391 protein-coding genes, 6 tRNA genes and 3 pseudogenes (1 of these 400 only partly in view) are annotated in these 408834 nt (G+C 64.5%); 224 read left to right on the top strand and 176 right to left on the bottom strand.

Annotated features, from left to right (window positions below):
• Nucleotides 1-222: 222 nt before the first annotated feature.
• From minC to JQ627_RS10255, 5 genes are all read left to right on the top strand, one after another.
• A complete protein-coding gene (gene minC / locus JQ627_RS10275) occupies nucleotides 223-921 on the top strand; it encodes a septum site-determining protein MinC (protein ID WP_212484050.1) in 699 nt (232 codons plus the stop codon).
• A gap of 21 nt (nucleotides 922-942) precedes the next feature.
• The gene (gene minD, locus JQ627_RS10270; RefSeq protein WP_212484049.1) at nucleotides 943-1758 is read left to right on the top strand and encodes a septum site-determining protein MinD; all 816 of its coding nucleotides are present in this window, start codon (nucleotides 943-945) and stop codon (nucleotides 1756-1758) included.
• Nucleotides 1755-2036: a cell division topological specificity factor MinE gene (gene minE, locus JQ627_RS10265; RefSeq protein WP_212484048.1), complete on the top strand. Its 282-nt coding sequence runs from the start codon at nucleotides 1755-1757 to the stop codon at nucleotides 2034-2036. The genes minD and minE overlap by 4 nt, the downstream gene beginning before the upstream one ends.
• A 177-nt stretch (nucleotides 2037-2213) precedes the next feature.
• A complete protein-coding gene (locus JQ627_RS10260; RefSeq protein WP_212484047.1) occupies nucleotides 2214-3287 on the top strand; it encodes a linear amide C-N hydrolase in 1074 nt (357 codons plus the stop codon).
• Nucleotides 3288-3383: 96 nt separating this feature from the next.
• Entirely contained in the window at nucleotides 3384-3569 is a 186-nt protein-coding gene (locus JQ627_RS10255) for a hypothetical protein (protein WP_212484046.1), read from the top strand.
• Between the two features lie 22 nt (nucleotides 3570-3591).
• Here JQ627_RS10255 and JQ627_RS10250 read toward each other — a convergent pair whose 3' ends face one another.
• Nucleotides 3592-3840, bottom strand: coding sequence for a hypothetical protein (locus JQ627_RS10250; protein ID WP_212484045.1), 249 nt, complete (start codon nucleotides 3838-3840; stop codon nucleotides 3592-3594).
• Nucleotides 3841-3952: 112 nt separating this feature from the next.
• The gene (locus tag JQ627_RS10245; RefSeq protein ID WP_212484044.1) at nucleotides 3953-4342 is read right to left on the bottom strand and encodes a hypothetical protein; all 390 of its coding nucleotides are present in this window, start codon (nucleotides 4340-4342) and stop codon (nucleotides 3953-3955) included.
• A gap of 129 nt (nucleotides 4343-4471) precedes the next feature.
• Between JQ627_RS10245 and JQ627_RS10240 the strand changes: the two genes are divergently transcribed.
• Nucleotides 4472-5257 (top strand): SDR family NAD(P)-dependent oxidoreductase, encoded by a 786-nt coding sequence (locus tag JQ627_RS10240; RefSeq protein WP_212484043.1) that lies wholly within the window; start codon nucleotides 4472-4474, stop codon nucleotides 5255-5257.
• A 98-nt stretch (nucleotides 5258-5355) separates the two neighbouring features.
• Here the strand turns inward: JQ627_RS10240 and JQ627_RS10235 are convergent, their stop codons facing one another.
• Together JQ627_RS10235 and JQ627_RS10230 are read right to left on the bottom strand one after the other, a co-directional pair.
• A complete protein-coding gene (locus JQ627_RS10235) occupies nucleotides 5356-5586 on the bottom strand; it encodes a DUF6894 family protein (RefSeq protein WP_212484042.1) in 231 nt (76 codons plus the stop codon).
• Nucleotides 5587-5964: 378 nt separating this feature from the next.
• Nucleotides 5965-7044 (bottom strand): hypothetical protein, encoded by a 1080-nt coding sequence (locus JQ627_RS10230; RefSeq protein ID WP_212484041.1) that lies wholly within the window; start codon nucleotides 7042-7044, stop codon nucleotides 5965-5967.
• Between the two features lie 355 nt (nucleotides 7045-7399).
• On the opposite strand from JQ627_RS10230, the gene JQ627_RS10225 reads away from it, so the two are divergent.
• Nucleotides 7400-7996, top strand: a complete 597-nt coding sequence (locus tag JQ627_RS10225) for a L,D-transpeptidase (RefSeq protein WP_212484110.1) — start codon at nucleotides 7400-7402, stop codon at nucleotides 7994-7996.
• Between the two features lie 67 nt (nucleotides 7997-8063).
• Here the strand turns inward: JQ627_RS10225 and JQ627_RS10220 are convergent, their stop codons facing one another.
• Together JQ627_RS10220 and JQ627_RS10215 are read right to left on the bottom strand one after the other, a co-directional pair.
• The gene (locus JQ627_RS10220) at nucleotides 8064-8498 is read right to left on the bottom strand and encodes a hypothetical protein (RefSeq protein ID WP_212484040.1); all 435 of its coding nucleotides are present in this window, start codon (nucleotides 8496-8498) and stop codon (nucleotides 8064-8066) included.
• Between the two features lie 121 nt (nucleotides 8499-8619).
• Entirely contained in the window at nucleotides 8620-9084 is a 465-nt protein-coding gene (locus JQ627_RS10215; RefSeq protein ID WP_212484039.1) for a MarR family winged helix-turn-helix transcriptional regulator, read from the bottom strand.
• Between the two features lie 103 nt (nucleotides 9085-9187).
• On the opposite strand from JQ627_RS10215, the gene JQ627_RS10210 reads away from it, so the two are divergent.
• The 3 genes from JQ627_RS10210 to JQ627_RS10200 all read left to right on the top strand — a co-directional run bounded on the left by JQ627_RS10210 (nucleotide 9188) and on the right by JQ627_RS10200 (nucleotide 12700).
• Complete coding sequence (locus JQ627_RS10210; RefSeq protein ID WP_212484038.1) at nucleotides 9188-11110, top strand: FAD-binding monooxygenase; 1923 nt, start codon at nucleotides 9188-9190, stop codon at nucleotides 11108-11110.
• A 154-nt stretch (nucleotides 11111-11264) separates the two neighbouring features.
• On the top strand, nucleotides 11265-12251 hold the full coding sequence (locus JQ627_RS10205; protein ID WP_212484037.1) for an SH3 domain-containing protein: 987 nt from the start codon (nucleotides 11265-11267) through the stop codon (nucleotides 12249-12251).
• A gap of 170 nt (nucleotides 12252-12421) precedes the next feature.
• Nucleotides 12422-12700, top strand: coding sequence for a hypothetical protein (locus tag JQ627_RS10200; protein WP_212484036.1), 279 nt, complete (start codon nucleotides 12422-12424; stop codon nucleotides 12698-12700).
• A gap of 15 nt (nucleotides 12701-12715) precedes the next feature.
• On the opposite strand, the gene JQ627_RS10195 is transcribed toward JQ627_RS10200, so the two are convergent.
• A complete protein-coding gene (locus tag JQ627_RS10195) occupies nucleotides 12716-12997 on the bottom strand; it encodes a DUF3551 domain-containing protein (RefSeq protein WP_212484035.1) in 282 nt (93 codons plus the stop codon).
• Between JQ627_RS10195 and JQ627_RS10190 the strand changes: the two genes are divergently transcribed.
• Complete coding sequence (locus JQ627_RS10190) at nucleotides 12984-13313, top strand: hypothetical protein (protein WP_212484114.1); 330 nt, start codon at nucleotides 12984-12986, stop codon at nucleotides 13311-13313. The two genes, JQ627_RS10195 and JQ627_RS10190, sit on opposite strands and share 14 nt — an antisense overlap.
• Before the next feature lie 118 nt (nucleotides 13314-13431).
• The gene (locus tag JQ627_RS10185; protein ID WP_312015752.1) at nucleotides 13432-13764 is read left to right on the top strand and encodes a hypothetical protein; all 333 of its coding nucleotides are present in this window, start codon (nucleotides 13432-13434) and stop codon (nucleotides 13762-13764) included.
• Between the two features lie 12 nt (nucleotides 13765-13776).
• On the opposite strand, the gene JQ627_RS10180 is transcribed toward JQ627_RS10185, so the two are convergent.
• From JQ627_RS10180 to JQ627_RS10170, 3 genes are all read right to left on the bottom strand, one after another.
• The gene (locus JQ627_RS10180) at nucleotides 13777-14343 is read right to left on the bottom strand and encodes a TetR/AcrR family transcriptional regulator (RefSeq protein WP_212484033.1); all 567 of its coding nucleotides are present in this window, start codon (nucleotides 14341-14343) and stop codon (nucleotides 13777-13779) included.
• Complete coding sequence (locus JQ627_RS10175; RefSeq protein WP_212484032.1) at nucleotides 14343-14687, bottom strand: multidrug efflux SMR transporter; 345 nt, start codon at nucleotides 14685-14687, stop codon at nucleotides 14343-14345. Before JQ627_RS10175 ends, JQ627_RS10180 begins: the two co-directional genes overlap by 1 nt.
• Nucleotides 14688-14909: 222 nt before the next feature.
• Nucleotides 14910-15575 (bottom strand): O-methyltransferase, encoded by a 666-nt coding sequence (locus tag JQ627_RS10170; protein ID WP_212484031.1) that lies wholly within the window; start codon nucleotides 15573-15575, stop codon nucleotides 14910-14912.
• A 97-nt stretch (nucleotides 15576-15672) separates the two neighbouring features.
• Here JQ627_RS10170 and JQ627_RS10165 point away from each other — a divergent pair, with 97 nt between their 5' ends.
• The 3 genes from JQ627_RS10165 (at nucleotide 15673) to pdxY (ending at nucleotide 17912) form a co-directional block, all read left to right on the top strand.
• Nucleotides 15673-16317: a TetR family transcriptional regulator gene (locus tag JQ627_RS10165; protein ID WP_212484030.1), complete on the top strand. Its 645-nt coding sequence runs from the start codon at nucleotides 15673-15675 to the stop codon at nucleotides 16315-16317.
• A gap of 92 nt (nucleotides 16318-16409) precedes the next feature.
• Nucleotides 16410-17051, top strand: coding sequence for an FMN-binding negative transcriptional regulator (locus tag JQ627_RS10160; RefSeq protein ID WP_212484029.1), 642 nt, complete (start codon nucleotides 16410-16412; stop codon nucleotides 17049-17051).
• Nucleotides 17052-17099: 48 nt separating this feature from the next.
• Complete coding sequence (pdxY, locus tag JQ627_RS10155) at nucleotides 17100-17912, top strand: pyridoxal kinase (protein WP_212484028.1); 813 nt, start codon at nucleotides 17100-17102, stop codon at nucleotides 17910-17912.
• Nucleotides 17913-17916: 4 nt separating this feature from the next.
• Here pdxY and JQ627_RS10150 read toward each other — a convergent pair whose 3' ends face one another.
• Nucleotides 17917-19233, bottom strand: coding sequence for a hypothetical protein (locus JQ627_RS10150; RefSeq protein ID WP_212484027.1), 1317 nt, complete (start codon nucleotides 19231-19233; stop codon nucleotides 17917-17919).
• A gap of 308 nt (nucleotides 19234-19541) precedes the next feature.
• On the opposite strand from JQ627_RS10150, the gene JQ627_RS10145 reads away from it, so the two are divergent.
• The 3 genes from JQ627_RS10145 (at nucleotide 19542) to JQ627_RS10135 (ending at nucleotide 20671) form a co-directional block, all read left to right on the top strand.
• Nucleotides 19542-19706: a Flp family type IVb pilin gene (locus tag JQ627_RS10145; RefSeq protein WP_212484026.1), complete on the top strand. Its 165-nt coding sequence runs from the start codon at nucleotides 19542-19544 to the stop codon at nucleotides 19704-19706.
• Between the two features lie 278 nt (nucleotides 19707-19984).
• The gene (locus JQ627_RS10140) at nucleotides 19985-20239 is read left to right on the top strand and encodes a hypothetical protein (RefSeq protein ID WP_212484025.1); all 255 of its coding nucleotides are present in this window, start codon (nucleotides 19985-19987) and stop codon (nucleotides 20237-20239) included.
• Nucleotides 20240-20524: 285 nt separating this feature from the next.
• Nucleotides 20525-20671 carry a hypothetical protein gene (locus JQ627_RS10135; protein ID WP_212484024.1) on the top strand — a complete coding sequence of 49 codons (147 nt, stop codon included), beginning with the start codon at nucleotides 20525-20527 and terminating at the stop codon, nucleotides 20669-20671.
• Nucleotides 20672-20679: 8 nt separating this feature from the next.
• On the opposite strand, the gene JQ627_RS10130 is transcribed toward JQ627_RS10135, so the two are convergent.
• Nucleotides 20680-21261: a bifunctional transcriptional activator/DNA repair enzyme AdaA gene (locus tag JQ627_RS10130; RefSeq protein ID WP_249142969.1), complete on the bottom strand. Its 582-nt coding sequence runs from the start codon at nucleotides 21259-21261 to the stop codon at nucleotides 20680-20682.
• Nucleotides 21262-21383: 122 nt separating this feature from the next.
• On the opposite strand from JQ627_RS10130, the gene JQ627_RS10125 reads away from it, so the two are divergent.
• From JQ627_RS10125 to JQ627_RS10115, 3 genes are all read left to right on the top strand, one after another.
• Nucleotides 21384-21800, top strand: a complete 417-nt coding sequence (locus JQ627_RS10125; protein ID WP_312015751.1) for a nuclear transport factor 2 family protein — start codon at nucleotides 21384-21386, stop codon at nucleotides 21798-21800.
• Between the two features lie 100 nt (nucleotides 21801-21900).
• Nucleotides 21901-22821 (top strand): DMT family transporter, encoded by a 921-nt coding sequence (locus JQ627_RS10120; RefSeq protein WP_212484022.1) that lies wholly within the window; start codon nucleotides 21901-21903, stop codon nucleotides 22819-22821.
• Nucleotides 22822-23230: 409 nt separating this feature from the next.
• Complete coding sequence (locus tag JQ627_RS10115; RefSeq protein ID WP_212484021.1) at nucleotides 23231-23632, top strand: VOC family protein; 402 nt, start codon at nucleotides 23231-23233, stop codon at nucleotides 23630-23632.
• Between the two features lie 13 nt (nucleotides 23633-23645).
• Here the strand turns inward: JQ627_RS10115 and JQ627_RS10110 are convergent, their stop codons facing one another.
• Nucleotides 23646-24602: a hypothetical protein gene (locus tag JQ627_RS10110; RefSeq protein WP_212484020.1), complete on the bottom strand. Its 957-nt coding sequence runs from the start codon at nucleotides 24600-24602 to the stop codon at nucleotides 23646-23648.
• Nucleotides 24603-24881: 279 nt separating this feature from the next.
• Here JQ627_RS10110 and JQ627_RS10105 point away from each other — a divergent pair, with 279 nt between their 5' ends.
• The 3 genes from JQ627_RS10105 (at nucleotide 24882) to JQ627_RS10095 (ending at nucleotide 27190) form a co-directional block, all read left to right on the top strand.
• Nucleotides 24882-25424, top strand: a complete 543-nt coding sequence (locus JQ627_RS10105) for a helix-turn-helix domain-containing protein (protein WP_212484019.1) — start codon at nucleotides 24882-24884, stop codon at nucleotides 25422-25424.
• Between the two features lie 243 nt (nucleotides 25425-25667).
• Nucleotides 25668-26339: a cell envelope biogenesis protein TolA gene (locus JQ627_RS10100; protein ID WP_212484018.1), complete on the top strand. Its 672-nt coding sequence runs from the start codon at nucleotides 25668-25670 to the stop codon at nucleotides 26337-26339.
• A gap of 563 nt (nucleotides 26340-26902) precedes the next feature.
• Nucleotides 26903-27190 carry a hypothetical protein gene (locus JQ627_RS10095; RefSeq protein WP_212484017.1) on the top strand — a complete coding sequence of 96 codons (288 nt, stop codon included), beginning with the start codon at nucleotides 26903-26905 and terminating at the stop codon, nucleotides 27188-27190.
• A 270-nt stretch (nucleotides 27191-27460) separates the two neighbouring features.
• On the opposite strand, the gene JQ627_RS10090 is transcribed toward JQ627_RS10095, so the two are convergent.
• The 5 genes from JQ627_RS10090 to JQ627_RS10070 form a co-directional block, all read right to left on the bottom strand.
• Nucleotides 27461-28066 carry a phasin family protein gene (locus JQ627_RS10090; protein WP_212484016.1) on the bottom strand — a complete coding sequence of 202 codons (606 nt, stop codon included), beginning with the start codon at nucleotides 28064-28066 and terminating at the stop codon, nucleotides 27461-27463.
• A 224-nt stretch (nucleotides 28067-28290) separates the two neighbouring features.
• Complete coding sequence (locus JQ627_RS10085; RefSeq protein WP_166816488.1) at nucleotides 28291-28464, bottom strand: hypothetical protein; 174 nt, start codon at nucleotides 28462-28464, stop codon at nucleotides 28291-28293.
• 731 nt (nucleotides 28465-29195) lie between these two features.
• Entirely contained in the window at nucleotides 29196-29990 is a 795-nt protein-coding gene (locus tag JQ627_RS10080; protein WP_212484015.1) for a transglycosylase SLT domain-containing protein, read from the bottom strand.
• Between the two features lie 663 nt (nucleotides 29991-30653).
• Nucleotides 30654-31340, bottom strand: coding sequence for a hypothetical protein (locus JQ627_RS10075; RefSeq protein WP_212484014.1), 687 nt, complete (start codon nucleotides 31338-31340; stop codon nucleotides 30654-30656).
• A gap of 83 nt (nucleotides 31341-31423) precedes the next feature.
• On the bottom strand, nucleotides 31424-35191 hold the full coding sequence (locus tag JQ627_RS10070; RefSeq protein WP_212484013.1) for a vitamin B12-dependent ribonucleotide reductase: 3768 nt from the start codon (nucleotides 35189-35191) through the stop codon (nucleotides 31424-31426).
• A gap of 761 nt (nucleotides 35192-35952) precedes the next feature.
• Between JQ627_RS10070 and JQ627_RS10065 the strand changes: the two are divergent.
• Nucleotides 35953-36849 (top strand): annotated as a pseudogene (locus JQ627_RS10065) (DMT family transporter).
• A gap of 22 nt (nucleotides 36850-36871) precedes the next feature.
• Here JQ627_RS10065 and JQ627_RS10060 read toward each other — a convergent pair.
• The 3 genes from JQ627_RS10060 to JQ627_RS10050 form a co-directional block, all read right to left on the bottom strand.
• Entirely contained in the window at nucleotides 36872-39130 is a 2259-nt protein-coding gene (locus tag JQ627_RS10060; protein WP_212484012.1) for a CHASE3 domain-containing protein, read from the bottom strand.
• A complete protein-coding gene (locus tag JQ627_RS10055) occupies nucleotides 39127-39540 on the bottom strand; it encodes a response regulator (RefSeq protein ID WP_212484011.1) in 414 nt (137 codons plus the stop codon). Before JQ627_RS10055 ends, JQ627_RS10060 begins: the two co-directional genes overlap by 4 nt.
• Before the next feature lie 269 nt (nucleotides 39541-39809).
• Nucleotides 39810-40436, bottom strand: coding sequence for a BA14K family protein (locus JQ627_RS10050; protein WP_212484010.1), 627 nt, complete (start codon nucleotides 40434-40436; stop codon nucleotides 39810-39812).
• A gap of 246 nt (nucleotides 40437-40682) precedes the next feature.
• Here JQ627_RS10050 and JQ627_RS10045 point away from each other — a divergent pair, with 246 nt between their 5' ends.
• Nucleotides 40683-41090: an NADH:ubiquinone oxidoreductase subunit NDUFA12 gene (locus tag JQ627_RS10045; RefSeq protein WP_212484009.1), complete on the top strand. Its 408-nt coding sequence runs from the start codon at nucleotides 40683-40685 to the stop codon at nucleotides 41088-41090.
• A gap of 388 nt (nucleotides 41091-41478) precedes the next feature.
• Here the strand turns inward: JQ627_RS10045 and JQ627_RS10040 are convergent, their stop codons facing one another.
• On the bottom strand, nucleotides 41479-42165 hold the full coding sequence (locus JQ627_RS10040; RefSeq protein ID WP_212484008.1) for a DJ-1/PfpI family protein: 687 nt from the start codon (nucleotides 42163-42165) through the stop codon (nucleotides 41479-41481).
• A gap of 94 nt (nucleotides 42166-42259) precedes the next feature.
• Here JQ627_RS10040 and JQ627_RS10035 point away from each other — a divergent pair, with 94 nt between their 5' ends.
• Entirely contained in the window at nucleotides 42260-43201 is a 942-nt protein-coding gene (locus JQ627_RS10035) for a GlxA family transcriptional regulator (RefSeq protein ID WP_212484007.1), read from the top strand.
• Nucleotides 43202-43236: 35 nt separating this feature from the next.
• A complete protein-coding gene (locus tag JQ627_RS10030) occupies nucleotides 43237-44031 on the top strand; it encodes a methyltransferase domain-containing protein (RefSeq protein WP_212484006.1) in 795 nt (264 codons plus the stop codon).
• An 85-nt stretch (nucleotides 44032-44116) separates the two neighbouring features.
• Here JQ627_RS10030 and JQ627_RS10025 read toward each other — a convergent pair whose 3' ends face one another.
• From JQ627_RS10025 to JQ627_RS10015, 3 genes are all read right to left on the bottom strand, one after another.
• Nucleotides 44117-45088: an MBL fold metallo-hydrolase gene (locus JQ627_RS10025; protein WP_212484108.1), complete on the bottom strand. Its 972-nt coding sequence runs from the start codon at nucleotides 45086-45088 to the stop codon at nucleotides 44117-44119.
• A gap of 256 nt (nucleotides 45089-45344) precedes the next feature.
• Nucleotides 45345-46367: a Na+-dependent transporter gene (locus JQ627_RS10020; RefSeq protein ID WP_212484107.1), complete on the bottom strand. Its 1023-nt coding sequence runs from the start codon at nucleotides 46365-46367 to the stop codon at nucleotides 45345-45347.
• A gap of 14 nt (nucleotides 46368-46381) precedes the next feature.
• Nucleotides 46382-47329 (bottom strand): alpha/beta hydrolase, encoded by a 948-nt coding sequence (locus JQ627_RS10015; protein WP_212484005.1) that lies wholly within the window; start codon nucleotides 47327-47329, stop codon nucleotides 46382-46384.
• 205 nt (nucleotides 47330-47534) lie between these two features.
• On the opposite strand from JQ627_RS10015, the gene JQ627_RS10010 reads away from it, so the two are divergent.
• A complete protein-coding gene (locus JQ627_RS10010) occupies nucleotides 47535-48596 on the top strand; it encodes a DUF2155 domain-containing protein (protein WP_212484004.1) in 1062 nt (353 codons plus the stop codon).
• Nucleotides 48597-48609: 13 nt separating this feature from the next.
• On the opposite strand, the gene aat is transcribed toward JQ627_RS10010, so the two are convergent.
• The 10 genes from aat to JQ627_RS09960 form a co-directional block, all read right to left on the bottom strand.
• Nucleotides 48610-49290, bottom strand: a complete 681-nt coding sequence (gene aat, locus JQ627_RS10005; RefSeq protein ID WP_212484003.1) for a leucyl/phenylalanyl-tRNA--protein transferase — start codon at nucleotides 49288-49290, stop codon at nucleotides 48610-48612.
• Nucleotides 49291-49336: 46 nt separating this feature from the next.
• Nucleotides 49337-50440 carry a sensor histidine kinase gene (locus tag JQ627_RS10000; protein WP_212484002.1) on the bottom strand — a complete coding sequence of 368 codons (1104 nt, stop codon included), beginning with the start codon at nucleotides 50438-50440 and terminating at the stop codon, nucleotides 49337-49339.
• Nucleotides 50437-50877 carry a response regulator gene (locus JQ627_RS09995; RefSeq protein WP_212484001.1) on the bottom strand — a complete coding sequence of 147 codons (441 nt, stop codon included), beginning with the start codon at nucleotides 50875-50877 and terminating at the stop codon, nucleotides 50437-50439. The genes JQ627_RS10000 and JQ627_RS09995 overlap by 4 nt, the downstream gene beginning before the upstream one ends.
• On the bottom strand, nucleotides 50874-52391 hold the full coding sequence (locus JQ627_RS09990; RefSeq protein ID WP_212484000.1) for a CHASE3 domain-containing protein: 1518 nt from the start codon (nucleotides 52389-52391) through the stop codon (nucleotides 50874-50876). Before JQ627_RS09990 ends, JQ627_RS09995 begins: the two co-directional genes overlap by 4 nt.
• 105 nt (nucleotides 52392-52496) lie before the next feature.
• A complete protein-coding gene (gene accC, locus JQ627_RS09985) occupies nucleotides 52497-53852 on the bottom strand; it encodes an acetyl-CoA carboxylase biotin carboxylase subunit (RefSeq protein WP_212483999.1) in 1356 nt (451 codons plus the stop codon).
• Nucleotides 53853-53952: 100 nt separating this feature from the next.
• On the bottom strand, nucleotides 53953-54444 hold the full coding sequence (accB, locus tag JQ627_RS09980) for an acetyl-CoA carboxylase biotin carboxyl carrier protein (RefSeq protein ID WP_212483998.1): 492 nt from the start codon (nucleotides 54442-54444) through the stop codon (nucleotides 53953-53955).
• A gap of 38 nt (nucleotides 54445-54482) precedes the next feature.
• Nucleotides 54483-54950 carry a type II 3-dehydroquinate dehydratase gene (gene aroQ, locus JQ627_RS09975; protein WP_212483997.1) on the bottom strand — a complete coding sequence of 156 codons (468 nt, stop codon included), beginning with the start codon at nucleotides 54948-54950 and terminating at the stop codon, nucleotides 54483-54485.
• 258 nt (nucleotides 54951-55208) lie between these two features.
• Nucleotides 55209-56009, bottom strand: a complete 801-nt coding sequence (locus JQ627_RS09970) for a DUF1236 domain-containing protein (RefSeq protein ID WP_212483996.1) — start codon at nucleotides 56007-56009, stop codon at nucleotides 55209-55211.
• 208 nt (nucleotides 56010-56217) lie between these two features.
• A complete protein-coding gene (locus tag JQ627_RS09965) occupies nucleotides 56218-56985 on the bottom strand; it encodes a DsbA family protein (protein WP_212483995.1) in 768 nt (255 codons plus the stop codon).
• 98 nt (nucleotides 56986-57083) lie between these two features.
• Nucleotides 57084-58487, bottom strand: a complete 1404-nt coding sequence (locus JQ627_RS09960; RefSeq protein ID WP_212483994.1) for a M48 family metalloprotease — start codon at nucleotides 58485-58487, stop codon at nucleotides 57084-57086.
• 178 nt (nucleotides 58488-58665) lie between these two features.
• Between JQ627_RS09960 and JQ627_RS09955 the strand changes: the two genes are divergently transcribed.
• The 3 genes from JQ627_RS09955 to JQ627_RS09945 all read left to right on the top strand — a co-directional run bounded on the left by JQ627_RS09955 (nucleotide 58666) and on the right by JQ627_RS09945 (nucleotide 61913).
• Nucleotides 58666-59853, top strand: a complete 1188-nt coding sequence (locus JQ627_RS09955; RefSeq protein WP_212483993.1) for a pyridoxal phosphate-dependent aminotransferase — start codon at nucleotides 58666-58668, stop codon at nucleotides 59851-59853.
• Between the two features lie 87 nt (nucleotides 59854-59940).
• On the top strand, nucleotides 59941-60498 hold the full coding sequence (locus tag JQ627_RS09950; RefSeq protein WP_212484106.1) for a biotin transporter BioY: 558 nt from the start codon (nucleotides 59941-59943) through the stop codon (nucleotides 60496-60498).
• 80 nt (nucleotides 60499-60578) lie between these two features.
• Complete coding sequence (locus tag JQ627_RS09945) at nucleotides 60579-61913, top strand: dicarboxylate/amino acid:cation symporter (RefSeq protein WP_212483992.1); 1335 nt, start codon at nucleotides 60579-60581, stop codon at nucleotides 61911-61913.
• Between the two features lie 33 nt (nucleotides 61914-61946).
• On the opposite strand, the gene JQ627_RS09940 is transcribed toward JQ627_RS09945, so the two are convergent.
• The gene (locus JQ627_RS09940) at nucleotides 61947-62831 is read right to left on the bottom strand and encodes an SDR family oxidoreductase (RefSeq protein WP_212483991.1); all 885 of its coding nucleotides are present in this window, start codon (nucleotides 62829-62831) and stop codon (nucleotides 61947-61949) included.
• 104 nt (nucleotides 62832-62935) lie between these two features.
• On the opposite strand from JQ627_RS09940, the gene JQ627_RS09935 reads away from it, so the two are divergent.
• Both JQ627_RS09935 and JQ627_RS09930 read left to right on the top strand, forming a co-directional pair.
• Nucleotides 62936-63772 (top strand): helix-turn-helix transcriptional regulator, encoded by an 837-nt coding sequence (locus JQ627_RS09935; protein ID WP_212483990.1) that lies wholly within the window; start codon nucleotides 62936-62938, stop codon nucleotides 63770-63772.
• Between the two features lie 74 nt (nucleotides 63773-63846).
• On the top strand, nucleotides 63847-65916 hold the full coding sequence (locus tag JQ627_RS09930; protein WP_312015750.1) for a tetratricopeptide repeat protein: 2070 nt from the start codon (nucleotides 63847-63849) through the stop codon (nucleotides 65914-65916).
• Here the strand turns inward: JQ627_RS09930 and JQ627_RS09925 are convergent.
• Both JQ627_RS09925 and JQ627_RS09920 read right to left on the bottom strand, forming a co-directional pair.
• Complete coding sequence (locus JQ627_RS09925; RefSeq protein WP_212483988.1) at nucleotides 65913-67145, bottom strand: FAD-binding oxidoreductase; 1233 nt, start codon at nucleotides 67143-67145, stop codon at nucleotides 65913-65915. The two genes, JQ627_RS09930 and JQ627_RS09925, sit on opposite strands and share 4 nt — an antisense overlap.
• Before the next feature lie 66 nt (nucleotides 67146-67211).
• A complete protein-coding gene (locus JQ627_RS09920; protein WP_312015749.1) occupies nucleotides 67212-69590 on the bottom strand; it encodes a ribonuclease E/G in 2379 nt (792 codons plus the stop codon).
• On the opposite strand from JQ627_RS09920, the gene JQ627_RS39620 reads away from it, so the two are divergent.
• The 8 genes from JQ627_RS39620 (at nucleotide 69534) to JQ627_RS09885 (ending at nucleotide 81982) form a co-directional block, all read left to right on the top strand.
• Nucleotides 69534-70409, top strand: coding sequence for a hypothetical protein (locus JQ627_RS39620; RefSeq protein ID WP_312015748.1), 876 nt, complete (start codon nucleotides 69534-69536; stop codon nucleotides 70407-70409). The genes JQ627_RS09920 and JQ627_RS39620 overlap by 57 nt on opposite strands.
• 615 nt (nucleotides 70410-71024) lie before the next feature.
• On the top strand, nucleotides 71025-72320 hold the full coding sequence (locus tag JQ627_RS09915) for an N-acetylmuramoyl-L-alanine amidase (RefSeq protein ID WP_212483986.1): 1296 nt from the start codon (nucleotides 71025-71027) through the stop codon (nucleotides 72318-72320).
• 226 nt (nucleotides 72321-72546) lie between these two features.
• Nucleotides 72547-75051 (top strand): penicillin-binding protein 1A, encoded by a 2505-nt coding sequence (locus tag JQ627_RS09910; RefSeq protein WP_212483985.1) that lies wholly within the window; start codon nucleotides 72547-72549, stop codon nucleotides 75049-75051.
• Nucleotides 75052-75159: 108 nt separating this feature from the next.
• Nucleotides 75160-76291, top strand: a protein-coding gene (gene prfB, locus JQ627_RS09905; RefSeq protein ID WP_212483984.1) for a peptide chain release factor 2 whose coding sequence is annotated in 2 segments (ribosomal slippage) — nucleotides 75160-75228 and nucleotides 75230-76291 — 1131 coding nt in all. Because the reading frame shifts where the segments join, the coding sequence is not laid out codon by codon here.
• Entirely contained in the window at nucleotides 76291-77172 is an 882-nt protein-coding gene (locus JQ627_RS09900) for an NAD(P)-dependent oxidoreductase (protein ID WP_212483983.1), read from the top strand. Before prfB ends, JQ627_RS09900 begins: the two co-directional genes overlap by 1 nt.
• Nucleotides 77173-77303: 131 nt before the next feature.
• On the top strand, nucleotides 77304-78215 hold the full coding sequence (locus tag JQ627_RS09895; RefSeq protein WP_212483982.1) for a DMT family transporter: 912 nt from the start codon (nucleotides 77304-77306) through the stop codon (nucleotides 78213-78215).
• A gap of 109 nt (nucleotides 78216-78324) precedes the next feature.
• On the top strand, nucleotides 78325-79560 hold the full coding sequence (locus JQ627_RS09890) for an ABC transporter substrate-binding protein (RefSeq protein WP_212483981.1): 1236 nt from the start codon (nucleotides 78325-78327) through the stop codon (nucleotides 79558-79560).
• A 238-nt stretch (nucleotides 79561-79798) separates the two neighbouring features.
• Entirely contained in the window at nucleotides 79799-81982 is a 2184-nt protein-coding gene (locus tag JQ627_RS09885; RefSeq protein ID WP_212483980.1) for a hypothetical protein, read from the top strand.
• Between the two features lie 5 nt (nucleotides 81983-81987).
• Here the strand turns inward: JQ627_RS09885 and JQ627_RS09880 are convergent, their stop codons facing one another.
• From JQ627_RS09880 to JQ627_RS09860, 5 genes are read right to left on the bottom strand one after another with little or no spacing between them, the layout of a single operon-like run.
• Nucleotides 81988-83346: an O-antigen ligase gene (locus tag JQ627_RS09880; protein WP_212483979.1), complete on the bottom strand. Its 1359-nt coding sequence runs from the start codon at nucleotides 83344-83346 to the stop codon at nucleotides 81988-81990.
• Nucleotides 83336-84736 carry a glycosyltransferase family 1 protein gene (locus tag JQ627_RS09875; protein ID WP_212483978.1) on the bottom strand — a complete coding sequence of 467 codons (1401 nt, stop codon included), beginning with the start codon at nucleotides 84734-84736 and terminating at the stop codon, nucleotides 83336-83338. Before JQ627_RS09875 ends, JQ627_RS09880 begins: the two co-directional genes overlap by 11 nt.
• Nucleotides 84733-85473 carry an ABC transporter ATP-binding protein gene (locus JQ627_RS09870; RefSeq protein ID WP_212483977.1) on the bottom strand — a complete coding sequence of 247 codons (741 nt, stop codon included), beginning with the start codon at nucleotides 85471-85473 and terminating at the stop codon, nucleotides 84733-84735. Before JQ627_RS09870 ends, JQ627_RS09875 begins: the two co-directional genes overlap by 4 nt.
• A gap of 3 nt (nucleotides 85474-85476) precedes the next feature.
• Complete coding sequence (locus tag JQ627_RS09865) at nucleotides 85477-87405, bottom strand: glycosyltransferase (protein WP_212483976.1); 1929 nt, start codon at nucleotides 87403-87405, stop codon at nucleotides 85477-85479.
• Between the two features lie 7 nt (nucleotides 87406-87412).
• A complete protein-coding gene (locus JQ627_RS09860) occupies nucleotides 87413-87574 on the bottom strand; it encodes a hypothetical protein (RefSeq protein ID WP_212483975.1) in 162 nt (53 codons plus the stop codon).
• A gap of 125 nt (nucleotides 87575-87699) precedes the next feature.
• Between JQ627_RS09860 and JQ627_RS09855 the strand changes: the two genes are divergently transcribed.
• The gene (locus tag JQ627_RS09855) at nucleotides 87700-88602 is read left to right on the top strand and encodes a DUF6502 family protein (protein ID WP_212483974.1); all 903 of its coding nucleotides are present in this window, start codon (nucleotides 87700-87702) and stop codon (nucleotides 88600-88602) included.
• Complete coding sequence (locus tag JQ627_RS09850) at nucleotides 88599-89789, top strand: DUF5666 domain-containing protein (protein WP_212483973.1); 1191 nt, start codon at nucleotides 88599-88601, stop codon at nucleotides 89787-89789. Before JQ627_RS09855 ends, JQ627_RS09850 begins: the two co-directional genes overlap by 4 nt.
• A 31-nt stretch (nucleotides 89790-89820) precedes the next feature.
• On the opposite strand, the gene JQ627_RS09845 is transcribed toward JQ627_RS09850, so the two are convergent.
• Both JQ627_RS09845 and JQ627_RS09840 read right to left on the bottom strand, forming a co-directional pair.
• Nucleotides 89821-91170 carry a M23 family metallopeptidase gene (locus tag JQ627_RS09845; RefSeq protein ID WP_212483972.1) on the bottom strand — a complete coding sequence of 450 codons (1350 nt, stop codon included), beginning with the start codon at nucleotides 91168-91170 and terminating at the stop codon, nucleotides 89821-89823.
• A gap of 110 nt (nucleotides 91171-91280) precedes the next feature.
• Nucleotides 91281-91976, bottom strand: a complete 696-nt coding sequence (locus JQ627_RS09840) for a peroxiredoxin (protein ID WP_212483971.1) — start codon at nucleotides 91974-91976, stop codon at nucleotides 91281-91283.
• A gap of 204 nt (nucleotides 91977-92180) precedes the next feature.
• Here JQ627_RS09840 and JQ627_RS09835 point away from each other — a divergent pair, with 204 nt between their 5' ends.
• Nucleotides 92181-95981, top strand: coding sequence for a DUF3971 domain-containing protein (locus JQ627_RS09835; RefSeq protein ID WP_212483970.1), 3801 nt, complete (start codon nucleotides 92181-92183; stop codon nucleotides 95979-95981).
• Between the two features lie 131 nt (nucleotides 95982-96112).
• On the opposite strand, the gene JQ627_RS09830 is transcribed toward JQ627_RS09835, so the two are convergent.
• The 4 genes from JQ627_RS09830 to tyrS form a co-directional block, all read right to left on the bottom strand.
• Nucleotides 96113-97804, bottom strand: a complete 1692-nt coding sequence (locus tag JQ627_RS09830; protein ID WP_212483969.1) for a methyl-accepting chemotaxis protein — start codon at nucleotides 97802-97804, stop codon at nucleotides 96113-96115.
• Nucleotides 97805-98161: 357 nt separating this feature from the next.
• Nucleotides 98162-98599: a DoxX family protein gene (locus JQ627_RS09825; protein WP_212483968.1), complete on the bottom strand. Its 438-nt coding sequence runs from the start codon at nucleotides 98597-98599 to the stop codon at nucleotides 98162-98164.
• A 219-nt stretch (nucleotides 98600-98818) separates the two neighbouring features.
• Entirely contained in the window at nucleotides 98819-100078 is a 1260-nt protein-coding gene (locus JQ627_RS09820) for an MFS transporter (protein ID WP_212483967.1), read from the bottom strand.
• 56 nt (nucleotides 100079-100134) lie between these two features.
• A complete protein-coding gene (tyrS, locus tag JQ627_RS09815; RefSeq protein ID WP_212483966.1) occupies nucleotides 100135-101388 on the bottom strand; it encodes a tyrosine--tRNA ligase in 1254 nt (417 codons plus the stop codon).
• A gap of 164 nt (nucleotides 101389-101552) precedes the next feature.
• Here tyrS and JQ627_RS09810 point away from each other — a divergent pair, with 164 nt between their 5' ends.
• From JQ627_RS09810 to JQ627_RS09800, 3 genes are all read left to right on the top strand, one after another.
• A complete protein-coding gene (locus tag JQ627_RS09810) occupies nucleotides 101553-102656 on the top strand; it encodes an anhydro-N-acetylmuramic acid kinase (protein WP_212483965.1) in 1104 nt (367 codons plus the stop codon).
• A 123-nt stretch (nucleotides 102657-102779) separates the two neighbouring features.
• Nucleotides 102780-103457 (top strand): glutathione S-transferase family protein, encoded by a 678-nt coding sequence (locus JQ627_RS09805; protein ID WP_212483964.1) that lies wholly within the window; start codon nucleotides 102780-102782, stop codon nucleotides 103455-103457.
• 10 nt (nucleotides 103458-103467) lie between these two features.
• Nucleotides 103468-103791, top strand: coding sequence for a multidrug efflux SMR transporter (locus JQ627_RS09800; RefSeq protein WP_212483963.1), 324 nt, complete (start codon nucleotides 103468-103470; stop codon nucleotides 103789-103791).
• On the opposite strand, the gene JQ627_RS09795 is transcribed toward JQ627_RS09800, so the two are convergent.
• Nucleotides 103788-104435: an alpha/beta hydrolase gene (locus JQ627_RS09795; protein ID WP_014495555.1), complete on the bottom strand. Its 648-nt coding sequence runs from the start codon at nucleotides 104433-104435 to the stop codon at nucleotides 103788-103790. The two genes, JQ627_RS09800 and JQ627_RS09795, sit on opposite strands and share 4 nt — an antisense overlap.
• Before the next feature lie 347 nt (nucleotides 104436-104782).
• Between JQ627_RS09795 and JQ627_RS09790 the strand changes: the two genes are divergently transcribed.
• From JQ627_RS09790 to JQ627_RS09755, 8 genes are all read left to right on the top strand, one after another.
• Nucleotides 104783-105922, top strand: coding sequence for a cysteine desulfurase family protein (locus JQ627_RS09790; protein WP_212483962.1), 1140 nt, complete (start codon nucleotides 104783-104785; stop codon nucleotides 105920-105922).
• 113 nt (nucleotides 105923-106035) lie between these two features.
• Nucleotides 106036-107532: a Fe-S cluster assembly protein SufB gene (gene sufB / locus JQ627_RS09785; RefSeq protein WP_014495553.1), complete on the top strand. Its 1497-nt coding sequence runs from the start codon at nucleotides 106036-106038 to the stop codon at nucleotides 107530-107532.
• 132 nt (nucleotides 107533-107664) lie between these two features.
• Complete coding sequence (gene sufC / locus JQ627_RS09780) at nucleotides 107665-108417, top strand: Fe-S cluster assembly ATPase SufC (protein ID WP_212483961.1); 753 nt, start codon at nucleotides 107665-107667, stop codon at nucleotides 108415-108417.
• A gap of 11 nt (nucleotides 108418-108428) precedes the next feature.
• A complete protein-coding gene (gene sufD / locus JQ627_RS09775) occupies nucleotides 108429-109733 on the top strand; it encodes a Fe-S cluster assembly protein SufD (protein ID WP_212483960.1) in 1305 nt (434 codons plus the stop codon).
• Nucleotides 109730-110977, top strand: a complete 1248-nt coding sequence (locus JQ627_RS09770) for a cysteine desulfurase (protein WP_212483959.1) — start codon at nucleotides 109730-109732, stop codon at nucleotides 110975-110977. The genes sufD and JQ627_RS09770 overlap by 4 nt, the downstream gene beginning before the upstream one ends.
• A complete protein-coding gene (locus JQ627_RS09765) occupies nucleotides 110974-111345 on the top strand; it encodes an SUF system Fe-S cluster assembly protein (RefSeq protein WP_212483958.1) in 372 nt (123 codons plus the stop codon). Before JQ627_RS09770 ends, JQ627_RS09765 begins: the two co-directional genes overlap by 4 nt.
• A 106-nt stretch (nucleotides 111346-111451) precedes the next feature.
• The gene (locus JQ627_RS09760; RefSeq protein WP_014495548.1) at nucleotides 111452-111793 is read left to right on the top strand and encodes an iron-sulfur cluster assembly accessory protein; all 342 of its coding nucleotides are present in this window, start codon (nucleotides 111452-111454) and stop codon (nucleotides 111791-111793) included.
• Nucleotides 111794-111997: 204 nt separating this feature from the next.
• Complete coding sequence (locus JQ627_RS09755; protein ID WP_212483957.1) at nucleotides 111998-112435, top strand: TfoX/Sxy family protein; 438 nt, start codon at nucleotides 111998-112000, stop codon at nucleotides 112433-112435.
• A 38-nt stretch (nucleotides 112436-112473) separates the two neighbouring features.
• Here the strand turns inward: JQ627_RS09755 and fabA are convergent.
• From fabA to JQ627_RS09735, 4 genes and pseudogenes are all read right to left on the bottom strand, one after another.
• Nucleotides 112474-113003, bottom strand: a pseudogene (gene fabA / locus JQ627_RS09750) (bifunctional 3-hydroxydecanoyl-ACP dehydratase/trans-2-decenoyl-ACP isomerase).
• Between the two features lie 103 nt (nucleotides 113004-113106).
• Nucleotides 113107-114174 carry a GGDEF domain-containing protein gene (locus JQ627_RS09745; RefSeq protein WP_212483956.1) on the bottom strand — a complete coding sequence of 356 codons (1068 nt, stop codon included), beginning with the start codon at nucleotides 114172-114174 and terminating at the stop codon, nucleotides 113107-113109.
• Between the two features lie 165 nt (nucleotides 114175-114339).
• Complete coding sequence (locus JQ627_RS09740; RefSeq protein ID WP_212483955.1) at nucleotides 114340-115857, bottom strand: DEAD/DEAH box helicase; 1518 nt, start codon at nucleotides 115855-115857, stop codon at nucleotides 114340-114342.
• Nucleotides 115858-116156: 299 nt separating this feature from the next.
• Nucleotides 116157-117122: a helix-turn-helix domain-containing protein gene (locus JQ627_RS09735; protein WP_212483954.1), complete on the bottom strand. Its 966-nt coding sequence runs from the start codon at nucleotides 117120-117122 to the stop codon at nucleotides 116157-116159.
• A gap of 200 nt (nucleotides 117123-117322) precedes the next feature.
• Between JQ627_RS09735 and JQ627_RS09730 the strand changes: the two genes are divergently transcribed.
• Nucleotides 117323-118843 carry a caspase family protein gene (locus JQ627_RS09730; RefSeq protein WP_212483953.1) on the top strand — a complete coding sequence of 507 codons (1521 nt, stop codon included), beginning with the start codon at nucleotides 117323-117325 and terminating at the stop codon, nucleotides 118841-118843.
• Between the two features lie 51 nt (nucleotides 118844-118894).
• Here the strand turns inward: JQ627_RS09730 and JQ627_RS09725 are convergent, their stop codons facing one another.
• Nucleotides 118895-119179 (bottom strand): hypothetical protein, encoded by a 285-nt coding sequence (locus JQ627_RS09725; RefSeq protein ID WP_212483952.1) that lies wholly within the window; start codon nucleotides 119177-119179, stop codon nucleotides 118895-118897.
• A 121-nt stretch (nucleotides 119180-119300) separates the two neighbouring features.
• Between JQ627_RS09725 and JQ627_RS09720 the strand changes: the two genes are divergently transcribed.
• Both JQ627_RS09720 and JQ627_RS09715 read left to right on the top strand, forming a co-directional pair.
• Nucleotides 119301-120560 carry an FAD-dependent oxidoreductase gene (locus tag JQ627_RS09720; protein ID WP_212483951.1) on the top strand — a complete coding sequence of 420 codons (1260 nt, stop codon included), beginning with the start codon at nucleotides 119301-119303 and terminating at the stop codon, nucleotides 120558-120560.
• Nucleotides 120561-120739: 179 nt separating this feature from the next.
• The gene (locus JQ627_RS09715; protein WP_212483950.1) at nucleotides 120740-121507 is read left to right on the top strand and encodes an outer membrane protein; all 768 of its coding nucleotides are present in this window, start codon (nucleotides 120740-120742) and stop codon (nucleotides 121505-121507) included.
• A gap of 109 nt (nucleotides 121508-121616) precedes the next feature.
• Here JQ627_RS09715 and JQ627_RS09710 read toward each other — a convergent pair whose 3' ends face one another.
• Together JQ627_RS09710 and JQ627_RS09705 are read right to left on the bottom strand one after the other, a co-directional pair.
• Nucleotides 121617-122387 carry an SDR family NAD(P)-dependent oxidoreductase gene (locus JQ627_RS09710; RefSeq protein ID WP_212483949.1) on the bottom strand — a complete coding sequence of 257 codons (771 nt, stop codon included), beginning with the start codon at nucleotides 122385-122387 and terminating at the stop codon, nucleotides 121617-121619.
• 21 nt (nucleotides 122388-122408) lie between these two features.
• On the bottom strand, nucleotides 122409-122594 hold the full coding sequence (locus tag JQ627_RS09705; protein WP_212483948.1) for a hypothetical protein: 186 nt from the start codon (nucleotides 122592-122594) through the stop codon (nucleotides 122409-122411).
• Between the two features lie 137 nt (nucleotides 122595-122731).
• Here JQ627_RS09705 and JQ627_RS09700 point away from each other — a divergent pair, with 137 nt between their 5' ends.
• Complete coding sequence (locus tag JQ627_RS09700) at nucleotides 122732-123430, top strand: hypothetical protein (RefSeq protein WP_212483947.1); 699 nt, start codon at nucleotides 122732-122734, stop codon at nucleotides 123428-123430.
• Nucleotides 123431-123443: 13 nt separating this feature from the next.
• Here the strand turns inward: JQ627_RS09700 and JQ627_RS09695 are convergent, their stop codons facing one another.
• Nucleotides 123444-124226, bottom strand: coding sequence for an outer membrane protein (locus tag JQ627_RS09695; RefSeq protein ID WP_212483946.1), 783 nt, complete (start codon nucleotides 124224-124226; stop codon nucleotides 123444-123446).
• A 434-nt stretch (nucleotides 124227-124660) separates the two neighbouring features.
• On the bottom strand, nucleotides 124661-126706 hold the full coding sequence (gene parE, locus JQ627_RS09690; protein ID WP_212483945.1) for a DNA topoisomerase IV subunit B: 2046 nt from the start codon (nucleotides 126704-126706) through the stop codon (nucleotides 124661-124663).
• Between the two features lie 271 nt (nucleotides 126707-126977).
• Here parE and JQ627_RS09685 point away from each other — a divergent pair, with 271 nt between their 5' ends.
• On the top strand, nucleotides 126978-127508 hold the full coding sequence (locus JQ627_RS09685) for a DedA family protein (protein WP_212483944.1): 531 nt from the start codon (nucleotides 126978-126980) through the stop codon (nucleotides 127506-127508).
• A gap of 41 nt (nucleotides 127509-127549) precedes the next feature.
• Here JQ627_RS09685 and JQ627_RS09680 read toward each other — a convergent pair whose 3' ends face one another.
• Nucleotides 127550-128551, bottom strand: coding sequence for an MBL fold metallo-hydrolase (locus JQ627_RS09680; protein ID WP_212483943.1), 1002 nt, complete (start codon nucleotides 128549-128551; stop codon nucleotides 127550-127552).
• A 392-nt stretch (nucleotides 128552-128943) separates the two neighbouring features.
• On the opposite strand from JQ627_RS09680, the gene JQ627_RS09675 reads away from it, so the two are divergent.
• On the top strand, nucleotides 128944-129612 hold the full coding sequence (locus JQ627_RS09675; protein WP_212483942.1) for an FMN-binding negative transcriptional regulator: 669 nt from the start codon (nucleotides 128944-128946) through the stop codon (nucleotides 129610-129612).
• A complete protein-coding gene (argC, locus tag JQ627_RS09670; protein ID WP_212483941.1) occupies nucleotides 129609-130592 on the top strand; it encodes an N-acetyl-gamma-glutamyl-phosphate reductase in 984 nt (327 codons plus the stop codon). Before JQ627_RS09675 ends, argC begins: the two co-directional genes overlap by 4 nt.
• Before the next feature lie 153 nt (nucleotides 130593-130745).
• Here argC and JQ627_RS09665 read toward each other — a convergent pair whose 3' ends face one another.
• The gene (locus JQ627_RS09665; RefSeq protein ID WP_039149072.1) at nucleotides 130746-131144 is read right to left on the bottom strand and encodes an MAPEG family protein; all 399 of its coding nucleotides are present in this window, start codon (nucleotides 131142-131144) and stop codon (nucleotides 130746-130748) included.
• 83 nt (nucleotides 131145-131227) lie between these two features.
• On the bottom strand, nucleotides 131228-133036 hold the full coding sequence (locus tag JQ627_RS09660; RefSeq protein ID WP_212483940.1) for an alpha/beta hydrolase: 1809 nt from the start codon (nucleotides 133034-133036) through the stop codon (nucleotides 131228-131230).
• A 254-nt stretch (nucleotides 133037-133290) separates the two neighbouring features.
• On the opposite strand from JQ627_RS09660, the gene JQ627_RS09655 reads away from it, so the two are divergent.
• The 7 genes from JQ627_RS09655 to JQ627_RS09625 all read left to right on the top strand — a co-directional run bounded on the left by JQ627_RS09655 (nucleotide 133291) and on the right by JQ627_RS09625 (nucleotide 140047).
• Nucleotides 133291-133566 (top strand): hypothetical protein, encoded by a 276-nt coding sequence (locus tag JQ627_RS09655; protein WP_409363802.1) that lies wholly within the window; start codon nucleotides 133291-133293, stop codon nucleotides 133564-133566.
• Between the two features lie 215 nt (nucleotides 133567-133781).
• On the top strand, nucleotides 133782-135002 hold the full coding sequence (locus JQ627_RS09650) for an LL-diaminopimelate aminotransferase (protein ID WP_212483939.1): 1221 nt from the start codon (nucleotides 133782-133784) through the stop codon (nucleotides 135000-135002).
• A 30-nt stretch (nucleotides 135003-135032) separates the two neighbouring features.
• A complete protein-coding gene (locus JQ627_RS09645; RefSeq protein WP_212483938.1) occupies nucleotides 135033-136349 on the top strand; it encodes a homoserine dehydrogenase in 1317 nt (438 codons plus the stop codon).
• An 88-nt stretch (nucleotides 136350-136437) separates the two neighbouring features.
• Nucleotides 136438-137439, top strand: coding sequence for a class II fructose-bisphosphatase (gene glpX / locus JQ627_RS09640; RefSeq protein WP_212483937.1), 1002 nt, complete (start codon nucleotides 136438-136440; stop codon nucleotides 137437-137439).
• 141 nt (nucleotides 137440-137580) lie between these two features.
• A complete protein-coding gene (locus tag JQ627_RS09635) occupies nucleotides 137581-138300 on the top strand; it encodes a haloacid dehalogenase type II (protein WP_212483936.1) in 720 nt (239 codons plus the stop codon).
• Nucleotides 138294-138884, top strand: coding sequence for a hypothetical protein (locus JQ627_RS09630; RefSeq protein WP_312015747.1), 591 nt, complete (start codon nucleotides 138294-138296; stop codon nucleotides 138882-138884). Before JQ627_RS09635 ends, JQ627_RS09630 begins: the two co-directional genes overlap by 7 nt.
• A gap of 404 nt (nucleotides 138885-139288) precedes the next feature.
• Nucleotides 139289-140047, top strand: coding sequence for a sulfite exporter TauE/SafE family protein (locus JQ627_RS09625; protein WP_212483935.1), 759 nt, complete (start codon nucleotides 139289-139291; stop codon nucleotides 140045-140047).
• Here the strand turns inward: JQ627_RS09625 and JQ627_RS09620 are convergent.
• Nucleotides 140035-140697, bottom strand: a complete 663-nt coding sequence (locus JQ627_RS09620; protein WP_212483934.1) for a TetR/AcrR family transcriptional regulator — start codon at nucleotides 140695-140697, stop codon at nucleotides 140035-140037. The two genes, JQ627_RS09625 and JQ627_RS09620, sit on opposite strands and share 13 nt — an antisense overlap.
• Nucleotides 140698-140880: 183 nt before the next feature.
• Here JQ627_RS09620 and JQ627_RS09615 point away from each other — a divergent pair, with 183 nt between their 5' ends.
• From JQ627_RS09615 to JQ627_RS09605, 3 genes are all read left to right on the top strand, one after another.
• Nucleotides 140881-142086, top strand: coding sequence for an efflux RND transporter periplasmic adaptor subunit (locus JQ627_RS09615; RefSeq protein ID WP_212483933.1), 1206 nt, complete (start codon nucleotides 140881-140883; stop codon nucleotides 142084-142086).
• 5 nt (nucleotides 142087-142091) lie between these two features.
• Complete coding sequence (locus JQ627_RS09610; protein WP_212483932.1) at nucleotides 142092-145238, top strand: efflux RND transporter permease subunit; 3147 nt, start codon at nucleotides 142092-142094, stop codon at nucleotides 145236-145238.
• Nucleotides 145239-145309: 71 nt separating this feature from the next.
• Nucleotides 145310-146203 carry a LysR family transcriptional regulator gene (locus JQ627_RS09605; protein ID WP_212483931.1) on the top strand — a complete coding sequence of 298 codons (894 nt, stop codon included), beginning with the start codon at nucleotides 145310-145312 and terminating at the stop codon, nucleotides 146201-146203.
• 3 nt (nucleotides 146204-146206) lie between these two features.
• Here JQ627_RS09605 and JQ627_RS09600 read toward each other — a convergent pair whose 3' ends face one another.
• The 4 genes from JQ627_RS09600 to JQ627_RS09585 form a co-directional block, all read right to left on the bottom strand.
• Nucleotides 146207-146365, bottom strand: coding sequence for a hypothetical protein (locus JQ627_RS09600; RefSeq protein WP_212483930.1), 159 nt, complete (start codon nucleotides 146363-146365; stop codon nucleotides 146207-146209).
• A 219-nt stretch (nucleotides 146366-146584) separates the two neighbouring features.
• Entirely contained in the window at nucleotides 146585-147559 is a 975-nt protein-coding gene (locus tag JQ627_RS09595; protein WP_212483929.1) for an MBL fold metallo-hydrolase, read from the bottom strand.
• Between the two features lie 123 nt (nucleotides 147560-147682).
• On the bottom strand, nucleotides 147683-148165 hold the full coding sequence (locus JQ627_RS09590) for a VOC family protein (RefSeq protein WP_212483928.1): 483 nt from the start codon (nucleotides 148163-148165) through the stop codon (nucleotides 147683-147685).
• A gap of 92 nt (nucleotides 148166-148257) precedes the next feature.
• On the bottom strand, nucleotides 148258-148923 hold the full coding sequence (locus JQ627_RS09585) for a GntR family transcriptional regulator (RefSeq protein ID WP_249142967.1): 666 nt from the start codon (nucleotides 148921-148923) through the stop codon (nucleotides 148258-148260).
• A gap of 113 nt (nucleotides 148924-149036) precedes the next feature.
• Here JQ627_RS09585 and JQ627_RS09580 point away from each other — a divergent pair, with 113 nt between their 5' ends.
• The 9 genes from JQ627_RS09580 to JQ627_RS09540 all read left to right on the top strand — a co-directional run bounded on the left by JQ627_RS09580 (nucleotide 149037) and on the right by JQ627_RS09540 (nucleotide 157803).
• Complete coding sequence (locus JQ627_RS09580) at nucleotides 149037-149831, top strand: enoyl-CoA hydratase/isomerase family protein (protein ID WP_212483926.1); 795 nt, start codon at nucleotides 149037-149039, stop codon at nucleotides 149829-149831.
• 9 nt (nucleotides 149832-149840) lie between these two features.
• Entirely contained in the window at nucleotides 149841-151100 is a 1260-nt protein-coding gene (locus tag JQ627_RS09575) for a CaiB/BaiF CoA-transferase family protein (RefSeq protein WP_212483925.1), read from the top strand.
• A gap of 47 nt (nucleotides 151101-151147) precedes the next feature.
• Nucleotides 151148-152140, top strand: a complete 993-nt coding sequence (locus tag JQ627_RS09570; RefSeq protein ID WP_212483924.1) for a tripartite tricarboxylate transporter substrate binding protein — start codon at nucleotides 151148-151150, stop codon at nucleotides 152138-152140.
• 71 nt (nucleotides 152141-152211) lie between these two features.
• Nucleotides 152212-152694 carry a tripartite tricarboxylate transporter TctB family protein gene (locus JQ627_RS09565; RefSeq protein WP_212483923.1) on the top strand — a complete coding sequence of 161 codons (483 nt, stop codon included), beginning with the start codon at nucleotides 152212-152214 and terminating at the stop codon, nucleotides 152692-152694.
• 12 nt (nucleotides 152695-152706) lie between these two features.
• Nucleotides 152707-154245 carry a tripartite tricarboxylate transporter permease gene (locus tag JQ627_RS09560; protein ID WP_212483922.1) on the top strand — a complete coding sequence of 513 codons (1539 nt, stop codon included), beginning with the start codon at nucleotides 152707-152709 and terminating at the stop codon, nucleotides 154243-154245.
• Nucleotides 154242-155246 (top strand): 4-hydroxythreonine-4-phosphate dehydrogenase PdxA, encoded by a 1005-nt coding sequence (locus tag JQ627_RS09555; RefSeq protein WP_212483921.1) that lies wholly within the window; start codon nucleotides 154242-154244, stop codon nucleotides 155244-155246. The genes JQ627_RS09560 and JQ627_RS09555 overlap by 4 nt, the downstream gene beginning before the upstream one ends.
• 137 nt (nucleotides 155247-155383) lie before the next feature.
• Nucleotides 155384-155599, top strand: coding sequence for a hypothetical protein (locus tag JQ627_RS09550; protein ID WP_212483920.1), 216 nt, complete (start codon nucleotides 155384-155386; stop codon nucleotides 155597-155599).
• A gap of 131 nt (nucleotides 155600-155730) precedes the next feature.
• Entirely contained in the window at nucleotides 155731-156792 is a 1062-nt protein-coding gene (locus tag JQ627_RS09545) for a glycosyltransferase family 4 protein (RefSeq protein WP_212483919.1), read from the top strand.
• A 12-nt stretch (nucleotides 156793-156804) separates the two neighbouring features.
• Nucleotides 156805-157803 carry a L,D-transpeptidase family protein gene (locus JQ627_RS09540; protein WP_212483918.1) on the top strand — a complete coding sequence of 333 codons (999 nt, stop codon included), beginning with the start codon at nucleotides 156805-156807 and terminating at the stop codon, nucleotides 157801-157803.
• Between the two features lie 42 nt (nucleotides 157804-157845).
• Here the strand turns inward: JQ627_RS09540 and JQ627_RS09535 are convergent, their stop codons facing one another.
• The 3 genes from JQ627_RS09535 to JQ627_RS09525 form a co-directional block, all read right to left on the bottom strand.
• On the bottom strand, nucleotides 157846-158262 hold the full coding sequence (locus tag JQ627_RS09535; RefSeq protein WP_212483917.1) for a cupin domain-containing protein: 417 nt from the start codon (nucleotides 158260-158262) through the stop codon (nucleotides 157846-157848).
• A 51-nt stretch (nucleotides 158263-158313) separates the two neighbouring features.
• Complete coding sequence (locus tag JQ627_RS09530) at nucleotides 158314-159057, bottom strand: SDR family oxidoreductase (protein ID WP_212451595.1); 744 nt, start codon at nucleotides 159055-159057, stop codon at nucleotides 158314-158316.
• Nucleotides 159058-159411: 354 nt separating this feature from the next.
• Nucleotides 159412-160488, bottom strand: a complete 1077-nt coding sequence (locus tag JQ627_RS09525) for a methyl-accepting chemotaxis protein (protein ID WP_212483916.1) — start codon at nucleotides 160486-160488, stop codon at nucleotides 159412-159414.
• A 283-nt stretch (nucleotides 160489-160771) separates the two neighbouring features.
• Between JQ627_RS09525 and recJ the strand changes: the two genes are divergently transcribed.
• The 3 genes from recJ to JQ627_RS09510 all read left to right on the top strand — a co-directional run bounded on the left by recJ (nucleotide 160772) and on the right by JQ627_RS09510 (nucleotide 164420).
• Nucleotides 160772-162613 carry a single-stranded-DNA-specific exonuclease RecJ gene (gene recJ / locus JQ627_RS09520; protein ID WP_212483915.1) on the top strand — a complete coding sequence of 614 codons (1842 nt, stop codon included), beginning with the start codon at nucleotides 160772-160774 and terminating at the stop codon, nucleotides 162611-162613.
• Between the two features lie 91 nt (nucleotides 162614-162704).
• Nucleotides 162705-163514, top strand: coding sequence for an SDR family NAD(P)-dependent oxidoreductase (locus JQ627_RS09515; protein ID WP_212483914.1), 810 nt, complete (start codon nucleotides 162705-162707; stop codon nucleotides 163512-163514).
• 108 nt (nucleotides 163515-163622) lie between these two features.
• Nucleotides 163623-164420, top strand: coding sequence for an aldolase (locus JQ627_RS09510; RefSeq protein WP_212483913.1), 798 nt, complete (start codon nucleotides 163623-163625; stop codon nucleotides 164418-164420).
• Between the two features lie 6 nt (nucleotides 164421-164426).
• Here JQ627_RS09510 and JQ627_RS09505 read toward each other — a convergent pair whose 3' ends face one another.
• A complete protein-coding gene (locus tag JQ627_RS09505) occupies nucleotides 164427-165656 on the bottom strand; it encodes a lytic murein transglycosylase (RefSeq protein WP_212483912.1) in 1230 nt (409 codons plus the stop codon).
• Nucleotides 165657-165790: 134 nt separating this feature from the next.
• Here JQ627_RS09505 and JQ627_RS09500 point away from each other — a divergent pair, with 134 nt between their 5' ends.
• From JQ627_RS09500 to JQ627_RS09490, 3 genes are all read left to right on the top strand, one after another.
• The gene (locus JQ627_RS09500; RefSeq protein ID WP_212483911.1) at nucleotides 165791-166051 is read left to right on the top strand and encodes a hypothetical protein; all 261 of its coding nucleotides are present in this window, start codon (nucleotides 165791-165793) and stop codon (nucleotides 166049-166051) included.
• Between the two features lie 74 nt (nucleotides 166052-166125).
• Entirely contained in the window at nucleotides 166126-166377 is a 252-nt protein-coding gene (locus JQ627_RS09495; RefSeq protein ID WP_212483910.1) for a hypothetical protein, read from the top strand.
• 84 nt (nucleotides 166378-166461) lie between these two features.
• Nucleotides 166462-166635 (top strand): hypothetical protein, encoded by a 174-nt coding sequence (locus JQ627_RS09490; RefSeq protein WP_212483909.1) that lies wholly within the window; start codon nucleotides 166462-166464, stop codon nucleotides 166633-166635.
• 7 nt (nucleotides 166636-166642) lie between these two features.
• Here the strand turns inward: JQ627_RS09490 and JQ627_RS09485 are convergent, their stop codons facing one another.
• Nucleotides 166643-167164: a MarR family winged helix-turn-helix transcriptional regulator gene (locus JQ627_RS09485; protein ID WP_212483908.1), complete on the bottom strand. Its 522-nt coding sequence runs from the start codon at nucleotides 167162-167164 to the stop codon at nucleotides 166643-166645.
• A 54-nt stretch (nucleotides 167165-167218) separates the two neighbouring features.
• Here JQ627_RS09485 and JQ627_RS09480 point away from each other — a divergent pair, with 54 nt between their 5' ends.
• Complete coding sequence (locus tag JQ627_RS09480) at nucleotides 167219-167698, top strand: carboxymuconolactone decarboxylase family protein (protein WP_212483907.1); 480 nt, start codon at nucleotides 167219-167221, stop codon at nucleotides 167696-167698.
• Between the two features lie 32 nt (nucleotides 167699-167730).
• Nucleotides 167731-168234 carry a cupin domain-containing protein gene (locus JQ627_RS09475; RefSeq protein ID WP_212094632.1) on the top strand — a complete coding sequence of 168 codons (504 nt, stop codon included), beginning with the start codon at nucleotides 167731-167733 and terminating at the stop codon, nucleotides 168232-168234.
• A gap of 26 nt (nucleotides 168235-168260) precedes the next feature.
• Here JQ627_RS09475 and JQ627_RS09470 read toward each other — a convergent pair whose 3' ends face one another.
• Complete coding sequence (locus JQ627_RS09470; RefSeq protein ID WP_212483906.1) at nucleotides 168261-169862, bottom strand: M23 family peptidase; 1602 nt, start codon at nucleotides 169860-169862, stop codon at nucleotides 168261-168263.
• Nucleotides 169863-169906: 44 nt separating this feature from the next.
• A complete protein-coding gene (gene efp, locus JQ627_RS09465; protein WP_028161298.1) occupies nucleotides 169907-170473 on the bottom strand; it encodes an elongation factor P in 567 nt (188 codons plus the stop codon).
• 162 nt (nucleotides 170474-170635) lie between these two features.
• Here efp and epmA point away from each other — a divergent pair, with 162 nt between their 5' ends.
• Genes epmA through JQ627_RS09450 form a run of 3 tightly spaced genes read left to right on the top strand, consistent with a single transcriptional unit; the run spans nucleotide 170636 to nucleotide 173088 of the window.
• Nucleotides 170636-171700 carry an EF-P lysine aminoacylase EpmA gene (gene epmA, locus JQ627_RS09460; protein WP_212483905.1) on the top strand — a complete coding sequence of 355 codons (1065 nt, stop codon included), beginning with the start codon at nucleotides 170636-170638 and terminating at the stop codon, nucleotides 171698-171700.
• Nucleotides 171697-172791 carry a lysine-2,3-aminomutase-like protein gene (locus tag JQ627_RS09455; RefSeq protein ID WP_212483904.1) on the top strand — a complete coding sequence of 365 codons (1095 nt, stop codon included), beginning with the start codon at nucleotides 171697-171699 and terminating at the stop codon, nucleotides 172789-172791. Before epmA ends, JQ627_RS09455 begins: the two co-directional genes overlap by 4 nt.
• 42 nt (nucleotides 172792-172833) lie before the next feature.
• Nucleotides 172834-173088: a hypothetical protein gene (locus JQ627_RS09450; protein ID WP_212483903.1), complete on the top strand. Its 255-nt coding sequence runs from the start codon at nucleotides 172834-172836 to the stop codon at nucleotides 173086-173088.
• A gap of 139 nt (nucleotides 173089-173227) precedes the next feature.
• Here the strand turns inward: JQ627_RS09450 and JQ627_RS09445 are convergent, their stop codons facing one another.
• From JQ627_RS09445 to JQ627_RS09410, 8 genes are all read right to left on the bottom strand, one after another.
• Nucleotides 173228-174313, bottom strand: a complete 1086-nt coding sequence (locus JQ627_RS09445) for a 3-deoxy-7-phosphoheptulonate synthase (protein ID WP_212483902.1) — start codon at nucleotides 174311-174313, stop codon at nucleotides 173228-173230.
• Between the two features lie 232 nt (nucleotides 174314-174545).
• On the bottom strand, nucleotides 174546-175124 hold the full coding sequence (locus JQ627_RS09440) for an HdeD family acid-resistance protein (protein ID WP_212483901.1): 579 nt from the start codon (nucleotides 175122-175124) through the stop codon (nucleotides 174546-174548).
• Nucleotides 175125-175193: 69 nt separating this feature from the next.
• The gene (locus JQ627_RS09435) at nucleotides 175194-176234 is read right to left on the bottom strand and encodes a PrsW family glutamic-type intramembrane protease (protein WP_014495490.1); all 1041 of its coding nucleotides are present in this window, start codon (nucleotides 176232-176234) and stop codon (nucleotides 175194-175196) included.
• 597 nt (nucleotides 176235-176831) lie between these two features.
• A complete protein-coding gene (locus JQ627_RS09430; RefSeq protein WP_212483900.1) occupies nucleotides 176832-177074 on the bottom strand; it encodes a hypothetical protein in 243 nt (80 codons plus the stop codon).
• 136 nt (nucleotides 177075-177210) lie between these two features.
• A complete protein-coding gene (locus tag JQ627_RS09425) occupies nucleotides 177211-178212 on the bottom strand; it encodes an acyl-CoA desaturase (protein WP_212483899.1) in 1002 nt (333 codons plus the stop codon).
• Between the two features lie 123 nt (nucleotides 178213-178335).
• Nucleotides 178336-178962, bottom strand: coding sequence for a PilZ domain-containing protein (locus JQ627_RS09420; RefSeq protein WP_212483898.1), 627 nt, complete (start codon nucleotides 178960-178962; stop codon nucleotides 178336-178338).
• Between the two features lie 178 nt (nucleotides 178963-179140).
• A complete protein-coding gene (locus JQ627_RS09415; protein ID WP_249142966.1) occupies nucleotides 179141-179635 on the bottom strand; it encodes a hypothetical protein in 495 nt (164 codons plus the stop codon).
• 259 nt (nucleotides 179636-179894) lie between these two features.
• Nucleotides 179895-179969, bottom strand: a tRNA-Glu gene (locus JQ627_RS09410).
• Nucleotides 179970-180193: 224 nt separating this feature from the next.
• On the opposite strand from JQ627_RS09410, the gene JQ627_RS09405 reads away from it, so the two are divergent.
• From JQ627_RS09405 to JQ627_RS09395, 3 genes are read left to right on the top strand one after another with little or no spacing between them, the layout of a single operon-like run.
• The gene (locus tag JQ627_RS09405; RefSeq protein WP_212483896.1) at nucleotides 180194-180448 is read left to right on the top strand and encodes a PilZ domain-containing protein; all 255 of its coding nucleotides are present in this window, start codon (nucleotides 180194-180196) and stop codon (nucleotides 180446-180448) included.
• Between the two features lie 56 nt (nucleotides 180449-180504).
• Nucleotides 180505-180750, top strand: a complete 246-nt coding sequence (locus tag JQ627_RS09400) for a hypothetical protein (protein WP_212483895.1) — start codon at nucleotides 180505-180507, stop codon at nucleotides 180748-180750.
• A 5-nt stretch (nucleotides 180751-180755) separates the two neighbouring features.
• Nucleotides 180756-180923 (top strand): hypothetical protein, encoded by a 168-nt coding sequence (locus JQ627_RS09395; protein ID WP_212483894.1) that lies wholly within the window; start codon nucleotides 180756-180758, stop codon nucleotides 180921-180923.
• A 186-nt stretch (nucleotides 180924-181109) separates the two neighbouring features.
• On the opposite strand, the gene JQ627_RS09390 is transcribed toward JQ627_RS09395, so the two are convergent.
• The 5 genes from JQ627_RS09390 to JQ627_RS09370 all read right to left on the bottom strand — a co-directional run bounded on the left by JQ627_RS09390 (nucleotide 181110) and on the right by JQ627_RS09370 (nucleotide 186502).
• A complete protein-coding gene (locus JQ627_RS09390; RefSeq protein WP_212483893.1) occupies nucleotides 181110-181748 on the bottom strand; it encodes a glutathione S-transferase family protein in 639 nt (212 codons plus the stop codon).
• A 341-nt stretch (nucleotides 181749-182089) separates the two neighbouring features.
• Nucleotides 182090-182542 (bottom strand): VOC family protein, encoded by a 453-nt coding sequence (locus JQ627_RS09385; protein ID WP_212483892.1) that lies wholly within the window; start codon nucleotides 182540-182542, stop codon nucleotides 182090-182092.
• Nucleotides 182543-182815: 273 nt separating this feature from the next.
• The gene (locus JQ627_RS09380; protein ID WP_212483891.1) at nucleotides 182816-184129 is read right to left on the bottom strand and encodes a serine hydrolase; all 1314 of its coding nucleotides are present in this window, start codon (nucleotides 184127-184129) and stop codon (nucleotides 182816-182818) included.
• Between the two features lie 86 nt (nucleotides 184130-184215).
• Complete coding sequence (locus JQ627_RS09375; protein WP_212483890.1) at nucleotides 184216-184887, bottom strand: cysteine hydrolase family protein; 672 nt, start codon at nucleotides 184885-184887, stop codon at nucleotides 184216-184218.
• A 175-nt stretch (nucleotides 184888-185062) separates the two neighbouring features.
• Nucleotides 185063-186502 (bottom strand): IS1182 family transposase, encoded by a 1440-nt coding sequence (locus tag JQ627_RS09370; RefSeq protein ID WP_212483889.1) that lies wholly within the window; start codon nucleotides 186500-186502, stop codon nucleotides 185063-185065.
• Between the two features lie 316 nt (nucleotides 186503-186818).
• Here JQ627_RS09370 and JQ627_RS09365 point away from each other — a divergent pair, with 316 nt between their 5' ends.
• The 4 genes from JQ627_RS09365 to JQ627_RS09350 all read left to right on the top strand — a co-directional run bounded on the left by JQ627_RS09365 (nucleotide 186819) and on the right by JQ627_RS09350 (nucleotide 188505).
• Nucleotides 186819-187025 (top strand): hypothetical protein, encoded by a 207-nt coding sequence (locus JQ627_RS09365; protein WP_212483888.1) that lies wholly within the window; start codon nucleotides 186819-186821, stop codon nucleotides 187023-187025.
• 113 nt (nucleotides 187026-187138) lie between these two features.
• On the top strand, nucleotides 187139-187744 hold the full coding sequence (locus JQ627_RS09360) for a hypothetical protein (RefSeq protein ID WP_212483887.1): 606 nt from the start codon (nucleotides 187139-187141) through the stop codon (nucleotides 187742-187744).
• A 291-nt stretch (nucleotides 187745-188035) separates the two neighbouring features.
• Nucleotides 188036-188236, top strand: a complete 201-nt coding sequence (locus tag JQ627_RS09355; RefSeq protein ID WP_212483886.1) for a hypothetical protein — start codon at nucleotides 188036-188038, stop codon at nucleotides 188234-188236.
• Nucleotides 188236-188505 carry a hypothetical protein gene (locus JQ627_RS09350; RefSeq protein WP_212483885.1) on the top strand — a complete coding sequence of 90 codons (270 nt, stop codon included), beginning with the start codon at nucleotides 188236-188238 and terminating at the stop codon, nucleotides 188503-188505. Before JQ627_RS09355 ends, JQ627_RS09350 begins: the two co-directional genes overlap by 1 nt.
• 370 nt (nucleotides 188506-188875) lie before the next feature.
• Here the strand turns inward: JQ627_RS09350 and JQ627_RS09345 are convergent, their stop codons facing one another.
• Nucleotides 188876-189370, bottom strand: coding sequence for a hypothetical protein (locus JQ627_RS09345; RefSeq protein ID WP_212483884.1), 495 nt, complete (start codon nucleotides 189368-189370; stop codon nucleotides 188876-188878).
• On the opposite strand from JQ627_RS09345, the gene JQ627_RS09340 reads away from it, so the two are divergent.
• On the top strand, nucleotides 189255-190139 hold the full coding sequence (locus tag JQ627_RS09340) for a hypothetical protein (protein ID WP_212484113.1): 885 nt from the start codon (nucleotides 189255-189257) through the stop codon (nucleotides 190137-190139). The genes JQ627_RS09345 and JQ627_RS09340 overlap by 116 nt on opposite strands.
• 136 nt (nucleotides 190140-190275) lie before the next feature.
• On the opposite strand, the gene JQ627_RS09335 is transcribed toward JQ627_RS09340, so the two are convergent.
• On the bottom strand, nucleotides 190276-190578 hold the full coding sequence (locus JQ627_RS09335) for a hypothetical protein (RefSeq protein WP_212483883.1): 303 nt from the start codon (nucleotides 190576-190578) through the stop codon (nucleotides 190276-190278).
• A gap of 402 nt (nucleotides 190579-190980) precedes the next feature.
• Here JQ627_RS09335 and JQ627_RS09330 point away from each other — a divergent pair, with 402 nt between their 5' ends.
• Together JQ627_RS09330 and JQ627_RS09325 are read left to right on the top strand one after the other, a co-directional pair.
• Nucleotides 190981-191277, top strand: a complete 297-nt coding sequence (locus JQ627_RS09330) for an HU family DNA-binding protein (RefSeq protein ID WP_007591377.1) — start codon at nucleotides 190981-190983, stop codon at nucleotides 191275-191277.
• A 137-nt stretch (nucleotides 191278-191414) separates the two neighbouring features.
• A complete protein-coding gene (locus JQ627_RS09325; protein ID WP_212483882.1) occupies nucleotides 191415-191591 on the top strand; it encodes a DUF2934 domain-containing protein in 177 nt (58 codons plus the stop codon).
• A 293-nt stretch (nucleotides 191592-191884) separates the two neighbouring features.
• Here the strand turns inward: JQ627_RS09325 and JQ627_RS09320 are convergent, their stop codons facing one another.
• Nucleotides 191885-192112, bottom strand: a complete 228-nt coding sequence (locus JQ627_RS09320; protein ID WP_212483881.1) for a hypothetical protein — start codon at nucleotides 192110-192112, stop codon at nucleotides 191885-191887.
• Nucleotides 192113-192458: 346 nt separating this feature from the next.
• Here JQ627_RS09320 and JQ627_RS09315 point away from each other — a divergent pair, with 346 nt between their 5' ends.
• The 3 genes from JQ627_RS09315 to JQ627_RS09310 all read left to right on the top strand — a co-directional run bounded on the left by JQ627_RS09315 (nucleotide 192459) and on the right by JQ627_RS09310 (nucleotide 193608).
• Entirely contained in the window at nucleotides 192459-192596 is a 138-nt protein-coding gene (locus JQ627_RS09315) for a hypothetical protein (protein WP_212483880.1), read from the top strand.
• Nucleotides 192597-192942: 346 nt separating this feature from the next.
• Complete coding sequence (locus tag JQ627_RS39525) at nucleotides 192943-193071, top strand: hypothetical protein (RefSeq protein ID WP_283817084.1); 129 nt, start codon at nucleotides 192943-192945, stop codon at nucleotides 193069-193071.
• Between the two features lie 339 nt (nucleotides 193072-193410).
• Entirely contained in the window at nucleotides 193411-193608 is a 198-nt protein-coding gene (locus tag JQ627_RS09310; protein ID WP_212483879.1) for a hypothetical protein, read from the top strand.
• Here the strand turns inward: JQ627_RS09310 and JQ627_RS39520 are convergent.
• Both JQ627_RS39520 and JQ627_RS39010 read right to left on the bottom strand, forming a co-directional pair.
• Nucleotides 193605-193730 carry a hypothetical protein gene (locus tag JQ627_RS39520; protein WP_283817083.1) on the bottom strand — a complete coding sequence of 42 codons (126 nt, stop codon included), beginning with the start codon at nucleotides 193728-193730 and terminating at the stop codon, nucleotides 193605-193607. The two genes, JQ627_RS09310 and JQ627_RS39520, sit on opposite strands and share 4 nt — an antisense overlap.
• Nucleotides 193731-193807: 77 nt before the next feature.
• The gene (locus JQ627_RS39010) at nucleotides 193808-194269 is read right to left on the bottom strand and encodes a hypothetical protein (protein ID WP_249142965.1); all 462 of its coding nucleotides are present in this window, start codon (nucleotides 194267-194269) and stop codon (nucleotides 193808-193810) included.
• 50 nt (nucleotides 194270-194319) lie between these two features.
• On the opposite strand from JQ627_RS39010, the gene JQ627_RS09300 reads away from it, so the two are divergent.
• Complete coding sequence (locus JQ627_RS09300) at nucleotides 194320-194607, top strand: hypothetical protein (RefSeq protein WP_212483878.1); 288 nt, start codon at nucleotides 194320-194322, stop codon at nucleotides 194605-194607.
• 68 nt (nucleotides 194608-194675) lie between these two features.
• Here JQ627_RS09300 and JQ627_RS09295 read toward each other — a convergent pair whose 3' ends face one another.
• Nucleotides 194676-194840: a hypothetical protein gene (locus tag JQ627_RS09295; RefSeq protein ID WP_015686271.1), complete on the bottom strand. Its 165-nt coding sequence runs from the start codon at nucleotides 194838-194840 to the stop codon at nucleotides 194676-194678.
• A 286-nt stretch (nucleotides 194841-195126) separates the two neighbouring features.
• Between JQ627_RS09295 and JQ627_RS09290 the strand changes: the two genes are divergently transcribed.
• The 4 genes from JQ627_RS09290 (at nucleotide 195127) to JQ627_RS09275 (ending at nucleotide 197519) form a co-directional block, all read left to right on the top strand.
• Entirely contained in the window at nucleotides 195127-195888 is a 762-nt protein-coding gene (locus JQ627_RS09290; RefSeq protein WP_212483877.1) for an NAD-dependent protein deacetylase, read from the top strand.
• 199 nt (nucleotides 195889-196087) lie between these two features.
• A complete protein-coding gene (locus JQ627_RS09285; RefSeq protein ID WP_212483876.1) occupies nucleotides 196088-196723 on the top strand; it encodes a cold-shock protein in 636 nt (211 codons plus the stop codon).
• Nucleotides 196724-196870: 147 nt separating this feature from the next.
• A complete protein-coding gene (locus JQ627_RS09280; RefSeq protein WP_212483875.1) occupies nucleotides 196871-197353 on the top strand; it encodes a DUF192 domain-containing protein in 483 nt (160 codons plus the stop codon).
• An 89-nt stretch (nucleotides 197354-197442) separates the two neighbouring features.
• A tRNA-Pro gene (locus JQ627_RS09275) sits at nucleotides 197443-197519 on the top strand.
• Nucleotides 197520-197675: 156 nt separating this feature from the next.
• On the opposite strand, the gene JQ627_RS09270 is transcribed toward JQ627_RS09275, so the two are convergent.
• Nucleotides 197676-197939 (bottom strand): AlpA family transcriptional regulator, encoded by a 264-nt coding sequence (locus tag JQ627_RS09270; RefSeq protein WP_212483874.1) that lies wholly within the window; start codon nucleotides 197937-197939, stop codon nucleotides 197676-197678.
• Between the two features lie 179 nt (nucleotides 197940-198118).
• Here JQ627_RS09270 and JQ627_RS09265 point away from each other — a divergent pair, with 179 nt between their 5' ends.
• The 3 genes from JQ627_RS09265 to JQ627_RS09255 all read left to right on the top strand — a co-directional run bounded on the left by JQ627_RS09265 (nucleotide 198119) and on the right by JQ627_RS09255 (nucleotide 201760).
• Complete coding sequence (locus JQ627_RS09265) at nucleotides 198119-198394, top strand: helix-turn-helix domain-containing protein (RefSeq protein ID WP_212483873.1); 276 nt, start codon at nucleotides 198119-198121, stop codon at nucleotides 198392-198394.
• A gap of 197 nt (nucleotides 198395-198591) precedes the next feature.
• On the top strand, nucleotides 198592-200886 hold the full coding sequence (locus JQ627_RS09260) for an AAA family ATPase (protein WP_249142964.1): 2295 nt from the start codon (nucleotides 198592-198594) through the stop codon (nucleotides 200884-200886).
• Nucleotides 200887-200908: 22 nt separating this feature from the next.
• Nucleotides 200909-201760, top strand: coding sequence for a DUF6615 family protein (locus tag JQ627_RS09255; protein WP_212483871.1), 852 nt, complete (start codon nucleotides 200909-200911; stop codon nucleotides 201758-201760).
• Between the two features lie 88 nt (nucleotides 201761-201848).
• Here JQ627_RS09255 and JQ627_RS09250 read toward each other — a convergent pair whose 3' ends face one another.
• Nucleotides 201849-202169, bottom strand: coding sequence for a hypothetical protein (locus JQ627_RS09250; protein WP_212483870.1), 321 nt, complete (start codon nucleotides 202167-202169; stop codon nucleotides 201849-201851).
• Nucleotides 202170-203028: 859 nt separating this feature from the next.
• Between JQ627_RS09250 and JQ627_RS09245 the strand changes: the two genes are divergently transcribed.
• Nucleotides 203029-203757, top strand: coding sequence for an outer membrane protein (locus JQ627_RS09245; RefSeq protein WP_212483869.1), 729 nt, complete (start codon nucleotides 203029-203031; stop codon nucleotides 203755-203757).
• A gap of 50 nt (nucleotides 203758-203807) precedes the next feature.
• Here JQ627_RS09245 and JQ627_RS09240 read toward each other — a convergent pair whose 3' ends face one another.
• The 3 genes from JQ627_RS09240 to JQ627_RS09230 form a co-directional block, all read right to left on the bottom strand.
• Nucleotides 203808-203969, bottom strand: a complete 162-nt coding sequence (locus tag JQ627_RS09240) for an RNA-binding protein (protein ID WP_249142963.1) — start codon at nucleotides 203967-203969, stop codon at nucleotides 203808-203810.
• Nucleotides 203970-203997: 28 nt separating this feature from the next.
• Nucleotides 203998-204561 (bottom strand): hypothetical protein, encoded by a 564-nt coding sequence (locus JQ627_RS09235; RefSeq protein WP_212483867.1) that lies wholly within the window; start codon nucleotides 204559-204561, stop codon nucleotides 203998-204000.
• 450 nt (nucleotides 204562-205011) lie between these two features.
• Nucleotides 205012-205170 carry a hypothetical protein gene (locus tag JQ627_RS09230; protein WP_212483866.1) on the bottom strand — a complete coding sequence of 53 codons (159 nt, stop codon included), beginning with the start codon at nucleotides 205168-205170 and terminating at the stop codon, nucleotides 205012-205014.
• A gap of 308 nt (nucleotides 205171-205478) precedes the next feature.
• Between JQ627_RS09230 and JQ627_RS09225 the strand changes: the two genes are divergently transcribed.
• A complete protein-coding gene (locus tag JQ627_RS09225) occupies nucleotides 205479-205670 on the top strand; it encodes a hypothetical protein (protein ID WP_028150987.1) in 192 nt (63 codons plus the stop codon).
• Between the two features lie 22 nt (nucleotides 205671-205692).
• On the opposite strand, the gene JQ627_RS09220 is transcribed toward JQ627_RS09225, so the two are convergent.
• The gene (locus JQ627_RS09220; protein ID WP_212483865.1) at nucleotides 205693-206871 is read right to left on the bottom strand and encodes an OpgC domain-containing protein; all 1179 of its coding nucleotides are present in this window, start codon (nucleotides 206869-206871) and stop codon (nucleotides 205693-205695) included.
• A 256-nt stretch (nucleotides 206872-207127) separates the two neighbouring features.
• On the opposite strand from JQ627_RS09220, the gene JQ627_RS09215 reads away from it, so the two are divergent.
• The 3 genes from JQ627_RS09215 to JQ627_RS09205 all read left to right on the top strand — a co-directional run bounded on the left by JQ627_RS09215 (nucleotide 207128) and on the right by JQ627_RS09205 (nucleotide 208971).
• Nucleotides 207128-207433: an ETC complex I subunit gene (locus JQ627_RS09215; RefSeq protein WP_018323123.1), complete on the top strand. Its 306-nt coding sequence runs from the start codon at nucleotides 207128-207130 to the stop codon at nucleotides 207431-207433.
• 365 nt (nucleotides 207434-207798) lie between these two features.
• The gene (locus JQ627_RS09210) at nucleotides 207799-208293 is read left to right on the top strand and encodes an Lrp/AsnC family transcriptional regulator (RefSeq protein ID WP_212483864.1); all 495 of its coding nucleotides are present in this window, start codon (nucleotides 207799-207801) and stop codon (nucleotides 208291-208293) included.
• A gap of 378 nt (nucleotides 208294-208671) precedes the next feature.
• The gene (locus JQ627_RS09205) at nucleotides 208672-208971 is read left to right on the top strand and encodes a DUF3551 domain-containing protein (protein ID WP_212483863.1); all 300 of its coding nucleotides are present in this window, start codon (nucleotides 208672-208674) and stop codon (nucleotides 208969-208971) included.
• Between the two features lie 101 nt (nucleotides 208972-209072).
• On the opposite strand, the gene JQ627_RS09200 is transcribed toward JQ627_RS09205, so the two are convergent.
• Nucleotides 209073-210101 carry an AraC family transcriptional regulator gene (locus tag JQ627_RS09200; RefSeq protein ID WP_212483862.1) on the bottom strand — a complete coding sequence of 343 codons (1029 nt, stop codon included), beginning with the start codon at nucleotides 210099-210101 and terminating at the stop codon, nucleotides 209073-209075.
• 102 nt (nucleotides 210102-210203) lie between these two features.
• Here JQ627_RS09200 and JQ627_RS09195 point away from each other — a divergent pair, with 102 nt between their 5' ends.
• Genes JQ627_RS09195 through JQ627_RS09180 form a run of 4 tightly spaced genes read left to right on the top strand, consistent with a single transcriptional unit; the run spans nucleotide 210204 to nucleotide 215926 of the window.
• Complete coding sequence (locus JQ627_RS09195; protein WP_212483861.1) at nucleotides 210204-211376, top strand: isovaleryl-CoA dehydrogenase; 1173 nt, start codon at nucleotides 210204-210206, stop codon at nucleotides 211374-211376.
• A 24-nt stretch (nucleotides 211377-211400) separates the two neighbouring features.
• On the top strand, nucleotides 211401-213005 hold the full coding sequence (locus tag JQ627_RS09190; protein WP_212483860.1) for a carboxyl transferase domain-containing protein: 1605 nt from the start codon (nucleotides 211401-211403) through the stop codon (nucleotides 213003-213005).
• A 4-nt stretch (nucleotides 213006-213009) separates the two neighbouring features.
• Nucleotides 213010-215013: an acetyl/propionyl/methylcrotonyl-CoA carboxylase subunit alpha gene (locus JQ627_RS09185; RefSeq protein ID WP_212483859.1), complete on the top strand. Its 2004-nt coding sequence runs from the start codon at nucleotides 213010-213012 to the stop codon at nucleotides 215011-215013.
• A 1-nt stretch (nucleotide 215014) separates the two neighbouring features.
• Complete coding sequence (locus tag JQ627_RS09180) at nucleotides 215015-215926, top strand: hydroxymethylglutaryl-CoA lyase (protein ID WP_212483858.1); 912 nt, start codon at nucleotides 215015-215017, stop codon at nucleotides 215924-215926.
• Nucleotides 215927-216070: 144 nt separating this feature from the next.
• Here JQ627_RS09180 and JQ627_RS09175 read toward each other — a convergent pair whose 3' ends face one another.
• From JQ627_RS09175 to dctP, 3 genes are read right to left on the bottom strand one after another with little or no spacing between them, the layout of a single operon-like run.
• A complete protein-coding gene (locus tag JQ627_RS09175) occupies nucleotides 216071-217429 on the bottom strand; it encodes a TRAP transporter large permease (RefSeq protein ID WP_212483857.1) in 1359 nt (452 codons plus the stop codon).
• Nucleotides 217426-217980, bottom strand: a complete 555-nt coding sequence (locus JQ627_RS09170; protein ID WP_212483856.1) for a TRAP transporter small permease — start codon at nucleotides 217978-217980, stop codon at nucleotides 217426-217428. Before JQ627_RS09170 ends, JQ627_RS09175 begins: the two co-directional genes overlap by 4 nt.
• Nucleotides 217977-218999, bottom strand: a complete 1023-nt coding sequence (gene dctP, locus JQ627_RS09165) for a TRAP transporter substrate-binding protein DctP (protein ID WP_212483855.1) — start codon at nucleotides 218997-218999, stop codon at nucleotides 217977-217979. The genes JQ627_RS09170 and dctP overlap by 4 nt, the downstream gene beginning before the upstream one ends.
• 296 nt (nucleotides 219000-219295) lie before the next feature.
• Here dctP and JQ627_RS09160 point away from each other — a divergent pair, with 296 nt between their 5' ends.
• Nucleotides 219296-219538, top strand: a complete 243-nt coding sequence (locus tag JQ627_RS09160) for a pentapeptide MXKDX repeat protein (RefSeq protein ID WP_212483854.1) — start codon at nucleotides 219296-219298, stop codon at nucleotides 219536-219538.
• Nucleotides 219539-219676: 138 nt separating this feature from the next.
• Here JQ627_RS09160 and JQ627_RS09155 read toward each other — a convergent pair whose 3' ends face one another.
• A complete protein-coding gene (locus JQ627_RS09155) occupies nucleotides 219677-220024 on the bottom strand; it encodes a DUF6481 family protein (RefSeq protein WP_212483853.1) in 348 nt (115 codons plus the stop codon).
• A 267-nt stretch (nucleotides 220025-220291) separates the two neighbouring features.
• Between JQ627_RS09155 and JQ627_RS09150 the strand changes: the two genes are divergently transcribed.
• The 3 genes from JQ627_RS09150 (at nucleotide 220292) to JQ627_RS09140 (ending at nucleotide 221788) form a co-directional block, all read left to right on the top strand.
• Complete coding sequence (locus JQ627_RS09150; RefSeq protein ID WP_212483852.1) at nucleotides 220292-220519, top strand: hypothetical protein; 228 nt, start codon at nucleotides 220292-220294, stop codon at nucleotides 220517-220519.
• Between the two features lie 76 nt (nucleotides 220520-220595).
• A complete protein-coding gene (locus JQ627_RS09145) occupies nucleotides 220596-220832 on the top strand; it encodes a hypothetical protein (protein ID WP_212483851.1) in 237 nt (78 codons plus the stop codon).
• A gap of 173 nt (nucleotides 220833-221005) precedes the next feature.
• Nucleotides 221006-221788: a hypothetical protein gene (locus JQ627_RS09140; RefSeq protein ID WP_212483850.1), complete on the top strand. Its 783-nt coding sequence runs from the start codon at nucleotides 221006-221008 to the stop codon at nucleotides 221786-221788.
• A 100-nt stretch (nucleotides 221789-221888) separates the two neighbouring features.
• Here JQ627_RS09140 and JQ627_RS09135 read toward each other — a convergent pair whose 3' ends face one another.
• Nucleotides 221889-222047: a hypothetical protein gene (locus JQ627_RS09135; RefSeq protein WP_212483849.1), complete on the bottom strand. Its 159-nt coding sequence runs from the start codon at nucleotides 222045-222047 to the stop codon at nucleotides 221889-221891.
• 189 nt (nucleotides 222048-222236) lie between these two features.
• Between JQ627_RS09135 and JQ627_RS09130 the strand changes: the two genes are divergently transcribed.
• The 3 genes from JQ627_RS09130 to JQ627_RS09120 all read left to right on the top strand — a co-directional run bounded on the left by JQ627_RS09130 (nucleotide 222237) and on the right by JQ627_RS09120 (nucleotide 224293).
• Complete coding sequence (locus JQ627_RS09130) at nucleotides 222237-222389, top strand: hypothetical protein (RefSeq protein WP_212483848.1); 153 nt, start codon at nucleotides 222237-222239, stop codon at nucleotides 222387-222389.
• A 255-nt stretch (nucleotides 222390-222644) separates the two neighbouring features.
• Nucleotides 222645-222863 (top strand): hypothetical protein, encoded by a 219-nt coding sequence (locus JQ627_RS09125; RefSeq protein ID WP_212483847.1) that lies wholly within the window; start codon nucleotides 222645-222647, stop codon nucleotides 222861-222863.
• Between the two features lie 158 nt (nucleotides 222864-223021).
• Nucleotides 223022-224293 (top strand): hypothetical protein, encoded by a 1272-nt coding sequence (locus JQ627_RS09120; protein ID WP_212483846.1) that lies wholly within the window; start codon nucleotides 223022-223024, stop codon nucleotides 224291-224293.
• Nucleotides 224294-224344: 51 nt separating this feature from the next.
• On the opposite strand, the gene JQ627_RS09115 is transcribed toward JQ627_RS09120, so the two are convergent.
• Nucleotides 224345-224647 (bottom strand): hypothetical protein, encoded by a 303-nt coding sequence (locus tag JQ627_RS09115; protein ID WP_249142962.1) that lies wholly within the window; start codon nucleotides 224645-224647, stop codon nucleotides 224345-224347.
• A gap of 157 nt (nucleotides 224648-224804) precedes the next feature.
• Nucleotides 224805-224881 (bottom strand) — tRNA-Arg (locus tag JQ627_RS09110).
• A 175-nt stretch (nucleotides 224882-225056) separates the two neighbouring features.
• On the opposite strand from JQ627_RS09110, the gene JQ627_RS09105 reads away from it, so the two are divergent.
• The 7 genes from JQ627_RS09105 (at nucleotide 225057) to JQ627_RS09075 (ending at nucleotide 236505) form a co-directional block, all read left to right on the top strand.
• Nucleotides 225057-225299, top strand: a complete 243-nt coding sequence (locus tag JQ627_RS09105) for a hypothetical protein (RefSeq protein ID WP_212483845.1) — start codon at nucleotides 225057-225059, stop codon at nucleotides 225297-225299.
• Nucleotides 225296-230500, top strand: a complete 5205-nt coding sequence (locus JQ627_RS09100; RefSeq protein ID WP_212483844.1) for an alpha-2-macroglobulin — start codon at nucleotides 225296-225298, stop codon at nucleotides 230498-230500. Before JQ627_RS09105 ends, JQ627_RS09100 begins: the two co-directional genes overlap by 4 nt.
• 77 nt (nucleotides 230501-230577) lie before the next feature.
• Nucleotides 230578-232728, top strand: coding sequence for a penicillin-binding protein 1C (gene pbpC / locus JQ627_RS09095; RefSeq protein ID WP_212483843.1), 2151 nt, complete (start codon nucleotides 230578-230580; stop codon nucleotides 232726-232728).
• A 50-nt stretch (nucleotides 232729-232778) separates the two neighbouring features.
• On the top strand, nucleotides 232779-234521 hold the full coding sequence (locus JQ627_RS09090; RefSeq protein ID WP_212483842.1) for a glycosyltransferase family 39 protein: 1743 nt from the start codon (nucleotides 232779-232781) through the stop codon (nucleotides 234519-234521).
• Between the two features lies 1 nt (nucleotide 234522).
• Nucleotides 234523-235368: a phosphatase PAP2 family protein gene (locus JQ627_RS09085; protein ID WP_212483841.1), complete on the top strand. Its 846-nt coding sequence runs from the start codon at nucleotides 234523-234525 to the stop codon at nucleotides 235366-235368.
• Nucleotides 235369-235432: 64 nt separating this feature from the next.
• Nucleotides 235433-236170: a glycosyltransferase family 2 protein gene (locus tag JQ627_RS09080; RefSeq protein WP_212483840.1), complete on the top strand. Its 738-nt coding sequence runs from the start codon at nucleotides 235433-235435 to the stop codon at nucleotides 236168-236170.
• A complete protein-coding gene (locus JQ627_RS09075; RefSeq protein WP_212483839.1) occupies nucleotides 236167-236505 on the top strand; it encodes a lipid-A-disaccharide synthase N-terminal domain-containing protein in 339 nt (112 codons plus the stop codon). The genes JQ627_RS09080 and JQ627_RS09075 overlap by 4 nt, the downstream gene beginning before the upstream one ends.
• A gap of 4 nt (nucleotides 236506-236509) precedes the next feature.
• On the opposite strand, the gene JQ627_RS09070 is transcribed toward JQ627_RS09075, so the two are convergent.
• Complete coding sequence (locus tag JQ627_RS09070) at nucleotides 236510-238201, bottom strand: Na/Pi cotransporter family protein (protein WP_212483838.1); 1692 nt, start codon at nucleotides 238199-238201, stop codon at nucleotides 236510-236512.
• Between the two features lie 133 nt (nucleotides 238202-238334).
• A complete protein-coding gene (gene metC, locus JQ627_RS09065) occupies nucleotides 238335-239519 on the bottom strand; it encodes a cystathionine beta-lyase (RefSeq protein ID WP_212483837.1) in 1185 nt (394 codons plus the stop codon).
• Between the two features lie 393 nt (nucleotides 239520-239912).
• Here metC and JQ627_RS09060 point away from each other — a divergent pair, with 393 nt between their 5' ends.
• Genes JQ627_RS09060 through JQ627_RS09045 form a run of 4 tightly spaced genes read left to right on the top strand, consistent with a single transcriptional unit; the run spans nucleotide 239913 to nucleotide 244419 of the window.
• Nucleotides 239913-240929, top strand: a complete 1017-nt coding sequence (locus tag JQ627_RS09060; RefSeq protein WP_212483836.1) for an amino acid ABC transporter substrate-binding protein — start codon at nucleotides 239913-239915, stop codon at nucleotides 240927-240929.
• 18 nt (nucleotides 240930-240947) lie between these two features.
• Nucleotides 240948-242153 carry an amino acid ABC transporter permease gene (locus tag JQ627_RS09055; RefSeq protein ID WP_212483835.1) on the top strand — a complete coding sequence of 402 codons (1206 nt, stop codon included), beginning with the start codon at nucleotides 240948-240950 and terminating at the stop codon, nucleotides 242151-242153.
• Nucleotides 242150-243670 (top strand): amino acid ABC transporter permease, encoded by a 1521-nt coding sequence (locus JQ627_RS09050; RefSeq protein ID WP_212483834.1) that lies wholly within the window; start codon nucleotides 242150-242152, stop codon nucleotides 243668-243670. Before JQ627_RS09055 ends, JQ627_RS09050 begins: the two co-directional genes overlap by 4 nt.
• Nucleotides 243671-243681: 11 nt before the next feature.
• The gene (locus JQ627_RS09045; RefSeq protein ID WP_249142961.1) at nucleotides 243682-244419 is read left to right on the top strand and encodes an amino acid ABC transporter ATP-binding protein; all 738 of its coding nucleotides are present in this window, start codon (nucleotides 243682-243684) and stop codon (nucleotides 244417-244419) included.
• Between the two features lie 108 nt (nucleotides 244420-244527).
• Here JQ627_RS09045 and JQ627_RS09040 read toward each other — a convergent pair whose 3' ends face one another.
• Both JQ627_RS09040 and JQ627_RS09035 read right to left on the bottom strand, forming a co-directional pair.
• Nucleotides 244528-245562, bottom strand: coding sequence for a cysteine synthase A (locus JQ627_RS09040; RefSeq protein ID WP_212483833.1), 1035 nt, complete (start codon nucleotides 245560-245562; stop codon nucleotides 244528-244530).
• Nucleotides 245563-245658: 96 nt separating this feature from the next.
• Nucleotides 245659-246888 (bottom strand): cyclopropane-fatty-acyl-phospholipid synthase family protein, encoded by a 1230-nt coding sequence (locus JQ627_RS09035; protein ID WP_212483832.1) that lies wholly within the window; start codon nucleotides 246886-246888, stop codon nucleotides 245659-245661.
• Between the two features lie 615 nt (nucleotides 246889-247503).
• Between JQ627_RS09035 and JQ627_RS09030 the strand changes: the two genes are divergently transcribed.
• The 8 genes and pseudogenes from JQ627_RS09030 (at nucleotide 247504) to JQ627_RS08995 (ending at nucleotide 258793) form a co-directional block, all read left to right on the top strand.
• Nucleotides 247504-248988, top strand: coding sequence for an efflux transporter outer membrane subunit (locus JQ627_RS09030; RefSeq protein WP_212483831.1), 1485 nt, complete (start codon nucleotides 247504-247506; stop codon nucleotides 248986-248988).
• Entirely contained in the window at nucleotides 248978-250378 is a 1401-nt protein-coding gene (locus tag JQ627_RS09025; protein WP_212483830.1) for an efflux RND transporter periplasmic adaptor subunit, read from the top strand. The genes JQ627_RS09030 and JQ627_RS09025 overlap by 11 nt, the downstream gene beginning before the upstream one ends.
• Nucleotides 250379-250414: 36 nt before the next feature.
• A complete protein-coding gene (locus tag JQ627_RS09020; protein ID WP_212483829.1) occupies nucleotides 250415-253564 on the top strand; it encodes an efflux RND transporter permease subunit in 3150 nt (1049 codons plus the stop codon).
• The gene (locus JQ627_RS09015; protein WP_212483828.1) at nucleotides 253564-256668 is read left to right on the top strand and encodes an efflux RND transporter permease subunit; all 3105 of its coding nucleotides are present in this window, start codon (nucleotides 253564-253566) and stop codon (nucleotides 256666-256668) included. The genes JQ627_RS09020 and JQ627_RS09015 overlap by 1 nt, the downstream gene beginning before the upstream one ends.
• Nucleotides 256669-256709: 41 nt before the next feature.
• The gene (locus tag JQ627_RS09010; protein ID WP_212483827.1) at nucleotides 256710-257444 is read left to right on the top strand and encodes a tRNA-uridine aminocarboxypropyltransferase; all 735 of its coding nucleotides are present in this window, start codon (nucleotides 256710-256712) and stop codon (nucleotides 257442-257444) included.
• A gap of 122 nt (nucleotides 257445-257566) precedes the next feature.
• Nucleotides 257567-258327, top strand: a pseudogene (locus tag JQ627_RS39770) (ABC transporter ATP-binding protein).
• Between the two features lie 56 nt (nucleotides 258328-258383).
• Nucleotides 258384-258457: transfer RNA gene (locus JQ627_RS09000), tRNA-Cys, on the top strand.
• A 189-nt stretch (nucleotides 258458-258646) separates the two neighbouring features.
• Nucleotides 258647-258793, top strand: a complete 147-nt coding sequence (locus tag JQ627_RS08995) for a hypothetical protein (RefSeq protein WP_008132040.1) — start codon at nucleotides 258647-258649, stop codon at nucleotides 258791-258793.
• A gap of 81 nt (nucleotides 258794-258874) precedes the next feature.
• On the opposite strand, the gene JQ627_RS08990 is transcribed toward JQ627_RS08995, so the two are convergent.
• Nucleotides 258875-259069 carry a hypothetical protein gene (locus tag JQ627_RS08990; protein ID WP_212483826.1) on the bottom strand — a complete coding sequence of 65 codons (195 nt, stop codon included), beginning with the start codon at nucleotides 259067-259069 and terminating at the stop codon, nucleotides 258875-258877.
• Nucleotides 259070-259327: 258 nt separating this feature from the next.
• Between JQ627_RS08990 and JQ627_RS08985 the strand changes: the two genes are divergently transcribed.
• The 6 genes from JQ627_RS08985 (at nucleotide 259328) to JQ627_RS08960 (ending at nucleotide 264478) form a co-directional block, all read left to right on the top strand.
• Nucleotides 259328-259591, top strand: coding sequence for a hypothetical protein (locus JQ627_RS08985; protein WP_212483825.1), 264 nt, complete (start codon nucleotides 259328-259330; stop codon nucleotides 259589-259591).
• Nucleotides 259592-260125: 534 nt separating this feature from the next.
• Complete coding sequence (locus tag JQ627_RS08980) at nucleotides 260126-261289, top strand: PspA/IM30 family protein (protein ID WP_212483824.1); 1164 nt, start codon at nucleotides 260126-260128, stop codon at nucleotides 261287-261289.
• A gap of 10 nt (nucleotides 261290-261299) precedes the next feature.
• Nucleotides 261300-261965, top strand: a complete 666-nt coding sequence (locus JQ627_RS08975) for an OB-fold-containig protein (RefSeq protein WP_212483823.1) — start codon at nucleotides 261300-261302, stop codon at nucleotides 261963-261965.
• A 31-nt stretch (nucleotides 261966-261996) separates the two neighbouring features.
• The gene (locus JQ627_RS08970; RefSeq protein ID WP_212483822.1) at nucleotides 261997-263691 is read left to right on the top strand and encodes a flotillin family protein; all 1695 of its coding nucleotides are present in this window, start codon (nucleotides 261997-261999) and stop codon (nucleotides 263689-263691) included.
• A gap of 209 nt (nucleotides 263692-263900) precedes the next feature.
• A complete protein-coding gene (locus tag JQ627_RS08965; protein ID WP_212483821.1) occupies nucleotides 263901-264269 on the top strand; it encodes a hypothetical protein in 369 nt (122 codons plus the stop codon).
• 134 nt (nucleotides 264270-264403) lie between these two features.
• Nucleotides 264404-264478, top strand: a tRNA-Asn gene (locus tag JQ627_RS08960).
• A gap of 155 nt (nucleotides 264479-264633) precedes the next feature.
• On the opposite strand, the gene JQ627_RS08955 is transcribed toward JQ627_RS08960, so the two are convergent.
• A complete protein-coding gene (locus JQ627_RS08955) occupies nucleotides 264634-265626 on the bottom strand; it encodes a helix-turn-helix domain-containing protein (RefSeq protein ID WP_212483820.1) in 993 nt (330 codons plus the stop codon).
• 508 nt (nucleotides 265627-266134) lie between these two features.
• On the opposite strand from JQ627_RS08955, the gene JQ627_RS08950 reads away from it, so the two are divergent.
• The 13 genes from JQ627_RS08950 (at nucleotide 266135) to JQ627_RS08890 (ending at nucleotide 281145) form a co-directional block, all read left to right on the top strand.
• Nucleotides 266135-267142, top strand: coding sequence for a formylglycine-generating enzyme family protein (locus JQ627_RS08950; protein WP_212483819.1), 1008 nt, complete (start codon nucleotides 266135-266137; stop codon nucleotides 267140-267142).
• 8 nt (nucleotides 267143-267150) lie between these two features.
• Nucleotides 267151-268788, top strand: a complete 1638-nt coding sequence (locus tag JQ627_RS08945; RefSeq protein WP_212483818.1) for an arylsulfatase — start codon at nucleotides 267151-267153, stop codon at nucleotides 268786-268788.
• A gap of 61 nt (nucleotides 268789-268849) precedes the next feature.
• Nucleotides 268850-269359 (top strand): hypothetical protein, encoded by a 510-nt coding sequence (locus JQ627_RS08940; protein ID WP_212483817.1) that lies wholly within the window; start codon nucleotides 268850-268852, stop codon nucleotides 269357-269359.
• A gap of 32 nt (nucleotides 269360-269391) precedes the next feature.
• On the top strand, nucleotides 269392-269631 hold the full coding sequence (locus JQ627_RS08935; protein WP_212483816.1) for a DUF3302 domain-containing protein: 240 nt from the start codon (nucleotides 269392-269394) through the stop codon (nucleotides 269629-269631).
• Entirely contained in the window at nucleotides 269631-270572 is a 942-nt protein-coding gene (locus tag JQ627_RS08930) for an HlyD family secretion protein (RefSeq protein WP_212483815.1), read from the top strand. Before JQ627_RS08935 ends, JQ627_RS08930 begins: the two co-directional genes overlap by 1 nt.
• Nucleotides 270573-270584: 12 nt before the next feature.
• Nucleotides 270585-271601 carry a DUF1214 domain-containing protein gene (locus JQ627_RS08925; RefSeq protein ID WP_212483814.1) on the top strand — a complete coding sequence of 339 codons (1017 nt, stop codon included), beginning with the start codon at nucleotides 270585-270587 and terminating at the stop codon, nucleotides 271599-271601.
• A 23-nt stretch (nucleotides 271602-271624) separates the two neighbouring features.
• Nucleotides 271625-273052, top strand: a complete 1428-nt coding sequence (locus tag JQ627_RS08920) for a DUF1254 domain-containing protein (RefSeq protein ID WP_249142957.1) — start codon at nucleotides 271625-271627, stop codon at nucleotides 273050-273052.
• 78 nt (nucleotides 273053-273130) lie between these two features.
• The gene (locus JQ627_RS08915; protein WP_212483813.1) at nucleotides 273131-274147 is read left to right on the top strand and encodes a transporter; all 1017 of its coding nucleotides are present in this window, start codon (nucleotides 273131-273133) and stop codon (nucleotides 274145-274147) included.
• A 307-nt stretch (nucleotides 274148-274454) separates the two neighbouring features.
• Nucleotides 274455-274634, top strand: a complete 180-nt coding sequence (locus JQ627_RS08910; RefSeq protein WP_212483812.1) for a hypothetical protein — start codon at nucleotides 274455-274457, stop codon at nucleotides 274632-274634.
• A gap of 139 nt (nucleotides 274635-274773) precedes the next feature.
• Nucleotides 274774-275430 carry a protein-L-isoaspartate O-methyltransferase gene (locus JQ627_RS08905; protein WP_212483811.1) on the top strand — a complete coding sequence of 219 codons (657 nt, stop codon included), beginning with the start codon at nucleotides 274774-274776 and terminating at the stop codon, nucleotides 275428-275430.
• Nucleotides 275431-275637: 207 nt separating this feature from the next.
• Nucleotides 275638-277029, top strand: coding sequence for a TolC family outer membrane protein (locus JQ627_RS08900; RefSeq protein ID WP_212483810.1), 1392 nt, complete (start codon nucleotides 275638-275640; stop codon nucleotides 277027-277029).
• 304 nt (nucleotides 277030-277333) lie between these two features.
• Entirely contained in the window at nucleotides 277334-278104 is a 771-nt protein-coding gene (locus JQ627_RS08895; protein WP_212483809.1) for a PopZ family protein, read from the top strand.
• A gap of 164 nt (nucleotides 278105-278268) precedes the next feature.
• Nucleotides 278269-281145, top strand: a complete 2877-nt coding sequence (locus JQ627_RS08890; protein WP_212483808.1) for a valine--tRNA ligase — start codon at nucleotides 278269-278271, stop codon at nucleotides 281143-281145.
• Between the two features lie 92 nt (nucleotides 281146-281237).
• Here the strand turns inward: JQ627_RS08890 and JQ627_RS08885 are convergent, their stop codons facing one another.
• Nucleotides 281238-281840 (bottom strand): DNA-3-methyladenine glycosylase, encoded by a 603-nt coding sequence (locus JQ627_RS08885; RefSeq protein WP_212483807.1) that lies wholly within the window; start codon nucleotides 281838-281840, stop codon nucleotides 281238-281240.
• Between the two features lie 130 nt (nucleotides 281841-281970).
• Here JQ627_RS08885 and lipA point away from each other — a divergent pair, with 130 nt between their 5' ends.
• Together lipA and JQ627_RS08875 are read left to right on the top strand one after the other, a co-directional pair.
• A complete protein-coding gene (gene lipA, locus JQ627_RS08880; RefSeq protein WP_212483806.1) occupies nucleotides 281971-282927 on the top strand; it encodes a lipoyl synthase in 957 nt (318 codons plus the stop codon).
• 6 nt (nucleotides 282928-282933) lie between these two features.
• The gene (locus tag JQ627_RS08875) at nucleotides 282934-283404 is read left to right on the top strand and encodes a type II toxin-antitoxin system RatA family toxin (protein ID WP_212483805.1); all 471 of its coding nucleotides are present in this window, start codon (nucleotides 282934-282936) and stop codon (nucleotides 283402-283404) included.
• Nucleotides 283405-283525: 121 nt separating this feature from the next.
• On the opposite strand, the gene JQ627_RS08870 is transcribed toward JQ627_RS08875, so the two are convergent.
• From JQ627_RS08870 to JQ627_RS08845, 6 genes are read right to left on the bottom strand one after another with little or no spacing between them, the layout of a single operon-like run.
• Nucleotides 283526-284341: a cytochrome c gene (locus tag JQ627_RS08870; protein ID WP_212483804.1), complete on the bottom strand. Its 816-nt coding sequence runs from the start codon at nucleotides 284339-284341 to the stop codon at nucleotides 283526-283528.
• Entirely contained in the window at nucleotides 284341-285963 is a 1623-nt protein-coding gene (locus tag JQ627_RS08865; RefSeq protein WP_212483803.1) for a b(o/a)3-type cytochrome-c oxidase subunit 1, read from the bottom strand. The genes JQ627_RS08870 and JQ627_RS08865 overlap by 1 nt, the downstream gene beginning before the upstream one ends.
• Entirely contained in the window at nucleotides 285950-286513 is a 564-nt protein-coding gene (locus JQ627_RS08860) for a cytochrome C oxidase subunit II (RefSeq protein WP_212483802.1), read from the bottom strand. The genes JQ627_RS08865 and JQ627_RS08860 overlap by 14 nt, the downstream gene beginning before the upstream one ends.
• Nucleotides 286510-286686 (bottom strand): hypothetical protein, encoded by a 177-nt coding sequence (locus tag JQ627_RS08855; RefSeq protein ID WP_028147568.1) that lies wholly within the window; start codon nucleotides 286684-286686, stop codon nucleotides 286510-286512. Before JQ627_RS08855 ends, JQ627_RS08860 begins: the two co-directional genes overlap by 4 nt.
• A 19-nt stretch (nucleotides 286687-286705) precedes the next feature.
• Nucleotides 286706-287974 (bottom strand): cytochrome c, encoded by a 1269-nt coding sequence (locus tag JQ627_RS08850; RefSeq protein ID WP_409363801.1) that lies wholly within the window; start codon nucleotides 287972-287974, stop codon nucleotides 286706-286708.
• A gap of 8 nt (nucleotides 287975-287982) precedes the next feature.
• Nucleotides 287983-288690, bottom strand: a complete 708-nt coding sequence (locus tag JQ627_RS08845; protein WP_212483800.1) for a c-type cytochrome — start codon at nucleotides 288688-288690, stop codon at nucleotides 287983-287985.
• 879 nt (nucleotides 288691-289569) lie between these two features.
• Between JQ627_RS08845 and JQ627_RS08840 the strand changes: the two genes are divergently transcribed.
• From JQ627_RS08840 to JQ627_RS08820, 5 genes are all read left to right on the top strand, one after another.
• Entirely contained in the window at nucleotides 289570-289749 is a 180-nt protein-coding gene (locus JQ627_RS08840; RefSeq protein ID WP_212483799.1) for a hypothetical protein, read from the top strand.
• An 18-nt stretch (nucleotides 289750-289767) separates the two neighbouring features.
• On the top strand, nucleotides 289768-291447 hold the full coding sequence (aspT, locus tag JQ627_RS08835) for an aspartate-alanine antiporter (RefSeq protein ID WP_212483798.1): 1680 nt from the start codon (nucleotides 289768-289770) through the stop codon (nucleotides 291445-291447).
• An 83-nt stretch (nucleotides 291448-291530) separates the two neighbouring features.
• Nucleotides 291531-293162, top strand: coding sequence for a bifunctional aspartate transaminase/aspartate 4-decarboxylase (locus JQ627_RS08830; RefSeq protein WP_212483797.1), 1632 nt, complete (start codon nucleotides 291531-291533; stop codon nucleotides 293160-293162).
• Entirely contained in the window at nucleotides 293152-294603 is a 1452-nt protein-coding gene (locus JQ627_RS08825; RefSeq protein WP_212483796.1) for an OprD family outer membrane porin, read from the top strand. Before JQ627_RS08830 ends, JQ627_RS08825 begins: the two co-directional genes overlap by 11 nt.
• 116 nt (nucleotides 294604-294719) lie before the next feature.
• Nucleotides 294720-295496, top strand: coding sequence for a mechanosensitive ion channel family protein (locus JQ627_RS08820; protein WP_212483795.1), 777 nt, complete (start codon nucleotides 294720-294722; stop codon nucleotides 295494-295496).
• 12 nt (nucleotides 295497-295508) lie between these two features.
• Here JQ627_RS08820 and JQ627_RS08815 read toward each other — a convergent pair whose 3' ends face one another.
• From JQ627_RS08815 to JQ627_RS08805, 3 genes are read right to left on the bottom strand one after another with little or no spacing between them, the layout of a single operon-like run.
• Entirely contained in the window at nucleotides 295509-295682 is a 174-nt protein-coding gene (locus JQ627_RS08815) for a hypothetical protein (protein WP_212483794.1), read from the bottom strand.
• A gap of 25 nt (nucleotides 295683-295707) precedes the next feature.
• Nucleotides 295708-296316 (bottom strand): CinA family protein, encoded by a 609-nt coding sequence (locus JQ627_RS08810; RefSeq protein WP_212483793.1) that lies wholly within the window; start codon nucleotides 296314-296316, stop codon nucleotides 295708-295710.
• Nucleotides 296317-296319: 3 nt separating this feature from the next.
• Entirely contained in the window at nucleotides 296320-297516 is a 1197-nt protein-coding gene (locus tag JQ627_RS08805; protein WP_212483792.1) for a bifunctional 2-C-methyl-D-erythritol 4-phosphate cytidylyltransferase/2-C-methyl-D-erythritol 2,4-cyclodiphosphate synthase, read from the bottom strand.
• Between the two features lie 282 nt (nucleotides 297517-297798).
• Between JQ627_RS08805 and dusB the strand changes: the two genes are divergently transcribed.
• From dusB to ntrC, 3 genes are read left to right on the top strand one after another with little or no spacing between them, the layout of a single operon-like run.
• On the top strand, nucleotides 297799-298800 hold the full coding sequence (gene dusB / locus JQ627_RS08800; protein ID WP_212483791.1) for a tRNA dihydrouridine synthase DusB: 1002 nt from the start codon (nucleotides 297799-297801) through the stop codon (nucleotides 298798-298800).
• Nucleotides 298797-299972 carry a nitrogen regulation protein NR(II) gene (locus tag JQ627_RS08795; RefSeq protein ID WP_212483790.1) on the top strand — a complete coding sequence of 392 codons (1176 nt, stop codon included), beginning with the start codon at nucleotides 298797-298799 and terminating at the stop codon, nucleotides 299970-299972. Before dusB ends, JQ627_RS08795 begins: the two co-directional genes overlap by 4 nt.
• Nucleotides 299973-299981: 9 nt before the next feature.
• Nucleotides 299982-301424, top strand: coding sequence for a nitrogen regulation protein NR(I) (gene ntrC, locus JQ627_RS08790; protein ID WP_212483789.1), 1443 nt, complete (start codon nucleotides 299982-299984; stop codon nucleotides 301422-301424).
• 170 nt (nucleotides 301425-301594) lie between these two features.
• On the opposite strand, the gene JQ627_RS08785 is transcribed toward ntrC, so the two are convergent.
• Nucleotides 301595-301876, bottom strand: coding sequence for a histidine kinase (locus JQ627_RS08785; protein ID WP_212484112.1), 282 nt, complete (start codon nucleotides 301874-301876; stop codon nucleotides 301595-301597).
• A gap of 45 nt (nucleotides 301877-301921) precedes the next feature.
• Between JQ627_RS08785 and JQ627_RS08780 the strand changes: the two genes are divergently transcribed.
• From JQ627_RS08780 to hflX, 4 genes are all read left to right on the top strand, one after another.
• Nucleotides 301922-304306, top strand: a complete 2385-nt coding sequence (locus JQ627_RS08780; protein WP_212483788.1) for a PAS domain-containing sensor histidine kinase — start codon at nucleotides 301922-301924, stop codon at nucleotides 304304-304306.
• Between the two features lie 17 nt (nucleotides 304307-304323).
• Nucleotides 304324-305694 carry a sigma-54 dependent transcriptional regulator gene (locus JQ627_RS08775; protein WP_212483787.1) on the top strand — a complete coding sequence of 457 codons (1371 nt, stop codon included), beginning with the start codon at nucleotides 304324-304326 and terminating at the stop codon, nucleotides 305692-305694.
• A gap of 248 nt (nucleotides 305695-305942) precedes the next feature.
• Nucleotides 305943-306191, top strand: a complete 249-nt coding sequence (gene hfq, locus JQ627_RS08770) for an RNA chaperone Hfq (protein WP_007591126.1) — start codon at nucleotides 305943-305945, stop codon at nucleotides 306189-306191.
• 11 nt (nucleotides 306192-306202) lie between these two features.
• Entirely contained in the window at nucleotides 306203-307597 is a 1395-nt protein-coding gene (hflX, locus tag JQ627_RS08765) for a GTPase HflX (protein ID WP_212483786.1), read from the top strand.
• A gap of 62 nt (nucleotides 307598-307659) precedes the next feature.
• Here the strand turns inward: hflX and JQ627_RS08760 are convergent, their stop codons facing one another.
• Together JQ627_RS08760 and mazG are read right to left on the bottom strand one after the other, a co-directional pair.
• Complete coding sequence (locus tag JQ627_RS08760) at nucleotides 307660-308688, bottom strand: DUF2278 family protein (protein WP_212483785.1); 1029 nt, start codon at nucleotides 308686-308688, stop codon at nucleotides 307660-307662.
• 153 nt (nucleotides 308689-308841) lie between these two features.
• Nucleotides 308842-309696, bottom strand: coding sequence for a nucleoside triphosphate pyrophosphohydrolase (gene mazG / locus JQ627_RS08755; protein ID WP_212483784.1), 855 nt, complete (start codon nucleotides 309694-309696; stop codon nucleotides 308842-308844).
• A 126-nt stretch (nucleotides 309697-309822) separates the two neighbouring features.
• On the opposite strand from mazG, the gene queC reads away from it, so the two are divergent.
• Entirely contained in the window at nucleotides 309823-310536 is a 714-nt protein-coding gene (queC, locus tag JQ627_RS08750; protein ID WP_212483783.1) for a 7-cyano-7-deazaguanine synthase QueC, read from the top strand.
• A 118-nt stretch (nucleotides 310537-310654) separates the two neighbouring features.
• Here queC and JQ627_RS08745 read toward each other — a convergent pair whose 3' ends face one another.
• Genes JQ627_RS08745 through nthA form a run of 3 tightly spaced genes read right to left on the bottom strand, consistent with a single transcriptional unit; the run spans nucleotide 310655 to nucleotide 312320 of the window.
• Complete coding sequence (locus JQ627_RS08745) at nucleotides 310655-311032, bottom strand: nitrile hydratase accessory protein (RefSeq protein WP_212483782.1); 378 nt, start codon at nucleotides 311030-311032, stop codon at nucleotides 310655-310657.
• Nucleotides 311032-311691 carry a nitrile hydratase subunit beta gene (nthB, locus tag JQ627_RS08740; RefSeq protein WP_212483781.1) on the bottom strand — a complete coding sequence of 220 codons (660 nt, stop codon included), beginning with the start codon at nucleotides 311689-311691 and terminating at the stop codon, nucleotides 311032-311034. Before nthB ends, JQ627_RS08745 begins: the two co-directional genes overlap by 1 nt.
• The gene (nthA, locus tag JQ627_RS08735) at nucleotides 311688-312320 is read right to left on the bottom strand and encodes a nitrile hydratase subunit alpha (RefSeq protein ID WP_212484099.1); all 633 of its coding nucleotides are present in this window, start codon (nucleotides 312318-312320) and stop codon (nucleotides 311688-311690) included. Before nthA ends, nthB begins: the two co-directional genes overlap by 4 nt.
• A 120-nt stretch (nucleotides 312321-312440) precedes the next feature.
• On the opposite strand from nthA, the gene JQ627_RS08730 reads away from it, so the two are divergent.
• The 4 genes from JQ627_RS08730 to JQ627_RS08715 all read left to right on the top strand — a co-directional run bounded on the left by JQ627_RS08730 (nucleotide 312441) and on the right by JQ627_RS08715 (nucleotide 316088).
• On the top strand, nucleotides 312441-313247 hold the full coding sequence (locus tag JQ627_RS08730; RefSeq protein WP_212483780.1) for an enoyl-CoA hydratase/isomerase family protein: 807 nt from the start codon (nucleotides 312441-312443) through the stop codon (nucleotides 313245-313247).
• A gap of 259 nt (nucleotides 313248-313506) precedes the next feature.
• Nucleotides 313507-314631: a methionine ABC transporter ATP-binding protein gene (locus JQ627_RS08725; protein WP_249142956.1), complete on the top strand. Its 1125-nt coding sequence runs from the start codon at nucleotides 313507-313509 to the stop codon at nucleotides 314629-314631.
• Entirely contained in the window at nucleotides 314621-315286 is a 666-nt protein-coding gene (locus JQ627_RS08720) for a methionine ABC transporter permease (RefSeq protein WP_212483778.1), read from the top strand. The genes JQ627_RS08725 and JQ627_RS08720 overlap by 11 nt, the downstream gene beginning before the upstream one ends.
• A gap of 28 nt (nucleotides 315287-315314) precedes the next feature.
• Nucleotides 315315-316088, top strand: a complete 774-nt coding sequence (locus JQ627_RS08715) for a MetQ/NlpA family ABC transporter substrate-binding protein (RefSeq protein ID WP_212483777.1) — start codon at nucleotides 315315-315317, stop codon at nucleotides 316086-316088.
• Between the two features lie 13 nt (nucleotides 316089-316101).
• Here the strand turns inward: JQ627_RS08715 and JQ627_RS08710 are convergent, their stop codons facing one another.
• Nucleotides 316102-317091: a helix-turn-helix domain-containing protein gene (locus JQ627_RS08710; protein ID WP_212483776.1), complete on the bottom strand. Its 990-nt coding sequence runs from the start codon at nucleotides 317089-317091 to the stop codon at nucleotides 316102-316104.
• Between the two features lie 170 nt (nucleotides 317092-317261).
• Here JQ627_RS08710 and JQ627_RS08705 point away from each other — a divergent pair, with 170 nt between their 5' ends.
• From JQ627_RS08705 to JQ627_RS08685, 5 genes are all read left to right on the top strand, one after another.
• Nucleotides 317262-318458 (top strand): serine hydrolase, encoded by a 1197-nt coding sequence (locus JQ627_RS08705; protein ID WP_212483775.1) that lies wholly within the window; start codon nucleotides 317262-317264, stop codon nucleotides 318456-318458.
• A 15-nt stretch (nucleotides 318459-318473) separates the two neighbouring features.
• Nucleotides 318474-320474 carry a primary-amine oxidase gene (locus tag JQ627_RS08700; protein WP_212483774.1) on the top strand — a complete coding sequence of 667 codons (2001 nt, stop codon included), beginning with the start codon at nucleotides 318474-318476 and terminating at the stop codon, nucleotides 320472-320474.
• Nucleotides 320475-321006: 532 nt separating this feature from the next.
• A complete protein-coding gene (locus JQ627_RS08695) occupies nucleotides 321007-323058 on the top strand; it encodes a TonB-dependent siderophore receptor (protein ID WP_249142955.1) in 2052 nt (683 codons plus the stop codon).
• A gap of 59 nt (nucleotides 323059-323117) precedes the next feature.
• Nucleotides 323118-324410, top strand: a complete 1293-nt coding sequence (fsrB, locus tag JQ627_RS08690; RefSeq protein WP_212483772.1) for a siderophore utilization protein FsrB — start codon at nucleotides 323118-323120, stop codon at nucleotides 324408-324410.
• A gap of 83 nt (nucleotides 324411-324493) precedes the next feature.
• Nucleotides 324494-325309 (top strand): hypothetical protein, encoded by an 816-nt coding sequence (locus JQ627_RS08685; protein WP_212483771.1) that lies wholly within the window; start codon nucleotides 324494-324496, stop codon nucleotides 325307-325309.
• A gap of 87 nt (nucleotides 325310-325396) precedes the next feature.
• Here the strand turns inward: JQ627_RS08685 and JQ627_RS08680 are convergent, their stop codons facing one another.
• From JQ627_RS08680 to JQ627_RS08660, 5 genes are all read right to left on the bottom strand, one after another.
• Nucleotides 325397-326848, bottom strand: a complete 1452-nt coding sequence (locus JQ627_RS08680; protein ID WP_212483770.1) for an aldehyde dehydrogenase — start codon at nucleotides 326846-326848, stop codon at nucleotides 325397-325399.
• 26 nt (nucleotides 326849-326874) lie between these two features.
• Complete coding sequence (locus tag JQ627_RS08675) at nucleotides 326875-327618, bottom strand: ABC transporter ATP-binding protein (RefSeq protein ID WP_212483769.1); 744 nt, start codon at nucleotides 327616-327618, stop codon at nucleotides 326875-326877.
• Nucleotides 327611-329281, bottom strand: a complete 1671-nt coding sequence (locus tag JQ627_RS08670; RefSeq protein WP_212483768.1) for an ABC transporter permease subunit — start codon at nucleotides 329279-329281, stop codon at nucleotides 327611-327613. Before JQ627_RS08670 ends, JQ627_RS08675 begins: the two co-directional genes overlap by 8 nt.
• A complete protein-coding gene (locus JQ627_RS08665; RefSeq protein ID WP_212483767.1) occupies nucleotides 329278-330153 on the bottom strand; it encodes a branched-chain amino acid ABC transporter permease in 876 nt (291 codons plus the stop codon). Before JQ627_RS08665 ends, JQ627_RS08670 begins: the two co-directional genes overlap by 4 nt.
• A gap of 63 nt (nucleotides 330154-330216) precedes the next feature.
• On the bottom strand, nucleotides 330217-331437 hold the full coding sequence (locus JQ627_RS08660) for an amino acid ABC transporter substrate-binding protein (protein WP_212483766.1): 1221 nt from the start codon (nucleotides 331435-331437) through the stop codon (nucleotides 330217-330219).
• Nucleotides 331438-331638: 201 nt separating this feature from the next.
• Between JQ627_RS08660 and JQ627_RS08655 the strand changes: the two genes are divergently transcribed.
• Nucleotides 331639-332571, top strand: a complete 933-nt coding sequence (locus JQ627_RS08655) for a helix-turn-helix domain-containing protein (protein ID WP_212483765.1) — start codon at nucleotides 331639-331641, stop codon at nucleotides 332569-332571.
• A gap of 57 nt (nucleotides 332572-332628) precedes the next feature.
• Here the strand turns inward: JQ627_RS08655 and JQ627_RS08650 are convergent, their stop codons facing one another.
• Both JQ627_RS08650 and JQ627_RS08645 read right to left on the bottom strand, forming a co-directional pair.
• Nucleotides 332629-333828, bottom strand: a complete 1200-nt coding sequence (locus JQ627_RS08650) for a Xaa-Pro peptidase family protein (RefSeq protein WP_212483764.1) — start codon at nucleotides 333826-333828, stop codon at nucleotides 332629-332631.
• Between the two features lie 147 nt (nucleotides 333829-333975).
• A complete protein-coding gene (locus JQ627_RS08645) occupies nucleotides 333976-334962 on the bottom strand; it encodes a LysR family transcriptional regulator (RefSeq protein WP_312015746.1) in 987 nt (328 codons plus the stop codon).
• Nucleotides 334963-335182: 220 nt separating this feature from the next.
• Here JQ627_RS08645 and JQ627_RS08640 point away from each other — a divergent pair, with 220 nt between their 5' ends.
• Genes JQ627_RS08640 through JQ627_RS08630 form a run of 3 tightly spaced genes read left to right on the top strand, consistent with a single transcriptional unit; the run spans nucleotide 335183 to nucleotide 337655 of the window.
• Entirely contained in the window at nucleotides 335183-336391 is a 1209-nt protein-coding gene (locus tag JQ627_RS08640; protein ID WP_212483763.1) for an ABC transporter substrate-binding protein, read from the top strand.
• On the top strand, nucleotides 336388-337137 hold the full coding sequence (locus tag JQ627_RS08635; RefSeq protein ID WP_249142953.1) for a nitroreductase: 750 nt from the start codon (nucleotides 336388-336390) through the stop codon (nucleotides 337135-337137). The genes JQ627_RS08640 and JQ627_RS08635 overlap by 4 nt, the downstream gene beginning before the upstream one ends.
• A complete protein-coding gene (locus tag JQ627_RS08630) occupies nucleotides 337116-337655 on the top strand; it encodes a DUF4863 family protein (protein WP_212483761.1) in 540 nt (179 codons plus the stop codon). The genes JQ627_RS08635 and JQ627_RS08630 overlap by 22 nt, the downstream gene beginning before the upstream one ends.
• Nucleotides 337656-337792: 137 nt before the next feature.
• On the opposite strand, the gene JQ627_RS08625 is transcribed toward JQ627_RS08630, so the two are convergent.
• From JQ627_RS08625 to JQ627_RS08615, 3 genes are read right to left on the bottom strand one after another with little or no spacing between them, the layout of a single operon-like run.
• Nucleotides 337793-338065, bottom strand: coding sequence for a hypothetical protein (locus JQ627_RS08625; protein WP_212483760.1), 273 nt, complete (start codon nucleotides 338063-338065; stop codon nucleotides 337793-337795).
• Between the two features lie 57 nt (nucleotides 338066-338122).
• Nucleotides 338123-339445 carry a hypothetical protein gene (locus tag JQ627_RS08620; protein ID WP_212483759.1) on the bottom strand — a complete coding sequence of 441 codons (1323 nt, stop codon included), beginning with the start codon at nucleotides 339443-339445 and terminating at the stop codon, nucleotides 338123-338125.
• A 31-nt stretch (nucleotides 339446-339476) separates the two neighbouring features.
• Nucleotides 339477-342581 (bottom strand): AAA family ATPase, encoded by a 3105-nt coding sequence (locus tag JQ627_RS08615; RefSeq protein WP_249142952.1) that lies wholly within the window; start codon nucleotides 342579-342581, stop codon nucleotides 339477-339479.
• A gap of 981 nt (nucleotides 342582-343562) precedes the next feature.
• Here JQ627_RS08615 and JQ627_RS08610 point away from each other — a divergent pair.
• The 4 genes from JQ627_RS08610 (at nucleotide 343563) to JQ627_RS39615 (ending at nucleotide 349951) form a co-directional block, all read left to right on the top strand.
• Nucleotides 343563-344582: a TRAP transporter substrate-binding protein gene (locus JQ627_RS08610; RefSeq protein WP_212483757.1), complete on the top strand. Its 1020-nt coding sequence runs from the start codon at nucleotides 343563-343565 to the stop codon at nucleotides 344580-344582.
• A gap of 15 nt (nucleotides 344583-344597) precedes the next feature.
• Entirely contained in the window at nucleotides 344598-346487 is a 1890-nt protein-coding gene (locus tag JQ627_RS08605; RefSeq protein WP_212483756.1) for a TRAP transporter large permease subunit, read from the top strand.
• A 23-nt stretch (nucleotides 346488-346510) separates the two neighbouring features.
• On the top strand, nucleotides 346511-348160 hold the full coding sequence (locus JQ627_RS08600; protein WP_212483755.1) for an acyl-CoA synthetase: 1650 nt from the start codon (nucleotides 346511-346513) through the stop codon (nucleotides 348158-348160).
• Between the two features lie 411 nt (nucleotides 348161-348571).
• Nucleotides 348572-349951 (top strand): autotransporter outer membrane beta-barrel domain-containing protein, encoded by a 1380-nt coding sequence (locus tag JQ627_RS39615; protein ID WP_212483754.1) that lies wholly within the window; start codon nucleotides 348572-348574, stop codon nucleotides 349949-349951.
• Nucleotides 349952-349983: 32 nt separating this feature from the next.
• Here the strand turns inward: JQ627_RS39615 and JQ627_RS08590 are convergent, their stop codons facing one another.
• From JQ627_RS08590 to JQ627_RS08565, 6 genes are all read right to left on the bottom strand, one after another.
• Nucleotides 349984-350781, bottom strand: coding sequence for an MBL fold metallo-hydrolase (locus JQ627_RS08590; RefSeq protein ID WP_212484097.1), 798 nt, complete (start codon nucleotides 350779-350781; stop codon nucleotides 349984-349986).
• Nucleotides 350782-350800: 19 nt separating this feature from the next.
• On the bottom strand, nucleotides 350801-351577 hold the full coding sequence (locus JQ627_RS08585; protein WP_212483753.1) for a TatD family hydrolase: 777 nt from the start codon (nucleotides 351575-351577) through the stop codon (nucleotides 350801-350803).
• Between the two features lie 12 nt (nucleotides 351578-351589).
• Nucleotides 351590-353590 carry a methionine--tRNA ligase gene (metG, locus tag JQ627_RS08580; protein WP_212483752.1) on the bottom strand — a complete coding sequence of 667 codons (2001 nt, stop codon included), beginning with the start codon at nucleotides 353588-353590 and terminating at the stop codon, nucleotides 351590-351592.
• A 109-nt stretch (nucleotides 353591-353699) separates the two neighbouring features.
• A complete protein-coding gene (locus JQ627_RS08575; RefSeq protein WP_212483751.1) occupies nucleotides 353700-354746 on the bottom strand; it encodes a DNA polymerase III subunit delta' in 1047 nt (348 codons plus the stop codon).
• The gene (tmk, locus tag JQ627_RS08570; RefSeq protein WP_212483750.1) at nucleotides 354743-355429 is read right to left on the bottom strand and encodes a dTMP kinase; all 687 of its coding nucleotides are present in this window, start codon (nucleotides 355427-355429) and stop codon (nucleotides 354743-354745) included. Before tmk ends, JQ627_RS08575 begins: the two co-directional genes overlap by 4 nt.
• Before the next feature lie 2 nt (nucleotides 355430-355431).
• Nucleotides 355432-356694 carry a D-alanyl-D-alanine carboxypeptidase family protein gene (locus JQ627_RS08565; protein WP_212483749.1) on the bottom strand — a complete coding sequence of 421 codons (1263 nt, stop codon included), beginning with the start codon at nucleotides 356692-356694 and terminating at the stop codon, nucleotides 355432-355434.
• Between the two features lie 153 nt (nucleotides 356695-356847).
• Here JQ627_RS08565 and JQ627_RS08560 point away from each other — a divergent pair, with 153 nt between their 5' ends.
• Entirely contained in the window at nucleotides 356848-357804 is a 957-nt protein-coding gene (locus JQ627_RS08560) for an alpha/beta fold hydrolase (RefSeq protein ID WP_212483748.1), read from the top strand.
• Between the two features lie 418 nt (nucleotides 357805-358222).
• On the opposite strand, the gene JQ627_RS08555 is transcribed toward JQ627_RS08560, so the two are convergent.
• Complete coding sequence (locus JQ627_RS08555; protein ID WP_212483747.1) at nucleotides 358223-359149, bottom strand: septal ring lytic transglycosylase RlpA family protein; 927 nt, start codon at nucleotides 359147-359149, stop codon at nucleotides 358223-358225.
• An 801-nt stretch (nucleotides 359150-359950) separates the two neighbouring features.
• On the opposite strand from JQ627_RS08555, the gene JQ627_RS39515 reads away from it, so the two are divergent.
• Nucleotides 359951-360079, top strand: coding sequence for a hypothetical protein (locus tag JQ627_RS39515; RefSeq protein ID WP_283812506.1), 129 nt, complete (start codon nucleotides 359951-359953; stop codon nucleotides 360077-360079).
• Between the two features lie 30 nt (nucleotides 360080-360109).
• Here the strand turns inward: JQ627_RS39515 and JQ627_RS08550 are convergent, their stop codons facing one another.
• Nucleotides 360110-360400, bottom strand: a complete 291-nt coding sequence (locus JQ627_RS08550; RefSeq protein WP_212483746.1) for a hypothetical protein — start codon at nucleotides 360398-360400, stop codon at nucleotides 360110-360112.
• Between the two features lie 162 nt (nucleotides 360401-360562).
• Here JQ627_RS08550 and JQ627_RS08545 point away from each other — a divergent pair, with 162 nt between their 5' ends.
• Entirely contained in the window at nucleotides 360563-361141 is a 579-nt protein-coding gene (locus JQ627_RS08545) for a TIGR00645 family protein (RefSeq protein ID WP_212483745.1), read from the top strand.
• Between the two features lie 16 nt (nucleotides 361142-361157).
• Here the strand turns inward: JQ627_RS08545 and JQ627_RS08540 are convergent, their stop codons facing one another.
• A complete protein-coding gene (locus JQ627_RS08540; RefSeq protein WP_014495282.1) occupies nucleotides 361158-361472 on the bottom strand; it encodes a DUF1476 domain-containing protein in 315 nt (104 codons plus the stop codon).
• Between the two features lie 258 nt (nucleotides 361473-361730).
• On the opposite strand from JQ627_RS08540, the gene JQ627_RS08535 reads away from it, so the two are divergent.
• The gene (locus JQ627_RS08535; RefSeq protein WP_212483744.1) at nucleotides 361731-361955 is read left to right on the top strand and encodes a hypothetical protein; all 225 of its coding nucleotides are present in this window, start codon (nucleotides 361731-361733) and stop codon (nucleotides 361953-361955) included.
• Between the two features lie 57 nt (nucleotides 361956-362012).
• Here the strand turns inward: JQ627_RS08535 and JQ627_RS08530 are convergent, their stop codons facing one another.
• Both JQ627_RS08530 and JQ627_RS38990 read right to left on the bottom strand, forming a co-directional pair.
• Complete coding sequence (locus JQ627_RS08530) at nucleotides 362013-362204, bottom strand: hypothetical protein (protein ID WP_212483743.1); 192 nt, start codon at nucleotides 362202-362204, stop codon at nucleotides 362013-362015.
• Between the two features lie 119 nt (nucleotides 362205-362323).
• Nucleotides 362324-362482 (bottom strand): hypothetical protein, encoded by a 159-nt coding sequence (locus JQ627_RS38990; RefSeq protein ID WP_249142950.1) that lies wholly within the window; start codon nucleotides 362480-362482, stop codon nucleotides 362324-362326.
• 592 nt (nucleotides 362483-363074) lie between these two features.
• Here JQ627_RS38990 and JQ627_RS08520 point away from each other — a divergent pair.
• Nucleotides 363075-363164 (top strand) — tRNA-Ser (locus tag JQ627_RS08520).
• Nucleotides 363165-363467: 303 nt separating this feature from the next.
• Here the strand turns inward: JQ627_RS08520 and JQ627_RS08515 are convergent.
• The 4 genes from JQ627_RS08515 to JQ627_RS39610 form a co-directional block, all read right to left on the bottom strand.
• Complete coding sequence (locus JQ627_RS08515; RefSeq protein ID WP_212483742.1) at nucleotides 363468-363794, bottom strand: hypothetical protein; 327 nt, start codon at nucleotides 363792-363794, stop codon at nucleotides 363468-363470.
• Between the two features lie 212 nt (nucleotides 363795-364006).
• Entirely contained in the window at nucleotides 364007-365857 is a 1851-nt protein-coding gene (ilvD, locus tag JQ627_RS08510; protein WP_212483741.1) for a dihydroxy-acid dehydratase, read from the bottom strand.
• A 203-nt stretch (nucleotides 365858-366060) separates the two neighbouring features.
• Nucleotides 366061-366930: a VOC family protein gene (locus JQ627_RS08505; RefSeq protein WP_312015745.1), complete on the bottom strand. Its 870-nt coding sequence runs from the start codon at nucleotides 366928-366930 to the stop codon at nucleotides 366061-366063.
• An 834-nt stretch (nucleotides 366931-367764) separates the two neighbouring features.
• On the bottom strand, nucleotides 367765-368220 hold the full coding sequence (locus JQ627_RS39610; protein ID WP_312015744.1) for a hypothetical protein: 456 nt from the start codon (nucleotides 368218-368220) through the stop codon (nucleotides 367765-367767).
• Between the two features lie 36 nt (nucleotides 368221-368256).
• Here JQ627_RS39610 and JQ627_RS08500 point away from each other — a divergent pair, with 36 nt between their 5' ends.
• Nucleotides 368257-370014 carry a TOMM precursor leader peptide-binding protein gene (locus JQ627_RS08500; protein WP_312015743.1) on the top strand — a complete coding sequence of 586 codons (1758 nt, stop codon included), beginning with the start codon at nucleotides 368257-368259 and terminating at the stop codon, nucleotides 370012-370014.
• 95 nt (nucleotides 370015-370109) lie between these two features.
• Nucleotides 370110-371486: a SagB family peptide dehydrogenase gene (locus tag JQ627_RS08495; protein WP_212484096.1), complete on the top strand. Its 1377-nt coding sequence runs from the start codon at nucleotides 370110-370112 to the stop codon at nucleotides 371484-371486.
• A 47-nt stretch (nucleotides 371487-371533) separates the two neighbouring features.
• Here the strand turns inward: JQ627_RS08495 and JQ627_RS08490 are convergent, their stop codons facing one another.
• The 9 genes from JQ627_RS08490 to pncA all read right to left on the bottom strand — a co-directional run bounded on the left by JQ627_RS08490 (nucleotide 371534) and on the right by pncA (nucleotide 382181).
• The gene (locus tag JQ627_RS08490; RefSeq protein ID WP_212483738.1) at nucleotides 371534-372394 is read right to left on the bottom strand and encodes an ABC transporter permease; all 861 of its coding nucleotides are present in this window, start codon (nucleotides 372392-372394) and stop codon (nucleotides 371534-371536) included.
• Nucleotides 372391-373320, bottom strand: a complete 930-nt coding sequence (locus tag JQ627_RS08485; protein ID WP_212483737.1) for an ABC transporter permease — start codon at nucleotides 373318-373320, stop codon at nucleotides 372391-372393. Before JQ627_RS08485 ends, JQ627_RS08490 begins: the two co-directional genes overlap by 4 nt.
• The gene (locus tag JQ627_RS08480; protein ID WP_212483736.1) at nucleotides 373320-374312 is read right to left on the bottom strand and encodes an ABC transporter ATP-binding protein; all 993 of its coding nucleotides are present in this window, start codon (nucleotides 374310-374312) and stop codon (nucleotides 373320-373322) included. The genes JQ627_RS08485 and JQ627_RS08480 overlap by 1 nt, the downstream gene beginning before the upstream one ends.
• The gene (locus JQ627_RS08475; protein ID WP_212484095.1) at nucleotides 374309-375292 is read right to left on the bottom strand and encodes an ABC transporter ATP-binding protein; all 984 of its coding nucleotides are present in this window, start codon (nucleotides 375290-375292) and stop codon (nucleotides 374309-374311) included. Before JQ627_RS08475 ends, JQ627_RS08480 begins: the two co-directional genes overlap by 4 nt.
• 3 nt (nucleotides 375293-375295) lie before the next feature.
• Nucleotides 375296-376933, bottom strand: coding sequence for an ABC transporter substrate-binding protein (locus JQ627_RS08470; protein ID WP_212483735.1), 1638 nt, complete (start codon nucleotides 376931-376933; stop codon nucleotides 375296-375298).
• Nucleotides 376934-376963: 30 nt separating this feature from the next.
• Nucleotides 376964-377779, bottom strand: a complete 816-nt coding sequence (locus tag JQ627_RS08465) for a sugar phosphate isomerase/epimerase (protein WP_212483734.1) — start codon at nucleotides 377777-377779, stop codon at nucleotides 376964-376966.
• A 470-nt stretch (nucleotides 377780-378249) separates the two neighbouring features.
• Complete coding sequence (locus JQ627_RS08460; RefSeq protein ID WP_212483733.1) at nucleotides 378250-380283, bottom strand: NAD(+) synthase; 2034 nt, start codon at nucleotides 380281-380283, stop codon at nucleotides 378250-378252.
• 139 nt (nucleotides 380284-380422) lie between these two features.
• Nucleotides 380423-381538 (bottom strand): alpha/beta fold hydrolase, encoded by a 1116-nt coding sequence (locus JQ627_RS08455; RefSeq protein WP_212483732.1) that lies wholly within the window; start codon nucleotides 381536-381538, stop codon nucleotides 380423-380425.
• Between the two features lie 16 nt (nucleotides 381539-381554).
• Nucleotides 381555-382181, bottom strand: coding sequence for a bifunctional nicotinamidase/pyrazinamidase (gene pncA / locus JQ627_RS08450; protein ID WP_212483731.1), 627 nt, complete (start codon nucleotides 382179-382181; stop codon nucleotides 381555-381557).
• 256 nt (nucleotides 382182-382437) lie between these two features.
• Here pncA and glk point away from each other — a divergent pair, with 256 nt between their 5' ends.
• From glk to JQ627_RS08435, 3 genes are all read left to right on the top strand, one after another.
• Nucleotides 382438-383424 (top strand): glucokinase, encoded by a 987-nt coding sequence (gene glk / locus JQ627_RS08445; protein WP_212484094.1) that lies wholly within the window; start codon nucleotides 382438-382440, stop codon nucleotides 383422-383424.
• Between the two features lie 149 nt (nucleotides 383425-383573).
• Nucleotides 383574-383777 (top strand): hypothetical protein, encoded by a 204-nt coding sequence (locus JQ627_RS08440; RefSeq protein ID WP_212483730.1) that lies wholly within the window; start codon nucleotides 383574-383576, stop codon nucleotides 383775-383777.
• Nucleotides 383778-383923: 146 nt separating this feature from the next.
• Entirely contained in the window at nucleotides 383924-384079 is a 156-nt protein-coding gene (locus JQ627_RS08435) for a hypothetical protein (protein WP_212483729.1), read from the top strand.
• A gap of 113 nt (nucleotides 384080-384192) precedes the next feature.
• On the opposite strand, the gene JQ627_RS08430 is transcribed toward JQ627_RS08435, so the two are convergent.
• Entirely contained in the window at nucleotides 384193-384570 is a 378-nt protein-coding gene (locus tag JQ627_RS08430; RefSeq protein ID WP_212483728.1) for a response regulator, read from the bottom strand.
• Nucleotides 384571-384681: 111 nt separating this feature from the next.
• Nucleotides 384682-385482: a Spy/CpxP family protein refolding chaperone gene (locus tag JQ627_RS08425; RefSeq protein WP_212483727.1), complete on the bottom strand. Its 801-nt coding sequence runs from the start codon at nucleotides 385480-385482 to the stop codon at nucleotides 384682-384684.
• Between the two features lie 480 nt (nucleotides 385483-385962).
• On the opposite strand from JQ627_RS08425, the gene JQ627_RS08420 reads away from it, so the two are divergent.
• The 6 genes from JQ627_RS08420 to JQ627_RS08395 all read left to right on the top strand — a co-directional run bounded on the left by JQ627_RS08420 (nucleotide 385963) and on the right by JQ627_RS08395 (nucleotide 392093).
• Nucleotides 385963-387303, top strand: a complete 1341-nt coding sequence (locus tag JQ627_RS08420; protein ID WP_212483726.1) for an ABC transporter substrate-binding protein — start codon at nucleotides 385963-385965, stop codon at nucleotides 387301-387303.
• Nucleotides 387304-387456: 153 nt separating this feature from the next.
• Nucleotides 387457-388395, top strand: coding sequence for a carbohydrate ABC transporter permease (locus JQ627_RS08415; RefSeq protein ID WP_212483725.1), 939 nt, complete (start codon nucleotides 387457-387459; stop codon nucleotides 388393-388395).
• Nucleotides 388395-389306 (top strand): carbohydrate ABC transporter permease, encoded by a 912-nt coding sequence (locus JQ627_RS08410; RefSeq protein ID WP_212483724.1) that lies wholly within the window; start codon nucleotides 388395-388397, stop codon nucleotides 389304-389306. The genes JQ627_RS08415 and JQ627_RS08410 overlap by 1 nt, the downstream gene beginning before the upstream one ends.
• A 6-nt stretch (nucleotides 389307-389312) precedes the next feature.
• Nucleotides 389313-390413 carry an ABC transporter ATP-binding protein gene (locus JQ627_RS08405; protein WP_212483723.1) on the top strand — a complete coding sequence of 367 codons (1101 nt, stop codon included), beginning with the start codon at nucleotides 389313-389315 and terminating at the stop codon, nucleotides 390411-390413.
• A 33-nt stretch (nucleotides 390414-390446) separates the two neighbouring features.
• The gene (locus JQ627_RS08400; RefSeq protein ID WP_212483722.1) at nucleotides 390447-391436 is read left to right on the top strand and encodes a hydroxyacid dehydrogenase; all 990 of its coding nucleotides are present in this window, start codon (nucleotides 390447-390449) and stop codon (nucleotides 391434-391436) included.
• A 168-nt stretch (nucleotides 391437-391604) separates the two neighbouring features.
• The gene (locus tag JQ627_RS08395; protein WP_212483721.1) at nucleotides 391605-392093 is read left to right on the top strand and encodes a hypothetical protein; all 489 of its coding nucleotides are present in this window, start codon (nucleotides 391605-391607) and stop codon (nucleotides 392091-392093) included.
• A gap of 59 nt (nucleotides 392094-392152) precedes the next feature.
• Here JQ627_RS08395 and JQ627_RS08390 read toward each other — a convergent pair whose 3' ends face one another.
• Entirely contained in the window at nucleotides 392153-392650 is a 498-nt protein-coding gene (locus JQ627_RS08390) for a DUF1993 family protein (RefSeq protein WP_212484093.1), read from the bottom strand.
• 114 nt (nucleotides 392651-392764) lie between these two features.
• Here JQ627_RS08390 and JQ627_RS08385 point away from each other — a divergent pair, with 114 nt between their 5' ends.
• On the top strand, nucleotides 392765-393547 hold the full coding sequence (locus JQ627_RS08385; protein WP_212483720.1) for a transporter substrate-binding domain-containing protein: 783 nt from the start codon (nucleotides 392765-392767) through the stop codon (nucleotides 393545-393547).
• A gap of 25 nt (nucleotides 393548-393572) precedes the next feature.
• Here JQ627_RS08385 and JQ627_RS08380 read toward each other — a convergent pair whose 3' ends face one another.
• Nucleotides 393573-394466 (bottom strand): prolyl oligopeptidase family serine peptidase, encoded by an 894-nt coding sequence (locus tag JQ627_RS08380; RefSeq protein WP_312015741.1) that lies wholly within the window; start codon nucleotides 394464-394466, stop codon nucleotides 393573-393575.
• A 312-nt stretch (nucleotides 394467-394778) separates the two neighbouring features.
• Here JQ627_RS08380 and JQ627_RS08375 point away from each other — a divergent pair, with 312 nt between their 5' ends.
• On the top strand, nucleotides 394779-395648 hold the full coding sequence (locus JQ627_RS08375) for a DUF2147 domain-containing protein (protein WP_212483718.1): 870 nt from the start codon (nucleotides 394779-394781) through the stop codon (nucleotides 395646-395648).
• A 64-nt stretch (nucleotides 395649-395712) separates the two neighbouring features.
• Nucleotides 395713-396087 carry a hypothetical protein gene (locus JQ627_RS39605; RefSeq protein WP_312015754.1) on the top strand — a complete coding sequence of 125 codons (375 nt, stop codon included), beginning with the start codon at nucleotides 395713-395715 and terminating at the stop codon, nucleotides 396085-396087.
• 82 nt (nucleotides 396088-396169) lie between these two features.
• Here JQ627_RS39605 and JQ627_RS08365 read toward each other — a convergent pair whose 3' ends face one another.
• Entirely contained in the window at nucleotides 396170-396574 is a 405-nt protein-coding gene (locus JQ627_RS08365; protein WP_212483716.1) for a cupin domain-containing protein, read from the bottom strand.
• A gap of 19 nt (nucleotides 396575-396593) precedes the next feature.
• Nucleotides 396594-397292, bottom strand: a complete 699-nt coding sequence (locus tag JQ627_RS08360) for a ribonuclease activity regulator RraA (RefSeq protein WP_212483715.1) — start codon at nucleotides 397290-397292, stop codon at nucleotides 396594-396596.
• 258 nt (nucleotides 397293-397550) lie between these two features.
• Here JQ627_RS08360 and pxpB point away from each other — a divergent pair, with 258 nt between their 5' ends.
• Genes pxpB through JQ627_RS08345 form a run of 3 tightly spaced genes read left to right on the top strand, consistent with a single transcriptional unit; the run spans nucleotide 397551 to nucleotide 400119 of the window.
• Nucleotides 397551-398282, top strand: coding sequence for a 5-oxoprolinase subunit PxpB (pxpB, locus tag JQ627_RS08355; RefSeq protein ID WP_212483714.1), 732 nt, complete (start codon nucleotides 397551-397553; stop codon nucleotides 398280-398282).
• Nucleotides 398279-399316 carry a biotin-dependent carboxyltransferase family protein gene (locus tag JQ627_RS08350; RefSeq protein ID WP_212483713.1) on the top strand — a complete coding sequence of 346 codons (1038 nt, stop codon included), beginning with the start codon at nucleotides 398279-398281 and terminating at the stop codon, nucleotides 399314-399316. Before pxpB ends, JQ627_RS08350 begins: the two co-directional genes overlap by 4 nt.
• 32 nt (nucleotides 399317-399348) lie before the next feature.
• Entirely contained in the window at nucleotides 399349-400119 is a 771-nt protein-coding gene (locus JQ627_RS08345) for a LamB/YcsF family protein (protein ID WP_212483712.1), read from the top strand.
• Here JQ627_RS08345 and JQ627_RS08340 read toward each other — a convergent pair whose 3' ends face one another.
• The 6 genes from JQ627_RS08340 to JQ627_RS08315 all read right to left on the bottom strand — a co-directional run bounded on the left by JQ627_RS08340 (nucleotide 400120) and on the right by JQ627_RS08315 (nucleotide 407200).
• The gene (locus tag JQ627_RS08340; protein WP_008129634.1) at nucleotides 400120-400272 is read right to left on the bottom strand and encodes a hypothetical protein; all 153 of its coding nucleotides are present in this window, start codon (nucleotides 400270-400272) and stop codon (nucleotides 400120-400122) included.
• Between the two features lie 304 nt (nucleotides 400273-400576).
• The gene (locus tag JQ627_RS08335) at nucleotides 400577-402196 is read right to left on the bottom strand and encodes a sulfite reductase subunit alpha (RefSeq protein ID WP_212483711.1); all 1620 of its coding nucleotides are present in this window, start codon (nucleotides 402194-402196) and stop codon (nucleotides 400577-400579) included.
• Nucleotides 402193-403974 carry a NirA family protein gene (locus tag JQ627_RS08330; protein ID WP_212483710.1) on the bottom strand — a complete coding sequence of 594 codons (1782 nt, stop codon included), beginning with the start codon at nucleotides 403972-403974 and terminating at the stop codon, nucleotides 402193-402195. The genes JQ627_RS08335 and JQ627_RS08330 overlap by 4 nt, the downstream gene beginning before the upstream one ends.
• A gap of 335 nt (nucleotides 403975-404309) precedes the next feature.
• The gene (locus JQ627_RS08325; RefSeq protein WP_212483709.1) at nucleotides 404310-405473 is read right to left on the bottom strand and encodes a CmpA/NrtA family ABC transporter substrate-binding protein; all 1164 of its coding nucleotides are present in this window, start codon (nucleotides 405471-405473) and stop codon (nucleotides 404310-404312) included.
• On the bottom strand, nucleotides 405470-406060 hold the full coding sequence (locus JQ627_RS08320; protein WP_008564898.1) for an ANTAR domain-containing response regulator: 591 nt from the start codon (nucleotides 406058-406060) through the stop codon (nucleotides 405470-405472). Before JQ627_RS08320 ends, JQ627_RS08325 begins: the two co-directional genes overlap by 4 nt.
• Before the next feature lie 135 nt (nucleotides 406061-406195).
• A complete protein-coding gene (locus JQ627_RS08315) occupies nucleotides 406196-407200 on the bottom strand; it encodes a LysR family transcriptional regulator (RefSeq protein ID WP_212483708.1) in 1005 nt (334 codons plus the stop codon).
• 125 nt (nucleotides 407201-407325) lie between these two features.
• Between JQ627_RS08315 and JQ627_RS08310 the strand changes: the two genes are divergently transcribed.
• Nucleotides 407326-407727: a DUF1330 domain-containing protein gene (locus JQ627_RS08310; protein WP_249142949.1), complete on the top strand. Its 402-nt coding sequence runs from the start codon at nucleotides 407326-407328 to the stop codon at nucleotides 407725-407727.
• 184 nt (nucleotides 407728-407911) lie between these two features.
• Nucleotides 407912-408834: the 5' portion of a 30S ribosomal protein S12 methylthiotransferase RimO gene (rimO, locus tag JQ627_RS08305; protein ID WP_212483707.1), read on the top strand. It continues 397 nt past the right edge of the window; the window shows 923 of its 1320 coding nt (coding positions 1-923); its start codon is at nucleotides 407912-407914; the stop codon falls past the right edge of the window.

Raw genomic sequence — 408834 nt, 5'->3', positions numbered from 1 at the left:
ACGGGCTTCAAAGCCCTTGGATGAAGCGGTCTCCCGTCCGTTACCGCACCGGACACTCTAGCCGATCCGGCGCAATCTGACTTACAAGGATGACGGGACGCGGGGCGGCATTCGCGGCAGGCCAACCAGCCCCATCCGCGTAACCTGCGGATAAATTAACCGGCCATTAACCAAATCCGCCGCATCGTTAACCATTCAATAACGGGGAACGAGTCGGCCGCTATGGAGGCTGCAGCAAAAGTCCAACGCCAAATGGTGCGCCTGCGCGGGCGCTCCTACGTGGCCTTCGTGTTCGTGCCGACGGTTCCGATCCAGGACTGGCTCCACGAGATCGACGCCACGATTGCGCGCTCGCCGGGGTTCTTTGCCGGTCGGCCCGTGGTGATCGATCTGTCCTCGGTCGATCTAAGTCAGTCCGGCATCAGCCATCTGCTCACCAGCCTTCAGGACCGGAACATCCGGGTGCTCGGGATCGAGGGGGTGGAGGAGGGCCGGCTGACGCCGTCGATGCCGCCGCTGCTCTCGGGCGGGCGCAGCTGCGTGGTCGAGCCGAGCGCGCCGAAGAAGGCCGAGGCGAAGGCCGTAACCAAGCCGACCTCGCTCCTGCTCGACAGCCCGGTGCGCTCGGGCCAGACCGTGATCTTCCCGGAAGGCGACGTCACCATTCTCGGGTCGGTCGGCTCCGGCGCCGAAGTCGTCGCCGGCGGTTCCATCCACATCTACGGCGCCCTCCGCGGCCGTGCCATGGCGGGGGTCAACGGGCACACGAGCGCCCGCATCTATTGTCAGAAGATCGAGGCCGAACTGCTTGCAATTGACGGATTTTACCAGACTGCGGACGACATCGACGCCGCCTTGCGCGGCAAGCCGGCGCAGGCCTGGCTGCAGGGGAATACCATGCGAATTACAGCACTGAACTGACCAGCAAAGGAGACATTTCAGATGAGTAAGGTACTGGTCGTGACATCAGGCAAGGGCGGGGTCGGCAAGACCACGACGACCGCCGCGCTCGGGGCTGCGCTGGCGCAGAGCGGCGACAAGGTCGTCGTCGTCGATTTCGACGTCGGCCTGCGCAACCTCGACCTCGTCATGGGTGCCGAACGCCGCGTCGTGTTCGATCTCATCAACGTGGTGCAGGGCGTCGCAAAGCTGCCGCAGGCGCTGATCCGCGACAAGCGGCTGGAGAATCTCTGGCTGCTGCCGGCCTCGCAAACCCGCGACAAGGACGCGCTGACGGAAGAGGGCGTCGGCAAGGTCATCGACGATTTGCGCGAACGCTTCGACTGGGTGATTTGCGACAGCCCGGCCGGGATCGAGCGCGGCGCCTCCATGGCGATGCGCTTTGCGGACGAGGCCGTGATCGTCACCAATCCGGAAGTCTCCTCGGTGCGCGATTCCGACCGCATCATCGGCATGCTCGATTCCAAGACGGTACGGGCCGAGAAGGGCGACCACGTCCAGAAGCACATTCTCATCACCCGCTACGATGCCACACGCGCCGCGCGGGGCGAGATGCTGACGATCGATGACATCCTTGAAATCCTCGCCACGCCCTTGCTCGGCATCATCCCCGAGAGCCAGGACGTGTTGAAGGCCTCCAATGTCGGCACGCCGGTGACGCTGTCGAACGCGGACGGCGCGCCTGCACGAGCCTATATCGATGCGGCGCGGCGGCTTTGCGGTGACAGCGTGCCGATGCAGGTTCCGGCTGAACGCAGGCGCTTCATGGATCGTCTGCTGCGACGGAGGGCTGCATGAGCATGGGTTTGCTTCGGCTTCTCCGCGGCAAGAAGGCCTCTGCCCCGATCGCTCGCGAGCGATTGCAGATCCTGCTTGCCCATGAACGCGGAATGCGCGGCCAGCCCGACCTGCTCGGCGTGCTGCGTGAGGAAATTCTCGCCGTCGTGTCCAAGCACGTCACGCTGGATCCGACCAAGGTCATCGTGCGCCTGGAGCGCGGCGACGAGGTGTCGACCCTGGAGGTCGATATCGAGGTGCCCAACGATGTGGAACGCAAGCGCGTGGCGGTCGCGTAGGGGACGCGGCCGAAGACTTCCCATTTGGGGTGGGTGAAAAGGCGGTCCGCTGGGCATAGCGGACCGCCTTTATTTTGCGTGCCTGCCGAAACCACGGTTTTGCCCGATTTCGTCTCGACGCTCGATTGTCATCGCAGGGCATTGCACGTCCTGCTGGTCAGGGAAGGGAAGGCCGTGATGCCCTCGGGAAAAACAATCCATCAACGCGTGGCGGCAGTGCTGCTTGCCGCAGCGATGGCCGCAGCGCCGTCGCTCTCGCTCGCCTGCACGCGCCTCGTCTATCACGGCGTGAATGGCCAGGTGATCACGGCGCGTTCGATGGATTGGAAGAACGATGTCGCGACCAATCTCTGGATCTTTCCGCGCGGCATGGCGCGCACGGGCGAAGTGGGCCCGAACTCGCTGACTTGGACGTCGAAATACGGCAGCGTGATCGCGACGGGCTATGACATCTCGACGACTGATGGACTCAACGAGGCTGGGTTGATGGCCAATGTGCTATGGCTCGTCGAGTCCGAATATCCCAAGTTCGACCAGAGCAAGCCGGGCCTCTCAATCGCGGCCTGGGCGCAATATGTGCTCGATAATTTCGCGACCGTGAAGGAGGCGGTGGACGTTCTCGCGAAGGAGCCGTTCACTATCGTCACCGACGACGTGCCCGGCGAGAAGCGGCTGGCGACCCTGCATCTGTCGATCTCGGATGGGACCGGCGATAGCGCCATCGTCGAATACATCAAAGGCAAGCAGGTCATCCACCATGGCCGGCAATACCAGGTGATGACGAACTCGCCGACCTTCGATGAGCAGCTCGCGCTCAACGCCTATTGGAAGCAGATCGGCGGCACGGTGATGCTGCCCGGCACCAACCGCGCCTCGGACCGCTTCGCGCGCGCCTCGTTCTACGTCAACGCGATTCCGAAGGACGAAAACCCCGACCGCGCGCTCGCCAGTGTTTTCAGCGTGATCCGCAACACTTCGGTACCGTTCGGCATCACGACGCCCGATCAGCCGAACATCTCCTCGACACGCTGGCGCACCGTCGCCGACCATCAGCGCAAGCTCTATTTCTTCGAATCTGTGTTGACGCCGAACACCTTCTGGGTCGACCTGAAGAAGGTGGATTTCTCGCCCGGGACCGGCAAGGTCAAGAAGCTCGATCTCGGCCCGGACCAGGACCACATCTTTGCCGGCGATGCCACCGCGAGCTTCCGCGAGGCTCAGCCGTTCCAGTTCCTGGGGCGGCCAATGTGATCAGTGGCGGCCGGAACGAGACTTGCGGCCCCGCCGTTATCCACGGCCCGCGGTCACGTGCGATGCATCGCGGTTTCATCAGACCGGAGAGCGCCCATGATATCCGAGGTCCAGGTCCACACCGTCGCGCGCCAGATGTTGGAAAAGCATGGTTTCGCTGCGATTGCGAAGGCCGCCGAGCAGGCCCAGGCCTGTGAGGGCCGCGGCGAGGCCGATGAGGCCAAGGAGTGGCGTCACATCGAGGACGCCATGAAGATCATCCGCGGGCCGGCCAACAGCTGACACGCGGCAAGCGCGAGCGCGCTCAGCGTTCCTCGCGGTCGGCGCCCGGCTGCGAAGCGCGGTTTTGTGTCTGCGGCTGGGAGCGCTCCCCTGTCTCTTTGCAGGGAAGCGGTTCCCACGAGCCGTCGGGCGCCTGCTGATAGGCACTACAGGATGACGAGGTGGATTTTTCCTCGCCTTTCTGGGCGTCGGAATTCTTCGCCAGGGCGGGCGTGGCCAGCACCGTGGCGGCCGCAACCGCGCCGGCGAAAACGACATGGATACTCCGCATGAGGGCTCTCCTGTTCGCGAATTCGAAGAGGCCGCATGGTGTTGAGGATTATGACCATTGTTAGCCGCCGCGACGGTTCCGTCGCGGCGTGCTTAACGCCGCGAGAGAGCGCCTAGCCGCCCTTGCTGCGGATCAGGCCCGCAAGGTTGGTCTTCTGGGCCTCGCACCAGCCGGGCATGCCGAGGCGGCGCTGGTCCATGTCGGTCGCCTGCGTCGCGACGGCGACCTCGGCCATCAAATCGTCGTCCTGCTTCTCGCCCATCTTGCCGCCGGTGTGCATCCAGGCGATTGCCTTGCGCACCTTCTCGGTGATGCCGTCCGGCAGCTGCATCTGCTGCGCCTTCTGCACGAGGTCCTGATAGACGAGATCGGTGTTCGGGCATTCGACCCTGGCGGCGAAGGCCTGCAAGACCATCGTCACATAGGTCGACCGTGGATGGTCCGCCGCTTGGGCCGGCGCGGCGAGCAGTAACAGACCTGCGATCAGGAAACCGGTGCGCATCCTTGGTATCTCCTCCGTTTTTTTTGAGAGGCTAGCGTCCGGCAAGCCGCTCCGCAATGGTGCCGGAACGTATTTGTCGCTTCCCGGTGCGGTGCGCTATCGTGACCCGCCCCTGGCCCGGAGAGCGACATGAGCCTGTTCAGCACGCCGTTCGATCCCGCACGCGACACGGCGCTCGTCACCGGCGCAGGCAACGGCATCGGCCGCGCGATCGCGCAGGCGCTGGTCGGCGAGGGCGTTCGGACCGTCTTCGCCGATGTGAGCGCGGAAAGGGTGGGTGCCGCGATCAGCGCGAGCAGCAGGCCTGAATTGGCGGTGCCGTGGGTGGGCGATCTCGCCAGGCTGGAAGATTGCGACGAGTTGCTGGCTGCCGCGCTTGCCGCGCTCGGCGAGGTCTCGCATTTCGTGCACAGCGCATCGCCGCCGCGGCGGGAGGCCGATCATGCGCTCGCGGTCGATCGCAAGACCTGGCAGGAGATGCATGCCGTCAATCTCGATGCCGGATTTCATCTGGCGCGCGGGCTGGCAAAGCGGCTGATCGCGGCGAAACGGCCCGGCTCGTTCCTGTTTCTCACCTCGCTGCACGCGGGTACGCCACGCAACCTGCCGCATTATTCGACGGCGAAGGCGGGGATGGCGATGCTGGTGAAGGAGCTCGCGAAGACGTTCGGGCGTCACGACATCCGCGTCAACGCGCTGGTGCCCGGCGCGATCGCGGCCGGCGGGTTCGTTGCCGATGCTTCGCTGGCGAAGCACATCCCGCTCGGGCGTCTCGGTGAGGCCAAGGACCTCGCGCCGATGGCGCTTGCGGTTCTGTCGAACAAGCTCTCGGGTTACGTCACCGGCGCAGCCTTCGTCGTCGACGGCGGATTGTCGCTGACGAACTGGTTCGAGCCGCCGGCTCTCGACGACTAGAGCCCCGTTCCGATGAATCGGAACGGCGCTTCTGATTCCTGGTTCGACGCGTTTTCCCTGCGCGAACCGGTATCCACTTCGCTCGAAAACGCGATGTCCTAGCGCTGCCAGGCCGGCACGGGATCGAGCGGCGTGCGATAGACCTCGTTGTGATCGCGATCGGTGACGCGCACCGCGCAGCCCTTCCGTTGCAGCTCCGGCTTCACCTGCGACAGCTCGGTGGCCAATTGATCGGCGCGATCGGAAGCGACCTCGATGTCTTCGAGGATGATTCCACCCTGGTTCTTGAACTCTTCACCAACCACGAGATCGAAGAAATAGTACGGCATTCGAATTCTCCGGTATGACGACGTGAGCTTCGGCGGAAGTCTCAACACATGTCGGATGATATCACTGAGTCGATATCTATCGAATGAACGGGCCGCGTAATCTCTGTGCTTATGGCGCAGAAATCATGTGCAGCATTCGCTTGCGTTAAGATTTTATTAAATATGTCGGCGTGATCATAAGGCATGGAATTGCAGCAGAACCGGGCTCCGGGAACCGGCAGCTGCAAGAGAAGGCCGGCGGCATAGATCCCGACGGCCTTTTCTCTTGACGGAAGACGCTCGAAGCATCGGTCTCCGTAGTCGCCCGGACTCAACTCATCGCATCGAGTCGGACAGCTTGCGCATGGTCGCGACAGCGACGCTGCGCCGACGCTTGGTCTATCGCACCGGCATCGGCGGACGCACGACAGGTCCGTCGTCATCGGCAACGGCTTGCGTCGTGGCGACCGGTGCTGCCGGCGGCGTGACCGCGGCGGCCTGCGAAGGCGCAAGCGGCGCGGGCGAATATGCCGGCATGTAGGTTTGCGACACGACCGGCTTCGGCCTGCGAACCGGAGGCGCGGGAGATCGCGGCGGGAGCGTGGACACGCGCGCGCGCGGTTCGACCGGCTTGACCTCAGCCACCGGCTTTGGCGCGGGCGGTTTTGCCATCTCGCGTGCCATCTGCTCCTGCCCGGCCTTCAGCTCGGCAATGTTGGCCTTGAGTGTTTCGATCTGCTGCGCCATCGCTGCGAGATCGCGCGTCATCGATTGGACCGACTGCGCCGCATCGGGCTGTGTTGCGACCGGCGCAGCTGCTGCAACCGGCGCGGCTGTTGCAACCGGCGCGGCTGTTGCGACCGGCGCGGCTGTTGCGACCGGCGCGGCGGCTGCAACCTGAACCGCCGGCGGCGTCGCGGATTGATCGGGCGCCTGATCCGTTGCGGCTTGCTCCGCGGGCGGCGCGGCCTGCGCGGTGGCGACCGGCGCCGTCCGCGATGTCGAAGGCAGCAGCGAGGTCAATGAGGTCAATACAGGCGTCCATTCGGCGAGCATCTGCCTGGCCGTGTCGCCATGTTTCTCCCAGGCGACAGTGGCGGCCGCGCTTCCGCCCGCAAACAACACCGTGACGAACGCGCCGCGCAGCCATTTGCCGGCGGAGGATCGCTTCCGCCGGTTGCGATCATCGCTGGCCGCGACGCGCACGGCGTTGTCGACCGAGGGCACTGCTGCCTGCGGCTCCATGACGGGACTGAACTTCGGCTCCGGATTGACGGTGGGCTCCGGCGCGAACTTCGGATCTATTTTCGGCTCCGGACGGGACGTGATCTCTGGGGCCAACGCGGGGGCGACGCTGATGGGGCGTGAAGCCAGCACCATGTCGGGCGAAATCTGAATGGCGTCGTGCGGATCGTTGTCCTTGACCGTGTCCTTCACGATCTCATCGACAATTTGCCTGGAGTTCAGCGTCGCGAGCATTGCAGCTCCTTTAAAACGCGAGTGTTTAAAGTAGTGGTCGTCCGCATTGGCGCGAGCCGATCTGTTGAGGTCGACTCATCCCAAATCTGATGAGTCAAGCAGATGACGCACGAGTCCAGCCGGGTTTGACCAAAGCAAGGCGAGGGGATGGAGACTGTGCGACGCTCTTCCGCCGTTTGTGGTGATGGAACCGGGCCAGTCGAACACGCGCACGTGTTCCCTCCGCCTTGTTTTCAGCACGATTTGGGCAGCATCTGGCGGAGCTGGGAGCGTAACTATCGCTATCGGGGGGCCGGTGGTGCCAAAATCTCTAATTGTCTTGTTCGTCGTTGCCTTGCTTCCGCTCGCCGGCTGCATGCAGACGACGCTTTCGCCATCGACGGATGCGAGCATGACGCCGCGCGACCGGCAGTTGCTTGCGCACACGCCCTACGCGCAGGCGAACGTGCCTGAGCAATATCTCCGTCATATCGTCGATTATCCGCGCAAGGAGCAGCCGGGCACGATCCTGGTCGATACCGATGCGCGCTACCTCTATTTCGTGCTGCCCGAAGGCAAGGCGATCCGCTACGGCGTCGCGGTCGGCGAGGAAGCCATGGCCTTCTCCGGCGTTGCGCGTGTCGGCCGTCTGGCGGAATGGCCCGACTGGGTTCCGACAGCGGACATCCAGGCGCGGCTCGGGCCATATCCAGCGCGCGTCGCCGGTGGCCCCGCCAATCCGCTGGGCGCGCGGGGCATCTATCTCTACCTCGGCAACAAGGACACGCTCTACCGGATCCACGGCACCAACCAGCCGGAATATATCGGGCAGGCGATCTCGTCCGGCTGCATCCGGATGCGCAACGAGGACGTGATCGATCTGTTCGACCGGGTGAAGCTGAATGCGACGGTCGTGGTGCTGCCGCCCGGGCAGAACGCGCGGGTCGAGGCGGGGCCTAGCTGGCGCGGGTAAGCGCGGTGCGATCGGTCATTCCGTTGCTCACGAGACTTTTGCCGCGGGCAGGACTGCCGGTCGCGACCTAGTTCTCAGGGCGGGCGACGCGCCATTGCAGCGTCGTCGCATTGCCGTTGGCGTCGCCTGGCGCCTTGTCGGCCGGCGAGGTATAGAGCGGACGATAGCGGTACGCCCACATCTTGCTGCCGTCGTTGCGGCTGATCACCGTGAAGTCGCCGACGGCCTTGGCGTCGGCCGTTGCGGGCAGCGGTACCCAGCTCTCGGTGCACTTGCCGTTGCAGTTCGACGTCTTGCCGGTGGTGTCGCGCTCGTAATAGTAGAGCGTCATGCCCTTGAGATCCACGAGCGTGGGACCCTGCCTGGTCAGGACCACCTTCGCCGGTGCGGTCGTGGCCTCGGGCTTCGGCGGCGGAGGGGCATCGCCGCCGCCATGGCTGTTGGCAAGCACAGGGCCGGTCGAGAGCGCGATGGCCGTCGCCGCAATGAGGAACCTGAACATCCGAAACTCCCGAACGGCAAAGTTAATCGCGCGTTAAACGCCGAATATTGCTGACCGTAGCAGCCGAAGGTTAGTTCCAGGTTTCGCGGCACTGCGACAATTACGGGTGGAAATACGGGGGTTATGCCTGCATCTCGCGCAGCGGAGCACGGCTGAGCTCGTTGCCGGCGGTGATTGCCTTGCGCAGCAGCCGCATCAGCTCCTCACCTTCCTTCGCGCTGAGACCGCGCAGCATGACGCGTTGGGCGGACTCGACCGCCGGGGTGATCTTGCGCAGCGTGCGTCGGCCCTCGTCGGTGATCTCGAGTTCGCGGGCGCGGCGGTCGCGGCTGGAGGCGCGGCGCTCGGCAAGGCCTTTCTGGACGAGGCGGTCGATGACGCCGGTGATGGTGGTGCGGTCGTAGGCGATCAATCCTGCGAGCGTCACCTGGTCGAGCCCCGGATTGGCCTTGATGGTCGCAAGTGCTGCGTATTGCACCGGCGTGAGGTCGAAGCCGGCGTCCCCGACCTCGGCCAGAAACACCGCCACCGCGATCTGCTGGAACCGGCGCGCCAGATGCCCGGGCATGTCGTTGTTGTCTTTCACCGAATTCTCCTTGGGGCAGGACGGCGCGGGATCGTTGACAAGTATACTGATAGTCAGCATACTGAGCAATATCCAAACAGAACGTTTTCGGGGAGAGATGCTCATGCAATTCCATCTGAATGGATTTCAGCCGGGCGACCCTGAGATCGCCGATCCCGCCGACCGCATTCAGGCTTCGGGCGCTGCCGGCGCCGTGCCCACCGAGGTCGATGTCCTCATCGTCGGCTGCGGCCCTGCCGGTCTGACGCTCGCGGCCCAGCTTGCGCAATTCCCCGACATCAAGACCTGCATCGTCGAGCAGAAGCCGGGCCGCCTGCTGGTTGGGCAGGCCGACGGCATCGCCTGCCGCACCATGGAGATGTTCCACGCCTATGGCTTCAGCGAGCGCGTGCTGAAGGAGGCCTATTGGGTCAACGAGACAACGTTCTGGAAGCCGGACGAACGGACGCCGGAAAACATCGTCCGCAGCGGCCGGGTGCAGGACGTCGAGGACGGGTTGTCGGAATTCCCGCACGTCATCCTCAACCAGGCGCGCATCCATGACGGCTTTCTCGATACGATGCGCAAATCGCCGGCCAAGCTCGAACCCCATTACAGCCGGCGCCTGCTCGACCTCGAGGTCGATCCGGCCGCGGGTCCCGCCGACCATGCCGTGACGGTGCGGCTCGAACGCAGCGATGCCGCAAACGAGGGCAGGATCGAGACGATCAAGGCGCGCTATGTCGTCGGCTGCGACGGCGCGCGCAGCACGGTGCGCAAGTCGATCGGCCGCGAGCTGCATGGCGATTCCGCCAACCACGCCTGGGGCGTGATGGACGTGCTGGCGGTGACCGATTTTCCGGACATTCGCTTCAAGGCCCTGATCCAGTCGGCGAAGGACGGCAGCCTGCTGATCATCCCGCGCGAGGGCGGCTACATGGCCCGCCTCTATGTCGAGCTCGCAAAACTCGACGTCGGCGAGCGCGTTGCCAACCGCAACATCACCGCCGATGACGTGATCGCGAAAGCGCAGCGGATCTTGAAGCCGCATACGCTCGAGGTGAAGGAGATCGCATGGTGGTCGGTCTACGAGATCGGCCAACGCCTGACCGACAAGTTCGACGACGTGCCGGAGACCGAGATCGCCTCGCGCCTGCCGCGCATCTTCATCGCCGGCGATGCCTGCCATACCCACAGCCCGAAGGCGGGGCAGGGCATGAACGTCTCGATGCAAGACGCTTTCAATCTCGGCTGGAAGCTTGCCACCGTGCTGCGCAAGCAGAGTGCGCCGAGCCTGCTGCATTCCTATTCGGCGGAGCGCCAGGCGGTTGCGAAGGAGCTGATCGATTTCGATCGTGAGTGGGCGGGAATTCTCGCCTCAGCCGCCAAGGCTGGCGGCGCCGATGCCGCCAGGACGCAGGACTATTTTGTCAGGCACGGCCGCTACACCGCGGGCACGGCGACGCATTACAAGCCGTCACTCCTCACCGGCGCAACGACTCACCAGCATCTCGCCGCAGGTCTCGTCATCGGCAAGCGCTTCCATTCCGCGCCGGTCATCCGGCTTGGCGACGCCAAGCCGGTCCATCTCGGCCACGCGTCGCAGGCCGATGGCCGCTTCCGCATCTACGCGTTTTCGCCCGCGGAGGATCCTGCGGCTGCGGGCTCGGCCATTCGCGCCTTGTGCAATTTTCTCACTGAAGCCCGGGAATCTCCGGTCAAGCGATATACGCCCGCGGGCGCTGACGTCGACAGCGTGATCGATCTGCGCGCGATTTTCCAGCAGGACCACCGCGAGCTCGCCGTCGAGGCGATGCCGTCGCTGCTGCTTCCACGCAAGGGCCGCTACGGGTTGCTCGATTACGAGAAGATGTTCTGTCCGGACCTCAAGGGCGGCCACGATGTCTTTGCAATGCGCGGCATCGATCGCAAGGCGGGCTGCATGGTGGTCGTGCGGCCCGACCAGTACATCGCGACCGTGCTGCCGATCGATCAATTTGCTGCGCTTGCGTCGTACTTCGACGCGTTCATGTTGCCGGTGAATTGACAGGCTTATCGCGCTGTTGCGCGCTGTGCCGATGAATGGCGAATGAATATTGAACCACGCGCGGCGTGCGCCTCAATCTTTTGACGCACGCGACCTCCGTGTGCGGAACGCCCTTCTCACTGGCGCGTTCCGACTTGCAGAGGAGGAATTCGCCATGAGACTCAGAACTGCTCTAGTTGCCGCATTGTTGCTCGCCCCGACGGCCGCGCTGGCCGCTCCGGGCATCGTCACCGTCTCGACCGGCCTGCGTGCCGGGCCGGGCACGGGCTTTCCCCTGGTCGATCGCGTCCCCGAGGGCGCGCGCGTCAACATCCATGGCTGCCTGCGCGGCAATGCCTGGTGCGACGTGAGCTTCTCCGACGATCGCGGCTGGGTTTCGTCGCAATATCTCGAATATCTCTACCGCAACCACTACGTCTATCTCCCCGATTATGCCGATCAGATCGACGTGCCCATCGCTCCCTTCGTGCTGACCTCCTACTGGTCGAACTATTACGAGGGGCGTCCCTTCTATCGTCGCCACGCCTACTGGAATAATTACTGGACCTCGCATCAGCATGTCGCGACGCGAATGACGATCGATCCGCGTGCGGCCCGCATCGGCCGCGCGGCGACGCGTGACGCTGCGATCGCGCTGGGGCGCGAGGGCGTGCGCGGCAAGGGTGATGCAAGGGGCGTTGCCGCGATCTCGGCGCGTGACGCCGCGACTGCTCGGCATGACGCTACCATTGCCAAGCGCGACGCTGCGGCGACAACTGAGCGAACCCGTGCCGGACGAAGCGAGCGCATCGTGCACGAACGTGCCAATGTGCAGACCCGCAATCCGCGCGACGCACAGGCCCGCATGATGCACGAGCCGACGCAGGGCCGTGCCGCGGTGCGCGCGCAGCCGATGCCGCGTGCGCACGAGGCGCCGCGTGTCTCGGCGGCGCCTGCCACGCGTCCCGCCGCGCCACACATGGCTCAGCCGAATGTGAGCCACGGGTCGCCGATGAATGCGCGTGCGCAGATGCCGGCGCCGCGCGCAGCTGCGCCTGCGATGCCGCACGGCAGCGGCGGTGGCGCTCCGCATATCAATGCCGCTCCGCGCGGCGCCGGCGCTCCGGCCGGCGGCCCCGGTGGCGGTCATCAGAAGCACTGAATCTGCCTACGAAAGCCCGGCCATTGCGCCGGGCTTTCCGTTTGGGCCCGCCTCGGTTCCCGGCGCGTATAATTTAAGAAAGTTCTTCGCGGGCAGATTTCATCGATCGTAAGATGTCTACTCAAAGCTGTAAGCATCCACTCGGGGCAGCGGGGCACGGGAGGATGACGATGAGACAGAACCAGGCGGAGACGCGCCGCCAAAATGTCGCGAAGCGGTCGATGACCAAGGAGGCCAAGCAGCTATCCGGCCTGATCGCCGGGCTGCGCAAATCCCTCGACGGGATTCACAAGGAGCGGACGAGCACGAAGCTCACCGGTGCCGAGATGGGCATGCTCGACGAGCGCCGCAACAATCTGCTGCTCACCATCGCAGCGCTGGACGATCGTCTCTCGGCGGTGCAGGGGCTGATCGATCTCGGCCGTCCCCATATCATCCGCGTCCACTGAGCGGGCCGCGATCCCCTAACGGTTCCGTCGCGGCGGCGATGGGCCCGGGCCCGGTGGCCGGCCCTGCATGGCATAATAAGGGTTGGCGTAGCACTGGGCGGACTGCCCGGAAGCCGTCGCGGCGCATTGCGCGATCGACGTGAAACTGCAATCGATGCTGCTGCCGTCGATGGTGTAGATTTCGATGCAGACGGGATAGCGCGGATCGTAGGTCTGCGCCCGCACAGACGCGGTGACGAGCAGCGCCACGCCAAGCAAGCCCGCGACAAGCAGAATCGCATTCATGATGCGGCGCACGATCAATCTCCGTCATTCGGCCGGAACCAGAGGCAATGCCGCCGTGGAGGGCACCAAATTGCCACGCTCCTGGCGAATTGCCGCCAAAGCCCGCTGCCACGAGGGAGCGGGTGCAGGGCACGCAAGGGGATGCGAATTGGCCTATAAGATGGTCGCAGAACGCGACAATGAAAAGTGCAGTTTTGCCCGCGAGAGCCGGTTGCTCATCGTGGCGAAGGCAAAAGTATGGGCGAGCGAGGGATGGAAGGTCGTCATCACCGACCCGGACGGCAATGCCTATACTCCGTCCGAATTCGATCAGCTATCGGCGGCGTGACCGCGCGACGAGGCTGATTCTCTTTCTTACGCGTTTTCTCTACGCGAACCGGTATCCACTTCGCTCGAAAGCGCTCCAGGGGACGACATTGATTTCGCTGTTTCGACCAGGGCGCGGTGTGATCGCGCCCGTGGTGACTCTCGCAGCCGCGGCGCTGACGGTGACGATCGCCTCCGCGCAAAATCTCGATGCCGGCAAACCGCCGGCAAAGCTTTTCGCGGACGGCTGCGCGACCTGCCATCGCAGCCCGCGGGGATTGGCGAAAGGGCGCTTCAGCCTGACGCTTACCTGGTTCCTCCGGGATCACTACGTGACCAGCTCCGACTCCGCCAAGGCGCTCGCCGACTATCTGGTGTCCGTCGACGAACCGCCGCCGCGCGCGGCGGCCAAGTCCCGTGCAAAGCCGGCCAAATCCGGGCCGCGTCCGCCCAAGGCAGTGCAGAGCCAATAGCCGTCGTTCCGGCTATCCGCGCCGATAGGTCTGTGCGATCAGGCGGTCGTGCACGGCCCGTAGATCGGCGCCCATGCGCGTCTGTCCCGTCGTGACATAGGACAGCCAGGCGCCGTCGGCGGCGAGACGGACGATGTGGAGTTCGGGCGCGGCGTCGGTACGGTGATGCTTCAGGCGCGCCTTCATCCAGTCGTTCCAAAGCCGGCGCAGTGACGGATCCGTGACCACGACCATGCTCAACGCCGCCCAGGGCGTCGCGAAGCCGAAGGCCTTGCCCGTGAACACGGCATTCACATAGGCGCGCGTGAAGCTGCCGCGTGGCTTGGGATCAGCCTCAACGGCAGCGTCGATCTCCGCGTCGACGCGGGCGAGGAGGTCGGCGAACAGGCCCTCGATCAGCGCCTGCTTGCTCCCGAAATGATGAAACAGGCCGCCCTTGGTGACGCCGGCGGCCGCCGCGACCGCCTGCACCGTCACGCCGGCGACGCCGTGGTCCATGGCGATCGCCGCGGCGCAGTCGAGCAGGGCGCGTCGCACCTGCGCGGGCTGCTTGGCGCGGGTATAGGCGCTTGCCGGCATCAGTGAGCCGTGGTCTCCGAGAACAGGTTGATGATGACGACCCCGGATACGATCAGGCCAATGCCGACGAAGGCCGCGGCGTCCAGCATCTGGCGGAACAGCACGAAGGAGACGGTGGCGGTCAGGATGATGCCGACGCCGCCCCAGATTGCATAGGCGATGCTCAGGGGAATGACCCGGATCGCGACCGACAGGGCATAGAACGAGGCAACATAAAACAGCACCATGGCCAGCGTCGGCCACGGCCTCGTGAACTGTGCGGATTGCTGCAGGAAGGCGGACGCGGTGACCTCGAGGACGATGGCGAGGGCGAGCGCTGCGTAGGCATTGAAGGCGGAGGTCATGAATGGCTCTGGCGTAGTGCGAAAGATACCGCGCGGTAGGTATGTTTAGCACACGCAGCATCGCTTTTTCCAGGAACAGATATCACGTGTCAGTGACGAGCCTGCGACAAGGGCCTGGTGACATGAGGCCTCCAGGTTCCCCGATGCACGGCTGATAATACGAAGCCGCCGCGCGATGAATCGTGCGGCGGCTCCAGCGCGTCGCGGCGATCCGGCGCGGCTTCAGTTGATCCGTACGGTCAGCTCGACGTCTTCGGCAAAGGGCGTGGACATGTAGCCGCTTCCGGGCGTGCGTACGCGCGCCAGATAGTCGGGACTGTCGTCGGCATTGTCGGCGACGATGATCGCGCCCGGCTTGAGATGGCCTTCGACCAGATCAAGGATATCCGGGTAGAGCGCCTTGGCACCGTCGAGCAGCACCAAATCGATTGCATCGGGGAGATCGGCGCTGAGCGTTTTCAGCGCATCGCCTTCGCGGATTTCGACGAGATCGATCAGCCCGCCGGCCGAGAGGTTGTGCCGCGCCCGCGCCGCCTTGGAGGGCTCGAACTCGGTGGTGATCAGGCGGCCGCCGCCATTGTCGCGTAAGCCCGCGGCAAGGTGCAGGGTCGAGATGCCGAACGAGGTCCCGAACTCGACGATCGCCTTGGCGCGCGAACTGCGCGCCAACATGTAGAGCAGGTGACCCGTTTCACGCGAGACTGCGAGCGGTACGTCCTTCAGCCGTCCATAGAGGTCGCGGTAATCGGTCTTGCTCCGCATCATCCGCGCGCGGTCGGAGGCGGACAAATCGGCAACGGCAGCTCGCACAGCGCCGGTTGCTGCTTCGGCCTCGTCGAACAGGCGGTCCAGCAGTGGCGCAAGCAATGTGATGGTTGGGGTGGTCATTTGATGTCTCCGGAGTTCGCAAAGAAGCGCGTGCTTGCGCAGAGACTGAAATACGACTAATTCGTCGCATTTCCTATTCGCATTACCTGGGCACGTCATGGCCGAGCGTCGAAGCCGTTCAATTTCCTCGAGAAAACAGCCGCAACAAGCCCGATCGAGCGGGCTGGTGGCCGCCATTCTGGATGCCGCTGTTCAGGTCCTGGCGAAGGAGGGGGCGCAGCGTTTCACCACGGCACGGGTGGCGGAGCGGGCCGGTGTGAGCGTCGGCTCCCTCTACCAATATTTTCCGAACAAGGCGGCGATCCTGTTCCGCCTCCAGAGCGACGAGTGGCGGCGCACGAGCGATCTGTTGCGCGGCATCCTGGCGGATCGCTCGAAGCCGCCACCGGCGCGGCTGCGCGCGCTGGTCCACGCCTTCATCCGCTCCGAGTGCGAAGAGGCTGCGATCCGCACAGCGCTCAGCGACGCCGCGCCGCTGTATCGCGACGCGCCGGAGGCGCACGACGCGCGGGCCGCGGGCAAGGGCATCGTCGCGGCCTTCATGCGGGAAGCGCTGCCAAAAGCCTCGGATGCCGCGCGCGAACTTGCCGGCGAGCTCATCACGACCACGCTGAGCGAGGTCGGCAAGCGGTTCTCGGAGGCGCCGCGCAACGAGACGGAGATAGCGCGTCACGCCGCCGGGATGGCCGACATGTTCTGCGCCTATCTCGATGAGCTTGCACGACGCCGGAATCATTCCTGACATCCGCGTTTGCGGCCCAATATCGTTTCTGATTCCTACGGATGATGGGTTAGCCTTATGTCGTCCTTCGTCCAGCCATCGAGCGCAGCGTCATGCATGTCCTTCGCCCCCAATTTCGCATCGAGGAGCAGCGCGCGCTGGAATTTGCCGCGCAGCGCGGCTTTGGCGTGATCGTGGCGGCCGATGATCGCGGCCCGCGCGCATCGCACGTGCCGTTCGTGCTGGGCGAACACGATGGCCGCGCCATCGTGCAGGTCCATTTCACGGCGAAAAATCCTCTTGTTCCGCTCGCGGATGGCGCGAGGCGTTTCCTGCTGATCGTTGCCGGCGACGATGCTTACATCTCCAACGACTGGTATTCTTCGCGCGACAATGTCTCGACCTGGCTCTACGAGGCCGTGCACCTGTCGGGCGTGGCGCATCTGCGCGAGCTGGACGAGAACCGCGAGCATGGCGATGCGCTGCTTGCGGTATCCGAGGCGCGGTTGCCGAAACAGCCCTGGGACCTCGCGCAAATGGAGCCGGGCAAGCGCGAGAGCATGCTGGCTGCGATCCGGGTCGTCGATCTCGTGGTGGATCAAGTCGAGGGGCAGGCCAAGCTCAATCAGCACAAGAGCGATGCGGACCATGTCGCGGTCGCCGCCCGGCTGGCGCGGTCGGAGGAAAGTGCACACCGGCGGCTGGCGCGGAAGATGCAGGCGCTGCGGCCATGGCTCGGATACGACGTTTCGTGATCCGGGCCACGCTTGCCTTGCGGCACGTTTGACCCTACGGACCTCTGCATGCTCGTCATCTCCATTCAAAGCCAGGTGGTCCACGGCCATGTCGGCAACAGCGCGGCGGCCTATGCCATGCAGGCGGAGGGCGTGAACGTCGCGGCGGTGCCGACGACGCTGCTGTCGAACCATCCGCGCTATCCGACGTTGCGCGGGCGGGTGCTGGAGACCGAGCTCGTCGCCGATCTCCTGAAAGGCGTCGAGGAGCGCGATCTCGTCGACGAGGCGGCCGTGCTCGTCACCGGCTATCTCGGCTCGCCCGGCAATGCCGCTGTGATCGCCGATTTCGTCGAGCGGGCGCTCACGCGGAATTCAAAACTGCTCTATCTCTGCGATCCCGTGATCGGCGACGACGGTCGCGTCTATGTGGCCGACGGCATCCTGGACGTGGTCCGGCGCCGTTTGCTGCCGGCCGCAAACCTGACCACGCCGAACCAGTTCGAGCTCGAGCTGCTCTCCGGCGTCACGATCGCGGATACGCAGGGCCTGCGTACGGGCTGCGCGGCGCTGGCGGGGACCGGCCGCATCGACATCGTCGCAACCGGCTGCACGCTCACCGACACGGCGGAAGGGCAGGTGGAGACGATCCTGTGCGCGGACGGGCAGTTGTCGCGCTTTGCGACGCCGCGGTTGCCGATCCGCCCCTACGGCACCGGCGATCTCCTCACCGGCTTGATCGCGGCGCATCTGGCCAAGGGCAAGCCGACGGAGGCGGCGGTGCGGCTCGCGGTCGAGACCATCTTTGCGGTGCTGGTGCGCACGCAGGACGCCGGGTCGGCCGAGATGCGCCTCGTGCCACTGCCGGGGCGCAGTGCGTAAAGGCTCAGGTCGCGCGCTTCGCGGCGGACTGCGCCGACTTCTGCGGCCTAGCCCAACCCTTCTGCTCGCGCGCGGCCTGCGTCTTTAGCCGCTTTGCGTGGGCCGCGGCCCGCACCACCTTCTTGGACTTCACGTTGGCCGCTTCCTTGCGGTCTCCCGTGCCACGCTTGGAGAGGTATTCCTGGCCGTCGACCGGGCCGACATGCGGCGGATCGCGGTCGAGATAGGGCCGGCCGATGCCGAGCGCCTTGCCGTTGGCATCGACCCACTTCCACAGGATTTCGGTTGAGACCCAGCGCTGCGCGCGGTTGTCGCCCTTGGTGCTGACGATATCTGCCGCCATGCCATGGCCGTAGCCGCCGCGCGTACTACCGCCATGATAGGAGCGGTCGGAAGCGGCCTTCAGGCCGCTCGCGATCGACTGGCGATAATTGTCGCGGAACGCGCTGGTGATGCCCGGCGAGAGGCCGGCGGCTTCGGCGGCGAGCAGCGCGCGAAACAGCTTTCGCTTGAAGCTCTTGTCCATGCCGCCGATCACGTAATCCATCATCGGCATGCCGGCGTGCTCGGCCGCCTTCGGATCTTTCCAGCCAAAGTCTTCGTCGACCAGTTTTGTGAAGCTGCGCATCACCGTGACCGTCTTGCCCCTGCGCTTGACGGTGACCGGGCGGCGTTCCTCGACCTTGATCGAGTCTTCCTTCGCGGTGCGCTGATAGAGCGTCCAGAGATAGCGATCGATGCAGGCATCCATGACGAAGCACTCGTCGAGCACGGCGACGGTGTCGGCAGGCGGCGACGCGGTGCTCGCGGCGGGCGCAGGGCCGGTCGCGATCGCCGCAGGCGACAGCGTATCTGTCATCGCGATCTCGGTGGGATCGGCCGATGCGAGCTTTACGACGGGCTCCGGTGTGGGGGCCGCCTCGCTGCTGACAGGAGCGGGCTGCGGCGACACCGCAGGCGGGGCTTCCGTCGGCAATATCAGCGCCGGATCGGTCGAGGCGAGCTTGATGACGGCGGCGGGCATCTCGGGCGTTGCGGCCTCGGCGACTGGATTCGGTGGCGCAGCGACGGTGGCCGCGATATCGGCGGTCAGGGCGATGCCATCCTCGATGGCCGCAGCGTGCGGGACGTCGGCGAGTTCGAGCGGACCAGGATCTTTCGCGCGCGAGCCAAGATCTTTCGCGCGCGACACCGCAGAAGCATTGGCGCCGCTGTTCTCGATGACGGCCGGAGCGTTGGCGGACAGGGAGAGCACCAGCCAGCCGGCGAGAACGGCCGAGGGGCAGGAGATTGCCACCAGAAGAGACCGCCGATCGTTCATGATCCCTGCCTCCAAACGGTTCTGTCGAACCAATCTTGCACAGCCAGGCACGCAGCACGTCGATTGTTCGGAGGACGGTGTGGCGGCGCAATGGCGCAAATCGGCGAGAAGGGGCTTTTTGGAAGGGTGTTGCCCCGGTGCAACGCGAGTTCCCTGCGGCTACGACGGCGGCGAGGTTTTGAAAAGGCCTGCAATGCTCATTGTCGTCAAATTGAAACGGTTGAATTTACTCAATCTTGGATTGCGGTCCGTTATCGCTTGCGCGCCGGCAACGTCTGGTAGAGTTTGGAAGGGCACGAGTTGTGAAATTGAAATGCCTGTTGGCCGAATTTGTCGCCGATGAATCCGGCGCCACCGCGATCGAATACGGCCTGATCGCAGCCGGTATCGCGCTGGCGATCATCGAAATCATCTATGCGCTCGGCACCAATCTCGTCGCAAAGCTGCAATCGCTAGCGGCAGCGTTGAAATAGGCTGCGTGCGCAACGACGGAGGGCGGACCCGGGCCTCGCTGTCTAATTGGCAACCGTGGTCTGGAGGCCTCGCCTCGATGGCTGAGGCAATGCGCTCGGCGGCTGACCACCGCCCATAAAAGTGTCATGTCGCGACCGGCAGGGCTTCGACCAAGGTCTTGCGCGCATTAAACATATTGCCATGCAGCAGGCGCGCTATTGCAATGCAACATAGCATGTCGCAACGCAGCAAAACGCGCTTAAATGTGCTCCGAATCTTCCACTCAGGAGCATCACCAATGAACAAGAAGACTCTGTCGATCGCCGCCGCCATCCTGACGATCGCGGGCAGCACCGCGACTTTCGCCGCCGAGCTGCCGACCTATGAGACCAACGGTTTTCCGGTCTCCCCCCTGCAGGCGCGCGTGCTCGGTGCTGCGCATGTCGAGCAGCAGGCAACCGTGCCGACCACGGTCGCTTCGGTCCATCAGGCCCGCGTGCTGACGCCGCGCAAGGTCAAGACCGCGGACGTCACGACGGGCACTGCCCGCTGATCTCAATCGCTTGAAGACGTGACGCAGGCTCGTCTCCTCCCGAGCCTGTGAGGACCGCGTTCCCTTTCGGGAGCGCGGTCTTTTCTTTGGCGAAGCGAGCCGTGGTCTGGCGCCGCCGTGCGCGGGTTGAGAAAGTTGCGGCAAGAAAAATCGCCGTCTCGCGCGACTTGTGTACGGCCGTTCAAAGCGAGTGTGATCTCTTTAATAGTTGCTTTGCAGATCGCGGCGCCTGATGCGTGCGCCGCTTATTGGCGGCCAAGAATCGTTTTCATAATGGAGGCTGTCATGCCCGTTGCGCAAAAAGCCGTTGTTGTCGCCACCTCGCCGCGCGAATTCATCGTCCGGCATCTCGCATTGTTCGCAGCCGCCGCACTGTTCGTGTTCGTGCTGAGCCTGACATATGGGCTTGATCTCAGCCCCGGGTTTTTCTGAGACGCGTGCTACGCACGCTTCGATGAGCGCAAACGAGACGGCGATCTTCCGTAGAGCTCGGCGAACGCGGCGTTGAATCTCCGCAGGCTGCCGAAGCCGGCCTGAAACGCGATATCAGTCATGGTGTGTTCGCCGGCATCGAGCAGACGTTTTGCGCGCTGGACGCGCAGCGTCTTGGCAAGCTGCTGCGGCGTGGCGCCGACATGGCGCTCGAACAAGCGCGCCAGATGGCGCGAGGAGATGCCGAGCCGCATCGCAAGCGTCACCACCGAATCCTCGTCGAGCGCGCCTTCGTTGATCAGCTTCACTGCGCGTGCGACCGTCGAGCGCGTGCCGTTCCAGGCCGGGCAGAACGGCGCGGTCTCGGGACGGCAGCGCAGGCAGGGCCGGAACCCCGAGGCTTCGGCTGCGGCCGCCGTCGGATAGTAGACGACATTGCGCGTCAGCGGCTGCTTGGCCGGACAAACCGGGCGGCAATAGATGCCCGTGGTCTTCACTGCCGTGAAGAAGCGGCCGTCATAGCGGGGATCCCTGCGCAGGCGCGCGGCGTTGCAGACGTCAAAACTCAGCATGGCCGGATGATAACGCATGCCCGCGCCGGCGGAAGGGCTGCGGGATGACCGAGTCCGATTGTGGCGAGCCGCAACGCGCATGGCAGCCTAGAAGGCGGCACTCGATGCAAGCCCCCTCAATGCCAGTTCTGGAGCGCGCCGTGACCAGCCCGAAAGACATCGTTCTCAACGCCTGGAAGACCTTTTCATCGCGCGATGCGGATCGCATCGCCGCCCTGTTCACGGACGATGCCGAGTGGATCGCGCCGAAGGGCAACGCCACCGCCGTCGCGCTCGATCACACCGACCACATGGTGGGCGCGCAAGCGATTGCGCGCTTCATCGCGCAGGAGATGCACAGGATGTTCTCCGAGATCGATATCGCCTTTCGCGGCGTCTACGCCGACGGCGATATCGTGATCGTGGAAGAGCGGATGCGTGCCACGCTCCCCGGCCGCAGGCCATACGAGAACGACTATTGCTTCGTGTTCACGGTGGCCGGCGACAGGATCCGTGAGGTCAGAGAATACATGGATACGCGCAAGGGATGGCGGATGGTGTTCGGCGAGGAGGCGTGATGATTACGCTGCGCCCCATCCGGGCTGCGGAAGCTCTCCGCGTGCCAGACCTGCAACGGCGTGGGTTGAGGCGGCTCACGCGCTGACATAAGGCTTGCGCATGGATCAGCGAACGAGCGGCGCTGACGCTCTCATTCAGAAGAACGATGCGGCGCCGGCGTTGCTCGGCGTCGTTTGCGGCCTGTCGGCTGCACTGTTCTGGGCGCTGGGCTTTGCCGGGACGCGGCACGGCCTGAAGGTCGGCTTCACCCCGGTCGATCTGCTCGTGCATCGCTATGTCTGGTCGGGCATCGCGTTCCTGCCGCTGGTCGCGCGCGCCGGCATCGGTGATCTCTGCGGCATCGGCTGGGGCAGGGGCCTTGCGCTGATGGTGCTCGGCGGCCCCGTGATGTCGCTGATCTCCTACACCGGCTTCCTGTTCGTGCCGCTCGGCCATGGCAGTGTGATCCAGCCCTCCTGCGCGACGCTCGGCGGCCTCTTGCTGGCCGCTGTGTTCTTGAAGGAGCGGATCTCCGCCTCGCGCTTTGCCGGCGCCATCGTTATCGTCGGCGGCCTCGGCGTGATCGGCGCCGAATCGATCGGCCATATCGGGACCGATGGCGTGCGGGGCGATCTGATCTTCGTGCTGACGGGGTTCATGTTCGCCGGCTTCGGCGCGCTATTGCGTCACTGGCGTGTCTCGGCCGTATCGGCTGCACTCGTCATCAACGTGCTGTCGCTGCTGCTGTTGCCGGTCTACATCGCGACCGTCGGCCTCGCCCACGTTGCAGCAATCGGCGTGACCGAGAACGCGATCCAGGCGTTGGCGCAGGGTGTTCTCGCCGGCCCCGCCGCGCTTTATCTGTTCGCCGTTTCGGTCCAGCGCCTCGGCGTCGCGCGTGCAGCGGTCTTCCCGGCCTGCGTGCCGGCGCTGACGTTGCTCACCGGCTGGCTCCTGCTCGGCGAGCCGCCGACGATGTTGCAGACGGCAGGCCTCATAATAGTGCTGTGCGGCTTCTATCTGGCGCAGAGGCAGCGGTAAGTCCGATCCTCCAGGGTGCCGAACGAGGGAGGAGAGGGGATCACGCCTACCCACAAACAGGAAGGCCGCCCAGGGGGCGGCCATTCAAGTCTCAAAGCGGTGATGCAATCAGCGCGTCTTTTCGAAAGCCAGCCCCGGGTTGACCAAAATCGGTACGAGCTACAAACGCCTGCCCGGCAGGAAGCAGCTTACACGTATTTCCCATCGGGTTAAGCGGAATTGTGCGTTCCGGGACAGGAACTCCCGTTAGCGTTACCGCGGCCGGCATGCCGTTGCGATTGGCATCGGGTGATGCTGCAGGATATTTCGCAAAATGCGTGGCCCGGATGGCGCGCAAGCGAAATCCGGGACGGGACGTGCGTCACCATCCCGGATTGCGCGACGCTCCACCCGGGCTACGCTGCCCCTCATGACCTTCCTCCTCAACATCGACGTTCCCGACGTCGTGCTCGCGACGAATTTCTACACCGCCGCCTTCGGCCTGACGGTCGGCCGCCGCTTCGGCACCGACTTCGTCGAGCTGCTCGGCTGGCCCGCGCCGGTGTATCTGCTGGCCAAGCAGGCCGGCGCGCCGGGCGCGGGCAACGACCGCCGCCGCTACGACCGGCACTGGACGCCGCTGCATGTCGACGTCGTCGTTGATGATGTCGATGCCGCGGTCGCGCGCGCAATTCGCGCCGGCGCGATCCTCGAGGCGCCCGCGCGCGATGCGCCCTATGGGCGGATCGCCATGCTGGCCGATCCGTTCGGGCACGGGTTTTGTCTGCTGGCGTTCAGTCGCGAGGGCTATGACGCGTTGATCGGGGAGTAGGCGCCCTGCGGGCTCACCAATCCGGATCGCCGTAGTAATAAGGGTCGGCCATATAGCGCGGGGGCATCCAGGGGCCTCGCTGCGGCGGTCTCGGTCGCCGAGGTGCGGCTGCCTGTGTGTGCTGGCGGGCAGCCGTATCGTTCTCCTTGATGACGCTCCGCACGGTGGGTTTCGCCGGGGTGGATGAAGCCGTCAGCTGGGTTTGCAGCGCCTGGACCTGCGCGGCGAGGCGTGCATTCTCCCCGGCGCCTTGCTCCTGCGCCGTCTTGAGTTGTTGAATGGCGTCGGCCTGCTCGCGAAGGGTCTGCTCGTTGCGGCTCTTCAGCTGCTCGAGCTTTTGGCTGATGTTCGCTAGTTCCTCGGTGATGGTCTTGAGCGAGTGCGCCAGCTCGGCGGATGTCCGGTCGGGCGATGTGGCGGCGGTCGGCGGGGCGCTTTCTGCTTCCTTGCGGACCGGCGGTGCCGGCACGGATGTCGGCTCGTCCGCGGCAGCCAGCTGGAGCTTCGGCGGCTGCGCCGGACCGCGCACGTCTGATACCGCCGGGGATGAGACCGGCGGGGCCCATCGCGCCACGATCGCCTTGGCCTCATCGCGATATTGCGAAGCGAACGCAGCACCCAGGATGCATATGGCCAACAACAGGCCAACGAAGGCTCGCAGCATGGGCTTGTCCGCTTTCAAGCCTTCGCCGTGGCTCGCGGGCGGCGGAGCCTTGTCCGGGGCGAGATCGCTGCGCTCCATGCTGGCGCTTGGCCGCGGGGGTGGCGGGCTGTCGCTGCCGCGTTCCAATCCGGAAACCAGCTTGTCCAGCCGTGCAAGGTCTTGTTCGGCGCTCTTGATCTGGTCATAAGCCCGCGCCAGCCCGCCATCGGCGTGGCCGTCCGATTTGGGGGCATCCGGCTTGGGATCTTGCGGCTTCGGGTCGTCCGGCTTGGGGTCTTGTGCCTCAGGCACCGATGCGCCCTCCATTCAGTCTTGTGTCAACGGAATGAGTGCGGCAGTCCGAGATCACCGAGAGGATAATTCGCGCCGCCGTCCAAGACAACGTGGCCGCGAGGGAAAAATTATGGCGACGTGGTCACTTCGCAAGCGCGCCGCGTCGTTGAGAGCAAATCCTTTACCATGGCGTCCGGTCCCGGCTGCCCCGGCGGAACTTTAGGAGTTTTGGGAAAAATCCTGCGGTACTTTCGCCTGGATTTCACGGATGCGCCGTTCGGCGTGGCCGCAGGTTACGGGAGCGTCCTGTTCATGAGCGATCATCGCGCCGCAGTCAGACATCACACGTTGCGGACCGGCATTGTCGAGTTCGACAACGGCACCGGCAGCATCGTCAGCGTGCCCTGTACGATTCGGGATGTCTCCGGCACCGGCGCCCGCCTGCAACTCAACTCGTCGCTATGGGTCGCCGAGCAGTTCACGCTGGTCTTCAGCAGTGGATTGCGCAAGGACTGCCGGGTCGCCTGGCGCAAGGGGCGACTGATCGGCAGCGCGTTCGCCGATGGTTATGCGAGCGCGGACGAGCAGGCCGTCATGATGACGGCGGACGAGCAGTCCCGGCACCGGCTCGGGATCGGTGCGCGCGTCAGAGCTGCGCGCGAGACCCGCGGCTACACCGAAGGCCAGCTCGCCGAGCGCATCGGCGTCACGGCCGCCTTCGTGGCGCAAGCCGAGACCGGCGAGGCGGACATTCCGCTCTACCAGCTGATGCACATCGCCGATCTCTTGATGGTCAGCCTCGACGGGCTCGTGGCGGGTCCGGCGCCAGGACCTGAGGACGCCGACGCTGCGTAAGGGCACCGCGTCCAACAAAAACATCGAAAACAACCCCATGCACAGTAGAAATCCTCAGGGATTTCAGGGTTCTGTGAGACCGAAAAATGTCCTGATCCGCCGGCAATCCGGCCTTCGCTGGTCCGGGATCGATTTCGGCGATCCCGAATAAAATTTGACTCGTCGGGCAAAACAGGCGCATGATGGCACGATGGCGCCGGTGCGATGGCCACAGAGCCTGCGTCGCCAGGGCCGCGGGGCGACATGCCGAACAAACTGAAAAGCGAACCGAAAAGTAAACCGGCAAGAAAGCTAAAGACCTACCAGACCTCGCTCGGCTTCTACGACCAGGCGGTCGCCGCACCTTCGATGAAGGCGGCGCTGGAAGCCTGGGGCGCCAGCTCCAATCTCTTCCATCAAGGCGTCGCGAAGGAGACCGATGACCCCGACATCGTCGCGGCGACCATGGCAAGCCCGGGTGTCGTGCTCAGGCGCCCGGTCGGCTCCGACGGCCCGTTCACCGAGAGCGCCGAGCTGCCGACCGATCTCGCCGACGATGAGGCCAGGCCAAAAGCCAAATCCAAGTCGAAGAAGAGTCCGGCCAAGGGCGCAACAAAACGGTCCCGCAAGGTTGACGATCAGCAAGCGCGCAAGGCCGCCGCGGCGTTCGCGAAGGAAGAGCGGCGGCGAGACGCCGAGCGCCGCAAGGAAGAGGCCGCGCGCGCCAGGGAACGCGCCAAGGAGCGCGCGCGCCGCGACAAGGCCGTTGCCACAGCCCAGGCTGCGCTGGACGCGGCGAGGCGGGAGCACGAGGCGAAGGTGGAGGCGATCGAAGCCGAGCGGGCCGCGCTCGACGAACGCGCCGAGGCCGAGGAGCGCCGGTGGGACAAGCAAAGCAAGAAGCTGGAGGAGGCTCTGCGCCGCGCGCACGCGTAGCGCGAGCGAATTAGCTTGCCTTGCTTGGCGTCCTTGAGCACTCTTCAGGGAAGGAGGCCAACGCATGAAGAAAATGACCGTCGCGTGTGCGCTCGGAACGGCCCTGGTGCTGTGCAACCTTGGGATATCAGGTGCTGAGGCCCGGACGCGGAAGGCGCAAGTGGTTCGTGCACCACAGGAGAGGCTTGTCGTCACGGCGCCCGTGCTCAGGCCTACGCCGTGGGATTATTACATTGTTCCACGATATCGTTATCGCCCCGAAGACGACCGGGTCGATCCGTACGGCCCGCCCTATGTGTCGTCATATGTTCGTTATGAGGGGTGGCGGTGGCCGTACTGGTGGTGAACGCCGATCATAGTCCGGCGGCGATAAGCTAACGGCGTGTGCGGAACTGATCGCCCGCAGGATGGGTAGAGCGACTTGTCCGCCGTGGCTCGAAGAGCGGAGGCGGAAGCGAAACCCATCGATAGCTGTCGTCGCACGATAGGCGCTCCACCCATCCTACGCGCTGCTCCTCGAGGTATCCCCGAGACGTGCTATGCTCCCGGGGGGAGGAATCGGCATGAGAGTCGTTACTGCGATACTCGCCCTGCTTCTTTCAAGCGCGGCCGCCGCCCAGGACTGCCAGACATGCGGAATGGCTGACGCCTGCATGAAGGAGTACCAAAAGGCGACGTCGGAGGCCCAAAGGGCCACGAAGCAAGCAGTCCGGGACTGGAAGCAGAATCTGGACCGTAAAGCCTCCGCCGAATTGTCCAGCAGAGGCATACTCGCATTGCAGGACGCGATGGAGGCGCAGATTCGTTCGGAGTTGGAGCGGCTGAAGGAGTGCCTGGCGAAGATCAGGTAGTCGCTCGTAGGGTGGGTAGAGCGACTTGTCCACCGTAGCTCGAAGAGCGAAGGCGGAAGCGAAACCCATCAACAGTCGTCGTGGAATGATGGGTTTCGCAAGTGCTCTACCCATCCTACGGACTGGTGGTGAACGACGATCATAGTCCGGGGGCAATAAGCCAACGGTGTGCGCGGAATTGATCAGCGCATAGGACGTCACCTGGACGGAGCGCAGCGCAATCCGGGACCCGCGCAGCGTGGTGCAAGGTCCCGGATGTCGCAGCTGTCGTCAGTGACGTGTCGCGCGGATTTCGAGCGTCGTCTGGGTGAGCCGGGCCACGAACCCCTCAAAATGCATGACCCTCTGTCTGGTCATTTGTTCATGCAACTCGGCGATTTCTTGGGATTTGGCGACAAACGACTCGCACACCTGCTTCGCGTACTCCATCTGAAGCTCAAAGGCCTCGATGGGTGAGCGCGCGGTCGCGAGCTTTCCCAGGAGGGTCCAGGCGTGCTCAAGCGACGTCCTCGTGTAGTCGCTATAGGCATCGGCAATCGCCTGCGTGCTGGCCTGGGCGGGTTCCAGCGATGCGACGGGCGCGCTTGCGGTGATCTCCATCCCGGAAGCCTCGCCCGGCACGGCTGCAGCCGAGGGTGCCTGCGCACTGATCTCTGGGATCGTCTCTTGGCTCGCCTCTTGCCTTACCTCTTGCCCGGTCTCTTGCCTGTTCTCTTGCTTAGTCTCTTGGTTGTTCTCTTGGCTGATCTCCGCCGTGGCATCCGGCAATTGATGGGCTGCAGTTGCGCGTTGCTCGCCGGCCTTGGTCCGTTGCCCGGCCTTCTTCTTCGCGCCGCGCCGGCCGGATTTTGGCTTATTTTCGATCGTCCCCAACATTGCAAATGACTCCTGAATATCGCTGAAACCGCAAGCCTCCGTCGCGTTTGCGCTGAAATCGCGATTGCGGGTTGTCGCTTGCGTGGCGGCGATGTGGTGAGATTTTGCCGGGCATCGGCAAGGCCATCCTGCCGGGTCCTGACCGTCCTGCGCGCGAGACCATCCTCGCCCGATCCGCGTCATCGATCTCGTCGTCGGCGAGATCGATCCTGGCGCGTTCGTCGTCACCGGAACAGGGCGACATAGATCACGTAGAGCCAGCCCAGGATGCCGTGGATGATCGCCCACAGGATCGAATGATTGTTGGTGTAGGAGATTGCGATGGCGAGTGCGGAGCCAAAACCCACGCCGTATTTGGCGCCCTCGACCCGAACCCCGTAGTAGCGATTGCCGTTCATGGCGGTCCTTCCTGTGGGCCACGCTTGCTCACATGCCTTATAAAAGTCTTCCGGTAATTGTGAAATGGCGCACAGACGGCGGCCCTCGGGCCTGCTTCTGTGACGCCGACACCAGACCCTCCTGCGCTGCTTGGTGATGCGCATCGGGTGGGTCGGCATTCGGCAATTTCGGGATGATCGCTATGGGCGTTTTCAATCGTACGGCCATGCTTTGCAGCTCTTTCATCGTGTCCACCATGAGCGGGTGAACCGAGGGATTTCGCGTGCGCGCAATGGCGCGTGCAGGGAGTTTTCTTGAGGCCCCGCCGGTGACGGACGGGGCCTTTCCATTTTTCATGTCAGCCCACGACTGCCCGGCGGTGCCTTCGCGAAGAAGGATGCAGGGTCATGTGGGAGTATTTTGGACCCGATTTCGCTTTCGACGTGGTGAAGGGATTTGTCGCCGGCGTTGCCTCCATGGCGTTTCAGGTCGTGGCGCCGCGGGCGTTTCATGCCGCGAAGCGATTTCGCGCGCACTGGGTTGCCAGAAAAGACGCAGGACAAGCCGAAAGACAAGCCGCAAGCCAAGCACGCCGCAACGCGCCGGCGAATGATGAGCCGTGAGGTCTCGTAGGATGGGCGGAGCGACTTGTCCGCCGTAGCTCGAAGAGCGAAGGCGGAAGCGAAACCCATCAACAGCCGTCATGGCACGATGGGTTTCGCAAGTGCTCTACCATCCTACGGACTACAACCTAACCGCCGTCATCCGCCGCCAGGCGCTGAAATTGCCGCTTCATCGCGTTGACCCCAGAGATATAGCTTGCGACGAGATGATCGCCGCAGCGCTCGCCGGCCGTCATCTGAAACTTGCGGCGTGCGTAGGCGGTTGCGGGACCTGCGCCGCAGAGATGGATGAAGGCGGCCAGATCCTGCTTCTGCTCGCGGCTGGCCTTCACATCGCCCGCGCGGGCGAGAACGTCAGCCACATTGCGATCCAGATACACCGATGCCAGCTCGATGGCGTGGCTCGGGATCGCGCGGCTGTAGAGGTTCGTGAAGCCGCAGCCGGACTCAGTGACCACGTTGCCGCGGATACAGAACCGTGCGGCGTCGCTGAGGGCCGGATCGGTCATCTGGTAGAGGCCGACGGCGCTGGAGGCGGGCCGGTAAATCGCGAGCGGATTGACGCTCCATCGCCAGCGCCAATAGGTGCGCGCCACCGGATTGCCCGAACTCTCGACCTGCGCAAGTGCTGCCAGCAATTCGGGCGTGATCGTCGTGGTGGAATAGGTGCGGAAGAGGGGGCCATATTGCCGCCAGGTCTCGGCGGGCTCCTTGTCGAGGGAATTGCCGATGAGGACGAAAAGTTCGGTGGGTTTGCGAATGACGTGATAGGCGAGGTTTAGGAGGACGAAGAGCGCGACGAGGATTGTGGAGGCGCCGGCGATCCGAACTATTCGCGGTGCTCGCGCGAACGTCTTTCGCACCCGCCGCGCGCCCCGCTGGATCTGAACGAGAGGGAGGAGACGCTTGTGTTTCTTTGGCATGGGAGTTGTGGATGCGTGTAGGGTGTGTAGAGCAGACTGAAGCGAAACTCATCAATTCCCATCACGGGCTGGAGCCACAGCGTGTCCGTCTATGATCCCCTTAGAGAACGATTGATTGCCATTAGAGAGGATTCGCTCACACTATCCTTTGAGGAAATCGAGAGTCTTATTGGGAGATTTCTCCCCAAGTCGGCTTACGAATACGATGCGTGGTGGAACAACGAAGATCCAGACGTTACCACACACTCTCAAAGCAAGGCTTGGATGACGGCAGGCTTTGATGCGGACGTCAGCAGGCAACGGCGCCGAGTGATATTCCGGCGCCGCTAGGCGGGTAATGCACCGATCTGCGAGGACCCCGACGGGCAATTCGTCCGTCCGTCTCAACCCCGATGTTGGGTTGTGTCTTTGCGGAACCCATCGGCCGCTTGTTCAATACGATGAACTCCGACATCTCATGGTTAGACCACACGCAACCGTGCACCCAATGGACGCCGTCGAACAAGCGAGAGCCCAAGCGGACGGTAGAATTGGTGGCAGCGAATGGATTTGATGAACTGTTACCGTAATTCCGCGAGCCCATCACTCGACTGAGTTCGATAAGGATCGCTCCGCTCGACCCGTCCTACGGGTTGAACGACCATCTTCCTATCGACTGCCACCTCAGAAGTCTTCGGAATGGATATACGACCATTTCTCGAACTCTGGCTTCCCATCCTCCCAAAGCTTGTAAAGACAGCCTTCCCAGAGCACAAAAACGCGTTTGAAATTGGTCTTGGCAGGAGCTGTGTGATCGCGAAGAATGGGCAAGCCTTCTTCCACGTAGGCACCATAGCAACCGAGGTTAACGTAGATTGCCAAGCTAACTTCTGGTGAGTAGTTCTTTTTCAGCTTCTTCGCGACCACCCGATCAATCGCTGCTGGAATAGCCTCAAATCGGGCGCGCCAGTTCTCGACCGGGTCCGGCCGAGGAAGCAAGTCATCCGGTTCGTCGCCACGCCGCCGACCTTCCATGTCTGCCTCGGTGGCTTCGAATTGCTCAATCCTTTCGTTGGTCTGAATCTCGAAATCGGGACGGTCAGACGAGACTAGCCGAACCATGTCGGACGGCAACGCAGATACGAGGCGGCTCGCAATCCAGGCGTCACGCAAGAAGGCGAGGCCGCCCTGGCCGAAGAATATCCTTCGGGGAATGGCTTGCGTTATCTGGTCGATACGAGCGCGGAATACGCCCGGCAGGGTCCATTCCGAAAGGTCGGTCTTCCAAGCGTTGAGAGTGTCCTTAGGAAGACGAGTGAGAGGTGAGATCTCCGCTCTGTCCGGGATCGCGATCTGGATGTTGTCGCTCAAGCGAACTGCCCCTGTGCTAAGGAAAAGGCCGCTCAACGGAGCGGCCTTCCCACGTCATCGCTAGTTCGGTCGGTTCTCGCTAGTCACGAACACCCGGTCGTGCTGCCGCAAGTATCGCACTTCATGCACGTGCCATTCCGCACCAGCGTGAAGTTGCCGCACTCGCTGCACATCTCGCCTTCGTAGCCCTTGGCCTTGGCTTCCGCGCGGCGCTCGGCCTTGGTGGGGACGAGGGTCTGGGCGGTGCTGCCGGCCTTGCTCCACTGGAGGGCCTCGAGCTTCTCCGTTGGCGACAGGTCGTGGCTGGCTTCCTGCTTCAGGGCGACGGCGCCTTCGATGGCATCGCCGGCGCGGGCCGAGGTGCCGTGCGAGGCGAGAGCGGTGACCTTGCTGCCGCCGGTCGGTGCGCTGTCGTTGCCCGGGGCGATCGCAGCCGAGCCGCCGCGCATCACGACGAGGTTGTCGGTGCGGGAGCGGGTGAGGCCGCGCGAGACCAGCTTGGTCGCGTGCTGGGTCTCGTCCGGCTCCTTGCCTTCCTCGACGCCCTTGCCGAGCGCGTCGAAGTTCGACTCGGTCGGGTCGACATGGGCGAGATCGAAGCGCGACATGTAGCTCACCGCGAGCTCGCGGAAGACGTAGTCGAGGATCGAGGTCGCGTATTTGATGCTGTCGTTGCCCTGCACGGGGCCCGCCGGCTCGAAGCGGGTGAAGGTGAAGGCGTCGACATATTCGTCCAGCGGCACGCCGTACTGGAGACCCAGCGACACCGCGATGGCGAAGTTGTTGATGAAGGAGCGGAGTGCCGCGCCTTCTTTGTGCATGTCGATGAAGATCTCGCCGAGACGGCCGTCATCGTATTCGCCGGTGCGCAAGTAGACCTTGTGGCCGCCGACGACCGCCTTCTGGGTGTAGCCCTTGCGGCGATCCGGCATCTTCTCGCGCTCGCGCATCACGATGATGCGCTCGACCAGCTTCTCGACGATCTTTTCCGAGACCTGGGCGGCACGCGCGGCCATCGGCTTCTCGTAGAGGCTCTCGACCGCATCCTCCTCGTCCTCATCGTCGGCGATGAGCTGCGAGTTGAGCGGCTGGCTAAGCTTGGAGCCGTCGCGATAGAGCGCGTTGGCCTTCAGCGCGAGTTTCCACGACAGCATGTAGGCGGACTTGCAGTCCTCCACCGTGGCGTCGTTCGGCATGTTGATGGTCTTGGAGATCGCACCCGAGATGAAGGGCTGCGCCGCCGCCATCATGCGGATGTGGCTCTCGACCGACAGATAGCGCTTGCCGATCTTGCCGCAGGGATTGGCGCAGTCGAACACCGAATAGTGCTCGGCCTTCAGGTGCGGGGCACCTTCCACCGTCATCGCGCCGCAGATGTGGACGTTGGCCGCCTCGATCTCGCGCTTGGTGAAGCCGACGGCCTGGAGCAGGTCGAAGCCGGGGGCCGCGATCGCCTCGGCGCCGATGCCGAGCTGGTCGCGAATGAAGTCCTCGCCAAAGGTCCACTTGTTGAAGGCGAACTTGATGTCGAAGGCGGTCGGCAGGGCCTTTTCGACCTTGGCGATGGCTTCATCGGTAAAGCCCTTGGCCTTCAGCGTCGAGGCGTTGATACCCGGCGCGTTGGAGAGCGAGCCGTGGCCGACGGCGTAGGCCTCGATCTCCGCGATCTCGCTCTCGCGATAGCCGAGCGCGCGCAGCGCGGACGGCACCGCACGGTTGATGATCTTGAAGTAGCCGCCGCCGGCGAGCTTCTTGAACTTCACCAGGGCGAAGTCGGGCTCGATGCCGGTGGTGTCGCAATCCATGACCAGGCCGATCGTGCCGGTCGGCGCGATCACCGTGGTCTGGGCGTTGCGATAGCCGTGCTTCTCGCCGAGCTCGAGCGCCGCATCCCAGGCCGCCTGTGCGCGGGTGACGATGTCTCCTTGCGGGCAGGAGACCAGATCAAGCGGCACCGGGTTGACGGAGAGCGCCTCGTAGCCGGAGGCCTCACCATGCGCGGCGCGGCGGTGGTTGCGGATCACGCGCAGCATGTGCGCGGCGTTCTTCTTGTAGCCCGGGAAGGTGCCCAGTTCAGCAGCCATTTCCGCGGAGGTCTTGTAGGTGATGCCGGTCATGACCGCGGTGAGGGCACCGCAGAGCGCGCGGCCTTCCTTGGAGTCATAGGAGAGACCCATGGTCATCAGCAGGCCGCCGATATTGGCGTAGCCGAGGCCGAGCGTGCGGAACTCGTAGGAGAGCTCGGCGATCGCGCGGGACGGGAACTGCGCCATCATGACGGAGATCTCGAGCACGATGGTCCAGAGCTGGCAGAGGTGCTCGTAGCCGGCGACGTCGAACTGCTTGGTCGTGGTGTTGTAGAAGGTCAGCAGGTTGGCGGAGGCCAGGTTGCACGCCGTGTCGTCGAGGAACATGTATTCCGAGCACGGATTGGACGCGCGGATGTCGCCTGAGGACTTGCAGGTGTGCCAATCGTTCATGGTGGTGTTGAAGTGCAGGCCGGGGTCGGCCGACGCCCAGGCGGCGTAGCCGATCTTTTCCCAGAGGTCGCGCGCCTTCAGTGTCTTGGTGATCTTCTTCGTGGTGCGTCCGACGAGATTCCAGTCGCCGTCGGTTTCGACAGCGCGGAGGAAATCGTCCTTCAGCGAGACCGAGTTGTTGGAGTTCTGGCCGGAGACGGTGAGGTAGGCCTCCGAATCCCAGTCGGTGTCGTAGGTGTCGAACTGGATGTCCTTGTAGCCTTGCTTGGCGAACTGGATGACGCGCTTGATGTAGTTGTCAGGCACGAGGCTGCAACGCGCGAGCTTGATCTCGCGGCGGAGCGCCGGGTTCTTCTCGGGGTCGAAGCAATCGTCGCCCGAGCCTTCGCAATTGACGCAGGCCTTCAGGACCAGCTTGAGGTGCTTCTGGTTGATCTTGGATCCCGTGACGAGGGCGGCGACCTTCTGCTCCTCCTTCACCTTCCAGTCGATATAGGTCTCGATATCGGGGTGATCGGCGTCGACGACGACCATCTTGGCGGCGCGGCGGGTGGTGCCGCCCGACTTGATCGCGCCGGCTGCGCGGTCGCCGATCTTGAGGAAGCTCATCAGGCCGGACGAGCGGCCGCCGCCGGAGAGCTTTTCGCCTTCGCCGCGCAGGCGCGAGAAGTTGGAGCCGGTGCCGGAGCCGTACTTGAACAGGCGGGCTTCGCGGACCCAGAGGTCCATGATGCCGCCTTCGTTGACGAGGTCGTCACCGACGCCCTGGATGAAGCAGGCGTGCGGCTGCGGGTGCTCGTAGGCCGACTTGGACTTGGTCAGCTTGCCGGTGAAGGGGTCGACGTAATAATGGCCTTGGCCGGGGCCGTCGATGCCATAGGCCCAATGCAGACCGGTGTTGAACCATTGCGGCGAGTTCGGCGCGACCATCTGCATGGCGAGCATGTAGCGGAGCTCGTCGTAGAAGGCCTGGGCGTCTTCGTCGCTGGTGAAGTAGCCGCCCTTCCAGCCCCAATAGGTCCAGCAGCCGGCGAGGCGGTCGAACACCTGCTTGGCCGAGAGCTCGCTGACGAAGCGCTCTTTCTCAGGGAGAGCGGCGAGCGCGTCGGTATCCGGCACGGAGCGCCACAGGAAGGAGGGGACGGATTCCTCCTCGACCTTCTTCAGGCGCGCGGCGACGCCGGCTTTACGAAAATACTTCTGGGCGAGGACGTCGGAGGCGACCTGCGACCACTCGGTCGGGACCTCGACACCGTCAAGTTTGAACACGACCGAGCCGTCGGGATTCCGGATCTCCGACGTGGTCAGCCGGAAATCGATCCCGGCGTAAGGTGACTGTCCCGAAGTGGTGTGGCGCCGCTCAATCCGCATGGTCTTGCCCCGTCCTTTTTATGTACCGGACTGCCTCCGCAAGGCGCCCGGGTCGCTATTTCGGTTCGCGAGTCCTCGAAGGGCCGTTGTGGCCTCCAAGGCTTCGCAGTTCAGGCCGGTGGATCCGGCTCGGTTTCTCCCGGCGAAGTCAGGTGCGAGCACCTTTCCTCCGCCGGCATGTCCACACCCATCCGCCCCCAAGGGGATGTGCGCGACATGCGTTCAACGCCCCACAACATCACTTCAACCAATGCCATCCGAGCCTGTTGCCGGCCCGTTCTGGCGCCCGAAAGGTCTGCATTTCGAGGGCAGACAAGCCCTCATCCGCGGCCTTTGGCTGGCTTGGCGGAGTGACGATTTGCGAGACCCTTTGGGGGAGTGCCGGCGGGACGCAAACTCACTCGCGCCGAACGGACCGAAAGCTAGGACTCTCCGTTGCGCCCGTCAAGAACTAGTGCGAGTTCCTGAATCAAATACTAAATATGGTGGATTGCGGGGGATAACAGGGGGCAAGCCCGCGCCTGTTCTTGAGCCAAGTATCAGTGAGTCCTCAGGGATTCCCAACTGAAAAAATTTGCATCCCGTGACGAGAAGGACCCTTCATCCCGCTGTTCACAGGGCTGGTATTTTTTTCGGGACCGGGGTTGCCTCAGCGGGACTCACGTAGTGGTACGGAAGGAGAGGGCAGGCATGCCCGCCGGGGTGGTGGTGGCGCGTGCGAATCCGCGCCAAGCTGACCTCGATTTTGCCGGGTACCCCACATGCTTGATTCGACTCGCCGGGATGCGCGGCCGCGCATCGCCCCGGCCGGCCTGATGTTCCTCGCCATCACCTCGATTGGCTGGGGTTTCAATTGGCCGGTGACCTAATTCCTGCTCTCCGAGCTGCCGCCGCTGACGCTGCGCGGGGTGACGGGGGTGCTGGGCGCGGTGCTGCTCGCGGCGCTGGCGCTGATCCGCCGGCAGAGCCTCAGGGTGGGGCCGGGGATCTGGCCGCGGCTGTTGACCGCCGCCGTGCTCAACGTCACCGGCTGGATGGTGCTGATGGGCCTGGCGCTGCTCTGGCTGCCGGCCAGCGAGGCGGCGCTGATCGCCTACACCATGCCGGTGTGGGCCTCGATCATCGCCTGGCCGGTGCTGGGCGAGCGTCCGACGGTGCTGCGCACGCTGGGGCTGGTGATGGCCTTCGTGGGCCTTGCCTCGATCATGGGCGGCAACGGCATTGCCGCCAGCGTGGAGAAGCTGCCGGGGATCATCATGGCGCTGTGCGGCGCGCTGGGCTTTGCCGTCGGCACGGTGTTCTCGAAGAAGTACCCGATCCATCTGCCGCCGATCACGGCCGCGGCCTGGCAGATCGGGATCGGCTGCCTGCCGATCTCGATCATCGGCCTCATGGTCGAGACCACGCATCTTTCGCTGGTGACGCCGGTCGGCTGGTGGCTGCTGGTCTATTCGACCGTGGTGCAGTTCTGCATCGCCTATGTCAGCTGGTTCGCAGCACTTGCGCGCCTGCCGGCCTCGGTGGCCGCGATCGGGACGATGGCGGTGCCTGTCATCGGCGTGGTTGCCTCCGCACTCGCGCTGCACGAGCCGCTGGGTCCGGGGCAGATCGCAGCGCTGATCTTCACGCTGGCGGCCGTGGTGCTGGCGACGCGATGATGAGGCGCGACAGCATGTCATCTTAACCCGCGGTCATCCCGCCGCCGTTGAGCGCCTTCCGGATCATCTCGGCGAGCTGGTTGCGGCGGTAGGGCTTTGTCAGCAGCAGCACGCCGTCGTCGAGCTTGCCGTGATGGACGATGGCGTTGTCGGTGTAGCCGGAGGTGTAGAGCACCCTCACGCCGGGGCGGAGCGTGGCAACCTTGTCGGCGAGCTCGCGGCCGCTCATGCCGCCGGGGATGACGACGTCGGTGAACAGGAGATCGAAACCCTGGCCGGCCTCGATCAATTCCAGTGCGGCCCGGCTGTCGGGCGCGGCGACCGTGTTGTAGCCGAGGCTCTGCAGCTGCGCGGTGACGAAGTTGCGCACCAGCGTGTCGTCCTCGACCACGAAAATGGTCTCGGCGCCGCCTTCGGCCTGCGGCACCGTCGGGGCCGCCACGTCCGTCATGCCTTCGCCCGGCGGCAGATAGAGCTTGATCGTGGTGCCGTGGCCTTCCTCGCTGTAGATCTTGATGTGGCCGCCGGACTGCTTGACGAAGCCGTAGACCATGGAGAGGCCCAGGCCCGAGCCCTTGCCGACCTCCTTGGTGGTGAAGAACGGCTCGAAGGCCTTCTGCTGGATATCCGCCGACATGCCGGTGCCGGTGTCGCTGACTGCGAGCATCACGTAGGGGCCGGGCCGCACCTCCGCGTGGGCCTGCGCATAGGCCTCATCCAGCACGACGCGGTGGGTCTCGAGCAGCAGCTTGCCGCCGTTCGGCATGGCGTCGCGGCCGTTGATGGCCATGTTGAGCACGGCATTGGTGAGGCGGGACGGATCGATGTGTGCGGTCATCGACCCCTGTTCCAGCACGGTCTCGATCTGGATCTGCTCGCCGAGGGTTGGCCGCAGCAGCTTGGCGATATCGGCGATCGCGCCGTTGATCTCGACATCGCGCGGCTGCAGCGGCTGCCGGCGCGCAAAGGCGAGCAGATGCTGGATCAGCTCGGCGCAACGCTCGGCGGCATCGTCGATCAGCCGCGCCGCGCGCTGGAGCTCGGGCTGCTGCTTCAGGCTCGCCACCAGCGTCTCGGTATTGCCGGAGATCACGGTCAGCATGTTGTTGAAGTCGTGCGCGACACCGCCTGTCAGCTTGCCGATCGCATCCAGCTTCTGCGACTGGTGCAACTGCCGCTCGGTTTCGCGCGAAGTGGTCGCATCGTGATAGACCAGCACGGCGCCGGAGACGTTGCCCTGTCCGTCGCGCATCGGCCGGCCGCTGATCATCAGATGGCGGTGAGCGTTGCCGCTGTGCGGGCGGACGATCATCTCCAGATTCTCGAACTGCTCGCCGCGCAGCACGCGCGTCGAGGGCAGCTCGTCTGCCTTGAGCGGCGTGACGCCGTCGCCGTGAAACACGTCGGAGAGGGCGCGCAGGTTGCGCAGGTTCATGCCGGCGCGATGCAGCAACATGCGCTCCGCGGCCGGATTGGACAGAAGGACGGTGCCCTCGGCGTCGATCACCAGCACGGCCTCGGCCATGCTGTGGAACGTGCTCTGGAGCACGTTGATCGACAGGCGCAGCTCGTCATGCGCGTTGACGAGATGCTTGGTGCGCTCGGCGACCGCCGCCTCGAGTTGCTGGTTGGCCGCCGTGGTCTCGAGCAGCGTGCTCTTCAGCGCGCCCGTGGTGCGCTGGCTCTCGCGCATCAGCATTGCGACCAGCAGCAGGATCACCAGCGCGCCGATCACGTCGATGCCGAGCAGCACGATGCCGGTGCGGCGGGAATTCTGGGAGCGTGCGGCGAGCAACCGCTCTTCCTCCGCGCTCAGATGATCGAGATTGCCCATCACCGTGTCCATGAGGCCGCGGCCCTCGGCCTTGCCCTGGAGCGCGGCAACGCCGGCCTGGTCGTTCCCGGCGCGCAGGCGCATCACTTCTGCGGCGATCTCGATCCGGCGCAGCGCCAGCGGCTCGGTGCCCTCCAACAGCGCGACCTGATCGGGATTGTCACGCAAGCTACGCTTGAGGTCGGCGAGTGCCGGCGCGATCTGGGCGTGCACAGCCTCGAATTCGTCGCTGAAGCTCGGGTTGCGATAGATCTCGTAGCCGCGCGCGGCGCTCTCGGCGCGGCGCATCAGCACGCGCAGATCGGAGATCTTCTTCAGCGCCTCGACGGTGTGATTGACCCAGGCGGCATCGGACCGCGACTTGACGTCGAGTCCGATCGAGGCGGCGGTGATGATCAGGAGGATTGCGAGTCCAGCACCGAGAATGACGCGCTGCGTTGGGATCAAGGTGCTTCTTTCTTGTCCTTCGGCTGCGTGGCCTCGCCGAGGCATTCCCGGATCGTGGTCAATAGCGCGTCCGGCGTGAACGGCTTGCGCAGGCAGCGTGTCGCGCCGAGTTCCAGCGCCATGCGGAGGAAATCGGGGGAGGGCGAGGCAGACGCGGCGAAGGCGTAGCCGGACATCGCGATCAGAGGGATCGCCGGAGCGCGCTCGTGAAAGATGCGGATGGATTCGAAGCCGCGCATGTGCGGCATGAAGATGTCGACCAGCATCACGTCAAACGTCTGCGCTTCGAGCGCAGCCAGACCCGTTTCTCCGCCGTCAGCCATCGTGACATCGAAGCCCTGACGTTGGAGCAGGACCTCGATGGTCGCGCCGACCATCGGATCGTCATCCACCACGAGGATACGCGGCATGACATTTCCCAGTAGATCGAAGTCCCAACATTCATCGGTGATATAGGCGAATCGCGGGACTGGTCAATTTGGGATTGGATCATTGTAGATATGCACGGTGCGGTGAATAGAGGTCCCTTCGCGCTCGCATGATAGAGACCCTCGCGCAAGATGCGCGAGCTGCGCGCGAAACAGGCGATGAGCGCGCGACAAATGAAGAAGAGCGCGCGACAAATGAAAGAGGCGCCGCACCGCTGCGACGCCTCTTCCTTCAAGCGTTGTCGATCTGCTTACGGGCAGGGATGTCGCTGGCCGTCATAGCCAAGATACGTGCCCGAGGCCGGATCGTAGGACTTGAAGCGCTGCGCGCAATAAGCCGACGAGTCACCGCCGCTGTCCGGCACCACCGCGACCGACGGCTCGTCATAGTAGCTGTCGTCGCCATAGTAATAGGGATCGTTGTAGTACCCGCCACCGTAATAGGCATAGGAGCCGAGGCCGCCGATCGCAGCACCGGCTGCGACGCCCGGCCAGAAGCCGCCGCCGTGACGACGCCAGCCGCCACCGTGCCAGTTGCCGCCGCCGCCGCGCCAGTTGTTACCCGCGACTGCGAGCGGACGGCCGCCGCCGCCACTAAACGTGGCTCCTGCGGTCGGACGCATGGCTAGGCCGGCGCTCGGGCGCATGGCTCCGGCTGCGAAATTGCCGCCGCCGCCACCCATCCGTGCACCGCCGCCGAATCCACCGCCGCCCATGCGCGCGCCGCCACCGCCGAAGTGAGCGCCGCCACCGCCGCCGCCAAAATGGGCGCCGCCACCGCCGCCATGGCCGCCACGGCCCTGGGCGAAGCTCGGCGTCGCCAACGGGATAACGAGCGCCACGGCTGCGACGGTGCTCAAAACTCTCAGACTGTTCATGTTCAAACTCCTTTTCCCGGAAGCAAACCCCTTGAAAGGCCTGCGGTTCCCGGGCTCACGCCGCTGTGCGCGTGTGAGGGCGAGATTTTCACGCGGCCGCTGTACCCGGCATGAACGGATGGCGCCCGATTTGCGGCACTGTCCGCGATGGAGCACACATTTGCGTGGGGCACGGCCGCCCCCGCCGAACTGGACATTTCGCCGCCCGGATGGCATCAGGGCCTCACGAAGCAGGGCCCTAGCCGTATGAAACAGTTCTTCCTCAAGTTCTTCACCTGGTGGAGTGGCCAGACCTTTGGCACCCAACTCTGGACCAAGCGGTACGGAGAGCTGGTCGGCCAGGACGAGCAGGGCAATCTCTATTATCGCACCCGCGGCGGGGCGATCGATCCGACGCTCGGATTCGAGCGGCGCTGGGTCATCTACAACGGCTATGCCGAGGCAAGCCGCATTCCGCCGTCCTGGCACGGCTGGATTCATCACGTCGTCGACACCCCGCCGACCGAGACCAACTACCAGCCGCGCGAGTGGGAAAAGCCGCATCAGCCGAATCTCACGGGCACGGCCAACGCCTACCGTCCCTCGGGCTCGACGCTCGCCGGCGGCCGGCGGCCGGCGGCGACCGGCGACTATCAGCCCTGGACGCCTGGCTAGGTTCCGATCTTCGTCCGAATTCTTGTCGCGGGGTGGATGCACAAGCATCCGCCTCACCTTGCTGTGGACAACGGGAACAGCGGGGACGGCGCCTGCGCGGGCGTTGCAGCCACGCGAGCGATGCGGCTCAATGATCCCATCTTACGGAGATGGGAGACCATCGCGTTCGGTTCGGGCAACAGTTCGCGACTGTCCCGAGATGCAGCGGCCGCCGGCCAAGACTCGATCGGGAGATAGGCCCCCGGTCTGGAAGTCCGAAATCGCCCGATGGAATGTGCAGCCACCGTAAGACAGGAAAGGCCGCTTGGGAAACCGAGCGGCCTTTTTCTTTTGGGGATTTGCACGAGGTCTCGTGCCCCGGACGCTGCGCAGCGTCCGGGACACGAGGCTAGTTCACCCGCTCGGCCGCGCGCTTCACGGCATCGAGCCGCCGCGCCTGGTTTGCCGCGCCGCGCTCCCTGAGCAAGGCCAGCACTTCGGCGGGCGCCGTATCAGGGGAGCCTGAGTTGAACGGTGGTGCCGGGTTGTATTCCATCTGGAGCTGGATCGCTTCGGCCGTGGTGCGGTCGCGTAGGATCGACACCAACGTCAGCGCGAAATCAATTCCCGCGGTGACGCCGCCGCCGGTGATGCGGTTACGGTCGACGCAGACGCGGGTCTTGGTCGGCGTCGCGCCGAACTGGCTGAGCATCTCCATCGCGCTCCAATGGGTCGCGGCGCGATAGCCTTTCAGGAGACCCGCGGCGCCGAGCGCCAGTGACCCCGTGCAGACCGAGGTGACATACCTTGCGCCCTCGGCCTGCCGGCGCAGGAAATCGAGCACCTCTTCGTCGTTGAGCAGGTCGTTGGTGCCGCCGCCGCCGGGCACGCAGATCACGTCGAGCTGCGGGCAGTCGGCGAACGTCGTGGTCGGTGTCAGCGTCATCACGGAATCGCTCGGCACCGGCTCGATGCGCTTCCAGATCAAATGCAGTTTTGCGTCGGGAAGCATCGCGAACACCTGCAGGGGACCGGTGAAGTCGAGCTGGGTGACGCGCGGAAACACCAAAAGACCGATCTGGAGCGGTGACGACATGGGCAGGTCCTCCAAAGATGAGCTTGACGGATGCAGCCTCTCATGATGCCATTCCGTCCAAAATGGCGTATTTCCCTCACTTTCGGACATGACCATGATCGGCATTCTGATCTTCCCGGATTTCCAGTTGCTCGATGCGGCTGGCCCGATCTCGGTGTTCGAGATCGCGGCGCGCTGCACGGGCAAGACAGCCACCGGAATCCGGGTGCTGGCACTGAACGCGGGGCCCGTGCGCAGCTCGTCCGGCGTGGAAATGATGGCGCGCGACTTCAAGTCGGCGAATGCGATCACGACACTGGTCATCGCGGGCGGCGCAGGCGTAACGGACGCCGCACGCTGCGAGGTCACGCGCGCCTTCGTGCAGCGGCTGGCGCGGCGCGGCGTGCGCGTCGCCAGCGTCTGCTCGGGCGCCTATGTGCTGGCCGAGGCGGGCCTGCTCGATGGGCGCCGCGCCACCACGCATTGGGGCCGCACGCGGGATTTCGTCGCGCGCTATCCCAAGGTGAAGTTCGAGCCGGACCAGATCTTCACGCATGACGGTAATGTGTGGACGTCGGCGGGCATTAGCGCGGGCATCGATCTCGCGCTCGCGATGGTCACCGAGGACCATGGCGAGGAGATTGCGCAACAGGCAGCACGCCAGCTCGTGCTGTATCATCGCCGCAGCGGCGGCCAGTCGCAGTTCTCCTCGCTCTTGGAGTTGAAGACACCGAACGGCCGGTTCGGCGCGCTGCTGTCCTGGGCGCGCGAGAACCTCGACGCCCGGCTGACGGTCGAAGATCTCGCCGATCGTGCCGGCATGAGCGCGCGGCATTTTGCCCGCGCCTTTGCCGCCGAGACCGGCACGACGCCCTCCAAGGCGATCGAGCGCTTGAGGATCGAGGTCGCGCGCGAGCGCGTGCAGTCCTCGCGCGAGGCGATCGAGCTCGTTGCGGAGACGACCGGCTTCGGCGACCCCGAGCGCATGCGGCGCGCCTTCATCCGCGCCTTCGGCCAGCCGCCCCAGGCGCTGCGGCGTGCGGCGAGGGCGGGTTAGCAAATCTCACCTGGCACTCGAGCGTGGAGGCGAAGATGGGCGGGATGGAGTACAGCAACGAGAACGCGAAACGGCTCCAGAGAATCTATCTCACGGGGGACGTGACCGCCCAGCGCGCGGAGACAATTCGGCAGCTCAATCTGTCTGCCGGCGAGAGCGTTCTCGATATCGGATGCGGTCCCGGCTATCTCTGCGAAAGCATGGCGCAGATCGTTGGGCCCGACGGTGCTGTCGTCGGTGTCGACGTGTCGACTGACCTGATCGCGGTCTGCAACCGGCAGAAGGCTTCCGCCTGGATTTCATATGCCATCGGCAACGCGACGGAATTGGGTCAATCCGATGCGTCGTTCGATGTCGTCGTGTGCACACAGGTCGCCGAGTACGTGCCTGATGTCGACCGCGTCCTCGCAGAGACATTTCGCGTGCTCAAGCCAGGGGGCCGTACGATTTTTGTCGCAACGGATTGGGACGCGGTGGTGTGGCATTCGGAAAGCCCGGAACGTATGGCCGCGGTCATGAAGTCATGGGAAGCGCACTGCGCTCACCCGCGTCTCCCAAGGTCGATGGCCCACAGATTGGTGGATGCAGGACTTCACCTGGACGGAGCATCGGTGTTTCCAATCCTGAATTTGCGGTACGATGACGACAGCTACAGCAAGGGGCTGGCCCAGGGCATTCGGGACTTCGTCGCCCGCAGGAACGACGTTTCGGCCGATGATCTCGAAGCATGGCACAGCGAGTTCGAGCGTCTGGGCGGGGCGGGACAATACTTCTTCAGCACCAACCGCTATCTCTTCAGGGGCTCAAAGCCGGCTGCGCCGCCGCTATGACTGGCGCAGTTCTCATCGTTCCTGGAATTGAAGACGCCGAACTGCCGCTTCGGCGTGCTGCTTTCCTGGCTTGCGGCGATTGACCTCAGACGCCTTGGTAAACGAGCCGCACGAAGAACTCCGGCGTGATGACGAACTGGCCCCATTTGGCATCGAAGGCGCCGGTCGGCTTGGCCGAGATCGTTTCTTCGATCGAACGTCCCTGCTGCTTGAGCCGCGCCACGTTGTCGTGGATAGCAACCAGCATGTCGCGGTAGGTCGACAGCTCTTCTCGGTTGCTCACCGGCGCGCCGTGGCCGGGAACGACGATGGTCCGCTTTGTTGCGGCCGCCAGGTTCGCTTCTGTGGCCTTGATCATGCCTCCGATGCTTCCGCCGGTCGAATAGTCGATGAAGGGATAGATGCCATTCCAGTAGGTGTCACCGACATGGAGAATGTCCGCCTCGCTGAAATTGACCGATATGTCGCTGTCGGTGTGCGCCGGTCCGTAATATTTGAGCTGAAGGGTCGATCCGTTCAGCTTCAGGGTCTTGTCCGTGTCGAAAATGTCGGTCGGAACGGCGGCAAGGGCTGAGGGCGTAAAATTGAAATTCCAATCCTCGACCCTCTGTGTGGACATGAGATGCTTGTGGGTGTTTTCGTGCGCCGTGATCTCGGCTCCCTCTGCGTTTAGCCATGCATTGCCGTCCGCATGGTCGAAGTGCCAATGCGTGTTGATCAGATGCGTGATCGGATCGCGGCCGAGACTGTTCGCCGCCTCCAAGATACGCGGCCGTGAGGCCGTTATCCCGGCATCGACGAACACCTTGCCGTCTCGTCCGGTCAGCACCGCGATATTGCCACCGGAGCCCTCGAGGATGCTGACATTGCCGCGAAGCTTGTGGACCTTGATCTTTGTCTTGGCAGCCTCGTCACGGATCAGGTCAACGATGCTGCGTGCCTTGGCGTAGGCTGTCGCGGGGCTGAACCAACCGCCCGTTGCAGCGAAGCCGGCGGCGGCCGCGCAGCACAGGCAGAAGCCGCGACGTGAGAGCATGGACTGATGATTGGCTGACATGGTCATGGCCTTTCCTCCATTTGGCACGGCGCGCTGGCACCGTCGTGGCTATGCTTCGCGAACGGGTAATCCTGGCGGCCCAGGCGGTGAATGCCCCCGCGGATCAGCTTCGTGCCCGGGCGGATCATTTGGATCTGGCGAGCTGAATCGTTCGGCAAAAAAAGCGGCCGTGGATCTCCCATCAGCGCCCTGGCGGCGCTGTTGAGGGAGGCCGCGGCTGGTCATCAACCAGAGAGCGCCGGCTTCATTTCCGGACTTATGAGCGTACGCCCTGGGTCGTGCTGGCTGCAGCCGCCGTGCCGGAGCCGTCGGCGCGCGCCGTGAATCGCCGCGCGATCGGCGTCAGCATGTAGGGCGCAAGATGGATCGGAAACTGCGTCATCGCGAAATAGAGCCAGGTGGTGGGTGGCAGCGCGCCGGCGGTCGCGGCCAGCATCAGGCCCAGATTGCGCTGTGACACCATCAGCCCGAGCGCCAGCGCGCGCTCATAGCCGATGCGGCGGAACAGCAGCGTGGTCACGGCGAGCAGCGTGAAATAGATCGCGAAGGACAGAGCCGCCAGGCCGATCGTGAACAGCGGCTGGGCCACGAGGTCGCTCACGACATCACCCATGATTGCGGCTGCGAAAACCAAGAGGATGATGATGTTGAAGCCGTCGATCGGCTTCTTGTGACGCTGGATCGCGTCAGCGCCGAAGACCCATCGGATCAAGGTTGCGGCGAGCAGCGATGCCGCGAGGATGCCGAGCAGCTTCAGTCCGAGCGCGGGCGGCGAGATGGTGAGCATGTCGCCGAGGAAGAGGCCCGCGAACAGCGAGGCCGTGAACGGCACCAGCGCGGTCGAGGTCACCAGCGTGACCAGCACGAGCGTGGCATCGAGGCCCATCAGCGCTGCAAGCGCCGGAGACGCCATCATCGGCGAGGCCATGCTCTGGAGCATCAGCGCCAGCGCAAGGCCGGGCGAGCGAGCCGTGAGCCCCGTTGCATGGGCGACCAGCCCGACGATCAGCGGCACGCCGATCGTGGTCCAGGCGGTGGCGGTCGCGACCAGCGCCGGCCGGCGCAGATGGCTGTAGAGCGCGGCCAGATCGACCCGCATGAAGGAGATGCAGAGAAGCCCGAAGATCGCCTCGGTGACGTAGGGCCGCAGCAGCATCCCGAGCGGCGGTACCGCGGCCGCGATGAACACGACGGCTGCCACCGCACGGGTGCCCTGGCTGCCGAGCCATGTCAGCGCGCGCAGGGGGAGGACGAAGACGGTCTGGAGAAGGGGGGGCATCCGGGACGGCAGCGTCAGCCTAATCCTTTCAGCCACGCGCCGATCTCGCTGACGGCGACGTTGGCCTGCTGGAGCAATTTGCCCATCGTGAAGAAGCCGTGGAATTGGCCGGGATAGTGCTTGGTGGTGACGGGCACGCCGGCCTGCCTGAGGCGCTCGGCATAGTCGTCGCCTTCGTCGCGCAGCGGATCGGCGCCGGCCGTGAGCACATAGGCCGGCGGCAGCCCGGCGAGGCTTTTCGCGCGCGCCGGCGAGGCACGCCAGTCCTGGATGTCGGCGGCGCCGTTGAGATAGTGATCGCGGAACCAGCGGATCACCGAATGCGTCAGCAGCACGCTGGTCTCGGGCTCGCGGTGGGAACCGTGCGTCATGGCGAAGTCGACGGCCGGGTAGATCAGGACCTGGCCCGCGATCGCCGGGCCATTGCCGTCGCGCGCGGCGAGCGCGACCACGGCCGCGAGATTGCCGCCGGCGCTGTCGCCGCCGATGGAGAGGCGCGAGGCGTCGATGCCGAGCTCGCGCGCATTCGCGGCAATCCATTCGGTCGCGGCAATCGCGTCATCGGCGGCGGCGGGAAATTTGTGCTCGGGCGCGAGGCGGTAGTCGACCGAGATCAAGATCAGTGCACCTGAAACGGCGAGCTGGCGGCAGACGATATCGTGGGAGTCGAGATCGCCGATCACCCAGCCGCCGCCATGGAAGAACACCAGCGCCGGCGACAGGCCGTCCTGAAGGCGCGGCTGCTTCGGGACGTAGATGCGGGCGGGGATTGCGCCGTGCGGTGCCGGGATCGCCAGCGCCGCGACGCGCGCCAGTTCCGGCGGCTCGGGGTTGGTGGCGAAGCGGGCCAGCGCGTAATAGGCGCGGGCTTCCGCTGCCGTCAGCGTCTCGTAGGCGGGGCGGCCGGCCTCCTGAAAGGCCTTGTAGACGGCGGCGGCATCGGGATCGAGCACGACGGGCATGGGAGCGACCTCTGCAGTTTCTGGTTATGATGGGGGCGGCGGCAATCGGGGATGCCCGCTTCGGCCCCGGGGAGAGGCGTCCCGACTATCCCATCCGGGGGCGGGTCTGGCCAGCGGGCGGCGGGCAGGGCAGGGATGCCGCCCTTCCCCCGCCGTATTCGCCGTGTTAACCGGATGGCCTGCGAGCGGCGGTATCCCCTGTAAGATGTCCAGCAAGCCCGATTCGGTGTTGAAGCCGCGCGAGAAGATGGTTCGAACCCTTACCTTTACAAGACTTGCCCTGCCAGGTCTTGCGGCGCTTCTGGCCGCCACCGCTTTGACGGTTGCGACGCCCGCGCAGGCGCAGATCGGCACGATCTTCTCCGACCCGCCGCCGCGGCCGCCGGGCGCGATTCCGCGTGGCCAGCCGCAGCCTCAGATCCCCGATGACGACGAAGAGGTGCCGGAGCTGCCGCCGCAGGGCCGCGTGCTGCCGTCGCGCCCGATGCCGCCGCCGCCGGGACGGCAGGGTAACGTGATGCCGGGGCCGGTCGAATCCCAGCCCCTGGCGCCGCCGCCGGGCTCAACCGTTGCTCCGCCAAACCAGCCGCCGTCCGTGGCGGTCGCTCCGCCCAATCCGCAGGCCGCCCCGCAGCCGGGCGCGCCCGGTCAGCGCCAGCCGCAGCAGAAGGGCGGCCCGGGCGGCACCGTCCCGCAGACCCCGGCGAGCCTCCAGCCCGGCGATGAGGTCGTGACCGAGCCGCCGGCCCAGAAGATCGTGAACAAGAAGGCGACCTTCTCCGGCCTCGACAAGATCACCGGGCGCATCATCAATTTCGACGAGGAGATCGGCGAGACCGTCCAGTTCGGTGCACTGCGGGTCAAGACCGACGCCTGCTATACGCGGCCGGCGACGGAAGCCACCAATACCGACGCGTTCGTCGAGGTCGACGAGATCACCTTGCAGGGCGAGGTGAAGCGCATCTTCTCGGGCTGGATGTATGCGGCGAGCCCCGGCCTGCACGGCGTCGAGCATCCGATCTACGACATCTGGCTCACCGACTGCAAAGAGCCGCAGCAGACCATTGCGACCGCCGCGCCGGATCCTGGTGCGGCAAAGCCGCCGGCTCCGCCGCCCGCGCAGAAGAAGGCAGCGCCACCCAAGCAGGCCGTGCAGCAGCGTCCGCCGCAGCCCTTGCCGCCAATCCAGCAGCAGCAGCCGGCTCCGCCACCTCCGCCGCCACAGCAGCAGCCGGGTCTGTTCGGTATCCCCGGGTTCGGGCGCTAGGCCCAATCACCAATTACTGCCGTGAGGCGATGATATCGAGCGCGCGTGCGCCCGGTAATGCGTCCCCGGCCGACAGCCTCAGGAAATCACCGGGGTCGCCGGCCAGGGCCTTGTCGAGCAGCGCGGTGTAGCGCCGGCGTGAAATCTCGACCGCGCCAAAGCTCTTCAAATGCTCGGTGACATATTGCGTGTCGAGCAGCTCGAAGCCGCCATGGATCAGCCGCGCGACCAGGTGCACCAGCGCGACCTTCGAGGCATCGCGTGCGGTATGAAACATGCTCTCGCCGAAGAAGGCGCGTCCCAGGCTCACGCCGTAGAGCCCGCCGACGAGGTCGTCGCCCTGCCAGGCCTCGACGCTGTGGCAATGGCCGAGCTCGTAGAGGCCGCCATAGAGGTCGCGGATGCGCTTGTTGATCCAGGTGTCCTCGCGCCCTGTCTGCGGCGCGGCGCAGCCGGCGATCGTTGCCTTGAACGCGGTGTTGACGGTGACGCGAAACATATCCGAACGCACGGTGCGCGCGAGCCGCGAGGCCACGCGAAATCCCTCGAGCGGGATGACGCCGCGCAATTCCGGTTCGACCCAGAACAGAGTTGGATCGTCGGCGCTCTCGGCCATCGGAAAGATGCCACAGGCATAGGCACGCAACAGCACGGCCGGCGTGATTTCAGATGAAGCGGAGTCGCGCGAAGTCATGGCGCAACCATAGCAGGATCGTGGATGTGTTGCGATGGGGCGGGGGTCAGCCTGCGGCGGCGTCGCTGGTCGTGTCAGGGGCTGCGGGCGCGCGGCGGAACCTCACCATGACGCGAGTTCCGGCATGGGCGGGGTCGCGCTCGACGGTGGCATCCAGCTTCGTGGCCATCGCCGCGACGATGCGCTGGCCCATGCCGGTGGAGCGCGGATCGGCCTTGACCTTGTCGCCGACGCCGTCGTCGGTGATCGCCAGCAGCAGATCGTCTCCCTTCGAGCTCAGCTCGACATGGATCGGGCCGGCGCCGTCGGGATAGGCGTATTTCACCGCGTTCATCACCAGCTCGTTGACGATGATGCCGACAGCGACGGCGCGGTCCGGATCGATCTCGATCGGCTCGGCCTTCACCGTCAGGCGCGACATCCGGTTACCTTCGGCCGAGCGGCGGAGATCCTCGAGCAGGGAGTCCAGATACTGGTTCAGCACCACGCTCTTCAGGTCCTGCGAGGTGTAGAGGCGGCGGTGCACCTGCGCGACGGCGGCAACGCGGCCCATCGCATTGGTCAGCGCGGCCTTGACCTCTTCCTGGCCGGCGGAGCTCGCCTGGAGATGCAGCAGCGAAGCGATGATCTGGAGCGAGTTGCCGACGCGGTGATTGACCTCACGCAGCAGCAGCTCACGTTCGGCGGCGAGCGCGGCGTAGCGGTCGCGCGAAGCATGGACCTCGGCTTCGGCTTCCTCGCGCGCCTTCTGCAATTCGGCCTGGCGCAGCGCGCCGTCGGCGGCGACGTGGAGCAGGGGGATGAAGTCGCCCCTGACGTCCTTGACGAGATAGTCGGCCGCGCCCGCCTTCAGCGCGGTGACCGCGATGCTGGAATCCTGCGACGCCGTGACGAACACCACGGGCGGCGCATCAGGGATCGCCATGATCTGCTCGAGCGTCTCCAGCCCGTCGAGGCCGGGCATGTACTGGTCGAGCGCCACGACGTCGATGCAGCCGTCCGTCTCCGCGCGGCGGATACGCTCCAGGCCTTCCTCGCCGCTTGCGGCATGAATGACCTTGTAGCCGCGCCGCGTCAGGCCGCGATCGACCAGGCGGGCCAGCGCCGCGTCGTCGTCGATGTAAAGCAGTGTTGGCGTGTGCTGGTTCATGAGGCGGCGGGCGGGACCTGGATGACCGAGAAGAACAGGCCGAGCTGCCGGATGGCATTGGCGAAATTCTCGTAGTTCACGGGCTTGGTGATGTAGACGTTGCAGCCAAGCTCGTAGCAGCGTTTGATTTCCTGGGAGTCGTCGGTGGTGGTCAGCACCACCACGGGCGAGGCCTTCAGATATTTGTTCTCCTTGATCTGCTTCAGGATGTCGATCCCGGTCATATCGGGGAGGTTGAGATCGAGCAGGATCAGGAGCGCATTGCCCTTCTGCACGAGCCCGCTGCCGTCGGCGCCGAACAGGTGCATCATCGCGTCGGTGCCGTTGGTGAATGAGACGATCTCGTTGTTGACGCCGGATCGGCGGATGTTGCGCTCGATCAGCCGGGCGTGGCCCTCGTCGTCCTCGATCATGATGATGGTGACGGGTTGAGTCATTGGTCGGCGTTCCGGTTGCTTGCGTTCCAGGTGATGGGCAGCGTGATGGTGAAGGTGCTACCCGTGTTCAGTTCCGATGATACCGACATGGTGCCGCCGAGGCGGCGCACAAGTGCACGCACGTGCGCAAGACCGATGCCCTGACCGGGCTTGTCCTGGGTTCCCGCCCGGCGAAACAGGTCGAATATCCGCTGGTGATCTTTCGGATCGATCCCGCGGCCGTTATCGCTGATCTCGAAGATAGCGTAGCCGAGCTTGGTGCGCCCGCGGATTCTGATCTCGCCGGGGGCGCCGGACTTGAGATACTTGATGGCGTTGTCGATCAGATTGGAGAAGATCTGCTCCAGCGCGAGGCGGTCGCTGACGAGATCTGGCAGGGGCGCGACATGAATCTCGGCCTGCGCTTCGGCGGCCTGATGCGCCAGCGTCGACACGATGGCTTCGATCAACTCGCGGGTGTCGATCTTCTCGGGCACGAATTCGCGCCGGCCCTCGCGGGTGAGGTTGAGGATCGCCGAGATCAGGCGGTCCATCTTGCCGATCGACGACTTGATGAAGCCGAGCGCTTCGGAAAAATCCGCTGAAAGCTGCTTGTCGGGACCTTCGAGCACAATCTCACCGGCCGCCGGCGGCGGTCCGTCGGCCGGGACATGGGTGAGGCCGCCGATCCGGCGGAAAATGTCGCCGCCAAGCTCTTCGAGTTCGCTGGTGAAGCCCATGATGTTGACGAGTGGCGAGCGGAGATCGTGGCTGACGATATAGGCAAAGCGCTGAATCTCGTTGTTGGCTTCGCGCAGGTCTGCCGTGCGCTCGTCGACGACGGTCTCGAGGTTGGCGTAGGCGTCGCGCAGGCGCGCCTCGGCCTCGTCGCGGGCCCGCGCTGAACGCTGCACCAGCCAGATCGAGATCAGGGCCAGCAGCACCACGAGGCCGGAACCGATGCCGGTCAGCGAGGCCGCCAGCGTCTGGCTGCGGTCGGAATTGACCGATCGGAGCCGGAACAGGCGTTCCTCCTCCTGGATCATGGAGGACGCGACCTTGCTGATCTCGGCCGTGGTGCCGGTGGAGGCGGCCTCGCGGACCAGCGCCGCGGCCTCGTCCGGCCGATTCTGGCCGATGAAATCCAGCTCCTGCGCGAACTGACCCAGCCGGATTTCGATGGCGGCGCTCAGCTGGTCGATGCTTTTGCGTTGCGCCGGATTATCGCCGGTCAGGCGTGTGAGCTTGTCGAGGGCAGGGATGATCGCTGCCACGGCTTTCTCATGGTCGGCCTTGAAACCTTCCCCTTGCGTCAGGAGATAGCCGCGGGCGGCGCTCTCGGCACGCCGGATTTCCAGCAGCAGGGCGTTGATCTGGTTCTCCGCCTCAATGGTGTGGAGCACCCATTTGCTATCGTCTCTGGCCTTGTTGACCAGATAGACGGAGCCGGCGCTGATCACGGTCAACACCAAGAGGCCCGCCGCGAACAGCAGGATCTGCCAGATGGAGCGCCGTCGCAGCGCTTCAGCCGTCACGACGGTCTCGCTTCGTTACGTCTACGGAACTCAAAACGCCCCCTCGGGACTGTCCCCGCCGTCGAGAACGCGATGCGGGCCAAAGGGTTCCATGGGAAGAGAGGATTATCCCGCGGCGGGTTCCTTGCCGGCAAGGTACTGTTCCAGCCAGTGGATGTGATAGTCGCCGTCGATGATCGAAGGCTGGCGCACCAGGTCGCGGAATAGCGGCAGCGTCGTCTCGATGCCCTCGACCACCATCTCGTCCAGCGCCCGGCGCAGCCGCATCAGGCATTCGCTGCGGGTCTTGCCATGCACGATCAGCTTGCCGACCAGGGAGTCGTAATAAGGCGGGATGGTGTAGCCCTGATAGACCGCGGAATCGATGCGGACACCGAGGCCGCCCGGCGGGTGATACTGTGTGATGCGGCCGGGCGAGGGCCGGAATGTCTGCGGATTCTCGGCGTTGATGCGGCACTCGATGGCGTGGCCGATGATCTGCACCTCGCTCTGCTTGGCCGGCAATTCGCCGCCGGCGGCGATGCGGATCTGCTCCAGCACGAGGTCGATGTCGGTGATGCTCTCGGTGACGGGATGCTCGACCTGGATGCGCGTGTTCATCTCGATGAAGTAGAACTCGCCATCCTCGAACAGGAACTCGATGGTGCCGACGCCGAGATATTTCATCTCGCGCATCGCCTTCGCGCAGGTCTCGCCGATCTTGGCGCGCGCGGCCGCGGCCAGCACCGGCGAAGGGCCTTCTTCCCAGACCTTCTGGTGACGGCGTTGCAGCGAGCAGTCGCGCTCGCCGAGATGGATCGCGCCGCCGCGGCCGTCACCGAGGATCTGGATCTCGATATGACGAGGCTTCTGGAGGTATTTTTCGAGGTAGACGGACGCGTCACCGAAGGCGGATTTGGCCTCGTTGGCCGCCGTCGACAGCGCCAGCTGGAGGTCGGCCTCGCTGTGCGCGACCTTCATGCCGCGGCCACCGCCGCCGGCTGCGGCCTTCACCAGCACCGGGAAGCCGATCTTCTTGGCGATCGCCATCGCGTCGTCCTCGGGGCCGACCGCGCCGTCCGATCCGGGCACCACGGGAATGCCGAGCTTCTTGGCGGTCTTCTTGGCCTCGATCTTGTCGCCCATCAGGCGGATGTGCTCGGCCTTGGGGCCGATGAAATGCAGGTTGTGCTCGGAGAGGATTTCGGCGAAGCGCGCGTTCTCCGACAGGAACCCGTAGCCGGGATGCACGGCATCCGCGCCGGTGATCTCGCAGGCCGCGAGCAGCGCGGGCACGTTGAGATAGCTGTCCTTGGACGGCGGCGGTCCGATGCAGACGCTCTCGTCCGACAGGCGCACATGCATGGCGTCGGCGTCGGCGGTGGAGTGCACGGCGACGGTCGCGATCCCGAGCTCCTTGCAGGCACGCAGGATGCGAAGGGCGATCTCGCCGCGATTGGCTATGAGGATCTTGTCGAACATGGTGCCTCAGCGGGCGAAGAGGGGAGTAGCGAATAACGAGTGGCGAATAGCGAGCAGGGGAACGGTCATGCCAATCGCCACTCGCTACTCCCCATTCGCCTTACTCAATGATCACCAGCGGTTCGCCGTATTCGACCGGCTGGCCGTCTTCGACCAGGATCTGCGTCACCGTTCCGGCGCGCGGCGAGGGGATCTGGTTCATGGTCTTCATCGCTTCGATGATCAGCAGTGTCTGGCCGACCGAGACCTTGCTGCCGACCTCGATGAACGGCTTGGCGCCGGGCTCCGGCGCCCAATAGGCGGTGCCGACCATCGGCGACGTCACCGCGCCCGGATGCTTCGACAAGTCCGCCGCGGCAGCGGCGGGCGCGGCGGCAACTGCGGCCGCCGGCAGGACGGCGGGGGCGGCCATCTGCATCGGCATGGTTGCGGCGACGCTGATGTTGCGGGCGACGCGCAGGCGAAGGCCGGCCCGTTCGATCTCGATCTCGGTGAGGCTGGTCTCGTCGAGCAACAGGGCGAGCTCGCGGACGAGCGCGGAATCCTCGCTGGAAAACTTTGCGGCTGCTTTGTCGTCTGGCTGGCGCGCCATGTGTCTTTGATCCGAATGTTCTGTGTGAAGAGGGAGCGTCAGGCTTTGGGCTTGATGTCGAGCTTGGCGGCAAGGCCCTGGATGGCGAGGCGGTAGCCCTCGATGCCGAAACCGCAGAGCGAGGCGAAGGCCGCGCGCGCGGTGTAGGAGTGGTGACGGAAACTCTCGCGGGCGTGGATGTTGGTCACGTGCACTTCCACCGTCGGGATCTGCACCGCGAGCAGCGCGTCGTGCAGCGCGATCGAGGTGTGCGAATAGCCGCCGGCATTGATGATGATGCCCTTCATCTTGCGGGCGTGCGCCTCGTGGATGAAGTCGATCAGCTCGCCTTCGCGATTGGACTGCCGGCAGTCGGCCTTGAGGCCGTACGTCGCCGCCGTCTCCCGGCACAGTGCTTCGACGTCGGCCAGCGTCGCATGGCCATACTTCTCGGGCTCGCGCGTCCCCAACATGTTGAGGTTTGGCCCGTTGAGAACGAGGATCGTGTCGGTTGCTGCTTCGGCCATTCCAATCCTGCAAGAGGTGCTTCGGCGTGGCGGGGGTTATAGGTAACAAAGCGCGTGAGGGGAAGCCTTGAAGGACCTCCCAGGGGGCTTCAAGCGGCTCATCCGGGGTGCAAAAACCTGTGCGGAAGTGACGGAAATTGCTTGTTAACCAGTTCTAATCGTGGCTGTCGGGCCGGACCGGCGGGCCAGGCCGCCCAATATGCCAAAAGCCCCTGCCGATCTCTCGGCAAGGGCTCATTTGGGCTTCAGCGAGGCGGCTTAGCCTTCGATGATGTACACGATCTCTCGCGTCTGCGGCCGGACGATCACGTACTGGCCATGGACGAGGATCACTTCATAGCCACGCCACTCCGGGTAGATTTCCACGATCCGGGGCGGCAGCGGATGGAAGCGGACGGACGCCGGGACCGCCGTGCCGACCGCGATGTTGAAGTTGACGTTCGTGGTCTCCTCGATCTTGGTCGACTTGATCGCCGTCGAGATCTGGCTGCGTTTCTCGGCCGGCGGTGCCGCAGCGGTCGCGGAGGCGGTGCCGGTCGTGGTCTGCGACTTGGTGTCGGCGGCCTTGCTGTCCGCGCCCTTGGTCTGGGCGTTCATGTTGCCGCTCTTGGTGTCAGTCTCCGTGCTCTTGGACTTGTCCATCTGGGACTTGTCCATCGTGCTCTTCGACTTGTCCTGCGCGGACTTGTCTTGCGCGGATTTGTCCTGTGCTGATTTGTCCTGCATGCCCTGGGCGTGCTCACCCTTGGCCGCGCCGGCCTTCTCGTCAGCCGCGTTCTTGTTCATCCCGCCGGACTTTTCCATGCCGCCGGATTTTTCCGTAGCGCCAGATTTCTCCATCGCGCCGCCGGCCTGGCCGACGGTGCCCTTCTCGGGAGCGGCTTCCTTGCCCATCGCGCCACCGCGTTCGGCGGCGCCGCCGGACGGCTGCGAATGCTGCGTCGGCTGCGCGCCGGCGCCGCCACCGCTGTCGCGGTTCATGGTGCCCTGTGCGTTCGCCAGACCGGTGCCGGCGACGAGCGCAAGCGCGGCAACCGAGATCATAAAGCGGTTAGACATTGAATTCTCCTCACGTGTTTCTTTGCGTCATTGCCCGCGCCACCAACGAAAGGAGATTTGAGTTGTTCCGGAACATCGGGGGTTCCGGGGTATTTGTTTCTTGAACGCGAGATGAATGCGCGCGCCGGATTCGCGCCAAGTTCTGGTCAACGAAAAAGGCCGGCTTTTCAGCCGGCCTCAAAGCATGCGTAAGTTGTGAAACGCGAGATCAGCAGGTCGCCTTGCCGCAGCGGGCAACGCCGATCTTTTCCTTGAGGCTTTCGAGGCCGACGGCGCCGACCACAATCTGCTTGCCGATCACATAGCTCGGCGTGCCGTTCATCCCCATCGCTTCGGCGAGCTTGAAATTCTCCTCGATGGTGGCGCGCACCTCGGCGCTGCCGATGTCCTTCTCGATCTTCGCGGTGTCGAGGCCGGCTTCCTTGGCCGCCTGAAGCGCGCGCGCCTTGTCGGCGGCGCCACGGCCACCGAGCAGCTTCTGGTGGAAGTCGAGATACTTCTTGCCGGTGGGATCCTGCATGCGCACGGCGACCGCGACCTGCGCCGCTTCGACCGAGCCCTGGCTCAACACCGGAAACTCCTTCAGCACGACCTTCAACTTCGGATCGGCCTTCATGAGGTCGAGCATGTCGCCCATCGCGCGCTTGCAGTAGCCGCAATTGTAATCGAAGAACTCGACGAAGGTGACGTCGCCGTCCTTGTTGCCGAGCACGACCTGGCGCGGCGAGTTGAAGATCGCATCGGAGTTCTGCGCGATGCTGGCCTCGTGCTTCTGCGTTTCAGCCGCGGCCTGGCGCTTGGTGAGCTCGGTCATCGCTTCCTCGAGCACCTCGGGGTGGGTGACGAGATAGTTCTTGATGATCGCCTCGATGTCGGTGCGCTGGGCATCGGAGAAGCTGTCGGCCGACGCGGGCGCGGCTGCGCCGAACATGGCGAGCGCAAACAGCACGGGAGCAAGCAGGCGCAGCGAAAGCATAGGCAAATCCTCTTATCGAAAGCTGGTTTCGGAAAACGTCCCGGCGGACTTAAGCTCGGTGTCGTGACGTCGTGGTGTCAGGCGTCGTCTTGGTCGCGTTAGTTGCGCGGCGGCTTGGCCGCCACGATGTCGTCGGCCTTGACCCATCCGGGCGTGCCGACGGCGAAACGGGTTTTCGCGCGCGTCGCAAGCTCGCGGGCGGTCTTGTTGTCGCCGCGCAGGTAAGCGGCCTGGGCCGATGCGAGATCCGCCTCGGCGTAGTCGCCCTTGCGGCCATAGGCCATCGCGAGCTGCATATAGCCGAGCGCAGCCTCCGGTTCCCGTGCCACCGCGGCCCGGAGAATCCGAACGGCATCATCGGTGTAGGCCTTATTATCCGATCCAACCAGAGCCTGCCCAAGTAACATCTCGATGAGGGGCGCGCTGTTCGAGAGCTGCACCGCCTTGCGCAGGGCAGGAATCGCCTCGGCCGGCTTGCCGCCCTCCAACAGGGCCTGGCCGCGCACCTCGTAAAAATACGGGTTGTTCGGCTGGACCTGGATCAGCGCGTCGATCTGGGCCAGCGCGCTGCGCAAATCGCCGTGCAGATAGGTGCTGATGGCGCGTGCATAGCGCGCCGGCATGCTGTCGTTGGTCTGGGGATAGCGGCGGTACACCGTCTCCGGCCGCTCCATGAATGCGGAAATCTTGGCGCGCACCATGTCGTGGCGGAGCTGGAGCGCCGGATCGTCCTTCTTGTCCCAATAGGGGCTGGAACTGGCGAATTCCTGAAGCGATGCGACGCGCTCGGCGGGCATCGGGTGCGACTGGAGATAGGGATCGGCGCCGCGGGACGCGAACAGGCTCTCGCTGGTGAAGCGCTTGAAGGTCTCGTACATGCCCTTCGGCGACTGCTGGGTCGCGGTCAGGAATTTCACGCCGGCGCGGTCGGCGTTCTCCTCCTGCTGGCGCTGATAGGACAGCAGCGTGCGGCGGATCATCTCCTGCGGTCCGGCGATAGCGGCAGCACCGGCATTGGCGAGCCCGTTGTTACCGGCGCTGTTGCTGCCGCGGGTGCTGCCTACGGCAATCGCGCCGGCCCCGAGCAGCATGGCGATGATCATCTGGGTCTGGGCGTTGGCGAGCTGTTCGCGCAGCTTGGACAGATGGCCGCCGGCCAGATGTCCGGTCTCGTGCGCGAGCACGCCGATGATCTGGTTCGGCGTCTCCGACTGCATGATCGCGCCGTAATTGACGAAGATGCGGCGGCCGTCCGCGACGAACGCGTTGAACGAGCCGTCGTTGATGATCACCATCTGGATGTTCTGCTTTTCCAGGCCGGCGGCGCGCAGGATCGGGCGCGTGTATTCGCGCAGCAACTGCTCGGTCTCGGTGTCGCGCAGGATCGGCGGCCCCTTGGCCTGCGCATGTGCGGCCGGCATCGGCAACAGCGCGATCGCCGCGGCAGTGACGAGGGCGGTGAGGGCGGAGGCCTTCTTGCGCAATGCGATCTGGAGCAACATCAGGCGGTCTGGGTCAAACGGTCTTGATCAAGCAGTTTCGTGATTGGTTTTTGGCGATTGGCGGCGGACCGGATACGCGATATGCCCTTATGAGCCGTACAATGCGGCCAGTCTGGGGCGCAAGCGCCCCGTTTCCGGGACCGAACCGACCGGTTCGCCAGCGAAATAGCAGAATTCGATGCACGATGCGACATTGAGGAACCGGGTGGGGCAGTGGCTCGAGCCCTCCCGCCGCAGCGATGTTCCCCCGTTCATGGTGATGGACGTGATGGCCGCCGCGGCCCGAATCGAGGCGGCAGGCGGCCATGTCATCCACATGGAGGTCGGCCAGCCGGCAACCGGGGCCCCGAAGACCGCAATCGCTGCCGCCCATGCGGCGCTCGAGGCGGGACGGATTGACTATACCTCCGCGCTCGGCATCCCCTCCTTGCGCGAGCGCATCGCGCGGCATTACCGCGACGCCTATGGCTGCGACGTCAGCCCCGAGCGGATCGTGGTGACGACAGGCTCCTCCGGCGGCTTCATCCTGGCGTTCCTGTCGATGTTCGAGCCCGGCGACCGCGTCGCCGTGACGGTGCCGGGCTATCCACCGTACCGTCACATCCTCACCGCGCTCGGCTGCGAGCCGGTGCTGATCGAGACCAGCAATGACACGCGCCATGCGCTGACCGGCGAGGCGTTGCTCGCCGTCCATCGCAAGACGCCGCTCAAGGGCGTGCTGGTCGGCAGCCCCGCCAATCCGACGGGGACGATGATGTCCCGCGAGGCGCTCGCTGGTCTCATCACGGCTGCGGAGGACGCGGGCATCCGCTTCATCTCGGATGAGATCTATCACGGGCTCGATTATGCGTTTCCGGCGGTGACGGCGGCTGCGCTGTCGGACCACGCACTCGTGATCAACTCGTTCTCGAAATATTTTTGCATGACGGGCTGGCGCGTCGGCTGGATGGTCGTGCCTGAGATCCTGGTGCGGCCGATCGAACGGCTGCAGCAGAACCTGTCGATCTCGGTGCCGTCGCTGTCGCAGATTGCGGCAGAAGCGGCCTTCGACGGCACGGCCGAGATGGAAGAGATCAAGCACGGCTATCAGGAAAACCGGCGCATCCTGATCGAGGGATTGCCCAAGGCAGGCCTCAGCAAGTTCCTGCCGGCCGATGGCGCATTCTATCTCTATGCCGATGTCTCGGACTTCACCTCGGACAGTTTCGAGTTCGCCAAGCAGATGCTGGAGCAGGCGCACGTTGCGGCCACGCCGGGTCTCGATTTCGATCCCATCCATGGTCGTTCATTCATACGGCTTTCCTATGCACGTTCCGCTGATGAAATGCGGGAGGCAGTTGACCGGATCGCTCACTGGCTTAAATAGCCGCCAGTTTTGGACAGCCTTCTGGAGTGCCCCTTGTCTGACCGTTCCGTCCCGACCGCCGCCACGCATTCTCCTCTCGCCGCATTGATGTGGCCGACCTGCCCGGGCGAAGCCGTTGGCGCACTGCGCGCCGTCGTGCTGATCGCGCTCGGCACGGCTTTGATGGCGCTATCAGCCAAGGTGAATCTGCCGCTGCCTTACGTGCCCATGACCCTGCAAACGCTGGTCGTGCTGATGATCGGCGCCGCCTATGGCTGGCGCCTTGGCAGCGCAACCATGATCGCCTACCTCGCTGAAGGCGCGATGGGCCTGCCGGTGTTCGCCGGTCCGGTCGGTGGAATTGCACCGCTGGTCGGCCCGACTGCCGGCTACCTGTATGGCTTCGTGCTAGCTGCCTTTATCACCGGCTGGCTGGCCGAGCGCGGCTGGGATCGCAACGTCGCGCTGCTGTTTGTAGCAATGGCGGTCGCCCATGTCGTCATTTTCATCGCCGGCTTCGGCTGGCTGGCCTACGGCGTCGGCCTTGGCGCAACCAAGGCCTGGATGGTCGGCGTCGTGCCGTTCATCGCGGCATCGGTGGTCAAGAACGCGCTGGGCGCCGCGCTGATGCCGGCGGTCCGCCGGATCGTCGATCGCCGCGGGTAAAGCGCAATAACCAGCAGTTCCAATTGACGAGCCGGCCAAGTTGATCTTGGCTGGCTCTGCGTTTGAGGGGGAGTGAAACGATGACGACGACAACGATGGCGGGGACGCCGGTCGCGCCGACTGCCGCCAAGCCGTGGTACAAGGTTCTCTATGTTCAGGTGCTGATCGCCATCGTGCTTGGCGCCCTTGTCGGCTGGCTCTGGCCGACAGTCGCCACCAACGAATGGATCAAGGCGCTCGGCGACGGCTTCATCAAGCTGATCAAGATGGTGATCGCGCCGATCATCTTCTGCACCGTGGTCTCCGGCATCGCGCATATCCAGGACGCCAAGAAGGTCGGCCGCATCGGCGTCAAGGCGCTGGTCTATTTCGAGGTCGTCTCGACCTTCGCGCTGGTGATCGGACTCATCATCGGCAACCTGGTGAAGCCGGGTGCGGGCTTCGGCAGCGCCGCTGCCAACGCGCAGGCCGTCGCCAACTATGCCAAGCAGGCCGAAGGCCAGAGGTCGGTCGACTTCGTGCTGCACATCATTCCGGACACCGTCGTCGGCGCGTTCGCGCAAGGCGAGATCCTGCAGGTGCTGCTGTTCTCGGTGCTGTTCGGCTTCGCCCTCATGGGGCTCGGTGAGCGCGGCCACACCATCCGCAGCTTCATCGATGACGCCGCGCATGCGGTGTTCGGAGTCATCTCCATCGTGATGCGCGCGGCGCCGATCGGCGCCTTCGGCGCGATGGCCTACACCATCGGCAAGTTCGGCACCGGGGCGATCCTTAACCTCGTCGGCCTGATCGCGACGTTCTACGTGACCGCGGCGCTGTTCGTGTTCGTCGTGCTCGGAATCATCGCGCGCTTCGCCGGCTTCTCCATCTTCAAGTTCCTCGCCTACATCAAGGACGAGCTGCTGATCGTGCTCGGCACCTCGTCCTCGGAAAGCGCGCTGCCCTCCTTGATGGAAAAGCTCGAGCGCCTCGGCTGCTCGAAGTCGGTGGTCGGCCTCGTGGTGCCCACGGGCTATTCCTTCAATCTCGACGGCACCAACATCTACATGACGCTGGCGACCCTGTTCATCGCACAGGCGCTCGGCTTCGATCTCACCTTCGGCCAGCAGCTCACCATCCTGGTGGTGGCGATGCTGACCTCGAAGGGCGCCTCCGGCATCACGGGCGCAGGCTTCATCACGCTGGCGGCGACGCTGGCCGTGGTCGATCCGCGCCTCGTGCCGGGCATGGCGATCGTGCTCGGTATCGACAAGTTCATGAGCGAGTGCCGCGCGCTGACCAACCTCTGTGGCAACGGCGTGGCCTGCGTGATCGTCGCCTGGTGGGAAGGTGAGCTCGACCGCGACAAGCTCAACGCCAACCTCGCCAGGCAGATCGATCCGACGGACATGGAAACCGCCGTCACGACGGACTGATCTGCTGGCTGATTGTGGCGGCGCTGCGCGCCGTCAGAGCTGGAAGTAATAGGGCTGGTCGAGATCCTCGATCAGCCCTTTTTCCTTGGGCTCCCAGCCGAGGAGGGCACGCGTTTTCGCGCTCGAGGTCGGAACGTCGACGGATGCAAATCGTGCGAACCAGCCGAAATGCGCCTCGGCTTCATCAGCGGATTTCGAGACCACGGGCACGCCGAGCCTTTTTCCGATCATCTCCGCAATCACCTTGAACGGCACGCCTTCCTCGGCGATCGCGTGATAGCGGCGAGCGGATGCGCCTTGCTCCAGCGCGAGCCGGTAGACGCGCGCGGCATCGAGGCGGTGCGCGGCCGGCCAGCGGTTGCTGCCGTCGCCGATATAGGCCGCAGCACCTTTCTCGCGCGCGATCGCGATCAGGCGCGGCACAAAGCCGTGGTCGCCTTCGCCATGGGTCGTGGGTGGCAGCCGCACGATGCCGGCGCGGACGCCGCGTTCGCTAAGCTCCTTGGCGGTGGCTTCCGAGACGCGGGGAAAGTGGCGGGCGGCCGCGTCGTCCTCGGTGGCGAGCCGTCCGGGCGCGAGCAGCGCCACGCCTGAGGTGACGATGAGCGGCCGCTCGGAGCCTTCGAGCCCTTCGCCGATTGCCAGGATCGCGCGGCGGTCGAGTTCGCAATTGTCGGCGAATTTCGAGAAGTCGTGGTTGAAGGCGAGGTGAAGCACGCCATCGGAGGCGGCTGCGCCGCTACGCAAGGACGCGTGGTCCTCCAGCGAGCCGCGATGGACGTCGGCGCCCATTGCGGTGACAGCGGCCGCACCGGCATCGGTTCGGGCGAGGCCGGTGACGTGATGGCCGGCGGCGATCAGGTCCTGCACGACGGCGGAACCGACGAAGCCGGTGGCGCCGGTGACGAAAACACGCATGAGCAAATCTCCAGGGATCGGTCGAGAGGTTGGTGGAGACGACCATCCGCGCGAGGATTATCCTGGTAAAGTAGTGACATTATCAGGGTATAGTAGGTAACAGGATGAGCGAGACTGCGACCGCTGAAAACCTGCTCGGGACCTATTTGAAGGACCGCCGCACCCGGCTTGATGCGGCCGCGTTCGGCCTCGGTGGTAGCCGCAGGCGCACGCCCGGCCTGCGGCGCGAGGAGGTGGCGCAGCGCGCCAATATCAGCGCGACCTGGTACACGTGGCTGGAGCAGGGCCGCGGCGGGGCGCCGTCGGCCGACGTGCTCGACCGCATCGCCGGCGCCTTGATGCTGACCGATGTCGAGCGCGAGCACCTGTTCCTGATCGGGCTCGGCCGTCCGCCCGAAGTGCGCTACCAGGCCACCGAAGGCGTCTCGCCGCGGCTGCAGCGCGTGCTCGACGCGCTGGAATTCAGCCCCGCGCTGGTACGGACCGCGACCTGGGACGTCATCGCCTGGAATCGTGCCGCAAGCGCCGTGTTGACCGATTACGGCGCGATCCCGCCGGGACAGCGCAACATCCTGCGCTTCATCTTCTGCGATCCGCGCGTGCGCGCCGCGCAATATGACTGGGACAGCGTGGCCCGCTTCGTGGTGGCGGCGTTCCGGGCAGATGCCGCGCGGGCCGGTGCCGTCTCGCATGTCGCCGATTTCGTCGACGAGCTCTGTCGGACCAGTCCGGAATTCGCGGCGCTCTGGCGCGACAATGACGTGCGCCACCATGGCGACGGCACCAAGCGGCTGCGGCATCCCGTTCACGGCACGATGTCGTTCGAATATTCGAGCTTCAATGTCGAGGGCCGCTCCGACCTCAGCATGATCGTCTACAACCCGGCGACGCCCGAAGATGCCGACCGGATCAAAAACCTGCTCACCGAGCGCGCCGACTGACGGATTTTGCGCCCTCGTGCGTTTAACCCGCATCTGACTTTGAAGGGGCGGGCGGCATCGTGGGCAGCGCGACTGTGAATCGGATTGTCTTGCAGGCGGCAGAGCGTTTTGCGGCGGGGCGGCCGGATCAGGCCGACGCGCTCTGTGCAGAGGCGCTGAGGGCCGCGCCGGATCATGTGCCGGCGCTGCATCTTGCCGCCGTGGCCGCCTTCGTCACCGACCGCGCGGCCGACGGCGCGGCGCTGCTTGGCCGTGTATTCAACATCGATCCGGAGCACGCGCCGGCACTCGTCACGCTCGGCGATGCACTGGCCGTGAAGGGCGAGCAGGAGGGCGCCGTGGCGGCGTTCCGGCGCGCGCTGGTCCGGCGTCCGGACGATGCCGGCCTGCACAACAAGCTCGGCGTGGCGCTCGGCGAGCTCGCGCGCTTCGACGAGGCCGAAGCCGCCTATCGCCGCGCGCTGGCGCTTGACGCGCATCTCACCCGTGCCTGCTTCAATCTCGCCGTCGCGCTTGCCGGGCAGGGGCGTCTGACTGAAGCGGAACAGGCCTATCGCGCGGTCATCGCGAGGGAGCCGGCCTATCGCGGCGTCTGGCTCAATCTCGGCAATCTCCTCATCGACCAGACGAGGCTCGGCGAGGCGGAGGCCGCCTATCGCCGCGGCCTCGATACCGATCCTGACGATCCCGGGCTGCTCGGCAATCTCGGCGCCGTGCTCTACAGGCAAGGGTTGCTCGAAGACGCCATTGTCCAGTACCGCCGCGCGATTGCGCTTGTGCCGGACAACGCTCCGGCGCTCCGTCTGCTCGGCCTCGTCCTGCACGAGGCCGGTCATCTGCCACAGGCCGCCGAGATCTACCAGCGGACCTTCGCGCTCGATTCATCGGACCACGTGATCGCAAGCAATCTCGGCGCCTGCTTCTCCGAACTCGGCGCGCTGGACGAGGCGATTGGCGCCTGCGAGCGCGCGCTGCTGCTCAAGCCGGATCACGCACCGGCCTGGACCAATCTCGGCATCATCTTCGAGAAGCAGGATCGCGCCGCCGACGCAGTCGCCGCGCATCGCTGCGCGGTCGTGGCCGATCCAGCCTACGCCAAGGGTCACGCCAATCTCGCGGTCGCGCTGCGCAATGCCGGCGAGATCGACGAGGCGCTGGCGGTCTCGCATCGCGCGATCGCGCTCGATCCGGAGCAGCCGCTCGCGCAATACAACCACGCGCATTTCCTGCTGATGAACGGCGACTTCGCAAGGGGGTTCGAGGCCTATCAATGGCGGCGCAAATGCAAGACGCTGACGGACGGCGATCCCTCGTTCAGCGAGCCGGAATGGCAGGGCGAGCCGCTCGAGGGCCGCACATTGCTTCTGTTCGCCGAGTACGGTCTTGGCGATGCGCTGCATTTCGTGCGCTATCGGCCGATGGTGACGGCGAGCGGCGGCAAGGTCATCCTGCAGGTTCAGCCCGCGCTCGCCTCACTGCTGCGGCAGCTGCCCGATGTCGAGGTGATCGCGCGCGGTGAAGTGCTGCCGCCGTTCGATCTGCAACTGCCGCTGATGAGCCTGCCGCGTGTGTTTGGCACCACGCTCGACACCATTCCGGCCGATGTGCCGTACCTGCATCCCGATCCGGCGAAGCTCGCCCGGTGGAAGGCGGCGCTCGCGGATGTGACAGTGCTGAAGGTCGGCGTGGTCTGGGCCGGCAACGCCAGGCACAAGGGCGACCGCCAGCGCTCGCTGCCTGCCGCGGCCGTGCTGCCGCGCCTCGTGATGCCGGGCGTGCAGCTCTACAGCCTGCAAAAGGAGCCGCGCCCGGACGATGCTTCGGTGCTGGCAGCGCTCGGCAACGACATCGTCGATCTCGCGCCGGGGCTCGGCGATTTCGCCGACACCGCCGCAGCGGTCGCGGCGCTCGATCTCGTCATCGCCGTCGACACGTCGGTCGCCCATCTCGCCGGCGCGCTCGGCTGTCCGGTGTGGATGCTGACGCCATACGCGCTCGACTGGCGCTGGCTGCGCGATCGCGAGGACAGTCCGTGGTATCCGACCATGCGGCTGTTCCGCCAGCGCGCCCCGCGCGAGTGGGACGATCCGCTGTTGCGCATCTCGGCCGCGCTTGCGGTGCTGGCGGCGACGGCCGGAAGCTAGAACCGCTCCGGCCGGTACGGCGCGGGATCGATGGCGGGCGTCTCGCCGCTCATCATCTCGGCGAGCAGGCGTCCGGTCGCGGGCCCCAGCGTAAAGCCCTGGTGGCCGTGGCCGAAATTCATCCAGAGGCCGGGATGGCGCGGGGCGCGGCCGAGAACGGGCAGCATGTCGGGCGTGCAGGGGCGGGTGCCGAACCACGGATCCGGCTCCACGCGCTTGCCGAGATCGATCAGCTCGCGTGCGGAGGCTTCGGCGCTGGCGAGCTGCACGGGCGTTGCGAGCGCATCCATGCCGGTCAATTCCGCGCCGGTGGTGATGCGGATTCCCTTGGCCATCGGCCCCATGGCGTAACCGCCGGCCTTGTCAACCAGCGGCAGATCGAGCGATGCGCCGCCGCTGTAATGCATGTGATAGCCGCGCTTGCGCACCAGCGGAATGCGATAGCCGAATTTGGTGAGGAGATCGGGCGACCACGGCCCGAGCGTCACGACGGCGGCCGCGGCGTCGATGCCCCCCTGGTCCGTGTCGACCGACCAGCCGGTCGCGGTCTGCCGCAAGCTCTGGGCATCGCCGAGCAAGATGGTGCCGCCGAGCCGCTCGAACAGCTCGGCATAGGCCGTGACCAGTGCGCCGGGATCGGACACGGTCCAGGTGTCGAGCCAATGAATCGCGCCGGGCAGGTCGTCCCGCAGGATCGGTTCGGCCTTGGCGAGCTCGGCCCCCGAGAGCGCGCGAAACCTCACGCCGAATTCGCGTTGGTCGTCTTCCGCCGCCTTGACTGCGAGATCGAAGGAAGCTGCGTCGCGATGCAGATGCCGGTATCCCGCGCGGCGGATCAGATTGTCGGCATGGGCTTCGCGAATGAGGATGTCGTGTTCTGCCGTCGCGTAGGCGATCAGCCGCGCCCAGGCGTCGATCGCCTCGCGATGCCGCTTCGGCGCCGAATGCCACCAGTAGCGGAGCAGGGGCTCGATATGGAGATGCAGCGACGACAGGCTGTAGCGCACGTCGTTGGTGCGGCCGGTCGCGATCTTCAGGAGCGTGGCGAGGTCGCGCGGCATCGGATAGGGGCGGACCGCTTCCGCCTGGATCATGCCGGCATTGCCGTAGCTGGTCTCACGGCCCGGCTCCCTGCGGTCGACGAGCGTGACAGACCAGCCGCGCTGCTGGAGGTGCAGCGCCGCGCTCACGCCGATCATGCCACCGCCGAGAACAATTGCACTTCGCATCGACACTGACCTCACCAAATCAAAACCGCCCGGTTTAGCCGGGCGGTTTCAACTGTCTTGTTCGTTCTACTCGCCGCCGCCGAAGCGCCGCGACCACCAGCCGGCGCGACGCGGTGCGGCCGGCGTTTCGCTTGCCGCTTCCGGCGCGGGCTCGGGTGCCGGTGGAGCGACAGGCTCGACCGCCTGCGCAACCGGCACTGCCGGTTCGCTCGGGCTGCTCGACAGGAAGCTCACCTTTTCGCGCACCGTGGAGCGGCGCCGGGCGGCCTTGTCGTCGGCGGGCTCTTCTTCCGCCGCAACGGGAGCAGCAGCCGGCTCCGGCTGGGCCGGCGCTTCGAAGCGGAGCTCGGGCTGGGTGTCTTGTCGAGCGATTTGCGGCTCGGCGGTCGCCTCGGCCTGCGCGATCGAGGGCGCAGCCTCGCCGCCGGCACCGTCGAAATCGGCAACCGCGTCGCTCGCTTCCGGCGGTGCATTGGCTGCGAGCTCGTCGCTGATGGAGCCGGCGAGACCTTCCTCGCCATTGCCACGCCGACGGCGTCCGCCACGGCGGCCACGCCGGCGGCGGCGGTCGCCGCTGCCCTGCTCGCCGCGGGCAGCTTGTTCCTCGCCGCCTTCCTCGCCATCCTGCTCGGACTCGGCATCCTCTTCGCCTTCGCCGGCGGCGGCAGCCGCCTCGGGAAGAGAGGGAGCACCATCCTCCCGCACCTCACCGTCGCGCTGGCCACCGCGGCCGCGCCGGCGGCGGCGGCGCTTGCGGCGTTGGCCGTCCCCTTCGGACGACGCATCGCCGGAGGCCTGTTCCTCGGTGAGACCTTCGGTCTCCTCGGTCTCGACCTCGGACTCCAGTTCCGGATCGAACTCCTCGTCGTCATAGGCTTCTTCAGCCAGCGGCGGCGGGCTCGCAGCCGCCTGCGCCGCGAGCAGCGCCTTGGCGGCTTCGAGCGTATGCACCTGCTCGCCGCGGTCGATCAGATAGGCCTGCGGGCCGCTGACGCTGGGGTCGGCGATGACCGACAGGGTGACCTTGAAGCCGTTCTCGAGGTCGCGCAGATGGCCGCGCTTGTGGTTCAGCACGTAGAGCGCGACGTCGGTGCGGGTGCGGACCACGAGATTGTGGGTCGCGCCTTTCATCAGGATCTCTTCGAGGCCGCGCAGGAGCTGGAGCGCAACCGACGAGACCGAGCGGACGTGGCCGGTGCCGCCGCAATGCGGGCAGGGATCGGTCGAGCTCTCCAGCACGCTGGCGCGGATGCGCTGGCGCGACATCTCCAAGAGGCCGAAATGCGAGATGCGGCCGACCTGGATGCGGGCGCGATCCTGCCGCAGGCAATCGGACAGCTTGCGCTCGACCGCACGGTTGTTGCGCTTCTCGTCCATGTCGATGAAGTCGATGACGATCAGGCCGGCGAGGTCGCGCAGGCGGAGCTGGCGGGCGACCTCTTCGGCCGCTTCCAGATTGGTCTTGAGCGCAGTGTCCTCGATATGGTGCTCGCGGGTCGACCGTCCGGAGTTGACGTCGATCGAGACCAGCGCCTCGGTCTGGTTGATCACGATGTAGCCGCCGGAGCGCAACTGCACGGTCGGCGAGAACATCGCGTCCAGCTGGCTCTCGACGCCCATGCGTGAGAACAGCGGCTGGCCGTCCCGATACTGCTTCACCGCGCTGACATTGGCGGGCATCAGCATCTTCATGAAGTCGCGCGCTTCGCGGTAACCGGATTCGCCGGCGACCGAGATCTCGTCGATCTCCTTGTTGTAGAGGTCGCGCAGCGAGCGCTTGATCAGCGAGCCTTCCTCGTAGACCAGGGTCGGGGCCTGCGACTTCAGCGTCAGGTCGCGCACCGTCTCCCACATCCGGATCAGATATTCGAAGTCACGCTTGATCTCGGGCTTGGTGCGGGCGGCGCCTGCGGTGCGCAGGATGATGCCCATGCCCTCGGGCACGTCCAGGTCCTGCACCACTTCCTTCAGGCGCGAACGATCCTGTGCGCTGGTGATCTTGCGGCTGATGCCGCCGCCGCGCGCGGTGTTCGGCATCAGCACGGCATAGCGGCCGGCGAGCGAGAGGTAGGTCGTCAGCGCCGCGCCCTTGTTGCCGCGCTCTTCCTTGACGACCTGCACCAGCATCACCTGGCGGCGCTTGATGACTTCCTGGATCTTGTACTGGCGGCGCGGGCGGAAGGTGCGCTCCGGCACTTCCTCCAGCACGTCATCGCCGCCGACGGATTCGACGACTTCCTCTTCAGCTTCCTCGCCGTCTTCTTCATCCTCGTCGTCGTCTTCGCCGGCTGCATCCGTAGCCTCGGCATGCGGCGCCTCGGTATTCTCACCGTACACGGCGTCGGCCGGTTCAGCGGCCGACGTCACGGCTTCGGCGAGAGCCTCGGCATGCGCTTCGAAGGCTTGAGCCTCATGCGGCTCGGTAGCGGTCTCGGTCGCGACCACAGGCTCGGCGCCGACGGCAGCGACAGGCGCGGGCGTCTCGTCGGCATGGTCGCGGTCGTGATGATCGTGCGCGCCGTCATGACCATGGTCATGATCGTGCGCGTGATGGTCATCATGGGCACGATGATGGTCGTGACCATGTCCTTCGTGGTCGTGATCGTGATGATCGTGGTCGCCATGATCGTGGTCGTGATGATCGTAGCCTTCGTGCTCGCCGTGATGTTCCGCATCGGCGTGCAGGTGCTCGCCCTCGTGCGGCGCGCCCTCGGTGTGCGGGGCCTCGCCCTCGACCGGCTGGGCCGCGGGATCGGCGCCGGCTTCGAGGCCTTCGACGATGTCGCTGCGGACGCGGTCGCCATGACCGCGGCGGCGGGCGTTGCGGTGGCGCGAACGGCGGCGGCCGTGGGAGCGGTTCTCGCTCTCTTCCTCGGCCTCGCGATGGGCCTGTTCCTCGGCCTCGATCAGCGCCTGCCGGTCGGCGACCGGGATCTGGTAATAGTCGGGATGGATTTCGCTGAAGGCGAGGAAGCCGTGGCGGTTGCCGCCATATTCAACAAAGGCGGCCTGGAGCGAAGGCTCCACCCGGGTGACCTTGGCGAGGTAGATATTCCCGCGCAGTTGCTTGCGTTGCGCGGTCTCGAAATCAAACTCTTCGACGCGATTGCCGCGGACCACGACGACCCGGGTCTCCTCCGGGTGGGTGGCATCGATCAACATCTTGTTGGGCATGTCTTAACTCTTGGCGGCGGCGGGCGCGATTCACCGTGGGCGCGATCTGCGCTGCCGGGTGACGCGACGGTCCACCTGATTCGGGGGTGAGGGGAAGGCCGAAACGCCGTCTCTCGCGCCTTGCCGAATCGGAAGCTGGAGGACCGAAGCGGCGCGCGGGATTGTCACTCCGCAGCGTCGCGAACGGTCCTTCAGAATTCGTCGGCACAGTCTGGCGCATCAAGCGTCGGCCCGTATGAAACATTGGGCGGCGGGGCCGCCCCTCAATCAGTTGCTGCTGGCCAGGCATGGCGCGAGCGCGCTCGCCTTGGGGATTACGAACCGCTCCCTTGGGATTAAGGGACCGGGTAACGGGTCACGTCGCTGTCAAAACCGTCCCGGAAACGCGGTGGTAACCGGGGACCGTCCGCTACCGGGGCTTGACCCGCTCCACCTCGCTGCCGCGCACCGCGCTGGTCTTTGAGGGGATCGGAAAAACGCTGGAATTCCCAAACCTTGAGAGTTCCGGCGCTGCACCGGGAGGCTGAATGCGACACAACCGAAAATATCGGCCGTCAGCACTCCGTACATACGTGGAATGGGCCAACCGTGCAAGGGAGCGTCGCACGGCGGTCACAGTCGGCGAGTTTCGCGAATCTGTCATTAAGGATCGATTAACCCTGTGGTTCTATTGCGTTAAAAGGGCTGCTCGGAGGCACGGAATCGGTGACGAGCCGCACAAATCAAAGGGTTTTGCTGGGATGCGCGCTTCTGTGCGCTGCAGCATTGGCATGTGCTGATTCCTGGCACTTGAGCGCGGCGGAAAGCCAGCCGCAACCCTCTGTTGCGGTAGCGAATTTTCCAATCGCCTCCGCCGCCCGGCTGGCCGGCGATGGCAAGCAGACCCGTTTCATCCTCGATCTCGATCAGACCGTCACCTTCCGCGCGGTTACGCTCGCCGACCCGTACCGGGTGGTGGTCGATGTGCCCCAAGTCAATTTTCAACTGCCCGCGGGCACCGGGACCGGGGGACGGGGACTGGTCAAGGCCTTCCGCTATGGGCTGGTCATGCCCGGCGGCTCGCGGCTCGTGTTCGACCTGACGGGCCCGGCCAAGATCGCCAATTCCTATGTGCTGGAAGCCGCCAATGGCCAGCCGGCCCGGCTCGTGCTCGAGCTGGAGGAGGTCGACCGTTCCGCCTTCGTGCAATCGCTCGCCCCCGAGAAACACCCCGAACTGCGGCCCGCAATCGCCGACGCGCCGCCCGCAACGGTTCCGGCCGCCCCAGCTCCGGACGCCGCGCAGCAAAAGGCCGATGGCCGCCCGGTCGTCGTGATCGATCCCGGCCATGGCGGCATCGACAACGGCACGCAGTCGAGCGGCGAGAGCGAGAAGAACCTGGTGCTGGCCTTTGGCCTGGCGCTGCGCGACCGGCTGGAAAAGACCGGCAAATACCGCGTGGTGATGACACGGGACGACGACACCTTCATTCCGCTCAACGACCGGGTCAAAGTCGCCCGCGGGCTCAAGGCCGCCTTGTTCGTCTCAATCCACGCCGACGCGCTGCCGCGCGCCGAGGGCGATGCGCAGGGCGCGACCATCTACACGCTGTCGGACAAGGCCTCCGACGCCGAGGCGCAGCGACTGGCGGATGCGGAAAACCGGGCGGACGCGATCGCCGGTTTCAATCTCGCGGAGGAGCCGACCGACGTCGCGGACATCCTGATCGACCTCACCCAACGGGAAACCCGTACCTTTTCAAGCCGCTTTGCCCGCCTGTTGATGGGTGAAATGAAGTCAACCGTGCGGATGCACAAGCATCCCCTGAAGTCGGCCGGGTTCCGGGTGCTGAAGGCGCCTGACGTGCCGTCGGTGCTGGTCGAGATCGGCTATGTCTCCAACAAGGGCGACCTCGAGCACCTGGTCTCCGAGGGCTGGCGGTCCAAGGCTGTGGCCTCGATGGCGCAGGCAATCGAGGGGTTCCTGGCCAAGCGGATGGTGACCGCCGGATCGTCGAATTGAGGAAGGGTTTTTCAGGCCCGCCGCAAAAGCCCTAGTTTGGCCACAGCGGGCGCTTTATAAAAATGCCGCAGGGGGGTTCCGGAATCGGCGAGAATCCCGTTCGGCAACGTCTTTGGTCCGGCCCTGATGTAATCGAGTAGGCCGGTGCATTCGCGACGTGAGGTGGGCGCCTGTTTGGGGTGCCTCGATCTTGGGCTGATCCAGAGTTTGAACGGATAAACATACAATGCGCTTGCTGGTGCGGTTCATGGGCTTCCTGTTCGCCGCGGGAACAGTGATGTTCCTTGTCGGTGTCGGGGCCGTGGCAGGCCTGATCTGGCATTTCTCCAAAGACTTGCCGGACTACTCTCAGCTTCAGGATTACGAGCCGCCGGTGATGACGCGCGTGCACGCGGTCGACGGCTCGCTGCTCGGCGAATACGCCAAGGAGCGGCGGCTTTACCTGCCGATCCAGGCGGTGCCGAAGCTCGTGATCAACGCCTTCCTCGCGGCCGAGGACAAGAATTTCTATGAGCATGGCGGCATCGACTACACCGGGATGGCGCGCGCCGGCGTGCTCTTCATCCAGAACTATGGCTCGAACCGGCGTCCGCAAGGCGCCTCCACGATCACCCAGCAGGTCGCCAAGAATTTCCTTCTGACCAACGAGGTCTCGTTCGCCCGCAAGATCAAGGAAGCCTTGTTGGCGATGCGCATCGAGAAGACCTACTCGAAGGACAAGATCCTCGAGCTGTATCTGAACGAGATCTATCTCGGCCTCGGCGCCTACGGCATCGCGGCCGCTTCGCTGGTGTATTTCGACAAGTCGGTGAACGAGCTGACGGTCGCGGAAGCGTCCTATCTCGCCGCGCTGCCGAAGATGCCCGCGACGCTGCATCCGGTGCGCAACCGCGATCGCGCCATCGAGCGTCGTAACTACGTGATCGACCGTCTGCTGGAGAACGGCTGGATCAAGCAGGCCGATGCCGACAAGGCGCGCAAGGAGCCGCTGGCCGTCACCAACCGTTCCAACGGTGCCCACACCTTCGCCGGCGAATATTTCGCCGAGGAAGTCCGCCGCGACATCTTCGAGCGCTACGGCGAGAAGAAGCTTTATGAGGGCGGTCTGTCCGTCCGCACCACGCTCGATCCGAAGATCCAGGTCATGGCGCGCAAGGCCATGGTCGCCGGCCTCGTGAACTATGACGAGCAGCAGGGCTATCGCGGCGCCATGAGCAAGCTCGATATTTCGGGCGATTGGGGCGTGAAGCTCGCCGAGATCAAGTCGCTGTCCGACATCTCGCCATGGCGCATGGCGGTGGTGCTGGAGACCAGCGACCAGTCCGCGCGCATCGGCTTCCAGCCGAACCGCGAGCTCGGCGGCGCCATCAGCAAGCAGCGCGAGACCGGTATCGTCACGGTCGACGGCGTGCGCTGGGCGAGGGCGGCCCAAGGCAATGCCAAGGGCAAGACCCCGACGTCGGTGGCGCAGGTGTTGCAGCCCGGCGACGTGATCTATGCCGATCCGCTCTACACCAAGGAGGGACAGCCGGTCGAAGGCCAGTACCGCCTGCGCCAGATCCCCGAAGTGTCCGGCGCGATGGTGGCGATGGATCCCTGGACCGGCCGCGTGCTCGCGATGGTCGGCGGCTTCTCGTTCGACCAGAGCCAGTTCAACCGCGCCACGCAGGCCTACCGGCAGCCGGGTTCGTCGTTCAAGCCGATCGTCTATTCGGCCGCGCTCGACAACGGCTATACGCCGTCGACCGTCGTGCTCGACGCGCCGATCGAAATCGACCAGGGCCAGGGCGCCGGCGTGTGGCGGCCCGAGAACTTCTCGTCCGGCAAATTCCAGGGACCGGTGACGCTGCGCAACGCGCTGCGGCAGTCGCTGAACACCGTGACCGTGCGCCTCGCACAGGACATCGGCATGCCCCTGATCGGCGAATATGCGCGCCGCTTCGGCGTCTATGACGAATTGCCGAACTATCTCTCCTACGCGCTCGGCGCTGGCGAAACCACGGCGATGCGCATGGTCACGGCCTATTCGATGCTCGCCAATGGCGGCCGCCGGGTGAAGCCGACCTTGATCGACCGCATCCAGGACCGTTACGGCCGCACCATCTTCAAGCACGACCAGCGCGAATGCCGCGGCTGCGACGCGCCGGGCGGCTGGAAGAACCAGGCCGAGCCGCAGCTGATCGACCGCCGCGAGCAGGTGCTGGATTCCATGACCGCCTATCAGATCACCGAGCTGATGGAAGGCGTGGTCCAGGCCGGTACCGCGACCGTGGTCAAGGAGGTCGGCAAGCCGATCGCCGGCAAGACCGGCACCACCAACGAGGCCAAGGACGCCTGGTTCGTCGGCTTCTCGCCCGACGTCGCCGTCGCGATCTACATGGGCTACGACAAGCCGCGTGCGCTCGGTAGGGGCAACGCCGCGACCGGCGGCCATCTGGCTGCTCCCATCGCGCGCGATTTCCTCAAGCTCGCGCTCGCCGACAAGCCCGCGGTTCCGTTCAAGGTGCCGGCCGGCATCAAGCTCGTCCGCGTCGTCTCCAAGACCGGCATGCGCGCCGGTCCCGGCGAGACCGGCGGAACCATCCTCGAAGCCTTCAAGCCGGGCACGGCGCCGCCGGACAACTACTCGGTCATCGGCGTCGCCGACGCCGACGGGCGTATGCCGGCGTCGCAGCAGCAGCAGCCGGATTCCGGCTTCTTCATGCGTCCGGGCACCGGCGGGCTGTACTAGCGGATAAGACAGACGATCGCGGTTCCGGCGGTTGCGCTTTGCAGCCGCCGCCGCTACATCCCGATCTCAATTGCAAGCGGGACCATTTCCGCGAGACCAGAGAACGACATGCGCGCCGAAATCGAACGGTTGGTAGAAGAGATCAAGCAGTCAGTCGGGCTGCTGAGGAGGCATCTTTGACGTCGAGAAATCGACGGCGCGCCTCGCTGAGCTGAACAAGCTCGCAGAAGATCCCAACCTCTGGAACGATCCCCAGAAAGCCCAGAAGCTGATGCAGGAGCGCACCTCGCTTGAGGATTCGCTCTCCGGCATCGGCAAGGTCGAGCAGGAGCTCGAAGACGACATCGGCATGATCGAGCTCGGCGAGGCCGAGGGCGATGCCGGCGTCGTTGCCGAGGCTGAAGCTGCGCTGAAGAACCTCAAGAAGGAAGTGGCGCGGCGCGAGCTCGAGGCGCTGCTCTCGGGCGAGGCCGACCGCTTCGATTCCTATCTCGAAGTCCATGCTGGCGCCGGCGGCACCGAGAGCCAGGACTGGGCGCAGATGCTCTTGCGCATGTACACGCGCTGGGCCGAAACGCACGGCTTCAAGGTCGAGTACCTTGAAGAATCCGAGGGCGAAGAGGCCGGTATCAAGTCGGCGACCATCCAGGTCTCCGGCCACAATGCCTATGGCTGGCTGAAGACCGAGGCGGGCGTGCACCGCCTGGTGCGCATCTCGCCGTTCGATTCCAATGCGCGGCGCCACACCTCGTTTTCGAGCGTGCAGGTGTTCCCGGTCATCGACGACAGCATCAAGATCGACATCAAGGAATCCGACGTTCGTGTCGACACCATGCGTTCGGGCGGCGCCGGTGGCCAGCACGTCAACAAGACCGAGTCCGCGGTGCGCCTGACGCACATTCCGACCGGCGTTGCGGTGGTCTGCCAGGCCGGCCGCTCCCAGCACAAGAACCGCGCGCAGGCGTGGGACATGCTGCGCGCACGCCTTTATGAAATCGAGCTGAAGAAGCGCGAGGAGAAAGCCGCCGCCGACCAGGCCGCCAAGACCGATATCGGCTGGGGCCACCAGATCCGCTCCTACGTGCTGCAGCCCTATCAGATGGTGAAGGATTTGCGCACGGGCGTGCAGACCTCGGACACGTCAGGCGTGCTCGGCGGCGATCTCGACGACTTCATGGCGGCGACGCTGGCGCAGCGCGCCTTCGGCACCACCGGCGCCGACATCGAGGACGTCGACTGATGCCGCGTGTCGCGTTCATCGGGCTCGGGCGGATGGGCCATGGCATGGCCGGCCGCTATCTCGATGCCGGCTTCACGGTGACGCTATGGAATCGCAGCAAGACAAAAGCGGAAGACCTGATCGCGCGCGGCGCGCAATGGGCGACCTCGCCTGAGGATGCCGCGATCGATGCCGATGCGGTCGTGACCATGGTCGCCGACGACGAAGCCTCGCGTGCGGTCTGGCTGGGACCCGAGGGGGCAGCCAAGACGGCCAAGGCCGGCACCATCGCGATTGAATGCTCCACCGTCTCCTATGACCACGCCCGCGAGATGGGCCGCGAGCTGAACGCGCGCGGGCTCATCTACATTGACTGCCCCGTGACGGGATTGCCGGATGCGGCAGCGAGCGGAAAGCTGACGCTGCTCGCCGGCGCCGATGCGGCCGATCTCGCGCGCGCCCACCCGTTCCTCGAACCGATCGGCTCGACCATCCGCCATTTCGGCGCGGTTGGCTCCGGCACTGTCTACAAGCTCATCAACAACCTGATGGGCGCGATCCAGATCGCCGGCCTTGCCGAGGGCCTCGCGATCGCCGAGCAGGCCGGACTCGACATGAATCTCGTGCTGGAATCGATCGAGGCCGGCGTCGCGGCAAGCCCGCAGGTGCAGCGTCACTCCAGGCGCATGGTTGCCCGCGACTTCAGCGGCGCGACCTTTACGGCGGCGCTGCGGCACAAGGATGCCGCCTACGCCGTGAAACTCGCCGAAAGCCTGCTGGCCGACAAGCCGCTGGTCTCGCGCGCTGCGGTCGAGTCCTACGCGCAGGCCAAGGCCGCGATGCCCGATGACGACGAAGGCAAGATGATCGAGCTGGTGTCGCGGCCGAAGAAGCCGTCCTAGCGGGTCGCATCCACATGGTCCGTGTTCCCCGATTTGATCCGAACACGGGAATTCCAAACTTCATCGGAAATCGGGTGGCACTGTCCGCCGCGCTGTCCTAGGCGGCAGGCTCGTCCGCCGAGGTGAAGCACATGTCCCCGAACGACAACAGGATCGACGCGCGAGACTGGTCGCTGCTCGCGGTGCTCTCGGTCCTCTGGGGCGGCTCGTTCTTCTTCAACGGCGCGGCCTTGCGGGAGTTGCCGCCACTGACGCTGGTGTTTTTGCGCGTTGCGCTCGGCACGGCCATTCTGCTGCCGCTCCTGCGCGTGCAGGGGATCGGTTTTCCCAAGGGCATCATCGGTTGGACGCCATTCGTCGCAATCGGGCTGCTCAACAACGCCATCCCGTTCTCGCTGATCGTGATCGGCCAGACTTACATCCCGAGCGGACTGGCATCGATCCTGAACGCGACCACGCCGCTGTTCACGGTGATGGTGATGGCTGCGGCGGGCGAAGAAGCCTTGCAGTTACGCCGGGTGGCCGGCGTCGCGCTGGGCCTCGCGGGCGTGATCATTCTACGCGGATGGGGCATCGAGACGCGGCCGGGGCAGGGGCTCGGCATCCTGCTCTGCCTCGGCGGCGCTTTCAGCTATGGCTTCGCGGCGCTGGCCGCGCGGCGGTTGCTGAAGGACTCAGCCCCGCTTGGGACGGCGACGTTTCAACTGATGGCGTCGACAGTGATGATGGCGGTCGTCGCCGGCGCGGTCGAGCGGCCATGGCATCTGCCGATGCCTGGCCTGACGATTTGGCTCGCGGTGCTCGGGCTAGCCGGCCTGTCGACCGCGCTCGCCTACATCGTCTTCTTTCAGGTCCTGCGCCGTTCGGGCGCGACCAATGTCATGCTGGTGACGCTGCTCATTCCCGTCACCGCCATCCTGTTGGGATGGCTGGTGCTCGGTGAGCCGATCTCCCTGCGCGAGATCGCGGGCGCTATCGTCATCGGAAGTGCGCTGCTGGTGATCGACGGGCGCGTTCTGAATCTGCTGCGGCGCATCGTGTAAGTTCCGGGTCCGTCGTTTCACCGCGCGGAAAATCCTGGCGCTTGCCAGCTGCGGGCGACCTTGCGACACTCTCCACAAAACAAGACTACAAAACACAGGGGAGAGAACGATGCCGGGTCGTCGCGAAAGCCTTGCTGCCCTCGCCATTCTTGCTGCCGGCGTGCTCGTCACGGCACCGGCCTCGGCGCAGAAGAAATACGATCCCGGAGCCACCGACACCGAAGTCAAGATCGGCAACATCATGCCCTATAGCGGGCCGGCGTCGTCCTATGGCGTGATCGGCAAGACCGAAGCCGCCTACTTCAGGATGATCAACGACCAGGGCGGCATCAACGGACGCAAGATCAACTTCATCAGCTATGACGACGCCTATTCGCCGCCGAAGGCGATCGAGCAGGCGCGCAAGCTGGTCGAAAGCGACGAGGTGCTGCTGATCTTCCAGCCGCTCGGCACGCCCTCGAACTCCGCGATCATGAAATACATGAACGCGAAGAAAGTGCCGCAGCTGTTCGTCGCCTCCGGCGGCACCAAGTTCGGCGACCCCAAGAATTTCCCGTGGACCATGGGCTTCCAGCCGAACTACCAGAGCGAGGGGCGGATCTATGCAAAATACATCCGCGATCATTTCCCCAACAGCAAGATCGCCGTGTTCTGGCAGAACGACGACGCCGGCAAGGACCAGTTCAAGGGCCTGAAGGACGGGCTCGGCGACAAGGCCAACATGATCATCGCCGACAAGTCCTATGAGGTCAGCGATCCCTCGATCGACTCGCAGATCGTGGCGCTGCATGACTCGGGCGCCGACATCTTCTTCTCATGGGCCGCCCCGAAGGGATCGGCGCAGGCGATCCGCAAGGTCGGAGAGCTCGGCTGGAAACCAAAATTCTTTCTCGCCAATACGGCGACTTCTATCGCCTCGGTGCTGAAGCCAGCCGGGCTCGACTATTCCAAGGACATCATCTCGACAGCCTATCTGAAGGACCCCACCGATCCGACTTGGGACAAGGATCCCGCCGTGATCAAATGGCGCGCCTTCATGGACAAATATTACCCTGATGGCGACAAGGCCAATGCCAACAACCTCTATGGCTATGTGCAGGCCGAGGCGATGGCCCAGGTGCTGAAGCAGTGCGGCGACAATCTCACGCGTGAGAACGCGATGAAGCAGGCCACGAATCTGAAGGATTTCCACACCGACCTGATGCTGCCCGGCATCATGGTCAACACCTCCGCCGACGACTACTTTCCGATCGAGCAGATGCAGCTGATGCGCTTCAACGGACAGGCCTGGGAGCTGTTCGGCGACGTCATCACCGGCGAGGTCGGGCACGAGCGGAGTCCGTAGCTCGGTTGTATGTGACCGACAGCGGTCGCGGTGTCCAACTCCGCCAAAGAAATGTCCTCCCGGGTGTGTTCTACTTCACATTGCAAGCCGGGTCGGCCAGCGTAGGCTTCGCTATTGTTCGGGCACCTGTGTCGACGCGCGCTGCGCCTCCACGAGGTCCCTGGTCTGAATTGTGCCCTGCCTCGGCGAGGGCAGAGCCAATCATGCAAGCGTCGCCTGCTATGTGGGAGCGCGTAACATGGACATCATCCACGCGATCGTTACGAAGAGCCAATGGATTATTGCGATCTTGGCACTCTTTGTCGTGGCCTGGGCGCGCTTCAACTCTCCGCCCACCAATCGGTCCGGTACGACCTTCGCGCTGTTCTTCTGGGGGGTGATATTCTACTACGCCTTGATGATACCGCTCTGGCTGGTCGTAATGATCGGACTCGTCCAGGGCAGCATCGGGTTCGACTTCGTCGTCGGCCAGGTGAAGGCGGTGGATCCAAAGGCGCAGGCGCAACTGGATCAATATGCTCCGATCGTGGCCGTGCTCATCATCGTCGTCGCTTCGCAATTCCGGCAGGTGGCGCGGATCGACCGGGCCGCGCGCGCATTTTGTGTCAGATTGGCCGCCATTCCGCGTGAAGCCGACCGACTCGCATTTGAACTCGCGCAAACCACGGGCTTCGTCCCGCGCGACGACCTCCGAAGCAAGGTGACCAAAATCGTTTCGGAGAATATCGGTCCGCAAGCGCTGAGTTTCAGCAGGGACGGTACTCTTCCCGACCGCTTCACAAGAGCCATCGGCCTGTACAACCTGTTCGTCGGACCCCGGCAGAATGCTGCGGCCCTCGACTTCACCGGAAATGGATATGGCCGATCCGCCTACGCCATGATCATGCAGATGGGCGACGCGGTGGCGGCTCGTGCGGATGCCCGTTACGAAGAGATGATGCACGCCGGTCTTGCCTTTTTCACGTCGTCGCTTCCAACCCCGGAATTGAAGGACGCTTTGAACCGCAACATTGCTGAGGTCACCAACCTCACTTGCGGCCTCGTATCTCGCTATGTCCTGTTTTGCGAAAGGACCCATAGCGGCCGATTGCAGCGGCTAGCAAGGATGGGTTTCGCCTACAGTCCGGGGCCGACCTTTGGGCTGGATCAATGGGCGACAACGATCTTCCTCGTCACGGCCTGGAGCATTGGCATGATGGTGTTCATGCCGGGAACACTTCCGATCGACGTCGGCAAGGTGCTGACGATTGCGGTCACGTTCGGCGCTTCGATCGGCTTCGCAGTCCTGGGCGCAATCGTCGTGGCGCAACGCTTCATCGGACGCAAGGAAGGCAACACGCCTGGATATCCGCCTATCGCCGAGTTGGTTGTCGCCGGTCTCGTCGTCGTGGGGCTGTCGATTGCGCTCCGGATCGGCATTCCACTCGTGTCCGCCCTGATGCAGGGAGGAGGATATCAGGACGTTCTTAGGCAGTTCATCGAGCGGCTATACGGTGTCATCACGCCTTTCATCTGTACGATTTCCCTCGGGCTCATTTGCTCCTACATGGGATGTTCGCGGATGAGCTGGTACCGCGTGGCGGCCCTCGGGGCTCTCGCGAACGGCGCCGCGATGACCTGTGCGGGGTGGCTGGTCGCGCATATGATCGGCCAGCAAGTACTGGCTCAATTCTATGTACATCCGCAGGATGCGATCCAACTGGTGGCGCTAAGCACTGGCTTAACCGGCTTCATCGTCGGCGGCATGGTCCTCGCGGTCTTCAATGAGTCCGAGCGCATACGCAACGTCGCTGCCGAGCGGATAGCCACCAGTCCGCACAAGGAGTTTCCATCGCATGATGCGCCGTCGATTGCCGGCGGACTCGAACCTCCGCCAGTGACGTCTAGGTTCGACGTCGCCGATGATCTTGGCTACCGCGATCGCGCGGGAGTGGAGGCCTTCGAGGGGGACTACGTCTGCTTCAGGCCCGCGTTCTCCAACCCCGAGATCATCAGTGCCTACATTATCGGCATTCATTGGGACGAAACCGAGTCCTGTCTCATGTTCGAGGAACGCGAACGTGTTGATGCCGGGCATACGCAGAGGGGCCGTGTCTACATCCCCGATGGACGCCCGTTCCTCAACTTCGTCACCCTCGAAAAGGGAGCGATACGTCTGATCATGGTGTCACGTCCCGATAAGAGAAACGAGCCCGCACGCGGTCTGATCACGACGCTGTCCAGTCCCGGTGGCGCCCAGTTTACGCCGGCGAGCGCTCCGATCGTTCTCAGGCGTGTGGGCGATCACACGCTTCAACTCGGCTTCATTCGGCCGGGAGCGCTCAGCTACGAAAGCTATCGCCGCGAACTCGAAATGGTGGTGCCCGTTTTCGGCGTCTTTGCGCTGGCTCCCTCCCAGGCGGCTTGCGTGGCGGCGGAGTAAAAGGCCTAGTCGGCGCTGAACCGCATGCCGGCGCGCAGAAATTTCTGCGGATCGACCGCTTCATCCTCGCTGCGGGTCTCATAATGCAAATGCGGTCCGGCCTTCGCTTTCAATGCCATGCCGCCGGCCACGCCGACGCCGAGCACATACATCCAGCCCTCGTGGAAATCGAACAAATGCGAGTTCAGGAGCGAGCTCGCGATGTTCTGTACGACGGCGGCGATGCCGATCCAGGCCGCAAGACCCTCGCCCAGGAACAGGCGGAGATGGGCGACCCACATCGCGTAGAGCAGGACGACGCCCAGGAGGCCCCACTGCATGGCGACATTGAGGGTCTGGTTGTGCGGATTGCTGACGATCTCCGCATCGAGGCTGCTTCCACCGGTGGCCGCGCGCTCGAACTGGCGCTTGATCGATCCGGTGCCATGACCGGTCCAGGGCGCCTCGGCAAAGCCATGGATCGCCTTGCGCCAATAGGTCAGCCGTTGGGCGGTCGAGGCACGGCTGATGTCCTCGCGGCCGTGGCGGTATTCGACGGCGATGTCCGTGATGCGCTGGCGCAGATAGGGCGAGGTGGTCCAGGTCAGCGCGCTCGCGGCGACCGTGCCCGCGAGCAGGACCAGCGCCGCGCGCCGGCTGAGATGCTTCCAGGCGAACAGGGCGAGCAGCACCGCAATGCAGAGCAGTGCCGTGCGGGCCGAGGCGACGAACACCATGTTGGTGGCGAACAGCAGGATCAATGCCAGACAGACCGCTGTCGCAACCACGCTTCCGCCGCGCCGGAAGGTCAACGCCGGCAGGGCGAGCGCAAAGGCGCAGAGCGTGAATTCCTGGCTCTGATCGATGTAGTTCTTGACGGGAACGCCGGCCGACGCCGTCGCGGTGATTTTCCAGGCGGGATCGAGCAGCACGATCCAGGAATAGACTGCAAGCAGTGCGCAGGACGCGAGAAAGGCAAGGCAAACCCAAAAACCGCGCTCGGATAGGCCGAAGTGATAGAGCAGTGCTGGAATGAGCACGAGCTTTGCGACCGGCTTGATCGCATGCAGCCGGTCCGCCCACGCGGCGTCCGACCAGAGCGTGCCGAGGAGCGCGAGCAGCAGGAAGGCGAAGGGCAGGGCAAAAGCCGGCCGCGCAAGCTTGCGCCCATAGTCGCGCCAGTCGATGGTCGGCGTCACCACGAGCAGCCAGAGCCCGACGAAGATCGAAGGCGCTGTGGTCGACCAAGGCAGCGACGCCGCGATCAGGACGGCGAGCACATCGACGGCCCCGATCAGCGCGGGCGATCTGCCCATGGCTTGCCATCGGGCGCGCAAGGCTTGTGGGCTGGCCCGACCGGACCATACCGCGGGTTCAGCAGTCATGCGCAAGACGCTTATCGCGCGGCGGCCAGGTTGCCCGGGGCATCTTATGCCCGAGGAAGTCGCGCGCCTGGGTCTCGTAGCCAAAACGCTCGGCGAGTTCGTGTCGCCGTGCCCGGATCCTGCCGCGGTACTCCTCCTGACGCGTCAGCACGCGGGTGACAGAAGCTGCGATCGAGTCGGTCGAGAACGGGTCAAAGTAGTCGGCGAGCTCGCGCGCCACCTCACGGAACACCGCGATGTCGGAGCACAGCACCGGCGTGTTCGCGGCCAACGCCTCGATGATCGGCACACCAAAGCCTTCGGCGAAGCTCGGCATGATCAGCCCGTTCGCTTCCGCGATCAGGGCCGCCTTCTCATGTTCGTCGACATAACCGGCGAAGCGGACGTTTGGCGGAAGGTTGCGCATCCGGCTTGTCTCGCCGGCATAGCCGATCACGACGAGATCGGCCTGGGGCACGCCGCGGAAGGCGCGGATCACTGTGGCGACGTTCTTGCGCGGCTCGTTCGAGACGATGACGACGAAGCTCGGCCGCCCCGGACGCCCCGACGGGGCTGGGAGGTGCAGGACATCCGGGGCGTCGAACCGGGTGCGGGGATACACGACCCGCGCCGGTAGGTCCGCAAATTGCGGCAACAGTTCCCTGAACCGCATCATGCTATAGTTTGAAACGAAGGCGAGCTCGTTGGCTTGAAGCAGGCTGGTGAGAAGCCGCGACAGGAACAGCCGCGTTGCGACGTCGCTGAGCTTGAGGTCGGTGAGCGGCAAGAGGTCGTGCACCACGCAGATCACCTTGGCATCCGGCTTGCGCCTGATCGCCACCCGGGTCGGGGTGTCCACGACGATGACGTCGTAGTCGCGTGCATCGACCTGCGGCGGTGGCAGCAGGAAGAAGGCCGAGGAATCCTGATAGCTGTAGAAGCCGGGCTCGAGCTGGAAGGCGCGGAACAATTCGAGATGGCGCAGATCCGGCGGGACGTATTCGAGCGCGGCGGTCCTGTTCTCGATCAGCCGGGTGTTCAGCCCGCGCAGCCCGACGGCGCGCAGCAAGCAGAGGATATAGTCCCACGACACCGACATGGTGGCCTTGTGTCGGAGCCAGTCGAGCGTGCGCCGCAAGCCATTGCGCGTTAGCGGCTCGCCCATGTTGATCTCGTCGAGGAAGCGGTAGAGGGCGAGCAGCTCGATGTTGCGCGCCTCTGACGGAAACAGCTTGGTGCGCCGCTCGCGCCGGCGCAGCTTGCGATAGCGCCTGGTGGTCTCGACCAGCAAGGTCAGCTCGTGGCCCTCGGCCGCGAGCGAGCGCATCAACTCGCGCGTGAAATGGAAGATGCCGCGCTTGTGGTTGGGCTCGCCAAGCGCTTCGGAGACGACGAGGATATTCTGCTTCATGCGCGTTTCTCGCGGAGCTCGAAGGAGTGCGTGACCGGCGGCTCGACCGCGATGGTCGAGGCGATGCGGCCGTGATCGAGATTGATGATGCGGGAGCAGGTGCGGCGCAGCAGCGGCTGGTCGTGCGAGGCGATGATCACGATCGCCGCCTGCGAGACCAGGTTTTGCAGCCGCCGTTCGGCCTTCTCTGCAAAATGCTCGTCGACGACGCTGAGCCATTCGTCGAGCAGCAGGATGTCGGCCGGGAAAGCGGTGGCGGTCGCGAACAACACCCGCATCAGCATTCCCGAGGAGAACATCCGCAGCGGCAGCCGCTGCATCCGCGTCTCGAGCTCGGTGAAGGCCCAGATGTCGTCGATCACGCCGCGTGTCGGCTTGCGACCGCTGATCCGCAGCAGCAGCGCGATATTGTCCTCCGCCACGAAGTCCAGATTGACCCCGGCATTCAGGCCGAGCAGGGGCACGACTTTGCCCCGGACCGTGACGCGGCCACTGCTCGGCGGATAGACGCCGGCGATCAGGCGCAGCAGCGTCGACTTGCCGGAGCCGTTGGGTCCGGCAAGCCCGATACGGGCGCCGGCTTCGGCCTCGATCGTGAAACTGTCGACGGCGCGGATGATCCGCATCTCGCCCGGCTCGCGGATGAGGTGGCCGAGCAGCCGCCGCTTCAGCGAGAAGTCGTAGGCGCCGTAGAGCGGATAATCGAGACAGACATTGTGCAGGCTGATCGAGACCATGCGTCAAATCCAGAAGGCGGCTTTACGCAGGTGGACCAGCGTCAGCACGCTCGCGAAAATCAGCAGCGCCAGCGTGATGAGGACGTAGACGATGCTGGTGGGATCGATATGGCCGCCTGCAAGCGGCTCGCGCCACACCGCGAACAGATGCGTCAGCGGATTGAGACGCATCACCGTCGATCGATGATTGATCATCTCGGCGGACCAGACCACGGGCGAGGCGAGGAAGGCGAGCATCAGCGTGGATTCGATGATCGGCTTGAGGTCGCGATAGCGCGTTGCCGTCGCGCCGAGGACGAGGCTCAAGGCGAAGGTGCAGGCTATGAACAGCAGGAGGCCGGGCAGCGCCGCCAGCGCGTGAGAGAGGTCGTGGGGCGACAGGATCAGCCACAGCGCCAGCGGCACGCAGGCGTTATGCAGCGCGAACAGCGTCTGCCGGAAGGTGCATTGCAGGAGGAAGATCACCGGCGGCAGCGCCCGGTCGCGGATCAGGCTTGCGGAATTCTGAAGCGCCGTGGTCGCGTCGAGCACGACGCTGTTGAGGAAGGTCCATGCCGTCATCGACAGCGCCAGCATCGGCAGGCGCGCCAGCATGTCGGCGTTCGACATCTGGCCGATCACCGAGCCCAAGACTGCGACCACGATCGCCATCTGAAGCGACATCCAGAACGGGCCGAGCAGCGAACGCACGTAGCGGTGGCGCATGTCGGACCAGGCCAACGCCGCCGCGATCCGGACGCTGTCCAGCCAGCCGGTCGCCTGCGGCGGCTCGGCGGCGGTTGCGGGTTCCTCGCACGACGCGGTGACGGCGTCGCGATAGACGGTCTCCATGCCTTCCCTGAAGGCCGTGGCGGAATAGCGGGTGAGGGCACGCGTCCGGGCCGACTGCCCCATGCGGCGGCGGCGCTCGGGATCGCGGATCAGGGTGTCGATGGCATCGCCGAGTTTTTCGGGATCACCGGGCGGCACCGTGATCGCTTCCATGCCGTGGCGGGCAACGTGCGGCACCGCCGTATCGAGCGCCGTGTTCACGACGGGGCGGCCGGCGGCCATGGCCTCGAGCTGGACCAGGCCGAAGGTCTCGGCGTTGGTCACCGATGGCATCACGAAGACGTCGGACAGGCACATCAGCTTGATGCGCTCGCTGTCGTTCACCGAACCGAGCAGCCGGACGCGGTCACCGAGGCCGAGTTCGCGGATCAGTTGCTCCAGCCGCGGCCGCTCGGTGCCTTCGCCGATGATCCAGACCTCGAACTTGCGGTTGACGGCGGCGCGGATCAGCACGTCGAACCCCTTGTAGGGCACGAGCCGGCCGCAGGCGAGCACGAGCCGGCCGCGATCGTTGACGTGGTGCGGCTCTATCTTCGGCCAGTCGTAACCCGAGGTGTCGACGCCGAACGGCACGACGTGACACTTGTCCTCGAATTCCCGCAGGAGCGGCGTGTTCTCGACGAGGGCTTGGTCGGAGACGATGATTGCCTTGGCATGTCGCAAGGTCCGCCGCATCAACGGCTCGACGAGCCAGCGCAGGCCGGCATGGCTGACGATGTCGGCATGCCAGTGCACCACCAGCCGCCGACTGCGTCCGAAGCCGAAGGCGAAGACGAGGTCGGCGAGCGGGAAAGGCGCGTGGAGCGCGAGCAGATCGTGCTCGGCGCTTCTGCGCCAGAGACGCCAGGGATAGGTGGGGGCGGCCGGCAGCGACAGCAAATTGCCGAACGAGCGGACGCGCTCGACCGGTACGTCGTCGACGACGATCTCGCGCTGCTCGGCCGATTGCGAGCAGACCAGCACGGCAGAGGCGAAACTGTCCTTCAGGCTCGCGCAGATGTCGCGGATCACCGTGAGCGTGCCGCCGAACAGGTCGGGATAATAGATCTTGAAGATGTGCAGTACCGACGGGCGACGCGGAGTTTCGCTGGTGTGATGCATGATGGTGTCAGCCTGCGAGAAGGGCTGCGACGAACGGTGCGGCGAGCACCGAGATGAAGATCACGCCGCGCAGCAGCGCCGGCAGCATCGGTTCGATTGCGCCGTGCCCCCAGTCAGGAGCCGGTACGGCACGCGGTGAGCTGGAATTGCGGACCAAGCGGTCAGCCATGGGTGTGAGTCCCTTTACGTCGCGCCCTCAGTGACGTCTCGTATATGTGGGAAAATTTACCACGTCAATTGCAATATGGGAAAAGTGGGATTGTGTCCCACGTGAGACGCCGGTACAATTCAGACATGAATGCCAAGTCCGGGTCCAAAGCAGCGGCTCCGCAGCCGAACGCCGCCGCGAAGCTGCACGCGCCGCTGGCGCGGCTGCTGCGCCCGCTCGTGCGGCTCTGCATTCGCAGCGGCATGACCTTTCCGGCATTGGCGCAATTGCTCCGCGAGCTGTTCGTCAACGTCGCCGAGCACGATTTTGCACTGGAGGGGAAAGAGCAGACCGACAGCCGTGTCAGCCTGCTCACCGGGATCCATCGCAAGGAGGTGGCGCGGTTGCGCGGCGCCGGCGCGCCCGTGAACGAGACGCCGGCGGCGGTGTCCTTGACGAGCGCCGTGATCGCGCGCTGGCTTGCCGCGCCTGAATTTACCGATGCAAAGGGCGAACCGCTGCCGCTGCCGCGCACGGCGGAAGGCGATGCGCCCTCGTTCGAGCAGCTCGTCGCCTCCGTCACCAAGGACGTGCGCCCGCGCGCGGTGCTAGACGAATGGATCGACCGCAAGCTCGTCACCATCAACGGTTCTGACGAGATCGAGCTGGTCGAGGCTGCCTTCGTCCCATCAGGCGAGGACGACAGCAAGTGGCACTATCTCGGCCGCAATCTGCACGACCACATCGCGGCCGCCGAACGGAACGTCTCGGGCGCCGGGCCGCGCTTTCTCGAACGCGCGGTGCACTACAACAACATCTCGCCGAAGCTGGCGCGGCGCCTCGAGGCGCGCTCGCGCGAGCTCGCGATGGACGTGCTGAAGACCGCCAACCGCGAGGCCAACCGTGCGCTCGCCAAGGACAAGGGCGGCGACGCACGCTGGAATTTTGGCATCTACATCTACAGCGAAGATGCCGATGACGCGGTCGACGCCAAGGAAAATGCCAAGGAAAGCGGGAAAGACGGCGGTCAAGAGGGTGGTTCTTCATGAGCCGTCCGCCGCTGATCTCTCGCCGTCTGCTGCTGACGGGATTTTGGCTCGCTGGTACCGCGATGGCCCACGCGCAGGTCAAGCGCGGCACCGATCAGGGCATCGGCGGCACCGGAATCAGACGCGGTGACGACCACGGCATCGGCGGCACCGGCATCGTCGGCCTGATCCAGCGGTTCGGCAGCATTTACGTCAACGGGCAGCGCGTCACTTATGCGAGCGACGTGCCGGTCCGGATCGACGGTGAGGCCGCGAGCCCGAGGGCGCTGCGCATCGGCCAGCTCGCGCGCGTGGTCGCGACCCGTCAGGCCGACGGCACGCTCGTGACGCGCAACATCACGATCGCGAGCGAGGTCTCCGGTCCGATCGAAGCCGTGAAGGGCAACGAGCTGACGGTGCTCGGCCAGAAGATCGTCGCAAGCGACAAGGAGAGCAAGCTTCGTGCGGGCACGCAGGTGGCCGTCTACGGCCTGCGCCGGACCGACGGCGTGATCGTCGCAAGCCTGATCGAGCCGCGGCGCGAAGCGATCGAGCGTGTCACCGGTCTCGTCGAGCGCGGGCCCGACGGCTTGCATATTGGCGGGCTGAAGCTGCGCGGCGTCGATCCGCTGCTGATCGGCCAGCGTGTCCAGGTCGAGGGCAGTTCGAGCCAGGGCGCGATGCAGGCCGCGCGCACGCGCATCGACGATTTCTCGGATCTCGTCGGCGCAAGCCGTCTCTCGATCGAGGCCTATGTGCAGCGCGCGGGATCGAACCTCCAGCTCGGCTCCGGCTTCGTGGCTCATGACGGCTCACGCTTCGGTCCAGCGGCCGGCGAAGCCCGGATGGTTGTCAACGGCGTGTTCGATCGCTCGCGCGGCTTCCAGGTGGAGTCGGCTCAGCCAATCGGTCAGGGGCCCGGAACACCTCCGTCCGGCGGAGGCAATCCCAATCGCGCGCCCGGAGGTTCGATCCTGCATCCAGATCGCGGCACGCCGAATCCGGGCGGCATTCAGCCCGGTGCACCAGGTGCGCCCGCGCCGGGATCGAGCCCCGGTGGCAACCCCGGCCCCGCGCCATCAGGACCCATAGGTCCGTCGGGTCCCGGCGGACTTGGTTCGCCCGGCGGGCCCATGGGGCCCGGCGGTGGAATGGGTGGTGGCGGTTTCGGAGGTCCCGGAGGCGGGATGGGGGGCGGCCGGCGCTAAGGCGCGTACGTCGAAAGCGCGGGACGCGGACTTAGCCCGCGCTGAGCCGCACGCCGGCGCGCAAGAATTTCTGCGGGTCGACCGCTTCGCCGTCGATGCGGGTTTCATAGTGCAGATGCGGGCCGGTGGAGCGGCCGGTCGAGCCGACGAGGCCGATGACCTGCCCGAGCTTCACGATCTCACCGACCTTGACGTTGATCTCGGAGAGATGGCCGTAGCGGGTCGAGAGCCCGTTGCCGTGGTCGACTTCGACCATCCGGCCGTAGCCGCCGGACCATCCGGCCGAGACCACCTTGCCGTTGGCGGTGACTCGCGCGGGATCGCCGGTGGCGGCACGGAAGTCGAGCCCGGTATGCATCGCGGGCCGGCCGAGGAACGGATCGCTGCGCACGCCGAAGCCGGAGGTGAATTCGACCTCGCCGATGACGGGCTTGCGGTAGGGCACCAGCGCCAGCGTGCGATTGAGACGGTCCATCTCTGCGCGGGTGGTATTGATGCGTGAGAGCTGCTTCTCGAACGCTCCCGCATTGGCCGTCAGCTTGACGGGCACGAAAGGACCGCCCATCGCGGAGCGCGGCACGGCGGCTTCGAGGCTGGCGAGATTGAGGCCGAGGTCGCTGACGACGCCGCGCATCCGGCGCATGCGTGAATCCATGCCTTCCTCGACGGCGCTGAGCGCCGCCATCTGGCGACGCTCGACCTGGTCAAGCGAGGTCGTGAGCCGGACCAGGACGTTGTCGAAACCCTGGCTCTTGGCGAATTGGCTGGTCGGCGGCGCCGCGACGGTCGGGGCGCGCGACTCAAGCCGCGCTTCGCGATCGGGCGGTGCCACGAAGATCACGGTGTCGCTGATCGGCGACGGCTTCGGCGTACCCTGGGTCGAATCACTGCGCTGCGGGGCCGAGCGGGGGATTGATCCGGTTACGTCGGGCATGGCCCCGAGCGCCGTGGCCCGGGACTCCAGCGCCGTCTGGCGCTTCATGATCTGGTCGAGCTTCTGGTCGAACTGTTCCTGGTCGAGCAGCTGCCGGCTGGTGGTGCGGTCGACCTTGGCGCGGAGCTCGGCAATGCGGTCCTCGTAGGCGTACTGCATCTCGGCCTGGCGCGCGATCAGCCGGGTCAGGACGTCGTCGCGGAAGGCGAAATAGGTGGCGGTCGCGGCCGACCAGAGTCCGAGCAGCACGACGGTGCCGACCACGATCCAGAACACCACGGGTCCCAGGCGGACCTGCTTGCCGTGATGCACGATGGTGTAGGCATCGTCGGCCGCGGGAAGGGGGAGCGCGGCTGCCACCGCGGCGGGACGGCGATGGAAGGCCCGTCCGTGGCCGTGCGCATGATGTTGGGGGTACTGCGAATATTGGGCAGAACTTTTCGACATCGGCACTCCCGCGCCGGTCGGATGAGTCCGTACGGCCTAATTGCCGCAGCAATCTGGGCCGGTCATGGTTAATTTTCCGGAAACGGAACCGCTCGAATTTAAAGGATTGGTTAAAGGCTTCTTGCCGCTTCCAGCACCTCGTCGGCGTGGCCGTCGACGCGAACATTGCGCCAGACCCTGGCCACCTTGCCGTCGGCGCCAAGCAGTATCGTGGTGCGAAGAATTCCGAGGAAGCTCTTGCCATACATGGACTTTTCGCCCCAGGCGCCGTACGCCTCAAGCATCTCGTGTTTCTCATCCGAGATGAGGGGCACGCCGAGACTGTGCTTGTCGCGGAACTTCTCCTGGGCCCTTAACGGATCGGCGGAGACGCCGAGCACGGCCGTGCCGGCAGCAGTGAAAGCATCCGCCAGCCGCGTGAAATCGATTGCTTCCCTGGTGCAGCCGGGTGTGTCGGCGCGGGGGTAGAAGAACAGGACGAGCTTCTGTCCGGCATAGTCCGCCAGCGAGATCACGTGGCCGCCGTCGCGGGGCAGGCGGAAGGCGGGCGCCTTCTGGCCCTCGGTCAGGGCCGCCTTCGCCTTCGCCTTTGCGGGGGCGGCGGCCGGTTTGGAGGAATTTAACTGTTTCGACGCGGCCTTATGTGATCCTGCTTTTGCTACGGTCCTGGTTGATTTGCTCGCCGGGGTCCGCTGTGTTTTCGCAGACTTTGTTTGAGTCGTTGCCCGCTTGGTCGGGGTCTTCTTTTCAGCCGTTGCGATGCCGGAGGGCGTTTTGGACGATTTCTTTCGGGATTTCTTGGACATACGCCTTCCTTTCGACGCTTTCGGCGGGTCAACCAAAGCGGTATTGCAGCTCTCGTCCGGTGTGCCGGAATCGCGTCCTCATCTGGGCAAGTCTGGCGACGCCGGGGTATGGTTACAAGGAATTCCACGCATCACCCCACTGCTCGTTGAACGCGCTCCCGGGGCGAAATGACGAACAGCAGGAATATTCGAGGTATGGCGGCAATGCCGGCACAGGGAGCTTCGCTTCCCGTGGACGGCTGCGGTCCCGGCGGTGCTCAATCCTACGATGGGCGCCTGTATCGAGAGGCAATGGCAAGGAATACGTCGCCCCAGGATTACAATCGGGATTTCGATCGGCGCGGCGGTCAACAGCAGCCGCAGGAATGGGACGACGCCGACTGGGATCCGGATCAGGAAGCAGCGGCGGGCCATCGGGCGCGCCGGCTGTTGTCGCGTTCCAATTCGGGTTTCCATCGCTTCGGTGACGGATTTGCGTCATTGCGGCGCTGGCTGGCCGCCGATCGCTGGCTGAAGCGGCTGGCCATCGTGGCCGGGGCCCTGGTCGTCATTTTCGTCGGCTGTTTCGGCGCGCTGTGGTGGCGGCTTGGCGCAGGTCCCATCAATCTCGACATCGCGACGCCTTGGCTCGCTGCCGCCATCGAGGACAATATCGGCCACGGCAACACCGTGGAGGTCGGCGGCACCCAGATCGAGCGGGCCGGGCGGATCCGCATCGCCGTGCGCATCCGTGACATCATCGTCCGCGACCACGATCACGTTGTCGTCGCCACCGCGCCGAAGGCCGAGGTGAAACTGTCGGGTGCAGGTCTCCTGATGGGGCATTTGCGCGCGGAAAGCCTCAACCTCGTCGATGCCGAGCTCGCGATCCGGATCGCGCCCGACGGCACGGTCACGGTGTCGGCCGGCGACACCGCAAAGCCGCTCGCAACCGGCGTCGCATCCAAGAAGGACGCGGGCCTGCCGCCGACATTCCCGCGCAATGGTGTCCCGCCGCCGCCATTCGCCACGGCACCGGCAAGCCCGGACGCATCACCGGCCGCCCCCCAGGCCGCTGCCCCGAGTGGCATTCTTCAGGGGCTCGACTGGCTCGACAGTCTGAGCATGACCGGCCTCGACGGCCAGAACCTCAACGAGATCGGCCTGAAGAACGGCAATCTGATCGTCGACGATCAGCAGCGCGGCAGCAAATGGAGCTTTGAGAACATCACGCTCAGCCTGCGCCGGCCGAGCCGTGGCGGCGTCGCGCTCAGCCTGGGCGAGGAGGGCGCGCGCCCGTGGTCACTGCGTGCCACGATTGGCCCCGCCGAGAACGGCGTGCGCTCGGTCGACATCCGCGCCGACAAGGTTTCGACCGCCAACATCCTGCTGGCGCTCCGGGTGAAGGACTTCACCTACACCGCCGACCTGCCGCTGACCGGCGAGCTCAAGGGCGAGCTCGGCCGCGACGGCGTGCCGACCTTCTTCCGCGGCAAGATCGCGGTCGGTTCGGGCAACATCATCGACACCGACACGCCAGATTATCCGATGGCGATCGACTCGGCCGAGATCAGCGTCGAGTGGGATTCGAACCGGCGGGTGCTGGTCGCTCCGTTCAAGATTCTCTCGGGCGCGAACCGCCTGACGCTTCTGGCCCATCTCGAGCCGCCGAACGGCACCATCAACGACTGGCAGCTTGGCTTCAGCGGCGGCTCGATCCTGCTGGGCGGCATCGACAACGAGCCGCCGCTGGTCTTCAACCGCATTGCGATCGGTTTCCGCTTCGACACCGACCACAAGCGCATGCTGCTGACGCAGGCCGATATCAGCAATGGCGAGATCGGCGTCGCCGGCACCGGTGCCATCGACTATTCGGGAGAGCCGCGGCTGACGCTGGGCTTTGCGGGAACGCCGATGTCGGCCTCCGCGCTCAAGCGGATGTGGCCGACGCTTGTCGTTCCCGAGTTGCGCGAATGGGTGATCGAGCGGATCGAGCGCGGCACGCTCCAGCGCATCGAGATCGGTGTCAATTCGCCGACGAGGAACCTTCCCCGCAAGGGCCCGCCCATTCCCGACGACGGCCTGTCCGTTAACATCGTGGCGAGTGGCGTCGCGGTCCGCCCCGTGGATGGCATGCCGGTGGTGCACGACGCCGACTTGAAGGCGCGTGTGACCGGGCGCACCGCGACGGTGAATATCGGGCAGGGCATTGCCGATACGCCGGCGGGCCGCAAGGTCACGATCTCCGACTTCGTTTTCGAGGTGCCGGATATGGCGCCTAAACCGTCGCCGTCGCGGACTAGGTTCCGCGTCGATGGCCCGGTGCCTGCGGCCGCCGAAATGCTCGCCAATGATCGCCTGAGCGATCTGTCGTCGACCGTCGTCGATCCCAACACCAGCAAGGGGACGTTCACGGCCAACATCCAGCTCGGCTTGCCGGTCAAGGGCGAGCTGACCAAGGCCGACACCACCTACGCCGTCACCGCCGATCTCAACGGCTTTGCCGCCGACAAGCTGGTGATGAACCAGAAGCTCGAGGCCAACAACCTCAAGATATCAGCGAACAACCAGGGCTACCAGGTCAAGGGCGACGTCAAGATCAACGGGCAGGCGGCCTCGCTCGACTATCGCAAGCCGACTGAAGGCGATGCGGATGTCAGATTGCAGGCGACACTGGACGATGCGAGCCGCGCTCGCCTGGGATTCGATCTGAGCCCCGCCGTCAGCGGCTCGCTGCCGATCAAGGTGTCGGGCAAGATCGCCGGTGGTCCCGACCAGACGACGAAGCTCGGTGTCGAGGCCGACCTGACCTCGGTCAAGCTCGACAACATCCTGCCCGGCTGGGTGAAGCTGTCGGGCAAGTCGGGCAAGGCCAGCTTCAAGGTGGTGCCGACGGCGCAATCGACGCGCCTGGAGGACATCGTCATCGAAGGCGGGGGCGCCTCGATCAAGGGGTCGGTGGAGCTCGATCCGAACGGCGATCTCTTGAACGCGAACTTCCCGACCTATTCGCCGTCCGACGGCGACAAGGCGTCGCTGAAGGTGGAGCGCAGCCAGGAGGGCGTGGTGCGCGGCACGATGCGCGGCGACGTGTTTGACGGTCGCGGTTTCCTGAAGTCGGCGATCTCAGGCAATTCCAAGGACGACGCCAAGAACAAGATGAAGAACGTCGATTTCGACATCGATGTGAAGCTCGGGGCCGTCATGGGTTTCAACGGCGAGGCGATGCGCAGCATCGACGCCAAGATGTCGCGGCGCAGCGGCGCGGTCAAAGCCCTCACGCTGAATGGACGGATCGGCAAGGACACGCCCGTGGCCGCCGATTTGCGCGGCGGCCGCGCCCAGGGCAACCGCGAGGTGATCTACCTCCAGACCAACGATGCCGGCGCGCTGCTGCGCTTCACCGACACCTACACCAAGGCGGTCGGCGGCCAGATGGTGGTCGCGATGGAGCCGCCGGCGTCCGAGCCGAACACCTCGCGCGAGGGCCTCATCAACGTCCGGGATTTCACCGTGAAGGGCGAGGCACAGCTCGAGCGCGTTGCCGCCGGGGCACCCAACGGGACCGGCAACGGCGTCTCCTTCAGTGCGCTTCGCGCCGAATTCACGCGCCAGAACGGCGCGCTGACGATCCGCGACGGCGTCGTGAAGGGCCCGATGATCGGCGCCACCATCGAGGGCTCGATCGACTATCCTGGCAACCAGGTGTGCATGAGCGGGACCTTCGTGCCGATGTATGGCGTCAACAACATCTTCGGCCAGATCCCGCTGTTCGGCATCTTCCTCGGCGGCGGCAACAATGAAGGATTGATCGGCGTGACCTACGAGGTCGTCGGGACGCCGGCCGCGCCCGTGATGCGCGTCAATCCGATCTCGGCGATGGCGCCGGGCCTGTTCCGCAAGATATTCGAGTTCAACACCGGCAAGCAGAACTCGCCGTTCGATGAATTCCCCTCGCAGTCGAACGATGGCTCGACCGGATCGACACGTCAGCTCTCGAGCGGCTGCAACCTCGCGCGGCGATAGAAGCTGTCCCCGTCGTCTGGCCGGGCTTGTCCCGGCCATCCACGCCTCACCACACCGCACCAAGAACGTCATGCCCGGGACAAGCCCGGGCATGACGACCTCTTGTAGATATTAAAATGACGTCGCGCCGCTTACGCCGCGCGAACACCCGCGAGGAACGTGCCGACCTCGCCGGAGAGCTGCTCGGCCTGCTTGGAGAGGTTCGATGCGGCCGCGAGCACCATGCCGGCGGCGTTGCCGGTCTCGTTCGCTGCGGTGCTGACACCGCCGATATTGGTGGTGACTTCCTTGGTCGCCTCAGCTGTCTGCGAGACGCTGCGGGCGATCTCGGCGGTGGCGGCACCTTGCTCCTCGATAGCCGCGCCGATCGAGGTGGCGATGCGGCTGACTTCCTCGATGGTGGCGGTGATGCCGCCGATGGCGTCCACGGCCTCCTTGGTCGCGCCCTGGATCTGAGCGATCTTGTCGCCGATCTCGCGGGTGGCTTCCGCGGTCTGGCTGGCGAGCGACTTCACTTCGGATGCGACGACCGCAAAGCCGCGACCGGCTTCACCGGCGCGCGCGGCTTCGATGGTGGCATTGAGCGCAAGCAGATTGGTCTGCGCCGCGATGCTGGAGATCAGCTCGGCGACATGTTCGATCTGCTGGGCGCCGTCCGAGAGCGCGCGGACGATGGTGTCGGTGCGCCGTGCACTGTCCACTGCGCGGCCGGTGACTTCCGCGGACTGCGCAACCTGGCGGCTGATCTCGGTGATGGAGGAGGAGAGTTCCTCGGCGGCAGCCGCGACCGTCTGGACGCGCTGGCTGGCTTCGGTGGCGGCGGAGCCGACCACGGCGGCGCGGCGATTGGTGCCCTCGGCCGTGGACGACATCGACTTGGCGGTGGTCTCGAGCTCGCCGGAGCCCGAGGCCATCAGGCCGACGAGCTGGCCGACGGAGGCATCGAACCGGTCGGCGAGGGCGATCAAGGCGTCACGCTTCTCCTGCTCGCTGCGGGTCTTGGCGGCAACCTGTTCGGACTCCAGCGTGCGCGCCGTCAAAGCGGTCTGCCTGAGCACTTCGAGGGTCTCGGCCATGCGGCCGATCTCGTCACCGCGGCCGGTCTCCTCGACCGGCTTGTCGAGGGAACCGTCGGCAATCTCCTGCATCCGGGTCTTCTGGCGATCGAGCGCGCCGAGCACGTCGCGAGCGATCAGCCACGACAACGTCGCCATCAGCAGCATCAGTCCGAGGCCGACGGCGGCAAGCTCGAGCGTCAGTGAGCGCACATCGGCGTCGATGTCGTCGACATAGAGGCCATAGCTGATCGTCGCGTTCCAGGGCGCGAACTTGCGCGCGAACACGGTCTTGCGTACCGGCTCGGTCTGGCCGGGGCGGGGGTAGAGATAGGAGGCTACGCCGCCGCCATTTTGATCGCCGGCCTTGAGGATCGCGTCGGCGATGAGAACGCCGTTGGAGTCGATCGCGCCCGTGATCTTGCCCTCGAGTTGCTGGTTGGCGCCGTTGACGAGGAGGGAGGTGTCGGCGTTGTAGACGACCGGATAGCCCTGGTTGCCGTTGAAGGTCATGCGCCGTCCGCGCATGTGGAACTGGGCCTTGGCCTCGGCCTGCGTCAGCTTGCCGGCGGTGACATCGTCCTGAACCGACTGGGCGAGGTTGTAGAGCATGTCGACCGCGGTCTTCATCTGCTGGACCCGGTCCTCCATCATGCGGCTCTTGCTGAGGAAGGCCGATACCGCGATGATGGCTGTGACTGTGAGAGCCGCAAGGCAGACCATGCTGGCAAGCTTGGTGCGGATCTTCAGGTGGCTTAGCAGCTTCATCGCAGCCTCAACGGAATGGTTGTTATTGCTCGCATCGGTAGCATGAAGTTCTTACCAATCATGAACATAGGCGTGTGGCGGCCTGCCGCGCGCGTGACCGTTCGCAGGCTGATGCGCAATCGTGCAGGCAAACCGACATGCGTCGGCGCAGGCGAGTCCGCATGCTGGAGAAGATCGATCTTCTTTGGTGGTCATCGAGCTCTGCCGGAGCGGCCATGAACCGATTCGTTCACCGCCTCATTATGTCCGTGCTGCTCGTCGCGGCTCTCGTTCTCATCTGGAACGTCTTGGGCTCGCGGTAGACGGCACCGGCAACGCCGCCGGTGCCGTCCGTGACTTGCGCGTCAATTGCACGCGTCAGCGCCGCGCGAACGCGCCGCCGGTTGAGTCGCGTTCGTTGCCCATCGCCGCATCGACGCTGACCGAGCCGCCGCCGGCTGCCGAGAGGTAGAGGCAGGCGAAGCAGAACAGGATCGCCGCGGTGCCGCCATTGAGCAGCGGCAGGAACACCGGCGTCTCGCCCTTGAACATGTGGCCCATGAAGTAGGCGAAGGCCATTTCACCCGAGAGGATGAAGGCGGTGAGGCGGGTGAACAGGCCGAGGATCAGGAGCGCGCCAAGCACCAGTTCGAGCGTACCAGCCGCGTAGATGATCGGCGGGATGTTCGCGAAGTAGGGTAGCACCGGAAACTTGAACAGCTTGGCGACGCCGTACTGGAACAGCAGGAGTCCGGTGATGAAGCGAAACAGGCTCAAGAGAACCGGTTGAAAGCGAGTGAGATAGGGAAAGTTCATTGGTTTGTGCCCTCCATCCAATGCGCGACTTGGACCGCATTCGGTTCCGCCTCGCAAGCCACCCCGGATCGTTTCGGCGCTGACATTTTCGTCATGTAGGACAAAACACCGCAGTTCGTCCCTTCACTCCGGTTGCGCCTGTTTTTTTCGCACGCGGTGCCACGTGTTCGTCCGTAATTTCCCGGTGACACCGAGGAGTGCAGGTTACGTCGGGGAGACCTATTCCCGCAAGGCGGGGACGATCAGGAATGGAATCATTCCGAGGATCACGCTCGCAAGTGCGAACGCGAGCAGGAGATTGTAACCGTGGGTGACGTCGTGGATGAGGCCGCCGCTCCATGAGCCGAACGCGGAACCCAATCCGCTGCCGATCGAAATCGTGCCGAAGATCGTGCCGACGCGCTTGCCGCGAAAAATCTTCATCGCGGTCGCCGTGATCAGCGGGCCGCGCGAGCCCATCATGCTGCCGAAGCAGACGACGAAGCCGGTGAGCAGGATGATGTTCGGATAATACTGCAACAGCCAGAGCAGGAAGATGCCGAGGATCGAGATCGCGTAGCTGAGCAGCACCGAGGGCCGGCGCCCGATCAGCCCGTCGAGCGCCGACACGCCGAGCATGCCGAACACCAGTACCACGCCCGAAAAACCCCAGGCGGTCGCGGCCTGGAGCGGCGGGAAGCCCGCATCGATCAGATAGGCCACGATCTGCGCGGCGATCGCATACATGCCGACGGCGGTGAAGAAGAAGGTCGAGAACAGCGCCCAGAAGGCGTGGTGGCGCATCGCGCTCACAAGCGTCCAGCCGTTGTCGATGAATGCAGGATCGGTCTTCTTGGTGACATGCGGCGAGCCGACCGCGAACATGCGCCAGGGCAGGAGGAGCAGTGGAACGAGCAACGCGAGGGCGGCGAAGCCGTATACCTGATAGGTTTCACGCCAGCCGAGATGATCGATCAAAAGCTGCGAGGTCGGGAGCAGCGCCAGCACGCCGCCACCCATCGCCGAATAGACCACCGCCATCGCGGTCGGCAGCTTGGGGCCGAACCAGCGGCCGAGCAGGATAGAGTTCGGCACGTTGCCGATGAAGGCGACGCCAATGCCGACGCAGAGGCCGATCGAGAGCTGAAATTGCCAGAGCGCCTGTGCGTGCGCCGCGATCAGGAAGGCCGAGCCGAGCAGGAAAAGCCCGAGTGCGTAGACGATGCGCGGTCCGGAATGGTCGAACAGGCGCCCGACCAGTGGCGCGGTCAGCCCGCTGATCAGCCATGTCAGCGAATAGATCGAGACGATTTGCGCACGGTCCCAGCCAAAAGTTTCGGAGATCGGCTTGAGGAAGACCGTGAAGCTCTCGCTCAGGCCTCGCCCGAGAACCGCCAAAGTGAAACACAACCCGAGCACCACGAGCGCGGTGCGCACCGCGCCTTGCTGCGTCGCAGCTACATTTTCGCGGCTCGTTTCCTTGGGCGTGTTCTGGTCCATTGCAGGTCAGGGAGCGCGCTTCGGCGCGCCCTGACAAGCATCAAAAGCTCATACGCCTATGCAGGCCGGATGAGGACGTGCTTCTTCTTGCCGAAGGACAGCTTGATCACGCCTTCGGGCGTCAGATTGCCCGCCGACAGCGCCATCTTCTCGTCGGTGACGGCCTCATCGTTGACGCGCAGGCCGCCACCCTTGATCTGGCGCCGTGCTTCGCCATTGGAGGCAACCAAGCCCGCCTTGACGAAGGCGTTGAGCACGCCGATGCCGGCGTCCAGCTCGCCGCGCGGAATTTCCACCGTCGGCAGGCTTTCGGCCAGCGCGCCTTCCTCGAAGGTGCGGCGTGCGGTTTCGGCAGCCTCGTTCGCGGCATCGCGGCCGTGCAGCAGCGCGGTCGCCTCGGTGGCGAGCACCTTCTTGGCCTCGTTGATCTCCGAGCCGCCGAGCGCCTCGAGCTTCCTGATCTCGCTCATCGGCAGCGTCGTGAACAGTTTCAGGAACTTGCCGACGTCGGCGTCCTCGGTGTTGCGCCAGTATTGCCAGAAGTCATACGGCGAGCACTGGTCGGCGTTGAGCCAGACCGCGCCCTGCGCGGTCTTGCCCATCTTGGCGCCCGATGCCGTCGTCAGCAGCGGCGTCGTCAGCGCGAACAGCTGATGGGTACCCATGCGGCGGCCGAGATCGACGCCCATGATGATGTTGCCCCACTGGTCCGAGCCGCCCATCTGCAAATGGCAGCCGGCGCGCTTGGCGAGCTCGACGAAATCGTAGGCCTGGCAGACCATGTAGTTGAACTCGATGAAGCTCATCTCCTGCTCGCGCTCGAGGCGCAGGCGCACGGAGTCCATCGTCAGCATGCGGTTGACCGAGAAATGCCGGCCGACGTCGCGCAGCATCTCGATCCAGTTCAGCTTGGTCAGCCACTCCGCATTGTCGAGCATGATGGCGTCGCTCTTGCCATCGCCGTAGTTCAGCACCTTGGCGAACACGCCGCGGATCGATTCCTTGTTGGCCTCGATCTCGGCGACGGTGCGCATCGCGCGCGTCTCGTCCTTGCCGGAGGGATCGCCCACCATGGTGGTGCCGCCGCCCATCAGCGTGATCGGCTTGTTGCCGGACTGCTGCAGCCAGTGCAGCATCATCATGGTCAGATAGTTGCCGATATGCAGCGAGCGGGCGGTGCAATCGTAGCCGACATAGGCGATCGCCTCGCCCTTGGCCGCGAGTGCGTCCAGCCCCTCGAAATCGGAGCATTGGTGGATGAATCCACGTTCCTGCAGGGTGTTGAGGAAATCCGATTTAAATGCAGTCATCTGTCGGCGTGCCTGACAATTCTTGGTTTACTGTTTCGGGAGCAATTTAAGGGTCTTCCGTGGGAACTCGGTTGCTGCCCGCCATTTGGCGCTGTGGCATTATAAGATGTGTCCCTCTGGCACAAGATCGGCATGCCGGAGGGATCTTTTGAGGACGCTGATCCATGATGTTGACGGCACTCGGTTTGATGAGCGGCACCTCGCTGGACGGGGTGGATGTCGCGCTGATCGAAACCGACGGAAAGCAAGTGAAGGCGTTCGGGCCGTCCGGTTACCGGGCCTACAGTCCGGCGGAGCGCAATTTGCTGCGCCAGGCGCTGAGCGAGGCCGTGCACCTGCCACGACGCGACGCCCGCCCGGGCATTCTAGCCGAGGCCGAGCGCGCGGTGACGCTGGCCCATGCCGAGGCTGTGGCTGCCTTCATCGCCCAGAACCGGATGAAGCCGGAGGAGATCGACATCGTCGGCTTCCACGGCCAGACGGTGCTGCATCGCCCTGAGCGACGGCTGACTGTCCAGATCGGCGATGCGACGGCGCTGGCGAAAGCGATCCATATCCCCGTGATGCACGACTTCCGCGCCGCCGATGTCGAGGCCGGCGGGCAGGGCGCGCCGTTCGTGCCGGTCTACCACCGGGCGCTCGTCCATTCACTGGAGCGCGAGGGGCCGGTCGTCGTCGTCAATATCGGCGGCGTCTCCAACATCACCTATATCGACGGCAACGACACGCTGATCGCCTGCGACACCGGGCCCGGCAACGCGCTGCTCGACGATTTCATGTACCGAACCATGAACCAGGCGTTCGATGCGGAAGGCAAGTTCGCAGCGCTCGGCAAGGCGGACGAGGCCTGGATCGCGCGAGCGCTGGAGCTGCCGTTCTTCGCAGGCCCGCCGCCGAAATCGCTCGACCGCAACGACTTTGGCGCACTCAGGCTTGGCGATGTCCCGCCGGCCGACGGCGCTGCGACGCTGACCGCCTTCACCGCGGCCGCGATCGCCCGGATCATCCCGCTCTTGCCGCGCCGGCCGCGAAGCTGGATCGTTTGCGGCGGCGGCGCCCGCAACCTCACCATGCTGCGCATGCTTCGCGAGCGGGTGGGCTCGGCCACCGTCGAGGCCGCCGAAACGCTCGGCTGGGCCTCCGACGCCATCGAGGCGCAAGCCTTCGGCTTCCTTGCCGCTCGCGGCCTCAAGGGCCTGCCGCTGTCCTACCCGGCCACCACGGGCGTGCCGATGCCGATGACGGGCGGGGTGATCGCCAGGCCCTGACGTCTCGGCCTGACGTCACGGCCCGAGGTCACGGCTGATTAATGCAAGTGCATTGATCTTGACGAATACATGCAAATGCATCTATCTTCGGTGGAGTTGCATCCAACCGCCGGGATCGTTGTCATGACCACCTCGCTCAAGCTGATCAGCCACAAGCTTTGTCCCTATGTGCAGCGTGCTGTCATCGCGCTCAAAGAGAAAGGCGTGCCGTTCGAGCGGGTCGACATCGATCTCGCCAACAAGCCCGACTGGTTTCTCAAACTGTCGCCACTCGGCAAGGTGCCGGTGCTGGTGGTGGCGACGGACAAGAGCGAGGTCGCGCTGTTCGAGAGCAACGTGATCTGCGAGTACATCGAGGAGACGCAGGCAGGCCTCAAGCTGCATCCGGCCGATGCGTTGAAGCGCGCCGAGCATCGCGCCTGGATGGAGTTCGGCTCTGCGATCCTCGGCGACCTCTGGGGCTTGGAGACCACGACCGACCCGGCGACGTTTGAAAGCAAACGCCAGGCGCTCATGGCCAAATTCGCGCGCGTGGAAGCCGCGCTAGGCTCGGGTCCGTACTTTGCAAGCGAGGCATTCAGCCTCGTGGATGCAGTGTTCGCACCCGTCTTCCGCTATTTCGACCTGTTCGACGAGCTGACCGAGCTCGGCATCTTCAGCGATCTGCCGAAGGTCCGCGCCTGGCGTGCCGAGCTGGCAAAGCGTCCGAGCGTCCGCACCGCGGTCGGCGCAGACTATCCGCAGTTGCTGCGTGCCTTCCTCGTGCGCCACGACGCGCATCTGCTGAAGCTTGCGGCCTGAGCGAACGCCGATGTCGCAATCCATGGCCTGGCTGATGCTGGTGATCGCCGGTGCGCTCGATGTCGGCTGGGCCATCTCGATGAAATATGCGGAAGGCTACACGCGCACGGGCTGGAGCGTGGTTTCGCTCGTGCTGCTCGCCGCCTTCGTCTTCCTGCTCGGACGCGCTTTGAAGGAGCTGGAGGTCGGCGTCGCCTATTCGGTGTGGACCGGCATCGGCGCCGCCGGCACCTTCGCTATGGGGGTGGTGCTGTTCGGCGAGCCGTTGAGCGCGATGAAGCTTGCGGGCATCGCGCTCGTGCTGTTGGGGATCGTCGCGCTAAAGGTCGCTTAGCGCACGTTGGCCAGACGCATGTCGAGATAGGCCGTGATGGTTTCCATCAGCGGCTCGAGCTTGGCGTCGAAGAAGTGGTTGGCGCCGGGGATGACCTGCTGGTCGATCACGATGCCCTTCTGCGTCTTCAGCTTCTCGACCAGCGTGTTGACGTCCTTGGGCGGCACCACCGCATCCTTCTCGCCGTGCACGATGAGCCCCGACGAGGGGCAGGGCGCGAGGAACGAGAAGTCATAGAGGTTGGCGGGCGGCGCGATCGAGATGAAACCCTCGACCTCGGGACGGCGCATCAAAAGCTGCATGCCGATCCAGGCGCCGAAGGAGAAGCCGGCGACCCAGCAGGCGCGTGCCTCGGGATTGATGGTCTGCGCCCAGTCGAGGGCGGCGGCCGCGTCCGACAATTCGCCGGTGCCGTGGTCGAACGAGCCCTGGCTGCGGCCGACGCCGCGGAAGTTGAAACGTAGCACCGAGAAGCCGCGATGCGCGAAGGCGTAGTAGCACTGGTACACGATCTGATGGTTCATCGTGCCGTGGAACTGCGGATGCGGATGCAGGATCATCGCGATCGGCGCGTTCTTCTGCTTGGCCGGGTGATAGCGGCCTTCGAGACGGCCAGCAGGGCCGGTGAAAATGACTTCAGGCATGATGATCTCTTGATTGATCCCTTGAAGACGGTCTTCAGCAATCAACCGATTGTGCGGACTTCCTCGGCTGCTCCTGCCGATCAAACCGCGAATGGAAGGGTGGAGCGGCGCCCTCGGATGATGCGCGAGCGGCGCGCAGCGAACTGACGCGCGCGTTCTAACATGAGGCGTGGGTCAAAAAGCAAGCATCTTGAACATCGCCCAATGGGCTCAAGATGTTAGCGTGTCATGGCGGCGTCATTGCGCGATGGGGATTCGGAATCGAGGTTGCCAAGCGCTGCACAGGGGCCCATGTCGGGCCCCAGGGCGGGTGCACCAGCCCGATCCGTGGAGTAATATAATACCTTATGCCGCACCGTGTCTATCTCGATTGGAATGCGACCACGCCGATGCGTGCTGAAGCGCGGACCGCGATGCTTGCAGCCTGGGAGCTGATCGGCAATCCGTCCTCGGTCCATGCCGAAGGGCGCGAGGCGCGCCGGCTGGTCGAGGAGGCCCGGGCCACGCTTGCAGCGGCCGTCGGCGCGCTGCCGCGGAACGTCGTCTTTACGTCCGCGGGGACCGAGGCCAACGCGCTGGCGCTGTCGCCGGGTCTGCGGAGACCGTCCGGCGGCCCTGTCGAGCGGCTTCTGATTTCGTCCATCGAGCATGCCTCGGTGCTGTCAGGCGGCCGGTTCCCGGCGGACAAGGTCAGCCAGATCCCGGTCACACGCGCCGGCGTCATCGACCTCGACCGTCTGAAGGCGTTGCTTGTCGACGGCCCGCCGGCTCTGGTCTCCATCATGGCCGCGAACAACGAGACAGGCGCAATTCAGCCGGTCGCAGCGGCCGCCGGGATGGTCCACGAGGCAGGGGGGCTCCTGCACGTCGATGCGGTCCAGGCGTTGGGGAAAATCCCGTTCGATATCAAGGCTGTGGACGCAGACCTTGCAAGCTTTTCCGCACACAAGATCGGCGGCCCCAAGGGCGTCGGCGCGCTGGTCGTTGCGGAGGGGATTACTGGACTGGAACCAGTGCTGCGGGGCGGCGGACAGGAGCTGAGCCGGCGCGCGGGGACCGAGAATGTCGCTGGCATCGCCGGCTTCGGGGCAGCGGTGAGAGCTGCCCTTCAGGCTCTGCCGGAGGATGCGGAGCGGATGGCAACTCTCAGAGACTCCTTGGAAAACGGTATTCGAGGGATCGCCGGCGCGACGGTCTTCTCGGTTGACATCAAGCGGTTGCCAAATACCATCCTTTTCACTGCTCCCGGCCTGAAGGCCGAGACCGCTGTGATCGGCTTCGACCTCGAAGGCGTGGCTGTGTCCTCAGGCTCGGCCTGTTCATCGGGCAGAGTGCAGCCGTCTCACGTGCTGTCGGCGATGGGGTATGATGCCACCGTTGCTCAAGGAGCGGTGCGTCTCAGTCTGGGCTGGTCCACGGAACCAGATGACATCAACAGGGTGTTAGAGGCTTGGCGAAAGCTTGGTAATACCCTACTTAGAGGCTAAGCGACGAAACACGGCTTGAATGGTTCTAAGCGCGTGCTTTCTGCCAAAAAACATCGTAGTACTCGTCCAAGTTTGATCCACCGCGGTCCTTGAAACCGCGAGCGGAGGATAGAATGCCAGCCGTGCAAGAGACGGTCGAGCGCGTGAAGCGCATCGACGTCGATCAGTATCGTTATGGGTTTGAAACCCTGATCGAGTCCGACAAGGCCCCTAAGGGACTGTCGGAAGAGACCGTCAAGTTCATCTCCGAGAAGAAGAACGAACCCGCCTGGATGCTCCAGTGGCGGCTCGAGGCCTATCGGCGCTGGCTGACCATGACCGAGCCGACCTGGGCGCGCGTCGACTATCCCAAGATCGACTTCCAGGACCTCTATTATTACGCGGCGCCGAAGCCGAAGAAGACGGTCACCTCACTCGACGAGATCGATCCGGAGATCCTGAAGACCTACGAGAAGCTCGGCATTCCCCTGCGGGAAGTCGCCATGCTCGAGGGCGTCGAGCCGAAGCCCGGCGAGGAAGATCCCGCGCGCCGCAAGATCGCGGTCGACGCGGTCTTCGACTCGGTCTCGGTTGCGACCACGTTCAAGGCCGAGCTGAAGAAGGCCGGCGTGATCTTCATGCCGATCTCGGAGGCGATCCGCGAGCATCCCGAGCTGGTGCAGAAATATCTGGGATCGGTGGTTCCGACCTCGGACAATTTCTACGCGACGCTGAACTCGGCGGTGTTCTCCGACGGCTCGTTCGTCTACGTGCCGCCCGGTGTGCGCTGCCCGATGGAGCTGTCGACCTATTTCCGCATCAACGAGCGCAACACCGGCCAGTTCGAGCGCACGCTGATCATCGCCGACAAGGGCTCCTACGTCTCCTATCTCGAAGGCTGCACCGCGCCGCAGCGCGACGAGAACCAGCTGCACGCGGCCGTGGTCGAGCTCGTCGCCCATGACGATGCCGAGATCAAATATTCGACGGTGCAGAACTGGTACCCGGGCAACTCGGAAGGCAAGGGCGGCATCTACAATTTCGTCACCAAGCGTGGCGACTGCCGCGGCAACAACTCCAAGATCTCCTGGACCCAGGTCGAGACCGGTTCGGCGATCACCTGGAAGTATCCGAGCTGCATCCTGCGCGGCGACAATTCGCGCGGTGAGTTCTACTCGATCGCGATCTCGAACGGCTTCCAGCAGGTCGACTCGGGCACCAAGATGATCCACCTCGGCAAGAACACGTCGAGCCGGATCATCTCCAAGGGCATCGCCGCCGGCAAGTCGCAGAACACCTATCGCGGCCTCGTCACCGCGCATCGCAAGGCGACAGGCGCGCGTAACTTCACCGCCTGCGATTCCCTGCTGATCGGCGACAAATGCGGCGCGCACACCGTGCCGTACATCGAGGCGAAAAACTCCTCGGCAACGTTCGAGCACGAGGCGACGACCTCAAAGATCTCAGAGGACGTGCTGTTCTACTGCATCCAGCGCGGCCTCAGCCAGGAAGAAGCCGTCGGCCTCGTCGTCAACGGTTTCGTCAAGGACGTGCTTCAGCAGCTGCCGATGGAGTTCGCGGTGGAAGCGCAGAAGCTGATCTCGATCTCGCTTGAAGGGTCGGTTGGCTAGCTATGGCCTCATCCTGCGGAGGCCGCGGAACGCGGCCGTCTCGCAGGATGGACGTAGGAAAGATTGTTGGCCTGGTCCTTCGAGACGCGCCTTCGGCGCTCCTCAGGACGAGGAGATAGATGGAAAATCAAAATGGCTTTGCTTGAAGTGAAAGACCTGAAGGTTCGTGTCGAGGAGCGTGAGATCCTCCACGGGCTGACGCTGACTGTGAACGAGGGCGAGGTGCACGCGATCATGGGGCCGAACGGCTCCGGCAAGTCGACGCTCTCCCACGTCATCGCCGGCAAGCCCGGCTATGAGGTCACCGACGGCCAGATCCTGTTCAAGGGCGAGGACCTCTTGGAGATGGATCCCAACGAGCGCGCCGCGAAGGGCGTGTTCCTGGCGTTCCAGTATCCGGTCGAGATTCCCGGCGTCGCCACCATGACCTTCCTGCGCACCGCGCTGAACGCGCAGCGCAAGGCGCGTGGCGAGAGCGAATATTCGACCCCGGACTTCCTGAGGAAGGTCCGCGAGGTCTCGAAGTCGCTGAACATTCCGCAGGACATGCTCAAGCGCGGCGTCAATGTCGGCTTCTCCGGCGGTGAGAAGAAGCGCAACGAGGTGCTGCAGATGGCGCTGTTCGAGCCCAGCCTGTGCATCCTCGACGAGATGGATTCCGGTCTCGACATCGACGCGCTGCGCATTGCGGCCGATGGCGTCAACGCGCTGCGCTCGCCCAAGCGCGCGATGGTCGTCATCACCCATTATCAGCGGCTGCTCAACTACATCGTGCCCGACGTGGTGCACGTGATGTCGAAGGGCCGTGTCGTGAAGAGCGGCGGCAAGGAACTGGCGCTCGAGCTGGAAGCGTCCGGCTACGCCCAGTTCGAGGATGCCGCGTAAGGAATTTTGCGATGAACGTTGCTGTGGCAAAGACCGGAAACGGCCGCGCGGTGAGCGATCTCTTCGCCAGCGCCGAAGGCCGCTTGCCGGGTTCGCCTTCTGTGATCGCAGTGCGTCGCGAGGCGTTCGAGACCTATGAGCGTCTCGGCCTGCCCCATCGCCGGATCGAGGAATGGAAATACACCGATCTGCGCGCGCTGGTCGGCGAGGTGCTGCCGCTGGCAGCCGCGCCCGATGCGGCTGCGCTGAAGCGCGCCGCAGAGGCGGTGAAGGCGCATGCGATCGCGGGCGCCCGCAAGCTGGTCCTCGTCGACGGCGTGTTCGCGGCCGATCTCTCGGACGTCAAGGCGCTGGCCTCTGAAGCAGGCTTCAAGACGTCGCGGGAGACGCTGGAGAAGGATGCCGGTCTTTTGAAGACCGCGTCCACCGATGCCGTGATCGCGCTGAATGCGGCGCTGGCCACCGACGGCGTCGTGTTGTCGATCGCCGACGGCGTGCAGCTGTCCGCACCGATCCAGATCATCCACATCGCGACCGCTTCGTCCGCGTCGGCTTTCAGCCGTTCGCAGGTCGCGATCGGGAAGGGCGTTCGTGCCACCATCATCGAGAGCTTTGTGGCGGCCGGTGCCGAGGCTTACCAGGTCAACGACGCCGTCATCGTCTCGGTCGGCGACAACGCCGACGTCGCGCATATCCGCCTGCTGGACGATGCGCCCGACGCGGTCAACGTCACCTCGCAGTTCGTCACGGTCGGCGCGAACACGAAGCTTAATTTCTTCAACATGACCACCGGCGCCGCGGTCAGCCGCTTGCAGGGCTTTATCACGCTGGCGGGCGAGGGCAGCGAGCTCTCGGTCAACGGCGTGAACCTGTTGCAGAAGACCGAGCACGGCGACACCACGCTGGTGGTCGATCATGCCGTGCCGAACTGCGTCAGCCGCGAGGTCTTCCGTGCCGTGATCGACGATCGCGCCCATTCGGTGTTCCAGGGCCGCATCATCGTCCGTCCCGATGCGCAGAAGACCGACGGCAAGATGATGACCCGCGCGCTGCTGCTCTCGGACGAAGCTGAAGCCGACAACAAGCCCGAGCTCGAGATCTTCGCCGACGACGTCTCCTGCGGCCACGGCGCCACTGCCGGCGCGCTGGACGACAGCTTGCTGTTCTATCTGAAGGCGCGCGGCCTGCCGGAGAAGCAGGCCCAGGCGCTGCTGATCCAGGCTTTCGTGGGCGAGGCAATCGAGCAGATCGCCGATGACGGCTTGCGCGAGCACGTGATCGGCATCGCCGAGCGCTGGCTGGAGCGACGCCAATGAGCACGCATCCGGCAGTCAAGAACGGCGCCTATGACGTCGCGCGGGTGCGTCAGGATTTTCCGGCGCTGGCGATGCAGGTCTACGGCAAGCCGCTGGTCTATCTCGACAACGCCGCCTCCGCGCAGAAGCCGAGCGCCGTGCTTGACCGCATGACGCAGGCCTATACGTCCGAATACGCCAACGTGCATCGCGGCCTGCATTACCTCGCCAATGCCGCGACCGAAGCCTATGAGGGCGGCCGCACCAAGGTGGCGCAGTTCATCAATGCGCCGCGGACTGAAGAGGTCATCTTCACCCGCAACGCGACGGAGGCGATCAACCTCGTCGCGTCGTCGTGGGGCGAGCCGAACATCAAAGAGGGCGATGAGATCGTCATCTCGATCATGGAGCACCACTCCAACATCGTGCCGTGGCATTTCCTCAGGGAGCGCCATGGTGCCGTGATCAAGTGGGCGCCGGTCGACGACGAAGGCAATTTCCTCATCGACGAATTCGAGAAGCTGCTCACGGCCAAGACCAAGCTGGTGGCGATCACGCAGATGTCGAACGCGCTCGGCACCATCGTGCCGATCAAGGACGTCGTGAAGATCGCCCATGCCCGCGGCATCCCGGTGCTGGTCGACGGCAGCCAGGGCGCGGTGCATCTGCCCGTCGACGTCCAGGATCTCGGCTGCGACTTCTACGTCTTCACCGGCCACAAGGTCTATGGGCCGACCGGCATCGGTATCCTCTGGGCCAAGTACGACCACCTCGTCGCGATGCGTCCCTATAATGGCGGCGGCGAGATGATCCGCGAGGTCTCGCGCGACGTCGTCACCTATGGCGATCCCCCGCACAAATTCGAGGCAGGCACGCCCGCGATCGTCGAGGCTGTGGGCCTTGGCGCGGCCATCGACTACGTCAATTCGATCGGCAAGGAGCGCATCGCCGCCCACGAGCACGATCTGACCACCTATGCCCAGGAGCGCTTACGCGAGATCAACTCGCTGCGGCTGATTGGCACCGCCCGCGGCAAGGGCCCGGTGATATCCTTCGAGCTCAAGGGCGCGCACGCCCATGACGTCGCCACCGTGATCGACCGCCAGGGCATCGCGGTGCGCGCCGGCACCCATTGCGTGATGCCGCTTTTAGAGCGGTTCAACGTGACCGCCACCTGCCGGGCGTCGTTCGGCATGTATAATACGCGGGAAGAAGTCGATCATCTGGCACAGGCGCTGTTGAAGGCGCGGGATTTGTTCGCATGAGTGACACGGCCGAAGTCAAAGTCAATCCGATGGAGACCCAGTCGGCGCTGCCGCCTGAGGAGACCGAGCGTCTCACCACCGAGATCATCGCGGGCCTCAAGACCGTGTTCGATCCGGAGATCCCGGCCGACATCTACGAGCTCGGCCTGATCTACAAGGTCGAGATCAAGGACGACCGCTCGGTCGACGTCCAGATGACGCTGACGACGCCGAACTGCCCGGCTGCCGGCGAGCTGCCGACCATGGTCGAGAACGCGGTTGCCAGCGTCCCCGGCGTCGGCGTGGTCGACGTCAAGGTCGTCTGGGAGCCGCCGTGGTCGCCGGAACGCATGAGCGACGAGGCCCGCCTCGTGCTCAACATGTGGTGACGGCCTCTGCCCGCATTGAATTCGCTCCGCAACGGACCACATAGGTAACATGACCCAGGCAACACCAGCTTCGACACCAAAGCCCCGGCGGCCGCGCCCGCAGGTGATGCGGCTGACGGATGCTGCTGCCCAGCGCATCAGCGAGCTGACCCAGCGTGCCGATTCCGAGATCGTGGGCCTGCGCGTCGGTGTGAAGAACGGCGGCTGCGCCGGTCAGTCCTACACCGTTGAATACGCCCATGATGTCCGTCCGACCGACGAGGTCGTCGAGGACAAGGGCGTCAAGATCCTGGTCGACCCCAAGGCCGTGCTGTTCCTGCTCGGCACCGAGATGGACTACAAGGCCGACAAGATGCAGGCCCAGTTCGTCTTCAATAACCCCAACCAGGTCTCCGCCTGCGGCTGCGGCGAGTCGGTCGAGCTGCGCCCGGCCAAGATCGACGGGTAGGCCCGACTCTTGTCCCCGCCTAGTGCGCAATTGCGCACGGGCGCGGGGACCCATACCGCGTGACCTATCTTTAGCGGGAGGTGCCAGTACCGGAGCTGGCACGACGGACAGTCTTCGCTAAACTTCTCCCTCGGGCTATGGGTCCCCGCGCCCGTGCGCAATTGCGCACTAGGCGGGGACGACGCTTGGGGGGAGAGTTGGGCCATGGACCGCGAATTCCTGATCGACCTGTTCGCCGATTTCGGCCCCGTCACTATCCGAAAAATGTTCTCCGGCTACGGCATCTCCGCCGACGGCATCAACTTCGCGCTGTCTCTGCGCGCCGGCCTGTTCTTCCGCGCCGACGAGGTGACGATCCCGGACTTCGAAGCGGAAGGCTCGAAGCCGTTCCAGTATTCGACCCGCGCCAAGACCGTGCTGGTGAATTCCTACTGGGAGCTGCCTGCGCGCCTGTTCGACGATTCCGCGGAGCTTGCGCAATGGGCGAAAGCGGCGCTTGCCGCCGCCCAGCGCGCCAAGGTGAAGAAGCGGCCGAAAGCGAAGAAGGCGGAGCCGAAGAAGCCTCTTGCCAGGAAGCGGCCGGCCAAGAAGGCAATCAAGAAAACGGTGCGTCGGGTGGGCAAAGCGACCCGTCCGCCGTAGCTCGTAGAGCGACGGCGGAAGCGTGCCCACCGTTAGGTTCATTCCACCGCCTTGGTCAGTCCGACCCTCATGTCCTTGGCCGTGAAGACGCAGGTGCCGTCGGCGAGCACGCGACCATCGGCAATTCCGAGCACCAGCTTGCCGCGGCGGACCATGCGCATGGCGACTTCGTAGCGCACGCATCGCGTCTCCGGCGTGACGAACCCCGTGGCATCCACCTCGCCGACGCCGATGGCGCGGCCCTTGCCCGGTGAGCCCGACCAGCCGAGCCAGTAGCCGATCATCTGCCACATCGCATCCAGGCCAAGGCTTCCCGGCATCATCGCGTCACCGCGAAAATGGCAACGAAGAACCAGTGGCTGGGCACAATATCGAGTTCGCCGACGATGTGGCCTTTGCCGAACTCGCCGCCGTCCAGGCTGATCTCGGTGATGCGGTCCATCATGAGCATGGGCGGCGCCGGCAATTGCGCGTTGCCCGGGCCGAAGTAGCCGCCTTCGCTCGATCTCAGCAGTTCGTCCCTGGTGTAGGACGGTTGCGGCGCGTGAAAGTCATGGGGATTGGGCAAGACGACAAGTCCTCTGGACGCTCGCGGTCAGGCGGCGGGGAAGATGTTGTTCGGCGGGTTGGAATGTCAAGCGCCGCCGTCTCTTCGGCGCGCTGCGCCGGCGTCAGGCCACCCGGCTGTGCGACTCGATCGCGAATTCCGGATCGGCCTCGCAGATCACGCGGTTGCGGCCATTGCGCTTGGCGGCATAGAGGCAGGCATCCGCGCGCTCGATCAGCGTTTCGGTGTCATCGCCCTGCTTGAGCATGGAGACGCCGACGGAGATGGTGACGCGGCCGAGGATCTCGCCGGTCGATTTCTTCTTCAATTCCTTCGCCATCACGGCGCGGCGGATGTGATCTGCGACGGTGAGGGCCTGGCGCAGCGCCGTGTTGGGCAGCAGGACCGCGAATTCCTCGCCGCCATAGCGCGCGGTGATGTCCTGTCCCTTGATGGTCTGCTTCATGGAAAGGCCGACCAGCCGCAAGACCTGGTCGCCGGTGAGATGGCCGTAGGAATCGTTGAACGACTTGAAATGATCGATGTCGAACAGCAGCAGGGACAGCGGCTCGCCTGAGGCGAGCGCGCTCTGCACGGCCATGCCGATCATGCGATCGAAATATTTGCGATTGCCCAACCCCGTAAGCGGATCGGTCAGGCTTTCGGCGCGGATCGCCTCCAGGCTCTGCTGGAGATTGCTGATCTCGTTCTTGGACAGCGTCAGCCGGTCTTCCAGCGCCTTGTTGGTCTCGCGCATCTCGCTGGTCGAGCGCAGCAGAGTCTCGACGATCGACTTGATCTGGTCGCGGTTCTTGGCCGTCGACAGTTTCTCGGCCGCGCCCGACAGGCTGGCATCGTAGGAGCCGGTCACCCCGAGCGCTTCGCTCAGCACCTTCATCACGTCGTCGATCTCGCCGATGACGCGTGCGCCGACCTTGTCGATGCGGTCGGTGGTCTTGATGTGGGAAAGATAGGTCTCGTAGATCTGCTCGAGATCGCCTTCGGTCAGCTTGCCGTGGCGCGCCAGCGTCTCGTTGATGATCTTGTTGAGCGGTGCGTTGTAGCCGGTGGCGTAGACGTACCAGATCTCGTAATTGCGGGGAATTGCGGTCTGTCGAAGCGAACGGATCTGACCGAGAGCCACTTCGGCGAACGCCATCGTGCGTTCGTGTTCGTCGAGCACCTTGACCACGGAACATACCCCACAGCGGTCGGTGCGCCATCGACCGCAGCAATGCTTAAATTATGTTCGTAGGCTAACGGACGATCGTGAACGCACTGTAAACAGACGTTCGCGAATGCATCAGAAAAAGTGTGAGACGGCTCCGCTCAACCGGACCTGAATCGCGCCGGCGCGTCAGGCGCCGGCGGGAGAACGCACCGGCCGGAGCAGAAACGCCGGAAGGTGCGAATGATCGCCGGGCTCGGTATCGACCTCGCGCTGGCGGCGCGGCTCGGGGCGGCCGATCGACGGTACATGCGATGCATTGGCCTGCTGGCGCGAGCCATGACGCGGTTCGGATGATTGCCTGGCTTCACGCGGAGCCCTTGCCTCGCGTGCTGGCCGTGCTTCGGCCGAAGGCCGTGTTTCGGAAGCGTGTCTTGCCTCGCCACGCGCCTCGCGCGGCTCGTGGCTGCGCTCACGATCGCGACCGCCGCGCTGCGGCTTGCCGCGTCCGCCGCGCGAACGCTCGCGGCCGCGCTGCTCGCGCGGGCGCTCGGCCGCATCGCCGGCTTCGGCGTGGACCTCGTAATCGCCCTCGGCGCGCGGAATGCTCTGGCCGATCAGCTTCTCGATCGCCACCATCGACTTCTGGTCGAGCGGCGTGACGATCGAGATCGCGGTACCGGTGCGGCCAGCACGGCCGGTGCGGCCGACGCGATGGACGTAGTCGTCTGGATGATGGGGGACGTCGAAATTGAAGACGTGGCTGACTTCGGGAATGTCGAGGCCGCGGGCCGCGACGTCGGAGGCGACCAGCAGCGGCAGCTCACCCTTGCGGAATTGTTCGAGCGCCGCCATGCGGGCCGGCTGGTCCATGTCGCCGTGCAACGCGCCGACGCTGAAGCCGTGCTTCTGGAGCGATTTGTGAACGATCGCGACCTCGCGCTTGCGATTGCAGAAGATGATCGCGTTCTTGAGATCCTTGGCCTCGCGCAGCAGGCGGCGAAGCAATTCGCGCTTCTCATGCGCCTCGCGCCCCGCAGGCACCTGTGACTGCGTGACGGTCACGGCGGTGGTGGCGGGCTTGGAGACTTCGACCTTCTGCGGGTTATGCAGGAAGGTCTCGGTGATGCGCCGGATTTCCGGCGGCAGGGTCGCGGTGAAGAACAGGGTCTGCCGCGTGAACGGGACGAGCTTGCAGACGCGCTCGATGTCGGGAATGAAGCCCATGTCCAGCATGCGGTCGGCTTCGTCGATGACGAGCAATTCGACGCCGGTGAGCAGGAGGCCGCCGCGCTCGGTGTGGTCGAGCAGGCGGCCGGGGGTGGCGATCAGCACGTCGACGCCGCGCGTCAGCTTGGCATCCTGGTCGCCGAAGGAAACGCCGCCGATCAGCAGGGCGACGTTGAGCTTCTGGCCGGCGCCGTAGCGGTCGAAGTTTTCCTTCACCTGCGCCGCGAGCTCGCGGGTCGGCTCCAGGATCAGCGTGCGCGGCATGCGCGCGCGGGCGCGACCCTTTTCGAGGATGGTGAGCATCGGCAGCACGAAGGCCGCGGTCTTGCCGGTGCCGGTCTGGGCGATGCCGAGCACGTCCTTGCGCGCGAGGACGTGGGGGATCGCCTGTTCCTGAATGGGGGTGGGGGTGGTGTAACCGGTGGCCGCCACTGCGGCGAGGACTTTTTCGGACAGTCCGAGATTTGAAAAGGACATTGAGCCTCTGGTCGAAACCGCCGTTCGGAATCGAGGGTAATTAAGGCTGTCGCGCTCCACCCCGAAACGGCGCGCTCTCAAAGAAGCTGGGGGTGCTGACACACGCGAACAAAGCGCCAGGCTCAGGAATCGGTCTTCGATCTGAGCCGCGTCGCCCCGGAACATAGGCAGGAATCGGCCAAAGTCAATGGAGCGGGCGCGGGAAGACCCTAAAAAACCTGAGGTTTTTGCCCAAATAGCGGGCCCGGCAGGGCTTTTCCGCTCGACCGTTGACCGGGCGATGGCTACCGGAGGGACGACTAAGCTCCGTCCGGCCCCTGCGCCCGGAAATCGCCGGGTGCCATTCCGTAGGCAGCGTTGAAGACCCGGTAGTAGGTCGCAAGGCTCTCGAAGCCGCAGGAGGTCGCGATATCGGCGATCAGCCGGTCCGGCGCCTCGCGCATCAGGCGGCGGCTCTGTTTCAGGCGTTTGTCCGTCACGGTCTGCGAGAAGCTCTTTGCCGCGGTCTCGAACAGCATGTGCAGGTGACGCACGGACACGCCGAGCTGGTCGGCCACCATCGTTGGCGCGAGGCCAGGGTCTTGCAGATGGCGCGCGATCAGGCGCCGCGCCTGCGAGAGCCGGGCGGTCCGCATCGCGGCCTGCCCGAGCCGGCTACCGGGGCGCACGATGCCGCGCTCGATCAGTGCCAGATGGGCCAGCGCCTGGACGAGGGAGGTCGCGTCGGTCGCCCCGGCTTGATCCGCAGCGGCCTCGTCGAGATCGGCGAAGCAGGCGCCGAGCAGGGGCGCCAGGCTCTGATCGCCGAACGTCCGGGGCGCAAGCTCGCGGATGCGCTTGTCCTGCGCCGGGATCGTGCTCACGGGGATCTTGAGGATCCGCAGGTGGAAGCCGCCCGCGCCAAGCGGGGCGGTGCGATAGGGCAGGTCGGTGTGGCTGGTGGCGAAGCTGCCGTTGGCGATCGCAAAGTCGCTGGTGCGCATCCCACCGAACCAGCCGCCGCTGCCGAGCTGCTGATAGACGCAGATGCTGTCGCCGGGCGCGTAGGCGATGTCGGAGTTGCTGCGCTCGACCGTGTACTGCGAGGCCTTCAGCTCGACGAGGCCGGCGCCGCCTAGCTGGCGCAGCGAGAATTCGCCGAAGAAGTCGCCGCGCCGTTCGCGCTCGAGCTCGGCGGTGACGCCGAACAGGCCTTTGGAGCGGACCTCGCGCCAATAGTCGAAGCGGTCATGCGGTTCGACTTCGTCAGTACACCATCGATACACGGCAGCCCCCGCTTGCAGCGCAACTGGCCTAGAAAAAGCAGATTCCGGAGGAATCTGCCATAGTCCAGATGATGGAACCGGAAGGCTGGCCGCGTTGAACCGCCGACATGGCTGGACCGACTATCATCAGCGGCAGTGGGTTCCAATGAACCACTGTTTGAGGAGCCGGCGGAGCGCCATTCTGCAACGGGAATTTTACGATGACGCGTCGGCTTTTCAGAATTCTGGCGGCCCTCGGCCTTGCGGTGGGCCTGAGCGGCGTCGCGCTTCCCGCACAAGCCGAGAAGCGCGTTGCACTCGTCGTCGGCAACAACGACTACAGGAACGTCCCTAAACTGCTCAAGGCGGTCAACGACGCCCGCACCATGGGCGATACGCTGAAGCAGCTCGGGTTCTCCGTGATGGTCGCCGAGAACCAGAGCCGGCAGCAATTCTCCGAGACGCTGCTCGCGTTCGACAGGGCGATCGAGCCCGGCGACACCGCATTCTTCTTCTACGCCGGCCACGGCTTCGAGATCGCGGGCCAGAACTACCTGCTGCCGACCGACGTGCCGGCGGCGACGGAAGGCCAGGAAGAGCTGGTGCGCGACGCTTCCATCCTGGCCGACCGCATCGTCGAGCGCCTTCAAAACAAGAAGGCGCGCACGTCGATCCTGGTGTTCGACGCCTGTCGCAACAACCCGTTCGAGCGCAAGGGCACCCGCGCGGTCGCCGGCGGCGGCGGGCTCGCACCGATGGTGCAGCTGCCCGAAGGCGTGTTCTCGGTGTTCTCCGCGGGTCCCCGCCAGACCGCGCTCGACCGCCTCTCCAACGACGACGCCAATCCCAATTCGGTGTTCACGCGCACCTTCGCCAAGGAGCTTCTCCAGCCCGGCGAGAACCTCGTGCAGGTGGCGCAGCGGACCCGCCGTCTCGTCAGCGAGATGGCCGGCACCGTCAAGCACAGGCAGGTGCCGGTCTATTTCGACCAGATGGTCGACGACGTCTTCCTCAGCGGCCCTGCCAAGGACACGGCGGCTGCTGCGCGCCCGGCCGATCCGCCGCCGCAGAAGCTCGCGGCGCTGCCGCCGGTGTCGGTGCCGCGTGTGCCGAAGGAAGAGACCACCAACGCGCCGATCGCGAGCTTCTCGCGGCACAATGGCGGCTGGAGCGTGGTGTTCTCGTTCGCCGACCCGACCCTCGGCATCTCCTGGCGCATGGCAGGCAATGGCGATTTCCGCGAGACCGGTTTTATCGACACGCTGGATCCGCGCACGCGCAAGCGGATGCCTAACCCGTCGATCGAATTGCCGTCGGATGCGCAGGCCGGCACCATCGAGGTCCGTTATGTCGATCAGTCCGGCGACATGCAGGGGCCATTCCCGATCAGGTTCGATCCCGAGGCCGCGCTGATCCGCGACCAGCGCAAGATCCTCGACATGACCGCGACGAGCTGGCTGTCATTCCGCGAGTTCAACGGGCTGCTCGTCTACTATACGCACCTGGTGTCCTACCGCTGCGCCATCCGCGAGGTCCGCATCGGCATCGACACCGCCGTTCCGAACCAGGTGTTGAAGATGCCGGGCTGCGACATGCGCGATCCCAGCGCGATCAGCGCCGGCATGCCGCTCTACATGAAGCTCGCCCCGGCTACGCAGTTCGTCTCGGTGGAGCTGACCTACCGGGACGGCAGTGTGTCGGAGATCAAGAGTTTTCGGGCCGCGAACCGCAGCAACAACTGAGTGGTTCTGTCGGCACGCACGGCGGCGAGCCAAGTTCCCGCGGGAACTCCCTTAGCCGCGACGCTTCCTGAAGAAGCGCTTGATGGAGTCGATCGCTTCCATCAAGGGCGGCGCAAGCGAGAAAAACGTCCCCATGGCGATCGAAATGATGACGTGGCGAAGCAGGAACTTCTCCTGCTCCTCGAACGGGTAGCCGTTCTGGTCGATCCGCGCCGGCGCGAGCGTGCCCGCGTCCTGCGGATCCGGCCTCCGCGGTTTGCGCGGCGGCAGCATGATCACAACGAAAAGCACGTTGATCAGCAGCCAAATGCCAAGCAGTATCAGTACGGTGCGCAACGTCAGTTCATCCTGAAATCAATCGAAATCATCAGCAACGCTACCGGCCATTTGGCATTGCGGCAAACCAATTCCGGCTTGCTGCACTGCACAGAAGACTAAAGTTGTAAACGAGGGCCTGATGACGGAATCGGATACGCCACGGCAGGCCGCGCGTCACTCCGTGAGAGCCCGGTGTTGCATCGTCGGCGGCGGGCCGGCCGGCATGATGCTCGGCTATCTCCTCGGGCGCGCCGGCGTTAACGTCGTGGTGCTGGAGAAGCACGCGGATTTCTTCCGCGACTTTCGCGGCGACACGGTGCATCCATCGACGCTCCAGGTGATGGACGAGCTAGGGCTTATCGACGCCTTCCTGAAACTGCCGCATCAGCGCCTGCAAAAGATGGACGGCCTGTTCGGCGGCACGCATGTGCGCATCGCCGATCTTCGCCGGCTCCACACGAAGTACCCGTTCATTGCGTTCATGCCGCAATGGGATTTTCTGAATTTCCTGCGCGAGGCAGGCCAACGCTTCGCCTCGCTCAAGGTGATGATGAATACGGAAGCCGTCGACCTGATCCGCCGCGGCGAGACCATCGCCGGCGTGCGAGCGATGACGCCGGAGGGGCCGGTCGACATCGAAGCCGATCTCACCATTGCCTGCGATGGCCGGCATTCGACGGTGCGCGAGCGTGCGGGGCTCAGCGTCGAGGAGATCGGTGCACCGATGGACGTGCTGTGGTTCCGCGTCGGCCGCAAGGCGGACGAGACCGAGAACCTGTTCGCGCGCGTCGAGCCCGGAAAGATGATGGTCACCTTCGACCGCGGCGACTATTGGCAGTGCGCCTATGTCATTGCGAAGGGACAATACGAGGCGGTGAGGGCGCGGGGATTGCAGGCAATGCTCGACGACGTCGTGCGCATGGCGCCGGTGCTCGGGAGCGGCATTGCCGATGTGAAGAGCTTTGACGACGTCAAGCTGCTGACCGTCGCGATCAACCGCCTGACGCGCTGGACGCGTCCGGGTCTGCTTTGCATCGGCGATGCCGCGCATGCGATGTCGCCGGTCGGCGGCGTCGGCGTCAACCTCGCCGTGCAGGATGCGGTCGCGACCGCCAATTTGCTGGCGGACAAGCTTCGGCACGGCTGCCCATCCGACGACGAGCTCGATGCCGTGCGCCGCCGGCGCGAGTTTCCGGTGAGGATGACGCAGCGCATGCAGGTGATCGTGCAGAACAACATCATCAGCGGCGCCTTGCAGGGCGGCGATCGGCCGCTGAAGGTGCCGCTGGTCGTGCGCCTGATCACTGCGCTGCCATGGCTCCAGGGCATTCCGGCGCGCCTGCTTGCAATCGGCGTGCGGCCCGAGCACGTGCAGTCCAAGGCCGCGCCTGCATCGTAGTCGAGGAATTCGGTAGGGATAATGTCGTGTTAAATCGCGCGCGGCGCGTTGCGTGCGTGCAACAGCGCAAACGGATTCATGGAGTGCAACCTGCCAATCCGGCGCCTTAACTTTCTTGATTCAAATTTGAGTAAGACCTGCGTGTGAGCGTGCACCCATCAAAGGACACGGGGTGTACCATGCGTAATAAATTGATTGCCGCCTTCGCCTGCACGACCGCTCTGGTTTCGACCGGCGCTGCCTCCGCCGCCGATCTCGGTGCGCGCTACACGAAGGCGCCCGCTTATGTCGAGCCGCTGTTCAACTGGACCGGTTTCTATGTCGGCGGTCACATCGGTGGCGCGTGGACCAACGAGCAGTTCATCAACAACGGGGTCGGCGCGCCGTTCGGCGATCTCGTTCCGGGCCAGGGCTATCGCCAGCGCGGCGCCGGCATCATGGGCGGCGCCCAGATCGGCTACAACTGGCAGGCCAACAACTACGTGTTCGGCATGGAAGGCACGATCTCCGGCCTGGACAACAAGGGTACGGTCGTCAACACCGCCTTCGGTGCCGGTGACGACATCTTCACCTGGCGCGCCAACGTGCTCGCGACCGTCGTCGGTCGCGCCGGCTTCGCCGTGCAGAACAACCTGTTCTACATCAAGGGCGGCTATGCCGGCGTGAACAACCGTCTCAACGTCAGCGACACGGTTGCCCCGTCGACGGGCAGCGGCGGTCAGACCCATTGGGCCAACGGCTGGACCGTCGGGGCCGGCTGGGAGTACGGCATCACCCGCAACTGGATCGTCGGCCTCGAGTATAACTACGCGGCCTTCGGCAGCCAGACCTATCAGCTCGGCGGCACTTCGGGTAACTACACCTTCGATGCCAAGCCGCGCGACATCCAGTGGGCCGTCGTGCGCGCGAGCTACAAGTTCGACGCGCCGACCATCGGCCGCTACTGAGCAACGAACGACCAATCAGCAAAAAAAGACGATCACTGCCAAATTCAAAAGCCCCGGCATCGCCGGGGCTTCTTTTTTGCGTGCGAGCTTTCTGCGTGCAGGACGGCCCTCAGGCCATCACCGAGAACCCGCCGTCGACAGGGATCGCGGTGCCCGTGACGAAGTTCGAGGCGGGCGAGGCGAGGAACACGGCGATGCCGGCGAAGTCATCGATGTCGCCCCAACGCCCCGCAGGCGTGCGCGCCAGCACGCGCTCGTGCAAGCCAGACACCTGCTGCCGCGCGCCGCGCGTGAGATCGGTGTCGATCCAGCCCGGCAGGATGGCGTTGACCTGAATGTTGTCGGGTGCCCAGGCATTGGCGCAGGCGCGTGTGTACTGCACGATGCCGCCCTTGCTCGCCGCATAGGCCGTCGCGAAGCTCGCGCCGAAGATCGACATCATCGAGCCGATATTGATCACCTTGCCGTTGCCGGACGCCTTCAACGCCGGATAGGCCAGCTTCGAGCACACGAAGGCGCTGGTGAGGTTGGTGTCGATCACCTTGTTCCATTCGTCGAGCTCGAGCTCGTGCGGCGGCTTCCGGATGCTCATGCCGGCATTGTTGATGAGGATGTCGATACGGCCGAGCTCCTTGACGACGCGGTCGATCATGGCTGCGACCGCCGCCTTGTCCGTGACGTCGGTGGTGACGGAAATCGCCTTCACGCCGCGCTGCCTGAGATCGGCAACCGCAGCGGCCGACTTGGTTTCGTTACGTCCGACCACGGCGATATCGGCGCCGGCATCGGCGAGTCCGTGGGCGAGGCCAAGACCGATGCCGCCATTGCCCCCTGTGACGATCGCGACTTTGCCGCGGAGATCGAACCGGTTGGATGTCATGTTTGTATTCCCTGGTTTCTTCTATTGGTTGCTCTGCCAGATCAGGACCAGGCCGAGGCCGGCCATGGCTGCGCCATAGCCGGCCCATTGCAACTGGTTGACCATGAAGCTCGACCGCGGCCAGGGGACGGTGCCCGTCCCCTGTCCGATCCAGAGCAGCCCGATGGCGAGGGCAAACAGGCCTGCGATCAGCAGAAATCTGCGCATGCATTCCTCCCCATTGGTCTGCTTCTGTCGCGTCCCCGGCATCAACGATTGCCGCGGCCACGAGAACTTATGGCCAGACTAGCCGTAGCTTCGGTTTGGATACAATGGCTGCGGATGCAGGGCCGCTGGGAGTATCCATGTCCGTGCGGAAGGCGATCTTCGGTAGCATCCTCGGCACCGCGGCTGCGGCCGCACTGGTCGCGGCCTATGCCGTCATTCCGCGTCATGCAGATCTGCGGGCGTTCGATCCGGCCGAGATGGCGCGGCTCGAGACCGCGATGTGGCGCGACTATTACGACAAGCGCTACGCCGTGCTGTTCTACCACCTCTACGATTCGACGCGGACGCAGTTCGGCTTTTCTCCGCTGAGGAGCTTGCAGATCGCGCTCAGCGCCGCCGAGGCCGCCAGGACGTTCCAGCCAACGCGGTCACGCCGGGAGGCCGATGCGGCGCTGCCAGCCCTCGTTGCGTACTACCGGGATTTTACACCGGCCGCGCCCATGGCATTCGACGTGGAGGAGGCCGCCCGTCTTGAGCTTGACTGGTGGCAGGCGTGGCGCAACGCGGCGGTCCCGCGCGACTATGGCCTCACCATCGCGCGTGGCAGCGCTGACCTACGGCAAGAGCGCGGACGATTCCGCCATCAGGCAGTTCGGCATCGCGCGGGCGGAGGCCATGGCGCTTCGCGATGCGCGGGGCGAGGCTGTCACCGAGACCGACTGGGCGGGGATCGAGAACAAGCTTGGAGAGGGGTACCGATCCTTGAAGGCGAGCGTCAGCCGCTGACTATCCGGCAACGAAAAAGCCCCGGACGATGCCGGGGCTTTGACGTCTGAAGGTTAGTTCAGATCAGTACTTCGCGACGACCGGACCGGTCCAGTTGAAGCGGTAGACCAGCGAGGTCGAGATCGTCTGGTTCCAGCTGTTGGCGCGGATGTCGCGGCCAACCAGCGTATTGCTGACGTCGAACAGTTCGTTCGAGGTCTTGGCGTTGTAGAAGGCCGACCGATACTCGGTCTTCATGAACCAGCCGGGCGAGGAGATGCCGAAGAAGTTCAGGCTGTTCTCGACACCGCCGCCGATGAACCAGCCGTTCCGGTTGTAGCTGTCGAGGTGGATACCAGCGGGAACGCCGGCCAAGGTCATGAAGTTGGTCTGGCCAAAGTGAGCGCCGGAGTAACCGCCGTTGACGTAGGTGAGGACGTTCGGAGCGGCCAGCCAGCCGAGGCGAATACCAGCGGCCCACGAGTCTTCCAGCTTCTGGCTGCCCGTGATGCCGGCGATCGGATCCTGGATGGTGGCGCGGATGCTGCCGAACTGACCGTCAGCGAACACGCCGGCGACCCAGGTGCTGTTGAACTGCCAGTCGTAGCCGAGACCGACGGTGCCGAACCAACCCGAACCGCCCTGGCGCTGGTCGATCGTCAGCGGAACCGCGCCGACCGTGGTCTGGACATGCTGGTCGGCGTTCGAGAGGCCACCGCCGCCACCGCCGAAGATGTAGAAGCCGGTCCAGTTGGCCAGGGGCGCCGCAACCGGGGCCTTCACGTAGGGACGGGAGGCCAGATCGGCGGCCGAGGCCGAACCGGTCATCGCCGCGACCGCGGTCAGAGCGAGCAAAATCTTCTTCATGTTAAAATCCCCAACCTTGGTCTTGCGTAGCAGGCGCGAGCGCACTGAAGTTCGTTTGATCTGATCCCCGGACTATAGACGTTTCCCGCCGAAATGCTGTTGCCGGACAGGCACAGTCGCCGGGAAACGCCGCCCGGCAGCGATTTCGGATCCGATCGTCGAAGCCAGAAATAATTCAATTATACCAGTTGGTTATGTCAATTTTCGAAGATCAGATTCAGGTAACTTCTCGTTAGCAAATTCGGCTTTGTCCGAAACGGCAGCAATCCCGCCTCAGCCTTGGCGCTCCTCTGGCGCGCTGAGTCGTTGGCCGAGTCGCCCGGTCCCAACGCGAGTCGGGCAATCCAGGAGGCCTGGCCGGCTGCCTTGCGGACCGAAAACAGAAAAGCCCCGGCGGGATGACCGGGGCCTTTGCTTGACGTTAGGGAACCGCTTCAGACGTCCAGCAGTTCCTCGCTGGCAAATTCGGCCTTGTCCGAGATGAACGCGAAGCGCGCCTCGGCCTTGGTGCCCATCAGCCGCTCTACCGAATCCGCCGTGGTGTCGCGGTCGTCGGCGAGCAGCACCACCTTGAGCAGCGTCCGCTTGCGCGGATCCATGGTGGTTTCCTTGAGCTGCGCCGGCATCATCTCGCCGAGGCCTTTGAAGCGGTTCACCTCGACCTTGGCGTTGGCGTTGAACGCGCTCTTGATCAGCTCTTCCTTGTGCTTGTCGTCGCGCGCGTAGACCGACTTCTGGCCGTGGGTCAGCTTGTAAAGCGGCGGCACGGCGAGGAAGAGGTGGCCTTCGTCGATCAGCTTCGGCATCTGCCGGTAGAAGAAGGTAATCAGCAGCGAGGCGATGTGCGCGCCGTCGACGTCGGCGTCGGTCATGATGATGATGCGCTGATAGCGCAGATCCTCTTCGCGATAGTGCAGGAGCTGGCCGCAGCCGATCGCCTGCACGAGGTCGGAGAGTTGGGCGTTGGCTGTCAGCTTGTCCTTGCCGGCGGAGGCGACGTTGAGGATCTTGCCGCGCAGCGGCAGCACGGCCTGGGTCTTGCGGTCGCGCGCCTGCTTGGCGCTGCCGCCTGCCGAGTCGCCCTCGACGATGAAGAGCTCGGAGCCTTCGGTGCCGGCATCGGTGCAGTCGGCGAGCTTGCCGGGCAGGCGCAGCTTCTTTCCGGCAGTTTTCCGCGCGGTCTCTTTCTCTTGCCGCCGCCGCAGCCGCTCCTCGGCGCGGTCGATCACGAAGTCGAGCAGCCGGTTGGCCATGTTCGGATTGCCCGAGAGCCAATGGTCGAACGGATCCTTCATCGCCTGTTCGACGATGCGCTGCGCTTCGGCGGTGGCGAGGCGATCCTTGGTCTGGCCCTGGAATTCGGGCTCGCGCACGAACACGGACAGCATCACGGCTGCGCCCACCATCACGTCTTCCGACGTGATGGACGAGGCACGCTTGCCCTGACCGACGCGCTCGGCGTGATCCTTCAGGCCGCGCAGCAGCGCGCTGCGCAAGCCGGATTCGTGCGTACCGCCATCGGGCGTCGGCACGGTGTTGGTGTAGGAGGACAGGAATCCGTCGGCATCCGCGGTCCAGGCGACGGCCCATTCGCAGGCGCCATGCGCGCCGTTGCGGCCCGATTTGCCGGAGAAGATGTCGGGATGCACCAGCGTGTCGGCGTGGATCGCAGCGGCGAGGTAATCCTTGAGGCCGCCGGGGAAATGGAAGGTCGCTTCCGCCGGCACATCCTCGACGCCCTTCAAGAGCTCGGGCGCGCAATTCCAGCGGATCTCGACGCCACCGAACAAATAGGCCTTCGAGCGCGTCATCTTGAACAGGCGCTGCGGCTTGAACGCGGCCTTGGCGCCGAAGATGTCGGTGTCGGGCTTGAAGCGCACGCGCGTGCCGCGGCGGTTGTTGACCTTGCCGAGATCCTCGAGCTTGCCCTTCGGGTGCCCGCGCTCGAACGTCATGCGGTAGAGTTTCTGGCTGCGTGCGACCTCGACCTCGAGCAGCGAGGAGAGGGCGTTCACCACGGAGATGCCGACACCGTGCAGACCGCCGGAGGTCTCGTAGACCTTGGAGTCGAACTTGCCGCCCGAATGCAGCGTGCACATGATGACTTCGAGCGCCGACTTCTTCGGAAACTTCGGATGCGGATCGATCGGGATGCCGCGGCCGTTGTCGGTGACGGTCAGGAACCCATCGGCGCTGAGCTCGACTCCGATGAAAGTCGCGTGCCCGGCCAGCGCCTCGTCCATCGAGTTGTCGATGACTTCGGCGAAGAGGTGATGCAGCGCCTTCTCGTCGGTGCCGCCGATATACATGCCGGGCCGGCGCCGTACCGGTTCCAGGCCTTCGAGCACCTCGATATCGGCCGCGGTGTAGTCGGCTTCGCCGCCGCTTCCACGCGACGCCGTCTTGGCGGCCGCGCGGGACTTCGGCTCATCGCCGCCGAAAAAATCGTCTTTTGCTTTTGGCTTCAACTGCTTGGACATATATCTTGATGTTTTTTGAGGGCCGCATCAGCGGCGAATCGGTTAGGCCGACTATGCCACGGCTGACCTGTAAAGGTCACCGCAGGTCGGCCGGGCGGATGTGGGTGGGAGCCAATCCCGGCGATTTTACGCCGCAGGCTCGCCAATTCCCGGCAATTTGACGCCTTGGGCCGGTCCGGGCCGGGTTTTGTGACTTGATGTCACACAAGTCCTTGGCTTACCAGTCTTTTTATCTGACAGGGACCGTGACGGGGCGGGAAGGCGATCTGGAATGGAGCAGTACGCGCACGCACTCGCCGACTTTGTGCGTGCTCACCAGATTTGGGCGGCCCCGATCGTGTTCCTGCTGGCCTTCGGGGAGTCGCTCGCCTTCATCTCGCTGCTGGTCCCGGCCTGGGGCGCGCTGGTGGCGATCGGCGCTTTGATCGGGGCGAGCGGCATCAGCTTCTACCCTGTGTGGATCGCCGGCGGCATCGGTGCGGCGCTGGGCGACTGGGTCTCCTACTGGTTCGGCTACCGCTACAAGGAGCAGGTCGCCCAGATGTGGCCGCTCTCGCGCTATCCGGAACTGCTGCCCAGGGGCGAGGCCTTCGTGCGCAGCTGGGGGATTCCCAGCATCTTCATTGGCCGCTTTTTCGGCCCCTTGCGCGCCTCGGTGCCGCTTGCTGCCGGCATTTTCGAGATGCCGTACTGGAGCTTTCAGGCCGCCAATTTCGTCTCGGCGCTGGTCTGGTCGGCGGCGCTGCTCCTGTTCGGCGACGTCATCGCGCAGGTCATGGAATGGATCTGGCGCGCGATCTGACCGGGCAGCGATGGCCGCCCGGTCAGCGCGTACCGCAAAGCCTAAAGCGAGGCGTTCCAGATCGACGGGATCCAGCGATAGCCCGAACCGTCCTTTTCCTTCTCGACGCGGACGAGCCCCGGGAAGGCGGCGTGGAAAGCCTGGATCGGCATCTTCTCGGCGATCGCCATGTCGTACAGCTTGCGCCGTGTCTCTTGCGCCAGCGGCTTGTCGACATCGGATGCGATGTTCCATTCGGGGTGCTTGACGAATAGAAACGCCGCGCCTGCGGTGATGTCGACCTGCACCAGAACCTTCTCCGTGCCGGAGGCGACGACGAAGGAGTTGTGCCCCGGTGTGTGGCCCGGGCTTGCCACCGAGGTGATGCCGGGCGCGACTTCCTTGCCGGATTCGTATTGCGTGACCTTGCGGCCGAGCGCGTCGAACACGCGGCGGATGTTCTTGAAGTTGCTCTCGAGGATCGGATTGCCGGTCCCCTTGCTCATCTCTCCGTCGTCCATCCAGAACTTCCACTCCACCGCCGGCACCATGATCTCGGCGTTAGGGAAGGCCGGCTTGTTCTCGGCCGCGAGCAGGCCGTTGATGTGGTCGCCGTGGAAGTGGGAGATGATGACGGTGTCGACCGCGGAACGGTCGATGTTGGCGGCTGCGAGGTTGTTGTGGAACTGGCCGACCTTGCCCTTCGTCTGCGTGAACTGGTCGGGTCCGAGACCGGTGTCGATCACGACAAGCTTCGGACCGGTGTTGACGACCACGGGATTGAAGGTGTGGGTGACCTTGTCGGTCGGCAGATGGTTCTCGGCGAAGATCTTGTTGATGTCGTCCTTCGATGCACCGGCTGCGTAATTGTCAGTCAAGTTGACGGTCGCGACGCCGTCGCAGACCACCGTGATCTGGTGGGTGCCGACATTGTAGCGATAGAAACTCGCATTCTGGGTCGCGGCCGGAGGCGCGGCGGCGCTCGCGGGCGAGGTCTTCACGAACGGCAGGAGCGCCGAGGCGGCGGCACCGGCCAGCGTTGCGCGACGGGTGATCTCGGTCATGTCGATGTCCTAAGGCTGTGTTGCGAAAGGCACGAGATCCGGCGAGGTTGTGGCGCGCCGGTCTTTCTCGGAAACCCCCATGCTTAAGGGAAATTCCGCTGCAGCCCCATGACATCAGTGCGGCATCCTGCCGTCATGAGGTGCGGCATCCTGCCCGCGACCGCCCCGGATTTGGACTTGACCCTGGAACCCTGTGGCCTTATAGCCGCGCGCCATGATCAACGCCGCGACCATCCTGTTCGCCCGTCGCCGCCGCCGCTCCTTAGCGGTTTGGGCGGTCGATCGCGTTTGAGATCATCGTCTTTGCCGCTGGATCCGATCCGCGGCATTCTCTCTCCTGTCAGCGCGATCTGATCCGGCGGCCCCCCAAGGAGGCCCAGCAGGAGACCACGATGTACACGCCACCCTTTTTCAAGCAGGACCGCGCCGCGAGCCTGAAATTCGCAGAAGAGCGCGGCTTCGGCACGATGTGCGCCTTCGATGGCCACAAGCCGGTCGCTTCCCCGCTGCCGTTCTATCTGACTTACGCTGCCGACGGCACGCCGCAGGCCGCCTTTCATGTCGCCCGTCACAATCCGCTGCTAAAGCAGGCGGATGGCTCGGCGTCCTGGCTGCTCGCGGTCAACGGGCCCGATGCCTATGTATCGCCCGACTGGTACGTCTCGCCGGATCAGGTGCCGACCTGGCTCTACCAGTCGGTGCATCTGAGCGGGCCGGTGCGGCTCCTGTCGGACGGCGAGCTGGCGGTGCAGATCGACACGCTCAGCGACAAGTTCGAGAACTGGTTGCTGCCGAAAAAGCCGTGGACGTCCGACAAGATGACGGCAGGCCGGCTGGAAGCGATGAAGAAGGGAATCGTGGGTCTGGTCATGACGGTTGAAGAGGTCGAGGGCAGCTTCAAGCTCAACCAGCACAAGTCCGACGCCGACTATACGGCGATCGCCAACGCGCTCGGTGCGCAACCCGCTGCCGACGCCAGAGAGATTGCACAACTGATGCAGGACGTGAGGCCGGAAGCCTTCGCGAACGAAACCAATTTGCTTGAAAGGAGCGTGCCATGAGCCTCGCCGAGACCACGAAAGCCCCGACCACCGGCGCTGCGAAAAAGCCGGCCACCGTCTTCGTCGACGGCGGCTCCGGCACCACCGGCCTCGGCATCAACGAACGGCTGAAGCTTCAGGACGACGTGGTCGTGAAGACGATCGCCGACGACAAGCGCAAGGACCCCGCGGCCAAGAAGGCGCTGATGGAGGAGGTTGATCTCGTCATCCTCTGCCTGCCCGACGATGCCGCGAAGGAAACGGTCGCACTGGTCGACAGCATGGGCGCTGCGGGCCCGAAGGTGCTGGACGCCTCGACCGCCTACCGGGTCGCGCCCGACTGGGCCTATGGCTTTGCGGAGCTGACGCCGGACCAGGCCGGCAAGATCAAGGCCGCCAGGAAGGTCTCCAATCCCGGCTGCTATCCGACCGGCGCGATCGCGCTGCTGCGGCCGATCGTCGATGCCGGTCTGTTGCCTCCCGACCATCCCGTCACCGTCAACGCGGTGAGCGGCTATTCCGGAGGCGGCAAGTCGATGATCGCAAGCTTCGAAGACGGCAGCGCGCCGTCCTTCGAGCTCTACGGTCTCGGCTTCGAGCACAAGCATCTGCCTGAGATGCAGCTCTATTCGAACCTGACGCGGCGGCCGATCTTCATTCCCTCGGTCGCAAACTACCGGCAGGGAATGCTGGTGTCGGTGCCGCTCCAGCTCGACACGTTGCCGGGCAAGCCCGGCGGTGCCGACCTCCAGGCCGCGCTCGCAAAGCGCTATGCCGGTTCGAAGTACGTCTCGGTGATGCCGCTCCAGAACGAGGCGACCAAGGGCGGCAAGCTCGAGCCGGAGGCGCTCAACGAGACCAACATGCTCGAGCTCTACGTCTTCGCCAGCGACAAGTATCACCAGGCGGTGCTGGTCGCCCGGCTCGACAATCTCGGCAAGGGCGCCTCGGGTGCGGCCGTGCAGAACATGCGGCTGATGCTGGGCTTGCCGGAGGAGTAGGGAGCTTCCGCGACCCGCCATGGTCGGGCATGGCCGTCGGAATGACGGCGTCGCTTCCGTTCGCCTATGTCCCGGCCATCCACGCGTTACCGCGATCAGGAAAGAACGTGGATGCCCGGGACAGGCCCGGGCATTACGGCCGTGAGCGCGGTTTCAAAACACCTTGAAGATCGCCAGCGCCAGCACGGCCTGGGCGAGGAAGCCGACGGTGAAGGCCAGCGTGCGGAACACCGGGATGCCGAGCGCGTAGACGATCAGATGCGCGACGCGAGACCAGAAATAGACGGCGCAGGCGAGCACGGTCCATTTCGAGGAATAGTCGATCGCGTTCAGGATCAGCACCAGCGGCGCGAAGAGCACGAGGTTCTCGACGGCGTTGTCATGCGCGAACATCAGGCGGTTCGCCCACTCCGCCTGCGGCTTGTCGGTGCGCGAGGGATTGGCCATCGCGCCACTGAGACCTCGAACCTGGCAGCGGTTGATGGTGTAGGGAATCCAGAGGATTCCGGTCAGGATCACCGTCAGTGTCAGCCAGAACAATTCGCGCGTCATAACCCGGTCCCCCTCTGTCGTCGCTGTGTTGAACGCGAGATTATACAAGCGCGCAGGATTGCGCCATGCGCAAAGAAATCCCGCTAGGCGCGAACCCTGACATAGCTGCCGGGCGCGTCCTCGATCGGGGGCAGGGCCTCGCTGCCGACCACGCGCGCCGGGACTTCCTCGGGATCGAGCCCGCCCAGCCATTCGCGCCAGTCCGGCCACCACGAGCCCTTGTGCTCCACCGCGCCCTTCATCCACTCGGCGACGCTGACGTCCTTGACGTTGTCGTTGGTCCAGTACTGGTACTTGTTCGAGGCGGGCGGGTTGACCACGCCGGCGATGTGGCCGGAGCCGGACAGCACATATTTCACCGGGCCGCCGAAGAACTGCGAGCCGTACAGCACCGATTCCGCCGGCGCGATGTGGTCCTCGCGGGCGGCGAGGTTGTAGACGGGCACCTTGACCTTGGAGAGGTCGAGCAGCGTGTTGTCGAGCACCATGGTGCCGGTGGAGAGCCGGTTCTCCAGGTAGCAGTTGCGCAGGTAATAGGAATGGTTCGACGCGGTCATGCGCGTCGCATCCGAATTCCAGTGCAAGAGGTCGAACGCGCTCGGTTGCTGGCCCTTCAGATAGTTGCTGACGACATAGGACCAGATCAGATCGTTGGAGCGCAGCATGTTGAAGGCCATCGCCATTTTCGAGCCTTCGAGCACGCCGGCGGCCTTCATGTCCTGCTCGAGGGCGGCGATCTGGTCCTCGTCGACGAACACCAGGAGATCGCCGGCATGGGTGAAGTCGACCTGCGCCGCGAAGAACGTCGCCGACGCGACGCGCTGGCGGCGCTTCTCGGCAAGCCAGGCCAGCGTGGTCGCGAGCATGGTGCCGCCGACGCAATAGCCGGCGGTGTGCACCTTCATCTCGCCGGTGACCTTCTCGATCACGTCCATTGCCGTGAGCGGGCCCTCCTTCATGTAGTCTTCCCAGCTCTTGGCTCCGAGCCGCTTGTCGGGATTGACCCATGAGATCACGAACACGGTGATGCCCTGGTCGACGCACCACTTGATGTAGGACTTCTCTGGCTTGAGATCGAGAATGTAGAACTTGTTGATCCAGGGCGGCACGATCAGGAGCGGCGTGCGCAGCACGTTCTCCGTGGTCGGCGAATACTGGATGAGCTGCATCATCTCGTTCTGGTAGATCACCTTGCCCGGCGTCGTCGCCATGTTGACGCCGACGACGAGATTGTCCGGATTGGACTGGCGGATCTTCAGCATGCCCTTGCCGGCGGCGATGTCCTCGGCCAGCATCTTCAGTCCGCGCGCGAGGTTCTCGCCGCTGCTCGCCACCGTCTCGCGCAGCACTTCCGGATTGGTCAGCACGAAGTTGGACGGCGAGATCGCGTTGGTGACCTGCTGGACGTAGAACTCGGCCTTGCGGCGGGTCTGCGGATCGAGCCCGTCGGCATCGCGGACCAGCTCCTGCGCCCATTTGGTCGTGAGCAGATAGAGCTGCATCATGAAATCGAAGAACTGGTTCGACTTCCATTCCGGATCGGCAAAGCGCTTGTCGCGCGGCGAGGGTGCGATCGCGGGCGGGGCGTCCTGGCCGGCCATGCGGCGCGCCGCCGAGCCCCAGAGGTCGAGATAGTCCTTGGCGAGCTTGGTCTGCAGATCCGACGCGCGGGACGTATCCGACAGCCAGTATTCGGCGACCGACGTGAAGGTCTTGACCACTTCCGTAAGCTCGGCCGGCGGGCGATCCTGCACCTCGCCGCTCTCGCGTGGCTTCAGATACGCGGCGAGCGCCTTGCCGCCGCTCTCCATCGCCTGCGCGACATTCATCGCGAAGGCTTCCGCGTCGAACTTCGTCTCGGATCTGGGTGTGTCGGTCGTGGCGGTACTCATGAGCAGAACAGTAACAATTCATTCCGTATTCGTCACCGCGAAGCTCGCATGTTTGGCGTTAAACACTCTCGAAGATGTGCTGCAGTGCGACAAATTTTCTTGGTTCCGTCACAATCGAGCCGCACCACTCGGCTTGGTGGTCTTGGGCTATTTTCTCGCTCACACCATTTGGGCAGCAATGGTTTGAGCTTGGGCGCGGACTTGGGTAAGGGTTGCCCGGGGCCGTGCTTTGGGACGAGTAGGGGATTTCCCAAGTGTTGGCGATGAGGGACCTGCAAAAGTCGCTGCTGATCTGCGGCGCGCTGCTGAGTGCGGCGTTCGCGCTCGGTGGCTGTTCGAGTCAGCTCGCGGATATGACGCCCGCGGACGCGCAGGTGCATCCCAGGGAGCCCGGCAGCTACCTGCCGGTGCACGACCTCCCGCCGGATCGCGATCAAGCGGTCATCCCGCCGGACCAGCGCGCCAAGATCGAGGCCGAGCTCGCCGCCGCGCGCGATCGCCAGGCGGTCGCCGCCAAAGACGCGAAATGAGGCGGTGCAAGGTAATCGCTGGCGCCCCCGTCTTGCCGTGCTAAAAGACCAAAGTTCAGCCGAGAGTCAGGGCGAAGGCGTTCAGCCCCAGTCGCCGAAAATCGCTCCAAGTATTTGATTTTGAGCGATTTTCGCGCAAAGGGGCGGTTGCTTTTTCGATTGGCATGATCGCCTTTCGATTCTGTTCTGACCGGTTGCCCGGAGCCCAGAGAGCCATGGACGAGTTTTACCGCATCCGCCGCCTTCCGCCTTACGTGTTCGAGCAGGTCAACCGGGCCAAGGCGGCCGCGCGGAATGCCGGCGCCGATATCATCGACCTCGGCATGGGCAATCCGGACCTGCCGGCGCCCGCGCATGTGCTGGAGAAGCTGAAGGAGACGCTGGGCAAGCCGCGCACCGACCGCTACTCGGCCTCCCGCGGCATCCCCGGGCTGCGCCGGGCCCAGGCCGCTTATTACGCCCGCCGCTTCGGCGTGAAGCTCAACCCCGACACCCAGATCGTCGCGACACTCGGTTCGAAGGAGGGCTTTGCCAATGTGGCGCAGGCGATCACCGCGCCCGGCGACGTCATCCTCTGCCCGAACCCGAGCTACCCGATTCACGCCTTCGGCTTCTTGATGGCGGGCGGCGTGATCCGCTCGGTACCCTCCGAGCCGACGCCGCAATTCTTCGAGGCGGTGGAGCGGGCGATCGTGCATTCGATCCCGAAGCCGCTCGCGCTCGTCGTCTGCTACCCGTCGAACCCGACCGCCTATGTCGCGAGCCTCGACTTCTACAAGGACCTCGTCGCGTTCGCGAAGAAGCACGAGATCCTGATCCTGTCCGATCTCGCCTATGCGGAAGTCTATTTCGACGAGAACAACCCGCCGCCCTCGGTGCTCCAGGTGCCCGGCGCGATCGACGTCACCGTCGAGTTCACCTCGATGTCGAAGACCTATTCGATGGCCGGCTGGCGCATGGGCTTTGCGGTCGGCAATGACCGCGTGATCGCAGCACTTGCCCGCGTCAAATCCTACCTCGACTACGGCGCCTTCACGCCGGTGCAGGTCGCCGCGACCGCCGCGCTGAACGGCCCCGACGATTGCATCAAGGAGATGCGCGACACCTACCGCAAGCGCCGCGACGCGCTGGTGGAGTCGTTCGGCCGTGCCGGCTGGGAGATCCCGCCGCCGGAAGCCTCGATGTTCGCCTGGGTGCCGCTGCCGGAGGCCTTCCGCAGCGTCGGCAGCATGCAGTTCGCAACCCTGATGGTGGAGAAGTCAGGCGTCGCGGTCTCGCCCGGCGTCGGCTTTGGCGAGCATGGTGAAGGATATGTCCGCATCGCCATGGTGGAAAACGAGCAGCGGATCAGGCAGGCCGCGCGCGGCGTGCGCCGCTTCCTTGAAAGCGGCATCGAAACGTTGCACAACGTCGTTCCGCTCGCCAATCGGCGTTAAGTTTCTCTTCGGCAGGTTTTCTAAAGTATCATGGTTGCACCCCTGAAAGTGGGCATAGCGGGGCTCGGCACCGTGGGCGCCGAAGTTGTCCGTTTGATCGAGACCCAGGCCCGCGTGCTCGCGGGCCGCAGCGGCCGCGGCATTCGCGTCGTCGCCGTCACCGCGCGCTCGAAGGTGAAGAAGCGTGGCGTCGATCTGCGCGGCATCGAATGGGCCAGGGATCCCATGGCACTGGCCACGCATCCCGGCATCGACTGTTTCGTCGAACTGATGGGCGGCGCCGGCGATCCCGCTCTCTCTGCGGTCGACGCTGCACTGAATGCGGGCAAGTCGGTCGTCACCGCCAACAAGGCGCTGCTCGCCAAGCACGGCCTGAAGCTTGCCAAGGCCGCTGAAAAGCACGGCGGCGCGCTGAATTACGAGGCAGCGGTCGGCGCTGCGATCCCTGTCATCAAGACGTTACGCGAGGGTCTTGCCGGAACCGGCATCAATCGCGTCTACGGTATCCTCAATGGCACCTGCAATTACATCCTGACCCGGATGGAGCAGGAGGGGCTGTCCTTCGCCGAATGCCTCAAGGATGCGCAGCGGCTCGGCTATGCCGAGGCCAATCCGTCCTTCGACGTCGATGGCCATGACACCGCGCAAAAACTTGCCATCCTCGCCAGCCTCGCTTTCGGCACGAAAGTTGCTCAAAGCGCTGTGTATGTCGAAGGTATCTCATCCATCGCGCCGGAAGATCTGCGCGCGGCCGACGATCTCGGTTACCGGCTCAAGCTGCTCGGCGTCGCAGTTCGCACCGCCAAGGGCATCGAGCAGCGCGTGCACCCGACCATGGTTCCAAAGTCCTCCTCGATCGCGCAGGTGATGGGTGTCACCAATGCGGTCACGGTCGATGGCGAGGGCATTCCTCCGATCACGCTGGTCGGCCCCGGCGCCGGCGGTGCTGCGACCGCCTCCGCCGTGGTCGCCGACATCGCCGACGTTGCGCGCGGCATCCGCGCCAATCCGTTCGGCCGGCCGATATCGCATCTGCGCGACACCAGGAAAGCGCCGATGGAGCGCCACGAGGGCGGCTACTACATCCGCCTCCTGGCGCGCGATTTCCCGGGCACAGCGGCCGCGATCGCGACCCGGCTCGCGGAGCAGAAGATTTCGATCGAGTCGATCGTGCAGCGTCATCCCAATGGCGGCGCTGCGCCGACCGATGGCAAGGCGGTGCCCGTGCCCGTCATCCTGATCACCTATGCGACCCATGAGGACGCCGTGCGCCGCGCGCTCGCTGCCGTGCAGAAGGACAAGGTGATCAGCGGTCGGCCGCAGGTGATCCGGATCGAGAAGAACTGAGGCGGTTGTTCGTTCGAACGAACACCGGGCGTTGTGAGTTGATGCGGACGGAGATTTCCGTCCAGAACTGTTTCGAAGGAGTTAGCCGATGTCGACCCATATTTCAGTCCCGCCGCACGCGTTGCTCGAGCGCATTCTCACGCTGGAGATCGTGCGCGTGACGGAGCGGGCGGCGGTGTCGTCCGCGCGGCTGCGCGGACACGGCAATGAGAAGGCGGCCGACCAGGCCGCGGTGGACGCCATGCGGCGCGAGCTCAACAAGCTGCCGATCCAGGGCACCATCGTGATCGGCGAGGGCGAGCGCGACGAGGCGCCGATGCTCTATATCGGCGAGCAGGTCGGCCTGAAGGCCGGCCCCGAGGTCGACATCGCGGTGGATCCGCTCGAAGGCACCACGCTGTGCGCCAAGAACATGCCGGGTTCGATCGCCACCATGGCGATGGCCGACGGCGGCACGCTGCTGCACGCTCCTGACGTCTACATGGAGAAGCTCGCGATCGGTCCCGGCTACGACAAGGGTGTTGTCGAAATTGATGCATCGCCCGCCGACAACGTCCTCCGCCTCGCCAAGGCCAAGGGTGTCAAGCCTGACGGCATCACCGTTCTCGTGCTCGACCGTCCGCGCCATGCCGGCATCATCGAGAGCGTGCGCTCGACCGGCGCCGCCGTGCGCCTCATCACCGACGGCGACGTGGCCGGCGTGATCCACTGCGCCGACCCCGATAACACCGGCGTCGACATGTATCTCGGCACCGGCGGCGCGCCGGAAGGCGTGCTCGCGGCCGTCGCGCTGCGCTGCATCGGTGGCCAGATGCAGTGCCGCCTCATCCTCGATTCCGACGAGAAGCGCGAGCGCGCGGCGAAGATGGGCGTGAACGATCCCAAGATGATCTACGGCATCGAGGACATGGCGCGCGGCGACTGCCTGTTCGCCGCCACCGGTGTCACCACGGGCTCGCTGCTCTCGGGCGTGAAGTTCCGCAAGGACGGCGTCATCGAGACCGAGACGGTCGTGATGCGGTCCGTTACCGGCACCGTGCGCTACATCAAGGCCGAGCACCGCGAACTGGCGAAGTTCCACCTGGACTGATGTTCTCTGTCATTCCGGGGCGACGGGACCGCGCGAGGCGCGGCCCGGAGAACCCGGAATCTCGCGCCACAACTTCTGGATTCCGGGGGCGCGACGTCGTCGCGCCCCGGAATGACAACAAGAACAACCAGGGAAGCGCACATGTCCGATCTCTCCGCCGTCAAAGCCCTCGTCTTCGACGTGTTCGGCACGGTCGTCGACTGGCGCACCAGCCTGATCACCGACTTCATGTGGTGGGCAAGGGGCCGCGGGATCAGCGCCGACTGGACCGCCTTGGTCGACGGCTGGCGCGGCATGTACATGGCCTCGATGGACGACGTGCGCAAACATCCCGAGCGCGGCTACGTCATGCTCGATGATCTGCACCGCCGCTCGCTGGAGAAGCTGGTCGAGCAATTTTCGATCAAGGGCCTCACCGAAGCCGATCTCGATTACCTGACCAAGGGCTGGCATCGCCTCAATCCCTGGCCCGACAGCGTCGCCGGCCTGACCCGGCTGAAGACGAAGTTCGTCATCTCGCCGCTGTCGAACGGCAATGTCGCGCTGCTCACCAACATGGCGAAGTTCGCAGGTCTTCCTTGGGACCTGATCATGTCGGCCGAGCTGTTCGAGCACTACAAGCCCGATCCCGAAACCTATCTCGGCGCCGCGCGGCTCCTCTGCCTCAAGCCTGAAGAGGTGATGATGGTCGCCGCGCACAACGGCGATCTCGCGGCCGCGCAGAAGAACGGGCTGAAGACCGCGTTCGTGGCGCGACCGACGGAGTATGGGCCGCTTCAGAAGGTGGACTTCGAAGCGACCGGAAACTGGGATATTGTCGCCAGGGATTTTGGCGGCGTCGCCGACAGGCTGGGGTGCTAGACGCGGCCCGAACTTGTTTGGGTAACCGGATGGACCGACCCACGGGCATTGCCGCCGCTGATGCGATCAGCACGTATATTCTGGCGAAGGATGGCAACCGTCCTCAATTGATGACGCGAGCCTTCGTGGCGGACTGCGAGCTCGAAATGGTCGTCAAGACCGACGCCATTTCGTTTCCGAGTTCGGCCAACGGGCTTGAGCAGGTGACCCAGGTCCTGATCACCGGCTTCGGCGAGCAGTACGAGAATGTGCGCACATTTTGCCTGTCGCGTCCCGGCGCAGATCACTTGCCGCATTTCCGTTGCGATTGGCTGGTCGGGATGTCGGCGCGGCAGGGCGGCACCGTTCGCGTCGGCTGTGGGCATTACGGCTGGCATTTTGCCGGCGCCGATGATGGGCGCGTGAAGAAGCTCGTGATCGATATCGAGGTCATGTGCGTGCTTCCCGCCGGGGACGCCAAGCCGATCATGCGCTGGCTTGCCGCTTTGCCATATCCATGGTGCTCGGCTGTCCAGGCCAGCGCGGCTGTGCCGGATATCGATGCGCTACGGCCAATCGCGCGTTTCCTCGGCGGCCGGAACTGATCGGCGCGACCAATCCTCTCGGGACGACGAGTGACGAACACTCACCTCCGGCCGGCGGCGAGGGCTGCCGCTCGACGCGAGGGGCATACATGCGGTCTAGAGCGGCTCGCCAACATTGCACCGAGAGCAATGTTCTTATTGTACCGAGTTTTATATCGGATCATATTGCGGGCAATGAGCAAATTGCACCGGGGACGCCCGATGCCAACGGAGCGATGACAATGCCCCTGAGTTATTTCGATCTGTTTCTGGCGTTCCTCGGATTGACCTTTGGACTGCCCTCGGTGCTGCCCGGCCTGTTTTTTCAGAACAAGAACGATCGGCACCCGCCGTCGTAAACGGACCGATGGCGCTATCCGGACGGGCATGACGGACTCGCGCGCGACGGACTTGGAGCCGCGCAGATGGACCTGACGGTCACCACGCTCCTCATCGCCTTTGCCGGCGTGTTCCTGATCTGCTTCATGAAGGGCGCGTTCGGCGGCGGCTTCTCCATCGTCGGCATTCCGCTGTTGTCGTTCGTGATGGATCCGGTGACCGCCGGCGGGCTGCTCGCGCCATTGTTCATCGCGATGGACCTGTTCGCGCTGCGCTACTGGAAGCCCTCGACCTGGTCCAAGCCGGACCTCGTGCTGCTGTTGCCCGGGCTCGTGGCCGGCATTGCGCTCGGCTATCTCCTGTTTCGCGTGCTGGACCATCGCGCCGTGGCGATCGTGATGGCGGTCGTCACGCTGGGCTTCGTCGGCCTGTGGCTCGCGAGCGATCCGAAGGTGATCATTCGTCCGCGTTCGGCGCCGAAGGCGGTCGCGGCCGGTCTCGCCTCGGGCGTCACGACCATGGTCGCGCATTCCGGCGGGCCGCCACTGGCGATGTATCTGCTGCCGCTCGGCCTCAGCAAGGACGTCTATGCGGGAACGACCAGCCTGTTCTTCACCGTCGGCAATGCGACCAAGGCTGTGCCGTGGCTGCTGCTCGTGCGGCCGACCGGCAATGTCTGGTTCGTGATGGCCGCGTGCTTCCTTGCCATTCCCACCGGCGTCTGGCTTGGTTGGCGGCTGCACGGAAAGCTGGATCAGCAACAGATCTACCGGGCCTGTTACGGATTGCTGGTCGTTACGGCGCTGAAGCTCCTGTGGGATGGTGTTTCCGGCTATCTCGCGTGATCTTCGGTCGCACAGAACATGGCGATCGCCAGATCGATCCGCTTGTCCAGCGCCCGGCGGTTGAGCCTGAATCCGTCGTCGGTCAGCAGCCTGAAATGATCGTGGCTGAACACCATGCCGAGCAGCATTTCGGCCACGAGACGCAGCGGCAGGCCTTCGAGGCGTGGCTCCAGGCGTACCGTCTTGAGCAGTTCGACGAGATCATCCAGGCCTGTCTCCATGATGACCTCGCCGAACATGCGGCCGAGGTCCGGCGAGGCCTGGCGTTCGCCGATGATCAGGCGATGCAGAGCGATCTCGCCTGGCGCGAGCGCCACGTCCGCAATTCTTCGGAGTGCCGTCCGAAGCTGCGTCGTTGGCGGTCCTGCCAGCGGCGGATTTGCGAAGTGCGCTTCGGGCAGGCTGCGCAGCAGCATGGCGCGGAATAGCTCGGTCTTGCTCTCGAACAATTTGTAGAGCGTCTTCTTCGACATCCCGGCAGCGCCGGCGATGTCGTCCATCGTCGTGGCCGCAAAACCCTTGCTGGTGAAGGTGTCTTTCGCCGCCGCCAGCAGGTGCGCCATGCGCGCGTCCGGAGCGGGAAGATCGACGCTCCGTTCCTGGGGGCGATTGCCGCCGGTGCGCGTGCGATTCTCCGATGTTTTCGCCATGCACGACCTGCCGCCGATGTTGAGCCGCTTCACGACTGCTTGAACGCAAATGTGAGGGGAGCCTAGCACTTGACTTCGGGAATGGAAACTACCAAGTTTCCATATGGAAACCGAAGAGTTTCCAAGCGTTTCTGTTGCCGTGATCTCGCCTTGATCCGCAACCCCATCACATGGATCGTCATCATGCGTCCCCCGATCGTCCGCGCTGTTCCCCTGGTTGCCTTGCTGCTGCTTGCGGCTTGCGGGGAACAAGGCCAGCAGCCGGCATCACGGCAAATGGCGCCGGAAGTCGGCGTCATGACGTTGAAGCCGCAGGAGGCGAAGGTCTCGACGGTCCTGCCGGGCCGCGTCGTCGCCTACCAGGTCTCGGAAGTCCGGCCGCAGGTCACCGGCATCCTGCTCAAGCGCGACTTCGTCGAAGGTGCCGAGGTCAAGGAGGGCGACCAGCTCTATGAGATCGATCCCGTCCAGTACAAGGCGGCGCTCGCCAGCGCCGAGGCGTCGGTGCAGCGCGCGGAGGCGACGGTCGTCAGCGTGCGCCTGAAGGCCCAACGCAAGACCCAGCTTCTCCAAACCAATGCAGCCAGCCAGCAGGACGTCGACGACGCGGTCGCCGCCTACAAGCAGGGCGAGGCCGATTTGAAGGCGGCAGAGGCCAACCGCGACACCGCCGCGATCTCGCTCGACCGCACCAGGGTCATTGCATCGATCTCGGGCCGGATCGGCAAGTCGACGATCACGCCCGGCGCGCTCGTCACCGCAAGCCAGGCGACCGCGATGACGACGATCCAGCAGCTCGACCCCGTCTATGTCGATCTCGACCAGTCGACCTCCGAGATGGAGCGCCTGCGCAGCCAGATCGCCAGCGGAGAGCTCAAGCGGCCGACCGATGGCGTGCAGGTGGAACTCCTGATGGAGAGCGGCAAAACCTACGGTCACAAGGGCAAGTATGGTTTCACCGATGCGAGCGTCAACGAGAGCACCGGCTCGGTCTCCTCGCGCGCGGTCTTCGCCAATCCCGAGCGCGCGCTGCTGCCGGGCATGTATGTGCGCGCCCGCGTCATCGCCGGTGTCGACCCGGCCGCGATCCTGGTGCCGCAGCGGGCGGTCTCGCGCAATCCGCTGGGGCAGGCGGTTGCGATGTTCGTCGACAAGGACGGCAAGGTCGAGCAGCGGACGCTCGATCTCGGCGAGGATGTCGACGGCAACTGGCTGGTGCGATCAGGCGCCAAAGCGGGCGATCGCCTGGTCGTCGAGGGCACGCAGAAGGCGCGCCCCGGCGCAGCCGTCAAGACCGTCGAAGTCGCGGTCGATCCGGCAACCGGCCTGACAGTGAACCCGACGCGGCAGGCCGATGCGCGGCCTGCCGCTGCCGCAACCGAGCAGTAACCGTCATGTCGCATTTCTTCATCAAGCGACCGATCTTCGCCTGGGTCATCGCCATCCTGATCATGCTGGGCGGCGTGCTCGCGATCATGCGCCTGCCGATCGCGCAGTATCCGCAGATCGCGCCGACCGTCGTCACGATCACGGCGACCTATCCCGGCGCAAACGCACAAACCGCAGAAAACTCGGTGACCAAGGTCATCGAGCAGAACATGACCGGCCTCGACTATCTCCAGTACATGTCGTCGTCGAGCACCTCGACCGGCGTCGTGCAAATCTCGCTGACCTTCACCAACGAGGCCAATGCCGACATCGCCCAGGTGCAGGTGCAGAACAAGCTCCAACTCGCCACCCCGCTGCTGCCGCAGGTCGTGCAGCAGCAGGGCATCAAGGTCGTGAAGTCGTCGGCGAGCTTCCTGATGGTGCTCGGGTTCGTCTCCGAGGATGGCCGGCTCGGCGCCAGCGACATCGCCGATTACGTTGCGTCCTCGGTCAATGATCCCATCAGCCGCGTCGCCGGCGTCGGCCAGGTGACGTTGTTCGGCGCCGAATACGCCATGCGCATCTGGCTCGATCCCGACAAGCTCACCAAATACAATCTGATGCCAGGCGACGTCATCGCGGCGATCCAGACCCAGAACACGCAGGTCACGGCCGGTCAGCTCGGCGGCCTGCCGGCGGTCGGCGGCCAGCAGCTCAATGCCACCGTCACCTCGCAGAGCCGTCTGCAAACGGTCGAGCAGTTCAAGGACATCATCCTGCGCACCGCGTCATCGGGCCAGACGGTGCGCATCGGCGACGTCGCGCGCGTCGAGCTCGGTTCGAAGTCCTACGATTCGACCGCGCGTTACAACGGCAAGCCCGCCGCCGGCATGGGCATCAGCCTCGCGACCGGCGCCAACGCGGTCGCAACCTCGGAAGCCGTGAAGGCGCGCATTGCCCAGCTCACGGCCACCATGCCGGAGGGGCTTCGCGTCATCTACCCCTACGACACGACGCCGTTCGTCAAGCTGTCGATCGAGAAAGTGATCCACACGCTGCTTGAGGCGATCGCTCTCGTCTTCGTCGTGATGTTCGTGTTCCTGCAAAGCTGGCGGGCCACCATTATTCCGACCATCGCGGTGCCGGTGGTGCTGCTGGGGACCTTCGGCATGCTTTCGCTCGCCGGCTATTCCATCAACACATTGACGATGTTCGCGATGGTGCTGGCGATCGGCCTCCTGGTCGACGATGCCATCGTCGTGGTCGAGAACGTCGAGCGCGTGATGGCCGAGGAGCATCTCGGCCCACGGGAGGCAACCGAGAAATCCATGCGCGAGATCACCGGCGCGCTGGTCGGGATCGGCGTCGTGCTCTCGGCCGTGTTCATCCCCATGGCGTTCTTCAGCGGCTCCGTCGGCATCATCTACCGGCAGTTCGCGCTCACTATCGTCACGGCGATGCTGCTCTCCGTGCTCGTGGCGCTGGTGCTGACACCGGCACTGTGCGTCACGATCCTGAAGCCGCCGAAGCTTCATGGCACGCAGCGCGGCTTCTTCGGCCTGTTCAACCGCGGCTTCGACCGCATGGCCGATGGCTACCAGCGCGCCGCCGGCGGTGCGGTCCGGCGCGTCGCCGGCGTCATGATCGCCTTCGTGGCGATCGTCGCCGGCATGGTCTTTCTGTTCCAGCGACTGCCGAGCTCATTCCTGCCCGAGGAGGACCAGGGCACGATCATGACCCTGATCCAGCTTCCGGTCGGCGCGACCTCGACGCGCACGCTCGACGTCATCAAGCAGGTCGAGCATCACTATCTCGACGACGAGAAGGACGCCGTGGAAGGCGTGTTCGCGGTCAGCGGCTTCAGCTTTGCGGGGCAGGGACAGAATGTTGGATTGGCCTTCGTCAGCCTGAAGCCGTTCGACGAGCGCAAGCATCCGGCGACCTCGGCGCAGGCCGTGGTCGGCCGCGCAATGGGTGCTTTCGCGAAGATCCGAGACGCCATGGTGTTTGCGGTGCTGCCGCCCTCGATTCCCGGCTTCGGCAACGCCGGTGGCTTCGACATTTATCTCCAGGACACCGGCGGCAACGGTCACGAGGCGCTGATTCAGGCCCGCAATCAGCTGCTCGGCCAACTCGCGGCAGACAAGCGTGTGGCGCAGGCGCGGCCGAACGGCCAGGATGACACGCCGCAATTCAATCTGGACGTCGATCAGGCGAAGGCTACGGCCCTCGGCGTGAACCTGAGCGACCTCAACACCACGCTGTCGGCGGCCTGGGGCGGCGCCTACGTCAACGACTTCATCGACCGCGGCCGCGTCAAGCAGGTCTATGTGCAGAGCGACGCGCCGTTCCGCATGGATACCAGCGACATCGGCCGCTGGTATGTCCGCAATGCCGCAGGCTCGATGGTGCCGTTCTCGGCGCTGGCCACCGATCGCTGGAGTTTTGGCTCGCCGCGCCTCGAGCGCTACAACGGCGTCGCCGCCGTCGAGCTTCAGGGACAGGCGGGGCCGGGCATCAGCTCAGGCGTCGCCATGCAGGCGGTGGAAGAGCAGATGGCGAAGCTGCCGAAGGGCTACGGCCACGAATGGACCGGATTGTCGTTCCAGGAGCGGCTCACGGGCAGCCAGACGTTGTACCTCTATGCGATCTCGCTCTTGATCGTCTTCCTCAGCCTTGCGGCGCTCTATGAGAGCTGGTCGGTTCCGTTCGCGGTGATGCTGACGGTGCCGATCGGCGTGGTCGGCGCGCTCCTCGGAGCGACGCTCTTCAGCCAGGCCAACGACGTTTATTTCCAGGTCGGCCTGCTCACCACGATCGGTCTCGCCTCGAAGAACGCGATCCTGATCGTCGAATTCGCGCTGGAGCAGATCGCTTCCGGCCGCAGCCTCGTGGACGCCACGCTGCACGCGGCGCGGCAACGTCTCCGCCCGATCCTGATGACGTCGCTCGCCTTCATCCTCGGCGTTCTGCCGCTGGCTGTGGCGACAGGGGCGGGCTCCGCCAGCCAGAACGCGGTCGGTATCGGGGTCGCCGGCGGCATGATCGCGGCGACCGTGCTGGGCATCTTCTTCGTCCCCGCGCTGTTCGTGCTGGTGAAGCGGATATTCCCCGGCGCCCGGACGGATGCTGCCGTGCCGAAGACGGCGACCTTCGCCGAGCCGGCGGAATAGGTCCATCGGCTGGTTTGACATCCTTCACGCGAGCGCCTTTCATATCGACAATTTCGATGTGAGGGGCGCCCGTGGACACCGAGCTCGCGCGTACATTTCTGACGGTGGTCGCGACCGGCAATTTCATCACGGCCGCCGAGCGCCTTCACGTCAGCCAGTCCACCGTCAGCACGCGGATCCACAGCCTCGAAGAGCTGCTCGGCTGCACGCTGTTCGTGCGCAACAAGGCCGGTGCCGCGCTGACCGCGGCCGGCCGCCAGTTCCAGCGTCACGCTTCGACGCTTGTTCGCACCGTCGAGCAGGCCCGGCACGACGTCGGCGTCCCCAAGGGATTTAGCGGGGCGCTCGTGGTCGGTGGCCGCATCGGCCTGTGGGAAGAGTTTCTTCTGCTCTGGGTGCCGCGCATGCAGGAGGTCAATCCGCAAATCTCCATCCGCGCCGAGAGCGCGCTCGAGCCGGAGTTGATGCAGGGGCTGGTCGAGGGCCGCATCGACATCGGCGTGATGTATACGCCGCAAAGCCGCCCCGGCCTCAAGGTCGATCTGCTGATCGAGGAGCAGCTCGTGCTGGTCTCGACCAACCCGAAGAGTGAGCCGGAGCCGCAGGATGGCTATGTCTATGTCGACTGGGGGCCGGAGTTCTACGCCCGCCACAGCGCCGTCTTTCCCAATTTTGCAGGGCCCGCGCTGTCAGCCAATATCGGCTGGCTCGGGCTTCAGCACGTTCTCGCCAACGGCGGCTCCGGCTACTTCGCGCACCGAATCGTCGAGCCGCTGCTGAAGGCGCGGCGGCTTCACCTGGTGGCCGAAGCACCAAAGTTCTCGATGCCGGCCTATGTCGTCTATTCGGTCGATCAACCCGACGACCACGTGCAGAGCGCGATCGCGCTCATGCGCGACCTCGCAGCCGAACAGAGCCGTCGCGTGCCGGAAACGCCGGCGCGCGCCGCGCGCAAGCGGCGCTGACGTCTACGCCCCCGAGGGATTGTTGCTTGCCGCGGCTGCGGCCGCGATTTCGCTGGCGCGGTGCACCGGCGCGATTGCCGCCATCGTTTGTGCCAGCCGATAGGTGACCCAGCGGAGCAGCAATTGGAAGAATGACGCTTCGCTCTGTGATGTCGTTATCATGATCGCTCCTGGTGTGCGTGAGGCGTCTGCAGGAAGCAGCCTTCGCGGGCAACCGGCGATGCCACGCTGCTCAAGCTACGCAGAAGAGCGATTTTGACAAACGAATAATATTGGTGGTTATAGTCGAATTGTTCGATATTACGAAAAGCAGAAATTGTTTGATGTGTGCTTGGCCATTGGCCCGGACGGCATGCGCCGCCCGGACCTGTGCTCGAAAAACTACAACGTCATCTGCATCGGTTCGGGATAGTAATGGAAGCCCTCACCGGCCTTGGCGACATGGCCGTAGCCCGGCCACGCGAAGTGATAGGACATCACCGGCGTCTTGTTGGCCGCAAGCATCGTGAGCAGTTTCACGCGCGACTCGGCCGCCTGTTTCGGGTCGGTGTCGTAGGAGAATTCCATCCGCGGCCGTTCCAGCAGCAGCACGGAATGGTGCGAGAGGTCGCCGAGGAAGGCAAAGGACTTGCCGGCCGACGAGACTAGGAAGATGGTGTGGCCCACGGTATGACCGGGGGCGGCGATCGCCTGTACGCCTGGCAAAAATTCCTGGCCGTCCTTGAAGAAGACGATGCGGTCGCGGACCGGCAGCAGATTCTTGCGGGCGTGAACCACGAAGTCCTTGGTGGCAGCGCTGCCAAGCTTGCCTTCGTCGGTCCAGAAGTCGAAATCGGTCTGGGAGATGTAGATCTGCGCGTTCGGAAACAGCGGCTTGCCGCCGTCGTCCACGATGCCCCCGATGTGGTCGATATGGGCGTGCGAGCAGACCACGGCATCGATGTCCGCCGGCTTGATGCCGGCCTCGGTCATGCTCTTCTGCTGCCGGCCGGTGGTGGCGCCGAACATCTTGGACGAGCCCATGCCGGTGTCGAACAGGATGAGCTTGTCGCCGGTGTTGACGATCGGCGAGTTCTGCTCGAGCACGACGTTGTCCGGCGACAGGAAATTGTCCGCCAGCATCTTCTTCACCTCTTCCTTGGCGACGCCGGTGAAGGTCCCGGAGGGATCACCGAGCGGCAGCGGTCCGTCGGACACGACGGTGACTTCTGCGTCGCCGAGAACGAAGCGGTGCCAGTAGGGGGTCTGGGTGCCGAGCTTGGGAGCGCGCGCCATCGCACTGCTGCCGAGCATCGCGCTGGCGCCAAGGCCAGCCCCCAATGCGAACAGGGACCGACGTGAGACATCGATTGTCATGCGTTTCCTCCGCCTTTGTCTTTTGTTTCGCGCTGTTCGCGCGCTATCGCAATGCAATCAATGATTGTGTCGCGATTGTGTCTCCTGATCGCGCGATGCGGCAGGACAGCACGAATCTTTATGTCACGAGGGCGTCCGCACGCCCAGGCGTTCGACGAAGCGCACGAGGTAACCATCCGGGTCCTGGACGAGGAATTCACGCTGTCCGCGCTCCTGGTCCCCAACGCGGTACCAGGCTTCATTCGGTTGTTCGTAGAGCGGCCATTTGGCCTCGCCAAGAGCCTTGAGCATCGGATCGATGCGATCGACGACCATCTGAAAATTGATGCCGCGTCCAAACGGGCGCTGCATCTCGGCGGTCTCCCAGCGTCCGTTCAATTCGCACAGCATCACTTGCAGATGCCCCCTGACGAGATACGCAAATCGTGCATCCGGGCGGTCATAGGCGACTTCGAAACCGAGCAGGTCCTTCCAGAACGACAGGCTGTCCTGGATATTCGAGACGCTGAGTTCGGGCACGAGATCGGCAAAGCCGCCTTGCGGCGCGCTTCCGGTGCTTTGGGAGGTTGCGCGAGCGCCGGGGTCTGAAAGCAGCGGTTGGGTCATTGCGGCCTGGCCTGATGCCGTGATCGGTCTGCGAGGCACTTATTGCAGCGAAATGGCGCGATGGCCAGAAGCGGAATGATCGAACCAATGTCTCACGCAATCCGCAGCGCGAGGTCGTTTCCTTCCGTCTCGGCAAAGCCCGCCTGCAAGACCTCTTCGCGCTTGTGGCGCAGATGCGCACGCAGGATGTGGGAGAGGCCGGCGCCATCGCGCCGCTGGAGCGCGTTCAGGATCGCCTCGTGCTCCTTCACGGCGAACGCCCAGCGCTGCGGTGTCATCGGCGTGACATAGCGCGCGCGCCGGATGCGCGCGGTCACGGAGGCGTAGAGCGCGACCAGTGCGGGGTTTCCGGCTGCGGTGACGATGGCCTCGTGGATGGCGCGATTGCCGCGGTAGTACTGGATCAGGTCGCCCTCGCGATGATGCCGCACCATGTCGGCATGCGCGGCGGCGATCGCGTCGATCTCGGCGTCGGTGATGCGTTCGCAGGCGAGCTCGCCGGCGAGCGCCTCGAGACCCTGGCAGACCTCGAACAGGTCGCGCACGTCCTTGTCGGTCAGTTTTGCCGCGCGCGAGCCGCGATGAGGCAAGAGCTGCACGAGGCCTTCGGCGGCGAGCACCTTGAGCGCTTCACGCAGCGGCGTGCGCGAGATCTGGAGCCGGTCGCACAGCTCGCGCTCGGGAATCCGTGCGCCCGGCGTGATTTCGCCGTCGAGCAGGATGGCGCGGATACGGCCGACGACTTCTTCGTGGAGCATGGTTCGGTCCATTTGCATTCAAAAATGAAGCTATATGCGAGAAATTACAAGTTCCAGCTTGAAAATCGATAATTTTGCATTCAAAAATGTAAAAAACAGAAGGACATGAGGAAATGGACCAGCAGGTGGAGGCGGAGGACCTCGTTTTCAAACGTCAGGACGGCATCGGGCAGATCACTTTCAACCGTCCGCAGGCCCGCAACGCCTTCACCTTCGCGATGTACGAGCGGCTGGCCGCGATTTGCGAAGACGCCAACGACGATCATTCGCTCAAGGTGCTGGTGCTGCGCGGGGCTGGCGACAAGGCCTTCGCCTCGGGCACCGACATCAACCAGTTCCGCGAATTCAACACACCGCAGGACGCCATCGACTACGAGAACCGGATCGATCGCGTGCTCACGACGCTCGAGCAGTGCCGCGTGCCCACGATCGCGGCGATCAACGGGTTCTGCACGGGCGGCGGCGCGGGTATTGCCGCGGCCTGCGACCTGCGCATCGGCACCAGAAGCGCCAGGATCGGATTTCCCATCGCCCGGACACTCGGCAATTGCCTGTCGATGTCCAATGTCAGCCGTCTCACCGCGCTCATCGGCGCTGCGCGCGTCAAGGATCTGATCTTCACCGCGCGTCTCATTGACGCCACGGAGGCAGCAAGCGTCGGGCTGCTCGGCGAGGTCGTCGAGGATCTCGCCGCGCTCGACCGGCGCACTGAGGAGGTCGCCCGGCTGCTGGCCGGTCACGCGCCGCTGACACTGACCGCGACCAAGCAGGCGGTCGCTCGTCTGCAAAAGCGGCTGACGCGGGACGAGGGCGAAGACCTCATCCTGATGTGCTACACGAGCCAGGATTTTCGCGAAGGGCTCGATGCTTTCCTCAACAAGCGCGCGCCGCAGTGGCGCGGCCAATAGGACGGGCCGATGCAAAGCGATCAATCGCAATCCAACTCCGGCCGTTCGGGGCCGCTTGCCGGCCTCAAGGTCATCGATCTCACCCATGTCATGGCAGGGCCGACCTGTACCCTGATGCTCGCCGACATGGGCGCCGACGTCATCAAGATCGAGAAATCGCCGAACGGCGACGACACCCGCCATTCGGTGCCGCCGAAGATCGGCGAGGAGGCGGCATCCTTCCTGATGATGAACCGCAACAAGCGCGGCATCGTGCTGGATCTAAAGACCGACGGCGGCAAGCAGGTGCTGCGGCGGTTGATCGCAACCGCTGACGTGCTGGTCGAGAACTTTGCGCCGGGCGCCATGGAGCGTCTCGGCTTCGGCTACGAGGAGCTGCACAAGCAGCATCCAACGCTGATTTATTGCTCGCTGTCGGGTTTTGGCCGCACCGGCCCCTACAAGCACCGCCGCGGTTTTGACCTCGTCGCCCAGGCCATGAGCGGCATCATGAGCTTTACCGGCGAACGCCCCGATGGGCCGCCGGTCAAATGCGGCCCGCCGCTGTCCGACATCACCGCCGGCCTGCTCGCGAGCATGGGTATCCTCGCCGCCTATACGCACCGCCTAAAGACCGGCGAGGGGCAATGGGTCGAGACGTCGCTCTATGAGGCGGCGCTGGTGCAGACCTACTGGCAGTCCACGATCGCGCTGGCCGCGGGCACGGCGCCGCGCGCGATGGGCTCGGCCCATCCGCTGAACGCGCCCTATCAGGCGTTCGAAGCCTCCGACGGCTGGCTCGTGGTCGGTGGTGCCAACAAGAAGCATTGGCTGTTGATGCTGGAAGCGCTCGGTGCGAGCGAACTCGCCGCCGATCCGCGCTTCGTCACCGGGGCCGACCGCATGGCGCATCTGAAGGAGCTCGAAGCGGTCCTGAGCGAGCGCTTCCGTACCCAGTCGCGGGCGCATTGGCTCGCGGCGCTGGACGAGAAGGGCGTGCCGTGCGGACCCGTGCACGACATGCTGGAGGCGCTGAGCGATCCGCAGACGCTGGCGCGCGAGATGGTCGTCGAGGTCGAGCACTCCACGCTCGGCCCCGTGAAGACGATCGGGCTTCCCGTCAAATTTTCGGAGACCCCAGGCAAAGTGCGCACCGGTGCGCCGGTCTACGGTGAGCATACGAGCGAGGTGCTGGCCGAGCACGGGTTCGACCAGAAGCAGATCGAAGCGCTCGAGAAAGAAGGCGCGATCGTTGCGGCCTCAGACAGATGCAAGGAACGCGTCGCCTGACCGGACGTCGTTACAAGAAATAAAACAGAAGAATGCTGGAGGAAATCATGGGTCGGACGTCAACATTTCTGCTTTCCGCAGCTGCGGCCGTGCTCGCTGGCGCGGTTCCGGCGCTTGGCGCCTGGCAGCCACAGAAACCGATCGAGTTTGTCGCGACGGCTGGGCCGGGCGGCGGGACCGACAATCTCGCGCGTGCCGTGCAGAACATCGTCACCAAGCACAAGCTGACCGAGCAGCCGATCGTCGTCGTCAACAAGGGCGGCGGCAGCGGCGCGGAAGGCTATGTCTACGGCAAGGCCTCGGCGGGCGATCCCTACAAGGTCATCTTCGGCACCTCGAACGCCTGGCAGCAGCCGCTCGTCTCCAAGGTTGCCTTCAACTACACCGATCTCACCCCGATCGCGGCGATGGCGCAGGACGAGTTCCTGCTCTGGGTCAAGCAGGACGCGCCCTACAAGACGGCGGGCGACTATCTGAAGGCGGCCGCATCCGGCGAATTCAAGATGGGCGGCGCGCAGTCGAAGGACACCGACGAGGTGCTGACCCGCATGATCGAGAAGGCCGGTCACGTCAAACTGACCTATATCCCCTTCAAGAGCGGCGCGGAGACCGCGGTGCAGCTCGCCGGCGGACATCTCGATTCCCACGTCAACAATCCCAGCGAAAGCCTCGGGCAATGGCGTGGTGGAACGCAACGCCCGCTTTGCGTTTTCAGCCCGAAGCGGCTGGCGCAGGGTGCCAAGGTCACGACGACCGAAGGCTGGGGCGACGTTCCGACCTGCGTGGAGCAGGGTCTCGACATCAAGCAATACGAGCAGCCGCGCACGGTGTGGCTGCCCGGCAAGGTCACGCCGGAGCAGGCCGCATTCTACGTCGACTTGATGAAGAAGGTGCAGGCGACGCCGGAATGGAAGGACTACATCGAGAAGACCTCCCAGGTCGACACGTTCCTGACCGGGGCCGAGTTCGACAAGTTCATCAAGGAGGACCTCGATCACGTCAAGCAGGTCGCGGGCGAACAGGGCTGGCTGGTGAAGTGAGGCGACCATCGTGCCACAATCTCCACTGTCGTCCCGGCGTTCGCCGGGACGACGCATGAGGGAGGGCGCCCATGATCTCGCGCCGCGCTCTTGAACTTGCGACCGCCGTCCTCACCGGCAGCTTTGGTGCGGTCGTCGTCGTCTCCAGCCTCGACAACGGCATCGGCTGGTCGAGCTCGGGCGTCGATGCCGGCACGTTTCCGTTCCTGACCGGCATCATCGTCGTGCTCGGCAGCCTCTACAATCTGGTGCGCGGCGTGCTGCCGGCTGCCTCGCTCGCGAGCGTTCCGATCGCGATCACGCCGCTCGAGCTGCGTCGGCTTGCCGGCCTGTTCGTGCCGGCTGCGATCTTCGTTGCCGCGATCCCGCTGCTCGGCATGTATCTCGCCTCGGCGGGTTATGTCTTCGCGGTGCTGGCGATCCCGAGACACCAGTCCGTGCCGCGCGCGCTCGCCATGGCGGCAGCCACTGCGCTCGGGCTCTACGTCGTGTTCGAGCGCATATTCCAGGTGAGCCTGCCGCACGGCGCGCTCGCTTCCGCGCTCGGAGTCTGAGGGAGCGGCGGGATGGAAAATCTCCAGGAGCTCCTGCACGGCTTCACCATCGCGGTCACCGTGCCGCATCTGCTGCTGATGGCGGTCGGCGTGCTGCTCGGCATTCTCGTCGGCGTGCTGCCGGGGCTGGGCGCGCCGAACGGGGTGTCGCTGCTGCTGCCGCTCACTTTCGGCATGCAGCCGGTCTCGGCGATCATCCTGCTCTCCAGCATGTATTGGGGCGCGCTGTTCGGGGGATCGGTGACCTCGATCCTGTTCAACATCCCGGGCGAGCCGTCCTCCGTCGCCACCACCTTCGACGGCTATCCAATGGCACGCGACGGCCGGCCGACCACGGCACTCGCCACCGCCTTCGGCTCGGCGGCGTTCGGCGCGTTGATCGGCGTCATCCTGATCACCTTCCTCGCATCCTGGGTGGCGCAGGTCGCGCTCGCCTTCGGGTCGCCGGAGTATTTTGCGGTCTATTTCCTGGCCTTTGCCAGCTTCGTCGGCATGGGCGGCGCGGCCCCGATCAAGACCGTCGTGGCGCTCGCGATCGGCTTTGCCATCGCCGCCATCGGCATCGACACCGTCTCCGGCAGCGTGCGCCTCACCATGGGCATCGACGAGCTGGTCAAGGGCGTGAATTTCGTCGTCGCGGTGATGGGCCTGTTCGGCATCGGCGAGCTCCTGGTCGCGGTCGAGGAAGAGTTTCACGCCCGTGCGGTCTCCTCGAAGATCGACTGGCGCGAGGTGTTTCGCGCCGTCGGTCGCCTGCCACGCCACAGCGTTGCGCTGTTGCGCAGCGCCGCAATCGGCTGCTGGATGGGGATCACGCCGGGCGGTCCGACCGCGGCCTCCTTCATGAGTTACGGCATCGCCCGTCGCTTCTCACGTCGCGGCCGGCATTTCGGCACCGGCGAGGTCGAAGGCATCATCTCGCCGGAGACGGCCGATCATGCCGCCGGCACCAGTGCGCTGTTGCCGATGCTCTCGCTCGGCATTCCCGGCTCCGCGACCGCCGCCGTGATGATGGGCGGGTTGATGATCTGGGGCCTCAATCCCGGGCCGATGTTGTTCGTCGACCAGAAGGACTTTGTCTGGGGCCTGATCGCCTCGATGTATGTCGGCAACATCGTCGCCGTCGCCCTGGTGCTGCTGACCGTCCCGGTCTTCGCCGCCCTGATGCGGATTCCTTTCGTCGTCATCGCGCCGCTGATCGTGATCATCTGCGTCGTCGGCGCCTATTCGGTGTCGAACTCCTATCTCGACGTCGTCATGATGCTCGGATTCGGCATCGTCGGCTATCTCTTCAAGAAACTGTTCTATCCGCTGGCGCCGCTGGTGCTTGCAATCGTGATCGGCGACAAGGCCGAGGATGCGTTCCGCCAGTCGATGCTGCTCTCGAAGGGATCCCTGGGCATCTTCTTCGCAAACAAGCTGGTGACGTGCTTGATCGTAGGCGGCATTGCGCTGCTGTTGCTTCCGCTTGTGCTGCAGCTTGCGCGCCTGCTGCGCAAACCCGCGCCGTCCACCGATGAGACGACAAGCCGGGAGAAGGTGATCATATGACCGCAAAGCCGCTCATTGCACTGGCAATGGGAGACCCCGCTGGGATCAGCCCGGAGCTGACAGCGAAACTCGCTGCGCTGGACGAGGTCCGTGCCCGCAGCCGGATCGTCGTGATCGGTGACCGCCGCATCTTCGATGAAGGCGCGCGCGTCGCTGGCGTCAAGCCGGACCTGGCCATGGTAGAGCAGGGGGCCGACCTTCGGGCGACGAAGGCAGAGGCGCTCTTCGTCGATCTCGGTCATCTCGATCCCGCGCAGGTGGAACGCGGAGTCGCAAACCTCGCGGGCGGAAAGTTCGCGTTGGCAAACTACAGATATGCGCTGGAACTCGGCCGCGATGGCCGCGTCGAAGCTGTCTGCTTCACCCCGTTCAACAAGCAGGCGATGCGACTTGCGCGCTCGGACTATGACGACGAGATCGCGTTCTCGGCGGAGGTGGTCGGGCTCAAGACCCCGGCAAGCGAATTCAACGTGCTCGGCGAGCTCTGGAACGCGCGCGTCACCTCGCACATTCCGCTGAAGGACGTCGCGGCGCGATTGTCGAGCGAGCGTATCCATCGCGCGCTCAGGCTGACGGACGCCTGCATGCGCAACGCCGGTTTTGCGCGGCCGCGCATCGCGGTCGCCGGGCTCAATCCGCACGCTGGCGACGGCGGTAATTTCGGCCGCGAAGAGATCGACATCATTGCGCCGGTGGTTGCAGCCGGCCAGCGTGACGGCATTGCCGTGGAGGGCCCGTTTCCCGCCGACACCGTGTTCCTGCGTGCCAAGGGCGGCGCCTTCGATGCGGTGCTGACGATGTACCATGATCAGGGCCAGATCGCGATGAAGCTGATGGGCTTCGATCGCGGCGTGACCTTGCTCGGCGGCTTTCCGTTTCCGATCTGCACGCCCGCGCACGGTACCGCCTATGACATTGCCGGGCAGGGCGTCGCATCCATCGGTGCGAGCCGTGCCGCGCTGCTGCTCGCGGCGGAAATGGCGGCGCGGCGCGCTGCGTGATTGGTACGGACTGAAGCACCGAGCGCTGACTGCGCTCGCCTTGCGCGCAGGCGCGAGCCTTTTCGGGAAAAACTGGAAACTTCCGCTGTCGCCGCGAGTTGGCGTCCCATGAACATCTCCCACGTCGGAGCTGGAACATGGTCGACGACGGCCCGCTACGAACAGCGGTGGATAGCGCTTGGTCTGTGTACCGTGCCCGGCATCGCGACGTCGATGCTGCGGATCGCCGTCGCTGCCTGCTCGAGCGTCATCTGCAAGGGAGGCGGAAAGCAAGCGAGAGTAACGGTGATGCCCAGGAACTCACGGGATTCGGGCTTGCCTATCTCGCGCGGCTTTCCGATGACGAATGTTGAGTCTCATTGATGGCCTTGTCTGCCGCCTCGCGAGCGCAAGCGCGAGGCCGGATTGGACGTTGCTTGCGATTTCGACCCTTCTGTCGGCAGCCATCGTGCTGATCGTGCGTTCAGCGGCATAGCGGGCTCCCATGCGCATAGCTCAGCTCGCTCCCTTGGCCGAAAGCGTCCCTCCGAAGCTCTACGGCGGTACCGAGCGGGTGGTGGCGTGGCTGGTGGACGAGCTTGTCAGGCTCGGCCACGACGTCACGCTGTTTGCGAGCGGCGACTCCCGAACGACCGGCAAACTTCATCCAGTCTGGCCACGTGCGCTACGTCTCGGCCGGAAGGGTGCGGATCCGAGCGCAGCCAGTGCAATGCTGCTGGAAGCGATCGCGAAACGAGCGAGGGACTTCGACGTGATCCACGCGCATATCGACTGGCTGCCACTGCCGCTGCTCAGTCGCCTTGGCGTGCCGTTCCTGACGACCATGCACGGTCGTCTCGATTTGCCCGGATTGCCTGACGTGGTTCGGCAATTCCCCGAGGCAGGCTTCGTGTCGATTTCCGATCACCAGCGTTTGCCGCTTGCGGATGCGAAATGGATTGGGACGATTCAGCACGGGCTGCCGTCGGAGCTGTTGCGCCCTTCCTATGAGGAGGGAGCTTATCTGGCGTTTCTTGGCCGCCTCACGGCAGACAAGGGGCCGGAGGACGCCATCCGCATCGCGCGCGCGGCCGGGATGCCTCTCCGCATCGCCGCGAAGATCCCGCGCGCCGAGACCGCCTACTTCAGGAAGCACCTCGACCCCCGGATCGACGGCGACCAGATCCAGCTTGTCGGCGAAGTCGATGACGTGAAGAAGCAGCCCTTCCTTGGCCGGGCCGCCGCTCTGTTGTTTCCGATCGATTGGCCGGAGCCTTTCGGGTTGGTCATGATCGAGGCGATGGCGTGCGGAACGCCTGTGATCGCCTACCGCTCCGGCTCCGTCCCTGAGGTCATCGAGCACGGCCTGACCGGTTTTATCGTCGAGAACGAGGAACAAGCTGTCAAGGCGGTCGGCGAGTTGGGCAAGCTGGATCGAAGGAGGGTGCGCGCCCGCTTCGAGGAGCGCTTCGCCGCACGTCGAATGGCGCGACAGTACGAAGACCGGTACCGCGAGCTGGTTACCGCTTCAGCTCGAGAATTCGACACGCAACGGTTGGAAACATGAGAGGAGGCGGCGATGTCGCTGACGAAAGCGGGGCAGATTTGCATCCTACTTGTCTTAGCCCTTGCGGCGTTGCCAGCGGTCGCTGCCGAGATGACCGCGGACGCCATCAATTCCGCCCAGCCATCGAAGAAGATCCTCTCGAACGAGAAGCCGACCCCGGCGGGCGTGCGGCTGCAGGTTCTTCTGGACAGGGCGCACTTCTCGCCCGGCGAGATCGACGGCAAGTTCGGAGAGAACGCCAGGAAGGCGCTGCGTGCCTATGCGGAAGCGCAGCAATTGCCGAGTTCGGACGCCTTGACGGAGGATGTCTGGAAGGCACTGCAGGCGGACGACCGGGCGGCGATGACGCCCTACACGATCACCGAGCAGGACGTCGCGGGGACCTTCTTGCGCAAGCTGCCGTCGAAGATGGAGGACATGCGGGGCATCCCGAAGCTTGGCTTCACCAGTCCGCGCGAAGCACTGGCCGAGAAGTTTCACATGAGCGAGCAGCTATTGGCCGCGCTCAACCCGGGGCGACATTTTGATCGCGCCGGCGACACAATCGTTGTCGTCGATACCTCCGGCGGAGCCGGCGGCGCGCCCGCCAGGGCTGACAGGGTCGAGATCGACAAGAGCCGGCAGACAGTGAGGCTGTTCGACAAGTCGAATGCGTTGATCGGATTCTATCCGGCAACCGTCGGAAGCGAGGAGAAGCCGTCACCGTCGGGCACGTTGAAGGTCACGGAGATCAGCCGAAATCCGTTCTATCGCTACAATCCCGCTTATCACTTCAAGGGCGTCCGCTCCCGCAAGCCCTTCATCATCAAGCCCGGCCCGAACAACCCGGTCGGAACGGTGTGGATCAGCCTGTCCGCCGAAGGCTACGGCATCCACGGAACCCCGGCGCCAGACAGGATCTCCAAGGCGGAGTCGCACGGGTGCGTGCGCCTCACCAACTGGGACGCCGAACGCGTCGCAGCCAGCGTCGCGAAAGGTACACCGATCGCGTTCATGGGAGGCCCCGGTTGACGCTGCGTTTCGTTGCCGGCAACGCCGTCTGCTGCGCCGGCGCTACTTTGCGATCGGCGTGACCAGCTCCTTGTCTGCTGAATCCACGACGAAGACGGCAAGCAGCTTCGCAGGTTCGCTATCGCTGGCATTCGCGCTTATGGCGTGACGGTCGCCGGGCTTTTCGAAGAAATTCTCTCCTTTGCGATAGACCTTGGCGGGTTCGTCATTGACCTGACTGCGGATCGCTCCTTCCAGGATGGTCGCATAGATGAATGCGGATCGCGGATGCATGTGAGCCGGCGAGGACCCTCCGGGACCATACTCGACCAGCACACCCTTCATGCTCTTGCCTGGCACGTTCGGCAGCGCCTGGTCGAACACGACCGTCACTTTGGCCAGAGCTGCTGCCGGTTCGGCCGCATGGCCCGTCAGGACTGATGCGGCATAAATCGCCGTTGCGATCAGCAATCTGCGCATTGGGATTTCCTTCATTGTAGTTGTTGTCCTGATGGAAGGTCTGGCGGACCCTCAGAGCCTTGCGAGCCACGTTGCGAGCGGCGTTTTTCCAAGCCGCGCCTCGCCGAGCGGGTTCAGCGATGTGTCGTCGATGGGGGCGCCGTAGTACGGTGCCTTCGGGTCTCCCACCACCGGTCGGGCGTCGCCGGACGCCTTCAGGCGCCGCGCAATGAATTCATTGAAGGGCGCCTTCTCGGGGCCTGCGATATCGATGGTGCCGTTGAGCGGCCGGCCCATGGCGACCTCCGCGAGGCGATCGGCTACGTCTTCGGCGGCGATCGGCTGAAACAGTGCGGACGGGACGACGATCTTTCCTTCGACCACAGCCGTTTCGGCGATGGCGCCGAGGAATTCGAAGAACTGGGTGGCACGAACGATGGAGTAGGGGACCGACGAGGATTTGATGATGGTCTCCTGGGCGAGCTTGGCCCGAAAATAGGAATTGTCGGGCGATCGTTCGGTCCCCACGATCGATAGCGCCACGTGATGCTTCACGCCCGCGGCTGCCTCTGCCGCGACGAGGTTTGTGCTCGAGCGCTGGAAGAAATCGAGCACGGCGGCGGGCTCCCAGGACGGCGCGTTGGCAACGTCGACGACGACATCCGCGCCGGCCAGCACCGCTGCGAGGCCTTCCCCGGTCACGGCGTTCACGCCTGATTTCGGCGACGCGGCCACGGCCTCGTGGCCGTGTTGTTTCAACTTCGTCACGAGCTTGGATCCGATCAATCCGGTCCCACCGATCACGACGATCTTCATGGCGTGTCTCCTCGGTATTGCGTGAACGTGAGGCGATCAAAGCGAACGGCAACTCGCGCTCTCACGTCGATGAACGTGATACGAAGCCACTCTATCGAACCAATGGCGCAGGCTCTTGCCTGTAACAGGCGCGCCTTGCCGGAAAATGCTTCAGAGAATTGGTTGCGGTGTCACAAATTCGCTAAGGGCGTCGCGAACACAACCTGCAATGATCGCAGTCTGCCAGTGTTTTGCCCGACGTGTCAAAGTGTTTTGGCGGGCGCAAAACGCCAGGAAAAACAACCCTCAGGCTACTGTGCATGGGGTTGTTTTCCGATTTTTAAGTCGGCATGGGCCGGGCCGATCCAAGCGGCCTCACGCCGCGCAGACGATCACGCCGTACCAGCCGAGGCCGCGATAGGTCTCGTAGCCCGGCGTCGCGTGGAAGGCGACCAGCGCGCCCGTGCGGTCGTGGTAGAAGCCGGAGCGCTGGCCGTTCAGCGCGATCGAGATACGCTCGCTGAGGATGCCCTGGCCGTCGGAAGCCGCGATGACGCGAAGATTCGAGTCGACCAGCAGTACGCGCGCCCTGTCGCTGTCGCCGACGCGCACGCCCTGCACGATGGCGCGGGCCTGCGCCTCCCAGTCGAAATGGATGGCGAGCACGCCGATCGGCGCGCCGTTGGCCTGGCCGCCGGCGCGGACGCTGGCGCAATAGGTCGCGACTTGCGCATTGCCTAGCAGCGCCTGGTTCTCGACGTCGCCGGCGACATAGTCGTCGCCGGAGCGCAAGCCCCTCGCTTCGCGAAACCATTTGGTGTGGGCGACGTTCTGGCCGACCACACGAAAGCGGTCGGCGCGGCCGTTGGCGATGACGTTGCCGTCGAGGTCGCAGAGCCAGAGGTCGAGATAGACGGTATAGGCCCCGAGGATCACGCCGAGGCGCTGCGAGGCATGGGAGACGGCCGCCGCGCTCGGCGAGGCCGCGCAATCGACAACGGCGGAATCGGTCGCCCACCAGCGCACGTCGCAAGTGCGCTCATAGAGGTTGCGGTCGATCAGCTCTATGGCGTTGAGCGACAGGTCGACCATGCGCTCGCCGCGCGAGCGCTGGCTCATCCGGTCGATCGAGGCGACGAGATCGCCGGTGCGCTTCGTCAGCTGGGTTTCGAGCTCGCGTGCGATGGTCTCGACCTGCTGGCCGACGCCGCGCACCTCCTGCGCCACCACCGCGAAGCCCGCGCCTTGCGCGCCGGCGCGCGAACTCTCGATCAGCGCGTTGAGCGCCAGCATCTTCATCTGGTTGGTGATCTGCTGGATCGCCTTGGTCTTGTCGACCGCGATCTGGTTGACCTCCGCGGTCAGGCGATTGATCAGCGCGGAGATGTCGGAATCGTCATCAGCGGGTTCGGTAGTGATCGGCTTGGCTTTCAGACCCAGCGCAGCAGACATCGGGGGCTTCCCTTGGCAATGAGGTCTGATCTGCAACGAACCCGGAACAACAAATTACAGATCGAATACGAGTCTTTTTCAAAGATTCCGACTAACGCCCGCTTAATTTGCTGTTCCGTGGAATGCCCAAATGATAGTCAGTCCGCGCAGCAAAGCGGCAATCCACCGCTTTGTGCGGCGCGGACATTGCAAATCCCCGGGGATTCCAGGCCAATCATCATTGGCGGCCGATCGCCGCAACGCCCTGGTCCTATTCCCGGGTTCCTCTAGCCAGTCTCGACTCATGACGCCGCCCGCCACCGCCTTGCCCGTCGAAGTGCCCCAGGCGTTTCTGGGCGTAGCGCGCTCGCTCACCGACAAGCTCTGGCTCGACCGGCTGGATGCGCGCGGGGCCGCCAAGGCGCTCGCCATCGTGCAGCGGCACCAGCTTCCGGAGATGCTGGCGCGGGTGCTGGCGGGCCGCGGCGTCGACATCGATGGGGTCACCGACTTCCTCGATCCGACCATCCGCAAGCTGCTGCCGGATCCGTTCACGGTGACGGAAATGGAGGCCGCCGCACGCCGAATCGCCGATGCGGCATCCAGGGGCGAGAAGGTCGCGATCTTCGGCGATTATGACGTCGACGGCGCGACCTCGGCGGCGCTGCTCGCCTGGCATCTGCGCCATTGCGGGCTCGATCCGCTGATCCACATTCCCGACCGCATTTTTGAGGGTTACGGCCCCAATGTCGAAGCCGTTCGCGGGCTGGCGGCAAAGGGCGCCACGCTGCTCGTCACAGTCGATTGCGGCACCACCAGCATCGAGCCGCTCGCGGAAGCCAAGCGCCTCGGCATGTCCGTGGTCGTGATCGATCATCACCAGGCCGGCACGGAGCTGCCCGAGGTCGATGCGCTGGTCAATCCGAACCGGCTCGACGATCTCTCGGGCCTCGGCCATCTCGCCGCCGTCGGTCTCGTGCTGGTGACGCTGGTGGCCGTCAATCGCGAGCTGCGCCAGCGCGGCTTCTGGACGAGCGAGATGCCCGAGCCCGATCTGCTCGGCGTGCTGCATCACGTCGCGCTCGGCACGGTTGCGGATGTCGCGCCGCTGATCGGGCTCAACCGTGCTTTCGTCGCAAAAGGGCTGATCGCGATGCGGCGGCGCGACCATGTCGGCCATACCGCGCTGATGGACGTGGCGCGGCTCAACGGCCCGCCGGAGGCCTGGCATCTCGGCTTCATGCTGGGACCGCGCGTCAATGCCGGCGGCCGCATCGGCCGCGCCGATCTCGGGGTGCGGCTGCTGCTGGAGGGCGACAGCGTCGAGGCGGCGCGGATCGCCGCCGAGCTCGATCGCCTCAACAGCGAGCGCCGCATCATCGAGCAGGCAGCCGAAGCGCAGGCCGAAGCCGAAGCGCTGGCCTCGATCGGCCTGGAGGACAAGCTCGGCGTCATCGTGACGGCCTCCGAAGACTGGCATCCCGGCGTGGTCGGCCTCGTGGCGTCCCGCCTGAAGGAGAAGTTTTCGCGGCCTGCCTTTGCGATTGCGCTGGAGCCCGGCGGCATCGGCACCGGCTCGGGCCGTTCAATCGCCGGCGTCGATCTCGGCAAGGCGGTGCGGCAGGCGGTAGCTGATGGCATCTTGCTGAAGGGCGGGGGTCACGCGATGGCCGCTGGCGTGACGCTGCGGAAAGAGAAGCTCGCCGAATTCCGTGCCTACCTCGAAAATGCACTGGCGGGCGATGTTGCCGAGGCGCGTCACGTCAACGAACTCTATGTCGACGGCGCGGTGTCCGCGCGCGCCGTGACGACGGAGCTTGCGACCACGCTCAACCGCGCCGGTCCCTTCGGCAGCGGCAATCCTGAAGTCGTGCTGGCGCTGCCATCGCATCAGCTCGTCCATGCCGATGAGGTCGGACAGGCGCATTTGAGGCTACGCTTCAAGTCGGGCGATGGCTCGATCGTCAACGGCATCGCGTTCCGTTCGGTCGGCCAGAAGCTCGGCAATGCGCTAGTGGCCAATCGAGGTCAGCAATTGCATGTTGCGGGATCATTGTCGGTCGACCGGTACCAGGGCGCCGAGCGCGTGCAATTCCGCGTCGTCGACGTCGCGCTACCGGACCAGGGGCCATCGGTGATTAGATAACGCAAGATCCCTCGCGACAAACGCGGTACGCGTTTGCGCGGAGATCATGCGTCAAAAATAAGCCGCTCAAACAACAAAAAGGGGAGTGAACATGGCAGGGCAGGTTGAGGGCAAGGTCGCGCTGGTGACGGGCGGCGCCTCGGGCATTGGCGAGGCGATCGTCGAGCTGTTCGCGCGCGAGGGCGCTACCGTCGTCATCACCGACATCGACGAGTTGCGCGGCCCCGAGCTCGCCAAGCGCGTGACAAAAGCCGGCGGCAAGGCGATCTTCCTGGAGCAGGACGTGACCTCCGAGGAGCGCTGGATCGAGATCGTCGCCGATGTCGCAAAGCGCTATGGCCGGCTCGACATCATGGTCTCCAATGCGGGCATCGGCATCGCCGTGCCGTCGATCGTCGACATGAAGCTTTCTGATTGGCACAAGCAGAATGCGATCAACCTGGACGGTGTGTTTCTCTCGGTGAAGCACTGCCTGCCGCTGATGCGCAAGACCGGCGGTGGCTCGATCGTCATGATGTCCTCGCTTGCCGGCCTGCGCGGCTCGCCGGGCCTCTCGGCCTATTCGCTGACCAAAGGCGGCGTGCGGCTGTTCGCGAAGTCGATCGCGATGGAGTGCGCGGCCGCGGGCGACGGTATCCGCGTCAACTCCGTGCACCCTGGTATCATCGACACGCCGATCTGGGGCAAGATCCCGACCGGTGCGACCGGCGCCGGCCAGAACGCGCCGATCGATCCCGAGGAGCGCGCCCGGCTTGTCGCACCGCTCGCCCGCGCCGGCCAGGCGGCGGAGATTGCCTCCGGCGTGCTGTATCTGGCCTCCGATGCCTCGCGTTATGTCACCGGCAGCGAGCTCGTCATCGACGGCGGCATGAATGCCGGCGGCGTGCCGCGGCGGCAATAAGCCGCCGCGCGGGCTGCGAAGGGCAGGGTGGCGCCCGCAGGGGCTGACGCGCAGGCGCTGCCCCTGTACAACGCGGACAGCTCCCGACCGATAGAGGTATCCTTCGCCATGGCGCACAGCCTTCATTCGTCTTCTTCCGCGCCTGAGCCCGTCCGCTCGAACCGGCCTGATCTCGCCACCGACGCGATCCGCAGCGCGCGTGAGGACCTCGCAGCCTGCTTCCGCATGGCCGCGCGGAACGGCTTTGAGGAGGGCATCTGCAACCACTTCTCGGCCGTGGTGCCCGGCCATGACGACCTCTTCCTGGTCAATCCATACGGCTACGCATTCCGCGAGCTGACGGCGTCAAAGCTGCTGATCTGCGATTTCCACGGCAACGTGCTCGACGGCGAGGGCGTGCCCGAGGCGACCGCGTTCTACATCCACGCCGAGATGCACAAGCGCCTGCCGCGCGCCAAGGTCGCCTTCCACACACATATGCCCTACGCCACGGCGTTGTCGATGACCGAGGGCGATCCCCTGATCTGGGCCGGCCAGACCGCGCTGAAATTCTACGGCCGCACCGCGGTCGACCGCGACTATAACGGCCTCGCGCTCGACAACCGCGAAGGCGCGCGCATCGCATCCGCCGTCGGCGATGCCGACATCGTCTTCATGAAGCACCACGGCGTGATGGTGCTGGCTCAGACCATCGCGGAGGCCTGGGATGATCTCTATTATCTCGAACGTGCCGCCGAGGTGCAGGTGCTGGCGATGTCGACGGGACGCAAGGTGCTGCCGGTTGATCCCGCGATTGCGGCCGAAACCTACAGGCAGATGCGCGAGGGCGATTCCGAATCCGCGCGACTGCATCTCGCCGCGATCCGGCGGCAGCTCGACGCGGAAGAGCCGCAGTACCGGCACTGAGGCGAGTTACGACCCCTGCCGCAGCTTGGCCAGCACCTTCAGCCCGCCATAGCCATCGGCGGGCGTGATGCCCGCGCGTTGCTGAAAATCCTTGATCGCTTTCATGGTGTCGTTGCCGACGCGGCCGTCGGTACCGCCGGTGTCGAAACCGGCCTTGGTCAGCCGCGTCTGCATCTCCTGCACCTCGGCGAGCGTCAGCGCGCGCTCCGAGCCAGGGAAGGGCTGGATGAAGGGCGGCGCGCCGAGGCAGCGGTCGCCGAGATGGCAGATTGCGAGCGCATAGTTCATCGAGGGATTGTAGCTCTTCACCGAATAGAAATTCGGACCCAGCAGGAATGTCGGGCCGCCCGCAACCGGCGTCCACATCTGCGCGGATGCATTCGGTTGCGGAAACGGCTGGCCGTCGGCGCGGGTGACCCCGGCTGATGCCCAGGCCGCGTAGCTGCGGCTGCCGCCCATATCGCCGGAGGCGCGCACCTCGTAACCCCAATGCTCACCGCGGTGCCACTTGCCGCGGTTGACTAGATACTTTGCCGTCGAGCCCAGTGCATCGTCGGGCTTGCCGAACGGCGACACCTTGCCGTCGCCGTCATAGTCGATGCCGACATTGAGCCAGACCTCCGGCATCCATTGCGAATGCCCCATCGCGCCGGCCCAGGACCCCTGCATCTGCTCCGGCGTGCTCCAGCCCTTGTCGACGATGCGCAGCGCGTTGATTAGCTCGGTCTCCCAATAGGCTTTTCGGCGCGGCTCGTTCCAGGCGAGCGCGGCGAGCGAGGGGAATACCGGCGTCATGTGGTTCTGCTGCACCAACGGATCGCCATAGGCGGACTCCACGCCCCACAGCGCCAGCAGCGTGCCGCGCTCGACGCCGAAATCGCGCTCGATGCGCGCGAGCAGCGCCTCGTTGTTCTTCAGCGCGATCTTGCCGTTGATGATGCGCCAGTCCGAGACGCGACGGTTGATGTATTGCCAGACCTGCTCGTGGAATTCGGGCTGGTTGCGCATCTGCTTGAACACGCTCATGTCGGGCTCGACCCGCGCCATCGCGCGCTGCCATGTCGCGGCCGAAATGCCTTTCGCCATTGCGCGTGCGCGAAAACCCTCGCGCCATTCGTCGAAGCCCGGAGGTGCGGCGAAGAGGTGCGTGGGGAATGCGACGAGTGCGGCTGCGCCGAGCGTGGATCGAAGCAGGGTGCGGCGGCTGTGATTGGCCGAGGAATCAGCTTGTTTCATGGACCCATTCTAGCCGGAAACATGGCTGCTGTGGGCCGGTTCCTGGAACAGCGGGAATAGGCCATCGCCTGCGATCCGCCGGAACAAAGTGTCGCAGTCCCGCATTCCCTCCGCATACACTGGAGGATGAGAAGATGAAAAAATACCTGTTTGCCGTCGCCATGGTCACGGCCATCGCCGCCCCGGCATTCGCCGACGAAGTCGGCGTTCACGTCGGCCCGGTCGGTGCGGGCGTGACGGTCGGACAGTCCCACGAATATCGTGAGCGGGACCGCGATCGCGACCGCACCACGGTCATCAAAGAGCGCGAGCCTGCCGACCGCACCACGGTGATCAAGAAGGAAGATGAATTCGGCAATCGCAGCAAGACCGTGATTCATCACGATAACGACTGAGGGAGCAGGGCCCCGGCTGATCGCCGGGGCCCGCCTTATGCACGCAGTCTGCTCATCGAGAATTCGGGGTGGGAATGAAGATACGGCAACATGCGGAAAGCCATGTCGTCGAACTCGACGACGGATCGCAATGGCAAATTTATCCGGGCGATCTCGCGACCACGTTGAGCTGGAAGCCGGAAACCGATCTGCGTCTCGAGCGGAACGGTGATCGGACGAGTTCGCATGTGCTGGTGAATGCCGCCGATCAGAGCCGCGTGCGCGTGATCGCAGCGGGCGACACCTGGTCCGACGGCGAGGTGAAGAAAGCATTGAAGGGCGGTTAGGCGGCCTTGCGCTTGCCCGGATATCCCCGATTTTGGGCCTGCCGCTTTACGGTCGGTTCGCTTCCGTCTGCGCAGACTACGCGCATGCGGGAGCTGTTCGACATCATCCGTACCAATCCATGGCCGTTCGGCGCCGGGCTGTTTGTCGTGATCCTGATGATCATCGTCGAGAACTTTGGCCGCGGCCTCAATGGTGATGGCGCGATGGGCGACTTCTCGGATGCCGATGGCGGTGACTGCGGAGGCGGCGGTGACTAGGCTTCGCCTAGTCTTCCTGTAAATCGGCCGCGATTCCAGCCAGCCAGCGCCTGACTGTGGTTTCCGCCTTCGCGTCCAGGCCTCGCGCAAGTCGCTTCTCGAGCGCAATCACGCGTTCCCGGCACGCCTTCAATAACGTCGTGCCGCGCGGCGTCAGCGTCCATTGCTGGATGCGGCCGTGCACGGGATGGGGCGTCATCTCGATTGCGCCGTCACGTTCGAGATTGCGGATGATGACCCCGACAGTCTGCGGTGTGAGGAAGGTGAGGCGGGCAACGTCGGCGCCCGACAGGCCAGGATAGGCGTTCAACATCGTCAGTACGGCAAATTGCGGCGACGTTACCCCGAGATCGGCGAGCGTCCGTTCCATCGTCAGGCGGACCGCCGCGTGGGCCTGGCGCAGCAGATAGCCGAGATAGCCTTCTTCGCCGCGCTTGCCTTCGCCCGGGGCAGGTACGCGCACGGCGTCGGGCCGGGCGGTTTTGGCCCGGGATTTCGATCTCGTGACACTGGACGTCTTGCGCAACATGTAAGTGCTCTTATAAGATGTAAGCAGTCTTATAATAACACGAGGTGAACGGCAATGTCACACGCCCGCAGCGAATACGAGGATTTCAGGAAGATCGCGCCCGATGCGTATGAGCTTGTGCTGGCGCTCGGCCAGGTGGCGGCCAAGGCGGGCCTGGACAAGCAGCTCCTCGAGCTGGTCAAGCTGCGCGCCTCGCAGATCAACGGCTGCGCCTTCTGCGTCCAGCATCACATCCTGTTCTCCGAGCGCATCGGCGTTCCCGTGGACAAGCTCAATCTGGTCGCGGTCTGGCGCGAGGCGCCGGTCTTTTCCGCGCGCGAGCGCGCCGCGCTGGCCTGGGCCGAGGCGCTGACCTTCCTGCCCGATGGCGTCAGCGAAGAGGTCTATGCGGAGGCTTCCGGCGAATTCTCCGAGACCGAGCTGATGTACCTGACCTCGGCGGTCGCCTCGATCAACGTCTGGAACCGCTTTGGCGCCGCGTATCGCTGGACGCCGGCGAAGCGGCCGGTCGCAGCGAGCGCCGCGGCATCCTGATTGCAACAACGGGAAAACAAGGGGAGGTTATCATGACTGCAATGAGTTTGACCCATGCGCAGCGTCCGGTGCCATCGCGCTCGATGGCGCTGGCCGTCGTCGGCGGGCTCGCCTGCGCGCTTGCGATCGGCAAGGCGTTGCCGGTGACGATGGACGCGGTGTCCGGCGCGTTGGCGCCGCTCTGCGCGACCGCGCCGGAGAGCTCGCCGCTCGACAAGGTCGAGCCGATCGGCTCCTACGCGCTGCCGAACGTCCCGGGTAAGCGCGTCACCATCGTGCGTGTGTTCTACGGTCCCGGCGGATTCTCGCGGCCGCATCGTCACGCGGGCTCGGTGACCGCCTACATCACCAAGGGAGAAATCCGTTCCCAGCTTGGCGGCGGTCCTGTCGAGACATTTGGTGTTGGCCAGTCCTTCTTCGAGCCGCCGGGATCGACGCATCTGGTCTCGGCCAATGCCAGCGCGACCGAGCCGGCGGAATTGATCGCGGTGTTCGTGGCGGACGAGGGCGCGCAGCTGACGACGCTGTTGGAGTAGTAGCGGCCGCATGGGCAGCCTGCCCCTCAATTCTCCTCGCCGCTCGATCCCTCGCGCAGGTCCGGCTTGATCGCGTCCTCCGGCAATGCATGCGCCACGGGCTGCGGCGTGCCGGCGATCTCCGGGCCGACTTCGCGGCCGCGGGCTCGGATCAGGCGCTCATAGGCCGAGACCAGCGTGAGGTAAGGACTGACCCAGATCCAGCCGTCGCGGGTAAAGACCTGCACGTCGAAATGCAAATGCATCGATGTGCCGGCAGGATGGTCGAGATAGTTGGAGACCACGCCGATCTTCTCGCCTTCGGTGACGATGCGGCCGTTGAGCATGCCGTCGGCGGTCAGCGCCTGCGGGTTCATGTGCATATAGCGGAAGCGGATATGCTCGGTGCGGCTGTTGACCTCGAGCGTCGCGGCTTGATCCTTGGCGCCGCGGATCACGATGGCGTCGCGCACGGCGAGGACGCCGCGCTGCTTGGGATCGCAGGGTTCGCGGCCTTCGCCGGGCGGTGGGCACTCGGCGGCGCGGATGTCCTCGCCCTGGTGGCCATAGCCGCCGCCGCACTGCCAGACCTCGAAACTGCGGGACTCGCAGAAATTGTCGCGCCAGGGATAGGCCGTCGAGCCGTCGCTCTTGTCGCGCTTGCCGTAGGATTGCGAGCGCACGAAGGCCGGTGCCTTCTCGAGGGGGAAACGGATCTGCGCATAGGCCATCACATCCGGATGGCCGGCCTTGTTGCGATAGCCGGTGTTCGGGATGATGTCGCCGCTCGGTCGGTAGGTGAAATCCGGCGAACGCGCTAAAGGACGATCGATGATGCTGGAGGTCATGTCCGTGAGCGGCCGCATGCGCTGGCCGCCGGCGACGCGGAGCCCTTTCAGGAAGCGCTCGGCAACCGGATAGGCTTCCTTGCAGGCGAGCCTCCGCGGCTTTGCGATGCTGTCCAGGCACTGGATGGAGACGACATAGGCAACGCCGAAGCGGGTGAAGGCGTAGCGGACATAGCCCTCCCGGATGAACCTGCGCAGGTCCGGATAGGTTGCCGCAAGCGGCTTGACCTGCTCGCCCTTGCCGCCGGTGGGATCGGCGACGTCGTAAACGAGTGCCGAGCCCGTGATCTGCACCTCGACCGGCCTTGCGTAGACGCGGCTCGGCATGCCGTCGCCGGCGCCGGGTTCAAGCGAGAAGCTGGCACTGTAGCCTGAGGGGCCGGCATCGAACATGTCGACGGGATTGAAATCGGCCTGGTAGCGCGAAAGCGCTAGCGTCCCCGGCGCGCGGTTGCGCTGCGCCTCGAGATATGCGGCAGCATCGAACGGCAGCAGCACGGGTACGGAGCTGCGGGCGATACCGGTGAAGAATTGCGATGAGACCGCGTTGAGCTGCACCAGCGCGGGCATCGCGCGCGGATCGTAGCGTGGCACCGAACGGCGGGGTGCGAAGATGAAGTCGCCCGCGATCTGGGGACGGCTGGTGACCTCGGTGCGGAGCTGGTCGAGCGCTGCGCGCCAATCGACGCGCAGGGCCGTGAGCGAAGGGGTGCGGATCTCATCCGCAGCGAGCGGCGTAGCAGTGAGGAGCGAAAGCGACGCCAGCAGAAGCGAGACGAAGCGGAAACCCTTCCCAACCACTGTCTCGCCCCCGGCGGCACCTGTTCCGATCCTCGATCCCCGACTTAGTCCTTGGCGCGCTCTGAGTAGGAGCCGTCTTCGGTCATTACCACGATGCGGGTGCCGACCGCGATGTGCGGGGGAACGGTGGTGCGGACGCCGTTGGAGAGCACCGCCGGCTTGTAGGACGACGAGGCGGTCTGGCCCTTGGTCACCGGCTCGGTCTCGACCACTTCCAGCGTCACGCGCTGCGGCAGCGCGAGCGAGACCACGTTGACGTCGTGGGTCGACAGCTTGACGGTCATGTCTGGCTGAAGATAGGAGGCCGCGTCGCCGACCACGTCCTTGGAGACCTGGACCTGGTCGTAGGTCTCCGGGTTCATGAAGTGGTAGCCGTCGCCATCTTCATACAGGAACGTGTAGTTGCGCTCTTCGATCGTGGCCTTTTCGACCTGGTCGGTGGTCTTGTAGCGCTCGGAGATCTTTACCCCGTCCGAGATTCGGCGCATTTCGATCTGGCTGACCGGGGTGCCCTTGCCGGGATGGATGTTCTCGGCGCTCACGACGACATAAAGCTTGCCGTCTTGCTCGATCACGTTGCCCTTGCGAATAGAACTGGCGATGACTCTCAAAGCTATATTTCCTGCTTGCTTGGCCCGGCTCCGGCCAGGACTTGGTCAAATCTCGGGGGGACTCGGGGTCTCAAATCGGACCTCAGCGCCCGTTTCGGGGCGCAACATACTGATTTTGCCGTTGGATGCCAGCATTTTGCTTGGCCGGGGAGCGGTCGGTTGATGGTTGGGCACAAGCCGATTTCGCCGTTCTGGTCGCCCGGGCGGCACCTCGACCGGCGGCCTTTCCTTCAGGCCAGGGGGGCCATTACCGGGTCTCTCAGGGGCTTTTTCGCCGAGCACGGGTTCCTCGAGGTCGAAACCTCGGTCCTTCAGGTCTCCCCGGGTAACGAAACCCATCTGCACGCCCCCCGGACCGAGATCATGCGGCCGGATGGCAGCCGTGCCAGCCGGTACTTGCGGACCTCGCCGGAATTCGCCTGCAAGAAGCTGCTGGCGGCGGGCGAGGAGCGGATTTTCGAATTCGCACGGGTGTTCCGTGATCGCGAGCGCGGCGACCTGCACCTGCCCGAATTCACCATGCTGGAATGGTATCGGGCTGGCGCCCCCTATCACGCCATCATGGCGGACACGGTCGTCGTCATCGCCCGCGCCGCGCAGGCGACCGGAATCGGGACGTTCTCCTTCCGCGGCCGGACCGCCGATCCCTTCGCGGAACCGGAGCTCCGGACCGTCGCTGGCGCCTTCGAGCGGTTTGCAGGGATCGACCTGCTGTCGACAATCTCGGGCGGCGAGGGTAACCGGGACGCGCTCGCGCAGGCGGCCGGCGGCAAGGTCCGCGTGGCGGAGGACGACACCTGGTCCGACATCTTCAGCAAGGTCCTGGTCGAGCATGTCGAGCCGCATCTGGGGCAGGGGCGTTTGACCATTCTGTTCGAATACCCATCTCCAGAGGCGGCGTTGGCGCGCGTGAAGGCCGATGACCCGCGGGTTGCCGAGCGGTTCGAGGTTTATGCCTGCGGCGTCGAGCTCGCCAACGGCTTTGGCGAGTTGACCGACGCCGAGGAACAGCGCAAGCGCTTCACGGAGTCGATGGCGGAGAAGCAGCGCCGCTATGGCGAGGCCTATCCGCTGGACGAGGATTTTCTGGCCGCGGTCGCCCAAATGCCGGAGGCGAGCGGTGTCGCGCTCGGCTTCGACCGGCTGGTGATGCTGGCGAGCGGCGCAGCGCGGATCGATCAGGTGGTGTGGACACCGCCTGCAAATGAAACGTTAAGTGAGACATGACGAAGACCAACCTTGCACGCACCCTGCGTGAGCCGGCCGAACTCGTGGCCGCGCAGCTTGCACCGGCCGAAGCGCTGCCCGCGCTCGAGCGTGTTGCCGCGCGCTATGCGGTGGCGATCACGCCGGCGCTGGTCGAGCTGATCGACACGTCCGATCCCGACGATCCGATTGCGCGGCAATTCGTTCCGACCGTCGCGGAACTGGAGATGCAGCCAGGCGAGAGCGCGGATCCGATCGGCGATCACCCGCACTCGCCGGTTCTGGGCATCGTGCATCGCTATCCCGACCGCGTGCTGTTCAAGCTCGTTCACGTCTGCGCGGTCTATTGCCGTTTCTGCTTCCGCCGCGAAATGGTCGGGCCCGGCAAGGAGAACGCGCTCTCGGACGGGGCCTATCGCGCGGCGATCGACTACATCCGTTCGCACAGCGAGATCTGGGAAGTGATCCTGACCGGCGGCGACCCCTTGATGCTGTCGCCGCGCCGGATGGGCGAGATCATGGCCGATCTCGCGGGAATCGATCACGTCAAGATCATCCGCCTTCACACCCGCGTGCCGGTGGCCGATCCCGCGCGCATCAGCGACGAGATGGTGGCTGCGTTGAAGGTCGAGGGCGCGACCACCTGGGTCGCGGTGCATGCCAACCATGCGCGCGAGTTGACGGGACCTGCGCGCGCGGCTTTTGCGCGGCTCGCCGATGCCGGGATTCCCATGGTGAGCCAGTCCGTGCTTTTGCGCGGCGTCAACGACAGCATTGCCGCTTTGTCGGATTTGATGCGAGCTTTCGTCGAATGCCGGATCAAGCCCTACTATCTGCATCACGGCGATCTCGCACCGGGCACCGTGCATTTGCGAACGACGCTGGCCGAGGGACAGGATTTGATGCGGCAGCTGCGCGGACGGGTGTCAGGACTGTGTCAGCCCGACTATGTCATCGACATTCCCGGAGGCGCCGGGAAATCACCGGTCGGGCCGAATTATGTGTTGGCGGAGCAAAATACCGCAGCTGATGCGCGTGAAGCGGAAATGGAAACGCGCTATCGTATCGTGGATTATTGCGGCGACGTTCATCTCTATCCGCCCGAGACGTGAGCGGCGATGCAGAGAACGCGGGTTGAGAATGGAGGAACGGACATGAAGAAGATCATGGTGGCTGCGTCGCTTGTGATCTTGCTTGGCAGTGCGGCGGTTGCGCAGACCGGCGGCTCCAAGGGATCGACATCCGGCGGCGCGACGTCCGGATCGGTACCGCAGGCACCCATCGGTCATCGCCAGCCGCGCGCCAGCGATGTGCCAAGCGAGAAGAACCTGAGCGATCCGAACAATCCCGTGAACAAGGAAGACGCTCTGCTCGACAAGAAGATCAAGAGCATCTGCCGCGGTTGCTAGAGCATGATCCGGAAAAGTGTGAAGCGGTTTTCCCTCGCGACAAACGCGGGACGCGTTTGCGCGGAGATCATGCTCAATCATTAAGCCGCCAACGGCGGGCAGGGCGCGACAGCTCGCCCCGCCCGCGTTTGCTTTGGCCTTACGCTGAGCGCTCGTGCAGCCCCGCGCGCTGCGTGTTGCGGCGGATCTCGACCGCGTCAGCGAGCTGCTCGAGCACGGTGGCCGTGGTCGCCCAGTCGATGCATCCGTCCGTGATGCTCTGGCCGTAGGTCAGCGGCTTGCCCCGCACCACGTCCTGGCGGCCGGCGACGAGATTGCTCTCGATCATCACGCCCATGATGCGGTTCTCGCCGGCTGAGATCTGGCCGGCGATGTCGGCCATGACCAGCGGCTGGTTTTCCGGCTTCTTGCTCGAATTGGCGTGGCTCGCATCCACCATGACCAGCGGCGCGACGCCGGATTTGGCCAGATCGTTGCAGGCCGCCGAGACGCTTTCCGCATCATAGTTCGGCTTGCTGCCGCCGCGCAGGATGATGTGACAGTCCTCGTTGCCCGCGGTCGAGGCGATGGCGGAGCGGCCGAGCTTCGTCACCGCCATGAAATGATGCGGATGCGAGGCCGACTTCACCGCGTCCGCCGCGATCCGCACATTGCCGTCGGTGCCGTTCTTGAACCCGACCGGGCAGGACAGCCCCGAGGCCAGCTCGCGATGGATCTGGCTCTCGGTCGTGCGCGCGCCGATCGCGGCCCAGGACACGAGGTCGGCGATGTATTGCGGCGTCGTCATGTCCAGAAATTCTGCGCCGGCGGGCAGGCCGAGATTGTTCACCGCGGACAGCACGTTGCGCGCCAGCCGCAGGCCCTTGTTGATGTCGAAGCTGCCGTCCAGATCGGGATCGTTGATCAGGCCCTTCCAGCCGACGGTGGTGCGCGGTTTCTCGAAATAGACCCGCATCACGATCTCGAGCTGGTCGGCCAGGTCTTCGCGCAAGCTGGCGAGGCGCTCGGCATATTCGAGCGCGGCCTTGGGATCATGCACCGAGCAGGGGCCGACCACGACCAGCAGACGGTCGTCCTGGCCGTTGAGTATGGCATGGACGGCGTTGCGCGCCGCCATCACCACACGCGTTGCGGTGAGTGTGCGCGGGACTTCCCGCATCACCTCTTCCGGCGTGCTCAGCTCTTTCAGTTCGCGGATACGAAGATCGTCAGTCGTGCTCAGCACGGCGGGCTCCTGTCTTGTTTGAACCTGCCGGCAATAAAAAAGCCGCCAGGTCTGGCGGCTTGTTCGGACGTTTGCTTCAATATTCAGATTGAGCGCGATCCTCCTGCCGCCAGCGAGCTGTCGTAGCTAAAGTACCAAAAATAGCTGGTGACGAGAGTGATCATGGCCGCTCATATAGCGCGCCATTGGCGGGTTGTCACCCCCAAAACGGAGCAAGGCGCGATGAGGCGCCTCAGGTGTTGCTATTGCGTGCCGCCAGCGCCATGCCGATCAGGGTGGCGCCGCCGAACAGCAGGTTGATACCGACGAGGACGCCGATCGCCCATTCCGCCGAGCTTGGCAGCCCCGTGATCACCATGAACGAGATGGCGATGTCGACGAGGCCGGACATCAGGAGCCAGGACCAGCGGCCGCTCGGCTCGCGGCGGTGCTCCAGTGCGTACATGATGGTGGCGACGCCCTCGGCGAGGAAATAGGCGCCGATCACGATGGTCAGCGTCAGCACGGCCTGCATCGGCCGGGCCAGCAGGAGCATGCCGGCGAGCACGGCGAGCGCGGCCGAGATCAGCGACCACCAGAAGCCCGGCGTGCTGCGCGCCCAATAGGTCACGATCAGTCCGCCGATGCCGCTGACCAGGAACATCCAGCCGAGAAAGATCGCGATCGCAAGGCTTGCGAGCGGCGGCACGATCAGCGCGGCGACGCCGAGAAAAGCGAGAAGGATGCCTTCGAACAGGAAGGCCTTCCAATGCGCCTTGACCGTCTGGCTCATGGCAGATTGCAGCCGGGCAAAATCCTCGGGCGACGTCATTGGCAGGCTCCGGATCGAAAAACGTGTGCTCAATCTAATATGCACACACCGCGCTTGCCATCCCGCGGTTCAACCGCCGCCGTGCGCGGACGAAAAACCTTCGCCACTGGTGCGAACGCGGTTGCGGCCGAGAATGTAGATCGCGATCGTGACGATCAGGAGCGCGAGACCGAGCAGGATCGAGACGAAGCCGATCGGGATCAGGGCCAGCGTCAGATTGCGCTCGGGGTTGATCAGCCAATGATGGATGGAGGTCAGCACGAAGGCGAGGCCGAGAAAGCCGACGCCGCCGCCGGCGAGCAGCAGCGCCCACATCCGGCGCAACTGGCTGAGCCGCTCCCGCGCGATATCGGTCCGCGGCGCGTGATGGCGCGCGACCCGCCGCACCAGGCGGATGGCGAAGGCAATCGAGCTGAAGCCGATCAGCAGGCTCGCTCCGCCCAGCCACATCCGCAGCGTCGGATCGAGATCGGGCATCCGCTGCAAGGTCAGCAGCGGGAAGTCGAAGGCCGAATGCAGCGCGACCGGGCCTGCGAAGATCAGCAGGCGGCTGGAGAGGCGGGCCCAGTCGCGATGGTGGCGGTTGGCACCCAGCGCCGTGCCGGCGCGCGCGATCGTCAGGTAGGCGCCGGCGATGATGCCGAGCGCACCGTGGAACGGCACGGTCAGCACGCTGCGCAACGCGGCCAGTGAGCGCCACATCTCGGCGTGCTGGACGAGATAGGCGAGGTTCTCGTAAGCGGCGAAGCCGAGGCCGACGGCGGCGCCATAGACCACGGTGTCCATCGGATTGGCGAAGGTCCGCCGCTTGGTCGAGGAGACCAGCACGATGGCGATCACCTTGACGGCTTCCTCGGGCAGCGCGACCCCGAAGACCGAATGCATGGCGAGCGCGGCCCAGGGGTTGTCAGGGGCTGCAACCATCTTGGCGAAGGGAGCGCGGGCAAGGCCCAGCAGCGAAATGCTGGCCGCGCCGAGCAGGAACGCAGTCCAGACCTGGGCCGGCGGTCCCGGGCGCTCCTCGGCGGCAATGACGAGCCACAGCATCAGCAGCGCCGGGGCGATGGCGGCAGTTCCGATGACGGTGGGTAACGCTTCAATCAGGTACATCGGCGCCGAAAATAGGTTCCCTTGATCTGCTTATCTACGTTTACCGATGCGACCATGTGTCATGCACTTGCTGTCGCGTCACTTAACAGGCGCGACAGCCAGCGTTCATCGGTATCGGCGCCGGACGTGAGAAGACGAGCACAATCAACGGCATGACAGAGTTAATTCGTCATCGACGGCAGCCCTCGCGCGGCCGCCATCGGATTGCGATTGGTAAGTCAGATCAAGGCAATGCGCAGGTTTCTTCGATTGACGATGCACGTGTGCGAGCGGCGAGTCCAGCCGCCGGACAAACTGGCCTAGTCACGCTTCGTTGTGCGCCGATGGGGCGGTGCAGCGATCCGGCGTGCCCGCACCTGCTCCAGCTCCCAGAAGACGCGTACGAGGCACGTGCCAAGGCAGAAGACAATGAGCAGCAGCAGGAAGGCCTGGTCGACGGCGGGGATGTGTATCATGACGTTGATCAAGCAACGTGCATGCCATTCGTTCCCGCGGTCGCCCGCGCCGCGCGCAGCCTGACCTTGCACGAAGCGCTGCTAGCGCCGGCTCGAATCGCCGATTCCGGAAAATCGATTGGGGCCGGCGTTTGCCGTGCTTTCAATGCGTGGTGAAAGACGGCGGTGCTTCGGGCGCGATGTCGAAGGCGCCAAGATAAAATTCCTTGCCGACGGCCTCGTCCGGCTCGGCATGGTGCGCGAGCAGCGTGAAGGCGGCTTGCGGATATTGCTTCCAGATATCGAGATCGCCGGCCGTGATCGTCAGCCAGCCGAACGTGTACATGTACCGTCCGGGCTCGGTGACCCGGCCGACCCTGTCCCAGGTGATCTTGTCGACTGCCATTCGGTCCCCCGATCGCAAGTCTGCAAATGAGGTCCGGCACGAGGCACGGACCGTCAAAAGCTGATCCCGCAATGGGGCCGCGATAGGGCAGCGGTGCGGAGGCGAGACGGCCGCTGCGCGGCCGCCGACTGCCGCCTTAGCGCGCCGTCGTGGCCGCCTGCGCTTCGGCCGCCCGCTCCAGCTGACGGTGCGAGGCGTGGAAGACGTCGTGGACGAGGCCGATCTTCTCCATGCCCAGAATGATCAGGCCGTTGAGATCGATCTCCCACCAGGCGTGCGAGATATAGGCGTCCCGCGGGAAGCGGTGATGGTTGTTGTGCAGACCCTCGCCGAAGGTGAGGATCGTGGTCACGAACTCGTTGGTCGAGGCGTCGTCGACCTCGAAGCGGCGATAGCCGTAGGCGTGGCAGACCGAGCCGGTGAGCTGGCTGGTGAGGATCAGCAGGTAGCAGCGGAGCAGGCCGGAGAACAGCACGCAGCCGATCATGGTGTGCACGCCGCCGAAGGTGTAACCGATCACACCGGGGATGAAGACGGCCGACATCCCGTACCAGACCCAGCGCGTGCGCACGAAGAACATCGCGATGGGATCGGCGAGGATGTCCTTGGCGTAATATTCGTTGTCGGTGGTCGCCTGGTCGAACACCCAGCTGCCCTGGGCGTGCAGGAAGCCCTTGAATGCGCTGACATAGCGATTGCCGAAGCCGTCGAATTGCGGGCTGTGGGGGTCGCCGACGTCATCGGCATAGAGATGGTGGCGGCGGTGATTGGCGACCCATTTCGCGATCGAGCCCTGCACCGCCATCTGGGCAATGGCGCAGAAGAACACGCGCATGATCGGGCCGGTACGGAAGCTGCGATGCACGAACAGGCGGTGCATGCCGGCGCCGATGCCGAACGTGGTCAGCGCGAACATCCAGACGAACGTGAACAGCTCCACCTTGCCGAGGCCCTGGGTGATCGCCCAGATGACGCCCGCGACGGCGCCGACGTAGAGAATGCCGAGGAGCAGATAGCTCTCGCGCAACTTGGCCTGAACGAGCGGGCCTTCGGTGACGACGCCGGGTGGAAGTTGCGGCTTGGCCGCGGCGCTCTGGGGGGTCTCTGCCGGGGCGAACCCGGCGTCGGCGATGGACATTCCTGGACTTCCAATACTCAAGGGCCCGCAGTGATTGCGGACGTATTGAGTCACACCCTATCGCGCGGGGATCGGCTCCTCCAGCATTTAGTTAAAAGTGAGTTAAAATCGATCGGGCCGGATTCAGGCCGATTGCAGCATCGGCGTACGGACGATCAGGCGGACCAGGTCGTCCCGCTGCTGCTTCTCGGCGAATTTGACCGCAAAGCCCTTGTCGAATTTGCGAATGACGCGCCCGACGCAGGCGCCGACCGCAAGCGGGGTCCCGATCTGCGGGTCGTATTCGCAGGATATCGCGACGCCGGCCGTGGAGACGTCGATGATGAAGCAGGGATGGGTGCTGCCGTCGGCGAGCGTCAGGAACGTGTGGGAGACCTGCGGAACGAAGCGGGCGTCATTGCGCAGCTCCAAAATGCTGGCGTCCTTCTGCTTCTTCTCCAGCCAGGTCAGCTTTTCCGACATCCAGGCGCGCCGCGCCCGCGTCATGTCGAGTTCCATCAGAAAGCCCGCCTTCAGCGTGGCGCTGATGGTGCACTGGAATTCGCCAAAGTCCTGGAAATAGGAGGTCACGCGCTCGCCGACCTTACCGACCACAGGCACGTCGACAATCATGCGGAACGGGGAGACACGCTTGGTGCGGCAGGCGAAGGTGCGCAGCTGGCCCTCGCAATCGTACCAGCGCGGCAGCGAGTAGCTGCCGCTCACGCTGACTTCCACTGCACGCTGCCGGAGGAACTCTGAGACGGACATGAACGCCAATCGTGTTTCGGAGTGTTTCCGTAAAATCACGTAGCGGGCAACGTCTAAGCAAACGATACGCCGATCAAATAGCGGGGGTAAATTTTCGGTAAATGTACGGAGCGATGGTGTTCCGGAGCTCGCGGCATAACGCCCCGCGCAAACTCACAACCTCGTTATTCCGCCCCGCTCATTGAGATCCGAGTAGCACCAGCAGGGCCAGCACGCCAACGGCGATGAGGAGCTTGATCGCCGTCCAGGTCAGGCTGTCCGCACAGATCTGAAATCCGAACCACGGCAATGCGCGCCGCATCGCCAGCGTTGCGAACGCTTCGACGATGGCGAGCGCAAGGGCGATGCCGGCGATGAACGACCATGACCCGGCCGGAGGCAGCCATGCCGCAAGCCAGGCGGGGACAGAGTCTTGCAAGGACGCGAACAGCGCGAACCATGCGAACAAAGACGCGAAGCTCTTGATGATATCGGGTCCGATCCTGTCCGGCTCGAGCCGGATGCCGATCGCTTCGAGCGCGCGTTCGATGCGCTCGCCGTCGGCGAAGTAGAGGAAGGCGCCGAGGTAGAGCGGAACGCGCGACTGGAAGAGCAGGGCGATGACACCGAACAGGACCGCGTGGGCAAAGGCATCGCCGAGAGTGTCCAAGCCGCGCGACGGCGCCGGCACCATCGCGGCCTGGCGCGGCGGAAGCGATCGGGCGCGTGCCATGTGCTCCAGCATTCTGGCGCGCCGCTCCGGCGCATATGGCGCTGGACGGTGCATCCAGGGCGGCGGCACCGGCGAGGCAACGCCGGTCTGGCCGTCCGAGGGGGATTTGCGCTGCGCCATGGGTCTGCACCGGTTCCAACGGGTCATTGGTCGGCGGTCAGGGGCGGGAAGGTTCATGCGGGGCGGCGGATTTCGCCACATCACCCAATGGCCCGGATGTTGGCGCTCCCTAGCGGAATCGAACCGCTCTCTCCACCGTGAAAGGGTGGCGTCCTAACCGATAGACGAAGGGAGCAAACACAAGGCCCCGCCGCTTTTCGCGACACGGCCGCCGGCCACCCGAGTCGAGCCCGGCGGCTGCAGCGGGCGAACGTATAGTGGCCTTTGGCGCCGTGGGCAAGCCGTTCGGGAACGGTCTTTTGGAACCGGTGGATAGCGTCCCCCCTGTTACATTCGGAGGCGATTTCAACGGTTTCTTAGGGGCCCCTGAGATAGCGCTGGAACCGGAGAGATTTGTTCATGCCACAGCCCAAGAAGCGTGCAGCCCGCAAATCGCTGTCGCAGCACGCCTGGATCACGCTCGACGGCGGATTCGCGGCGCGGCATTGCCTGGTCCAGGACATCTCCGATACCGGCGCAAAGATCACGATGGACGAGGACGCGAGCCAGCTCCCGGGCGTGATCCGCATGGCCTTCGCCCGTGATGCCCGCACCGGGCGGAGCTGCCAGGTGATCTGGCGCCGCGGCAAATCGGCCGGCGTCAAGTTCATCTGACCCCGGGCGGAGCGACCCGGATGGCGCGTGACGCCGGTCCGGGCTAGAAGGGCTGCATGCGCGCGCCGCTCCTCATCCTCATCCCGTTGCTGGCCACGTCCGCGGCCGCAGCCGAGGACCTGCGCCTTCCGCCTGCCGAGCGGCCACAGGCCGGCAAGGCCTTGCCGCTGAAGGGGACGGGCGGGAGGGCCAAGGCCGGCTCCTGCGCCTCCTACGGCCCGCGCTTCGTCATGGTCGAGGGCACCGGCACCTGTGTGAAGATCGGCGGCTCGATCAGCGTCGAGACCACGGTCAGGCGCTGAAGCCGATGCCGCCGGATCTCATGCGGCCCGACATCATCGTCCCCTTCGTGATGTATTGCGCGCTGCTGTTGTGGGTCGGCCGCGGCCTGAGCTGGACGGCCAAGCTTGCCACCGCCGTCGTGACGCTGCTGCTGATCATCTGCGTGCTGCTGGTCGAGCGCGGCTGGCGCTAGGGGGCCGGTTTGGACGCGCGTTCTTCACGCGAACCGGTATCCACCTCGCTTGAAAACGCTCTGAAAACAAAAACAGCGAAAACAACCCCATGCACAGTAGCCGTCAAGTGCCGGCGCGATGCCTGACACGTGCGCAACAACGATGATTCATTGCGCGTTCGGCACAGCTTAGGCCGCGCCACCGGCTCATGACATTGGCGGTGCGACAAACCGGGCAAATCCGGGCCGCTTGCCGAGCTCGGCGAGCCAGCGCGTCAAATACGGCTGGGCCGGGCGGGTGATGCCTTCGACCCCGAGCCAGCGCCGCGCATAGGCGCCGATCGCGATGTCGGCCAGCGTGAACTGGTCGCCATCCATGAAGCGGCGCGATGCGAGCAGGCGGTCGGCGATGGCCCAGACCTCGGCGGCGGCATCGGCATCCCGCTGCACCTGGATCATGTCGCGCTCGGCGGGCGGCGTGCGCACGATGCCCCAGAACACCGGCCGGTCGACCGGCTGCACCATCGACAGCGTCCAGTCGAGCCAGCGGTCGACGCTGGTGCGCAGCTTCGGGGCCTCGGGGTAGATCGGCGTGCCGCGGCCATGCGCGAGGCAGAGATAGCGCATGATCGAGTTCGATTCCCACAGCACGAAGTCGCCCTCGACCAGCGTCGGGATCCGCGCATTGGGATTCATCGCGAGATAGTCCGCCTCGCGGGTCTTGCCGAACGCCATGCCGGCGTCGATGCGCTCGTAAGCCAGGCCGAGCTCGGTCAGGCACCACAGCACCTTCTGCACGTTGACCGAGTTGGCGCGTCCCCAGATCGTCAGCTTGGTGTCCGGCATGAAGTCCTCCCGCGTTTCGCTTTGGCGCGGGTGATAGCGGAATTCCTCAGGCGGAGCGACGGCGATTGCGGCGCGCCCCTCATGCAAAAAGCTCCGCCGTCGGCGGAGCTTCCATTGCAAGTCAAACCTCACTCGTTGAACTTGGCAAATCGAACTTGTTAAGTCGAGCTTGGCAGATGGAGCCTGATGATCAGTGGCCGAAGAACAGCCACAACAGAATGATCACCGGGATCGGCACGCCAAGCATCCACAGCAACAGTCCTCGTCCCATTGCGTCCTCCTCCAATCGCATTGTCGGAGGGACAACAACGGTAGCGGGCGCTGGTTCCTGTGGCGCGGCCCTACCAGTGGCCCGTATTGGGCATCGACAGCCACGGCTCGGCCGGCGCCTTCGGCTCGCCCTTCTGCAGCAGCTCGATCGAGTGCAGGTCCGGCGAGCGGACGAAGGCCATGTTGCCGTCGCGCGGCGGCCGGTTGATGGTAACGCCGGCCTTTTGCAGCTGTGCGCAAGTCGCGTAGATGTCGTCGACCTCATAGGCGAGATGGCCGAAGAAGCGGTCCTCACCGTACTTCTCCTCGTCCCAATTCCAGGTGAGCTCGACCAGCGGCGCGCCGCGCGTTTGCGGCTGCTTCTTCAGCGCCTCGAGATCGTCCGCCGAGCACAGGAAGACGAGCGTGAAGCGCCCCTTGTCGTTCTCGATCCGCCGCACCTCCTTCAGCCCCAGCGCATCCTGGTAAAACTTCAGCGCGACATCGAGATTGCGCACGCGCAGCATGGTGTGGAGGTATCGCATGGTTGTTGCTCCCTTGAACGGGTGGGGTTTTGCTTTGGGCCGGGACGGCGGGGACAGGAGATAGCAGGAAAGTGGGAGGAGGGGCAGGGGGCGGGGGCAAATGTGCGTGAAGGAGAGACGGTTGGTGCGGTAAGCTAGCTAGGACGTGTACTCATTAAACGGCTTGGCCGACTGATGTCCGCTCAACCTCCAACAGCGGCAGAAGAGCGGACCTTGCCCGAGGTCGCAGAAGGGACCCAAAGCGGTCGATGTCGAGCTTGTCCCGAGCTATTATCAGCCTAGCTGATCGACCAGTGCCGACCATAGAGCCCATTGTTCGCCTCGATGTACCGGGTCCTCAATTGCAGTGTGCACCATGACGACCTTAGAGGTCGGATCAACGCAAATATACTGGCCCTTGAATCCTAACAACGCGAACTGCCGCCTCTCACCGGGAAACAACCACAAGAGATAACCGTAGCCCAATTTCTTCGTCGCCACGACCGGTCGCAGATAGTCATCCGAAGCTCGAACGGTGGTTGCATCGATCATCCATTGCGCCGGAACGATCTGCTTGCCATCCCATGCGCCATCATGCGCCAGCAAACGTCCTAGCCGAGCGTAATCGCGCAGAACGGCATTGAAGCCAAAGTGCCCCAGTTCGAAGCCTTCTGCGTCTACTAGCCAATTGGCATCCGCTTCCGCGCCGATCGGCTCCCATACTTTCTCGCGCAGATAGTCAGATGCTGACTTGTTGACAGCACCGTGAAGCACCATGCCGAGCACGTCGGCTTCTATGCTCGCGTAGTAAAATCTCGTTCCCGCTGGGGCGACACGCTGATTGAATTGCACAATGCTCTCAACCGTACCCAACTTTGATTCCGGGAACGCGATCCCCATGCCGTTCCACAGGCGATTGAGGTCACGTCCTCCGTCTCTTGTTTCACCGAAATCGACGCCTGAGGACATGTGCAGCAGATCGCGAATTGGCGTCCCGCCGTACTCACTACCCATAAAACCCGGTACATAACTTTCGGGGATATCATCGACCGACTTAATCGCCCCCTCCGAGATGGCGATCCCGATCAACAGTCCGGTTATCGTCTTGACCATCGACTGGGATACGAACCGATCTTGATCAGTTCGCGCGTACTGATAGCCCTCGAAGATAATCTGGTCGTCCTTGGCGATCAGCAGGCCAGTGGCCGGATTGCGCGACATGTAGTCGAGGGGCGAAAACTTGCTTCCCTGAAAATGGTAGTGAACGTCTGCACTCGAGCACTTGAACTTCCAAGGCGTCACAGCTCGCCTGATGAGCCGCGTTTGATAGATGTGATCGATATGGGTGAATGCGCCGACACGGTATTTTGGCTCCCAAGGGTCGCCTTGCCTCCGCGCCTCCGTAATGTCGGGAAGAGGATAACCATCTTTGGCGCCGTAAAGCTCGGCGTTTGGACCTGTTGTGGAGAAAATCGGACCGGCGCAGTCTTGCGTCTCGCCGGGGGAAACTGGTTCTGCGGTTGCGGGAATGGGACCGGCAAACGCACAGGCGACCGTAGCAGCCAGCGATGACACAGCCTTGCGACGGGAATATTGCGGCGCCGACATGACGTCCCCCAAAGATTCCCGTAAGTAGAGATCAAATTGGGTGGAAACTTCAAGGAGTATGTCTCCTGTTGGGCCGATTGCTGAAGTCAGGCTGTCGCGATCAGGCCCAAAATGGACTGCGTATCTCGCACATCACAAAATGCAGATGCTAGCCCGGTGAGTGTCGCGCCATGTTCCGCGTCGGTCGTTGTCGCGTTTGCATCGGTGATGAAGAACACCTTGTAGTTCATCATCATCGCATCCCTTGCCGTTGCATCGCAGCAGACATGCGACAACGTTCCGGAGATGATGAGCGTGTCGATCCCGCGCTCCTGCAAGCGGACATGTAGATCGGAGGAGCCCGGTACAAAAGCGCCGAAACGGCTCTTGAGAATGACTAGATCTTCATGAGCGACGTCCAGTTCAGGCCAAAGGGCATGCCCCTGGCTGCCAGCGGTGAATGCCTCTATATAACTCGTACGACGTTTACGTCCGCAGAAGTGCTCAAAGAAGATCGGCCAGGTGCGGATCGCCTCGTCATCCACTGTATGCTGCGTAAAGACCACAGATCCACCTGCGGCGCGAAGGGCGGCGCTGATGCGGTTGACATTGGGGACAATGGTGCGGGCCATCGGCACTTCCATCACCTGCCCCTTGCCCATGAAGCCGTTCTGCAAATCGATGACGATATGCGCAGTCTCACACGGGATTAGGCCGTCAAAAACGCCGCCGCGCCTAATGCGTTCGCGGATCTCGTCCGCAATGCCAGCTTTGTGCATGACCATTACTCGGGCTGATGACGGTCTGATCACTTGCAGCACCTTATCAGGATCAATGCCCCTTTGCCAAAAACCCGACCGCCGTCTGACAAGGCCCACGTCTGAATTGGGTCTTGGCCGTGTAAAAACGAGCCTAAGGGGCGTCGGTTCTGAGAGCCAGGAGGCCCGGGGCGTCTCAGGCTGCGATCGCAGCGATCAGCGGCTTGATCCCGACGATGTTCATGACCCGTGTCAGGTTGTAGGCCAGGACAGAGAGTGCCATCTCTGCGGCTACTTTCGGAAGCGTTTTGGTCAGGAAGTGCGTCGCCCCCATGCGGGCCTTCATGGTGCCGAATGGATGTTCAACTGTCTCTCGACGCTGGCGCATCGCCTCTGGGTTGGCGTCGAGGCGCTGCTGCACAGCATCGAGGAGGTGCTCGTGCTCCCACCGTGTAATCCGTCGCTCTGACCCCGGCGTGCATTGGGGCTTGATCGAACAGCTTTGACAGGCCGTGGTCCAGTAGCGCCGCAGCATCTTGCCGTCTTCTTCGTTCGTATAGCGATAGGACAGCCGCTCTCCGGCCGGGCAGCGATAGGCGTCCTCCTCTGGCAGATAGGCAAAGTCCTGTTTACCGAAGCGTCCGTCCGCCTTAGCACCCGATGTCAGCGGTTTGGGCAGGGTTACCGTGATGCCTGCTTCGTGGCACGCGAGGATCTCCGGGCTGTTGAAGTAGCCGCGATCGGCCACAGCTTCGAGCGTCTCAGTCTTCAGAACAGCCTTCGCCTGCTTGGCCATATTAGCAAGTTGTGCCCGATCCGAGCCGCTGTTCGTCACCTCGTGCGTCACGATCAGATGGTTCTCGGTGTCCACGGCGACCTGCACGTTGTAGCCAACAACGCCAGAGCCGCGGCCGCTCGTCGCCATCGAACGGCTGTCGGGGTCGGTCAGCGAGATTTGCTGGTCAGGCGAAGCATGCATTTGCTTCTCGTAGACGGCAAGCTTATCCATTTCTTCCTTCAGCTTCGTCAGCTTCTCGGTAAGCCTTGTCACCTTCGTAGCCAGCGCCTCCGTCGGCTCCTGCCGGTCCGCCGTGTCAAGTTGGCTCAGGTAGCGCGCGACGCTCTCCTCAAGCTGAGCACGCCGCCGCTGCACCTTCGCCTTTGTGAAGTTCTTGTCCCGATTGTTCACGGCCTTGAACTTGCTCCCATCGATGGCAACGCTCGCCGTCGCGAGAAGACCCATCTCACGGCAAAGTTCGACGAAACGGGCACAAACCTTGCGAAGCGCCACGCCGTTGTCCTTGCGGAAGTCCGCGATCGTCTTGTGATCGGGCGCCAGCCGGCCCAACAGCCACATCAGTTCCACATTGCGCCCGGCTTCTCGCTCGAGCCGCCGGCTCGACTGCACTCGGTTCAGATAGCCATAGGTGTAAAGCTTCAAGAGAACCGACGGGTGGTACGATGGCCGGCCCGTTGCGGCTGGCTCCACCCCCTCAAAGTCCATCTCAGCCAAATCCAGCGCATCGACAAACACGTCGATCACGCGAACGGGGTTGCTCTCGTCAATGAAATCGTCGAGGCATTCGGGCAATAGCGCCCGCTGCCCACGATCCGCCTCCGCAACGAAGCGCCTCATCGATTCCCCCAAAGAATCACAGGAGAATCATAACAGCAGCCCAGCGTTTTCACACAGCCAGGGTCAAAACCGGTAATGCTCTGATCGATCCGAATATTTCCGCTTAGTCCCCAAGATCGGCCATCTGCGAGTTAATGAGTACGCGCCCTTGCTAAGCGTGGACGGACGAGCCGCAGCGTCGGCCGGGACTCGTGGATGAGTTCAATGCACTGTCACCGGAATTCAGCGCTTCTCGTCAATGAGCAAGCCCGGTCCTGCCGATGAACCATCCTCAATGTCACGGTCACTAATGCCCATATCTGGAAGGTATTTCGCCGTGAAATGGTTCAAGCGATATGCAATTGGCTGCCTGATCTGGTTGATCCTCGGCGGCATCAACGACGGCTACAGACGGCCCGGCGAAGACATGCGTTGGGGCGCCATCGTCATGGTGGCGGGTTTTTGGCCAATCGTGACCGCCGGCATCGTTGGCAGCTCTGTTGGCGAGGTTGCGCACAAGATCAATGAAGGGAATCCGGGGTGACTGACGTGTCTGACACCCAGAAACTGATGCCGGCACTTTCGACGCCTAGGCGCGACCTGCTGAGGCGAGAAATATATAGGCAATTCGGAGTTGATGGTCGAAAGACGCTCTTCTTGCTCCTTTTCCTTTTCGCGATCCCCGCGGGCGACTGCTCCGCGCAGACACCACCGCCCCCAGTCAACGAACATGCGTTCGAGCGCGCGCCGCCGACAGTCGTGAAGAGATTGGCGACCCGCTTTTCGCTAGGCGCATTCGCCGGCCGCTTCGAAGAGACGCGGCTCGGCGCGGTTCGCGAAGCCGTGGGCGAAGGGACCATCCGACACCAAGGCGACGCTGGAGATAGCATCTATTGGCTGTGTTATCGGCGCGCGCAGCATCGATTATGGGTGGTGTCCAGCGGAGAGATGGGCGGCCCGGACCATCTCGTCACGGAGATCGTTGAAGAGCTCACCGAGAAAGACGCCGGGGCCTCGGCCGATTGCGCCATCATCCCGGAAAAGTTCTCGCCCGTCGTCCTCGACAGCAAGCTGCATTTAGGTATGTCTCGTCAGGAGGTAATCATGGCGTTGGGACCGCCGTCGAAGTCGGAAGCTGCTCAGATCGTGTATTCTCACGAGGGAAAGCTCGCAGACGGTTTCGATGAGACCGCTTGGCTCATTCTCGGATTTGGTGAGAACAAGCTCGTGTCCATGCGCGGCGGCAAGACCACGACGAATTGAAGTGGTTGCGAGCAGCGTTCGCGCTTCGCGACGGATGCGAACGAGTCACGCGCGCTCGCGCACCAGCCCCATCACATACCCCAGCTTCTCCACCACCTTCGGCGAAAGCAAGCCAATGGCACTTGGTCATTCACTTTGGCTTCGATGCCCCCGAAGCAGCGGCCGAACTGACCCAAGGTGGCTGTTTATGAGTTTTGAGCAGTGACCTCGCCAGCAACCCATCGAACCGGCACCCTCAATGGCCAAACCCTCGGCAGTTGAACCCCGCCCGAGGAGAGGCGACTAAACGCCATGGCCGCTGTCTTTGCAGAATTCCTGTTTGATCTCGTCAGAAACCTCGTTGGTCACTGGCTGAGACAGGCTGCGGTGGCCGTTTGTGCGTGGCTCGATGCGAAGATTCACGGCCGCGCTGCACGCCTTGTCGTGGGCGGCGTTCTCGGGCTCGCCGCCTGTATCCTCGTTCCGATTTTCGCCGGGTTTCTGGGTTTTTGATGTCCTCCGTGAAGACGAACCTCATCATCGCATTGACCATCGGGGCGCTCATCTCGTCGGTGCTCCTCGTCCTGGAGCCGCTGACCGACTTCGCTTATCTTTCGCTGGAGTGGCCCGGCATCAGCGCAGCGTATTTGTTCTGGGGAGCGGTCGGGGGCTCCAGTTTCGCAGGGATTGCTATTTCCTGGGGCGTGAATGCACTCACCTATGGTCTGGGTGCTTTCGCCATTCTCAGCGTTCTCAAGCTGCTGATTGAGCCGAAGACTTGAGCAATGATAAGGGCGGCATGAAGCGCTGGCTTCAACGGCTCGGAAGGATCGCGAGGGTCGCGGCGCTTTGCGGGACCGTTGCGTGGCTCGTGCTTTTGACGAGTTCGCCTCAGCAGCCTGATGCCGCACATTCCGAACGTTACGCGCACCGGCACGATATCAGGTATGTGAGCGAGGGGACCGAACTGGCTCTTCAGATCCTGCTCGGCTCGTCGTTCACTTTGGTCCTGGCGGCGCTCGGATGCCACTTCGCGACCAGGGACATGCGGGAGTGAATATCCCCGTGGATTTCCGGACGCGTTGGGGGAAACTGATTGGTCTCGTCGATCGTTCTGCACCTCGCGGATCCGGAATTTCGCCACAGCACTCCCTAGCGCCTTGATCCTTCCTTGCCGCGCCGGGCCTCCTCGGCTTCGTCCACGAGCTTCAAGGCGGCGCCGTCATAGCTCAGCTTCAGCCCGCGGCCGACGATCCAGATCCAGCCCTCGCGGGCGTCCCTGGTTGGCTGGGCGTTGAACTGGTCGGAGATCGATTTGACGGCGGCGTCTTGCGGTCCCGGATTGTTCAACTCCGCATTGACGCGCCAGATGGGATGCCTGGCGTCAGTTTCGTCGCTGGCAATCGTGACCTTGGCACCATCGACGGCGCATTCGAGGGCGTAGGACTCGCGAAGCTGCCGGCAGCGGTAGCGGCGTTGCGTGACGACCTTGTTGGTCTCGTCGAATGTCATCCCGGGCGAAAAGCCGAGGATGTCGGACTTTTTCACGTCTACCAGCGACGCAGGCTTCAAGAAGCCTGGCTGGATCGCCACGAGGGCGGCAACGACAACAATGATCAAGCCGGCGACAACAATTCCAATTTTCATCAGCCCCTCGCGAAAAACATCCGACCATACAGCAGCCGGCGCATCCCGCCAGTCAGGCGCGTCGATAAGTCCTGAGCAACAACAGCTTGAAGTAGTCCTGCAAAAAGTGCTCAATCAGCTCCTTTCATTGGTCGAATTATCTGGGAGGATCGTTGTGGAGCAGGATGAAGTGGAGGCCGCCATCGTCGAGGAGTTTGAGGGCGATGAGATCTATGAATCTTATGGGCCGAGCCAGCTAGCTGAAAGCGTCGTATGGGAGGTCTGGGTTAAAGAGGGGGGCACGGTGTTCGCGACACGGTTCCTGGAGGAGTTCGCGGACGGAAGCTACAAGGCATATGGATCGTTTCAAACTCTGGCTGTGAAGCTCAATAAGCAACACGAAGCCACGGTACAGAAAGCCAAGACCGACGAGTGGACCAGACAGAAAGAGCTGGCAGAGATCCAGAGCAAGGATGGACTGGGAGCAATTGAGACCCGGGCGAAGGTTGCGGCCCAGGCGGCGGCTCTGTCAAACAGCCGGATCGAGCTCCTTGTCAAGCTCGGGATTGGGGTGCTTTGCATCGTGGTGGTGCTCGGCGTTGCCAGCGTTCTCGCAATGACTGGTGCCGGTCTTCTCGCCGGCGCGGCTCTGTCTGCCCTGTTGCCGGTCATCGGCGCGGCGTGCATTTGGGTGTTCGGAAAATACCCTCGATTTGATTGGTCGGGTCTCCCTCCTGCTACGGACGTCCGCACAGAAAGTCCCCAGGCGCAGCCGGGGACATCGATCTAGCCGCGAGGATCTCCAGCAGCAGCAGAATGAAAAAACGCCCCTGACATGATCAGGGGCGGTTTTCGTCAATCGCGGTTTGCGAAACTCGGTCTAGTGACCAGTGCCGGGCTTCGTCGTCTTCGGCGGCCGCCGTCGACTACGCTGCAATCCGTTGCTCGACGGGCGCCGTCAGGACCTTGAGCACTTCCGCATGCTCGAGGTCCGGAACCGCGATGGCCGTGTGGCTGTAGATCGCATGGCTTCGTGATTTTGCGATCTTGTCCAGGATCTCTTTGCCCTTGATGACGTGGAGGCCCATGCCTTCGTGAGCAGGGAAGATGGCCAACACCACGTCGTAAGCCCTGATGACGGCACGAAGAGCTTCGGCCTTGTCTTCGGCGACGTCGACGAAAACACGAACATCAGCCGCGAGTTCACGCAGCTCGTTAAAATCCAGCACTGTGGGGTACTCCAACGCAACGACACTGAAGAGAGAGTGGCGGGGTTGGGTTACTGAAGTCTGAACGACGCGTGCCGGGCCACAGGTTTTACGGCCATGACGCTGTGGAGAAAGCGAAAGCCCCGCCTGGGGGAAGCGGGGCTCGCTGATGGGGTGAAGCTTGGGGACTTCAATTAGTTAGACGCGCCAGCGGCAGAATGGTTCAAGAAGAACACGGTGCATGCTGCGACATCTTTCGCGGGAAGGGGGTGGAACCCCCGCACAAGCCATGCTTGTGTTTTGGGCCTCAATGGGTTCTAAGCCCCGTGACTTCATGACCTCCGGCGTGAATCAGCATCACACTTGCGTGGTTCGGCCGCGTCCTGAGCAGGATCTGCTCGCCCGCACAAAAGGAATTCAGACATGGCGAAGATGACGAAGACTCAATTGATTGATGCAATTGCCGAGGGCACGCAGCTGTCGAAGAACGACGTGAAGTCGGTCATCGAGTACATGGCGACGGTCGGCTACAAGGAGCTCAACGAGTCCGGCGAGTTCGTCATCCCCGGCTTCGTGAAGATGTCGGTGGTGAACAAGCCGGCGACCGAAGCCCGCATGGGCGTCAATCCCTTCACCAAGGAGCCGATGCAGTTCGCGGCGAAGCCGGCGAGCAAGTCGGTGAAGGCTTCGCCCCTGAAGGTGGCCAAGGACTCCGTCTAAGGGGCTCGCCAAGCGGCTCGCGACGTCGTCGCGGCGGCTCCCGTCGCGGGGCGCCGCAACGACCCACCGGCTGGGTTGGACACGGATAGGGAACTCTCGGGCGTCGTCAGGCTTTGCTTCCGAAAGGGAGACGTGACATGGCCAGCCTGAGCGAGGAAGAGATCCGGGACCGCGCCTATCATCTCTGGAGGGAAGCCGGCGAACCCGCGGGGAGGATGGACACTTTCTGGTATGAGGCCGAAAGGATGCTCCTCGCCGAGCGGACCGCGCAAGGCGAACTCCCGCCGGGGATGAACGACAATCTGCCGGTCTGACGATGAACAGGGGCCGCACACAAATTTGCCGCACGCTGGAACGTTGCCCGCCGTCTGGCGGTTGAGATAACGGCGACGGAATCTTACGCGGAGCGGACAGTCGTCAAAGCAGCCACCCGGTGTAACGCCCGCGTGGCTGCTTTGCTGTTCGCTGCCTTGTGTTCGAGCGGGCCGCAAAGAAGAACCCCGGCGTTGGGACCGAGGCTTCTCAAAGCTGGACAGTGGCGTCGCACAGCCACCGGCACCACTGAATTCGGCCTGACAACGCGGGGCGGGGACATTCGTTCCGGCCGCTACTCCGGCGATACCGACACATCGATGATCGCCGGCGGATCGATCTGGCGCTCGCGCCAGACGATGAATTCGCATTTGGGATTGAGCCACTGATATTCGGAGCCGCGCGCCTTCAGGTGCACAAGCGCCGCATCGTGCGCTGTGGTCTCGTCGGGGGCCTCGACCATGATCTCCACGGTCTCCTCGATCTGACGAACCACCTCGACGGCGTAGAATTTCCTGGTCACGGTCCCTCGCTCCGGAATGGCTAACGGGGAGGGCGACGGCGCGTTCCCAAAAGAAAAACCCCGCGCTTGCGCACGGGGTTCTCTTGGCTGGCGGCGATGGGATTTCAGCGCCTGGCCGCCGGCCGTGTCCCGAACTTAAGGTTGAAAATCCAAAAAGCAACAGCGCTGCGGCGAGGCAGTGTTCGTCAGGCGGCGCTGCATGTGGCCGGGCGCGGAAATCCCCCAGCTTCCATGGTCCTGCGCTACGCCCAAAAGGTTCGATGGGATTGCACGGGAAATCGTGCGCGAAGGGCTGGACTTTTTGTTCCTATTTTGTTCTAGTTGGTCATCACGTTGGAGGTGACGCATGACCATCGAGAAACAGCGCGAAGTGATCAGGCTCTGGAATCAGCTCAGGAAGGTCGAGGGCCCGGCCGCGGAAGAGCTCCGCATCCAGATCCTCGAATGTTTTTCCGAGAAGGGCAACGCCAAGCGAGCGGCGTGAGGAGCGCCGGCGGGCCAGGACGGCGACCGGCAAGCGCGATCTCGTTCCGACGAAGAGTGTTGCCGTTGAAAATCTTGACGTTGAAATCCTGACGTCAAAATCTTGGCGTTGAAAATCTTGCCGATGAAGACGTGACGGCGCGCGCCTTCATCGATCGTTAGGAGTCGCGTCGCGCTGATTTTCTCGCCTCCGATTCGTTCTTTGCGAACGAAATGGAGTCGGATGCAGAACAAGACGTGCCTTCTGTGTCGATGCGGGACATGCCTTGTCACAGTGCGAGAGCGTGATGCTTCGCACAGTCCCGCCCCTCCTGTCCTCGCTACGGAATGAGGCGAGGGAGAGTGACATGAATGCGTGCTGGTATCTCGCCGAGATCGTGAAAGTGTTCTGGTACGACAGGCACAAACGGCTGCGCAAAGGCAGGCCATCGGTGCCGCAGGTGCCGCCTCCACTGAAGCCCGACGACACGGAGTGATCGGGCTCGTTGTGATCGGGCGCGCTGCGTTCGTGCGTTCGCTTTCGCGGCGATCGACACCACTTGTTAAGAGTCGCTCCGCGCTGATTTCTTCGAGTCCGATTCGTTCTTTGAGAACGAAATGCAGGCGAAGCTGGAACAAAGCCGTACCAGCGGCTCCTTGCGTTGAAACGGTTCGCCGGAATCCAGCGGCTTGCGCAAACTCCTAACGAACGTTTGCGGGAAAGCCGATAACCCTATTCGGTTAGGTTAAAAGCCCAATCGCGTTGCGCTCGCCGCTGCTTGCGATAGGTGTTCTTGCAAGGACAAGAAAACGACTTTGCCAAGAAGCAAGTTTGCATGACACCTTTTTCAGAACCATCCTTTTATCAGGGCGACCGCCATACCTACCGGCGCGTCGCCATCGTCGGTTCGCTGTTCTGTCTCGCTTTCGTGGTGATCAGCTTCTCGCTGCGGCCGCAACTCGAGGACACGCGCGTTGCGGTCAAGGCCGACAGGCTGGTGCGCACGGCAGGCCAGGCGCCCCACACGAATTAGCGCTCGCCGTTGTAGATGGACTCGTCGGCGGAATTGCCGGGGCACGCGGTGCCGCGGCTCGCGATCGCGACGAAGCCGGCATAGCCGGACAGGTTGAGCAGAACTTCGAGCCACGCGGGCATGTCGGATCTCAATTTGCGTGAAGATGGCTCAACGTGCGCGCGAAACATTCGTTCCCCGCTCGCAAAGACAATCTCGTTCAGAGCGGAGAGGAGGGGTCGAGCCGCCGGCCGAGGGTCGCAACGGACGAGCTGGACGGCTGCTCCTTGAGGAATTCGGCGATGGCCCGTGCCAGCTCGCCGTCGCTCATCGGCGTCGGCGGCGGGCGCAGCGCGCCGACACCGAAGTTGCGGACGATCTCGTCGTAGTGCCGGTCGCGGGATTTGGGAACGAGCCTGCGGATACGCCCCAGCAAAGCGGATAGCGGCAATGTCTCCTCCTTGGCATCCGTCCCGTTGGCAGCCGTTGATGTCTGCTGCCATTTGTTGCCCGTGAAACCAAAAACCCCGCCAGCATCGCGGAGATGCTGACGGGGTCTTCGTGCTGTCGCCTCTACCGGATGGCGGAGGCTTCCGCACTCGAAGATGCAATCCACGGAGCGGGCTTTCGTTCCCGTCGTGCCGATATTTTTCTGCCATCCGGGTTCCACGCCTGCGCGCAACCATCGCAGGCCTCCGACGTTGTCCCGACGAGACGCGAAGGAGGAGAATCATGAAGAAAACACTGGCAGTTCTGGCCACCGTTGCAGCCGTCGGCGTGACCGCGATCGCGGTGCCGGCACCTGCGCAGGCAGGCGGTCGCGGCATTGGCCCGGGCCTCGCATTCGGCCTCGCCGCCGGCGCGATCACCGCCGGCGCAGTCGCAGCGTCCCATCCGTACGGCTATTATGGTCCGGGCTACGGCTATTACGGCGGGCCCGCCTATTACAGCCCTGGCCCGTATGCCTATTATGGCGATGGGCCGTACTACCACCGGCGCCACTACTACCGTCATTGGTAACGGCTGAAGAAGCGAAAAGCCCGGAGCGATGCTCCGGGCTTTTTTCATGCGTGGCGATCGGAGCTGCGTTATGGCCAGAGCGAGGGCCGCTCGACCTTGCGCGCATTGTCGAGCGTCGAAACGAAATACTCTTCGCGCTCGCGCTTGAATTTTTCCTGCGTGGCACGGAAGGCGGCAACACGGGCGGCGATCTCTTCGCGTTCGCGGATTTTGCGTTGTTCGTCTTCGGTCATTGTCAAATCCCCTCTACACGTCAGTATGTGTGCACTTCAATATGTGTGCACCGCTGAACTCACGCACTGCCGCCGCAATCACGTTGAGTCGCGTCTACACATGCATTGGCGCTTCTGATTGGGGCGTCAATGGGGAGGAGGCATTGCAGGATTGTGATAAGCGAAGGTCGGAAAAAATTGCCGACCGCGGCTTGCGCGATTCTTGCGCGGCAGTGGATAACAGCGTCAACGATCTTGTCGCTTGCGCATGGTGTGGCTGGCGCAAGGCCAACACGGGAGGCCGCGAGTGCTTGCATCGGATCTTCGTAGCGGCGTCGAACGACTCGGCGACATGATCGCCGAATCCAGGACCATCGTGCCGTTCACCGGCGCGGGCATCTCCACCGAATGCGGCATCCCGGACTTCCGCTCGCCGGGCGGAATCTGGACGCGCAACCGTCCGATCCCGTTCGACGAATTCGTCGCCAGCCAGTCGGCGCGCGACGAATCGTGGCGCCGCCGCTTCGCGATGGAGGCGGTCTTCGCCGCGGCCAGGCCCGGCCGCGGTCATCGCGCGCTCGCCTCGCTCTACCGCGCCGGCAAGATTCCTGCCGTCATCACCCAGAACATCGACAATCTGCACCAGGCTTCGGGCTTTGCGGCCGAGCATGTGATCGAGCTTCACGGCAATACCACCTATGCGCGCTGCATCGGATGCGGGCAGGCCTATCAGCTCGACTGGGTGAAGCAACGTTTCGACGAAGATGGCGGCGCACCCAATTGTACCGCGTGCGACGAGCCGGTGAAGACCGCGACGATCTCGTTCGGGCAGATGATGCCCGAGGACGAAATGCAGCGCGCGACTGCGCTGTCGCAAGCCTGCGACCTCTTCATCGCGATCGGTTCCTCGCTCGTGGTGTGGCCGGCGGCGGGCTTTCCGATGATGGCGAAGAACGCCGGTGCACGTCTGGTGATCATCAATCGCGAGCCGACCGATCAGGACGACATCGCCGATCTCGTCATCCGCCACGACATCGGCGAGACTCTCGGGCCCTTTGTCGCAAATTGAGGCATCAATTTGATTCGCGGCTGTGCAAGCTGTTCATAGGTTCCGGCGAATCTCTTTTTTTTCTATGCGTCTCAACCGGGAGTGTTATCTTTTGAGTCGAAAGATTCGCATCGCGTCGAATTGAGAATATTCTCTTAAGACGCGTGATTCGGCGCCGCCGCTGAGGCGGGTTGCAATGGGCAGTGTGGGGTCCGGGGTTATGGGGTCGTCGGACGGATTTGAGTCCAAGAAAATCGGAGTTCCCGCTGTGGGCGAACACGGCGGCGGTGGTCGCGATAGCGCGCTCAGCCCGTTCACCGGACTCGGTGAGGGCAGCGCCAACCTCGTCGAGGTTCACGGCGTCATTAAATGGTTCGACGCTTCAAAGGGCTACGGCTTCATAGTTCCCGACAATGGTTGGCCGGACGTGCTCCTGCACGTCACCGTGCTCAGGCGCGACGGCTTCCAGACGGCCTACGAGGGCGCCCGCATCGTCGTCGAGTGCATCCAGCGCGCCAAGGGCTACCAGGCCTTCCGCGTGGTCTCGATGGACGAGTCGACCGCGATCCATCCGGCGCAGATGCTGCCGCCGCGCACCCATGTCACGGTGACCGCGACCAGCGGGCTGGAGCGGGCACAGGTCAAATGGTTCAACCGCCTGCGCGGCTTCGGTTTCCTGACCTGCGGCGAGGGCACGCCCGACATCTTCGTGCACATGGAGACGCTGCGCCGCTTCGGCATGACCGAGCTCAGGCCCGGCCAATATGTCCTGGTCCGCTTCGGGCCCGGCTCCAAGGGCATGATGGCGGCCGAGATCCATCCCGAGACGGGATCGCCAGGGCTTTCTTCGCACTAGAAGGCTTGCAGTCGCACTAGCGGCCGCCGGCCGCCAGTTCCCGCAATCGTGACAAGAGGCGCGCTGGCCGGCCAGCGCGCCTCTGGCTTTTGTCACAGTCGCCGCGTAAGGACTGCTTCAGTTCCACGCCCCCTCGAGTACCGTCCCATGAATCTTGACCGAAAGGCCGTCTGGTCCATTGCGAGGGGCTGGCTGGCCGCCATCCTCGTCGCCGGCTGTGCCGTCGCGAGCGCGCCCGCCGGCGCCGCCAGCTTCCAGCCGCTCGAGATCGTCACCAGGAACGGCGTGCAGGTGTTCTCGGTGGAAATGGCGACGACCGAGGAGGAGAAGCAGACCGGGCTGATGTACCGCAAGGAACTGGCCGACGGCAAAGGCATGCTGTTCGACTTCAAGCCCGAGCAGGAAGTGTCGATGTGGATGAAGAACACCTACGTCTCGCTCGACATGATCTTCATCCGTGCCGACGGCCGCATCCTGCGCATCGCCGAAAACACCGAACCGCTGTCGACCAAGATCATCTCGTCCCAGGGGCCCGCGCGGGCCGTCCTGGAGGTGGTGGCGGGAACGGCTCAGAAATACGGCATCCGTCCCGGCGACCGCGTCGGCCACCCGCTGTTCGGCACCAAATAGGGCCATCGGGAGCGGCGTAGCCAGCCCGGCGGCTGAGGGAGCTTGCTGGCGCTTTGGGAAGCGTGTATCGACGGGGCTCGCCGGACATTCGGGGTATAGCGCAGCCTGGTAGCGCGGCAGTTTTGGGTACTGCAGGTCGTTGGTTCGAATCCAGCTGCCCCGACCAAAACTACAGTAAAATCAATGACTTGATTTGGTGCATTGATTTTTGACGTTGCAGTATTTGATACTGCAGGTCGTCCGCAAAATCCCTCGCAAATTATAGTGCTTTCCTTGCACGAACATTTAGAAGCGTTCCCGGGGGGCCTTTGGGGGGCCTTTTTCAAAAACTGCGACCGCGTACGAGTACGCGCACAGTTTCGTTAGGTCTGATCTCGTTCTGAATCAGATCCGCCTGCCACTGCAGCACTTCGTCGAGAAAGAAGCCGACACGCATCGGAGCAATCGAGTACATCCTTGGGAATGTCCCTTCCTTAACTTTGCGCTCCAGGGTCGATCGACTCATCGGGATCCGCTTGAGTACATCCTTGATCGAGATCATTTGCCGTATGGCTGCGGCCACCTCTGGTGACTCCGCTCTTTTCATCGTCATCTCCGAGAAAATCAGCCGCGCTTGCCTGTGAAGGTGAGCCGACTGCGCTCGCCGGCCTCGTGCCGACACCCGTGGACTGATGACTTCAGCCCAACGCGAATGAAATCGAGTCGCTCTAATATGTCGACTATGGACCGTGGTTTTATAAACAGCGAAATGATCGCCTGCAGCGCATGGATGGACGGCGACTCGTTGCTTGGAATCTCAGGAGACGTCGTGTCGAACGCGGCCTCTCTCAGGAGAAACTCGCCGTAGATGCTCAGATTGATCGCACCTATGTGAGCAGCCTTGAGCGTGGGCTAGAGAATCCGACCGTGTCGGTGCTGGATAGGCTGGCTGCCGCGCTATCGATGCCTATCGCCGATTTTTTCCGCGTACCGTCCCGCGGGGAGCGGCCCCCAAAGCCGCTTTCGGGAGGACGTCGTGCCAAGTTGACGGCGGGTGGTTGAACGCCGCTATCGCTGGTGACTTCGCAAACGCGATGTCGTTGGCGCTGCGCATCTTGCGAGCCGAGCAATATGAAAAACAGCGGCATAGGATTGCCGTAGGGCTTGCTCCGGCGGCAAGTCCACGGCAACTATAGCGTGCAGTTTCGGCCGGGGGGCCGTAGGCGATGGGTGACGTCGCGGTCCAGAGGGGGACTCATTTGCTCGAACGAATTCAATTGCTTCGCAACATTGGGCAGTTCGACTCGGTGAATGCAGGAGCGCAGCTTCCGCTTGCGAAGCTGACGTTAATTTATGCCGAAAACGGGCGAGGCAAGACGACACTTGCTTCGATTTTGCGGTCGCTTGGCACCGGCGCGGCGGATATTGTCCTAGAGCGGCATCGGCTGGGTGCGCCTCGTCCACCCCACATTGTCCTTACAGTCGCGGGTACGCCCGTCCAGTTTCAGAACGGGGCTTGGACGGCCCCAACGCCACGGATTGCGATCTTCGATGATGCCTTTGTCGCGGCAAACGTCTGCTCGGGCGTCGAGATCGCGGCCGGTCATCGCCAAAATCTGCATGAACTCATCCTTGGAGCCCAAGGCGTTGCGCTCAACGCCGCCTTGCAGGTTCATGTCACGCGCATCGAGGAGCACAATCGAGCACTCACACAGAAGAGCGCAGCGATTCCCGCCGCGGCTCGCGGCAATCTCACCGTTGACGACTATTGCGCTCTTGCAGCCACTCCCGACATCGAGGCGGCGATCGCAGCTGCGGAGCGGAGTGTGGCGGCGGGCAGGTCCGCCGACGCCATTCAGCGCCAAGCGCATTTCCAACCACTCTCGTTGCCATCCTTCGACATTGTGGCACTGAACGAGCTTTTGGCGCGGACCCTGCCTGACTTAGAAGCGGAAGCCGCCGCCCGCGTGCGAACTCATCTGCGCAGTCTCGGTCGTGGCGGCGAAGAGTGGGTAGGGGGTGGAATGACCCGGATCGGACCGGCGTCAGAAGGCTTGGAACATGAGATATGTCCGTTTTGTGCTCAGGGCCTGGGCGCTTCGCCTGTCATCCGGCACTACCAGGCCTACTTCAGCGCGGCTTATCGCGGGCTACGAGCGGCAATCAATGACAGCGGCTTAGCGATCAACGCGACGCATGGCGGCGAAATTCCTGCTGCTTTTGAACGAGCGGTGCGCGTTGCGGGCGAAACCCGCACCTTTTGGAGTGCCTTCACCGATATCCCTGAGTTCAACGTCGACACGGCCGCGATCCTGCGGGCGTGGACCGCAGCCCGGGAAGCCGTTCTTGGTATCCTTCGCGCGAAGGCCGCAGCACCACTCGACCGGATGGAGCTTTCAGGTGAGGTCATCGCACTAATCAATACCTATGAGGTAGCGCGTACAACCGTCGCGGCCGACTCTGATGTATTGCAAGGCTGCAACGCGGCGATCGCCATCGTGAAGGAGCAGGCTGCGGCAGCCAACCTCGCCGCCCTCCGCGCGGACCTCGAACGCCTTCGCGGCGTCAGAACCCGGCACAGCGCGCCGGTCGATGCGCTCTGTACCGATTACCTGACCGAGAAGGCTGCTAAGACGGCAACGGAGAGCCTGCGCAGGCAAGCTCGCACTGCTCTCGATAACTATCGGCAGAACATCTTTCCTGCCTATGAGGCGGCAATCAACACCTACCTTCAGCGTTTCAATGCCGGCTTTCGGCTCGCCTCCGTCAGCCCGATGAACACACGCGGCGGCTCTTCCTGTAACTACAACGTCGTAATCAACAACGTGCCCGTTGCACTAAGCGCTGACACAGGCCCGGCTTTTCGGAACACGCTCAGCGCGGGCGACCGCAACACCCTCGCTCTAGCTTTCTTTTTCGCGTCCCTCGATCAAGATCCGCAGCTCGCCCAGAAGATCGTTATCATCGACGATCCAATGACTAGTTTGGACGAACATCGCTCACTTACGACCGTGCAGGAAATGCGACGCCTTGTCGGCCGCGTAGATCAGGTGGTCGTCCTATCGCATTCGAAGCCCTTCCTTTGCCAACTTTGGGAAGGAGCCGAGCCCGCGAGGCGTCAGGCGATTTTGATAAGACGCGATGGTACTGGTTCGACCCTGGCTGCGTGGGATGTCAATCAGGATTGCATCACTGAGCATGACCGCCGCCACGCGCTTGTCGCGGATTATATCGGGGCTGCCAACCCCGCGACAGAGCGGCGCGTCGCCGCTGCCTTACGCCATATCCTTGAAGCGTTTATGCGCGTTGCCTATCCTGTTTCGTTTCCGCCTGGAACCTTGCTTGGGCCGTTTCTTGGGATTTGCCAACAGCGGGCTGGTCTGCCGAACGAAATCCTGAACCAGGCCGACATAGACGAGTTGCGAGCTATCCTCGCCTACGCCAATCGTTTCCACCACGATACCAACGCAGCCTACGAAACTGCGGCGATCAATGATCAAGAACTGACGCATTTCTGCGGCCGCGCTCTAGCGTTTACACGGCGCAGTAGGTGATCGGGGCGGGAACTACAGAGTCATGACAACATCAGGTGCTTTCAACGCAAGCGGAATCTTGCCGTCCGACGTGCTGTGCAACACGTTCACCGGAATGGCGCGCAAAATCTGGAATGAACTGGGCGCGGCACGCAAACTCGGAATTAACCGGGGCGAAGAAACCGTTACGGATAATTTCTTGCTGGACGTCCAGGCTGCTCATCCGGTCGAGGTAACGACGTTCCAATTCAACAAGCCGGAGGAGGCAATCACTGGTGCAGACTGGGAGTGGTGGCTAACTGATGGACGGCGATGGGCAGGTCTGCTCATCCAAGCAAAAATTCTGAAGGGAAAAGCTAACCTCTATTCCTCGATCAAACACAAAGTCCGCGGCCGACCCCAGATCGACATTCTGTTGGAACAAGCAAATCTCAAGGGCATTCCGGCGCTTTACTTCCTCTATAATCATACGCAACTCACGTTCCCAAAGTTGAGCTGGAACTGCGGCTCCATAGCGCCTGATATAGAACAGCTTGGTTGTACCGTAGCTTATGCGGCCGCGGTGAAACCCCTGGTGAAAAGGGGGGGAGTTGGTATCACCACACTCAACCCCATTTCCGTTCCTCTACGATGTCTCGTTTGCTGTCGCGTTCGCGCTGAGCCACCGGATGACCCATCGCTGCCAAGTCGAGCAACTGGAATCGTAAAGTATCTGGCAAGTCGTGCTGCCGACGGCCCAGACAGGTTTGATGTCCCGCGAGTGCGCGCAGACCCGCCGGACTATGTTAGAGAGCTTATTACGGCTCCGATTGACGATCGCCAGGGTGTCATCGAGCGGGTGAGATCGCGAGTTGGCTCCGTAGGGTCCTTGGTCGTGATCAAAGATCGTTCGTAACAATGCTTCCCGCCGTCCGGAGGGGCATGGCGAAGGCAGGACAGGCTTCGACGAAGAAAGGCCCCTCGCGGGGCCTTTGTCGTTTTCGTTAGGCGGCGATCTCAACCGCGATCACCGCGACGTAGGTTGAACCTTCGCCGAAGTTGCAGTCGACGACGTCGATCGGGATACCATACTGATCGTGACGATAGCCCAACTGTTCGGCGACCTCGCGGACCAGTTTGCCGGTGGTGGTTTTTTCGCCATCGGTCAGGGTTGGAAAGCGGGCGTTCATGAGGGTGGTCAAGCCAGCGAGCGGCGGCTTGCGCAAGGTGATCGATGCGATGATTGCTCCCTTGGATTCGGGCTCGTTCAAAAATGCGAGCATGAGGGCGCGAAAGTTCACCGTGGCGAGGACGTCGTTATCCATCAACAAATCTCCTTTGATGGGAAATTGCAGCGTGCGGACGCGAATGCGGACGCGATGGAGCAACGTTCAAAAATCTGGTTCGGTTAAATAATTTTTCTCAAGAGTGCGCGAAATCCACGAAACTCAGCAAAATCAATATGTTATAAGTTAAATGATGCCTAATTTGGAAGCTTTAAAAGGTCTATAGATACACAGTGAACTTGGTCAGCGATGGATCATTTGGATCGCATCGTGCGGCAGCTCAACCGTATAACTTGGATGATGGCTGCTGACCGCCAGCGATGTTGGGGGAGCCACTGTTGGTGTAGGGCATCGTGATAGGCCTTGGCCGCCTCCTGTGCCCCATGACGCGCCTGGTCGAACCACTTTCTCGGCAACCTTGGGATGAAGCAAAGCTGCTAGAGTTCGCACAGTCGGCGCCGAACTTCGCGAGCTACGTCAACTACTGACGTCTGTTGCCAAAGCCTGAAAACCAGTCGCGCCATAGGCCCCCCGGGGGGCCTAACTCGTGACACTGTTTGCATTCGTACGCACGTGGTGACTAGGTGGAACCTGCACTTTTCAATGGCTTAGGACGCGCAGCTCGTTTCGCCTTGACCACCCGAATGCAAATGCAAACGTTTTGGGTACTGCAGGTCGTTGGTTCGAATCCAGCTGCCCCGACCAGTCCCGAGGTTGAAGCTCCTTCAATTCTCCTGAATTCTCCTGATATTTCGACGCGCTCATCCCGTTCCCTTGCCGCCGGCGACGGTCAATTCGGCAGAACGATTCCCGCGAAATGTCGCCCGTTGCAACCTCTGCGTCAGCTTCGCGTGGTACGGAGTCCGCGAGGGCGTTGGCAATTGGGGAAGCTCGGGACATGTTGAAATATCTCTGCGGCGCGGCGGTTCTCGCCCTGTCCGTCACGACGGCATCGGCGGCTGACCTCGCGCTGAAGGCAGCTCCCGCGGCTCCAATCCCGTTCACCTGGACCGGCTGCTATGTCGGTGTTCACGCCGGCGGCGTCGTCAGCGACGATCGCACCATCAGCAACCTGGGTACGACGGTTGATTTCAGCGCGTCCGGTTTCGTGGGCGGCGGACAGATCGGCTGCAACTATCAATTTGCCTCCAGCTGGGTGGTCGGCGCCGAAGGCCGGGCCGCGTGGTCGAACCTTGCGAACAGCCATGCTGCCTCGGTCAGATTCCCGGCGCTCGGCGGCCTCGTCGTGCCAGCGCGGTTCAGCCTCAAGAACGATTTCCTGGCGTCGGCGACTGCACGGCTTGGCTACGTCTATGCCGAACGATGGCTGGTTTATGCACGGGGAGGCGCGGCCTGGACCCGCGAGACCATCGACGACGCGTTCATTGGTCCGGTCGTCGGCATTCCCACGGATCCGAGCGCCACTGTCACCCGGACGGGATGGACAGCGGGCGCCGGCGTGGAATGGGCGTTTGCCCCGAATTGGTCGGCCAATGTCGAATACAATTACTATGACTTCGGCACGAAGGGCCCGATGTTGCTGACCAGCCCGGTCAACAGCGTCTCCATCGCCAACCTCAAGGATACGATTCACGCCGCGACCGCCGGCGTGAATTATCATTTCTGATTGGATCGGGAACGGCTGGGCGTCGCCGGTGTGCCGGCGGCGTTTCAATCTCAGGACAGCAACCAATCGACGAGGCGCCAGGCGATCCAGCCGAGGGCGCAGATCCAGCCCAGCATCGCGACACCGGCGACTCCAAGCCCGCACAGCGCGAACAGCGAATTTTCAGTCTCCGGTGTGCCCGAGAGTTTCTCGGTCGTATCGATTTGACTCACAGCATCCCCTTGCCTTGCGTCCCGCCGTTCATTGGTCTCTGCTCGCTCGAGAAAATTCACCGGCCGCGCTCCAGCTCACACGGTCGTGAGACGAGGTGACTGTCCATTCACGGCTCGCGGGCGCTGGTTGCAGCCGCTCGCGGGGTCTCCGGACGGACGGGAAGAAGCTGCAACTCGCGGCGCGGCGATTGGTTGCGGGTGATTGCTGGAGAAATACGCGCCGCAGCGACAATTTTTCGCAAGACCGGCGCCTGCTTGGCGCGCCGACCGCGTTGAAGGAGCGAGTAGGGCGCGCAACAGGGCTGCGCCGCGGTTTTCCTTCGAGCGGGGTCTTCATGTCGATCAGTGCGATTGCTTCATCCGCCGTGGCAGCTTCGACGTCCCAGTCGACGTCCGCGACGTCGTCTTCCGCGGCATCGTCGACGTCCGCAACTTCGGCGACATCATCGACGTCAGCCACATCGGAGACGTCGGATACTTCGTCTTCGCAATCGGCGGGCGGCAGCTCGGGCTCGGGCGGCGGCGGTTCGAGCAAGACCGTCGTCAGCGAGGTCTCCTTCACCATCGACGGCATCACCACCACGACGATCACCTATTCCGATGGCTCGACCGAAGTCGAGACATCGGGGAGCGCGCAAGACAGTCAGGGCGGCCAAGGCGCTCAAGGCAACCAGGCGGGGCAGACCTACAACGCGCAGGGCTCGATCCATGGCAATGCCCAGAGCACGGCCAGCACCAGCGCCGGGGTCTGAGCCGGCCTCGATCGCGGCAGCGGAAGCCTGCGGCCTGTAGCGTCCGGAAGAGGACGCGAACCAGGCTGAAGTCTCCTCGAACGCCAGGCGCTCACTCCCGCGCAACGCGACTTCCGCGCGATTTTTCAAGGCATTGCGGTGGGCCAGCCGCGCAAAATTCGCAAGATTGGGTCGAACCTTTGGCTGTCGTCACAGACCAATGAGCATTGGGGGATTTCAGCGCCCAATGCCTAAACGGACGCCGCCAAGCGATGATATTCCGCTTGCGCGGCGTCGCGCTTTTCCGGGGATCAGTTCGTCGCGTACCAGCCGAGCGGAAATGGCAGGAACGGCCAGACCAGATAATTGTCGTTGGCGGCCTTCGGCGGTTCCGGGACGGATGTCTTGACGCGCGGCGCGGGCGGCGTCGAGTGCACCGCCAGGCGCAGACGTGCACATTGTAAATTCATTGTGGTCGCCCCAGCCGGTAAGTCTTCTGAAAAATGGAAATCAGTTCAAAATTACCACGCTTCCAAAACGGTGCGCTCATTCTCAAATTGCGCATGCATCATAGAAAAACCGGCGCCGGCTTTCAACCGCTCTTGGGCGGGTACCCCGCGAGAGGTAAGGTTGATCGGTTAGGTTAAGCCCGAGTGGTTGTTGCGGCCACATTCGTGGCTGCTATCAGGTCGGCAAGGCTCGCGATGGGCTCCCTGCAATCGATGCTCAGACAGGATCACAGTTCGTCGCGGCGCTCATATCCTGTGAGTTTTGCGTCATGTCTTTCGATCGCAACGTCCGAACCGTCCATCCGCAGTCGAGCTGGACCGAGATCTGGCACCTCTGGACCGTGATCGTGCCGCGCCGCTCGATCAACGGGCAGCTCGTCTATGGAAAGGTCTGGCGCCGCCACGACGGCCGCGACTGGATCTACAAGAAGTTCACCGAGTACGACAGCGAAGCGGCCTGAGCCGGCTCCGCTGCCGCATTGATCATGCGGCCTTTGCAGGAGAGCTGGCCGCGGGCTTGGCCGGCGGCGGCTTCAGCGGCTTGTCCTGCTTCTTCGACCACGAGATGTAATAAGCCACCGTCGTCATGATCGCGATGCCTGCGATGCTCACGAAGAGCTGCGCGAACAGCGAGCCCGAGCTCATTGACAGCTCGAAATGGCCGACGAAGGACAGAAACACGCCGACGCAGAACACGGCAAGCGACTGCTGGCCGCACACGATCAGCGGATCGAACACCTTCCACTCCAGGCCCGGCCATTCCTTCGGCACGAAGCGGATCACCAGGATCACGATCACGACGAAGTGGATGAAACGGTAGGGCGCGAGGTTGGTCTTGTCGTTCGGGTTGAAGGCCGAGAACAGCCATTCCGGGAACATGCCACCGAAGGTGGGGAAGCGGCCGGCCATCGTCATGACCAGTGCGAATGCGAGATAGCCGAGGCAGAGCCACAGCGTGATCGGTGAGTTGATCAGCGCCCCGGAGCGTCGCGCCCCGCCCATCGCACACCATGCGCCGAACACGAACAGCACCTGCCAGCAATAGGGGTTGAAGTACCACTGGCCGGCCGGATAGGCCGTCAGATTCCAGCCGAAGTGGCGCGCGGCGAGCCAAAGCACGATGGAGAGCACCATCGTCAGGTCCGGCTTGCGCAGCATGAACCACAGGATCGGCGGAAACAGGCCCATCAGCACGATGTAGAGCGGCAGCACGTCGAGATTGAGCGGCTTGAAGCGCAGGAACAGGCCCTGGCGCAGCGTCTCGGTGGCGTTGTCGACGAGGCCGGCGACGTTGAACTCGTTGATCATGTCGGAATCGCCGAACCGCAGCGCGAGATAGCTGATCGAGGCGATGTAGATCACGAACAGGATGATGTGGGCGACGTAGAGCTGCCAGACCCGCTTGGTCAGCCTCGTGGCGCCGACGATGAAGCCGCGCTCCAGCATCATCCGCGCATAGACGAAGGAGGCGGTGTAGCCGGAGATGAAGACGAACAGGTCGGCGGCGTCGGAAAAGCCGTAATTGCGGGTGGTGATCCAGTTCACCACGTTGTCGGGGATGTGGTCGAGGAAGATCGCCCAGTTCGCGACGCCGCGAAACAGGTCGAGCCGCAAGTCGCGGCCTTTCTCGGGGAGCGTGGCGTTGACGTTCAGGAAGGCCATGCGACGGAAGCTCTCGAAGGGGACGGATGCGCTGATGTCGGCGAGGCGGTACCGCCGGGGCGAATCCCGGGGCGGAGGGAGGGTACGCAATTGTCACGGTGCAGCATAATGACTATACCCGTCGGTGAGATGCCCCGGGGCCCGGAATCACCGATCAGTTCCCGAATGGTGTCTCTATACTATGCCCACGGTTTCCACCACTTGCTACCGTGACGCATCGAAATCGAACGAAAAGACCGAGAGGGCCGACCAGCCAATGACCGCACGCATTTTCAAGCCTGCCAAGAACGCGATGCAATCCGGCCGGTCCAAGACCAAGGAGTGGCAGCTCGACTACGAGCCGGAGCAGCCGCGCGCGGTCGAGCCGCTGATGGGCTGGACCTCGTCCGGCGACATGAAGCAGCAGATCACGCTGCGCTTCCACAGCAAGGAAGAGGCGGTCGCCTATTGCGAGCGCAAGGGCATCGCCTACCAGGTGATCGAGCCGCAGGATTCGATCCGCCGCCCGGTCGCCTATGCCGACAATTTCTCGTTCCGGCGCGGCGAGCCCTGGACGCACTAAAGGCATTCTCTTCCAAGATGCCGTCATGCCCGGGCCTGTCACGGGCATCCACGTTTCAGGCCGCGTTTGAAAGAACGTGGATGGCTGGGATAAGCCGAGGGATATCGTAGATGACGGCGGCGTTTGACGGCCGCGCTCGGCCTGCATGGTCGAGACGCCAGCTTTGGCAGGCTCCTCACCCTGATATCTCGACCCAAAACTCGACCTCATCCTGAAGCCCCGCCGGAGGCGGCGGTCTCGAAGGATGGGCCGCAGGCAAGCTTCCCGCCCGCGCTTTTCTAGCTCTGGGGAGCCTAAGGTGGTTGGCATCAATTCCACCCCGTGCTTCGCTGCCGCGCGTGACACGACCATGACGAGGGTGGAGTATGGCGGGGCGTGACCAGCTCGACGGCGTCGATCTGAAAATACTATCCGAGCTCCAGCAGGACGGACGGGTTCGCAACAACGAGCTGGCGCTGCGCGTCGGCGTCTCCGCGCCCAACTGCCTGCGGCGGCTGAAATTGCTGTTCAGCCGCGGCGTGATCCGGGCGGTCCGCGCCGTCATCGACGAGCGGCGGCTCGGCTACGAGGTGGTGTCGTTCGTCTCGATCCAGCTCGGCAGCCAGGCCCAGCCGGTGCTGGAGGCATTCGAGAGCTCGATCGCCGCGATCCCGCGCATCCAGCAGTGCTGGCGGATTTCAGGCGACACCGACTATCTCCTGAAATGTGTCGCGCCGAGCGTCGAGAGCATGCGCCAGCAGCTCCTGCATTTCGCGGCGATGCCTGATGTGAAGAACGTCCGCAGCTTCCCTGTGCTGGGCGTCGCCAAGGACGTGCCGCTGCCGTTGCAGGACGTCGTGCCGGCCGCGTCGGCGGGATAGGGCAATCGCACGCGACAAACGCAGGGCAGGCGGTTTCGTTGTGGCCATCCTTCGAGACGCCCGCTTTGCGGGCTCCTCAGGATGAGGTCTCGTTCCTCGGCGAAACTCTAAATCCTCATGGCGAGGAGCGCCGTCTTCGTCGCGCTTCGAACCATGAAGGCCCGGACTAACCCGGCCGGAAATTCATAAAAGCCAAATCTGTAGTCGGTCATATAGCTTAGTAACTCACCTAACTGTGACATGTGATTTGCGAAGCCCTGCGATGCGCTGGATCGTGATTGTCGGGGCAGGTGTCTGGCCTACATGCGAGGTGTGGGCCTTGGCGTGCATCGCATGCCGAGGATGCTTTTGTGGGACCCTGAAGCAGGAAAAGACAACATGACCTCGACCTCGAAGACGTTCGTCGCCTCCGCTGCGACGCTGTTCGCCTCTGCGTTTCTCATGATCACCGCTCCGTCAGCGAAGGCGGACGACTACTGCATCACCAACGGCGCCCAGGCTGCGCACGGCTGCGGCTATCCGACGATGGAAGCCTGTCGCGCCGCTGCCGGCGGCATCGGCGGCACGTGTTCGCAGGCCGCCGGCGCAAAGACCAGCAACGATGCGCTCGCCTTCCAGCCGAAGCAGACGCAGTCGCGCGGCAAGCATCGCTCGGGCGGGCAGATCAACTCGAACTAACTGCGGAATTCAAGACCAGTTTCGAGACTTCGCGGCCTTCGAGGTTTATCTCGGGGGCCGCTATTTGATGACAATCAGGCGACGACGCTCTTCTGAGCGCCTCAGCGATACCGGCCGCGAAATTCGCGCGGGCTAGCGCCGGTCCAGGTGCGGAAGGCACGCGAAAAGCTCTTCTCGTTGCGGAAGCCGGCGATCTCCGCGATCCGCTTGATCGGCGTCCGGCCGCGCATCAGCTCCTGCTTGGCGAGCTCGAACTTTGCCTCTTCCTTGAGATCGCGCAGCGAGGTCGCTTCCTCGCGCAGGCGCCGATGCATGGTGCGGGTGGAGAGCGCCAGCTCGCTTGCGACATCCTCGGCGCCGAGAATGCGTCCGCGTGCATTGCGCAGCACGCGGCGGACGCGCTCGACCAGGAGCCGGTCGCGCCGGTAGGGCAGCACGGTGAGCCGCAGCGCGCCCTTGAGCATGCTGTCGAGATCGGCGGGGCTGCGGGTGAGCGGCAGAGAGAGATAATGTTTGTCGAAGACGATGCGGGCGCCGTCCGCATCAAAGCTCAAATGCCTGCAGAAGATCGTCGGATAGACCGAGACGTGGCCCGGCTCGGAATAGGGAAACTCGGCCGCACGCAGGGCGATCGCGGAATCGACGGCCCAGCAGGAGAAGCCGAGGACATAGCGGAGCAGCGTGACCAGGCAGAATTCACGCAAGGGGCCGAGGTCGCGCTGCTCGCGAATGGAGATGGTCGCAGTCTCATCACCAAGCGAGAGCTCGAACAGCACATCCTCGGTCAGCAGGCGATGATGCCGGCACCAGCGCTTTAGCGCGACTTCGAGATTGGGGGCCGTGATCGAGGCGCGGCACAGCAAGCCATAGGTTCCCCAAGGCAGCCGGCGCGAGAACCAGCCGAGCGCCTCGTCGTCGAGCTCGCGCATGGCGTGGCCGGCCAGCGCCTCGAACTGGGCCGCCGTCACCCGTCCGTCCCAGGATCGAACGAGGTCCTCGGTGACCTGCCCCTTGCCCAAGGCTTCGGCCGGATCCCGTCCGTAAAGGGCATAAGCGGCAACCACGCCGCGGACGAAGGCGGCTGGGGTCATGGCGCGGCGGGGCGTCGCGGTCGCGGCTTGAAAAGGCATGAAAAATCCTCGCCAAACTTGGCGGAAAATGCAACCTTTTCGACCGCCAGGACGCCCGGGCGGGGGTAGGTTCGGACCCGACAAGAATACGGAGGAATCGCCTTGAACATCCCGAGCATCGATTTCGATCTGGGCGAAGACATCAGCATGCTGCGCGACACGCTGCGCGCCTTCGTCGAAGCGGAGGTCGCTCCGCGCGCCGCCGAGATCGAGAAGGCCAATCTGTTCCCGGCCGACCTCTGGAAGCGCTTTGGCGACCTCGGCCTGCTCGGCATGACCGCGCCCGAGCAATATGGCGGCTCCAACATGGGCTATCTCGCTCATATCGTCGCGATGGAGGAGATTTCGCGCGGCTCTGCCGCGGTCGGGCTGTCCTACGGCGCCCATTCCAACCTCTGCGTCAACCAGATCCGCCGCAACGGCAACGACGCGCAGCGCACACGCTATCTGCCAAAACTGATCTCCGGCGACTATGTCGGCGCGCTGGCGATGTCCGAGCCCGGCGCCGGCTCCGACGTCGTCTCGATGAAGCTGCGCGCCGACAAGCGCGGCGACCGCTACGTGCTCAACGGCTCCAAGATGTGGATCACCAATGGCGGCGACGCCGACGTGTTGGTCGTCTATGCCAAGACCGATCCGGAGGCGGGACCGCGCGGCATGACCGCGTTCCTGATCGAGAAGGGCTTCAAGGGGTTCACCCACGGCCAGCATCTCGACAAGCTCGGCATGCGCGGCTCCAACACCTATCCCTTGTTCTTCGACGAGTGCGAGGTGCCGGAGGAGAACGTGCTCGGCAAGGTCGGCGAGGGCGTCAAGGTGCTGATGTCCGGCCTCGACTATGAGCGCGCGGTGCTCTCGGGTGGCCCGCTCGGGATCATGGCGGCCTGCATGGACGCGGTGGTGCCCTACATGCACGAACGCAAGCAGTTCGGCCAGCCGATCGGCGATTTCCAGCTCATGCAGGGCAAGCTCGCCGACATGTATTCGACCTGGCAGGCCACCCGCGCCTATGTCTATGCCGTCGGGCGGGCTTGCGACCGTACCGATCATGCGCGCACGCTGCGCAAGGATTCTGCCGCCGCGATCCTCTATTCCGCGGAGAAGGCGACCTGGATGGCCGGCGAGGCGATCCAGGCGCTCGGCGGCGTCGGCTATACCAGCGAGTTTCCGGTCGGACGTCTCTGGCGCGACGCAAAGCTCTACGAGATTGGCGCAGGTACGTCGGAAGTGCGCCGTATGCTGATCGGCCGCGAGCTGATGGCTGAGACGGCCTGAAACCTTCACCTCATTGGAATCAACATGCCGCTCCATTCCAGCATCGATACGTCTTCATCAGATTTTGCGCGCAATTCCGAGGCCATGCGCGGCCTCGTCGCGGACCTGCGCGAAAAGTTGAGCCAGGTCGCCGGCGGCGGCGGCGAGGTCTCGCGCAACCGCCACACCGCGCGCGGCAAGATGCTGGCGCGCGAGCGCGTCGACCTGCTGGTCGATCCCGGCACGTCGTTCATGGAGCTGTCACCGTTGGCGGCGTACGGCCTGTATGGCGGTGACGTGCATTCGGCGAGCGTCATCACCGGGGTGGGGCGCATCTCGGGCCGCGAATGCGTGATCGTCGCCAACGACGCCACCATCAAGGGCGGCACTTACTACCCGATGACCGTGAAGAAGCATCTGCGCGCGCAGGACGTGGCGCGGCAGAACAACCTTCCCTGCGTCTACATGGTCGATTCCGGCGGCGCCTTCCTGCCGCTCCAGGACGAGATCTTTCCGGACGAGCGCCATTTCGGCCGCATCTTCTACAACCAGGCGCAGATGTCCTCCCAGGGCATTCCGCAGATCGCGATCGTGATGGGCTCCTGCACCGCCGGCGGCGCCTATGTCCCCGCGATGTCCGACGAGAGCATCATCGTGCGCAATCAAGGCACCATCTTCCTCGGCGGCCCACCGCTGGTGAAGGCCGCGACCGGCGAGGTGGTGAGTGCGGAGGAGCTCGGCGGCGCCGACGTGCATTCGCGCCAGTCCGGCGTGACCGATCATTACGCCCAGAACGACGCCCACGCGATCGGCATCGCCCGGCGCATCGTCGGCACGCTGAAGCCATCCGTGCGGCCGAACCTCAACATGCGCAAGCCGCGCGATCCGCTGTTCGCGGCGGACGAGATCTACGGCGTCGTGCCCGTCGACGGCAGAAAACCGTTCGACGTGCGCGACATCATCGCCCGCGTCGTCGACGGCTCCGAGTTCGACGAGTTCAAGAAGCTCTACGGCACGACGCTGGTCTGCGGCTTCGCTCATGTCTGGGGCTATCCGGTCGGCATCATCGCCAACAACGGCATCCTGTTCAGCGAGAGCTCGCTGAAGGGCGCGCATTTCATCGAGCTGTGCTGCCAGCGCGGCATTCCGCTTGTGTTCCTGCAAAACATCACGGGCTTCATGGTCGGCAAGAAGTACGAGGCCGGCGGCATCGCGCGCGACGGCGCCAAGCTGGTGACGGCGGTTGCGACCGCCTCGGTGCCGAAATTCACCGTGGTGATCGGCGGCTCCTACGGCGCCGGCAATTACGGCATGTGCGGCCGCGCCTACTCGCCGCGCTTCCTCTGGATGTGGCCGAACGCGCGCATCTCGGTGATGGGCGGCGAGCAGGCCTCGATGGTGCTGAGCCAGGTCCGGCGCGACAACATCGAGGCCAAGGGCGATAGCTGGTCGAAGGAAGAGGAAGATAAGTTCCGCGAGCCTATCCGCGCGCAATATGAGAGCCAGGGGCATCCGTATTACGCGACCGCGCGGCTATGGGACGACGGCGTGATCGATCCGGCCGACACCCGGCTCGTGCTCGGGCTCGGCCTTTCGGCGGCGTCGAATGCGCCGTTCGAACCAACGAAATTCGGCCTGTTCAGGATGTGATGCGATGGACCGCTCAATGCTCTACCGGCGTTTCCACACGCTCCTGATCGCCAACCGCGGCGAGATCGCAGCTCGCGTCATCCGCACCGCGCGCGCCATGGGCCTGCGCACGGTCGCGGTGTATTCCGAGGCCGACCGCGATGCGATGCATGTCGCGCTCGCGGACGAGGCCGTGCTACTCGGCCCGGCACGCGCGCGGGATAGTTATCTCAATGTCGAGCGGCTGATCGAGGCCGCGCGCAAGACCGGCGCCGAGGCCGTGCATCCCGGCTACGGTTTCCTGTCGGAGAATGCCGAATTCGCGCGAGCCTGCCTGGACGCCGGGCTGGTGTTCGTCGGCCCGACCGCCGGGATGATGACCGCGATGGGCTCGAAGTCCGGCTCCAAGGCGCTGATGGAGAAGGCCGGCGTGCCGCTGGTGCCCGGCTATCATGGCGAGGCCCAGGACGAGGCGACGCTGGCGAAGGCGGCCGACAAGATCGGCTTCCCCATTCTGGTGAAGGCGTCCGCCGGCGGTGGCGGCCGCGGCATGCGCATCGTGCGCTCGGCGGCCGAGCTTGGATCCGCGATCGTCAGCGCCAAGCGCGAAGCCAAGGCAGCGTTCGGCGACGACACCATGCTGATCGAAAAATATGTCGACAATCCCCGTCACATCGAGGTGCAGATCATCGGCGACAGCCACGGCAATCTGGTCTCGCTGTTCGAGCGCGAATGCACGCTGCAGCGCCGGCACCAGAAGGTGATCGAGGAGGCGCCGTCGCCGACGCTGAATGCTGCCCAGCGCGAGACGGTCTGCGCCGCAGCGCGAAAGGCGGCGGGCGCGGTGAACTATGTCGGCGCCGGTACGATCGAGTTCGTCTCCGACGGCAAGGACGTGTTCTTCATCGAGATGAACACGCGTCTTCAGGTCGAGCATCCCGTGACCGAGCTGATCACCGGGATCGATCTCGTCGAATGGCAGCTGCGCGTCGCCTTCGGCGAGGCGCTGCCGCTGAAGCAGGATGAGATCCGCCTCAACGGCCACGCGGTCGAGGCGCGCGTCTACGCCGAAAACCCGACCAAGAACTTCATGCCGTCGGTCGGAAAGATCTCGACCTGGCGCTTGCCTGCAGAGACCGGCGGCTTGCGGATCGACGCCGGCTATCGCGAGCGCGACAGCGTGTCGCCCTATTATGATGCGATGCTCGCAAAAATGATCGCGTGGGCGCCGACGCGGGACGTCGCGATCGAGCGGCTGAATCGCGGGCTGCAAGAGTCCGACGTCCGCGGCATCGTCACCAACATTCCGTTCCTGTCGGCGCTGATGACGCATCCGAAGGTGCGGACCAACGCCATCGACACCGGCTTCATCGAGCGCGAGCTGGCGGTATTGGCCTCGGCTCCGCCGGCGCCCGGCGAGCTCGAGCTCTGCGCCGCCGTGGCCGCGATCGTCAATGACGAGCGGCAGGCTGCGCAAGGCGAGGCGAATTCGCCGTGGCAGACTTTTGGCTGGATGCCGGTCGGCCGCCGCCAGCGCAGCTTTGCCTTCCGCGTCGGCCATGGACCTGAACAGAAGATCACGATGAACTATGGCAGCGGGCCGTCGACGCTGGTGATCGGAGAGCGTGAGCTGGCGTTCACAGTTGCGCCGAAGGATGGCGGCTTCGACCTGACGCTGGATGGCGTCAAATCGCAGGTTGCGGCGGTGATCGACGGCCATGAGCTCTACTTGCGCACGCGCAATGGTCGTTTCGACCTGCACTGGGTCGATCCATTCGGCGGCGAAAGCGAGGAGCATGTCGGCGAGGACAAGATCGCAGCGCCGCTGCCGGGCACGGTCGTCGCCGTGCTGGCCGAGGAGGGCGCCAAGCTCGAAAAAGGCGCGCCGATCCTCACCCTCGAAGTGATGAAGATGGAGCAGACGTTGCGGGCACCCTATGCCGGCGTGCTGAAATCCATCAAGTGCAAGGTCGGCGACATCGTCCAGGAGGGCGTCGAGCTCGCCGTTGTCGAGCCTTCTGGAGAATGACATGAGCGCCCCCGTCCGCATCATCGAAATGGGGCCGCGCGACGGCCTCCAGAACGAGAAGACGCCCGTCAGCGTCGAGGCCCGCATCGCCTTCGTCGAGGCGCTGGTCGCGGCCGGCCTCACCACGGTCGAGGTCGGAGCCTTCGTCTCGCCCAAGGCGATCCCGCAGATGGCGAGCTCGGACGCCGTGCTGCGCGGCGTCAGGCACGTCAAGGGCGCCGAATTCCACGTGCTGGTGCCGAACGAGAAGGGCTATGACGCCGCGCGCGCTGCCGGCGCGCAAGTCGTCTCCGTGTTCGCGGCGGCCTCGGAAGGCTTCTCGCGCGCCAACATCAACTGCACGGTCGCGGAGTCCATCGAGCGGTTCAAGCCCGTGCTGGCGCGCGCCAAGGCCGACGGCGTGCCGGTGCGCGGCTATATCTCCTGCGTGCTCGGCTGTCCGTTCGACGGCGAGATCAAGCCGAAGGCGGTCGCCGATCTCGCCAACACGCTGTGGGAGCTCGGCTGCTACGAGATCTCGCTCGGCGACACCATCGGCGTGGGCACGCCGGCCAAGGCGAAGGACATGCTGCGCGCGGTCATCGCCAATATTCCGCCGGCCAATCTCGCGATGCATTTCCACGACACCTACGGCCAGGCGCTCGCCAATCTCTATGCCGGGATGGAGGAGGGCGTCCGCGTGATCGACGCTGCCGCCGGCGGCCTCGGCGGCTGTCCCTACGCCCCGGGCGCAACCGGCAATGTCGCGACCGAGGACGTCGTCTACATGCTTGAAGGCATGGGCATCAGGACCGGCGTCGACATGGACAAGCTGCTGGCGGCGACGAACGCGATGAGCGGCGTGCTGGGCAAGCCGCCGGTGAGCCGCGTGGCGTCTGCGCTGAACGCGAAGAAGAAGCGGGCTGCTTCCTAGCCTCGTAGGGTGGGCAAAGGTGCGTAGCGCCGTGCCCACCATCTCTCTGTGATCTCGCCAGTAAGTGGTAGGCACGCTTCCGCCCTCGCTCTTCGAGCTACGGCGAAGAAGTCTTTGCCCACCCTACGGCAATCGCGATCGCCCCTATTTGCTCCCGTCCGGCCCCATCACCAGATCGGGCAGCCCGGTCGAGATCCCCGGGAAGAGGCACAGCAGCAGCACCGCGAGCATCATCAGCAACACGAAGGGCAGGGTGCCCCAGATCACCTCGCGCAAGGGAATATCGGGTGCGACGTTGCGGATGACGAAGATGTTGAGGCCGACCGGTGGATGGATCAGCCCCATCTCCATCACGATGGTCATGACGACGCCGAACCAGATGATATCGAAATTGGCGGCGCGGAGCGGCGGCAAGATGATCGGCGCCGTCATCAGGATGATCGAGACCGGCGGCAGGAAGAAGCCGAGCACGACGACCATGACCAGGATCGCGAACAGCAGCTCCCAGCGTGGTAGGTGCATCGCGACGATGGATTCGGCGACCGATTGCGAGATGTGCAGATAGCTCATCACGTAGGAATAGAGCAGCGACATGCCGATGATCATCATCAGCATGGTCGATTCCCGGATCGTCGACTTCATGATGGGCGCGAGGTCGCTCGGGCGCCACACGCTGTAGATCGCCGCGATCAGCGCGAGCGCGAGGAGGCCGCCGAGGCCGGCGGTTTCCGATGGCGTGGCGTAGCCGCCATAGAGCGCGATCATGACGCCGGTCAGCAGCAGCACGAACGGGATCACGCGCGGCAGTACGCTGAAGCGTTCGGCGAGCGTGTATTCGTCGCGGGCCAGGATCGCAGCTTCGGGCCCGCCATTCTTGTAGATCGCTTCGGCAGCGGCATATTCCTGGCGGAAGCGGATCACCGCATAGGCCCCGAACAGCGAGACCAGCAGCAGGCCGGGGCCGATGCCGGCCAGGAACAGCCGGCCGAGCGATTTTTCGGCGGCGACCGCGAACAGGATCATGGTGATCGAGGGGGGCAGCAGAATGCCGAGCGTGCCGCCGGCTGCGATGATGCCGGCCGCGAAGCCGCCGGAATAGCCGCGCTTGCGCATCTCGGGGATGCCGGCTGATCCGATCGCCGAGCAGGTCGCTGGGCTCGAGCCCGCCATCGCCGCGAACAGCGCACAGGCGAACACGTTGGCGACGCCCAAGCCACCGGGGACGCGATGCAGCCAGGCATGCAGGGCCGAATAGAGATCCTGGCCGGCGCGCGACTTGCCGATCGCGGCGCCCTTCAGGATGAAGAGCGGGATCGACAGCAGCGTGATCGAGGCCATTTCCTCGTAGACATTCTGCGTCACCGTATCCAGGGAAGCGGCGGGCATGTAAATGCCCATGAACACGACCGCGACCGCGCCAAGCGCGAACGCGATCGGCATGCCTGAGAACATGACGACCAGCGTCGCGATTCCATAGGCGAGGCCGATACCGAAAACGCTCATGGACGCCTGGCTCCTGCGAAAGGCAGCGCAAGCTGCACGAGGATCTGGACGCAGAGCAGGCTCATCCCGAGCGCCATCAGCGAATAGGGAATGGCGAGCGGCGGCGACCACATCGAGTTCGAGACCTGGCCGTCGACATAGGCTTCATGGGCCAGCGTCCAGGACTTCCAGGTGAAAAAGGCGCAGAACAGGAACGTCGCGACATCGACCAGCCAGAGCCTGATCCGGTTCGCGAGCGGCGACAGCAGGCCGACAAAGGCCTCGATGCCGATATGGCCGCGGTTCTGCTGCACATAGGCCGCCGTCATGAAGGTCGCGCCGACCAGGAGGAATACGGCGGCCTCGTCCTGCCAGTAATTGGCGGCCTTGAACAGGGCGCGGCTGAGCACGCTGTAGCTCAGGATGGCGCAGGCCGCGACCAGCGCGATCGCGGCGAACACGACGATGATGCGGTTGAGGACGGCGAGACCGCGATCGATCGCCGCCGCAAGGCCGGTCCTTGCGGCAGCGTTCGCTTGGTCGTCACGATCCGGAAGCGGACCGTGGCTCATGCGCCGACGTCGGAGGCGAGCTTGAGCAGGTTGGCAGCGGTCTTGGTCTTGGCGCCGTAGTCCTTCCACGCGGTGTCGCGGGCGATGTCGCGCCATTTGCCGACGGTGGCGGCATCGAGCGCCGAGACCTTGGCGCCGGCCTTCTCGTAGACCTTGGCGACCTCGATGTCGTCGTCCTGCGCGCCCTTGCGGCCGAAGGCCTCGAGCTCGGTGCCGACCGCGAGCAGGACGTCCTGCTGGTTCTTCGGCAGCTTGTCGAAGATCGCCTTCGACATCATCAGCGGCTCGAGCATGAACCAGTAGGAGGCGCCCGCACCCGAGGTCAGCGACTTCGCGACCTCTTCGAGCCGGAACGAGATCAGGCTGGTCGAGGAGGTGATACCGGCATCACAGGCGCCGGTCTGCATCGCCGCGTAGATTTCGTTCGACGGCACCGAGAGCACCGAGGCGCCGGCGGTCTGGAGCACCATGTCCATCTCGCGCGAGCCGCCCCGCACCTTCATGCCCTTGGCATCTTCAGGGGCGACGATCGGCTTGGAGCGGCTGGCGACGCCGCCGGCCTGCCACACCCAGGTGAGAAGGATGATGCCCTTGTCGGCGAGGAAGTCGGTCAGCGCCTTGCCGACCGGCTCCTTCTTCCAGCGCATGCCCTGGTCGTAGGTGGTCACGAGGCCCGGCATCAGGCCGATATTGGTCTCCGGCAACTCACCGCCAGCGTAAGGCATCGGATAGAGGCTGATGTCGAGCGCGCCCTTGCGCATCGCCGAGAACTGCGCGTTGGTCTTGATCAGCGAGGAGTTCGGATAGATTTCCGCGGCGATGTCGCCGTTGCTGCGCTTGGCGACTTCAGCCGCGAACATGCGGCAGAGCCGGTCGCGGAAGTCGCCCTTGTCGATGGTACCGCCCGGGAATTGATGCGAGATCTTCAGCGTGGTCGCGGCGTGCGCGGTTCCGGTGCCGAAGCGAAGAATGGCGGGTGCGGCGACGGCGGTCGCGATCAGATGACGGCGCGTGAGCATGGTGGTATCCCCTTGGACGGTCTTGGCCGGTTCTTGTTTGGTGTGAGGTGGGCTGGGTCTTTGAGACCGGCGCGTAGTCCATCCTAGCCGGTCTTTCACCCAATATTCTCTCATCTGATAGTTCGAGACCGAATGCCGCGGCAAGTGCCGACTTTGCTGCGGTGCACACCTACCGCTCGCGTAGCCGGCCCGCAGAAATTTTGTCGGTGGGCGCGTAACAACGCCAGCGGGCAATCCGTCGAGATCAGATAGCGGCGTCCGTCGCTGACAAACACCATCTCGAAGGGAAATCACTCATGACCATTCGCACCCGCATCGTGCTCGGCGTCTCGGCTGCCGCTCTGTCACTTGGCCTCGGGCTGTCGCCGGCCGCTTTTGCCCAGGACAAGATGGGCAAGGACGACGGTATGATGAAGAAGGACACGATGTCCAAGGACGGCATGAAGAAGGACACCATGTCCAAGGACGACGGCATGAAGAAGGACCACATGTCGAAGGACGGGATGAAGAAAGACGACGGGATGATGAAGAAGAACTGATCTTCCGCCGCCGTGGCAACGTCTGCGAAAGCGGAAGCGCACGCTTGAAAGTCCGAGGGCGGTCACATGGACCGCCCCGGTGATGTCTCGGTTCAACTTCAATTGAACGTGACTTGAGTTGAACGTGACTTGCGAACGTTACTTCCGCTTGGCCTTTCGGGCGGCGTAGCGGGCGTCGCGCTTGGCCTTTTGCTCGGCCTCGATTTCAGCCTGCCTGGCGATCGCTTCCTCCGCTTCGCGTGCGATCCGCGCGGCTTCGGCCGCTGCAGCTTCTTCCGCAATGCGCTTTTGCTCGGCCTTTTCGGCTTCGCGGGCGGCCTTTGCCTCGGCGCGCTTGGCCGCGAGTGCCTCGCGCTCAGCACGACGTGCCACCACCGCCGGGTCGTCCTGCCCGGGCTGCGACTTGAATTTGTTCAAAAGATTTTTGCGTGCGTCCTGCGCCGCCTTTTGCCGGTCTGCGAAACCGGGTTCCCTGAATCCACTCATCGACGAGCCTTGTCTTCCTCGCTTCCGATCCTACATCATTGCCTGTTGGTACGTCGGCTGGGCATAGCGGGCACCACGCGACGCAGAAGCGTGTACATCGACGCGCGTCGCGAAGCCACCCATAATCGCAGCCGATCAGGTAGACGAAAAATCGCCACCCCCGACGATCTCTCGTAGCCCCGAAAAACTGCCGAATTGTGATTTCCCTCATAAGGGATCACACGGAGCGGCGCCTAGCGTCCGCCCGGTACGAGACGGAGCACGGGCATGATGATCTTCCAACTAAGCCCGAAGGCGCTCGCGATCGCCGTCGCGGTGGTCGCGCTGACCGGCGTCGCGCTGTTGCTCGCCCGCCCGAAGCCGATCGAAAGTGCCGTCCTCGGCGCGGATTGGGAATGCACCCGGACCGCATTCTTGCTCACGACCTGCGCACCGCGGGCCACCCCGGCGGTCGAAACCTCGCGCAAGGATGCAATCCGGCAGACCCGGGGCTGAACTCGAGAGATCGACCGGGATGTGACGCGACGTCGCAGAGGTGCTAAAGCCGGCTCACCCCGGCGATCGGTCAGCCATGTCCAAGTCCGAGTCAAAGTCCGAATCCAAGCCCGAACCGGACAAAAAGTCCAAATCCCTCGCCAAACCTCAATCCGGCGACAACCGTCGTGGGGCGATTGCCGGGTTGATCATCGCGATCGTGATCCTCGGTGTCGGCTGGTGGCTCGCCCGCGATCTGACGTCGGCCAGCAAGATGCAGGACTGCCTGATGTCGGGGCGGACCAACTGCAATGTGATCGAGCCGGCGCGCTAGAACGATTCCGGCGGCCCCCTAGGGCCGAAAATTGCCCTGATCTTAATCATTTGTAACGGGACTTAGCCGACCAAAGCAGGGCAGTTATGTCAGTCGGCATCAGCCAGGCGCGAGGCGAATCGTCTATCGCGCTAGGCGCCACGGCAATCGCGAGAGTAGGGGGTCAAGCACGCATGAGTGCGTCCAACCGCATGAAGATCATCATTCCCTTGGTTTCGGCCATGTCCCTTGTTGCCCTTTCGGCGCGGGCACAGGACTCATTGCCGCCAAGACCCCCGGCCCAGGCGCCTGCGGGGCCCGGCGCCGGTGCGCCGCCCCAGAACAATCAGAACATGCGCAAGGGCCCCCCGCCGCAGCAGGCGGCCCGGCCCGCGCAACAGCCCGGCGGCCAGCCCCACGCCGGCGGCCCCGGTCCCGGCCCGCACGGAGCAGGCGGCCCGCCGCCCGGACGCAATTACGCCAGGGGCCCCGCACCGGAGCGCGACTGGGGCGGACACGCCTATCGCGGCAATCGCGCCTGGGATGGCGGGCGCTGGCGCCACGAGGTCCGCAACGGCCGCTCCGGCTGGTGGTGGGACGTCGGTGGCGTCTGGTACTATTATCCGCAGCGGATGGCCGGCCCGCCGGCCTACATCTCCGAGGATTACATCGACGACGTGCCGGTGGCATATGCCCCGGCGCCGCCTCCCGTCGCCTACGAACCGCCGCCGCCTCCGCCACCGGCTGATCCCGGCGCAAGCGCGCTTGGCGGCGCCATCGTCGGCGGCGTGCTGGGCGGCCTGATCTCGGGCAACGCCTCGGGCGCGGCCGCAGGTGCGGTGATCGGCGGCGCCACCGGCGCGATCGCCGGCGCCACGGCTGCCTCGCGGCCCGGCTATTATCTGGCCCAGGGCAATTGCTACTACCGCTATCCGAGCGGCCAGTATGTGCAGGCCGATCCTCGCGCGTGTTACTGAGGCTCCCGGCAAGGTCTGAAACAAGGAGGCGGGCGCAGGCCCGTCTCTTTTTGTCGGGGCAGCGTATTGTTTGCTGAAGCGATACTGATCGCTTCGCGCGTCACACCAGCCAGTTGAAGAACGCGATCGCGGCCCAGACCAGGCCTGCGATCCAGGCCAGCATCACGATACCGATGGTGGCAAGAAACGTGGCGCCGAACAGGTCGGGCCTTACGCGTCGTGTCGGGACGTGAGCCTCGGCTGTTGCTTCTTGTGTCATGACAGACCACCCATGCCCTCTCGCGGCGGTGCGAGCGGTTGAAGCGATGTTTAGCCGAGACGCCGGGGGCAGGCTGTGACGCAGTTCACAGATGCGTCTTGGGGAGCGGGACGACGAGAAAACTACCCCGCATTCATACGGACGAAATTGCCATCGGCCCGTCCATATCGGTCGGTTAGATTCGACCTCATGTGTCCCAAGTACGACCCACAGCACGAAGCCGAGGCCGCGATGAAGCGGGCCGCGGCGTCCTCCGACGGTGCCGACCGGCAGCGACTGATCCAGCTGGCTCTGGCCTGGCATCAGCTCGCCCGCGACCGTCGCGAAGAGCAGACGGACTGATCGCCCCCTCGGCGAGATCTCGCGTCAATGGTCGGCCGGGGTTGGGAAGCTGGTGGGCATGCATGAGAAAGCCCCGTGCTCGGGGACGAGCACGGGGCCCTTCAAAGCCGACCGGGGCTGGCGGGTCGGCACCACTCCATTTCGTTGCAGCCAACGTGCTGGCCGTGATCTCGTTCCACGGCGCTGCGCATTTCGTCGCGCCGGACTGACGTTGCACGGTTAGGAACGTCCGTTCCCCGCCGACGTTGGGCGGCTATGACAGACCCCGAATTGCGCGCACAGTCTTTCGAGATCGCATGGAAATATCTCGACCAATCCGGCCTGCTCACCGGTGAGCGCAGGGATTCGGCCCGCTTCATCCTGAACCGGATCGATCGCATGATGCTGCGTGGCGAGCGGCGGAGGCTGCTGCTGTCGAACGCCGCGATCGACGCCTACCGGTTGCGGTCCGCGCTCGTGGCTTTGGATGCATGAACGATCCGAGCGAGCGAAACGCGGCATTAAGACATGCTCCGCGCCGACTGCCGGAAGGGCGATTCGTGTTTCGGGAACGAAGTGGAGTCGGATCGTGAACAAACGAGGCGCTGGTCGGGCGTGTCGATATTGCCGACGAGATTTGCATCAAGAGTCGCATGGAGACCGTTGAGACCTATCTGGACCGCAAGCGCAGGGAAATCGGGCTGCTGAATGACTGCCTGAGAGACCCGCTTCATCTTCCTTGTCTGCGGTCGGTCGATGAGGTCATCACAGCCAAATTCCGGATCGCTGCAGCGCTGCGGGCGGAGCATGAGCTGCGCGACTGGAAGGCGACCGAGACGGCGTGGTCCGCGACCGCGTCTCCTGCGAGCGGTCCGTTTGCCTTCAGCTACGATTACCAGCGGGCCGATCTCGAGGTGCACGGTCCCGCGTTCTATGAACTCGCGCGCGGTTGCACCGGCGAGACGATCTACACCGCCTCCGGCATGGCCGCGATCTCGGCGTTGCTGCTCGCATCCGCAGGGATCATCGACGGGGCCGATATTCTGGTGCTGCCAGGCACTTACGGCGAGACGTTGGAACTGATCGACGGCTTTGTCTCTCATTTGCGGCTTGTCACGCTGAAGTCGCCGCTGGAAGAAGCGTTTGCTCCGGCCGGCTCATCGCGAATTCTGCTGCTGGATTCATGCGCCTTGGCCGGGGCGTTCGACGCGGCTTTGCGCTGCGACGGCTCGGCGCTCGACCTGCTGATCTTCGACACGACATGTTTCGCCGGCAGATCGGGCCGCATCCGACGTGTCCTGAGATGGGCAGGCCGATGCGGAATTCCCGTGGTGATGGTGCGAAGCCATAACAAGCTGGATTCGCTCGGGGTGGAATACGGGCGGCTCGGTTCGGCGGTTTTCGTGCGCTGGAATGGGAAGGACCTCGACGCAAGCCGTTTGATGTCCGAATGCCTTGCGGCGGAAACCCGCAATGCCGTGCGGCTTCTTGGCGGCGCGGCGCTGCCGGCGCATTTTCCGCCGTTCGTGGGCACGGCGGACTATTGGGCTCTAACCGGAAAGCGTGTCGCTGCAATCCTGCGCAACGGCCGCCACACGGCGCGATATTTCGCCTCCGAGCTGGCGTCGCTCTCGGCCGAACTGCATTTCACCCACGGCCTCTATGTCACGCTTCGAGGCAGGGACGCCCTCAGTGAGGCGACCGCACGGCAGGCCGCCGAAGACATGAGCGGCGATCTGGGCCGCGAAGGCTTCCCCATTCGCCACGCCGGCAGCTTCGGCTTCGACTTCGCCGCGACCGAGTGGTTTCGCAACGCGACCACGGATCAGTACAGCGTCCGGGTTGCGGTCCCTGACCTTCCGACCGAACTGTGGAATGATCTTGCGACGGCCATTGCCCGGTGGTGGGCAACGAAGCAATGGTAGTTTGGAGATGGACGAAAAGCCGCTGTCGGCCGAGCTAATGCCCCGCCTGCATCAATCGATCGCCAGGCAGTGCTCCAAGTGTGGCTCCGAGTGCGCCTTCTGGCGGCTTGGACGCGCCCACGCCTGAACGGCAAAGGCGAGTTGATGCTGGCTCGCAGCCGCGTCCGCAATGGAAGCCCGCGCCGTCTCGATGCGCCTTGTGACCACACTGGTGTTTACGACGCCTGCGTCGATTGCCAGGAACGAAATTGCGATCACCGCCACCGCAGATGCGATAGCCATTCTCGTCAATTCGGTTGCCGGCATCGGAGTCCTTATCGGGCGCACTTCGCCCGGCGCATAGATAGGGCTCATCTGTCTGGATCAAAGACCGGGGCGAGGGTGCCCACGCGTTCGTGAAGTCGGACGGATCAGCGACCGTGCGTTCACGGCACCGAAATCTGTAGGGGACGAGTCACTAGCAGTCGATGCCTCGCGCCACGAGCCAAAGCCTCGTCAATTCGACGATGGCTGGCGATCCCAGCAGGACTCGAACCTGCAACCCGCGGAGTAGAAATCCGCTACTCTATCCAGTTGAGCTATGGGACCGTCTTGAGGCCGGCCTTGAGACCGGCCTCGGCTGCCGCCTGCCGGTCTTCTATCACGCCACATATGAAAAATCCGCAGGTTCGCCAAGCCTGAACCGAACCGTTTTCGCACCTAAAGCGACAAAGCGGAACGGTGGGGTGTCAGGGTGCCGGGTTGAGCGGCAGCGGACTGGACGATGGATTACATCGCCGGGAACGCTGGTCAGCTTCCGGGACACGGCCGCCGGTCGACGGGTCAGGTAGTGCTGCGCCATCAGGACGGCGCGCGCGGCGATATCTCGATCGGTCTCCTCAGGGCTTGCCTTGTCATGGCGAATGCGACGATTTGCATCTTTGGTTCCATCGCCTTGAGTCCGTCACCTTTCCACGCATTTCATGCTCACGCGGCGTTCGCCGTGATTTCCGGGAGTCCTTCATGATCGGTCTTGTTCGCGCCGTCACATTCTGCGCCACGCTGGCGTTCGGCCTTGTGGCCGCGCAGGCCGCTGACAAGGCGTTCAAGCGTGATGACCTCGCCGATTCCGCCATCAAGCTAGAGGCGCAGATCAAGAGCGAAGCGGGGCCAGTCGCCAAGACCAGCGCGACGCTGCGCACCGACGCCGACGCCGCCTTCCGGCGTAATGATTTCCGCACCGGGCTGTCGGTGCTCGGCCAGATCGCCGCCACCACGCCGGAGGATACCGGCAACTGGCTGCGGCTCGCCAAGGTGATCTTCCAGATCTCGCCGAAAAGCTCGAGCGAGCAGACGTTCCTGCTGGAGCGAGCCTCGACCGCCGCCTACATCGCCTATCAGCGTGCCGGCAACCCGGGCGAGGAGGCGGATGCGCTGGCCGTGCTCGGCAAGTCGCTGGCCGAACGCAAGCTGTGGCGGCCGGCGCTCGACGCGCTGCGGCTGTCGCTCGACTTGCGCGAGGTCGCCGACGTCCGCGGCCAGTACGAGAAGATGCGCGACGAGCACGGCTTCCGGCTGCTCGACTATACCGTGGACTCGGATTCGGCGAGCCCGCGCGCCTGCTTCCAGTTCTCGGAAGAGCTGGCCAAGCGCACCGATTTCGCGCCGTATTTGGCGCTGGCGGGCCAGGACAAGCCGGCGCTGTCGGCCGAAGGCAAGCAGCTCTGCGTCGACGGGCTGAAGCACGGTGAGCGCTACAACATCAATCTGCGCGCCGGCCTGCCGTCCACCGTGAAGGAGGGGCTGCCGAAATCGGCCGAGTTCAACGTCTATGTGCGGGACCGCAAACCGTTCGTGCGCTTCACCAGCCGCGCCTATGTGCTGCCGCGGACCGGCCAGCGCGGTATTCCCGTGGTCAGCGTCAACACGCCCGCGGTCAACGTCAACGTCTTCAGGATCGGCGACCGCAATCTGATCAATGCGGTCGTCGACAGCGATTTCCAGAAGACGCTGTCGCGCTACCAGCTCGCCGATCTCGGCGGCGAGCGCGGCGTCAAGGTCTGGTCCGGCGAGCTCACGACCGCGATGACACTGAACCAGGACGTCACGACCGCATTTCCGGTCGACCAGGCGCTTGGAGAGCTTCAACCCGGCGTCTACGTGATGACCGCCGCGGCCAAGGGGCCGGGCTCGGATGACGAGTACCAGCTCGCAACGCAATGGTTCATCGTCTCCGACCTCGGGGTCGCAGCCTATTCCGGCAACGACGGCATCCATGTCTTCGTCAATTCGCTGGCCTCGACCGATCCGGTCGGCAAAGCCGAGGTGCGGCTGGTTGCCCGCAACAACGAGATCCTGGCCACCCGCAAGACCGACGATAGCGGCCACGTGCTGTTCGAGGCGGGCCTTGCGCGCGGCGAGGGCGGGCTGTCGCCGGCGATGCTCACCGTCACCGGCGAGAAGGCCGACTATGCCTTCCTGAGCCTGAAGACCTCCGCCTTCGACTTGTCCGACCGCGGCGTTGCAGGGCGCGCGGTGCCTGTTGGAGCCGACGCCTTCGTCTACGCCGAGCGCGGCGTCTATCGCTCCAGCGAGACCGTCTATCTCACCGCGCTCTTGCGCGACGGGCAGGGCAATGCCGTCACCGGCGGGCCGCTGACGCTGGTGATCGAGCGCCCCGACGGCGTCGAATTCCGCCGCGCCGTGCTCTCTGACCAGGGCGCCGGGGGCCGCACGCTGGCCGTGCCGCTCAATTCAGCCGTGCCGACCGGGACCTGGCGCGTGCGCGCCTTCACTGATCCGAAGGGCTCGTCGGTCGGCGAAACCACCTTCATGGTCGAGGACTACGTCCCCGATCGGATCGAATTCGACTTGTCCGCCAAGGACAAGCTGATCAAAGCTAACGCTCCGGTGGAGCTTAAGGCTGATGGCCATTTCCTCTATGGCGCGCCGGCCTCGGGCCTCCAGCTCGAAGGCGACATGCTGGTCGCGCCCGCGAGCGAACGCCCGGGCTTTGCCGGCTACCAGTTCGGCGTCGCCGACGAGGAGACCACCTCGAACGAGCGCACGCCGCTGGAGAATTTGCCGGAGGCCGACGCCAACGGCGTTGCGACCTTCCCGGTGGCGCTGGACAAGCAGCCCGCCTCGACGCGTCCGCAGGAGGCGCAGATCTTCGTTCGCATGGTCGAGACAGGCGGCCGTGCCGTCGAGCGCAAGATCGTGCTGCCGGTCGCGCCCGCGACCGCCATGATCGGCATCAAGCCACTGTTCGGCGACAAGAACGTCGCCGAGGGCGACAAGGCCGAGTTCGACGTCGTGTTCGTCTCGCCCGAAGGTGAGAGGCTGCGCCGCGATGGCCTGCGCTACGAGCTCCTGAAGATGGAGTCGCGCTACCAGTGGTACCGCCAGAACAATTACTGGGAGTACGAGCCGGTCAAATCGACTTCGCGCGTTTCCGACGGCGACTTGACGATCGCTGCCGACAAGCCGTCGCGGATTTCGCTCAGCCCGCAGCCCGGCCGCTACCGGCTCGATGTGAAGTCGAACGATGCCGACGGTCCGGTGACCTCGGTGCAGTTCGACGTGGGCTGGTATTCCGACGGCAGCGCCGACACGCCGGACCTGCTGGAGACCTCGATCGACAAGCCGCAATACGCCTCCGGCGACACCATGACGGTATCGGTGAACGTCCGCAGCGCCGGCAAGCTCACCGTCAACGTGCTCGGCGACCGCCTGCTGACGACGCAGACCATCGACGTCAAGGAAGGTACCGCGCAGGTGAGGCTGCCTGTGGGCAAGGACTGGGGCACCGGCGCCTATGTGGTGGCGACGCTGCGCCGTCCGCTCGATGCGGCCGCGCAGCGCATGCCGGGTCGGGCGATCGGCCTCAAATGGTTCGGCATCGACAAGCAGACCCGCACGCTCCAGGTGAAGCTGACGCCGCCGGCACTGATCCGGCCGAATGCGATGTTGAAGATCCCGGTCAAGCTCGACGGGCTCAATCCGGGCGAGGACGCCAAGGTCGTGATCGCCGCGGTCGATGTCGGCATCCTCAACCTCACCAATTACAAGCCGCCGGCGCCGGACGATTACTATCTCGGCCAGCGCCGCCTGAGCGCGGAGATCCGCGATCTCTATGGGCAACTGATCGACGGCATGTCGGGCACCCGCGGACAGATCAAGTCCGGCGGCGATGCCGGCGCCGGCGAATTGCAGGGCTCTCCGCCCGCGCAAAAGCCGCTCGCGCTCTACTCGGGCATCGTCACGGTCGCCGCCGACGGCACCGCCGAAGTGAGCTTCGATATCCCCGAGTTCGCCGGCACCGCGCGCGTGATGGCGGTGGCGTGGACTGCGACAAAGCTCGGCCGCGCCAACACGGATGTCGTGATCCGCGATCCCGTGGTGTTGACCACGACCTTGCCGCGCTTCCTGCTCAATGGCGACCACGGCACGTTCAACCTCGAGATCGACAATGTCGAGGGCCAGGCCGGCGACTACGTCATCAACGTGAAGACCGGCGGCCCGGTGAAGATGACCGGCAATCCCGCCACCACGGTCAAGCTCGCCGCCAAGCAGCGCAACGCGTTTACGCTGGCAATCGACGCGACGGCTGCGGGGCAGGCGACGCTCGATGTCGACATCAAGGGACCGAACGGCCTGGCACTGGCGCGTCACTATGCGCTCGACGTCAAGGCGGCGACCCAGGTGCTGGCGCGGCGTTCGATCCGGACGCTGGCGAAGGGTGAAAGCCTGACGCTGACCTCGGACATGTTCTCCGATCTCGTCTCGGGCACGGGCAGCGTCTCGGTTTCGGCCAGCCTGTCGACGGCGCTCGACGCCGCAACGATCCTGAAGGCGCTCGACCGCTACCCCTATGGCTGCTCGGAACAGATCACGAGCCGTGCGTTGCCGTTGCTCTATGTCAACGAGCTCGCCGCCGGCGCGCATCTGGCCATGGACACCGAGGTCGACCAGCGCATCCGCGATGCAATCGAGCGGCTCCTGGCGCGCCAGGGCTCCAACGGCTCGTTCGGCCTGTGGTCGGCCGGCGGCGACGATGCCTGGCTCGACGCCTACGTGACGGACTTCCTCACCCGCGCCCGCGAAAAGGGCTTTGTGGTGCCGGACGTGCTGTTCAAGAACGCGCTCGACCGTATCCGCAATTCGGTGGTGAACGGCAACGAGCCCGAGAAGGACGGCGGGCGCGATCTAGCCTACGGACTCTACGTGCTCGCGCGTAACGGCGCGGCGCCCATCGGCGATCTGCGCTATCTCGCCGACACCAAGTTGAGCAACCTCGCCACCCCGATCGCGAAGTCGCAGCTTGCGGCTGCGCTCGCGCTGGTCGGCGACCGCAACCGCGCCGAACGCGTCTACGGTGCCGCCCTCGACGGCCTTGCGCCGAAGCCGGTGCTGGAGTTCGGCCGCACCGACTACGGCTCGCAGCTTCGCGATGCCGCCGCGCTGGTCTCACTTGCCAGCGAAGGCAACGCGCCGAAGGCGACGCTGACGCAGGCGGTGTCGCGGGTCGAGACCGCGCGCGGTCTGACGCCCTACACATCCACGCAGGAGAATGCGTGGCTGGTGCTGGCGGCGCGCGCGCTGGCCAAGGAGAACCTGTCGATGGAAGTCGACGGCCAGCCGGTCAAGACCGCGCTGTACCGCAGCTACAAGGCCGTGACGCTGGAGGGCAAGCCGCTGAAGATCACCAACACCGGCGATGCGCCGGTTCAGGCGGTGGTTTCGGTATCGGGCTCGCCGGTCACGCCGGAGCCGGCTGCATCGAACGGCTTCAAGATCGAGCGCAACTACTTCACGCTCGACGGCAAGCCGGCCGACATCAGCAAGGTCAAGCAGAACCAGCGTTTCGCCGTGGTGCTGAAGATCACCGAGGCGAAGCCCGAGTACGGCCACATCATGGTGTCCGACTATCTGCCCGCCGGCCTCGAGATCGACAATCCAAAACTGGTGTCGTCGGGCGACAGCGGCACGCTGGACTGGATCGAGGATGGCGAGGAGCCTGAAGATACCGAGTTCCGTGACGACCGCTTCACGGCGGCGGTCGATCGCGCCTCGGACTCCAAGTCGGTCTTCACCGTCGCCTACGTCGTGCGCGCGGTTTCGCCCGGCAAATACGTGTTGCCGCAGGCCTATGTCGAGGACATGTACAATCCCTCGCGCTATGGCCGGACCGGCACGGGCACTGTCGAGGTGCGGGCGGCGAAGTGAGTGGAGAGATGAGCGAGGTGGCGCCCCAAACTCCGTCGTCATGCCCGGGCAAAAGCGCGAAGCGCGTCTTCGCGCAGATGTCCCGGGCATCCACGGACTTTGGTGCCCGGGCGAAGAACGGGGATGGCCGGGACAAGCCCGGCCATGACGGAGCAAGGGGCAGGGCCCTTCGTGTCCTCTCTGCCGTCGCGCTCTCGCTTATCCTCGGCGTCATCGCCTTCGTCTCCTGGGTCTACTCCCTCGGTCCTCTCCCGCTCGACGAGGCGCGCCAGGTCTCCACCACGGTCGTCGACCGCAACGGCAAGCTGCTGCGCGCCTATGCGATGGCCGACGGCCGCTGGCGGCTGCCGGTCGACACAAAAGCGAACGTCGACCCGACCTATCTGAAACTGCTGCTCGCCTATGAGGACCAGCGCTTCTACGCCCATGACGGCATCGATCCGCTCGCGCTCGGGCGCGCCGCGTTGCAGCTCGCAACGCGCGGCCACATCGTCTCGGGCGGCTCGACCATCAGCATGCAGCTTGCGCGGTTGATGGAGCCTCGCCGGCAACGTTCGCTCTACGCAAAACTACGGCAGATGGTACGCGCGATCGAGATCGAGCGAGCGTTGAGCAAGGAGCAGATACTCGATCTCTATCTCGCGCTGGCGCCCTATGGCGGCAATCTCGAAGGAATCCGCTCAGCCTCGATCGCCTATCTCGGCAAGGAGCCGAAGCGGCTGTCGCTGGCCGAGGCCGCGCTGCTGGTGGCGCTGCCGCAATCGCCGGAGACGCGCCGGCTCGATCGCTATCCCGAGGCCGCACGCAGGGCGCGCGACCGCGTGCTGGACCGCATGGTCGAGGAGCATGTGGTCAGCCTCGAGGACGCGAAGCAGGCCAAGGCCGTGCCCGTCCCAAAACTGCGCAAGCCGATGCCGATCCTCGCGCCGCACGCCTCCGACACGGCGCTGTCGATGGTCAAGGATACGCCGGTCATCAAGCTGACGCTCGATGCCAATCTGCAGAAGGTGCTGGAGCCGCTGGCGCGCGACCGTGCCATTGCACTCGGGCCCAACATCTCGGTCGGCATCATCGTGGTCGACAACGAGAGCGGCGACGTGCTCGCCCGCGTCGGGTCGGCCGATTATTTCGACGAGAGCCGGGCGGGGCAGGTCGACATGACCCGCGCCGTCCGCTCGCCGGGGTCGACGCTAAAGCCCTTCATCTACGGGCTGGCTTTCGAGGACGGCTTCGTCCACCCGGACAGTTTGATCGACGACCGGCCGGTCCGCTTCGGCTCCTATGCGCCGGAAAATTTCGACATGACGTTCCAGGGCACGGTGCCGGTGAAGAAGGCGCTGCAATTGTCGCTGAACGTGCCGGCGATCGTGCTGCTCGACCGCGTCGGCGCGAGCCGATTGTCGTCGCGGCTGCGACAGGCCGGCGGCAATCTGGTTCTGCCCAAGGACGAGGCACCGGGGCTCGCGATGGGACTCGGCGGCGTCGGTGTGACGCTCCAGGACCTCGTCCAGCTCTATACGGGTTTCGCCCGGCTCGGCACCGCCAAGCCGCTGCGCGAGGTCATGGCGGACAAGGACGACCGCGAACCGCTGCGGCTGCTGGATCAGGTCGCGGCCTGGCAGGTCGGCAACGTGCTTCTGGGCACGCCGCCGCCCGAAAATGCCGCCCACAACCGCATCGCGTTCAAGACCGGCACCTCCTACGGCTATCGCGACGCCTGGTCGGTCGGCTTCGACGGCCGCATGACCATCGGCGTCTGGGTCGGGCGGCCGGACGGCGCGCCGGTTCCCGGCCTGATCGGGCGCGTCGCCGCCGCACCGATCCTGTTCGACGCCTTTGCCCGGACCGGCAAGACGCTGACCCCGCTGCCGAAGCCGCCCAAAGGAACCCTGGTCGCAAGCAACGCGAAGTTGCCGTTGCCGCTGAAACGGTTCCGCCCGGTCGGGGAACTGGTGCGAACCGGCGGCGAGCAGGCGCTGCATATCCAGTTCCCGCTGAATGGCTCGCGGATCGATGTCGACCGTTCCAGCGGCGAGGGGAGCGCGGCCATGCCCGTGAAGGTCGCCGGCGGCGTCCTGCCCATGATCGTCATGGTTAACGGAACGTCGCTCGGCGAGATCGACGGCCGCCGCCAGCGGCTGATCGATCCGCCCGGTCCCGGCTTTGCGCGGCTGACCGTCATCGATGCCACGGGCGCCGCGGACACAGTTGTCATTCGAATTCAATGACCCTGCCTTAAGCGGTTGTCGGAATGGCGGTTTCAGCGTAAGCGGAACCAATGGCCGAGACCTATCCCAGCCCCCGTTTTGGAGCACCCCGCGAGCCGAAAGTGCCCGTGAATCCGGGCAGCCGGCTCGTGCTTATGCTGGACTACGCCACGGCCAGTCATGCCCGCGCGGTCGGCTTCCTGCTGCTGTGCGCGCTGCTGCTGTTCCTGCCGGGCTTCTTCACCATCCCGCCCGTCGATCGCGACGAGGCGCGGTTTGCGCAAGCCACCAAGCAGATGGTCGAGAGCGGCGACTATGTCGACATCCGCTTCCAGGAGGACGTCCGCTACAAGAAGCCGGTCGGCATCTACTGGTTGCAGTCGGCCGCAGTTGAAGCCGCATCGGCGCTCAAGCTCCCGAAGGCCGAATTGCGGATCTGGGTCTACCGGCTGCCGTCGCTGTTAGGTGCGATCGGCGCCGTGCTCATGACCTATTGGGCCGCGCTCGGCTTCGTCACGCGGCGCGCGGCGGTGCTGGCCGCGCTCCTGATGTGCGCCTCCGTGCTGCTCGGCGTCGAGGCGCGGCTGGCGAAAACCGATGCGATGCTGCTGTTCTGCGTGACCGCCGCGATGGGCGCGATGTCGCGCGCCTATCTGTCGTGGCAGCGCGCCGAGGACGAAACGCATCCGCCGTGGAGCTGGCCCGCGATCTTCTGGACCGCGCTCGCAGTCGGCATCCTGATCAAGGGCCCACTGATCCTGATGTTCGCCGGGCTGACAATCGTCGCGCTCGCGATCCAGGACCGCGATGCCTCGTGGCTGTGGAAGCTGCGTCCGCTCTGGGGCCTGATGTGGGTGCTGGTGCTGGTGCTGCCCTGGTTCGTCGCGATCTTCTGGCGCGCCGGCGATGCCTTCTTCGCCGATTCCGTCGGCGGCGACATGCTGAGCAAGTTGGCGGCCCAGGAATCCCATGGCGCGCCGCCCGGACTGTATCTGGCGCTGTTCTGGATCACGTTCTGGCCCGGCGCGCCGCTTGCCGCGATGGCGGCCCCTGCGGTCTGGCGCGCGCGGCGCGAGCCCGGCGCGCAGTTCCTGCTGGCCTGGCTCATCCCGTCCTGGATCGTGTTCGAGGCGGTGCTGACCAAGCTGCCGCATTACGTGCTGCCGCTGTATCCGGCGATCGCCATCCTCACCGTCGGCGCGATGGAGCGGCGCGTGCTGTCGCGCTCCTGGCTCGCGCGCGGCTCGGCCTGGTGGTTCGCGATCCCTGCGCTCGGCTCGATCATCGCGGTGGTCGGCGCGGTCATGCTGACGCGGCAGCCGGCCTTCGTGGCCTGGCCGTTCATCGCGGCCTCGCTGATCTTCGGCCTGTTCGCCTGGTGGCTGTTCGACACCAACCGCGCCGAGCGCTCGGTGCTGAACGCGCTGGTCGCAGCTCTGATGCTGGCAGTCGTGGTCTACGGCATCGTGCTGCCGTCGCTGACGCCGCTGTTTCCGAGCATCGAGATCGCGCGCGCGCTTCGCAACGTCACCTGTGTCGGGCCGAAGGCGGCCGCGGCCGGCTATCACGAGCCGAGCCTCGTGTTCCTGACGGGCACCCAGACGCTGCTCACCGACGGCTCGGGCGCTGCGGATTTCCTGCGGCAGGGAAGCTGCCGCTTCGCGCTGATCGAGCAGCGCTCGGAACGCAGCTTCGTGCAGCGCGCCGAGGCGATCGGGCTGCGCTACAAGGTCGGCACGCGCATCGACGGCTATAATTTCTCGCAAGGGCGCGCGATCTCGATCTCGATCTTCCGCTCGGAAGGCACTGAGTAGGATGCCGGCCTCGACCGACATCACGCCGCGCCCGGGCTATCCCGCGCAATTGCTCGCGGTGTCGGGGCGCGCACTGGCGCAGCTCGTCCGCACGCCTTCACATTCGCGCCGCGCGGAAGCCGCGCGCAAGCTGGCGCGGCATTCGCTGTGGCTCAGCGCGGCCGGTGCGGCCTTGATCATCGTGCTGATGCTCGCGTTCGATCAGACCGAGATCCAGCTGATGCCCGCGCGCGGCACGCCGAGCCTGTGGCCGATCCGCATCCTCACCGATTTCGGCAAGGACGAGTATGTGCTTTCGGTGCTCGGGGCGGCGCTGGTCGTCCTGGTGCTGGTTGCGGCGGGATTGAACGGCACCCGTCGGGGGCTGCTGCTCGGCCTCGGCACGCGGCTGCAGTTCATGTTTCTGTCTGTTGCCCTGTCCGTGTTCGTTGCCGAGATCCTGAAATATCTCATCGGTCGCGGACGTCCGTTCGTGGGCGGCACGGCCAATCCGTTCAACTTCATCCCGTTCGAGGGGACGGGGGCCTATGCCAGCCTGCCGTCGGGTCATGCGGTGACGGCTTTCGCACTGGCGTTTGCGGTCTCGGCGCTGTGGCCGCGCCTGCGCGTGTTCATGTTCACTTACGCGATCGTGATCCTGCTGACCCGGCTGGTACTGCTCGCGCATCACCCGAGCGACGTCGTGGCCGGCGCTCTGGTCGGCATGGTCGGCGCCATGGCGGTGCGCTACTGGTTCGCGGCCCGCAGGCTCGGCTTTGCCATCCGCGCCGACGGCACCATTGTGCCTCTTGCAGGAGCGGTCTCGGGCCGCCTCAAAAGGGTTGCCCACGGGGCATCCGCCCCATAAAAGCGGCTGCCTGCCGGGACCGCCGGGTTCCCCGGCAGGCCAATTCCAACCACGAGCTTTCGATTTGTCGTCGTCCCAGCCTTCGGTTTCCATCGTCGTTCCCGTGCGCAACGAAGCCGACAACATCGCGCCCTTGATCGCCGAGATCAGTGCGGCGTTGGATGGCCGCTGGCCCTATGAGATCATCTACGTCAACGATGGCTCGACGGATGCGACCGGCGAACGGCTCGCTGCCATCGTGCAGCAGCGGGACAATATCCGACAGCTACGTCATGCCAAATCGGGCGGCCAGTCGGCGGCGGTACGCAGCGGCGTGCGCGCGGCGCGCGGCGCGATCGTGGCCACACTCGATGGCGACGGCCAGAACAATCCGGCCTTCCTGCCGGACCTGATCGCGGCGGTCGAGAAGGGGGCGGGCCGCGTCGGTCTCGCTGCCGGTCAGCGCGTCGGGCGCAAGGATACCGGCTTCAAGAAATTCCAGTCGCGCGTGGCGAACAAGATCCGCAATGCGATCCTTCAGGACGGCACGCGCGACACCGGCTGTGGATTGAAGGCGTTCCGCCGCGAGGTGTTTCTGATGATGCCTTATTTCGACGGGCTGCATCGCTTCCTGCCGGCGCTGGTGCGCCGCGAGGGCTACGAGATCGCTTATGTTGACGTGATCGACCGACCGCGCCATTCCGGCGTGTCAAACTATGGCTTCTTCGACCGGCTGTGGATCGGCATCATGGATCTCGCCGGCGTGTGGTGGCTGATCCGCCGCAAGAAGCCGACACCAGACGTGACTGAGGTGAAGGCATGATCATCCAATACGGTCAGGCGTTGAGCAACTATCTCTACGACGTCTTCGTCGCCAAGTTCGATTTCTGGCTGGCGTTCGGCCTCATCGCGCAGCTGTTCTTCACCGCGCGCTTCCTGGTGCAGTGGATCGCGAGCGAACGCGCCGGCAACAGCGTGGTGCCGATCGCGTTCTGGTTCTGCTCGATGGGCGGCGGCCTGATGACCCTGGTCTACGGCGTCGTGAAGCGCGAGCCCGTGATCATCATGGGGCAGCTGTTTGCGACCATCATCTATGTCCGCAACATCATGCTGATCTGGAAGAACCACGGGACGGCGTCGAAGACGCTGGATAGCTAGCTCACTAGCGCGGCAGCGCCGAGGCCGTGCCTGACGCGGGCAGGGCGGCCGCATCCGCCTCGGTCCTGCGGTAGGGCTCGCCGGCAGCATCGAGCACGGGGTAGGCGACCGAGCAGATGTGCGAGTGGATGCGTCGCAGATCGCGCAGCACGTCGAGATGCAGCGAAGTGGTCTCGATGGTCTCCGGGCGGCCCTCGCGCAGGCGATCGAGATGGCGCTCGATGGCGGCAAGCTCGGTGTTCTTGAGTGCGGTCTTCTCCACCAGCAGCTTGCGCGCCTCGTTGGGGTCGCCGGACATGAAGACGCCGAAGGCGATCCGCAGCGACTCCATTGTGCGTTTGTGGAAGGCAGCGAGCTCCTCGGCGCCCTCGGCCGAGAACTGGAAGCGGCGCTTGATCTTCTTGGTGGCGAGCTCGCTCAAATTCTTGTCGATGATGTCGCCGATATGCTCGAGATTGATGGCGAACGAGATGATCTCCATCGCGCGCCGGCCTTCGCTCTCGTCGAGGCTGCCGCGCGTCAGCTTGGTCACGTAGAGCTTGATGGCCTCGTCGAGGCCGTCGACGATGTTGTCCATCTTCGTGACCTGGTCGACCAGCGCACGGTCGCCGGTCATCATCGCCGCCATCACCTTGCGCAGCATGACCTCGACGAGATCGCCCATGCGCAAGGCCTCGCGGGCGGCGTCCGCGAGCGCCAGTGAGGGCGTCTCCAGCGCGGTCTCGTCGAGATAGCGCGGCCGGGCCGGGTCGGTCTCGTGGACGCGATCCGGCAACAGGCGCGTCAACAGGCGCGACATGGTATCGAGCAGGCCAATGAAGAGAACGGCCGTGCCGACGTTGAAGGCGATGTGGAACGCCGCCGTCATCCTGGCGAGATCCGGCTGCCAGGCGTGCATATGCTCGGCGATCACGCCCAGGAACGGCAGCACCAGCGCAATTCCGATTATGCGATTGACGAGATTTCCGACCGGCAGGCGATAGCTCGCGGGATCGTCGCGTTTCGCGCCCTCGAACACGGGATTGATGGCGCTGCCGAGATTGGCCCCCAACACCAGCGCGAGGGCTGCGTAAGGCGTGATAAACTGCGAATAGGCCAGCGACATGATCAGCAGCACGCTGGCGACGCTCGAATGCACGGCCCAGGTGACGAGTGCGGCGATGACGATGCACAGAACGGGATCGCCCGTGATCGACGCCATCACGACGCGGACGCCGGGCGCGTTCTCGGCGGGCGCCAGCGTATCGAGCAGGATGTGCAGCGACAGCAGCATCAGTCCGAGGCCGATGCAGACGCGGCCGATATCCTTGATGCGCGAGCGCGGGCCCGTGCGGAAGGCGACGAGACCGAGCACGAACAGGACCGGTGCGACGGCCGCGATGTTGAACGACAGCACCTGCACGATCAGCGTCGTGCCGACATTGGCGCCCAGCATGATGGCGAGCGCGGCGGCGACACTGACGAGGCCTTCGGCCGCGAAGGAGCTGGTGATCAGCGCGGTCGCCGTGCTGCTCTGGAGCAGCGCAGTGAGCCCGAGGCCGGCGGCAAAGGCGCTGAAGCGGTTGCTGAGGGCCTTGCCGAGCAGCCGCCGCAGGTCAGGGCCGAACGCGCGCAGAATCCCGCTGTGGACCATGTGCAGGCCCCACAACAACAGCGCAACGCCGCCCATCAGATCGAGCAGAACCAACGTTCCCATGCTCCGTGTCCGGATTAGAGTCGATTGGAGAGGCTAGCGCCAAACGATTGGGGATCAAACCCTTTGTTGGCGCATCGGCGTTAACGTTTGCGGCAGCTGCACGTTCCCGAGGCGTTGTGCCTTGTGAGCAAGCTCACATTGCCGCCTTCAGGGCAGCGAAGCCGCGATCGAGATCGGCCTTGAGATCGTCGACGCTTTCGAGGCCGATGTGCAGACGCAGAGTCGGGCCGCCGGGCGCCCATTTGGTCGCGGTGCGATAGGCGTCGCAGTCGAAGGGAATTGCAAGGCTCTCGAAGCCGCCCCAGGAAAAGCCCATGCCGAACAGCTTGAGCGTGTTGAGCATGGTGTCGACGGCCTTCTGGGGGGCCGGCTTCAGCACGATGCTGAACAGGCCGGAGGCGCCGGTGAAGTCGCGCTTCCAGATCGCGTGGCCCGGATCGGTCTCCAGCCCTGGATGGAGCACGCGCGCGACCTCCGGACGGCTCGCGAGCCAGCGCGCCATGTCGAGCCCTGAGCGATGATGCTGCGCCAGGCGCACCGACAGCGTGCGCAGGCCGCGCAGCGCCAGGAAGACGTCGTCAGGGCCCGCGCAGACGCCGAGCAGGCGGATGCCTTCCGCGATCTGTGGCCAGGCCCTGGCGTTGGCCGAGATGGTGCCGAACATGATGTCGGAATGGCCGCCGATATATTTGGTGGCGGCCTGCATGCTGATGTCGACGCCCTGGTCGAGCGAGCGGTGATAGAGCGGAGTCGCCCAGGTGTTGTCGTCGATGACGAGCGCGCCGCGCCCATGCGCGACCTCGGCGATGGCGCGGATGTCGGGCATCTCGAACGACTGCGAGCCCGGCGCCTCCACCAGAACCGCACTTGTGTTTGGCTTGAACAGCTTGTCGATGCCGGCGCCGATCATCGGATCGAAATAGGTTGTCTCGATGCCAAGGCGGGCGAGCATGCCGTTGCAGAAGTTGCGCGAGGGCCGGTAGACGTTGTCGCAGACCAGGATATGGTCGCCGGTCTTCAGCACCGAGAGCAGGGTGGTGGAGATCGCCGACAGCCCCGACGGCACGATGCCGACGCCGGCGCATTGCGGCCCCTCCAGCGCCATCAGCGTCTCCTGGAACGCCTTGGTGGTGGGGGAGCCGTGGCGGCCATAGGTGAATTCGCCGCGGTGGGCATGCAGGTCCTCGGCGGTCGGATAGAGCACGGTCGAACCGTGGAACACCGGCGGATTGACGAACCCCTTCTGCGCCTTGGTGTCGCGGCCGGAGGTGACCAGCCGGGTCTCGGCCTGCTGTCGGGAGGGGTGCGAGGAATCCATGCGTCTGCTTTCAAAACCGCGTTTCCACCGGGCACACCGCGCCCGCGGGCTGGCCGAAGGCCGCTGCCGTTAATAACAGAACACAGAAGAGTCCCGTCAACCCCTTGACCCGGCTCGCCGGCCGCTCTCCAATGCGCAGGTGCTATTCAGTCGCCGCATGTTGAGGGGCAGCCGCGACCTTCGATCCATCGTCTGACCGAACCTTGCGCCACAGCCATAACGGCGGGCGCCTGCGGCGGGGATTAAGGTATGGCCTCCCGGGATGGGCGAGTGTTCGGCAAGGTTTTCCAGCATGACTCTTGCAGGGCTAGTCTTGATGCGGCTAGCCCCGGCGGAGACGATCCCAAAGACGACATTCCTGACCTTGAGACGACTTTGAAAGGCCTTCAGCCCATGAAACGCGTAACCCTGGCTCTCACTCTCGCTCTCGCCGCCGGCCTCGCCGCCCAAGCTGCCGATGCGCAAACGCTCAAGACCATCAAGGACCGGGGCATGCTGTCCTGCGGCGTCAGCCAGGGCCTGCCCGGCTTCTCCTCGCCCGACGACAAGGGCAACTGGACCGGACTTGACGTCGACCTCTGCCGCGCGATCGCCGGGGCGATCTTCAACGATGCGACCAAGGTCAAGTACGTGCCCTTGTCCGCCAAGGACCGTTTCACGGCGCTGCAATCCGGCGAAATCGACGTGCTCTCGCGCAACACCACCTGGACCATCTCGCGCGACACCTCGCTCGGCGCCAACTTCACCGGCGTAACCTACTATGACGGGCAAGGCTTCATGGTGAAGAAGTCGCTCAAGGTGAATTCGGCGCTCGAGCTCAACAGCGCCTCGGTCTGTGTCCAGACCGGCACCACCACCGAGCAGAATCTCGCCGACTACTTCAAGGCCAACAACATGAAGTACGAGGTGATCGCGTTCGGCACCAACGACGAAACGGTCAAGGCCTATGAAGCCGGGCGCTGCGACGTCTTCACCACCGACCAGTCGGGCCTGTACGCCAACCGCCTCAAGCTTGCCAATCCCAACGACCACATGGTGCTCCCCGAGATCATCTCGAAGGAGCCGCTCGGGCCGATGGTGCGCCACGGCGACGACCAGTGGTTCGACATCGTGAAATGGACGCTGTTCGCCCTGGTGACCACCGAAGAGCTCGGCGTGACCTCGAAGAACGTCGACGAGAAGGCGAAACTGGAAAATCCGGAGCTGAAGCGCGTGCTCGGCAGCGACGGTAATTTCGGCGAACAGCTCGGCCTGACCAAGGACTGGGTGGTGCGGATCGTAAAGGCCGTCGGCAATTACGGCGAGGTGTTCGACCGCAACGTCGGCGCCGGTTCGCCGCTCGCCATCAACCGTGGTCTCAACAATCTCTGGAACAAGGGCGGTCTTCAATACGCGCCGCCGATCCGCTGATCCGCCTGATCCGCGGCGATGAGCACCGAGGCTCGAAAACCGCCGGCCCAGATCGCGCTGAAGATCAGGCGTGTTCTGGGCGGCAAGGCAGGCTGGAACGGCGTCGCCGTCCAGTTTGCCTTCGCGGCGATCCTGGGCTGGATTGGCTATGAGATCGTCTCCAATGCCCGGGCCAACCTCGAAAACCAGCACATTGCCGCCGGCTTCGGCTTCCTCCGGAACAATGCCGGCTTCGACGTCAACCAGACCCTGATCTCCTACACCGGCTCGGACACGTTCCTGCGCGTGTTCGTGGTCGGGCTTTTGAACACGCTCGTGGTCTCGGTGGTGGGCATCTTCTTCGCCACCGTGATCGGATTCATCGTCGCGCTGTGCCGGCTGTCGCCCAACTGGCTGTTGTCGCGCGTCGGCGAGATCTATGTCGAGATCATCCGCAACCTGCCGCTGCTGTTCCAGATCCTGTTCTGGTACCTGGCGGTGCTCGCAGCCTTGCCAAATCCCCGGCAGAGCATCTCGCTGCTCGGCTTCGCTTTCATCAGCAATCGTGGCCTGGTCATTCCGCGTCCGATCGGCGAGGGCGGGTTCGAGCCGTTCCTGGCGATGCTGGCGCTCGGTATCGTGGCCGCTATCGCCTTGCGCATCTATGCACGACGCGCGCTGTTCCAGCGCGGGCAGATGATCCGGATCTGGCCCTATGTACTGGGTCTGGTGTTCGGTCTGCCGCTCGCGAGCATCCTGGTGTTCGGTCTGCCCTTCACCTTCGAGATGCCGCAGCTCAAAGGTTTCAACTTTGCCGGCGGCTCGCGCATCATCCCGGAATTCGTCGCGCTGACGCTGGCGCTGTCGACCTATACCGCCGCCTTCATCGCCGAGATCGTGCGCGCCGGCATCCTGTCCGTCCATTCCGGGCAGATGGAGGCGGGATCGTCGCTGGGACTGAGCCGCGGCACCACGCTCCGGCTGATCGTCGTGCCGCAGGCGATGCGCGTGATCGTGCCGCCGCTGACCAACCAGTACCTCAACCTCACCAAGAATTCCTCGCTCGCGGTCGCGATCGGCTATCCTGACCTGGTGTCGGTGTTCGCCGGCACGTCGCTGAGCCAGACCGGGCAGGCGATCGAGATCATTGCCATGACGATGGGCGTCTACCTCATGATTTCGCTGCTCACGAGCGCCGTCATGAGCGTCTACGGTTGGCGCGTCAGCCGGAGTCTCGGCGCATGAGCGACATCACCTCGTCCGGATATGTCCGTCAGGACCTGCTCACCGAGCGTCCCGCTCCGGTCAAGACCACCGGCTTCATCGGCCTCGTGCGCACCCGGCTGTTCAATTCGCCGACCAACATCCTGCTCACGATCGTCGGCGCCTTGCTGCTCTGGTTCACCATCGTTCCCTCCGTCAGGTTCCTGATGGTCGATGCAGTCTGGACCGGCAAGGATCGCACGGCGTGCCTGACCGAGAATGCCGGCTTTACGGTCGGCGCCTGCTGGCCCTACATCCAGGCCAAGCTGCCGCAACTTATCTACGGCTTCTATCCCGAGGCCGAGCGCTGGCGGGTCAACCTCTCGCTGATCCTGGCGGCGGTTCTGCTCCTGCCGCTGCTCATTCCGCGCCTGCCGGCGAAAGGACTGAACGCAAGTCTCTTCTTCTTCGCCTTTCCCGTGGTGGCGTTCTTTCTGCTGCACGGCGGCGGCATCACCGGGTTCGGCCTGAGCTGGACGGCCGGCCTGCTGCAATTGTTCGACGACAGCATCATAGGCGCCGGGCAGGCTCTGCTCAGTCTCGCCAAGACCTCGGCCATCGCACCGCTCTTCTGGGTTGCCGGCAATCTCATCGTGCTAGTCGGCACCGCGATCTACTGGCTGATCTTTCCGCTGACCTGGCTGCGTGACCAGCTCCAGGGGACGGGCCAGTCGGTCTGGGCCGATTTCGCCATCACGGCCGCGATCGTCTCCCTGATCGCCTTCGTTCTCGGCGGCGGCGTTCGCACCGGCGGCCGGGCTCTGACATCCAGCATCGCCACCTTCATCGCCATCGCGATCGTGATCAAGCTGATGGGGCTCGATCGCGGCGGCCTGCCGGTCGTGGCCACGAATCTGTGGGGCGGGCTTCTGGTGACGCTGGTGGTCTCCGTGACCGGCATCGTCACCTCGCTGCCGATCGGCATCGCGCTGGCGCTCGGCCGCCGCTCGACCATTCCACTGATCCGGATCTTCTCGATCGCCTTCATCGAGTTCTGGCGCGGCGTGCCGCTGATCACCGTGCTGTTCTTCGCGACCTACATGCTGCCTTTGTTCCTGCCGGGCAATTTCACGGTCGACGGTCTGGTGCGCGCGCTGATCGGCATTGCGCTGTTCACGGGCGCCTACCAGGCCGAGAACGTCCGCGGTGGCCTTGCTGCGATCCCGCGCGGGCAGGGCGAGGCGGCGGCCGCTCTGGGCCTGTCCTGGTGGAAAACGACCTCGCTGATCGTGCTGCCGCAGGGGCTGCGCCACGTCATCCCGAATCTCGTCAACAGCTTCATCTCGCTGTTCAAGGACACCTCGCTGGTCTCGATCGTCGCGCTGTTCGACCTGCTCGGCTCGCTGCGCGCCTCGTTTTCGGATCCGAAATGGTCGACGCCATCCACGGCGTTCACCGGCTTTGCCTTCGCCGGAATCATCTACTTCATCTTCTGCTTTGGAATGTCGCGCTACTCGCTCTTCGTCGAGCACCGTCTCAACGCTCACCGCCGCAACTGATCGAGCTCACCATGACCGACCCCATCGTCAAGATTACCGGCCTCAACAAATGGTACGGCGAATTTCACGTCCTGCGCGACATCGACCTCGAGGTCCGCAAGGGCGAACGCATCGTGATCTGCGGGCCCTCGGGCTCCGGCAAGTCGACGCTGATCCGATGCATCAATGCACTGGAGGAATTCCAGGAGGGCGAGATCGTCGTCGACGGCATCGAGCTCGGGCCGAATCTCAAGCACATCGACGCGGTGCGTCGCGAAGTCGGCATGGTGTTCCAGAGCTTCAATCTGTTCCCGCATCTCACCGTGCTGGACAATTGCACGCTGGCGCCGATCTGGGTGCGCAACATTCCCAAAAGGGACGCCGAGGCGACCGCGATGAAGTTTCTGGAGCGGGTCAAGATCCCGCACCAGGCCAACAAGTTTCCGGGCCAGATGTCCGGCGGCCAGCAGCAGCGCGTCGCGATCGCGCGCGCGCTGACCATGAATCCGAAGGTGATGCTGTTCGACGAGCCGACCTCCGCGCTCGATCCCGAGATGGTCAAGGAGGTCCTCGACACCATGGTTGATCTCGCCGAGGAGGGCATGACCATGCTGGTTGTCACCCACGAAATGGGTTTTGCCCGCGAGGTCGCCAACCGCGTCGTGTTCATGGACGCCGGCCAGATCATCGAGGCCAATACGCCGAACGAGTTCTTCGCCGCTCCCCAGCACGCACGGACGAAGCTGTTTTTGAGCCAGATTTTGCGGTGACCTCGTAGGGTGGGCAAAGGCGCATTTGCGCTGTGCCCACCATCTTTCCGCGATCGAGACAGTTGTGGTGGGCACGCTTCGCGTTGCCCACCCTACAAGGCTGCCGGCCTAGACGAACGGCGGCTTGATGTTGCTGCGCTTCTCCAACCATTCCGGCACCGGCAGGTTCTTGGCGCGCATGAAGTCGGCATTGAACAGCTTTGACTGATAGCGGCTGCCGGAATCGCAGAGCACGGTGACGACCGTCTTGCCGGGCCCGAGCTGTTTCGCGAGTCGTATCGCGCCGGCGATATTGATGCCGGTGGAACCGCCGAGGCACAGGCCTTCGTGCTGGAGCAGCTCGTAGATCACCGTGACGGCTTCCGCATCGGGAACGAGATAGGCGTCATCCACCTTCGCGCTCTCGACGATCGCGGTCGCACGGTTGAGGCCGATACCTTCCGTGATCGAGCCACCCGGCGTCGCCTTGGCATCGCCGGTGCGGAAATATTCGAACATGCCGGCACCATGCGGATCGGCGCAGGCGATTCGGACGTCCTTGTTCTTTTCTTTCAGATAACGGCTGACGCCGGCGAGCGTGCCGCCGCTGCCGACCGAGCAGACGAAGCCGTCGACCTTGCCGCCGGTCTGCTCCCAGATCTCGGGGCCCGTCGACTCGTAGTGCGCCTTGGCGTTGTCGAGGTTATTCCACTGGTCGGCGAACAGGACGCCATTGGGCTCGGTCTTGCGCAGCTCGTCGGCGAGCCGGCGGCCGACATGCTGATAATTGTTGGGATTGGCATAGGGCAGGGCCGGCACCTCGATCAGCTCGGCGCCGCACAGCTTCAGAAAATCCTTCTTCTCCTGGCTCTGCGTCTCCGGGATCACGATCAGCGTGCGGTAGCCGCGCGCGCTCGCCACGACCGCGAGGCCGATTCCGGTGTTGCCGGCGGTCGCCTCCACCACGAGACCGCCCGGCTTGAGCTCGCCGCGCTTCTCGGCCTCCAGGATCATCCATTTGCCGGCGCGGTCCTTCACCGACTGGCCCGGATTCATGAACTCGGCCTTGCCCAGAATGGTGCAGCCGGTCAGTTCGGAGGCGCGCTTGAGCTTGATGAGCGGGGTGTTGCCGATGGCTTCGACAACGTCATTTTTGATGGTCATGTCAGGCAATTACCGGCTGGATCATAGGGTGGGCGCGACCCTAAAGTAGGGTGGCGGGCCTTACAAGCGACCCTTGCAAGCCGCCCCCGCAAACTCTTATTGCTGCTTTGCAAAGATGACTTGCCGGACGTCGATATTCCCGGACAGGAATCCGGCCTCGCAATAGGACAGGTAATACTCCCACAGCCGCCGGAACCGGTCGTCGAAGCCGAGCGGCACGAGGCCCGGCCAGGCCGTCTGGAAGTTATTCCGCCAGGTGGCCAGCGTCTTGGCATAATCCTGCCCGAAGATGCGCTCGCGAACGACGGGCAGGCCGAACCTGTCGCCAAGCGACTTGAGCACGGCGGGCGAGGGCAGCATGCCGCCCGGAAAGACGTAGCGCTGGATGAAGTCCACCTCGCGCCGGTAGCCCTGGAACAGCCTGTCCTGGATGGTGATCGCCTGGATGCCGGCGAGTCCGCCGGGCAGCAGCCGGTCCCGCAACTGGGCGAAATATTTCGGCCAGAACCGCTCGCCAACGGCTTCGATCATCTCGATCGAGGCGATGCGGTCGTAGCGATCGCGTTCGTCGCGATAATCCTGAAGACGGATCTCGACCTGCTCGGCAAGGCCCGCCTCGTGAATGCGCTTCTGCGCAAAATCGCGCTGCTCGGTCGAGATCGTGAGGCCAACCACGTGCGTGCCGAAGGTCTTTGCGGCAAACTCGGCGAAGCCGCCCCAGCCGCAGCCGATCTCGAGCAGCGTCTGGCCAGGCTTCAGGTCGAGCGCCTCGCCGAGCCGGCGGTATTTGTTGGTCTGGGCTGTCGTGAGATCGGAGGTGCTCTCCTCGAACAGCGCCGAGGAATAGGTCATGCTGGGATCGAGCCAGGCCGAATAGAACGCATTGCCGATGTCGTAATGGGCGTGGATGTTGCGCCGCGCCTGACGGCGGGTGTTGCGGTTGAACCAGTGCTGCAGCAGCTGGACGAACCGCATCAGCGGCTTGTCGTTCAGCATGGCCTGGATCAGATCGTGATTGACGCAGAACAGGTAGAGGAACTGCGTCAGGTCCGGCGTGTCCCAGTCGCCGGCGAGATAGGCCTCCGCGATGCCGATGTCGCCGCCGTTGATGAGGCGCGACGCGAAGCCGTAATTGTGCAGCCGCATCGCCGCATTCGGGCCCGGCTCCTGGCCGCCGAGGCGGATCACGCGTCCGTCGGGCAGGGTGACGTCGAGCGTGCCTCGCCGCAGCCGCGCGCCGAAACTGAGTGCGAGCCGAACGATGCGCGGCAGATCGGCAAGCACTGAATCTATGGTGTCTGACGTCACCGAGATGGTCTGCGACATCGGCGGATCCATTACCTGAACGGATGCAGTCCGACCGCGAGCCAGGCGCCCCCATACGCCCCATATCGCTGGACCCGAGGGCGCCCCGCAAACGGTCAGCGTCGAATCATATGAATGATATAGGTGCGCGTTGCGCCGGTCGCCAAGGTGCTGGCGGGGTACCTCCAGCAGTCCACCGCCGTTTGCACAGCGCAAATGCAGACCATCACCCGACAATAGCGCGCCGGGCGCTCAGCCAAGGCCGGGGGAGCTGCGGTGCGCTGCGGCGCAGGTTTCGGTGGAGCGCCTGCCGGGACCGGTGGCCCTGACGTCGGCGTGGCGGCAATATCACATGAAATCTTGGTAAGCTTGAATGCGCCTCGGAGCGAGGTTGGAATACAAAAAAGCCCTGTGGCACAGGTATATTTTGTATTTGCACGAGTTCGACATCGACGCATTCGAGGCCGCATTTCGCAGGTGCGGGACTGTCCCCCTGTTCCGCGCCCCGCTAGTATGAACTTCAGGTTCCGCAGAAAGAATCACGGCTGTGAACGAGTTACATAAACGCCCCCGGCCGTCCCGCCACGAATCGGTTAATCCGGCTCTGCGGTGGCGGATCGATCTGCCCGGCGGGGGGTGGATGTGACACAGGATGGTCCTGCGGTCGCCATGGGGCGATCTCCCGGCCTTACGTTCCGGACGTCGCGTGCGGCGCAATGGGTTGCCGTGGTGTGCCTTGCCGCCAGTTCAGGCGCCTGCGTGCTGACGCAGGATTTGCCTGATCCCGCGCTCGATGTCCCCGCGCAATACAAATACGCGGGCAAGCCGGATGCGCCGCCGTCGCTGGATTGGTGGCGCGGCTTTCGCTCCGCGGAGCTGACGCAACTGATGGAGGAGGCGCAGACCGTCAATCTCGACATCGCCGCGGCCGTCGCGCGCATCGTCCAGGCCGACGCACAGGCCCGGCAGGCAGGCGCGGCGCTGCTGCCGAGCCTGTCGGGCGGCGGCTCCGAAACCTATTCGCGCACCTCAGGTTCGTCATCGTCCGGTCTCACCAATGGAGGCCGCGAGGTCGTCAATTATTCAGCCTCGCTGAGTGCGAGCTACCAGCTCGACTTTTGGGGCCAGAACCGCGATGCGCTGCAAACGGCGGAAGAGACGGCGAATGCCAACCGTTTCGATCGTGACGTCGTCGCCCTGACGACGCTCGCCGGCGTCGCCAACGCCTATTTCCAGGTGCTGGCCTCGCAGGATCGCCTGCGTACCGCCCAGAGCAACATCGCCAGCGCGCAGCGCATCCTCGATGCGATCCGCGAGCGCCGCAAGGCCGGCACCGGCACGGACCTCGATGTCGCCCAGCAGGAGAGCGTGCTCGCCAACCAGAAGGCACTGGTGCCGCCGCTGCGCCAGACGCTCGACCAGAACGTCAACGCACTCGCCGTGCTGGTATCGCGGCCGCCGGAGAGCGTCCGCGTGCTCGGCGGCTCGCTGAACAAGATCGCCATCCCGCGCGTCACGCCCGGCCTGCCATCGGAGCTATTGACGCAGCGGCCCGACATCCGCCGCCAGGAGGCACAGCTCGCCTCGGCGACCGCGAACATCGGCAATGCCCGCGCGCAGTTCTTTCCGACCATCCAGCTCACCGGCAATGGCGGCTATCAGAGCTCGGCGCTGGTCTCGCTGTTCCAGCCGCATGCGGCCTTCTTCCAGCTCGTCGGCAGCGCCACGCAGCCGATCTTCGACGGCGGCAAGATCCTCGGCAATTTCGAATTCGCCAAGGCGCGGCAGGACGAGTTGCTTCAGACCTACCGCAAGACCATCATCCAGTCGTTTGCGGACGTCGACAACGCGCTGTATTCGATCAAGCAGACCACGATCAAGCTACAATTGCAGCGCGATGTCGTTACCTCGTCGAAGCGCGCCTTCGATCTCGCCGAGCAGCAATTGCGCGCCGGCACGGCCGACATCGTGACTGTGCTGAACGTCCAGCAGACACTATTTCAGGCCGAAGACGCGTTGTGGCAGGCCCAACTCGCACGGCTTCTCGCCATCGTCAGCCTGTATCAGGCGCTCGGCGGCGGCTGGGAGCCGCGCATGGAGAAACCGGTCAATGCTCTTTAAGCCGGATACGAAGGAAGGCGCGAAAGAAGGGACGGCGAAGAAATCGCGCGGCCGCGGCTTCGTCATGCCCCTGATCACGCTCGCCATACTTGGCGGGCTCGGCTATTTCGGCTGGACCGTCTGGCATCAGCAGCCGCAGCAGGCGAACGGTCGCAACCAGCGGCCCGATTTGCCGGTGCCGGTGCTGGCGGCGACGCCCCGGATCCAGGACGTGCCTGTTTATCTCGACGGCGTCGGCGCGATCCGCGCGCTCAACACCGTGACCGTGCGCTCGCAGGTCGACGGCAAGCTGATCGCCGTGAAGTTCACCGAGGGCCAGGACGTCAAGAAGGGTGATGTGCTCGGCGAGATCGATCCCGCGCTCTACCAGGCGACGTATGATCAGGCCGTCGCCAAGAAAGCGCAGGACGAGGCGCAGCTCGCCAACCAGCGCATCGACCTCACGCGCTACGAACAGCTTGCCGCATCCAATGCCGGCTCCAAGCAGCAGGCCGACACCCAGCGCGCCGCGGTCGCGCAGACCGAGGCGCTGGTCAAGGCCGACCAGGCCGCAATCGACAATGCGGCGGCGACGCTGAGCTACACCAAGATCGTGGCGCCGCTCTCCGGCCGCGCCGGCCTGCGCCAGGTCGACCAGGGCAACATCATCCACGCTGCCGACACCACGGGCCTCGTGGTGATAACGCAATTGCAGCCGATCGCGGTGTGGTTCAGCCTGCCACAGCAGCAGATCATGCGCGTCAACGCAGCGGCGTCGAAGGGCACGCTCGCGGTCGACGTGTTCGGCAACGACGGCATCACCGTGATCGACACCGGCAAGCTCACCGGCATCGACAACCAGGTCGACCAGACCACCGGCACGCTCAAGCTCAAGGCGGAATTCCCCAACGCCCATTACCAGCTCTGGCCCGGCCAGTTCGTCAATGTCCGCCTCAAGGTCGAGACCCTGACGCAGGCGCTGGTGGTGCCGACATCGGCCGTACAGCGCGGACCGATCGGCACCTTCAGCTACGTCATCGGCGAGGACAATGTCGTCTCCGCCAAGCCGGTGACCGTGACCCAGCAGAACGAGCATGACGCCGTCATTGCCAGCGGCTTGTCGCCGACCGACAAGGTCGTCACGACCGGCTTTGCCAATCTGTCCGACGGCTCCAAGGTGGTCGTCGGCCGCGATGACCAGACACCGTCGGCCGATCTCGCCCCGCGCAAGCGCACGCGCGGCCCGGATGGCCAGAAGAAGGACGGGCAGGCCAAGGACGGGCAAAAGGACGGACAGGGCAAGGACGGCGAGCACCGCGCGAGGCGGAGCAGCAGCGAAGGCGACCAGAAGGGGCAGACCGGACCGGCACCGGGGCCGGGGGCATCGGGAAGTGGAGCCAAGCAGCCATGATCCCGACAACAGCCGCCTGAGCGGCAGGCATATCTCATGGGCGTCTCCGAACCCTTCATCCGCCGCCCGATCGCGACCTCGCTGCTCGGCATCGCGCTGCTGATCGGCGGCGCGCTCGGCTATTTCTCCCTGCCGGTCTCGGCCCTGCCGCAGGTCGATTTCCCGACCGTGCAGGTGACGACGCAGCTTCCGGGCGCAAGTCCCGACGTCATCGCTTCGCTGATCACCGCACCGCTGGAACGGCAGCTCGGCCAGATCCCGTCGCTGTCGGCGATGAACTCGACGAGTTCGTTCGGCGTCAGCCAGATCTCGCTTCAGTTCGATCTCAACCGCGACATTGACGGCGCGACCCAGGACGTCCAGGCCGCGATCAACGCGGCGGCCGGCGTGCTGCCCAAGACGCTGCCTTATCCGCCGACCTACGCCAAGGTGAACCCGGCGGACGCACCGGTGATGACGCTGGCACTGCGCTCCGACACGATCTCGCTGCGGGCGATGAGCGACATCGCCGACACGCTGCTGGCGCAACGGCTGAGCCAGATCTCCGGCGTCGGGCGCGTCTCGGTACTCGGCGGACTGAAGCCGGCCGTGCGCATCCAGGCCGACCTCGCGCGGTTAGCTGCCTATGGCATCGCCATGGAGGATCTGCGCGCTGCGATCGCCAACGCCAACGTTTCAGGACCAAAGGGTTCACTCGACGGCGCGCAGCAATCCTACATCATCGCTGCCAACGACCAGATCGCCGCCGCGGACGCCTACAAGCCTATTATCATTGCCTACCGCAACGGCTCGCCGGTCACGATCGCCGACGTCGCGCAGATCGTGGATGGCCTCGAGAACGACCGCACCGGCGGCTGGTACCAAGGCACGCCAGCGGTCATCATCGACATCCAGCGCCAGCCCGGCGCCAACGTCATCGATGTCGTCAGTCAGATCCGGGCGGAAATCCCGAAGGTTCAGCGCGCCATTCCGGCCGGCGTCAACCTTACCATCGTCTCCGACCGCACCGTCACCATCCGCGCCTCGGTTCGCGACGTGCAGTTCACCCTGATCCTCAGCGTCGTGCTGGTGACGCTGGTGGTGCTGCTGTTCCTGCGTTCGCTGCGGGCCACGCTGATCGCGGGCGTGGCGCTGCCGCTGTCGCTGATCACCAGCTTCGGCATCATGTATTTCGCCGGCTTCAGCCTCGACAATCTGTCGTTGATGGCGCTCACCATCGGCACCGGCTTCGTCGTCGACGACGCCATCGTCATGATCGAGAACATCGTCCGCCACATGGAGAACGGCGACAGCGCGATGGAGGCCTCGCTGAAGGGGGCCAGCGAAATCGGCTTCACCGTGATCTCGCTGACGGTGTCGTTGATCGCGGTGTTCATCCCGCTGCTGTTCATGTCCGGCCTCGTCGGGCGCATGTTCCGCGAATTCGCGCTGACGCTGACGATCGCGGTCGTGACCTCGGCCGTGGTCTCGCTGACGCTGACGCCGATGATGTGCTCGCGGCTGCTCAAGCATGCCCATGAGGAACTGGCTGTGCCGGGATTGGCCGCGATCAGCCGCTTCATCGATAGCACCGTCGAGTTCTATCACCGGACGCTGCTCTGGGTGCTGGAACGCCAGCGCGCCACGCTGCTCGTGACATTTGCGACCCTGGTCGCGACCCTCGTCCTTTACGTCGTCGCGCCAAAGGGCTTTTTGCCGCTTCAGGACACCGCCTCGATCACTGCGGTGACGGAGGCGGGGCCAGATGTCTCGTTCGCGGAGATGCAGAAGCGGCAGGCCGAGGTTGCCGACGCCATCAAGGCCGATCCTGACGTGGTCGGCGTCGTCTCGGTGATCGGGGCAGGCTCGGTCAATCCGACCACCAATGTCGGGCGCCTGGTCATGACCTTGAAGCCGCGCGGCGAGCGGCGCGACGACGTCAGCGCGGTGGTGGTCCGGCTGAAGGAACGGGTATCGGCTATCCCCGGCATGACCGTCTATTTCCAGCCGGTGCAGGACGTGCAGATTTCGACACAGTCGAGCCGTTCGCAGTACCAGTACACGCTGACCGGGACCGACGCGACGCTGGTATCGGAATGGGCGCGCAAGCTCGTTGCCGAGATGCGGCGTGATCCGCTGTTCCGCGATGTCTCCTCGGAAGCGCAGGAGGGCGGCCTGCGGGCACAGCTCGACGTGGACCGGACACGAGCCGGACAGCTCGGCGTGAGCCTGCAGGGAATCACGGACACGCTCAACGACGCGTTCGCGCAGCGGCAGATCTCGACCATCTACGGCCAGGCTAACCAGTACCGCGTGGTGCTGGAGGCGCTGCCGATGTACCAGCGCGACCCCTCGATCCTGTCGAAGCTGTATCTGCCGGGCGCGTCGAGCAGCATCGTGGGCGCACCCAACGCCCAGGTGCCGCTCTCCGCCGTGGCGACGCTGAAGCGCACCACGGCGCCGCTCGCGATCTCGCACCAGGCGCAATTCCCGTCGATCTCGCTCAGCTTCAACCTCGCCCCGGGCGCCGCGCTCGGCGATGCCGTCGAGGCGGTGAAGACGATCGAGACCCGGATCGAGATGCCCAACAGCATCGTCGGCGTCTATGCCGGCGACGCCGCCGAATTCGCCAAGGCGCTTGCCGGCCAACCCTGGCTGCTGCTTGCGGCCGTGATCACGATCTACATCGTGCTGGGCGTGCTCTATGAGAGCTACATCCACCCGATCACCATCCTGTCGACGCTGCCTTCGGCCGGCGTCGGCGCGATCCTGGCGCTGATCCTGTGCGGGCAGGATCTTTCGGTGATCGGCCTGATCGGCATCATCCTGTTGATGGGCATCGTCAAGAAGAACGCGATCATGATGATCGACTTCGCGCTCGAGGCCGAGCGCGGGCAGGGGATGTCGCCGAACGAGGCGATCGTGCAGGCCTGTCTCTTGCGCTTCCGGCCGATCATGATGACGACGCTGGCGGCGCTGTTCGGCGCGCTGCCGCTCGCAATCGAGAGCGGCACCGGCGCCGAGCTGCGCTTTCCGCTCGGCATCTCCATCATCGGCGGCCTGCTGCTGAGCCAGCTTTTGACGCTCTACACCACGCCCGTGATCTACCTCGCGCTCGACCGCATCAACCGCCGCCTCGAGCAGGCGCTGCCGCCGGCTGAATCCGGCGGCCCGCCGGTCGCGGGCGCCACCGAGGGGATGCAGTGATGGCATCGATCTCGGAGCCCTTCATCCGCCGTCCGGTCGCGACCACGCTGCTGTCGATCGGGTTGTTCCTGCTGGGTGTCGTCGCCTACGAGTTCCTTCCCGTCGCCTCGGTCCCGAACGTCGACTTCCCCGCCATCTTCGTGTCGGCCAGCCGGCCGGGCGCCGACCCGTCCGTCATGGCGGCGACGGTGGCCTCGCCATTGGAGCGTCGGCTCGGCGAGATCGCGGGCATCAACCAGATTACCTCGACGTCGTCGCTCGGCACGACCAGCATTCAGCTCCAGTTCGACATCGGCCGCAACATCGACAAGGCCGCGCGCGACGTGCAGGCGGCGATCAACGCCGCGCTGATCGACCTGCCGAGCGACCTGCCGACGCTGCCGCGATTCCGCAAGGCGAACACGGCCGGCGCGCCAGTTTTCGTGCTGGCGCTGACCTCGAAGACGCTGTCGGCCAGCGCGATCTACGACGTCGCCGATACCGTGCTCGCGCAGCGCATCTCGCAGGTGCCTGGTGTCGGCGACGTGACGGTGAGCGGCGCAGACCAGCCGGCGGTGCGCGTGCAGCTTAATCCCGTCGCGCTGTCCAACGCCGGCATCGCCACCGACGACGTCAGGACCGCGATTATCAACGCCAACCCGCTTGGTCCGGTCGGCATCTTCAACGGCGAGCGCCAAAGCGAGACGCTGTCGCTGAACAAGCAGATGCGGACGGCGAAAGAGTTCCGCGACATCATCATCAAGAGCTCGAACGGCAATTTCGTCCGGCTGTCCGACGTCGCCGACATCGAGGACTCCGTCCGCAACGCCCGCTCGATCGCCTGGTTCAACAAGCAGCCGGCGGTGCTGATCCAGATCACCAAGCAGGGCGACGCCAACGTCATCGACACCGTCGACCGGGTGAAGGCGCTGATCCCGGCGCTGAAACAATGGATCCCGGCGGGTGTCGATATTTCCACGCTGGTCGACCGCACCAGCACGATCCGCGCCAGCGTGCTCGACATGCAGTGGACGCTGCTGGCAACCGCTGTCCTCGTGATGGTCGTGGTGTTCGTGTTCCTGCGGCGGCTGACGCCGACGATCGCCGCCGGCATCTCCGTGCCGCTGGCGCTGGCCGGGACCTGTGCCGGGATGTGGGTCGCGGGCTTCTCGATCGACAATCTGTCGCTGATGGCGCTGGCGATCTCGGTCGGCTTCGTGGTCGACGACGCCATCGTCATGATCGAGAACATGTACCGCAATCTCGAACATGGCATGCGGCCGCTCCAGGCGGCCCTGGTAGGCGCACGGCAGATCGGGTTCACCGTGGTCTCGATCAGCCTGTCGCTGATCGCGGCTTTCACGCCGCTGATCTTCATGGATGGCATCGTCGGTCGGCTCTTGCGCGAGTTCTCGCTGACGCTGACCTTCGCGATCCTGGTCTCGACGCTGGTGTCTCTGACGGTCACGCCGATGATCTGCGCCCATTACATCCGGCAGACCACGTCGGGGACCGCGACGCTGTTCGATCGGGTGATCGAAGGTTCGCTGTCGCGCGTGGTCGCGTTTTACGCCCGCAGCTTGCGTACCGTGCTGCAATATCCACTGCTGACGCTGCTGGTGTTCTTCGCCACCATCGGACTCACGGTGACGCTCTACATCAAGGTCCCCAAGGGCTATTTCCCGACCGACGATTCCGGCTTCGTCATCGGCGCGACGCGCGCCTCGGCCGACATTTCGTTCCAGTCCATGCTCGGCCTGCAGCAGCGGCTCGCCGAGATCGTGATGCAGGATCCGGCCGTGGCCGGCATCGGCTCGACGGTCGGCAGCGGAGGCGGGCCGGGGGGAGCGACCTCCAACCGCGGCACCATGTTCATAAGCCTGAAGCCGCCGGAGGAGCGCGACCACGTCTCGACGCAGGTCGTGATCGACCGTCTTCGGCGCGCCTTGTACCCGGTGCCCGGCATCCGCCTTTTCATGTTCGCCGCCCAGGACGTCCGCGCCGGCGGACGGCAGAGCGATTCCGACTACCAGTACACGCTGACCAGCACCGATCTCAGCCTGCTCCAGAAGTGGGCACCGATCGTGGCCAAGCGCATGGAGAGCGTCGAGGGCATCACGGATATTTCCAGCGACCGCGATCCCGGCGGACTTCAGCTCACGCTCTCGATCGACCGCCAGAAGGCCTCGGCGCTCGGCGTCAAGGTCCAGGACATCGACAACGCGCTCAACAACGCATTTTCGCAGCGGCAGATCGGGATCATCTACACCCAGCGCAACCAGTATATGACCGTGCTGGAGATCGACCCGAAATTCCAGGTCGACCCATCCAACCTCGATCGCATCTATGTCGCCGGTGCCAATGACGCGCAGGTGCCGCTGTCGGCCGTGGTGCATGCGACGCGCGGGCTCGCTGCGCTGGCGGTCTATCATTCGCAGGCGTTTCCCTCGACCACGGTGTCGTTCAACCTGTTGCCGAACGTGCCGCTTCAGACAGCCACCCAGAACGTGCAGCGCGCGGTCGAGGAGCTGCACATGCCCGAAGGCATTCGCGGCAGTTTTGACGGGAACGCAGGCGATTTCGCCAGGACCAGCGGCCGCCAGCCGCTCCTCATCCTCGGCGCGCTGGTGGCGATGTATATCGTGCTCGGCGTGCTTTATGAGAGCCTCGCCCATCCGCTGACGATCATCTCGACGCTGCCCTCGGCCGGGCTCGGCGCGCTGCTCGCCTTGCAGCTGACCAACACGCCGCTGACGGTGATCGCCTTCGTCGGCATCATCCTGTTGATCGGCATCGTCAAGAAGAACGGCATCATGATGGTGGACTTCGCGCTCGACGCCGAGCGCCAGCGCGGCCTGTCCTCGGCGGAGGCGATCTTCGAGGCCTGCCAGGCCCGCTTCCGCCCCATCCTGATGACGACCATGGCGGCACTGTTCGCCGGCATTCCGCTGGTCATCGCGACAGGCCCCGGCACGGAGCTCCGTCGTCCGCTCGGCATCACCATCATCGGCGGCCTGTTCGTCTCGCAGATCCTGACGCTCTATACGACACCGGTGATCTACCTCCTGATCGACCGCCTGCGCCGCCGCTCCGAGCCGCGTCCGCTCGCTGCGCCGGCTGAATAGGCGGGTTGTTGAACCGCCGTGCAGGGCGTATAGCGGCGGCCATGTCGAACCCCACCGCCGCCGCGCCGGCCGAGCCGATCCCCGAATGCCCGCACTGCCAGAAGCCGATGCCGCTATGCATCTGCGACAGCGTCGCGCCGATTGAAAACCGGCTCTCGCTCCTGATCCTCCAGCATCCGCAGGAGCAGGACCGGGCGCTCGGCACCGCGCGGCTGCTTGCGAAGCATTTCGATGATGCCACGGTGCGGGTCGGCCTGTCCTGGCCAAGCCTGTCCAAGGCACTTGGGCGGCCGATCGAGAACGCCTCGCATTGGGCGGTGCTCTATCTCGGCTCAGCCCGCGCGGCCGATCTCGAAGCCGAGGGCGAGATCCTGGCGCTCAACCGCAAGGGCGAAGTCGCGGAGAACCAGCGCTCGATCCTGGGCAAGCTCGAAGGCGTGGTGCTGCTGGACGGCACCTGGAGCCAGGCCAAGGCGCTGTGGTGGCGCAATCCCTGGATGCTGAAATGCCAGCGCGTCATCCTCAACCCGGCGCATCCCTCCCGCTACGGCCGCCTGCGCAAGGAGCCGCGCAAGGACGGGCTGTCGACCATCGAGGCCGCCGCAACGATCCTGGCCAGTCTTGAGAAGCGCCCCGATATCGCGGAGACGCTGAACGCCAGTTTTGAACGGATGTTAACTCGGTACCGCGAAGTCCAGGCGGAGATGCCGGAATTGGCGCCGAAGCCGGCCCCAAAGGGCGGTCGGCGCGACTTCCGCCGCCGCAAGCGGGCCTGACTTCGGCCTTCCTCATCCGTACGGTTGATTGCCCGGCACACGGCGGGCGGATAGAGCCGTCATCGCCTTCCGCTGCTACGCAAGATACCGCCACCGCGTCGCGTATTGGCTGTGAGGCGCGCATGAGCCTTGCTGCCAAAATCGTGCTTCGCAATGTCTCCGTGACGTTTCCGGTGCTGTCGTTCCGCGACCGCTCGCTGCGCAGCCGGTTTGTCAGCGCGATGACGCTGCGCCGGACGCCGGCGGTGTCGCACATCGTCTCCGCGCTCAACGACGTCAGTCTCGACATCCGCGCCGGCGACCGCGTCGCCATCATCGGCGCCAACGGCGCCGGCAAGACCACGCTCCTGCGGGTGCTCGCCGGTATCTATCATCCGACCGCGGGCAGCGTGGACGTGCTCGGCCGCTGCCTGTCGCTGTTCGACCTGTCGGCCGGCTTCGACGAGGAAGCGACGGGTTATGAGAACATCATGCGGCGCGGGCTCGTGATCGGCGCACGGCGCTCCGAGATCGATGCGCGGCGGGCGGAGACGCCGAGTTCACCGATCTCGGCGACCGGCTCGACCTGCCGCTGCGCACCTATTCGAGCGGCATGATGCTGCGCCTGATCTTCGCGGTCGCAACCGCCGTCGAGGGTGAGATCGTGCTGCTCGACGAATGGATCGGCGTCGGCGACCAGCAGTTCCGCAAGTAGGCGCGGCAGCGGCTCGACGAGATCGTGGCCCGCGCCGGCATTCTGGTGCTGGCCTCGCACGATATCGGCCTGATCCAGAGCACCTGCAACCGTGCGATCCTGCTGGAGGAGGGACGGATCACCGCGGCCGGCCCGACCGATGCGATTCTTGCGAAATATCTCGCCGGTCCTGGCGCGGCAAAGGCGTAAACGCCCGGTCGGGGTTGCCTAAGCCATTGATCCCCTATATTGCTCCGCCCTTACGGGGCCACGTGGCGGAGTGGTTACGCAACGGTCTGCAAAACCGTGTACACCAGTTCAATTCTGGTCGTGGCCTCCATAACAACCTCCTGATATTTCATCACAAATTTTGCTCACCGCGCGTTCCGCCGAGCGCGCGGCAAAGGCCTGCCGGCCCGTGCACACCGGGTTTGCCCGGGGCTTGGCGGACACCAGCGATTCAGGCCCGATGGCATGGACTTCGCATCTGCGAAGTGATGCGTGACGAACCCCTGGAGCTGGAGAGCACGTGAGCGACGTCGTCCGATTTGTCCCGAAATCCGAGCTGGAGCGGGCTCGCCTCATTCGCGAGGCCCGTGCGATCTATGACAGCATTTTTCCGCCAGCCGCGCCCGATCGGGCGCCGCAGGACGGCGAGGAGCGGGTCAAGACCTGATCGGCGCCACGCCGTTCCGGCGCATGCCCGATAGCAAAACGCCCGCGGGAGCGGGCGCATCGGCTGACGTTGAAAGTGGCCTTAACCGGCCGCGTACCAGCCGTCCGGGAACGGCAGAAGGGGCCAGGCGCCCTCATTGTCATTGGCAGCCTTGGGCGTTGCGGCGTACGACCACGAGCGGGGCACGAATTCCTCCTCCGGCACGGGCGCGAAATCTTGATAGACCATGGCGTCCCGGACGGCATCCAGCAGCAAGTTGAATTCGGCTTCGCTCATCGCACCCTCGCAGAACGCGGATGGCGCAATGTCGCAAAGCCGGTTTGTTACCCGATTGATCCGATCGTTCGCATTTTAACGATCCGGCGATCGGGTTTTGATTGGTTAGCGATCTCTTAAAAGCCCCGGGAAACCGTACGTTCCACCCATCCAGCCCCAATGTGAAAGAGATCACATCCCCCGCGATTTATTTCTCCTACCCGTTGCACGACACCGGCCGGCGAAGGCCGGGCGGGCAAGGCAGACGGGAGACTGGTCATGAAGGCGAGGTTCTTGCGGTTTGCGGGTGTGAAGAGTAGGGCGCGTCGCGCCTCGACGGTCGGGCTGTTCCTGGCGCTGTTTGCCACCGCCGCTCAAGCGCAACAGGGAACGCCGGAGCAGCGCCGGGCCTGCACCCCCGACGTCTACCGGCTCTGCGCCGGCGAGATCCCCAACGTCCGCGCCATCACGGCCTGTCTGCGCCGTAACCGATCAAGCTTGAGCGAGGCTTGCCGCACCGTGTTCGATCAGGCTGGCAGCTGACATAGCCGCCCTGTGGATTTGTGCGCAGCAAGTGACCTGTGCGGTCTCGCGAATCCGGCATAGTCGGCCTGTGGATATGCTGCGGACAGGCTGTGGAGAGCGGTGATCTATGCGGAAAGCAGATGCGTCATTCGGGCGTCATATCTCCGTTGAGCGATCTCACCAGATGATTCTCTAAGCGCGCAAATCCTAGCCTGGCCCCGATATCATTTGGTTCTCCCGAATTCGTAAATTACGTATCGCGCCATCCGATGTCGGCGACCGCGGGGGCGATGCGTAGCCGAATGGGGCGCGGCGCAGTCCGGGGCACCCGCCGCAGCGTTAGAAGGCCGCAGCGCGTCCGGGACACGAGAGTCTTGGCTTTGATGAAAATTGCAACCCGCACGTGCAAGAAGTCTTGATCGGCGATGATCTAGAAGGTGATAGCCCACCTTGAACGCGGATCCGAGCCGCCGCGACAAATCCATAGAGTGCCGAAGGATCAGTGGAACGTGATTGCACCTCCTCTTCCTAAAGCACCAAAATGGTGCTTTAGTGCTTTCCATGAGCCCGTCGTCCCGAAACGCGCCGTCCGCGCTGCGTTACAGGCTTGCGCCCGACCCGGCCGCCAAGGCCGCGCTTGAGGCGACGTTCCAAGCCTATGACCGCATGATGGAGATCCTCGACGAGGTCGCGCGGAGCCATAACGTCGGTTCCAACGTCGTCCTGCTCCATGCCCATGCCTATGAGCCGATCCGGAAACAGACCGCGTTGCCCTCGCGCCTGGTGACGCTGGGTCTTCGCGACCGCGCCGATTATCGCACCGCGCAGGGTCGCCGCCTGCCGCTCGACGACAAGCTCGCCAAGATCAAGGGCCCGGCCACCATTTCGATTGCGACCGTGCAGGGGCGCTTCAGCGTGCCCTTCGACTACGCCGGCTATGCCGAGGGCTGGGGACAGAGCGCGCCCGCACACCTCATCCGCACCGACGACGGGTTCGAAGTTCACTACGGCGTCACGCCGAACAGTCTGCCAGAGGAGGAGAACGCCATGGATACCATCGCTGCCGCCCCCGACAATTTCCTGTCCCGGGTCGGGCGCCTGATCGCCGGGATCGCTTACGACGCGATCGAGCAGGCGGAAGGAAAGAACAAGCTGACGGTGGTCGACCAGGCCATCCGCGAGATCGAGCGCGCCGAAAGCGAGGCGCGCGATGCGCTCGCGGCGGCAAGGGCCGAGGAATACCGCCTCAACGCACGCCGCACCGAGATCGAGCGCGAGATGACTGACCTCACGCCCAAGATCGAGGGCGCGATCGCTGATAGCCGCGACGATCTCGCCCGCGCCGGCATCGCACGGCAGATGGATCTGGAGGCGCAGTTCGAGGTGCTCTCTCGCGCCATCGACGAGAACAACGAGAAGATCGAACAATGTGTCACCTCGCTGCGTGCGGTGCTGTCGGCACTCCAGGATGCCGAGCAACGCTGCGCCGATCTCGAAAAGAGCGAAGCGGCCGCTAGTCACCAGGCCTCGACGTCGCCCCGGAAACAGGGCGGCAGATCCGCGGCAGCGAAGGCGCTGCGCGCGGGCAGGGCGGTGGCGCGCGCCACCGGCGTGCCGCCGGGCATCCCGTATTCGAGCGACATCGACGAGCTCAGCACGTTGCATCGCGACAAGGAGATTGCAGCGAGGCTGGCGCGGTTGAAGTCGCGCTCCTGAGTAATGTGTCATGAGCGCACTGCTCGAACACGTGATGTCGCCGGAGGTCAGGCCGTTCGCGATTGCGGCGGCCATGATCCTCATCGTCGGCTCGATCGAGGTGGTCTCGATGCTGGTCGGGGCCTCGCTGAGCGAGATGCTCGGCACCAACATCGATTTCGGTCACCCCAGCGACAATGGCGTCATCAACGCCATCTCCTGGATCAATGTCGGCGGCGTGCCGCTCTTGATCTTCCTGCTGCTGCTGCTCGGCGCCTTCTCCATCACCGGCTTCCTGATCCAGGACATCGCGCGGATGGTGGCCGGTCCATTGCCGGCGACGCTCGCGTCGGTCGGAGCGGTCGCCGTCTCAATTCCACTGGTCCGCGCCACCAGCCGCGCTATCGCACGGGTCATCCCCAAGGATGAAAGCTATGCCGTCGGCCTCGGCGATCTCGTCGGCCGGGTCGGCGAGGTCGTTATCGGTCCGCTCGATCAGGGGCCGCCCGGCCGCGTCAGCGTCGCCGACATCCACGGCAACCGCCATTTCGTCTGGGCGGTCGCCGCGCCATCGTCATCGTCCCTGCCGCAGGGAACCATGGTCCTGCTGGTCGATCGCGACGGCACCCGCTTCGTAGCGGTGAAGGCCGACGATGAACTCAAGCCGCCCAAACCAACTCTAACAAGCTCACGCTAAGCAGCTGGCAAGTCATTTTTCGGAGAAAGTCATGTTCGACATCGCAGTCCCGGCCATGATCGGCGTCGCGCTGATCGTTGTTTTGGGCATCGTCTTCACCATCCTCTACAAGCGTGCGACCCGCGACGAGGCCTTCGTACGCACCGGCCTCGGTGGCAAGAAGGTCGTGCTCGACGGCGGCGCCATGATCCTGCCGATCTTCCACTCCTATGCCAGCGTCAATCTGAAGACGCTGCGGCTCACCGTCGAGCGCAAGGAGCGGGAATCCCTGATCACCAAGGACCGCCTGCGCGTCGACATTGTCGCCGAATTCTACGTGCGCGTCCGCCCTGATGAAGAGAGCATTGCGCTCGCAAGCCAGACGCTGGGCGCGCTGACCAACGATGCCGAGGCGCTGCGTAACCAGGTGGAGGCGAAATTCGTCGACGGCCTGCGCTCGGTGGCGGCGACCATGAGCATCCTGGAGCTTCAGGAGAAGCGTAGCGATTTCGTCAAGCATGTGCAGTCCACGGTCGAGTCCGACGTGAAATCGAACGGGCTCGAGCTTGAATCCGTGTCGCTGACCAAGCTGGACCAGACCGACGTCAAGTTCTTCAACCCGGAGAACTTCTTCGACGCCGAAGGTCTCACCCAATTGAAGACCGTCACCGAGACCCGCCGGCGCGACCGCAACGCCATCGTGCGGGACAACGAGGTGGCGATCGCGCAGAAGGACCTCGAAGCGCGGCAGCAGACCCTCGGGATCGAGCGCACCAAGAAGGAAGCAGAGCTCTCGCAGGAGCGCGACATCGCCAACAAGACCGCGAGCACCCGGGCCGAGGTCGCGACCGCAACCCAGACCGCGCGTCTGACCGAGGAGAATGCCCGCATCGATACCGACCGCGCCGTTGCCGAGAAGGAGGCGGGCGCCAAGCAGGTCAAGGAAACCGCGGTCATCGAGTCGGATCTGGCGATCAACAAGCGGAAGACCGACGCGCAGCGCGAAATCCAGATCGCCACCCAGGAGAACGAGATCCAGATCGCATCCAAGAGCAAGCAGACCTCGGAAGCCGTCGCCGAGGCCAAGACCGCCGAAGCGGTCGCCGTCTCCGCGGAGGAAAAGGTCGTAACCGCACGCGCGGTCGAGATCGCCGACCGTGCCCGCCTGACCCAGGTGTTGGCCGCCCGAACCGAGGCCGAGCGCAAGTCGACCGAGTTGATCGTCGCGGCCGAAGCCGAAAAGAAGGCCTCGCTCGATCGCGCCGAGGCCGTCAAGACGCTGGCCACTGCGGAAGCCGAGTCCAACAAGATCAAGGCCGTCGGCGTCAGGAATATCGGTGAAGCCGAGGCCGCCGTCATCACCATGAAAAACGAAGCGCAGAACAAGCTCGGCGCCAACGTCATCGACTTCGAGATCGCCAAGAAGCGGATCGAGACGATGCCCTCGGCGCTGGCCGAGATGGTGAGGCCGATTGCCAACCTCAAGGACGTCCGCATCCTGCACACCGGCGGCGCGTTCGGCGGCAACGGTGCGGGGGGAGGCAATGTCGGCTTCGGCGAAGGCCTCGCAGGCGAGCTGCTCAAGGTGCACGCGCTCCGTCCGATGATCGACGAGATCCTGCGCCAGAGCGGATTTGCGCCGGGCGACGATCCCGTGAAGTCGTTGGTTAATGCAGTGGCCGGGAAGAGCAACGGCGCGGCGGTGCCGGCGACCGCGGCGGAGAAAACAAACTCCGCCGATCTATGAATGCCCATTCATTGCTGCGGAGAAATCGAATCGATATGAACTGGCTCGTTGCGCGTCTCGCGTCGTGCAACGAGCCGGAGTGCTGATCGATGGCGCGCTGAACGTCTCGATCTCGCTCCGGACGAATCGAGGCAACGCCATTTGTTGCCGCGGCGCCTGCGCCGATCGACGTCAGGCGCCGGAGCCTGTTTCGATCCGGAGATTTTCACATGAAGTATTTTCTGTCTGGACTGATCGCGATCGGTCTTGCAATCGCGGCTTCGGCGTCGTTCGCAGCTGACGCGCGCAACGTCACCGTCGTCAACGAGACCGGCTATGCCATCAAATTCCTCGGCTTCAACGCGCCGGACGACGGCCTGGACGAATGGGAGAACGAGCTCGAGAAGGTTTTGCAGAACCAGGCGAGCACCTATGTCGAGTTCGACGAGGACGACGAGGGATGCGTCTGGAACATCCGCGTCGACTGGCAGAACTATGACGAGGCCGTGCTCTGGAAGAATGTCAATCTGTGCAAGATGACCGCGCTGCGCCTGCGCTACGACCCCGGCACCAAGACCACGTCCTTCGTCGCCGAGTAAGCCGGCCCGACATGGACCCGAGGAGGGGCCTCGAGGCCCTTCCTCCACGCTTTGTGCAAGATCGCGAATTCGTCCTTTGCAAGCGCTGGCGGCTTTGTTATACGCAGCCGCGCGCGAACGACTGGTTCGCCTTTTCCTCGGTAGCTCAGCGGTAGAGCATCCGACTGTTAATCGGATGGTCGCTGGTTCGAATCCAGCCCGGGGAGCCAAAATCCAATAAATTCAACGCCTTGGGTGTGTTGCATTTGCGCAACGCAATTCCATGATTGTGCTTTTGGGGGCGTTCGGCCCGGTGTCTGGCCGTTCCGCCGACCGGCCGAGAGGGAATCGGTCGGACCTCCGCAAGCGCCACCGAGCCAAGCGCCTATAATTCACGCTCAGAGGACTCCTGCCTCCAGCGCGGGGGAGCTCCAATTCCCAGCGTCTGTGACGGGCGCTCCCCGAACATCGCAAAATAATATTGCGAGAACCGCCCGAGCTCATAGAAGCCCTGCTGCATGGCGGCAGCGGCCACCGTCGTCGACCCCGGCGCGCTTTCACGCAGAATCGAATGAACGGCGCACAGCCGCTTGTGCCTGAGGAAGCTGACCGGACCCAGACCGAACACCTCCTGAAAAGCGCGGTGGAGGGTGCGGCGCGATACCCCGAGAGTGGCGCAGATTTCCGAAACATGCACCGGACGCGCGCCGGCCTCGTCGAGATACGCCTCGACCCGGCGGATCAGCCGCCTTGCCGAGGGGAGCCAGCCGGTATCATCGGGCGGCAGTGACGACATGACGTTGGCCGCCATGCACTCGACGATCGATCGCTTCCAGAAATCGGCGGTCGAGGGCGTCAGCCCACCCTTGGAGGTGCGTAGATGCGACATGATGCGGACCAGGCGGCGTGAGGCGATCGGGCCGCTCTCGCGGTCCGCCCGGAAGTGGCCGCGGCTGCGCCAGGTGTCTGGATCGCTCAGCCTCGCTTCGCCGCCGAACAGCGATGCGACCTCGCTGAGGTCGAAGCGCATGGCGGCGTAAGCGGATGCGCCGTGAAAGATTCCGTCATGCTCGAGCAGCGGCGGAATCACGAGCACGTCGTTGAGGCACATGTCGAACGACCAGTGGGTGACGCGCTCCTCGGCCGCGAGCAGCATCCCGATGATCAGCTTGTCGTCGCTGGAGACCCGCTGCGTGCGCATGCCGACGTTGAACGTGCCGATGCTGAGCGAGAAATCGTCGATGCCGACATGGGATAGCGTTCCGCGCAGCCGCCCGCGCCCGAGTTGCATCACATCGACATGCGAGCCGTGAACAGCCTGGTGAAGACCTTCGAACCCGTCGAGCTTACGCGAATCAACCAGAAGGAATTGGCCCATGGCTGTACCCTGTTACGCAAGCGCGACAATTCTGCGGCAGGCAGCAAGATACCACCACAACGCGAAGTGGTTGAGACAATCCGACTTCGCGTTTTTTGAGGTAAATCATCGACGAATTTGACGCGAGTCATGCGCCACATACGGTGTGGATTAAGGAATTTGCGGCATGTGTCGTTAAGCCTCACCAACGGGCTCGGCATGCTGGCACAAACTGCACATCACAGCCGACCAATCTTCGGATACCGTTTGCAACCTAGGCGATATCAGTGGTGATCGATCTGCGGACCCGCCGGGCGGCGGAGGCGGTATGTTATTGCCGCATGCTCAAAGGATGTGCGCAAAAAAGGGAGAGGCGCTGACGCAAATCTACGACACCCATCTCGCACCTTTGGCGCCAAAAAGAGGGGACCAGAAAATGCGTCCAGAATGCCGGGAAATGTGCCGTCATCGACGCCTGCTAAATCCGCGCCGTAGCATCGGGTAGAATGCGCGTATCGGAGTTTCCAGCATGCTGCGGGCGGACCCGGGTCGTTGCGAGTGGTTGCCGGATGACGTGAAGACCGGCGACATGGTCTTCATTCCCGGCGGGACCTTCCGCATGGGATCTGATCACCATTATCCCGAGGAGGCGCCGAGCCATCGCGTCTCCGTCGACGGATTCTGGATTGACCGCACACCCGTCACCAACAGGCAGTTCAAGCAATTCGTCAACGCGACGGGCCACGTCACCGAAGCGCAGATCGTTCCTGATCCAAAGGACTATCCCGGCGCGCTGAACGAGATGCTCTACGCCGGTTCGCTGGTGTTCTCGCCGCTGCCGCGCATCACCGATCTCACCGACTGGAGCCAATGGTGGTCCTTCATGCGCGGCGCCAACTGGCGCCATCCCCAAGGACCCGGCAGCAACATCAAGGGCCTCGACGACCATCCGGTCGTGCACATCTCCTATAGCGATGCAGCCGCCTATGCCCACTGGGCCGGCAAGGAGCTGCCGACGGAAGCGGAATGGGAGTTCGCCGCGCGCGGCGGCCTCGACGGCGAGGAGTTCGCCTGGGGCGATGCGCTGATGCCCGGCGGCAAGCACATGGCCAACATCTGGCAGGGCAAATTCCCTGTCCAGAATCTCGGCGAGGATGGGTTCGAGCGTACCTCGCCGGTCATGGCTTTCCCGCCGAATGGCTACGGCCTCCACGACATGATCGGCAATGTCTGGGAGTGGACCTCGGACTGGTGGTCGTCAAAGCACGCCGCCGACGCCGCGAAACCCTGCTGCATCCCGAAAAATCCCCGCGGCGGCCGCGAAGAAGCGAGCTTTGATCCATGTCAACCGAGCATCCGGATACCGCGCAAAGTCTTGAAAGGCGGCTCGCATCTGTGCGCGCCGAACTATTGCCGTCGCTACCGCCCCGCCGCGCGGCACGCTGAGCCGGTCGATACCTCGACCAGCCATGTCGGCTTTCGCTGCGTGGTTCGGGTACCCGCCTCTCAGACGCCGCCAATGGCTTCTGGAAAGTAGGAGTTTGCATGAGCGTGAATCTCGAAGATACCGGCAGCACCACGGAGAATCCGGCCGGGAGCTGCCGGAAATCGTTGCTTCGCGCTCTGCTGACGGCGGCTCTCCTCGCGACAAGCCTGTCGCCCGTAGTGAAGGCGCCCGCAATTGCGCAGCAATCGAACACGGCGAAGCCCAATATTCTCGTGATCTTCGGTGACGACATCGGCCAGTCGAACATCAGCGCCTATACGCGCGGCGTGACGGGATACAAGACGCCGAATATCGACCGCATAGCCAATGAAGGGATGATGTTTACCGACTACTACGCGGAGAACAGCTGCACAGCCGGCCGCTCCACGTTCATTACGGGGCAGGTCTGCCTGCGTACCGGTCTCTGCAAGGTCGGTATTCCCGGCGCCGCTGTCGGCCTCCAGGACCGGGACGTCACGATCGCGCAGGCCCTCAAGCCGCTTGGCTACGCCACCGGACAGTTCGGCAAGAACCATCTCGGCGATCGCGACGAATATCTGCCGACCAGGCACGGCTTCGACGAGTTCTTCGGCAATCTCTATCATCTCAACGCCGAGGAGGAGCCCGAGCGGCCCTATTATCCCAAGAATGACACCGCGTTCATCAAGGGCAACACGCCGCGCGGCGTGCTCAAGGCGTCCGCTGACGGCAAGATCGAAGACACCGGTCCGCTCAACAGGAAGCGGATGGAGACGGTTGACGACGAGACCACGGACGCCGCGATCGATTTCATCAAGCGGCAGGCAAGGGCCAACAAACCCTTCTTCACCTGGATGAACACGACGCGTATGCACGCATTTACGCATGTTCGCGCATCCATGCAGGGACAGAGCGGCATGCCGGGAAACGAATATGCCGACGGCATGATCGAGCACGACGGCGATGTCGGAAAACTGCTGAAGACGCTCGATGACCTCGGCATCGCCAACAACACGATCGTCGTCTACACCACCGACAACGGACCAAATCAGTGGTCATGGCCGGACGCTGCGACGACGCCGTTCCGCAGTGAAAAGGACACCAACTGGGAGGGCGCGTTCCGCGTGCCGGCCATGGTGCGTTGGCCGGGTCATATCAAGGCTGGCGAGGTCTCCAACGAGATCATGTCTGGCCTGGATTGGTTCCCAACTCTGCTTGCCGCCGCGGGCGACTCTGACATCAAGGATCGCTTGCTCAACGGCACAAGCCTCAGCGGCAAGTCCGCCAAAGTGCATCTCGACGGCTACAACCAACTGCCACTGCTGACTGGTCAGGGTAAGTCCGCTCGCAACGAGTTCTACTATCTCAATGACGACGGCGAGGTCGTTGCCTACCGCTACAACGACTTCAAGATCGTCTTCTGCGAGCAGCGAAAGCCGGGGGGGTTCGAGGTCTGGGCGAACCCGTTTACCTGCTTGCGCGCACCGAAGGTATTCAATCTGCGGATGGATCCGTTCGAACGCGCCGACGTCGTATCTGATCAGTATTACGACTGGCTGGCCAAGAACGCCTATCTGATCCAGTACGGCGTCTGGCGCGTGGCGCCGTTCCTCCAGACCTTCAAGGAATTTCCGCCGAGCCAGCGGTCCGCGAGTTTCAGCATCGACCAGATGGTCGACGCGTTGATGAAATCGATGGACAAGGCGGCACCCAAATAGAGCAATGCCTGAGAGGACCGCCGGGTCATCATCAACAAGAAAATGCAACGGGAGTATCGCGATGTTTGGGCGTAAGCGCATGGTCCGGGTGACGAGCTGCTTGTTGGCGCTAGCGAGCGGTATTTCTCTTCCGAGCGGGATCGTATCCGCAGCGCCGCTCCAGCCAGCTTCTATTCACAAGGACACGGCTGGATCGCCGGATCTCATCGAAGTCCGTGCGGCCGGTCGCCGCGGCGGTGCGGCGGTCGGCCCCCGTGGTGGCGCCGTCGTTCATCGCGGTGGCGCAGCGGTCGGTCCGCGGGGAGCCGCCTACCGTGGCACAACGGTCGTCAGGGGACCGCGCGGCAATGTTGCGGCTCGCAGCACCACCGCGGTCGCCGGCCGCGGCGCATGGGCACGGCCCGGCTATTACCACTGGCCGAGAGGCGGCGCGATTGCCGCCGGTGCGGCAATCGGCTTCGTGACAGCGGCAACGGCTGCGGCCTGGGCCGGCGCGGCTCCAGCACCGGGAATGTGCTGGTACTACACTGATCCATCCCGGACGCAGGGGTTCTGGGACTATTGCCAGTGATAGTGCGCCCTTGATGTGATGAAGCAGCCATCATGAGCGGCTACGACATCTTCGCCTGGATCGTGCTGATGATCCTGCTCGCCAGCGCGATCGGCGTGGTCTGTATCGCCGGCTGGCTGCCCGGACACATTGCCAAGTCGCGCAATCATCCCCATGCGCAGGCCGTGACGGTCGCGGGCTGGATCACGCTCTTCTTCGGCTTCGCGCTGTGGCCGATCGCCCTCATCTGGGCCTATCTCGACGTGCCCGCGCGCAAGGCGGGAGACGCGTGATGGCCGTCGCGATCCTCAATACCTACCTGGTGCTGCTGTTCCTGCTGGTGCACTTTGGCGTCGTGCGCTTCAACCTGTTCTGGAAGGCGTCGCCTTTCATCGTCATGGCGATCGTCCTGATCTGCCTCTTCATTCCGATGGGATGGGGCGCGCCGCAAGGAAGTGCGCTGGTCGTCCGCAACGCCGTCTCGATCGTGCCCGATGTTGCCGGTGAAGTGACTGACGTCCCCGTCGTCGCCAACGCTCCGCTCAAATCCGGCGACGTCCTGTTCAAGATCGACCCCACGCCATACGCCGCGCAAGTCAAGGCGATCGACGCGCAGTTCAAGCTCGCCAAAACACGGCTCGGCCAGATGACGCAGCTGTTCGAGCGCGACGCGGGCCGCGGCTTCGACGTCGAGCAGCGGCAATCGGAGGCCGACCAGCTCTCCGGCCAGCTCGAGGCCGCACAATGGAATCTCGACAAGACCATCGTGCGCGCACCCAGCGACGGCTACGTCACCAACCTTGCGCTGCGCAAGGGCGCGCGCGTCGCCAACCTGCCGCTGTCGCCGGTGATGGCGTTCATCGATACCTCGAGCACCATCATCGGCGTCGAGATCAACCAGATCGATGCGCGTTACGTGGCGCCGGGGCAGGAGGTCGAGGCCACCTTCAAATTCGCCCCCGGGCAGATCTATTCCGGCAAGGTCGAGAGCGTGCTTCAGGCGATCGCGACCGGGCAGACCCAGACATCGGGCACGGCGGTAGCGCCGCGAGGGATCGAAGCGGCGCCCTTCGTCGTTCGCGTCAGGCTCGACGATGCGGATTTCGTCAAGCGCCTGCCTGCCGGCAGCGCCGGCACGGCGGCGATTTACACCGACCACGCCAAGCCGACCCATGTCGTGCGCCGCGTGATCCTGCGGCAGGTCGCGATCCTGAATTACGTCAACCCATTCTAGACGAGAGGACATATGAAAAGAGCAGTGCTGACGGCGTCATTCCTTCTCGTGTCGACCGCATATGCGCAATCGCCCGTTCCAGTGACGGTCGACAATTTTGGGCGCGCGGAGTCCGACCTTTATTTCGGTAACGGTGTCAAGGATGCCGGCGGCACCGGCAAGCTGTTTCACCATCGCGAGCCGATGGCGATAGATAAACAGGGCGTCATCCGGTCGAATCGCGATACGCTGTATTCCATGGCCGTCGTCGATCTCGATGCCGGACCGGCAACAATCAAATTGCCGGACGCAGGCAAGCGGTTCCGGTCGTTGATGGTGGTCGACGAGGATCACTACATCGTCGGCGACATCGAGTATCGCGCCGGAAGTTACACATACGATCGGAAGAAGGTCGGCACACGCTATGCGCTGATCGGGCTTCGGACCCTCGTCGATCCCAACGATCCGAAGGATGTCGAGAAGGTCCGCGCAGTCCAGGACGCCGTCACGATCAGCCAAAAGGCCCCCGGTAAGTTCGAGATACCGAATTGGGATCCGGTCAGTCAGAAGAAGGTGCGGGACGCTCTCCTGGTGCTGGCGTCAACCGCAGGCGGTTTCAAGAATGCGTTTGGCGCCAAGGGACAGGTCGATCCGGTCCGACATCTGATCGGGACCGCCGCAGGGTGGGGCGGCAATCCCGACAAGGACGCTACCTATCTCAGCGTCACCCCCGAAAAGAACGACGGCAGCACGGTCTACAAGCTGACCGTTCCCGGCAACGTGCCGGTGGACGGTTTCTGGTCGATCAGCCTCTACAACGCCGAAGGCTATTTCGAGAAGAACCCCTACAACGCCTACTCCCTCAACAATCTGACGGCGGCGAAATCGGCTGACGGCTCCACCACGGTCCAGTTCGGCGGTTGCGACGGCAAGATTCCGAACTGCCTGCCGATCATGAAGGGCTGGAACTACACGGTGCGTCTCTATCGGCCGCGTCCCGAAATCCTGAATGGGAAGTGGAAATTCCCGGAGCCGAAGCCGGTGAGCTGAACACCGAACAGATGGAGGATGTCATGAGACGTGCAATCGCTGGCGTCATTGCCGCTCTCTCGATGACCGCGAGCGCGTACGCGCAGAGCCTATCGCCGGATGACATTGCCGCACGCAACATCCAGCGCCGCGCCGTCGAAGCGATGATCTGGGGCATGCCGGCCGTGAACGCCGACCTGATGCTTCAGACGATGCTCAAGACCACCAAGGCCAAGGTCAACGAGATCGTTTACTGGTCCAGGCCTGTGAACTGGAAGAACCAGACACTGACACCAAATCCGGACGCGATCTATCTGATGTCGTTCTGGAACGTGAAGGACGGCCCCGTTGTGATCGAGATTCCGCCGGCGCAGGGCGGTTCGATCGCCGGCAATATCGTCACGGCGTGGCAGATGCCGCTGGAGGATGTTGGTCCCGAAGGCGCCGACAGGGGGCAGGGTGGCAAGTACGTGATATTGCCACCCGGCTTCAGGGACGCAGCGCCCGCAGGTTACATCGCGCTCCAGTCCGACACGTTCAGCGGGTTCGCATTGCTTCGCGCGAACCTTGCCAGCCACAGCGATGCCGACATTGCCAAGTCGGCCGCCTATGGCAGGCAGATCAAGGTCTATCCGCTCTCGCAGGCGAAGGATCCGCCGCAGACCAATTTCACGGATGCCTACGACGTCCTGTTCGATTCCACGATCCCGTTTGATGCGAGCTTCTATCGCAGTCTCGACCGTATCGTGCAGAACGAGCCATGGCTTGATCGCGACCGCGCCATGATCGACCAGCTCGCAACCATCGGCATCGAGAAGGGCAAGGCGTTCGATCCAGATCAAAAGACTGCCGCACTGCTCGACCAAGCCGCCCGCGAGGCGCACGCAGTGCTGGAACAGCGCTACGACGCTGGCTTCCCGGTGATCAATCCAGGCATCCGCTGGTTCCCGGCCGCCGTGGCCGAGATGGTGAAGGCCGCAAGCGGCGGATACGGCGACCCGAATGCCTATCCGATCGATGCGCGGGGCGTGACCTATACGCTCGGCTTCACCGGCGTGAAGCGGCTTGGCACGGCGCAGTACTATCTGATGGTTGCCAAGGACCGGGACGGCCAGCCGCTCGAAGGCAACGTCACCTACCGCCTGACCGTGCCGGCGAACGCGCCGGTCAAGCAGTACTGGTCGGCGACAGTCTACGACCGAGAGACGCATGCGCTGGTGCGCAACATGCCGAGCGCCAGCCGCGCCTCGATCAGCCCGGGAATCCAGAAGAACGCCGACGGCTCGGTGGACGTCTATTTCGGCCCGAAGGCGCCCGAGGGCAAGGAGGCCAACTGGGTGCCCACCGATCCTGCGCGCAAATTCGAGCTGCTGTTCCGCCTCTACGGGCCGGAGAAGCCGCTGTTCGATCACAGCTGGAAGCTGCCCGACGTCGAGCGGGTCGCCACGACCATTGGAGGTGCCTCGAAGTAGCGGGACCAGGACGACCGCTTCGAAGAACAGGCGCGACCTGTTCGGGTGGATGACATGATGGGACGCAGGAGACGGGACATGACGGGACATCTTCGAAAGGCCACGCTTGCATCCACCCTGGCGATGGCGAGCCTCGCAGCCCAGCCAGCGCTCGCCGATTCAGCCGGCGTCAGCTTCTGGCTTCCGGGCATCTTCGGCAGCCTCGCCGCCGTTCCGGTGACGCCGGGCTGGGCCTATTCGACGATGTACATCCATCTCCAGGAGAAAGCCGGAGCAGGGCAGAACTTCGTGACCAGCGGCGGCATACCCGGTTCGGTGACGGCCGGCCTGAACGCACACGCCGACGTGCTGGTCCAGGGCATCACCTACACCTCGCCGATGCCTGTGCTCGGCGGCCAGGCCGCCTTCACGCTGATCACCGCGCCCGGCAACATCGGCGTCGGCATCGACGCGACGCTGACCGGGCCGCGCGGCAACACCATCTCGGGCGGCGCCACCGACAATCGCACCACGCTGACCGATGTCTTCTACCAGGGCACGCTGAAATGGAATCAAGGCGTTCACAACGAGATGGTCTACATCACCGGCAACATCCCGAGCGGTACCTATGATTCCAGCCGGCTCGCAAATCTGAGTTTTGGCTTCCCTGCAGTCGACGCCGGCGCTGGCTACACCTATCTCGATCCGAAGACCGGGCATGAATTCTCGATCGTCGGCGGGCTCACCTATAACTTCATGAACGGAGCCCTTCAGTACCAGAACGGTATCGACCTCCACGTCGACTGGGCCGCCTCGCAGTTCGTCAGCAAGAACGTCCACATTGGCGTCGCGGGCTATTTTTTCCAGCAGCTCACCGATGACAGCGGCCCCGGCGCCAATCTCGGCGGCTTCAGGGGGCAGGCGGTCGGCATCGGTCCGCAGATCGGCTTCATGATCCCGATGTCCGACGGCTACCAGGGCTATCTCAATGTCCGCGGCTACAAGGATATCGAGGTCGAAAACCGGCCGACGAGCTGGTCCTCGTGGGTCACCTTCTCGATCTCGCCGGCGGCGCCGGCGCCGGCTGCGACCAAACCCATCGCGCGAAAATACTGAGGGAAGGCGTCAACGCAGCTCCGATGACCGGAGAGAAACCAGCAAACGCGGATTTCGCATCTGCTTCCAGACGTCGATCATCACGGAAAATTCGACGCACTTTCAGGGTCTTGCAGCGGAACTCCGATGTGGCACCCGACGTTGCTTCAGGTGAAGCCTCAATACCCCTTCCGCCCGATTCCCCTCCAGAATCGCGCTCAAGCAGTTGTGTGCGTGTGGGCGCGGTCGCGTCATGAGGGCGACGCCAATTCGACAATATTCGAATCGACCTTGGTGTGAGTGCCGGATTTTTACGGAGCTGATTCCCATGCCAGACGTCCAGGTCGACCGTTTCCAAATGGCCCCCTCGATTCTGCCGGCAGACGTTCCCGAGCTCAGCGATGATGAATGCCTGGCCTGCCTCGCGCGCGCCGTCGAGGCGCATGATTCGGCGCGGCTCGACGAAGTCGCCGCGCTGATCGGCCGCCTCGCGGTCACGATCGAATAGCTCATCGACCACCTTCACGCTGTGGGTTGCGCAGCCTGGTCCGCCCGGGGCCAACGGACGTGTTGCGTTTTCGCGGAGCCTGTTCCAAAGATGCCGCCAACTTTCGTCCGCGGCATCGTCCGCCTTGCAGGGTCCGCAAATGTCCGGTTTCTCGACCGCGCGCCTAAAAATGGTCGATGGCCAGGTGCGCACCAATGACGTCACCGATCGCCGTGTTCTCGACGCCATGCTCACAGTTCCGCGCGAGGCGTTCGTGCCGGTCGCCAGGCAGGCATTGGCCTATCTCGACCTCGATCTCGACGTGAGCGAAGGCGGGGCCAAGCGGTTCCTGATCAAGCCGCAGCTGACCGGCAAGCTGCTCCAGGCCGCCGAAATCGGCGAGGGCGACAACGTGCTGGTGGTCGGCTGCGCCACGGGCTACCTCGCAGCGCTGACGGCCAGGCTCGCCCGCCAGGTCACCGCGACGGAATGTGATCCGGCCCTGGCCGCGAAGGCCAAGGATGCTTGCGCCAGCCTCCCCAACGTCACTTGCAAGGCCGCAGCCTGCGCCGAAGGGGATCCTTCTGCCGCTCCCTACGACGTCATTCTCCTCAACGGCGCCGTCGAGGTGACGCCAGAGGCGCTGCTCGGGCAGCTAAAGGAGGGCGGGCGCCTGTTGGGGGTGTCTGCCCAATCCAGGCCGCCCCGGGCCATGATCGTGACCCATACCCACGGTGAATTCGGCCATCGGGCGCTGTTCGATGCCGCAGCTCCGGTCCTTCCCGGGCTGGAACAGGCCGCCGCCTTCGTCTTCTGAAGGCCCAAAGCCCCGTTAAAATCCCGTTCTGAATCAGAAGTGTGGCCCGGATGCTGCACGTGAAGAGTTTCCACCGGGAACTACCTTGAGGTGGTTCCGTTGCGCCAATCGGCGTCCTATGTTGCTGCGGGGCAACGACTCCACTCGGTAGACGGTAACCCGGCTTGCGGGCACGAGCGGGGCGCTAGAATGAACGGAATTTAAGGGATGCATGGGGTGAAGCTCTTCACCGGAGCTGCGGTTTCGGTCCTGTTGCTGGCACTTGCCGGGCCGACGCCTGCCTTGGCGGACACCATCGAGTCCGCGCTGGTGCGCGCCTATCAGAACAATCCGCAGCTCAACGCGCAGCGCGCCCAGGTGCGCTCGACCGACGAGAACGTGCCTCAGGCGTTGTCGGGCTATCGCCCCAGGGTCGCGCTGTCGGCGAGCGGCGGCTATCAATATCAGGATACGCTGAGTCAGCCGGGGCCGGGCAACGCACCAATCAACGGGCCCTCCGTGCCGCGCAGCGTTGGTGTGACCGTCACGCAGACGCTCTATAACGGCAACATCACCGGCAACAGGACGCGCGCCGCCGAGAGCCAGGTTTCCGGCTCCCGCGAAGCGCTGCGCAGCCTGGATCAGAGCGTGTTGCTTCAGGCCGCCACGACCTACATGGACTATCTGCGCGACGCCGCCACGCTCGAGGTCCAGCGCAGCAACGTGCGCGTTCTCGAGCAGACCCTGAAGCAGACGCGTGATCGCTTCAACGTCGGCGAAGTAACCCGCACCGACGTTGCGCAATCGGAAGCGCAACTGGCGGCCGGCAGGACGCAGGCCCTGACGGCCGAAGCGAATCTCACCACGACGCGCGCGAACTTCCGCCGCATCATCGGCAACGAGCCGACGAACCTCGCGCCCGGCTCGCCGGTCGATCGTTTCTTGCCCGCAACCCTCGCCGCGGCGGTCGAGCTCGGCCTGATCGAGCATCCCAACGTCACGGCCGCCATGTTCGGCATCGACGTCAATTATCTGCAGGTCAAGGTCGCCGAAGGCGCGCTGCTGCCAACGATCGCGTTGCAGGTTGGGGCCACGCAGGGGAACGAACAGTCCTTGATTCAATACAGGTCGTTCAATGCGTCCGCGATCGCGCAGGCCAATTGGCAGCTCTACGACGGCGGCAATTCATATTCGCTGATCCGTCAGTCCAAGGAAAACCTGGCGCAGCAGCGTCTCAACCTCGAAACCACGCGCGACCAGACTCGTGCAAACGTGGTGCAGTTCTGGGGGACGTTGCAGGCCGGCAAGGCGCAGGTGCAGTCTGCGCAGGCGCAGGTGACGGCGTCCGAGATCGCACTCAACGGTGTGCGCGAGGAAGCCAAGGCGGGTCAGCGCACCACGCTCGACGTTCTCAACGCGCAGCAGGCGCTGGTCAATGCGCGCGTCGCGCTGGTGACCGCACAGCACGACCGCGTCGTGGCATCGTACAACGTCCTTTCCGCCATCGGCCGTCTGTCGCCGCAGGTCCTCGGCCTCTCGACCACGGTTTACGATCCGAGCGTTCACTACCATCAGGTCCGCGACAGCTGGGCCGGTGTGCGCACGCCTGACGGACGCTAAAGTCCGTAGTCATCCGGTCGGCCTCGCAAACAGCCGGGGCCGACTGGTGCTTTGCTTGCAATCATCAAAATCCCTGACATAGCCTTGCCAAGAAGATGCGGGTCGATTCGCCCCGCGCCTGATGTTGTGTGCGTACAGCTTGAGTGCCGAGGGCAGGGGCGCACCGCCGCACGTTGAGCCGTGAACTGGGGACAAGTCGGGCTACCGCGACGAAAATGTCGGGGCGTCCGTCCGGAACCGGCCAATCCTGTCGTGCTTGGTGTAAAACAACGCATGCGAGGGCGTTGATGATGTGGAGTCGGAGATGACGCAGCCTGCAAAGGTCACAGAACCCTCGATGGAGGAGATTCTGGCCTCGATACGGCGCATCATTGCCGACGATGAGGCCAAGCCGCCGCCGGCAGAAGCTGCCAAGCCCGCGCCCCCTGCAGCTGCGCCTAAGCCGCCGCAGGCGGTGAACGACATCCCCCCGTCCAAGGTCGCTCCGGCAAAACCCGCCGCCGAAAAACCGGCACCACCGCCGGCCGCAAAGCCAGAAGCGCCGCCGCCCGCACCCGCGGCGGATGCCGGACCGAACAGCCAGGACGATATCGACGCACTGCTCGCAGGGCTCGACTCAGCCACGCCTGCGCCCGAGGTCCGTGCTCCAGAACCCGAGCCGGAGCCCGAGCCCGACGTGCTCGAATTGACCGACGAGATGGCGATGGATCCGGAGCCGACGCCGCCTCCACCGCCGCCGAGCTTCCGCAAGGTCGAGCCGCGCGACGATCTGGAATTCACCGAATCGCCGCCGCCGCGCCCGACGTCGTCACCGTCCTATGCGCCGGTGGACTTCGATGCGCCGCCGCTACCGCCCCAACAGCCGATCCTGGCGCAATCAACGGTCTCGGCGGTCGAATCCGCTTTCAACTCCCTGGCCCACACGGTGCTCAGCAGCAATGCGCGGACGCTGGAAGATCTGGTCAAGGAGATGCTGCGCCCGATGCTGAAATCCTGGCTCGACGACAACCTGCCGGGCCTGGTTGAACGCATCGTGAAGGCCGAAATCGAGCGGGTCTCGCGCGGCGGCAGGTGAGGGCGGCCTCAGAGCCCTCATAAAGCCCTGCTTATACGTCCTGTTTGGCCTGCCGACCGGACCGGAAAGCCGTTTGCCGCCGGGCTTTCCCGTTGACCTTCTCTTAGACCTTCCCTTGGACCTTTTCGTTGACTTGCCCCCCGCGCGCGGCTTTCTAGCAGCCCATGATCGAGAAAAATTACCAGCCCGCCGATATCGAAGCCCGCATGTCCGTCCTGTGGGAGGACAGCCTTGCCTTCAAGGCCGGCCGTCCCGACCGCCGCGACGCGGTGCCCTTTACCATCGTGATCCCGCCGCCGAACGTGACGGGCTCGCTGCACATGGGTCACGCCCTCAACAACACGCTCCAGGACATCCTGTGCCGGTTCGAGCGCATGCGCGGCCGCGACGTGCTGTGGCAGCCCGGCACCGACCATGCCGGCATCGCCACCCAGATGGTGGTCGAGCGGCAGCTGATGGAGCGCCAGCAGCCCGGCCGCCGCGAGATGGGCCGCGAGAAGTTCCTGGAGCGGGTCTGGCAGTGGAAAGCCGAGAGCGGCGACACCATCATCAACCAGCTCAAGCGCCTCGGCGCCTCCTGCGACTGGTCGCGCGAACGCTTCACCATGGACGAGGGCCTGTCCAAGGCCGTCATCAAGGTGTTCGTCGAGCTGCATCGGGACGGCCTGATCTACAAGGACAAGCGGCTGGTGAACTGGGACACCAAGCTGCTGACCGCGATCTCCGACCTCGAGGTGCAGCAGACCGAGGTCAAGGGCAGCCTCTGGTATCTGCGCTATCCGATCGAGGGCAAGACATTCAGCCCCGAGGATCCCTCGAGCTTCATCGTCGTCGCCACCACGCGGCCTGAGACCATGCTCGGCGACACTGGCGTCGCCGTGCATCCCGATGACGAGCGTTATCAGAAGCTGGTCGGCAAGAACGTGATCCTGCCGCTGGTCGGTCGCAAGATCAAGATTGTCGCCGACGAATATTCCGATCCGGAGAAGGGCTCGGGCGCAGTGAAGGTGACGCCGGCGCACGACTTCAACGATTTCGAAGTCGGCAATCGCCACGGCCTGGGCCGGATCAGCGTCATCGACAAGGAAGGTTGCCTCGACCTCGTCGACAACGAGGATTACCTGCGTGGCCTGCCGGAAGGCGCTTCGCAGTTCGCCGAGGAGTTCAACAGGGTTGATCGCTTCGTCGCGCGCAAGCGCATCGTCGACCGGCTGGAATCCTTCGGCTTCGTCGAGCGGATCGAGCCGCACACCCATATGGTGCCGCACGGCGACCGCTCGAACAGCGTGATCGAGCCCTATCTGACCGACCAGTGGTACGTCGACGCCAAGACGCTGGCAAAGCCCGCGATCGCGGCGGTGCGCTCCGGCGAAACGACGTTCGTGCCGAAGAACTGGGAAAAGACCTATTTCGAGTGGATGGAGAACATCCAGCCCTGGTGCATCTCGCGCCAGCTCTGGTGGGGTCATCAGATCCCGGCCTGGTACGGTCCTGACGGCAAGGTGTTCGTCGCCGAGACCGAGGAGGAGGCCGTCAGCCATGCGCTCGGCTATTACGTCGAGCAGGAGGTCATCACGGTCGAGCAGGGCCGCGAGATGGCGCTCGACCGCAACAAGCGCGAGGGCTTCATCACGCGTGACGAGGACGTGCTCGACACCTGGTTTTCCTCGGCGCTGTGGCCGTTCTCGACGCTCGGCTGGCCCGAGGACGCGCCGGAAGTGCAGCGCTATTACCCGACCAATGCGCTGGTGACCGGCTTCGACATCATCTTCTTCTGGGTTGCCCGGATGATGATGATGGGCCAGCACTTCATGAAGGAAGTGCCGTTCTCGACGATCTACATCCACGCCCTCGTCCGCGACGAGAAGGGCGCCAAGATGTCGAAGTCGAAGGGCAACGTCATCGATCCGCTCAACCTGATCGACGAATATGGTGCGGACGCGCTGCGCTTCACGCTGGCCGCCATGGCGGCGCAGGGGCGCGACATCAAGCTCGCCACCAGCCGTGTCGAGGGTTACCGGAATTTCGCGACGAAACTCTGGAATGCGTCGCGCTTCGCGGAGATGAACCACTGCGCCGTGCCCGACGGTTTCGAGCCGGCGAAGGCCAAGGAGACGCTGAACCGCTGGATCGCGCACGAGAGCGCGCACACCACGCGCGAGGTGACCGAGGCGATCGAAGCCTATCGCTTCAACGATGCCGCGGGCGCCATCTATCGCTTCGTCTGGAACGTCTATTGCGACTGGTATGTCGAGCTCGCAAAGCCCGTGCTGCTCGGTCCGGACAGCCCCGCCAAGGACGAAACCCGCGCCATGGTCGCCTGGGCGCGCGACGAGATCCTGAAGCTGCTGCACCCCTTCATGCCCTTCATCACCGAAGAGCTGTGGGAGGTGACGGCCAAGCGCGACGGACTGCTCGCGCTGGCGCAATGGCCGCTGAAGCCGTCCGAGCCGACGCCGGAGCAGCTGGCGATGCTCGCCTCGGCAGCCGGGCCGACCGATCCGCTGATCTCGCCGGTCCTGATCATGCCGATCTTCGACCATGCCGACTTCACCGATCCCAAGGCGGAAGCCGAGATCGGCTGGGTGATCGACCTGGTCACGCAGATCCGCTCGGTGCGCGCCGAGATGAACATCCCGCCGGCAACGCTGACGGCCCTGGTGCTCGCGGGCGCCTCGACCGAGACGAAGGAACGCGCGCCGCGCTGGACTGATGTCATCAAGCGCATGGCACGTCTGTCCGACATCTCCTTCGCCGACCGCGCACCTGATGGTGCAGTCCAGCTCCTCGTGCGCGGCGAGGTAGCCGCGCTGCCGCTGAAGGGCGTGATCGACGTCGCCGCCGAGCGCACGCGCCTCGACAAGGAGATCGGGAAGGCCGACGCCGACATCAAGCGCGCCGAGTCCAAGCTGGCGAACGAGAAGTTCGTCGCCAACGCGGCCGAGGAGGTCGTCGAGGAGGAGCGCGAGAAGCGAGAGGCGGCGCTGGCCCGCAAGGCCAAGCTGCTGGAGGCGCTGGAGCGGCTGAAGCAGGCCTCGTAGAGCGTTTTCGAGCGAAGTGGAATCCGGTTCGCGTAAAGAAAACGCGTCAAGACTAGAATCTAGAGCCCGTTCCATCGGAACGGGCTCTAGACCTATTTCGGGAACGGCTTGCTGAGGAATTTCGAGCCCTTGACGCCATAGCGCCAGGGCAGCTCGATCGCCTTGGTGATGCCGATCCTGATGCCGGCCGCCACCTCCACATCCTCCGTCCGCGCATGCAGGGAGATCGGCGGCCGATCGAGGGGCAGGGTGTTGTGCGCGATGGTGATGCCGAGCGCTTCCGTCAGCTTGCCCGGGCCTGAGCACAGCGCGTGCAGGTCCTGGAGATGGCGGCGTCGGCGCATCGCCGCCAAGCCATGCGTCGGCTCCAATGCGCGGATCAGCACGGCGCTGGCCGAGCCTTCCTCCTCGCAGACGAAGTTTACGCACCAGTGGATGCCGTAGGAGCGGTAGACATACGCAAAGCCGGGCGGCCCGAACATGATCTGGTTCCGCGGCGTCGGTCCGTTGTAGGAGTGCGCCGCCGGCTCGGTATGATGATAGGCCTCGACCTCGACGATGATCCCGCCGACACCATTGACCAGCATAGTCGCACCGATCAGATCAGGCGCGACCTCGTGGACGCTGCGGTTGAAGAAGCCCCGGTTCAGGGCTTTGCCGAGCCGCGGTGTGGAAGTCTTCGATGCTGGAGCCATTCGAGGTGAGAATCGCCAGAGAACAGAGCAGGATATTGCCCATATCTGCCATGTTCCCTGAAGCGGGGCGAGCCGGGTTGCGATGCCGGGCCAGACCGACTAGGTAGGACCTGATCAGACCGGACAGCCCATGGTCGTTATTGTCGATACCATCTCGAATCCGTTGCGCCCGCGCCACCCTGAAAAGGTGAATCGTCCCGACTCCGCTTCGCCGCCGAAGCCGGACTGGATCCGCGTGCGCGCGCCCAACACCCGCGGCTATGCGGACACCCGCAACATCGTGCGCGCCAACGGCCTGCACACGGTGTGCGAGGAGGCGGGCTGCCCGAATATCGGCGAGTGCTGGGACAAAAAGCACGCGACCTTCATGATCATGGGTGACACCTGCACCCGTGCCTGCGCCTTCTGCAACGTCAAGACCGGCATGCCCAACGCGCTGGATACGGCCGAGCCGCAGAACGTCGCCGAGGCCGTCGCCAAGCTCGGCCTCGCCCACGTCGTCATCACCTCGGTCGACCGCGACGATCTTGCCGACGGTGGCGCCGAGCATTTTGCACTGACCATCCGCGCGATCCGGGCCGCATGTCCTTCGACCACGATCGAGATCCTGACGCCGGATTTCCTGCGCAAGGAAAGGGCACTCGAAGTCGTGGTCGCGGCCAGGCCCGACGTGTTCAACCACAATCTCGAGACCGTGCCGTCGCGCTATCTCACGGTGCGCCCCGGCGCGCGCTATTTCCACTCGATCCGGCTGCTGCAGCGGGTCAAGGAGCTCGATCACACCATCTTCACCAAGTCCGGCATCATGGTCGGCCTCGGTGAGGAGCGCCACGAGGTGCAACAGGTGATGGACGATCTGCGCTCGGCCGACGTCGACTTCCTGACCATCGGGCAATATCTCCAGCCAACCCGCAAGCACCACGCTGTCATGCGCTATGTGCGGCCGGACGAGTTTTCGTCCTACGAAAAGGTTGCCTACACCAAGGGCTTCCTGATGGTGTCAGCGAGCCCGCTCACCCGCTCGTCGCATCATGCCGGCGAGGACTTTGCGAGACTGAAGGCCGCACGGGCCGCGACTGCCCGCTGAACCGCTATGCCCAAATTTTCGAGCAAGCGCCGTGTCAATCACAGCGCACCTAAGATGTTTGATCTGGTCGCCGACGTCGAGCGCTACCCGGAATTCGTTCCGCTGTGCAGCGAGCTCAAGGTGCGCCAGCGCATGGCGAAGCCCGATGGCACCGAGGTGCTGGTCGCCGACATGACGGTGTCGTTCAAGCTGGTCAAGGAATCCTTCACCAGCCGCGTGACCCTCGACCGCGCCAATCTGACGATTTTGGTCGAATATCTGCAAGGTCCCTTCAGGAACCTCGAGAACCGCTGGACGTTCGAGCCGAAAGGCGATGATGTCTGCGACGTCGGCTTCTTCCTCGCTTATGAATTCAAGAGCCGCATGCTGGCGATGCTGATGGGCTCGATGTTCGATGCCGCGTTCGCGCGCTTCTCCATCGCATTCGAAAAGCGGGCCGACGCGATCTACGGCCGGCCGAAGCTGGCGTCGTCGTAGGGAGCGCAGCGGGGAACGCTCTCTCCGCCGTCATTGCGAGGAGCCCTTGCGACGAAGCAAGCCAGAATCCCTCGGCGGAAGACTCTGGATTGCTTCGCTTCGCTCGCAATGACGGAAGGGCTCAATCCACCGCCTTCACGACGTCCGGCGGCTGCGACGCATAGTAAGCCGCCGCCTGCTCGATCTCCTGCGGCGTCATCGCGCGCGCGATGTTGCGCATCTGCTGACTGATGTCGTTGCGCCGCTCGCCGGAGGCGAAGGCCTGGAGCTGGGCCTTCATGTAGGCCTCGGATTGTCCCTCCAGCCACGGGCTCCCGGTCTTGTTGTCGAGGCTGCCATGGCAGGCGCCGCAAGGCGCGATTCCGCGTATCGGCGCGCCGTAGATGACGATGTTGGGTTTCGGCAGTTGCGGCGTCGGGTGATAGGCCGGCAGCCGCGGCAGATAGGCGTAATAATTCGAGAGATCGGCGATTTCCTGGTCCGTCAGGTTGACGGCGAACGGCGACATCACGGCATTGGTGCGTGCGCCGGAGCGGAAGTCGTGCAGCTCCTTGTAGATCACCGCCGCATACTGGCCGGCGAGATTGGGCGAATCCGCGCGGCTGATGCCGGTCGGGCCGTGGCAGATCGCGCAGCGCTGCGCCAGCGTCGCGCCGCGGCCAATCGCCTCCTGGCTCGGACGCGACAACGTGTATGAGGTCAGCACGACCTCGGACAGGCGTTTTGTCTGTTCGGGCGCAGTAACATTCGCCGCGCGCTGTGGCACGCCGGCGGCGCTGCAGATCGCATCCCAGACATTGGCGAACTGAACCCAGGGCTGCGCGAAGGGCAGCACGATGAAGCCGGTGATCGCCGTCACGATCAGGATCGCGGCGGTGATGCCGACGCCAATCCTGAAATGGCTGTTGCGGAAGGTGAAGAGGTCGCGCGTGCTCATCACTGCGCTCCCACGTAAACGGCCGGCACCGAGGTGCCCCCGCCTAGCGCCAGATTTAGGATCGGATAGCCGTAATTGGTGAGGGTGAGCGCGATCATCAGCGCCACCCATAGCGCATGCGTGTTGAGCGCGACCGGCACGGTCGTGGCCTGGTGAACCGCGACCGCAAAGCGGTAGGGCCCGGCATCAGTCTGGGGCGCGCGCATGCCACGCGCCAGGACGACGATGAACATGATGCCCGAGGCCAGCAGGATGAAGCCGCCGATCGCCGAGAATGCGACCGAAAGCGCCTGCGGCGCGATCGCGGGATCGCCGAAGTCGAAATAGGCCATGCGGCGCGGCATGCCCAGGATGCCGACCCAGTGCCACGGGAAGGTCGTGATGATCATGCCGATGAACCACAGCCAGAGCTGGGTGCGGATCAGGCGGATGTCGATCAGCTCGCGTCCGGTCAGATGCGGCCACAGATCATAGGCGATCGCGAAATACATGATCACGATGGCGCCGCCGAAGATCAGGTGGAAATGGCCGGTGATCCACTGCGTGTTGTGGATGGACGCATCGAGCTGATAGCTCATGTTGATGAGGCCGCCCGCGCCGCCGAAGCCGAGCATGACGAACGAGAACGCCAGCGCCAGCATCATCGGATTGTCCCAGGGCAGGGCCTTCATCCAGCCGAACATACCCCGGCCGCCGCGCAGGCGCGCCGCGATCTCGACCGATGCGCAGATCGTGAACACGGTCAGCAGCGTCGGCAACGCCACTAGCGCGGTGAACGCCGAGTGGATGAACTTGAAGCCGGCCCCCACCATCGGATCGGCAAAGGTGTGGTGCATGCCGATCGGCATCGCCACCACCAGGAACAGGATGAAGGAGATCCGCGCCATGCTGTCGGAATAGACCCGGCCGCCGATCGCGCGCGGCACGATGGTGTAATAGGCGATGTAGGTCGGCATCAGCCAGAAATAGACGATGGCGTGCAGCGTCCAGGAGAAGAACACGCGGGCAAGACCGGCGTCGATGGTGGCCTTCAGGCCTGCGGCAACGGGAATGATCTGGAGAAGCAGTTCGAGCGCGGCGCCGACCGCGGTCCAGGCCCACAGATACGAGCCCGCGACATTGGCGAACATCGCCAGCGGCACCGGTGCGCCGGGATGGGCCTTCCGCCAGACGCGCAGGTTGATCGCCATCAGCGCGACCCAGATCCAGGAGCCGACCACGACCAGCACGACGCCGAGATAGTAGAAGACGTTGCCGATCAGCGGTGGATAGAAGGTGTAGAGCACCGAGGCGCGGCCGAGCGCGATGGGGATCACCGCCGTGATGCTGCCGGCGACGATCAGCCAGAACCCGGTCCAGGCCCAGCGCACGCCGACCAGGCGCTGCTCCAGCGCGGACTCGCTGATGGCATAGCCAAAGCCCATCGCGACGAGCGTGGGAAAGACGTAGCCCATCACGGTGCCGTGCGCGGTCAGCGAGCGGTAATAGAGCTCGGGATTGGACAGCCAGGTACCGATCGGGCTGCGGATGAACATCTGCCAGGCGCCGAGCGTGAGCGCGATGCCGAACACGCCGAAAGCCAGCCAGAAATGGGCGAGGATGAGCTTCCTATTGGCCAACACAGTTCAGCCTCCCGCCACCCTTCGCGCGATCGGCGAATTCGGTCTTGTCGATCACCTTGACCTTGCCCCACATGCCCTCGTGGCCGAAGGAGCAAAACTCCTGGCAGGGCATCAGATAGTCGCCGGTCCTCGTAAAGCGCATCAGCTGCTCGGAAATATAGCCCGGCACCAGCATGGTGTTGATGTTGGTCCCCTGGATCAGGATGCCGTGGACGACGTCGGCGCTGGTGGCGCGCATCGTGATCGGCGTATCCGCGGGCACCACGATGCAGGCCGGCGTGAAGGAATATTGCTGGCCGATCGCGCGCACCGTCACATTTCCATTGGCCTCCAGCACGCTGCCGAGATTGCTCTCGACGAACTCGCCGGAGAGATGAATCCGCGATGGATCGGTGGTTTCGACACGCGGCTGCGGCATGGTCGCGCGATGGATGCCGGCGAACGCCGCCAGCAGCGCCATCATCACGATGATGATCACGGCGACGGTGGCCCAGCGTCGCTCGACGCGGGCGGCGACCTCGGCACTGCCATGGGTGTCCTCTGCGCTCATTGCAGTGATCCGCGCGGCAGGAAGACGAATAGGTAGAACGCGAGCCACATCGCAACCACGCAGGCCGTTGCGATGCCGGCAAGCATGATCGCGCCTGACGGTCCCCGGGCAACGACCTCCTCGACGGCCTGGTCGGCGGCGGCTGGGCTGGTCGGCGGATCGGAATTGATCATGATGGTTCTCTGGCGCCTCTCAGTTCAGTGGTGCCGAGCGCAGCTCGTTGGCGTCGCGCGCCGACACCGGCGTACCGCGATTGCCCCAGGCGGTGCGGATGTAGGAGACGACGGCCGCGACCTCGTTGTCGGAGAGGAGGCCGGCGAAGGGCGGCATGCCGTAAGGCATCGGATTGCCCTTGGTGCCCGGCGGATAGCCGCCATTGAGCACCATGCGGATCGGATTGACCGCCGACTGCATCTCGATCGACTGGTTGTTGGCGAGCGGCGGCCAGTGCGGCGGCTTGCCTTCACCCTGCGTGCCGTGACAGCTCGCGCAATTCTTGTCGTAGACGGTCTTGCCGAGGCTGATGAGCAGGCTGCTCTCGGTGGTCGGCAGTGTCGAGCTTGCCGGCGGCGGAGGCGAGGGCTCCGCGATGCCCTTGAGATACACCGCCATGGCGCGCGTATCCTCGTCATTGAGATATTGCAGGCTGTTGTGGACGACCTCGGCCATCGGGCCGTAGACGACGCCGCGCATGGAGACGCCGGTCTGGAGCAGATCGGTGATGTCCTTGATGCTCCAGTCGCCGAGGCCCGCCTCGCGGTTGGACGTGAGCGAGGGCGCGTACCAGTTCTGCATCGGGATCAGGCCGCCCTTGAAGGCATCCGATTGCGAGGTGCCGCCGAGCGCGTTGATCGGCGAATGGCACATGCCGCAATGGCCGAGGCCCTCGACCAGATAGGCGCCGCGATTCCACTCGGCCGATTTGGTCGGATCGGGCTTGAACTCGCCCTCACGGAAGAACAGCGTGCGCCAGCCGAGGATGAGCTGGCGGTTGTCATAGGGAAAACGCAGCTCGTGCGGTTTGTTCTTCTGGTTCACCGGCTGAATCGAGCGCAGATAGGCGAAGATCGCGTCGCTGTCGGCGCGCGTCACCTTCGTGTAGGACGCAAACGGCATCGCCGGATAGATCAGCCCGCCATCCGGGAAACGGCCGTTGTGCATGGTTCTGTAGAAATCGTCCGCGCTCCACTTGCCGATGCCGGTCTCCGGATCGGGCGTGATGTTGGAGGTGTAGATCGTTCCGAACGGGGTCGGCATCGGGCGGCCACCGGCAAACAGCCGGCCTTCAGCGGCAGTATGGCAGGCCGTGCAATCGCCGGCGCGGGCGAGATATTCGCCGCGCGCGATGATGTCGCCCGTCTTACCTTGTGCCTTGTCCTGCGCCTGCGCTGCCGTGGCGAGCGCGGCGAGGGCCAGGAGCTTGATCGATAGGAGTGCGATCGACAGTTTCGAGCCCATCATCCGCCTCGTCAGTTGGGCTGGCTGCCGCAGCCGAAAGGCAGCGCGTAGGTGCCTTTCGGAACGGGGGCCGGGTTAGCTGGTGCCGGCCGCGTCGCGAGCCAGGCGGCGACGGCGGTGACGTCAGCCTCGGTCAAATGACCGGCAACGAGCTGCATGCAGTCGGGCGATTTTGCGGTTCGCGTGCCGTAGCGCCAGGCGCCGAGCTGCGCGCTGACGTAAGCGGCGCGCAAGCCCAGCAGGCCGGGGATGCCGGGCTGCATGCCCGTGAGGCCCGGGCCGTGACAGCTCACGCACGCCGGTATGTTACGACCGGCGTCGCCGCTGGTCGCGAGCAGCTCGCCCTGCGCCAGGACTTCCTTGCTGACTTCGCTCGGCGCGGACTGCGGCAGCGGGGGATGCTCGCTGGCAAAATATTCGGCCATCGCCTCCAGATACGGATCAGGCAGAAACTCCAGCAGATAGTTCATCGGCGGGTATTTGCGCCGGCCGCTGCGGAAGGCGAGAAGCTGGTTGTAGAGATAGCCGGCCGGCTTGCCGGCAAGGCGCGGGAAATAGACGTCGCTGGTGCCTTCGCCCTTGTTGCCATGACAGGGCGTGCACGCCTCTACCCGCGCCGCCATCGTATCCGGCGGCTGGCTGGTCGTTTGTGCGACCGCACCATCAAACGCGGCCAGAGTGACAATGACGGCGGCCGAGGCCGCGGCGCGAGCGAACACTTTCGTCGCCCTCCACAAATCTGGTCCGGTTGATTCCGGATCACAGCGTAAAGCGGCATTATTGCGCCAATATTTTCTCACGCAAGTTCTGACAGCGGCGATGACGTTTGGTCGCGGCTGCACATTTGCGATCCTAATCGGATTCGACAAGAATTGCGTGCTTTTTGAAAACTGGACATGACGCTGCGGCCCCGCGACGCGTTTCGCCCGAGTTCTGCTCTTCAACATCGCCCTCGGATGCCGGAGGGCGCAGGGAAAGCCGGGTGCCTGCTGGGCACCCACGGTCCACTGTGCGGAGGTTGCGCCAGAAGAGGCTGCACAGCGGCATACAGGTGAAGCCAAACAACCGGCCTTCCCTGCGTAGCGGTTTTACGGCTTATGCCGAGTTCTCCCCAGGGAGCGATGCACTATTGCCCCCGTCGCCTTGCGGATGACTGATGCGCGCGCCGGTTGTCGCTCACGGTTGCCCGCCCTGCGATGCCCTTCGCGCCGGTGTGGCCCTCGTCCACCGCGGCTCACCCCGCGTTTCGTGACGATCGCGATACGCCCCTCCGACCCGGGATGAGGTGAGCAGAGGATGCGATAAATCCAAAGTTCGGTAAAGGAGAATATTTCGTCGTGCGCGCCTTGCCCCATGACTGGCGGGTTTTGCTCGTCGGGCAACGCAACGGATTGCGCTGCCGGAGATGCCAGCTCGCCCCACAACTTGCGATTCAAACTCCGTGGTCACAGGAGTGACAAGTGCAGTTTGTGCCAAAATGCCCTGGCCTGACGGAACACCCCTTGCTGTCTGCGGCATAGCCAATTCAGCTGCATTCCTTGATGGACTCAAACAGAATACGAGCCGGGCGCGGGGCTTTTGGACTTGGACCAAGGGACATGGCACGCTGGAAGCAATCGTGGAGCGAGCAAGACCTTAGCAAGCTGAAGACACTCGCAGGCACCAAGCCGATCACCGTGATCGCGAAGGAGCTCGGCCGGACCACAGGGACGGTGCTGGCGAAAGCGATCGAACAGAAACTCCCCATCATTCATCGGATCGAGCACCGGGGACGGTGATCGGGAAGGGAGGCTGTCGTGGATTGGCTCGTCAGCACGCTGCGGACGTATCCCGAACTGGCGATCTTTCTGGCGCTGGCCGTCGGCTTCTGGATTGGACCGCTCAAGGTCGCCGGCTTCAGCCTCGGGAATGTCACGGGCACGCTGCTCGCCGCCGTCGTCATCGGGCAGCTGGCTATCACGATATCGCCCAACGTGAAATCGGTCTTCTTCCTGCTGTTCCTGTTTGCGGTCGGCTACGGCGTCGGCCCGCAGTTCTTTCAGGGGCTAGCCAGGGAAGGGCCGAAGCAGATCGGCTTCGCCGTCGTGGTGCTGGCGTTCTGTCTGATTGTGCCTCTGATATGCGCGAAGGTCGCGGGCCTCGATCTCGGCTATGCCGCCGGCCTCTATGCGGGATCGCAAACGATCTCGGCCTCGATCGGCGTTGCGACCGACCAGATCATGCGCTTGGGCCTCGCCGCCGATCAGGCCAAGGCGCTCGCCGACAAGATCCCGATCGGCTACGCCGTGACCTACATCTACGGCACCATCGGCTCCGCGCTGGTGCTGGCCAAGCTCGGCCCCTGGCTGCTCGGCATCGATCTTCCCAAGGCCTGCGCCGAGTACGAAAAGCAGCTGGGCGCCGGCGGGGTCGGCGAAGACGTCATGTCGGCACGACGAAACTGGGAGGTGCGCGCCTATCGCGTTGAACACGATATGCCGGTCGTCGGCAGGACCGTCGCGCAGGCCGAGGCCAGCTCGAAGGGCGCGCGCCTGCTCGTCGAGCGCATTCGACGCGGCAATGAGATCCTGGAATGGAAGCCGGACCTCGTGCTTCAGGTTGGCGACGTGGTCGCCGTCGCGGGCAGGCGCGATCAGTTGGTCGGTCTTCTCTCCGACCGCGCCGAGGAGGTTGACGACAAGGCTCTGCTCGATGTCCCCGTCGAAGTGACGGACGTGCTCGTCACCAACAGGGACGTCTCTCACAAGAGTCTTGCGGAACTCAGCGGGCGGCCGGCCGCTCACGGCGTGTTCCTGCGCAAGATCACGCGCAACATGGTCGAGCTGCCGATCCTTCCCGGCACGCAAATCCATCGCGGGGACATCCTGACGCTGGTCGGCAGCCGCTCCGGCGTGGACGCCGCCGCGAAAGACCTCGGCTATGCCGACCGGCCGGTCGAGGCCACCGACATCGCATTCCTCGGCGCCGGCATCCTGATCGGCGGCCTGATCGGCGCGCTGAGCTACAAATGGGACAGCATCCCGATCAGCCTCTCCACCAGCGGCGGCGCGCTGCTGGCCGGCCTCATCCTGGGCTGGCTGCGCACGATCCATCCGACCTTCGGGCGGATTCCGGGACCGGCGCTCGCGCTGATGAATACGCTGGGGCTGAACGTGTTCATCGCCGTGGTTGGCATTTCGTCCGGTCCCGGATTCGTCGCGGGTCTGAAAGAGGTCGGCGTCAGCCTGTTCGTCTGGGGCATCGTCGCGACTTCGCTGCCGCTGATCATCGCGGTCTATCTCGGCCATTACGTGTTCAAGTTTCATCCAGCCATCCTGTTTGGCGCTTGCGCGGGAGTCCGTACGACGACGGCGGCACTCGGCATGATCCAGGAGGCGGCGAGGAGCAAGGTACCAGCGCTCGGCTACGGCATGCCCTACGCCATAGGCAACACGCTGCTGACCATCTTCGGCATGATCATCGTGCTGATGATGTGACGGCGCGCCGGGTTCGGCCGCCCCCGGGCGGCCCCTTCGACAACCGCGGCGTTGGTCGCCGGCGGAAGACTGGAGAGTGTGCCATGACGAGCGTCGACTACGCACAATTCGACAAGATGAGCCCGTTCGAGATCAAGGACGGCCTGATCAAGTTCGCCAAGGCAAGCTCCGCCAAGTCAGCCCACGCCCTGCTGAACGCCGGCCGCGGCAATCCGAACTGGATCGCGACGGCGCCGCGCGAGGCTTATTTCCTGTTCGGCCAGTTCGCCCTGACCGAAGCACGGCGGACGATGGACGATCCTCAAGCCGGGCTCGCCGGCATGCCGCAGCAGAGCGGCGCGGCCGGCCGGCTTGCCGCGTGGCTGGCGAAACAGGCGGATGCGCCGGGCGCGGATTTCCTGCGCCGCGCCGTCGACTTCAGCGTCAAGACTCTCGGCTTCGACGCCGACGCCTTTGTCTATGAGCTCGCCGATTCCATCATTGGCGACAATTATCCGGTGCCCGACCGGATGCTGGTCCACGCCGAGAAGGTCGTGCATCGCTATCTGATGTGGGCGATGTGCGCGGACCGGCCGCCGGCTGGCGAATTCAAGCTCTACGCCGTCGAGGGCGGAACGGCGGCGATGTGCTACATCTTCAAATCGCTGATGGCCAACCGCATCCTCAAAAAGGGCGACACGATCGCGTTGGGGACGCCGATCTTCACGCCTTATATCGAGGTTGCCGAGCTCGAGGACCGTGCGTTCAAGGCCGTCCATGTGCGGGCCGTCCAGGAGAACGGCTTCCAGTATCCCGAAGAGGAGCTGAAAAAGCTCGAGGATCCCGCGGTCAAGGCGTTCTTCGTTTGCAATCCCGGCAACCCGACCTCGATGGCAATGGATGCGGACACGCGCAAGAAGCTCGTCGGCCTCATCAAGACCAAGCGGCCGGACCTGATCCTCCTGACCGACGACGTCTACGGCACGTTCGTTCCCGGCTTCCGCTCCCTGATGGCCGAGCTGCCCCACAACACCATCGGAGTTTACTCCTACTCGAAATATTTCGGCTGCACCGGCTGGCGGCTCGGCGTCATCGCGCTTCATGAGAAGCACATTCTCGACGACATGATCGCCAGGCTCCCCGAGGCCGAGCTGAAGGCGCTCGACAAGCGATATGGCTCGATTACGCTGACGCCGCGCGAGCTCAAGATGATCGACCGCATCGTGGCCGACAGCCGCGATGTCGCGCTCAATCACACCGCGGGACTGTCCCTGCCGCAGCAGGTGATGATGACGCTGTTCTCGCTCAGCGAGCTCATGGACACGCAGAAGGTCTATCAGAAGGCCTGCATCGCCATTTGCACGCGGCGAACGCATGCATTGCTCGAAGGGCTGCCGCTCAACGTTCAGCCCAACGAGGATTTCGCCAGGTATTACGGCACGATCGACTTCGAATTCTGGCTTCGCAAATATGTCGGCGAGGACATGGTGAGCTGGCTGAAGAAAAACGTTCACCCGCTCGATCTCGTCTACAAGCTCGCCGAGGACCACGCCGTGGTGCTGCTCAATGGCGGCGGCTTCGATGCGCCGAACTGGAGCGTCCGGGTATCGTTCGCCAATCTTTCCGACGAGGCCTACGAGGATATCGGCCGCGCCGTGCGCGCCGTTGCGCGCGGTTATGTCGAAACCTATCGCGCCCAGGGCGGAAAGGTCGGCGACATCAAGCTTGGACGGTGACCTGCGGGAGCTGCATTTGCTCGGGGAGGGGCAGATTCGACGTTCCGGTTCGATGGGCATCGCAGCGATTGCGATCTGGACGGGACTGGTGACGCAAACCCAGGCTCAGACGGCGAGCGCCAGTCCGCCGGGTGAGACGTCCGAGCTTGTTCCGGCGGATCGGCGAGAGATCGCCGATCAGGAGCATCTGGCCTCCTGGACCGTGAACAAGATCAGCCCGCAGCCGTACATGAACGAGATCTACTGGCGGATGCCCGACGACACGCCGGCCTTCTTCCGCGACTCTCTCGTTCAGTTCGTGGCGCGAACCTATTACCTGACGCGCGACAATGCCGACGGGACCCGCTCGCAGGCCTGGGCCGCCGGCGGCTGGGTGGCCTTCCGCTCGGGGCTGATCGGCGATGTCTTCGGCGTGCATGCTGCTTACTACACATCGCAGAAACTGTTCGGGCCAGCCGACCAGGACGGAACGAGGCTGCTCGCACCCGGCCAGAACTCCATCGGCACGCTCGGCCAGATCTACGGGCGCGCGCAATTCGGCGACCAGGAATTTCGCGGCGGCTACCAACTGGTCGACACGCCGCTGATCAATCCGCAGGACAATCGCATGGTGCCCAACACGTTCGGCGGCATCACACTGGATTCGCTGCCCGACAAGGATCGCAGCTACGACTATGCGCTGGGTTATCTCTGGACCGTCAAGCAGCGGGATTCGAACGACTTCATCCCGATGTCGGACGCCCTGGCGGGGGACGCCATCAACCACGGCGCGGCCTTCGGCATGGTGAAGTGGCGGCCCGCCCCGGGGCTGTCGACCGTGTTCATGGACTATCATATCCAGGACTACGTCAATTCAGGCTTCGTGCAGGCCGAGTACGATTTCAGGCAGCCGAAGAGCGTCCCGAACTGGATCGTCGGTGCCAATATCATCACCCAGCAAAGCGTCGGGGCAAACCTGCTGACGGGCGATGCCTTCACGACGTACCAGGCCTCGGCCAAGGTGCAGATGGTCTATGCCGGCTGGACGTTGTTCGCGGCTGGGTCTTTCACCGGCAATGATTCACAGATCTTCTCGCCGTTTGGCACCAAGCCGAACTACACCGACATGCAGCAGGTCTCGTTCGACAATGCCGGCGAAAAGGCGCTCGGCGGCAGCGTGGCCTATGATTTCGGCTACGCCATGGGGCTTCCCGGCGTATCCGCCGGCGCCTGGTACACGCGCGGCTGGGACGCGATCAATCCGGCGACGCAAATCGCCATCCCCAATCGGAATGAGCTCGACGTCTGGCTTCAGTACCGCCCGACCGAGGGACCGTTGAAAGGCTTCAGGTTGAAGACGCAATACTCAAGCCTCTGGCAGCAGGGCAATGTCCGCGATCCCCAGACCGAGTTTCGCTTCATCGTCGATTACACCGTGCTGTTCCGGCCTCCGATGAATTGACCGAGCCGCTGTGATCCCGGCCCCTGGCGGAACCGCAGCGCCACTGGAGACGCATCCGGGAGGGATCATTTTGCGCCGCGGCGAGTTCTGTACGGATTGTCCGGGTTGGAGCCGCCATGACCATCAATTTCGACACGCTGAAGGCGTCGCTCGTCCTCTATGGGCTGAACGCCATCTACGCGATCCTGCTGCTGGCGATCGGCTGGTATCTGTCCGGCGCAATGCAGCGTTTCGTCACACGCGTGCTGAACGTCGGGCACCGGATCGACCCGCTCGTGACCTTGTTCGTGTCCAGCGTCACGCGTTACGGCGTGCTGGCCGTGGTTGGCATCGCCGTGCTTCAGTTGTTCGGCATCCAGACCGCGAGCCTCGTCGCCGTGCTGGGCGCGACATCACTCGCGATTGGTCTGGCGTTACAGGGCACGTTGTCCAATCTCGCCGCCGGCGTGATGCTGCTGCTGTTCCGGCCCTTCCACATCGGTGACGACGTCGAGGTCGGCGGCAAGGCGGGGAAGGTCAGATCGCTGTCGCTGTTCATGACCGAGCTCGTCGCGGCCGACAACACGCAGATCCTGTTGCCGAACGGGCAGGTGTGGGGCGCAGCGATCATCAATCGCAGTGCCTATCCGGGCACGGGCGAGGTCAAGGTGACTTTTCCGGTCAGGGCCGGATCGGCCAACGCGCTGGCTGACCAGATCCTGACGGAGTTGCGTGAAGATCCTCGCGTCGACGAGCGGGCCGCGCCGTCGGTCAATGTGTCCAAGGTGATCGCCGCCGATCCCGCAGCGCCCGTCGTGGAATTGACGGTGAGCGCAAAGGTGAAACCGTCCGACGCCGATGCGGTCAAGCAGCGCGTGCTCGACCGCGCGAGCGCGTTGCTGGCGGCGGCGTAGGGCGACAGGAGCTCAGCCCTGGGATAGCGCCCCGCCGATCGCCGCGGAGAGCCCCGCGGGATTGTCCACGGCGATCCCGTGTCCGGCCTTCGGGGCCACGGCAACCTTGATGCCCTGTTGCGGCAACAGTCTTGCGTCGGGGCTGTTCGCCAGAGACAGCTCGCCGAAGATCATGGTTCTCGGCATCGGTAATCCAAGAAGCAGCCCGGGCTCAGCCCCGCGGCGAGCGCGGAGTCCTGCGCTTTACCGCATGCCGGCGCGGCGAGCGCGTCACGCGCGGGCGGAGGCGGCTGGGGGCTTCGCGGCGGGGCTTTGTCGCCGCCTGCGGGCCGCGGGCGAGGTCCATCAGCATGCGCAGCGCCTCGACCACGGAGCGTTGCCGGACCGCGGTGCGACCGATCGCACCAAAGCGATGCTCGCGATGGACGATGCGGCCGTCGCGCGCGGCGACGGCGAAGTGCACGAGACCGACCGGCTTGCCGGGCGTGGCGCCGCCGGGGCCGGCGATGCCGGTGATGGCAACCGCAAGGTCGACGCCGGCACGCTCCAGCGCGCCGACCGCCATTGCGGTTGCGGTCTCCTTGCTGACAGCGCCGAAGTTCGTGAGCGTGCCCGCTTCGACGCCGAGCATCGCGCGCTTGGCGTCATTGGAATAAGTGACGAAGCCGCGATCGATGACGTCAGACGAGCCGGGGATGTCGGTCAGCGCGCCGGCGACGAGCCCGCCGGTGCAGGACTCGGCGGTCGCGATCGTCAGCTTGCGCATCCGGCACAAATCGAGCAGCGAGCGGGAGAGGGCGCGTGCGTCGCTGCCGCCCATGATCTAGACGCTCCAGGTCTTTTCGTTAAACGGAAGACGGATGGTGGCGCTCGCGGTGGCCGCGATGCCTTCCTCGCGGCCGGTGAAGCCGAGCCGCTCGCTGGTCGTCGCCTTCACGGCGACGCGGGAGATGTCGACGCCGGAAATCTCGGCGATGCGCGCGCGCATGACATCGCGCAGCGGGCCGATCTTGGGCCGCTCGCAGATCATCGTCACCTCGAGGTTGGCGACGCGGCCGCCGCGCTGGGTGACGCGCTCGATGGCGTATTTCAGGAACTGGTCGGAGGAGGCGCCCTTCCATTTCGCATCGCTCGGCGGAAAGTGCGAGCCGATGTCCCCGTCGGCCAGTGCGCCGAGGATGGCGTCCACCAGCGCATGCAGGCCGACGTCGCCGTCGGAATGGGCCAGAAAACCCTTCGTGTGCGGCACCCGCACGCCGCAGATCATGAGATGGTCGCCTTCGCCGAAGGCGTGCACGTCGTAGCCGGTGCCGGTCCTGATGTCGCCGAGCAGGCTGGCCAGTCGCGCTTCCTCGCGCACGAAATCCTCGGGAGTGGTGAGCTTCATATTGGCAACATCGCCTTCAAAGGTTGCAACCGTCAATCCCGCCCATTCGGCAATCGCGGCATCGTCGGTGAAATCGCTGCGCCCGTCCTTCGCCGCGCGACGATGCGCCTCGAGGATGACGTCGAAACGAAAGGATTGCGGCGTCTGCGCGATTCGCAAGGCTGCCCGGTCCGGCGTGTCCTCGACATTGCCGCTCTCGCTGGTGACCTTGATCGTATCGGTAACGGGAACGACGGGGATCGCAGCGCCCGTGCGGCTGGCCGCCTCGATCGCGCGCGAGATCACGCCTTCCGAGACGAAGGGGCGCGCGGCGTCGTGGATCAGGACGATGTCGGGCTCGTGCTTTGCGAGTGCTTCAAGACCTGCGAGCACGGAGGCCTGCCGCGTCGCGCCGCCATTCGTCGGCGGCTCATGGCTGAGCCCTGCGACCGCTGCTGTGAACATGGCGCTGTCGTCGGGGTTCACCACCGGTTGCACGGCAAACACGTCGGGGTGAAGGCTGAAGGCTTCCATGGCGCGGTAGATCACGGGCACGCCGCCGATCTCGCGATATTGCTTGGGACCACCGGCGCCAGCCCGCAGGCCGCGTCCGGCCGCGACGAGGACGACTGCGGTGCGCTGTGATTTCGCCATAGGAGTCAAATACTCGGTTGGTGATGAAGAGAGTCGGGGGAGTGGGGTGATTGCCGCATGCCTCTAGCACGGCAGGCCCGCAAAAAAAGGGGTTTCCCTGGATTGTGGGAAACAGCATTTTGCTGCACTGCACTTGAAAGATTTGCAGAACTGTCTAAACTGTAGGCATGACGCTTGACTGCACAAGAATTGTGCGCAAGATAGGTCATGGCAGGCGCGATGAGGCCCTGCCTACGCAACGAGACCCCTGTGACCGGCTCGGCAGTATCAGGCTCTAAGCCGTTGAAAATAGGCGATATCGAGGTCGCCACCCCGGTCTTCCTGGCGCCGATGTCAGGGGTGACCGACTCGCCCGTCCGCCGGCTTGCCGCCGAGCTCGGCGCCGGTCTCGTCGTGTCTGAAATGACCGCCAGCGATGAGCTCGCGAATGGCCACAAGATGTCACGGTTGCGCTGCGAAGCGACCGGCATCGGGCCTCATGTGGTCCAGCTCGCCGGCTGCGAGACGCACTGGATGGCCGAAGGGGCCCGGATCGCCGAAGCCGAAGGCGCCGACGTCATCGACATCAACATGGGCTGTCCGGCCCGCCACGTCACCGGCGGCCAGTCCGGCTCGGCCTTGATGCGCGACCTCGACCATGCCGTCAGCCTGATCGACGCGACGATCGCGGCGGTGAAGGTGCCGGTGACGCTGAAGATGCGGCTCGGCTGGGACGACCGCACCCGCAACGCGCCGGAATTGGCGCGGCGTGCGGAAGCCGCCGGCATCAAGCTCGTCACCGTGCACGGCCGCACCCGCTGCCAGTTCTACAAGGGCGAAGCCGATTGGGACGCGATCCGCGCGGTCCGCGACGCGATCTCCATTCCGCTCGTCGTCAATGGCGACATCACCACTTACGAGAAGGCGCTCGCGGCGCTCGAAGCTTCCGGCGCCGACGCCGTGATGATCGGCCGCGGCGCGCAGGGGCAGCCCTGGCTGCCCGGCGAGATCGGCCGCCGCCTGAGGGGCGGGGCGGTCGAAGCCGCGCCGTCGCTCGAGACGCAGCTGCATTATGTCCGCACGCTCTATGAGGGCGTCTGCGCGCTCTACGGCCTGCGCATCGGCCTCAGGCACGCGCGAAAACATCTCGGCTGGGCACTCGACGTCGCGGCCGATGTGAGCCGCGCGCCGGCCGAGAAGCTGAAATCCTGGCGCCAGAAGATCCTCACGTCCGAGGATCCGCGTCTCGTGCACCAGTCACTGCAAGATGCCTTCGACGACTTCGCATGGAGCGCTGCTGCATGAGCTCAGTTGCTGACCATCGCCGGCCGCTTCCGTCCGAGAGCGACGCAATCCTGGATGCGCTGCCCAATCCCGTGCTCATGATCGGGCCGGACGGCAAGATCGTCGCCGCCAACATCGCGACCGAAGCCTTCTTCGACATCTCGACCCAGTTCCTGAAGCGGCAGTCGCTGAAGGAACTGGTGCCGTTCGGCAGCCCCTTGCTGGCGCTGATCGACCAGGTGCGTTCGTCGAACTCGCCGGTGAACGAATACAAGGTCGATCTGGGCACGCCGCGCATGGGCGGCGACCGCCAGGTCGATCTGCATGTCGCCCCGCTGACGGAACGGCCCGGCCATATCGTGGTGATGCTCCAGGAGCGCTCCATCGCCGACAAGATGGACCGCCAGCTCACCCATCGCAGCGCCGCGCGCTCGGTGATCGCGTTGGCCGCGATGCTGGCGCATGAGATCAAGAATCCGCTCTCCGGCATCCGCGGCGCGGCGCAGCTGCTGGAGCAGCAGGCCTCGTCCGAGGACCGCATGCTGACGCGGCTGATCTGCGACGAGGCCGACCGCATCGTGACGCTGGTCGACCGCATGGAAGTGTTCGGCGACGAGCGCCCCGTGGTGCGCGGTCCCGTCAACATCCATTCCGTGCTCGATCACGTGAAGCGACTGGCGCAGTCGGGCTTTGCCCGCAACATCCGCTTCATCGAGGATTACGATCCCTCGCTGCCGCCGGTGCTGGCGAACCAGGATCAGCTGATCCAGGTGTTCCTCAACCTCGTGAAGAACGCCGCCGAAGCCTTGATCGACGTTCCCGACGCCGAGATCCAGCTCACCACCGCGTTCCGTCCCGGCGTGCGCCTGTCAGTCCCCGGTCAAAAATCCCGTGTATCCCTGCCGCTCGAATTCTGCGTGAAGGACAACGGACCAGGCGTGCCGGACGATCTTCTGCCCAACCTGTTCGATCCGTTCGTGACCACCAAGCAGACCGGCTCGGGTCTTGGCCTGGCGCTGGTCGCAAAGATCATCGGGGATCACGGGGGCATCATCGAATGCGAGTCTCAGCCGCGCAAGACCACCTTCCGCGTGCTGATGCCGATGTATTCCACATCGGTGAAACATGCCGATCAAAGCAGCCGCGACGGCTCTGCCGGGAAGTCGTCGTCTGCGTCACAGGGGGCGAAATGAGGATTAACGATGCCCGCAGGTAGCATTCTCGTTGCTGATGACGACACCGCCATCCGCACGGTTCTCAATCAGGCACTATCCCGCGCCGGCTATGAGGTCAGGCTTACCGGCAATGCCGCAACGCTGTGGCGCTGGGTCAGCCAGGGGGAGGGCGATCTCGTCATCACCGACGTGGTGATGCCCGACGAGAACGCCTTCGACCTGCTGCCGCGGATCAAGAAGATGCGGCCGAATCTACCCGTCATCGTCATGAGCGCGCAGAACACGTTCATGACCGCGATCCGCGCCTCCGAACGCGGGGCGTACGAATATCTGCCAAAGCCCTTCGACCTGAAGGAGCTGATCGCCATCGTCGGCCGTGCACTGGCCGAGCCGAAGGAACGGGTCTCGACGCCGGACGAGGACGCCGAGATGGAGGCGATCCCGCTGGTCGGCCGTTCGCCGGCGATGCAGGAAATCTACCGCGTGCTGGCGCGCCTGATGCAGACCGACCTCACCGTGATGATCACGGGCGAGTCCGGCACCGGCAAGGAACTGGTGGCGCGCGCGCTGCACGATTACGGCAAGCGCCGCAACGGCCCGTTCGTCGCGGTCAACATGGCGGCGATCCCGCGTGACCTCATCGAGTCCGAACTGTTCGGCCATGAGCGCGGCGCCTTCACCGGCGCCAACACCCGCGCCTCGGGTCGGTTCGAGCAGGCCGAGGGCGGTACGCTGTTCCTCGACGAGATCGGCGACATGCCGATGGAGGCGCAGACCCGCCTGCTGCGCGTGCTTCAGCAGGGCGAATACACCACCGTCGGCGGCCGCACCCCGATCAAGACCGACGTGCGGATCGTCGCGGCGTCCAACAAGGACCTGCGCGTCCTGATCCAGCAGGGCCTGTTCCGCGAAGATTTGTTCTTCCGCCTCAACGTCGTGCCGCTGCGGCTGCCCCCCTTGCGCGAGCGCATCGAAGACCTGCCGGACCTCGTGCGGCACTTCTTCACGCTGGCCGAGAAGGACGGCCTGCCGCCGAAGAAGCTCGATGCGCTGGCGCTGGAGCGGATGAAGCAGCACCGCTGGCCCGGCAACGTGCGCGAGCTCGAGAACCTCGCGCGGCGCCTCGCGGCGCTCTATCCGCAGGACGTGATCACGGGCTCCGTCATCGACGGCGAGCTCGCGCCGCCCACGGTCAGCCCGGGAACCGCTGTCCCGCAGGGCGTCGACAATCTCGGCGGCGCCGTGGAGGCGTATCTGTCCTCGCACTTCCAGGGCTTCCCGAACGGCGTGCCGCCGCCGGGCCTCTATCACCGCATCCTCAAGGAGATCGAGGTGCCGCTGCTCACGGCCGCGCTCGCCGCCACCCGCGGCAACCAGATCCGCGCCGCCGACCTGCTCGGCCTCAACCGCAACACGTTGCGGAAGAAGATCCGGGACCTCGATATCCAGGTGTATCGGAGCGGGGGCTAGTCTTCCGGAACGGACGGTGGCTCAGCTCCCCCTCTACCAAAGCGGAGCTGAGCCTGTCCGGATCGCGCTGGCCGTTGTGGCTGGCGCGGTGAGCAAAAGTCCGAATCAGGCCGAAACGTTCCGCTGGAACGTATGAATTGGTCATTCGACCGCAGGGCGCGACGTCGCGCTCATCTGACCAGCCGCACCGAGGCCGGCAGGCTGGCGACGTTCGCCCCGGGCTCCTGTACCCCGAGGCCATTGACCAAGAGGTCGGCGGCTACGATCAGCAGCAGCACGGCCGACACCATCATCGCGAGAAAGAACCTGTCCATGTCGGTCAAGCCGCAGGGGCGGGAATCCGTTCCCGCAAGCGTGGTCTGCCAGAACAGCGGCCTGTGGATGCGCCGGTCCGTCGCGGCCGAGACGCCGCGGAATTGTCGCAATTCGGCAACAATGTGGTACGAATACATCAGTATCCGCCCGCCGCGGACCCCGTTTTCAGCACCATTGCCGGAATGACCAGCGCAGACACCTCGGCCGCACACTTCGACACGGCCCCAGCGGAAGAGCCCCGGCGTTGGTCGGTGCGGCGCTGGCTGGCGCCCCTTGCCGTGGCGATGGCATTGCTGTCGGCCCTCCTGACCTTCCTGGTCCTGACCGGTCTCACGAGGATCGAGCCGACGCCGGAGGTGGTCCGGTCGTTTTATCTGATCAATGCGGCCACGATCCTGCTGCTGGTCGGCATCATCGTCCGCGAGCTCTGGCAGCTGATCCTGGCGCGTCGGCGGGGCCGGGCGGCGGCGCGCCTCCATGTCCAGATCGTCAGCCTGTTCTCGATCGTGGCGGTGCTGCCCGCGGTGCTGGTTGCCGTCGTCGCCAACGTCACCATCGAGCGCGGCCTCGACCGGCTGTTCTCCGGCCCGACCAAGGAGGTGATCCAGAATTCGCTGACGATCGCACGCGCCTACATGCAGGACCACGCGCAGCTGATCCGCGGCGACATTCTCGGCATGGCCAACGACATCGCTCACGCCCGGCCGCTCTACGACCAGGACCGCCGCTCGTTCCGCGAGCTGCTGACCGCCAGCGCCGGCTCCCGCAACCTGCCGGGCGCGATGATCATCGACAAGAACACCAATATCCTGGAATCGGCCGACACCGGCATGCGGCTAGCCTATTCGCCGCCGGCGCCGGACTTCCTCAGCAACGTCAACGAGAACGAGCCCGAGATCGCGGTGCTGCCGGATGCGAGCTTCGTTGCCGCGGTGATCCGCCTGCGCGCCTTCAGCGACACCTTCCTCTATGTCGCGCGCCCTCTTGATCCGAATGTTGTTCAACAGCTCAAGCAGACCGAGGTCAGCGTCGCCGAATACGCCCAGATCGAGTCGCGCCGGCTCGGCATCCAGGTCGCCTTTGCGCTGATGTTCGCGGTGATCGCACTGACCATCCTGATGGCCTCGGTGCTGATCGGCCTCAACTTCGCCAACTCGCTGGTGGCGCCGATCCGGCGGCTCATGAACGCGGCTCACACGGTCTCGACCGGCGACCTCCATGTGAAGGTGCCGGTGCACCAGTCGGAAGGCGACCTCGCCCAGCTCGGTGAGACCTTCAACAAGATGACGCAGGAATTGCGCAGCCAGCGCGACGAGCTCGTCAACGCCAGCGATCTCATCGACAGCCGCCGCCGCTTCATCGAGGCCGTGCTGTCCTCGGCGAGCGCCGGCATCATCGGCGTCGACACATCGGGCAGCGTCGGCATCCTGAACCGCTCCGCCGAAAAGCTGATCGGACACTCCGAAGCAGAGACGCTCGGCCACCCGCTCTCCGACGTGTTGCCCGAGCTCGAAGAGATGATGAAGACGGCGCGGGAAGGGACCCAGCGCCTGGTGCAGGGACAGATCACGATCACGCGCGACGGACAGGAACGCAATCTGTCGGTCCGCGTCAGCGCCGAGAAGAACCAGCCGCACGACAGCTACATCATCACGCTCGACGACATCACCGAACTGGTCTCGGCGCAGCGCACCTCGGCCTGGGGTGACGTCGCGCGCCGTATCGCCCACGAGATCAAGAATCCGCTGACGCCGATCCAGCTCTCGGCCGAGCGCATCCGCCGCAAGTTCGGCAAGGGCATCACCGAGACCAAGGACAAGCAGATCTTCGAGCAGTGCACCGACACCATCGTGCGCCAGGTCGACGATATCAGGCGCATGGTCGACGAGTTCTCGCGTTTCGCGCGGATGCCGAAGCCGGTGATGGAGGGCGAGGACGTCGCCGACACGGTTCGCCAGGCGGTGTTCCTGATGAAGGTCGCCCATCCCGAGATCGATATCGACGCCGAGTTCAGGGAGGATCCGTTGCGGGCCCAGTTCGACCGGCGGCTGATCTCGCAGGCAGTCACCAACATCGTCAAGAACGCGACCGAGGCGATCGAGCAGGTCCCGCCGGAGGAACTCGGCAAGGATTACGGCAAGGGCCGCATCGACGTCGTGGTCTCGCGCGAGGGCGAGGACGTGCTGATCGACGTGGTCGACAACGGCATCGGTCTGCCGAAGGTCGCGCGCTCGCGGCTGCTCGAGCCTTATGTGACAACGCGAGCGAAGGGCACCGGTCTTGGCCTGGCGATCGTCGGCCGCGTGCTCGAAGACCATGGCGGGCGCATCGAACTGAAAGACGCTTCCGACTTCCGCGAGGGCCAGCGCGGCGCGTGGATGCGGATGCGCTTTGCGCTCTCCGGCGCCCCCCCGAAGAGCGAGGGGACAGAGCAGGCACCGTCGGTCGCAAGCGCGGTCACGGACATCGCCAAGACTCCCGGAACAAAACAGCCGGCCGCCGAAACCAAAGAGCCGGCTGAAATGACCAATGATTCAACGAAAATCGAAGCCTCAACGGGCAACTGACAAGACAGGCGCGACCCATGGCAAGTGAAATTCTGATTGTCGATGATGAGGCCGATATTCGGGATCTCGTTGCGGGCATTCTCGAAGACGAGGGCTTCGTGACCCGAACCGCACGCGACAGCGATACGGCGCTCGCCGAGATCGCCAATCGCAGGCCGCATCTGGTGTTTCTCGACATATGGCTCCAGGGCTCCAAGCTCGACGGCTTGCAGCTGCTGGAGCAGGTCAAGAAGGACAATGCCGATCTGCCGGTCGTGATGATCTCCGGCCACGGCAACATCGAGACCGCGGTCGCCGCGATCAAGCGCGGCGCCTACGACTTCATCGAGAAGCCGTTCAAGGCCGACCGGCTGATCCTGGTCGCGACCAGAGCGCTGGAGAACTCGCGGCTCAAGCGCGAGGTCAAGGAGCTGAAGCAGCTCGCGCCGAGCGCAAGCTCGCTCGTCGGCCGCTCGCCGAGCATGAACCAGCTGCGCCAGACCATCGAGCGCGCGGCCAAGGCCAACAGCCGCATCCTGATCGTCGGCCCAGCCGGCGCCGGCAAGGAGCTGACCGCGCGCACCCTGCATACTGCCTCGGGCCGCGCCGACGGTCCCTTCGTCGTCATCAACGCAGCCGCGATCACGCCCGAGCGGATGGAGCACGAGCTGTTCGGCGTCGAGCAATCCAATGGCGAGCAGCCGCGCAAGCCTGGCGCGCTCGAGGAAGCCCATGGCGGCACGCTGTTCATTGACGAGATCGCGGACATGCCGCGCGAGACCCAGAACAAGATTTTGCGCGTGCTGGTCGAGCAGTCGTTTCAGCGCGTCGGCGGCACCGCCAAGGTGCAGGTCGACGTCCGGATCATCTCCTCCACAGCGCGCAATCTCGAAGAGGAGATTGCGGCCGGTCATTTCCGCGAGGATCTTTATCATCGGCTCTCGGTGGTGCCGATCCGCGTGCCCGCGCTTTCGGAGCGCCGCGAGGACATTCCGGAATTGATCGACTATTTCATGGAGCAGATTTCGGCCGGCAGTGGCCTGCCCAGGCGGCAGATCGGGCAGGATGCGATGGCGGTGCTGCAATCGCATGTCTGGCCCGGCAATGTGCGCCAGCTCCGCAATAACGTTGAGAGAGTCATGATTCTGGCCGCGGGTGGACCAGAGGTAATCATCACCGCCGACATGCTGCCGCAGGATGTCGGCTCGATGGTGCCGGCGATGCCGACCAGCAACAATGGCGAGCACATCATGGGCCTGCCGCTGCGCGAAGCCCGCGAAGTGTTCGAGCGCGACTATTTGATTGCACAGATCAGCCGTTTTTCAGGAAATATTTCTCGCACGGCCGAGTTTGTTGGCATGGAACGTTCGGCGCTGCATCGGAAGCTGAAGGCGCTCGGTGTTGGCTAACGGCGCGACACCGCAGCCGCACGTCAGGGATAAGCGAGGAAAATCATCGATTTCCGTAGTTTTTCGGGGCAATCGGGCGGGTGCTGCCGCGTGAAGCGGCTTGCCTAATAACCCGTCCTGTCCTCTAATCGAACCGCTGTTCCTCCGAGGGGGATCTCATGAGGAGCGGCAACCGGAAGAGACCCCGCATTCTCAAAAGCGGGGCGCACCCGGCGCAATAAAAAGAAACTCAAAGCGAGAAAAAAACAATGGCGGCAGACCGCGCACAAAACCTACAGGACACCTTCCTCAATCACGTTCGCAAAACCAAGACGCCACTGACGATCTTTCTGGTCAACGGAGTGAAGCTCCAGGGCATCGTGACCTGGTTCGACAATTTCTGTTTGCTGCTTCGGCGCGACGGTCACTCGCAGCTCGTCTACAAGCATGCGATCTCGACCATCATGCCGGGCGCTCCCATCCAGTTGTTCGAAGGCGGCGAGGACCAGCCGGCTTGAGAGTGATTTGATTGGAACCCCGGAATTTCGACGGGGAGGCCGACCGTCCGCGGTCGGCAGGGGCGAAGCAGACGGGGCGGGTGCTTGTCATCGGCCCCTACTTGCGACTGCGTGCGGGAAGTGCCGACGCGCAATCGGAAAGTCATGCCTCGTCTAACCAGATCCTGCGCGACGCCGAGGCCCGGCTCGATGAAGCCGCGGGCCTCGCGCGCGCGATCGATCTCGTCATTGCGGACGCCATCATTGCGCCGATCAGCCAGATCCGGCCCGCCACTTACATCGGCAAGGGCAAGGTCGAGGAGATCGCCGCGCTGGCCAAAAGCCTCGATGTCGAGCTCGTGGTGATGGATTGCGCGCTGGCGCCGATCCAGCAGCGCAATCTCGAGAAGGAGTTGCACGCCAAGGTGCTCGATCGCACCGGGCTCATTCTGGAAATCTTCGGCCGCCGCGCCAAGACCAAGGAGGGCTCGCTCCAGGTCGAGCTTGCCCATCTCAACTACCAGCGCTCGCGCCTCGTCCGCTCCTGGACCCATCTCGAACGCCAGCGCGGCGGTTTCGGCTTCATGGGCGGCCCCGGCGAGACCCAGATCGAAGCCGACCGCCGCCTGATCCAGGAGCGCATCTCGAAACTCGAGGGCGAACTGAAGAAGGTGCAGGCGACGCGGCGGCTGCACCGCGCGGGACGGCAGCGCGTGCCGTATCGCGTCGTCGCGCTGGTCGGCTACACCAATGCCGGCAAGTCGACGCTGTTCAACCGCCTGACCCGCGCCGACGTTCAGGCCGCCGACATGCTGTTCGCAACGCTCGATCCGACCCTGCGCGCGCTCACGCTGCCGCATGGCGGCAAGGCGATGCTGTCCGACACCGTCGGCTTCATCTCGAACCTGCCGACCCAGCTCGTCGCAGCCTTCCGCGCGACACTGGAAGAGGTACTGGAGGCCGACGTCATCCTGCATGTGCGCGACATCTCGCACGAGGATGCCGAGGCCCAGCAGAGCGATGTCGACGCCGTGCTGCGCCAGCTCGGCATCAATCCCGACGACAGCGGCCGCATCATCGAGGTCTGGAACAAGATCGACCGTTACGAACCGGATAAGCGCGAAGAGCTTTTGAACATCGCCGCGCGCAGGCCGGAAGATCATCCGGCGATGCTGGTCTCGGCCGTGTCGGGCGAAGGCATCGACGCGCTGCTTGACGCGATCGAGCAGCGGCTCGCCGCCAAACGTACCACGCTCGATCTCTCCATCGACGCCGCAGATGGTGCCGGCATCTCGTGGCTGCACCGCAATTCCGAGGTGCTGGCAAAAGAGCTGCACGACGGCCGCTTCGACATGACCGTGCGCGTGGACGAGACCAAGCGAGATATCGTGGTGTCGCGGTTCGATGCGGTGCCGCGCGTGGCTTGATCCCAAGGGCGCGGTGCGCTCGACGAGTTCGAGTGCGATATCCGGCGTTGAGACGCGTAACACTAGAATGGAATGGTCAGGCCCGGATTTTTCGCTTGCGCCTTGGTATAGGCGACGCCGTGGACCTTGATCCCACGATCGTCCAGCAACGAGATGATGCCGCCTTGGTTCGATAATTCCATCGGCTTCTGCACGACGACGGCGAGCGTGCCCCCAGCCAAGATCTTCCCTGACAGAACCATTTTGTTCTTCTGCTTGTCGGCCAGCGTCCAGCCGGTGAGATCGATGTCGCGATCAGCCGTATTGAGCAGCGTGACGACTTCGCGCTCGGGCGTCTTCACGGCGTTGACGAGTGCCGCAATGATGCGCACGAGTCCGTCAGGCATTTCCTCGGTCGGGGGAGCCGTCGGATCGGGCGGCTTTGTCGGCGTGCCTCCGCCGAGATCGATCGGATTGCCGGTCCTGTCGTCAGTGTGCCAGGCCTGCGTCTGGAATTTGAGGAAGACCGCCGTCCATAGCTTCTGATCCGGGAATTCGAACACGAGCCCACCGTCTTGCCACGGCCCGTTATCGCCAGAGAACCTTCCGATTGGATTTCCCTGATTCATGTGGATGTCGTGAATGCCGCGTCCCGGCCTGAAGCCGAAATAATTATCCGCCTTCGTCTCCGGCCCCCACGTCTCACCGAACGCGTACACCATCGCGCTTTCGTTTGAGAGCGCGCGCTGGACGAACTGGTCGAGCTTCTCGTTGAGGTCATTGTCCGGTCCGGGCACGGTCAGCGGCAGCGGGACCATCTCCCGCGGCTGCATCAGATTGCCGCGAATGAAGTCCAGCGCCATGCTGCCCGGTTTCGGCTGCTGCGGGTGCAGGCCCTCCGGCAGGGCTGCGAGTTGATCGGTGATCGGATGGACAAAGCGCGATCGCACCAGGAACTCGACTTCGCTTCCGTCGGCTGATTGCACATTGACGGCGATGCGGAAATCCGCGTTGTCGGCCACGACATGGACTTGATAGTGAGGCGACTGGCCGGTGCCGAAACGCATCGCGATCGGGCGTCCCTTGAGGACCGAATAATGCTTTAACGGCATCGCACTTCACCTGACGCGGGATTTCGGCTGCACGGGCTCCGTTGCTCAACTTTAGACTGCCGGTCGTGACGATTTCATGGCTGGACTACGACCCGCCATGACCGGCTCGCTGCATTCGGAAAAGGTGCTGACCTTATCCGAGAATACCGAAGGCTAGCGGCGGGCCTGCCCGCGAGTCCCTGATTCCGGTTTCCCCTCACTCTTCGCTGCATTCCACAGCGCATCCATCTCCTCAAGCGACGCTTGCTCAAGCGTGCGTCCCTGCGCCTCGAGCGCCCGTTCGATGAAGGCAAAGCGCCGTTCGAACTTCGCATTCGTCGCGCTCAGTGCGGATTCCGGATCGGCGTCGACATGGCGGGCGAGGTTGACGAGCGCGAACATCAGATCACCGGTTTCCTCCGCGATCTCCTGCTTGTCGTTGCGATCCAGTGCGGCCTCGATCTCGTCGGCTTCCTCGCGGATCTTTTGCAGCACCGCGCGCGGGTCGTTCCAGTCGAAGCCGACCGTGGAAGCCTTGCGCTGCAGCGCCATGGCGCGGGTCAACGCCGGCTGGCCGGCCTTCACGCCCGCGAGCAGCGATTTGTGCGGCGGCGTCTCTTCCGGTGGCCGACGCGCGGCGCGTTCGGCTTTCTCCTCGGCCTTGATGCGGTCCCAGACCTCCTTGACGTGAGAGGAGGCGAGATTGCCGTCCTTGTCGGCGAAGACATGGGGATGGCGCCGGATCATCTTCCGCGTGATGGCCTCGACAACGTCGCCGAACGCAAAGGCGTTTTGCTCAGAGGCCATCTGGGCGTGGAACACGACCTGGAGCAGGAGGTCGCCGAGCTCCTCGCGCAGATCGTCGAGATCGCCGCGGCTGATGGCCTCGACCACCTCATAGGCCTCCTCGATCGTGTAGGGCGCGATCGTCGCAAAATCCTGCTCGAGGTCCCAGGGGCAGCCGGTCACCGGCGTGCGCAGCGCCGCCATGATCTCGATCAGGCGGGAAATGTCGCGGGAAGGGGTCATTGCGGGGCAGTCTCCTGGGTCCCAAGCCTTATGCCAAAAGCGGCCCGCCGTTCCCAGCGGGACGCGTTGGATCGCGCCGATTTCCACTGATTGGCGGGCTCGTTCCACAGTGCTAAAGCGCGGGCCATGAGCGACACATTTTCATCAGAAACTGCCCTGGTGCTGTTTTCCGGCGGCCAGGATTCCACCACCTGCCTTGCCTGGGCGCTGAGCCGCTTCGCGCGCGTGGAGACGCTGGGCTTCGATTACGGCCAGCGCCACGCCATCGAGCTGGCCTGCCGCGACCGGCTGTTCGACGGCCTCAAGGGCCTGCGCGCGGATTGGGCCGCAAAGCTCGGCGAGAGTCACACGCTGTCAATCCCCACGCTCGCGGCCGTGTCCGAGACGGCGCTGACGCGCGATGTCGCGATCGCGATGGGAGCCGACGGCCTGCCGAACACCTTCGTGCCCGGCCGCAATCTGGTGTTCCTGACCTTCGCCGCGGCGCTGGCCTACCGGCGCGGCATCACCCACATCGTCGGCGGCATGTGCGAGACCGACTATTCCGGCTATCCCGATTGCCGCGACGACACCATCCGCGCCATGCAGGCCGCGCTCTCGCTCGGCATGGCGAGGCAATTCGAGCTGCACACGCCGTTGATGTGGATCGACAAGGCGGCGACGTGGAAGCTCGCGCATGACCTCGGCGGCGAGGGGCTCGTCGATCTCATCCGCGAGCAGTCGCACACCTGCTATCTCGGCGAACGCGGCGCGCAGCATGATTGGGGATATGGCTGCGGGGAGTGCCCGGCGTGCAGTTTGCGGGCGAAGGGATGGCACGAGTTTGCGACGGGCAGGTAGTGCCTCTCGCTCCGCCGTCATTGCGAGGAGCTCTTGCGACGAAGCAATCCAGACTGCCGCCGCGGAAAGATTCTGGATTGCTTCGCTACGCTCGCAATGACGAGCATGTGGCGCGAAGCTAGCCAAAATCCTCCGGCCGCAGCTCGATCGGCTTGCCGTGCGGCGTTCGGTCCGCCGCGTGGTCCCACGCGTCGCGGTAGCGGTGCAGCGTCTCCATCGATGCGACGCCTTTGCGCGCGACCAGTCCTTCCAGCGTGGCGAGCCAATGCATGTAGTAAGTCTCACCCGTGTCGGGATCGCCGGCGGCTTGCGCACGCTTGATCTCGTCGGCCAAGGCTGCGGCCCATTCCGGCCAGGTGAACACGCCGCGGTCATGCAGCGTCAGGGCCATCGCGAAGGCATGCGCCTCCCAGGGCGCGCGGAACACCGGGCCGTCGTCATCGCGCGGAATGCTCGGAATGGCCGCCGTCGCGGCCGCCGCAGCGCTAGCAGTCATCACGCCGGATCCAGATAGGGCTCGAACGCGTCGATCGACACCTTCAGCGTCGGATCACCATCCTCGCCCCAGAGATCGCGGCCGTCGAACACGACGGTGTAGAGCCATTGCGGATTCTCGCCGAGCTCCATCGCGGCCGAATCCGGAAACACGTGGCAGCCGTGATTCAGCTCGACCACGCCGACATGGCCGCGCACATAGTGCGGCAACCGCGTGTGCGTGGCCGGATGGATGTTCTTCGCACGGACGCGATCGCCGATCTTGAACCTGGCCGGTGCCGGGGCGGGGCGGGCGAACTTGCCGCGCACCATCACGCGCTCGACGTTGGCCAGATCAAACGTGCCGTGCTTGAGCGCCTTTCCAGGCTGCATCGCGTGACCGGCGGCGACCTCATCGCGGGTGAGGTAGCCCTTCTCGACCAGCATCTCCTCGAGCCCGAGAAACCATTTCTTGTAGTAGGAGCTCGAAAGATAGACGTGCGGCGGCAGCGTCTCGCGATAGAAGCGCGAGGTGTCGATGTTGAAGGCGCCGGCGGCTCCCATCGCGCGCACCATCGCCAGCACGCGGGATTCCCATTCTGCGTGAAACGTCGGCTCGTTCGGCTCGGGCTCGACTTTGCCGAACCCGTCCATGCCACCCATGTCGTGCACGCCGTTCATGACGGCGCTCCGGGCGTTTTGGGGAAGCCGGTGCCGATCATGGAATCGCGCGTGACGAGTTCGGCGAGCTGTTCCTCGCTCCAGCCCTCCGTGCCCACAGGGCGCATCGGCAGCACCAGGAAGCGGGTCTCGGCCGTCGAATCCCAGACACGGATTTCCATGTCCTTCGGCAGCGCGACGTCGAAATCGGCGAGCACGCCGCGCGGGTCCTTCACCGCGCGCGAGCGGTAAGGCGCTGCCTTGTACCAGACCGGCGGCAGCCCCAGCATTTCCCAGGGGTAGCAGGAGCACAGCGTGCACACGACCATGTTGTGCCGCTGCGGCGTGTTCTCGACCACGACGAGATGGTCGCCGACGCGGCTCACATGGCCGAGCGTGCCGATGGCCTTCGAGCCATCCTCCAGCAGCGCCTTTTTGAACGCCGGATCGGTCCAGGCCTTGGCGACGACGCGCGCGCCATTGTGCGGGCCGATCCTGGTCTCATAGGCCTGGATGATGGCGTCGAGCGCGGCCGGCTCGACATAGCCTTTTTCGGTCAGGATCGTCTCGAGCGCGCGCACGCGCAGCTCGGTCTCCGACAACTCGGAATGGTCGTGATCGTGGTGATGATGGTCGTAATCGTGGCTCATGGCGCGAAGATAGGCGCAATGGTCCCTGCCTGTCGAGTATGCGTTGCGGCGCAACCGGGTCCCATATTCGTGAGGCCGGACGTAGGCTATCCTCGCAGCAAAGCGGATAGGGAGACATTCGTGACGGACTTCGTGAAGATCGAGAAGGGCCTCGGACCGGAGGGGCGGATTGCGGTGGTGCGGTTCGATCGCGGCGACGGCATTAACGCGCTGTCGCCGGAGGCGCTGCGCCAGCTCACCGCGGCCGCGCGCAGCTTCGAGGATGATGCCGCAACGTCCGTCGTGGTGCTGACGGGCAGCACCAGCGCCTTCAGCGCGGGCTTCGACCTCAAGGATGCCGAGGGCCGATCGCGCAAGGACATGGATCTCGGCACGCTGCGCCGGCATCTCAAGCTCGGGCCGCGTCTGACCCATGCCTGGCAGGAGATGGAGCAGATCACGATCGCGGCCATCGAGGGTTTTTGCGTCGGCGGCGGCGTCGCGCTGGCCGTGGCGCTCGACTTCCGCGTGATGGGCCGCGATGCGCATCTGCGCGTGCCCGAGATCGGGCTCGGCATGAACATGAGCTGGCAGAGCATCCCGCGCATGCTGCATCTGATCGGGCCGGCCCGCACCAAGCAGGCGGTGATACTGGCCGATCAGCGCATCAGCGCTGATGAGGCCTATGAATGGCGCCTGGTGGAGCAGGTGGTCGATCCCGGCCACGCGTTCGATGCCGCCATGGACCTCGCGCGCAAGGTGGCTGCGCAGCCGCCGCTCTCGGTCGCCATGACGAAGCTGACGGTCAACCGGCTCGCACACGCGCTGGACGATCTCGCCAGCCATATGGACGTCGACCAGTTCGCGCTGGCGAGCTTCAGCGAGGACCACAAGGAGGGCGTCGAGGCGTTCCTGACGCGCCGCAAGCCGCGGTTCCGGGGACGATGAGTCCCGGCGCGGCCGGATGTTGATACCCCCGGCAGACAAATTTTCTTCCGCCGGGAGGGATCGGGAAAACTTCGTCCAACTCCCCGCAAATATCTGAAATTGCAAGCAGGACCCGGAAAGGCGATGGTGCGTGCTGCAGTGCAGCGCGCTTCGTCGGAAACGCGCGACTGCAGTTTCACCCCGTCGCTTGCTGCGACCGGGTTCCCGCAGGCCAGAGGGCACGCGGGCCGGCGAACTATTGTGCATGAAGGCCGCCTCCATGAACGCCCATCAATCGCTCGCGATCGGACAGCCGCTCGAAACGCTTGAAGCGGTTTCACCCGCCGCGCCCAAAGCAGACGCAATGGTCCGTTTCGAAGGCGTCTCGAAGATCTATCCGGCCTATCGCGGCAAGCCCGGTGTCAACGCGCTTCAAGACATCGACTTCGCAATTCAGCGCGGCTCGATCACCGGCGTCATCGGCCGTTCCGGCGCCGGCAAGTCGAGCCTGGTCCGGCTGATCAACGGGCTGGAGAAGCCGACCACGGGCCGCGTGATCGTCGACAACAGCGATATCTCGGCGCTGGCAGGCCGCGAATTGCGGCTGGCGCAGCGCTCGATCGGCATGATCTTCCAGCATTTCAACCTGCTGTCGTCGCGCACGGCGGCCGACAACATTGCGCTGCCGCTGGAGATCGCCGGCTGGGCCAAAGCCGACATCAAGGCCCGCGTCGCCGAGCTGCTGGCGCTGGTCGGCATCGCCGACAAGCACGACCGCTACCCCTCGGAACTCTCGGGCGGCCAGAAGCAGCGCGTCGGCATTGCCCGTGCGTTGGCGACACGCCCGAGCGTGCTGCTGTCGGACGAGGCGACCTCGGCGCTCGATCCGCAGACCACGCGCGCGATCCTCGATCTGCTCGCCAAGATCAACCGCGAGCTCGGGGTGACCATCGTGCTGATCACGCACGAAATGTCCGTGGTGCGTCAGCTGGCCAAGGAAGTCGTGGTGCTCGACGCCGGCCATGTCGTCGAGAGCGGCCATGTCGCCGACATCTTCACCCACCCCGAGCATCCGATCACGCAGTCCTTCCTCGCCGAAGTCATCGGCGACAGCCTGCCGGTGTCGCTGGCGAGCCGGATCGTGGCGGAGCCGTCTGCGGGCGGGCAGGCCGTGATCCGCGTCCAGGTACGCGGGGCAGGGGCCGGCGACACGCTGGTGGCGCGGCTCGCCCGCGAGCTCAGCCTCGACGTCTCGCTGCTGTCGGCCCGCATCGACGAGATCGGCGGCCAGCATGTGGGCTCGCTCACCCTCGGTATTCCCGGTGGCGAGGACGCGGTGACGCGCGCGCTCGCCTGGCTCTCTCAATATCAATTCTCGGCGGAGCGTCTCGGCTATGTCGCCTGAACTCATCAACCTGATCATCCAGGCCACCGGCGAGAGCCTGTACATGGTCGGCATCGCGGCGCTGCTCGGCACCGCCTTCGGCCTGCCGCTCGGCGTCTTCCTCGCGACCAGCCGGAAAGGGGAGCTGTTCTCGGCTCCCGCCGTCAATCGCGTGCTCGGCATCGTCGTCAATGCGACGCGGTCCACGCCCTTCATCATCCTGGTCGTCGCCATCATCCCGTTCACCCGGCTCGTCGCCGGCACCTCGATCGGCTCGACGGCGGCGATCGTGCCGCTGACCATCGCATCGACACCGTTCATCGCGCGCCTGGTCGAAGCTGCGATCCGCGAGGTCGATGGCGGCCTGATCGAGACCGCGTCCTCGTTCGGGGCCTCGCCGATCCAGATCGTGCTCAAGGTGCTGATCCCCGAGGCGCTGCCCGGATTGCTGCTGGCGCTGACGCTCGCGGTGGTCAGCCTGCTCGGCTACTCCGCCATGGTCGGCGCCGTCGGCGGCGGTGGCCTGGGCGATCTCGGCATCCGCTACGGCTATCAGCGCTTCATGCCGGAGATGATGCTCGCCGTCGTGGTCGTGCTGATCGCGCTGGTACAGCTCGTGCAGAGCGCGGGCGATTATCTGGCGCGCCGGGTCAACCGCCGGCTGCGGCAGCGCTGAACCACATTCCTTAAAACTGGAGACTTCAATGCGTTTTCTCGCAACCCTTGCGGCTGCAGCCCTGCTTGCGACCACGGCTCACGCCGAAACCATCCGGGTCGGCGTAACCGCCGGTCCCCATGCCGAGATCCTGGACGTGGTGAAGAAGGTCGGCGCCGAGCGCGGCCTCGACATCAAGGTGGTCGAGTTCACTGACTACGTGATCCCGAACCAGGCGCTGGCGCTCAGGGATCTCGAGGCGAACTCGTTCCAGCACGAGCCGTATTTGAAGAACCAGATCTCCAAGACCGGCTGGAAGATCGTCAAGGTCGCGAACACGATTGGTTCACCGCAGGGCGTCTATTCGCAGAAGTACAAGAAGCTCGCTGACCTTCCCGAAGGCGCTCGCGTCGCCATCGCCAACGATCCTTCCAACGGCGCGCGCGGCCTGATGATCCTGGCGCTGCATGGCGCGATCAAGCTGAAGGACCCGAACAACGTCTCCTCGACCATCGCTGACATCACAGACAACCCGAAGAAACTCCGCTTCATCGAGCTCGACGCCGCCCAGCTCCCGCGCGCGCTCCAGGACGTCGACGTCGTCTCGATCAACAACAATTACGCCGTGCAGGCCGGCCTCAACCCGGCGACCGATGCGATCGCCCGTGAAAACCCCGACGGCCCCTGGGTCAACATCCTCGCCGTCCGCGAGGAGGACAAGGACAAGCCGTGGGTGAAGCAGCTGATCGAGGTCTATCACTCCGATCCCGTGAAGGCGTTTCTGGAGACGCGCTTCAAGGGCACCTATCTGCCGACCTGGTAAGACAGCAGGCGCGTCAGGCGGCGCGCCTGGCGCGCCGCAGCGTCTCCGAGGGCAGCTCGGAGAAGTGGCGCTTGTAGTCGAGCGAGAACTGGCTGAAGTGCCAGAAGCCGTGCTGCACGGCGACGTCGTAGACGGAGGTCTCAGCGCCGCCGGCGCGCTTCAGATCCCGGCGCACCCGGTTCAGCCGCATCGCACGCCAATAATGCATCGGGCTCGTGCCCACGACTTCCTGGAAGCAATAACCGAGCTTGCGTGGGCTCGCGCCGACCGCCTTGCAGACTTCCAGCAGCGAGAGCGCACGCTCGCCGCTGCCATGCATCAGCTCGCGGGCACGATCCACGGTCCGCTTCCGCGCCGCGGAGCTGCGGCCGAGATCGCTCGGGCGCGCCGTCGGCAGCATGTCCAAGATTTCGACGAGGAGGGCGTCTTCGAGCGCCTGTAGCGCCGCCGGATCGTTGAACCGTTCGGGAGCGGTCGTGATGGTCTCGTGGACCGCGGCAAGATGGGCGCGCAGCCGCGCAACCGGTGCCGCCGCCATTTCGATCACCCGCAACTGGTGCCACACGGCGCGCGGCAACTCGATGTTGAGCCGGGCGGCCAGCTCCGCGATCAGCACCGTGCTGGCGACGACACCGCGCAGCTCGAAGGCCTTCGGCGTGCACATGTCGATCTCGGCGTCGATGCTGGCGAGCACCCGGGCGCCGTTGGCGCTGGTCCCGTTGCAGCTGAGCTCGCCGTCGCCATCCCAGGGCAGGCCGATGCCAAAACTGTCGGCGCCGAGCTGGCCATATTGGCGGACCTGCTGGCTGGTGATCTCGCGGAAGACTTCAAGCCGGGGCAGGGAGAGCTGGGTGAAGCTGCCCGTGAACGCACCGGCGCTGATCTGGTCGTAGCTCAGCCGCCAGCGGCCAAGCGTGGCGCAGTGCTCGTCAACATCCGTGCTGCTCGCTTGAAGCAGATTGGCAGCCGAGTCCCGAATCGGAAGAGTTGCGCTTAAGGCCATGACGCTACGTCGGAATTTGGAAGCCAGATAGCCAGCAAGAACTACGCCAGACTGGCACGGCCACGGGTTCTGTCCAGCAAAATATTGCCGGATTTCGATAACGCCCCAAGCGGCCATTGTGCAGTCTTGCTACCCAGCCGTTCCCGACACCGGCGCCGCGGAGGACCGAGATGCGACCGACCGACATCATGCGCGGCAGCCCGCCCGCGCTCGAGGCCCAGGTGACCCGCGCGAACTGGCGCAGCTTTCCGGCGATCCGCTGGGGCTTCACCCACACCCGCGAGGTGCTGCCGACGGCCGAGATCCGCCGCTCGGCTCAGCCCACGCTGATGAGAAGTGAGCCACGCGAGCTGGCCAAGCTCGGTTTCACCGCGCCTGATGGCAAAGAGACCACGATCGAAGCCACGCTACGTGAGACCTTCGCCGATACGCTTCTCGTCATGCACAGGGGCACGCTGATCCACGAATGGTACGGCGACGGCATGAGTGTGACCACCCCGCATCTGATCTGCTCGATCAGCAAGGCGATCGCCGGCACGCTCGGCGGCGTGCTGGCCGCGCGCGGCATCGTCGATCCCGAGGCGAGGGTGCTGCGCTACGTGCCGGAACTGGAGACCTCGGTCTACGCGGGCTGCACCGTCCGCAACCTGCTCGACATGGCCGTCGCCATCAAGTTCGAGGAGGATTATGAGGACCCCGCCGGCGACGTCGCGCGCTACCGCTTTTCCTCGGGCTGGGACGTCCCGCCGGCCGGCGTTGAGCCCGGCCATCAGCGCGCCTATCTGACCACGCTACGCGGCACCGGCAAGCCGCACGGGAAGGTGTTCCACTACGTCTCGCCGAACACCGAGGTGCTCGGCTGGGTCTATGAGCGCGCCTGCGGCATGCCTTATCACCGCATCCTCTCCGACTATCTCTGGCAGCCCCTCGGTGCCGAGGAAGACGGCTCCCTCACGCTCGACAGCCACGGCATGGGCCGCATCGCCGGCGGCATCTCGATCACCGCGCGCGACCTGCTGCGCTTCGGCGAGATGATCCGCAACCGCGGCGTGGTCGAGGGACGCCAGGTTGTGCCGGGCTGGTGGATCGATGACATCCGCGAGAACGGCGATCCCAAGGCCTGGGCCGACGGTGACCTCGCAGAGTTCTTCCCGGGCGCGCGCTACCGCAGCAAATGGTTCACGATTGACCCGTCGCGCAACGCGCTCACCGCGATCGGCATTCACGGCCAGCACCTCTATGTCGATCTCGACTCAGACACCGTCATCGTCAAGCTCGCGACGCAACCAAAGGCGATGGACGTTCCGATCGACCAACGCTGGTTCGCTGCCTTCGGCGCCATCACCGCGCATCTCGCCCCGCGCTGACCTCTGGACATCAACATGCTCGATACCGTCAAGGCCCCATCGCAAACGCAGGCCGGGGCGCCGCATACGCTCGATCCGCTGACCGCGGAGGAAATCGCCGCGGCCTGCAATCTGGTGCGTGCGGCGGCCAAATCGCCGGAGAACTGCCGCTTCCCGACGGTGCGGCTGGAGGAGCCGACCAAGCAGGAGCTGGCTGCGGGTGGAGCAGCGCGCCGCGCCTTCGCGCTGACGCTCGACATCACCACGGGCGAGGCGATCGAGCACATCGTCGATCTCGCCCGCAACGAGATCGTCGCCTGCAAGGTCATTCCGAACCGCGAGCCGCCCTACGGGCAGCCGCCGGTGATGCTTGAGGAGTTCTTCAAGTGCGAGGCCGTGGTGAAAGCCGATCCCGGCTGGCGCGCGGCGATGGTCCGGCGCGGGTTGACCGACAAGGACATCGAGCTGGTCCAGGTCGATCCCTTCTCCTCGGGCTTCTTCGATTTCAAGTACGAGCGCGGCGCCCGCATCGTGCGTGCCGTCAGCTTCTTCCGCGAACATCTTCAGGACAACGGCTACGCGCACCCGATCGAGGGCGTGGTCGCCGTGGTCGACCTTATCGCCGGCAAGGTCATCGATCTCACGGATGCGGATCCGATCGTGCCGATCCCGCGCAAGAAGCGGAACTACGGCGCGCATGAAGTCAAGAACCCGCGCACCGACATCAAGCCGCTGCATATCGAGCAACCCGAGGGCGCGAGCTTCAAGGTCGACGGCTGGAAGGTCGACTGGCAGAAGTGGAGCTTTCGCGTCGGCTTCACGCCGCGCGAGGGCCTGGTGCTGCATCAGCTGAGTTATCAGGATGGCGCACGAAAACGCTCGCTGATCCATCGCGCCAGCGTCACCGAGATGGTGGTGCCCTACGCCGATCCGACCGAGAACCATTTCTGGAAGTCGGCGTTCGATGCCGGCGAATACGGCCTCGGCATGCTCGCCAACGCGCTCGAGCTCGGCTGCGACTGCCTCGGCAACATCCATTATTTCGATGTGCCGGCGGCCGACAACAAGGGCGAGCCCTTTGTCATGCAGAACGCCATCTGCATGCATGAAGAAGACTACGGAATTGCCTGGAAACACTACGAATTCCGCAACGGCCTGTTCGAGGTCCGGCGCTCCCGGCGCCTCGTGATCTCATTCTTCGCGACCGTCGGCAATTATGACTACGGCTTCTACTGGTACCTGTACCAGGACGGCACGATCCAGCTCGAAACCAAGCTCACCGGCATCATCCAGACCGCCGCCGTGCAGCCTGGCGAAAAGTACAAATGGGGCGGAATGGTCGACGACAATCTGGGCGGGCCGACGCACCAGCACTTCTTCAACGTGCGCATGCACATGGATCTCGACGGCGGCGGCAACACGGTGACCGAGCACGATTTCGTGCCGCGCCCCTGGGGCCACGACAATCCGCACGGCAACGCCTTCGACACAACGACGCGCGTTCTCTCACGCGAGCGAGACGCGGCGGCGATCGCCAACGGCGAGACCGGACGGTTCTGGAAGATCAGCAATCCCAACGAGACCAATTCGGTCGGCAATGCGCCGGCCTACAAGCTCGTGGTCAATCCGAGCCCGCTGATGCTGGCGCAGGAGGGCAGCTACGTGCGCAAGCGCGGCGGCTTTGCGACCAAACACGTCTGGGTGACGGCGTTCGACAAGGACGAGAAATATGCCAGCGGCGACTATCCCAACAACCATGCCGGCGGCGACGGCCTGCCGCGCTACGCCGCGCAGAACCGCAACATCGAGAATGCCGACATCGTGCTGTGGCATTCCTTCGGCCACACCCATATCTGCAAGCCCGAGGACTTTCCGATCATGCCGGTCGAATATGCCGGCTTCATGCTGAAGCCGACCGGATTCTTTTCGGCCAACGCCGCCGGCGACATTCCGCCGGAGCGCAACAGCCGCAGCGTGCTGGCGGGCGACCCGAAGGACGCCGCCGGCGGCTCGTGCTGCCACCCCCGCAAAGCTTAGGCTCGTCGCGCGACAACAATGTTCGCAGCAGGCCGACCAGCGCTGGTTCGTTGGTCGCAAGCGCTCCAGCGAATGTTCTCACTCTAGAAGCATTCCAGATCCGAGCGCTCGCAGAAGCGGCGATGCACCTCGACGCGCATATGGGCGCATTGGTCGCACGGCTTATTCCCCGGTCTCGATAGATTCTAACTTCGCGTCTCTCGCACTGAAATTGCCCCTGCGTTAGGGCGGGGGTCCAAAAATCATCCCGGCAAAGCCGGCAGTGCGTGGGGCCTCGATAGACGTGTCAGACTTCCAATTTCGTTCGTGTTCCAATACGCGTGTTCGACAGCTTCAGTTGCTCTTCTTCGGCGCCGTCAGCACATTCGCTCTCTGCGTTCCCTTCGCGCCCGTGCAGGCGCAAACTCAGATTCCTGCAGTCTCGGTGGATGCGCCGGCTGAGCGCACCAGACCCGCGGGGGCGGCTTCGTCGCGGCGGTCCGCGACGACGCGTACCGCACGCGCCAACCGGCGTTCTCCTGCGCAGCAAGCCATGCCAACGCAGTCGGCATCAGCGAATCGCAACGCGGCTGAACGCGCAGGTGGCCCGGTACGTGGATTCGTCGCGACACGGAGCGGCACCGCCACCAAGACCGACACGCCGCTGATCGAAACGCCGCAGTCGGTGTCCGTCGTCACCACCGACCAGATCAGGAACCAAGGCGCGGTCTCGATCGGCGAGGCCTTGCGCTACACCGCCGGCGTCAGCGGCGACGTCAATGGCGGCTCGGACACCCGCTTCGGCGCCCTCCAAATCCGCGGCTTCGACACGACCATGTCTGGCCTCTACGTCGACGGTCTCAGGATTCCATCCAGCAATTACGTGCATTTCAACGGCCTCGATCCCTACGGTGCCGAACGGCTGGAGGTTCTCAAGGGACCATCCTCGGCGATGTATGGCGGCAGCGGCACCGGCGGCATCCTCAACTACGTCACCAAGCTGCCGACCGCGCAGCAATTCGGCGAAGTCTCGGTCTCCGGGGGCAGCTTCAACCGCTATCAGGGCCAGTTCGACATGGGCGGCCCCGCCAACAAGGAAGGCACCGTGCTGTGGCGCCTGACCGGCGTCGTCCGCGACGGCGAGACCCAGGTCGACTTCACCAAGGACAACCGCGTCTTCATCGCGCCCGCCGTCACGTTCAAGCCGAACGAGGACACCACCATCACGATCCTCGCCGACTACCAGAAGGACCGGGCAGGGTGGGGCCTCCAGTTCCTGCCGGCCTCGGGAACGGTGTGGCCGAACAACGGCCGCACCATCCCGGTCTGGTTCTTCGCGGGCGTGCCGAGCTTCAACGCGTTCAACACCGAGATCGCAACCGCCGGCTACCTGCTCTCGCACAATTTCACCGACAACATCACGTTCCGGCAGAACCTGCGCTACGCCTATCAGCACAACGAGGAAAAAGTATTCTACGGCGGAGGCTATACCAACGAGGCCGCCGGGCAGCTCGCGCGTTTCGGCAGCTACAGCAACTCCTACATCAACTCCTTCGCGGTGGACAATCAGCTCCAGGGCAACTTCACCACGGGCATCCTCAGCCACACCACTCTGGTCGGGATCGACTATCGCAACACATCGTTCCGCGACACCGCCTTTGGCGTCACGACCTCAGCGCCCGAGATCAACGTCTTCAACCCGGCCTACAGCTACGACTGGACCATCGGGGGCATGAGCGACAACACCGGCGTCAGGCAGTCGCAGGTCGGCCTCTATGCGCAGGATCAGATCAAGCTCGGCCGGCTCTCGTTCCAGCTCGGCGGCCGCCAGGATTTCGTCACGACGCAGGTCGACAGCAATCTCCCCACCTCCAATACGTCGGTCTCGAAAGATGCCTCCGCCTTCACCGGCCGCGCGGCGGTGATGTATAATTTCGACAACGGGGTCGCGCCCTATTTCAGCTATTCCGAGTCGTTCCTGCCGGTGCTCGCGACCGGTCCGTCCGGACAGATGCTCAATCCCGAAACCGGCGTCCAATACGAAGTGGGCGTCAAGTACCAGCCGCTCGGATGGAACGCGCTGTTCACCTTCGCCGCCTTCGACCTGACGCGCGACAACGTCGTCACGTTCGCCCCGCCGAGCTATCTTGCCGAGCAGCTCGGCCAGGTGAAATCTCGCGGCATCGAGCTCGAAGGCACGATGTCGCTCGCCGACGGCTGGAACCTGCGCGCCGCCTACGCCTATGTCGACGCCATGCTGTCGCAGGATCCCGTCAATCTCGGCAAGGCGCCGCCGACGGTGCCGCTCAACCGTGCCTCGCTGTGGAGCGACTACACGCTCCAGAACGGGCCGCTCGCCGGCTTGCAGTTCGGCGGCGGCATCCGCTATGTCGGCGCGACCTGGGGCGACGACGCCAACACGTTCAAGGTGGGATCGTCCACCGTGCTGGACGCGCTGCTCGCCTACACCCGGGACAATTGGCGCCTGTCGCTGAACGTCACCAATCTCGCCGATACACGCTATGTCGCCGCCTGCTACAGCCTGTCCGGCTGCTTCTACGCGGAGGGGCGGAAAGCCATCGGCAAGCTGACGTACCGCTGGTGAGTTCGATGTAGGGACGGTCCGGCGATGGCAGCCGGACCCGCTTGATGAGAGTCGAGACGATGAGAGCGATATTTGGCAGGCTGCATCGCTGGGCGGGACTGCTCACCGCCGGATTCCTGTTCTTCTCCGGCATCACCGGCGCGATCATCTCTTGGGACCATGAGATCGACGACGTCCTCAACAGCCATCTGTTCGACGTCTCGACCAAAGGCCCGGCGATTCCCTCGATCGAGCTCGCGAAGATGATCGAGCAACGCGATCCCCGCGCGCGCGTCGTCTATCTCTTCATGACGCCGGAGGAGGGGCACTCGCTGTGGTTCTTCGTGATGCCGCGGATCGATCCTTCGACCGGCAAGCGCTTTGCGATGGACTACAACCAGGTTTTCCTCGATCCCAACACGGGCGTCGAGCTCGGCCGGCGCTACTGGGGCGCGGTGTGGCCGGTGACGCGCGAAAACTTCGTCTCGTTCCTCTACAAGCTCCACTACACCATGCACATTCCGGAATTCTGGGGCAGCGATCGCTGGGGCATGCGCGTGCTCGGCGTGATCGCCATCATCTGGACCGTCGATTGCTTCGTCGGCTTCTATCTGACGCTGCCCTCGCGACGGCGCGCCAAGGCCGCGCGGGCGCCCCAGGTCACGCGCCAGCTTGAACGCGGATTCTGGGCGCGCTGGGCGCCGGCCTGGATCATCAAGACATCGGGCAGTGCCTACCGGATCAATTTCGACATCCATCGCGCCTTCAGCCTGTGGACCTGGGGTGTGCTGTTCATCATCGCTTTCACGGCATTCTCGCTGAACCTCTATTTCGAGGTGTTCTCGCCGATGATGAAGATGGTGTCGAACTACACGCCGACGCCCTATGAGCAGCGGCCCTATCGCGATCTCGACGATCCCATCGAGCCCAGGATGACCTTCGCCGAGATCGCTGCACGGGCCGCGGCCGACGGCAAGGGGCGAGGGTGGACCATCCCGGTCGGCGCGCTCAGTTACGGACCTGCCCATGGCGTCTATGCCGCGGCCTATTTCCATCCCGGCGACGATCACGGCGCTGGCGGCGTCGGGCCGGCGCAGCTCTATTACGACAGCGAGGACGGCCGTCCGATCGGCGAACGGCTGCCCTGGGTCGGCACCGCCGCCGATATCTTCGTGCAGGCGCAATTCCCGCTGCATTCGGGCCGGATCGTCGGGCTGTTCGGCCGGATCCTGATCTCGATCATGGGCCTCGTGGTGGCGGCACTGTCGGTCACCGGCGTCGTGATCTGGTGGCGCAAGCGCCGCGCCCGCGTCCGGGTGCGCGAGACAGCGGCCCTCCGCCTGAGCCGGCAGCAACTCACGCCGGCGGAGTAGGGCTCCCGCCGACTTTCGCGGGATGAACCTTGGCGCCCGGCATCGGCACAAAGACTGGAGATCGCTCCCAGCCGGACCATGCAATGAGATCGCTCGCCTTGCTCTGCCTGCTTGCCTTGGCCGCGCCCGCTAACGCGGCGGGCCCCGAGCAACACTATCTCGACCTGCGCGATCGCTATATCGCAAAATTCTCCAAGGCCACGGAAAACGACGAGACCAGCAAGCAGCACGATGCGGCTCTGAAGGAGCTGACGGGCGTGCTGCGCGGCCTGGTCGGCCCCGTCACGATCAAGGGGTTGCCCGCGGACGGCAAGTCGAACGCCGATACGCTGTTCAAGGGCGACTCCGGCTTCGGCCATCTCGACGGGCTAGGCTTCGCCTCCGAAGGCGACAAGATGCAGGCCGTGGTGACCACCACAGGTCTGCTCAAGCACTGGCTCCGCGAGCACCGCGAGGACGGCATGCCGCAGGAGATCGGCGCCGCGTTCAAGTCGGACCGCTTCTACTATCAAGCCATCCAGGACTCGGCCTTCGCCAAATATGCCGAGCTGCCGATCACACAGCCCGCATCCGCGAGCGCTGCGGTCGCCGTGCTGGGCGTGCGCGGCAATGGCGATCTGAAAGGCGCGCCGCATGAAATCGACGTTGTCGCGATCCAGGGCGAGAAGGTGTTTTTCCTCGCCGTGACCGACGCCGTGAAGACGGCTGGGATCCCGGCCTGCGAGAAGATCTGGAAGCAGATGATGGCCAGGAAGACCCCGCAGGATTCCATGGCCAAGGAAGACCAGGCGATGGACGCCTACACAAAATGCTTCGCCAAGGAAGCGCCGAGCCAGAGCTGGTTCGCGGCGGCGGTGAGGAAGGCGCAGAGCCAGCTCGACCTGCTGCCGCTGCGCTAAGCGAAGTGCCGCCGCGATTCGGGCCACGACCGCCTGCCGACGACCGTCCGATGAACCGTCGGATCGTCGCCGGGCGCAGGCCATGATTCAGAACGGATAATGGCGCGGTCCGGTCTGCACGGTGATCCAGCGCAGCTCGGTGAACTCGTCGATGGCCGCTCTTCCGCCGAAGCGGCCGTAACCGGACGCCTTGGTGCCGCCGAACGGCATCTGCGGCTCATCGTGCACGGTGGGCGCATTGACATGGCAGATGCCGGCCTCGATCCGCTTGGCCACGCCAAGGGCGCGCGCAATGTCGCGGCCAAACACGGCGGAGGAGAGGCCATATTCGGTGTCGTTGGCGACCCGGACGGCTTCGTCCAGCCCGCTGACGCGGACAACGGTCACGACCGGACCAAAACTTTCCTCGCCATAGATGCGCATCGCCGGCGTGACGTGATCGACGATGGTGGCCGGCATGATGGTGCCGCTGCCGTGCCCGCCAGCCGCGACGACGGCGCCCTTGGCGACGGCATCGTCGATGAGCCCCCTGACGCGGTCGCAGGCCGCGCCGCTGACGAGCGAACCGAGCACGACATTGCCCTTGCCAGGATCGCCATGGGGCAGGCTTTTCGCTTTCGCAGCGAACTTGGCGATGAAGGCGTCCGCCACCTTTTCGTCGACGACGATCCGTTCCGTCGACATGCAGATCTGGCCCTGGTTCATAAAGGCGCCGAAGGCTGCGGCATTCACGGCTGCGTCGAGGTCGGCATCATCGAGGATGACGAGCGGAGCCTTGCCGCCGAGCTCCAGCAGCGCACGCTTGAGGTGTTTGGCACAGGCGAGCGCGATCAGGCGGCCGACACGGGTCGATCCCGTGAAGTTGACGCGGCGGATCGCGGGATGCGCGATCAGCGCTTCGACCACGGCCTGCGCATCTTCAGGCGCGTTGGTCACGACGTTGACGACGCCGTCGCCGAGGCCTGCTTCGGTCAGGCAGCTTCCGATCAGACGATGTACGCCTGGGCTCATCTCGGAGGCCTTCAGCACGACCGTATTGCCGCAGGCGAGCGGCATCGCGACGGACCGGACGCCCAAAATGACCGGGGCATTCCACGGCGCAATGCCGAGCACGACGCCGACCGGCTGGCGGAAGGCCATGGCGAGATTGTCGGGCTTGTCGGTCGGAATGATATCGCCGGAAATCTGCGTCGTCATGGCCGCTGCCTCGCGCAGCATGCCTTCGGCAAGATGCACGTTGAAGCCGGCCCAGCCCGCCGTCGCGCCGGTCTCGGCAACCATCAGCGCGGTGAACTCCGCCGCTCGGCGCGCGAGGATGTCGGCGGCCGCGCTGAGCCGCTTGCGGCGCTCGGACGGACCGAGCTGCGACCAGGCCGGAAAGGCTGCGGCCGCGGCGTCGGCGGCACGCATCGCATCGTCGATCGAGGCCGCCGCCACTGTTGTCGCGACCTCGCCGGAGATCGGATTGTGGCGCTGAAAGGTACGCTGATTGCTGGCCGACTGGTCCTTGCCGCCAATGAGAAGGTCGATTGCGTTCATGGAGCTCTCCAAGGATTGCAGGAGGGTTAGGGGAGTGAATTTGGTGCAGGTGACGTGGCGCGCGCCTTGCCGAGATAGGCGCGCTGGATCTCGGGATCGTTCTTCATTGCGGCTGCCAGTCCGCTGCCGGCATTACGGCCGGACTCGATCAGGTAGACGCGGTCGGCAAGGTCGAGGCTCGCGCGTGCATTTTGCTCGACCAGCAAGACGCTGACGCCACCGGCGCGGATCTGGGTCAGCGCGCGAAACACTTCGCGGCTGAGCAAAGGCGACAGGCCGAGCGAGGGCTCGTCGAGCAAAAGGAGCAACGGGTTCGACATCAGCGCCCGGCCGATCGCAACCATCTGCTGCTCGCCGCCGCTCATGGTGCGGACGGCCTGACTCATACGCTCGGCAAGGCGCGGGAACAGTTGCAGGATTTTTGCGAGCCGGTCCGCTTCGCCCGCGCGGGCCCGGGCCGGATAAGCACCGAGCTGCAAATTCTCGGCAACGGTCAGGTCGCCGAAGACGCCGCGCCCTTCCGGCACCAGGGCGATGCCGCGCTCCACGATCAGATGGGCCGGAAGCTCGAAAATGCTCTGTCCATCGAATCGGATCACCGCACCCGGCGCGGGCCTGACCAGACCGGCGATGCTCTTGAGCAGGGTCGACTTGCCGGCGCCGTTGGCGCCGAGGATGGCGACGATCTCGCCTTGCTCGATGCCGAGCGCGACGTCGGCCAGGGCCTGGTGCTTGCCGTAGAAGTGGGAGAGGGCGACGACCTCAAGCATCCTCACCTCCGAGATAGGCGGCGACGACCTTTGGATCGGTCAACACCTCGTCCGGCGCGCCGCGCGCGATCACGCTGCCGGCGTTCATGACGATGCAATGGCCGCACAGCGCGCGGATCGCATCCATGACGTGCTCGACCATGATGATGGTGAGGCCGCGGTCGCGCAGCTTTGCGATCAGGGCAATGCCGGCTTCCAGCTCGCTCGGATTGAGTCCCGCCAGCCACTCATCGAGCAGCACCAGGCGCGGCTGCAATGCCAGCGCGCGGGCAAGCTCCAGCCGCTTCTGATCGATATAGGTCAGATCACCCGCGGGCGCTTCGTGCATCGCGCCGAGCCCAACCAGATCGAGCAACTCACTTCCCGTTGCGTCCGAACCGCCTGACGTGGAGAACAGCCGCGCGGCGGCAACGTTCTCCGCGACAGTCATGTCTGGCATCACGCGCACCAGTTGGAAGGTGCGGGCGAGGCCTAGCCGCGCGATCTGATGTGCGCGCAGGCCGTTGAGCACGGTGCCGCCAAGGCGGATCGTGCCGGACGACGGCCGCAAGGCGCCGGACAACGTGTTCAGGAGCGTCGTCTTGCCGGAGCCGTTGGGGCCAATGATGCCGATAATCTCGCCCGGCGCCACCGTGAAGCTGACGTCATCGACCGCGCGCAATCCACTGAACGATTTGCTGACGCCTTCGACCCCGAGGAGCGGGGCATCCATCGTGCGGGCGGACGCGGCGGCGCGACGCTCCGCCGGGACGCGCGAGCGTCCGGCGCCGAACAGGCCGATCACACCGTTCGGCAGCACCATGACGATCAGGACGAAGACGATGCCGAGCACGATGCTGAAATGGTTGGGTAGCGTCGCGGTCAGGACCTCGAACAGCAGGACCAGCGGAATGACGCCGAGAACGGGGCCGAACAGCGAGCCCGCACCGCCCAGCAAGGCCATGATCACGACCTGGAACGAGATGGTCGGATTGAAGGCGATCGCTGGATCGATATAGGTCCAGCGCGGCGCCATCACGGCGCCGGTCATCGCTATGAATGTCGCGCTCAGAACGAACACGCCGAGCTTGACCCGCGTCGCATCGATGCCGGAATGGCTCGCTGCGGTCTCGTCGGCGCCGATGGCGCGCAACGCAAGCCCATAACGCGAGCGCCCGAGCAACCAGCCCACCAGGAAGACGAGTGCGGCAAGGCCAAGAAGCTGCCAGTAGAGAATATCCTGCGTCACGGCGCTGAAGAGATAGCGGCCGACCGATTTGTGGATGTTGACCTCGTACCAGATCACCAACTGCCGGATCAGCTCGGCAAGCCCGAAAGAGAAGATCACGAAATAGATGCCGGACAGGCGCAGGGTCGAAAGCCCGGTAATGACGGCGGTGAGTGCGCCCACGCCGGCCGCGGCCAACAGCACGACGGGCCAGGGCATGGTCTCGCCGAGCACCGCGGCGGTGTAGGCGCCGAGGCCGAAGAACGCGACTGTCGCGAGCGAGATGTAACGGGTGGGACCCGAGAACATCGCCCAGGCCGTCGCGAGAATCGTGAAATAGAGGACGCTGATGCCGAGCGCGAGATAGTAGCCGTTGGCATAGAGCGGATAGGCGACGATCGCCGCGGCCAAAGCAACGCCGGCGCACCACAGCAATGTCCGGACAGGCGCCGTCATGACGCGGCTCTCCCGAACAGACCGGTCGGCTTGATCAGGAGCACACCGAGAAACAGCGTGTAAGTGGCGGCCAGCGTCAAGCCGGGATCGACCAGCCGCGCCACTGCCGTTTCGACGATGCCGAGCAGCAGTCCCGCAACCAGCGCACCCATCACATTTCCGACGCCGCCCATGATGACGACGACCAGCGCCTTCATGGTGAAGACTACGCCCATCGCGGCATTGAAGGTGAGGAACATGCTGACAAGCACGCCGCCGACGGCCACGAGGCCACCGCCGAAGGCAAATGCAAGTCCTGACAGTGCTGCCACGTCGATCCCGACAAGGCGTGCGGCATTCGCGTCCACCGCGATGGCGCGCACGGCGGTGCCGATCCGCGTGCGGGTGAGGGCGAGATACACGGCACCGCCGACCAGCGCTGCGAACAGCAGCGCGACGAGGCGATTGACCGCAAGGGTCGATCCCAGAACGACCACGGGAATGGAGAGATAGCTGTAGCTATAGTATTGGCCGCCGAACGCGACCAGCATGGCGCCCTGGATCACGAACAGCACGCCGAAGGTGACGAGGATGCTGTCGATCTCCTGCGCGCCCCTGTCCTTGCCCCTCCGCATCAGCCGTTCCAGCAGGAAGCGATAGAGCAGCCAGTTCAGCGCCATCGCAACAGGAACCGCGAACAGCAGCGCTGCCAGCGGGCTGAGGCCGAAACCGCTGTAGAGCGAGAACGCGCCGAAGGCGGCCGCGACCAGCGACTCCCCATAGGAGAGGTTCATGATCCGCGCCACGCCATATTGCAGCGTCAGGCCGAGCGCGATCAGCGCGTACATGCCGCCCAGCACGAGGCCCGGCAAGACGATGTCGACTAGCAGCATGAAACGGCGTCCCCTGGACCGGACGGCAGGCAGGCCTCGCAACGCAAGGCCTGCCAACCAAGCCTACTGCCACTGCGCCTTGGGCACGACCGGCGCACGCGCGCCCGGAAGCGAGGTGGGCGCGAGCGCGTAGAACTCGCCGTTCTGCCATTGGCCGACGCTCCACACCTCCTGAAGCAGCCCATCCTTCAGCTTGACCTTGCCGATGATGGTATCGAACGTGCCCGAGCGGATTTCGGCTGCGACCGCGGCACGGTCCACCTTGCCGACCTTTTCGATCGCCTGCTGGAGCACCTGGAGGCTCGCATAGGTGATCGAGCTCGCCCAGCGATCCGGCTCCTTGCCGGTCGCGGCCTTGTGGCGCGCCAGATAATCCTTCAGCTGTGGCGAGTCCGCGTTCCAACCGCCAATGCCCATCACGCCGTCGCTGTTGGCGGCGAACTTGCCCTTGTAGAGCGGGAAGGCGGTGCCGACGCCGACGTAGAAGATTTTTGGATTGAACTTCAGGAGCTGCGCCTGCTCGGTCAGCGCGATCGTATCGGGCGGATAACTGAAGGCGATGAACGCATCCGGGTTGGACGCGATCGCGTCCTTCAGCAACGGCTGAAGATCCTGCGCGCCCATCGGATAGGTTTTGTCGTAAGTCAGCGTGAAGCCATGCTTCTTCAGGGCCTCGCGGCCGGCGGCGGACAGCTCGATGCCGAACTGGTCGGCGATGCTGACCATCGCGACGTTCGCGCCGATCTTGCCGTCGCTCTTCAGCTTGCCGAGCAGATCGGCCAGCGCCTCGGAAATCTGCGCCGACGTGCCGAGCCAGAACGTCGCGTTCGACCAGCGCTTGGCGAGTTCCGGCGCCTTGTCGGTCACCGAGGTGACTGCGAGGTGAGGGTAGCCGAGGCGGTTCAGCGTCGGTCCGACCGCAAGGTTGAGGCCGGTGCTCCAGGGCGACAGGATGAAATCGACCTTGTCCTGGTTGGCGAGACGCTCGATCGCCTTGACCGCTTCCTCCGAGCTGCTGCGATCGTCGTATTCGACCACCTCGATCGGGAGCTTCTTGTCGCCGAGCTTGATGCCGCCGGTGGCATTCACGTCCTTCACCCACAGCTCGTAGTTGGGCAAGGTGGTGATGCCGGCGCCGCCGGCATAGGGACCAGTCTTGGAAATGGCATAGCCAATCCGGATCTTCTCCTGCGCATCGGCCGTGGATGCAAAGGCCCCCAGCGCCGTGGCGAAAGCCACCAAGCCAGTGATACGCAGCAACGTTCGACGGTTCGCCGAATACATGTCGATCCTCCCTCGTGTTTCACTCAAGCGATTGTTCGCAAGCGGTGTGAGTGGGTCGTTTCCCCTTGGTCCCGATTTCTTTTCGGCAAGGCTTGGTTGAGCCGGCCGCGACCAGGACTTGACCTAGCAAGCACCCCAAGGTTTGTTCGCACAATGGACAGATCCGGCGAAAGATTGGACGCTTCTGGTCGCGACGGGCAAGTGCGTCGAGGCGTCGCGGGCGCCAATCCGGCGCCAGCCGCCACAGCGATCGGCGCCGCGCCAGTTGGCGCCGAGCTGATCGGATCGCATTACGCCGGGCGGCGCTGGATGCTGACGTCCAAGGCCGCCCGGCCGTTCATTCATCTGCTGTGTCTCCACGGCGGCGGCGCCGCCGAGCTTGGCCATGCCGGCAAGACGATGGCGCTAGTCGGCCCCGCGATCGTTTGGCTGCCGGCGGGATCCGCCGAGTATCTGGAGGTGTCCGCGGGGGCGACCGCCGAGCTGCTGCAGCTACGCGCCGGCGTGTGGCATCGCTACCTGCCGCCGTCGGCGGAGGCTGCCTATCTCGCGCTCGAAGGTGCCGGCGGCATCATGGCGCTTCCCGTCGAACCTGATCTCGTGACCACGATGGCGCGTTCGATCGCGGCGATCGCCGCCGAGATCTCCTCGCCCGCACGGAGCGGTGCGGCATCGATCATGTCGGCCGAGCTGACGCTCTGCGTGCTGCGCTTCTGGCGCCTGTTCGCCGGCGACAGCGACCGGGACGAGGAGGGCAGCAGTGCCGAGATTCTGAGCCGCTTCCGTAGGCTGCTCGAGGAACGCTATCAGCAGCATCTACGCGTCGGCGATTACGCCAAGCTCCTCGGCATGACGCCGGATCGCCTGCACGCACTCTGTAGTCGCGAGCTGAAGCGTTCACCGAGCGAGCTGATCCAGCAGCGCGTCGTCAAGGAAGCCGCGACACGGCTCGAGGCCGGCGCCGTTGCCGTCAAGCAGATCGCATTCGCGCTTGGCTTCAAGGACACCGCATATTTCAGCCGCTTCTTTCGCAAGCATACCGGCGAGGCGCCCGGCGTGTGGCGCCGCCGCGTTGCGGCCCGCGCGAGAGCCGGACAATCGAGGCCGGCGCTGAATTTTGCCGACTGGCCGTAAACGCCACCCGAACAAGCCAGAGTAGATCGGGTCCGGGTCGGGATCAGCCGAACGCTATCAGGTCAAAGCGTTGCCGCCGAGATTCCACCCGCGGCCGCCTTCGCCAAAGATCTCGTATCCCGTCGCCGTCACTGCGACCGTGTCCTCGAGCTTGATGAAGCCGCGCTTCGGATGCTTCATCGTAGTCTCGATCGACACCACCAAGCCGGGTTCGAGCGGCAGGCGAGCGTCGGTGTCGTCGTAGGGGACCGGGCCCTTGGCGGTCAGGCGAGGGGCCTCGTGGCTGACGAGGCCCATGCCGTGGGCCAGGAAATCGGTGCAGTCGCGCTGGGTGATCCGGGCAAGCTGCCGCTCGGCCGCGACGTAGATGTCGCCGCCCATGGCGCCCGGCCGGACCGCGGCGAAGGCGGCGCGCTGCACGGCCTCGATCTCGGCCAGACAGTCCCTGAGTTCGGCATCGGGCTCGCCCAGCACGGCCATGCGCGCTAGGTCGCCGATATAGCCGTGATAATTGCCTCCGGAATCGAGCGACAGCACGTCGCCTTGCTCCCAGCGCTGCGATGACGGCGCCCTGTTGTGGCTGCTGCCGCAGGCGAGCAGGCAATATTCGAAAGTCAGGCCGCGATTGGCCTCGGCGACGCGCAGTGCATCGCTCAATTGCTGCTTGCTGGTGCCCGGGCCGTGCGCGGCGATCACCTCCAGCATCGACGCAATGACGAGCTCGGACGCCGTCTTGAGCTTGGCCAATTCATCTGGCGACTTGACCGCGCGAAGCCGCTCCAACACCAGCAGCGCGTCCTTGAGCTCGGCGTCGGGCAGGGCGTCGGCGAGCGCCCTTCCTGCGTCCATGGGCAGGAACGCCATCTCGACTCCGACCCGCTTCAAGGGCACGCTGGCATCCCGGATCAGGCCCACGGCCCGGGTCACGGCGTCGACCGAGCCGTTGGACTCGGTCCGCACCTGCGGCACCCACGGCGGTGCCACGGCGCGCTGATGGGTCTCCAGGCGGTGGCCGATATAGACCGCCTTATCAGGCGCACCCCTGGGATAGACCAGGACCGGCAAATAGCGGCTGACGCCCATCGCGTCCATGTAATCGAAGAAGATCGCGCGCTCGGCGCCCAGCAGGTACTGCACATTGTGCTTGGAGGTCACGACCAGCACGTCGAGGCCGGCGGCCTCCATGAGACGGTCGAGCTTGGCGACGTCGAATGGAATGGCGCGCGAGCTGCTCGCGCGGGCGGCGTTCTCCTGCATGACGGGCTCCCCTTGAGCGGCGGTTGGGACCGCCTTGTATCGTTGACCTCTTCAGGACTGCGGCGCCCAGTCTAGCACAACCTCCACTCGTACGCCCCCAATTGACGGCTCAATGGAACACGGAACCATAACTGAGAGCGTCTCCAGCTAGCGTCCACGCCTGAGGTCCCCGGTCGCGCGCCTGAGGACGTCGTGAAGCCAGTCATGCGACGGCTCGCCCTCGATACGTTCGTGCCACAACAGTCGGACCTCGACCGGGGTTGTGGCGTAAGGCAGTTCGTACGTCGTGACGGCATGCGCGTGTCCGAATGCCCGCGCCAATGGACGCGGAACGATGGCCGCCAATTCGGAGTCCGCGAGCAGGGCGGGCAGGGCAAGGAAATGCGGGAGCGAAACAGCTATGCGCGGCGGCCGGTCGCTTTCGGACAGGGCCCGTTCGAGCGCCGCGCGGTCATACATTTCCGATCGCCTGGCGAGGCCACGCTCGGAGATGAAGCCTCCGATCGCTCCCTCCTGCTCGCCGCCAAAGGAGACAACGACCAGCGGCATGCGCGCCAGAGCCGCGTTGTCGATCCGGCCGAGCTTGCGCTTTCCGCCCACGATCAGCACGTCGTCATATTCGAACAATAGCGAGGTCCGGAAGCGGCTCGGCGGATCCGAGAAGACGCCGATCGCGACGTCGATGCGGCCGAGGTCGATCTGCTCGGCGAGGTCGATCCGTGTCACCGGCTTGATGATCAGGTCGATCGCCGGCGCCTCAAGCCTGAGTATCTTCAGGAGCGGTGACGCCAGCACCATCGTGGTGAAGTCGTTGGCGGCCAGGGTGAACTGTCTGGTCGAGGCCGCCGGAACGAAGCGCGGCTGCTCGACCGCCGCCTCGAGAGATCGCAGCGCTTCGCGAACCTGCGGCGCCATCGTCAATGCGCGGGCTGTCGGCTGCATGCCGGTCGCGGTGCGTACGAACAGATCGTCTTCCAGCATCTCGCGGAGCCGAGCGAGCGAATGGCTCACGGCGGATTGACTGAGCGCAACACGCTGGCTTGCCCGCAGCACGCTGCGCTCCTCCATGACGGCGTCGAAGACCTTGAGCAGGTTCAGGTCCAGGGTCTTGAAGGACACAGCCACGAGCAGCACACCATCTCCAGGCGGATCGCGCGCCCGTTGCGTTACTGCGATCGCTTCCAGTTAAGGCCATACGTGCAGCCGACGCAACCGAGCAGGGCGCCCGGATCGCAACGCCAGGCCGTTCGCACCACCAATCTGAAGGCGGTTCAGGATCACTCTGCAAGAGTTTCACTTCTGCAATTGCGCGATCCCGTCATGATGCCGGCGCCGGATTTGGAGGAGACGGGTAATGAAATCCTGCGGGATGTCGATCGGAGCTTTCGGACTAGCACTGGCGCTGTTCACGGCACCGGCCGTTGGGCAGGATGGTCCGGTGAAGCTCGGTGTCCTCACCGACATGTCCTCGCTCTACGCCGACAATGGCGGCCAGGGCTCGGTGGTTGCGGCGCAAATGGCTGTCGACGACTTCAACGGTCAGGTGCTGGGGCGCAGCATCCAGATCGTCGCTGGAGACCACCAGAACAAGGCCGATGTGGGAGCGACCATCGCGCGACGCTGGCTCGAAAATGAAAACGTCGAGGTCATTCTCGACGTGCCGAATTCTGCGGTCGCGCTGGCCGTGCAGGGCATCACGCGCGACAAGAAGAAGCTGTTCCTCGCCACCGGCGCCGCCACATCCCGCCTCACCGGCGACGAATGCTCGCCGACCGGGATTCACTGGACCTACGACACCTATGCGCTGTCGCAGGGAACGACGCGGGCGATGTCGCGTCTCGGCGCAAGCTCCTGGTTCTTCGTCTCGGTCGATTATTCCCTCGGCGCCCAGCTCGAGGCCGACAGCCGCAAGGTCATCGACGCCATGGGCGGCAAGGTGACCGGGGCCGTGAAACATCCGCTCAACACGCCGGATTTCTCGTCCTTCCTGCTCCAGGCGCAGTCCTCGAAGGCGGATGTGATCGCGCTCGCCGACACCGGCGGCGACTTCATCAATGCCGTCAAGCAGGCCGGCGAGTTCGGCATCACGCAGCGGCAGAAGCTGGTCGGGTTGCTCGTCTTCATTGCCGACATTCACAGTCTCGGCCTCCAGAGTGCCCAGGGCCTGATGCTGAGCTCGGCATTCTACTGGGACATGAACGAGGACACGCGGGCGTGGTCGAAGCGCTTCATCGCGAAGACCCAGAAGGTCCCGACCATGATCCACGCCGGCACATATGGCGCGGTGATGCATTATCTCAAAGCGGTTCAGGCGGCGGGTACGCTGGATGGGCCGTCCGTCGCCGCCAAGATGCGCGAAATGCCCGTGAACGATTTCATTACCAGAAATGGCCGGATCCGCGACGACGGCCGGCTGGTCCGCGACATGTATCTATTTCGCGTCAAGTCGCCCGAGCAGTCCAAATACAAGTTCGACTACTACGAGCTGCTGGCGACGATTCCGGGGGATGAAGCCTTCCGACCAATGGAGCAAGGCGGATGTTCGCTTCTGAAGAAGCCATGATCGGCGAGGGCGGGGCCGCACGGAGCCGTATCGACGAGATCATCGCAGGCCGTTTTGCGTGCCGCGACTTCTCAAGCGCGCCGGTCGGGCGAGGGACCATCGAGCAGATTCTACGCGTGGCGCGGTTTGCGCCCAGCGGCGCCAACATCCAGCCCTGGCACGTCTACGTGCTGACGGGCGCAGCCAAGGATCGGGTCTCGGCGGCGCTGCGCGAGGCGCACGAAACGGCCCGCGACGAGCACGTGTCTGAGTACAGCTACTACGCCACCGACCTGCCCGAACCCTATTTGCAGCGACGGCAGGAGTTCGGCCGGTTGTTCTACGGCTCGCTCGGCATCGCCCAGTCCGATCTCACAGCCAGAGCCGGCCAGACCGCCAAGAACTATGCGTTCTTCGGCGCTCCGGTCGGGCTGATCGTCACGATCGACCGGCGCCTGCAGGTCGGCAGTTGGCTCGACCTCGGCATGTTCGTCCAGAACGTGCTGCTGGCCGCGGCAGGCCACGGGCTGCAGTCCTGTCCGCAGGAGACGTTCTCGAAATACCACCGGATCCTCCGGCCGCTCCTGTCGGTCCCTGAGGAGCAGATGGTGGTGTGCGGCATCTCGATCGGCCGCGCCAGAAACGCCGCCCAGAGCAGGCTGATGCCGCGCGCCGACGTCGCTGAATTCGCGTCTTTCGCAGGCTTCGAAGAACAAAGTGCAACCCAAATGGAAAGGACAAGGCCATGGGAAGCCGAGACGAGTTGATTCAGTGCAGCATTCCGTTTCTCCGCGAGGTCAAGGATATGACGCCCGGCGCGGAGATGGAGCAGTGGCTCAATCAAAAATACGGCGAGGGCAGCCAGCTCTATCAGGACCTGGCACGCCTGATTAAGCTCGGTGTCGAGGACGGCTGGGCGGCGAACCAGGAGGTCGAAGGTCCCAACTACCGGCGCAGCCGTATCCTGGAGCCGACGCCCGAAACGTTCCAGTTCAGCATCACGGCCGTCTTCATGAACAGCACCGATCCGCGCCGCTTCAAGGACGAGGACGACCATGACGTGCTGCGCGGGCAGTATCACGGTCACCCCTATGGGGAACTGAACCTGGTCGTTCCCCTGAACAAGGGCGCCGAGCTGAAGGGGCTACAGGGCTGGCAAGGGCCCGGCTGGACGGCGCCCGATCCCGGCAGCCGCCACTATCCCGAGGTCCGCGGCGGCGCGGTCATCGCGCTGTTCTATCTGCCCGCCGGACGCATCTCCTACGACTTCGCCGCGCCGTCCTGATCGCCGGCCGAGCCATCTCGGGTGACGCCGTTCGCGAGCGTCACTCGTTTTGATAAACGCCCAGCTGAGGTGCGCCGGCGGCGATGCGTCGCGACGGCGCGGCCTGCGAAGTTTGTGCACCGACACTTGCTCGTGACTCAAGTTACGTCGTAGCTGGCGACACAATGGTCGCTGTCATGACCGTTGCAGGACGCCACCAGGTACTGGTTGGCGGGCACCTGTACGACATTGAGGCCCGAATGAAACGTTGGGTTGCCCTCCGGCTTGTTGGTCCCGATCTCGTACAGGCCCAGCACCGTGTCGCCGCCACACTTGTGGTCGATGGTCAGTTGCAGTGTGATCGGGGCGTTGCTGGGATTTCTACAGATCTCCGTAAACTCTCCACAGGGGATATCCTGCTGTATCGTCATTCGAGACGCTCCTTGGACTCGCGCGATCGCGCAATGGATGAGGTTTCGGGTGCTGTCTTATTTTTTCTTCCGGATGAAGGTCAGCGTTGTATTTTTGTTACTGGGGACGACCTTGTACAGCTGCAGTCTCCCGGTCCCCTGGTGAACCTTGTCATTTGACACGGTCTCGGTCCCGACCTCCCAGTTGGCTTGGACAGGCGTGCCAGGCACGTCCTCACGGAAGAGGGTAAGGCCGTCCATCGTCAGCAGACCGACAAGGTCATCGCGCTTGTTACTGAGGCGATAGGCTTCGATGACGCAAACCGGATAGGTCAGCGGCAGGATGTTGGGCGCAAGCAGTGCGGCGACAGTCTTGCCGCCAAGCAAGAAGCTCGACTGATATGCCTGGTTGTTCACCCACTCGATAACCCCTGTCAGCACATCGCCCTTCGTTACCTTCGTCGCCGTGGTCCAGGCCGGATTTTCTGGCTTGGTGAAGCTTAGTTCGCTGTCCAGCTCGGGCATCTGGTCGAAGGACGGGGTATAGGTTGACGGGACGTACCAGCTTCGGATCGCCCAACCGTCTTTCTGTGTCCACTGCAGCACCGGCTGCAGGATCGCCGGAGGCTTGATCTGGCCGCGAGCTGGCATGCTCTCTAGCCCGTTGAAGAGGAACAGTATCTGCCCCGACTTCTTTGGAGGGTCCGGCACCGTGTAGGTTGCGGTGAACCTCGTGAAGCGGCTTGGACCGTTGTACTTCCAGATCGCGGTGCCGATCCAGCCACCGAAAGGGCAGGTCATGACGATTGTCAGTCTGTCGTATTTGTACTTCGGATCCGGGGGATTGCTGGCTTCCTCGCGCCAGGTGGTCGTGATTTTGTGGCGCCGAGACGACTGCGCCTGTGGCTTCACGACCACCTCGATCTCAATGCCGGAATCCATCGGATCGTTGTTCAGCAGGTGCTTGTCAAACAGCGCAATCCGCACAGCTGTGTCGAGATGCTCAAGCACGTTGCCTGCGCGCGCGGTCGGGTTGTCGGGATCGGGGCCAGGTAGGTTGCGATCAACCGGCATCTTCCGGAGGGCCTCTCGCGCCTCGTCGATCGAGGATTCCCAGTTCTGGTAGAGCGTCGCATCGCCCCATTCGTTTGGGTCGGTGGGATCGTCCACCGCGTACTTCTGGTAATATCCCCAGAGCAGGCTGTCGCGCGTGAACCCGGCCGCCTTGATGTTCTTGACGCTCTTGGCCACGGTGGTCGCGGAAAAGAAATTCGAGGAGAATTTGGCCGGATATGCTTCGTAGCCCGCGGCACGTAGATTTGGATTTGGATCGACGTACGAATTATCCGCGGTTTCGTTCTTAGTTTTGTCCTTCTTGTCCTCGGTCCCGTCCTTAGCCATTCTTGAACTCCCCTGCTGATCAAGCCTTCGTTCAACGTGCCGCGCGATGATCACCCGTCGCGCCTTCGAGAAGCTGGGCCAGGTATCTTGTGAAATCCTGCAGTGTCCCCTGCGCTCCGGTGCGAGCTGCGATCTCCTCGGCCTGTTCGGCGCAACGGGCGCCGTGGGCCGTGTCGCCCGCTTGGCGGTGCAGCACCGAACAGAGCAGCAACGCTTCCAGCTCCAGCGGATCGTAGCCTTGCTGGCGGGCCACTTGCGTGACAGCCTGCGCGGCCTGCAGTGCACCACCCCTTGCTTTTGCGTCGAGCGCACCGGCGAGGGCGAGACAGACGTCGGCGCGCAGTCGGGCGGATCGGTGCCCGAGATTGTCGGCCTCGGCGCAGGCGAGCGCGAGCGTTTCTCTCGCCTCGGCGCGCCGCTCGAGGAGCAGTAACGCCAGGCCCCGTGCGTTAGCAATGACGGGGATGAAGAGGTTGACCTCGTTTCGCCGTGCCAGCGCGAGCGCCTCGCCAAGTGCGTCTTCGGCCTCTACCAGCCGGCCTTGATGCAGCAGCAGCGCTCCGCGGCTGTAGGCTGTGGCGATCGTAGCGAGAGGCCGCGCTTCGCGCGCCGCGGCCTCTTCAGCGCGTTGTTGCTCGGCCGCCGCCGCGGCTTCGTCTCCCATGGCAACCTGGCAAAGCACCGCCATCATGCAGCAGAGCAGGCCGGCCTGGGTCCCGCTGCCGCCCATCGGCGGCGTTGCGCCTTCCACGGCAAAGCCCTGATGGCCGCGCCTGAGATGGTCGACTGCTTCGCGGTAACGGCCAGCAACATAGCAGGCCTGGCCGAGGCCATACTCGGCATATGCGACCCAGCCCGGGTTGGCGCAGCGCTCTGCGCGGGCAAGCGCCTGCGTTCCGGCCTCGAGCGCGTCGTCCGGCGCGCCGCAGAAGTTCAGCGCGGCCGCGCGCACGGCGGACGCAACGACTCCTCGCGTGTCGTCGCCGATCGCCGCCGAGCGCTCCTCTGCCTCTTTCGCAAGATCCAGCCAGCGTGACACCTTGCCGATGTTGGCGTAGGCAAGCCGCGCCTCGATGCGCAGATCGATCGCCTTTGCCTCACGCGCGACCGACATCGGCAGGTGGTCTATCGCCTGCATGGAGGTTTCGTAGTTTCGCGTGGCATCGAGGAGCGCCGCCTGGGCGAAACTTTGGCGGGCGATTTTCGTAGCGTAGTCGGCGGCCTTGGCCCAGTCCTGCGCCATTCGTGCATGGTAGGCCATTGCGGCGAGGCGAGAGGAGCCGTCATCATGCGCGGCTTCGAGCGCCGCGAGAATCCGGCCGTGTAACGCGATCCTTTCGGGGCCCGTCACCGCGTCATAGGCAACCTGCCGGATCAGTTCGTGCGCGAACGCCGCGTCGTCCGTCGCGGAATGCGCTGGGCCCGATGCGGCGACCAACATGGCCGCGCCGGAGAGTGCTGCCAGCGCGTGGCGGAAAGCGGCTTCCGATAGTGCGGCAACCGATCGCACCAGCCAGGCCGGCACCTGCGGGCCAATCGCCGCCGCGACCTGCAACATGCGTTTCGCGGGCGGGGCAAGGCGGTCGATCCGGCTGGCGATGACGCCCTGTACGGTGAGCGGCACGCCGAGTTCGACCGCCACGGTTGCCTCGGAGGGGCCCGGCTCGCTTTTCAGCGAGCCGGTTTCCTGCAGTCTGCGGCACACCTCTTCGATGAACAGTGGCATGTGTCCGGTGTGTTCCAGTATCCGCTGCTTCAGCCCGGAGAGCGCCGGCGACGGGCCCAGCAGTTCATCGAGCATTGCAAGTCCGCTGGCCTCGCCAAGGGGAGGGAGCCGCAGTGTCTGCGCGGCCGCGTCCGCGAACCAGCGGGGCAGCCCATCGCTGCGCGCGGTCGCCAAGATCAGCAGGGGATACTGACTTGCGATCGAGAGCACGCCCCGCAGCGCTGCCGTGCTTGCATCGTCCGCCCATTGCAGATCCTCGAGCAGTATGACGGTCGGGCCGGCTTTCGCCCGCTGCTCGAAGAGGGCGAGCGTCGCCGCCACAATTGCCCGGCTTCGCCCCCGTGGGGGCAGGGCCGTCCATTCCGGATGATCGACCTCGCTGCCTGACCGCAGCATGACCTGGAGCGCTGCTGACTGTGCTGCTGGCAGGCTGCCCTGCAACTGTTCGAGCGCGCTCGCGCCGAGCGCCGCCGCTATTTCCGCAAGAACCGCCTTCAGCAGCGAAAACGGAGCTCCGCCCAGGATTGGGCTGCACTCAGCAGCATTCACCTGCCACTGACGGCTTCGCAGGGTGCCGATGAATTCACGGGCCAGGCGCGACTTGCCCACGCCGGCTTCGCCGACGATCGCCACGCATAAGCCTCGGCCCCGGGCACGCTCGGATAGCCCGAGCAATTGCCGCGCTTCGCTCTCGCGGCCGACAAAGCGCGCGGTGGAGCGCGTGGCGGATGCTCCCCATTTCGAAAGCGCGGCAATGCCCTTCACAACGTGCAGCGGCACGGCCGCAGGAAAGCCTTTCAGGCTGTACGGCACGGCGGGTCCAAAGCGGATGTAGCCGTGTGAGAGTGATCGGGTCGTGGCCGAGGCCAGCGCCTGGCCCGGCTCGGCGACCGACTGCAGCCGCTCGGCCATGATCAGGGGAAGTCCGTCGAGCTCATAGTTGCTGCCGAGATCGAGCCGTCGCGGTCCTGCGATGACCTGGCCGGAATGCACCCCGACGCGCACCTTCATCAACGCGTCATCCAGTGCCTCGATCCGCTGCAGCAGGTCGATCGCTGCGAGACAACCCATCACCGCGTGCAGGTCGTCGGCGAGCGGCGCCCCGAACATTGCAAACATGCCGTCGCCCAGTTCGCGGTAGATGATGCCGCCATAGGCATGGATCGCCGCGCGCATTTCCTCCAAGGCAGGGGACAGCCGGTCAATCGCCTCCTCGAGCTCGAGATTGACGACTAGGTCGGTCGACCTGTGCAGATCGGCGCGCACGATAGTGACGTACTTGCGCTCGGTCGGGAGTGTGTCGATTTTAGTGCTGCGCGGCAGGCGGCGTGCCGCGGGCGGTTCGCGCCTGCCCCGCGCCGCCCGATCAGTATCGCTTGCAGGGCCGCGCCTACGAACACCGGAAGGCATTTCCCTCACCGACAGTGCGAACGAGAAACTGCATCACGGCACGGTCGTACTCCGCACCGGGCGTAACCTTGCGTGGAATTTATCTTATCCAAGTTTCCGTGGCAGCCCACCAAATTTTGAGCAGAAATCGGAGATTTATGCCCCCAGTCCGAGCGCAGGGTGGACATGCTTGAGGGAAGCTCGGCGCGTGGGTCGCGGACGTGCTGGCGCCACGCAGTTGGGTGCCGAGCGGGGTCCGACAGCTCGACCGGAAGAAGTGGTTCTTCTCGTCGGGCGCGATGTACATGGAGAAGGCGGCGACGCTGGCCACGTAACTTTGTCGGAAGGACCCGCCGCGCGTGCAAGCGGCGCGTTTCCGCCGATCTCGGCCGCCGCGCGCGATCCAACTCGAAGGCGGAGCAGGGTGCACTGCCGACCGAACCGTTCACGATTGACCATTTCTCGATCCCTCAAGCTCGGTCCCCACAGGGAGTATTCAGGCCGTCCCAGGATGGTCCACGAAGAACCAACCTTACGGACGGGACAACCTCGGTCGGTTTCGGCATCAAGGTCGACGAACGCTTGAACCTCAAGCCGGATCCTTCGGACCCAAGCACGACGAGCGCGAACCAAGGCAGAAGCTGACGCGCAGCACTGACACCCAGCCCGGACCGCCATATCCGTAATTCGCATAAGGTATATTATGGAATATATTTATATACAATCAGATCAAATATTTAGGCAGAATTCCTGCCACGGCGCCTTCGCTCCAGTGCGGTTTTCGATCAGCCCCTCCAACGTCCAGCCGGCTCTTGACGGCTACGGTGCATGGGGTTGTTTTTCAGTTTTTGAATCCGGCCCATCTGCCGAAAGCCGATATTGCCGCGACGGTGTCCGGCTGCAATAAGCGAGACCTCGCGAGATCGCAGATGACCTTCAGGCCTTCCGTCCGTATAGGTTTGCATCTCAGAACAACAACAAACCTTCCGAGGAAGCAGACCCATGAGCTTTTCCCGACGCACGCTTCTCAAGGCCTCCGCCGCGACCGCGGTTCTGGGCGGCCTCAGTGCGCCCCATGTGGCCCGCGCCCAGAGCGCCGAGTTCACCTACAAGTACGCCAACAACCTGCCTGACACCCATCCGCTGAACGTCCGCGCCAGGGAGATGGCGGCGGCGATCAAGGCCGAGACGAACGGCAAGTTCGACCTGCAGATCTTCCCGAACAACCAGCTCGGTTCCGACACCGACATGCTGAGCCAGATCCGCTCCGGTGGCGTCGAGTTCTTCACGCTGTCCGGCCTGATCCTGTCGACCCTGGTGCCGGCCGCGTCCATCAACGGCATCGGCTTCGCGTTCCCGGACTACGACACGGTCTGGAAGGCCATGGACGGCGACCTTGGCGCCCATGTCCGCGGCGAGATCAAGAAGGCCGGTCTCGAGGTCATGGACAAGATCTGGGACAACGGCTTCCGGCAGACCACGTCGTCGAGCAAGCCGATCACCGGTCCTGACGACCTCAAGGGCTTCAAGATCCGCGTGCCGGTGTCGCCGCTGTGGACCTCGATGTTCAAGGCGTTCGATGCTGCGCCCGCCTCGATCAACTTCAGCGAGGTCTATTCCGCGCTCCAGACCAAGATCGTCGAGGGCCAGGAGAACCCGCTGGCGATCATCTCGACCGCCAAGCTTTACGAGGTGCAGAAGTACTGCTCGCTGACCAACCACATGTGGGACGGCTTCTGGTTCCTGGCCAACCGCCGCGCCTGGGAAAAGCTCCCACAGGACGTGCGCACCGTCGTCGCGAAGCACATCAACGCCGCCGCGGTCAACGAGCGCGCTGATACCGCCAAGCTCAATGCCAACCTCCAGCAGGAGCTCGCGGCCAAGGGCCTGACCTTCAACCAGCCTGCGGTGGCGCCGTTCCGCGACAAGCTGCGCACCGCCGGCTTCTATGCCGAGTGGAAGGGCAAGTACGGCGACCAGGCCTGGGACCTGCTGGAAAAGGCCGTCGGCAAGCTGTCGTAACGCGTTGGGGCCGTCATGGCTCATATCGAGGCCGAGGTGATCGAGGTGGCGGGCGAGGCGGCTGTTCAGCCCCCTCGCCGATCCTCTCTGCTGGCCTCGCTGGAGCGCCTCCTCGGCCTCGTGGTCGAAATCCCGGCGGCGATCCTGGTCGTCGCCGAGATCGTGATCCTGTTTGCCGGCGTGGTCGCACGCTACGGCTTGCACCGGCCGCTGATCTGGTCGGACGAGCTCGCCTCGATCCTGTTCCTGTGGCTCGCCATGCTGGGCGCGGCGGTCGCGTTCCGCCGCTCCGAGCACATGCGCATGACCGCGGTCGTCGCGAGCGCCAAGCCTGCAATGCGGGCCTGGCTCGACCTGGTCGCGACCTGTGCGGCGCTAGCGTTTCTGGTGCTGATCGTCTGGCCGTCCTTCGACTATGCCTATGAGGAAAGTTACATCACCACGCCGGCGCTCCAGATTTCCAATATGTGGCGCGCCGCGGCGCTGCCGGCCGGCATCTGCCTGATGGCGGTGTTCGCATTGCTGCGACTGCTGCGCGCCGCCGATTACCGCATGGTGCTGACGGCGGTGATATCAGTTGCCGTCATCGTCGGTCTGTTCTGGCTGGCGCAGCCTTATCTGCGGCCGCTCGGCAACCTCAACCTCGTCATCTTCTTCGTCGGTGTCGCCGGCTTCTGCGTCTTTGCCGGCGTTCCCATTGCGTTCGGCTTTGGCCTCGCCATCTTCGGCTATCTGGCGCTGACCACGCGCACGCCTGTCATGGTGCTGGTCGGGCGGATGGACGAGGGCATGAGCCACCTCATCCTGCTCTCGGTGCCGCTGTTCGTGTTCCTGGGCCTCCTGATCGAGATGACCGGCATGGCACGGGCCATGGTGGCGTTCCTGGCGAGCCTGCTCGGCCATGTCCGCGGTGGCCTGCACTACGTGCTCGTCGGCGCGATGTATCTCGTCTCCGGCATCTCCGGCGCCAAGGCTGCCGACATGGCGGCCGTGGCGCCAGTGCTGTTCCCGGAGATGAAGCAGCGCGGCGCCAAGCCCGGCGACCTCGTGGCCCTGCTCGCGGCCACCGGCGCGCAGACCGAAACCATCCCGCCGAGCCTCGTGCTGATCACGATCGGCTCGGTCACCGGCGTTTCCATCGCGGCGCTGTTCACTGGGGGCCTGCTGCCCGGCGTGGTGCTCGCGATCACGCTCTGCATGCTGGTGTGGTGGCGCTATCGCCACGAGGACATGAGCCATGTCCGCCGCGCCACGGGTAGCGAGATCGGCAAGACCTTCGTCATCGCCCTGCCCGCGCTCGCGCTGCCCTTCGTGATCCGCTACGCCGTGGTCGAGGGCATTGCGACCGCGACCGAAGTCTCCACCATCGGCATCGTCTACGGTGCCCTGGTCGGCCTCCTGGTCTACCGCCGTTTCGACTGGCGGCGGCTGTTTCCGATGCTGGTTGAGACCGCGGCGCTGTCAGGCGCGATCCTGCTGATCATCGGCACGGCGACCGGCATGGCCTGGGGGCTCACCCAATCCGGCTTCTCGCGCTCGCTGGCTGCAGCCATGACCGGATTGCCCGGGGGACCCGCGACCTTCATCGCTGTGTCGATCCTGGCCTTCACCATCCTCGGCAGCGTGCTCGAGGGCATTCCGGCAATCGTGCTGTTCGGGCCGCTATTGTTTCCGATCGCCCGCGCCGTCGGCGTGCACGAGGTGCACTACGCCATGGTGATCATTCTGGCGATGGGTATCGGGCTATTCGCCCCGCCCTTCGGCGTCGGCTATTATGCCGCCTGCGCCATCGGACGCGTCGATCCGGCCGAAGGCATCAGGCCGATCTGGGGCTATCTGCTGGCGCTGCTGGTGGGATTGATCATCGTCGCGATCTTCCCCTGGATCTCGATCGGATTCCTGTAAAGCGCGGCGTCAAGGAGGGTTCGATGAGCGAGCGGCAGAACCAGTACAACATCGGCCTCGACAAGACCCCCGCCAACTACGTCCCCCTGAGCCCGCTGAGCTTCCTCGCGCGCAGCGCCGCCGTCTATCCCAACCACGTCAGCACGGTCTATGAGGGCCGCAGCTTCACGTGGCGCGAGACGCATGAGCGCTGCAAGCGCTTTGCGTCCTGGCTCGGCGGCAAGGGCATCGGCGTCGGCGACACAGTCGCGGCGATGCTTCCGAACATTCCGGCGATGAACGAGGCGCACTTCGCCGTCCCCATGACCGGCGCCGTCCTCAATGCGCTCAACATCCGTCTCGATGCGCCTTCGATCGCGTTTCAGCTCGACCATGGCGGCGCCAGGGTCATCCTGGTCGATCCGGAGTTTTCGACCGTCATCACCGACGCGCTCGCGCAGATGAAGGGGCCGAAGCCGCTCGTCGTCGACGTCGACGACGCCTCGTTCAAGGGCGGCAAGCGGATCGGCGAAATCGAGTATGAAGCGGCCGTCGCACAAGGCGATCCCGACTTCGCCGCGATCACGCCGAAGGACGAATGGGACGCGATCGCGCTGAGCTATACGTCGGGCACCACGGGCAATCCCAAGGGCGTCGTGACCCATCATCGCGGCGCCTATCTCAACGCCGTCAGCAACATCCTCGCAGGCCAACTCGGCCAGCATCCGGTCTATCTCTGGACGCTGCCGATGTTCCATTGCAACGGCTGGTGCTTCCCCTGGACCATCGCGGCGGCGGCCGGCATCAACGTCTGCCTGCGCAAGGTCGAGCCGACAAAAATCTTCGAGCTGATCAAGCAGCACGGCGTCACCCACATGTGCGGCGCGCCGATCGTCTACAACACGCTGATCAACGCACCCGATGCGCCGAAGGGCAGTGCGGCGCGTCGCGTCGTCGGCCTGATCGCGGGCGCCGCGCCGCCGGTCGCGGTGCTCGAAGGCGCAGAAGGCATCGGCATCAAGCTGACGCACGTCTACGGCCTGACCGAGGTCTACGGCCCCGCCTCCGTCTGCGCCGAGCAACCCGGCTGGGACGATCTGCCCGCCGCCGAGCGCGCCAGCATGAAGCGGCGGCAGGGCGTGCCCTACCCGCTCGAGGAGGGCGTCACCGTCATCAATCCGCAGACGATGCAAGAGGTGCCCCGCGACGGCGAGACCATCGGCGAGGTCATGTTCCGCGGCAACATCGTGATGAAGGGCTACCTCAAGAACGAGAAGGCGACGAAGGAAGCCTTCGAGGGCGGCTGGTTTCACACCGGCGACCTCGGCGTGCTCGACGAGCACGGTTACGTCATCATCAAGGACCGCTCCAAGGACATCATCATATCCGGTGGCGAGAACATTTCCTCCGTCGAGGTCGAGGACATCCTCTACAAGCATCCGGCCGTGCTGTTCGCAGCCGTCGTCGCAAAGCCCGATCCGAAATGGGGCGAGGTGCCCTGCGCCTTCGTCGAACTGAAGGACGGCGCCAGCGCAAGCGAAGCCGAGATCATCGCCTTCTGCCGCTCGCATATGAGCGGATTCAAGACGCCAAAGGCCGTCGTGTTCGGACCGATCCCGAAAACGTCCACGGGCAAGATCCAGAAATTCCTGCTGCGTAACGAGGTCGGATCAGTGAAGGCGATCTCGGCCTGATTGATCGGCCCCGGTCGGGCCCGGATTCCCGTGAGGCACGATCGAATTGAAATAGCTGAACGGCTGGGCCGCGGCCGCCACCTTCGACGGCGAACTTTCAGGCCTGGTGCGGTCTTACACCGGTAAGCCGTCATGCGCTACGCTTGGTAGACCTCCCAGCAGCTTCCAGCGTCATCACGATCAACCGTATGGCATTGAGGTAGAGGCGTGGATTGACGCGGATCACCACGCCTCATCTCGAAACCGATTGTCGATGTTCGACGGCATCGGGACACGACAAGAAAAGATTGGAAAACGTTAGAGACGCACTTACGATTCCGCATCGTCGGATTCGCTGTTTCCACCCGATTCGCCGCGCGGGCTGCGCGGCCGGTGTCCGGCGCGGTTGGGGCGCTTCATGTGGTTGGGGTCGTGAGCGTGGACGCGCGTGGGCGTCTGGCGCTGCTGCTATTGACGGCCGGACTGCTGCTGCCGCACGCGGCGGAGGCCCAGGTCATGCGCGAGTTCGGCGCATTCGGGGGCGCCGAGACTTTTGGCCCTCCGGGTCCGAATGCGCCCGGCAACAGTTTCAACAATTTCGGCGGTGGCAACAATTTTGGCGGCAATTTTGGCGGCATGGGTGGCTCCATGTTCGGCGGCCCGCAGACCTCCGGTTTTGGCGGAGCGCCGTTCGGCAATGGCGGTGGCGGCATGCAGCCCGGCTATGGCTGGAACGGCGAGCCATCCGGCCTTGCCGGCGAAGCGCGGTTCGGCGTGCGCCGGGCCTTTGGCGGCAGCTCCGACGGCGCCGTCCAGGGTGAGACGGCGCAGGCCACGTTCCTGGCAATGACGCAGTTCACCCAGACCCTGCTCGATCCCGCAATCGACGGCCGCGGCATCGGCCCGGCAGAGTTTGACGCAGAGCTCGCGGCCTACGCCGATATCGGCAACGACCAGACCCATGGCGGGGTCGGACGCGAAGCCTATGGGGCGATGTATGGCAAGCCCTCGCGCGCGTCTGCGCACTGGAACGTCTGGGCCGCCGGATTCGGCGGATCGCAGGTGTCGACCGGTGGCAGCGGCTCCGCCAGCCGGAGCTTCGGCACCGTCGTCGGCGCCGACTATGCGCTCTCACCGCAGACGCGGATGGGCTTTGCGCTCGCCGGCGGCGGCACCGGCTTTGCCAACAATTTCTCCAGCGGCCGCTCCGACCTGTTCCAGGCAGGCACCTTCGTCAGGCATTCGGTCGGATCGGCCTATGTCGCGACCGCACTCGCTTACGGGTGGCAGGCCATCACCGGCCGGCTCAATGCAGCGATCAACGCCAATGCCTATTCCGGCCGCCTCGAAGGCGGCTATCGTTTTGCCATGCCCTGGCTTGGCGTCACGCCTTATGCGGCCGCGCAGATCACCACCTTCCGCCTGCCCTCCAATGCGGCGCAGCCGGCGTACACCGTCGATCGGTCTTCGGCGGTGCCCGGCAGCGACGGCTTCACCGACACCCGCGCCGAGCTTGGCCTGCGCACGAGCACGTCCATTGCGCTGTTTGGAAGCATGATGAACCTGCGCGGACGGCTCGCCTGGGCGCATGATTTCAGCGCGGGGCAGTCGATCCCGGCGGCGTTCCAGTCCCTCCCCGGTCAGGGCTTCATCGTCGCCGGCACGGCATTGGCGCCGAACGCGGCCCTGACAGGCGTAGCGCTCGAGCTGCGGGACCTGAACGGCTGGTCGGCTTCAGCGAATGTCGACAGCGAAGTGTCGAGCCTGGTGCGCTCCCACACCGGCAAGGCCACGCTGCGCTACGCCTGGTAGACGCGCGATATTTGTTTCAACGCGAAAACGCTCTAGTGCGTCTCGAGCCGTAAACCATCGTAGGCGGGCACCACGCCCATGGGCAGCGACTGCCGGATCACCTCGTAATCGACATCGGCGGTCATGTTGGTGATGATGGCTCGCTTCGGTTTGAAGCGCTCGATCCACGACAGCGCGTCGTTGATGCTGAAATGGCTGGAATGGCTGGTGTAGCGTAAGCCGTCGACGATCCAGAGATCGAGATTTTCCAACGCGGCCCAGCTCTCGCGCGGAATGTCGTTGAGATCGGGCGTGTAAGCGGCGTTGCCAATGCGATAGCCAAGCGCGGGGATTTGGCCGTGCTGCACCAGGAAAGCCGTCATCTTCGTCGCGCCGCCCTTCCCCAAGATGGTCTGGGTCTCGCCCGCCTCGATGGAATGTCGCGTCAGGATCGGCGGATAGTCGCTGCCCTCCGGCGAGATAAAGCAATAGGAGAATCGCGCCATGATGTCCTTGGCGGTCGACTGATTGAAATACGTAGGAATGCGCTTGCGCATGTGCAGTACGACCGAGCGCAGATCGTCCATGCCGTGAGTCTGATCGGCATGCTCGTGAGTCAGGAACACCGCATCAATGTGATCGACATTGGCATCGATGAGCTGCTCGCGCAGGTCGGGCGAAGTGTCGATGACGATCCGCGTGGTGCCGTGCTCGCCGGTCTGCTCGACCAGCAGCGAGCAGCGGCGGCGGCGGTTTTTTGGATTGTTGGGATCGCAGGCACCCCAGCCGAGCGCCGGGCGCGGCACGCCGGCGGAGGAGCCGCAACCCAGGATCGTCAGCGTCAGCGTCAGCGTCATGTGGCTCCCAACCTTAAGATTTCACCTTGGAGAACAGGCGGAAGAAGTTTTCGGTGGTCTGACGTGAGATCTCATCGAGCGACACGCCGCGCGTTTCGGCGAGCACCTTGGCGACCTCGACCACATAGGCCGGCTCGTTGCGTTTGCCCCGGAACTTGCCGGGCGCAAGATAGGGCGAGTCTGTTTCAACCAGAATACGGTCAGGCGGCAGTTCAGCCGCAAGCGCGCGCAGGGCCTCCGACTTCTTGAAGGTCAGGATGCCCGTGAAGCCGATATAGAGCCCGAGCGCCACCGCCTTCAGCGCCAGTTCGCGCCCACCGGTGTAGCAATGCAGCACGGCGTCAAACGATCCGCGTGCCGCTTCCTCTTCCAGGATGCGGGCACAATCCTCGTCGGCCTCACGGGTATGGATCACGAGCGGCAGGCCGGTGGCACGGGCAGCCGCGATATGGGCGCGAAAGCCCCTCGCCTGCGCCTCCGGCGAACCGTTATCGTAGAAATAGTCGAGCCCGGCTTCGCCGAGCGCAACGACCCTGGGATGCTGCGTCAGCGCGATCAGCTCGTCCGGTGTGATGCCGTCTTCCTCATCCGCATTGTGTGGATGGGTGCCGACCGAGCAATAGACGTCGTCGTAGCGCTCGGTGATGGCGAGAAGCTGGTTGAGCTTCCGCACCCGGGTCGAGATCGTGACCATGCGCCCGATGCCGGCCGCACGCGCACGCGACACGATCCCGTCGAGATCTTCCGCAAAGTCCGGAAAATCCAAATGGCAGTGGCTGTCGACCAGCATCGCGCGAACGCCCTAGGCCGCCGGCTCGATGTAGCGCGGGAACGCCGGTGTCGGCGCCGGCAACGTCGAGCCGGGCGCGATGCGCTCGGCACCGCCGAGCATCGCGAAGTTCCGCTCGCCCGCGGGAATGCCGAGGCTGTCGAGCAGCAAGCCCGAGGCGGTCGGCATCGCCGGCTGGGCCAGGATCGCGATCTGGCGCACGACTTCGGCGGTGACATAGAGCACCGTCTTCTGTCTGGCGGGATCGGTCTTGGCCAGCGCCCACGGCGCCTCGCCCGCGAAATAGCGGTTGGCCTCCGCGACCACGGCCCACACGGCATTGAGCCAGTGATGGATCTGCTGCGTCGACATCGCCTCGCGCGACGCGGCGATCATGCCGTCGGCCATTGCCAAAATCGCCTTGTCGTTGTCGCTGAACTCACCGGCCTCCGGCAGCACACCACCGAGCTGCTTTGCGATCATCGACAGCGAGCGCTGCGCGAGGTTGCCGAGATCGTTGGCGAGGTCGGCATTGATGCGCGCGACGATGGCTTCGTGGTTATAATTGCCGTCCTGGCCGAACGGGACCTCGCGCAGGAAGAAATAGCGCATCTGGTCGACGCCGTACTGGTCGGCGAGATTGAAGGGATCGACGACGTTGCCGACCGACTTCGACATCTTCTCGCCCCTGTTGAACAGGAAGCCGTGGGCATAGACCCGCTTCTGCACGGGGATGCCGGCCGACATCAGGAACGCCGGCCAATACACCGCGTGGAAGCGGATGATGTCCTTGCCGATGATGTGCACATCGGCCGGCCAGTAGCGCCAGTTCGTGTCGCTCTCGTCAGGGAAGCCGACGCCGGTAATGTAGTTGGTCAGCGCGTCGACCCAGACATACATCACGTGCTCTTCGTCGCCGGGCACCTTGACGCCCCAGTCGAAGGTGGTGCGCGAGATCGAGAGATCGCGCAGGCCGCCCTTGACGAAGCTCACCACCTCGTTCTTGCGGGAGTCTGGTCCGATGAAATCGGGACGATCCGTGTAGAGCTTCAGCAGCTTGTCCTGATAGGCGGACAGGCGGAAGAAGTAGCTCTTCTCCTCGACCCACTCGACCGGCGTGCCTTGCGGCCCCAGGCGCACACCGTCGTCGTTGAGGCGCGTCTCGTCCTCGGCGTAGTAGGCCTCATCACGGACCGAGTACCAGCCGGCATAGGTGTCTGCATAGATGTCGCCGTTGGCCTCCATGCGCCGCCAGATTTCCTGGCTTGAACGATGATGCTGCTCCTCGGTGGTGCGGATGAAGCGGTCGAACGACACGTTCAGGCGCTCGTCCATCTCCTTGAAGCGGCCGGCATTGCGGGCGGCGAGCGCCGACGGGGTCAAGCCCTCGTTCTGCGCGGTCTGGATCATCTTCAACCCGTGCTCGTCGGTGCCGGTCAGGAAGAACACGTCCTTGCCGTCGAGCCGCGCGAAGCGCGCCAGCACGTCGGTCGCAATCGCCTCATAGGCGTGGCCGATATGCGGGCTGCCGTTGGGATAGGCGATCGCAGTCGTGATGTAGAAGACGTTGTCGCGCGCGGGGGCAGCAACGGGAGCAGTGGCTTGCGCAGCTGCGACGGGCTTCGGCGCGCGCGGCGCCGTAGGCTTCGGCACTTTGGGCTTCGACACCTTGGGCTTCACAACCTTCGGCGGAGCGACGACAGCAGCCGGTGCAGCGGTCACGGCAGGCGGGGTCACCCTCGCCTTCCTGGCCGCCTTCTTCGCCGGAGCATTGCTCTTCGCTGGAGCTTTGGCTGGCTTCTTGGCAACCTTCTTTACCGCTTTCTTGGCGACGACCTGTTTCTTCGCAGCCTTCTTGCCGGCCTGCTTTGTCGTCTTGGCAGCACTCTTCTTCACGCCTGCGGCAGCCTTCTTGGTCTTCTTGACCTTCTTGGCAGCCTTGTGCGCAAGCGCCTTCTTCGCGGCTTTCTTGACGGGCTTCTTGGCAGCCTTCTTGCCGCTCTTGCGCTTGACGGTTTTCTTAGCTCGCGCCACGACGAATTCCTTTACGGGCTTCTCAAAATTTGGAAACGAACCTGCGTTAGGTTGTTGTTTTGCGCATGATCATTTCGGAAAACCGCTGCGCACTTTTGCTGATCATGCTTTAGCGCGTTGCGTCCGCCAGCCAGCCGAACACTGAGAAAACCAAGGGCTTTCGCTCCAGATTGTAGGTTTCGGTGTCGCGCGCGGCGCGGACGATCTTTTCCCATACCTCCGCAAGGCGCGCAAGGCGCGGCAGGTTCTGGTTGGCATTCGCTTCGTCGGCGTGCAGTCGCTCCGCGATCCAGCGATCGATGCCGTCGATGAAGGCTGCAAGCGCCACGCGGTCATTGGTGGGAAGCGAATCGCCGAGCGTGTGCAATTCGCGCGGATCGACCTGTGGCAGGCGCGCGAGCAGCGCCGCCGTGCGCTGCTGGAGCTTCAAGGCGTCGCCGCCGAGCAGCGTCAGCGCCCGCGCGACGCTGCCCTCCGAGGCCTCCGCGGCCTCACGCAGCGCCGGATCGTCCGGATCGAGGTCAGCCACCGAAGCTGCGGCGCCGATCACATCATCCGTGTCGAGCGGACGTAGGCGCAGCTTGCGGCAGCGTGACTGAATCGTGGCGAGAACGCGCGCGGGCGCGTGGCTGACCAAAAGGAATAGCGATTGCTGCGGCGGCTCTTCCAAAATCTTCAGCAGCGCGTTGGCGGCATTCGGATTGAGCTCGTCGACGGTGTCGACGATGCAGACCCGCCAGCCTTCTGCCGCAGCAGTCGAACCGAAGAAGCCGATCGTCTCTCGCGTCTCGTCCACGGTGATCACGGTGCGCATCACGCCGCGATCGTTGGTGGTGCGTTCCAGCGACAGCAGCCCGCCATGCGAGCTGGCCGCAACCTGCCGCGCCACCGCGTTATCAGGATCGATCGCGAGGGTCTCGGCGCGCTGCACGGACGGCGCCAGCGGCTGGCCGTTGGAAAGCACGAAGCGCGCCATGCGGTAAGCCAGCGTCGCCTTGCCGATCCCCTGCGGCCCGCCGATCAGCCAGGCATGCGGGATGCGCCCGCTGCGATAGGCCGCGAGCAGCGCCGCCTCGGCCTCGCGATGGCCGAACAGAAGGCTCGTCTCGCGCGGATGCGGAATGGCGGTTTCGCGTTCGGCCTGACGCGGGCTCATCGGGAAACCACCGATGCAGGGGTTGGGAGAAGACGATCGCGCAGCGCCGTCCAGACGCGTCCGGCGACCGTGTCAGGATCGGAATTGGCATCGATCAGGACGCAGCGGCCAGGATCGTCCGCCGCGATCTTGCGATAGGCCTCGCGCAGGCCCTGATGGAAGCTGAGCTGCTCGGCCTCGAACCTGTCAGGTGTGCCGCTACCACGGCGCATGGCGGCGCGCTGCAATCCGATCTCGACCGGCAGATCGAGGATGAGGGTGAGGTCCGGCTTGAGATCGCCGATCGTGACCCGCTGCATCGCGTTGATCAGGCCCATCGGCACGCGGCCGAGGCTGCCCTGATAGGCCCGCGTCGAGTCGGCGAAGCGGTCGCACAGCACCCAGGCGCCCCGATTGAGCGCGGGCTGGATCACGGTTCGGACATGGTCGTCGCGGGCAGCCGCGAACAGCAGCGTCTCGGCTTCGGGTCCCAGCAGCTTGCCCATCCCCGACAGCACCAGGTGGCGCATGATCTCGGCGCCCGGCGAGCCGCCTGGCTCGCGCGTGACGAGGGTCCGCATCCTGGCCGCATTGAGACGGTCGGCGAGCTTCTTGATCTGGGTCGACTTGCCCGTCCCCTCGCCGCCTTCAAAGGTGATGAAGCGTCCGCGCCCGGACGGCCTCTGTACTGCGCTCTCACTCATGATCAGAGCTTCTCGGCGCCTGCGCGGAACATGCCGATCACGAGCTCGCTGGCGCCATCGATCGCACGGCGCACGGTCGAGCCGGTGCCGATCGCTTCGGCCGCGTAGACCGGTGTCTCCACCGCGATGTTGCCGCTGCGCCAGACCCTGACCACGCCGACCCTCTGGCCGGCCTCGATCGGGGCGCGCACCGGTCCGCTATAGACGACACGAGCGATCAGCTTGTCGCTGCCGTTCTTGTGCACCATCACCTTCACGGGCGTCTTGGCGACGAGCTTGACCGATCGGCTCTCGCCGCCGAACACTTTTGCGTAGCCGACCGGCTGGTCGGCCGCGATCAGCGTGCGGGTCTCGAAATTGCGGAATCCCCATTCCAGCATCTTCTTGGCTTCGGTGGCGCGATCCTCTGGATCTTCCAGCCCGTTGACGACGACGATCAGCCGCGTGCCGTTCTGCACGGCGGAGCCGACCATGCCGTAACCGCCTTCCTTGGTGTAGCCGGTTTTCAGACCGTCGGCGCCTTCCATCGAATTGAGCAGAGGATTGCGGTTGGGCTGGCGGATCTTGTTCCAGGTGAACTCCTTCTCGCCGAACAGTTTGTAGAATTCGGGGAAGTCGAGAATGATGTGCCGCGCGAGGAGACCGAGCTCGCGCACGGTCATCTTGTTGCCGGGGTCGGGCAAGCCGTTGGAATTGCCGAAAGTCGACTTGGTCATGCCGAGCTCGCGGGCACGCTTGGTCATGAAGTCGGCGGCAAAGATCTTCTCGTTGCCGGCGATGCCTTCGGCCAGCGCGATACAGGCGTCATTGCCGCTCTGGATGATCGCACCATGCAGGAGATCGTCGACCGAAACCTTGCTGTTGATGGCGGCGAACATGGTCGAGCCGCCCGAGGGCGCGCCACCCTTGCGCCAGGCGTTCTCGCTGATCCGATATTCGTCGGTCAGCTTGATGTCGCCTTTCTTGATGGCATTGAAGACGACTTCCGCCGTCATCAGCTTCATCATGCTGGAGGGCGCGCGCAGCTCGTCGGCGTTCTTCTCGAACAGCACGCTGCCGCTGGAAGCCTCGATCAGGATCGCTGTGGGGGCGTCGCCATCGAAGCCGGACTCCTCCGTTTTCTTGGCACCCTGGATGCTCTGGTTGGCGGCGTAGAGTGCCCCACCCCAGCCGATGCCCGCCACCAGAACCGCGGCGACCAACCCACGCGCCAGCGCACCGGCGGAGAACCGGGTGCGACGGAGCGGAAAAAGACGAAATGCCATGGCCAAGCCCTGAGAGCGGCGTTCTAACAGCAGGAACCGGTGCGAACAACACGGGGCTGACGGCCGGAACCCGAGATTGCACGATTCTCGTCGCGCCCCTATCGTGGCACCTCATATTTCTCGACCAAACCCCTGAAACAAGGCGGAAAAGCGATGTTGTCCACCCGCATGATCAAGGCCAATGGGATCGACCTGTTCATCCGCGAAGCCGGCAAAGGTCCGCTGGTGGTGCTGTGCCACGGCTGGCCGGAGCTCTCCTACTCCTGGCGCCACCAGATGCCGGCGCTGGCGGACGCCGGGTTTCGTGTCGTCGCCCCGGACATGCGCGGCTACGGACAGAGCGCGGCGCCGGCGGATGTTGCCGACTACTCGATCTTCGACACGGTCGGCGACGTCGTTGGCCTCGTGCACGCGCTCGGCGAGAGCAAGGCGATGGTGGTCGGCCACGACTGGGGCGCGCCAGTCGCCTGGCATGCGGCGTTGTTCCGGCCCGACATCTTCACGGCGGTGGCGGGCCTGAGCGTACCGCCACCATTCCGCGGCCGCGGCAAGCCGCTCGATCTGCTGCGCGAGGGCGGCGTCACCAATTTCTACTGGCAGTATTTCCAGACACCCGGCGTCGCCGAGGCCGAGTTCGAGCGTGATGTCGCCCGCACCATGCGCATCGTGCTCGGTGGCCGCGGGCTTGCCGATCCCAGCACCGCGATGTTCGTCCAGGAGGGCAAGGGATTTCTCGGCCACGCGCTCACCGAGGAGCCGCTGCCCAACTGGCTCAGCGAGGCCGACCTCGCCTATTTCACCGAGAGCTTCCGCAAGTCCGGCTTCCGCGGCGGCCTGAACTGGTACCGCAACCTCGACCGCAACTGGGAATTGACGGCGCCCTGGCAGGACGCACAGATCCGCCAACCCTCGCTGTTCATTGCCGGCTCCAAAGACGCCGTCATCACCGGCCTGATCGGCGCCAAGCGCGTCAACGAGCTCGAGCGCGTGCTGCCCAATCTGACGCGAAAGCTGATCATCGAGGGCGCGGGTCATTGGGTCCAGCAGGAGCGGCCCGACGAGGTCAACGCTGCGCTGCTGAAGTTTCTGCGCGAAGTGGCTGAGCGTTAGACGAGATCCTCTTTCATCGCGATGTGGGCGGCACCCGCCTGCCCGGTCTCGGCAAATCCTCGCCGCAGGTAAAACCTGTGCGCGGCCGCATTGGTCGCAAGTACCGAGAGCGTCAATCCCGTGCCGTGGCTCGATAGCGTGCTGCTGGTCCCCTATGCCGGCGTCTTTGCCGACCCGCGATCGGCGGGCGGCATCCCGCTCGCTTCGACACCATTGCTCCAGGGCTGGTCAGCCGCGTCACGGGCGGCATCGGCGCAAGCTGGCGGGCGGCGCCACGGTCGGCTTCGGCGTCGAACTCGGCGGCAACACGCAGATCTGGACGTTCACGGGACGCGCGCGCATCCCGTTCTGATCCCTGGGCGCGACGACCGACCAGCGGCGCTACGCTGCTCGCCGGATTTGCTGGCTTGGTAACTGCCTAGTAGAGGCCGCGGCCGCTCAGGATGCTGCGAGCCTCGGCGGCGCCGTCGGCCGATGACGACGCGTTCTCGGTCGCATAGCGGCCATCCTCGTCGTAGGACACGGCGCGCGCGTTCTTGAGCACCCGGCCCCGGCTGCGGCTCGAGGCCGACATCTCCGAGGTCGCGTTGAGCGACGCCATGTCGGCGGAGGTGTTGCCGAGATTGTAGGGCCGTCCCTCCGGCATCGGAACCTCGCCCCGAATGGCACCGCGGTTCGACGATGGCAGCTCCGGCACGAACGGCCTTGCCGACGCGACCCGCACCATCGAGGGCGACGGCGCGGGGATGCCGGTGCGCAGGGTCGCCATCAGCTGGCGATCGTCGGAGCCTTCCAGCGGCGCCCGGCCGACATATTCGACACGGACCCTGGCGACGCCATTGCCTTTGAATTCAAGGAGTTCGGCGGCTTTGTTCGAGACGTCGATGAGCCGGTTGCCGTGATAGGGCCCGCGGTCATTGACGCGCACGATCAGCGATTTGCCGTTCGAGACATTGGTCACCCGCGCATAGCACGGCATCGGCAGGGTCGGATGCGCCGCTGTCAGCGAGGCCATGTCGAACACTTCGCCATTGGCAGTCAGGCGGCCGTGGAAATCGTCGCCGTACCAGGACGCCATGCCTTCGGCGCGGTAATTGACGTCCTCCTCCGGCACGTAGGTCCGGCCGGCCACGACATAGGGCTTGCCGATGCGGTAAGTGCCGCCGCCTTTCGGGACCGGATCCCCAAACGCCACGACCCGGGGGCTCGAGGACACGCCGTATTTCGGATCGACCCGGCTGGCGAACTTGTTCGAGGAGGCGCAATTGGCGAGCGCGAGGCAGGTCGCGACCGCCGCAACACCGCGCGCGGCCCGCAAAACCGAATCTGACCGTCGGATCCCCATGCGCCCCAAATACCACTTCGCCGGAGGCGTCCCCAACCCGCTTTGGCTACGGGGGAGCGCTGTCCGGTCCCATAATCCGAGGCGGCCCACCACCGCGTCGGAAGCAGTAAGGATAACGCAACCCGAACACGGCGGAAATGGGGAGCCCACAGCGATCACGCTGGGATGGTAAACGGGACGTTCGCTTCTCCCCGTTCATCTACGGAGCGCAGGCACCCTTCTCTGTGCCACTCCTGGACATTCTGTTGCGCCAAAACCTCACTCCACCCCCATTGTCTTGTGGCTGACTGGAATTCTTTTGACTGTGCAAGGCCGCACGCGTTTTCTCGGTCGCAGGGGCGAACTGGAAATTTGACGATGATCGAGACGGTTTCGGCACTGATGGGTTTGGTAAGCGCGGGGATCTTCCTGGCCCATGCGTTTGAAGGTTACCGCTCGAGGGCCTGAGGCCATTCGCGCGGACGGCAGAGCACCTCTTTCAAGACGGCACGTTCGGACAATTTTAATCGATCCGACCGAGCATAAGACGAGAGCGGCAGGTGTCCCATGCGTAACCATGACCTCGTATCCGATGGCTTCCTGGCACTGACCGCCGGCGGCTTGGTTCTACTCTGCTCAAGCCTCGTGGCACTGGCCTTCGGCTGAGCATCACCACGACGTTCCTTTTTTCCAACCACAACTACACCGCGATGCAGCATACAGCGCTGTCCGGTACTGCTCCGCTCCCGTTTAGTTGATTGAATTTCTGCGTTCGGCGCCTCGACTCATTTCAAGAGGCCATCACCAACGAGGGTGACGCAAATGCTTGCTGAGAAATTTTTCCTGGTTCTGGAATCCCTGATCCGCGGCGACCGCACCTATCCTGACGGAAGTCCCCGGGTAATCAGCACCTCGCCGCACGTGCCGGTGAACCTGCCGGGCCGGAAATAGCCGTCCCCGAACTTCCGAATCACGCGCCGCTCAGCGCAGGCCCAGTAACGAGCGGCGATAAAAGCTGTCGCGGGCCTCGCTCAGGCAGACGAAGCTGCCGTCGAAACCCTGGCCGTACCGCTTCTGGCCCTTGCCGTAATAGACGCCCTTCCTGAAATCGAGCCAGACCACCTGATCGTGCGGGCAATGACGTTGTGCCTGCGCCTCGTAGCGAAACGGCGTCAGCGGCGTCGCCGAGACCTCCGCGCCACCGGCGCCAACCACGATTGCGACGGCGACCGCGATGCCGCCGAGCCCTTTGCCGAAGCCGCTCCAAGACACCCCCGCCTCCCGATTCAAGCCCTCGCTCCCTCGCCGTTCGGCACGCTAGCACGAGACGGCGCGATCTGTCGGCCACAGCAGGCGGCTTCGCCGTCTTCCGCCGGCCATCTTGTCGGGTTACATGAAAGCGAGATCATCTCAGCTCGCGAGGATGCTGCCTGAATGTCGGTTGAGCCTGCACCCAGGACCGAACCCCGCCCGCCGTCGCCGCGTTTGGGCGTGCTCCCGATGATCATCTTCGGCTCGCGCTGGCTGCAACTGCCGCTCTATCTCGGACTGATCGTGGCGCAATGCGTCTACATCGCGCTGTTCCTCAAGGAGCTCTGGCATCTCTCCTGGCATGCCCTCGATCTCACCGAACAGCAGATCATGATGAGCGTGCTGGCGCTCATCGACGTCGTGATGATCTCCAATCTGCTCGTGATGGTCATCGTCGGCGGCTACGAGACCTTCGTCTCGCGGCTCGACCTCCAGGGCCATCCCGACGAGCCGGAATGGCTCGGCCACGTCAATGCGAGCGTCCTGAAGATCAAGCTCGCCATGGCCATCATCGGCATCTCCTCGATCGCGCTGCTGCGCACCTTCATCGAGGCCGGCAATCTCGGCTCGAGCCGCGCCGGCTTTACCGAGACTGGAGTGATGTGGCAGGTGCTGATCCACCTCACCTTCGTGGTCTCGGCGATCGGCATCGCCTTCGTCGACAAGCTCAGCGAATCAGGCATGCGCGGGCACGCCGAGTGAGGCGCGAGGCTGCCCTCTACTTGTCTGCTTCGAGCTGCGCGAGCGCCTGGTGCAGGCACTCCTGAAGCTTCTGCGCGACCTGCTCGCGCGCGACGCCCTTGGCGGCAAGATCGCCAGACACCTTGGCCACGACATCGTCGGTCTGGCTCTCCAGATTGTCCGTCACCAGCGCCGTTGCGTAGCTTGCCGCGGCATCGCCGCTGAGCCCGAGCTGGCCCGCGGCCCACAGCCCGAGCAGCTTGTTGGACCGGGCCGTGGCCTTAAACATGAATTCCTCGTCGTGGGCGAATTTGGCCTCAAAGCCCTGCTCGCGCTTGTCGAACGTGGTCATGGTCAGCTCCAATGCGTTTTCGCTGAGGGGAATCGGACTGGGGGCGAACGTCTCCGCGGTTCTCGTCAGTTTAGGATCATTTGAATCTTCCTCCCGGAAGGCAGACGCCGTCAAGCCTGCGCGGTGCTGCGCGGCGGCCCGGGGCGTGGGCACGGTACGCACCAGTCCTGCGCCAGCCAAATCGGCTATGCGGGGATGTTTACCGTCCGTTAAGCAGACTCGGCGCCGGATGGTCGGGGGGACATCGAGAGCTGACGCATGAACAAAGAGCTGCGGGAGTTTCGACGGCTTGAACGGGTCTGCCTGGAGCAGGCCGCCCTCTCCACCATGGACCTCGCGCGAAGCGGCCTGCTCAAGGTCGCCGACGATTGTCGCATCGCAGCCGAAGCGATCGAGGCGCAAGCGCCTCGCGGCGCATTCGCTGGCGCCGTCCATGCGCTCAAGCTGGCCTTGAGCGCAACGGGAATGTCCAACCGGCATTAGCTGCCGATCTCGGGCGGGAGATCGATTTAGAAGATTGCTGGCGGCGACCGCGTTCGGTCAGCCCTTCGCTGCGGCCGCTTCGCGCGCGAGTCGCTCGGCCCTCAGCCGTTCCTTGTTGGCGTAAAACGCCTTCTGCGCCTCTTCGTGATCGCGCATGGCCTTTTCGGCCTCGATCCGGCGTGTGGCATCACGCGCCTGGCGCTGCTCGGGGGTCAGGGGTTTGCGTCGGAAGGAAAGGTCTTCAGTCATGCCGAGACAACGCGGAAGCGGCGAAAGGGTTCCACGTGCTGAACCAGACAGACCGGCGCGGCCGATTGAAGTCTCGAAATATCAGCTAGTTAGATGATGCACTCGTCGGTCGGCCGGACCTATTGCTTCGACCCCGGCGGCTTTACGCCGACGAGAGGCCACTGCGGCGCTGCGTCGGCAACCTTCACCTTCGGGAAGAGCGTCGGGAAGCATTCCAGGAAAGCCCAGTGCGTCGTCGCCCAGTAATCGTCGAGAAGACCCGATGCCGCGAACAGCATCGCCCCTCGCAGACCGAGCGCATGTACTTCGCGCTCGCCGCCTGCCCGGTCAGAAAATGGAAGTAGGTCCGGTGCGGATCGTTGATGATCTATCCGTGAGCTGAAGCACGACACTCGTTGGGGACGATGCTCAGAACTTTAATGACACCCGGTCAAACCGGCATGTCCCGCTGCGGCCGGGCAAGCGCCGGAGAGCGAAGGTTCAGTGGGACGCGCCGTCGATGACTCTTGCTGTCGTGCGCGCACTGTCCAATTGAGCGCGGCAAGCCACATAGGCATCGGAGCCCGGCCGAGCTCCATAGCTGAGGCGCTTCTGATTGTCCTTGGCATTTCGCTCTGCCGCCATTTGCTCGAAGCATCCCCCGACGACTAGCCAAGCGCCAAGATCGCGATAACACGCATCAATATTCCCCCCAGACTATCGTCACATCCAATCGCAACTTTACGGCGATGGAAACAAAGTGGGCCTGCCACGCTTGCGGCAGGCTTCCTCAAGCCGTAAGAGACGTTTGTCCCCCACGTGTCCCCAACCAAGGACTGTTCACATTGCGTTTGGCGGGGCCAGCCGCTAAGCGGTTGAAACTATTGCGCTGGAAGGGTGGCCGAGTGGTTTAAGGCACCGGTCTTGAAAACCGGCGTGCCCGCAAGGGTACCGTGGGTTCGAATCCCACCCCTTCCGCCAATATCTTGCGGCCCCACCGACGCCACAGCAAGAATCAGAGATCTGCCGCAAAGCCGTCCCCGCCGAATTCCTCCTGATCTGTCAGGCGGGCGTCAGCCTGCTCCCTTAGCGTGAGCAACGGGCTCGGCCGCCTTCAGCCGCCGCCCTCTCAGCAATCCCGGACACTGGCGACATCTCCCAGGGCGTCGCTGGTTGCGAGGCCCGGATGGATTCGCCTCCATTTCCGGGCCTCGTTTGCTGGCTGCAAAGAAAAACGGCGCCCCGCGAGGAGCGCCGCATGGAATTCTCGGTCGCTGCGTTGGCTCAGTAGCCGCCGCAGGAGGCGCAACCCATCGCCACCGGGGCGTAGTAGGAATAACCGGGCGAGACCATCTCGACGCGCTGCCGCGTGGCGTATTGCGGCGGGATGCGCTCGTACTGGACGCTGGGCGGCGCGACCATCACGGTCTGCGGCACCATCACGGTGCGGTACTGCGCCGGCGTGCGATGCGCGACGGTGGCGCCGGGCGAAACCATCACGGTCTCATCGACGGTGCGGTATTGCGGCTGCACGTATTGCTGCTGGTAGCAGGTCGTGCATGGCGGCGGCGCGTAGCAATTGTAGCAGCCGGCGGAGGCCGCGCTCGTCATGGAAATCGCGGCGACGACTGTTGAGAAAACGACAGCAAGAGTACGAGACATTGTGGTAGTGCCCCAATTGCCCAAAATGGATTTGCGAAGGTCGCAGCAGTATACGCCGCACGATCTTGAGCTGCCGAACTTCGTCGAGGCATCCTTAATGCAAACGGCCGGCTTTCGCCGGCCGTTCAGAACTTGTTGACCAAGCACGCGAGGCGCAGCGCCTACTTCGTACGCCGTTTCACCTCGCGCACGGCACCGCGCGCAGCGCTGGTGGTGAGCGCAGCGTAAGCCTGCAGCGCGGTCGAGACGTTGCGCTTGCGGCCCGTCGCCTGCCAGGCGGCATCGCCCTTCGCCTCTTCCGCCGCGCGGCGCTTGGCGAGCTCCTCGTCGGAGACCTCCAGGCTGATGCTGCGGTTCGGGATGTCGATGGCGATGCGGTCGCCGGTCCGCACGAGACCGATGTTGCCGCCTTCGGCCGCTTCAGGCGACAGATGCCCGATCGACAGGCCGGACGATCCGCCCGAGAAACGTCCGTCGGTGACGAGCGCGCAGGCCTTGCCGAGGCCCATCGATTTCAGATAGCTCGTCGGATACAGCATCTCCTGCATGCCGGGGCCGCCGCGCGGACCTTCATAGATGATGACGACGATCTCACCGGCAACGACCTTGCCGCCCAGAATGCCCTCGACGGCAGCGTCCTGGCTCTCGAACACGCGCGCGGGACCGGAGAATTTCAGGATCGAAGCGTCGACGCCGGCGGTCTTCACGATGCAGCCGTCCTGCGCGAGATTGCCGTAGAGCACGGCGAGACCGCCGTCCTTGCTGAAGGCGTGCGCGAGATCACGCACGACGCCCTTCTCGCGGTCCGCATCGAGCTCGTCGTAGCGGCGCTCCTGGCTGAAGGCGACCTGCGTCGGGATGCCGCCGGGCGAAGCGCGATAGAAGGTGCGGACGGACTCGCTCTTGGAGCGCTTGATGTCCCAGCGCTCCAGCGCATCGTTCATGGTCGGCGCGTGCACGGTCGAGACCGAGGTGTCGATCAGGCCGGCGCGATCGAGTTCGCCCAGAATGCCCATGATGCCGCCGGCACGATGCACATCCTCGACATGCACGTCGGCAACCGACGGCGCGACCTTGCAGAGCACGGGCACGCGGCGCGACAGCCGGTCGATATCCTGCATGGTGAACGCGACCTGCCCTTCATGGGCCGCCGCTAGCAGATGCAGCACGGTGTTGGTCGAGCCGCCCATCGCAATGTCGAGCGTCATGGCGTTCTCGAAAGCCTTGAAGTTCGCGACGTTGCGCGGCAGCACGCTGGCATCGTCCTGCTCGTAATAGCGGCGGACGAGATCAACGATGGTGTGGCCGGCCTCGACGAACAGGCGCTTGCGGTCGGCATGGGTCGCAACCACGGTGCCGTTGCCTGGCAGCGCCAGGCCAAGCGCCTCGGTCAGGCAGTTCATCGAGTTGGCGGTGAACATGCCTGAGCAGGAGCCGCAGGTCGGGCACGCCGAGCGCTCGATCACCTTGACGTCCTCGTCGCTGACCTTGGAGTCGGCAGCCGCGACCATGGCGTCGATGAGGTCGACGGCCTTGGTCTTGCCAGCCAGCTTGACCTTGCCGGCTTCCATCGGCCCGCCCGAGACGAACACGGCGGGGATGTTGAGCCGCAGCGCGGCCATCAGCATGCCGGGCGTGATCTTGTCGCAGTTGGAAATGCAGACGAGGCCGTCGGCGCAGTGAGCGTTGGCCATGTACTCGACGCTGTCGGCAATCAGCTCGCGCGACGGCAGGCTGTAGAGCATGCCGTCATGGCCCATGGCGATGCCGTCGTCGACCGCGATGGTGTTGAACTCCTTGGCGACGCCACCAGCCTGCTCGATCTCCCGCGCCACCAGCTGGCCGAGGTCCTTGAGATGGACGTGGCCGGGCACGAACTGGGTGAAGGAGTTGACCACTGCGATGATCGGCTTGCCGAAATCGCCGTCCTTCATGCCCGTTGCGCGCCAGAGGCCGCGGGCGCCCGCCATGTTGCGGCCGTGGGTGGTGGTGCGGGAGCGATAGGCTGGCATGGCGGTTTCCGTCCTCGGGTTTGGCCGGCCGGGCGGAAAATATGGAAGCCGCCTCAGACCTTTCCGGCCGGATAGCGCACGGGGTGGGCGTGCGCAACGGGAACTTGCCCCGAAACGGCCCGGATTGGCCCGGCGCAGGCCTCCCCTGCTCCCGGCGCGGGTTATTGCAGGGTCGTGCCTGTGCCGGGCAAACGCCGTGGTGGCTAGCGCTTCGGCTTGGGCAGCACAATTCTCCCTTGGGAGGCAACGCCACCCCACTTGGCGGACCACCCGACTTCCGAGGCCGAGGATGGCTCGATGCCTGCATGACCGCGGGCGCCCTGCAGTGCAAAGAGGGCGCCTTGGGGATCGACACATCGTGCGATCCAGCAGCCATCAGGCAATTCGATCGGACCCTGGAGGATCCGGCCTCCACCAGCATTCACATGCTTCGTCGCAGCACCGATGTCGTCGACATTGAAGTAATGCAGCCAACATGGCTGCGCCACGCTCGAAAATTTCGTCAGCATGCCGCCAACCGTTTGCCCGCCCGCCGAAAACAATTGATACCAGTCCGCTGGATCGGTTTGAGCGTCGGCCTTTTGCCAACCGAACAGCTCTCTGTAGAAATCGAAGATCACGGTCCGGTCGGCGGCCAGTAGCTCATGCCAGCCTATGCGCCCCGGCTCGTCCAGCCGGCCCGGTTTCCATCGGCCATATGCCGGTTTCTCGATCAGCCCGAACGTCGCTTTCTGCGGATCGGCAACGACTGCTATTCGGCCAATATTGGTGTCGGTCGGCGGCACAAAGATCGTGCCTTCGAGACGCCTGATCTGCGCGGCAGTTCCGTCGAGGTCGTCGACGGCGACGTAACCCATCCATCTCGGCGTTGCCCCTGATCTCAGCCCCTCTTCCGGGATATCCATAAGCCCGCCCAGCGGAGTGCCGCCGCTACGGAGCATCGAGTAAGACAGTTCCGTAGTCGATTCATCCTTCACGCCCCAGCCGACGACCTTGCGATAGAACGCGCCCGCCGCCGCGACGTCCGTGGTCAGCAGTTCGTACCAGGCGAAACGTCCGAGTTGATCCGCCACGCCGATCTCTCCGTTCAAACCAGGATGCAATTTGCGGCACTGCACCAAATTGCACCCGCTGCGCGCTATGTCGGTGGATTGCCGATGCCTTGTGTCAACGTATTGTGCCGATATCGTTCATGTAGATGACTACATCCTGAACGTGCGCCACCATGTTTTTGGTGCGCGAGATTCTTGCTTGCCCAATTTCCCGGGCGTAGAATTACCGCGGCTGGGATACTTCTTGCAATGCTCGGAGGTTTGACCATGCGGCAGGCGAAGCAGTCTTCTAAACGGAAGAAGCGAGTTACCAAAGTCGCCGTACCGGCGATCGGAGCCGCAGGGTTGACGTTTTCACTAGCGGGCGGCGCAGCGGCATCGGCCGTTCCGACACCCGACGTACAACACATGCCGAACTTTGTACCGGGTGACGCAATCACGCTCGGTGAAGAGGAAATGGCCGACGTCAGCCTCGCCACGTTCCATCTCTTCGACAAGGAAGATGTGGCTGGCCGTGTGCAGGTGGCTTGGCGCGGATGCGGCGGCTGTCGCGGATGCGGAGGCTGTCGGGGATGCCGAAGCTGCCGGTGTGGCGTCGGTTGCCGATGTGCGGGTTGTGCCGTTGGCTGTGCCGTTGGCGTTGTGGGATGCGCCGTATCCTGCGCGGGTTGCTGCGCATCGTGGGGCCGCTGCCGCTGGTGCTAGCGTTCCGAATGGCGTGTCCACTAGCCGATATATCATTGGCCGGTCCTGAGAAAGGGGCCGGCCAAATGCTTGGTTTCGCTACGGTGCGGGCACGACGATCCGTCTTGCGCCGGCGATCTGACGTAACGGCAACAGGATCAGCGTGCTGACTCAATGAATGCCAATCGCAAGACCCGCGTTGCGCGGCAACCCCGCAAGAACCTCCTCCGATTTGCACCGAACTTCACCGCCTACATATTGCCTCCCGATGCGGTTTGCCTCTATTCCGAGGATCGCAAGTTCTTCCTGCACGGCGAACTCTACTGCGCCTTGGCCACCGCGATCGGAAAGCATGGCAAGGCCAGGCTGGAGATCATTCGCCAGCTTTCGAAGCGTTTCCCTGCCGACAAAATCGAGGAGGCGATCAAGCGGCTCCTCGATCGCCGATATGTCGTTGCGCGGACCTCGCCAGCATTTGACGAGGCCGTCGGCGGTTTTTGGGCAAGCCTCGGCTTGTCTCCAGAGGTCGCGGAACAAAATCTTCGCAGTTGCTCCATTCAGGTCGAGTCGATTGACGTCAGAGGCGCCAAAGAGCTGACCGCGGCCTTGAGCAAGCTCGGTGTTCAAATCGCAAAGCGCTCGCCTAAGCTCACGGTCACGCTGGTGAACGATTATCTTGACCGGCGGCTCGCCGAGCTGAACCACGAACGCGTAGCCGGCAAAACGCCATGGCTGCTGGTGCAGCCGTCCGGCGCGTTTCCGCTGGTCGGGCCCCTGTTCAAACCGGGCGAGAGCTCGTGCTGGACTTGCCTGTTCGATCGCATGATCCGCAACCGGGAGATCAAGGGGTTTCTTGACCGGGGACCGGCGCGTGCGGTCGCCGTATCGCCGCTCGTCAACGATCCCGTCGGACGGACCGCAATCCATTTCGCAGCCGTCGAGATCGCCAAGGCAATCGCCTCGGGCTTTCGCACGGATCTGCGCGATCACATCGCAAGCTTCGACCTGGCCGGCGCCGTCATCGCCAAGCACTACGTCACGCGACGCCCGCAATGCCCAACCTGCGGCAGCAAGAAGCTGCACAATCCGCACCGATCTCCGACCCCAGTCGAGATCGCCGAAGGCAAGAAGCTCGTCATGACCAGTGGTGGATATCGCACCATGACGTCGCGGGCCACGGTGTCGCGCTTCCGCAAGCATGTGAGCCCGCTGACCGGCGTGGTCACCCGGCTTGAGCGGATCGAGGCCGATCTGCCGATGAACACCAATTACTTCGCCCAGCACAATTTCTCTGCGCCGGCCCACAGCATCGACCAGCTCAGGTCCGGATTGAGCGGGGGCAGCTTTGGCAAGGGCTCGACGGCTGAACAGGGCGAGGCAAGCGCGCTGATGGAGTCGATCGAACGCTATTCGGGCATTTTCCAGGGCGATGAGATCAGGACGACGCGCCGCTTTGTCGATTTCGCGCCTGGCGACGCGCTTCTTCCCAACGACGTCCAGCTCTTCAGCGAAACGCAGTTCAAGAACAGGTTTCTGCAGCAGCCGGACGATCCCCATCCGGTGCCCGAGCCGTTCGATCCCTCGACGAGGACCGAGTGGTCGCCGGTCTCGTCGTTGCGCGACAAACGCTTCAAATATCTGCCGACCGGCCTCCTGTACTTCTTCTATGGCGGCTTTCATACGGATTCCAACGGTTGCGCGGCCGGCAACACCCGCGACGAAGCCATCGTTCAGGGCTTCCTCGAACTGATCGAGCGCGATGCCTACGCGATCTGGTGGTATAACCGGGTGCAGCGCGCCGAGGTCGATCTCGAGCAATTCGACGATTTCTATGTCCGGGATCTCCAGGCTCAATTTGCGGAGGCCGGGCGGAAGCTGTGGGTGCTCGACATCACCACCGACCTCGGCATTCCGACTTACGTGGCGATCATGCATTGGATGCAGAATGGACACGAGAATATCGAGTTCGGTTCCGGCGCGCATTTCGACCGCCATATAGCGCTACTGCGATCCCTCACCGAACTGACCCAATTTATGTCCGTCGGCATGATGGGCGGCGCAAGCGGCGAGAAGCCGACCCTCGACGGTGTCACGCCGCTGCGCCTGGAAGACTACCCGTTCCTGACACCGAGCGACCACCCGATCGTCCCCCCGGCGCCGAGCCTCAAGCTTCACGACAATACGCGTGACCAGGTCATTGCCTGCGTCGAGATCGCCGCCCGTGCAGGCTACGATTTCCTCGTCCTCGACCAGACACGTCCCGACGTCGAGGTTCCGGTCGTCAGAGTGCTCGTTCCCGGCCTGCGTCATTTCTATCGCCGTTTCGCGCCGGGGCGCCTTTACGATGTGCCGGTGAAGCTCGGATTGTTGGACCGGCCGCGACCGGAAAGCGATCTGACTTCATTTCTTCCACACACCTGAAGGGCTGCTCTTTCGTGCGCGCTCCCCGGAAAAAGCCGACCAGGAAGATCGCGCCAGACATTGCCGCCCGATTGAGCCATCGCTTCTCCCTCCAGATGCAGCCGGACGGAAACATCGCCGCCTCTCTGGGCGACTATTCCGTCAACCTCGGACAATTCAGCGCGGCCGCGATGGACTGCGCGCGACATCTGAGCACCGGCCTTCCGCTCGCGTCCTTTGCAGGCAAGAGCGCCCTCGCGAGAGACGTCGACGCCCTGGTGCATCGCTTGGCCCGGCAGGGGCTTCTGGAATACCGCCTCTCCTCTTCGCGCAACACGCTGGACTTCGTGGTCATCGAGCCCCAAGTCCCCGATTACTGGCCGCGGCGCGCGAAGCTGGGCAGTCGTGACACCATTGTGCTATCGCGCTTTGCCTTTCTGCGCCGGCGCGGCAACGAGTTGGTGCTGGAATCGCCACGCGCCGGCGCGCTGTTCCGGATTGGCGATCCCGCCATCGCCGCCACCCTTGCTGCGCTGTCGCAGCCTCGGAAGATCAGCAAGCTCAACCAGAAGGTAGCTTCCTCCACCCTCCATCTGCTCGAACTGTTGCTGGACAGCCAGATCCTGCTCAAGCTCGATGCGAAAGACGGACAAGGCCTGCGGGTGAACGAAGGTGACGGCAACCTCGTACTCTGGGATTTCCACGATCTGGTGTTTCACACGCGGAGCACGGAGGGTCGGCAAGCCAATCCGGTCGGCGCCGCCTTCACCTATGCCGGCGTCGTTCCGCCGTCGCCGACGGTGCGTCCGCCCTGGGCCGGCAGCAAGATCGACCTGCGCAAATTTTCATCCCCGGAGCCGAACTCCCGCTTCCCGAAGCTGTTGCGCGAACGCCATTCAACACGGGATTTCGACGACAAAAATCCGGTCACGCTCGGCGAACTCGCGCAGTTTCTCGACACCACCGCGCGCGTCGTGTCCGAATGGAAGAGCGAGCCGTATTTCGAAGGCGGCCCCGACGTGACCTACAGCACAAGGCCCTATCCGTCGGCGGGCAGCGCGTACGAGCTGGAATTGTACCTTACCGTCGCGAACTGCGACGGACTTGCGCGCGGACTCTACCACTACGATGCAGGGAGCCACGCGCTGGTCGCGATCGGCGCCTCCCCCCAGCAACTCCAGGCGCATTTGGCGGCTGCGCAGTTCGCCATGGACGCGCCGGGTCAGCCGCAAATCCTGATCACGATCGCCGCGCGATTTGGGCGGGTCTCCTGGAAATACAGCTCAATCGCATATTCGTTGATCCTGAAGGATGTCGGCAGCCTGATACAGACGCTTTACCTGGCGGCGACCGATATGGGCCTCGGCGGCTGCGCCATTGGTAGCACCAACATCGATCTGTTTGCGAAAATGACGGAGTTGGAATTCCATGTCGAGGGCCCGGTCGGTCAATTCGCGCTCGGGCGCGGCAGAACGCCTGAGGTCCAAGGCTAGAAGCGGGTGTCCGACGGCAAATCGGCGCACGCGCCAGGCCAGTCGCACTATTGCAGCGTCGGGTCGAGCCGATCACGCAGCCAGTCGCCGATCACGGAGACGGCCAGTGTGGTGATCACGATGGTGGCCGCCGGCGCCAGCATGATCCAGGGCGCCCGCGTGAGATATTCGCGACCGTATCCGACCATGTTGCCGAGGCTGGTCATCGGCGGCTGCACGCCGAGGCCGAGGAAGGACAGGCCAGATTCCATCAGGATCACCTCGGGGAAAACCAGCGTGGTGGACACGATGAGGGTCGAGGCGATGTTGGGCAGGATGTGCCGCAGGTAAATCCGGGGCGGCGTCGCGCCGAGCTGGCGGACGGCCGCGGCATAGCCTTGCGCATTGGCGGAGATGGCGAGGCCACGGGCGATGCGGGCATAGCGCTCCCAACCGAACAGCCCCATCAGGCCGATCAGCAGCGGCAGCGAATTGCCGAAGAAGGCGAGCACCGCGAGCGCCATGATCAGGAACGGCATGCTGGCCTGGAAGTCCGTCAGCATCAGCACGAGCTGTTCAACGACCCCGCGAAAGTGCGCGGCGAGGAAGCCGAGCGTGGTGCCGACGATCGCCGAGATCGCAGTCGCGCCGAAAGCGATCAGCAGCGAGATGCGGATCGAGACGAGCAGGCGCGACAGCACGTCGCGGCCGAGCTCGTCGGTGCCGAGCCAGTGCGCGACATTGCCGGGCGCAGCCAGCCGGTTGCGCAGGTCGAGCTGGGTGTAGCCATAGGGCGCGATCTTCTCGGCAAACGCCGCAATCACCAGCATCGCGACGATCCAGCCGATCGCGAGCGCGACCGAGACCGGGATAGCCGGCAGGCTGATGCGGCGGCGAACGCCTGCGTCCTTCAGCGTGGCGTCGGTCATGCGTGCGCCCCTTTGGCGCGCAGCCGCGGGTCGAGGAAGCCGTAGAGGAAATCGACGACCAGGTTGGACGTGACCATGGTCAGCGCGACCAGCAGCAGGATGCATTGCACGACGGCGAGGTCCCGGTTGGCGACGGCCACGACGAGCAGGCGCCCTACTCCCGGCCAGGCGAACACGCTCTCGACCACGACCGCACCCGCAATCAGCGTGCCCACCATGAAGCCCAGAATGGTGACGGTTGGAATCGCCGCATTCGGCAATGCATGCGACGTCACCACCTTCCTCCACGGGACGCCCTTGGCCGAGGCGGTGCGGATGTAGGGCTGGCCCAGCACCTCCAGCATCGCGCTGCGGGTGAAGCGCGCCAGCACCGCGGCGCCGCCGAGGCTCAGCGTTGCGATCGGCAGGATGGCGTGACGCCAGCTGTCCTGTCCGCCCGAGGGCAGCCAGCCGAGCTGCACGGCGAAGACGAGCACGAGCAGCAGCGCAAGGACAAAACTGGGCACGGTGAAGCCGGCGACCGCCGTCATCATCACGGCGCGATCGATCGCCGAGCCCCGGTGCAGCGCCGCGTAGATGCCGGCGGGAATGCCAAGCGCGACCTTCAATGCGAAGGCCGGCAGCGTCAGCGCCAGCGTTGCCGGAATCCGCTCCAGCACCAGCTCGATCGCCGGCCGCCCGTCGCGCATGGAACGGCCGAGCTCGCCCTTGGCGATGGCGCCGAAGTAGTCGAGGTACTGGAACCAGATGGGATCATCGAGCCCCCAGGCCTTGCGGAAGGCGGCGAGCACCTCCGGCGGCGCCTCCGGTCCCAGGATCATCAGCGCGGGGTCTCCGGAGAGACGCAGCACCACGAAGGCGAAGGTGACGACGAGCACGATCGTCAGCGCCGCGCGTCCGATCCGAATGGCAAGATAGCGTCCCATCACGCCGCGTCCCGCGTCTCGGCTCGCGGTCCCGTCGCGAGATGACAGGCGACTTGCCTGTTACCGCCGACGGCGGTCAGCGCCGGCACCTCGCTCGCGCAGCGCGCGATAGCGCGCGGGCAGCGCGGATGGAAGGCACAGCCTTGGGGCCGCGCCGCCGGGTCCGGCGGATCACCTGCCAGCACGATGCGGCCCGCGCTGCGACGCCCGGGCGCGGGCGAAGCCGAGACCAGCGCCTGCGTATAGGGGTGTTCGGGACGCGCGAAGAGATCGTCGGCGCTGCCGATCTCGACGATGCGGCCGAGATACATCACGGCGACGACATTGCTGATCTGCCGCACGACGCGCAAATCGTGGCTGATGAACAGCAACGTCAGCCCCAGCTGCGCCTGAAGATCGCAAAGCAGGTTCACCACCTGCGCCTGGATCGAGACGTCGAGCGCGCTGACCGGCTCGTCGCAGACGAGGAAATCCGGCTTCGTCGCCAGCGCCCGCGCCAGCACGATCCGCTGACGCTGACCGCCGGAGAGCGCGCCCGGATAGCGCGCGCCATGTGCTGGCGTCAGCTCGACCGCGCGCAGCAATTCGCGGACACGCTCCTCGCGCTCCGCCGGCGTGCCGAGCCCGTGAACGTCCAGGGGCTCGCGGATTTGCGTAGCGACCGGCAGACGCCGGTCCAGCGCGCCCAATGGATCCTGGAAGATCATCTGCATGCGCGCGCGTTGCGCACGCCACGCGGCCGTTCCGGGCGCAGCCATGGGCTTGCCGTCGAACCGCACCTCGCCGCGATCCGGCGGCTCGATACCGAGCACGATGCGGCCGGTGGTGGACTTGCCCGAGCCAGACTCACCGACGAGGCCCAGCGTTTCGCCTTTGGGGATCGTCAGCGACACGCCATCGACCGCGTGGACGGCAGTGCTGTGGCCGAACATCCCGGAGCGCATCGCGTAGCTGCGCGAGATCGAGGACACCTCGACAAGCGGCCCGCTCATTCGGCGGCTATCCCGAGCAGCGCGCGGCGCGAAGCTTCGGCACGGATGCAGGCAACCACGCGATCGTTCGCGATCGGCGCCAGGCTCGGCACGGCAAGTCCGCACGGCTCGGCCGCCAGCGCGCAGCGCGGCGCGAAGGCACAGCCGCTCGGCATCCTCGCGGGATCAGGCACCGTCCCGGGAATGGCGGTGAGGCGCCGCCGTGGCCCGTCGAGCGGCGGCAGTGCGCCGATCAGGCCTTGCGCATAGGGATGCACGGGATCGGCAAAGAGTTGGTTGGCTGGCGCCCGCTCGACGATGCGGCCGGCATACATCACGGCGACGCGGTCGCAATTCTCGGCGACGACGCCGAGATCGTGGCTGATCAGGACCATCGCCATGCCCATCTCGCGGCGAACCGACGACAGCAGCTCCAAGATCTGCGCCTGGATGGTGGCGTCGAGCGCCGTGGTCGGCTCGTCCGCGACGAGGAGATCGGGATTTCCGGCCAGCGCCATCGCGATCATGATGCGCTGGACCTGGCCGCCGGAGAATTCGTGCGGATAGGCTTCGAGCCGCCGCGCCGCATCGGGAATGCCGACGAGATCGAGCAGCTGCCGCGCTTCGGCCTTCACAGCCTCGCCCGAGAGATCGCGATGCAGCGCCAAAGCCTCGCAGAGCTGCTTGCGAATGGTGAGCACCGGATTGAGCGCGCTTGCGGGGTCCTGAAAAATCATGGCGACCCGCCCGCCCCGCACCCGGTCAAGCTCACCCGCGGGCGCGCCGAGGATTTCGCGTCCGTCGAGCCGCACGGAGCCCGAGACGCTCGCATGCCGCGGCAACAGGCCGAGCGCGGCAAGCCATGTCACGGACTTGCCGGAGCCGGACTCGCCGACGAGGCCGACGGCCTCGCCCTTCTCCAAGGTCAGATCGACGCCGCGCAGGACCGGTACGCCGTTGAAGGCGACGTTGAGGCCCTGGATATTGACCAGCGGCGTCACCACTTACGCCTCGAAATTGCCGGCGCGGAAATCCATCGCGAATGCCGGCGAGGCCTTCCACTTGATCGACTTCGGCTTCGCGGTGAAGGTCGCGTTCTGGTGCAGCACCGTATAGGCGGGATCCTCGCGCTCGGCGATCTCGAGCATGCGGTGGAACGCCTTCTTGCGGGCGGCCCGGTCGGTCGAGGTCTCCAGGAATTCTGAGAGCTTGTTCAGTTCGGCATTGGTCCACTCGCCGATCTGCTGCTGCTGGCCGTTCGGGCCGTGCTGTGCGACCAGCGACGAGACGGGATCGTTGAAGGCCGCCGAGTTCGACCAGTCGCGTACCGCGCGGGTCGGCGCGCGCTCCATGATCTGCGACCAGTTCTCCTTGGTCTCGATCTGGACGTTGAGGCCGACCGACTTCCACATCTCGACCAGCACCTGCGCGGTCGCGACCTGGTTCGTGTAGTAGTTGTTGAGCAGGCGATAGGGAATCGGATCGCCCTTGTAGTTGGCCTGCTTCAACAGATCCTGCGCGAGCTTCGGATCGTAGGCCGGCACGCTCCAGTCGGCGTTGAACATGTCGCCGTAGAATTCCCACTGCAGGCCTTTCGGCACGCGGGTACGGCCCGCCCACAGGCTGTCGACGATCGCCTGGCGGTCGATCGCGTGGGTGAAGGCGCGCCGCACCAGGGGATTGGCGAGCACGGCGTGGTTCTTGTCGAACACGGTCAGGCGGTGATTGAGGATGGTGCCGCCCTGCACTTCGAATGCGGAGTTCTTCTCGATGCCGGCAATCTGGTCCGGTGGAATGTCGCAGGCGAATTGGTATTCGCCCGACAGCAGGCCGTTGATGCGGCTCGCGACCTCGGGCACTTCGAGGAAACGGATGCGCTTGAGCGGCGGCCGGCCGCCCCAATATTCGTCATGCGCCTCAAGGGTCAGCGACACGTCGGGCTTGAGCTCGACGACCTTGTACGGGCCCGTCGTGATCGGCTTGCGTGCCCAGTCGAGATAGCTCGCGGATTGTTCCCAGGCGCGGCGGTTCATGATGTCGGAGCCGTAGCGCGACAGCCGGCCCTCGATCGTGACGTCCGGCGTCGCGTTGTAGAAGCGCACCGTGTACTTGTCGACGGCATCGACGCGCACGAGGTCCGGCCAGATGCGGCGGGCAACCGCCGGCACGTCCGGCGGCAATTCCTTGCCCGGGCGCGGCGTCGGGATCTTCTCGAAGGCCTGGATGGTGGAGCGGCTCTTGGCCTCGGTCTCGCCGAACATGCGCTCGCGGCTGAAGGTGAAGACGACGTCCTCGGCCGTGAGTTCGTCGCCATTGTGGAACTTGACGCCCTGGCGCAGCTTCACCTCGACGGTCTGGTCGTCGATGCGGCGCCATTCGGTGGCGAGGCCTGGCACGGCCTCCAGGCTGCCGCGCCAGTTCTTGGAGATCAGGCCCTCCCAGATCGAGGAGAAGAACACGCGCTCGCCGACGTTCGATTGCTCACGCAGCACGTCGAGCACGTTCGAATTCGTCACCTTTTGCACGGCGATCGTCACCGACGGGCGGTTGTCGGCCTGCCCGATCGCAAAGCGCGGCAGGAGAAGCGTGCCTGCGACAGCGCCGCCAGACTTCAGGATGGTGCGACGGGTAAATTTGCTCATGTCAACAAGCCCTGTCCTTGATGAGGTCGGTTATTCAGCGAGACCGAGCGCGGCCAGATGGGCTGCGCCGGCGCGAACGTCGTCGTGATTGCGGAGTTCGAGGATCAGCCGCGGGTTGGACGTCAGCCGGCCCAGCGCGCGGAACACGGCCACCCACGGGATATTGCCTTCGCCCGGCGCCCAATGGCGGTCGGCAAAGCCGTCGGTGTCCTGGAGGTGCACATGCGTCAGCATGTCGCCGGCGGTCTCGACGTAGTAGTCGACCGGCGGCGCGCCGGTGGAGATGTGGGCGTAATTGGCGTGGCCAGTGTCGAGGGAGACGCGGATCTTGTTGCTTTCGAGCGCCTTGGCGAGACGCACGCGGTCGCGCGGATCCTTGTCCTCGATGTTCTCGATGACGACCTCGCAGCCGATCGTCTCGGCGCGCGCGATCACCTCGGCAAGCGTCGCCTTGACGCGCTCGACGAGATTGCTGCGATTATCAGGATAGAGGTCCAGATTGTTGTGGTCCCAGGTCGTGAACGGCGAATGGATCACCATCTGCGTCGCGCCGAGGAATTCCGCGGCATCGAGGCCCTGAAGCAGGCGCTTCGTCACCGCATGGCGGATCAGGGGATCGTGGCTGTCGATCTTGAAGCCCCAGAACGGGCCGTGGATGCCGAGCCGGCCGGTATGGCCCGAGAGCATCTGCTTGATCTCGCTGGCCGCACTCCGCCAATCGCCATCGAGCAAATCCGCGCGGAAAAAATCCTGGATTTCAAGATCGCGCTGCCGTTCGAGAAGCCAGTCGCGGTGGGCGGGGATCGATTTGATGGACAACGCTGCGCCCAGCACCGGCTTCGACATGGCTTGCTCCTTGATCGTCAGCGATGACGGGAGCAGCGCTAGACCAGTTCAATGACAGGCCCGTGAAATGCAGGTGCCGCGGCGATGCGGAGATGTGGACATCGAGCCGGTCGCCTGCATCGAATTCAGGCAGCAGCGATCGCAGCAGATGCGGTCGGATGCACCAGCGTGCAGCATCAAGCGCGTTCGTGTCCGTAGTGACACGGAATGGAATCCTAACCATACTTCGCGTACATCGCGAACATCGATCGGCGGCCTTCCAGGGCATCACCCTCTGATCGCGCTACATGGGGTTGGGGGACCACATGGGGCGGGGGGATCAAGGGCTGGGGCAAGGTGACGAGGTCCGGACTCCTAGGCACTCCGGACCTCGAAACTTTCTGTATCAAACGCAATTTCGCGCCGCCGGCTGTATGAGCCGCGCGGCGCGAAGTCGTTTTGAGGCGCCCTGCCCGATCAGTCTCGCCTAATCAGTTCGGCACGTTCCGCTCGAGATCCTCGAGCCATGCCGCCGCACTCGAATCCGACGGCGCGCGCCAGTCGCCACGCGGCGACAACGAGCCGCCGGCCGAAACCTTCGGGCCGTTCGGCATCGCCGAACGCTTGAACTGGCTGAAGGCGAAGAAGCGGCGCAGGAAGACCTCGAGCCAGCGGCGGATCTCGGACAGATCGTATGCCTTGCGCTTGTCAGCCGGGAACGCCGGCGGCCATTCGCCCTTGCCGACGTCCTTCCACGCCTGCAGCGCCATGAAGGCGATCTTGGACGGCCGCATGCCAAAGCGCAGCGTGTAGAACAAATTGAAATCCTGGAGTTCGTAGGGGCCGACGGAAGCTTCCGTGCTCTGCGGCTTCTCGCCGGGCTTGACCGGAACCAGCTCGGGCGAGATTTCGGCCGACAGGATCGACGCAAGCGTTCGGTTGACGTCGTCGCCGAACTGCTTTGAAGCGATCACCCAGCGGATCAGGTGCTGGATCAGCGTCTTCGGCACCCCGGCGTTGACATTATAATGCGCCATCTGGTCGCCGACGCCGTAGGTGCACCAGCCGAGCGCGAGCTCCGAGAGATCGCCGGTTCCGATGACGATGCCGCCATGATGGTTGGCGAGCCTGAACAGATAGTCCGTGCGCAGGCCCGCCTGCACGTTCTCGAAGGTGACGTCGTAGACCTTCTCGCCCTTGCCGAAGGGATGGCCGATGTCCTTCAGCATCTGCGTCGCCGTGGTGCGGATGTCGAGCTCCTGCCAATCCGTCTGCAACGCCTTCATCAGCGCCAGCGCATTGGTCTTGCTCTCGCTCCCCGTGGCAAAACCCGGCATCGTGTAGGCCAAGATGTTGCCGCGCGGCAGTCCGAGAAGGTCGATGGCTTTGGCTGCGACGATCAGGGCGTGCGTGGAATCGAGCCCGCCCGACACGCCGATCACCACGCGCTTGGTTCCGGTCGCGCGCATGCGCTGCACGAGGCCGGCGACCTGGATGTTGTAGGCCTCGTAGCAATCCTGCTCGAGCAGGGCTTCGTCGCTCGGCACGAACGGGAAACGCTCGATCTTGCGCATGAAGCCGATGTCGGTGGCCGGCGGTTTCAGGGCAAAGGTGATCCTTCGATAGAAGCCTTCGCGCTGGCGGCGATTGTCGTCGAACGTGCCCATCAATGCGCGTTCCTGCCTGAGCAGGTCGAGATCGACGTCGGCGAGCGTGATCTGGCCGTCCTGGCGGAACCGCTCGCCTTCGGCGAGCAGCACGCCGTTCTCATAGATCGAGGTCTGGCCGTCCCAGGCCAGATCGGTGGTGGATTCCCCTGCCCCGGCGGCGGAATAGACATAAGCCGCGAGGCAGCGCGCCGAGGTCGATTGGCACAGCAGTGCGCGCGAGCGCGCCCGGCCGATCGTGATCGGGCTGCCGGATAGATTGATCAGCACGCTGGCACCGGCAAGCGCGAGTTCGGAAGCCGGCGTCACCGGAATCCACATGTCCTCGCAAATCTCGACGCCGATGATCAGGCCAGGAACATCCTCGGCCGCGAACAGGAGGTCAACGCCGAACGGTGCGTGCAGCCCGCCAAACGCGATCGTCTCTCCGGCAATGCCGGCGCCGGAGGCGAAATGCCGTCCCTCGTAGAATTCGCGATAGGTCGGCAGGTAGCTCTTGGGCACGACGCCAAGGACGTTTCCGCGATGAATGACGACGGCGCAATTGTAGATGCGATGACCGAAGCGCAGCGGCGCGCCGACGATCAAGACGGTCATCAGGGCCGAGGAAGCCTTGACGATTGCGGCGAGCCCGCGCTCGACCGCATCGAGCAGCGGGTCCTGCTTCACGAGATCTTCGATCGCGTAGCCGGACAGGCACAGCTCGGGAAACACGGCAACCGCCACCGACTGCTCGTGGCAGGCATTCGCCGCCGCCAGGATAGCCTTCGCATTGGCCGAGGGATCGGCGACATGAGACGTGGTGACACAGGCGGCCACGCGCGCAAATCCGTGGGCGTAGATCGAGTGGAACGTCATCGAGCGCAGTACCCTTAATCTTGTCGCGGCCGCAGCCGCCAGTTCTGGATAATATGTAGCCCATCGACCCGGCCCCGTGCAGGCCATCCGCCATCATGCATAACGGATTTGCATGTTCGCCCGCCCGGTCGGGCGGCCGTCAGGCGCTGCGGGCCAGCACGCCGGAGAGGTCGTCGCGCATCCATTCGGCGATCCGCGGCCAGGCATGGGCGTGGGTCCGTGCGCCCATGAACAGGCCGAGATGATTGCTGGGCTCGGAGGCCGCGGCAATGAAGGCCGGCGGCGTTCCGAGCAGACCGGCGGTCGCAAGCGCCTGTGTGGCCGGCACGACGTCGTCATCGAGCCCGGCCAGCAGGAAGACCGGCGCCTTGATGTCCTTCAGATCCACCTCGCGGCCGAGCGCCGTGAAGTTGCCACCGGCAATCCGGTTCTCCCGGAAGATCCAGTTGACGATCTCCAGATAGTAAGTGCCGGGCAGGTTGAGCGTCTCCGTATTCCAGCGATCGAAACGCGCGAGCAGTGCCGCGCCCTCCTCGTCCGAGAGATCCTTCTGCAACGCCGCTGCAATGTCGTCGCGGCTGGGCGCCTTCGACCAGAAGCGCAGCATCTCGTCGCCGCTGACATTGCCGCCGCCCCGCGCCACGAGCTGGTCGTAGAGCGCCTCGGGTGCATTGCGAGCGAGCCGGGACAACGCGGAATCGATCGAGAGATCGACGGGCGCCCCCACCAGCACCAGCCGCCGCACCTTGGCGGGAAAGCGCGCCGCATAGAGCAGCGACAGCCAGCCACCCTGGCACAGGCCGACGAGATCGACCGGCGCGCCGATTTCGTCGATGGCGACATTGAGATCGCCGAGATAGCTGTCGATCGAGAGATAGCGCATGTCCGGCGAGGCCGAGCGCCAGTCGGTGAGGTACACCCGATCGATGCCGCCATTCTGCAGGGACTGCACCACGCTGTGGCCCGGCGCGAAGTCGACGATCAGGGCCCGGTGCAGCGCATAGGGCGCGCAGACCAGCGCCGCCTGGCCGGATTGCGTCCGCGTGCAATCGCGCAGGCGCATGGTCGCGAGCTCCAAGGCGACCCTGTTGGGCGTCGTCCACGGCAGATTGCTCTCGTCCTGTTCCGGCGGATCGCGCTCCAGCCACCAGAAGCAGGCGCCCATCGCGAGCCGCGCCGCCGCAAACGGCCACAGCAGCGGATCATCCGGAGGATGATCCGAGCGGCCCAGCGGTTTGCCGCTCTTATCCACCATGACTATCTCAAGGTCCTCACAGCAAGGCCTCCAGGCTGACGATCGAAATGCCACGCTGGCGAAAACTCTGATGGGTCGCGGCCACAGAGCCGAAGAGGTCGATGCCGCGGCATGCATCCTCGATGACCGCGACCTCGAACCCCGCCGTGCGGGCATCTTCCGCCGAGAAGCGGACACAGAAATCCAGCGCCAGACCGGCAACGAAGACGGTCTTCAGTTCGCGCTCGCGCAAATAGCCGAGCAAGCCCGTCGGCGTCCGGTGGTCGTTCTCGAACAGCGCCGAATAGGAATCGATGCCGCGACGAAAACCTTTGCGCACCACGAGGTTTGCCCTGATAATTTCGAGCTCCCCATGGAATTCGGCTCCCGCCGTGCCTTGTACGCAGTGCGTCGGCCAAAGGACCTGGGTGCCGTAGTCGAGCTCGATCGCCTGGAACGGCTGCTTGCCCGCGTGGTTCGGTGCGAACGAGACGTGGTCGTCCGGATGCCAGTCCTGGGTCAGCACCACATTGGTGAATTTTTGGGCGATTCGATTGATGGCCGGGACAACCTTCTCGCCGCCGGGAACGGCGAGCGCTCCGCCAGTGCAAAAGTCATTCTGCACGTCGATCACCAGCAGCACGTCGCGGTCGGAAATCTTCATCGCAAGGCCCCGTTCCAGCTGTCCGGCGCGAGGGGCGCCGAACGCTCTGCCAATGTCGATCTTCCCGCGCGGCTTCGCAACCACCGACCAATGCGGCGATATCGCGCCCGTCGTATCTGGGATGCAACGGTTTGGCGTTGTCCGAGTTGACTAGGCTCGCCCAAGGACGGATTCTAGAAGAGGTTCGCAAGTTGCGGATCGATGGAGCGGAGGAAACGGTTCCCGCGAGCCTGCATGGCGCGGCAGCCACATGGTCATGAGTTTCGGCAAGACAGGACAGATTCTTCTCGCCGATATCGGCGGCACCAACGCGCGCTTTGCGCTGAGCCAAAGCGCATCGAACAATAGCGACCAGACCGGCCCCATCGATTATGTGAAGGTTGCTGACTTCCCGACCGTTCGGGAAGCCATCGTCGACGTCCTCGCGCGCCAGTCCGGCGGCAAGCAGCCCAAACGAGCCGTGCTGGCCGTCGCGGGTCCCGTGACCAACAACCGCTGCGTCATGACCAACAGTCCATGGGTCATCGACGGCAACGAGCTCCAGCCCGCCCTCGGCTTCGACAGCGTCCATGTGCTCAATGATTTCGAGGTCGTGGCCTGGTCCCTGCCCGCCCTGGAGCCTGCCGATTTGATCCCGCTCGGGGGCCAGGACGGCCTCCCCGGAGAGCCGTTGCTAGTGGTCGGACCTGGAACCGGCTTTGGCGTCTCCTGTCTGGTCGAGCGCCATGGCGCCCGGCTGGCGGTCGTCACCGAGGCAGGCCACGCGACTTTGCCTGCGGAAAACGAGCGCGAAGAGCGCGTGATCGCCTGCCTGCGCAGGCGCCTCGGTCATGTCTCGATCGAGCGCGGCGCGCTTTCGGGCTCCGGCCTGCAAAGCCTCTACGAGGCGCTGGCGGAGGTCGACGGCGCCCAGGTGCCGCACCGCGACGCCGCCGCCATCACCAAGGCGGCCCTGGAGGGCAGTTGCGAACTCAGCCGCGCAACGCTGGAGATGTTTTGCGCCATCCTCGGCTCGGTCGCGGGCAATCTCGCGGTGACCTTCGGCGCCCGCGGCGGTGTCTATATCGCCGGCGGCATCGTGCCGCGCTTTCCGGAGTTCCTTGCTGCTTCGGCGTTCAGGGCGCGCTTCGAAGCCAAGGGGCGCTTTCAGGATTACTTGCGCAACATCCCGACCAGGCTCGTCAAGAAGCCTGATGCAAGTTTCCTCGGCCTGAAGATGTTCGCCGACCACAATCCGGATTGAGACGCGATCGCCCTCCTCGACCGCCGGTACCAGTAATTAACAGCTGATTGCAGCGAGCCTGCGGTTCCACGCAGGATCGTGCTTGCCGGGTTGCGTCCGATCAGAAACAATCCGCGCGAGTATGTGGCGTAGTTGCGGGGGCGCGTGACATGCGCAAGCAGGACCTGGGTTTCGACTATCATCGCTATCACCGCCTGCTGGCCGAGGCGGACGACGACGTCAAGCGGCTGGCTCTGATCGAGCTCCTGATCGAGGAAAAGGCGCGCGACCGGCTGGCTGCGCAGCGCGCCTCTGATCGCGCCGCCATGACGGCCCATACGATTGCCACCGTGCTGAAGAACGGCCGCAACTGAGACTTGCGGGACGGCTTGCTGCTCGCGCAGCCCCGCGAGAGATTGCGATTCCGTTAACGATCCCTCGCAAGCTCGTGTCAAACTTTTTGCTCTAAGAGTTCCCCTTACCTGATGCAATTCAGGGGTCAACAAAGGGGGGAATGAACATGAGCATGATTTCGCTTGCCGCGATGCCGGCCGCCGTCGAAACCCGTTTTGCCGATTCTTCGTTCAAGACCATCTTGCTGTTCTGCTGCATGGGCCTGGTCGCCTCGTTCGGCGTGATGGCGCGCGGCATCGACCTCAGCGCCGGCCTGATCTGAGACCACGACATATATTCTTTCGCCAAATGGCCGCCCCTCACGGGCGGCCGTTTTCGTTGGCGATCTCGGTGCGGCGCCTTCTCAGGGAGGCGCCTTCTCAGTGAGGTACCTTCTCAGTGAGGTACCTTGGCGATGGCGTCCGGAAACAGCGAATCGATCATCACCTTGAGCTGGTCGAGGGAAATCGGCTTGCGCAGGATCGGCCGCCGCCGGAGCAAGGACGGCAGCAACTCCGGCCCGTAGCCGGTGGCGAACAGAAACGGCTTGCCGCGGCGCTCGATCAGGTCGGCGACGGGATCGACGTAGAGGCCCTTCAGATTGATGTCGAGGATGGCGAAATCGTATTGCGCGGTCATCGCGAAGGCGCTCGCGTCCCGGACATTGTCCGCTTCCGCGACGACATGGTGGCCGAGTTCCTCCACCATGTCGGCGATCATCATCCGGATCAACGCCTCGTCTTCGACCAGGAAAACGGAGAGTCCGTCCGCCATATCAACCCCGCAGTCAGCTTGCGAAGCTAACCATACCCGAAATGCGGAGAGGATTCACGAATTCGTGGCGGGCGCCGTTAATTCAGACGCCCGCAATCGGATTCAACTTGATCAATCCAGCCCGCGCTCGTGGCTGAGGCGCACCATCTCCTGGATGAAGACCTCCTTCTGCTTGTCGTCGAGGCTCGAATAAAGCGGCTCGGCGGCATCGGCGACGTTGCGCTGGTCGGCGGCGCGGTCGATCAGGAATTGCGACTCGTTGCGCATCTGCTCGATGATGTCGTCAGGCGGATCCCGCTTGGCGCGGGCGATCCGCAGGTTGAGCCGCTCCGCGCCATTATGCCCCAGATAGTGCATGGCGCTCGAGAAGCCGAACCAGTGCTTCTCCTGATCGGGCGTCAGGTTCAACTCGGTCTTGATCCGCTCGATATAGGAATCGCTGTTGGCGACGATCTGCTCGGCGGTCTGTTGCGGCGCACCGGGCTGGGTGAGGACGGTGACGTCCTTATTGTCCTTATTGTCCTTGTTCTCCTTGTTGTCCTTGTTGTCCTGCGGCGCATTCCTGGCTTCCTTGCTCGCCTTGGCGCCCTTGCCCGCCTTGGCATTCTTGTCCTTGCCGGCGCCCGGCTGCTTGGAATCCTTGCTGGCATCCTTGGCGGCCGGAGCCGGCTGGTTGTTGTTATTGACGCCGAGCACGCCGGTGAAGACACCGACCACGCCGCCGATTGCACCGCCCAGCACGCCGCCAACGGGGCCGGCCGCCTTGTTGCCGGCCGCGGCCCCATCCTGAACGCCTTTGACCAGGCCTTGTGCGTGCGCAACCGCGGCTGCGCCGAGCAGCACCGCGAGCACGGAGCCCAGCGCGAACCATCGCCGCAGGTGAAGCCGCGCAGACGGCGCCGGGTTGATCATTCTGGTCTCCATCGTCGATCCGATTGTCCTGTCGGGGTGGGAGCCACCCGCCGGTTGCAACTCTATCGTTTTCGCCGCTTCGCGGTCCAGCCGCAGCCCATTGCTGTCCACGCCCGAAAAGTGTTTGGAGCGAAGCGGTTATGAAGGCTTATTCGAAACTGCGGCGTAATTGCGCACGAGATGTCCTGCGCTCCTTGCCCGAAAGTGTGCGTCGCAAAATGCGCGGCGGAGGTTTACCTCCGCCGCGCGTCGCGAGACAGTACAGCCGCGTTCCCGGACGCAACGTTAGTTCTAGACGGCGAGCCGTTCGGCTTCCTCGACAGACGGGACCAATCATGATCTGATCGCGCTACCAATTTGCTGCGCTTCGCCCGATTTGACGGCGAGGCGGTAGCACCAAGAAGAAACTCGAACAAAAAGCAAAACTCGGAATGCCAGAGGAAACACCAGAACAATAAAACACCCAAGCGAGGAAACGAGATGTCACGCAAGACACTGACGCGACGTCAATTTGTGGCTGCCACTGCAATGTCCTCCGCGGCGCTGATCACAGCGCCCTATGTCCGAGGCGCTTACGCCGCCGGCAAACTCTCGATCGGTTTCTGGGACCACTGGGTGCCCGGTGCCAACAAGGCCTCGACCGACCTCGTCAATGAATGGGCGGCGAAGGAGAAGGTCGAAGTCTCGATCGACTACATCACCAGCAACAACAAGAAGATTGAATTGACCGCTGCGGCCGAGGCTCAGGCCAAGTCCGGTCACGACATTCTCCAGATGCCGAGCTGGTGGCCGCAGGCCTATTCCGAGAATCTCGAACCGCTCAACGACGTCATGGAGCCGCTCCTCAAGCAGAATGGCGATGTGAACGGCACCGTCAAATATCTCGGGCAGTCGGGCGGTAAATGGCTCGCGGTGCCCGCGACACCCGGCAGCCAGATCAAGGGCCCCTGCTCTCGCATCGATCTGATGAAGAAGCATGCCGGCATCGACGTGCAGGAGATGTACCCGGCCGGTAGCCCGCCCAAGGCGGACAACTGGACCATGGAGACCTTCCTGAAGGCGGCGGAAGCCTGTCACAAAGCCGGCGCCGCGTTCGGCATCGGCCTTGGCGAGACCACCGACAGCGTCGATACGGCCGGCGCGATCTTCCAGTCGTTCGGCGCCGAACTCGTCAATGCCAAGGGCGATATCACGGTGAAGACCGATCAGGTTCGCCAGGCCATGGAATTCTACAAGAAGCTGATCGCGTTTCTGCCGCCCGACGCGCCGTCCTGGGACGACGCCTCGAACAACAAATGGCTGATCTCCGGCCGCGGCGCGATGATCCTCAATCCGCCGAGCGCCTGGGCCGTTGCCAAGCGCGACGCGCCCCAGGTCGCCGAGCAATGCTGGACGCACGGCTTCCCGTCCGGTCCGAAGGGCCGGTTTGCACCGTACCTGCCCTACTTCTGGGGCGTCTGGAGCTTCGGCAAGAACAAGGAGGCGGCCAAGAGCCTGCTCGTGCACCTGTCCGCGCCAACGTCGATCGAGAAGTTCGTCGCGGTGAGCGGCGGCTATGACCTGCCGGCCTACGCGAACATGACCAGTTTCAAGACCTGGGCGGAAGAAGGGCCGCCGAAGGGAACGCTCTATCACTATCCGGATCCCCACAAGCATCAGACCTTGTCGATCGCGGCATCGCCGGCGCCGCCCAAGGTCGCGCAGCAGATCTACTTCCAGGCGACGCTGACCAAGATGGCCCTGCGTTTTGCACGGGGCGAGACGATGGATCAGGCGCTCGCCTGGGCCGAAGGCGAGTGCGAAGGCTTCATGCGAAGCTAGGCGGGATGTCCCGGGGCGGTGCATGCCACGTGCGTGAGCCGCCCGCATCCGGTCATCCGATCTGTCTAACCGGGAAGCCGACCCGGATGGCGGGCTTCGCGGTTGGACAGTTTGCAAGAAGCAGACAATAGAGCTGACTTAAGGAAAGCTGACATGGCCGATGTCGTCGTCGAGCAGGGTCGCGTCGTCCGTGCGACGGGCGGGCGGAAAGGATCAAGCCTGCGCAATGCGCTCGGGCGAAAATCAACGGTCGCGTTCTTCCTGACTCTGCCCCTGATCCTCCTGATCGCGCTGCTCGTGCTCTACCCCGCTTTTTACTCGGTCTACCTCGCGACACTGAACAAGGCGATGACGAAGTTCGTCGGCCTGAGCAATTTCACCTTCCTGTTCAAGCGCGAAACATTCTGGATGGTGGTGCGGCAGTCCTGCATCTTCGCGATCACCGCGGTGATCTTCAAGGCGTTGATCGGCTTCATCGTCGCGCATTTCGTCCACAACATCCCGGCCAAGGGCCAGCGCAAATGGCGCGGCATGTTGCTGGTACCCTGGGTGATCCCTCCGGCGATGAGCACCCTGGCCTGGCTGTGGCTGTTTGATCCCTCCTACAGCGCCTTCAACTATACGCTGTCGTTCTTCGGTGTCGGGCCGATCCCATGGCTTGGCGACACCTTCTGGGCCCGATTCTCCGTCATCCTCGTCAACGTATGGTATGGCGCTCCGTTCTTCATGATCATGTATCTGGCCGCGCTGAAATCCGTGCCCGACCAGCTCTATGAAGCCGCGGCGATCGACGGCGCCAATTGGTGGCAGAAGATCTGGCATATCACCTTGCCGATGATGCGCAACATCATCGCCATCACGACGCTGTTCTCGCTGATCGTGACCTTCGCCAATTTCGACATCGTGCGCATCCTGACATCAGGCGGGCCGCTCGATACGACCCATCTGTTCGCCACCTGGGCGTTCCAGGTCGGCATCCAGAGCAGCGATATTCCGCTCGGCGCCTGCGTCTCGCTGTTCATGGTGCCGATCCTCGCCGTCGCAGCGATCTTCATCCTGCGCGATGTCACCAAACGCGGGAACGAAGCCTGATGAGCACGCTTGCAATCGACAAGGGCGGCCCCTCCCGCAAGGTCAAATACGGCAGCATGAGCCGCGACCGCACCTGGGCGCTGCGCTGGTCGTATTTCTTCCTGGTGCTGTTCGCGATCTTCTTCCTGACGCCGCCGATCTACATGCTGATCACCTCGCTGAAGAGCAGCGCGGAAATATCGGCTGCGACCAACCCCTGGTGGGTGTTCCACCCGACGCTGTCGAACTATGTCGAGCTCCTGACCTCGAACCAGTTTCTGCGCTTTTTCTGGAATTCGTCGATCGTGTCGATCGTGGTCGTCATCATCACGATGTTGATCAGCATCCCCGCGGCCTTCGCGCTGGCCCGCATGAAGTTCTGGGGCTCCGCGACGCTGGCCACCGGCGTCTTCCTCACCTACCTGATCCCGGACAGCCTGCTGTTCATACCACTGTTCAAGACGCTCGGCGTCGTCCAGGACCTGACCGGCATCACGCTGCTCAACAGATGGTACGTGTTGTTGTTCATCTACCCGACGCTGACCGTGCCGTTCTGCACCTGGATCATGATCGGCTATTTCGCCTCCATCCCGAAGGAGCTGGATGAGGCTGCCCTCATCGACGGCGCCTCCTGGCTCCAGACACTGACGCGGATCTTCATTCCCGTCGCGCTTCCGGGCCTGATCGCCGCCACCATCTTCGCCTTCACCGTATCCTGGGCCCAGTTTCTCTATCCGCTGGTGTTCACGACATCGGTCGACCAGCTCGTGCTTCCGGTCGGCATCACCACCACGCTGATCAAGGGCGACGTCTTCAACTGGGGACAGATCATGACCGGCGCGCTGCTTGGCGCGGCGCCGCCGCTGATCATCTACGCCTTCCTGATGGACTACTACATTGCCGGCCTGACCGCCGGCGCGACAAAGGGTTGATATCTTATGGCTGACGTTGCATTGCGGAAGGTGGTCAAGCGTTACGATGACATCGAGGCCGTGCGCGGCATCGACCTTGATATCGCCGACCACGAGTTCATCGTGCTGGTCGGCCCCTCCGGCTGCGGCAAGTCGACCACGCTGCGCATGATCGCGGGGCTCGAGGACATCAGCGACGGCGACATCATGATCGGCGGCGACGTCGTCAACGACGTGCCGCCCAAGGACCGCGATATCGCGATGGTGTTCCAGAACTACGCGCTCTACCCGCACATGACGGTCGCGGAGAACATGTCGTTCGGGCTGCGCCTGAAGCACTATCCCAAGGCCGAGATCAAGGCGCGGGTGACGGAAGCCGCCCGCCTCCTCGACATCACCGACCTGATCGACCGCAAGCCGAAGCAGCTTTCGGGCGGCCAGCGCCAGCGCGTCGCGATGGGCCGGGCCATCGTGCGCAACCCGAAAGTGTTCCTGTTCGACGAGCCATTGTCCAACCTCGACGCCAAGCTGCGCGTGCAGATGCGGATCGAGATCAAGAAGGTGCACCAGAAGGTACGCACCACCACGGTCTACGTCACCCACGACCAGGTCGAGGCGATGACGTTGGCTGATCGGGTCGTTGTGATGAACAAGGGCCGCATCGAGCAGATCGGCACGCCGAACGAGCTCTACCACAAGCCGGCGACGCGCTTCGTCGCCGGCTTCATCGGCTCGCCTGCGATGAACTTCATCCCGTGCCGGCTGGAGGATGTCGGGGGCGCGCTCCAGATCCGCTTGACCGATCGTATCGCCTTTGCGCTGCCGCCGGCGCGCGCCACGCGCTACAACGCGTTGCCGCGCACCGACAAGCTCCTGCTCGGCATCCGGCCCGAGCATCTCACCGAGTCGCACGCACATCTCGGGCCCGGCGTCGAAAGCTTCGAGACCGTGCTCGACGTCACCGAACCGATGGGAATGGAGACGCTGGTCTATTTCGGGCTCGACGGCACGCCCATCTGTGGCCGTGTCGATCCCAATGCCGGCGCCAAGGACGGGGCACCCATGCGTTTGGCGATGGACCTCAACAACATGCACCTGCTAAACGAGGCGACCGGCGCCGTGTTGTGACGGCCGGACAAGAAACTCGTGCAGGCAGGGACGATGGCGACCAACAAGAAGAAGATTTTCGTTACGCAAACTTTGTCGCATGGGGCACGCGCCCTCCTCACCCAGCGGGACGACATCGAGCTCGTCGAGTTTCCGAACCTGATCTCGGCGAAGGACTTCGAGGCGCTGCTGAAGAGCCATGCGCCGGTCCATGGCGTGGCGCTCGGCGCCACCGCCTTCGGCGAGACCGAGCTCGAGGCATCCCGCGACATGAAAGTGGTGACGCGGATCGGCGTCGGCTATGACGCCGTCGACGTGCCCGCCCTCTCCCGCCGCAAGGTGCCGCTGATGGTCGCGGGCAGCGCGAACTCGCCCTCGGTCGCCGAGCAGGCGCTGTTCATGATGCTGACGCTGGCCAAGCGAGCTAATGAAATGCACGCCTGCGTCAAGGACGGCAAATGGGCCGACCGGCTCGGCATGCTGCCGTTCGATCTCTACGGCAAGACCGCGCTGATCATCGGCTTCGGCCGCATCGGTACACGTACCGCCAGGCGCTGCCTGGCGATGGAAATGAACGTGCAGGTCTACGATCCCTACAAGCCTGCCGCCGAGATAAAGGCCGCGGGCTGCGAGCCCGTCGCGGATCTCGACGCCGCGCTGCCCAACGCCGACTTCGTCACCATCCACTGCCCGAAGACCCCGGAAACCGTCGGCCTGTTCGATGCGGCGCGGATCGGCCGGATGAAGCCGAACTCCTATCTCATCAACACCGCACGCGGCGGCATCGTGAAGGAGGCCGCGCTATACGACGCCCTGGTCTCCGGCAAGATTGCCGGGGCCGGGATCGACGTGTTCGAGGTGGAGCCGCCGCCGGTCAGCAACGCGCTGTTCGCGCTGCCCAACGTCATCATGGCCCCGCACGTGGCCGGCGTCACCGTCGAGGCGGTGAGCCGCATGAGCGAGCAGACCGCCCGTAACATCCTGAGCGTGCTGGACGGCGATCCCATCCGGCAGAACATCATCAATCAGGACGTGCTCGGCTGAGCCGATCTCCAGGCGGGCGGCTATCCGCCCGCCTTCGGAACGCCAGAATGCGTCCCATTTTGGTGCAGATCGAGCCCAAACTCAGCCTTAATCAAACCCGCGTAATAAGTCCGGCCGCGGCGGCAGTGGGACAGACTAGCCGGCCGCGTCGAGCTGGAGGATGGACCCTTGTCAGAGATCGACCCGACCGACCACGCGCTGGCGACCATTGCCAGCATTCTGGAGCGCCCCGAGCCCGTCCTCGTCGTCCGCGAGACCGAGACCGAAATGGTGGTCACCGGTGAGCACGTGGTCGCCGACGAGCATCCTGCTGCCTCCGACGAGCATCTGGCCGCCGAGGAGCATCCGGTGGTCGAGGAGCAGCCGCTGGTGCCGGAGCACACCGATGCCGACGGCTACAGTAAGGTTGGTCCCGGGCCGATGGTTGCGATCCGTCTGAAATGGACCGTCCATCGCGGCGATGATGGCCAGTTCTACGTCCACGAGACCATCGGCGAGCAGTCCGCACCCGTGGTCAGCGGTCCGATGACGAGCGAGGCGGCGGTGCATTTCGTCGACGCGCACGAGGATGAGGCACATCGGCGCTTCGAAGAGCTGCGCAGCGAAATCGCCGGCCGCAGCTCGCTCGCCGATTACGAACGCAGGGGCGAAGCGTAAGATTATTGTTGGGGCATGATCTTTTCGGAAAACCGCTTCACACTTTCCCGGATCATGCTCTACTTCCTCCCGAGATAATCCTTCTTCACGAGCTCGACGCCTGCGTGCCGCAAGAGGTCGTAGGCCGTCGTGACGTGAAAGAAGAACTGCGGGACGCTGTTCGTGAGCAGCAGCGTCCGCCCGGTAAAGGGTAGCTCGGTCCCGTTCTTCAGCCTGAAGAAGACCTTCAGCTCCGCAGCCGCATCGATCTCGGCGCGCGGCAGGCTTTCAATGAACTCGATTGACGTCGCGATGCGCGCCTGAAGCCCGGCCATGTCGTGCTCCAGCGGCGGCAGCGCGACCGGCTCGCACTGCGCCAGCAAGGCCGGGGCGACCGTGGCGTGGCGGCAGGCCTCGCCGACCTGCTGCGCCAGATCGTACATGTTCGGCGCCATGCGCATGCCGAGCAGGACGGTCGGATTGAACTTGCGGACCTCCGCATAGGCAACGCCCTTGTCGAGCAGGATGGACAGGTTGCGCAGGTAAGGCACGAAGAGGCCGACCGAGGCCTCGTACATCGAGATCGTCACGTCACGATTCCCTTCAATTCCGCCTCGCCAGCGACGGGCATCTGGTCTAAATCCAAGTTTCAAGAGCTGCACAATGACAGCTCGGGCATGGGTGGAAAAGAGATGATCGTTCGAATCGTGGCGGCTGTGGCCGTGGCACTGCTGGCAAACCTTTCGGCATACGCGCAGCAGCCGGCTCCGTCACGCCTCGACGAGATCGTCAAGCGCGGCACTTTGCGCGTCGGCATGACCGGCGACTACAAACCCTTCACCTATCTGGACAAGGCCACGCAGCAGTTCAGCGGCTTCGACGTCGACATGGCGGAAGCGCTCGGCAAGGCGCTCGGCGTCAAGGTTGAATTCGTGCCGACGGCCTGGCCGAAGCTCATGAAGGACTTCGAAGCCGACCAGTTCGACATTGCCATGGGCGGCGTCTCGGTCACGCTCGACCGGCAGAAGAAGGGCTTCTTCTCGACGCCAATCATGCGCGAAGGCAAGACGCCGATCGCACGCTGCGCCGACGTCGGCAAATACCAGACCATCTCCGACATCGACAAGAAGGGCACCCGCGTCATCGTCAATCCCGGCGGCACCAACGAGCGGTTCGCGCGCGCCAATATCAAGGATGCCGAGATCAACGTCTTCCCCGACAACACCGAGATCTTCCACGAGATCGCCAAGGGCAACGCCGATCTGATGATGACGGACGCCTCCGAGACCCGCTACCAGCAGAAGCAGAACGCAGGCGTGCTCTGCGCGGTGCATCCCGAAAAGCCGTTCGACTTCTCCGAGAAGGCCTACTGGCTCCAGCGCGACATGGCGCTGAAGGCCTTCATCGACCAGTGGCTGCACATCTCGATGGAAGACGGCAGCTACAGGAAGATCTACGCCGCCTGGTTCGACTAAAGCGATGTTGTTGCCGCGTGCGCCATCACTCGAGGCGCGCGCGGAAAAAGGCGATGGCCGCGCCATTGAACAGATCGTGAAACGCCATGCGGTCAAACCCTGGACGATCGGTGCACAGGATCGGCGCTGCCTCGGCAAGTTTGGGTGGGCATGGAGCAATGAAGGAGAAATGCGCGGAGTTCGGCACGATCCGGTAGTCGGGCTGCGCAGGAAGCAGCGGCACCAGCGCATCGACTGCGTCGGGTGCGACGCCATCACCACCAGACTCCGAACGCCACAAGAGAATTGGGATCGTCACGCCGGCCAGACGCTCGCGGCTGAACAGGCCGTCAAAAAGTGCCGGATCCGCCAGTATGGCGGCTCTGATACGTGGATCGTGGACTGCGGGCTCGGTCGGTACCCGGCCCTCGCGAATATCCCGGCATTTTGGCGTCTTGGCTCCTTCTCTGTCGCAGAGCGGAGCCAGCGCGCCGAAATCGGGGTTGCCACCGATCACGACGAGACCGGTATAGGCGCCGCGCGAGAACCCGAACAGACCAACCCGCTTGGGGTCCAGGACCGCCGCTTCCTTCCAGGCGCCGAGCATGAAATCCGTAAGCCGCTTCATGTCGGCCGGTCGCTCGACCAGGACGGAGAACTCATCGGTCCGGCTGCTGTCCCTGGCGGTGTCGCCGGGGTGGTTGATCGCGGCGACCACGAAGCCGGCATCGGCCAATGCGGTCGCAGTATCGACGTGGCCCAAAAACGAGCCGCGCCGTCCGTGCGACACGACGATCAGCGGCAGTCGATTGCCCGCGACCGGACAGTCCTTCACGCCCGGCAGGACGACGCCGCCGCCCAGAGCGACCTCGGAGGGTGGCGCCGCACAAGGTGTCCACACCATGCCCGTGAGCGCGACGCCGCTGGCGTCCGCCGGCACTTCGATAAACCAGAGTCCAGCCGCGCGCGCCTGCGTCGCGGCAAGGCAAGCGACCACGATCAGAAAAAGTCCGCCAAGTCGCGGCACCAGCGTGTGCTTTCGGAAGCTTCAACCACAACGGTTGTACCGGCCCATCCCATACCCCGTCCAGAGGTGCGCCGCGCCGCCGTCCAACTCTGGACGGAGTTCTGCGTTATTGAACCCGGAACCGCCGGAGCACGACTCATACGGACAACAGTGATCTAGATCACTTTTTGCGATCGAGCCGGGGCGTAAGCGTCGGTACGGGGACCAGCTGTTCAGGAGACGGAAATGAGGAAGCTGTTGGCCACGGCCGCATTCCTTCTGGCGAGCACCGCTGCGCAGGCGCAGTACACTTTCGAATATGGCGGGCGCACCATCCGCATCGATCCCGACCGCGGCACGGTGCAGATCCCTGGCGTCTATGACAACACCGGCCAGGGCAAGGCGAAGAAGGCCAAGAAGAACGAGACGGGCCCGGGCCAGCAGGCCCCGCAACAGGCCAAGGTTGATCCGCAACCGCAGGCCGCTCCGGCGCCAGCGCCCGCGCCTGTCGCAGCACCGCCAGCAGCAGAGCAAGCTCCCGCGGCCGCAGCGCCGCCCCCGCCCGCTCCGCCTCCGGCAGCGACCGCCGCCAACGTACCTGCGGAAACGGCCGTTCTGCCGCCGCCCGCACCGCCTCCGGCGTCCGCTCCGGTCGAGCAGCAGGCAGCGCCCGCCGTGGCGCCGCCGCCGGCCCCGACTGTGGCTGCAGCACCTCTGGCGCCGCCTCCACCACCTGCCCCCGCCCCCGTTCAGGCCGCCGCTGTCGCCCCACCGGCTCCCGCAGCCGCGCCGACGCGCGACCTCAATTCACCGCTCGGTATCTGGCTCACCGAGGAGAAGGAAGGCAAGGTCCGCATCGAGCAATGCGGCACCAATCTCTGCGGCTATTCGGTCGACAGCAAATCGAACCAGAACGGCGAGCAGGTCCTGATCAACATGAAGCCCGGCAAGGACCAGAACAAGGATCAGAAATGGTCCGGCCGCATCCTCGATCCCAACACCGGCTCGACCTACGATTCCACGATCGCGATGAAGGGCACCGACCGCCTGCGCGTGCAGGGCTGCGCCTTCGGCGGCATGTTCTGCGGCGGCCAGACCTGGACGCGCGTGAACTAACCTCGGGTATGACCCTCTGACGAAGACAAGGGGCCCGCAATGCGCGCCCCTCTGCTTTTGAACGCTGTGTCATGGCGGGTGCGTCTCACATACCCTCGCGCGCACGTTCGTCAGCATTGTCGCCATCGCCTTCCCGCTGACGCAGGCAGGCGCGACGACCTCCATCTTCGACGGCGCTTGGAATGTCCGGATCTCATCATCGAGCGAGACTTGCGGTAACGGCGCAACGGTCTCGATCGGCATCAGCAACGGCCAGATCGCATCGAGCAACGCTGCGGTTTCAGCATCAGGCCGCGTCGCCGATGCCGGCAGCATCAACGTCACCCTGAGCACCGGCGTCAAGCGCGCTGTCGGCTTCGGCCGGCTGAGCGGCACGTCCGGCTCCGGCACCTGGTGCGGCTCCCTGTGCACGGGCACGTGGACGGCCGAGCGAATGTAAGCTCACGTGCCCCTAACGCGGCACGGCGCGAAGTGCCGCGACGCATCGCCATAGGGCGATGCGTCTTGTCCGGGCACGAGAGCTAGCCGAGCGGCGCCCCGTATTCCGCGTCAGTCACCGGCTCCAGCCAGGTCGAGAACACGCCGTCGAGCGCCTCCTGCATGGCGATGTGGCACATGCCGTTGTTCGGCGAGGCGCCGTGCCAGTGCAATTCGCCCGGCGGAATCCAGACGGTATCACCGGGACGGATCTCGCGGATCGGGCCGCCCTTGGCCTGCACGCGACCGACGCCGGAGATGACGTAAAGCGTCTGCCCGAGCGGATGGTGGTGCCAATTGGTACGCGCGCCGGGCTCGAACGACACGCGCGAGCAGTTCAGCCGTGCCGGCGCGGGCGCCATGATCACGGGGTCCTGCAACACGGTGCCCGTAAAATTTTCCTTGGGCGCACGGCGGGTCGGCCGTGTGCCTGCGACGGTGATCTCCATAGGGGGTCCTCGCTTCCTGTTAATTCTTGCTGGCGGCGTAGCGCGCCTTGGTCTCGGCGTTCATCGGATAGAGGCCCGGCAGTACCGCGCCGTTGTTCACCTCATTGACGATCCAGGCTTCCATTCGCTCCTGCTCGACGCCCTCGTTGAGGACGTGATCGAGCATCGCCTGCGGGATCAGCACGCAGCCGTCCTGGTCGGCGACCACGATGTCGTTCGGAAACACGGCGACGCCGCCGCAGCCGATCGGCTCGCCCCAGCCGACGAAGGTGAGGCCCGCGACCGACGGCGGCGCGGCATAGCCGTCGCACCAGACCGGAAGATTGGTGCCGAGCACGCCCTCGACGTCACGCACCACGCCGTCGGTGACGAGCGCGGTCACGCCGCGTTTCATCATGCGCGCGCAAAGGATGTCGCCAAAAATGCCGGCGTCGGTGATGCCCATGGCATCGACCACGGCGATGCAGCCCTCGGGCATCGCCTCGATCGCGGTGCGGGTCGAGATCGGCGACGACCAGGATTCCGGCGTCGCCAGATCCTCGCGCGCCGGCACGAAGCGCAGCGTGAAGGCCGGCCCCACCAGGCGCGGCAGGCCCGGGCGCAGCGGACGCGCGCCGCGCATCCACACATTGCGCAGGCCCTTTTTCAGCAGGACCGTGGTGATGGTGGCAGTGGTGATGCCGGCGAGGGTCTTGCGGGCTTCGGGGGACAGCGACATGGACGAGAACGAGCTCCGGATGGGCGGGAAAGAACGCGCGCATCTTGCGAGCCGCAGCCCTTGCGTCAAGGGCCAAAGAGCCAGCAAGAACGCAGGGCCGCTGGGCTGTTATGCGACGCGATAACAACGCTTTATCGTTTCCCCTTGCATTAATTTATTGGACTTGCGGGCGCATTTACGCGAAGCAGGGAAAAGCGGAACTCAAGGCTGAGCCCGCATTTCCTGAGAAGCCCGATTTCGACAGCCCTTCGACAGCTCATGGCCGCGACGCTTCCCCCGCCCCGCCTTCTGCCCAGTGGCGACAGCGCCGTCACGGTCGAATTCAGCCGCACCATCGATGACGCAGCCAACGAGCGCGTGCTCGCGCTCGACAAGGCGCTCGCAGCAAGCCCCATCGAGGGCATCACCGAGACCGTTCCGACCTATCGCTCGCTGCTGGTGCATTACGATCCCGGCAAGATCGGCTTCGACGCGCTCGGCGAAAAGCTGCTCGCGCTCGCCAGCCAGCCGCTGCCGCCGGCCACGAAGGCGCGGCGCTGGCGCATTCCCGTCGCCTATGGCGGCGAACACGGCATCGACCTCGAGGATGTCGCCAAGGCGCTGAACACCACGCCCGACGACATCGTCGCCCGTCACGTCGCCGGCGACTACCGCGTTGCCATGATCGGTTTCACCCCGGGCTGGTCCTATCTCAGCGGCCTCGACAAATCCCTGCACATGTCGCGGCGGCAGAGCCCGCGGCTGTTCACGCCTGCCGGCACAATCTCGATCGGCGGCATCCAGGCCGGAATCCAATGCCTGGCGGCCCCAAGTGGCTGGCACCTGCTCGGCCGCACGCCGGTGCGGACCTATCAGCTCCACCGGAATCCGACCTTCCTCACCGAACCCGGTGATCGCGTGACGTTTTTCGCCATCGACCACAAGACCTTCGAGGAACTGGACCGCGCCGCCGAGGCCGGCGAGATCATCGCCGAGCAGGTGGTCGCATGAGCCGCCTCGTAATCGCCAGCATCGGCCCCGCGAGCTCCGTCCAGGATGGCGGCCGCCACGGCGCGCAGCGCTACGGCCTGACGGTGAGCGGAGCGATGGATCGGCTGTCGCTCGCGGCGGCGAACACACTTGTCGGCAACGAGCCGTTGGCAGCCGCGGTCGAGATCGGCCCGTTCGGCGCCACGTTCACCGCCAAGGACGGCGCCGTGCGCGTCGCGATGGCGGGCGCGCCGCGCAATGCCGATATCGGTGGGCGGCCGGTCGTCATGGACACATCGGTGACGCTGAAGGACGGCGAGACTCTGACGCTGGGCTTTGCCCGTGGCGGCGCGTTCACTTATCTGGCAATCGAAGGCGGCATCAAAGGCGAGCTGGTGTTCGGCAGCCTCGCGGTGAATGCCCGCGCTGGCCTTGGCAGCCCCTACCCGCGCCCCCTCCAGGCTGGCGACGAATTGACCGTCGATGCAGCCAGCGGCGCGCCGGAACTGCGCATCGAATTGCCGAAGCCTGCGACAGGTCCGATCCGCGTGCTGCTCGGACCGCAGGACGACGAGTTCGACGATGCCAACAAGGCGCTGTTCCTCGATAGCGAGTGGAAGATCTCGGCGACCTCCGACCGCATGGGCTACCGGCTCGAGGGCCCGGCGATCAAGCATCTGCACGGCCACAACATCGTTTCCGACGGCACCGTCAACGGCAGCATCCAGGTCCCCGGCAACGGCTCGCCGATCGCGCTGATGATGGACCGGGGCACCTCCGGCGGCTATCCGAAGATCGCAACCGTGATCACGGCCGATGTCGGCCGTCTCGCGCAGACCTCGGCGGGAACCGCGTTCCGCTTCCTCGAGGTCACCATGGCCGAGGCGCAGGAGGAGGCGCGCAAGTTCGCGCAACTCATCCGCAACCTGCCCGATCGCCTGCGCTCTTCCGATACCGTCGAGCTGAACATCGAGGCGCTCAGCGATGCTAATGTCGCGGGCTATGCGGTGAGCGCCGTGGATGCCGGGACCTGGCAGGTCACGGCGGAGCCGTAAGCCACAAGAAGACCAGAGGCGGAGAGCACCCCATGAAGACGATCGATCTCAATTGCGACCTCGGCGAAGGTTTTGGCGCGTGGGAGATGGGCAACGACGCCGCCATGATCGACCTGGCGAGCTCGGTCAATGTCGCCTGCGGCTTCCATGCCGGCGACCCCGACATCATGCGCCGGACCGTCGAGCTCGCGAAGGCGCGCGGCGTCTCGGTCGGCGCCCATCCAGGCTACCGCGACCTGCACGGCTTCGGCCGGCATCCGATCGCGGGCCTCAAGGCGTCCGAGATCGAGAACCTCGTCGCCTACCAGATCGGCGCCCTGCAGGCGATCGCGACTGCGGCCGGCCACAAGGTGACGCATGTGAAGGCGCATGGCGCGCTCTCCAACGTCGCCTGCGAGGACGACATGACGGCCAAGGCGATCGCCGCCGGCATCAAAGCGGTCGATCCCAGCCTGATCTTCGTCGTGCTCGCCAATTCGAAGCTGGTGAAGGCGGGCGAAGAGGCCAACTTGCCGATGGTGCACGAGGTGTTCGCCGACCGCGCCTATGAGGACGACGGCAACCTCGTCTCGCGCAAGAAGCCGGGCGCGGTGCTGCATGACGCCAAGGCGATCGCCGATCGCGTGGTGCGCATGGTTCAGGATGGCGCGGTGGTCTCGGTGACGGGTAAAGTGATCAAGATGCGCACGGACACGGTCTGCATCCACGGCGATACGCCGGGCGCAGTCGACATTGCGCGCGGCCTGCGTCAGGCGCTGAAGGATGCGGGGATCGAGATCGCGCCGTTCAAGCGCGGGACGTGATCAGAACGGGTGCACCGACAACGTGCCGAACACGATCGCCGCGATGACGGCAAACGCGCTGTAGAGCGCGACGTGATGCACGCTCGCCCCGGTCCGCCGCGAGAGCGAGCGCGCGTAGAAGTGCAGCCTGGCTTCCGCCGATAGTTCGCGCATGGTCGATCTCCAACGCCCCATTTGTGGGAGTATGAAGGATCAACCCTGGCGGGAGGCAAGATGGTGGCGGAAATAGCGATGCGGGTTCTCTGAACGCGCCCTATCGCAGGTGCAAATTCTTCTCAGACCCGGGTTCCGAGAATCTTATTCGTTAAGATCCGACCCGACTGGAACCGACTCGGGTCCTGATCGGGGTATCTCACTAAAAATGTCGAAAACAACCCCATGCACCGTAGAAACAGCCCAGCGGCGTGACGCCCGGCGGTTGCGCCGCCGGGACGATTCACGCTGATCCCAGCGCCCCTTAGTAGACGTCAGCCTGGAAGCGGCCCGTCTTCTTGAGCTCGGCGACAAAACTGACGGCTTCGTCGGTCGAACGTGCGCCGAACTGGGCGACGATGTCGACCAGCGCGCGTTCGACGTCCTTGGCCATGCGTTTGGCATCGCCGCAGATATAGAGATGCGCGCCGTCGGCGAGCCAGGTCCACAACTCGCGGCCGACCTCGCGCATGCGATCCTGCACGTAAAACTTCTTTTCGCCGTCGCGCGACCAGGCCAGCGACAAACGCGTCAGTTGGCCCGACGTCTTCATCGCGTTGAGCTCTTCCTGGTAGAAGAAGTCGCAATCGCTGCGCTGATGGCCGAAGAACAGCCAGTTCTTGCCTGGCGCGCCGGTCGCCTTGCGATCGAGCAGGAAGGCGCGGAACGGCGCAATGCCGGTGCCGGGCCCGATCATGATGACAGGAGTCTTCGGATCCTGCGGCAGGCCAAAGCCGTGCGCCTTCTGCACATAGACCTTCAGCTTGTCGCCTTCGTTGATGCGCTCGCCGAGGAAGGTCGAGGCAACGCCTATGCGCTTGCGCTTGCCGATCAAATAGCGCACGGAATCGACCGTCAGCGACAGTTTTCCCGGCGTCGCATTGTGCGAGGACGAGATCGAATAGAGCCGCGGCTGGAGCGGCTCCAGCGCCTCGATAAAGGCTTCGGGATGCGGCCGCGTGCCGGAGAACTTCTGGAGCGCGGCCATCACGTCGAGGGTTGCGGAATCGCCATCGGGATCCTCGCCCTGCGCCAGCGCCCGCGCCTTCTCGCGCTGCGCGCCGCCGGTGATGAAGGAGATCAGCTCGAACAGCGAGTCCGGCGCCGGCGACAGCGAGACGTCGTCGATCAGCACCTCGCGCAGCGTCTTGCCGTTCACCTTCGTGGTATGGGAGGCGCCGAGCAGCGCGATGATCTGGTCGACGAGACCGACGTCGTTGCGCGCGAACACGCCGAAGGAATCACCGACCACGTAGTCGAGCTTGCTCGCGGAAAGATCGAACTCGACGTGATAGGTCTCCTTTTCCGACTTCCCCTTGTTGAGCAGACGCCGCGACAGGAAGGTCGCCTCGGTCGGATTGTCGCGCGAGCGGCCCGGCTCTGCGATCGTCACGGTCACGGCGGGCGCTGCTACCGCATCCACCTTGTCGGGCGCCTTGTCACCCGCCTTGGCCGCCGGCGCCTTGTCGAGCTCCTCGTACAGCGACTTCAGCATCCGCGCGGTTTCCTTGCCGCCGGGAACGCATAGGTTGAGCCGTGCTTCGCTGCGGCCCGCGATCGCCTCCGAATAGTCGTGGCAATTGTAGCCGCACTGGCCGCAATCCTGCTGCGCCATCGCCGCCATCATCTTGCGGCGCACGGGACGGCCTTCGGCGAGCTTCATCCGATCGGCGATCGGCATGGTCTGGTCGTGCCATGGCGCTTCACCATCGTCGCCGTCACCGGCCTGCATGACGGCGGCGCCCTGCTCCGCCGACAAGGGCGTCGCGACATCAGGCGAGAGCAGTCCGGCAAAGAAGCCGTTCAGCCAGGAGCGCTGCGCGTCGGAGAATGGCGCGCTGGCGGGAATGATGTCGAGTTTCGGCGGAGGCGTGATCTGGTTCATGCGGACACCTGTGCATCGGCAAGCTTGCGCAGCGTCTCGCCGTCATGGCGGCGCGCAAAGGAGAGGAAGGTTTCGTCGGGCGACGAGCGATGGGCGATGTAGGCCCTGAGCAGTCCCTCGACGGTCCTCGGCGCGTCTTCGGCCTTGAGGTCGTGATAGACCTCCTGCCCGACGTCGGCGTCGGGACCGAACCCGCCACCGGTGAAGAGGTGATAGCCTTCGACCGTGTCCTCTTCGCCGACCGGCACGCGCGCACCGATCAGCCCGATGTCGCTGATGTAATGCTGTGCGCAGGAATGATGGCATCCGGTAACGTGGATGTTGACCGGCTTGTCCATCGCCACCCGCGGCTCGCACCAGTCGCCGATCTCGGCAGCATTGCGCTTGGTATTCGCCGCGGCGAAGCGGCAGCCGGCATTGCCGGTGCAAGCGATCAGGCCGGCGCGGATGTGCGAGGCCTCGACCGCGAGCCCGATCTGCTTGATCGCCGCGATGGCGAGCTCGACATTCTCGTCGCGCACGCCCGATATCAGCAGGTTCTGCCAGACGGTCAGGCGGATCTCGCCGTCGCCGAGGTCCTGCGCGACCTTGGCAAGACCCCGCATCTGATCGCCGGTTATCTTGCCGAGCGTCAGCGACACGCCGATCCAGTTCAGGCCGTCCTGCTTCTGCTTGTGCACGCCGATATGCGCCATGCGGTCCGCGGCTGGCCGAGGCTGAAACGCCTCTTCCGGCACGCGGGTAAACGGCGTCTTCAGCCGCTCTTCGACGAGCTTGAGGAAGCCGTCATGGCCCATGGCGTCGAGCACATATTTCAGCCGCGCCTTGTTACGGTTGGTGCGGTCGCCGTGCTCGATGAACACACGCACGATCGCGTCCGCAACGGCGGTCGCCTCCTCCGGCTTAACGATGATGCCGGAGTACTTTGCAAAATCCTTGTGTCCGGTGATGCCGCCGAGGCCGAGACGGAACCAGACCCCGGGCGCGACGCCAAATCCGTCCTTCACCTCGAACGCGGTGAAGGCGATGTCGTTGGTCTCCTCCAGCACCGCGACCCTGCCGGCGCCGTCGAAGGCGACGTTGAACTTGCGCGGCAATCCGTAGAGCGAGCGGTCGTTGAGGATGTGGTAGTGCCACTCCCGCGCATAGGGCCGCGTGTCGATCAGCTCCTGCGGATCGATGCCCGCCGTCGGCGTTCCCGTCACGTTGCGGATGTTGTCGGCGCCGGAGCCACGCGAGCACAGGCCGAGGTCCTGGATGCCCTCGATCAGCTTCACGGCGTTCTTCGGCGGGATCTCGCGAAGCTGGAGATTGGCGCGCGTCGTGACGTGGCTGTACGGCCCGCAGAGATCGTCGGCGAGATCGGCAAGGCCGGACAGCTGCCAGTGCTTCATGATGCCGTTCGGGATACGCAGACGGCTCATGTAGGAGTCCTGCGTCGGCGCGACATAGAAGATGCCGAAATAGCGCCAGCGGAAATTGTCCGCCGGGCTCGGCGGCGCGTTGTCGAGCGCCTGCTGGCGCAGGCGCGGATAGGCATCGAACGGATGCTCGTCGCGCTTGAACTTCTCCTGGTCGGCGAGCTTCTTGCCGGACGCGATGACCTTGTCCTGCGCCTTGATGTGGACGGCGTCGGGACCGATCGGCTCGGCACTGGCCTTGCCGGCGCCGCCGCCGAGACCGCGACCGACCCGGCTGATCTGCAAACCGGTCGTGAAGCCTTCGAGATAGCGTTTCTGCTCGTCGGTAAAGTCGACTGCGAGCGTATCGATTTTCATGGTCGGTAACGAAGCTCCTGCGGCCACCGGGGTGGTATCGACGGAAAATTGCGCGACCCGCGAGGAACTGGGCTGGCTCAAGAAGCCGGCTGCGCACCCAACGGTCCGGTCAGCTTCGTTGCTGCGGGACTTGGCTCAGCAGGCGTCTGTGACAAGCTGGCCGCACTGCAACATTCAAGTTGCGTGCCAGCTTCGAAGAAATAAAAAATGCTGTGGTTTCAGTTGATTATGAGAATCCCCGGGAAATCCCGGCTCAGGACCTCTCACCAAATTCGGGCAAACAGCTCAAAATTTAGACGATGAACTCATGCGCCCAAAAAGAATGCAGGCCCGAATCAAGCCTTCCAGCGCCCGACTTCGAAGGCCTCAAGGTGCCCCCGGATGTTGTCAGGGTCGAACGCGGGGCCGGCGAAAGCGCCGAACGCCGAGGGAGCTTCGGCGGGCGCCTGACGGCCGAGGGCCGCGTCGTAGAGATCCGGCCTGAACACGGCCATCGCCGTCTTGACGCCATCAGGTGCCAGCGCGGTCTGCCCCCAGCGCACCATCTGCGCATAGAGCCAGGCGGCCTGGACCGGGTCCGGCCGCCCTGCCCCTTCTCGCCCGACCAGCAGGTAGCGGCCGCTTTCGCGCAAGGTGCCGTCGGGCGAAATCTTCAGGCGGCCCGTGAGGGTGCGCTGAATGACTTCGGCATCGACGCCGATCCGCTCCGGCTGCGCCAGGATCCGCGCGGCCTCGGTCAGGTTCGCGGGGTTCTCGATGAACGCGGCGCCCTTCACCGCCGCACGCACGAGAGCTGCGACCACGTCCGGATGCGTGTCGGCCCAGACCTGACGAACCGCCAGCACCTTCTCTGCCGCGCGCACGAGAATGTCGGACACGAAATGCAGGATGTGGCCGATACCGAGATCGACCGCGACCGAATTCCAGGGTGCGCCGACGCAGAACGCATCGACATGTCCGTTCTTGAGGCTGTCCACCATGTAAGGCGGCGGCAGCACCACCAGCCGCACGTCCTCATCGGGATCGACGCCGGCTGCCGCCATCCAGAACCGCAGCTGGTAATTGTGCGTCGAGAACGGGAAGGTCATGCCGAAGGTCAGCGGATCGGCACCTAGCTTGCGACGCTTGGCGACGACCTTCGCAAGCGCTTTCGCCGTGACAAGCGGATCGAAACGGTCGCCGTCGATCTCCTCCATCAGCGCGGCGTGGAGCGCCGGCGAGACCGTGATCGCATTGCCGTTGATACCGAGGTTGAACGGCGCCGCGATCGGCACCTTGACGTGGCCGAGCCCGAGCGAGGACGCGATCGCCACCGGCGCCAGCAGATGCGCGGCGTCGAACAGGCCGATATTGAGCTTGTCGCGGACGTTGGACCAGGAGACCTCGCGCACCAGCTCGACCTCGAGCCCTTCGGCGGCCGCAAAGCCCTTGTCGACGGCGACGATGAGGGCGGCGGCATCGACCAGCGGAATGAACCCGATGCGAAGGGGAGCGGTCATTTCAGCATCTCCGACGCGGTGATGATCGACTGCGCGATCTCGCCGATTTTCTTCTTCTCGCGCATGGCGGTGGAGCGCAGCAGCACGTAGGCCTCATCCTCGGTGAGGCCCTTCACCTTCATCAGGATGCCCTTGGCGCGTTCGATGATCTTGCGGTCCTCGAGCTGCGACTTGGTGCGCTCGAGCTCCTCCTGGAGCTTGGCGAAGGCGTTGAAGCGCGACACGCAGAGGTCGAGGATCGGCTTGATGCGCTCCTTCTTCAGCCCGTCGACGATGTAGGCGGATACTCCCGCCTCCACAGAGGCCTGGATCGAGGCTGAATCGCTCTGGTCCACGAACATCGCGATCGGCCGCTTCACGGCGCGGCTGACCTGGAACATCGCCTCAAGCACGTCGCGGCTGGGGTTTTCCAGATCGATCAGGATGATGTCGGGATCCACCGCATAAATACGGGCGAGCAAGCTCTGCATTTCGCGGATATGGACGACTTGCGTGAATCCCGCCTCCCGCAACCCTTCCTCGAGGATCGCGGCCCGGATCGGGCTTTCGTCGACAATCACGATTTTGGGCGACTGTTCGGCGCTCATAGCTCACTCACCACCGGTGATTCATCCATAGCATGCCGGGGGGCGATGCAAAGGGTTGTAATTATGGGCAATTGGGACTAGCCGAGGCCAGTCCGTCAGGCAGATCAGATATGGATCAGATAGCTGCACCCAAGATCAGCTTCGTGTCGCCCCGGCACCCCTGAGAGGCTGGCGTGTGTCGCGCCTTACGGCGGACCGAACGCGCCTTTTTGCCGCCGCCGGCTCAGTTGGGCGCGTGATCGGAAACGTCTCGCGCATATGCTCGGCGAGCATTGCACAATAATCAGTCGCGAAACGCGGCAAGGGGCGCCGCTTATCCCACGAGATGGTCAGAGGTTCCTGCAAGATGCGGCGCCTATGCGTGAGACCGACGATCCTCAATTGGTAACGCCAGCACTGAAGTTGGGAAGGGATGATCGCGACGCCGTGGCCAGCCTCGGCGAGTGCCAACAAAGTATGCGGATTGCGGCTTTCGAACATGATCGTCGGTTTCAGTCCAGCCACACGGCTTGCTGCATCGAAAGCGCGGCGAAACCCGAACCCGGTGTCCAGCAGCAGCAACGGAAACCGGGCGAGATCGGTTATCTCGATGGTACGATCGGGACCGAGGGGCATCGAAGGATTGCACGCAGCCAGCAACTGCACAGATCCAAGCGGAAGACTGCCGAAATGCTGTTCGTTCAGCTTGACTGCGTGCAGCAGGTTCTGGCCGAGATGAATTTCGCCGCGCTCGAGCATCGTCAGTATTTCGCTGCCCGTACCTTCCCTGATCCTTATCTCGACCCTGGGATATCGCTTCGCGTACAGGTGAAGAAATTGCGATAGCACGCTCTCGATGTGCTGAGGCGAGCCGGCGATCTTGAGAACCCCTGTGTCTCCCTGACGGAGCAGTTGAGCCTGCTCTTTCAGCGAGCTGACGCTGTTGAGCAGCAGCCGGCAGCCCGCAATCAACTGCTCGCCCTCGCCGGTCAACACAAGACGGCGCCCGACCCGGTCGAACAGACGCAGGCCCAGTTCCTGCTCAAGACCCATGATTTGCCTGGACAAGGCCGGCTGGGCGACGCGCAGCCGCAGGGCAGCCTTCGAGACGGCGCCGAGCTCGGCCACAGTCAGAAATGTGAGGGCCTGTCGAAGGTTCATGCTCGCTTATACCACCGGAGCATAAGTCCTGAGAGAATATATGCATTGGACACATTTTGAACTCCCGTGGAGAGTCCCGCGCGGCTACCGCTCGCAGCAGTGGCAAAACATGAGAGGAGGCCCACATGAATTCTCGATGCAGGATCGGTCTCGTCATGTTGACGTGTACCGCATTAGGCGCCTTTGGCAGCCAAGCGCTCCACGGCGAAACTCCTCCGTCCGCCTATCTGATCGGCCAAATCGACGTCTCCGATCCCGATGGCTATGCCAAGGAATATCTCCCCAAGGCGAGGGAGATCATCAAGGCACATGGCGGGAAATTGGTGGCGGCTGCAGGCGCCGCGGCGACCGGTGCGCAGGTCGTTGGGGTTGACGGAAATCCACCCGGGCGCGTGGTGATCTACATGTATCCGAACATGGAGGCGCTACGAGCCTGGCGAAGCGATCCGGCCTATGTCCAAGTTCGAGCCATCGGCGAGAAATACGCCACGTACCGCACATTTGCCGTCGAGGGCGCCGCCAACTAACCCCGATCGTCCTGTCAGCGACCGCAGCAGCCGCGGCTATCCTGGCGCAGAGCCTGAAGCGGCGGCTGCCGGCCATGCCTCATTTTACCGTCACTGGAACAGCCGTAGCGGTTGAATTTTTGTATCGGATCAATTACTTGGAACGCAATTCCAAACAATTCAGCTGCAGGTTCCAGGCGAGTACATGGAAAGAGCGCCGCGTATTTCATTCACGTCACTCGGGTGCCCCAAGGCGTTGGTGGATTCCGAGCGCATCATCACGCGCCTGCGCGCCGAGGGCTACGAGCTCGCCCGCAAGCATGACGGCGCCGACATCGTCATCGTCAACACCTGCGGCTTCCTCGACAGCGCCAAGCAGGAATCGCTCTCGGCGATCGGCGACGCCATGGCCGAGAACGGCAAGGTGATCGTGACCGGCTGCATGGGCGCGGAACCCGAGCAGATCGAGCAGGCCTATCCCGGCGTGCTCTCCATCACCGGCCCGCAGCAATATGAGAGCGTGCTCGACGCCGTGCACCGTGCGCTGCCGCCGGCCCACAATCCGCATCTCGATCTGGTGCCGCCGCAAGGCATCAAGCTGACGCCGCGCCACTACGCGTACTTGAAGATCTCCGAGGGCTGCAACAACCGCTGCACCTTCTGCATCATCCCGAAGCTGCGCGGCGACCTCGTCTCGCGTCCGGCCAATGACGTGCTGCGCGAGGCCGAGCGCCTCGTCGGCGCCGGCGTCAAGGAGCTGCTGGTGATCTCGCAGGACACCTCGGCCTATGGTGTCGATCTCAAATATGCCGAGAGCCCGTGGAAGGATCGCCAGGTCCGCGCCAAATTCCTCGACCTCGCCCGCGAGCTCGGCGAACTCGGCGCTTGGGTCCGGCTGCAATATGTCTACCCCTACCCGCATGTCGACGAGGTCATCGCGCTGATGAACGAGGGCAAGGTGCTGCCCTATCTCGACATCCCCTTCCAGCACGCGAGCCCCGAGGTGCTGAAGGCGATGAAACGTCCGGCGGCGCAGGACAAGACGCTGGCGCGGATCAAGCGATGGCGCGAGGAATGCCCTGACCTCGCTTTGCGCTCGACCTTCATCGTGGGCTTCCCCGGCGAGAC

It is taken from the genome of Bradyrhizobium liaoningense, from assembly GCF_018130785.1.
Lineage (GTDB): Bacteria > Pseudomonadota > Alphaproteobacteria > Rhizobiales > Xanthobacteraceae > Bradyrhizobium > Bradyrhizobium liaoningense_A.
This window is presented reverse-complemented; position numbering and strand designations above follow the sequence as displayed.

Bases quoted from the DNA above. Each gene is read 5' to 3' on its own strand.
- ntrC (WP_212483789.1), top strand. From the start codon at position 299,982: ATGCCCGCAGGTAGCATTCTCGTTGCTGATGACGACACCGCCATCCGC.
- pdxY (WP_212484028.1), top strand. From the start codon at position 17,100: ATGCTCGTCATCTCCATTCAAAGCCAGGTGGTCCACGGCCATGTCGGC.
- JQ627_RS09265 (WP_212483873.1), top strand. From the start codon at position 198,119: ATGGATGGACGGCGACTCGTTGCTTGGAATCTCAGGAGACGTCGTGTC.
- JQ627_RS10105 (WP_212484019.1), top strand. From the start codon at position 24,882: ATGAGCGATCATCGCGCCGCAGTCAGACATCACACGTTGCGGACCGGC.
- JQ627_RS08780 (WP_212483788.1), top strand. From the start codon at position 301,922: ATGACCAGCGCAGACACCTCGGCCGCACACTTCGACACGGCCCCAGCG.
- JQ627_RS08680 (WP_212483770.1), bottom strand. From the start codon at position 326,848: ATGAACGCAATCGACCTTCTCATTGGCGGCAAGGACCAGTCGGCCAGC.
- JQ627_RS09485 (WP_212483908.1), bottom strand. From the start codon at position 167,164: ATGTTGCGCAAGACGTCCAGTGTCACGAGATCGAAATCCCGGGCCAAA.
- JQ627_RS09440 (WP_212483901.1), bottom strand. From the start codon at position 175,124: ATGACGTCGCCCGAGGATTTTGCCCGGCTGCAATCTGCCATGAGCCAG.
- JQ627_RS08365 (WP_212483716.1), bottom strand. From the start codon at position 396,574: ATGGAGATCACCGTCGCAGGCACACGGCCGACCCGCCGTGCGCCCAAG.
- JQ627_RS08390 (WP_212484093.1), bottom strand. From the start codon at position 392,650: ATGTACGAGGCCTCGGTCGGCCTCTTCGTGCCTTACCTGCGCAACCTG.
- ilvD (WP_212483741.1), bottom strand. From the start codon at position 365,857: ATGCCAGCCTATCGCTCCCGCACCACCACCCACGGCCGCAACATGGCG.
- JQ627_RS39620 (WP_312015748.1), top strand. From the start codon at position 69,534: ATGCGCTTCGAAGGCTTGAGCCTCATGCGGCTCGGTAGCGGTCTCGGT.
- JQ627_RS09350 (WP_212483885.1), top strand. From the start codon at position 188,236: ATGTCCTCCGTGAAGACGAACCTCATCATCGCATTGACCATCGGGGCG.
- JQ627_RS09435 (WP_014495490.1), bottom strand. From the start codon at position 176,234: ATGTACCTGATTGAAGCGTTACCCACCGTCATCGGAACTGCCGCCATC.
- JQ627_RS09885 (WP_212483980.1), top strand. From the start codon at position 79,799: ATGGACATCATCCACGCGATCGTTACGAAGAGCCAATGGATTATTGCG.
- JQ627_RS09155 (WP_212483853.1), bottom strand. From the start codon at position 220,024: ATGAGTGGATTCAGGGAACCCGGTTTCGCAGACCGGCAAAAGGCGGCG.
- JQ627_RS09940 (WP_212483991.1), bottom strand. From the start codon at position 62,831: ATGCGTGTTTTCGTCACCGGCGCCACCGGCTTCGTCGGTTCCGCCGTC.
- JQ627_RS08600 (WP_212483755.1), top strand. From the start codon at position 346,511: ATGAGCGAGCGGCAGAACCAGTACAACATCGGCCTCGACAAGACCCCC.
- JQ627_RS10250 (WP_212484045.1), bottom strand. From the start codon at position 3,840: ATGCGGAGTATCCATGTCGTTTTCGCCGGCGCGGTTGCGGCCGCCACG.
- JQ627_RS09380 (WP_212483891.1), bottom strand. From the start codon at position 184,129: ATGTCGGCGCCGCAATATTCCCGTCGCAAGGCTGTGTCATCGCTGGCT.
- JQ627_RS09190 (WP_212483860.1), top strand. From the start codon at position 211,401: ATGCCGCTCCATTCCAGCATCGATACGTCTTCATCAGATTTTGCGCGC.
- JQ627_RS09530 (WP_212451595.1), bottom strand. From the start codon at position 159,057: ATGAAGATCGTCGTGATCGGTGGGACCGGATTGATCGGATCCAAGCTC.
- JQ627_RS10165 (WP_212484030.1), top strand. From the start codon at position 15,673: ATGGCCGAGCGTCGAAGCCGTTCAATTTCCTCGAGAAAACAGCCGCAA.
- JQ627_RS09105 (WP_212483845.1), top strand. From the start codon at position 225,057: ATGGATTACATCGCCGGGAACGCTGGTCAGCTTCCGGGACACGGCCGC.
- JQ627_RS10030 (WP_212484006.1), top strand. From the start codon at position 43,237: ATGGGCGGGATGGAGTACAGCAACGAGAACGCGAAACGGCTCCAGAGA.
- queC (WP_212483783.1), top strand. From the start codon at position 309,823: ATGAGCGACACATTTTCATCAGAAACTGCCCTGGTGCTGTTTTCCGGC.
- JQ627_RS08400 (WP_212483722.1), top strand. From the start codon at position 390,447: ATGGCGACCAACAAGAAGAAGATTTTCGTTACGCAAACTTTGTCGCAT.
- JQ627_RS08350 (WP_212483713.1), top strand. From the start codon at position 398,279: ATGAGCCGCCTCGTAATCGCCAGCATCGGCCCCGCGAGCTCCGTCCAG.
- minD (WP_212484049.1), top strand. From the start codon at position 943: ATGAGTAAGGTACTGGTCGTGACATCAGGCAAGGGCGGGGTCGGCAAG.
- JQ627_RS08665 (WP_212483767.1), bottom strand. From the start codon at position 330,153: ATGCTGCTAGTCGACATCGTCTTGCCGGGCCTCGTGCTGGGCGGCATG.
- glk (WP_212484094.1), top strand. From the start codon at position 382,438: ATGAGTTTCGGCAAGACAGGACAGATTCTTCTCGCCGATATCGGCGGC.
- JQ627_RS08905 (WP_212483811.1), top strand. From the start codon at position 274,774: ATGTCCGGTTTCTCGACCGCGCGCCTAAAAATGGTCGATGGCCAGGTG.
- JQ627_RS09770 (WP_212483959.1), top strand. From the start codon at position 109,730: ATGAGCACGCATCCGGCAGTCAAGAACGGCGCCTATGACGTCGCGCGG.
- JQ627_RS09295 (WP_015686271.1), bottom strand. From the start codon at position 194,840: ATGACCGAAGACGAACAACGCAAAATCCGCGAACGCGAAGAGATCGCC.
- JQ627_RS09125 (WP_212483847.1), top strand. From the start codon at position 222,645: ATGACAGACCCCGAATTGCGCGCACAGTCTTTCGAGATCGCATGGAAA.
- JQ627_RS39515 (WP_283812506.1), top strand. From the start codon at position 359,951: ATGCTTGCTGAGAAATTTTTCCTGGTTCTGGAATCCCTGATCCGCGGC.
- JQ627_RS10135 (WP_212484024.1), top strand. From the start codon at position 20,525: ATGCCCGTTGCGCAAAAAGCCGTTGTTGTCGCCACCTCGCCGCGCGAA.
- JQ627_RS09635 (WP_212483936.1), top strand. From the start codon at position 137,581: ATGTCCGATCTCTCCGCCGTCAAAGCCCTCGTCTTCGACGTGTTCGGC.
- JQ627_RS09560 (WP_212483922.1), top strand. From the start codon at position 152,707: ATGGAAAATCTCCAGGAGCTCCTGCACGGCTTCACCATCGCGGTCACC.
- JQ627_RS08965 (WP_212483821.1), top strand. From the start codon at position 263,901: ATGAAGTATTTTCTGTCTGGACTGATCGCGATCGGTCTTGCAATCGCG.
- JQ627_RS09800 (WP_212483963.1), top strand. From the start codon at position 103,468: ATGTCGCAATCCATGGCCTGGCTGATGCTGGTGATCGCCGGTGCGCTC.
- JQ627_RS09285 (WP_212483876.1), top strand. From the start codon at position 196,088: ATGGGGTCGTCGGACGGATTTGAGTCCAAGAAAATCGGAGTTCCCGCT.
- JQ627_RS08565 (WP_212483749.1), bottom strand. From the start codon at position 356,694: ATGGCATTTCGTCTTTTTCCGCTCCGTCGCACCCGGTTCTCCGCCGGT.
- accC (WP_212483999.1), bottom strand. From the start codon at position 53,852: ATGTTCGACAAGATCCTCATAGCCAATCGCGGCGAGATCGCCCTTCGC.
- JQ627_RS09330 (WP_007591377.1), top strand. From the start codon at position 190,981: ATGGCGAAGATGACGAAGACTCAATTGATTGATGCAATTGCCGAGGGC.
- metC (WP_212483837.1), bottom strand. From the start codon at position 239,519: ATGGATTCCTCGCACCCCTCCCGACAGCAGGCCGAGACCCGGCTGGTC.
- JQ627_RS09045 (WP_249142961.1), top strand. From the start codon at position 243,682: ATGACCGACCCCATCGTCAAGATTACCGGCCTCAACAAATGGTACGGC.
- JQ627_RS08910 (WP_212483812.1), top strand. From the start codon at position 274,455: ATGCCAGACGTCCAGGTCGACCGTTTCCAAATGGCCCCCTCGATTCTG.
- JQ627_RS08325 (WP_212483709.1), bottom strand. From the start codon at position 405,473: ATGACCGCTCCCCTTCGCATCGGGTTCATTCCGCTGGTCGATGCCGCC.
- JQ627_RS09855 (WP_212483974.1), top strand. From the start codon at position 87,700: ATGAATGCCAAGTCCGGGTCCAAAGCAGCGGCTCCGCAGCCGAACGCC.
- JQ627_RS09020 (WP_212483829.1), top strand. From the start codon at position 250,415: ATGGGCGTCTCCGAACCCTTCATCCGCCGCCCGATCGCGACCTCGCTG.
- JQ627_RS09180 (WP_212483858.1), top strand. From the start codon at position 215,015: ATGAGCGCCCCCGTCCGCATCATCGAAATGGGGCCGCGCGACGGCCTC.
- JQ627_RS09120 (WP_212483846.1), top strand. From the start codon at position 223,022: ATGGAGACCGTTGAGACCTATCTGGACCGCAAGCGCAGGGAAATCGGG.
- JQ627_RS10150 (WP_212484027.1), bottom strand. From the start codon at position 19,233: ATGAACGATCGGCGGTCTCTTCTGGTGGCAATCTCCTGCCCCTCGGCC.
- JQ627_RS09720 (WP_212483951.1), top strand. From the start codon at position 119,301: ATGACGGAATCGGATACGCCACGGCAGGCCGCGCGTCACTCCGTGAGA.
- JQ627_RS08975 (WP_212483823.1), top strand. From the start codon at position 261,300: ATGAGCGCACTGCTCGAACACGTGATGTCGCCGGAGGTCAGGCCGTTC.
- JQ627_RS09535 (WP_212483917.1), bottom strand. From the start codon at position 158,262: ATGCGCAGATTGCTGATCGCAACGGCGATTTATGCCGCATCAGTCCTG.
- JQ627_RS10160 (WP_212484029.1), top strand. From the start codon at position 16,410: ATGCATGTCCTTCGCCCCCAATTTCGCATCGAGGAGCAGCGCGCGCTG.
- minE (WP_212484048.1), top strand. From the start codon at position 1,755: ATGAGCATGGGTTTGCTTCGGCTTCTCCGCGGCAAGAAGGCCTCTGCC.
- JQ627_RS08685 (WP_212483771.1), top strand. From the start codon at position 324,494: ATGAGATCGCTCGCCTTGCTCTGCCTGCTTGCCTTGGCCGCGCCCGCT.
- JQ627_RS09340 (WP_212484113.1), top strand. From the start codon at position 189,255: ATGTCGGACTTTTTCACGTCTACCAGCGACGCAGGCTTCAAGAAGCCT.
- JQ627_RS09270 (WP_212483874.1), bottom strand. From the start codon at position 197,939: ATGAAAAGAGCGGAGTCACCAGAGGTGGCCGCAGCCATACGGCAAATG.
- JQ627_RS09845 (WP_212483972.1), bottom strand. From the start codon at position 91,170: ATGTCGAAAAGTTCTGCCCAATATTCGCAGTACCCCCAACATCATGCG.
- JQ627_RS10090 (WP_212484016.1), bottom strand. From the start codon at position 28,066: ATGTTGGGGACGATCGAAAATAAGCCAAAATCCGGCCGGCGCGGCGCG.
- JQ627_RS09950 (WP_212484106.1), top strand. From the start codon at position 59,941: ATGTGGCCGACCTGCCCGGGCGAAGCCGTTGGCGCACTGCGCGCCGTC.
- JQ627_RS08415 (WP_212483725.1), top strand. From the start codon at position 387,457: ATGGCCGATGTCGTCGTCGAGCAGGGTCGCGTCGTCCGTGCGACGGGC.
- JQ627_RS08515 (WP_212483742.1), bottom strand. From the start codon at position 363,794: ATGACGAGCGCGGCCTCCGCCGGCTGCTACAATTGCTACGCGCCGCCG.
- JQ627_RS08815 (WP_212483794.1), bottom strand. From the start codon at position 295,682: ATGCCGAGAACCATGATCTTCGGCGAGCTGTCTCTGGCGAACAGCCCC.
- JQ627_RS08700 (WP_212483774.1), top strand. From the start codon at position 318,474: ATGCTCGATACCGTCAAGGCCCCATCGCAAACGCAGGCCGGGGCGCCG.
- JQ627_RS10080 (WP_212484015.1), bottom strand. From the start codon at position 29,990: ATGCCAAAGAAACACAAGCGTCTCCTCCCTCTCGTTCAGATCCAGCGG.
- JQ627_RS10220 (WP_212484040.1), bottom strand. From the start codon at position 8,498: ATGTTCAGGTTCCTCATTGCGGCGACGGCCATCGCGCTCTCGACCGGC.
- JQ627_RS09585 (WP_249142967.1), bottom strand. From the start codon at position 148,923: ATGCTCCACGAAGAAGTCGTCGGCCGTATCCGCGCCATCCTGCTCGAC.
- JQ627_RS10100 (WP_212484018.1), top strand. From the start codon at position 25,668: ATGCCGAACAAACTGAAAAGCGAACCGAAAAGTAAACCGGCAAGAAAG.
- JQ627_RS09015 (WP_212483828.1), top strand. From the start codon at position 253,564: ATGGCATCGATCTCGGAGCCCTTCATCCGCCGTCCGGTCGCGACCACG.
- sufC (WP_212483961.1), top strand. From the start codon at position 107,665: ATGGCTTTGCTTGAAGTGAAAGACCTGAAGGTTCGTGTCGAGGAGCGT.
- JQ627_RS09230 (WP_212483866.1), bottom strand. From the start codon at position 205,170: ATGAATTTACAATGTGCACGTCTGCGCCTGGCGGTGCACTCGACGCCG.
- JQ627_RS08555 (WP_212483747.1), bottom strand. From the start codon at position 359,149: ATGGGGATCCGACGGTCAGATTCGGTTTTGCGGGCCGCGCGCGGTGTT.
- JQ627_RS08945 (WP_212483818.1), top strand. From the start codon at position 267,151: ATGAGCGTGAATCTCGAAGATACCGGCAGCACCACGGAGAATCCGGCC.
- JQ627_RS08375 (WP_212483718.1), top strand. From the start codon at position 394,779: ATGAGGAAGCTGTTGGCCACGGCCGCATTCCTTCTGGCGAGCACCGCT.
- JQ627_RS09025 (WP_212483830.1), top strand. From the start codon at position 248,978: ATGCTCTTTAAGCCGGATACGAAGGAAGGCGCGAAAGAAGGGACGGCG.
- JQ627_RS10170 (WP_212484031.1), bottom strand. From the start codon at position 15,575: ATGACCACCCCAACCATCACATTGCTTGCGCCACTGCTGGACCGCCTG.
- JQ627_RS09625 (WP_212483935.1), top strand. From the start codon at position 139,289: ATGGACCTGACGGTCACCACGCTCCTCATCGCCTTTGCCGGCGTGTTC.
- JQ627_RS08480 (WP_212483736.1), bottom strand. From the start codon at position 374,312: ATGAGCGGGCCGCTTGTCGAGGTGTCCTCGATCTCGCGCAGCTACGCG.
- JQ627_RS09310 (WP_212483879.1), top strand. From the start codon at position 193,411: ATGACACCTTTTTCAGAACCATCCTTTTATCAGGGCGACCGCCATACC.
- JQ627_RS09710 (WP_212483949.1), bottom strand. From the start codon at position 122,387: ATGACATCCAACCGGTTCGATCTCCGCGGCAAAGTCGCGATCGTCACA.
- JQ627_RS09205 (WP_212483863.1), top strand. From the start codon at position 208,672: ATGACCTCGACCTCGAAGACGTTCGTCGCCTCCGCTGCGACGCTGTTC.
- JQ627_RS10210 (WP_212484038.1), top strand. From the start codon at position 9,188: ATGCAATTCCATCTGAATGGATTTCAGCCGGGCGACCCTGAGATCGCC.
- JQ627_RS08940 (WP_212483817.1), top strand. From the start codon at position 268,850: ATGTTTGGGCGTAAGCGCATGGTCCGGGTGACGAGCTGCTTGTTGGCG.
- JQ627_RS09420 (WP_212483898.1), bottom strand. From the start codon at position 178,962: ATGTCCGTCTCAGAGTTCCTCCGGCAGCGTGCAGTGGAAGTCAGCGTG.
- JQ627_RS08760 (WP_212483785.1), bottom strand. From the start codon at position 308,688: ATGCCGTTAAAGCATTATTCGGTCCTCAAGGGACGCCCGATCGCGATG.
- JQ627_RS08315 (WP_212483708.1), bottom strand. From the start codon at position 407,200: ATGAACCTTCGACAGGCCCTCACATTTCTGACTGTGGCCGAGCTCGGC.
- JQ627_RS08575 (WP_212483751.1), bottom strand. From the start codon at position 354,746: ATGAGCCCGCGTCAGGCCGAACGCGAAACCGCCATTCCGCATCCGCGC.
- JQ627_RS08360 (WP_212483715.1), bottom strand. From the start codon at position 397,292: ATGTCGCTGTCCCCCGAAGCCCGCAAGACCCTCGCCGGCATCACCACT.
- hfq (WP_007591126.1), top strand. From the start codon at position 305,943: ATGGCGGCAGACCGCGCACAAAACCTACAGGACACCTTCCTCAATCAC.
- JQ627_RS09090 (WP_212483842.1), top strand. From the start codon at position 232,779: ATGGCCGAGACCTATCCCAGCCCCCGTTTTGGAGCACCCCGCGAGCCG.
- JQ627_RS08795 (WP_212483790.1), top strand. From the start codon at position 298,797: ATGAGCTCAGTTGCTGACCATCGCCGGCCGCTTCCGTCCGAGAGCGAC.
- JQ627_RS08605 (WP_212483756.1), top strand. From the start codon at position 344,598: ATGGCTCATATCGAGGCCGAGGTGATCGAGGTGGCGGGCGAGGCGGCT.
- JQ627_RS09150 (WP_212483852.1), top strand. From the start codon at position 220,292: ATGATGATCTTCCAACTAAGCCCGAAGGCGCTCGCGATCGCCGTCGCG.
- JQ627_RS09415 (WP_249142966.1), bottom strand. From the start codon at position 179,635: ATGGTGCCGGCGCCGTCGCGCGGCTTGGACACTCTCGGCGATGCCTTT.
- JQ627_RS08585 (WP_212483753.1), bottom strand. From the start codon at position 351,577: ATGCTGGTCGACAGCCACTGCCATTTGGATTTTCCGGACTTTGCGGAA.
- JQ627_RS08495 (WP_212484096.1), top strand. From the start codon at position 370,110: ATGCAGCCGGACGGAAACATCGCCGCCTCTCTGGGCGACTATTCCGTC.
- JQ627_RS10085 (WP_166816488.1), bottom strand. From the start codon at position 28,464: ATGAACGGCAATCGCTACTACGGGGTTCGGGTCGAGGGCGCCAAATAC.
- JQ627_RS08410 (WP_212483724.1), top strand. From the start codon at position 388,395: ATGAGCACGCTTGCAATCGACAAGGGCGGCCCCTCCCGCAAGGTCAAA.
- JQ627_RS09455 (WP_212483904.1), top strand. From the start codon at position 171,697: ATGACGAAGACCAACCTTGCACGCACCCTGCGTGAGCCGGCCGAACTC.
- dctP (WP_212483855.1), bottom strand. From the start codon at position 218,999: ATGCTCACGCGCCGTCATCTGATCGCGACCGCCGTCGCCGCACCCGCC.
- JQ627_RS09680 (WP_212483943.1), bottom strand. From the start codon at position 128,551: ATGACCGAGATCACCCGTCGCGCAACGCTGGCCGGTGCCGCCGCCTCG.
- JQ627_RS09490 (WP_212483909.1), top strand. From the start codon at position 166,462: ATGCGGGAGCTGTTCGACATCATCCGTACCAATCCATGGCCGTTCGGC.
- JQ627_RS08830 (WP_212483797.1), top strand. From the start codon at position 291,531: ATGACGAGCGTCGACTACGCACAATTCGACAAGATGAGCCCGTTCGAG.
- JQ627_RS08840 (WP_212483799.1), top strand. From the start codon at position 289,570: ATGGCACGCTGGAAGCAATCGTGGAGCGAGCAAGACCTTAGCAAGCTG.
- JQ627_RS09875 (WP_212483978.1), bottom strand. From the start codon at position 84,736: ATGAAGCAGAATATCCTCGTCGTCTCCGAAGCGCTTGGCGAGCCCAAC.
- tmk (WP_212483750.1), bottom strand. From the start codon at position 355,429: ATGAGTGAGAGCGCAGTACAGAGGCCGTCCGGGCGCGGACGCTTCATC.
- JQ627_RS08895 (WP_212483809.1), top strand. From the start codon at position 277,334: ATGACGCAGCCTGCAAAGGTCACAGAACCCTCGATGGAGGAGATTCTG.
- JQ627_RS10035 (WP_212484007.1), top strand. From the start codon at position 42,260: ATGATCGGCATTCTGATCTTCCCGGATTTCCAGTTGCTCGATGCGGCT.
- JQ627_RS09075 (WP_212483839.1), top strand. From the start codon at position 236,167: ATGATCATCCAATACGGTCAGGCGTTGAGCAACTATCTCTACGACGTC.
- JQ627_RS08320 (WP_008564898.1), bottom strand. From the start codon at position 406,060: ATGAGCGCCGAACAGTCGCCCAAAATCGTGATTGTCGACGAAAGCCCG.
- JQ627_RS10050 (WP_212484010.1), bottom strand. From the start codon at position 40,436: ATGAACAGTCTGAGAGTTTTGAGCACCGTCGCAGCCGTGGCGCTCGTT.
- JQ627_RS08430 (WP_212483728.1), bottom strand. From the start codon at position 384,570: ATGGCGGACGGACTCTCCGTTTTCCTGGTCGAAGACGAGGCGTTGATC.
- JQ627_RS08715 (WP_212483777.1), top strand. From the start codon at position 315,315: ATGCGTTTTCTCGCAACCCTTGCGGCTGCAGCCCTGCTTGCGACCACG.
- JQ627_RS10225 (WP_212484110.1), top strand. From the start codon at position 7,400: ATGCAGACGACGCTTTCGCCATCGACGGATGCGAGCATGACGCCGCGC.
- JQ627_RS09715 (WP_212483950.1), top strand. From the start codon at position 120,740: ATGCGTAATAAATTGATTGCCGCCTTCGCCTGCACGACCGCTCTGGTT.
- JQ627_RS09245 (WP_212483869.1), top strand. From the start codon at position 203,029: ATGTTGAAATATCTCTGCGGCGCGGCGGTTCTCGCCCTGTCCGTCACG.
- JQ627_RS10015 (WP_212484005.1), bottom strand. From the start codon at position 47,329: ATGCCCGTCGTGCTCGATCCCGATGCCGCCGCCGTCTACAAGGCCTTT.
- JQ627_RS09400 (WP_212483895.1), top strand. From the start codon at position 180,505: ATGCGCGCGCCGCTCCTCATCCTCATCCCGTTGCTGGCCACGTCCGCG.
- JQ627_RS10255 (WP_212484046.1), top strand. From the start codon at position 3,384: ATGATATCCGAGGTCCAGGTCCACACCGTCGCGCGCCAGATGTTGGAA.
- JQ627_RS09570 (WP_212483924.1), top strand. From the start codon at position 151,148: ATGGGTCGGACGTCAACATTTCTGCTTTCCGCAGCTGCGGCCGTGCTC.
- JQ627_RS09385 (WP_212483892.1), bottom strand. From the start codon at position 182,542: ATGCGATACCTCCACACCATGCTGCGCGTGCGCAATCTCGATGTCGCG.
- JQ627_RS09200 (WP_212483862.1), bottom strand. From the start codon at position 210,101: ATGCCTTTTCAAGCCGCGACCGCGACGCCCCGCCGCGCCATGACCCCA.
- JQ627_RS08660 (WP_212483766.1), bottom strand. From the start codon at position 331,437: ATGTATTCGGCGAACCGTCGAACGTTGCTGCGTATCACTGGCTTGGTG.
- JQ627_RS08950 (WP_212483819.1), top strand. From the start codon at position 266,135: ATGCTGCGGGCGGACCCGGGTCGTTGCGAGTGGTTGCCGGATGACGTG.
- JQ627_RS09255 (WP_212483871.1), top strand. From the start codon at position 200,909: ATGACAACATCAGGTGCTTTCAACGCAAGCGGAATCTTGCCGTCCGAC.
- JQ627_RS08890 (WP_212483808.1), top strand. From the start codon at position 278,269: ATGATCGAGAAAAATTACCAGCCCGCCGATATCGAAGCCCGCATGTCC.
- JQ627_RS09850 (WP_212483973.1), top strand. From the start codon at position 88,599: ATGAGCCGTCCGCCGCTGATCTCTCGCCGTCTGCTGCTGACGGGATTT.
- JQ627_RS10040 (WP_212484008.1), bottom strand. From the start codon at position 42,165: ATGTCGTCACCGCTCCAGATCGGTCTTTTGGTGTTTCCGCGCGTCACC.
- JQ627_RS09140 (WP_212483850.1), top strand. From the start codon at position 221,006: ATGAGTGCGTCCAACCGCATGAAGATCATCATTCCCTTGGTTTCGGCC.
- JQ627_RS08470 (WP_212483735.1), bottom strand. From the start codon at position 376,933: ATGAGCAAATTTACCCGTCGCACCATCCTGAAGTCTGGCGGCGCTGTC.
- JQ627_RS09370 (WP_212483889.1), bottom strand. From the start codon at position 186,502: ATGAGGCGCTTCGTTGCGGAGGCGGATCGTGGGCAGCGGGCGCTATTG.
- JQ627_RS09115 (WP_249142962.1), bottom strand. From the start codon at position 224,647: ATGAGCCCTATCTATGCGCCGGGCGAAGTGCGCCCGATAAGGACTCCG.
- JQ627_RS09615 (WP_212483933.1), top strand. From the start codon at position 140,881: ATGCGTCCCCCGATCGTCCGCGCTGTTCCCCTGGTTGCCTTGCTGCTG.
- JQ627_RS09225 (WP_028150987.1), top strand. From the start codon at position 205,479: ATGTCTTTCGATCGCAACGTCCGAACCGTCCATCCGCAGTCGAGCTGG.
- JQ627_RS08650 (WP_212483764.1), bottom strand. From the start codon at position 333,828: ATGCAGGAGAACGCCGCCCGCGCGAGCAGCTCGCGCGCCATTCCATTC.
- JQ627_RS09035 (WP_212483832.1), bottom strand. From the start codon at position 246,888: ATGTCGCAGACCATCTCGGTGACGTCAGACACCATAGATTCAGTGCTT.
- JQ627_RS09740 (WP_212483955.1), bottom strand. From the start codon at position 115,857: ATGTCCTTTTCAAATCTCGGACTGTCCGAAAAAGTCCTCGCCGCAGTG.
- JQ627_RS39520 (WP_283817083.1), bottom strand. From the start codon at position 193,730: ATGCCCGCGTGGCTCGAAGTTCTGCTCAACCTGTCCGGCTATGCCGGC.
- JQ627_RS09070 (WP_212483838.1), bottom strand. From the start codon at position 238,201: ATGGGAACGTTGGTTCTGCTCGATCTGATGGGCGGCGTTGCGCTGTTG.
- JQ627_RS10200 (WP_212484036.1), top strand. From the start codon at position 12,422: ATGAGACAGAACCAGGCGGAGACGCGCCGCCAAAATGTCGCGAAGCGG.
- JQ627_RS09135 (WP_212483849.1), bottom strand. From the start codon at position 222,047: ATGACACAAGAAGCAACAGCCGAGGCTCACGTCCCGACACGACGCGTA.
- JQ627_RS08915 (WP_212483813.1), top strand. From the start codon at position 273,131: ATGACGGGACATCTTCGAAAGGCCACGCTTGCATCCACCCTGGCGATG.
- JQ627_RS08465 (WP_212483734.1), bottom strand. From the start codon at position 377,779: ATGTCGAAGCCGGTGCTGGGCGCAGCGTTGTCCATCAAATCGATCCCC.
- JQ627_RS09220 (WP_212483865.1), bottom strand. From the start codon at position 206,871: ATGGCCTTCCTGAACGTCAACGCCACGCTCCCCGAGAAAGGCCGCGAC.
- JQ627_RS09215 (WP_018323123.1), top strand. From the start codon at position 207,128: ATGACCGCACGCATTTTCAAGCCTGCCAAGAACGCGATGCAATCCGGC.
- JQ627_RS08405 (WP_212483723.1), top strand. From the start codon at position 389,313: ATGGCTGACGTTGCATTGCGGAAGGTGGTCAAGCGTTACGATGACATC.
- JQ627_RS08855 (WP_028147568.1), bottom strand. From the start codon at position 286,686: ATGATCAATTCCGATCCGCCGACCAGCCCAGCCGCCGCCGACCAGGCC.
- JQ627_RS08330 (WP_212483710.1), bottom strand. From the start codon at position 403,974: ATGAAAATCGATACGCTCGCAGTCGACTTTACCGACGAGCAGAAACGC.
- JQ627_RS09280 (WP_212483875.1), top strand. From the start codon at position 196,871: ATGAATCTTGACCGAAAGGCCGTCTGGTCCATTGCGAGGGGCTGGCTG.
- JQ627_RS09685 (WP_212483944.1), top strand. From the start codon at position 126,978: ATGGAGCAGTACGCGCACGCACTCGCCGACTTTGTGCGTGCTCACCAG.
- JQ627_RS10180 (WP_212484033.1), bottom strand. From the start codon at position 14,343: ATGCCGGCAAGCGCCTATACCCGCGCCAAGCAGCCCGCGCAGGTGCGA.
- JQ627_RS09600 (WP_212483930.1), bottom strand. From the start codon at position 146,365: ATGATAACGACATCACAGAGCGAAGCGTCATTCTTCCAATTGCTGCTC.
- JQ627_RS08540 (WP_014495282.1), bottom strand. From the start codon at position 361,472: ATGACCACGTTCGACAAGCGCGAGCAGGGCTTTGAGGCCAAATTCGCC.
- JQ627_RS10115 (WP_212484021.1), top strand. From the start codon at position 23,231: ATGACCTTCCTCCTCAACATCGACGTTCCCGACGTCGTGCTCGCGACG.
- JQ627_RS09250 (WP_212483870.1), bottom strand. From the start codon at position 202,169: ATGGATAACGACGTCCTCGCCACGGTGAACTTTCGCGCCCTCATGCTC.
- JQ627_RS10010 (WP_212484004.1), top strand. From the start codon at position 47,535: ATGTCCAGCAAGCCCGATTCGGTGTTGAAGCCGCGCGAGAAGATGGTT.
- JQ627_RS09575 (WP_212483925.1), top strand. From the start codon at position 149,841: ATGCAAAGCGATCAATCGCAATCCAACTCCGGCCGTTCGGGGCCGCTT.
- JQ627_RS10130 (WP_249142969.1), bottom strand. From the start codon at position 21,261: ATGCGTTATCATCCGGCCATGCTGAGTTTTGACGTCTGCAACGCCGCG.
- JQ627_RS08775 (WP_212483787.1), top strand. From the start codon at position 304,324: ATGGCAAGTGAAATTCTGATTGTCGATGATGAGGCCGATATTCGGGAT.
- JQ627_RS10045 (WP_212484009.1), top strand. From the start codon at position 40,683: ATGAAACAGTTCTTCCTCAAGTTCTTCACCTGGTGGAGTGGCCAGACC.
- JQ627_RS09085 (WP_212483841.1), top strand. From the start codon at position 234,523: ATGCCGGCCTCGACCGACATCACGCCGCGCCCGGGCTATCCCGCGCAA.
- JQ627_RS09925 (WP_212483988.1), bottom strand. From the start codon at position 67,145: ATGCGAAGTGCAATTGTTCTCGGCGGTGGCATGATCGGCGTGAGCGCG.
- JQ627_RS09325 (WP_212483882.1), top strand. From the start codon at position 191,415: ATGGCCAGCCTGAGCGAGGAAGAGATCCGGGACCGCGCCTATCATCTC.
- JQ627_RS09375 (WP_212483890.1), bottom strand. From the start codon at position 184,887: ATGCACAAAGCTGGCATTGCGGACGAGATCCGCGAACGCATTAGGCGC.
- JQ627_RS09665 (WP_039149072.1), bottom strand. From the start codon at position 131,144: ATGACGCGCGAATTGTTCTGGCTGACACTGACGGTGATCCTGACCGGA.
- JQ627_RS09525 (WP_212483916.1), bottom strand. From the start codon at position 160,488: ATGTCTGCTGCGCTGGGTCTGAAAGCCAAGCCGATCACTACCGAACCC.
- JQ627_RS08630 (WP_212483761.1), top strand. From the start codon at position 337,116: ATGGGAAGCCGAGACGAGTTGATTCAGTGCAGCATTCCGTTTCTCCGC.
- JQ627_RS09395 (WP_212483894.1), top strand. From the start codon at position 180,756: ATGCCGCCGGATCTCATGCGGCCCGACATCATCGTCCCCTTCGTGATG.
- JQ627_RS09890 (WP_212483981.1), top strand. From the start codon at position 78,325: ATGCCGGGTCGTCGCGAAAGCCTTGCTGCCCTCGCCATTCTTGCTGCC.
- JQ627_RS38990 (WP_249142950.1), bottom strand. From the start codon at position 362,482: ATGCTGTTCGCGGCATCGGGTCTTCTCGACGATTACTGGGCGACGACG.
- JQ627_RS09995 (WP_212484001.1), bottom strand. From the start codon at position 50,877: ATGACTCAACCCGTCACCATCATCATGATCGAGGACGACGAGGGCCAC.
- JQ627_RS08625 (WP_212483760.1), bottom strand. From the start codon at position 338,065: ATGACGATACAGCAGGATATCCCCTGTGGAGAGTTTACGGAGATCTGT.
- JQ627_RS09055 (WP_212483835.1), top strand. From the start codon at position 240,948: ATGAGCACCGAGGCTCGAAAACCGCCGGCCCAGATCGCGCTGAAGATC.
- JQ627_RS09040 (WP_212483833.1), bottom strand. From the start codon at position 245,562: ATGACCATCAAAAATGACGTTGTCGAAGCCATCGGCAACACCCCGCTC.
- fsrB (WP_212483772.1), top strand. From the start codon at position 323,118: ATGAGAGCGATATTTGGCAGGCTGCATCGCTGGGCGGGACTGCTCACC.
- JQ627_RS09650 (WP_212483939.1), top strand. From the start codon at position 133,782: ATGGACGAGTTTTACCGCATCCGCCGCCTTCCGCCTTACGTGTTCGAG.
- JQ627_RS10120 (WP_212484022.1), top strand. From the start codon at position 21,901: ATGGATCAGCGAACGAGCGGCGCTGACGCTCTCATTCAGAAGAACGAT.
- JQ627_RS09695 (WP_212483946.1), bottom strand. From the start codon at position 124,226: ATGAAGAAGATTTTGCTCGCTCTGACCGCGGTCGCGGCGATGACCGGT.
- JQ627_RS08925 (WP_212483814.1), top strand. From the start codon at position 270,585: ATGAAAAGAGCAGTGCTGACGGCGTCATTCCTTCTCGTGTCGACCGCA.
- JQ627_RS09895 (WP_212483982.1), top strand. From the start codon at position 77,304: ATGTCCCCGAACGACAACAGGATCGACGCGCGAGACTGGTCGCTGCTC.
- JQ627_RS09450 (WP_212483903.1), top strand. From the start codon at position 172,834: ATGAAGAAGATCATGGTGGCTGCGTCGCTTGTGATCTTGCTTGGCAGT.
- JQ627_RS08785 (WP_212484112.1), bottom strand. From the start codon at position 301,876: ATGTATTCGTACCACATTGTTGCCGAATTGCGACAATTCCGCGGCGTC.
- JQ627_RS39525 (WP_283817084.1), top strand. From the start codon at position 192,943: ATGAATGCGTGCTGGTATCTCGCCGAGATCGTGAAAGTGTTCTGGTAC.
- JQ627_RS10175 (WP_212484032.1), bottom strand. From the start codon at position 14,687: ATGACCTCCGCCTTCAATGCCTACGCAGCGCTCGCCCTCGCCATCGTC.
- JQ627_RS10020 (WP_212484107.1), bottom strand. From the start codon at position 46,367: ATGCCCCCCCTTCTCCAGACCGTCTTCGTCCTCCCCCTGCGCGCGCTG.
- JQ627_RS08560 (WP_212483748.1), top strand. From the start codon at position 356,848: ATGTTGTCCACCCGCATGATCAAGGCCAATGGGATCGACCTGTTCATC.
- argC (WP_212483941.1), top strand. From the start codon at position 129,609: ATGAGCCTCGCCGAGACCACGAAAGCCCCGACCACCGGCGCTGCGAAA.
- JQ627_RS09060 (WP_212483836.1), top strand. From the start codon at position 239,913: ATGAAACGCGTAACCCTGGCTCTCACTCTCGCTCTCGCCGCCGGCCTC.
- JQ627_RS08985 (WP_212483825.1), top strand. From the start codon at position 259,328: ATGAAGGCGAGGTTCTTGCGGTTTGCGGGTGTGAAGAGTAGGGCGCGT.
- JQ627_RS09620 (WP_212483934.1), bottom strand. From the start codon at position 140,697: ATGGCGAAAACATCGGAGAATCGCACGCGCACCGGCGGCAATCGCCCC.
- JQ627_RS08900 (WP_212483810.1), top strand. From the start codon at position 275,638: ATGCATGGGGTGAAGCTCTTCACCGGAGCTGCGGTTTCGGTCCTGTTG.
- JQ627_RS08885 (WP_212483807.1), bottom strand. From the start codon at position 281,840: ATGGCTCCAGCATCGAAGACTTCCACACCGCGGCTCGGCAAAGCCCTG.
- JQ627_RS08935 (WP_212483816.1), top strand. From the start codon at position 269,392: ATGAGCGGCTACGACATCTTCGCCTGGATCGTGCTGATGATCCTGCTC.
- JQ627_RS08970 (WP_212483822.1), top strand. From the start codon at position 261,997: ATGTTCGACATCGCAGTCCCGGCCATGATCGGCGTCGCGCTGATCGTT.
- JQ627_RS08920 (WP_249142957.1), top strand. From the start codon at position 271,625: ATGAGACGTGCAATCGCTGGCGTCATTGCCGCTCTCTCGATGACCGCG.
- JQ627_RS08345 (WP_212483712.1), top strand. From the start codon at position 399,349: ATGAAGACGATCGATCTCAATTGCGACCTCGGCGAAGGTTTTGGCGCG.
- aat (WP_212484003.1), bottom strand. From the start codon at position 49,290: ATGACTTCGCGCGACTCCGCTTCATCTGAAATCACGCCGGCCGTGCTG.
- JQ627_RS09870 (WP_212483977.1), bottom strand. From the start codon at position 85,473: ATGGTCTCGATCAGCCTGCACAATGTCTGTCTCGATTATCCGCTCTAC.
- minC (WP_212484050.1), top strand. From the start codon at position 223: ATGGAGGCTGCAGCAAAAGTCCAACGCCAAATGGTGCGCCTGCGCGGG.
- JQ627_RS09835 (WP_212483970.1), top strand. From the start codon at position 92,181: ATGCCGGCACAGGGAGCTTCGCTTCCCGTGGACGGCTGCGGTCCCGGC.
- JQ627_RS08340 (WP_008129634.1), bottom strand. From the start codon at position 400,272: ATGCGCGAACTATCGGCGGAAGCCAGGCTGCACTTCTACGCGCGCTCG.
- JQ627_RS09355 (WP_212483886.1), top strand. From the start codon at position 188,036: ATGGCCGCTGTCTTTGCAGAATTCCTGTTTGATCTCGTCAGAAACCTC.
- JQ627_RS09675 (WP_212483942.1), top strand. From the start codon at position 128,944: ATGTACACGCCACCCTTTTTCAAGCAGGACCGCGCCGCGAGCCTGAAA.
- JQ627_RS09545 (WP_212483919.1), top strand. From the start codon at position 155,731: ATGCGCATAGCTCAGCTCGCTCCCTTGGCCGAAAGCGTCCCTCCGAAG.
- nthA (WP_212484099.1), bottom strand. From the start codon at position 312,320: ATGAGCCACGATTACGACCATCATCACCACGATCACGACCATTCCGAG.
- JQ627_RS10230 (WP_212484041.1), bottom strand. From the start codon at position 7,044: ATGCTCGCGACGCTGAACTCCAGGCAAATTGTCGATGAGATCGTGAAG.
- JQ627_RS10140 (WP_212484025.1), top strand. From the start codon at position 19,985: ATGAACAAGAAGACTCTGTCGATCGCCGCCGCCATCCTGACGATCGCG.
- JQ627_RS10070 (WP_212484013.1), bottom strand. From the start codon at position 35,191: ATGCGGATTGAGCGGCGCCACACCACTTCGGGACAGTCACCTTACGCC.
- JQ627_RS08460 (WP_212483733.1), bottom strand. From the start codon at position 380,283: ATGACGTTCCACTCGATCTACGCCCACGGATTTGCGCGCGTGGCCGCC.
- JQ627_RS10240 (WP_212484043.1), top strand. From the start codon at position 4,472: ATGAGCCTGTTCAGCACGCCGTTCGATCCCGCACGCGACACGGCGCTC.
- JQ627_RS08490 (WP_212483738.1), bottom strand. From the start codon at position 372,394: ATGACCGACGCCACGCTGAAGGACGCAGGCGTTCGCCGCCGCATCAGC.
- JQ627_RS09810 (WP_212483965.1), top strand. From the start codon at position 101,553: ATGATGTTGACGGCACTCGGTTTGATGAGCGGCACCTCGCTGGACGGG.
- JQ627_RS08805 (WP_212483792.1), bottom strand. From the start codon at position 297,516: ATGGCGAAATCACAGCGCACCGCAGTCGTCCTCGTCGCGGCCGGACGC.
- JQ627_RS10000 (WP_212484002.1), bottom strand. From the start codon at position 50,440: ATGAACCAGCACACGCCAACACTGCTTTACATCGACGACGACGCGGCG.
- JQ627_RS08705 (WP_212483775.1), top strand. From the start codon at position 317,262: ATGCGACCGACCGACATCATGCGCGGCAGCCCGCCCGCGCTCGAGGCC.
- JQ627_RS08535 (WP_212483744.1), top strand. From the start codon at position 361,731: ATGAACAAAGAGCTGCGGGAGTTTCGACGGCTTGAACGGGTCTGCCTG.
- JQ627_RS09345 (WP_212483884.1), bottom strand. From the start codon at position 189,370: ATGAAAATTGGAATTGTTGTCGCCGGCTTGATCATTGTTGTCGTTGCC.
- JQ627_RS09705 (WP_212483948.1), bottom strand. From the start codon at position 122,594: ATGCGCAGATTTCTGCTGATCGCAGGCCTGTTTGCCCTCGCCATCGGG.
- JQ627_RS09210 (WP_212483864.1), top strand. From the start codon at position 207,799: ATGGCGGGGCGTGACCAGCTCGACGGCGTCGATCTGAAAATACTATCC.
- JQ627_RS10260 (WP_212484047.1), top strand. From the start codon at position 2,214: ATGCCCTCGGGAAAAACAATCCATCAACGCGTGGCGGCAGTGCTGCTT.
- JQ627_RS08955 (WP_212483820.1), bottom strand. From the start codon at position 265,626: ATGGGCCAATTCCTTCTGGTTGATTCGCGTAAGCTCGACGGGTTCGAA.
- JQ627_RS08455 (WP_212483732.1), bottom strand. From the start codon at position 381,538: ATGGTGGATAAGAGCGGCAAACCGCTGGGCCGCTCGGATCATCCTCCG.
- JQ627_RS09300 (WP_212483878.1), top strand. From the start codon at position 194,320: ATGAAGAAAACACTGGCAGTTCTGGCCACCGTTGCAGCCGTCGGCGTG.
- JQ627_RS08810 (WP_212483793.1), bottom strand. From the start codon at position 296,316: ATGGGCGGCAGCGACGCACGCGCCCTCTCCCGCTCGCTGCTCGATTTG.
- JQ627_RS09755 (WP_212483957.1), top strand. From the start codon at position 111,998: ATGGACCGCGAATTCCTGATCGACCTGTTCGCCGATTTCGGCCCCGTC.
- JQ627_RS09050 (WP_212483834.1), top strand. From the start codon at position 242,150: ATGAGCGACATCACCTCGTCCGGATATGTCCGTCAGGACCTGCTCACC.
- JQ627_RS09790 (WP_212483962.1), top strand. From the start codon at position 104,783: ATGCCGCACCGTGTCTATCTCGATTGGAATGCGACCACGCCGATGCGT.
- JQ627_RS08530 (WP_212483743.1), bottom strand. From the start codon at position 362,204: ATGACTGAAGACCTTTCCTTCCGACGCAAACCCCTGACCCCCGAGCAG.
- JQ627_RS10245 (WP_212484044.1), bottom strand. From the start codon at position 4,342: ATGCGCACCGGTTTCCTGATCGCAGGTCTGTTACTGCTCGCCGCGCCG.
- JQ627_RS10205 (WP_212484037.1), top strand. From the start codon at position 11,265: ATGAGACTCAGAACTGCTCTAGTTGCCGCATTGTTGCTCGCCCCGACG.
- JQ627_RS09935 (WP_212483990.1), top strand. From the start codon at position 62,936: ATGAGCGAGACTGCGACCGCTGAAAACCTGCTCGGGACCTATTTGAAG.
- nthB (WP_212483781.1), bottom strand. From the start codon at position 311,691: ATGAACGGCGTGCACGACATGGGTGGCATGGACGGGTTCGGCAAAGTC.
- JQ627_RS08335 (WP_212483711.1), bottom strand. From the start codon at position 402,196: ATGAACCAGATCACGCCTCCGCCGAAACTCGACATCATTCCCGCCAGC.
- JQ627_RS09010 (WP_212483827.1), top strand. From the start codon at position 256,710: ATGTCGAACCCCACCGCCGCCGCGCCGGCCGAGCCGATCCCCGAATGC.
- mazG (WP_212483784.1), bottom strand. From the start codon at position 309,696: ATGACCCCTTCCCGCGACATTTCCCGCCTGATCGAGATCATGGCGGCG.
- JQ627_RS08620 (WP_212483759.1), bottom strand. From the start codon at position 339,445: ATGGCTAAGGACGGGACCGAGGACAAGAAGGACAAAACTAAGAACGAA.
- JQ627_RS08640 (WP_212483763.1), top strand. From the start codon at position 335,183: ATGAAATCCTGCGGGATGTCGATCGGAGCTTTCGGACTAGCACTGGCG.
- JQ627_RS09945 (WP_212483992.1), top strand. From the start codon at position 60,579: ATGACGACGACAACGATGGCGGGGACGCCGGTCGCGCCGACTGCCGCC.
- JQ627_RS09825 (WP_212483968.1), bottom strand. From the start codon at position 98,599: ATGAACTTTCCCTATCTCACTCGCTTTCAACCGGTTCTCTTGAGCCTG.
- JQ627_RS09610 (WP_212483932.1), top strand. From the start codon at position 142,092: ATGTCGCATTTCTTCATCAAGCGACCGATCTTCGCCTGGGTCATCGCC.
- JQ627_RS09765 (WP_212483958.1), top strand. From the start codon at position 110,974: ATGAGTGACACGGCCGAAGTCAAAGTCAATCCGATGGAGACCCAGTCG.
- JQ627_RS09540 (WP_212483918.1), top strand. From the start codon at position 156,805: ATGTCGCTGACGAAAGCGGGGCAGATTTGCATCCTACTTGTCTTAGCC.
- JQ627_RS09645 (WP_212483938.1), top strand. From the start codon at position 135,033: ATGGTTGCACCCCTGAAAGTGGGCATAGCGGGGCTCGGCACCGTGGGC.
- JQ627_RS09900 (WP_212483983.1), top strand. From the start codon at position 76,291: ATGCCGCGTGTCGCGTTCATCGGGCTCGGGCGGATGGGCCATGGCATG.
- sufD (WP_212483960.1), top strand. From the start codon at position 108,429: ATGAACGTTGCTGTGGCAAAGACCGGAAACGGCCGCGCGGTGAGCGAT.
- JQ627_RS09910 (WP_212483985.1), top strand. From the start codon at position 72,547: ATGCGCTTGCTGGTGCGGTTCATGGGCTTCCTGTTCGCCGCGGGAACA.
- JQ627_RS09100 (WP_212483844.1), top strand. From the start codon at position 225,296: ATGATCGGTCTTGTTCGCGCCGTCACATTCTGCGCCACGCTGGCGTTC.
- JQ627_RS09515 (WP_212483914.1), top strand. From the start codon at position 162,705: ATGGCAGGGCAGGTTGAGGGCAAGGTCGCGCTGGTGACGGGCGGCGCC.
- JQ627_RS08820 (WP_212483795.1), top strand. From the start codon at position 294,720: ATGACCATCAATTTCGACACGCTGAAGGCGTCGCTCGTCCTCTATGGG.
- JQ627_RS09830 (WP_212483969.1), bottom strand. From the start codon at position 97,804: ATGAAGCTGCTAAGCCACCTGAAGATCCGCACCAAGCTTGCCAGCATG.
- JQ627_RS10190 (WP_212484114.1), top strand. From the start codon at position 12,984: ATGATGCGGCGCACGATCAATCTCCGTCATTCGGCCGGAACCAGAGGC.
- pxpB (WP_212483714.1), top strand. From the start codon at position 397,551: ATGGCCGCGACGCTTCCCCCGCCCCGCCTTCTGCCCAGTGGCGACAGC.
- recJ (WP_212483915.1), top strand. From the start codon at position 160,772: ATGACGCCGCCCGCCACCGCCTTGCCCGTCGAAGTGCCCCAGGCGTTT.
- JQ627_RS09505 (WP_212483912.1), bottom strand. From the start codon at position 165,656: ATGAAACAAGCTGATTCCTCGGCCAATCACAGCCGCCGCACCCTGCTT.
- JQ627_RS08860 (WP_212483802.1), bottom strand. From the start codon at position 286,513: ATGAGCGCAGAGGACACCCATGGCAGTGCCGAGGTCGCCGCCCGCGTC.
- JQ627_RS10095 (WP_212484017.1), top strand. From the start codon at position 26,903: ATGAGAGTCGTTACTGCGATACTCGCCCTGCTTCTTTCAAGCGCGGCC.
- sufB (WP_014495553.1), top strand. From the start codon at position 106,036: ATGCCAGCCGTGCAAGAGACGGTCGAGCGCGTGAAGCGCATCGACGTC.
- JQ627_RS08440 (WP_212483730.1), top strand. From the start codon at position 383,574: ATGCGCAAGCAGGACCTGGGTTTCGACTATCATCGCTATCACCGCCTG.
- JQ627_RS09795 (WP_014495555.1), bottom strand. From the start codon at position 104,435: ATGCCTGAAGTCATTTTCACCGGCCCTGCTGGCCGTCTCGAAGGCCGC.
- JQ627_RS08310 (WP_249142949.1), top strand. From the start codon at position 407,326: ATGAATTCTCGATGCAGGATCGGTCTCGTCATGTTGACGTGTACCGCA.
- JQ627_RS09510 (WP_212483913.1), top strand. From the start codon at position 163,623: ATGGCGCACAGCCTTCATTCGTCTTCTTCCGCGCCTGAGCCCGTCCGC.
- JQ627_RS08870 (WP_212483804.1), bottom strand. From the start codon at position 284,341: ATGAGCACGCGCGACCTCTTCACCTTCCGCAACAGCCATTTCAGGATT.
- JQ627_RS09970 (WP_212483996.1), bottom strand. From the start codon at position 56,009: ATGTCTAACCGCTTTATGATCTCGGTTGCCGCGCTTGCGCTCGTCGCC.
- lipA (WP_212483806.1), top strand. From the start codon at position 281,971: ATGGTCGTTATTGTCGATACCATCTCGAATCCGTTGCGCCCGCGCCAC.
- JQ627_RS09590 (WP_212483928.1), bottom strand. From the start codon at position 148,165: ATGACCCAACCGCTGCTTTCAGACCCCGGCGCTCGCGCAACCTCCCAA.
- JQ627_RS09595 (WP_212483929.1), bottom strand. From the start codon at position 147,559: ATGACAATCGATGTCTCACGTCGGTCCCTGTTCGCATTGGGGGCTGGC.
- JQ627_RS08610 (WP_212483757.1), top strand. From the start codon at position 343,563: ATGAGCTTTTCCCGACGCACGCTTCTCAAGGCCTCCGCCGCGACCGCG.
- JQ627_RS09955 (WP_212483993.1), top strand. From the start codon at position 58,666: ATGCACGATGCGACATTGAGGAACCGGGTGGGGCAGTGGCTCGAGCCC.
- JQ627_RS08425 (WP_212483727.1), bottom strand. From the start codon at position 385,482: ATGATCAACCCGGCGCCGTCTGCGCGGCTTCACCTGCGGCGATGGTTC.
- JQ627_RS08720 (WP_212483778.1), top strand. From the start codon at position 314,621: ATGTCGCCTGAACTCATCAACCTGATCATCCAGGCCACCGGCGAGAGC.
- JQ627_RS09480 (WP_212483907.1), top strand. From the start codon at position 167,219: ATGTCACACGCCCGCAGCGAATACGAGGATTTCAGGAAGATCGCGCCC.
- JQ627_RS08875 (WP_212483805.1), top strand. From the start codon at position 282,934: ATGCCCAAATTTTCGAGCAAGCGCCGTGTCAATCACAGCGCACCTAAG.
- JQ627_RS09730 (WP_212483953.1), top strand. From the start codon at position 117,323: ATGACGCGTCGGCTTTTCAGAATTCTGGCGGCCCTCGGCCTTGCGGTG.
- JQ627_RS09170 (WP_212483856.1), bottom strand. From the start codon at position 217,980: ATGAGCCACGGTCCGCTTCCGGATCGTGACGACCAAGCGAACGCTGCC.
- parE (WP_212483945.1), bottom strand. From the start codon at position 126,706: ATGTCCAAGCAGTTGAAGCCAAAAGCAAAAGACGATTTTTTCGGCGGC.
- JQ627_RS09960 (WP_212483994.1), bottom strand. From the start codon at position 58,487: ATGTTGCTCCAGATCGCATTGCGCAAGAAGGCCTCCGCCCTCACCGCC.
- JQ627_RS09700 (WP_212483947.1), top strand. From the start codon at position 122,732: ATGTCCGTGCGGAAGGCGATCTTCGGTAGCATCCTCGGCACCGCGGCT.
- aroQ (WP_212483997.1), bottom strand. From the start codon at position 54,950: ATGGCCGAAGCAGCAACCGACACGATCCTCGTTCTCAACGGGCCAAAC.
- JQ627_RS09760 (WP_014495548.1), top strand. From the start codon at position 111,452: ATGCGGCTGACGGATGCTGCTGCCCAGCGCATCAGCGAGCTGACCCAG.
- JQ627_RS09185 (WP_212483859.1), top strand. From the start codon at position 213,010: ATGGACCGCTCAATGCTCTACCGGCGTTTCCACACGCTCCTGATCGCC.
- JQ627_RS08635 (WP_249142953.1), top strand. From the start codon at position 336,388: ATGATCGGCGAGGGCGGGGCCGCACGGAGCCGTATCGACGAGATCATC.
- JQ627_RS10110 (WP_212484020.1), bottom strand. From the start codon at position 24,602: ATGGAGGGCGCATCGGTGCCTGAGGCACAAGACCCCAAGCCGGACGAC.
- glpX (WP_212483937.1), top strand. From the start codon at position 136,438: ATGTCGACCCATATTTCAGTCCCGCCGCACGCGTTGCTCGAGCGCATT.
- JQ627_RS09580 (WP_212483926.1), top strand. From the start codon at position 149,037: ATGGACCAGCAGGTGGAGGCGGAGGACCTCGTTTTCAAACGTCAGGAC.
- JQ627_RS09840 (WP_212483971.1), bottom strand. From the start codon at position 91,976: ATGTCCAAGAAATCCCGAAAGAAATCGTCCAAAACGCCCTCCGGCATC.
- JQ627_RS09430 (WP_212483900.1), bottom strand. From the start codon at position 177,074: ATGGCAGTCGACAAGATCACCTGGGACAGGGTCGGCCGGGTCACCGAG.
- JQ627_RS09565 (WP_212483923.1), top strand. From the start codon at position 152,212: ATGATCTCGCGCCGCGCTCTTGAACTTGCGACCGCCGTCCTCACCGGC.
- JQ627_RS08670 (WP_212483768.1), bottom strand. From the start codon at position 329,281: ATGACGGCGCCTGTCCGGACATTGCTGTGGTGCGCCGGCGTTGCTTTG.
- JQ627_RS08435 (WP_212483729.1), top strand. From the start codon at position 383,924: ATGAGCATGATTTCGCTTGCCGCGATGCCGGCCGCCGTCGAAACCCGT.
- JQ627_RS09660 (WP_212483940.1), bottom strand. From the start codon at position 133,036: ATGAGTACCGCCACGACCGACACACCCAGATCCGAGACGAAGTTCGAC.
- JQ627_RS10235 (WP_212484042.1), bottom strand. From the start codon at position 5,586: ATGCCGTACTATTTCTTCGATCTCGTGGTTGGTGAAGAGTTCAAGAAC.
- JQ627_RS09865 (WP_212483976.1), bottom strand. From the start codon at position 87,405: ATGCATCACACCAGCGAAACTCCGCGTCGCCCGTCGGTACTGCACATC.
- JQ627_RS09390 (WP_212483893.1), bottom strand. From the start codon at position 181,748: ATGCCGGACACCAAGCTGACGATCTGGGGACGCGCCAACTCGGTCAAC.
- JQ627_RS09555 (WP_212483921.1), top strand. From the start codon at position 154,242: ATGACCGCAAAGCCGCTCATTGCACTGGCAATGGGAGACCCCGCTGGG.
- JQ627_RS09805 (WP_212483964.1), top strand. From the start codon at position 102,780: ATGACCACCTCGCTCAAGCTGATCAGCCACAAGCTTTGTCCCTATGTG.
- JQ627_RS09860 (WP_212483975.1), bottom strand. From the start codon at position 87,574: ATGGCTGACCGCTTGGTCCGCAATTCCAGCTCACCGCGTGCCGTACCG.
- JQ627_RS08615 (WP_249142952.1), bottom strand. From the start codon at position 342,581: ATGCCTTCCGGTGTTCGTAGGCGCGGCCCTGCAAGCGATACTGATCGG.
- JQ627_RS08745 (WP_212483782.1), bottom strand. From the start codon at position 311,032: ATGACTGCTAGCGCTGCGGCGGCCGCGACGGCGGCCATTCCGAGCATT.
- JQ627_RS09160 (WP_212483854.1), top strand. From the start codon at position 219,296: ATGACCATTCGCACCCGCATCGTGCTCGGCGTCTCGGCTGCCGCTCTG.
- tyrS (WP_212483966.1), bottom strand. From the start codon at position 101,388: ATGACTGCATTTAAATCGGATTTCCTCAACACCCTGCAGGAACGTGGA.
- JQ627_RS09405 (WP_212483896.1), top strand. From the start codon at position 180,194: ATGCCACAGCCCAAGAAGCGTGCAGCCCGCAAATCGCTGTCGCAGCAC.
- JQ627_RS08850 (WP_409363801.1), bottom strand. From the start codon at position 287,974: ATGATGGGCTCGAAACTGTCGATCGCACTCCTATCGATCAAGCTCCTG.
- pncA (WP_212483731.1), bottom strand. From the start codon at position 382,181: ATGAAGATTTCCGACCGCGACGTGCTGCTGGTGATCGACGTGCAGAAT.
- JQ627_RS09145 (WP_212483851.1), top strand. From the start codon at position 220,596: ATGTCCAAGTCCGAGTCAAAGTCCGAATCCAAGCCCGAACCGGACAAA.
- JQ627_RS08695 (WP_249142955.1), top strand. From the start codon at position 321,007: ATGCCAACGCAGTCGGCATCAGCGAATCGCAACGCGGCTGAACGCGCA.
- JQ627_RS09550 (WP_212483920.1), top strand. From the start codon at position 155,384: ATGGTCGACGACGGCCCGCTACGAACAGCGGTGGATAGCGCTTGGTCT.
- JQ627_RS08420 (WP_212483726.1), top strand. From the start codon at position 385,963: ATGTCACGCAAGACACTGACGCGACGTCAATTTGTGGCTGCCACTGCA.
- JQ627_RS09475 (WP_212094632.1), top strand. From the start codon at position 167,731: ATGACTGCAATGAGTTTGACCCATGCGCAGCGTCCGGTGCCATCGCGC.
- JQ627_RS09820 (WP_212483967.1), bottom strand. From the start codon at position 100,078: ATGGACCAGAACACGCCCAAGGAAACGAGCCGCGAAAATGTAGCTGCG.
- JQ627_RS09880 (WP_212483979.1), bottom strand. From the start codon at position 83,346: ATGACTGCTGAACCCGCGGTATGGTCCGGTCGGGCCAGCCCACAAGCC.
- JQ627_RS09175 (WP_212483857.1), bottom strand. From the start codon at position 217,429: ATGAGCGTTTTCGGTATCGGCCTCGCCTATGGAATCGCGACGCTGGTC.
- epmA (WP_212483905.1), top strand. From the start codon at position 170,636: ATGGTTGGGCACAAGCCGATTTCGCCGTTCTGGTCGCCCGGGCGGCAC.
- JQ627_RS08675 (WP_212483769.1), bottom strand. From the start codon at position 327,618: ATGCTTGAGGTCGTCGCCCTCTCCCACTTCTACGGCAAGCACCAGGCC.
- JQ627_RS09130 (WP_212483848.1), top strand. From the start codon at position 222,237: ATGTGTCCCAAGTACGACCCACAGCACGAAGCCGAGGCCGCGATGAAG.
- JQ627_RS09495 (WP_212483910.1), top strand. From the start codon at position 166,126: ATGAAGATACGGCAACATGCGGAAAGCCATGTCGTCGAACTCGACGAC.
- JQ627_RS08930 (WP_212483815.1), top strand. From the start codon at position 269,631: ATGGCCGTCGCGATCCTCAATACCTACCTGGTGCTGCTGTTCCTGCTG.
- JQ627_RS09315 (WP_212483880.1), top strand. From the start codon at position 192,459: ATGACCATCGAGAAACAGCGCGAAGTGATCAGGCTCTGGAATCAGCTC.
- JQ627_RS09425 (WP_212483899.1), bottom strand. From the start codon at position 178,212: ATGTCCATCGCCGACGCCGGGTTCGCCCCGGCAGAGACCCCCCAGAGC.
- JQ627_RS08485 (WP_212483737.1), bottom strand. From the start codon at position 373,320: ATGGGACGCTATCTTGCCATTCGGATCGGACGCGCGGCGCTGACGATC.
- JQ627_RS08710 (WP_212483776.1), bottom strand. From the start codon at position 317,091: ATGGCCTTAAGCGCAACTCTTCCGATTCGGGACTCGGCTGCCAATCTG.
- accB (WP_212483998.1), bottom strand. From the start codon at position 54,444: ATGGCGCGCCAGCCAGACGACAAAGCAGCCGCAAAGTTTTCCAGCGAG.
- JQ627_RS10055 (WP_212484011.1), bottom strand. From the start codon at position 39,540: ATGCCGCGTATCCTCGTGGTGGATGACGATCCGATGGTCGGCGCGACC.
- JQ627_RS09500 (WP_212483911.1), top strand. From the start codon at position 165,791: ATGAAAAAATACCTGTTTGCCGTCGCCATGGTCACGGCCATCGCCGCC.
- JQ627_RS10025 (WP_212484108.1), bottom strand. From the start codon at position 45,088: ATGTCAGCCAATCATCAGTCCATGCTCTCACGTCGCGGCTTCTGCCTG.
- JQ627_RS08990 (WP_212483826.1), bottom strand. From the start codon at position 259,069: ATGAGCGAAGCCGAATTCAACTTGCTGCTGGATGCCGTCCGGGACGCC.
- JQ627_RS08545 (WP_212483745.1), top strand. From the start codon at position 360,563: ATGTCGGTTGAGCCTGCACCCAGGACCGAACCCCGCCCGCCGTCGCCG.
- pbpC (WP_212483843.1), top strand. From the start codon at position 230,578: ATGTCCCGGGCATCCACGGACTTTGGTGCCCGGGCGAAGAACGGGGAT.
- JQ627_RS08385 (WP_212483720.1), top strand. From the start codon at position 392,765: ATGATCGTTCGAATCGTGGCGGCTGTGGCCGTGGCACTGCTGGCAAAC.
- JQ627_RS08725 (WP_249142956.1), top strand. From the start codon at position 313,507: ATGAACGCCCATCAATCGCTCGCGATCGGACAGCCGCTCGAAACGCTT.
- JQ627_RS09965 (WP_212483995.1), bottom strand. From the start codon at position 56,985: ATGCTTTCGCTGCGCCTGCTTGCTCCCGTGCTGTTTGCGCTCGCCATG.